The 452,369-nt window shown below is 64.6% G+C and carries 420 protein-coding genes, 2 tRNA genes, 2 other RNA genes, 6 pseudogenes and 1 riboswitch (2 of these 431 running past the window's edge); of the genes and pseudogenes, 236 read left to right on the forward strand and 194 right to left on the reverse strand.

Features of this window, described 5'->3' with window-relative positions:
• From ACYCVF_RS00830 to ACYCVF_RS00915, 18 genes are all read left to right on the forward strand, one after another.
• Nucleotides 1-231: the 3' portion of a hypothetical protein gene (locus ACYCVF_RS00830; RefSeq protein ID WP_459596630.1), read on the forward strand. Its footprint begins 468 nt before the window's first position; only the last 231 of its 699 coding nucleotides appear in the window; its start codon lies off the left edge, out of view; the stop codon is at nt 229-231.
• A gap of 6 nt (nt 232-237) precedes the next feature.
• Nucleotides 238-1,548, forward strand: a complete 1,311-nt coding sequence (locus ACYCVF_RS00835; protein ID WP_459596631.1) for a MotB family protein — start codon at nt 238-240, stop codon at nt 1,546-1,548.
• The gene (locus ACYCVF_RS00840; RefSeq protein ID WP_459596632.1) at nt 1,545-2,723 is read left to right on the forward strand and encodes a chemotaxis protein; all 1,179 of its coding nucleotides are present in this window, start codon (nt 1,545-1,547) and stop codon (nt 2,721-2,723) included. The genes ACYCVF_RS00835 and ACYCVF_RS00840 overlap by 4 nt, the downstream gene beginning before the upstream one ends.
• Nucleotides 2,720-4,069 carry a flagellar hook-length control protein FliK gene (gene fliK, locus ACYCVF_RS00845; protein ID WP_459596633.1) on the forward strand — a complete coding sequence of 450 codons (1,350 nt, stop codon included), beginning with the start codon at nt 2,720-2,722 and terminating at the stop codon, nt 4,067-4,069. Before ACYCVF_RS00840 ends, fliK begins: the two co-directional genes overlap by 4 nt.
• Nucleotides 4,020-4,601, forward strand: a complete 582-nt coding sequence (locus tag ACYCVF_RS00850; protein WP_459596634.1) for a transglycosylase SLT domain-containing protein — start codon at nt 4,020-4,022, stop codon at nt 4,599-4,601. The genes fliK and ACYCVF_RS00850 overlap by 50 nt, the downstream gene beginning before the upstream one ends.
• 119 nt (nt 4,602-4,720) lie before the next feature.
• Nucleotides 4,721-5,953 (forward strand): flagellar hook protein FlgE, encoded by a 1,233-nt coding sequence (locus ACYCVF_RS00855; RefSeq protein ID WP_459596635.1) that lies wholly within the window; start codon nt 4,721-4,723, stop codon nt 5,951-5,953.
• A 34-nt stretch (nt 5,954-5,987) separates the two neighbouring features.
• Nucleotides 5,988-7,463: a flagellar hook-associated protein FlgK gene (flgK, locus tag ACYCVF_RS00860; RefSeq protein WP_459596636.1), complete on the forward strand. Its 1,476-nt coding sequence runs from the start codon at nt 5,988-5,990 to the stop codon at nt 7,461-7,463.
• A 3-nt stretch (nt 7,464-7,466) separates the two neighbouring features.
• Nucleotides 7,467-8,513 carry a flagellar hook-associated family protein gene (locus tag ACYCVF_RS00865; protein ID WP_459596637.1) on the forward strand — a complete coding sequence of 349 codons (1,047 nt, stop codon included), beginning with the start codon at nt 7,467-7,469 and terminating at the stop codon, nt 8,511-8,513.
• A gap of 55 nt (nt 8,514-8,568) precedes the next feature.
• Nucleotides 8,569-8,913, forward strand: a complete 345-nt coding sequence (gene flaF, locus ACYCVF_RS00870) for a flagellar biosynthesis regulator FlaF (protein ID WP_459596638.1) — start codon at nt 8,569-8,571, stop codon at nt 8,911-8,913.
• Nucleotides 8,913-9,323 (forward strand): flagellar biosynthesis repressor FlbT, encoded by a 411-nt coding sequence (gene flbT, locus ACYCVF_RS00875; protein WP_459596639.1) that lies wholly within the window; start codon nt 8,913-8,915, stop codon nt 9,321-9,323. The genes flaF and flbT overlap by 1 nt, the downstream gene beginning before the upstream one ends.
• Nucleotides 9,324-9,338: 15 nt before the next feature.
• A complete protein-coding gene (gene flgD / locus ACYCVF_RS00880) occupies nt 9,339-9,761 on the forward strand; it encodes a flagellar hook assembly protein FlgD (protein ID WP_459596640.1) in 423 nt (140 codons plus the stop codon).
• On the forward strand, nt 9,758-10,024 hold the full coding sequence (gene fliQ / locus ACYCVF_RS00885; protein ID WP_061020746.1) for a flagellar biosynthesis protein FliQ: 267 nt from the start codon (nt 9,758-9,760) through the stop codon (nt 10,022-10,024). The genes flgD and fliQ overlap by 4 nt, the downstream gene beginning before the upstream one ends.
• Before the next feature lie 72 nt (nt 10,025-10,096).
• A complete protein-coding gene (gene flhA, locus ACYCVF_RS00890) occupies nt 10,097-12,178 on the forward strand; it encodes a flagellar biosynthesis protein FlhA (RefSeq protein WP_459596641.1) in 2,082 nt (693 codons plus the stop codon).
• Nucleotides 12,175-12,927 carry a flagellar biosynthesis protein FliR gene (gene fliR / locus ACYCVF_RS00895; RefSeq protein ID WP_459596642.1) on the forward strand — a complete coding sequence of 251 codons (753 nt, stop codon included), beginning with the start codon at nt 12,175-12,177 and terminating at the stop codon, nt 12,925-12,927. The genes flhA and fliR overlap by 4 nt, the downstream gene beginning before the upstream one ends.
• A gap of 7 nt (nt 12,928-12,934) precedes the next feature.
• Nucleotides 12,935-13,354: a hypothetical protein gene (locus tag ACYCVF_RS00900; RefSeq protein WP_459596643.1), complete on the forward strand. Its 420-nt coding sequence runs from the start codon at nt 12,935-12,937 to the stop codon at nt 13,352-13,354.
• Nucleotides 13,351-13,839, forward strand: a complete 489-nt coding sequence (locus ACYCVF_RS00905) for a rod-binding protein (RefSeq protein WP_459596644.1) — start codon at nt 13,351-13,353, stop codon at nt 13,837-13,839. The genes ACYCVF_RS00900 and ACYCVF_RS00905 overlap by 4 nt, the downstream gene beginning before the upstream one ends.
• Before the next feature lie 29 nt (nt 13,840-13,868).
• A complete protein-coding gene (locus tag ACYCVF_RS00910; RefSeq protein ID WP_459596645.1) occupies nt 13,869-14,381 on the forward strand; it encodes a flagellar biosynthesis protein FlgN in 513 nt (170 codons plus the stop codon).
• Nucleotides 14,378-14,836 carry a hypothetical protein gene (locus tag ACYCVF_RS00915; RefSeq protein WP_459596646.1) on the forward strand — a complete coding sequence of 153 codons (459 nt, stop codon included), beginning with the start codon at nt 14,378-14,380 and terminating at the stop codon, nt 14,834-14,836. Before ACYCVF_RS00910 ends, ACYCVF_RS00915 begins: the two co-directional genes overlap by 4 nt.
• Before the next feature lie 176 nt (nt 14,837-15,012).
• Here the strand turns inward: ACYCVF_RS00915 and ACYCVF_RS00920 are convergent, their stop codons facing one another.
• Nucleotides 15,013-15,783: a response regulator transcription factor gene (locus ACYCVF_RS00920; protein ID WP_459596647.1), complete on the reverse strand. Its 771-nt coding sequence runs from the start codon at nt 15,781-15,783 to the stop codon at nt 15,013-15,015.
• 815 nt (nt 15,784-16,598) lie between these two features.
• Between ACYCVF_RS00920 and ACYCVF_RS00925 the strand changes: the two genes are divergently transcribed.
• Nucleotides 16,599-17,546, forward strand: coding sequence for a hypothetical protein (locus tag ACYCVF_RS00925; RefSeq protein WP_459596648.1), 948 nt, complete (start codon nt 16,599-16,601; stop codon nt 17,544-17,546).
• A gap of 12 nt (nt 17,547-17,558) precedes the next feature.
• Here the strand turns inward: ACYCVF_RS00925 and ACYCVF_RS00930 are convergent, their stop codons facing one another.
• Nucleotides 17,559-18,137, reverse strand: a complete 579-nt coding sequence (locus ACYCVF_RS00930) for a MarR family winged helix-turn-helix transcriptional regulator (protein ID WP_459596649.1) — start codon at nt 18,135-18,137, stop codon at nt 17,559-17,561.
• A gap of 709 nt (nt 18,138-18,846) precedes the next feature.
• On the opposite strand from ACYCVF_RS00930, the gene ACYCVF_RS00935 reads away from it, so the two are divergent.
• Nucleotides 18,847-19,734, forward strand: coding sequence for a dienelactone hydrolase family protein (locus ACYCVF_RS00935; RefSeq protein WP_459596650.1), 888 nt, complete (start codon nt 18,847-18,849; stop codon nt 19,732-19,734).
• Between the two features lie 57 nt (nt 19,735-19,791).
• Here the strand turns inward: ACYCVF_RS00935 and ACYCVF_RS00940 are convergent, their stop codons facing one another.
• Together ACYCVF_RS00940 and ACYCVF_RS00945 are read right to left on the reverse strand one after the other, a co-directional pair.
• Nucleotides 19,792-21,060, reverse strand: coding sequence for a serine hydrolase domain-containing protein (locus ACYCVF_RS00940; protein WP_459606493.1), 1,269 nt, complete (start codon nt 21,058-21,060; stop codon nt 19,792-19,794).
• A gap of 122 nt (nt 21,061-21,182) precedes the next feature.
• A complete protein-coding gene (locus ACYCVF_RS00945; RefSeq protein ID WP_459606492.1) occupies nt 21,183-22,031 on the reverse strand; it encodes an SDR family oxidoreductase in 849 nt (282 codons plus the stop codon).
• 169 nt (nt 22,032-22,200) lie between these two features.
• On the opposite strand from ACYCVF_RS00945, the gene ACYCVF_RS00950 reads away from it, so the two are divergent.
• Nucleotides 22,201-22,956 (forward strand): HAD family hydrolase, encoded by a 756-nt coding sequence (locus ACYCVF_RS00950; protein WP_459597937.1) that lies wholly within the window; start codon nt 22,201-22,203, stop codon nt 22,954-22,956.
• Nucleotides 22,957-22,980: 24 nt separating this feature from the next.
• On the opposite strand, the gene ACYCVF_RS00955 is transcribed toward ACYCVF_RS00950, so the two are convergent.
• Nucleotides 22,981-23,388 (reverse strand): nuclear transport factor 2 family protein, encoded by a 408-nt coding sequence (locus tag ACYCVF_RS00955; RefSeq protein ID WP_459597939.1) that lies wholly within the window; start codon nt 23,386-23,388, stop codon nt 22,981-22,983.
• A 137-nt stretch (nt 23,389-23,525) separates the two neighbouring features.
• Nucleotides 23,526-24,212 (reverse strand): annotated as a pseudogene (locus tag ACYCVF_RS00960) (aspartate/glutamate racemase family protein).
• A 215-nt stretch (nt 24,213-24,427) separates the two neighbouring features.
• On the opposite strand from ACYCVF_RS00960, the gene ACYCVF_RS00965 reads away from it, so the two are divergent.
• From ACYCVF_RS00965 to ACYCVF_RS00985, 5 genes are all read left to right on the forward strand, one after another.
• Entirely contained in the window at nt 24,428-25,174 is a 747-nt protein-coding gene (locus ACYCVF_RS00965) for a metallophosphoesterase family protein (RefSeq protein WP_459596653.1), read from the forward strand.
• A gap of 257 nt (nt 25,175-25,431) precedes the next feature.
• Nucleotides 25,432-27,093: a thiamine pyrophosphate-binding protein gene (locus ACYCVF_RS00970; protein ID WP_459596654.1), complete on the forward strand. Its 1,662-nt coding sequence runs from the start codon at nt 25,432-25,434 to the stop codon at nt 27,091-27,093.
• Nucleotides 27,094-27,096: 3 nt separating this feature from the next.
• Complete coding sequence (locus ACYCVF_RS00975) at nt 27,097-28,362, forward strand: NAD(P)/FAD-dependent oxidoreductase (protein ID WP_459596655.1); 1,266 nt, start codon at nt 27,097-27,099, stop codon at nt 28,360-28,362.
• Nucleotides 28,363-28,372: 10 nt separating this feature from the next.
• Nucleotides 28,373-29,116 (forward strand): aspartate/glutamate racemase family protein, encoded by a 744-nt coding sequence (locus tag ACYCVF_RS00980; protein WP_459596656.1) that lies wholly within the window; start codon nt 28,373-28,375, stop codon nt 29,114-29,116.
• 39 nt (nt 29,117-29,155) lie between these two features.
• Nucleotides 29,156-29,935 carry an SDR family NAD(P)-dependent oxidoreductase gene (locus ACYCVF_RS00985; protein WP_459596657.1) on the forward strand — a complete coding sequence of 260 codons (780 nt, stop codon included), beginning with the start codon at nt 29,156-29,158 and terminating at the stop codon, nt 29,933-29,935.
• Nucleotides 29,936-30,089: 154 nt separating this feature from the next.
• Here ACYCVF_RS00985 and ACYCVF_RS00990 read toward each other — a convergent pair whose 3' ends face one another.
• From ACYCVF_RS00990 to ACYCVF_RS01000, 3 genes are read right to left on the reverse strand one after another with little or no spacing between them, the layout of a single operon-like run.
• The gene (locus ACYCVF_RS00990) at nt 30,090-30,884 is read right to left on the reverse strand and encodes an IclR family transcriptional regulator (RefSeq protein WP_459596658.1); all 795 of its coding nucleotides are present in this window, start codon (nt 30,882-30,884) and stop codon (nt 30,090-30,092) included.
• A 17-nt stretch (nt 30,885-30,901) separates the two neighbouring features.
• A complete protein-coding gene (locus tag ACYCVF_RS00995; protein ID WP_459596659.1) occupies nt 30,902-32,635 on the reverse strand; it encodes an FAD-dependent oxidoreductase in 1,734 nt (577 codons plus the stop codon).
• A gap of 8 nt (nt 32,636-32,643) precedes the next feature.
• The gene (locus ACYCVF_RS01000) at nt 32,644-33,843 is read right to left on the reverse strand and encodes an ABC transporter substrate-binding protein (protein WP_459596660.1); all 1,200 of its coding nucleotides are present in this window, start codon (nt 33,841-33,843) and stop codon (nt 32,644-32,646) included.
• Between the two features lie 458 nt (nt 33,844-34,301).
• Here ACYCVF_RS01000 and ACYCVF_RS01005 point away from each other — a divergent pair, with 458 nt between their 5' ends.
• The 4 genes from ACYCVF_RS01005 to ACYCVF_RS01020 all read left to right on the forward strand — a co-directional run bounded on the left by ACYCVF_RS01005 (nt 34,302) and on the right by ACYCVF_RS01020 (nt 37,024).
• Complete coding sequence (locus tag ACYCVF_RS01005) at nt 34,302-34,763, forward strand: Hsp20 family protein (protein ID WP_459596661.1); 462 nt, start codon at nt 34,302-34,304, stop codon at nt 34,761-34,763.
• A 75-nt stretch (nt 34,764-34,838) separates the two neighbouring features.
• Entirely contained in the window at nt 34,839-35,330 is a 492-nt protein-coding gene (locus ACYCVF_RS01010) for an Hsp20/alpha crystallin family protein (RefSeq protein WP_459596662.1), read from the forward strand.
• An 86-nt stretch (nt 35,331-35,416) separates the two neighbouring features.
• Complete coding sequence (locus ACYCVF_RS01015; protein WP_459596663.1) at nt 35,417-35,752, forward strand: hypothetical protein; 336 nt, start codon at nt 35,417-35,419, stop codon at nt 35,750-35,752.
• 165 nt (nt 35,753-35,917) lie between these two features.
• On the forward strand, nt 35,918-37,024 hold the full coding sequence (locus tag ACYCVF_RS01020) for a trypsin-like peptidase domain-containing protein (protein WP_459596664.1): 1,107 nt from the start codon (nt 35,918-35,920) through the stop codon (nt 37,022-37,024).
• Between the two features lie 58 nt (nt 37,025-37,082).
• Here the strand turns inward: ACYCVF_RS01020 and ACYCVF_RS01025 are convergent, their stop codons facing one another.
• Together ACYCVF_RS01025 and ACYCVF_RS01030 are read right to left on the reverse strand one after the other, a co-directional pair.
• A complete protein-coding gene (locus ACYCVF_RS01025) occupies nt 37,083-37,259 on the reverse strand; it encodes a hypothetical protein (RefSeq protein WP_459596665.1) in 177 nt (58 codons plus the stop codon).
• On the reverse strand, nt 37,256-37,477 hold the full coding sequence (locus ACYCVF_RS01030; protein ID WP_459596666.1) for a hypothetical protein: 222 nt from the start codon (nt 37,475-37,477) through the stop codon (nt 37,256-37,258). The genes ACYCVF_RS01025 and ACYCVF_RS01030 overlap by 4 nt, the downstream gene beginning before the upstream one ends.
• Nucleotides 37,478-37,838: 361 nt before the next feature.
• Here ACYCVF_RS01030 and ACYCVF_RS01035 point away from each other — a divergent pair, with 361 nt between their 5' ends.
• Entirely contained in the window at nt 37,839-38,219 is a 381-nt protein-coding gene (locus ACYCVF_RS01035; RefSeq protein WP_459596667.1) for a hypothetical protein, read from the forward strand.
• A gap of 65 nt (nt 38,220-38,284) precedes the next feature.
• Here ACYCVF_RS01035 and ACYCVF_RS01040 read toward each other — a convergent pair whose 3' ends face one another.
• Both ACYCVF_RS01040 and ACYCVF_RS01045 read right to left on the reverse strand, forming a co-directional pair.
• Nucleotides 38,285-39,136: an HpcH/HpaI aldolase/citrate lyase family protein gene (locus tag ACYCVF_RS01040; protein WP_459596668.1), complete on the reverse strand. Its 852-nt coding sequence runs from the start codon at nt 39,134-39,136 to the stop codon at nt 38,285-38,287.
• Nucleotides 39,136-39,639 (reverse strand): MaoC family dehydratase, encoded by a 504-nt coding sequence (locus tag ACYCVF_RS01045; RefSeq protein WP_459597941.1) that lies wholly within the window; start codon nt 39,637-39,639, stop codon nt 39,136-39,138. Before ACYCVF_RS01045 ends, ACYCVF_RS01040 begins: the two co-directional genes overlap by 1 nt.
• 181 nt (nt 39,640-39,820) lie before the next feature.
• Between ACYCVF_RS01045 and ACYCVF_RS01050 the strand changes: the two genes are divergently transcribed.
• Nucleotides 39,821-40,987, forward strand: coding sequence for an acyl-CoA dehydrogenase family protein (locus ACYCVF_RS01050; RefSeq protein ID WP_459596669.1), 1,167 nt, complete (start codon nt 39,821-39,823; stop codon nt 40,985-40,987).
• Between the two features lie 32 nt (nt 40,988-41,019).
• On the opposite strand, the gene ACYCVF_RS01055 is transcribed toward ACYCVF_RS01050, so the two are convergent.
• The 8 genes and pseudogenes from ACYCVF_RS01055 to ACYCVF_RS01090 form a co-directional block, all read right to left on the reverse strand.
• Nucleotides 41,020-42,594 (reverse strand): AMP-binding protein, encoded by a 1,575-nt coding sequence (locus tag ACYCVF_RS01055; protein WP_459596670.1) that lies wholly within the window; start codon nt 42,592-42,594, stop codon nt 41,020-41,022.
• A 33-nt stretch (nt 42,595-42,627) separates the two neighbouring features.
• Entirely contained in the window at nt 42,628-43,263 is a 636-nt protein-coding gene (gene upp, locus ACYCVF_RS01060; protein ID WP_459596671.1) for a uracil phosphoribosyltransferase, read from the reverse strand.
• Complete coding sequence (locus ACYCVF_RS01065) at nt 43,260-43,682, reverse strand: hypothetical protein (RefSeq protein WP_459596672.1); 423 nt, start codon at nt 43,680-43,682, stop codon at nt 43,260-43,262. Before ACYCVF_RS01065 ends, upp begins: the two co-directional genes overlap by 4 nt.
• 119 nt (nt 43,683-43,801) lie before the next feature.
• Nucleotides 43,802-43,990: a hypothetical protein gene (locus ACYCVF_RS01070; protein WP_459596673.1), complete on the reverse strand. Its 189-nt coding sequence runs from the start codon at nt 43,988-43,990 to the stop codon at nt 43,802-43,804.
• 216 nt (nt 43,991-44,206) lie between these two features.
• A pseudogene (dapA, locus tag ACYCVF_RS01075) lies at nt 44,207-45,124 on the reverse strand (4-hydroxy-tetrahydrodipicolinate synthase).
• A gap of 23 nt (nt 45,125-45,147) precedes the next feature.
• Nucleotides 45,148-45,402: a hypothetical protein gene (locus ACYCVF_RS01080; RefSeq protein ID WP_459596675.1), complete on the reverse strand. Its 255-nt coding sequence runs from the start codon at nt 45,400-45,402 to the stop codon at nt 45,148-45,150.
• Nucleotides 45,403-45,542: 140 nt separating this feature from the next.
• A complete protein-coding gene (locus ACYCVF_RS01085) occupies nt 45,543-45,821 on the reverse strand; it encodes a hypothetical protein (RefSeq protein ID WP_459596676.1) in 279 nt (92 codons plus the stop codon).
• 22 nt (nt 45,822-45,843) lie between these two features.
• On the reverse strand, nt 45,844-46,311 hold the full coding sequence (locus tag ACYCVF_RS01090; RefSeq protein ID WP_459596677.1) for a hypothetical protein: 468 nt from the start codon (nt 46,309-46,311) through the stop codon (nt 45,844-45,846).
• Nucleotides 46,312-46,800: 489 nt separating this feature from the next.
• Here ACYCVF_RS01090 and ACYCVF_RS01095 point away from each other — a divergent pair, with 489 nt between their 5' ends.
• The 6 genes from ACYCVF_RS01095 (at nt 46,801) to ACYCVF_RS01120 (ending at nt 55,019) form a co-directional block, all read left to right on the forward strand.
• Nucleotides 46,801-46,890 (forward strand): K(+)-transporting ATPase subunit F, encoded by a 90-nt coding sequence (locus ACYCVF_RS01095; protein ID WP_049814895.1) that lies wholly within the window; start codon nt 46,801-46,803, stop codon nt 46,888-46,890.
• 113 nt (nt 46,891-47,003) lie between these two features.
• The gene (gene kdpA / locus ACYCVF_RS01100; protein WP_459596678.1) at nt 47,004-48,707 is read left to right on the forward strand and encodes a potassium-transporting ATPase subunit KdpA; all 1,704 of its coding nucleotides are present in this window, start codon (nt 47,004-47,006) and stop codon (nt 48,705-48,707) included.
• 24 nt (nt 48,708-48,731) lie between these two features.
• On the forward strand, nt 48,732-50,849 hold the full coding sequence (gene kdpB / locus ACYCVF_RS01105) for a potassium-transporting ATPase subunit KdpB (protein WP_459596679.1): 2,118 nt from the start codon (nt 48,732-48,734) through the stop codon (nt 50,847-50,849).
• A 114-nt stretch (nt 50,850-50,963) separates the two neighbouring features.
• Nucleotides 50,964-51,569, forward strand: coding sequence for a K(+)-transporting ATPase subunit C (locus tag ACYCVF_RS01110; RefSeq protein WP_459596680.1), 606 nt, complete (start codon nt 50,964-50,966; stop codon nt 51,567-51,569).
• Between the two features lie 40 nt (nt 51,570-51,609).
• Nucleotides 51,610-54,333 (forward strand): DUF4118 domain-containing protein, encoded by a 2,724-nt coding sequence (locus tag ACYCVF_RS01115; protein ID WP_459596681.1) that lies wholly within the window; start codon nt 51,610-51,612, stop codon nt 54,331-54,333.
• Nucleotides 54,330-55,019, forward strand: coding sequence for a response regulator transcription factor (locus tag ACYCVF_RS01120; RefSeq protein ID WP_459596682.1), 690 nt, complete (start codon nt 54,330-54,332; stop codon nt 55,017-55,019). The genes ACYCVF_RS01115 and ACYCVF_RS01120 overlap by 4 nt, the downstream gene beginning before the upstream one ends.
• Before the next feature lie 127 nt (nt 55,020-55,146).
• Here the strand turns inward: ACYCVF_RS01120 and ku are convergent, their stop codons facing one another.
• Nucleotides 55,147-56,031 (reverse strand): non-homologous end joining protein Ku, encoded by an 885-nt coding sequence (gene ku, locus ACYCVF_RS01125; RefSeq protein ID WP_459596683.1) that lies wholly within the window; start codon nt 56,029-56,031, stop codon nt 55,147-55,149.
• Between the two features lie 116 nt (nt 56,032-56,147).
• On the opposite strand from ku, the gene ligD reads away from it, so the two are divergent.
• Nucleotides 56,148-58,823, forward strand: coding sequence for a DNA ligase D (gene ligD / locus ACYCVF_RS01130; protein ID WP_459596684.1), 2,676 nt, complete (start codon nt 56,148-56,150; stop codon nt 58,821-58,823).
• A 111-nt stretch (nt 58,824-58,934) separates the two neighbouring features.
• Here ligD and ACYCVF_RS01135 read toward each other — a convergent pair whose 3' ends face one another.
• A complete protein-coding gene (locus ACYCVF_RS01135; RefSeq protein ID WP_008560028.1) occupies nt 58,935-59,099 on the reverse strand; it encodes a DUF3309 family protein in 165 nt (54 codons plus the stop codon).
• Between the two features lie 176 nt (nt 59,100-59,275).
• Here ACYCVF_RS01135 and ACYCVF_RS01140 point away from each other — a divergent pair, with 176 nt between their 5' ends.
• Nucleotides 59,276-59,593, forward strand: a complete 318-nt coding sequence (locus ACYCVF_RS01140) for a polyhydroxyalkanoic acid system family protein (RefSeq protein ID WP_459596686.1) — start codon at nt 59,276-59,278, stop codon at nt 59,591-59,593.
• Between the two features lie 2 nt (nt 59,594-59,595).
• Here the strand turns inward: ACYCVF_RS01140 and treY are convergent, their stop codons facing one another.
• From treY to ACYCVF_RS01170, 6 genes are read right to left on the reverse strand one after another with little or no spacing between them, the layout of a single operon-like run.
• A complete protein-coding gene (treY, locus tag ACYCVF_RS01145) occupies nt 59,596-62,382 on the reverse strand; it encodes a malto-oligosyltrehalose synthase (protein WP_459596687.1) in 2,787 nt (928 codons plus the stop codon).
• Between the two features lies 1 nt (nt 62,383).
• On the reverse strand, nt 62,384-64,132 hold the full coding sequence (gene treZ / locus ACYCVF_RS01150) for a malto-oligosyltrehalose trehalohydrolase (RefSeq protein WP_459596688.1): 1,749 nt from the start codon (nt 64,130-64,132) through the stop codon (nt 62,384-62,386).
• Complete coding sequence (gene glgX / locus ACYCVF_RS01155) at nt 64,129-66,207, reverse strand: glycogen debranching protein GlgX (protein WP_459596689.1); 2,079 nt, start codon at nt 66,205-66,207, stop codon at nt 64,129-64,131. The genes treZ and glgX overlap by 4 nt, the downstream gene beginning before the upstream one ends.
• A gap of 3 nt (nt 66,208-66,210) precedes the next feature.
• Nucleotides 66,211-68,349 (reverse strand): 1,4-alpha-glucan branching protein GlgB, encoded by a 2,139-nt coding sequence (glgB, locus tag ACYCVF_RS01160; RefSeq protein WP_459596690.1) that lies wholly within the window; start codon nt 68,347-68,349, stop codon nt 66,211-66,213.
• A complete protein-coding gene (gene treS / locus ACYCVF_RS01165; RefSeq protein WP_459596691.1) occupies nt 68,342-71,635 on the reverse strand; it encodes a maltose alpha-D-glucosyltransferase in 3,294 nt (1,097 codons plus the stop codon). The genes glgB and treS overlap by 8 nt, the downstream gene beginning before the upstream one ends.
• A 10-nt stretch (nt 71,636-71,645) precedes the next feature.
• Nucleotides 71,646-73,592, reverse strand: coding sequence for a maltotransferase domain-containing protein (locus tag ACYCVF_RS01170; protein ID WP_459596692.1), 1,947 nt, complete (start codon nt 73,590-73,592; stop codon nt 71,646-71,648).
• Between the two features lie 205 nt (nt 73,593-73,797).
• On the opposite strand from ACYCVF_RS01170, the gene malQ reads away from it, so the two are divergent.
• Together malQ and ACYCVF_RS01180 are read left to right on the forward strand one after the other, a co-directional pair.
• Nucleotides 73,798-75,759 (forward strand): 4-alpha-glucanotransferase, encoded by a 1,962-nt coding sequence (malQ, locus tag ACYCVF_RS01175; RefSeq protein ID WP_459596693.1) that lies wholly within the window; start codon nt 73,798-73,800, stop codon nt 75,757-75,759.
• A 30-nt stretch (nt 75,760-75,789) separates the two neighbouring features.
• Entirely contained in the window at nt 75,790-77,589 is a 1,800-nt protein-coding gene (locus ACYCVF_RS01180; RefSeq protein WP_459596694.1) for a glycoside hydrolase family 15 protein, read from the forward strand.
• 74 nt (nt 77,590-77,663) lie between these two features.
• Here the strand turns inward: ACYCVF_RS01180 and ACYCVF_RS01185 are convergent, their stop codons facing one another.
• From ACYCVF_RS01185 to ACYCVF_RS01210, 6 genes are all read right to left on the reverse strand, one after another.
• Nucleotides 77,664-78,476: an HAD family hydrolase gene (locus ACYCVF_RS01185; protein WP_459596695.1), complete on the reverse strand. Its 813-nt coding sequence runs from the start codon at nt 78,474-78,476 to the stop codon at nt 77,664-77,666.
• A gap of 119 nt (nt 78,477-78,595) precedes the next feature.
• The gene (locus ACYCVF_RS01190) at nt 78,596-79,126 is read right to left on the reverse strand and encodes a gluconokinase (RefSeq protein ID WP_459596696.1); all 531 of its coding nucleotides are present in this window, start codon (nt 79,124-79,126) and stop codon (nt 78,596-78,598) included.
• Nucleotides 79,113-79,862 carry a 6-phosphogluconolactonase gene (gene pgl, locus ACYCVF_RS01195; protein WP_459596698.1) on the reverse strand — a complete coding sequence of 250 codons (750 nt, stop codon included), beginning with the start codon at nt 79,860-79,862 and terminating at the stop codon, nt 79,113-79,115. The genes ACYCVF_RS01190 and pgl overlap by 14 nt, the downstream gene beginning before the upstream one ends.
• Nucleotides 79,862-81,373, reverse strand: coding sequence for a glucose-6-phosphate dehydrogenase (gene zwf, locus ACYCVF_RS01200; protein ID WP_459596700.1), 1,512 nt, complete (start codon nt 81,371-81,373; stop codon nt 79,862-79,864). The genes pgl and zwf overlap by 1 nt, the downstream gene beginning before the upstream one ends.
• Nucleotides 81,374-81,401: 28 nt before the next feature.
• Complete coding sequence (gnd, locus tag ACYCVF_RS01205; RefSeq protein WP_459596702.1) at nt 81,402-82,400, reverse strand: phosphogluconate dehydrogenase (NAD(+)-dependent, decarboxylating); 999 nt, start codon at nt 82,398-82,400, stop codon at nt 81,402-81,404.
• Between the two features lie 11 nt (nt 82,401-82,411).
• The gene (locus ACYCVF_RS01210) at nt 82,412-85,261 is read right to left on the reverse strand and encodes a bifunctional transaldolase/phosoglucose isomerase (protein ID WP_459596703.1); all 2,850 of its coding nucleotides are present in this window, start codon (nt 85,259-85,261) and stop codon (nt 82,412-82,414) included.
• Between the two features lie 324 nt (nt 85,262-85,585).
• Between ACYCVF_RS01210 and ACYCVF_RS01215 the strand changes: the two genes are divergently transcribed.
• The 4 genes from ACYCVF_RS01215 (at nt 85,586) to ACYCVF_RS01230 (ending at nt 91,293) form a co-directional block, all read left to right on the forward strand.
• Nucleotides 85,586-86,209: an STM3941 family protein gene (locus tag ACYCVF_RS01215; RefSeq protein ID WP_459596705.1), complete on the forward strand. Its 624-nt coding sequence runs from the start codon at nt 85,586-85,588 to the stop codon at nt 86,207-86,209.
• A gap of 297 nt (nt 86,210-86,506) precedes the next feature.
• Nucleotides 86,507-88,450, forward strand: a complete 1,944-nt coding sequence (locus tag ACYCVF_RS01220) for a PrkA family serine protein kinase (RefSeq protein ID WP_459596707.1) — start codon at nt 86,507-86,509, stop codon at nt 88,448-88,450.
• Between the two features lie 30 nt (nt 88,451-88,480).
• Complete coding sequence (locus ACYCVF_RS01225; RefSeq protein ID WP_459597943.1) at nt 88,481-89,758, forward strand: YeaH/YhbH family protein; 1,278 nt, start codon at nt 88,481-88,483, stop codon at nt 89,756-89,758.
• On the forward strand, nt 89,755-91,293 hold the full coding sequence (locus tag ACYCVF_RS01230; RefSeq protein WP_459596709.1) for a SpoVR family protein: 1,539 nt from the start codon (nt 89,755-89,757) through the stop codon (nt 91,291-91,293). The genes ACYCVF_RS01225 and ACYCVF_RS01230 overlap by 4 nt, the downstream gene beginning before the upstream one ends.
• A gap of 216 nt (nt 91,294-91,509) precedes the next feature.
• On the opposite strand, the gene ACYCVF_RS01235 is transcribed toward ACYCVF_RS01230, so the two are convergent.
• The 6 genes from ACYCVF_RS01235 to ACYCVF_RS01260 form a co-directional block, all read right to left on the reverse strand.
• The gene (locus ACYCVF_RS01235) at nt 91,510-91,950 is read right to left on the reverse strand and encodes a DUF1801 domain-containing protein (RefSeq protein ID WP_459597945.1); all 441 of its coding nucleotides are present in this window, start codon (nt 91,948-91,950) and stop codon (nt 91,510-91,512) included.
• A 13-nt stretch (nt 91,951-91,963) separates the two neighbouring features.
• A complete protein-coding gene (locus tag ACYCVF_RS01240; RefSeq protein WP_061020337.1) occupies nt 91,964-92,167 on the reverse strand; it encodes a hypothetical protein in 204 nt (67 codons plus the stop codon).
• A gap of 43 nt (nt 92,168-92,210) precedes the next feature.
• Entirely contained in the window at nt 92,211-92,639 is a 429-nt protein-coding gene (locus ACYCVF_RS01245) for an SRPBCC family protein (RefSeq protein ID WP_459596711.1), read from the reverse strand.
• On the reverse strand, nt 92,636-92,959 hold the full coding sequence (locus ACYCVF_RS01250) for an ArsR/SmtB family transcription factor (RefSeq protein WP_027572702.1): 324 nt from the start codon (nt 92,957-92,959) through the stop codon (nt 92,636-92,638). The genes ACYCVF_RS01245 and ACYCVF_RS01250 overlap by 4 nt, the downstream gene beginning before the upstream one ends.
• 218 nt (nt 92,960-93,177) lie before the next feature.
• A complete protein-coding gene (locus ACYCVF_RS01255; protein ID WP_459596714.1) occupies nt 93,178-93,627 on the reverse strand; it encodes a DsrE family protein in 450 nt (149 codons plus the stop codon).
• A 39-nt stretch (nt 93,628-93,666) separates the two neighbouring features.
• The gene (locus ACYCVF_RS01260) at nt 93,667-94,287 is read right to left on the reverse strand and encodes a hypothetical protein (RefSeq protein WP_459596716.1); all 621 of its coding nucleotides are present in this window, start codon (nt 94,285-94,287) and stop codon (nt 93,667-93,669) included.
• A gap of 326 nt (nt 94,288-94,613) precedes the next feature.
• Between ACYCVF_RS01260 and ACYCVF_RS01265 the strand changes: the two genes are divergently transcribed.
• Nucleotides 94,614-96,143 carry an SUMF1/EgtB/PvdO family nonheme iron enzyme gene (locus ACYCVF_RS01265; protein WP_459596718.1) on the forward strand — a complete coding sequence of 510 codons (1,530 nt, stop codon included), beginning with the start codon at nt 94,614-94,616 and terminating at the stop codon, nt 96,141-96,143.
• Nucleotides 96,144-96,244: 101 nt separating this feature from the next.
• Entirely contained in the window at nt 96,245-96,694 is a 450-nt protein-coding gene (locus tag ACYCVF_RS01270) for a DUF4399 domain-containing protein (protein ID WP_459596720.1), read from the forward strand.
• Here ACYCVF_RS01270 and ACYCVF_RS01275 read toward each other — a convergent pair whose 3' ends face one another.
• The 10 genes from ACYCVF_RS01275 to pqqA form a co-directional block, all read right to left on the reverse strand.
• Entirely contained in the window at nt 96,695-97,750 is a 1,056-nt protein-coding gene (locus ACYCVF_RS01275) for a 2-oxoacid:ferredoxin oxidoreductase subunit beta (protein WP_459596722.1), read from the reverse strand.
• A 130-nt stretch (nt 97,751-97,880) separates the two neighbouring features.
• Nucleotides 97,881-99,728, reverse strand: coding sequence for a 2-oxoacid:acceptor oxidoreductase subunit alpha (locus tag ACYCVF_RS01280; protein ID WP_459596724.1), 1,848 nt, complete (start codon nt 99,726-99,728; stop codon nt 97,881-97,883).
• Nucleotides 99,698-101,497 carry an FAD-dependent oxidoreductase gene (locus tag ACYCVF_RS01285; protein WP_459596726.1) on the reverse strand — a complete coding sequence of 600 codons (1,800 nt, stop codon included), beginning with the start codon at nt 101,495-101,497 and terminating at the stop codon, nt 99,698-99,700. Before ACYCVF_RS01285 ends, ACYCVF_RS01280 begins: the two co-directional genes overlap by 31 nt.
• Before the next feature lie 239 nt (nt 101,498-101,736).
• Nucleotides 101,737-102,414 (reverse strand): hypothetical protein, encoded by a 678-nt coding sequence (locus tag ACYCVF_RS01290; protein WP_459596728.1) that lies wholly within the window; start codon nt 102,412-102,414, stop codon nt 101,737-101,739.
• Between the two features lie 144 nt (nt 102,415-102,558).
• Nucleotides 102,559-103,545, reverse strand: coding sequence for a prolyl aminopeptidase (gene pip, locus ACYCVF_RS01295; RefSeq protein WP_459596730.1), 987 nt, complete (start codon nt 103,543-103,545; stop codon nt 102,559-102,561).
• A complete protein-coding gene (gene pqqE, locus ACYCVF_RS01300; RefSeq protein WP_459596732.1) occupies nt 103,535-104,716 on the reverse strand; it encodes a pyrroloquinoline quinone biosynthesis protein PqqE in 1,182 nt (393 codons plus the stop codon). Before pqqE ends, pip begins: the two co-directional genes overlap by 11 nt.
• On the reverse strand, nt 104,713-105,024 hold the full coding sequence (gene pqqD, locus ACYCVF_RS01305; RefSeq protein WP_459596734.1) for a pyrroloquinoline quinone biosynthesis peptide chaperone PqqD: 312 nt from the start codon (nt 105,022-105,024) through the stop codon (nt 104,713-104,715). The genes pqqE and pqqD overlap by 4 nt, the downstream gene beginning before the upstream one ends.
• Nucleotides 105,025-105,036: 12 nt before the next feature.
• Nucleotides 105,037-105,828 (reverse strand): pyrroloquinoline-quinone synthase PqqC, encoded by a 792-nt coding sequence (pqqC, locus tag ACYCVF_RS01310; RefSeq protein ID WP_459596736.1) that lies wholly within the window; start codon nt 105,826-105,828, stop codon nt 105,037-105,039.
• Nucleotides 105,825-106,754, reverse strand: a complete 930-nt coding sequence (pqqB, locus tag ACYCVF_RS01315) for a pyrroloquinoline quinone biosynthesis protein PqqB (RefSeq protein WP_459596738.1) — start codon at nt 106,752-106,754, stop codon at nt 105,825-105,827. The genes pqqC and pqqB overlap by 4 nt, the downstream gene beginning before the upstream one ends.
• 129 nt (nt 106,755-106,883) lie before the next feature.
• Nucleotides 106,884-106,964 carry a pyrroloquinoline quinone precursor peptide PqqA gene (gene pqqA / locus ACYCVF_RS01320; protein ID WP_007595659.1) on the reverse strand — a complete coding sequence of 27 codons (81 nt, stop codon included), beginning with the start codon at nt 106,962-106,964 and terminating at the stop codon, nt 106,884-106,886.
• Between the two features lie 254 nt (nt 106,965-107,218).
• Between pqqA and ACYCVF_RS01325 the strand changes: the two genes are divergently transcribed.
• The 5 genes from ACYCVF_RS01325 (at nt 107,219) to tarD (ending at nt 111,077) form a co-directional block, all read left to right on the forward strand.
• Complete coding sequence (locus tag ACYCVF_RS01325) at nt 107,219-107,476, forward strand: DUF6894 family protein (protein WP_124162551.1); 258 nt, start codon at nt 107,219-107,221, stop codon at nt 107,474-107,476.
• A gap of 138 nt (nt 107,477-107,614) precedes the next feature.
• Nucleotides 107,615-109,015 (forward strand): amidase family protein, encoded by a 1,401-nt coding sequence (locus ACYCVF_RS01330; protein WP_459596740.1) that lies wholly within the window; start codon nt 107,615-107,617, stop codon nt 109,013-109,015.
• 2 nt (nt 109,016-109,017) lie between these two features.
• A complete protein-coding gene (locus ACYCVF_RS01335; protein WP_459596742.1) occupies nt 109,018-109,494 on the forward strand; it encodes a glutathione peroxidase in 477 nt (158 codons plus the stop codon).
• Between the two features lie 11 nt (nt 109,495-109,505).
• Nucleotides 109,506-109,748 carry a DUF3297 family protein gene (locus ACYCVF_RS01340; protein WP_459596744.1) on the forward strand — a complete coding sequence of 81 codons (243 nt, stop codon included), beginning with the start codon at nt 109,506-109,508 and terminating at the stop codon, nt 109,746-109,748.
• Between the two features lie 159 nt (nt 109,749-109,907).
• Nucleotides 109,908-111,077 (forward strand): D(-)-tartrate dehydratase, encoded by a 1,170-nt coding sequence (tarD, locus tag ACYCVF_RS01345; protein ID WP_459596746.1) that lies wholly within the window; start codon nt 109,908-109,910, stop codon nt 111,075-111,077.
• A 128-nt stretch (nt 111,078-111,205) separates the two neighbouring features.
• On the opposite strand, the gene ACYCVF_RS01350 is transcribed toward tarD, so the two are convergent.
• From ACYCVF_RS01350 to ACYCVF_RS01360, 3 genes are all read right to left on the reverse strand, one after another.
• Nucleotides 111,206-111,493 (reverse strand): GIY-YIG nuclease family protein, encoded by a 288-nt coding sequence (locus ACYCVF_RS01350; RefSeq protein ID WP_459596748.1) that lies wholly within the window; start codon nt 111,491-111,493, stop codon nt 111,206-111,208.
• Between the two features lie 179 nt (nt 111,494-111,672).
• Nucleotides 111,673-113,025: a malonyl-CoA decarboxylase gene (locus tag ACYCVF_RS01355; protein WP_459596750.1), complete on the reverse strand. Its 1,353-nt coding sequence runs from the start codon at nt 113,023-113,025 to the stop codon at nt 111,673-111,675.
• A 299-nt stretch (nt 113,026-113,324) separates the two neighbouring features.
• Nucleotides 113,325-114,125 carry an AraC family transcriptional regulator gene (locus ACYCVF_RS01360; RefSeq protein ID WP_459596752.1) on the reverse strand — a complete coding sequence of 267 codons (801 nt, stop codon included), beginning with the start codon at nt 114,123-114,125 and terminating at the stop codon, nt 113,325-113,327.
• 59 nt (nt 114,126-114,184) lie between these two features.
• On the opposite strand from ACYCVF_RS01360, the gene ACYCVF_RS01365 reads away from it, so the two are divergent.
• Both ACYCVF_RS01365 and ACYCVF_RS01370 read left to right on the forward strand, forming a co-directional pair.
• Entirely contained in the window at nt 114,185-115,357 is a 1,173-nt protein-coding gene (locus ACYCVF_RS01365; RefSeq protein WP_459596754.1) for an MFS transporter, read from the forward strand.
• 308 nt (nt 115,358-115,665) lie between these two features.
• The gene (locus tag ACYCVF_RS01370) at nt 115,666-117,933 is read left to right on the forward strand and encodes a cation:proton antiporter domain-containing protein (protein WP_459596756.1); all 2,268 of its coding nucleotides are present in this window, start codon (nt 115,666-115,668) and stop codon (nt 117,931-117,933) included.
• Nucleotides 117,934-118,067: 134 nt separating this feature from the next.
• On the opposite strand, the gene ACYCVF_RS01375 is transcribed toward ACYCVF_RS01370, so the two are convergent.
• The 3 genes from ACYCVF_RS01375 to ACYCVF_RS01385 form a co-directional block, all read right to left on the reverse strand.
• Complete coding sequence (locus tag ACYCVF_RS01375; RefSeq protein WP_459596758.1) at nt 118,068-121,226, reverse strand: efflux RND transporter permease subunit; 3,159 nt, start codon at nt 121,224-121,226, stop codon at nt 118,068-118,070.
• A 13-nt stretch (nt 121,227-121,239) separates the two neighbouring features.
• Nucleotides 121,240-122,481 (reverse strand): efflux RND transporter periplasmic adaptor subunit, encoded by a 1,242-nt coding sequence (locus ACYCVF_RS01380; protein WP_459606491.1) that lies wholly within the window; start codon nt 122,479-122,481, stop codon nt 121,240-121,242.
• A gap of 79 nt (nt 122,482-122,560) precedes the next feature.
• Nucleotides 122,561-122,710 carry a hypothetical protein gene (locus ACYCVF_RS01385; RefSeq protein WP_459596762.1) on the reverse strand — a complete coding sequence of 50 codons (150 nt, stop codon included), beginning with the start codon at nt 122,708-122,710 and terminating at the stop codon, nt 122,561-122,563.
• A 60-nt stretch (nt 122,711-122,770) separates the two neighbouring features.
• Between ACYCVF_RS01385 and ACYCVF_RS01390 the strand changes: the two genes are divergently transcribed.
• Entirely contained in the window at nt 122,771-123,505 is a 735-nt protein-coding gene (locus ACYCVF_RS01390) for a transporter substrate-binding domain-containing protein (RefSeq protein WP_459596764.1), read from the forward strand.
• Between the two features lie 28 nt (nt 123,506-123,533).
• On the opposite strand, the gene ACYCVF_RS01395 is transcribed toward ACYCVF_RS01390, so the two are convergent.
• The 5 genes from ACYCVF_RS01395 to ACYCVF_RS01415 all read right to left on the reverse strand — a co-directional run bounded on the left by ACYCVF_RS01395 (nt 123,534) and on the right by ACYCVF_RS01415 (nt 127,816).
• On the reverse strand, nt 123,534-123,935 hold the full coding sequence (locus tag ACYCVF_RS01395) for a hypothetical protein (protein WP_459606490.1): 402 nt from the start codon (nt 123,933-123,935) through the stop codon (nt 123,534-123,536).
• A gap of 6 nt (nt 123,936-123,941) precedes the next feature.
• Complete coding sequence (locus tag ACYCVF_RS01400) at nt 123,942-124,529, reverse strand: NAD-dependent epimerase/dehydratase family protein (RefSeq protein ID WP_459606489.1); 588 nt, start codon at nt 124,527-124,529, stop codon at nt 123,942-123,944.
• Between the two features lie 66 nt (nt 124,530-124,595).
• Nucleotides 124,596-125,666, reverse strand: coding sequence for a hypothetical protein (locus ACYCVF_RS01405; RefSeq protein WP_459596768.1), 1,071 nt, complete (start codon nt 125,664-125,666; stop codon nt 124,596-124,598).
• 99 nt (nt 125,667-125,765) lie between these two features.
• Nucleotides 125,766-127,259 carry a flavin-containing monooxygenase gene (locus ACYCVF_RS01410; protein ID WP_459596770.1) on the reverse strand — a complete coding sequence of 498 codons (1,494 nt, stop codon included), beginning with the start codon at nt 127,257-127,259 and terminating at the stop codon, nt 125,766-125,768.
• A 107-nt stretch (nt 127,260-127,366) separates the two neighbouring features.
• Nucleotides 127,367-127,816 carry a cupin domain-containing protein gene (locus ACYCVF_RS01415; protein ID WP_061027189.1) on the reverse strand — a complete coding sequence of 150 codons (450 nt, stop codon included), beginning with the start codon at nt 127,814-127,816 and terminating at the stop codon, nt 127,367-127,369.
• Nucleotides 127,817-128,003: 187 nt separating this feature from the next.
• On the opposite strand from ACYCVF_RS01415, the gene ACYCVF_RS01420 reads away from it, so the two are divergent.
• Entirely contained in the window at nt 128,004-129,029 is a 1,026-nt protein-coding gene (locus tag ACYCVF_RS01420) for an AraC family transcriptional regulator (RefSeq protein WP_459596772.1), read from the forward strand.
• 38 nt (nt 129,030-129,067) lie between these two features.
• Here the strand turns inward: ACYCVF_RS01420 and ACYCVF_RS01425 are convergent, their stop codons facing one another.
• The gene (locus ACYCVF_RS01425; RefSeq protein ID WP_459596773.1) at nt 129,068-130,291 is read right to left on the reverse strand and encodes a polyhydroxyalkanoate depolymerase; all 1,224 of its coding nucleotides are present in this window, start codon (nt 130,289-130,291) and stop codon (nt 129,068-129,070) included.
• Nucleotides 130,292-130,446: 155 nt separating this feature from the next.
• Between ACYCVF_RS01425 and ACYCVF_RS01430 the strand changes: the two genes are divergently transcribed.
• Nucleotides 130,447-131,103, forward strand: coding sequence for a glutathione S-transferase family protein (locus tag ACYCVF_RS01430; protein WP_459597947.1), 657 nt, complete (start codon nt 130,447-130,449; stop codon nt 131,101-131,103).
• Nucleotides 131,104-131,383: 280 nt separating this feature from the next.
• Here the strand turns inward: ACYCVF_RS01430 and ACYCVF_RS01435 are convergent, their stop codons facing one another.
• On the reverse strand, nt 131,384-131,608 hold the full coding sequence (locus ACYCVF_RS01435) for a hypothetical protein (protein WP_459596774.1): 225 nt from the start codon (nt 131,606-131,608) through the stop codon (nt 131,384-131,386).
• Between the two features lie 185 nt (nt 131,609-131,793).
• On the opposite strand from ACYCVF_RS01435, the gene ACYCVF_RS01440 reads away from it, so the two are divergent.
• On the forward strand, nt 131,794-132,150 hold the full coding sequence (locus ACYCVF_RS01440) for a hypothetical protein (protein ID WP_459596775.1): 357 nt from the start codon (nt 131,794-131,796) through the stop codon (nt 132,148-132,150).
• A 9-nt stretch (nt 132,151-132,159) separates the two neighbouring features.
• Here the strand turns inward: ACYCVF_RS01440 and ACYCVF_RS01445 are convergent, their stop codons facing one another.
• A complete protein-coding gene (locus ACYCVF_RS01445) occupies nt 132,160-133,263 on the reverse strand; it encodes a mandelate racemase/muconate lactonizing enzyme family protein (RefSeq protein ID WP_459596776.1) in 1,104 nt (367 codons plus the stop codon).
• A 172-nt stretch (nt 133,264-133,435) separates the two neighbouring features.
• Here ACYCVF_RS01445 and ACYCVF_RS01450 point away from each other — a divergent pair, with 172 nt between their 5' ends.
• The 6 genes from ACYCVF_RS01450 (at nt 133,436) to ACYCVF_RS01475 (ending at nt 138,714) form a co-directional block, all read left to right on the forward strand.
• Nucleotides 133,436-134,284 carry a GyrI-like domain-containing protein gene (locus ACYCVF_RS01450; protein ID WP_459596777.1) on the forward strand — a complete coding sequence of 283 codons (849 nt, stop codon included), beginning with the start codon at nt 133,436-133,438 and terminating at the stop codon, nt 134,282-134,284.
• A gap of 198 nt (nt 134,285-134,482) precedes the next feature.
• Nucleotides 134,483-135,409: an SMP-30/gluconolactonase/LRE family protein gene (locus tag ACYCVF_RS01455; protein WP_459606499.1), complete on the forward strand. Its 927-nt coding sequence runs from the start codon at nt 134,483-134,485 to the stop codon at nt 135,407-135,409.
• A 117-nt stretch (nt 135,410-135,526) separates the two neighbouring features.
• Nucleotides 135,527-136,120, forward strand: a complete 594-nt coding sequence (locus ACYCVF_RS01460; protein ID WP_459596778.1) for a GNAT family N-acetyltransferase — start codon at nt 135,527-135,529, stop codon at nt 136,118-136,120.
• A gap of 227 nt (nt 136,121-136,347) precedes the next feature.
• Nucleotides 136,348-137,994 (forward strand): GMC family oxidoreductase, encoded by a 1,647-nt coding sequence (locus tag ACYCVF_RS01465; RefSeq protein ID WP_459596779.1) that lies wholly within the window; start codon nt 136,348-136,350, stop codon nt 137,992-137,994.
• Nucleotides 137,995-138,173: 179 nt separating this feature from the next.
• Nucleotides 138,174-138,434, forward strand: coding sequence for a BrnT family toxin (locus tag ACYCVF_RS01470; protein ID WP_459596780.1), 261 nt, complete (start codon nt 138,174-138,176; stop codon nt 138,432-138,434).
• The gene (locus ACYCVF_RS01475) at nt 138,421-138,714 is read left to right on the forward strand and encodes a BrnA antitoxin family protein (protein ID WP_459596781.1); all 294 of its coding nucleotides are present in this window, start codon (nt 138,421-138,423) and stop codon (nt 138,712-138,714) included. Before ACYCVF_RS01470 ends, ACYCVF_RS01475 begins: the two co-directional genes overlap by 14 nt.
• 1,011 nt (nt 138,715-139,725) lie before the next feature.
• Here ACYCVF_RS01475 and ACYCVF_RS01480 read toward each other — a convergent pair.
• On the reverse strand, nt 139,726-140,568 hold the full coding sequence (locus ACYCVF_RS01480; protein WP_018641030.1) for an AAA family ATPase: 843 nt from the start codon (nt 140,566-140,568) through the stop codon (nt 139,726-139,728).
• A gap of 106 nt (nt 140,569-140,674) precedes the next feature.
• Nucleotides 140,675-140,920 carry a GlsB/YeaQ/YmgE family stress response membrane protein gene (locus ACYCVF_RS01485; RefSeq protein WP_370134447.1) on the reverse strand — a complete coding sequence of 82 codons (246 nt, stop codon included), beginning with the start codon at nt 140,918-140,920 and terminating at the stop codon, nt 140,675-140,677.
• A gap of 153 nt (nt 140,921-141,073) precedes the next feature.
• Between ACYCVF_RS01485 and ACYCVF_RS01490 the strand changes: the two genes are divergently transcribed.
• The 3 genes from ACYCVF_RS01490 to sseA all read left to right on the forward strand — a co-directional run bounded on the left by ACYCVF_RS01490 (nt 141,074) and on the right by sseA (nt 143,868).
• Nucleotides 141,074-142,249, forward strand: coding sequence for a vWA domain-containing protein (locus ACYCVF_RS01490; RefSeq protein ID WP_459596782.1), 1,176 nt, complete (start codon nt 141,074-141,076; stop codon nt 142,247-142,249).
• A 225-nt stretch (nt 142,250-142,474) separates the two neighbouring features.
• Nucleotides 142,475-142,888 carry a rhodanese-like domain-containing protein gene (locus ACYCVF_RS01495; RefSeq protein WP_459596783.1) on the forward strand — a complete coding sequence of 138 codons (414 nt, stop codon included), beginning with the start codon at nt 142,475-142,477 and terminating at the stop codon, nt 142,886-142,888.
• Between the two features lie 128 nt (nt 142,889-143,016).
• Nucleotides 143,017-143,868: a 3-mercaptopyruvate sulfurtransferase gene (gene sseA, locus ACYCVF_RS01500; protein ID WP_459596784.1), complete on the forward strand. Its 852-nt coding sequence runs from the start codon at nt 143,017-143,019 to the stop codon at nt 143,866-143,868.
• A 64-nt stretch (nt 143,869-143,932) separates the two neighbouring features.
• Here sseA and ACYCVF_RS01505 read toward each other — a convergent pair whose 3' ends face one another.
• Complete coding sequence (locus ACYCVF_RS01505) at nt 143,933-144,721, reverse strand: hypothetical protein (protein ID WP_459596785.1); 789 nt, start codon at nt 144,719-144,721, stop codon at nt 143,933-143,935.
• Nucleotides 144,722-145,089: 368 nt separating this feature from the next.
• Here ACYCVF_RS01505 and ACYCVF_RS01510 point away from each other — a divergent pair, with 368 nt between their 5' ends.
• Complete coding sequence (locus tag ACYCVF_RS01510; RefSeq protein WP_459596786.1) at nt 145,090-146,286, forward strand: L,D-transpeptidase; 1,197 nt, start codon at nt 145,090-145,092, stop codon at nt 146,284-146,286.
• A gap of 57 nt (nt 146,287-146,343) precedes the next feature.
• Here the strand turns inward: ACYCVF_RS01510 and ACYCVF_RS01515 are convergent, their stop codons facing one another.
• Together ACYCVF_RS01515 and ACYCVF_RS01520 are read right to left on the reverse strand one after the other, a co-directional pair.
• On the reverse strand, nt 146,344-147,306 hold the full coding sequence (locus tag ACYCVF_RS01515; protein ID WP_459596787.1) for a D-2-hydroxyacid dehydrogenase family protein: 963 nt from the start codon (nt 147,304-147,306) through the stop codon (nt 146,344-146,346).
• A gap of 132 nt (nt 147,307-147,438) precedes the next feature.
• Nucleotides 147,439-147,654, reverse strand: coding sequence for a hypothetical protein (locus ACYCVF_RS01520; protein WP_459596788.1), 216 nt, complete (start codon nt 147,652-147,654; stop codon nt 147,439-147,441).
• A gap of 232 nt (nt 147,655-147,886) precedes the next feature.
• Here ACYCVF_RS01520 and ettA point away from each other — a divergent pair, with 232 nt between their 5' ends.
• Together ettA and ACYCVF_RS01530 are read left to right on the forward strand one after the other, a co-directional pair.
• Nucleotides 147,887-149,536, forward strand: coding sequence for an energy-dependent translational throttle protein EttA (gene ettA, locus ACYCVF_RS01525; protein ID WP_459596789.1), 1,650 nt, complete (start codon nt 147,887-147,889; stop codon nt 149,534-149,536).
• Between the two features lie 7 nt (nt 149,537-149,543).
• Nucleotides 149,544-150,770 carry a lytic murein transglycosylase gene (locus ACYCVF_RS01530; RefSeq protein ID WP_459596790.1) on the forward strand — a complete coding sequence of 409 codons (1,227 nt, stop codon included), beginning with the start codon at nt 149,544-149,546 and terminating at the stop codon, nt 150,768-150,770.
• A gap of 80 nt (nt 150,771-150,850) precedes the next feature.
• Here the strand turns inward: ACYCVF_RS01530 and ACYCVF_RS01535 are convergent, their stop codons facing one another.
• Nucleotides 150,851-151,135 (reverse strand): hypothetical protein, encoded by a 285-nt coding sequence (locus ACYCVF_RS01535; RefSeq protein WP_459596791.1) that lies wholly within the window; start codon nt 151,133-151,135, stop codon nt 150,851-150,853.
• A gap of 213 nt (nt 151,136-151,348) precedes the next feature.
• Nucleotides 151,349-151,678 carry a hypothetical protein gene (locus ACYCVF_RS01540; protein ID WP_459597951.1) on the reverse strand — a complete coding sequence of 110 codons (330 nt, stop codon included), beginning with the start codon at nt 151,676-151,678 and terminating at the stop codon, nt 151,349-151,351.
• 621 nt (nt 151,679-152,299) lie between these two features.
• Between ACYCVF_RS01540 and ACYCVF_RS01545 the strand changes: the two genes are divergently transcribed.
• The gene (locus ACYCVF_RS01545; RefSeq protein ID WP_459596792.1) at nt 152,300-152,572 is read left to right on the forward strand and encodes a (2Fe-2S)-binding protein; all 273 of its coding nucleotides are present in this window, start codon (nt 152,300-152,302) and stop codon (nt 152,570-152,572) included.
• Nucleotides 152,573-152,702: 130 nt separating this feature from the next.
• The gene (gene bfr, locus ACYCVF_RS01550) at nt 152,703-153,191 is read left to right on the forward strand and encodes a bacterioferritin (RefSeq protein ID WP_061027217.1); all 489 of its coding nucleotides are present in this window, start codon (nt 152,703-152,705) and stop codon (nt 153,189-153,191) included.
• A 127-nt stretch (nt 153,192-153,318) separates the two neighbouring features.
• On the opposite strand, the gene ACYCVF_RS01555 is transcribed toward bfr, so the two are convergent.
• Nucleotides 153,319-153,921: an MSMEG_1061 family FMN-dependent PPOX-type flavoprotein gene (locus ACYCVF_RS01555; RefSeq protein ID WP_061027218.1), complete on the reverse strand. Its 603-nt coding sequence runs from the start codon at nt 153,919-153,921 to the stop codon at nt 153,319-153,321.
• Between the two features lie 71 nt (nt 153,922-153,992).
• Nucleotides 153,993-154,337, reverse strand: a complete 345-nt coding sequence (locus ACYCVF_RS01560) for a hypothetical protein (protein WP_459596794.1) — start codon at nt 154,335-154,337, stop codon at nt 153,993-153,995.
• Between the two features lie 221 nt (nt 154,338-154,558).
• Between ACYCVF_RS01560 and ACYCVF_RS01565 the strand changes: the two genes are divergently transcribed.
• Entirely contained in the window at nt 154,559-154,825 is a 267-nt protein-coding gene (locus tag ACYCVF_RS01565) for a DUF2277 domain-containing protein (RefSeq protein ID WP_459596795.1), read from the forward strand.
• Nucleotides 154,826-154,924: 99 nt separating this feature from the next.
• Nucleotides 154,925-155,146, forward strand: a complete 222-nt coding sequence (locus ACYCVF_RS01570) for a hypothetical protein (RefSeq protein WP_459596796.1) — start codon at nt 154,925-154,927, stop codon at nt 155,144-155,146.
• Between the two features lie 91 nt (nt 155,147-155,237).
• On the opposite strand, the gene ACYCVF_RS01575 is transcribed toward ACYCVF_RS01570, so the two are convergent.
• The 3 genes from ACYCVF_RS01575 to ACYCVF_RS01585 form a co-directional block, all read right to left on the reverse strand.
• Entirely contained in the window at nt 155,238-155,750 is a 513-nt protein-coding gene (locus ACYCVF_RS01575; RefSeq protein ID WP_459596797.1) for a collagen-like protein, read from the reverse strand.
• A gap of 194 nt (nt 155,751-155,944) precedes the next feature.
• A complete protein-coding gene (locus ACYCVF_RS01580) occupies nt 155,945-156,193 on the reverse strand; it encodes a helix-turn-helix domain-containing protein (RefSeq protein WP_459596798.1) in 249 nt (82 codons plus the stop codon).
• A 341-nt stretch (nt 156,194-156,534) separates the two neighbouring features.
• The gene (locus ACYCVF_RS01585; protein WP_459596799.1) at nt 156,535-157,302 is read right to left on the reverse strand and encodes an SDR family NAD(P)-dependent oxidoreductase; all 768 of its coding nucleotides are present in this window, start codon (nt 157,300-157,302) and stop codon (nt 156,535-156,537) included.
• A gap of 111 nt (nt 157,303-157,413) precedes the next feature.
• On the opposite strand from ACYCVF_RS01585, the gene ACYCVF_RS01590 reads away from it, so the two are divergent.
• Nucleotides 157,414-157,899 (forward strand): J domain-containing protein, encoded by a 486-nt coding sequence (locus tag ACYCVF_RS01590; RefSeq protein ID WP_459596800.1) that lies wholly within the window; start codon nt 157,414-157,416, stop codon nt 157,897-157,899.
• 89 nt (nt 157,900-157,988) lie between these two features.
• On the opposite strand, the gene ACYCVF_RS01595 is transcribed toward ACYCVF_RS01590, so the two are convergent.
• The 3 genes from ACYCVF_RS01595 to ACYCVF_RS01605 all read right to left on the reverse strand — a co-directional run bounded on the left by ACYCVF_RS01595 (nt 157,989) and on the right by ACYCVF_RS01605 (nt 159,270).
• A complete protein-coding gene (locus ACYCVF_RS01595) occupies nt 157,989-158,240 on the reverse strand; it encodes a hypothetical protein (protein ID WP_459596801.1) in 252 nt (83 codons plus the stop codon).
• Between the two features lie 238 nt (nt 158,241-158,478).
• Complete coding sequence (locus ACYCVF_RS01600; protein ID WP_459596802.1) at nt 158,479-158,739, reverse strand: hypothetical protein; 261 nt, start codon at nt 158,737-158,739, stop codon at nt 158,479-158,481.
• Between the two features lie 147 nt (nt 158,740-158,886).
• Nucleotides 158,887-159,270 carry a RidA family protein gene (locus ACYCVF_RS01605; RefSeq protein ID WP_459596803.1) on the reverse strand — a complete coding sequence of 128 codons (384 nt, stop codon included), beginning with the start codon at nt 159,268-159,270 and terminating at the stop codon, nt 158,887-158,889.
• Between the two features lie 474 nt (nt 159,271-159,744).
• Here ACYCVF_RS01605 and ACYCVF_RS01610 point away from each other — a divergent pair, with 474 nt between their 5' ends.
• The gene (locus ACYCVF_RS01610) at nt 159,745-160,179 is read left to right on the forward strand and encodes a hypothetical protein (protein ID WP_459596804.1); all 435 of its coding nucleotides are present in this window, start codon (nt 159,745-159,747) and stop codon (nt 160,177-160,179) included.
• 109 nt (nt 160,180-160,288) lie between these two features.
• Here ACYCVF_RS01610 and ACYCVF_RS01615 read toward each other — a convergent pair whose 3' ends face one another.
• From ACYCVF_RS01615 to ACYCVF_RS01635, 5 genes are all read right to left on the reverse strand, one after another.
• On the reverse strand, nt 160,289-160,981 hold the full coding sequence (locus ACYCVF_RS01615; RefSeq protein WP_459596805.1) for a glutathione S-transferase family protein: 693 nt from the start codon (nt 160,979-160,981) through the stop codon (nt 160,289-160,291).
• Nucleotides 160,982-161,116: 135 nt separating this feature from the next.
• Nucleotides 161,117-161,764: a glutathione S-transferase family protein gene (locus ACYCVF_RS01620; RefSeq protein ID WP_459596806.1), complete on the reverse strand. Its 648-nt coding sequence runs from the start codon at nt 161,762-161,764 to the stop codon at nt 161,117-161,119.
• A gap of 193 nt (nt 161,765-161,957) precedes the next feature.
• Nucleotides 161,958-162,500, reverse strand: a complete 543-nt coding sequence (locus ACYCVF_RS01625; RefSeq protein ID WP_459596807.1) for a mismatch-specific DNA-glycosylase — start codon at nt 162,498-162,500, stop codon at nt 161,958-161,960.
• Nucleotides 162,497-162,652, reverse strand: coding sequence for a hypothetical protein (locus ACYCVF_RS01630; RefSeq protein ID WP_459596808.1), 156 nt, complete (start codon nt 162,650-162,652; stop codon nt 162,497-162,499). Before ACYCVF_RS01630 ends, ACYCVF_RS01625 begins: the two co-directional genes overlap by 4 nt.
• The gene (locus ACYCVF_RS01635; protein ID WP_459596809.1) at nt 162,649-162,930 is read right to left on the reverse strand and encodes a hypothetical protein; all 282 of its coding nucleotides are present in this window, start codon (nt 162,928-162,930) and stop codon (nt 162,649-162,651) included. The genes ACYCVF_RS01630 and ACYCVF_RS01635 overlap by 4 nt, the downstream gene beginning before the upstream one ends.
• 188 nt (nt 162,931-163,118) lie before the next feature.
• Between ACYCVF_RS01635 and ACYCVF_RS01640 the strand changes: the two genes are divergently transcribed.
• Together ACYCVF_RS01640 and ACYCVF_RS01645 are read left to right on the forward strand one after the other, a co-directional pair.
• Nucleotides 163,119-163,697 carry a hypothetical protein gene (locus ACYCVF_RS01640; RefSeq protein ID WP_459596810.1) on the forward strand — a complete coding sequence of 193 codons (579 nt, stop codon included), beginning with the start codon at nt 163,119-163,121 and terminating at the stop codon, nt 163,695-163,697.
• 21 nt (nt 163,698-163,718) lie between these two features.
• Nucleotides 163,719-164,528: a hypothetical protein gene (locus ACYCVF_RS01645; protein ID WP_459596811.1), complete on the forward strand. Its 810-nt coding sequence runs from the start codon at nt 163,719-163,721 to the stop codon at nt 164,526-164,528.
• 126 nt (nt 164,529-164,654) lie between these two features.
• On the opposite strand, the gene thiC is transcribed toward ACYCVF_RS01645, so the two are convergent.
• The 6 genes from thiC to ACYCVF_RS01675 all read right to left on the reverse strand — a co-directional run bounded on the left by thiC (nt 164,655) and on the right by ACYCVF_RS01675 (nt 170,500).
• The gene (gene thiC / locus ACYCVF_RS01650) at nt 164,655-166,553 is read right to left on the reverse strand and encodes a phosphomethylpyrimidine synthase ThiC (protein WP_459596812.1); all 1,899 of its coding nucleotides are present in this window, start codon (nt 166,551-166,553) and stop codon (nt 164,655-164,657) included.
• Nucleotides 166,554-166,949: 396 nt separating this feature from the next.
• Nucleotides 166,950-167,558: a thiamine phosphate synthase gene (locus ACYCVF_RS01655; protein ID WP_459596813.1), complete on the reverse strand. Its 609-nt coding sequence runs from the start codon at nt 167,556-167,558 to the stop codon at nt 166,950-166,952.
• Entirely contained in the window at nt 167,545-168,327 is a 783-nt protein-coding gene (locus tag ACYCVF_RS01660) for a thiazole synthase (protein WP_459596814.1), read from the reverse strand. Before ACYCVF_RS01660 ends, ACYCVF_RS01655 begins: the two co-directional genes overlap by 14 nt.
• Before the next feature lie 147 nt (nt 168,328-168,474).
• On the reverse strand, nt 168,475-168,672 hold the full coding sequence (gene thiS, locus ACYCVF_RS01665) for a sulfur carrier protein ThiS (protein ID WP_459596815.1): 198 nt from the start codon (nt 168,670-168,672) through the stop codon (nt 168,475-168,477).
• A complete protein-coding gene (locus ACYCVF_RS01670) occupies nt 168,663-169,688 on the reverse strand; it encodes an FAD-dependent oxidoreductase (RefSeq protein WP_459596816.1) in 1,026 nt (341 codons plus the stop codon). The genes thiS and ACYCVF_RS01670 overlap by 10 nt, the downstream gene beginning before the upstream one ends.
• Nucleotides 169,676-169,817, reverse strand: a riboswitch (TPP riboswitch). Its footprint overlaps the gene before it by 13 nt.
• A 134-nt stretch (nt 169,818-169,951) precedes the next feature.
• The gene (locus ACYCVF_RS01675) at nt 169,952-170,500 is read right to left on the reverse strand and encodes a transglycosylase SLT domain-containing protein (RefSeq protein ID WP_459596817.1); all 549 of its coding nucleotides are present in this window, start codon (nt 170,498-170,500) and stop codon (nt 169,952-169,954) included.
• A 229-nt stretch (nt 170,501-170,729) separates the two neighbouring features.
• Between ACYCVF_RS01675 and ACYCVF_RS01680 the strand changes: the two genes are divergently transcribed.
• Nucleotides 170,730-170,945: a hypothetical protein gene (locus ACYCVF_RS01680; protein ID WP_459596818.1), complete on the forward strand. Its 216-nt coding sequence runs from the start codon at nt 170,730-170,732 to the stop codon at nt 170,943-170,945.
• Between the two features lie 63 nt (nt 170,946-171,008).
• On the opposite strand, the gene ACYCVF_RS01685 is transcribed toward ACYCVF_RS01680, so the two are convergent.
• Both ACYCVF_RS01685 and ACYCVF_RS01690 read right to left on the reverse strand, forming a co-directional pair.
• A complete protein-coding gene (locus tag ACYCVF_RS01685) occupies nt 171,009-172,337 on the reverse strand; it encodes an ATP-binding protein (RefSeq protein WP_459596819.1) in 1,329 nt (442 codons plus the stop codon).
• 13 nt (nt 172,338-172,350) lie between these two features.
• Complete coding sequence (locus ACYCVF_RS01690; protein WP_459596820.1) at nt 172,351-173,106, reverse strand: response regulator; 756 nt, start codon at nt 173,104-173,106, stop codon at nt 172,351-172,353.
• 180 nt (nt 173,107-173,286) lie between these two features.
• Here ACYCVF_RS01690 and ACYCVF_RS01695 point away from each other — a divergent pair, with 180 nt between their 5' ends.
• A complete protein-coding gene (locus ACYCVF_RS01695; RefSeq protein ID WP_459596821.1) occupies nt 173,287-173,859 on the forward strand; it encodes a hypothetical protein in 573 nt (190 codons plus the stop codon).
• 227 nt (nt 173,860-174,086) lie between these two features.
• Nucleotides 174,087-174,617, forward strand: coding sequence for a PRC-barrel domain-containing protein (locus ACYCVF_RS01700; RefSeq protein ID WP_459596822.1), 531 nt, complete (start codon nt 174,087-174,089; stop codon nt 174,615-174,617).
• An 84-nt stretch (nt 174,618-174,701) separates the two neighbouring features.
• On the opposite strand, the gene ACYCVF_RS01705 is transcribed toward ACYCVF_RS01700, so the two are convergent.
• The 3 genes from ACYCVF_RS01705 to ACYCVF_RS01715 form a co-directional block, all read right to left on the reverse strand.
• Nucleotides 174,702-176,270: a DUF4403 family protein gene (locus tag ACYCVF_RS01705; protein ID WP_459596823.1), complete on the reverse strand. Its 1,569-nt coding sequence runs from the start codon at nt 176,268-176,270 to the stop codon at nt 174,702-174,704.
• A 140-nt stretch (nt 176,271-176,410) separates the two neighbouring features.
• The gene (locus tag ACYCVF_RS01710) at nt 176,411-177,049 is read right to left on the reverse strand and encodes a Vgb family protein (RefSeq protein ID WP_459596824.1); all 639 of its coding nucleotides are present in this window, start codon (nt 177,047-177,049) and stop codon (nt 176,411-176,413) included.
• 29 nt (nt 177,050-177,078) lie between these two features.
• Entirely contained in the window at nt 177,079-178,299 is a 1,221-nt protein-coding gene (locus tag ACYCVF_RS01715) for a helix-turn-helix domain-containing protein (protein ID WP_459596825.1), read from the reverse strand.
• A gap of 148 nt (nt 178,300-178,447) precedes the next feature.
• Between ACYCVF_RS01715 and ACYCVF_RS01720 the strand changes: the two genes are divergently transcribed.
• A complete protein-coding gene (locus ACYCVF_RS01720) occupies nt 178,448-179,242 on the forward strand; it encodes a DUF899 domain-containing protein (protein WP_459596826.1) in 795 nt (264 codons plus the stop codon).
• A complete protein-coding gene (locus tag ACYCVF_RS01725; RefSeq protein WP_459596827.1) occupies nt 179,239-179,511 on the forward strand; it encodes a hypothetical protein in 273 nt (90 codons plus the stop codon). The genes ACYCVF_RS01720 and ACYCVF_RS01725 overlap by 4 nt, the downstream gene beginning before the upstream one ends.
• 304 nt (nt 179,512-179,815) lie before the next feature.
• Here ACYCVF_RS01725 and ACYCVF_RS01730 read toward each other — a convergent pair.
• From ACYCVF_RS01730 to ACYCVF_RS01740, 3 genes and pseudogenes are all read right to left on the reverse strand, one after another.
• Nucleotides 179,816-179,986: pseudogene (locus ACYCVF_RS01730) on the reverse strand (GIY-YIG nuclease family protein); the annotation flags it as partial.
• Between the two features lie 208 nt (nt 179,987-180,194).
• The gene (locus ACYCVF_RS01735; protein WP_459596828.1) at nt 180,195-180,611 is read right to left on the reverse strand and encodes a c-type cytochrome; all 417 of its coding nucleotides are present in this window, start codon (nt 180,609-180,611) and stop codon (nt 180,195-180,197) included.
• 112 nt (nt 180,612-180,723) lie between these two features.
• The gene (locus tag ACYCVF_RS01740; RefSeq protein ID WP_459596829.1) at nt 180,724-181,440 is read right to left on the reverse strand and encodes a L,D-transpeptidase; all 717 of its coding nucleotides are present in this window, start codon (nt 181,438-181,440) and stop codon (nt 180,724-180,726) included.
• 273 nt (nt 181,441-181,713) lie between these two features.
• Here ACYCVF_RS01740 and ACYCVF_RS01745 point away from each other — a divergent pair, with 273 nt between their 5' ends.
• From ACYCVF_RS01745 to ACYCVF_RS01755, 3 genes are all read left to right on the forward strand, one after another.
• The gene (locus ACYCVF_RS01745) at nt 181,714-182,766 is read left to right on the forward strand and encodes a glycosyltransferase family 4 protein (protein ID WP_459596830.1); all 1,053 of its coding nucleotides are present in this window, start codon (nt 181,714-181,716) and stop codon (nt 182,764-182,766) included.
• 33 nt (nt 182,767-182,799) lie between these two features.
• Nucleotides 182,800-183,489, forward strand: coding sequence for a class I SAM-dependent methyltransferase (locus tag ACYCVF_RS01750; protein ID WP_459596831.1), 690 nt, complete (start codon nt 182,800-182,802; stop codon nt 183,487-183,489).
• Between the two features lie 134 nt (nt 183,490-183,623).
• On the forward strand, nt 183,624-184,283 hold the full coding sequence (locus ACYCVF_RS01755) for a hypothetical protein (RefSeq protein WP_459596832.1): 660 nt from the start codon (nt 183,624-183,626) through the stop codon (nt 184,281-184,283).
• A gap of 383 nt (nt 184,284-184,666) precedes the next feature.
• Here ACYCVF_RS01755 and ACYCVF_RS01760 read toward each other — a convergent pair whose 3' ends face one another.
• Nucleotides 184,667-186,331 carry an aminotransferase class III-fold pyridoxal phosphate-dependent enzyme gene (locus ACYCVF_RS01760; protein ID WP_459596833.1) on the reverse strand — a complete coding sequence of 555 codons (1,665 nt, stop codon included), beginning with the start codon at nt 186,329-186,331 and terminating at the stop codon, nt 184,667-184,669.
• A gap of 35 nt (nt 186,332-186,366) precedes the next feature.
• Between ACYCVF_RS01760 and asd the strand changes: the two genes are divergently transcribed.
• Nucleotides 186,367-187,230, forward strand: a complete 864-nt coding sequence (gene asd / locus ACYCVF_RS01765) for an archaetidylserine decarboxylase (protein WP_459596834.1) — start codon at nt 186,367-186,369, stop codon at nt 187,228-187,230.
• Nucleotides 187,231-187,294: 64 nt separating this feature from the next.
• The gene (locus tag ACYCVF_RS01770) at nt 187,295-187,855 is read left to right on the forward strand and encodes an NUDIX hydrolase (protein ID WP_459596835.1); all 561 of its coding nucleotides are present in this window, start codon (nt 187,295-187,297) and stop codon (nt 187,853-187,855) included.
• An 85-nt stretch (nt 187,856-187,940) separates the two neighbouring features.
• Here the strand turns inward: ACYCVF_RS01770 and ACYCVF_RS01775 are convergent, their stop codons facing one another.
• From ACYCVF_RS01775 to ACYCVF_RS01785, 3 genes are all read right to left on the reverse strand, one after another.
• Nucleotides 187,941-189,302 carry a FecR family protein gene (locus ACYCVF_RS01775; protein WP_459597953.1) on the reverse strand — a complete coding sequence of 454 codons (1,362 nt, stop codon included), beginning with the start codon at nt 189,300-189,302 and terminating at the stop codon, nt 187,941-187,943.
• 229 nt (nt 189,303-189,531) lie between these two features.
• On the reverse strand, nt 189,532-190,305 hold the full coding sequence (locus ACYCVF_RS01780) for a DUF2147 domain-containing protein (protein WP_459596836.1): 774 nt from the start codon (nt 190,303-190,305) through the stop codon (nt 189,532-189,534).
• 301 nt (nt 190,306-190,606) lie between these two features.
• Entirely contained in the window at nt 190,607-190,729 is a 123-nt protein-coding gene (locus tag ACYCVF_RS01785) for a hypothetical protein (protein WP_459596837.1), read from the reverse strand.
• 149 nt (nt 190,730-190,878) lie between these two features.
• Between ACYCVF_RS01785 and ACYCVF_RS01790 the strand changes: the two genes are divergently transcribed.
• From ACYCVF_RS01790 to ACYCVF_RS01815, 6 genes are all read left to right on the forward strand, one after another.
• On the forward strand, nt 190,879-192,093 hold the full coding sequence (locus tag ACYCVF_RS01790; protein WP_459596838.1) for an extensin-like domain-containing protein: 1,215 nt from the start codon (nt 190,879-190,881) through the stop codon (nt 192,091-192,093).
• Nucleotides 192,094-192,337: 244 nt separating this feature from the next.
• A complete protein-coding gene (locus ACYCVF_RS01795) occupies nt 192,338-193,636 on the forward strand; it encodes a M20 family metallopeptidase (RefSeq protein ID WP_459596839.1) in 1,299 nt (432 codons plus the stop codon).
• Nucleotides 193,633-194,472, forward strand: coding sequence for an ABC transporter permease (locus tag ACYCVF_RS01800; RefSeq protein ID WP_459596840.1), 840 nt, complete (start codon nt 193,633-193,635; stop codon nt 194,470-194,472). Before ACYCVF_RS01795 ends, ACYCVF_RS01800 begins: the two co-directional genes overlap by 4 nt.
• 22 nt (nt 194,473-194,494) lie before the next feature.
• On the forward strand, nt 194,495-195,505 hold the full coding sequence (locus tag ACYCVF_RS01805; RefSeq protein WP_459596841.1) for a taurine ABC transporter substrate-binding protein: 1,011 nt from the start codon (nt 194,495-194,497) through the stop codon (nt 195,503-195,505).
• A 60-nt stretch (nt 195,506-195,565) separates the two neighbouring features.
• Nucleotides 195,566-196,921, forward strand: coding sequence for an amidase family protein (locus tag ACYCVF_RS01810; protein ID WP_459596842.1), 1,356 nt, complete (start codon nt 195,566-195,568; stop codon nt 196,919-196,921).
• A gap of 72 nt (nt 196,922-196,993) precedes the next feature.
• Entirely contained in the window at nt 196,994-197,737 is a 744-nt protein-coding gene (locus tag ACYCVF_RS01815; RefSeq protein WP_459596843.1) for a Crp/Fnr family transcriptional regulator, read from the forward strand.
• Here the strand turns inward: ACYCVF_RS01815 and ACYCVF_RS01820 are convergent, their stop codons facing one another.
• Nucleotides 197,738-198,079 carry a DUF6665 family protein gene (locus ACYCVF_RS01820; protein WP_459596844.1) on the reverse strand — a complete coding sequence of 114 codons (342 nt, stop codon included), beginning with the start codon at nt 198,077-198,079 and terminating at the stop codon, nt 197,738-197,740.
• A 45-nt stretch (nt 198,080-198,124) separates the two neighbouring features.
• The gene (locus ACYCVF_RS01825; protein ID WP_459596845.1) at nt 198,125-198,760 is read right to left on the reverse strand and encodes a TetR/AcrR family transcriptional regulator; all 636 of its coding nucleotides are present in this window, start codon (nt 198,758-198,760) and stop codon (nt 198,125-198,127) included.
• 194 nt (nt 198,761-198,954) lie between these two features.
• On the opposite strand from ACYCVF_RS01825, the gene ACYCVF_RS01830 reads away from it, so the two are divergent.
• The 3 genes from ACYCVF_RS01830 (at nt 198,955) to ACYCVF_RS01840 (ending at nt 204,296) form a co-directional block, all read left to right on the forward strand.
• Nucleotides 198,955-200,289: an HlyD family secretion protein gene (locus tag ACYCVF_RS01830; RefSeq protein ID WP_459596846.1), complete on the forward strand. Its 1,335-nt coding sequence runs from the start codon at nt 198,955-198,957 to the stop codon at nt 200,287-200,289.
• A gap of 191 nt (nt 200,290-200,480) precedes the next feature.
• Nucleotides 200,481-202,067: a DHA2 family efflux MFS transporter permease subunit gene (locus ACYCVF_RS01835; protein ID WP_459596847.1), complete on the forward strand. Its 1,587-nt coding sequence runs from the start codon at nt 200,481-200,483 to the stop codon at nt 202,065-202,067.
• Between the two features lie 432 nt (nt 202,068-202,499).
• Nucleotides 202,500-204,296 (forward strand): ABC transporter ATP-binding protein, encoded by a 1,797-nt coding sequence (locus ACYCVF_RS01840; protein WP_459596848.1) that lies wholly within the window; start codon nt 202,500-202,502, stop codon nt 204,294-204,296.
• 112 nt (nt 204,297-204,408) lie between these two features.
• Here the strand turns inward: ACYCVF_RS01840 and ACYCVF_RS01845 are convergent, their stop codons facing one another.
• Entirely contained in the window at nt 204,409-205,152 is a 744-nt protein-coding gene (locus ACYCVF_RS01845; protein WP_459596849.1) for a sulfite exporter TauE/SafE family protein, read from the reverse strand.
• 226 nt (nt 205,153-205,378) lie between these two features.
• Here ACYCVF_RS01845 and ACYCVF_RS01850 point away from each other — a divergent pair, with 226 nt between their 5' ends.
• On the forward strand, nt 205,379-205,642 hold the full coding sequence (locus ACYCVF_RS01850) for a hypothetical protein (RefSeq protein ID WP_459596850.1): 264 nt from the start codon (nt 205,379-205,381) through the stop codon (nt 205,640-205,642).
• Nucleotide 205,643: 1 nt separating this feature from the next.
• Here the strand turns inward: ACYCVF_RS01850 and ACYCVF_RS01855 are convergent, their stop codons facing one another.
• Nucleotides 205,644-207,014: an aminotransferase-like domain-containing protein gene (locus ACYCVF_RS01855; RefSeq protein WP_459596851.1), complete on the reverse strand. Its 1,371-nt coding sequence runs from the start codon at nt 207,012-207,014 to the stop codon at nt 205,644-205,646.
• Nucleotides 207,015-207,092: 78 nt separating this feature from the next.
• Here ACYCVF_RS01855 and ACYCVF_RS01860 point away from each other — a divergent pair, with 78 nt between their 5' ends.
• The gene (locus ACYCVF_RS01860) at nt 207,093-207,521 is read left to right on the forward strand and encodes a DUF983 domain-containing protein (protein WP_459596852.1); all 429 of its coding nucleotides are present in this window, start codon (nt 207,093-207,095) and stop codon (nt 207,519-207,521) included.
• Between the two features lie 66 nt (nt 207,522-207,587).
• Entirely contained in the window at nt 207,588-208,301 is a 714-nt protein-coding gene (locus ACYCVF_RS01865; protein WP_459596853.1) for an alpha/beta fold hydrolase, read from the forward strand.
• A 245-nt stretch (nt 208,302-208,546) separates the two neighbouring features.
• Here the strand turns inward: ACYCVF_RS01865 and rnpB are convergent.
• Nucleotides 208,547-209,022: RNase P RNA component class A (gene rnpB, locus ACYCVF_RS01870), an RNA gene on the reverse strand.
• 151 nt (nt 209,023-209,173) lie between these two features.
• Here rnpB and ACYCVF_RS01875 point away from each other — a divergent pair.
• Entirely contained in the window at nt 209,174-209,527 is a 354-nt protein-coding gene (locus ACYCVF_RS01875) for a YciI family protein (protein ID WP_459596854.1), read from the forward strand.
• A 126-nt stretch (nt 209,528-209,653) separates the two neighbouring features.
• Complete coding sequence (locus ACYCVF_RS01880) at nt 209,654-210,886, forward strand: RNA polymerase sigma factor (protein ID WP_459596855.1); 1,233 nt, start codon at nt 209,654-209,656, stop codon at nt 210,884-210,886.
• 147 nt (nt 210,887-211,033) lie between these two features.
• Here ACYCVF_RS01880 and ACYCVF_RS01885 read toward each other — a convergent pair whose 3' ends face one another.
• On the reverse strand, nt 211,034-211,897 hold the full coding sequence (locus ACYCVF_RS01885) for an N-acetylmuramoyl-L-alanine amidase (RefSeq protein ID WP_459596856.1): 864 nt from the start codon (nt 211,895-211,897) through the stop codon (nt 211,034-211,036).
• 441 nt (nt 211,898-212,338) lie between these two features.
• Between ACYCVF_RS01885 and rsmH the strand changes: the two genes are divergently transcribed.
• From rsmH to ligA, 21 genes are all read left to right on the forward strand, one after another.
• On the forward strand, nt 212,339-213,328 hold the full coding sequence (rsmH, locus tag ACYCVF_RS01890) for a 16S rRNA (cytosine(1402)-N(4))-methyltransferase RsmH (RefSeq protein WP_459596857.1): 990 nt from the start codon (nt 212,339-212,341) through the stop codon (nt 213,326-213,328).
• A gap of 2 nt (nt 213,329-213,330) precedes the next feature.
• Entirely contained in the window at nt 213,331-213,723 is a 393-nt protein-coding gene (gene ftsL / locus ACYCVF_RS01895; RefSeq protein ID WP_459596858.1) for a cell division protein FtsL, read from the forward strand.
• On the forward strand, nt 213,720-215,462 hold the full coding sequence (locus ACYCVF_RS01900) for a peptidoglycan D,D-transpeptidase FtsI family protein (RefSeq protein WP_459596859.1): 1,743 nt from the start codon (nt 213,720-213,722) through the stop codon (nt 215,460-215,462). Before ftsL ends, ACYCVF_RS01900 begins: the two co-directional genes overlap by 4 nt.
• A gap of 77 nt (nt 215,463-215,539) precedes the next feature.
• Entirely contained in the window at nt 215,540-216,997 is a 1,458-nt protein-coding gene (locus ACYCVF_RS01905) for a UDP-N-acetylmuramoyl-L-alanyl-D-glutamate--2,6-diaminopimelate ligase (protein WP_459596860.1), read from the forward strand.
• Complete coding sequence (locus ACYCVF_RS01910) at nt 216,994-218,376, forward strand: UDP-N-acetylmuramoyl-tripeptide--D-alanyl-D-alanine ligase (RefSeq protein WP_459596861.1); 1,383 nt, start codon at nt 216,994-216,996, stop codon at nt 218,374-218,376. Before ACYCVF_RS01905 ends, ACYCVF_RS01910 begins: the two co-directional genes overlap by 4 nt.
• 180 nt (nt 218,377-218,556) lie before the next feature.
• On the forward strand, nt 218,557-219,660 hold the full coding sequence (gene mraY, locus ACYCVF_RS01915; RefSeq protein WP_131869726.1) for a phospho-N-acetylmuramoyl-pentapeptide-transferase: 1,104 nt from the start codon (nt 218,557-218,559) through the stop codon (nt 219,658-219,660).
• Nucleotides 219,661-219,772: 112 nt separating this feature from the next.
• A complete protein-coding gene (gene murD / locus ACYCVF_RS01920; RefSeq protein ID WP_459596862.1) occupies nt 219,773-221,173 on the forward strand; it encodes a UDP-N-acetylmuramoyl-L-alanine--D-glutamate ligase in 1,401 nt (466 codons plus the stop codon).
• A 2-nt stretch (nt 221,174-221,175) separates the two neighbouring features.
• Nucleotides 221,176-221,580 (forward strand): hypothetical protein, encoded by a 405-nt coding sequence (locus tag ACYCVF_RS01925; RefSeq protein WP_459596863.1) that lies wholly within the window; start codon nt 221,176-221,178, stop codon nt 221,578-221,580.
• Nucleotides 221,581-221,786: 206 nt separating this feature from the next.
• Nucleotides 221,787-222,938, forward strand: coding sequence for a putative lipid II flippase FtsW (ftsW, locus tag ACYCVF_RS01930; RefSeq protein WP_459596864.1), 1,152 nt, complete (start codon nt 221,787-221,789; stop codon nt 222,936-222,938).
• A 111-nt stretch (nt 222,939-223,049) separates the two neighbouring features.
• A complete protein-coding gene (gene murG / locus ACYCVF_RS01935; protein WP_459596865.1) occupies nt 223,050-224,150 on the forward strand; it encodes an undecaprenyldiphospho-muramoylpentapeptide beta-N-acetylglucosaminyltransferase in 1,101 nt (366 codons plus the stop codon).
• A gap of 89 nt (nt 224,151-224,239) precedes the next feature.
• Complete coding sequence (locus tag ACYCVF_RS01940) at nt 224,240-225,070, forward strand: class I SAM-dependent methyltransferase (protein WP_459596866.1); 831 nt, start codon at nt 224,240-224,242, stop codon at nt 225,068-225,070.
• A 217-nt stretch (nt 225,071-225,287) separates the two neighbouring features.
• Nucleotides 225,288-226,691, forward strand: a complete 1,404-nt coding sequence (gene murC, locus ACYCVF_RS01945; protein ID WP_459596867.1) for a UDP-N-acetylmuramate--L-alanine ligase — start codon at nt 225,288-225,290, stop codon at nt 226,689-226,691.
• Nucleotides 226,692-226,875: 184 nt separating this feature from the next.
• Complete coding sequence (gene murB, locus ACYCVF_RS01950) at nt 226,876-227,796, forward strand: UDP-N-acetylmuramate dehydrogenase (protein ID WP_459596868.1); 921 nt, start codon at nt 226,876-226,878, stop codon at nt 227,794-227,796.
• Between the two features lie 100 nt (nt 227,797-227,896).
• Complete coding sequence (locus ACYCVF_RS01955) at nt 227,897-228,883, forward strand: D-alanine--D-alanine ligase family protein (RefSeq protein ID WP_459596869.1); 987 nt, start codon at nt 227,897-227,899, stop codon at nt 228,881-228,883.
• Between the two features lie 350 nt (nt 228,884-229,233).
• Nucleotides 229,234-230,271, forward strand: coding sequence for a cell division protein FtsQ/DivIB (locus tag ACYCVF_RS01960; protein ID WP_459596870.1), 1,038 nt, complete (start codon nt 229,234-229,236; stop codon nt 230,269-230,271).
• Nucleotides 230,268-231,590 carry a cell division protein FtsA gene (gene ftsA / locus ACYCVF_RS01965; protein WP_459596871.1) on the forward strand — a complete coding sequence of 441 codons (1,323 nt, stop codon included), beginning with the start codon at nt 230,268-230,270 and terminating at the stop codon, nt 231,588-231,590. The genes ACYCVF_RS01960 and ftsA overlap by 4 nt, the downstream gene beginning before the upstream one ends.
• A 90-nt stretch (nt 231,591-231,680) precedes the next feature.
• Entirely contained in the window at nt 231,681-233,474 is a 1,794-nt protein-coding gene (gene ftsZ / locus ACYCVF_RS01970) for a cell division protein FtsZ (protein ID WP_459596872.1), read from the forward strand.
• 363 nt (nt 233,475-233,837) lie between these two features.
• A complete protein-coding gene (gene lpxC, locus ACYCVF_RS01975) occupies nt 233,838-234,800 on the forward strand; it encodes a UDP-3-O-acyl-N-acetylglucosamine deacetylase (RefSeq protein WP_459606488.1) in 963 nt (320 codons plus the stop codon).
• Nucleotides 234,801-235,045: 245 nt separating this feature from the next.
• Nucleotides 235,046-235,936, forward strand: a complete 891-nt coding sequence (locus tag ACYCVF_RS01980; protein WP_459596874.1) for an outer membrane protein assembly factor BamD — start codon at nt 235,046-235,048, stop codon at nt 235,934-235,936.
• A gap of 13 nt (nt 235,937-235,949) precedes the next feature.
• A complete protein-coding gene (gene recN, locus ACYCVF_RS01985) occupies nt 235,950-237,638 on the forward strand; it encodes a DNA repair protein RecN (protein ID WP_459596875.1) in 1,689 nt (562 codons plus the stop codon).
• 110 nt (nt 237,639-237,748) lie between these two features.
• Complete coding sequence (ligA, locus tag ACYCVF_RS01990) at nt 237,749-239,902, forward strand: NAD-dependent DNA ligase LigA (protein WP_459597955.1); 2,154 nt, start codon at nt 237,749-237,751, stop codon at nt 239,900-239,902.
• Between the two features lie 59 nt (nt 239,903-239,961).
• On the opposite strand, the gene ACYCVF_RS01995 is transcribed toward ligA, so the two are convergent.
• Together ACYCVF_RS01995 and ACYCVF_RS02000 are read right to left on the reverse strand one after the other, a co-directional pair.
• Complete coding sequence (locus ACYCVF_RS01995) at nt 239,962-241,236, reverse strand: multidrug effflux MFS transporter (RefSeq protein WP_459596876.1); 1,275 nt, start codon at nt 241,234-241,236, stop codon at nt 239,962-239,964.
• 193 nt (nt 241,237-241,429) lie between these two features.
• Nucleotides 241,430-243,259, reverse strand: a complete 1,830-nt coding sequence (locus ACYCVF_RS02000) for an aminopeptidase P family protein (protein WP_459596877.1) — start codon at nt 243,257-243,259, stop codon at nt 241,430-241,432.
• Nucleotides 243,260-243,446: 187 nt separating this feature from the next.
• Between ACYCVF_RS02000 and ACYCVF_RS02005 the strand changes: the two genes are divergently transcribed.
• Nucleotides 243,447-243,626, forward strand: a complete 180-nt coding sequence (locus ACYCVF_RS02005; protein ID WP_459596878.1) for a hypothetical protein — start codon at nt 243,447-243,449, stop codon at nt 243,624-243,626.
• 134 nt (nt 243,627-243,760) lie between these two features.
• Here ACYCVF_RS02005 and ACYCVF_RS02010 read toward each other — a convergent pair whose 3' ends face one another.
• Entirely contained in the window at nt 243,761-244,648 is an 888-nt protein-coding gene (locus ACYCVF_RS02010) for a 50S ribosomal protein L11 methyltransferase (protein ID WP_459596879.1), read from the reverse strand.
• Nucleotides 244,649-244,810: 162 nt separating this feature from the next.
• Between ACYCVF_RS02010 and ACYCVF_RS02015 the strand changes: the two genes are divergently transcribed.
• Nucleotides 244,811-244,966: a Flp family type IVb pilin gene (locus tag ACYCVF_RS02015; protein ID WP_156456629.1), complete on the forward strand. Its 156-nt coding sequence runs from the start codon at nt 244,811-244,813 to the stop codon at nt 244,964-244,966.
• A 261-nt stretch (nt 244,967-245,227) separates the two neighbouring features.
• Here ACYCVF_RS02015 and ACYCVF_RS02020 read toward each other — a convergent pair whose 3' ends face one another.
• Nucleotides 245,228-246,838, reverse strand: a complete 1,611-nt coding sequence (locus ACYCVF_RS02020) for a phytoene desaturase family protein (RefSeq protein WP_459596880.1) — start codon at nt 246,836-246,838, stop codon at nt 245,228-245,230.
• Nucleotides 246,839-247,044: 206 nt separating this feature from the next.
• Between ACYCVF_RS02020 and ACYCVF_RS02025 the strand changes: the two genes are divergently transcribed.
• Nucleotides 247,045-249,321, forward strand: coding sequence for a fused MFS/spermidine synthase (locus ACYCVF_RS02025; RefSeq protein WP_459597958.1), 2,277 nt, complete (start codon nt 247,045-247,047; stop codon nt 249,319-249,321).
• A gap of 20 nt (nt 249,322-249,341) precedes the next feature.
• On the opposite strand, the gene ACYCVF_RS02030 is transcribed toward ACYCVF_RS02025, so the two are convergent.
• Nucleotides 249,342-250,337: a glycerophosphodiester phosphodiesterase gene (locus ACYCVF_RS02030; protein WP_459596881.1), complete on the reverse strand. Its 996-nt coding sequence runs from the start codon at nt 250,335-250,337 to the stop codon at nt 249,342-249,344.
• A 38-nt stretch (nt 250,338-250,375) separates the two neighbouring features.
• On the reverse strand, nt 250,376-251,161 hold the full coding sequence (locus ACYCVF_RS02035; RefSeq protein WP_459596882.1) for a L,D-transpeptidase: 786 nt from the start codon (nt 251,159-251,161) through the stop codon (nt 250,376-250,378).
• A 324-nt stretch (nt 251,162-251,485) separates the two neighbouring features.
• Here ACYCVF_RS02035 and ACYCVF_RS02040 point away from each other — a divergent pair, with 324 nt between their 5' ends.
• Entirely contained in the window at nt 251,486-251,812 is a 327-nt protein-coding gene (locus tag ACYCVF_RS02040; protein WP_459596883.1) for a hypothetical protein, read from the forward strand.
• 43 nt (nt 251,813-251,855) lie between these two features.
• On the opposite strand, the gene ACYCVF_RS02045 is transcribed toward ACYCVF_RS02040, so the two are convergent.
• Entirely contained in the window at nt 251,856-252,617 is a 762-nt protein-coding gene (locus tag ACYCVF_RS02045; protein ID WP_459596884.1) for an ABC transporter permease, read from the reverse strand.
• On the reverse strand, nt 252,614-253,537 hold the full coding sequence (locus tag ACYCVF_RS02050) for an ABC transporter ATP-binding protein (protein ID WP_459596885.1): 924 nt from the start codon (nt 253,535-253,537) through the stop codon (nt 252,614-252,616). The genes ACYCVF_RS02045 and ACYCVF_RS02050 overlap by 4 nt, the downstream gene beginning before the upstream one ends.
• 289 nt (nt 253,538-253,826) lie before the next feature.
• On the opposite strand from ACYCVF_RS02050, the gene ACYCVF_RS02055 reads away from it, so the two are divergent.
• The 3 genes from ACYCVF_RS02055 to ACYCVF_RS02065 all read left to right on the forward strand — a co-directional run bounded on the left by ACYCVF_RS02055 (nt 253,827) and on the right by ACYCVF_RS02065 (nt 256,588).
• Nucleotides 253,827-254,546 carry a hypothetical protein gene (locus ACYCVF_RS02055; RefSeq protein WP_459596886.1) on the forward strand — a complete coding sequence of 240 codons (720 nt, stop codon included), beginning with the start codon at nt 253,827-253,829 and terminating at the stop codon, nt 254,544-254,546.
• A 101-nt stretch (nt 254,547-254,647) separates the two neighbouring features.
• Nucleotides 254,648-255,589, forward strand: a complete 942-nt coding sequence (locus tag ACYCVF_RS02060) for a LysM peptidoglycan-binding domain-containing protein (protein ID WP_459596887.1) — start codon at nt 254,648-254,650, stop codon at nt 255,587-255,589.
• 174 nt (nt 255,590-255,763) lie between these two features.
• Nucleotides 255,764-256,588: an aspartate dehydrogenase gene (locus tag ACYCVF_RS02065; protein ID WP_459596888.1), complete on the forward strand. Its 825-nt coding sequence runs from the start codon at nt 255,764-255,766 to the stop codon at nt 256,586-256,588.
• 3 nt (nt 256,589-256,591) lie between these two features.
• On the opposite strand, the gene ACYCVF_RS02070 is transcribed toward ACYCVF_RS02065, so the two are convergent.
• The 9 genes from ACYCVF_RS02070 to ACYCVF_RS02110 form a co-directional block, all read right to left on the reverse strand.
• Nucleotides 256,592-257,896 carry a PQQ-dependent sugar dehydrogenase gene (locus ACYCVF_RS02070; RefSeq protein ID WP_459596889.1) on the reverse strand — a complete coding sequence of 435 codons (1,305 nt, stop codon included), beginning with the start codon at nt 257,894-257,896 and terminating at the stop codon, nt 256,592-256,594.
• A gap of 142 nt (nt 257,897-258,038) precedes the next feature.
• Nucleotides 258,039-258,248, reverse strand: coding sequence for a hypothetical protein (locus tag ACYCVF_RS02075; protein ID WP_459596890.1), 210 nt, complete (start codon nt 258,246-258,248; stop codon nt 258,039-258,041).
• Nucleotides 258,249-258,413: 165 nt separating this feature from the next.
• Nucleotides 258,414-259,040: a methyltransferase family protein gene (locus tag ACYCVF_RS02080; protein WP_459596891.1), complete on the reverse strand. Its 627-nt coding sequence runs from the start codon at nt 259,038-259,040 to the stop codon at nt 258,414-258,416.
• Nucleotides 259,041-259,066: 26 nt separating this feature from the next.
• Nucleotides 259,067-260,098 carry an NAD-dependent epimerase/dehydratase family protein gene (locus ACYCVF_RS02085; protein WP_459596892.1) on the reverse strand — a complete coding sequence of 344 codons (1,032 nt, stop codon included), beginning with the start codon at nt 260,096-260,098 and terminating at the stop codon, nt 259,067-259,069.
• A gap of 28 nt (nt 260,099-260,126) precedes the next feature.
• A complete protein-coding gene (locus ACYCVF_RS02090) occupies nt 260,127-260,777 on the reverse strand; it encodes an Mpo1 family 2-hydroxy fatty acid dioxygenase (protein ID WP_459596893.1) in 651 nt (216 codons plus the stop codon).
• A gap of 36 nt (nt 260,778-260,813) precedes the next feature.
• Complete coding sequence (locus tag ACYCVF_RS02095) at nt 260,814-261,482, reverse strand: OmpA family protein (protein ID WP_459596894.1); 669 nt, start codon at nt 261,480-261,482, stop codon at nt 260,814-260,816.
• Nucleotides 261,482-261,898, reverse strand: coding sequence for a hypothetical protein (locus ACYCVF_RS02100; RefSeq protein ID WP_459596895.1), 417 nt, complete (start codon nt 261,896-261,898; stop codon nt 261,482-261,484). The genes ACYCVF_RS02095 and ACYCVF_RS02100 overlap by 1 nt, the downstream gene beginning before the upstream one ends.
• A gap of 88 nt (nt 261,899-261,986) precedes the next feature.
• Nucleotides 261,987-262,274, reverse strand: coding sequence for a type II toxin-antitoxin system HicB family antitoxin (locus ACYCVF_RS02105; protein ID WP_459596896.1), 288 nt, complete (start codon nt 262,272-262,274; stop codon nt 261,987-261,989).
• An 8-nt stretch (nt 262,275-262,282) separates the two neighbouring features.
• Nucleotides 262,283-264,865 carry an ATP-dependent helicase gene (locus ACYCVF_RS02110; protein ID WP_459606487.1) on the reverse strand — a complete coding sequence of 861 codons (2,583 nt, stop codon included), beginning with the start codon at nt 264,863-264,865 and terminating at the stop codon, nt 262,283-262,285.
• 234 nt (nt 264,866-265,099) lie between these two features.
• On the opposite strand from ACYCVF_RS02110, the gene ACYCVF_RS02115 reads away from it, so the two are divergent.
• Complete coding sequence (locus ACYCVF_RS02115; protein WP_008556598.1) at nt 265,100-265,273, forward strand: DUF1328 domain-containing protein; 174 nt, start codon at nt 265,100-265,102, stop codon at nt 265,271-265,273.
• Nucleotides 265,274-265,466: 193 nt separating this feature from the next.
• Here the strand turns inward: ACYCVF_RS02115 and ACYCVF_RS02120 are convergent, their stop codons facing one another.
• Nucleotides 265,467-265,973 carry a thioesterase family protein gene (locus tag ACYCVF_RS02120; protein WP_459596898.1) on the reverse strand — a complete coding sequence of 169 codons (507 nt, stop codon included), beginning with the start codon at nt 265,971-265,973 and terminating at the stop codon, nt 265,467-265,469.
• Between the two features lie 83 nt (nt 265,974-266,056).
• On the opposite strand from ACYCVF_RS02120, the gene ACYCVF_RS02125 reads away from it, so the two are divergent.
• Nucleotides 266,057-267,481 (forward strand): FAD-binding oxidoreductase, encoded by a 1,425-nt coding sequence (locus ACYCVF_RS02125; protein WP_459596899.1) that lies wholly within the window; start codon nt 266,057-266,059, stop codon nt 267,479-267,481.
• 255 nt (nt 267,482-267,736) lie between these two features.
• On the opposite strand, the gene ACYCVF_RS02130 is transcribed toward ACYCVF_RS02125, so the two are convergent.
• Both ACYCVF_RS02130 and ACYCVF_RS02135 read right to left on the reverse strand, forming a co-directional pair.
• Nucleotides 267,737-269,218: a caspase family protein gene (locus ACYCVF_RS02130; protein ID WP_459596900.1), complete on the reverse strand. Its 1,482-nt coding sequence runs from the start codon at nt 269,216-269,218 to the stop codon at nt 267,737-267,739.
• 199 nt (nt 269,219-269,417) lie between these two features.
• Nucleotides 269,418-270,584, reverse strand: coding sequence for an ABC transporter substrate-binding protein (locus ACYCVF_RS02135; RefSeq protein WP_459596901.1), 1,167 nt, complete (start codon nt 270,582-270,584; stop codon nt 269,418-269,420).
• 328 nt (nt 270,585-270,912) lie between these two features.
• Here ACYCVF_RS02135 and ACYCVF_RS02140 point away from each other — a divergent pair, with 328 nt between their 5' ends.
• From ACYCVF_RS02140 to ACYCVF_RS02155, 4 genes are all read left to right on the forward strand, one after another.
• Nucleotides 270,913-273,306 (forward strand): bifunctional diguanylate cyclase/phosphodiesterase, encoded by a 2,394-nt coding sequence (locus ACYCVF_RS02140; protein WP_459596902.1) that lies wholly within the window; start codon nt 270,913-270,915, stop codon nt 273,304-273,306.
• 89 nt (nt 273,307-273,395) lie between these two features.
• Nucleotides 273,396-274,694 carry an MFS transporter gene (locus tag ACYCVF_RS02145; RefSeq protein ID WP_459596903.1) on the forward strand — a complete coding sequence of 433 codons (1,299 nt, stop codon included), beginning with the start codon at nt 273,396-273,398 and terminating at the stop codon, nt 274,692-274,694.
• Between the two features lie 152 nt (nt 274,695-274,846).
• A complete protein-coding gene (locus tag ACYCVF_RS02150; protein ID WP_459596904.1) occupies nt 274,847-277,432 on the forward strand; it encodes an EAL domain-containing protein in 2,586 nt (861 codons plus the stop codon).
• 183 nt (nt 277,433-277,615) lie between these two features.
• A complete protein-coding gene (locus ACYCVF_RS02155; RefSeq protein ID WP_459606486.1) occupies nt 277,616-278,767 on the forward strand; it encodes an MFS transporter in 1,152 nt (383 codons plus the stop codon).
• An 11-nt stretch (nt 278,768-278,778) separates the two neighbouring features.
• Here the strand turns inward: ACYCVF_RS02155 and ACYCVF_RS02160 are convergent, their stop codons facing one another.
• Nucleotides 278,779-279,390 carry a TetR/AcrR family transcriptional regulator gene (locus ACYCVF_RS02160; protein WP_459596906.1) on the reverse strand — a complete coding sequence of 204 codons (612 nt, stop codon included), beginning with the start codon at nt 279,388-279,390 and terminating at the stop codon, nt 278,779-278,781.
• Nucleotides 279,391-279,520: 130 nt separating this feature from the next.
• Here ACYCVF_RS02160 and ACYCVF_RS02165 point away from each other — a divergent pair, with 130 nt between their 5' ends.
• The 4 genes from ACYCVF_RS02165 to ACYCVF_RS02180 all read left to right on the forward strand — a co-directional run bounded on the left by ACYCVF_RS02165 (nt 279,521) and on the right by ACYCVF_RS02180 (nt 286,113).
• Nucleotides 279,521-280,753, forward strand: a complete 1,233-nt coding sequence (locus tag ACYCVF_RS02165; RefSeq protein WP_459596907.1) for a cytochrome P450 — start codon at nt 279,521-279,523, stop codon at nt 280,751-280,753.
• Between the two features lie 132 nt (nt 280,754-280,885).
• A complete protein-coding gene (locus ACYCVF_RS02170; protein WP_459596908.1) occupies nt 280,886-284,497 on the forward strand; it encodes an AsmA family protein in 3,612 nt (1,203 codons plus the stop codon).
• Nucleotides 284,498-284,744: 247 nt separating this feature from the next.
• Entirely contained in the window at nt 284,745-285,863 is a 1,119-nt protein-coding gene (locus tag ACYCVF_RS02175) for a DUF2336 domain-containing protein (RefSeq protein WP_459596909.1), read from the forward strand.
• Between the two features lie 19 nt (nt 285,864-285,882).
• Nucleotides 285,883-286,113, forward strand: a complete 231-nt coding sequence (locus tag ACYCVF_RS02180) for a hypothetical protein (RefSeq protein WP_459596910.1) — start codon at nt 285,883-285,885, stop codon at nt 286,111-286,113.
• 31 nt (nt 286,114-286,144) lie between these two features.
• Here ACYCVF_RS02180 and ACYCVF_RS02185 read toward each other — a convergent pair whose 3' ends face one another.
• The 3 genes from ACYCVF_RS02185 to ACYCVF_RS02195 form a co-directional block, all read right to left on the reverse strand.
• Entirely contained in the window at nt 286,145-287,863 is a 1,719-nt protein-coding gene (locus ACYCVF_RS02185) for an ATP-binding protein (protein WP_459596911.1), read from the reverse strand.
• Entirely contained in the window at nt 287,863-289,374 is a 1,512-nt protein-coding gene (locus ACYCVF_RS02190) for an ATPase domain-containing protein (protein WP_459606485.1), read from the reverse strand. Before ACYCVF_RS02190 ends, ACYCVF_RS02185 begins: the two co-directional genes overlap by 1 nt.
• Nucleotides 289,375-289,531: 157 nt before the next feature.
• Entirely contained in the window at nt 289,532-290,029 is a 498-nt protein-coding gene (locus tag ACYCVF_RS02195) for a GNAT family N-acetyltransferase (protein ID WP_459596912.1), read from the reverse strand.
• A gap of 864 nt (nt 290,030-290,893) precedes the next feature.
• Here ACYCVF_RS02195 and ACYCVF_RS02200 point away from each other — a divergent pair.
• Nucleotides 290,894-291,652, forward strand: a complete 759-nt coding sequence (locus tag ACYCVF_RS02200) for an outer membrane protein (protein ID WP_459596914.1) — start codon at nt 290,894-290,896, stop codon at nt 291,650-291,652.
• A gap of 95 nt (nt 291,653-291,747) precedes the next feature.
• Here the strand turns inward: ACYCVF_RS02200 and ACYCVF_RS02205 are convergent, their stop codons facing one another.
• Nucleotides 291,748-292,431, reverse strand: coding sequence for a helix-turn-helix domain-containing protein (locus ACYCVF_RS02205; RefSeq protein ID WP_459596915.1), 684 nt, complete (start codon nt 292,429-292,431; stop codon nt 291,748-291,750).
• A gap of 554 nt (nt 292,432-292,985) precedes the next feature.
• On the opposite strand from ACYCVF_RS02205, the gene ACYCVF_RS02210 reads away from it, so the two are divergent.
• Nucleotides 292,986-293,312: a hypothetical protein gene (locus tag ACYCVF_RS02210; protein WP_459596916.1), complete on the forward strand. Its 327-nt coding sequence runs from the start codon at nt 292,986-292,988 to the stop codon at nt 293,310-293,312.
• 476 nt (nt 293,313-293,788) lie between these two features.
• Here ACYCVF_RS02210 and ACYCVF_RS02215 read toward each other — a convergent pair whose 3' ends face one another.
• The 3 genes from ACYCVF_RS02215 to ACYCVF_RS02225 form a co-directional block, all read right to left on the reverse strand.
• Nucleotides 293,789-294,229 (reverse strand): hypothetical protein, encoded by a 441-nt coding sequence (locus tag ACYCVF_RS02215; RefSeq protein ID WP_459612924.1) that lies wholly within the window; start codon nt 294,227-294,229, stop codon nt 293,789-293,791.
• A 208-nt stretch (nt 294,230-294,437) separates the two neighbouring features.
• Nucleotides 294,438-294,698 carry a hypothetical protein gene (locus ACYCVF_RS02220; RefSeq protein ID WP_459596918.1) on the reverse strand — a complete coding sequence of 87 codons (261 nt, stop codon included), beginning with the start codon at nt 294,696-294,698 and terminating at the stop codon, nt 294,438-294,440.
• A 147-nt stretch (nt 294,699-294,845) separates the two neighbouring features.
• Nucleotides 294,846-295,175 (reverse strand): hypothetical protein, encoded by a 330-nt coding sequence (locus ACYCVF_RS02225; RefSeq protein WP_459596919.1) that lies wholly within the window; start codon nt 295,173-295,175, stop codon nt 294,846-294,848.
• Nucleotides 295,176-295,442: 267 nt separating this feature from the next.
• Here ACYCVF_RS02225 and ACYCVF_RS02230 point away from each other — a divergent pair, with 267 nt between their 5' ends.
• Nucleotides 295,443-295,730 carry a DUF3551 domain-containing protein gene (locus tag ACYCVF_RS02230; protein WP_459596920.1) on the forward strand — a complete coding sequence of 96 codons (288 nt, stop codon included), beginning with the start codon at nt 295,443-295,445 and terminating at the stop codon, nt 295,728-295,730.
• A gap of 182 nt (nt 295,731-295,912) precedes the next feature.
• Here ACYCVF_RS02230 and feoB read toward each other — a convergent pair whose 3' ends face one another.
• The 7 genes from feoB to ssrA all read right to left on the reverse strand — a co-directional run bounded on the left by feoB (nt 295,913) and on the right by ssrA (nt 301,429).
• Nucleotides 295,913-297,784, reverse strand: a complete 1,872-nt coding sequence (gene feoB / locus ACYCVF_RS02235; RefSeq protein ID WP_459596921.1) for a ferrous iron transporter B — start codon at nt 297,782-297,784, stop codon at nt 295,913-295,915.
• A 24-nt stretch (nt 297,785-297,808) separates the two neighbouring features.
• Nucleotides 297,809-298,084, reverse strand: coding sequence for a FeoA family protein (locus tag ACYCVF_RS02240; RefSeq protein WP_459596922.1), 276 nt, complete (start codon nt 298,082-298,084; stop codon nt 297,809-297,811).
• A 118-nt stretch (nt 298,085-298,202) separates the two neighbouring features.
• On the reverse strand, nt 298,203-298,451 hold the full coding sequence (locus ACYCVF_RS02245; protein ID WP_459596923.1) for a ribbon-helix-helix domain-containing protein: 249 nt from the start codon (nt 298,449-298,451) through the stop codon (nt 298,203-298,205).
• Entirely contained in the window at nt 298,448-298,636 is a 189-nt protein-coding gene (locus ACYCVF_RS02250) for a DUF4169 family protein (protein ID WP_459596924.1), read from the reverse strand. Before ACYCVF_RS02250 ends, ACYCVF_RS02245 begins: the two co-directional genes overlap by 4 nt.
• 275 nt (nt 298,637-298,911) lie before the next feature.
• Nucleotides 298,912-300,339 carry a class II fumarate hydratase gene (fumC, locus tag ACYCVF_RS02255; protein ID WP_459596925.1) on the reverse strand — a complete coding sequence of 476 codons (1,428 nt, stop codon included), beginning with the start codon at nt 300,337-300,339 and terminating at the stop codon, nt 298,912-298,914.
• 89 nt (nt 300,340-300,428) lie between these two features.
• Nucleotides 300,429-300,947 carry an SspB family protein gene (locus tag ACYCVF_RS02260; protein ID WP_459596926.1) on the reverse strand — a complete coding sequence of 173 codons (519 nt, stop codon included), beginning with the start codon at nt 300,945-300,947 and terminating at the stop codon, nt 300,429-300,431.
• A 115-nt stretch (nt 300,948-301,062) separates the two neighbouring features.
• Nucleotides 301,063-301,429, reverse strand: a transfer-messenger RNA (tmRNA) gene (gene ssrA / locus ACYCVF_RS02265).
• Between the two features lie 84 nt (nt 301,430-301,513).
• Between ssrA and ACYCVF_RS02270 the strand changes: the two genes are divergently transcribed.
• From ACYCVF_RS02270 to ACYCVF_RS02325, 12 genes are all read left to right on the forward strand, one after another.
• On the forward strand, nt 301,514-302,110 hold the full coding sequence (locus ACYCVF_RS02270) for a chromate transporter (RefSeq protein ID WP_459596927.1): 597 nt from the start codon (nt 301,514-301,516) through the stop codon (nt 302,108-302,110).
• Nucleotides 302,107-302,637 (forward strand): chromate transporter, encoded by a 531-nt coding sequence (locus tag ACYCVF_RS02275; RefSeq protein WP_061027487.1) that lies wholly within the window; start codon nt 302,107-302,109, stop codon nt 302,635-302,637. Before ACYCVF_RS02270 ends, ACYCVF_RS02275 begins: the two co-directional genes overlap by 4 nt.
• A gap of 95 nt (nt 302,638-302,732) precedes the next feature.
• Nucleotides 302,733-303,494: a tripartite tricarboxylate transporter TctB family protein gene (locus ACYCVF_RS02280; protein WP_459596928.1), complete on the forward strand. Its 762-nt coding sequence runs from the start codon at nt 302,733-302,735 to the stop codon at nt 303,492-303,494.
• 7 nt (nt 303,495-303,501) lie between these two features.
• Nucleotides 303,502-305,016 carry a tripartite tricarboxylate transporter permease gene (locus tag ACYCVF_RS02285; RefSeq protein ID WP_459596929.1) on the forward strand — a complete coding sequence of 505 codons (1,515 nt, stop codon included), beginning with the start codon at nt 303,502-303,504 and terminating at the stop codon, nt 305,014-305,016.
• 132 nt (nt 305,017-305,148) lie between these two features.
• Entirely contained in the window at nt 305,149-306,129 is a 981-nt protein-coding gene (locus ACYCVF_RS02290) for a tripartite tricarboxylate transporter substrate binding protein BugD (RefSeq protein WP_459596930.1), read from the forward strand.
• 190 nt (nt 306,130-306,319) lie between these two features.
• Nucleotides 306,320-307,114: a thymidylate synthase gene (locus tag ACYCVF_RS02295; RefSeq protein WP_459596931.1), complete on the forward strand. Its 795-nt coding sequence runs from the start codon at nt 306,320-306,322 to the stop codon at nt 307,112-307,114.
• Nucleotides 307,115-307,119: 5 nt separating this feature from the next.
• Nucleotides 307,120-307,605 carry an N-acetyltransferase family protein gene (locus ACYCVF_RS02300; protein ID WP_459596932.1) on the forward strand — a complete coding sequence of 162 codons (486 nt, stop codon included), beginning with the start codon at nt 307,120-307,122 and terminating at the stop codon, nt 307,603-307,605.
• A complete protein-coding gene (locus ACYCVF_RS02305) occupies nt 307,605-308,114 on the forward strand; it encodes a dihydrofolate reductase (RefSeq protein ID WP_459596933.1) in 510 nt (169 codons plus the stop codon). Before ACYCVF_RS02300 ends, ACYCVF_RS02305 begins: the two co-directional genes overlap by 1 nt.
• A 152-nt stretch (nt 308,115-308,266) precedes the next feature.
• Nucleotides 308,267-309,406 carry an FtsH protease activity modulator HflK gene (gene hflK, locus ACYCVF_RS02310; protein ID WP_459596934.1) on the forward strand — a complete coding sequence of 380 codons (1,140 nt, stop codon included), beginning with the start codon at nt 308,267-308,269 and terminating at the stop codon, nt 309,404-309,406.
• Nucleotides 309,403-310,299, forward strand: a complete 897-nt coding sequence (gene hflC / locus ACYCVF_RS02315; protein ID WP_459596935.1) for a protease modulator HflC — start codon at nt 309,403-309,405, stop codon at nt 310,297-310,299. The genes hflK and hflC overlap by 4 nt, the downstream gene beginning before the upstream one ends.
• Before the next feature lie 71 nt (nt 310,300-310,370).
• On the forward strand, nt 310,371-310,577 hold the full coding sequence (locus ACYCVF_RS02320; RefSeq protein ID WP_061027496.1) for a DUF2065 domain-containing protein: 207 nt from the start codon (nt 310,371-310,373) through the stop codon (nt 310,575-310,577).
• A gap of 142 nt (nt 310,578-310,719) precedes the next feature.
• On the forward strand, nt 310,720-312,237 hold the full coding sequence (locus tag ACYCVF_RS02325; protein ID WP_459596936.1) for a Do family serine endopeptidase: 1,518 nt from the start codon (nt 310,720-310,722) through the stop codon (nt 312,235-312,237).
• A gap of 115 nt (nt 312,238-312,352) precedes the next feature.
• Here the strand turns inward: ACYCVF_RS02325 and serB are convergent, their stop codons facing one another.
• Complete coding sequence (gene serB, locus ACYCVF_RS02330) at nt 312,353-313,258, reverse strand: phosphoserine phosphatase SerB (RefSeq protein ID WP_459596937.1); 906 nt, start codon at nt 313,256-313,258, stop codon at nt 312,353-312,355.
• A gap of 11 nt (nt 313,259-313,269) precedes the next feature.
• On the opposite strand from serB, the gene miaA reads away from it, so the two are divergent.
• The 9 genes from miaA (at nt 313,270) to ACYCVF_RS02375 (ending at nt 322,668) form a co-directional block, all read left to right on the forward strand.
• A complete protein-coding gene (gene miaA / locus ACYCVF_RS02335) occupies nt 313,270-314,211 on the forward strand; it encodes a tRNA (adenosine(37)-N6)-dimethylallyltransferase MiaA (protein WP_459596938.1) in 942 nt (313 codons plus the stop codon).
• Nucleotides 314,212-314,540: 329 nt separating this feature from the next.
• Nucleotides 314,541-316,316: an acetolactate synthase 3 large subunit gene (locus ACYCVF_RS02340; protein ID WP_459596939.1), complete on the forward strand. Its 1,776-nt coding sequence runs from the start codon at nt 314,541-314,543 to the stop codon at nt 316,314-316,316.
• A 4-nt stretch (nt 316,317-316,320) separates the two neighbouring features.
• Nucleotides 316,321-317,292 carry a threonine dehydratase gene (locus ACYCVF_RS02345; protein ID WP_459596940.1) on the forward strand — a complete coding sequence of 324 codons (972 nt, stop codon included), beginning with the start codon at nt 316,321-316,323 and terminating at the stop codon, nt 317,290-317,292.
• Between the two features lie 23 nt (nt 317,293-317,315).
• A complete protein-coding gene (gene ilvN, locus ACYCVF_RS02350; RefSeq protein ID WP_061027501.1) occupies nt 317,316-317,858 on the forward strand; it encodes an acetolactate synthase small subunit in 543 nt (180 codons plus the stop codon).
• 3 nt (nt 317,859-317,861) lie between these two features.
• A complete protein-coding gene (locus tag ACYCVF_RS02355; RefSeq protein WP_459596941.1) occupies nt 317,862-318,557 on the forward strand; it encodes a class I SAM-dependent methyltransferase in 696 nt (231 codons plus the stop codon).
• A 47-nt stretch (nt 318,558-318,604) separates the two neighbouring features.
• On the forward strand, nt 318,605-319,495 hold the full coding sequence (locus tag ACYCVF_RS02360; protein ID WP_459596942.1) for an EamA family transporter: 891 nt from the start codon (nt 318,605-318,607) through the stop codon (nt 319,493-319,495).
• Nucleotides 319,496-319,502: 7 nt separating this feature from the next.
• Nucleotides 319,503-320,105: a LysE family translocator gene (locus ACYCVF_RS02365; RefSeq protein WP_459596943.1), complete on the forward strand. Its 603-nt coding sequence runs from the start codon at nt 319,503-319,505 to the stop codon at nt 320,103-320,105.
• Between the two features lie 132 nt (nt 320,106-320,237).
• Nucleotides 320,238-321,257 (forward strand): ketol-acid reductoisomerase, encoded by a 1,020-nt coding sequence (gene ilvC / locus ACYCVF_RS02370; RefSeq protein WP_459596944.1) that lies wholly within the window; start codon nt 320,238-320,240, stop codon nt 321,255-321,257.
• Between the two features lie 565 nt (nt 321,258-321,822).
• Nucleotides 321,823-322,668, forward strand: coding sequence for an SDR family oxidoreductase (locus ACYCVF_RS02375; protein WP_459596945.1), 846 nt, complete (start codon nt 321,823-321,825; stop codon nt 322,666-322,668).
• A gap of 13 nt (nt 322,669-322,681) precedes the next feature.
• Here ACYCVF_RS02375 and ACYCVF_RS02380 read toward each other — a convergent pair whose 3' ends face one another.
• Entirely contained in the window at nt 322,682-323,302 is a 621-nt protein-coding gene (locus tag ACYCVF_RS02380) for a hypothetical protein (RefSeq protein WP_459596946.1), read from the reverse strand.
• Nucleotides 323,303-323,408: 106 nt separating this feature from the next.
• Here ACYCVF_RS02380 and ACYCVF_RS02385 point away from each other — a divergent pair, with 106 nt between their 5' ends.
• On the forward strand, nt 323,409-324,062 hold the full coding sequence (locus ACYCVF_RS02385; protein ID WP_459596947.1) for a TetR/AcrR family transcriptional regulator: 654 nt from the start codon (nt 323,409-323,411) through the stop codon (nt 324,060-324,062).
• 209 nt (nt 324,063-324,271) lie between these two features.
• Nucleotides 324,272-325,984, forward strand: a complete 1,713-nt coding sequence (locus tag ACYCVF_RS02390; RefSeq protein ID WP_459596948.1) for a sulfatase-like hydrolase/transferase — start codon at nt 324,272-324,274, stop codon at nt 325,982-325,984.
• Nucleotides 325,985-326,040: 56 nt separating this feature from the next.
• Here ACYCVF_RS02390 and ACYCVF_RS02395 read toward each other — a convergent pair whose 3' ends face one another.
• Both ACYCVF_RS02395 and ACYCVF_RS02400 read right to left on the reverse strand, forming a co-directional pair.
• Nucleotides 326,041-327,600: a glycine betaine ABC transporter substrate-binding protein gene (locus tag ACYCVF_RS02395; RefSeq protein ID WP_459596949.1), complete on the reverse strand. Its 1,560-nt coding sequence runs from the start codon at nt 327,598-327,600 to the stop codon at nt 326,041-326,043.
• The gene (locus ACYCVF_RS02400) at nt 327,597-328,379 is read right to left on the reverse strand and encodes an ATP-binding cassette domain-containing protein (protein WP_459596950.1); all 783 of its coding nucleotides are present in this window, start codon (nt 328,377-328,379) and stop codon (nt 327,597-327,599) included. The genes ACYCVF_RS02395 and ACYCVF_RS02400 overlap by 4 nt, the downstream gene beginning before the upstream one ends.
• Before the next feature lie 134 nt (nt 328,380-328,513).
• Between ACYCVF_RS02400 and ACYCVF_RS02405 the strand changes: the two genes are divergently transcribed.
• The 6 genes from ACYCVF_RS02405 to ACYCVF_RS02430 all read left to right on the forward strand — a co-directional run bounded on the left by ACYCVF_RS02405 (nt 328,514) and on the right by ACYCVF_RS02430 (nt 333,572).
• Nucleotides 328,514-329,332 carry an ABC transporter ATP-binding protein gene (locus tag ACYCVF_RS02405; RefSeq protein WP_459596951.1) on the forward strand — a complete coding sequence of 273 codons (819 nt, stop codon included), beginning with the start codon at nt 328,514-328,516 and terminating at the stop codon, nt 329,330-329,332.
• Complete coding sequence (locus ACYCVF_RS02410) at nt 329,332-330,120, forward strand: ABC transporter permease (protein WP_459596952.1); 789 nt, start codon at nt 329,332-329,334, stop codon at nt 330,118-330,120. Before ACYCVF_RS02405 ends, ACYCVF_RS02410 begins: the two co-directional genes overlap by 1 nt.
• Before the next feature lie 107 nt (nt 330,121-330,227).
• Nucleotides 330,228-330,764: a DUF305 domain-containing protein gene (locus tag ACYCVF_RS02415; protein WP_459596953.1), complete on the forward strand. Its 537-nt coding sequence runs from the start codon at nt 330,228-330,230 to the stop codon at nt 330,762-330,764.
• A gap of 9 nt (nt 330,765-330,773) precedes the next feature.
• Nucleotides 330,774-332,243: a YncE family protein gene (locus ACYCVF_RS02420; RefSeq protein WP_459596954.1), complete on the forward strand. Its 1,470-nt coding sequence runs from the start codon at nt 330,774-330,776 to the stop codon at nt 332,241-332,243.
• Nucleotides 332,244-332,283: 40 nt separating this feature from the next.
• Complete coding sequence (locus ACYCVF_RS02425) at nt 332,284-332,802, forward strand: sigma-70 family RNA polymerase sigma factor (RefSeq protein WP_459596955.1); 519 nt, start codon at nt 332,284-332,286, stop codon at nt 332,800-332,802.
• The gene (locus ACYCVF_RS02430) at nt 332,799-333,572 is read left to right on the forward strand and encodes an anti-sigma factor family protein (protein ID WP_459606484.1); all 774 of its coding nucleotides are present in this window, start codon (nt 332,799-332,801) and stop codon (nt 333,570-333,572) included. The genes ACYCVF_RS02425 and ACYCVF_RS02430 overlap by 4 nt, the downstream gene beginning before the upstream one ends.
• Before the next feature lie 79 nt (nt 333,573-333,651).
• On the opposite strand, the gene ACYCVF_RS02435 is transcribed toward ACYCVF_RS02430, so the two are convergent.
• The gene (locus ACYCVF_RS02435; RefSeq protein ID WP_459596957.1) at nt 333,652-333,780 is read right to left on the reverse strand and encodes a hypothetical protein; all 129 of its coding nucleotides are present in this window, start codon (nt 333,778-333,780) and stop codon (nt 333,652-333,654) included.
• Nucleotides 333,781-333,827: 47 nt separating this feature from the next.
• Between ACYCVF_RS02435 and ACYCVF_RS02440 the strand changes: the two genes are divergently transcribed.
• The 8 genes from ACYCVF_RS02440 to ACYCVF_RS02475 all read left to right on the forward strand — a co-directional run bounded on the left by ACYCVF_RS02440 (nt 333,828) and on the right by ACYCVF_RS02475 (nt 341,276).
• Nucleotides 333,828-334,853 carry an ABC transporter substrate-binding protein gene (locus ACYCVF_RS02440; protein WP_459596958.1) on the forward strand — a complete coding sequence of 342 codons (1,026 nt, stop codon included), beginning with the start codon at nt 333,828-333,830 and terminating at the stop codon, nt 334,851-334,853.
• A gap of 30 nt (nt 334,854-334,883) precedes the next feature.
• Nucleotides 334,884-335,588, forward strand: coding sequence for an NUDIX hydrolase (locus tag ACYCVF_RS02445; protein WP_459606483.1), 705 nt, complete (start codon nt 334,884-334,886; stop codon nt 335,586-335,588).
• Between the two features lie 94 nt (nt 335,589-335,682).
• On the forward strand, nt 335,683-336,993 hold the full coding sequence (locus tag ACYCVF_RS02450; protein ID WP_459596960.1) for an ABC transporter substrate-binding protein: 1,311 nt from the start codon (nt 335,683-335,685) through the stop codon (nt 336,991-336,993).
• A gap of 15 nt (nt 336,994-337,008) precedes the next feature.
• Nucleotides 337,009-337,776, forward strand: coding sequence for an ABC transporter ATP-binding protein (locus tag ACYCVF_RS02455; RefSeq protein WP_459596961.1), 768 nt, complete (start codon nt 337,009-337,011; stop codon nt 337,774-337,776).
• A 3-nt stretch (nt 337,777-337,779) separates the two neighbouring features.
• Entirely contained in the window at nt 337,780-338,484 is a 705-nt protein-coding gene (locus ACYCVF_RS02460; protein WP_459596962.1) for an ABC transporter ATP-binding protein, read from the forward strand.
• Between the two features lie 5 nt (nt 338,485-338,489).
• Nucleotides 338,490-339,371: a branched-chain amino acid ABC transporter permease gene (locus ACYCVF_RS02465; RefSeq protein ID WP_459596963.1), complete on the forward strand. Its 882-nt coding sequence runs from the start codon at nt 338,490-338,492 to the stop codon at nt 339,369-339,371.
• Nucleotides 339,368-340,387, forward strand: coding sequence for a branched-chain amino acid ABC transporter permease (locus ACYCVF_RS02470; protein ID WP_459596964.1), 1,020 nt, complete (start codon nt 339,368-339,370; stop codon nt 340,385-340,387). Before ACYCVF_RS02465 ends, ACYCVF_RS02470 begins: the two co-directional genes overlap by 4 nt.
• The gene (locus ACYCVF_RS02475; protein ID WP_459596965.1) at nt 340,347-341,276 is read left to right on the forward strand and encodes a polyphosphate kinase 2 family protein; all 930 of its coding nucleotides are present in this window, start codon (nt 340,347-340,349) and stop codon (nt 341,274-341,276) included. Before ACYCVF_RS02470 ends, ACYCVF_RS02475 begins: the two co-directional genes overlap by 41 nt.
• Before the next feature lie 288 nt (nt 341,277-341,564).
• Here ACYCVF_RS02475 and ACYCVF_RS02480 read toward each other — a convergent pair whose 3' ends face one another.
• On the reverse strand, nt 341,565-342,455 hold the full coding sequence (locus ACYCVF_RS02480) for an MBL fold metallo-hydrolase (RefSeq protein ID WP_459596966.1): 891 nt from the start codon (nt 342,453-342,455) through the stop codon (nt 341,565-341,567).
• Between the two features lie 716 nt (nt 342,456-343,171).
• Between ACYCVF_RS02480 and ACYCVF_RS02485 the strand changes: the two genes are divergently transcribed.
• The 4 genes from ACYCVF_RS02485 (at nt 343,172) to ACYCVF_RS02500 (ending at nt 348,493) form a co-directional block, all read left to right on the forward strand.
• Entirely contained in the window at nt 343,172-345,511 is a 2,340-nt protein-coding gene (locus ACYCVF_RS02485; protein WP_459596967.1) for a mechanosensitive ion channel domain-containing protein, read from the forward strand.
• 308 nt (nt 345,512-345,819) lie between these two features.
• Nucleotides 345,820-347,472: an NAD-dependent malic enzyme gene (locus tag ACYCVF_RS02490; RefSeq protein ID WP_459596968.1), complete on the forward strand. Its 1,653-nt coding sequence runs from the start codon at nt 345,820-345,822 to the stop codon at nt 347,470-347,472.
• 233 nt (nt 347,473-347,705) lie between these two features.
• The gene (locus ACYCVF_RS02495) at nt 347,706-348,224 is read left to right on the forward strand and encodes a septal ring lytic transglycosylase RlpA family protein (protein WP_459596969.1); all 519 of its coding nucleotides are present in this window, start codon (nt 347,706-347,708) and stop codon (nt 348,222-348,224) included.
• Between the two features lie 101 nt (nt 348,225-348,325).
• The gene (locus ACYCVF_RS02500) at nt 348,326-348,493 is read left to right on the forward strand and encodes a hypothetical protein (RefSeq protein WP_459596970.1); all 168 of its coding nucleotides are present in this window, start codon (nt 348,326-348,328) and stop codon (nt 348,491-348,493) included.
• Nucleotides 348,494-348,510: 17 nt separating this feature from the next.
• Here the strand turns inward: ACYCVF_RS02500 and ACYCVF_RS02505 are convergent, their stop codons facing one another.
• The 3 genes from ACYCVF_RS02505 to ACYCVF_RS02515 all read right to left on the reverse strand — a co-directional run bounded on the left by ACYCVF_RS02505 (nt 348,511) and on the right by ACYCVF_RS02515 (nt 351,993).
• Nucleotides 348,511-348,816, reverse strand: a complete 306-nt coding sequence (locus tag ACYCVF_RS02505; protein ID WP_459596971.1) for a hypothetical protein — start codon at nt 348,814-348,816, stop codon at nt 348,511-348,513.
• Between the two features lie 84 nt (nt 348,817-348,900).
• Nucleotides 348,901-349,173 (reverse strand): hypothetical protein, encoded by a 273-nt coding sequence (locus ACYCVF_RS02510; protein ID WP_459597960.1) that lies wholly within the window; start codon nt 349,171-349,173, stop codon nt 348,901-348,903.
• A gap of 132 nt (nt 349,174-349,305) precedes the next feature.
• Nucleotides 349,306-351,993, reverse strand: coding sequence for a flavin-containing monooxygenase (locus tag ACYCVF_RS02515; protein WP_459596972.1), 2,688 nt, complete (start codon nt 351,991-351,993; stop codon nt 349,306-349,308).
• A gap of 263 nt (nt 351,994-352,256) precedes the next feature.
• Between ACYCVF_RS02515 and ACYCVF_RS02520 the strand changes: the two genes are divergently transcribed.
• A complete protein-coding gene (locus ACYCVF_RS02520) occupies nt 352,257-352,433 on the forward strand; it encodes a hypothetical protein (RefSeq protein WP_459596973.1) in 177 nt (58 codons plus the stop codon).
• Nucleotides 352,434-352,508: 75 nt separating this feature from the next.
• Nucleotides 352,509-353,978 (forward strand): carboxylesterase/lipase family protein, encoded by a 1,470-nt coding sequence (locus ACYCVF_RS02525; RefSeq protein WP_459596974.1) that lies wholly within the window; start codon nt 352,509-352,511, stop codon nt 353,976-353,978.
• Between the two features lie 8 nt (nt 353,979-353,986).
• Here ACYCVF_RS02525 and ACYCVF_RS02530 read toward each other — a convergent pair whose 3' ends face one another.
• Nucleotides 353,987-354,166 (reverse strand): hypothetical protein, encoded by a 180-nt coding sequence (locus ACYCVF_RS02530; RefSeq protein WP_459596975.1) that lies wholly within the window; start codon nt 354,164-354,166, stop codon nt 353,987-353,989.
• A gap of 154 nt (nt 354,167-354,320) precedes the next feature.
• On the opposite strand from ACYCVF_RS02530, the gene ACYCVF_RS02535 reads away from it, so the two are divergent.
• A complete protein-coding gene (locus ACYCVF_RS02535; RefSeq protein WP_459596976.1) occupies nt 354,321-355,115 on the forward strand; it encodes a DODA-type extradiol aromatic ring-opening family dioxygenase in 795 nt (264 codons plus the stop codon).
• A gap of 46 nt (nt 355,116-355,161) precedes the next feature.
• Here the strand turns inward: ACYCVF_RS02535 and ACYCVF_RS02540 are convergent, their stop codons facing one another.
• The 3 genes from ACYCVF_RS02540 to glgC are packed head-to-tail and all read right to left on the reverse strand — an operon-like array spanning nt 355,162 to nt 358,167.
• Nucleotides 355,162-355,422, reverse strand: a complete 261-nt coding sequence (locus ACYCVF_RS02540; protein WP_157331162.1) for a SemiSWEET transporter — start codon at nt 355,420-355,422, stop codon at nt 355,162-355,164.
• 31 nt (nt 355,423-355,453) lie between these two features.
• Nucleotides 355,454-356,908, reverse strand: a complete 1,455-nt coding sequence (glgA, locus tag ACYCVF_RS02545) for a glycogen synthase GlgA (RefSeq protein WP_459596977.1) — start codon at nt 356,906-356,908, stop codon at nt 355,454-355,456.
• A complete protein-coding gene (gene glgC / locus ACYCVF_RS02550; RefSeq protein ID WP_459596978.1) occupies nt 356,905-358,167 on the reverse strand; it encodes a glucose-1-phosphate adenylyltransferase in 1,263 nt (420 codons plus the stop codon). The genes glgA and glgC overlap by 4 nt, the downstream gene beginning before the upstream one ends.
• 330 nt (nt 358,168-358,497) lie before the next feature.
• Here glgC and ACYCVF_RS02555 point away from each other — a divergent pair, with 330 nt between their 5' ends.
• From ACYCVF_RS02555 to ACYCVF_RS02565, 3 genes and pseudogenes are all read left to right on the forward strand, one after another.
• Nucleotides 358,498-358,935, forward strand: a complete 438-nt coding sequence (locus tag ACYCVF_RS02555) for a hypothetical protein (protein WP_459596979.1) — start codon at nt 358,498-358,500, stop codon at nt 358,933-358,935.
• Between the two features lie 280 nt (nt 358,936-359,215).
• A pseudogene (locus tag ACYCVF_RS02560) lies at nt 359,216-359,426 on the forward strand (RlpA-like double-psi beta-barrel domain-containing protein); the annotation flags it as partial.
• 46 nt (nt 359,427-359,472) lie between these two features.
• Nucleotides 359,473-360,642, forward strand: a complete 1,170-nt coding sequence (locus ACYCVF_RS02565) for a Gfo/Idh/MocA family protein (RefSeq protein WP_459596980.1) — start codon at nt 359,473-359,475, stop codon at nt 360,640-360,642.
• A 74-nt stretch (nt 360,643-360,716) separates the two neighbouring features.
• Here the strand turns inward: ACYCVF_RS02565 and ACYCVF_RS02570 are convergent, their stop codons facing one another.
• The 5 genes from ACYCVF_RS02570 to ACYCVF_RS02590 all read right to left on the reverse strand — a co-directional run bounded on the left by ACYCVF_RS02570 (nt 360,717) and on the right by ACYCVF_RS02590 (nt 368,545).
• Nucleotides 360,717-362,027 carry an ABC transporter substrate-binding protein gene (locus ACYCVF_RS02570; protein WP_459596981.1) on the reverse strand — a complete coding sequence of 437 codons (1,311 nt, stop codon included), beginning with the start codon at nt 362,025-362,027 and terminating at the stop codon, nt 360,717-360,719.
• Between the two features lie 174 nt (nt 362,028-362,201).
• Entirely contained in the window at nt 362,202-364,712 is a 2,511-nt protein-coding gene (uvrA, locus tag ACYCVF_RS02575; protein WP_459596982.1) for an excinuclease ABC subunit UvrA, read from the reverse strand.
• A gap of 200 nt (nt 364,713-364,912) precedes the next feature.
• Entirely contained in the window at nt 364,913-366,013 is a 1,101-nt protein-coding gene (locus ACYCVF_RS02580) for an NAD(P)/FAD-dependent oxidoreductase (RefSeq protein ID WP_459596983.1), read from the reverse strand.
• 42 nt (nt 366,014-366,055) lie between these two features.
• A complete protein-coding gene (locus ACYCVF_RS02585) occupies nt 366,056-367,177 on the reverse strand; it encodes a D-alanine--D-alanine ligase family protein (protein ID WP_459596984.1) in 1,122 nt (373 codons plus the stop codon).
• A 129-nt stretch (nt 367,178-367,306) separates the two neighbouring features.
• Nucleotides 367,307-368,545 (reverse strand): SMP-30/gluconolactonase/LRE family protein, encoded by a 1,239-nt coding sequence (locus tag ACYCVF_RS02590; protein WP_459596985.1) that lies wholly within the window; start codon nt 368,543-368,545, stop codon nt 367,307-367,309.
• Nucleotides 368,546-368,725: 180 nt separating this feature from the next.
• On the opposite strand from ACYCVF_RS02590, the gene ACYCVF_RS02595 reads away from it, so the two are divergent.
• The 5 genes from ACYCVF_RS02595 to ACYCVF_RS02615 all read left to right on the forward strand — a co-directional run bounded on the left by ACYCVF_RS02595 (nt 368,726) and on the right by ACYCVF_RS02615 (nt 373,278).
• A complete protein-coding gene (locus ACYCVF_RS02595) occupies nt 368,726-368,995 on the forward strand; it encodes a hypothetical protein (RefSeq protein ID WP_459597962.1) in 270 nt (89 codons plus the stop codon).
• Nucleotides 368,996-369,397: 402 nt separating this feature from the next.
• Nucleotides 369,398-370,960, forward strand: a complete 1,563-nt coding sequence (locus tag ACYCVF_RS02600; protein WP_459596986.1) for a 2-isopropylmalate synthase — start codon at nt 369,398-369,400, stop codon at nt 370,958-370,960.
• Nucleotides 370,961-371,234: 274 nt separating this feature from the next.
• The gene (locus ACYCVF_RS02605) at nt 371,235-372,239 is read left to right on the forward strand and encodes a TRAP transporter substrate-binding protein (protein ID WP_459596987.1); all 1,005 of its coding nucleotides are present in this window, start codon (nt 371,235-371,237) and stop codon (nt 372,237-372,239) included.
• A 194-nt stretch (nt 372,240-372,433) separates the two neighbouring features.
• Nucleotides 372,434-373,036, forward strand: a complete 603-nt coding sequence (locus ACYCVF_RS02610) for a Spy/CpxP family protein refolding chaperone (RefSeq protein ID WP_459596988.1) — start codon at nt 372,434-372,436, stop codon at nt 373,034-373,036.
• A gap of 166 nt (nt 373,037-373,202) precedes the next feature.
• Nucleotides 373,203-373,278, forward strand: a tRNA-Lys gene (locus tag ACYCVF_RS02615).
• A 156-nt stretch (nt 373,279-373,434) separates the two neighbouring features.
• On the opposite strand, the gene ACYCVF_RS02620 is transcribed toward ACYCVF_RS02615, so the two are convergent.
• The 8 genes from ACYCVF_RS02620 to ACYCVF_RS02655 all read right to left on the reverse strand — a co-directional run bounded on the left by ACYCVF_RS02620 (nt 373,435) and on the right by ACYCVF_RS02655 (nt 382,376).
• Nucleotides 373,435-373,581, reverse strand: coding sequence for a hypothetical protein (locus ACYCVF_RS02620; RefSeq protein ID WP_459606482.1), 147 nt, complete (start codon nt 373,579-373,581; stop codon nt 373,435-373,437).
• Nucleotides 373,582-374,122: 541 nt separating this feature from the next.
• Nucleotides 374,123-375,160, reverse strand: a complete 1,038-nt coding sequence (locus ACYCVF_RS02625) for an ABC transporter ATP-binding protein (protein ID WP_459596989.1) — start codon at nt 375,158-375,160, stop codon at nt 374,123-374,125.
• Entirely contained in the window at nt 375,157-376,152 is a 996-nt protein-coding gene (locus ACYCVF_RS02630) for an ABC transporter ATP-binding protein (RefSeq protein ID WP_459597964.1), read from the reverse strand. Before ACYCVF_RS02630 ends, ACYCVF_RS02625 begins: the two co-directional genes overlap by 4 nt.
• Nucleotides 376,153-376,167: 15 nt before the next feature.
• Nucleotides 376,168-377,070: an ABC transporter permease gene (locus ACYCVF_RS02635; RefSeq protein ID WP_459596990.1), complete on the reverse strand. Its 903-nt coding sequence runs from the start codon at nt 377,068-377,070 to the stop codon at nt 376,168-376,170.
• Complete coding sequence (locus tag ACYCVF_RS02640) at nt 377,067-378,047, reverse strand: ABC transporter permease (RefSeq protein WP_459596991.1); 981 nt, start codon at nt 378,045-378,047, stop codon at nt 377,067-377,069. Before ACYCVF_RS02640 ends, ACYCVF_RS02635 begins: the two co-directional genes overlap by 4 nt.
• A 33-nt stretch (nt 378,048-378,080) precedes the next feature.
• A complete protein-coding gene (locus ACYCVF_RS02645) occupies nt 378,081-379,619 on the reverse strand; it encodes an ABC transporter substrate-binding protein (protein ID WP_459596992.1) in 1,539 nt (512 codons plus the stop codon).
• 100 nt (nt 379,620-379,719) lie between these two features.
• On the reverse strand, nt 379,720-380,781 hold the full coding sequence (locus tag ACYCVF_RS02650; RefSeq protein WP_459596993.1) for a CobW family GTP-binding protein: 1,062 nt from the start codon (nt 380,779-380,781) through the stop codon (nt 379,720-379,722).
• On the reverse strand, nt 380,733-382,376 hold the full coding sequence (locus ACYCVF_RS02655) for an amidohydrolase (RefSeq protein ID WP_459596994.1): 1,644 nt from the start codon (nt 382,374-382,376) through the stop codon (nt 380,733-380,735). The genes ACYCVF_RS02650 and ACYCVF_RS02655 overlap by 49 nt, the downstream gene beginning before the upstream one ends.
• A 187-nt stretch (nt 382,377-382,563) precedes the next feature.
• On the opposite strand from ACYCVF_RS02655, the gene pdxR reads away from it, so the two are divergent.
• A complete protein-coding gene (pdxR, locus tag ACYCVF_RS02660; protein WP_459596995.1) occupies nt 382,564-384,108 on the forward strand; it encodes a MocR-like pyridoxine biosynthesis transcription factor PdxR in 1,545 nt (514 codons plus the stop codon).
• 9 nt (nt 384,109-384,117) lie between these two features.
• On the opposite strand, the gene ACYCVF_RS02665 is transcribed toward pdxR, so the two are convergent.
• Nucleotides 384,118-384,936: a sulfite exporter TauE/SafE family protein gene (locus ACYCVF_RS02665; protein ID WP_459596996.1), complete on the reverse strand. Its 819-nt coding sequence runs from the start codon at nt 384,934-384,936 to the stop codon at nt 384,118-384,120.
• Nucleotides 384,937-385,113: 177 nt separating this feature from the next.
• Between ACYCVF_RS02665 and ACYCVF_RS02670 the strand changes: the two genes are divergently transcribed.
• The 3 genes from ACYCVF_RS02670 (at nt 385,114) to ACYCVF_RS02680 (ending at nt 387,096) form a co-directional block, all read left to right on the forward strand.
• On the forward strand, nt 385,114-385,518 hold the full coding sequence (locus tag ACYCVF_RS02670) for a nuclear transport factor 2 family protein (protein ID WP_291617883.1): 405 nt from the start codon (nt 385,114-385,116) through the stop codon (nt 385,516-385,518).
• Entirely contained in the window at nt 385,515-386,906 is a 1,392-nt protein-coding gene (locus tag ACYCVF_RS02675) for an NAD(P)/FAD-dependent oxidoreductase (protein ID WP_459596997.1), read from the forward strand. The genes ACYCVF_RS02670 and ACYCVF_RS02675 overlap by 4 nt, the downstream gene beginning before the upstream one ends.
• A gap of 84 nt (nt 386,907-386,990) precedes the next feature.
• A tRNA-Ser gene (locus ACYCVF_RS02680) sits at nt 386,991-387,096 on the forward strand.
• Nucleotides 387,097-387,770: 674 nt separating this feature from the next.
• Here ACYCVF_RS02680 and ACYCVF_RS02685 read toward each other — a convergent pair.
• From ACYCVF_RS02685 to ACYCVF_RS02710, 6 genes and pseudogenes are all read right to left on the reverse strand, one after another.
• Nucleotides 387,771-388,970, reverse strand: coding sequence for a L,D-transpeptidase family protein (locus ACYCVF_RS02685; RefSeq protein ID WP_459596998.1), 1,200 nt, complete (start codon nt 388,968-388,970; stop codon nt 387,771-387,773).
• A gap of 40 nt (nt 388,971-389,010) precedes the next feature.
• Entirely contained in the window at nt 389,011-389,688 is a 678-nt protein-coding gene (locus ACYCVF_RS02690) for a nitroreductase (protein WP_459596999.1), read from the reverse strand.
• Between the two features lie 95 nt (nt 389,689-389,783).
• Complete coding sequence (locus ACYCVF_RS02695; RefSeq protein ID WP_459597000.1) at nt 389,784-390,923, reverse strand: Gfo/Idh/MocA family protein; 1,140 nt, start codon at nt 390,921-390,923, stop codon at nt 389,784-389,786.
• The gene (locus ACYCVF_RS02700; protein WP_459597001.1) at nt 390,920-391,993 is read right to left on the reverse strand and encodes a sugar phosphate isomerase/epimerase family protein; all 1,074 of its coding nucleotides are present in this window, start codon (nt 391,991-391,993) and stop codon (nt 390,920-390,922) included. The genes ACYCVF_RS02695 and ACYCVF_RS02700 overlap by 4 nt, the downstream gene beginning before the upstream one ends.
• A gap of 87 nt (nt 391,994-392,080) precedes the next feature.
• Nucleotides 392,081-392,405, reverse strand: a pseudogene (locus ACYCVF_RS02705) (aldehyde dehydrogenase family protein); the annotation flags it as partial.
• Between the two features lie 337 nt (nt 392,406-392,742).
• Nucleotides 392,743-394,134 (reverse strand): aminotransferase-like domain-containing protein, encoded by a 1,392-nt coding sequence (locus ACYCVF_RS02710; protein WP_459597002.1) that lies wholly within the window; start codon nt 394,132-394,134, stop codon nt 392,743-392,745.
• Between the two features lie 278 nt (nt 394,135-394,412).
• On the opposite strand from ACYCVF_RS02710, the gene ACYCVF_RS02715 reads away from it, so the two are divergent.
• The 4 genes from ACYCVF_RS02715 to ACYCVF_RS02730 all read left to right on the forward strand — a co-directional run bounded on the left by ACYCVF_RS02715 (nt 394,413) and on the right by ACYCVF_RS02730 (nt 399,145).
• The gene (locus ACYCVF_RS02715; protein ID WP_459597003.1) at nt 394,413-395,726 is read left to right on the forward strand and encodes a hydroxymethylglutaryl-CoA reductase, degradative; all 1,314 of its coding nucleotides are present in this window, start codon (nt 394,413-394,415) and stop codon (nt 395,724-395,726) included.
• Between the two features lie 137 nt (nt 395,727-395,863).
• Nucleotides 395,864-397,096, forward strand: a complete 1,233-nt coding sequence (locus tag ACYCVF_RS02720; protein WP_459597004.1) for a CaiB/BaiF CoA transferase family protein — start codon at nt 395,864-395,866, stop codon at nt 397,094-397,096.
• A complete protein-coding gene (locus ACYCVF_RS02725) occupies nt 397,096-397,854 on the forward strand; it encodes an enoyl-CoA hydratase/isomerase family protein (protein ID WP_459597005.1) in 759 nt (252 codons plus the stop codon). The genes ACYCVF_RS02720 and ACYCVF_RS02725 overlap by 1 nt, the downstream gene beginning before the upstream one ends.
• A gap of 58 nt (nt 397,855-397,912) precedes the next feature.
• Nucleotides 397,913-399,145: an ABC transporter substrate-binding protein gene (locus tag ACYCVF_RS02730; RefSeq protein WP_459597006.1), complete on the forward strand. Its 1,233-nt coding sequence runs from the start codon at nt 397,913-397,915 to the stop codon at nt 399,143-399,145.
• A gap of 221 nt (nt 399,146-399,366) precedes the next feature.
• Here ACYCVF_RS02730 and ACYCVF_RS02735 read toward each other — a convergent pair whose 3' ends face one another.
• Nucleotides 399,367-400,104 carry an AraC family transcriptional regulator gene (locus tag ACYCVF_RS02735; protein WP_459597007.1) on the reverse strand — a complete coding sequence of 246 codons (738 nt, stop codon included), beginning with the start codon at nt 400,102-400,104 and terminating at the stop codon, nt 399,367-399,369.
• Between the two features lie 323 nt (nt 400,105-400,427).
• Here ACYCVF_RS02735 and ACYCVF_RS02740 point away from each other — a divergent pair, with 323 nt between their 5' ends.
• The 6 genes from ACYCVF_RS02740 (at nt 400,428) to ACYCVF_RS02765 (ending at nt 407,539) form a co-directional block, all read left to right on the forward strand.
• Nucleotides 400,428-402,005 (forward strand): ABC transporter substrate-binding protein, encoded by a 1,578-nt coding sequence (locus ACYCVF_RS02740; protein WP_459597008.1) that lies wholly within the window; start codon nt 400,428-400,430, stop codon nt 402,003-402,005.
• A complete protein-coding gene (locus ACYCVF_RS02745) occupies nt 402,002-403,003 on the forward strand; it encodes an ABC transporter permease (RefSeq protein ID WP_459597009.1) in 1,002 nt (333 codons plus the stop codon). Before ACYCVF_RS02740 ends, ACYCVF_RS02745 begins: the two co-directional genes overlap by 4 nt.
• The gene (locus ACYCVF_RS02750) at nt 403,003-403,836 is read left to right on the forward strand and encodes an ABC transporter permease (RefSeq protein ID WP_459597010.1); all 834 of its coding nucleotides are present in this window, start codon (nt 403,003-403,005) and stop codon (nt 403,834-403,836) included. The genes ACYCVF_RS02745 and ACYCVF_RS02750 overlap by 1 nt, the downstream gene beginning before the upstream one ends.
• A complete protein-coding gene (locus ACYCVF_RS02755; RefSeq protein ID WP_459606480.1) occupies nt 403,833-405,521 on the forward strand; it encodes a dipeptide ABC transporter ATP-binding protein in 1,689 nt (562 codons plus the stop codon). The genes ACYCVF_RS02750 and ACYCVF_RS02755 overlap by 4 nt, the downstream gene beginning before the upstream one ends.
• Nucleotides 405,518-406,813 (forward strand): ArgE/DapE family deacylase, encoded by a 1,296-nt coding sequence (locus ACYCVF_RS02760; RefSeq protein ID WP_459597012.1) that lies wholly within the window; start codon nt 405,518-405,520, stop codon nt 406,811-406,813. Before ACYCVF_RS02755 ends, ACYCVF_RS02760 begins: the two co-directional genes overlap by 4 nt.
• 90 nt (nt 406,814-406,903) lie before the next feature.
• Complete coding sequence (locus ACYCVF_RS02765) at nt 406,904-407,539, forward strand: pyridoxamine 5'-phosphate oxidase family protein (RefSeq protein ID WP_459597013.1); 636 nt, start codon at nt 406,904-406,906, stop codon at nt 407,537-407,539.
• Nucleotides 407,540-407,606: 67 nt separating this feature from the next.
• Here the strand turns inward: ACYCVF_RS02765 and ACYCVF_RS02770 are convergent, their stop codons facing one another.
• From ACYCVF_RS02770 to ACYCVF_RS02785, 4 genes are all read right to left on the reverse strand, one after another.
• The gene (locus tag ACYCVF_RS02770) at nt 407,607-408,422 is read right to left on the reverse strand and encodes an IclR family transcriptional regulator (protein ID WP_459597014.1); all 816 of its coding nucleotides are present in this window, start codon (nt 408,420-408,422) and stop codon (nt 407,607-407,609) included.
• A 114-nt stretch (nt 408,423-408,536) separates the two neighbouring features.
• Nucleotides 408,537-409,631 carry an extracellular solute-binding protein gene (locus ACYCVF_RS02775; RefSeq protein WP_459597015.1) on the reverse strand — a complete coding sequence of 365 codons (1,095 nt, stop codon included), beginning with the start codon at nt 409,629-409,631 and terminating at the stop codon, nt 408,537-408,539.
• 31 nt (nt 409,632-409,662) lie between these two features.
• On the reverse strand, nt 409,663-411,453 hold the full coding sequence (locus ACYCVF_RS02780; RefSeq protein WP_459597016.1) for an ABC transporter permease subunit: 1,791 nt from the start codon (nt 411,451-411,453) through the stop codon (nt 409,663-409,665).
• Entirely contained in the window at nt 411,450-412,604 is a 1,155-nt protein-coding gene (locus ACYCVF_RS02785) for an ABC transporter ATP-binding protein (protein ID WP_459597017.1), read from the reverse strand. The genes ACYCVF_RS02780 and ACYCVF_RS02785 overlap by 4 nt, the downstream gene beginning before the upstream one ends.
• Nucleotides 412,605-412,847: 243 nt before the next feature.
• On the opposite strand from ACYCVF_RS02785, the gene ACYCVF_RS02790 reads away from it, so the two are divergent.
• From ACYCVF_RS02790 to ACYCVF_RS02825, 8 genes are all read left to right on the forward strand, one after another.
• Complete coding sequence (locus ACYCVF_RS02790; protein ID WP_459597966.1) at nt 412,848-413,657, forward strand: CoA transferase subunit A; 810 nt, start codon at nt 412,848-412,850, stop codon at nt 413,655-413,657.
• Nucleotides 413,657-414,415, forward strand: a complete 759-nt coding sequence (locus tag ACYCVF_RS02795) for a CoA-transferase (RefSeq protein ID WP_459597018.1) — start codon at nt 413,657-413,659, stop codon at nt 414,413-414,415. The genes ACYCVF_RS02790 and ACYCVF_RS02795 overlap by 1 nt, the downstream gene beginning before the upstream one ends.
• Nucleotides 414,412-416,724 carry a molybdopterin-dependent oxidoreductase gene (locus ACYCVF_RS02800; protein WP_459597019.1) on the forward strand — a complete coding sequence of 771 codons (2,313 nt, stop codon included), beginning with the start codon at nt 414,412-414,414 and terminating at the stop codon, nt 416,722-416,724. The genes ACYCVF_RS02795 and ACYCVF_RS02800 overlap by 4 nt, the downstream gene beginning before the upstream one ends.
• 14 nt (nt 416,725-416,738) lie before the next feature.
• On the forward strand, nt 416,739-417,308 hold the full coding sequence (locus tag ACYCVF_RS02805) for a peroxidase-related enzyme (protein ID WP_459597020.1): 570 nt from the start codon (nt 416,739-416,741) through the stop codon (nt 417,306-417,308).
• Between the two features lie 125 nt (nt 417,309-417,433).
• Nucleotides 417,434-418,093 (forward strand): hypothetical protein, encoded by a 660-nt coding sequence (locus ACYCVF_RS02810; RefSeq protein ID WP_459597021.1) that lies wholly within the window; start codon nt 417,434-417,436, stop codon nt 418,091-418,093.
• A 20-nt stretch (nt 418,094-418,113) separates the two neighbouring features.
• Entirely contained in the window at nt 418,114-418,806 is a 693-nt protein-coding gene (locus ACYCVF_RS02815) for an L-fuculose-phosphate aldolase (RefSeq protein WP_459597968.1), read from the forward strand.
• Nucleotides 418,807-418,837: 31 nt separating this feature from the next.
• The gene (locus ACYCVF_RS02820; RefSeq protein ID WP_459597022.1) at nt 418,838-419,800 is read left to right on the forward strand and encodes a carbohydrate kinase family protein; all 963 of its coding nucleotides are present in this window, start codon (nt 418,838-418,840) and stop codon (nt 419,798-419,800) included.
• Between the two features lie 52 nt (nt 419,801-419,852).
• Nucleotides 419,853-420,599: an SDR family NAD(P)-dependent oxidoreductase gene (locus ACYCVF_RS02825; protein WP_459597023.1), complete on the forward strand. Its 747-nt coding sequence runs from the start codon at nt 419,853-419,855 to the stop codon at nt 420,597-420,599.
• Between the two features lie 285 nt (nt 420,600-420,884).
• Here ACYCVF_RS02825 and ACYCVF_RS02830 read toward each other — a convergent pair whose 3' ends face one another.
• From ACYCVF_RS02830 to ACYCVF_RS02845, 4 genes and pseudogenes are all read right to left on the reverse strand, one after another.
• Nucleotides 420,885-421,682, reverse strand: a complete 798-nt coding sequence (locus ACYCVF_RS02830) for an IclR family transcriptional regulator domain-containing protein (protein WP_459597024.1) — start codon at nt 421,680-421,682, stop codon at nt 420,885-420,887.
• Between the two features lie 65 nt (nt 421,683-421,747).
• Nucleotides 421,748-422,122: an oxidoreductase C-terminal domain-containing protein gene (locus ACYCVF_RS02835; RefSeq protein ID WP_459597970.1), complete on the reverse strand. Its 375-nt coding sequence runs from the start codon at nt 422,120-422,122 to the stop codon at nt 421,748-421,750.
• Between the two features lie 21 nt (nt 422,123-422,143).
• A pseudogene (locus ACYCVF_RS02840) lies at nt 422,144-422,976 on the reverse strand (NAD(P)/FAD-dependent oxidoreductase); the annotation flags it as partial.
• Between the two features lie 5 nt (nt 422,977-422,981).
• The gene (locus ACYCVF_RS02845; protein ID WP_459597025.1) at nt 422,982-423,305 is read right to left on the reverse strand and encodes a 2Fe-2S iron-sulfur cluster-binding protein; all 324 of its coding nucleotides are present in this window, start codon (nt 423,303-423,305) and stop codon (nt 422,982-422,984) included.
• A gap of 214 nt (nt 423,306-423,519) precedes the next feature.
• On the opposite strand from ACYCVF_RS02845, the gene ACYCVF_RS02850 reads away from it, so the two are divergent.
• From ACYCVF_RS02850 to ACYCVF_RS02885, 8 genes are all read left to right on the forward strand, one after another.
• Entirely contained in the window at nt 423,520-425,214 is a 1,695-nt protein-coding gene (locus tag ACYCVF_RS02850) for an amidohydrolase (protein WP_459597026.1), read from the forward strand.
• A gap of 40 nt (nt 425,215-425,254) precedes the next feature.
• On the forward strand, nt 425,255-426,616 hold the full coding sequence (locus ACYCVF_RS02855) for an aromatic ring-hydroxylating dioxygenase subunit alpha (protein WP_459597027.1): 1,362 nt from the start codon (nt 425,255-425,257) through the stop codon (nt 426,614-426,616).
• A gap of 36 nt (nt 426,617-426,652) precedes the next feature.
• Nucleotides 426,653-428,089, forward strand: coding sequence for a glutamine synthetase family protein (locus ACYCVF_RS02860; RefSeq protein WP_459597028.1), 1,437 nt, complete (start codon nt 426,653-426,655; stop codon nt 428,087-428,089).
• 92 nt (nt 428,090-428,181) lie between these two features.
• Nucleotides 428,182-429,309: an ABC transporter substrate-binding protein gene (locus tag ACYCVF_RS02865; protein ID WP_459597029.1), complete on the forward strand. Its 1,128-nt coding sequence runs from the start codon at nt 428,182-428,184 to the stop codon at nt 429,307-429,309.
• Between the two features lie 125 nt (nt 429,310-429,434).
• The gene (locus tag ACYCVF_RS02870) at nt 429,435-430,301 is read left to right on the forward strand and encodes a branched-chain amino acid ABC transporter permease (RefSeq protein WP_459597030.1); all 867 of its coding nucleotides are present in this window, start codon (nt 429,435-429,437) and stop codon (nt 430,299-430,301) included.
• A 7-nt stretch (nt 430,302-430,308) separates the two neighbouring features.
• Nucleotides 430,309-431,301: a branched-chain amino acid ABC transporter permease gene (locus tag ACYCVF_RS02875; RefSeq protein WP_459597972.1), complete on the forward strand. Its 993-nt coding sequence runs from the start codon at nt 430,309-430,311 to the stop codon at nt 431,299-431,301.
• Complete coding sequence (locus tag ACYCVF_RS02880) at nt 431,298-432,062, forward strand: ABC transporter ATP-binding protein (RefSeq protein ID WP_459597031.1); 765 nt, start codon at nt 431,298-431,300, stop codon at nt 432,060-432,062. The genes ACYCVF_RS02875 and ACYCVF_RS02880 overlap by 4 nt, the downstream gene beginning before the upstream one ends.
• Entirely contained in the window at nt 432,043-432,756 is a 714-nt protein-coding gene (locus ACYCVF_RS02885) for an ABC transporter ATP-binding protein (RefSeq protein WP_459597032.1), read from the forward strand. The genes ACYCVF_RS02880 and ACYCVF_RS02885 overlap by 20 nt, the downstream gene beginning before the upstream one ends.
• Before the next feature lie 117 nt (nt 432,757-432,873).
• Here ACYCVF_RS02885 and ACYCVF_RS02890 read toward each other — a convergent pair whose 3' ends face one another.
• From ACYCVF_RS02890 to ACYCVF_RS02915, 6 genes are read right to left on the reverse strand one after another with little or no spacing between them, the layout of a single operon-like run.
• Entirely contained in the window at nt 432,874-434,178 is a 1,305-nt protein-coding gene (locus ACYCVF_RS02890) for an LLM class flavin-dependent oxidoreductase (protein WP_459597033.1), read from the reverse strand.
• A 4-nt stretch (nt 434,179-434,182) separates the two neighbouring features.
• Nucleotides 434,183-434,941, reverse strand: coding sequence for an ABC transporter permease (locus ACYCVF_RS02895; protein ID WP_459597034.1), 759 nt, complete (start codon nt 434,939-434,941; stop codon nt 434,183-434,185).
• The gene (locus tag ACYCVF_RS02900; protein ID WP_459597035.1) at nt 434,938-435,753 is read right to left on the reverse strand and encodes an ABC transporter permease; all 816 of its coding nucleotides are present in this window, start codon (nt 435,751-435,753) and stop codon (nt 434,938-434,940) included. The genes ACYCVF_RS02895 and ACYCVF_RS02900 overlap by 4 nt, the downstream gene beginning before the upstream one ends.
• Entirely contained in the window at nt 435,750-436,766 is a 1,017-nt protein-coding gene (locus tag ACYCVF_RS02905; RefSeq protein ID WP_459597036.1) for an ABC transporter substrate-binding protein, read from the reverse strand. Before ACYCVF_RS02905 ends, ACYCVF_RS02900 begins: the two co-directional genes overlap by 4 nt.
• 23 nt (nt 436,767-436,789) lie before the next feature.
• Nucleotides 436,790-437,581, reverse strand: a complete 792-nt coding sequence (locus ACYCVF_RS02910; protein WP_459597037.1) for a class II aldolase/adducin family protein — start codon at nt 437,579-437,581, stop codon at nt 436,790-436,792.
• Nucleotides 437,578-438,441 carry an ABC transporter ATP-binding protein gene (locus ACYCVF_RS02915; RefSeq protein ID WP_459597038.1) on the reverse strand — a complete coding sequence of 288 codons (864 nt, stop codon included), beginning with the start codon at nt 438,439-438,441 and terminating at the stop codon, nt 437,578-437,580. The genes ACYCVF_RS02910 and ACYCVF_RS02915 overlap by 4 nt, the downstream gene beginning before the upstream one ends.
• Nucleotides 438,442-438,743: 302 nt before the next feature.
• Between ACYCVF_RS02915 and ACYCVF_RS02920 the strand changes: the two genes are divergently transcribed.
• From ACYCVF_RS02920 to ACYCVF_RS02940, 5 genes are all read left to right on the forward strand, one after another.
• Nucleotides 438,744-439,382 carry a GntR family transcriptional regulator gene (locus tag ACYCVF_RS02920; protein ID WP_459597039.1) on the forward strand — a complete coding sequence of 213 codons (639 nt, stop codon included), beginning with the start codon at nt 438,744-438,746 and terminating at the stop codon, nt 439,380-439,382.
• 68 nt (nt 439,383-439,450) lie between these two features.
• On the forward strand, nt 439,451-440,230 hold the full coding sequence (locus ACYCVF_RS02925) for an SDR family oxidoreductase (RefSeq protein WP_459597040.1): 780 nt from the start codon (nt 439,451-439,453) through the stop codon (nt 440,228-440,230).
• A gap of 7 nt (nt 440,231-440,237) precedes the next feature.
• Nucleotides 440,238-441,383 carry a pyridoxal phosphate-dependent aminotransferase gene (locus tag ACYCVF_RS02930; RefSeq protein WP_459597041.1) on the forward strand — a complete coding sequence of 382 codons (1,146 nt, stop codon included), beginning with the start codon at nt 440,238-440,240 and terminating at the stop codon, nt 441,381-441,383.
• Between the two features lie 11 nt (nt 441,384-441,394).
• Entirely contained in the window at nt 441,395-442,276 is an 882-nt protein-coding gene (locus ACYCVF_RS02935; RefSeq protein WP_459597042.1) for an alpha/beta fold hydrolase, read from the forward strand.
• A 7-nt stretch (nt 442,277-442,283) separates the two neighbouring features.
• On the forward strand, nt 442,284-443,588 hold the full coding sequence (locus ACYCVF_RS02940; RefSeq protein WP_459597043.1) for a Zn-dependent hydrolase: 1,305 nt from the start codon (nt 442,284-442,286) through the stop codon (nt 443,586-443,588).
• Here ACYCVF_RS02940 and ACYCVF_RS02945 read toward each other — a convergent pair.
• Both ACYCVF_RS02945 and ACYCVF_RS02950 read right to left on the reverse strand, forming a co-directional pair.
• A complete protein-coding gene (locus ACYCVF_RS02945; protein ID WP_459597044.1) occupies nt 443,550-444,968 on the reverse strand; it encodes a cytosine permease in 1,419 nt (472 codons plus the stop codon). The two genes, ACYCVF_RS02940 and ACYCVF_RS02945, sit on opposite strands and share 39 nt — an antisense overlap.
• Nucleotides 444,969-445,224: 256 nt before the next feature.
• On the reverse strand, nt 445,225-445,719 hold the full coding sequence (locus ACYCVF_RS02950) for a MarR family winged helix-turn-helix transcriptional regulator (protein WP_459597045.1): 495 nt from the start codon (nt 445,717-445,719) through the stop codon (nt 445,225-445,227).
• A 158-nt stretch (nt 445,720-445,877) separates the two neighbouring features.
• Here ACYCVF_RS02950 and ACYCVF_RS02955 point away from each other — a divergent pair, with 158 nt between their 5' ends.
• From ACYCVF_RS02955 to ACYCVF_RS02975, 5 genes are all read left to right on the forward strand, one after another.
• Nucleotides 445,878-447,155 (forward strand): amidohydrolase/deacetylase family metallohydrolase, encoded by a 1,278-nt coding sequence (locus ACYCVF_RS02955; RefSeq protein WP_459597046.1) that lies wholly within the window; start codon nt 445,878-445,880, stop codon nt 447,153-447,155.
• Between the two features lie 9 nt (nt 447,156-447,164).
• Nucleotides 447,165-449,558 carry a xanthine dehydrogenase family protein molybdopterin-binding subunit gene (locus tag ACYCVF_RS02960; protein ID WP_459597047.1) on the forward strand — a complete coding sequence of 798 codons (2,394 nt, stop codon included), beginning with the start codon at nt 447,165-447,167 and terminating at the stop codon, nt 449,556-449,558.
• Entirely contained in the window at nt 449,555-450,391 is an 837-nt protein-coding gene (locus ACYCVF_RS02965; RefSeq protein ID WP_459597048.1) for an FAD binding domain-containing protein, read from the forward strand. Before ACYCVF_RS02960 ends, ACYCVF_RS02965 begins: the two co-directional genes overlap by 4 nt.
• On the forward strand, nt 450,388-451,575 hold the full coding sequence (locus ACYCVF_RS02970) for a xanthine dehydrogenase family Fe-S subunit (RefSeq protein WP_459597049.1): 1,188 nt from the start codon (nt 450,388-450,390) through the stop codon (nt 451,573-451,575). The genes ACYCVF_RS02965 and ACYCVF_RS02970 overlap by 4 nt, the downstream gene beginning before the upstream one ends.
• A 75-nt stretch (nt 451,576-451,650) precedes the next feature.
• Nucleotides 451,651-452,369, forward strand: the 5' portion of a protein-coding gene (locus tag ACYCVF_RS02975) for an ABC transporter substrate-binding protein (protein WP_459597050.1). Its footprint extends 436 nt past the window's final position; only the first 719 of its 1,155 coding nucleotides appear in the window; it begins with the start codon at nt 451,651-451,653; the stop codon falls past the right edge of the window.

A 452,369-nucleotide genomic window follows, 5' to 3' on the forward strand; every position in this document is an offset into this window, starting at 1 on the left:
CTGGTCGAGCAGATTGCGGCGCTGACCGGCAGTTCGTCGGTTCCGGCCTTCAAGGTCACCGGCCCGAGCGAGCTGCTCGACCTCGTGAAGACGCAGCTCGAGGCTTCAAGGCGAACGGGCATCACGTACGAGGCGGCCGACACCTTCGAGGTCCGCGTCCTGGCCGACCAGACCGTGATCGAGACCCAGATCGCCGCCTGGAGCGAACGCCTCAGGGAAGCGCGCCGGTAGTCCGCCATGGAAGAGGTCAAGCATGAGATCGTGATCGTCCGTCGGCGCAGCGCGTTCGCCGAGGAGGCGCATCACGGCGGCGTCTGGAAGATCGCGTACGCGGACTTCATGACCGCGATGATGGCGTTCTTCCTGGTCATGTGGCTGCTCAACGCGCTCAACCAGGACCAGAAGCAGGTGGTCGCGAGCTACTTCAACCCGATCAAGCTCGCGGAGAACGCGCCTGCCCCGAAAGGCCTCAAGGATCTCTCCAAGAAGGAGCCGTCGTCGCTCGAAGGCCAGGATGGCAAGCGTCAGCCGGCAGGGCCGAACGAGGAACGTCGCGGTGACTCTCCGACGGCCGAGAAACCGGCCTCCTACGAGGAGAAGGTCCTGTTCCGCGATCCCTATGCGACGCTCGCCGAGATCGCGAACAGCGCGAACCAGTCCTCTGGCCAGCGGCGTGTGGGCGCGCTGACCTCCGCCGAAGAGGAGGGCCTGAAGGGTGGCGATGCCTACCGCGATCCCTTCGATCCCGGCTATTGGAGGTTGGCGCCGCAGACGTCCAAGGACGCGGATCGCTTCATCGAGAGCGAGCCAAAGCCGAATGCCTCCGCGCGCGATGCGTCGGGCGCCGCTCAGAGTGAGCCGCAGGCGCGTCGTGCCAAGGTGGACGAGGCCGGCGGAAGCGTGGCGCCGAACGCAGATAGCTCGTCCGCAAGCCTGTCGCCCCTGCTGCCGCCGGGTCCCGCACCGACGCAATCCTCACGCGAGGGCAACGCCCAGGCTGGCGCGCAAGCCAACGCCGCCCCGCAGGCGCGTCCCAACGACACGGCGAAGGAGCCTGAACCGCGCGATGCGGCGCAAGCGCAGCAACCGACATTGAAGCAGCTTCAGTCCGCGATCGCGGACGCGCTGTCGGACATCAAGGCGGGCGCGGGGCCGGTGGCCGAGGTGCGTCAGGTCGAGGAGGGACTCCTGGTTAGCCTGACCGACGATGCGAGCTTCGGCATGTTCGCGGTCGGCTCGGCCGAGCCGCGGCCCGAGCTGATCCGCGTGATAGACAAGATCGGGCCGCTGCTGACCAAGCGCCAGGGCGTGATCATCGTGCGCGGCCATACCGACAATCGGCCGTATCGTTCGGAAACCTACGACAACTGGCGGCTGTCGACTGCTCGTGCCCAGATGGCCTATTACATGCTGGTTCGCTCCGGCGTCGATGCCCGGCGGATCGAGCATGTCGAGGGTTACGCCGACCGGCGACCGAAGCTTCCGAACGATCCGGCGGCCGCGCAGAACCGCCGGATCGAGATACTGATCCGGGAGAAGCGCTCTTGATCAGTCTGCTGCGCCGCGCCGCCTTGCTGCTGCTGCCGTTCACGGCGGCGAATGCGCTTGCTCAGCCTGCGCCTCTGCCCGGCGAACCCTATGAGCTCGTCCGCGCGTTACAGGCGGTGCAGGACGGCATCGCCAACGGCGACACCGCTGCGCACAGCAGCCACATCGCTATGATCCGGCAGATCGGCGAGAAATTCCTCGCGGCCGATCCTGCAGCGTGGAGCAATCCGCAAAACGGCCAGGCCGTGGTCATCTACCTGCTCAGCGGTGGCGCGCCGCAAACCGTCCGCAAGCTGCCGCGGGACAAGATGAACATCGACGAGCGGCTGTTCAATGGCGCGCTCGCCTATGTCGAGGGACGGCAGGACGAAGCGCGGGAGCTGCTCAAGGACGTCAAGCCGCGGACGCTTTCCTCGGGCCTGGGCGGGCAGGTCGCGCTGGTCCAGGGCGCGTTGTTCGCGCGCGCCGAGGCATCGCTCGCGATCGAGCGTCTGGACGATGCACGCCTGCTGTTGCCCGGCACGCTCGTCGAGGAGGCGGCGCTGCGGCGCGAGATCCTGCTGGTCGGGCAGGCGGAGGATTTCGAAAAATTCGAGTTCCTTACACTGGCCTATATCCGCCATTACCGCAACTCGATCTATGCCGGCGATTTCTGGCAGCGCTTCTCCACGGGGCTGACGCAATCGAGTCTGGCGCTGGACGAGCGTCGCTTTGCGCGGGTCGCAGCCCTGCTGGAGCAGATCGATCGCGCGAGCCGCCTCAAGCTGTATCTCGTGATCGCGCGGGCCGCGATGGTGCGCGGACGGCTGGCCGTGACCCGGCTCGCCGGCGAGCGGGCTCTGACGCTCAGCGCCGACGCCTCGGCTGATCGCGAGCGGGCCCATTTCTTCCGCGGCGCCGCGCGGGCGCTCACCGACGAATATGACGGCGGTCTCGCCGAGCTGAAGGGCCTCGACCGGTCGAAGCTGCCGGAGCGCGACGTCCCCCTTCTGAATGCCACGGTGCAGCTCGCGCTGGACGTCCGCAAGCCCTTCGCAGGCGGGTCTGCCGCCGCAGTCGACAACCCTCCGGCAACGCCGGCGCGACTCGATCTGGCGTCATCGACTGTGACGCTTGCCCGCGCGCAGAAGCAACTCGGCGAACTCGAACTCCTTACCAAGGACCGCCGTCGATGACCAAGCTCAACGGAACCTCCGGACAACCCTTCTCGGATCTCGCCGAGAGCCTCAACATGCGTGGGACGTCGCGTTCGGCAAAGAACGCCGGGACCAAATCGCAGCCAAATTCGTCGTTCAACGATCTGCTTCGCACCGTCTCGAACCTCGCGAAGCGGGCCCTGAGCGATGATGGCAGCGATGCGACGGCGAAGACCGGAGCGTTGCGCACGCATCTGGCCGGCCCGATCGAGAAGGACAAGAAGGACGCGACGGTGCGCGACCGCATCGCGGCGACCGCGCATCCAAAGTCCACAGAGGAGTCTTCCGACACCAGGACCGATTGGTCGTCGGAGAATCAGCGTCCGATCGATCATGCGGCCGGGACTGAGGTCCAAGGCCAATCCGGCATCACCCTGGTAGCCGGGCAGGAGATCGCCTGTGCGCCTGCGGTGAAGCCGCAGATGCAATTGCAGTCCGTCGACAAGGAACCGCCCGCGCGCGACGAGCGGCTCTTCACGACGAAGCGCGAGGCGCCGGCCATGGGAGCGGCGAAGGCGGCGACGGTCGATGCCGCCTCATCCAGCGTCGCCCCGGCTCCCGCGCGCTCGCAGGCTGCGGCTTCGCACGGGCTGGATGCGGTGCAGCCGGCGCCGACGCAAGGCAGGGAGTCTTCGAACGCAATGCCGGCGTCAGCTGGCTTCGAGGCGGTCACGGCGAATGTCGAGCGCGCTGCCAAGTCGTCGGCACGCCCCGCGCTGCCCGAGACGACCAAGGTCACCGTGGTCCAGCAGGAGACGCACCTGCCTCCGGCGCAGTTCGGCCCACCGCAACAGGTCGCCAATGCAGTCGTCGCAGAGCTGAAGGAGTCCTCGGCACCGGCAGCATCCGCGGCGTCCGATCTCGCGGCGTCCCAGACCAAGGCGCCGGATCAGCCTCTCAGGATCCTGACCGTCAATCTCGAGCCACCCGCGCTCGGCAACGTCACCGTACGTCTTCGTCTCGTCGGCACCGAAGTGTCCGTGCAGCTTGCAGCCGAACGCAAGGACACGAGCCAACTGCTCGATCAGCAGCGCGACCATATCCGCGATCTCATGCAGTCGGCGGGCTATGTCGCCGACGTCGCGCCGGTCCAGCATGGCTCGCTGGACGGATTCCAGAGCGGATCCGGCCAATCGCAGCCACAGCTTTCCGGCCAACAACAGTCGTCGCCGCAGTCGCAAGGCACGTCCGGCGGTGCGGGCACGTCCTCGGGGCAGTCCGACGGCGGCGCGAAGCAGGGCCGCCAGGAACGCCAGTTCAACCAGGAGACGCGTCATGACCAGGACGTGGGGCCGCATCATCGCCGCGGCCCTGTTTATCTCTAATGCGAGCGCCGCCCAGGCGGCCGCCGAAGCTGCGCGGCCCTGCGAGCGGGAGATGGCGCGCGCCGCCCAGCAGCACGGGATCCCGCTCGGCATTCTCTATGCGGTCGGCCTCACCGAGACCGGACGTCGCGGCGCACTCCATCCCTACGCGCTCGGTGCGGATGGGCAGACCGTGTTCGCCAAGGACATGAACGAAGCAATCGCAAACTTCGAGGCGATGCGCAGCAAAGGCATCAAGCTGATCGATCTCGGCTGCATGCAGATCAATCACTACTATCACGGCGAGAAGTTCGCCTCGGTACGTGCGATGTTCGATCCCGCCAGGAACGTCGACTACGCAGCGCGCTTCCTGAAGGAGCTCAAGCAGCGGGAAGGCAGCTGGACCATGGCAGTCGCGCGCTACAATGCCGGTCCCAACAACCAGCCGGCGCAGAAGCGCTACGTCTGTCACATCGTCGCTCATCTCGTCTCGAGCGGCTTCGGCGCGTGGACCGACAAGGCGCGATCCTTCTGTCAACCCAGAACAACCTGAAGCGGCGAACCGAAGCGACAGCCGACGGACCACGACAAGTTGTGCATCGCTTCCAATCATCAGCCCCGCGCAAGCAAGACCCCCCATTGTAGCTGCAACCTACCAAAGGAGCCCAATTCATGAGCCTGTATGGTGTTATGCGCACCGGCGTTTCCGGTATGTCTGCGCAGTCCAACAAGCTGTCGACGGTCTCGGACAACATCGCCAACGTCAACACGACCGGCTACAAGCGGGCTTCCACGGAGTTCTCCTCGCTGATCCTGAAGAGCGGCTCCGGCAACTACGATTCCGGCGCGGTCGAGACGACTGTCCGTTACGCCATCAGCGACGCCGGACATACGCAGTTCACCACGTCGAGCACGGACCTCTCCGTTCAGGGCAACGGATTCTTCGTGGTTTCGAACGCTGCCAACACACAGCAGTATCTGACGCGCGCGGGTTCGTTCGTGCCCGACAGCCAGGGCAATCTGGTCAACGCCGCCGGTTACTACCTCCTCGGTCAGCCCGGCCTCGTGACCAACTTCTCGCAGAACAGCCTGGCGGGCATGCAGATCGTCAACATCGCCCAGGTCTCGCAGGTGCCTGTGCCGTCGACGGCGGGGACGCTCACGACCGGCAATCTGGATCCGAATGCGGCTGTCATTGCCGGTCCGCCCGGTCCAGGCGCGTATTCATCGAAAAGCTCGATCGTGGCCTACAACAACATCGGCCAGGCCGTTACGCTCGATGTCTACATGTCTCACACCGCGACGGCGGCCGGCTTGGACACTTGGCAGGTTCAACTCTATGACTCGGCGACGGGTACGTCGCTTGCACCCGCCACCACCTTCACCTTCGACACCACGGCGGCCGGTAAGGGCGCGCTGGATGCGGCGAGCCCGACGGGCCTGACCGTCAACGTCCCCGGTGGTGCGGCGTTGACGTTGGACCTGTCGAACCTGACGCAGGCCGGCACCGACTTCAGCTTCAAGGCGACCGTCAATGGCAGCACGCCGTCGGCCATCGAAAAGGTCGACGTCGACGATGCGGGCCACGTGACGGCGATTCTCAAGAACGGGCAGCAACTGACGCTCTACACGATCATGCTCGCCGACGTCGCGAGCCCCGACAATCTGACGCCCGAGCCGGGCAACGTCTATTCCACCAACCTGAATTCCGGCAACGCGCAGGCCGGAAATGCCGGCACCGGCGGGCTCGGCACGATCCAGTCCGGCGCCCTGGAAGCCTCCAACGTAGACCTCGCGGACGAACTCACCGGGATGATCGAAGCGCAGCGCGGCTTCACGGCGAACTCGAAATCGTTCCAGACCGGCGCGGACCTGCTGGACGTCGTCGTCAACCTGAAGCGCTGAATTCTCCAGCGCTCGTTTCGGTCAAGAGCACGCCATGTCGCTTACCGCCGCTCTCAACTCGGCCCGTTCCTCGCTCTCGGCGGCGAGCGTCCAGTCGTCGGTCATCTCGCGCAACATCGCCGGCGCGAGCGCCGACGGCTACTCGCGCAAGCTGGCCGTGCTGGACAATCTGCCCGGCGCCGGCGTCTATGTCGCGGCAATCCAGCGCGCCGCCAGCTCGGGCCTCTACGACAACGTCCTGATCGCCACCTCGTCGTCGGCCAAGCAGAGTGCGATCTACGACGGTCTCCAGAAGATCGCGGCATCGACCGTGGACGATCCGGAGCTCGACCAGTCGCCGACGGCGCAGCTGAATGCGCTGAAGCAGGCGCTGCAGAAGTATGCCAACGCTCCGGACAACACCACGCTGGCACAGGCGGCGGTCGCGTCCGCCAAGGACATGGCGACCGCGCTCAACCAGGCGACGAAGACCGTGCAGTCGGTCCGTGAGGGCGCGGATGCCGACATGAAGACGTCGGTTCAGAACATCAACCAGTTGCTCTCCCAATTCGAGACCGTGAACACCGCGATCGTGAAGGGCACGATCTCCGGCGACGACATCACCGATTACCTCGACCAGCGCGACAACATCGTCTCGCAGCTGTCGCAGGAGGTCGGCGTCACGATGTCGATCCGTCCCAACGGCGACGCGGCGCTCTACGCCGACAGCGGCGTCGTGCTCTTCGACAAGACGGCGCGGACGGTGAGCTTCGCGCCGACGAACGTCTACACCGCCGGCACTACGGGCAATGCCGTCTACATCGACGGCGTCCCCGTGACAGGAGCCAATTCGGTGATGCCGCTGAAGTCGGGCAAGCTCGCGGGCCTCGCTCAGCTGCGCGACCAGGACACCGTCACCTATCAGAGCCAGCTCGACGAAATCGCGCGCGGCCTGATCAACACTTTCAGGGAAATTGATCAGACCGCCGCCGCACTGCCCGACGTCCCCGGGCTGTTCACCTATCCCGGGGCGCCGGCCATGCCCGCGAGCGCCACCGTCTCGGTGGGCCTCGCCGGCACGATCTCGGTTGCCGCATCGGTCGATCCGGCACAGGGCGGAAATCCGAACCTGCTGCGCGACGGCGCGATCAGCGGCAACCCCGCCTACCAATACAACACCGCCGGCAACGGCGGCTACTCAACCCGGCTGCAGCAGCTCATCGACGGCATGGATGCGTCGCAGCCGTTCGATCCAGCAACGCAAGGCAAGCCGACCGGCAATTTGATCGACTTCGCGTCGTCGTCGACGAGCTGGATCGAGAACCAGCGCAAGACCGCCAACGACAACTCCGAGTACCAGAACACGCTGCTCGACCGCAGCATCACGGCGTTGTCGAACGTCAATGGCGTCAACATGGACGACGAGATGGCGTTGATGCTCCAGGTCGAGCGCACCTATTCGGCGTCGTCAAAGATCATCTCGACCGTCGATGAAATGCTGCAGAGCCTGCTGGCTGCCGTGGGGAATTAAGTCATGATGAGCGCAAATTACGTTTCCACCCTGATGTTGTCCTCGTCATTGCGATACTCGATCACGAGCAACCAGGCGGCGCTGAGCAAGGCTTCGACGGAGGCGACCACCGGCCGATTCTACGACGTTGGCCTCGAGCTTGGTGCCACGACGGGAAGCGACCTCACGCTGCGGGCTGACTTCAGCTTCGCCGATCAGCTCGTCGATACAAACGGGCTCGTCGCGGGACGCCTTGACGTGACGCAGAACCGGATCACCCAGCTCAGCAAGACCGCAACGGACTTCCTCAAGGACCTGATCGCGGCCCGCAGTACCGACGGCGGCGGGCGGGTCATTCTACCGCCTGCGGCCGCCAATCTCCAGGATCTGATCGGCGCCTTGAACGTCTCCTATAACGGCTCGTATCTGTTCTCGGGCATCAACACTCAGAACACGCCCATCACCGCCTACGCCGCCGGCTCGGCCAGCAAGAACCAGGTCGATGCGGATTTCCTCGCGACCTTCGGCTTCTCGCAATCCTCGCCAAATGTGAGCACCATCACCCCGGCCCAGATGCAGACCTTCCTCGACACCACGTTCGATGCGGAGTTTGCGAACCCGGCCTGGAATGCCAACTGGTCATCGGCCACCGACCAGGCCATGCAAAGCCGCATCTCCACGACCGAGATCGCCGATACGTCCGTCAGCGCCAACGAGGCCGGCTTCCGCAAGCTCGCCGAGGCCTACACCATGATGGCCGATCTCGGGAATGTGAGCCTGAGCCAGGAGACGTTCCAGGTCGTCGTGGACAAGGCGATCGGCCTCGTCGGCAACGCCATCAACGACCTCGCGGCTCTCGGCGGCACCGTCGGCACGGTCCAGCAGCGGATCACCACCGCAACCGCCAAGCTCAAGACGCAGCAGGACATCCTGAACAACCAGATCGTGGGTATGGAGAAGGTGGACCCGACCGAAGCCTCGGTCCGGGTCAACACTCTGCAGACCCAGATCCAGACGGCGCTTGCGCTCACCTCGCAGCTCCAGAAGATCAGCCTCATCAACTATCTCTGAGGCGGGGCGCGTAATCTTTGTCTAGTTGTTCGTTCTCCTGCGACGAGTGGTCCTGATGACGTTTGAAGCCTATGAAGCGGTCGTTGACGAAAGCGGCTATGAGGCGCGAAGCCGCGAGCGGCAGGCGCTCAGCCTCGGCATCGACCGGCTCGAGCAGATCCAGAAGGGGCGTTTCAGCCTCGAGGACCTGGTCGAGAGCCTGCTCTATGTGCGGCGGCTGTGGACGATCTTCATCGAGGATCTCGCGCACCCGGAAAACGGGCTGCCGGACAAGCTGCGCGCCGACATCATCTCGATCGGCCTGTGGGTCGTCAAGGAAGCCGACCGTCTCCGCGAGCAGAAGTCGAATGACGTGGTGCAACTCATCGAAATCAATCGCCTGATCAGAGACGCGCTCTAATGAAGATCTCCTTGCGGGCGGGCGAACGGATCTACATCAACGGGGCAGTGCTTCGTGTGGACCGCAAGGTGTCCGTCGAGCTCGTCAACGACGTGATGTTTCTGCTCGAAGGACAGGTCATGCAGGCTTCCGACGCCACCACGGCGCTGCGGCAGCTCTACTTCATCGTCCAGCTCATGCTGATGAACCCGACCGATGTCCGCGATGCCGCGGCGCTCTACGCGCAGCACCACGCGGCCCTGTGCGCTGTCTGCGAGAACCGCGAGATGCTGGATGGACTTGGCGCCGTCAATGAGCTGGTCGGGGCGACCCGATACTTCGAGGCGCTCAAGCGGATTCGGGCCCTGTTTCCGGTGGAGCAGACCATCCTGGCAGGCGCCGCCACCGTGTCCCCATTCGAGGCTGCCTGACAGCGGAGAGGCTAGATGAACGTCACCAGTGCGACCGACACGACCGGAAATGCGTCCAGTTCGAACAGCTCCAGCTCGACGACGTCGAGCGGCAGCGTGGATTACAACACGTTTCTTCAACTCCTCATCGCCGAGATGAAGAACCAGGATCCGACCAATCCGATGGATACCTCGGAATATATGAGCCAATTCGCCCAGCTCTCGACGGTGGAGCAGGCGATGCAGACGAATTCGAAGCTGGACGCACTGCTGTCTTCGCAGTCCTTGTCGCAGGCCAACGGGCTGATCGGGAAGACGGTCAGCTTTACCGACTCGACCGGCGCGAGTTTCAGCGGCAAGGTCGTCTCGGTCTCCATCAACAGCGACGGCTCCATCGCGACGCTTCAGGACGGCACGAAGGTCGCGGTCGGGCCGGGGCTCACGATCAGCCAGTCATGAACGAGCGGGATGCCCTCGATATCGTCCAGGCCGCGATCTGGACCATCATCGTCGCCTCCGGACCCGCGGTCGGTGCCGCGATGCTGGTCGGCACCGTCATTGCGCTGATCCAGGCCCTGACCCAGATCCAGGAGGTGACGCTGACCTTCGTTCCGAAGATCATCGTCATTCTCGTCGTCGTTGCCGTCTCGGGCTCCTTCATCGGAGCGCATCTCTCGACGTTCACCGAGATGGTCTACTCGCATATCGAGCGTGGCTTCTGATCCAGCGGGGACCACCACCCTCGCGTAAGCTTTGCGCGGCAGATTACGGGCGGACCCCTCTGCCGGTGACCCATGGCCGATACGTTAGCTGCTAGCCTGCCCAATCAGCGCCGCCTCGGGGCGGATGCCTTCTTCGCCGGCGGCATCGTGGCCATGCTCACGATCCTGTTCCTGCCGATTCCTCCGATCCTGATCGATCTCGGCCTCGCGTTCTCGATCGCATTGTCGGCGCTGATCCTGATGGTCGCGCTATGGATTCAGCGGCCGCTCGACTTCTCGGCCTTCCCGACCGTGTTGCTGATCGCAACGATCCTGCGCCTGGCATTGAACATCGCGACGACTCGCCTGATCCTGTCGCGGGGCGGCGAGGGCGAACAGGCGGCGGGCCACGTCGTTGCCGGCTTCTCGAAGTTCGTCATGGGCGGCGACTTCGTCATCGGTCTGATCATCTTCGCGATCCTGGTCACGGTGAACTTCGTCGTGATCACCAAGGGTGCGACCCGTATCGCCGAGGTCGGTGCCCGCTTCACTTTGGATGCCATTCCCGGCAAGCAGATGGCGATCGACGCGGACTTGTCCGCAGGCCTGATCGACGACAAGGAAGCCCAGCGCCGGCGGCGCGAGCTCGAAGAGGAGAGCGCGTTCTTCGGCGCCATGGACGGCGCCTCGAAATTCGTCCGCGGCGACGCCATTGCCGGCCTCATCATTACCGCGATCAACATCTTCGGCGGCATCGTCATCGGCGTCACCCATCACGGACTGACTCTCTCCCGAGCCGCCGACGTCTACACCAAGCTTTCCGTCGGTGATGGTCTGGTGTCGCAGATGCCGGCGCTGATCGTGTCGCTGTCGGCGGGCCTCTTGGTCTCCAAGGGCGGCACGCGGGGCTCGGCCGAGCAGGCGGTGCTGCGGCAGCTCGGCGGCTATCCGCGCGCGGTGTCGGCTGCCGCGCTGATGATGTTCGTGCTTGCCCTGATGCCGGGGCTGCCCATGGCGCCGTTCGTGCTTCTTGGCGGTGCCATGGCTTTCGTCGGCTATTCGCTGCCGAGGCGGGAAGCCGCGCGGAGACAGAAGGAGGATGACCGCAAGGCCGACGAGCGCGCCCAGGCTGAGGCCAAGGAATCCGTGAAGGAGCAGCTCAAGACGGCCGAGATCGAGCTGGCCCTCGGCGGCCATCTTTCGGTCCATCTCCTGGGCTCGCGCACCGAGCTTGCCCACCGCGTGGCCAAGATCCGCAAGAAGTTCGCCAAGCAGTACGGCTTCGTCATTCCCGAGATCAAGCTCACCGACAATCTGTCGATCGATCCCAAGAGCTACCAGATCCGGATCCACGACACGCGCGTTGCCCATGGCGAGCTCAGGCTGGGCGAGGTGCTGGTGCTGGTCGACAAGGACGGCAAGCCCGACGTGCCGGGCGACGAGGTGATCGAGCCAGCCTTCGGCATGAAGGCGCTGTGGGTGACGGAAGCCTTCACCGATGAAGTCAAGCGGCAGGGCTGCAAGCCGGTCGACAATCTGTCGGTGCTGCTCACCCATTTGAGCGAAGTGATCAGGGCGAACCTCGCCCAGCTGCTGTCCTACAAGGACATGCGCGGGCTGCTCGACCGGCTCGATCCCGAATACAAGCGCCTGATCGAGGATCTTTGCCCCTCGCAGATCTCCTATTCGAGCCTGCTGGCAATCCTGAAGATCCTGCTGGCGGAGCGCGTATCGATTCGCAACCTCCATCTGATCCTGGAGGCGATCGCCGAGATCGCGCCCCATGTGCGGCGCTCCGAGCAGGTCGCAGAGCACGTGCGGACGCGGCTTGCGCAGCAGATCTGCGGCGACCTCTCCGACAATGGCGTGCTCAACGTGGTCCGTCTCGGCAACCGCTGGGACCTCGCCTTTCACCAGAGCCTGAAGCGCGATGCAAAGGGCGACGTCGTCGAGTTCGACGCCGATCCGCGCCTGATCGAGCAGTTCGCGACCGAAGCCAGCGCCGCGATCCGCAAGTTCACCGAGAACGGCACCAGCTTGGTGCTGGCGGTGACCCCCGAAGCCCGTCCCTATGTCCGGATGATCCTCGAGCGGGTGTTCCCGACCTTGCCGATCCTGTCGCATGTCGAAGTCGCGCGCAGCGCCGAGATCAGGGCGCTCGGAGCCATATCGTGATCAGCAGCCTTGCCGACAGCGTTCTGGTGACGTTCATCGTGTTCTGCCGGATCGGCGCCTGCCTGATGCTGGTGCCCGGCTATTCCAGCGTCAATGTTCCGCCCCAGGTGCGCCTGTTCGTCGCGCTGGTTACGACCTTTGCGCTGACGCCGATCCTGATCGCCGTTCTGAAACCGCTCACGGACAATGCGGCGCCGCTGACATTGGCGCTCCTGATCTGCTCCGAGCTCGTGATCGGCAGCGTCATCGGACTCGGCGGACGCGTGTTCTTCCTCGCGCTGCAGACCATGGCGACCATGATGGCGAGCGCGATCGGGCTGAGCAACATCCCGGGCACCCCGGTCGGCGACACCGATCCGGCGCCGGCCCTGGTGCCGTTGATCATGGCGGCCGTCACCACGCTGTTCTTCACGACCGACCAGCACTGGCAGGTGCTGCGCGGGCTGATGAACTCCTACGACGTCTGGCATCCCGGTAACCGGCTAGGTGGCAGCATGACGCTCGATCTGCTCGTGGGCCGCCTGTCGGAAGCGTTCGTGCTGACGCTGCGGATCACGAGCCCCTTCATCGTTTATTCGGTGATCGTGAACCTGGCGGTCGGCCTGATCAACAAGCTGACGCCGGCAATCCCGGTCTACTTCATCTCCGTGCCCTTCGTGCTGTTCGGCGGGTTCCTGCTGCTCTATCTCACCAGCGACGAGCTCTTGACGCAATTCATGCTCGGCCTCTCATCGTGGCTGGCGGAGTGACCGGGAGATGACGTCGCGCGCGGACAAGCTCGGCCGGATCGTTTCGCTCGTGAAACTCCAGCTTCGGCTGTCCGAATGGCAGCTCGCGCAATTGCGGCAGCAGGAGCGCAGCCTGCAGGACGAGCAGGAATGGCTGGTCGGGGCCCTGAACGACGGCAGGCCGCCGGCGGGATCCTCCAGCGAATCGATCGCGCGGCGCTTGAACAGGACGAGCGTCGGCGCACGTGCGGTGCAGGCGCAGGCCGCACAGCAGCTCGACCAGGTTCGGGCGGAAAGCCGCCGCGTGAAGCAGCTCGAGGAGGTCGCGAAGGCGGCGCTCGCCGACAAGCTCCGTGATGCGGAGAAGCGCTCGCTCGAAGAGATGACGGGAATAAGCTCCGTCGTGCGCGCGTGGATGCCGCGGCCAGCCAAGGGGAACAAGACATGATCGTGACAGCAACCCCCGACCTCGTTCTCGATGTCCTCGAAGCCGCCGATCCCGCGACGCAGCGCGCGGCCACCGCGAAGCTCGACGCCTTGAAATCCTCCGATGCCGACTTCGCCGCCACGATGAACGCAGAGATCGGCAAGGCCGCGGCAGCCGTTGCCGACCAATCCGCGGCGAAGGCATCGGAAGCGCAGTCGGGTGCAGTGAACGGTCCGCCGGTGCAGGTGATCAAGGCGCCGGCATCCGGCGAAGTCTACCGGAAGTTCGAAGCCTTCATCCTCCAGACCTTCGTCGAGACGATGTTGCCGAAGGAGTCGGAGGAGGTCTTTGGCAACGGCACTGCCGGCGGTGTCTGGAAGTCGATGCTTGCAGAACAGCTTGGCAGCCAGCTGGCAAAGGGCACGGGCATCGGCATCGCCAAGCAGCTCGCCGCCGCACATCCTGGCGGACCGGACGCTGCGGGGAAGACCGGATCAGATTCGTGAACGGGTGAAAATTGAGGGGTGAATTTCCTATGCAGCTAGAAGAAAGCGCCGCGGCCGTTGCGCTGGACCAGGCGGTCGCGGAGACCGAGGTGATGACGACGGAAACGGCAGCAAGCGATGTGTTGCTGCCCGTCCTGCTGCCGTTCGCGGGTGGCGAAGCGATGGTCGATGCCGCGGATGCGGTGAGATCGGACGAGGTGCGCGGCCTGCTGGCCGCAATCCGCCGGCTCGCCGGTATCGTCGAGGAGGAGACAGTCGCACTCACGACTGGTCAGAAGATCGATTTCGACGACTTCAGCGCGCGGAAGAGCCGGAGCATGCTCGAATTCGTCCGCCTGATGCGGGCCCGAATGCACCTCGGCGGCGAAGTCGAGATCACGGAGGAGATTCAGCGGCTGCGTGAGAAGCTGGAGCGCAATCGCTCGATTCTCGAAATGCACTACGATGCGGTGCGGGAGGTCGCGAGCATCATCGTCAAGGCGGTCAGGGAAGCCGAGTCGGACGGCACCTATACCGGCCGCGCAGCGCAGGACGGAAAATGATCAGACTGTTGCTGGCCGGGCTCTGGGTATGCATCCTTACCGCGGGCACGAGCTATGCCGTCGCCTATTGGAAGGAGAACGGCAGCCTGCTGCCGGCGAAGGACGAATATCTCGACGGGCTGCAGTATCAGAAGACGCGGGCACTGAGCGTTCCCATGGTCGAGAACGGCAGCGTGCAGGGCTACATCGTCGCGCGCTTCGTCTACACGGTGGAGGGACGGACCCTGCACCAACTCGGCGTTCCGCCGGAGCCGTTCGTCGTCGACGAGGCCTTTCGCCGGATCTATGCCGACGAGCGTCTCGACTTCAGGAAGCTCGCCCGTTACGACCTCTCCATCCTGACGACGGCCATCAAGCAGCGCGTCAACGAGCGGATGCAGGCTGAAATCGTCCATGACGTTCTGGTCGAGGACTTCAACTACGTGTCCAGGGAAGAATTCCAGCAGAAGCCTTAGCTCAGGCTGTTGGGGCAGAGTTTCGGGGAGCCCAAAAGGGCACCTGAAGCCCGCACCCCGACGGTTGTGTCGCGAGCGCAAAGTCTTGTCCTGCCGTCTCTGTCGCTGAAAGTGCAACGGCCTCCGCGAAGCGCTCGCAGAGGCCGCCGGCAGCTTCGTCGCAGCTTCCTGCAGTGTCAGTTTCCGGCCGGATATGCCGCCGCGGCAGCATGCGCTCTGTTCAGGAGGATGCCGACCTCGTCGAGCTCCTGCACCGGCTCGTCAAGGACCTCGCCAGCGGGGATGTTGAGGCGGTATCCGACGTAACGCCGGGCCACGATCGCGTCGAAGCCGAGGCGGTCGCGGAGCTTCTTGCGCAGCTTGCTGACGTGGCTCTCGATCACGCTCTCGTCGAATGTGGACTCGAAGATGCCGTAGATCGCGTTGAAGATCTGCGTCTTGGTGATCCACTTGCCGTGGTTGGCAACCATATATTCGAGAATGCGCAGTTCGCGGCGGGGCAGGGTGAGGGCGTGGCCCGCGATCTCGGGGTCACGGCCGTTGAAGAAGACCTGGATCCTGCTCTCGCAGGGCCTCGGCAGCTCGCCCACCCGGCGGCGCGCGATCGCGGCCGTTCGGGCGAGGATCTCGCGCAGGTGTATCGGGACGTGCACGACGTCATCGACGCCCGATTCGAACAGCTCCAGCGTGTTCTTGAGCATCTTCTGGCCGCTCATGGCGATGATGGGAGCCGAGGAACGCTTGCGCATCGCTCGCGGCAGGCTTCCGCGGGCATCGCAATCCCCGAGGAGAAAGGCATCCACCGCCGCGAGATCCGATTCACTCGCAGATCGCAGCCAGTCCCAGAATTCCCCGGAGGAGAACCCGATGGACGACACGCCTTCGCGAACGAGCCCTCCAACGTAGCTGTTCGCGACGCTCTCGCGATCATCAACGATAATATACATCAGTCTTTCGCCCCTGTTTCGCACTTGTTGCGGCCGGTTGGTTGTTGTGATGCTCCGGCTCGGCAACGATGCTGTTTGACGACATTCCTTCCCGCGAACCGTTGTTATGGTGTCGATGTTCACGGGCAGCCCTACGCATTCAGTGCCTGCGTTCGCAGGCCTGCTACTTCGACTCGATACTGAACGCTTACGAGGTGAGGCTCGGCGGGGGTCCTACGGACCACCGCGCGGAGCGGATTGAGAAACGACCTAGAACAGTTGCGCCAAGTTGCTCATCGCGTCCTAACACCGCTGGACTGTGTCGATCTCCTCGCCAACTCGCGAGAATCACTTGAGTAGGACCGTAACAATTGCCGATTTCCGATCAAGCGTGCGTAGTAAAGCGATTGCTACGCGTGCTTGATGCTGTTGATTCGTTTCGGGTTGTTTCTTGGTGTGTTCAATCGCATCAGTTGATTTGTATGTTTAACTACTTTGCACCGTGGCGGGTCTAAGGTTCCGCATCCCCGCGGAATTACAGCCATTTTGAGTTCGCTGCGGGTCGTGCAGGTTGCGGGGTTTTCAACCCCGGATTGAGACCCGCGCCCGTCTTTCCACATGCGTCAATTCGACTCACGCGTGGCGAGAGGACTCAAGCTTGGCAAAATCTCGGCGAGTGTGTGTCTTTCGAGTCGCACTATCGCCATGTGCATGACGCGATGGCTCACGCGATGTCGCATCGCGCGAGATGAACGGCTTTCGTTGCGTACGTTTCAGGCAAGCTTCGGCAACTAACGTCGCCGTTCGACAGATCGAATTGAACGGAGCATTTTCACATGTTGTCCGATGGACAAGTTCGTCCAAGCGCGACCGCGGATGCTTCCGCGGCGGCGAAGCCAGCTTCGGAGACGCGCGAACCAAATAATGCGACGGGAGCGAGCAAGCCTGCTGCGAGCGCGAAGCGTGCATCGGCCGCGGCGAGCGACGAAGCCCTCGCGAAAGAGGCGCTCGAGGGGCTGAAGCGCATTCGGGCCAAAGCGCGCCTCGACAAGATGGCGATCCCGAAACCTCCGCCGGCCGTGATCAAGCCCGCCGTGATCGTGGCGAAGCCGCCGCCCCCCCGTCCGACATGGGTCGCGCCGCTCGCAACCCTGGCCGCCGCTGCCATGCTGGTGGTCTGCGCCTGCACCGGCGTGATCGCCTATCTCACCACGCAGCCCGCTCAGAACAACGCTGTGGCCAATGCCGAAATCAGGAACCTGCGAGAGACCGTCGCGCAACTGCGCAAGCAGGTGTCGGGTGTGTCGGAAAATCTCGACGGGTTGCGCACGGCCGTCGATCAATCGAGCAAGGTGACGAATGATCGCTTCGGCAGGTTTGCCGAGAACCTGGATCGGATCGAGCGGGTGAGCTCGTCCTCGACCGCCAAGCTCGACAAGCTCGCTCAGGTGCAGGCCCAGGTCCAGGCGCCGGCAATGGTGCAATCGCAGCCGGCGTCACAGCAAGGGCCGATGATGGCCTCTGTTGCAGCGCCCGAATTCACGGGCTCGGTGCCTGCGCCCGAGCGTATGTCGGCGCCGCGCAAGACCATCAAGGGCTGGTCGGTGCGACAAGCCTATGAAGGGATTGCGATCCTACAAGGCCCGAACGGCGTCGTCGAGGCCGTGCTGGGGCAACAGGTGCCGGGCCTTGGCCGCATCGAAGAGATCAGGAATGAGAACGGGCGCCTGGTGGTAGAAGCCAGCGGCGGCGTCATCTATTCGTCACGCAACGCAACGCCTTGATCGTGCCGCCTTCTATTGACGGTGATGCTCGAAGCTGGTGCATAGCAGATCGACCTCCGCCTCCGCGATCGCTGCACGAAACAGGCGGCAGCTGAACTCGACGGTCGTTTTGCCGTCCGTGGTGGTGCGATCTTCCCGCAGGAAGATGCATCGCTTGCAAACGTCGGTGTGGTGCCGCTGCTCGGCGGCATCCGACTGATCCAGCACGTGCCGGAAGGTGTCGCGGAAACGGATCTTGACCTCGTCGTCGAGGACGGCAATCGCCTCGACGAGGACGTTGACGGGGTCGCGCACCAGGAACTTCTTGCCCTGCTGCGTGACGCTCAACATCACCGAGCGCTTGTCCGTGGCTGAGCGCTTTCGTTCCAGGTAACCGAGCCGCTCGAGCTCGCCGATGATGAACGAGGCGGTGCCGCGCGTGGTGCCGACGTAGCTCGCCAGCGCCGACGGTGTTCGGGAAAACCGGTTGGCCCGGGAGAGGAAGCGCAGCGCCATCCATTCGCGGTCGCGCAAGCCATGCTTGGTGCCTTCGAACCACAGAATGCGCGCGGCCTGCTCCAACAGTTCAATCGATTCGCGAGCCAAATTCATTTCAGTTCCAGATCGGATCAACGTTTAGTCAATTGAGCCTTGGGCAGCGCAATCTGAGTCGACGAGAGTGAAGCCCGCGGGCGCTCCGTCGTCCGTTATGGAGCGGCTGATCGCGCGTGGGGGGAAGCAGCCTGCCCGTTTCCGGAGAAGGAACTTTCCGGCCGTGGAACTAGGGCGTCACAAAGAAAGTTCGAGTAAATCGCGACGCCCGGATACTGCGAAAATTTCAATCAAATGACGGCGGCCGCAGGCCAATTGGCGAGGATGTGCGATGTGCGAGCAACATCATGTGTCATTGTCGCCACTGCAACTGCCATTTGTTGCGCCTGGGCGCTCCGAGTGCGCCGACAGGAGCATTCGCTACAACGGCTGGCGGCTTGGCCGGCCGGGAGAGAACCGTTTTCTTCGGTTAATGGATGTTGCGCTGCAATGCAGGTAGACCGTTAAATCCTGCACACACGATATCGGGAATGCCGGACGGCCATCGGAGCGCAGCTCCGTTCAACGTCACCATGCCGCATTGGCAGCTGCGATCGCCGGCATCCTCGCATTCGGCGACTTCACTGAGTGTAGCAGCGGCTTGCGTGATCGCGGGCCAGACGGCCTGGCGCGAAGTGAGCGTGCTCGCAGGCTGGTGACTTGCGTTTGGCCGGCAACTATTGGCGAATGCGCCGCTCCGGGGGAGCAATGAGCAGGAAGGGATAGACCGATGAGCTTCGAAACCTCCATGACATCAGACGTCGTCGGGCTGCCCAAGAGTGCCCCGGTGTCGCGCCGCGGATTCATGAGTGCCACCGCGGCCGTGGCAGCAGGCTATACGCTTGCGGCGGGTCCGGTCCGCGCCGAGGCGATTACGACCGACACCAGCGGCCTCCAGGCCGGCGATGCCAGGATCAAGGTCGGTTCCGAGGAGATGCCCGCCTATTTCGCCCGGCCGGCAGGCAACCCCAAGGCGCCGGTGATCATCGTGGCGATGGAGATTTTCGGCCTGCACGAATACATCAAGGACGTGACTCGGCGCCTCGCCAAGCTCGGCGCGTTCGCGGTCGCACCCGACTATTACTTCCGCAAGGGCACCGATCTGACCAAAGTCGCGGACATCAAGGACCTGCTGCCGATCGTCAATGCGAAGCCGGATGCCGAGCTGTTGTCCGATCTCGACGCGACGGCGGCATGGGCGGGATCGCAAGGCGGCGACACCACGAGGCTCGGCATCATCGGCTTCTGCCGGGGCGGCCGCACGGTCTGGGAATATGCCGCCCACAGCGGCACGCTCAAGGCGGGCGTGGCCTTCTATGGCACGTTGGTCGATCCTGCCAATCCGTTGTGGCCGAAGAGCCCGATGCAGCTTGCACCCGAGATGAAGGCGCCGGTGCTCGGTCTCTATGGCGGCGCCGATACCGGCATTCCCGTCGCCCAGGTCGAACAGATGAAGGCGGCGCTCGAGCAGAGCAAGAAGCCAGCCGACTTCAAGATCTACCCCGAAGCGCCGCACGGCTTCCATGCCGACTATCGCGGCAGCTATCGCAAGGAGGCCGCGGAAGATGCCTGGAAGCAGGCGCAGGCCTGGTTCAAGAAATACGGGGTCTTGAGCTGATGCATGGTTTCGAAGGGCGGCTCGGTCGGCCGCCCTTTTGATGTGGACGCAGCGATCTCACTTCACCATCGCACCGTAGACGATGTCCTGGACCTGCTCGCGGTAATATTTCCTGAGCTCTCCCGGAGCCGCCGTCCCCACCACAACTACGAGACGCTCCTTGGGATCGCAGAAGAACTGTGTTCCGTAGGCACCATTCCAGGTGAACTCGCCGGGATTACCGGGGACTGACGACAAGCCTTCGCTGGTCCGGACCGCCACCGAAAGGCCGAAGCCGAATCCGCCGCGATGCGGCTCGACATTGGCCACCTTGTTCTTGATCTCGGGGCCGAGGTGATTGGCCGTCATGTGGTGCACGGTCTTCGGACCGAGGATGCGCTGGCCGTCCAGCTCGCCTCCGTTGAGCAGCATCTGTCCGAAGCGGATGTAGTCGCCGACCGTCGCGAACGAGCAGGCGCCGCCACAATCGAACCTGGTCGGGGTGTCCAGGAGCTTGATGGCCTGCGGCTTGCCGGTCAGCGGATCGTTCGCGAACGGGCGGGCGAGGCGAGGGCGCTGCGCGTCGGTCGGGTGGAAGGTCGCGTCCTTCATGCCGAGCGGCTGCCAGACATTGGCAGCGAGATAGTCGCCGAGCTTCTGCTCGCTCACCTTCTCGACGACTGCGCCGAGCACGTCGATCGAAAAACCATACTCGAACTCGGTCGAGGGCTGATGCGCCAATGGCAATTTGGTGATGCGGTCGATGAAGGCCTGGGTGTCGCCTTCAATCGCCGGTGCAATGCCATCGGGATATTGTCGCGCGACCGGGCTCGATGAGTCCGGCCGGCCGCCATACATCAATCCCGACGTATGCCGGTACAGATCGTGGATGAAGATCGGCGAAGCCTGCGGCTCGAGCTTGAGCGAACCGTCAGCCTGGGGCACGCCGACCTTCATGTCGGCGAAGCCGGGGTAATAGTTTGACAGCTTGGCCTGGAGTGGCAACCGACCCTGCTCCATCAGCGTCAGGCCGGCCACCGCGGCCATCGGCTTGGTCATCGAGGCCAGCGCGAAGATCGCATCGACCGGCATCGGGGTGCCCTTGGCCGGATCGAGCTGGCCATAGGCCTTGTAGTGCACGAGCCTGCCGTCACGTGCGATGGCGACGACTGCGCCGGGCACGCGCTTGGCGGCAATCTCTCGCGCGAAGAAGTCGTCGAGACGGGTGAGACCCTGCTTGGAGAAGCCGACATCGTCAGGGTTGGCTTCGGGCAGCGGTGCGGCGCGCGCTGTACCGAGCGTGATGACGGCAGCCGCCGCCGCGATCATGGCGATCGTCTTGTTCATTGCATCCTCCCGAGATGCGAGCTCGTTGTGCGGTGGCTCGCGCGATGCCTAGATCACGACCGCACTGGAGCGAAGTCAAGCGCGCGGAGGGAATGTCTGGGAGGCGTCGACATGCCGGAACCCTATCGGCCTTCGCCCGCGCGCCACAGCGCGTCGAGGCCGTGCCGGTAGCTGGGGTAGGCCAGCGAAACGCCGAGCTCGCGCTTCACCTTGGCGTTGGAGATTCGGGCGCTGCTGGCATAGAAGCTGCGGGCCATCGCCGACATCTCGGCGGTGGCGAACGCCTCCTCGGGCGGCGGCGCCACGCCCATCAGCTTCGCCGCATAGGCGATCACGTCCTGCGGCGGCGCGGGTTCGTCGTCGCAGACGTTCCACGTGCCGCCGTGCGGGCAATGAAGCGCGGCCATGATCGCACTTGCGATGTCGTCGACGTGGATGCGGTTGAAGACCTGCCCCGGCTTGACGATGCGCCGGGCGCTTCCCGCGCGCAGCGTCGCCAGCGCGTTGCGGCCAGGCCCGTAGATGCCGGCAAGCCGCAGGATCGCGGCATCGCCGTGCGTCACGTCGGTCCAGGCCTGCTCCGCAGCAACTCGCATGCGCGTTCGCTCGAGCGTCGCTTGCGGCGGCGTGCTCTCGTCGACCCATCCGCCGGCGTGGTCGCCATAGACGCCAATGGTGGAGAGATAGACGACCTTGCGCCGGCCGTTCGCCAGCCCGTCGCCGAACGCCGCGAGCGCGGGATCCCCGGCGTTGCCGGGCGGGATCGAGACCAGCAGCACATCGGCATCGCGAACCTGTTGGGCCGTCTCGTGCGACGGACGGCCGCCGGAGAACGGATGCACCTCGAGGCCGGAGAGACCGTTCCGCTGCGCGGGGTCGCGCACAGTGCCGGCGACATGCGAGAAGCTCTCGCCATGCCTACGGACGAAGTGCCGGGCACTGTAGCCGAGGCCAAGGATGAAGAGCCGCATGCGTCTCCTGTGCAGGTCGGAGTTCCCGTTCGCGCCGCCGTGCGCCTCTCGCTCATAAGAGATTTTTGGGTCCGGCAAAAGATATTGCGATTTGTCTCGCCTGCCACTGCGGGCAATGCTCGCACGGAACAGGTAGCTCAGGGAGGATTCGTTGGCGATGGAGTCGATCATGCAGGCGGAAGCGCCCGCGGCGGCGCGATGCGATGCCAACGAGCTGATCCGGCGCGCGGCGGCGCTGATCTTCGACGTCGACGGCACCCTGGCGGAGACCGAGGAACTGCACCGCCAGGCCTTCAACCTTGCCTTCGCCCGCCGAGGTCTCGACTGGCATTGGGACCGCACCGTCTACAAGCAGCTGTTGCGAGTGACGGGCGGCAAGGAGCGCATGCGCGCCTACCACGCAAGGCTGGGGATGGCTCCACCATTCTCGGACTTGGACATTGCAGAACTCCACCGCATCAAGACCACGCATTATGCCGAACTGGTCGAGACCGGCTGCTGCCCCTTGCGGCCGGGCGTGACGGATCTGCTCACTGCGGCCCGGGCGCGCGGCCAGCGGCTGGCAATTGCGACCACCACCTCGCACGGCAATATCGATGCGCTGCTCTCGCAGGCGCTGGGCGAGCGCTGGGCCGGGGATTTCGACGCGATCGTCGCCGGCGATGACGTGCGGCACAAGAAGCCTGCGCCGGACGTCTATCTCGAGATCCTGGCGCGGCTGAAGCTGCGCGCGTCGGACTGCGTCGCGATTGAGGATTCCGCCAACGGCCTGGTTGCGGCCTCGCGCGCCGGCATCCCCGTTCTGATCACGCGCAGCATGTTCTTTGGAGACGATGACTTCACCGAGGCGCTCGTCGTGCTGGACGATCTGTCGGAACTCGGGGCCGCCAAACAAAAAACTGAAAAACAACCCCATGCACAGTAGATCACGCTCGCGTGATCGCTACGTTCAGTGGACGCGGTGACTCGCTCTATCGTCCTCAACCTGTTCGACAATTTGCGCGATCGGGCTGGACTGATGGTGCACCAGGCGCCAGTCGTCGCCGACGCGGCGAAAATGGTTCGCGGCGGCCAAAGCGGTGCCGTCGACGATCTCGATGCAGAGCACGCGCGCGCTGTCGCCGTCGACGATTACCTGCGGCTCGGCGCAGACGATCTGCGGCCGCTCCGGGTTTTGCAGGATGTCGCGCCAGCTTCCTATCACGGTGGCGCGCCCGATGATGGCTGGCCAGCCGGGATGAATGCAGGAAATGGCGTCGTCATCCGCCCACATCCGCTCCATGCCGGCAAAGTCGCCCGCTGAGAACGCGGCGTAAAAGGCCGCGTTGGCGGCGATGACTTTGATGTCATTTCCCATCGCTCTCGGGTGACGCAAGGACAGGCAAAAATCAAGCGCGACTTCCGTCGATTTTGGCCGCAGTGCAGCATTCAAATTCGCGCCCGCTCTGTCGGCTATCCCGCGAGGTCCGGCAGGAGGCAGGTGGGGAAGACAAATCATCCGATCGCAAAGTCGGCTGCCGTCTCGGCGTGAATGGCCGTCGTGTCGAACGTCTCGACCGAGGTGTCGTCCTGGCCGACCAGCATCGTGATCTCGGTGCAGCCGAGGATCATGCACTCGGCGCCGCGCGCGACGAGCGCTGCCATCACCTCCTGGTAGCGACGGCGCGAGGGAGCGGCGACGTTCCCGGGCACAGCTCGTCGTAGATGATGCGATTCACGTCGGCACGCTCGTCGGCCGGAGGGATCAGGACGTCGAGATCACGGGCGCGCAACCGGTCGATGTAGAAATCCTGCTCCATCGTGAACTTGGTGCCGAGCAGCCCGACCCGCCGGTATCCCCTGGCCCGAATCCGCTGCGACGTCGCGTCGCCGATGTCGATGAACGGAACGGTCACGCTGGCCGTGATCTCGGGCGCCAATTTGTGCATCGTGTTCGTGCAGAGCACGATGGCACGCGCCCCCGCTTTCGAGCCGCCGTGCGACTTCCGCCAGGCTGGTCGCCGCCTCCTGCCAGCGGCCGGCGTACTGCATCTGTTTGATCTCCTCGAAATCGTAGGAATACATCAAGAGCGGTGCCGAATGCAGCTTGCCCATGCGGTGGCGGACCCGCTCGTTGATCAGCTTGTAATAGAGCGCGGTGCTCTCCCAGCTCATGCCCCCGATCAGGCCGATGGTTTGCATGCAAGTGCTCCAGCAGTAATTCAATCGGATCGTAGACGAAGACGCCGAAGCCCGGTAGCCGTCCCTTGATTGCGGCGCCTTCGTTGTGTCATTGTTCCCCCGCGCCGATTTGATCCTCAGCTTGCGGGCGCTTCTACAAATGCAGCTAAAGAGAACCCAGCCCTGCATCGTCCCGCATTGCGTGAATCGTCGGCTATCTCGACTGGAAGGGCCAGATGAAGTTTGCTGCGATCGCGGATGTGCACGGGAATCGTCCGGCGCTGGATGCAGTCCTTGCGGACATTGCCGCGCTCGGTATCGACGACGTCGTGAATCTCGGAGACCACGTCAGCGGACCGCTCGAGGCGGCAAGAACTGCAGACCTGCTCATCGAGCGGGGCTTTCCCTCGGTGCGGGGCGATCAGGACCGAATCCTCCTGGAGCTCCGGCAGGCGGGCACTTCGGCGCGCAGTGATTTCCAGCAACTTGCGCGCAAGCATTTCGACTGGCTGGCAAGCATGCCACCCACGCTGATGTACAGAGACCGGGTATTCCTGTGCCATGCGTCACCCAGGAACGATGCCGCCTTCTGGCTCGATCATATAGCCGGTGACGGCGGCGTGCGCGCCAGTCCGATCGAGGCGATCGAGTCCGAAGCCGAGGGGATCGCTGCCCAAATCATCCTGTGCGGGCACACTCATATTCCGAGGGTCGTTCGTCTGAGGGATGGACGGCTGGTCGTAAATCCCGGCAGCGTCGGGCTGCCTGGTTACGACGGAAAGTTGCCTGTGCCCTACGTGGTTGAGGTCGGCACGCCCCACGCGTGCTACGCCATATTGGAGCATGCCGGAGGAGGCTGGTCCGCGACGATCCGCTATGTGCCCTACGATAGCGCGGCCATGGCCGCGCTGGCGCGCAGCAAGGGCATGCTCACCTGGGCGAGCGCGATTGCAACCGGTTGGGTTCGGCCGGAGCGCCATTAGGCCGGCACTGGTCAGAACCGCATCCCCTGGTTCGCGCTGACGCCACGGAGCTCCAAGCCCTCCGGTATCTGTTCGCGAGTCTGTTCAAGCGGCCGCGGCAGGGGCGGTCGTGCAAACGGCAAGGACCGGCATGCCGCCTGCGCAGGCTGCGAAAAGCCTTTCGATCTTGCGCGTGCTGTCGGCCTGTCCTACGCCACGTCCGAACGAAATTCTTGCGAGGCGGTGAGGGGCATCGCCAAAGCCTTGAGGGAGCCGACATGACCATTCGCAACACCCGCACCGGGGGCCAGATCCTGATCGATCAGCTCGTCGCCCAAGGCGTCGAGCGCGTCACCTGCGTGCCGGGCGAGAGCTATCTGGCGGCGCTCGATGCGCTGCATGACAGCCCGATCGACGTCGTGATCTGTCGCGCCGAAGGTGGCGCGGCGATGATGGCGGAGGCCTATGGCAAGCTCACGGGGCGGCCTGGTGTCTGCTTCGTCACCCGCGGCCCCGGCGCGACCAATGCCAGCCACGGCGTCCATATCGCGATGCAGGATTCGACGCCGATGATCCTGTTCGTCGGCCAGGTCGACACCGGCATGCGCGAGCGCGAGGCCTTCCAGGAGCTCGACTACAAGGCGGTGTTCGGCTCCATGGCGAAATGGGCCGTCGAGATCGACCGCCCCGACCGCATTCCGGAGCTGGTCGCGCGCGCCTTCCGCGTCGCCATGCAGGGCCGCCCGGGCCCGGTGGTGATCGCGCTCCCGGAGAACATGCTGACCGAGACCGCCGCCGTTGCCGATGCCATGCGCATCGAGCCCGCCGTGAGCTGGCCGGCGCCTGCCGATATCGAACGCGTCGGTGCGATGCTTGCGAGCGCCAAGGCGCCGCTCGTCATTCTCGGCGGTTCGCGCTGGACGGATGAGGCGACCAAGAGCATTGCGCGCTTTGCCGAGCGGTTCGACCTGCCGGTCGCGACCTCGTTCCGCAGGGCGGCATTGATCGATGCCGACCATTCGCACTATGCCGGCGATCTCGGCATCGGGCCGAGCCCGGGCCTGAAGGCGCGCATCGAGGGCGCCGATGTCATTCTGCTCATCGGCGGCCGCATGTCGGAGATGCCGTCTTCGTCCTATACGCTATTCGACATTCCGACCCCGCAGCAAAAGCTGATCCATGTGCATCCGGGCTCGGAAGAGCTCGGCCGCGTCTATCAGCCGGCGCTTGCGATCCAGGCGACGCCCGCCGCCTTCGCCGCCGCCGTCGAGAAGCTGAAGCCCGCCGGCGCGGTGGCCTGGAAGGGCGAGGCCGCCAAGGCACATGCTGATTATCTCGCCTGGACCGAGAAGGCGCGCGAGCTGCCGGGCTCGTTCCAGTACGGCCAGGTGATGACCTGGCTGCGCGACCGCCTACCGAAGGACGCTATCGTCTGCAACGGAGCCGGCAACTATGCCGGCTGGATTCATCGCCATCACCGTTACCACAGCTTTGCGGCCCAGCTCGCGCCGACTTCGGGCTCGATGGGCTATGGCGTGCCGGCGGGCGTGCTCGCCAAACGGCAATATCCGGATCGCCTCGTCGTCGCCTTCGCCGGCGACGGCTGCTTCCTGATGAACGGCCAGGAATTCGCGACCGCCGTGCAGTATGACGCGCCGCTGATCGTCATCATCATCGACAATTCGCAATACGGCACCATCCGCATGCACCAGGAGCGCGACTATCCCAGCCGTGTCGTCGGCACCCAGCTCAAGAATCCGGACTTCGCGATGTACGCGAAAGCGTTCGGTGGTCATGGTGAGCGCGTCGAGCGCACCGAAGAGTTCGCGCCGGCGTTCGAGCGCGCGCTGGCCTCGGGCAAGCCGGCGATCCTCCACTGCATCATCGATCCGCGCGCGATCTCGGTCGGCAAGGACTTCGTCCCTGCGGTGAAGGCCTAGGCAATGGCGGCCAGCCGCCACGTCGCCATCATCGGGGCCGGCGCAGTCGGTGTGATCAGCGCCATCGAGGCGCTGCGCGAGGGACATCGCGTGACGCTGATCGACCCGGGCGAACCCGGCGGCGAACAGGCAGCGAGCTACGGCAATGCCGGCTGGCTGTCGTCGCATTCGGTGATCCCGCCGGCCGAGCCGGGCATCTGGAAGAAGGTGCCGGGATATCTCTTGGACCCGCTCGGTCCGCTCGCGATCCGCTGGTCTTATCTGCCGAAGGCGTTGCCCTGGCTGATCAAGTATCTGCTCGCGGGCTGGACCGCGGCGCGCGTCGAGACGACGGCATTTGCGCTGCGCGATCTGCTCAAGGACGCACCGCTTCTGCACAAGAAGCTCGCCGAAGAGGCCGGCGTGCCCGAAGTGATCGAGCGCAACGGCGTGATGCATGTCTTCACCTCGCGCGGCAATTTCGACAATGACCTCGGCTGGCGCCTGCGCAGGAAGGTCGGCGTCGAATGGCTGGAGCTCAACGCCGATGAGATGCGCCAGCGCGAGCCCGATCTGCATTCGCGCTACACATTCGGCGTGGTGGTGGAGGAGGCCGGCCGCTGCCGCGATCCCGGCGCCTATGTCGCAGCGCTCGCCAATCACGCGCTCGCCAGCGGTGCCAGGCACGTGCGAGCGAAGGCGACGGGGCTCAAGCTCTCCGGCGACAAGCTCGTCGCCGTCCTCACCGAGACCGGCGAGATCGCCTGCGATGCCGCGGTGGTCGCCGCCGGCGCGAGGTCGAAGCAGCTCAGCGCGTCGGTCGGCGATCCCCTGCCGCTCGAGACCGAGCGCGGCTATCACGTCGTGATCGAGAACCCGGAGTCCGGCCCGCGCAGCTCGATGATGGCATCCGACGCCAAGATGGTGGTAAACTGGACCGACAAGGGTCTGCGCGCCGCCGGCACGGTAGAGATCGCCGGCTTGGAGGCCGCGCCGAACTGGAAGCGCGCGGAGATCCTGCGCAACCACCTCCTCAGCATGTTCCCGAAGCTGCCGAAGGACATTCCGGCCTCCCGCGTCAAGACCTGGTTTGGCCATCGTCCGAGCATGCCGGACGGACGCCCCTGCATCGGCTACGCGCGCGCCTCGCGCGACATCGTCTATGCCTTCGGCCACGGTCATGTCGGCCTGGTCGGATCGGCCCGCACCGGCCGTCTCGTCGCCCAGCTCCTGAGCGGCAGGCAGCCTGAGATTCCGCTCAGCCCCTTCGCGCCCGATCGCTTCCTGTGAGATCTGCACCATGACCGCTTCAGCGAATCCGTCCTCCCGCATCGCTCGTGGCGGCAAGGCCATCTACGGCGCACCGCTGGGCATCCTGATGCTCGAGGCGCGCTTCCCCCGCATTCCCGGCGACATGGGCAACGGCACCACCTGGCCGTTCCCCGTGCTCTATCGCGTGGTGAGTGGGGCTTCGCCGGAAAAGGTGGTGCTGAAAGGCGCGGCCGGCCTGCTGCCCGACTTCATCGATGCAGCCAAGGATCTGGTGCGGCTAGGCGCCGAAGCCATCACCACCAATTGCGGCTTCCTCTCGCTGTTCCAGAAAGAGATCGCGGCGGCCGTCGGCGTTCCCGTTGCGACCTCGTCGCTGATGCAGGTGCCCTGGGTGCAGGCGACCTTGCCGCCGGGCAAGCGCGTCGGCCTCGTCACAGTGTCGGGCTCGACCTTGACGCCGGCCCATCTCGAAGGCGCCGGCGTGCCGCTTGATACGCCGCTGGTCGGCACCGAGAACGGCAAGGAGTTTTTCCGCGTCCTGATCAAGGCCGAGAAGGACGACATGGACGTTGCGCAAGCCGAACGCGACGTGGTCGAGGCCGGCAAGGCGCTGGTCGCTGGACATCCCGATGTCGGCGCCATCGTGCTCGAATGCACCAACATGCCGCCTTATGCCGCAGCGCTTCAGGCCGAAGTCGGGCTGCCGGTCTACGACATCTATTCCATGATCACCTGGTTTCACGCCGGACTGCGCCCGCGCGTCTTTGCGTGAACGCGGCCCTGAGATCGTCACTAGTCCTGGAGCGAAACCATGAAATTATCCGGCAAGGTCGCAGCCATCACCGGTGCGGCGCGCGGCATCGGCAAGGCTTGCGCGAAGAGATTCCTGGATGACGGCGTCAAGGTCGTCATCTCCGATGTCGATGCAGACGGCCTGGCGGCGACCGCCGCCGAGCTCGGCCGTCCCGATGCCTTGCGGGCCGTCGTCGGCAATGTCGCCAGGCGCACTGACGTGGATCAGCTCGTCGCGACCGCCGTGAAGGAATTCGGCCGGCTCGACATCATGGTCAACAACGCCGGCGTCGCCCGCAACCAGGACATCCTCGATATCACCGAGCAGGATTTCGACGAGATCATCGGCATCAACCTGAAGGGCGCGTTCTTCGGCGTGCAGGCGGCGGCAAGGCAGATGATCGCGCAAGGCGGCGGCGGGGTCATCATCAACATGTCCTCGGTGAATGCGCTGCTGGCGATCCCGTCACTTGCGACCTACGCCATTTCCAAGGGCGGCATGAAGCAACTCACCTCGGTCGCGGCGGTGGCGCTCGCTCCCCACAACATCCGTGTCGTCGCGGTCGGGCCCGGCACCATCCTGACCGACATGGTGGCCTCATCCATCTACACCTCGGAGGATGCCCGCAAGACCGTGATGTCACGTACGCCCGCCGGCCGCGGCGGCGAGCCGAGCGAGGTGGCGTCCGTCGTGGCGTTCCTTGCCAGTGACGATGCGTCCTACATCACCGGGCAGACGATCTATCCCGATGGCGGCCGGCTGATCCTGAATTACACGGTGCCTGTGAAGGAGAAGTAGAAGCGTCAAGTCGCCCCACACTCGCTGTAATCGCCCGCGAAGGCGGGCGATCCAGTATGCCGTGACAGCAATGATGGAGCCGATGAGCCGCGGCGTACTGGATTCCCCGCTTTCGCGGGGCATGACAGTCGTTGTGAGGCGAGTAGTCTCCCCCTCACTCCGCCGCGACCGTCATCCCATGGCCGAGCCGCTTCGAAATGCCGGCTGCGCAATCCCTCAAGGCATGTGCGATCGGGCTGTCCCAGCGCGCGTCGAACGTGCCTTCCGGGCCCATCGCGGTAATGACCAGCGCGACGTGACCGGAATGGTCGAACACCGGCGCCGAGAATGCGTTGACGCCGGGCAGGGGATCCCCGAGCGCGCGGGCAAGGCCATGCTTGCGGACTTCGGCGAGCATCTCGGCGACCCTCGCGCCTTTCACCGCGCGCTTCGGATTGTAGCCGACGCCGTGACGATCGAGCCCGCTTTCGAGCGCGGCAGTGATCGTCTTCTCCGGAAGGAACGCCGCAAAGGCGCGGCCCGTCGCGGTCTCCAGCAGCGCCATCACCGAACCGGCCCGCATCACGATATGCACCGGCTGGGCCGGCTCTTCGAGTTGCACCACGGTTGGACCGGATGTGCCCCAGACGGCGAGCGAGACTGCATGTCCGATCTGGTTCGCGAGCGCCGCGATCCTGGGACGCGCGATGCGCACCCCTGAGAGACGGCGCAGGCTGATCAGGCCGAGCTCCAGCGCCAGCGCGCCGATCTCGTAGCGGCCGGTGGTCTCGTCCTGCTCGATCAGGCCGATGCGGGAGAAGCTGGCGAGATAGGGATGCGCCTTGGCGGGCGTCATGCCGGCTTCGCGCGCGAGGTCGCGCAGCATCATCGGCTCGCCGCTCCTTGCGAGCGCGCGAAGCAATTCGCCGCCGACCTCGATCGACTGGATGCCGCGGCTTTCCCTCTTCATGCGCCTCCTGGCGTGGCTTACGCCGCGTTGCGCTTGGCGGCGTTGTCGGCAAGATGCCGGCCGGCAATGTAGCCGAAGGTCAGCGCCGGCCCAAGCGTGATGCCGGCGCCGGGATAATTGCCGCCCATGATGCTCGCCATGTCGTTGCCGGCGGCATAAAGGCCGGGAATCACGCGGCCTTCGGCGTCGAGCGCGCGGGCGTTCTCGTCGGTGACGATACCGGCATAGGTGCCGAGATCGCCGATCACCATCTTGATGGCGTAGAACGGGCCGTTCTCGAGCGGCGCGACGCAAGGGTTCGGGCCGTGCAGTGCGTCGCCCTGGTAGCGGTTATAGGCCTTCGAGCCCTTGCCGAAGGCGGTATCGTATCCCAGCGGTGCGGTCGCATTGAACTGCATGACCGTCTCGGTGAACGCCTTGGAATCGATCCCGGCCTTCGCCGCCAGCGCTTCCAGCGTGTCGCCGCGCATGAGATAGCCGGTATTCAGGTGATGGCCCAGCGGCATTGGGAAGGGCGGCACGCAACCCAGCCCGTACTTCCGAAGCGTCTTGTGATCGCAAACAAGGAAGGCCGCGATCTCCTCACCGGGCCTGGCAGCCTTGATCATGGCCTGGACGAAGTCGTGATAGGAGTTGCCTTCATTGGCAAAACGCTTGCCGTCGCGCATCACCGCAATCACGCCGGGTTTGGCGCGGTCGATGAAATGCGGCATGACGCCCTTCGAGCCGTCCTTGCGCGTGGTCAGCGACACCGGCACCCAGGCTGCCGCATTCGGCAGGCGGTCCTCGACATGCCCGCCGGCGGCTTCCGCCAGACGTAGTCCATCCCCGGTGTTGCCGGTCGGCCCCGGCGAATAATGCTCGTTGCCGGTTGGTGCATGCGGAAACATCTTCTTGCGCCGTGCCACATCATGCGGAAAACCGCCGCAGGCGAGCACGACGCCTTGACGCGCACGCACGCGCACGTCGCGGCCCTCGCGCGAGACGATCGCGCCCGTGACGGTGCCATTCTCGACCGTCAGCTCGCGTACCGGCGAGGACAGCCACATCGGAATCTTCAGATCGAGCGCGGATTTTACGAGACGCCCCGCCAGCGCATTGCCGTTCGTGAGCGTCATGCCGCGGCCATAGCGCAGCACGTCCATCAGATGCCGCGACAGGCGCTTGGCGACGTAGGCCGCGGAGGTCAGCGACTTCGTCACCCGCATGAAATGGATGATCTCCTTGCCGCTTCCCAGCATCATGCCGAACACGGTCAGCTCGGGCAGCGGCATGCCCAGCGTCTTGATGAGGTCGCCGAGCTCGCGGCCGTCGAACGGACGCGTCACCATGGAGCGTCCGCCCTGGGCGCCGCCGGGCGCTTCGGCGTGATAGTCCGGAAACACCAGCGGCATGTCGAAGCGCAGCGCGGTTTCAGTGGTGAAGAAATCGACCGCCTCGGGACCGGCGCTCAGGAAGGCATCGACGCGCGCCGCGTCGTAATTGTTGCCGGCCTCGTGGCGCAAGTATGTGCGGGCCTGTTCCGGCGTCTCCTCGATGCCGTAGGCTTTCGCCAGCGACGTCCCGGGAATCCAGAGCCAGCCGCCGGAGCGCGCGGTGGTGCCGCCGAAGCGCGGCTCCTTCTCGACGATCAGCACGTCGAGGCCGCGATGGCGCGCGGTGATCGCGGCCGACATGCCGGAGCAACCCGATCCGGCCACGAGCACGTCGCAGTCGTAAGTCTCAATGGCGCTATGCTCGGTGCCGGTCATGTCTCACCTCATTTCTTCAGGAGCGGACATTTGGATTCGGAGACCGGGCGAAAGGCGTCCTCGCCCTTCACGGTCTTGACGATGTCCAGATAATCCCACGGCTCCTTCGACTGCTCGGGCTTTTTCACCTTGGCAAGATACATGTCGCGGATGACGCGGCCGTCCTCGCGCAGCTTGCCGCCGTGGACGAAGATATCCTCGATCGGCAGTTCGCGCATCTTGGCCATCACCTTGGCGGAATCGTCGGTGCCGGCGGCCTTGATGGCCTTCAGATAATGCAGAACCGAGCCGTAGACCCCGGTCTGGATCATGGTCGGCATCACCTTGGTGCGCTCGTAGAACTTCTTCGACCAAGCGCGGGTGGCCTCGTCCATGGCCCAGTACGAGGCCGTCGTCATGTAGGTGCCCTGCGCAGACTTCAGGCCGATCGCGTGCACGTCGGTGTCGAACATCAGGAGGCCGACCAGCTTCTGGCCGCCCTGGACCAGGCCGAATTCGCCGGACTGCTTGATGGCGTTGTCGGTATCCTGGCCGGCATTGGCGAAGGCGACCACGTCGGATTTCGAGCTCTGCGCCTGGAGCGCGAAGGAGGAGAAGTCGGCGGTGTTGGTCGGATGCTTCACGCCGCCGAGCACCTTGCCGCCCATCTCGTTGATGAAGCGCGTGGCGTCCTTCTCGAGCTGCTGGCCGAAGGCGTAGTCGGCGGTGATGAAGTACCAGGACTTGCCGCCCTCCTTGATGACGGCGGAGGCCGTCACCTTCGAGAGCGCATAGGTGTCGTAGGTGAAATGCACCGTGTTCGGGCTGCACAGCTCGTCCGTCAGCGAACTCGCACCGGGACCGGACAGCAGAGCGATCTTGTTGCGCTCGCGCACCATGTTGTGCACGGCGATCGCGATGCCTGAATTGGGGATGTCGACGACGGCGTCGACCTTGCCGTTGTCGAACCAACCGCGCACGATCTGCACGCCGACGTCGGTCTTCATCTGATGGTCGGCGCTGATGATCTCGATGGGCTTGCCGAGCACGGTCGGCCCGAACTCCTCCACCGCCATCTTGGCCGCTTCGACCGAGCCCGGCCCGCTGTTGTCGCGGCCCCAGCTCGACAGGTCCGTCAGCACGCCGATCCGCACCGCGTCGTCGGAGATCTGCGCAGAAGCAGCTGAAGTCATGGCCGCGAGCATGGCGGAGGCCAAAAACCCTCTCATCGTCGTTCCCTCTCTTATTGCCGCTTGGTGCGGCGAGTTGCGGTAAATTAGATAATGGCGAATAAGTTTGTCAATGGCGAACCAGTACATCCGACTGGTTCCGTTGCCATGGAGCGGCGGCTGCTTCGGCCTCATTGGGAGCGACGCAAAGGCTCCTCGCGATGACGGTGATGGCAGTCGTGCGCAAATCTCGCGCCGTATCGCGCGAGAGCCAGCGCGTTTGCAGGTTGCTTCCAATGTCCGACGCCTCGCCGGCCGCCGGGGCAGGGCCTCGAAATTTTTCAGGCGAGCCTCTTGAAACCGATTTCCGGATTTCTAAGTCGTTTTTCGCCGCGAGAGCGGTGTGCCGGATGCCAGAATCGGGTCCGGCGCGGGCGCCGGGCTGGTCTGTTCGGACCTGTCTGAATCTCCCGCCTTGCGCTCCTTCGTATCCATCTTGCTCTTTGGAGGACTTGGTTATGAGGACCAGTTTCGACTTCGCGCCCCTGTGGCGCTCCACCATCGGCTTCGATCATCTGGCCGACCTCGTCGACAGCACGTTGCGCCAGGCGACCGAGGACAACTATCCCCCCTACAACATCGAGCGTTCCGGCGAAGACCACTACCGGATCAGCCTTGCGGTGGCGGGCTTCGGCCTCAACGACGTCACGGTGACGGCCGAACAGAACGCCCTGACCATCGAAGGCCGGAAGCCCGAGACCGCCGCGCGCGAATACCTTTACCAGGGCATCGCCGCGCGTCCGTTCCGGCGCGTGTTCAACCTCGCCGACTACGTGCAGGTGAAACAGGCCTCGTTCCAGGACGGGCTCCTGATCATCGATCTCGTCCGCGAGGTTCCGGAAGCGATGAAGCCGCGCCGGATTCCGATCGCGGGCGGCTCACCTGCAGCATCGCAGATCGAGCAGAAGAAGGCTGCCTAAGCGCTCGATCGATTGAGTGGCGGAACGCGGCGCGCCATGCGCGTCCGCGCTCCCCGATGCATGGAGGAGAGAACCATGGGCTTTCGTGATCTCATTCCCTGGTCGAGAAACCAGGAGCTTGCGCCGGCGCGCGACAATTTCGATCCGTTCCTGACGCTTCACCGCGAGATGAACCGTCTGTTCGACGACGTCTTCCGCGGCTTCGGCGGGTCAAGCCTGTCGCCGTTGATGGAGGGCCGTTTCGGCTGGCCGAAGGTCGAGCTCAGCGAAACCGACGAGACGCTGACCGTCTCGGCCGAGCTTCCCGGCCTGACTGAAAAGGACGTCCAGGTCGAGATCGCCAATGGCGTGCTGACCGTCCGCGGCGAGAAGAAGTCGGAGCGCAACGGCGAAGGCAGGTACTTCACCGAGCGCTACTACGGCGCTTTCGAGCGGCAAATCCCGCTGGACGGCGTCGAGGAAGACAAGGCCGAGGCGTCGTTCAAGAACGGCGTCCTGACCGTGTCGCTGCCGAAGTCGGAGAAGGCGCGCGAAGGCGTCAAGCGCATCGCGATCAGTGCGCACTAGTGTCCAAGGGGACGGCGGCGATTGGCGCCGCCGTCTCATCGTCAACAAGCCCGTCCCCCGGAAAGGAGCATGAGGGAGACACACCAATGACCAACGTGAATCTCGATCCCGGCGGTCTCAATCCGCTGTTCCACCCTGCGGCCCACTACGACTCGCCTGCCGACGTTCTGAATGCGCAGGAGCTTTCTTCGCCGGAGAAGCGCATCATCCTGTCGTCCTGGGCATCCGACATGTACGCGGTCGAATCCTGTCCCGCCTTGCGCGAGATTCCCGGCATGAGCCACACGGTCCGGCTCGCCGACATTCTGGCCGCCTTGCGCAAGCTCGACGGCGACAATGACAACGACGACCCGCCGCGGGGCGGCGGCGTGCCGATGCGGCTGCGGCGGCCATGGGCCGCCGCAGAGAGGCGGGCCGCGTGATGTTCACGCCCACCGTTCTCGGGCTCGTGCTGCTCGGCCAATCCGCTGCCGCCTGGGCGGTTCCGTTTCTGGCCCTGCAGGGCTGGATCGTCGCCTCACGCGACGAAGGCTGACGCCACGAAGGTCCCGAACATCCCCACAAACACAAAGCGGCAGGTGACGATGATGAATGCTGTGCGTCTGCTCTCGCTGGCCTTGCTGGTGCTGACGCTCACGGCGTCGCAGCCTGCCGCCGGCCAGATTCCGGATCTGAAGACGGGCGGGTCGGTGCCCACCCTGGCGCCGCTCGTGCGTCAGGTCACGCCCGCCGTGGTCAACATTTCCGTGCACGGCCGCGTGCGCGAGGACAATCCGCTCTATCGCGATCCGCTCTTCCGCGAATTCTTCGACGTTCCCAGGCAGATCGAGAAGGAGGTCAATGCGACCGGCTCCGGCGTCATCGTCGACGCCCAGCGCGGGCTTGTGCTGACCAACAATCACGTGGTCGAAGGCACCTCCGCCGTTCAGATCACGACCAAGGACGGCCGGCAGTTCTCCGCCAAGGTCATCGGCCGAGATCCTCCGACGGATCTCGCGGTGCTCCAGATCCAGAACCCGGCCGGGCTGAAGGCGCTTTCCTTCGGCGACAGCGACGGGCTCGAGGTCGGCGATTTCGTGCTTGCGATCGGCAACCCGTTCGGCCTTGGCCAGACGGTGACGTCCGGGCTCGTCAGTGCGCTGGGCCGGACCGGTCTCGGCAAGCAGGGATATGAAGACTTCATCCAGACCGATGCGGCGATCAATCCCGGCAATTCGGGCGGGGCACTGGTCAGCCTGCGCGGCGAACTCGTCGGCATCAACTCTGCAATCATCTCACCTGCGGGCGGCAATGTCGGCATCGGCTTTGCCATCCCGGTCAACATGGCGCGCAAGGTGATGGAGCAGATCGTCGCGAGGGGCCGCGTCGAGCGCGGCCGCATCGGCATTTCGCTGAAGGACCTGCATCCGTCGATCAACAAGGGACTGAATCAAGGTGCCGTCATCGCGGAGATCGCTGCGGATTCGCCCGCGGAGAAGGCGGGCTTGCGTAAGGGCGATATCGTGACCGGAGCCGACGACCGTCCGATACGCACCGCGGCTCAGCTCCGCAACACGATCGGCCTTGCCCGCGTCGGCGAGGATGTGAAGCTCACCCTGCTGCGCAACGGCGCGCCACTCATCGCGACCGTGAGGGTGGCGCCGGCGATCGAATCGAGCAGTGCGCTCGGTGGCTCCAATCGCCTCGTTCGCTGAACCGAATACAGGGCCAGTCCGCGGAAGGGCGGTTCGGCCCTCCCGATGATCTCCGAACTCAGGCCGCGCGGTGGTCCAGTCCGCCTTGCAGGTCCCGGATCAGCCGCCGTTCGCGTTCGATGCGTTGGCGATAGAGCTCGCGCTCATGCTCGGTCTTCGCGCTTGCAAGAAGCAGCTCGTAATGGCCGATGACCTTCTCGCTGCCTCGAATGAGCAGCTCTCGCTGACTGTTCATTGCGCCATCCCCGCCGCGTCGGCCGGTGCTCTGGAGGCGCAGGAAGCGACCGGGAAGGTCACTGCGGTCAGGCCATCGAGCGCCGATTGCTCTTCCGCGAGGCGTCTCTCGATGAAATGACGCTCAAGCTGCGACAGCCTCGTCTCGAGCAGACGCCGGTAGCGGTGGATGTTGTTGCGGTGGGCACGAATGCGGGCCAGATTCTCATCGAGCATCATCGTCTCTCCAGACGGTCGCGTTAGATCCTTTGATTGCTGAGAGGGTGAGAAGTCTTTCTCGGCGAGAAAAATATGCAACGGAGGATCGCTGTCAAGATGCGTGGAGCCGGTCCCGCTGTCGTCCTTGCGATCTCCGGAACGGCATGGCGACGAAGAACCGCAACGGCTTCGACCACGCCGCGGTACTCGGCCCGATCCACGCGGCCAGGCGGCCGCCTGCGCTCGGCACGTCCGGCGCTGATCGTCTGGCCTGACGCGGGGTTGCCGAGTTCCATTTGGCCATTGCCTCTTGTTGGCCGGCAAGCGAACCTCGTGCGGCCATATTTCGGCACGAGTGATTTCCCGAGAGGGAGGCGCTCCGATGACCAAAGCTCTGATCACCGCTGTTGCAATGCTGGCGTGCGTGCCGGCGAGCGCGATCGCGCAGGAGCGCGCGGGCGATGCAGCGCTGGGTGCTCTATCCGGTGCCGTCGTGCTGGGCCCGGTCGGAGCCGTCGCCGGAGCTCTGGTCGGCTACACGGCCGGACCTTCCATCGCCCGATCCTGGGGCCTGAGAGGTTCGCGGCCGGCAACATACCGGCAGCCGCCTCGCCGCGCGGCCACGGCCCGCGTCCCACCGCGCACGCGCGAGGCGATGGCTGCCAACGGCCAGATGCGAGCTGCCGGCAATCCGCCGCCGGTTCAGGCCGCGCCTGCCATGCCGGCGCAACCTTCGGCACCGCCCGTTCAGGGGTTCGACTAACGCCGAAACTTCAGGTCGAAGCCTTCGGACGCAGACGATCGAGCTGATGCGGCTCGCGCCATGGTCTAGGGGTGGCCCAGGATCTTCTTCGCGGCGCGAAGATGCGGCTTGTCGATCATCTGGCCGTCGAGGCGCAGCGTGCCGGAATCGGGATTGCTCGCGAACGCCGCGATCACCTTCTCCGCCCATTTGCGCTCGGCGTCGGTCGGCTCGAACGCCGCGTTGACGACGTCGACGTGCTTGGGATGGATCAGCGCCTTTGCGGAGAAGCCATCGCGCCGTGCCGCGCGCGTCTCGGCTTCGAGGCCCGCGAGATTATCGATGTCGGTGTAGACCGTGTCGATCGGCGCGACCTCGGCCGCCGCCGCGGCCATCAGGCAGAGATCGCGCGCCAGCCGATAGGGGCTGTGAAACACGCCGCCGCTCGCTTTCTCGGTCGCGCCGAGCGAGGCGGAGAGATCCTCCGCGCCCCACATCAGGCCGGCAAGGCGAGGGGAGCAGCCCTTGTAGCTGCCGAGCCCGAAGATCGAGCCGGCGGTCTCCGTCGCGACGCAGACGATACGAGTCGCGCCGATCGCGATGCCGGCCGCTGCTTCCAAGGCCTCGAGCCAGGTCGCGACCCGCCGCACGTCGTCGCCGCCCTGCGATTTCGGCAGCACGATCCCGTCGGGCCTGCCCGGCATCACCGCGGCGAGATCGGCCAGCGTCATGCCGGTGTCGAGCGCGTTGACCCGGACATAGAGCTGATGTGGCTTGCTGCGTCCTTTCAGCATCGCAAGCGTCAGTCCGCGCGCCTCCGCCTTCTTCTCGGTGACGACGGAGTCCTCGAGATCGATGATCAGCGCGTCGGCCTTGCCTTCGCTCGCCTTCTCGAATTTGCGCGGGGAATCGCCCGGCACGAACAGCATCGAGCGCATCAGACCGGCCTCTTGTGCATCATCGCCATGCGGCGGCATTTGCCGACGATCTCGTCGTTCTGGTTCAAGGCATGGTGTTCGAACTCGACGATGCCCGCCTTGGGTCGCGATTTGGATTCACGCACCGAGAGCACCTTTGTCGTGGCCCGCAACGTGTCGCCATGGAAGACCGGCTTTGGAAACGTCACGTCGGTCATGCCGAGATTGGCAACTGTCGTCCCCATGGTCGTATCATAGACCGTCATGCCGATCATGATGCCCAGGGTATAAAGGCTGTTGAAAGTGCGCTGGCCGAACTCGGTCTTCTCGGCGAAATGCGCGTCGATGTGCAGCGGCTGCGGATTGAGCGTCAGCAGGCTGAACATGGTGTTGTCCATTTCCGTGACGGTCCGGGACAGCGGATGCCTGAATTCCTGGCCCACGGAAAAGTCTTCGAAGTAAAGTCCGGCCATCGCGGTTTCCTCCCTGCGAAATAACGGCGCGCTCGCACCGTCGCGCCGCATGACGCCATGCATGGTAGACACACTTGATCGACAAATTCACGTATCTGTACCCGGTTTTTCAAGTTAAAGAACGCGAGCGAGGGAACGTCCGGGCGCAGCAATCGGCCACGGCCTTGGAGTGGGAAACGCGAAGAGCAGGGAGATGGCGTGAATCGCTGCTCCCGACAAGGAGACCAGGAACATGGATTTCGCGCTCACGGATCAGCAGGAAGCCATTCGCGACGCCATCGCGAAGATCTGCGAGGGGTTTCCCGACGCCTACTGGCTGAAGAAGGATCACGACGGCGGCTTCCCGCACGACTTCCACAAGGCGCTGGCGGACGCCGGCTGGCTCGGTATCTGCGTCCCGGAAGAATATGGCGGCTCCGGGCTCGGCATCACCGAAGCCGCGGTCATGATGCGCACCATCGCGGAGTCGGGTGCCGGCATGTCCGGCGCCTCCGCGGTGCACATCAACGTGTTCGGCCTCAATCCGGTCGTCGTGTTCGGCACCGAGGAGCAGCGCAAGCGCATGCTGCCGCCGATGGTCGAGGGCCGTGAGAAGGCGTGCTTCGCCGTCACCGAGCCGAACACCGGCCTCAACACCACGCAGCTCAAGACCCGTGCGGTCGCCAAGAACGACCGTTACATCGTCAACGGCCAGAAGGTGTGGATCTCGACGGCGCAGGTCGCGCACAAGATCCTGCTGCTGGCGCGCACCACGCCGCTGGAAGAGGTGCGCTCGCCCACCCACGGCCTCAGCCTGTTCTATACCGATTTCGATCGTAACAGGATCAAGGTCCACGAGATCGAGAAGATGGGTCGCAAGATCGTCGATTCCAACGAGCTGTTCTTCGAGGATTTCGAGATCCCGATGGAGGACCGTATCGGCGCAGAGGGCAAGGGCTTCGAGTACATCCTCGAAGGCATGAACCCCGAGCGCATCCTGATTGCCGCGGAGGCGGTCGGCCTCGGCAAGCTGGCGCTGTCGCGCGCCACCGAATACGCCAAGTCCCGCGTCGTGTTCAATCGCCCGATCGGCAAGAACCAGGGCATTCAGCATCCGCTCGCAGTGAACTGGGTGGAGCTCGAGGCTGCCTGGCTGATGGTGATGTCGGCAGCCTGGCAGTACGACAAGGGCATGCCGTGCGGCGCCGCGGCCAATGCCGCGAAATATCTCGCGGGCGAAGCAGGCTTCTCGGCCTGCGAGCAGGCGGTGATGACCCATGGCGGCTTCGGCTATGCCAAGGAATTCCACGTCGAGCGCTACTTGCGCGAAGTGCTGATCCCGCGCATCGCGCCGGTCAGCCCGCAACTCGCGCTCAGCTTCATCGCGGAAAAGGTGCTGGGGCTCGCGAAGTCCTACTGAGCGCCTCGTCGGGGGCGAGCCAAGAAGGCGGCTTATTCGGCGGCGATCCGCTCCATCGCCATGGCGCGAAGCCTGCCGCGCTGGATCTTGACGCCGTTGGCGCTGTCGGCGACGGGGAAGGCGTCCACCACATAGATCCGCGCCGGCACCTTGTAGCCGGCGAGCCGCTCGCGCAGATGCGCCGTGAGCGCTTCCTGCTGCGGCGGTGCCCCTGCCGGGATCACGAAGGCGACGCAGCGCGCCTGGCCCTTCAGATCGACAGCAACCACCTGGGCGTCGGCCACGCCGGTGCAGGATTTGAGCTCGTCCTCGATCTCGCCCGGCCCGACCAGAAAGCCGCCGAGCCGCATCGCGTCGCCGGCGCGCGTCTCGTAGACGAAGGAGCCGTCGCCGCGCAGACGGCCGATGTCGCCGGTGCGGAAGAACCCGTCGGCGGTGATCGCTTCGCGCGTCGCCTCGGGATTGTTGAAGTAGCCGAGGAAGCGTGACGGTGCGCTGATCTCGATCTCCCCGGAGACGCCCTGGGCCGCAATCTCACCCGTCTCGATGTCGCGGACGCGGATTTTCGCATTTGGCGACATTGGCCATCCGCCGCCCTCGATGCGTTCGGCGAAGGCGTCACCGGCGCGGGCGATCGAGAACAGCGCCTGCACCTCGCTCGAGCCGTAGAGGCCGAACAACGGCATGCCGCGCGTCTCGGCCTCCGCTGCAAGCTCGAGCCAGCCGGGCTGAAACGCGGCGAAGCCGCAGACTTCGAGATGTGAAAATGGGCGCGGCGCATCGGTGAGGGCGAGAATGCGCCGGAACATCTCGTCCGAGCCGAAGGAGTGCGTGATCCTGCGCTCGCCAAAGATCTTCAGGGCCGGCGCGGCTTCGAAGGCGTCGAGTACATGGATGGTGGCGCCGGCTGCGATGAAACCGAGCAGGCTCGTCATGCCGAAGGTGCCGCAGAACGGCAGCATGGCCAGCAGCGAATGACGCTGGTGATCGAGACGGAGCGCGCGGGCGACGGAGGCGGCGTGCGTCGCCAGCGTCCGCTGTGAATGTGCGACGAGTTTCGGCCCCTTGGTCGTGCCTGACGTCGTGTAGAGCAGCACTGGCAGATCGACGTCGCCTTGAGCAGGCGGAGCCGGCGGATAGGGCTTGTCGAAGGCATCAAACCGCATGCAGGGCCAGTGTGCCGGCATCGCGCCCGCGCCGACCACGGCGAGCTTCTGCAGCGCGGGCACCTCGGCCTTGGCGATATCGGCGAGGATGGCGGCAAAGTCGATCGAGCGGAATGCGGCCTCGACCACCATCAGCCTGGCACCGGACACCCGAAGCAGGTGCGCGACTTCCGCGCTGCGGTAGCGCGTATTGACGGCGGCGACGACCGCGCCGAGTCGTGAGGCGGCGAACAGCAGCGCCAGCCATTCGACCCGGTTGACCAGCCAGACCGCGACGACGTCGCCCCTGCCGATGTCTTGGGCCGCAAGCCAGGCGGCGGTCTGCTCGACCTTGGTTGAGAATTCCGCACGAGAGACGGGTGTGCCGTCGAATACAAACGCAGGATCGGCGGCGGTCTCGATCCGGATCAGCGATTGCAGCGAAAAATCGTTGGTGCTCATGGCAATCGGAGTAACCCGATCGCGCCGAGCTGTCTACTTGGTGCCGAACATCCGGTCGCCGGCATCGCCCAGGCCCGGCACGATGTAGCCGTGGTCGTTGAGCCGCTCGTCGATCGCCGCGGTCCAGATCGGGACGTCGGGATGTTCGCTCTCGAACTGGGCGATGCCCTCGGGCGCGGCCAGAAGGCAGACGAAACGGATGTCGCGCGCACCGCGCGCCTTGAGCAGGGACGCGCCGGCGCAGGCCGAGTTGCCGGTCGCCAGCATCGGGTCCATCAGGATCACGGTGCGGTCGGACAGGTCCTGCGGCGCCTTGAAGTAATATTCCACGGCCTGCAACGTCTCCGGGTCGCGGTAGAGCCCGATATGGGCGATGCGGGCCGAGGGCATCAAGGCGAGCATGCCGTCGAGGAAGCCGACGCCGGCGCGCAGGATCGGCGCCAGCGTCAGCTTCTTGCCGGCGATCTTGGGCGCCCGCATCGGCGCGATCGGCGTCTCGATCTCGACCAGCTCCAGCGGCAGGTCGCGCGTCACCTCGTAGCAGAGCAGCATCCCGATCTCGTTCAGGATCTCGCGAAAGCTCTTGGTCGAGCGGTCCTTCTCCCGCATCAGGGAGAGCTTGTGCTGGACCAGGGGGTGGGTGACGACGTTGACGTTGCCAGTGCTCATGAAACCGCTCTACACGGTTCCACGAAATTGTGCCAGATCGGCCGAGTCTTTTCCGTGGGAGACGCAGCCTGACGGGGCATCGCGATCGCGCTGCGGGCGCGGTTGCTCGCCTCGTAGGCAGCCATGGTCAGCTCGCGGTCGATCGCCATACGCATGGCGTCCATTGCCGGCTGGCGAAGGCGCCTCTTCGCGGTCGCATGCGACGGCTTGTGGCTGGCGAGTGAGCCAGCGATGGTCTCCTCGAGCGTGGTGTCGACCATCTCCGGCGCGACCTGCGATCGAGAAAACGCCTCCTCCGGCTCGTACATCTCGCCCAGCGTGATCACGAGCGGCAGGATGCCGCCCCAGACCAGGCTCAGCGTCATCGTCAGAATGGTCACGGTGACGGCCTGCTCCAGAGCTCCCCTGAAGGGCTGCATGCTAGCTGTCCGAGGTCGGGTTCGCGGTTGCGCGCATGCCGAGCAGCAACGCGCCCATCAATGCGACCAGCACGACGATTTTCAGCTCGATCATGTCTTGACCTCGTCTGCCGCGCCGGTCAGGCGGGGAGATGCCAGACATGGATTGCGATTCTCAACGCGATCAGCGCGGTGAGCACGCTGCCCATCGAGAGCAGGCCGAGCGCCTGGAGCGCGATACGTTCGAGCTGCGCCTTGCGCACTTCCGAGATGCGGGCCGTGCGTTCGGTCCCGAAGGGCCGGTCAAAACCATCTGTCAGGATCGACATCGTGGAAGTCCTTGTCCTTGCGCAGCGAGACGGCCGCTCCAATCTGCCGCCTATGATGTCCATCGTTGCGTAGGATTGCGAGATGAGCGCCGGCGCATCCGCATAGGAATGTCATAGAGATGCCGATCCTCGCGTCGGCAGCCCTCCGAAGAGATCAGGTTTCCGCTTCGGTCGCGCGGCCTGAGACGGCGCGGGATTCCGGACGGACTCGATGCGTCAAGCGCCGACCCCGTCGATCAATTCTTCGTCGGCGATCGCAGCGAATGCGCGCACCACACCTCTTTGCGCGACTGCGTCCAGCGGCACGATCGGAAGCCTGGTCGCGGCGGACATCAGGCCAAGAAGGTTGAGACCGTATTTGAGCGCGGCCGGACTTTCCCTGGACAGGCAGGCGATGAGCGGGATCAGGCGCCTGTGCAGATAGCGGGCGGATTGCAGCCGGCCCTACCTGAGATGCGAGAAGATCGTGCGACAGAGATCCGGCGCGATGTTGGCGACTTCCGAGATCGCGCCGTCGCCGCCGTCCGCGATGACGCCGAATGCGGTGGTGTCGTCGCCGGAAAGGAAGCGAAAATTTGCCGGCAAGTTGCGGGACAGTCGCATCGGACGGGCGATGTCACCGCTCCCATCGCGCAGGCCGACGAACTGGCGGGACTCGACCAGACGCAGAAGCGTTTCGTCGGCGAGCGGGCGCAGCGTACGGAAGGGATTGTCGTGCAGGATCACGGGCAGTCCGATCGCACCGGCGATGGTGCGGAAATGCGCGAGGATGCCCGCCTGCATCGGCTTGTTGTAGGCGGGCACGACTGACATGACGGCATCGGCGCCGGCCGCTTCCGCGCGCCGCGCAAGCGCGATGGCGTGGCTGGTTGCATTGGATACTGCGCCTGCGATGACCCGCACGCGGCCGCAGGCGACGTCGACCGCGGTGCGGATGACGAGCTCCTGCTCGGCCGGCGAGAGCGTCGGCGCCTCCCCGGCCGTCTCGCAGATGACGATGGCCGGCACGCCGGCCGCGACCTGTCGTTCGCACAATGCGGCGAACGCCTTGAGATCGATCGCATCTGCCGTGTCGAACGGGGTCGGCAGGTCCGGAATGAATCCGGTGAACCAGGCGGCGGGAGGGATGAGCATGGTTTTCGCCCGTTGGCGCCGGCTCAGGCGGCGCGCTGCGCGACGGTGGTATTGGGCTTCTTGCCCATGTCGAGCTCGATCTCGCGCGGCAGCTCGACGATGGTTTCCGGATGCTGTCCGTTCTCGAACAGCGCATATTTGATCGCCTGGGCGCGGCTGACGAACAGGCCGCCATAGAGGCCGCTCTGCTCCTGAGCGACCCATTGTCCCCGGCGGTTGCGGCCGATGAAGACGATGGTCGAAGGCGAGCTGCACGAGGGAGGTTCGACGAGTTTCACGGGGTTTGATCCTTCTGAACGACGCCGGCCTGGGACACATGTCCTCGCCGGCGTGCTCAATATCCTCAGTCGCGAATATGACTTCGAGGATGGGTGCACAGCGATCTCATAGGAAGATCATAAAGCCCGCAATGTGCCGTTCAGGCCGGATCAATGACGACGTGGACCAGCGCGAACAGCGCGCCGAACGCGACAGCCTCGTCCCAATGATTGAGCGCAGCTCCGAACAGCGGCTCCCGCCTGACGAGGCTGGCGAGCGCGCACAGGACGATCGACATCCAGAGCAGGACGGCGAAGCTCCGGCCGAAGCCGACGCTGCCGAATGCGGCAAAGCCTGTGAGCAGCGCGAGCCGGACGGCGAAACGCGCGATCACGCGCGACGGGCTCAGCATGCGCGGCAGGTCCGGAGCTTGCGGCATGGCGCCGATCCGTCGGGCGTGTCTAGCCGAAATTGTCGCAGACGACCGGTTCGTAGAGCGGATCCGGCACGGGACGAACGGAAGGAACGCTCGGCCGCGATACATCCGCCGCCAGCGTCCGGACGTCGTGGAACGCCGACAGCAGGGCGAGCGCGAGGTCGGGATGACGCGCCTCGACCGCGGCGTCCAGCCAGTCCGGCAGCTCTCGCTCGCGCGAGAGCGCGCAATGCCACTCGCCTTCGTCATAGGCGATGCGGCGGACCTGCCACATCGGCAGCTCCAGCTCCATCAGCACCAGCGCCGCGTCGGCCCATGCCTCGGCGTCGATCAGGCGCGCAAGGCGTGCGGTGCGGTCGTTCTGTCCGAGCGAGGGGATGCGCCGGCAGGTCTTTTCGACGATCTCGATCATCAACGGTCGCGTCATCGCCTGCGCATTGCGCAAGCGGTCGCCGAGCGATGGCGGATCGTAGCGTCGGAGAGCAGCGGTCATGTCAGGCCTCCTGGAGTTGGCGTCGGTCAGTCGGCCGGCCTCTCCAAGATGGCTGGAACGGCATTTGAAAACGAGATGACGAGGGGGCGCGAGATATAGGGATTTCATAAAGGGGGGCGGTGCGGCCAATCTCGCTCGCGGTCCCTCGCGAAGGCCGGGACGACGGCCTCGATCGGCTCGCGTTTGGCCGCGCGGGGGGCGGGGCCTTTATGAGATTCCTATAACTTTGCCATAGCCCTCATCTCGAAAACCTATGTCCCGAGTGGCACTTCGGTGCAGTGAAAGCTCCGGGCAGGCGCCGCGGGACATGCGCTGTGTCTAATCCACCGCAAGCTGCCTGCCGGAAGCAGAGACATGGTTGCGTCAGACACAGAGCGCAACGAGGAGCATTTCCATGATGGACATTCTCATGCTGGCACTGGGGTTCGGCTTCTTCGCGCTCGCGATCGGTTACACCTACGTTTGCGAACGGCTGTGAGGGAGCGGGCCATGATCTTCGATTATGCACTCGCCGGCGCCGTCTCGTTCGGCCTCCTGCTCTATCTCACCTACGCACTGCTGCGGCCCGAGCGGTTCTGACGCCATGCTGCTGCTCGCCGAACTGCTGCTGGCCGAAGTCGCGCTCGTCGCGGGCTTGCTTGCACTGCTCCTGCCGCTCTTGCGCCGGCCCCAAAGCCTGAAGGGTTAATGCCATGACTGTGATCGGTTGGCTCCAGATCATTCTCTATTGTGCGATCATCGTCGCGCTGACGAAGCCGCTCGGCTGGTACATGACGCGCGTGTTCAACGGCGAACCGACCGTCCTGTCACCCGTCCTGCGTCCGATCGAAGCCGGAATCTACTGGATCTCCGGCGTGGACGAGAGACGCGAGCAGCACTGGTTGACCTATACGGTCGCCATGCTGCTGTTCCATGTCGGCGGCTTCCTCATCATCTACGGCGTGATGCGGCTCCAGGCCGTGCTGCCGTTCAATCCGGCCGGACAGGGCGCGGTTGCCGAAGATCTCTCCTTCAACACTGCGGTCTCCTTCATCACCAACACCAACTGGCAGAACTACGGTGGCGAGAGCACGCTGTCCTATCTGACCCAGATGGTCGGCCTCACGCACCAGAATTTCCTGTCCGCGGCGACCGGTATCGTGCTCGCGGTCGCGTTGATCCGCGGCTTTGCCCGCGCATCTGTGCGCACGGTCGGCAATTTCTGGGTCGATGTGACCCGCTGCACGCTCTACGTCCTGCTGCCGATCTGCATCGTCTACACGCTGTTCCTGGTCTGGCAGGGCATGCCGCAGACGCTCGGGGCCTATGTCGAGGCGACCACGCTCGAGGGCGCCAGGCAGACCATCGCGGTCGGCCCGGTCGCCTCGCAGGTCGCGATCAAGATGCTCGGCACCAATGGCGGCGGCTTCTTCAACGCCAATGCGTCGCACCCCTTCGAGAACCCGACCGCGTTGTCGAACTTCGTGCAGATGCTGTCGATCTTCGTGCTCGGCGCCGCGCTCACCAATGTGTTCGGACGCATGGTCGGCAACCAGCGCCAGGGCTGGGCGATCCTCGCCGTGATGGGCCTGCTGTTCGTTGCCGGTGTCGGCGTCTGCTATTGGGCGGAGGCCAACGGCACCTCGACCATGCATGCGCTGGGCCTGACCGGCGGCAACATGGAAGGCAAAGAGGTCCGCTTCGGCATCGTCGCGTCCTCGCTGTTCGCCGTGATCACGACGGCCGCCTCCTGCGGTGCCGTCAACGCCATGCACGACAGCTTCACCGCGCTCGGCGGCATGATCCCGCTGATCAACATGCAGCTCGGTGAGATCATCGTCGGCGGCGTCGGCGCCGGCATGTACGGCATGCTGCTGTTCGTCGTCCTCGCGATCTTCGTCGCGGGCCTGATGGTCGGCCGCACGCCGGAATATGTCGGCAAGAAGATCGAGGCGCGCGAGGTCAAGATGGCGATGCTCGCCATTCTCGTCCTGCCGCTGATGATTCTCGGCTGGACCGCCGTCGGCGTGGTCTATCCGGCGGCGGTCGCCTCCATGGCGAATGCCGGACCGCACGGCTTCACCGAAGTGCTGTACGCCTTCACCTCGGGGACGGCCAACAACGGCTCGGCCTTCGCGGGCCTCACCGGCAACACCTTCTTCTACAATCTCACGCTCGCCAGTGCGATGTTCGTCGGCCGCTTCTTCATGATCGTACCGGCGATGGCGATCGCGGGATCGCTCGCGGCCAAGAAATCGATCCCGCCGTCGATGGGCACGTTCCCGACTACGGGAGGTCTGTTCGTCGGCCTCGTCGTCGGCGTCATCCTGATCATGGGCGGCCTGACCTTCTTCCCAGCGCTCGCGCTCGGCCCGATCGTCGAGCATCTGGCGATGAACGCCGGCAACCTGTTCTGATCCAGCTTTTTCGGAGTGACCTCCATGGAATCTGTCCATAAACCCAACAAGCGCATGCCGGTCTCGGCGATGCTGGATCCCAAGATCGTGATGCCGGCGGTCGGCGCGGCCTTCGCCAAGCTCGACCCGCGCGCCATGATCAAGAACCCGGTCATGTTCGTGGTCGAGATCGTCGCCGCGCTCACCACGGTGATCTTCCTGCGCGATCTCCTGACCGGCGGGGAAAATCTCGGCTTCACCTTCCAGATCATCCTCTGGCTTTGGTTCACCGTGCTGTTCGCCAACCTTGCTGAGGCAGTGGCCGAAGGCCGCGGCAAGGCGCAGGCCGAGACGCTGCGCAAGACCCGCACTGAGAGCCAGGCCAAGCTGCTGAGCGGAGCAGGCCGCGACTACAAGCTCGTGCCCGGCACGAGCCTGAAGGTCGGCGATCTCGTGCTGGTCGAGGCGGGCGACACGATCCCCTCGGACGGTGAAGTGATCGAGGGCGTCGCCTCCGTCAACGAGGCCGCCATCACCGGTGAATCGGCGCCCGTGATCCGCGAGTCCGGCGGCGACCGTTCGGCGGTGACCGGCGGCACGCAAGTGCTGTCGGACTGGATCCGCGTCCGCATCACCGCAGCCCAGGGCTCGACCTTCATCGACCGCATGATCAAGCTGGTCGAGGGTGCCGAGCGGCAGAAGACACCGAACGAGATCGCGCTCAACATCCTTCTTGCCGGCCTCACCATCATCTTCGTGTTCGCCACCGTGACGATCCCAAGCTACGCGGCCTATGCCGGCGGCTCGATCTCGGTGATCGTGCTCGTTGCGCTATTCGTGACGCTGATCCCCACCACCATCGGCGCGCTGCTGTCGGCGATCGGCATCGCCGGCATGGATCGCCTGGTCCGCTTCAACGTGCTGGCAATGTCCGGCCGGGCGGTCGAAGCCGCCGGCGACGTCGACACGTTGCTGCTCGACAAGACCGGGACCATCACGCTCGGCAATCGGCAGGCGACGGCGTTCCGTCCCCTCCGCGGCGTCAGCGAGCAGGAGCTTGCGGACGCGGCCCAGCTCGCGTCGCTCGCGGACGAGACGCCGGAGGGCCGCTCGATCGTCGTTCTGGCCAAGGAGAAGTACGGCATCCGCGGCCGCGACATGGCCGAACTCGGGGCGACCTTCATCCCTTTCACGGCACAGACCCGCATGAGCGGCGTCGATGCCGGCGGCTCGTCCGTGCGCAAGGGCGCGGTCGACGCCATGCTCAACTATGTCAGCGGCGGCGCGCCGCAGGCCGTTGCCTCCGGCAACACCGCCCGTGCCATCCAGCCCGCGACGCTCTCGGACACCGGCCGCGAGCTTCAGACGATCGCCGACGAGATTTCGAAGTCGGGCGGCACGCCGCTGGCTGTCGCCAAGGATGGCAAGCTGCTGGGCGTCGTCCAGCTCAAGGACATCGTCAAGGGCGGCATCCGCGAGCGCTTCGCAGAGCTGCGCCGCATGGGCATCCGCACCATCATGATCACCGGCGACAATCCGATGACGGCGGCCGCGATCGCGGCCGAGGCCGGCGTCGATGACTTCCTGGCGCAGGCCACCCCCGAGGACAAGCTCAAGCTGATCCGCGACGAGCAGGCCAAGGGCAAGCTGGTCGCCATGTGCGGCGACGGCACCAACGACGCGCCGGCGCTCGCCCAGGCCGACGTCGGTGTCGCCATGAACACCGGCACCCAGGCGGCCCGCGAGGCCGGCAACATGGTCGACCTCGACTCCAACCCGACCAAGCTGATCGAGGTGGTCGAGATCGGCAAGCAGCTCTTGATGACGCGCGGCGCGCTGACGACGTTCTCGATCGCGAACGACGTCGCCAAGTATTTTGCGATCATTCCGGCGATGTTCCTGGCGTTCTACCCCCAGCTCAACGTGCTCAACGTCATGAACCTGTCGAGCCCGCAGAGCGCCATCCTGTCGGCGATCATCTTCAACGCATTGATCATCGTCGCGTTGATCCCGTTGGCGCTGAAGGGGGTGGCCTATCGCGCGGTCGGTGCCGGTGCGCTGCTTCGGCGTAACCTGCTGATCTATGGCCTGGGCGGCATCGTCATTCCCTTCATCGGCATCAAGGCGATCGACCTCCTGGTGACCGCCTTGCACCTGGCATAACCCCCGTCATTGCGAGGAGCGAAGCGACGAAGCAATCCAGGCGGTCTCCGCGGATGCATTTCTGGATTGCTTCGCTTCGCTTCGCTCGCAATGACGCAAAAATCGGAGAAACACATGCTCAGAGAAATCCGCCCCGCGATCGTCCTGTTGCTGGCGCTCACCGCCATCACCGGTCTTGCCTATCCGCTCGCGATGACCGCCATTGCCGGCACGCTGTTTCCCGTGCAGGCGCAGGGCAGCCTCATCGAAAAGGACGGCAAGGTGATCGGCTCCGCCCTGATCGGGCAGGAGTTCAAGGACGACAAATACTTCCACGGCCGTCCGTCGGCGACGCTTGCGCCGGACCCGAATGATTCGACCAAGACGGTGTCGGCCCCCTACAACGCCGCCAATTCGGGCGGCTCCAACCTCGGCCCGACCAGCAAGGCGCTGGCCGACCGGTTGAAGGAGGATGTGGACAAGCTGAAGGCCGAGAATCCGAACGCGGCCGTGCCGGTCGACCTGGCGACGACCTCGGCCAGCGGCCTCGACCCGAACATTTCGCCGGAAGCGGCGCAATTCCAGGTACCCCGCGTGGCGAAGGCGCGGAAACTGCCTGAGGATCAGGTCAAGCAGCTCGTGACCGCCAGCACCGAAGGCCGTCTGCTCGGCCTGCTCGGCGAACCCAGGGTTAACGTTCTGGCGCTGAATCTCGCGCTCGATCGCATGGCCGCGAAGTAGCAGTCTAGGCTCGCGGCGCCCACGTGATTATATTGGCAAGATGGTCCGAGAGCGCCGCGATCCCGAACAACGTCCCTCTCCCGAGGCGCTGCTGGAAGCTGCGCGGCGGGAGGAAGGTGCGACCGGCAAGCTGAAGATTTTCGTCGGCGCCGCTCCCGGCGTCGGCAAGACCTATGAGATGCTGCAAAGCGCCCATGCCAAGCGCAAGGCCGGCATCGACGTCGTGGTCGGGTTCGTCGAAACCCATGGCCGCGCCGAGACCGAGGCCCTGGTCCGCGGTCTCGAAGTGGTTCCCCGCAAGAGGCTGGACTACCGCGGCCAGATTGTCGAGGAGATGGATCTCGATGCGGTGATCGCGCGCCGGCCGCAGATTGCTCTGGTCGACGAACTCGCCCACACCAATGCGCCGCTTTGCCGCCATCCCAAGCGCTATCTCGACGTCGAGGAGCTGCTCTCCCAAGGCATCGACGTCTACACCGCCGTCAACATCCAGCATATCGAGAGCCTGAACGACGTCGTCGCGCAGATCACCCATGTCAGGGTGCGCGAGACCGTGCCGGATTCGGTGTTCGACCGCGCCGACGCCATCGAGCTGATCGACCTCACCCCCGACGATCTGATCCAGCGGCTGAAGGAGGGCAAGGTCTATGTGCCCAAGCAGGCCGAGCGGGCCTTGGAGCACTATTTCTCGCCGGGCAATCTGACCGCGCTGCGCGAGCTCGCGCTGCGGCGGACGGCCGAACGGGTCGACGAGCAGCTCCTCACCCACATGCAGGCGAATGCGATTCCTGGGCCCTGGGCCGCGGGTGAGCGCATCCTCGTCTGCGTCAGCGAGGATCCGCGCGCGGCCGGCCTCGTGCGTTACACCAAGCGCCTGGCCGACCGGCTGCATGCGCCGTTCACCGCGATCTCGATCGAGACGCGGCGATCCCTGCAACTGTCCGACGAGGAGCGCGACCGGCTGGCTGACACGCTGCGGCTTGCGGAGTCGCTCGGCGGCGAGGCGCTGACCATCCCCGCCGTCGGCCGCCGGATTGCCGAGGACGTCGTCAATTTCGCGCAAGGCAACAACGTCACCCAGATCGTGATCGGCAAGTCGACGCGCTCGCGCTGGTTCGAGATGACGCGCGGCTCGGTCGTGCATGACCTGGTGCGTCGCGCCGGCAACATCAGCGTTCACGTCATCCCCGGCGATGAACTGTCCGCAGAAGCGGCGCCCAAGACGGTGGTGCAGACTGCTGCGCGATCCGAGCCGTTCGATCCACGGCCCTATCTCAAGGCGCTTGGCATCGTGCTGATCGGCCTCGGCGCCGCGCAGCTGATCCAGCCCCGTTTCGGCATCGAGAACGTCGACCTCGTGCTGCTGACGGCGGTGGTTGTGGTTGCCGTGCGCTATGGCCTTTGGCCATCGCTGCTGGCGACCGTCGCCGCCTCGCTGTCCTACAATTTCTTCTTTCTGCCGCCGATCTACACCTTCACGATCACCGATCCGACCAACGTCGCCGCTTTCGTGCTGTTCATGGTGGTGGCGATGATCGTCTCCAATGTCGCGGCGCGCGTTCGCATCCAGGCCGACACCGCGATCGGCCGGATCAGGATGACCGAGCAGCTCCATGCCTTCAGCCGCAAGCTCGCCGGCACCGCCACGCTCGACGACGTGCTGTGGGCGACCGCCTACCAGATCGCATTGATGCTGAAGGTGCGCGTGGTGCTGCTGCTGCCGGACGAGGGCCTGCTCACGGTCAAATCCGGCTATCCGCCCGAGGACGAGCTCGACCAGGCCGATCTTGCCGCCGCCAATTGGGCCTGGAGCAACGATCGCCCCGCCGGTCGGGGCTCGGACACGCTGCCGGGTGCCAAGCGGCTGTTCCTGCCGATGCGAACCGGGCGCGGCCCGATCGGCGTCATCGGCATCGACAACGACCGCACCGGCCCGCTGCTGACGCCGGACCAGCGCCGGCTGCTCGACGCCCTGGTCGACCAGGGCGCGCTCGCGATCGAGCGCGTGCTGCTGGTCGAGGACATGGACCGCGTCAAGCGCACCGTCGAATCCGAGCGGCTGCGCTCGGCGCTGTTGACCTCGATCTCGCATGACCTGAAGACGCCGCTCGCCTCTGTGTTGGGCGCGGCCTCCACCATGCGCGATCTTGCCGGCGCCCTCTCCGATACCGAGAAGCGCGACCTGCTCGCCACCGTGATCGACGAATCCGAGCGGCTCAACCGCTTCATTGCCAATCTGCTTGACATGACCAAGCTCGAATCCGGCGCCATCGTGCCGAATACGGCGCTTCACGATCTCGGCGAGATCGTGGGCAGCGCGTTGCGGCGCGCCAGCCAGATCCTCAACCGACACAAGGTCGAGCTGGTGCTGGCCGCCGATCTGCCGATGCTCCAGCTCGATGCCGTGCTGTTCGAGCAGGTGCTGTTCAATCTGCTCGACAATGCCGCCAAGTATTCGCCACCCGAGACCACGATATCGATCCGCGGCCGGCGCGAGAGCGGTCATGTCGTGCTCGAGATCGCCGACGAGGGGGCCGGCATTCCGCCCGACGAGCTCGAGAGCGTGTTCGACAAGTTCTATCGCGTGCAGAAAGGCGATCACGTCCGCCCCGGCACCGGGCTCGGCCTCGCCATCTCTCGCGGCTTCGTCGAGGCGATGCGCGGCACGATCTCCGCTGCCAATCGCCACGAACGGAGCGGCGCGGTCATCACCATCCGTCTGCCCGTTCCGGCAGAGAGCCACGCATTGGATACCGCCGCATGAGCGCTGCTCCGATCAAGGTCCTGGTCATCGACGACGAGCCGCCGATCCGCAAATTGCTGAGGATGGGGTTGACGACGCAAGGTTACGAGATCCTGGAGGCTTCGAACGGCAAGACTGCGCTGGAGAAGCTCGAGGAGGGACCGGCCCTGATCATCCTCGATCTCGGCCTGCCCGATGTTCAGGGGCATGAGCTGCTCCGCACCATCCGCGCCCGCAACGAAGGCGTGCCGATCGTGGTGCTGTCGAGCCGCGGCGACGAGGCCGGCAAGGTCCAGGCGCTCGATCTCGGTGCCGACGACTATCTGACCAAGCCGTTCGGAATGGAAGAGCTCCTGGCGCGCCTGCGCGCCGCACTGCGTCACCAGCTCCAGGTCAAGGGCGAACGTCCCGTGTTTCGCATCGGCGATCTCTCTGTCGATCTCGTCCGCCGCATCGTCAAGGTCGGCGATCGTGACGTGAGGCTCTCGCCGAAGGAATATGACCTGTTGCGCGTGCTGGTGCAGCATGCCGGCAAGGTGCTAACCCACCGCTTCCTGCTTCGGGAGCTCTGGGACGAGTTGACCGACGCGCAGTACTTGCGCGTCTATGTCCGCCAGCTCCGCCAGAAGATCGAAGCAGATCCGGAACGGCCGCAATATGTATTGACGGAGACAGGGATCGGGTACCGCCTGAAGGCAGGGGATTGATTCTCGTCGATCCGTAGGATGGGTAGAGCGAAGCGAAACCCATCGTGCCTCTGCGACTGCCGATGCGAGATGGGTTTCGCTTCGCTCTACCCATCCTACGACAACTGCCTCGCAATGGCAGCATAAATCAGCCAGCCTTCCTCTGCCTCGCCGTCGACCGGTGCGTCTTCTTCGCGGCGCGCTGCCGCCCCGTCGCGCGTCGCGGATGCGACTTCGCCGCCGTCTTCTTCCCGCCGCGGCCCTTCAGGCTCTGCTTCAGCGCGTCCATCAGGCTGACGACGTTGCTCGGCCGCTCCTCGGGCTCGGGCAGCTCGATCTTCTTGCCGCTGGCCTTGCGCTTCACCAGTGCCTTCAGCGCGTCCTCGTATTCATCCTTGAATTTTCCGGGATCGAAATGCGCCGCCTTGGTCCGGAGGATGTGGCCGGCGAGCTCGACCATGTCCTTTGTGATCTTCGGGCTCTTGATCTCGTCGAAGAACTGGTCTTCGTCGCGCAGCTCGTAGGGGAAACGCAGCGTGGTGCCGAGCAGGCCCTTGCCGAGCGGTTCGATCGCCATGACGTGCTCGCGGTTGGTCAGCACGATCTTGGCGAGTGCCACGCGGTCCTGGTCCTTCATGGCATCGCGGATCACCGCGAAGGCATCGACCGCGGCCTTGCCGTCCGGCGCGATGTAATAGGGGTGATTGAGATAACGCTGGTCGATCTCCTCGCTCGGCACGAAGCTCTCGATGTCGATGGTATGGTTGCTCTCGATCTGGACCGCTTCGAGCTCCTCCGGTTCGATCTCGACATATTTGCCCTTGCGCAACTCGTAGCCGCGGCCTTTCTGGTCGCTCTCCACGATGTCGCCGGTCTCGGCATCGATCATCTGCTGCTTGAGCCTGTTCCCGGTCTCACGGTTGATCAGGTGAAATCGCGTCTTCTCGGCCGCCGTGGTCGCCGGATAGAGCACGACCGGGCAACTGACCAGCGACAGCTTCAACGTTCCCTTCCAATAGGCGCGCGGGGCCATTCCATTCTCCAGCGTTTTCAAGGCGTTTTGGAACCCCAACCGTCCCATCGGGTTTTGGTTCCGGGCGGGACTTTGGCCGTGATAGGCTTGACGCCGAAAGAGAAGCGGGACCGGTCGTGCTGCAAAAACTCTCCACTTATCGACAGAAGCGGGACTTCGAGAAGACGCCCGAGCCATCCGGCAAGACCGCAGTGGCACCATCGAAACAGCGGCGCTTCGTGGTCCAGAAGCATGATGCGACCAGGCTGCACTACGATCTCAGGCTCGAATTCGACGGCGTGTTCAAGTCCTGGGCGGTGACGAAGGGGCCCTCGCTCGATCCGCACGACAAGCGTCTGGCCGTCGAGGTGGAAGACCACCCGCTCGACTATGGCGATTTCGAAGGCACGATTCCGGAAGGGCAATATGGCGGCGGCACGGTGATGCTGTGGGACCGCGGCACTTGGGAAGCGGAAGATCCGGAAGCCGGTTTCAAGAAGGGCGACCTCAAGTTCATCCTGCATGGCGAGAAGCTGCAGGGCAGTTGGGTGCTGGTGCGCATGCGTAGCGACCGGACCGGCGGCAAGCGTACCAACTGGCTCCTGATCAAGCACCGCGACGAATATGTCCGCGAGGGCGCGGACAACGACATTCTCGAGCAGGACAGGTCCGTCGCCTCCGGCCGCGCGATGGAGCAGATCGCTGAAGGCAAGGGCCGCGCGCCAAAGCCGTTCATGCTGGCGAAGGGCGCAAAGGGCAAGGCGGATGCTGTCTGGCAGTCCAACCGTGGCGAGGAGACGAAGGGGCGCACGGTGAAGCCGGCGCCGCGGACCGCGTTGAAGGCCGGCAGGACGGCGAAGAAGACGGCCACGGTGGCAACGAACGCCAGGAAGATCTCGGAGATGCCGGACTTCGTTGCGCCGGAGCTCTGTACGCTGGTCGAGCGGCCGCCGTCCGGCGAGGGCTGGTGCCACGAGATCAAGTTCGACGGCTATCGCGTCCAGCTTCGGGTCGAGGACGGCGAGGCGACGCTCAAGACGCGCAAGGGTCTCGACTGGACCGGCAAGTTCGGCTCCATTGCCAAGGAGGCGGGCGCACTCCCTGACGTGATGATCGATGGGGAGATCGTCGCGCTCGACCATAACGGCGCGCCGAACTTCTCCTCGCTTCAGGCCGCGTTGTCCGATGGCAAGACCGACGAGCTGATCTTCTTCGCCTTCGATCTTCTGTTCGCCGAAGGCCAGGACTGCCGCCGGCTGCCGCTCGGCGAACGCAAGGCGCAGCTCAAGAAGCTGCTGGAATCGCGCAAGCGGAAATCGAGCCAGATCCGCTACGTCGAGCATTTCGAGAGCGGCGGCGATGCCGTGCTGCAATCGGCCTGCAAGCTCGAGCTCGAAGGCGTGGTGTCGAAGAAGCTGAACGCACCGTATCGCTCCGGCCGCACCGAGAGCTGGGTCAAGTCGAAATGTCGCGCGGGCCACGAGGTGGTGATCGGCGGTTACAAGACCACGAACGGCAAATTCCGCTCGCTGATGGCCGGCGTGCGGCGGGGCGATCATCTCGCCTTCGTCGGCATGGTCGGCACCGGCTTTGGCGCGGACAAAGTCAAGCGCATCATGCCGGCATTGAAGGCCATGGCGGCCAAGGAGAGCCCGTTCGGCGGCAAGAATGCGCCGAAGAAGACGCGCGAGGTGCACTGGCTGAGGCCGGAGCTGGTCGCCGAGATCGAGTTCGCCGGCTTCACCGCCGATGGCAATATCCGCCAGGCTGCGTTCAAGGGCCTGCGGCAGGACAAGCCTGCCGACGAGGTCGTAGCCGAGACACCCCACGACACCGAGCTCGCCGAGCCCTCGCAGAAGAGACGCGCCAGGCCGAAGTCCGTCAAGGGCGCGAAGGAGGCTGGCACCGCCCAGGTCATGGGGGTCGTCCTCTCGAAGCCGGACAAGGAACTCTGGCCCGATGACGGCAATGGCGAGCCCGTCACGAAATTCGACCTCGCGCGATATCTCGAAGCCGTCGGCGAATGGATGATCGTGCATCTCAAGGGAAGGCCGTGCTCGCTGATCCGCGCCCCAGATGGCATCAAGGGCGAATGCTTCTTCCAGCGCCATGCGATGCAGGGCACGTCGAACCTGCTGGAGCTCGCGCGAGTTTCCGGCGACCGCAAGCCTTATTTGCAGATCGATCGGATCGAGGGGCTCGCCGCCGTGGCGCAGATCGGCGGCGTGGAGCTGCATCCCTGGAATTGCGCGCCCTACGCATATGACACGCCGGGCCGGCTGGTGTTCGATCTCGATCCAGCGCCCGACGTGGAGTTCGCCGACGTCGTCGAAGCTGCCAAGGAGATGCGGCAGCGGCTGAGCGATATCGGCATGGACAGCTTCTGCAAGACCACGGGCGGCAAGGGGCTGCATGTGGTGGTGCCGCTGCTCCACGGTGCGCGCGACCAGGTGAGCTGGAAGGAGGCCAAAGCATTCGCGCAGGGCGTCTGTCAGTGGATGGCCGACGACGATCCCGAACGCTACCTGCTCAACATGTCGAAGAAGCTGCGCAAGGGAAAGATCTTCCTGGACTACTTGCGCAACGACCGGATGTCGACGGCGGTGGCCCCGTTGTCGCCGCGGGCGCGCACAGGGGCCACGGTCTCGATGCCGTTGACCTGGTCGCAGGTGAAGAGCGATCTCGATCCAAAGCGGTACACGCTGCGCACAGTGCCGGGCCTGCTGGCGCGATCGAAGGCGTGGGAGGAGTATGACGATGCCGCAGTATCGATCAAGGCGGCGATGAAGAAGCTGGCGGCGAAACTGAAGTAGGCGCTTTCCAGAATGTCATTCCGGGCTGCGCGAAGCGCAGACCCGGAATCCAGAGGTTGTGGTGCGACATTCCCGTTTCGCGCGTACGCGCCCTGGGGATGGCCGCCCTGACTAGATCCGTCCCATCAGCAGCAGGATCAGCAGGATGACGATGACGAGCCCGAGGCCGCCGCCGCCATAATAGCCGGTGCCGTAGAATGGCCCGCCGCCGATGCCGCTGAAGCCGCCGAGCAGGGCGATGATCAGGATGATCAGAATAATCGTGCCGATAGACATGCGAATCTCCTCAGCCCTTTGTTGAAAGGGTATTGCAACCTGTCCCGTTGTGCGAAGGCAACTTGCCGCAGGTTTGAAAGTTCCCCCTTTGAAACACGGCCGAAGGTTCAACTTGCATGGAACCTTTATGGGTTCGGCAGGCATGACTATGTGAGGTCAGTGAAAGGGGGAGGACCATGTCAGCGCCGCTTGTCGTTTCCATTCCGCATCGTCTCGGCCGCGAGGAGGCGGTGCGTCGGCTCAAGACCGGGCTTGGCCGTGCCGCGGCAAGCATTCCCGTGATGCAGGTCGAGGAAGAGATCTGGAGCGGCGACACGATGAATTTTCGTATCCGCGCGCTCGGGCAGGTCGCGAGCGGTCGGGTCGACGTCGCCGACGATCAGGTCCGCGTCGAGGTGGTGCTGCCCTGGCTGTTGCAGCGCTTTGCCGAGATGGCCCAGGCCACGATCAAGAAGCGCGGCCAATTGCTGCTGACAAAGGACGGCGGCAAGTAGCCTCAGCCGCGCACGCGCTGCCGCATCGGCTTCACCGCGTTCGCAGTCCGCGCCTCGATGACGGCTACTGGAAGATCGCGCCAGGCCTGCGCGAGCGGGACTTCGTTCCCCGCAAGGCCCGTCGCCATGTAGCCGCTGATATCGACGGTCGCATCGAAGCCTTCCGCCACGGGCCAGTCCCGGCCCCCTTGCGTGAACGGCGCGAAATGACGCCCGACCACGATGATCGCGGCCGCGCGGCCATGACGGCGCGCGAAGGCGATCACGTGATCGGCATGTGCGCCGCGCACCTCGAGCGGCTGGTAATCGCCCTGGGCGAAAACGTCGGCGAGTCCATTGCGCAGCTTGAGAAGATGTCGCGTCCAGGCCAGCTTGAGCTGGCCGTCCGGCCAGCTCTTGCTCAGGCCGCGCCAATCCGGATGCTCCAGCGAGCTCAGCGCTGCATGGCGCGCGGCAAAGTCCACCGGGCGACGGTTGTCGGGGTCGACCAGCGACAGGTCCCAGAACTCGGTGCCCTGGTAGAAGTCCGGCACGCCCGGCAGCATCGCCTTGAGTGTGAGCTGGCTAAGCGAGTTCAACGTGCCGAGCAGCGCGACGCGGCGACCCAGGGTCTGCAATGTCTCCAGGAATTCTGCGGACTGAGCCGGGTCGAGGATCTTCTCGATGAAGTCTCGTATGCCGTTCTCATAAGCTTCATGCGGATTGAGCCAGCTCGTCTCCTCCTTGCCTTCCCGCGCGGCCTTGAGTGCATAGGCCTGGATGCGTTCGACGAAAGCGGCATCGGTCGGCTCCTCGAGCGGCCAGGCCCCGAGCAGGGTTTGGTAAAGCATGTATTCGAACGTCGCGGACGGTGCGCGGAAACTGCCCCGGTGTGTGAGATGCGGCGCGTTCAACACCTTCCAGCGCGCCACCGCGCTGGTCCATTCGCCGGGAAGCTCGCTGAGCGCCGCGATCCGGGTGCGGGCATCCTCGCCGCGTTTCGTGTCGTGGGTGGCGGTCGCCGTCATGCCCTGCGGCCATTCCCTGGCGCGGGCCTGCATGGCCTGGTGGAAGGCGGCAACGGTGAGGCCGGTGCTCGCGGGATCGCCGCCGACCTCGTTCAGCGCCAGCAGCCGGTGGAATTGATAGAAGGCGGTGTCCTCAAGCGACTTCGCCATCATCGGCCCGGTGAATTGCTGCACCTTCAGCGCGAAGCGGCGCACGCGCGGGGCACTGTGCGGGGGGCGGCCGGGCTTGAGCAGGTCCATGGTGAGGGCATCGCGCAGGAAGTCGAAAATGCCTTCGTCAGCGGCAAACCACTCCCCGCGGGCGCGCTCGATGGTGTCCTCGACCAGCTTGCGGTCCGGTGCCGTCGGGCCGCTATGCGTCAGGTAGGTGCGATAGACCGGGAAATGCAGCACGTAGAGCTCGAGCGCCTGTCGCAGGCTGTCGGCTGAGAAGTCTCGCGTCGAATAATGCCCGTTAGCGATGCGCGCGAGCAGACGCGACAGCACGGTGAATTCGCTGGCGAGCAACGTCTCCAGAACCCGCCGCTTCGCGTCCTTGACGTAAGGCGCCAGCCGCGGCGGCCGGTTGCTGATCTGCCGCCAGGTCTCGTCCAGCGCTCCGAGGCCCTTGGGATCGACTAGCAGATGCGTGATGACGTTCATCCACTCGTAGCCGGTGGTGCCCTGGACGCCGGCGAAATGCGACAGGCGCTCGTGCTCGCACAGGATCTTTTCGATGACCGTATAGAACGGCTTTGTGTTACCCTGGGCGTCGCGCACCAGGCGGCGCAATCGCTGGCAATATTGTGCGGGGTCACGCAGGCCGTCGATGTGATCGAGACGGATTCCCTGCAGTTTGCCGTCGGCGATGAGTTGCTTCACCAGCCGGTGTGTGGCGGCAAATGTGCCGGGATCCTCGACGCGCAGTCCCGCGAGTCCGTTGACGTCGAAGAAGCGGCGATAGTTGATGTCGCTTGAGGCAAGCCGCCAGTGCCCGAGCTTGTAGTGCTGGCGCTCCAGCAGATGATGCAGCGTCAGCGTCTGCGCCGGGCGGTCCTTGCCGGCGCGATAGGCGGCGAGACCGCGACCGATGATGTCGGCGGCGCCTGCGATCTCCTTGAGCTCGGTCTTGAAGCCGGGAGCTTCCTTGCGGTTGGGCCGGCGCAATCCAGTGTAGCGTGCGGCGAGCGCGAGCAGACGCCTGCCGGTCTCCGTATCCGCTGCGTCCGCTTCCTTGACGATCATGCGCAGCACCTCGCCATAGCGCTCCGGCGCGATGGGCAGGCGATGCTCGAAATACCAGGCGGAAAGACTGCCCTCTTCCGGATCGTAGCGCAGCTCGATGTCGCCACCCTCTAGCGCGTCGCCATAGGACGAACCGAGAATCGGCAGCAGCACGCCGCCGCGTGCGCGGAAGGCCAGTTGATCCCAGTCGATGTCGAAGGAAGCGGCGTGCGGCGAGGCCTGGCCCCATTCCAGCACGTCGAGCCACCAGGGATTGTCGGCGAAGTGCACGCCGACGTGGTTGGGCACGAAATCGATGATGAGCCCGAGGTCGTGCCTGGTCAGCGCCTCGCTCAGCCGCGCGAAACCAGCCTCGCCGCCGAGCTCGGGATTGAACTGGCTGTGATCGACGGTGTCGTAGCCATGGGTCGAGCCCTTGCGCGCCTTCATCACCGGCGAAGCATAGAGATGCGTGATCCCAAGCGCCTTGAGGTAGGGAACGACCGCGGTAGCCTTGTCGAAGTCGAAATCCGCGGTGAGCTGGAGCCGGTAGGTTGCGAGCGGAATGGCAGGAGGCATGTCAACCTCCGAGACGCCAGACCACCGACCAGGGCGGAAGCCGCTCGCTGGCGCCGCCCCAGATCGGGGTGCCCGCGCCGAGGGTGGAGGTGTTCTCGTGATCCGACAGATTGGCGACAAGGCGCAACGTCGTGCCGTCGCCCATCCGCCAATGCGCGGTGAGCAGGCCGTTGTCCGCCGCCTCGGCGTCGCCGAAGCTTGCACCCTTGAGCCTGGGCATGATTTCCTTGCGGCGGAGCGCGAGCAGGTCTTTCACCAGCGCAAGCCGCGCGTCCTGTCGCGGTGTGCGGCCGGTCCAGTCGAGCACGGCCGATTGCAACGTTGCCGGATCGAGCGGATCGGGCACCTCGTCGCCGTATTTTTCGTAAGCCCAGGCGTACTCCTGCTTGCGACCCGTGCGCACGGCCTCGGCGAGTCCACCGTGGAAATCGCAGAAGAACGGGAAGGGGACTGTCGAGCCCCATTCCTCGCCCTGAAACAGCATCGGCACCATCGGAGCGAGCAGGGTCACCGCCAGCGCGGCCTCGATCTGTTCTGGCAATGCCAGGCTTTCCAGCCGCTCGCCAAGCGGACGGTTGCCGATCTGGTCGTGGTTCTGCAGGAAATTGACGAAGGTTGCCGGCGGCAGCTCACCGCTCGGCTCGCCCCGCGGCCTCTTGCCCCAGAACTCCGAGATTTCGCCCTGATAGACGAAGCCGGAGGCGAGCGCGCGCGCGAGGTCCATGCGCGGCGTCTGGTAGTCGGCGTAGTAGCCGGCGAGCTCGCCGGTCAGCATCACATGCCAGACGTGATGATAATCGTCGTTCCACTGTCCGCGATATTTGCCGTTCGGCGGCTCCTGCGCGGCGTCGAGCAGGCTGGCGCGATTGTCGCCGTTCTCCAGCACGAGGTGGATGTGGCGTCCCGTGGCCTTGGCGAGCTCGCCGGCGGCAACGCTCAGGTCCTGCAGCATCGATTGCTCGCCGGGGATCGCCATGATGTGGTTGGCGGCATCCAGCCTGAGGCCGTCGAAGCGATAGTCGCCGAGCCAGGACAGCGCATTCTCGACGGCAAAGGCTCGCGCCTGCGGCACGCGATAGTCGATCGCACTGCCCCAGGGCGTGTGCGCGTCGGTGAAGAAGGTCGGCGCATAGCGGCCGAGGTAATTCCCTTCGGGCCCGAAATGATTATAGACGACATCGAGGAACACCATCAGCCCGCGCAGATGCGCCTCGTCGATCAGCGTCTTCAGGTCTTCGGGACGACCATAGGCGCTGTCGGGCGCGTACCACAGCACGCCGTCATAGCCCCAGCCGCGGCGCCCGGCGAAATCGGCAAGCGGCATCAATTCCAGCGCGGTGATGCCGGTTGCCGCGAGATGATCGAGCTTGTCGATCATGGCGCGGTAGGTGCCCTCCGGCGTGAAGGTGCCGACATGAGTCTCGATCAGCACCGTCTCTTCCCAGGGACGGCCGCGCCATTCGCGCGCGCGCCATACGAAGGCGTCGTGATCGATCACCTCGCTCGGGCCGAACACATCCTCGGGCTGGAAGGCTGAAGCAGGATCCGGCACGTCGATCTCGTCGTCGATCCTGAACTTGTAGGGGCTGCCGGCGGTGAGGCCGGCGATGTCGGCGACGTACCAGCCATCCTGCCGGCGCTGCATCGCGTGCCTGCGATCGAGCAGGAGGTCGACACGGCGCGCGGCCGGCGCCCATAGGCGGAACGACACGCCGTCCTTCGTCGGTCTCGCCCCGAAGGACGGTCTCATAGAGTCCCCGCGAATGCGAGCACGGAGCGCGGCGACGCCTTGCTGTCGCTCCCGGGCAGGAAGTCGATCGTATTCAGCTTGGCATCGGTCGTGTTCAGGATCTGCTGCCAGCTCTTGTATTCGGTCATTTGGGGCAATTTGAATGCGATCTCTTCGGGAGCGGCGTTCAGTACGATAAAGATCGCAGCCCCACCCGGTTCCATCGGCCCCATCACATAGGAAAGGAACCGCCCTTCCGGAAATTTCCAGTCGCTTTCCGTCATCTCGTGGCCGGCAGGGGTCAGCCACAGCGCTCCGTACGAGACGCCGTCCTTGGGACGGCCATCGAGCCAGCGATGGCTGCGCAACTGCGAGAACCGGCGGCGGATGTCGGCGAGATGGGCGACGAAATCGACCATGTCGTCGCCCTCCTTGCCGAGATTGTCCCAGCCGACCCAACCGACCTCGTTGTCCTGGCAATAGGCGTTGTTGTTACCGGATTGAGAATTTCCGACCTCGTCGCCGGCGAGGATCAGCGGAACGCCCTGCGCCAGCATCAGACAGGCCAGCACGTTCTTGCGCAGTTGCCGGCGCAGGCTGATGATCTGGGGGTCGTCGGTCGGACCCTCGACGCCGCAATTGTTGCTGTGGTTGTCGTTGGACCCGTCGCGATTGTCCTCGCCATTGGCCTCGTTGTGCTTCTCGTTGTAGCTGAAGAGGTCGGCGAGCGTGAAGCCGTCGTGCACGGTGATGTGGTTGATGCTGGCGCGCGGGCGCCGTCCGTCATGGTTGAACAGGTCGGATGAGGCTGTCATGCGGCTGGAGATGTCGCCGATGAGGCTGCCTTCGCCACTCCAGTAGCGGCGCATGGCGCTGCGATAACGGTCGTTCCATTCCGACCATTGCGAAGGGAAGGCGCCGACCTGGTAGCCGCCGAGGCCGAGGTCCCAGGGCTCGGCGACGAGCTTGACGGTCGCCAGCACCGGATCCTGCCGCACCGCGGTCAGGAACGAGCTGCCGCGATCAAAGCCGTTCGGTCCGCGTGCCAGCGTGGTGGCGAGGTCGAAGCGGAAGCCGTCGACATGGCAGACCTCGACCCAGTAGCGAAGTGAATCCATCACCATCTGGAGGACGCGCGGATGGGTCAGGTTCACCGACGAGCCGCAGCCGGTGAAGTCGTCGTAATAGCGCGGGTTCTCGCGGTTCAGCCAGTAATAGGAGGCGTTGTCGATGCCGCGATAGCACAGCGTCGGCCCGAGATGATTGCCTTCGGCCGTGTGGTTGTAGACGACGTCGAGCATCACCTCGATGCCGGCGTCGTGCAGCCGCGCCACCGTGGTACGGAAGGAATCGAGCGCATTGTCCTGCGCGTAGCGCGACTCGGGCGCGAAGAAGGACAGCGTGTTGTAGCCCCAGTAGTTGGCGAGCTTCTTTTCCACGAGGATGCGGTCGTCGACGAAGCTGTGGACCGGGAGAAGCTCGATGGTGGTGACGCCGAGCCGCTTCAGGTGCTCGATCATCGCCGGCGAGGACAGGCCGCCATAGGTGCCGCGCAAATTCGGTGGCACGTCGTCGCGCTTCTGGGTCAGGCCCTTGACGTGGGCCTCGTAGATGATGGTGTCTTCCCAGGGGATGTTGGGACGGATCTCACGGCGTCCCCAATTGAAGGTCTCGTCGACCACGACCGCCTTCGGCATGCCGCGCGCATTGTCGCGCCGGTCGAAGGACAGGTCCTCGCGTGGGCTTCCGGTGCGGTAAGCGAAATGCGCATCGCTCCAGACCAGCCGCCCGGCAAGGCGCTTGGCATAGGGATCGAGCAGCAGCTTGTTGGCGTTGAAGCGGTGGCCGTGCTCGGGCTCGTAGGGTCCGTGCACGCGATAGCCGTAGAGTTGGCCGGGCGAGACGTCGTTGAGATAACCGTGCCAGACGTCCTCGGTCCTGTCGGGCAATTCGATCCGTTCGAGCTCGCGGCGGCCTTGGGCGTCGAACAGGCAGAGCTCGACCTTCTGTGCATTGGCGGAGAACAGCGCGAAATTGGTGCCGCGTCCGTCCCAGCTTGCGCCGAGCCGCGCGGGCGATCCAGCAGTCAGGCGCATCGATCAGCTTTCCGGAACGAGGAAGATCGCAGCGAGCGGCGGGATGGTGAGACGGAGCTCGCCACCCTCGGCATGAACTTCGCCGACATTCCCGACATTGCTGCCGCCGTAGTGGGCGGAGTCCGAATTGAGCACTTCCTTCCATTTGCCGCCGAAGGGCACGCGAACGCGATAGTTCTGGTAGACGTTCGGCGAGAAGTTGGCGATCACCATGCACCGCGCATGCTCGTCGAAGCCCTTGCGCAGCCAGGCGAACACGTTGCGGTTGGCATCGTCCGTGATCAGCCATTCGAAGCCGGCCTGGTCGCAATCCATCTGGTGCAGCGCCGGCACGGCGCGATACAGCCGGTTGAGGTCGCGGATCAGCGCCTGGATGCCGGAATGGTACTTGTATTCGAGCAGGTGCCAGTCGAGCGACTGGTCGTGATTCCATTCCCGGCTCTGCGCGATCTCCGCGCCCATGAACAGCAGCTTCTTGCCGGGATGGCCGAACATGAAGCTGTAATAGGCGCGCAGATTGGCGAAGCGCTGCCACTCGTCGCCGGGCATCCGGCCGAGGATGGAGCGCTTGCCGTGCACGACCTCGTCATGCGACAGCGGCAGGATGAAGTTCTCCGAGAACGCATAGTGCAGGCCGAACAGGATCTCGCCGTGGTGGTGCTTGCGGTAGATCGGGTCCTTGCTGATGTAGCTCAGCGTGTCGTGCATCCAGCCCATGTTCCACTTGTAGCCGAAGCCGAGCCCGCCGAACTCGACGGGACGCGAGACCTGCGGCCAGGCTGTGGACTCTTCGGCGGCAGTGGTGGCCTGCGGGAAGCGGGCAAACAGTTCGGTGTTGAAGCGGCGCAGGAAGTTGATCGCCTCGATATTCTCCCGCCCGCCATACTGGTTGGGGACCCAGGCGCCGGGCGGCCGGCTGTAGTCGAGATAGAGCATGGATGCGACCGCATCGACTCGCAGGCCGTCGATCGCGTAGCGCTCCAGCCAGAACAGCGCATTCGACACCAGGAAGTTCGTTACTTCCGTGCGGCCGTAATTGTAGATCAGCGTGCCCCAGTCGAGGTGCCGACCCTGGAGCGGGTTGGCGTGCTCGTAGAGCGCGGTGCCATCGAAACTGCCGAGACCATGCGGATCATCAGGGAAATGGCCGGGCACCCAGTCGAGCAGCACGCCGATGCCCTCGCGGTGGCAGGCATCGATCAGTGTCGCGAAGTCATCGGGTGTGCCGAAGCGGCTGGTCGGCGCATAGAGGCCGGTCGGCTGATAGCCCCACGAGCCGTCGAAGGGATGTTCGCTCACGGGAAGGAATTCGAGATGGGTGAAGCCCATGTCGCGTGCGTAGGCCGGCAGCTGCTCGGCCAGCTCCCGATAGGTCAGCCATTCATTGCCGTTCTTGCGCCGCCACGAGCCGAGATGGACCTCGTAGATCGACATCGGCGCCGACAGGGCATTGATGCCGTCGGGCGCGGGTCGCGGCCGCGGCAGATGTGCTTCGTCGAACACGATGGACGCCGTCTTCGGCCGCACTTCGCTCGCAAATGCCATCGGATCCGATTTCAGCGGAAGCAGATGGCCGTGCGGGCCGATGATTTCGAACTTGTAGTGATCGCCGGTCTTCGCATGCGGGATGAACAACTCCCAATAGCCGCTGCCGCGCACCCGCATCGGGTGGCGCCGCCCGTCCCATAAATTGAAGTCGCCGACCACGGATACGCGCCGCGCATTCGGCGCCAGCACGACGAAGCCGATGCCGTCCACGCCCTCGAGCCGCATCGGATGCGCGCCGAGCTTGTCGTAGAGGCGCTGATGGGAACCTTCGCCGAGGAGGTAGAGATCAAAATCGGTCAGGATCGGCGGAAACCGGTAGGCATCCTCGAACTCGACGACCTCGTTGCCGAACTTTGCACGGAGCTGGTAGTGCTTCGATCCATTGGGCAGGGGTCCGATGAACAGGCCCGCGTCGTGGACGCGGTCGAGCGGTGCGACCTCGCCGTGCTCGCCGATCGCCTCGACATTGGTGGCTTCGGGCAGGAACGCGCGTACCACGCTTCTACCATTCTCGGGATGCAGCCCGAGATAGTGGAAGGGATCGGAGTGGCGGCCCTCGATGATCGCGTAGGCTTCGGCAGGCAGTTTAGGCATGGGCTTCGCTCTCGGCACTTGACAGAATGCGAAGCAGTCCGGTCAGCGGCGCATGCAGCCCCTCAGGCCGGTGGGACAGCTCGTACTCTACTTCGTTGAATGCGTGATCAAGCAGGAAGAACGTCAACAGGCCTTCCGCGGATCGCGGATCTTCCGGCCACAGCCGCCGATCGGTCATGGTTTCGTGATAGGCGGACAAGAAGGTCGCGGTGGCGTGCTCGCGCCATTGGTCGAGCGCCGCCGCGAGCCGGCCCTGCTCGTCGGAGGCGCCCGTAAGCGCGCGATTGAGAGCCGTGTTGATCGAAACGTCAATCGAGTGGATCAGGCCCGCGACGTCGCGCGCGGCCGGCGCCTTGCGCCGCTTGTCGACCAAGGGCACACGTGGATCGCCGTCGAAGTCGATGATGAAAATATCGTCCTTCACGATCAGAGTTTGCCCCAGGCGGAAGTCGCCATGATGACGGATGTTCAACCCGCCGATCCCGGAAGGCAATAGCGCATTCAGGCGGTCGGACAGGCTCGCGCGGGCCTCCGCGAGCTGATCGATCAGCGGCCGGTTGGCCTCCCTCAGGCCGTCGCGGCTGTCGGCCAGCCGGTCGAAAATCCGTTCGGCGCGTGCTTTGAGTTCGGATACCAGGCGCTTGATGTATGCGGAGCCGATCGGCTCCGGAGCGAGATCGCCCGTCTTTGCCGCGGCGAGAGCGACATGCAGCTCGCCGAGCCGCCGGCCGATCTGCGCGACGAAGTGCAGGTAAGGCGCCTGCCCCTGGGTCTCGCGGAGCTTCTCGCCCGCCGGCAGCACGCGCTGTTCGTCGATATAGCGATCGAGATAGCCCGTGGTCACGGTCCAGCCGTCGCCCTGGTTCTCGACATAGGCATGCAGCACGCCGAGGGCGCTGTGCTGGTTACCTTCGACCAGCTCGACGCTGCCGAGCAACGCCGGCGTATTGGCGAAGCGGGCGACCTCCGTGAGATAGTGGCCGATCTCGATCTCGGGGCTGATGCCGCTTTCGAGCCGGCGATAGATCTTGGCGACGTACTGGTTGTCGACGAGCGCGGTGCTGTTCGACTGCTCGATCGCGCGGATGCGTTCGGGCTCCTTGATGGTGTAGTCGGCGAAGCGGCTGGTGGGCCTGAACTCCAGCCGCAGATTGTTCTCTTCCACCACTAGATTCTGCGACAGATTGCGCAGGAACAGGCCGATGAAGATCTGGTCGGTCGCGACGTCGAGCAGCGTGCCTTCGCGCGCGCCCTGGCGCACCGCGGCGAGCGCCCTGGGGTTGAAACGCTCGCGGTCGAAGCGCATCCACTCGATCTGTAGCGGCAGCACGTAGCGTGTAGCCGTGTCTCCTTGCCCGGTCTCGAAGAACGCGATCCACGGCCTGTTGTCGCCGATGTCGCAGAACGGCACCGCCGAGGTCAGCGCAGTCTTGATGTGCTTGGGATTGTGCTCGGGATACCATCGCGTCCGTGACAGGAATCCCGGAAGCACGTCGCGCTCGAACACGCCGCGCTCGCGGGCGAGCGACACCCAGTTCGAATTCACCGGAACCACCAGGGTCTCGAACTCCGGCACCGCGCGCGGCGTCACCGGCTCGGACTTGTCGCGCTCCAGCAGCTGGAACCAGTAGAAGCCGTAGGGCCCCAGCGTGATCATGTAGGGCAGTTCGCCGATCGCAGGAAAGCGGGTGCGGCCGAGCATCTCCTGCGGGATGCGGTCCTTCCACGGCGACAGGTCGAGCTCGGTCGCCTGCGCGGCGCGCGACAGATTGGCGACGCACAGGATCACCTCGTCGCGATACTGCCGGACATAGGCGAGCACGGCGCGGTTGGCCGGGCGGATGAAAGTCATGGTGCCGCGGCCGAAGGCCAGCGTCGACTTGCGCACGGAGATCAGCCGTTTGGTGGCGCTGAGCAGCGAGGAAAGGCTGCGCGACTGCGCCTCCACGTTCACGGATTCATAGCCGTAGACCGGGTCCATGATCAGCGGCGCGTAGAGGCGGGCCGGGTCGCAGCGGGAGAAGCCGCCATTGCGGTCCGGGCTCCACTGCATCGGCGTGCGCACGCCGTTGCGGTCGCCGAGATAGATGTTGTCGCCCATCCCGATCTCGTCGCCGTAATAGATGATCGGCGTGCCCGGGAACGACAGCAGCAGCGAATTCATCAGCTCGATCTTGCGGCGGTCATTGTCCATCAGCGGCGCAAGCCGCCGGCGGATGCCGACATTGATGCGCGCGCGCGGATCGTTCGCGTAGGTGGTCCAGAGATAGTCGCGTTCGACGTCGGTGACCATCTCCAGCGTCAGTTCGTCATGGTTGCGCAGGAACAGCGCCCATTGGCAGCTCGCGGGAATGTCCGGCGTCTGGCGCAGGATGTCGGTGATCGGGAAGCGGTCCTCCTGCGCGATCGCCATGTAGATGCGCGGCATCAGCGGGAAGTGGTAGGCCATGTGGCATTCGTCGCCATGGCCGAAATATTCCTGCACGTCCTCCGGCCATTGATTGGCCTCGGCCAGCAGCAGCTTGCCCTTGGAGTAGGCGTCGAGCTCCTGGCGCAGCCGCTTGATGACCGCATGCGTCTCTGGAAGGTTCTCGTTCGAGGTGCCCTCGCGCTCGCAGAGATAGGGAATGGCATCGAGGCGGAAGCCGTCGACGCCGGCGTCCAACCAGCGCTTCATCACCTGGATGATGGCGCTCACCACGCGCGGGTTGTCGAAGTTGAGATCCGGCTGGTGCGAGAAGAAGCGGTGCCAGTAGAAGGCGCCGGCCTCGGGATCCCAGGTCCAGTTGGACTTCTCCGTGTCGGTGAAGATGATGCGCGTGCCCTGGTACTTCTGGTCGGTGTCGCTCCAGACATACCAGTTGCGGGCGCTGGAGCCCGCATGGCTGCGGCGCGCGCGCTTGAACCAATTGTGCTGGTCCGAGGTGTGGTTGACCACGAGCTCGGTGATGACGCGCAGGCCGCGCTTCTGCGCTTCCTGGATGAAGCGCTTGAAATCCTTCATCGTCCCGAAATCGGGATTGACCGAGCCGTAGTCGGCGATGTCGTAGCCGTCGTCGCGACCAGGCGAGGGGTAGAACGGCAGCAGCCACAGCGCGGTGACGCCGAGCTCCTGGAGGTAGGGCAGCTTCTCGGTCAGTCCCGCGAAGTCGCCGATGCCGTCATTGTTGCTGTCGGCGAAGGCCTTGACGTGGAGCTGGTAGATGATGGCGTCCTTGTACCAGAGCTCATCCACGACCTCGGCAGCCTCAACCTTCTTGGTGTCGACGGAAGACAGAACATTCATGGCGTGATCCTTACGCCAGGCAGCGGAACAGGAGCGCGGGATCGCGGTCGGGATCGATACGCAACCTGATCCCGCCCCATTCGATGCGGGACCGTTCGCCGGTGAGGAGGTTTTCGAGTGTCGTCACATGGTGGCGCTGTCCATGGGTGTCAATGGTGACGTCGCCGAGAGGCAGCCAGAACTCGCGTACCTGGCGCGACAGCGCGATCACGGCGATGACGGTGTTGGCAGGCTCGGCTGCCTCCTTGACGAAGGCGATCGTCTCGCCGTCCTCGACGCCGAGGAAGCGCAGATTGACGGTCTGCTGGAGCGCCGCATTTTCGTTGCGGATGCGATTGAGCGCGGTGATGTAGGACTTGATGTTGCCGGGCTTGTCCCAGTCGCGCTGCTTGATCCGGTACTTCTCGGAGTCGAGATATTCTTCGCGGCCGGGGACCGCCTCGTGCTCCAGGAGCTCGAAGCCGCTGTAGATGCCGTAATTGCCCGAGAGCGTCGCCGCCAGCGCGAAGCGCGACTTGAATGCCCAGGCTTCGCCGCTCTGGAGGTGATAGGGCAACAGGTCGGGCGTGTTGACGAACATGTGCGGACGGTAGAAATCGCGTTCGGGACTGCGCGTCAGCTCGCCGAGATATTGCTCCAGCTCCCATCGCGAGGTGCGCCAGGGGAAATAGGTGAAGGACTGCGCAAAGCCGAGCTTGGCGAGGCCCTTCATCAGCTTCGGCCGGGCAAAGGTCTTGGAGAACAGGATCACCTCGGGATGGCGGCGGCGGATGTCGCGGATCAGCCACTCCCAGAACGGAAGCGGCGCGGTGTCGTGATTGTCGATGGCAAAGATGGTCACGCCATGGTCGATCCAGAACAGCATGGCGTCGCGAAAGGCGTTCCACAGGCCGGCGCGATCCACCGAGGCGAAGTCGGGGGTGACGATGTCGGAATAGGGACCGTCCGCCGTCCGCACCGAGCGGTCCGGTCGCCATTTGAACCATTCCGGATGCTGGGTCAGCCAGGGGTGGTCCGGCGAGCACTGCACGGCGAAGTCGAGCGCGAGCTCGAGACCATATTCGAGGCAGGTTGCAACCAGCGCGCGGAAATCCTCGATCGTGCCGAGCTCGGGATGAAGCGCATCGTGGCGGCCCTCCGCCGAGCCGATCGCATAGGGCGAGCCGGGCTCGCCCTCATTTGCCACCGGTGCATTGTTGCGGCCCTTGCGGCGGGTATGGCCGATCGGGTGGATTGGGGTGAAGTAGAGCACGTCGAAGCCCATGGCGGCGATGTCGGGCACGCGGGCGATGCAGTCGCGCAGCGTCCCGTGCCGTCCCGCCAATGCGCTCTGGCTTCGCGGCATCATCTGATACCAGGCGCCGAAGCACGCCTTGTCGCGGTCGACCGTCAGCGGGAATAGCTGCGAGCGCGTCAGGTCGGGCCGGGACTGGCTCTCGGCCATGGCTTCGCAGAGCTCGGTTGCGAGCAGCGAATTGACGTCGCCGTTCCTGAGATAGTCTTCGCACTGCCTGATGATGACCATGGCTGCGTCCTGCCGCTCGCTATGCGCCTTGGTCAAGAGGCCGGCGCCCTCGATCGCGTCGAGGCTGACATCGGCTCCGTTGCGTTGCTTGCGTGCCACCGCGTGAGACCAGGTGGCGAACTCGTCGGTCCAGGCTTCGATCGCGTAGACATATTGGCCTGGCTCAACGGGTGTGAAGGTGCCGGACCAGCGGTCATTGCCATGATGGATCATCGGCTCGCTCCGCCATTCCCGGTCCTGCTCGCGGCGCCAGATCAGCGCAGCGGAGATCACGGCGTCGCCGTCGCGATAGATGTCGGCCCAGACCTCGACCGGCTGGCCCGCAATCCGCTTCACGGCAAAACGGCCGCCATCGATCAAGGGATAGACGTCCTCGATCAGGAAAGCGCTGCCGGCTGCGGCACTTTCGACAGTTTGAATTGTCTTGTTCACGGTGATGCCATTGACAAGAAAGCAGGGGCCCGTTTCCCTTGTCGGGAACCTACGCTTGATACCTATATAAAAAGCCGCTTGTGTGTCATTAGTTCCCCCTGGGAACGGCAGGCAAGGCTTGTGAGTTGGGCCAGACTAACGTCTTCCGCGACCTCGTTAAAATCGATGCCCCCGTTGAAAGGGTGGCCTGCAAGCTGCGTGCCGAATGGATCTTTTAGCTCAAGCCCGGATCAAGGGCGTTCAGTCCGAATTCATCGATGCCCTCGGAAAGCTCCGGGTCACCGATCCCGTGGCCCTCAAATCGATTCTCGATGCCCTGCCGGAGAAGCGGGTCTACCGCTTCGTGAGCGGGCCGGTCGTGGTGCGTGCGCTGGGACATCCGCGCACGGAATTGGCGGCGACCGGTGCGCCGCCGCTGCAATGGAAGATCCTCGGCAACGGCAATGTGATCGCCCAAGGCGAGACGCGCGAGCCTGTCATCGCCTGGCCCGCCGGCCTGCCGCTCGGATATCACCGCTTGACGTTGACCGATGCCGAAGGCGTGATGGAAGAGGTGCCGATGATCGTGGCGCCCGAACGCGCCTTTGGCGGCGATTTCGACCGCGGCTGGCTGCTCGCCGTCCAGCTCTACAGCGTCCGTTCGGACCGCAATTGGGGCATCGGCGACTTCACCGACCTCGCGGGTCTGGTCAGGCTTGCCAAGCAGCTCGGAGCTGACGGCGTCGGGCTCAATCCACTGCATGTTCTGTTTGACGACCGCCCGGCCGATTGCAGCCCCTATTCGCCGAACAGCCGGCTCTTCCTCAACCCGCTCTATATCGACGTCGAGGCGATTCCGGAATTCTCGGCAGCCCTCGTGCCCGACGCGGCTGCGACCGCCGCCCGTCTGCGCGAAGGCGATCGGGTCCCCTATGCCGACATGGCGGCATTGAAATGGCGCGGCCTTCGCGCCGCCTATGACAGCTTCGTGACGAGCGCGAGCGAGGCGCGCCGCAAGGAGTTTGACGCCTTCCGCGCCGCCCGCGCGCCGCTGTTGTCCCGCTTTGCCTGCTTCGAGGTGCTGCGCCATCGCTTCACCGCACCCTGGTGGGAATGGCCGTCGAAATGGCAGCAGCCGGATGAGGCGAAATGCGCCGAGCTGCGCACTGGCCCGGACAAGCGCGAGATCGAATTCGTCGAGTTCGTGCAATGGACGGCCGATAGTCAGCTGCACGCCGCCAAGGAGCTCGCCAGCCGGCTTGGCATGCGGGTCGGACTTTATCTCGATGTTGCCGTCGGCGTGCAGTCCAACGGCTTCGATGCCTGGAACGAGCAGATGGCGATTTCCCGCCATCTCGCCGTCGGCGCGCCGCCCGACGTGCTCAACACCGTGGGCCAGGACTGGGGGCTAGCGGGTTTCAATGCTGGTGGGCTCGAAGCGCAGTCCTTCGTGCCGTTCGCGGACATGCTCGCGGCCTCGATGCGCCATGCCGGCGCCATCAGGCTCGATCACGTGCTCGGGCTGAAGCGGCTTTATCTGGTGCCGCGCGGCTTCAAGCCCGACAACGGCGCCTATGTCCAGATGCCGTTCGAGGCGCTGCTGGCGGCGGTGGCGCGCGAGAGCGCGGCCCATAAATGCATCGTGATCGGCGAGGACCTCGGTACCGTGCCTGAAGGTTTCCGCGAGACGATGCAGGATTTCGGCATCTGGTCCTACCTCGTGATGATGTTCGAGCGTGACGATGCCGGTCATTTCCGTAATGTCGACCACTACCGGCCCAACGCGCTGGTCACGCTGAACACGCATGATCTGTCGACCTATGCCGGCTGGCGCTCCTTCAGCGACCTCAAGATGAAGCGCTCGCTCGGGCTCGATCCCGGCGAGAACGACCAGGCGCGCTGGGACGCGCTCGGCAGGCTCGACGAGATCCTGCGCCAGAACGGCATCAGGGCAAACGACCTCTATTCGGTGCTCGCCTTCCTGTCGCGCACGCCGTCGCGGCTGCTCGCGGTGTCTATGGAAGATCTGCTGGGCGTGATCGACCAACCCAACATTCCCGGCACGATCGACGAGCACCCGAACTGGCGCCAACGCCTTCCTGTCGCGCTCGACAAGATCGCGTCCAAGGTCGATCTTGCGGCTTTGAAGGCCGCGACGCGGGAACGTTCATTGCCCGGCGGGAATTGAAGGGCCGGGGACTTCGAGGCTCGCACGACATTGTCTCAGAGGATCGAGGACTACGCGCTGATCGGCGATTGCGAGACCGCGGCGCTGGTCGGGCGCAACGGCTCGATCGACTGGCTGTGCTGGCCTGCTTTCGATTCCGATGCCTGCTTTGCCGCCATCCTCGGCACGCACAAGAACGGCCGCTGGCTGATTGCGCCGAGCGAGGCTGCGACCCGCATCTCGCGGCGCTATCTCGGCAACACCCTCATCCTCGAAACACGGTTCGAGACGAAGAACGGCACCGTCGCGCTGATCGACTTCATGCCGCCGCGCGGCAAGGCGTCCGACATCGTGCGGCTGGTCCGCGGCGTCAGCGGCACCGTGAAGATGCGGATGGAGCTCGTCATTCGCTTCGGCTTCGGCGCCGACATTCCCTGGGTGCGGCGGATGGATCATGCGCTGCTGGCAATCTGCGGCCAAGATATGACGGTGCTGCGAACACCCGTCCAGACCCGCGGCGAGGATCTGACGACGATTGCCGAATTCGAGGTCGGGGCGGACGAGACCGTGCCATTCGTGCTGACCTACGGCCCCTCGCATCTCGAGCCGCCCGCGCCGATCGATCCGGAGGTCGCTCTCCGGGAGACCGAGATATTCTGGCAGGACTGGTGCGGCCGCTGCACCCGCGACGGCGACTATCAAGATCTCGTCTTGCGCTCGCTGATCACGTTGAAGGCGCTGACCTTCGCCCCGACCGGCGGCATCGTTGCGGCACCGACCACCTCACTGCCGGAAAAGCTCGGGGGCAGCAGGAACTGGGACTACCGCTTCTGCTGGTTGCGCGACGCCACCTTCACGTTTCTGGCGCTGATGAACTCGGGCTACACCGAGGAAGCCTCGGCCTGGCACAATTGGCTGCTGCGCGCAGCCGCCGGTTCGCCGGCGAACATGCAGATCATGTACGGCATCTGGGGACAGCGGCGGCTGCTCGAATGGGAGGCGGGCTGGCTCGGCGGCTACGAGGGCGCCCAGCCCGTGCGCGTCGGCAACGCTGCTCACGCGCAGCTCCAGCTCGACGTCTACGGCGAATTGATCGACGCCTTCCACCAGTCGCGCATGGCCAAGCTCGAGCTCGACGAGCAGACCTGGGCGCTGGAATGCGCCGTGCTCAACCATCTGGCCGAGGTCTGGGACCGGCCCGATCACGGCATCTGGGAGCGACGCGGACAGCCGAAGCACTATGTCTTCTCCAAGGTGATGGCCTGGGTCGCCTTCGACCGCGGCATCAAGAGCGCCGAGACCTTCGGTTTCAAGGCGCCGCTCCTGCACTGGCGCACCTTGCGCGATGCCATTCATCACGACGTCTGCAGCAGGGGCTTCGACGCTGAGGAAGACGCCTTCGTCGAATCCTACGGCTCGAAGCTGCTCGATGCCAGCGTCCTGCTGCTGCCGGCCGTCGGCTTCCTGCCGGCATCGGATCCGCGCATCCGCGGCACCATCGCTGCGGTCGAGAAATGCCTCATGCGCGACGGCTTCGTGCTGCGGCACGATCCGCGCGAGCTGCCACCGGACCAGCCGCCGCTCGAAGGCGCGTTCCTGGCCTGCAGCCTGTGGCTCGCCGATGCCCATGTGCTGTCGGGCGATCTCGACAAGGCGCAACGCCTGTTCGATCGCGTCGTGAGCATTGCCAACGACGTCGGACTGCTGGCGGAGGAATACGATTCCGTGGCGCGGCGCCAGACCGGAAATTTTCCGCAGGCGCTGACCCACATCGCGCTGATCAACACGGCGCACAATCTTTCGGCCGCCAGGCAGGGCAGCGAGAAGCCGGCGGTGCAACGGTCGAAGTAGATCGCCGCGGCAGGTTTGCGGCAGAGGGAGCGCACCTCCGTCGCTGCAGCGATCAAGCCTCAATTGATCGCGATCTAGCCAATCCCATTCCGCTTCAAGATCATCTCCATCGCTTGCGCAAAACCATCCTGCTCGTTGGTCGCGGTGACGTGGGTCGCCTGGTCCTTGACGTTGGCGGCGGCGTTGCCCATGGCGATCGAGAGACCGCTGACGCGGAACATCGCGAGGTCGTTCTGCATGTCGCCGATCGTGGCGACCGCGTCGGTCGCGATGCCGAGGCGCTTTGCCATGGCCTCGACGAAGGTGCCCTTGTCGAAGCCGGGCGGGGTGATGTCGAGATAATAGGTCTGCGAGCGCACCGCGTTGGCTTCGCGGCCGAGCGCCTCCTGCATCGCTTTCTCGCAAGCGGCGAGCCCGGCGGCATCGGCACTGGCGCCGACGATCTTGCAGGCGCTCGAAAGGTAGGGTGAGAAATCGGACACGATGGTGGGGTCGGCGCGGATCGTGTGCTGCTCGTGGGCGACGTAGCTGCCGCTGGGATTGTCGATCAGCCATTTGTCGGTGGTGAACAGCCAGACGTCGGCGCCGAACTCGCGGAGAATCTGCAAGGACCGCTCGGCCGCGCTCGCGGGAATCAGGTGCTGCTCGACCGGTCTCATCTCGGGATCGATGATCGAGGACCCGTTGAACGGGCCGACCGGCAACCACAACGCCAGCGGCTCGATCAGGAAGCGCATGCCGATCGCGGGGCGGCTGGAAGTGATGGTGAAGCCGATGCCGGCCCGGTGCAGCCGCTGCACCGCGCTCCTCGCGCGCTCGGTCAGCGTCTTGTCCTTGGTCAGCAGCGTGCCGTCGACATCGGACACCACGAGTGAGATTTGCGTCATGGCAGGACCTGAACTTTCCCAGAGTACGATCCGGGAAAGCTTGAAGCGCTTCCCGAAAAGACCATGCTAAGACAAGAGAGCTAAAGCGCGATGACGGTTCATCCAAATTTCATCGCGCTTTAGCGTTTCGCGCCGCCCAGTTTCAGTTGCCGTACCACGCCGTCGACGATCGCTTCGACGGATTCGTCGATCGAGACGGTGACGACGTGCTTGCTCGCCTCGGGCGGCTCCAGCGTGTTGAATTGGCTCGCCAGCAGCTCGGGCGGCATGAAGTGCCCCTTGCGATGGGCCAGCCGTTCGGCGATCAGCTCCTTCGTGCCCTTCAGGAAGACGAAGCGGACGTCGTCGCGCCCGCGCAGCAGCACGTCGCGATAGGCGTGCTTTAGCGCCGAGCAGGCGATGATGACGTGCTCGCCGCGTCCGCACACGAGCGCGATCTCGTCGGCGATCGCATTGAGCCAGGGCCAGCGGTCCTCATCGGTGAGCGGATGGCCGGCTCGCATCTTCTCGACGTTGCTGGCGGGATGAAAGCTGTCGCCGTCCTCGAAGCGCCAGCCGAGCCGCTCGCCGAGCGCCTTCGCAACAGTGCTCTTGCCCGAACCCGACACGCCCATCACGATCAATGCACAAGGTGCCTCAGCGCGGCCCACGAATTTCCTCCGGAAGCGCGGCTTGGTCGACCAGCCAGACGGTCTCGCCATTCGAGCGCGCGCGCAAGGCCGGCAGGTTCTCGCCATTGAGAAGGCGCGTCAAGATCGACCGCTTGTCGTGTCCGGCAATCTCGAACAACATCTCGCGGCAGGAGGCCAGAATGGGCAGGGTGAGCGAGACCCGCGGCACGAACGGCGAGACATTGGCTTTGGCGACGCCGACGACCCAGCGTCGGGTCTCCTCGATCTCGGGATAACCGGGAAATAGCGAGGCGGTGTGGCCGTCCGGCCCCGCGCCCATCAGGACGAGATCGAACAGCGGCCGCCCCGGATCGAGCCGGTCTGCGCCATAGAAGGCCTGCAGCTCGCGTGCATAGGCCTCAGCGCCGGCATCGGGATTCGCGGCCGTGGTCGGAATCGGATGGATATGGCCGGCGGGTGCGTTGCGGTCGAGGAACACCGCGCGCGCGAGCGCCATGTTGTTGAGGGGATCGCTTTCGGGCACGAAGCGCTCGTCGCCGATGAACCAGTGCACGCGCTCCCACGGGATCCTGCCGCGCCAGGCTTCGCTTCCGAGCAACTGATAGAGCTTCTTCGGGCTGGAGCCGCCGGTGAGGCAGATCGCGATGCGCCCGGAGTTGGCGGCGATCCGCGCCATCACCCGTTCGGCCGCCGCTTGCGCCAGAGCTTCGGCGTCGGCCGCGACGATCAGCTTCGGCTGGTCCGCCGCGGCCATCACGAGTACTTCCGCCAGCTTCGCCCGTCGCGCCGGAGCAGCTCGTCGGCGCAGGCGGGACCATCGCTGCCGGCCTCATAGGTTTCGATGCCGTTCGTGCCCGCGCTTGTCCAGGCGTCCAGGAACGGCTGCACGGCGTGCCATCCGGCCTCGATGCCGTCGGCGCGCTGGAACAGGATGTTGTCGCCGATCATGCAGTCGTAGATCAGCGTCTCGTAGCCGGTCGAGGGATCGACGCGGAAATAGTCGCCGTATCGGAACTTCATCTCGACGCCGTCGATGGTGATGCTCGGCCCCGGAATCTTGGCGTTGAACTGCAGCTCGATGGTCTCGGTCGGCGCGATGCCGATGGTCAGGAAGTTCTGCGACAGGCGGTCGATGTCGGTGCCTGAAAACATCGACAGCGGCGCCTGTTTGAACTTGATCGCGACTTCAGTCCGCTTGTGGCCGAGTGCCTTGCCGGTGCGCAGGTAAAAGGGCACGCCGGCCCAGCGCCAATTGTCGATCATCAGCTTCAGCGCGACGAAAGTTTCGGTGGTGCTGCCGGGCTTGACGTCCTCGGTCTTGCGATAGTCCGGGATGTCGTCGTCGCCGATGCGCCCCGCCAGATATTGCGCGCGCACCGAATTCCTGAGCGCCTCTTCGCGGCTCGGCTGCTGGATCGAGGTGAGCACGTCGGCCTTCTCGGAGCGCACCGAATGCGCGTCGAACCGTGCCGGCGGCTCCATCGCCACCAGCGACATCAGCTGGAACAGGTGGTTCGGCACCATGTCGCGCAGCGCGCCGGTGGCATCATAGAAGCCGCCGCGATGCCCGACGCCGAGCTTCTCCTCCACGGTGATCTGGATGTGGTCGATGTGGTTGCGATTCCAGATCGGCTCGAACATGCCGTTGGCGAAGCGCAGCACCAGGATGTTCTGCACCGTCTCCTTGCCGAGATAGTGATCGATCCGGTAGATCTGGTGCTCCTCCATGATCTTCAACAGCTCGGCGTTGAGCGCGCGGGCCGAGGCGAGATCGGTGCCGAACGGCTTCTCGATCACCAGCCGCCGCCAGGCGCCATTCTCCTTCATCATGCCGGTGCGGCCGAGCTCGCGCGCCGTCGGCGCGAATGCGGCGGGCGGCGTCGCGAGGTAGAACAGGCGATTGCCGCCGGTGCCTTGCGCGCACTCCAGCGAATCCAGATGCTCGCGCAGGCGGTCGAACGAGGGCGGATCCTTTGCGTCGGCCTCGACGAAGGTCACGCATTCCAACAGCTTCCTGGCGATGTCGTCGTCCACGGGCCGAGTCGCGAACTGGCGCAGGCCCTTCATCAGGCTGTCGCGCAGCTCGTCGTCCGATTGGCCCCTGCGCGCTACGCCGACCACACAGAACTTTTCCGGTAACAGATGCTCGGCGGCGAGATTGTAGAGCGATGGCATCACCAGCCGATGGGTTAGGTCGCCGGTCACGCCAAAGATGACGAAGGCGCAATTTTCCGGCTTGCGCTTTGGCTGCGGGTCTTTTGTCACGAACGGTCGGCCCTCGCTTGGTTGACGCTTACTTGGGCTTCGCCGCGCTCGGCTGCTTCGGTTCCTTGTGGCCGCCGAACCCTGCACGCATCGCGGAGAGAATTTTTTCGGCGAAGGTGTGTTCCTTGCGGGAACGGAAGCGTGCGTAGAGCGCCGCGGTCAAGACTTCGGCCGGCACAGCCTCGTCGATCGCAGCATTCACGGTCCAGCGACCTTCGCCGGAATCTTCGACGAAGCCTGAATATTCCGACAGCTGCGGGCTGTCGGCGAGTGCGGTCGAGGTGAGGTCGAGCAGCCAGGACGGAATCACGCTGCCGCGGCGCCACACTTCGGCGATGTCGGCGAGATCGAAATCGTAGCGGTGATCCGCCGGCAAGGCCTCGATGTTGGCGTTCCTGAGAATGTCGAAACCTTCGGCATAGGCCTGCATCAGGCCATATTCGATGCCGTTGTGGATCATCTTGACGAAGTGACCGGCGCCGACGGGGCCGGCATGGATATAGCCCTGCTCGACACGGGGATCGCGGCCCTCGCGTCCCTCCGTGCGCGGAATGTCGCCGGCGCCGGGCGCGAGCGCGGCGAAGATCGGATCGAGCCGGTCGACCACCTGCTTCTCGCCGCCGATCATCATGCAATAGCCGCGCTCGAGCCCCCATACGCCGCCGGAAGTGCCGACATCGACATAGTGGATGCCGCGCTCCTTCAGCGCCTTGCCGCGCCGGACGTCGTCCTGCCAGAACGTGTTGCCGCCGTCGATGATGACGTCGCCCGCCTGCATCACGCCGGCGATCGTCTCGATCGTGGTCTCGGTGATGCGCCCTGCAGGCAGCATCACCCAGGCCGTGCGTGGCCGCTCGAGTTTCGAGACGAACTCTTCGAGCGTCGCCGAGCCGACGGCGCCGTCGGCGGCGAGGCCTGCGACGGCCTTGGCGTCCTTGTCGTAGACCACGGTCGAGTGGCCGTGGCGCATCAGACGGCGAACGATGTTGCCGCCCATCCGGCCGAGGCCGATCATGCCGAGTTGCATGTGCATTTCCCTTAGTTCAGAGCGTCATTGAGCGCCGCGTTGAGCGCCGCGAGACCCTTCTTGAGCCCGCCCTTCAGGTGAACGCGAAGCGCGCGCCGGCCGCGTTCGGTGAGCACGTCGAAATCGCCGCGCGCCTGCGCCGCCTTGATGATTCCGAAGCTGGCCTTCTGGCCCGGCACCGGAAGGTCCTGCGCATCATCGGCCGTGATCTGGAGAAACACGCCGCTGTCGGGGCCGCCCTTGTAGGCCTGGCCTGTGGAGTGGAGGAAGCGCGGTCCGAACTCGGCACAGGTCGCGACGTGGCGCTTCTCGCGTACCTCCAGCCGCATCGTCTGGAGCGCGTCGATGGTCGCCTTGTCGCGCGCGATGTAGCCGAGCAGGGCGACATAGTCGCCGTCGCCCGAGCGCGACAGATGCGCCTTCAGCCATGAGGTGAGGTCGCCATTGGCGCCGGCGGCGCGGAGCGCCTCCGCATTGGACCCGTCGGTGTAGAGATCGGCCTCTTTGGTGCTGACGACGGGTTGCTCTTCCGGCAGCGCACCGGTCCTCTCGAAGGCGGCGGTGAGCTCGCGCGTCTTGACCTTGGCCGCCTCCACGTCCGGCTGGTCGAACGGATTGATGCCGAGGATCGAGCCGGCAACCGCCGTCGCCATCTCGAATCGGAAGAACTCCTGGCCGAGATGCTCGATCGACTTCATGACGATGCGCACGACGGGATGACCGGCCGCCTCGATCGCCGCGAGCTTCGAATCATGGGCGGCGTCCGCCTCGCCTTCGACACGGATGTCGATGAAGAACCGGTCGTTGCCATAGACCGAGGGATCGCCCAGCGGCTCGCCCTCGATCGGGATCAGGCCCTTGCCCTCCTTGCCGGTCGATTCCGCGATCAGCTGCTCGGCCCAGGCGCCGAAATCGGCGATCTTCTTCGACGCCAGGATCGTCACCTTGTCGCGGCCCTCGAGGCCGGCGAGGCCCATGGCGAGGCCGAGCTGCACGCCCGGGTTCTCCGAGGGCGGCACGTCCGGCCCGCAGGAGCGGGCCATCGCCAGCGCATGCTTGATGAAGGTCTTGACGTCGATGCCCGCGGTCGCCGCCGGCACCAGGCCGAAGGGCGAGAGCACCGAATAGCGACCGCCGATCGAGGGCTCGCCGTGGAAGATGCGGGCATAGTTCAGCTTCTTCGCCGCCTTCTCCAGCGACGAGCCGGGATCGGTGACCGCGATGAAGCGATGGCCGGTCCTCACCTTCGTGCCGACCGCCTTGGCAACCCGCTCGTGGAAATAATCCTTCATGGCGTTCGGCTCGGTGGTGCCGCCGGACTTGCTGGAGACGATGAATACGGTGTTGGCGATGTCGATCTTGGCCTCCATCGCCCGCACCTGCGCCGGATCGGTGGAATCCAGCACATGCAGTTTCGGGAAGCCGGGCTTCTTGCCAAAGGTCTCGGCCAGCACTTCGGGGCCGAGGCTCGATCCGCCCATGCCGAGCACGACGGCATCCGAGAATTTCTGGCCTTTCACCCGGCCCGCATAGTCTTCGTAGTTGGCAACGTCCGCCTTGGCCGCGCTGTCGAGCCAGCCCAGCCATTTATCCTCGTCCGCACCGGTCCAGACCGACTTGTCGCGTTGCCACAGCCTGCGGATTCTGGCGGACGCCCGCCATTCCTCGGTGCTCTCAGCCACGGCCTTGCCCAGCCCGTCGCCGAGCGAGAGAAGCTGGCGATCCAGTGCGGGCCCGAGCACGACCGCGCGCTTGTGGGCGACGGCGCCGTAGAGCTTGTCGGCGGCATCCGCAAACAGCTTGACGCCATCCTTGACCAGCTCCTCGGCGATCGCATCGAGCGAGATGCCGGAGCGCTCCAGCTCCTCCAGCACGCGCCGGGCGTCATCGACATTCTCTTCCAGGCTGTCGCGCGGCTTGCCGTGATCGCGGAACGCATCCAGCGTCGCCGGCGGTACCGTGTTGATCGTGTCGGGGCCGATCAACTCTTCGACGTAAAGGACGTCGCTATAGTCCTTGTTCTTGGTGCCGGTGGAGGCCCATAGCATGCGCTGCGGCCTGGCGCCCCTGGCGGCGAGCTTCTCCCAGCGGGGCCCCGAGAACAGGCGCTTGTAGTCCTGGTAAGCGAGCTTGGCGTTGGCGATCGCGACCTTGCCCTTGAGCGCGGCGAGCCGTTCCTTCTCGGAGGGATCGTTGGCGCGCGCGATCTTCTCGTCGAGATGCTTGTCCACGACCGAGTCGATGCGGCTGACGAAGAAGCTCGCCACGCTCGCGACATGCGAGGGGTCGCCGCCGCCGGCGACGTATTTTTCGAGGCCGGCAATGTAGGCTTCGGCCACGTCGAGGTAGACCGCCTTGGAGAACAGCAGCGTGATGTTGATGCTGATGCCGTCGCCGATCAGCGTCTCGATTGCCGGCAGGCCTTCCGGCGTCGCGGGCACTTTCACCATCAGGTTCTTGCGACCAACGTCCTTCCAGAGCCGCCGCGCCTCGGCGACGGTGCCGGCGGTGTCCATCGCCAGATAGGGCGAGACTTCCAGGCTGACATAGCCGTCGCCGCCCTTGAGACGGTCATAGACCGGCCGCAGCACATCGGCCGCGTTCTGGATGTCCTCGACTGCCACGGCCTCGAACAGGTCGGCCACGGTCCGATCGCCGCGCTTCAGCGCCTTGCCGATCGGCGCGTCATACTCGTCCGAGCTGCCGATCGCCTTCTCGAAGATCGACGGATTGGAGGTGACGCCCTTGACGCCGTCGGTTTCGATCAGTCGCTTCAGGTCGCCCTTGGCGATGAAGCCGCGGGCCAGGAAGTCGAGCCAGACGGCTTGGCCGTGCTGTTCCAGTTCTTTGACGGGATTCATGATGCTTATTTATCTCCAAGCCTGCGGGCGAGGGGTTTCCGCGCCGGTCCTGACGCGCTATCCTCTAGCTTACATGCCCCCGGGAGGGAACCAATCAAGGGGATGGGAGTCATACCCTCCAGTGTAACTCCGTCGCGATCATGGCGATCCGGGCGGTTGTAGCTGTGTTGCGTAAAGTCGTTGGCCGGAAGACGCGGTCAAAGTTTCTTTGCGTAACGTCAGCCGCTTCGCCTCGTCAGCCAGCGGCTGCCTGGAGTGCCAACGTGGATCTGGATCCACGTTGCATCGAGGCTCGGCCGCGAATGGCCATGCTTGGGGAAGAGCATGCAGGCCCATAAGGAAGGTTTGGCGCTCGCCGACAGCCAGAACCCGGCTGCATCGACGGTCAGCATCGACGCGTCGTGCGATCTCGAAATCAATCGATGCGTGACGCAATTGCGGCTGCTGGTCGCGGCGGGCTTTGCCATGACCCTGCTCAGTGCAAGCCTTGCCTTCGATTGGTGGGACGGCTTCGGCGACTATGGCACGACACTCGGCTATGCCGGCGTCGTGGTATTCGGCCTGGTGACCGGCTGGCTGATCTGGATGCTTCCGGCCGAGCGAGGAGCGGTGGTGGTCGTCACTGCCTACGGCATCCGCGATCTCCGCATCGGCAACGAATTTCTGCCGTGGGAGTCGATTGCGGAGATTTCGTCTGAAGACCACCGCGGCCAGAAGACGATCGTGCTGACGCCGACGCCGGCATTGCGGCGCCAGCTGTGCGCCATCCCCACTTTGGCCCGTTGTGCGCAGGATGGTCGTATCTTCATCCGCGCGGAGGGCCTGGCGACAGATTTCGACACGCTGCTGCGCGCTTGCCGCGACTGCCACGCCGCCAGCACCCCGCGCGCCGCATTGCAGCAGGAAGATGAACGCGGCCCCCAAGGCTTCGCCGTACAAGTGTCATAAGATCGCCGCTCCCGGATCGCTATGCTGCATCGCCGGGCGGGCACACCCCCGGGAACGCCCGGATGTTGCGACCAAGTGACATTTTCTGGAAATGAGCGAATATAGACAGAGATTCGCACAAATTACAGGCATGTGCCTGTTCGTAACTCACGGAGTGCCTACGTTGTGCGTTGCGTCGTGTCGGCACCCGGGTGTCCAATGATCGTCATGTGCTCACGCTGATTCGAAACGGCCTGAGGAACGGTCCGGTAACTGCTTTCGTTTCAGCTTGTAGCGGAACTCACGCGGAGAGGGATCATGTACAACGATTCTCTATTCAACGCTTTCGCTCGGTCGTTCGAGGCGAGAAGCCAGCACGACATGTCGATGGCGGAATATCTGGAATCGTGTCGAAGCGATCCCATGAAATACGCCAACGCGGCCGAACGACTGCTAGCGGCGATCGGTGAGCCTCAGACGATCGATACGGCCAAGGACCCACGCCTTGGCCGTATTTTTTTGAACCGCACGATCCGTACCTACCCGGCCTTCGCCGGCTTCTACGGCATGGAAGAAACCATCGAGCGCATCGTCGGTTTCTTCCGACACGCCGCGCAAGGCCTGGAGGAGCGCAAGCAGATCCTCTATCTGCTCGGCCCGGTCGGCGGCGGCAAATCCTCTCTCGCCGAGCGGCTGAAGTCGCTGATGGAAGTACACCCCATCTACGTGCTGAAAGCCGGCGATGAACTCTCGCCCGTGTTCGAAAGCCCGCTCAGCCTGTTCGATCCAGATCAGCTCGGGCCGATGCTGGAAGAGAAATACGGCATTCCGCGCCGTCGTCTCACCGGCCTGATGAGCCCGTGGTGCTACAAGCGGCTGGAAGCCTTCGGCGGCGACATTTCCCAGTTCAGAGTCGCAAAGATCCAGCCGTCGCGGCTGCGCCAGATCGCGATCGCCAAGACCGAGCCGGGCGACGAGAACAACCAGGACATCTCCTCGCTGGTCGGCAAGGTCGACATCCGCAAGCTCGAGACCTATGCCCAGAACGATCCGGACGCCTACAGCTATTCCGGCGGACTCAACCGCGCCAATCAGGGCGTGCTCGAGTTCGTCGAGATGTTCAAGGCACCGATCAAGATGTTGCATCCGCTGCTGACGGCGACGCAGGAAGGCAACTACATCGGCACCGAGAACATCGGCGCGATTCCTTTCACCGGCGTCATCCTCGCGCACTCCAACGAAGCGGAATGGGCGAGCTTCAAGGCCAACAAGAACAACGAGGCCTTCATCGACCGCATCTGCGTCATCAAGGTGCCGTACTGCCTGCGCGTTACCGAAGAGCAGAAGATCTACGAGAAGCTGATCCAGGGCTCCGAGCTCGCGGCTGCGCCCTGCGCACCCTCGACCCTGGAGACGCTGGCGCGGTTCTCGGTGATGTCGCGGCTGCGCAAGCATGAAAACTCCACGATCTACGCCAAGATGCGGGTCTATGACGGTGAAAGCCTGAAGGAATCCGATCCGAAGGCGCGCAGCGTCCAGGAATATCGCGATTTCGCCGGCGTCGATGAGGGCATGGACGGCGTCTCCACCCGCTTCGCCTTCAAGATCCTGGCCGCGACCTTCAACCACGATCCGCAGGAGGTCGCCGCCGACGCCGTGCATCTGATGTACGCTCTCGAGCAGTCCATCAAGCGCGAGCAGCTGCCCGAGGAGGTCGAGAAGCGCTATCTCGAATTCATCAAGGCGGATCTGGCACCGCGTTACGCCGAGTTCATCGGCAACGAGATCCAGAAGGCCTATCTGGAATCCTATTCGGATTACGGCCAGAACCTGTTCGATCGCTACGTCGACTACGCCGACGCCTGGATCGAGGACCAGGACTTCAAGGATCCCGACACCGGCCAGCTGCTCGATCGCGAGCTTTTGAACCAGGAACTGACGAAAATCGAGAAACCGGCGGGTATCGCCAACCCCAAGGACTTCCGTAACGAGGTCGTCAAATTCTCGTTACGCTCGCGGGCCCAGAACGGCGGCAAGAATCCGGCCTGGACCTCCTACGAGAAGATTCGCGATGTGATCGAAAAGCGGATATTCTCTCAGGTCGAGGACCTGCTTCCGGTCATCTCCTTCGGGTCGAAGAAGGACGGCGAGACGGAAAAGAAGCACGGCGAGTTCGTCGCACGCATGGTGGAGCGCGGCTACACCGAGCGTCAGGTTCGCCGGCTCGTCGAGTGGTACATGCGCGTGAAGCAGGCCGGTTGAGGTGCATGGGAGGCGAATGGAAAAGTGCCCATCCACATCATTGACAGGCGCCTGAATCCAGGCGGCAAGAGTCTTGAGAACCGCCAGCGGTTCTTGCGTCGGGCCAAGTCCCTGGTGCAGGGCGCCGTCAAGAAGACCTCGCAGGAACGCGACATCAAGGATGTCCTGGAGGGTGGTGAGGTCACGATCCCCCTCGACGGCATGCACGAGCCGCGCTTCCGCCGTGAAGGCGGAACGCGGGACATGGTGCTGCCCGGCAACAAGAAGTTCGTCGAAGGCGATTATCTCCAACGCTCCGGCCAGGGTAGTGCCAAGGATTCCGGCCCCGGCGAAGGCGACAGCGAAGACGCCTTCCGCTTCGTGCTCAGCCGCGACGAGTTCGTCGATCTCTTCCTCGACGACCTCGAGCTTCCGGATCTCGCCAAGCGCAAGATCGCGCAGACCGAGAGCGAGGGCATCCAGCGCGCCGGCTACACCATGTCCGGCTCGCCGGCCAACATCTCGGTGAGCCGGACGGTGAAGCTCGCGCTTGCGCGCCGCATCGCGCTCAAGCGTCCCCGCAAGGACGAGATCGAGGAACTGGAAGCCGCGATCGCCGCATGCACGGACGAGGACGAACGCACGGAGCTGCTCGCTCGGCTCGAAACGCTGAAGGCGAAGTCCAGGCGCATCCCCTTCATCGATCCGCTCGACATCCGCTACCGGCGCTTCGAAACGGTGCCGAAGCCCGTCGCGCAGGCCGTAATGTTCTGCCTGATGGACGTCTCCGGCTCGATGTCCGAGCACATGAAGGACCTGGCAAAGCGCTTCTACATGCTGCTCTACGTGTTCCTGAAGCGGCGCTACAAGCATGTCGAGATCGTCTTCATCCGCCACACCGACCGCGCCGAGGAGGTGGACGAGCAGACCTTCTTCTACGGTCCGGCCTCGGGCGGCACGCTGGTCTCCAGCGCGCTCCAGGCGATGCACGAGATCGTGCGCGAGCGCTTCAGCCCGTCGGACTGGAACATCTACGCCGCGCAAGCCTCCGACGGCGACAATTCCTATTCCGACGGCGAGCTCACCGGCATGCTGCTGACCGACAAGATCCTGCCGGTCTGCCAGTTCTTTGCCTATCTCGAGGTCGGCGAATCAGGCGGCAGCGCCTTCGATCTCTCCGACTCCTCGCTCTGGACCCTCTATGAGCGCCTGCGCAACAGCGGCGCACCGCTCTCGATGCGCAAGGTCTCCGAACGCAGCGAGATTTTTCCGGTGTTCCATGATCTGTTCCAGCGCCGCGACACTGCCCAGGAGAAAGCCGCTCCATGACGGAACGATTGTTCGAAGGCGCGGATTGGGATTTCCACACCTTGCAGCGCATCACCGATGCCTGCGAGGCGGTGGCGCTGAAGGATCTCGGGCTCGATGTCTATCCGAACCAGATCGAGGTCATCACCGCCGAGCAGATGCTGGATGCCTACTCCTCCGTCGGCATGCCGCTGTTCTACAAGCACTGGTCCTTTGGCAAGCAGTTCGCGTACCATGAAGCGTCCTACCGCAAGGGGCTGATGGGCCTCGCCTATGAGATCGTGATCAACTCCTCGCCCTGCATCTCCTACCTGATGGAGGAGAACACGGCGACGATGCAGACGCTGGTGATCGCGCATGCTGCCTTCGGCCACAACCATTTCTTCAAGAACAATTATCTGTTCAAGCAGTGGACCGATGCCGACGGCATTCTGGACTATCTGGATTTCGCCAAGAACTACGTCATGCAATGTGAGGACCGCTATGGCCGCATCGAGGTCGAGCGCACGCTCGATGCCGCGCATGCGCTGATGTCGCACGGCATCGATCGCTATCCCGGCAAGAAAAAACTCGATCTGCGCGAGGAGGAGAAGCGGGCAGGGCGTCGCCGTCAGCACGAGGAGGAAGTCTTCAACGACCTCTGGCGCACCGTGCCCAAGGGCGCCTCGAAGACCCGGTCCGCGATCTCGCTCGAACGGCGCCGCAAGCTGCTCGGCCTGCCGCAGGAAAACCTGCTCTACTTCCTGGAGAAGAGCGCGCCGCGGCTGGCGCCCTGGCAACGCGAGTTGCTGCGCATCGTCCGCCACATCGCGCAATATTTCTATCCCCAGAGCCAGACCAAGGTGATGAACGAGGGGACGGCGACCTACGTCCACTATCGCATCATGACGCAGCTGCACCAACAGGGCCGCATCAGCGACGGCAACTTCCTCGAATTCCTGGGATCGCACACCAACGTCGTGTTCCAGCCCGAATTCGACGATCCGCGCTTCTCCGGCTTCAATCCCTATGCGCTCGGCTTCGCGATGATGCAGGACATCGAACGCATCGTCACCAGCCCGGAAGACGAGGACCGCGAATGGTTTCCCGACATCGCCGGCAAGAACGATGTCATGGGCGTGCTGCGCGACGTGTGGGCTAATTACCGCGACGAGAGCTTCATCGCCCAGTTCCTGAGCCCGAAGCTGATGCGGCAACTCCGCATGTTCCACCTGCACGACGATCCCGAGGAGCGTGCCGGCATCCGGGTCGATGCCATCCACGACGAGCGCGGCTTCCGCCGCGTGCGGCGCGAATTGGCCCGGCAACACGACGTCGGCTATATCGACGCCAATATCGAGGTGGTCGATGTCGATCTCTCCGGCGACCGCCGGCTGATCCTGCATCACCACGTCATCAAGGGCGCGCAGCTCAACGAGACCGACGCCAAGCGGGTGCTCCAGCATCTCGCCGATCTCTGGACCTACGACGTCGCGCTGATCGAGGTCGATGCCAACGACAAGGTCCTGCGCGAATACGTCGTGAGCCCGCGTCCGATCCCCGCCGCGGTGGCCTGAAGGCTGGCGACCGGGCGGAGCGAAGGGCGAGATGCGCGTCGATGTGCCCTCGCCCCTTGTGGGAGAGGGCAGCGCCGCCGGCAGACGCAAGCTCATCGGGGTGAGGGGGCTCTCTCCGCGCTTTCGCGTGTCGAGAGAGACCCCTCATCCGGCGCTTCGCGCCACCTTCTCCGACAAGGGGAGAAGGAAGGCGTTCGTGGCCGCACAACGACACTCTTAGGCCGGTCGCTTCTTCGCAGGCTTCGCCTTGCTCGCATTCAATTCCACCGCCGCCCGGATCAGCGCCTTCAACGCCTTCTCGTTGATGGTCTCGCCTTCGCGAATATCGATCGCGCGGCGCAAATTGCCGTCGAGGCTGGCGTTGAAAAGGCCCGCCGGGTCCTCCAGCGTCGCGCCCTTGGCAAAGGTCAGCTTCACCACGGCCTTGTAAGTCTCGCCGGTGCAGATGATGCCGTCGTGCTCCCAGACGGGAACGCCGCGCCATTTCCACTCTTCGACGACATCAGGGTCGGCTTCCCTGATCAGGCGGCGGATCCGTCTCAACATCTCGCCGCGCCAGTCGCCGAGCTCCTTGATCCGGCCGTCGATCATCCTGGAAGGCGAAGCCGCATTCGCGTCCTTCGCGCCAGTCTTCTTCGCCGTTGCCATCTTCTTCATCATCGCGCCTCGTTCACGCGGTGCCGCGGCGGACATAGGGCAGCGCGAACAGATAAAGCCCGGTCGCGAGCAGCGGAATCAGCGGCACGAGCGCCAGGAAGCCGATCCACACGGCCTGCACCTGCATGATCATCGCCACGATGTTGGCAATGACCGCGAGTGTGAAGGCCATCGACAGCCAGCGATGAATCTGCCGAATCCACATCTGCGTGCTCATTGGGTCCTCCCTTTGAAATCGATTGGAAGTGGCGCCGGCTGTGCTAGCCCGCCCGCGCCAGCACGTCGTCCAGCCTGGCGAGAAACTGCTTCCAGCCGGCATGGGCTCCGCCAAAAGCCTGCTTCTGCGTCGGGCGGAAGCCCGCCTGCTCGACTCGCAGATGCGTGCCGGTGCTCGTCGGCGTCAGCGTGAAGGTCACGACGCTTTTCAGGTCGAACGCCGCGTCCTCATGCGAGAAATTCCAGGTATAGGCGAGGCTCTTCTGCGGCTCGATGGTGAGCACCTCGCAGTCCAGCACGCCGCCCCATTCGCCGTGCAGGTTGAAGCGATGACCGACCACAGGCTTGAAGTCGTTCTTCATCAGCCATTCCTCGATCAGATGCGGCTGCGTCAGCGCGCGCCAGATCCGCTCAGCCGGAAAGGCAAATTCGCGCTCGATGACGACGGAGCGCGTCTCTGCAGGTTCGTTCATTGGTCCATCCTCTTCAGGAGATCGTCGAGCGCGTCGAGCCGCTTCTGCCAGAATCCGGCCATCTGGCCGGTCCAGTCGATCAGCGGATTGAGCGCGCCTGGCCGCGCGCTGTAGTGGGTCTGGCGTCCTTCGTGGCGGTCGCGCACCAGCCCGGCCTGCTTCAAGGCGCCCAGATGTTTCGAGACCGCCGGCTGGGACACGCCGGATCGCGCCGTGAGCGCCCCCACGGTCTGCTCCCCTTCGCGGCACAGCCGCTCGAAGATCGCCCGCCGGGTTGGATCGGCGAGTGTCCTGAACAAGAGATCATGAGCGGCGGACATGCGAATCCATAACCAGAAAGTTATGGATATACTCATAACTATGGAGTTATGGATAAGTCAAGCGGCATTGGGGGATATGGCCTCGGTCGTGCACATTCCTCCGCTGTCATTGCGAACGCAGCGAGAGCAATCCAGAATCTTTCCGCCGAGGGACTTTGGATTGTCTCGCCGCAACGGCTCCCCGCACAGACGGAAAACGTCGCGGCAGCTCGCGCAGCCTAAGGGCGCAGATACAGATATCCCTGCGACTGCAGCTCGGCGAGGCGGACCACGCCGCCATTCTCCGCGTTGACGAAGCCCGGCAGCAACTCCTTCAGCGTCACGTTCTGCGCCTTCATCGTGTTGCCGCAGGCTGCGAGCTTGATACCGTCCTTGGAGAAGTCACCGACGCGCCTGCTGACATCAGGATTGGCCTGTGCCGCGTGAAACGCCTTCAGCGCCGGCCCGTGGATCACCAGCGCGATCGTCACATTCTCGGGCCCGCCGACGCCGTCGATGTGATTCTGAATGTTGCCGAGCACGAAGCTGACCTTCTCCGCATCGCTGAGATGATAGACGACCTTCAGCTTGTTGCCCGCGCCCGCGTCCGCGGCAGCTTTTGCGCTGGAAGCGCCAAGCAGCGCGCCCAGGGCCGAAACGGCGCTCCACATCATGTTCCGGCGGTTCATGGCGATCTCCTTCGAGTGGGCCCGAGCTCGCCGAAGATATCACTTGTGACGCAGTGCGGCGAGTTCCTTGCGGTCGGTCACCAGCGAGGCGCATTCGCCATTGTCGGCGCGATCGAGGCGGAAGATCTTGTCGTCGGCGCCGGCCACGAGCGAATGCTCGGCGTCGTCATCCGGCTTGTTGTTCTGCCAGACCCGCACCCGTTCGAGCCGCACGATCGCCGACCTGTCGTCCTTGGACAGCGCAACGCCGATGCCGCCGCCTTCGCAGTCGACGCCGCAGCCGAGACGCACTTCGCTGCCGCTCTTCGTGAATACGACGTGGTTGCACGAGCCGCTGGAGTCGAAATCGCCGCTGCGGTGACGGTACCTGAAGCCGAGCCGGAAGGAGTTGTGGAGCTGCTTGTCCTCCTCGTCGAATTCCGCGGAGATCAGCAACTTCATCGCAGCAACCTTCTGCTTGGGATGCCGCGCCAGATGGTCCGCATCGTAGCGGCGGATGAAGCAGGCGTAGGCCTTGTTGCCGGGCGTACCCGCATACACGCGTGCGTTGAAGGTCTCGGATTCGGCCTTGCTTGCCTCGCGAACGTCGTCGCCGTCCTCGGCTCGGCCGGCGCCGGTCAGCGCAGCCAGAATGAGGGCAGCAAAGATGCAGAGCTTCATGATGGCCTCGAGCGCGTGACGAGTCTTGCCGCAGCAGGACAGAGCTGCTGTCTGTTAGACGCAAGCGAGGTGCACCGCGTTCAACCCTTGCAAGTCGCTCGTGCGACCATCGCGATGCGGACTTTGGGCCAGTGGCTTTTGGGCGGAGCCTTAGTCACAGATGGGATCAAGAAGGTTCAAGCGGCGGGGCGCCTCGATCCTTTGGAACCCGTTACAGGGAATTGCTGCGACATTGTCTCGGTTCGTCAATGTGGTAGCCTTCACAGACAGCCGCCTTTGGCGGTCGTAAGCTGGGGCTGACTTGTCAGTATGTGGAGTCCCCCGCAATGGGCGAAATTCGCAACTTCAAATCCGGCAATCAGGATGGGGCGTCTCCACACGACCCCATGCCTCGTCGTCTCGCTGCGATCATCGTCGGTGACATCGCTTCGTACAGCCGCATCATGCAGGCCGATGAGGAGGGGACGCATGTCCGCGTCAAGCGGATCGAACGCGATCTCATCAATCCCAGCATCGCCGAGCACCATGGTACTCTGGTGAAGACGACGGGCGATGGCTTCATCGCCATTTTCGATAGCCCTGTCGAGGCGGTTCGATGCAGCATCGTCATCCAGCAGAACCTCATCGGTCGCAACGCCTCGCTACCGAAGCATTCGCGGCTCGAGTACCGGATTGGCGTCAATCTCGGCGACGTGATCGTGGAGCCGGACGACGTCTACGGCGACGGCGTCAACATCGCCAGCCGCATCGAAGGCATTGCCGAACCCGGTCAGGTCTATATCTCGGGCGCGATCTACGAGCAGATCAAGCACAAGGTGGTGTGCGGCTATGAGTCGCTCGGCGACCGCAAGGTCAAGAACATCACAGACCCGGTGCGCGTGTATCGCGTGCTGCCGGATGCAGATGCGGTCGGGGGAACGCGCGGCCGGCGCGAGAATGTCCTGATCTTTCTCCTGGCCTTCACGGTCATGATGATGGCCGCAGGCGTACTTTGGTATCTGCTGGCGCAGCCAGGCAGGATGGGCGAGCAGGCTGCTGCGCCAATTGCCTCTCCGGCCGCGTCACCGATTCCGCAGCCGTTGCCGAGCGAGGCGGCGACGCAGACGCCGCAACCATCGCCATCCTTGGCTTCGTCGGCTTCGTCGCCTTCGCCGCCGGCACCCAGCCCATCGGCGACGCCGCTTCGCGAACCCGAGATGATCGTCATTCGCGGCGGCAGTTTCGCGATGGGAAGCAATGATGACCCGACCGAGCGTCCCGTCCACCAGGTCACGATCAAGCCGTTCTCGATTGGAAAATATCCGGTGACGGTGCGGGAGTGGAACGAATGCGCGGCTGCGAACGCCTGTGGTTTCACCGCAACCGGCAAGGACGATGCGCCGGTCAGCAATGTGAGCTGGACCGACGCGAAGCAATATGCCGCTTTTCTGTCGCAGGCGACGAAAAAGCCCTACCGGCTTCCGAGCGAGGCCGAATGGGAATACGCAGCCCGCGGCGGGACGCAAACCAAGTATTGGTGGGGCGACAAGCTCCAGCCGGGCATGGCCGGATGCAAGGATTGCGGCGACCTCGCCGCCGAGCAGCCGGCGAAGGTCGGCAGTTTCAAGCCCAATCCATTCGGCCTCCATGACATGGGTGGCGGCATCGACCAGTGGGTCGAGGACTGCTGGCATAAGAACTATCAGGGTGCGCCGGTCGACGGTTCGGCATGGACCAGCGGCGACTGCTCATCGCACGTCCTGCGGTCGGGCTCCTGGAAGAACGATTCGAGATACGTGCGGCCGTCCAACCGCGATGGCTACGACACCAATGTCCGTTACCCCACGCATGGATTCCGTATCGCGCTCAGTCCCTGAGCAAGATCCGGAAAAGTGTGCGGCGGCTTTCCGAAAAGATCACGCTCAAAGAATAATGATTCATCCTGATCGCATCGCGCTTTAGAGCTGGAGTAGGTTTGATGAAGATCATTGGCTGCGCCGCGCTGGCGGTGGCGCTCGCATTGCCGCCAGGCGCCGCTTACTCTCAGGGCAAGACCGCTCCCAAGGACGCGAAACTCTATTTCATCACGCCGCAGGATGGACAGAAGATCCGTACTGGATTCTGGGTCCGGTTCGGTCTGCGCAACATGGGCGTGACGCATGCTGGCGATGACTACCAGAACGCGGGCCACCATCATTTGCTGGTCAACGTCAACGATCCCATCGATGCCAAGGAGCCGATCCCGCAGGACAAGTCGCACCTGCATTTCGGAGCAGGGCAAACCGAAACGTTTCTCGAGCTTCCGCCCGGCACGCACACGCTGCAGTTGGTGCTGGGCGATGCGAAACACTATCCGTTCGATCCGCCCGTCGTGTCCGAGAAGATCACCGTGAGAGTCAGGCAGCCCGTTTCGGTGCGGCGCCGATGATCACCGCAGGCTGGCGTTGAACTTGTCCAGCACCACCGAGCCCGGGCACAGCGAGTCCGCCTCCAGGCTGTTGAGCGGCGTCTCGACCGTGTTGAGATGCTCGTGCATGTCTTCCGCATCGGGGTCGACATAGAGCAGGCCGGTGACGATCTGGCCCTTGGCGGCGTGCTTCTGCAGGAAGGTCATCGCGCCCAGACGGTCATGCGGGTCGTAGTCGGCGTCGATCTTGCGCAGTGCGATCCTGCTGCCGTCGTGCTGCTCGACCACCTGCACCGTGCCGGGCGCATAGTCCACCGCGATCGGGTCGCGGCCGACCAGCACGTCCAGCCGGTTCACCGCGTCATTGTGCTCGCGGACATAATCGAAGCTCTTGGTCGAGCCGGCGTGATTGTTGAAGGCAATGCAGGGGCTGATGACGTCGATGAAGGAGGCGCCCTTGTGACGGATCGCGGCCGCGATCAGCGGCACCAGCTGGGTCTTGTCGCCGGAGAACGAGCGCGCGACGAAGGTGGCACCGAGCTGCAGCGCCATCGCGACGAGGTCGATGGCGTTGTCGGTGTTGGTCACGCCCTTCTTGCTCTTCGAGCCGCGGTCGGCGGTCGCCGAGAACTGGCCCTTGGTCAGGCCGTAGACGCCGTTGTTCTCGACGATATAGGTCATGTTGACGCCGCGCCGGATCGAATGCGCGAACTGGCCGAAGCCGATCGAGGCGGAATCGCCGTCGCCGGACACGCCGAGATAGATCAGGTCGCGGTTGGCGAGGTTGGCGCCGGTCAGCACGCTGGGCATGCGGCCGTGCACGGAGTTGAAGCCGTGCGAATTGCCGAGGAAATAGTCCGGCGTCTTCGACGAGCAGCCGATGCCGGAGATCTTCGCCACCCGATGCGGCTCGATCGAGAGCTCGTAGCAGGCCTCGATGATCGAAGCCGTGATCGAATCGTGGCCGCAGCCGGCGCACAGCGTCGAGATCTTGCCCTCGTAGTCGCGGTGCGTGTAGCCGAGCTCGTTCTTCTTGAGGCCCGGATGATGGAATTTCGGTTTTGCAATGTAGGTCATGCGAGCACCTGCGATGCCAAGCCCGTCATGGCCGGGCTTGACCCGGCCATCCACGTCTTGGTGGCGGAGAAGAAAGGCGTGGATGCCCGCGACGAGCGCGGGCATGACGTTGGAGAGAGTGGCGCGCAAATCATGACATGGCCTTGCGGAGCGGGGTCACCTTGAGGTGATCCTGGTGATCGCCAATGGCTTTTGCGATGAAGCGGGCGGTGATCGGCGTGCCGTCGTAATGCACGATCGGCACCAGCCGGACTGGATCGATGCCGTTCTCGTTGACGATGAGCTGGCGAAGCTGGCTGTCGCGATTCTGCTCGACCACGTAGACGAAATCGTGCTCGGCGAGGAAGCTTGCCACGCTCGAATGGAAGGGGAAGGCGCGGATGCGCAGGCGATCGAGTTGATGACCGCGCGCCTCGAGCAATCCGATCGCCTCGTCCATTGCCGGCGAAGTCGAGCCGAAATAGATCACGCCATATTTGGTCGGCCGTTCCGCGTTGGCCTGCAGCGGCCGCGGCACCAGGTCCTGCGCGGTCTCGAACTTGCGCACCAGGCGCTGCATGTTGTCGGCATAGACCGAACCTTCCTCGGAATAGCGCGCATAGCGATCGCGCGAGGTGCCGCGGGTGAAGTACGAGCCCTTGGTCGGATGCGTGCCGGGATAGGTGCGGTAGGGAATGCCGTCGCCGTCGACGTCGAGATAGCGGCCGAAGTCGCGGCCCTCGTCCAGCATCTCTGCGGTCATGATCTTGCCGCGGTCATACTGCTTGGCGTCGTCCCATTTCAGCGGACGGCAAAGCCGGTGGTTCATGCCGATGTCGAGGTCGAGCATCAGGAAGATCGTGGTCTGAAGCCGTTCGGCGAGGTCGAACGCCGCAGCCGCGAACTCGAATGCCTCGGCGGGATCCTCCGGGAATAGCAGCACATGCTTGGTGTCGCCATGCGAGGCATAGGCGCAGGCGATGATGTCGCATTGCTGGGTGCGGGTCGGCATGCCCGTGGAGGGGCCGGCGCGCTGGATGTTCATGATCACGGCCGGGATCTCGGCGAAATAGGAGAGGCCGATGAATTCCGTCATCAGCGAGATGCCGGGGCCGGAGGTGGCGGTGAAGGCGCGGGCGCCGTTCCAGGATGCGCCGATGACGATGCCGATCGAGGCCAGCTCGTCCTCGCCTTGCACGATGGCGTATTTCGCCTTGCCCGTTTCAGGATCGTGCCGGAACTTCTTGCAGTGGGCGGTGAAGGCCTCCGCCACCGACGAGGACGGTGTGATCGGGTACCAGGCGCACACGGTGGCGCCGCCATAGACGGCGCCGAGCGCGGCCGCGCTGTTGCCCTCGATAAAGATGCGATCGCCGACCTTGTCGGACTTCTTCACCCGCAGCCCGATCGGGCATTTCAGGTTCTGCAGCGCCCAGTCGCGGCCGAGATGCAGCGCGTGGACGTTGGAGGAGAGCAGCTTCTCCTTGCCCTTGTATTGCTCGCCGATCAGCTGCTCGATCAGCCTCGGATCCATGTCGAGCAGCGCGCTGAGTGCGCCGAGATAGATGATGTTCTTGAACAGCTGGCGCTGGCGCGGATCGGTGTAGGTCGAATTGGTGATGGCGGTGAGCGGCACGCCGATCACGGTGATGTCGTCGCGGAATTTGGTCGACGGCATCGGCTTGGTGGAATCGTAGAACAGATAGCCGCCGGGCTCGATGCCGGCGACGTCCTTGTCCCAGGTCTGCGGGTTCATCGCCACCATCATGTCGACGCCGCCGCGGGCACCGAGATGGCCGGCTTCCGTCACGCGCACCTCGTACCAGGTTGGCAGGCCCTGGATGTTGGAGGGGAAGATGTTGCGCGGGGACACCGGAACGCCATGGCGCAGGATCGCGCGGGCGAACATCTCATTGGCGCTGGCCGAGCCCGAGCCGTTGACGTTGGCGAAGCGGACGACGAAGTCGTTTACGCTGCTGATCGGCTTTTTGTCGGACATGTGGAACCTGCGTGGGTCATCTCGATGAAATATTTCTGCATGTCCCAGGCGCCGGTGGGACAGCGCTCGGCGCACAGCCCGCAATGCAGGCAGACGTCCTCGTCCTTGACCATCACGCGCCCGGTCTTGAGATCGGAGGAGACGTAGAGGTCCTGGTCGGCATGCAGCGAGGGCGCCTTCAGGCGCTGGCGCAGATCGCTTTCCTCGCCATTGCCCGTGAAGGTGATGCAATCCATCGGGCAGATGTCGACGCAGGCATCGCACTCGATGCAGAGCGAGGTCGAGAACACGGTCTGCACGTCGCAGTTCAGGCAGCGATGCGCCTCGCCGAGCGCGAGCTTGACGTCGTAGCCGAGCTCGACCTCGGTGCGGATGTCCTTCAGCGCGACGACCTTGTCGCGATGCGGCACCTTGTAGCGCTTGTCGACCGAGATGTCGTTGTCATAGCTCCACTCGTGGATGCCCATCTTCTGCGAGGAGATTTGCACCTCCGGCAGTGGACGCTCGCTGATATCCTCACCCGACAGCATCTTGTGGATCGACAGCGCGGCATCGTGGCCGTGCGCGACCGCCCAGATGATGTTCTTCGGGCCGAACGCGGCATCGCCGCCGAAGAACACTCTTGGATTGGTCGAGACGAAGGTGTTCGGATCGACCTTGGGCATGTGCCATTTGTCGAACTCGATGCCGCAATCCTGCTCGATCCAGGGAAAGGCGTTTTCCTGGCCGACCGCGACCAGTACGTCGTCGCATGCGACGGTCTGGTCCGGCTCGCCTGATGGAACGAGGTTGCGGCGGCCCTTGGCGTCGTACTCGGCCTTCACCTTCTGGAAGGTGATGCCGGTGAGCTTGCCGTTGTCATGGATGAAGGCTGTGGGGACCAGGAAGTTGAGGATCGGGATGTCCTCGTGGATCGCGTCCTCCTTTTCCCAGGGCGAGGCCTTCATCTCCTCGAAGCCGGAGCGCACGACCACCTTGACGTCTTCGCCGCCGAGCCGTCGCGCGGTGCGGCAGCAATCCATCGCGGTGTTGCCGCCGCCGAGCACGATCACGCGCTTGCCGATCTTGTCGGTGTGGCCGAACGAGACCGAAGCCAGCCATTCGATGCCGATATGGATGTGGGCCGCTGCTTCCTTGCGGCCGGGAATGTCGAGCTCGCGGCCGCGGGGCGCGCCGGAGCCGACGAAGACCGCGTCATATTTCTCGGCGAGGAGCGCCTTCATGCTGTCGATGCGGTGGCCGCCCTTGAAGTCGACGCCGAGACCCAGGATGTAGCCGGTCTCCTCGTCGATCACCGAATTGGGCAGGCGGAATTTCGGGATCTGCGTGCGCATCATGCCGCCCGCTTCCGGATCGGCATCGAACACTGTGCAGTAATAGCCGAGCGGCGCCAGATCGCGCGCCACCGTCAGCGAAGCGGGACCGCCGCCGACCAGCGCAACACGCTTGCCGTTCTTGGCCGCTGGGCGCGGCAGGCGCTGCCTGATGTCGTCCTTGAAGTCCGCGGCGACGCGCTTGAGGCGGCAGATCGCGACGGGGGTTTCCTCGACGCGTCCGCGCCGGCACGCCGGCTCGCATGGACGATCGCAGGTGCGTCCCAGGATTCCGGGAAACACGTTCGATTTCCAGTTGATCATGTAGGCGTCGCTGTAGCGGCCTTGTGCGATCAGTCGGATATATTCGGGAACCGGGGTGTGCGCAGGACAGGCCCATTGGCAATCGACCACTTTGTGAAAGTAGTCGGGGGCCGCGATATCGGTCGGTTTCATTCCTACCCTGTCCGCGCAGGCTCAAAGACCCCCGCGGCCTTTTTGTTGAACGTGGCGGACGCTTAACGCGTCTCGATCTGGTTTCTGAATGACGTCATTGGGTTAGCTTATTAGAACCGTTCCGAAGTACAACGGCAAATTTGCGCGCTTCCCCTCTTTCATGGGAGCTACGCGTGCACGGCATTAACGCCGCGCGGGCAGATGCGGCGGTGCAGCATGTTGCGGTGCGCATGAGCGCGTCAGCCGCGCGTGATGTCGCTCTTCGCAAGGTCCCACATCAGGCTGTAGGTGCCGACGGATATAGGCGGCGGCAGCGGCGCCGCCGCGGGGCCGGTGAAACGCTCGGCGATCACCGCGGAGACCGCGCCGACATGCGTGCCGTCGATCAGCACGAACCAGTCGCGCGCGCCTTCGTTGCCCGTTGCCGGAATTCCCGCCGTTGCGCCCGATAATTCCGGCTCGCTCTCCAGGAGGTGCATCGAGATGATGCCGTCGCGCGTTTCGGGCACCAGCTTGTCTTGCAGTGCATCACGCCAGGAGGCCGCATTGTCGGGGGTCGGCCGCAGCCGCACCAGACCGAGCGCAGCGCCACGGCCGGTGCCGTTGCTGACGGTGATCCGCGCAACGACGCGGAGCATGTCCTTGAAGCGCGCCATGCTTTGCCGCGACCAGTCGGTCGGGCTTGCGAGCCGCGCCCGATAGGCAGGGCTGTCGAGCACGTCGAGTGTTGCAGTCGAGTACAGCGAGAGATATTTGGGATTGGCGGCATGCGCGACATAGCGCCGCGCTTCGAGGAATCCATCGATCGCGACGCGCTCTTCCAGATGCTCGCGGTCGTACCAGCGGTTGAAATCGGCCTCGTCGGCCGCGTCGATGTTCATCGACGTCAGCAGCATGCCTTTCCCGGCGAGCGGCATTTTTTGTTGTCCTTCCACACTATCCCCTCATGGTGAGGAGCCACGAAGTGGCGTCTCGAACCATGAAGGCCCCGCTGATGCGTCTCGGCCTTTCATCCTTCGAGACGCGCTCTTCGAGCGCTCCTCAGGATGAGGAGATGAAGTTCATCGCCCGATCTTCGATGCGAGGTCCGCAATCGACTTCATGACCGCGTCCCTCACGCCGGCATCATAGAGCGAATGACCCGCGCCTTCCACGATGCGAAGCTCGGAACCGGGCCATGCTTTCGTGAGGGCCTGCGATGTCTCTGGCGGGCACAACAAGTCGTAGCGGCCCTGCACGATGATGCCGGGAATGCCGGCGAGCTTTCCGGCGTTTTGCAACAGCTGGTTCTCGGTCATGAAGGAGTTGTTGACGAAATAATGCGCCTCCATGAACGGTGTCGCCGGCAGCGTGCGCCAGACGTTCAACGAGGCCAGGTCCAGCCGCGTCCTGGCCGGCTTGTGCTCGGACAAAGCGCGCTCGGTGTCGTGCCAGGCCCGCGCTGCGGAGCCGTGCACGGTCGGATCGGCGTCGAGGATACGGCGCCAATAGGCGTCCACCGGCCGGCCCCGCTCTTCCGCCGGCAGCACGCTCAGAAAATCCTCGTACAGCGCGGGATAGAATTGCGACAGGCGCGCGGTGAACGCCGTCTCGACCTCGGCCCGGGTGCCCAGGAACGTGGCGCGCAGCGCGATGCCGGAGACACGCTCCGGATACGCCTCGGCATAAGCCAGCGCCAGCGTCGCGCCCCAGGAGCCGCCGACCACCATCCAGCGTTCGAAGCCGAACTTCTCGCGGATCTTCTCCATGTCCGCGACGAGATGGGCCGTGGTGTTGTGCTCGCGCGATCCCTTGGGACGGCTACGGCCGCAGCCGCGCTGGTCGAACAATACGGCGCAGAAGCGATCGGGGTCGAACAGCCGGCGATGGTCGGGCTGGCAGCCGCTGCCGGGGCCGCCATGCAGATAGACCGCAGGGATTCCATCGGCGCGGCCGACGCTCTCGACATGGAGCTCATGGCCGTCGCCGACATCGAGCATGTCGGAGGTCAGCGGCGCAAAGGGATCGGCACGTCCAACGGAAGCGGCCGCGTCGGCGTCAGGTCCCATTCTCGGATTCCAGAGTGCCGCCGGCGAAGTTACGATAGAGGAAGCGGCTGGTCTCGCCCTCCGCCTCGCGCTCGGCCTGCTTGAAGATGGTCTCGTGCAGCGGCGACAGCGCGCAGGCCGGATCGGTGTTGGCGGCATCGCCCGTCAGCGCGAAGGCCTGGCAGCGGCAGCCGCCGAAATCGATCTCGCGGAATTCGCAGGACTTGCACGGCTCCTTCATCCAGCCGGTGCCGCGATAGCGGTTGAAGGCCTCGGAGTTCTGCCAGATCCAGGCGATCGAATGATTGGAGCGCACCGATTCGAAGTCGAGCCCGGTGATGCTCTCGGCGGCGTGGCAGGGCAGCACCTTGCCGGCGGGCGAGATGTTGAAGAACTGCCGGCCCCACCCGCCCATGCATTTCTTCGGCCGCAGCGCGTAATAATCCGGCACGACGTAGTCGATCGTCAGCCGGCCCTTCAGCCGCTCGCGCGCCTCCTCCACGATGCGGGTGCACTCGTCGAGCTGCGCCACGGTCGGCATCAAGGCGGCGCGGTTCTTCAAGGCCCAGCCGTAATATTGCACATTGGCGACCTCGAGCCGGTCGGCGTCGAGGTCGAGCGACATCTGGATGATGTCGGGGAGCTGGTGCAGGTTCTGCCGGTGCATCACCGCGTTCACGGTGAGGGGCAGATCGAGCTCGCGCGTCCACTTCGCCACTTCGAGCTTCTTGTGGTGGCCGCCCTTGTAGCCGGCGACGCGATCGGCGAGGCCTTCCTCGATGCCCTGGAACGAGATCTGCACATGGCAGAGCCCGGCATCCGCGAGATCGCTGAGCTTCTCGCGCGTCAACAGCACCGCCGAGGTGATCAGGTTGGTGTAGAGGCCGGCGTCGCTGGCATGCTTGACCAGCTCGACCAGGTCCTTGCGCGCGGTCGGCTCGCCGCCGGAGAAATGCACCTGGAGCACGCCGATCTCGGCGAGCTCGCTCAGCACCTTCTTCCATTCCTCGGTGGTCAGCTCCTTGGCCGAGCGGTCGAGCTCGACCGGGTTGGAGCAATAGGGGCATTGCAGTGGGCAGCGATGGGTGATCTCGAGCAGCACCGCGAGCGGGATGCCGAAAGTTTCCGCCGCCGAACGTTGCCTCTCGAGCACCGCGAGGCTGTCGCTGGGTGGGATGGTCACGTCGCTCATGACGTCTTCTCCCTGATCTCGGTGAGGAAGCCCTTGTCGGCGAGGTCCTGCAGCATGACGATGACGTCGGCGAGGATCGCCTCGCGCGGCGCGGCGTATTTGGCGGCAAGCCGATCGGCGACGTCGCCGACATTGCGCTCACCATTGCAGAGCTGCAAGACCTCGACCGCGATCTCGTCCGGCGCCAGCACCCGTTCCGGCGCGAGGATCACCCAGACTTGCCGCGTCTCGTCGTATTTCAGCTTGGCGTGCCGCGGCAGCACGGGGCGGCTCGCCTCGCTGACGCTGATGTTCCGCGGCCCGGCCATTGCGCTTGTCCCTCAGCTCGCCTTCTTGGTTTCCTGGGGCACGAACGCGCCCGGCGGAATGTGGCCCTCGACATAGGCGTGCTGGAGCGCATCGAGCTGCACCCACAGCACGTTGGTCTTGAAGATCAGTGCGTTGCACACCTGGGCGCGTTGCTCCGGCGTCGTGGCGTGCGTCTTGACATAGTCGAGCGCGAAATTGGCGTCACGCGGCGCCTGCGTCAGACGGCGCTTGAAATAGCTCATGATGTCGGGATTGACGAAATCGTAATGCTCCAGCATGCCGGCGATGCGTTCTTCATGCAGGTTCGGCGCGAACAGCTCGGTGAGCGAGGAGGCGATCGCCTCCAGCGGGCTCTTCTCGCGGCAGTAATGGACATAGGCTTCCACCGCGAAGCGTGTCGCCGGCAAAATCCCTTCCGTCGATTCCACGTAAGCCGTATCGAGCCCGAGGCCTTCGGTCAGCTTGAGCCAGCGCTCGATGCCGCCTTCGCTGCCGATATCGCCGTCATGGTCCTCGATGCGGTGGCGCCATTCCAGGCGGGTGGCGCGGTCGCGAAAGCGCGAGATCACCACCGCGTCCTTGATCGGGATGGTGCTCTGGTAATAGTAGCGGTTGAGCGCCCAGGCCTGCACCTGGCCCTTGTTGAGCTTGCCGCCATGTAGCAGCTTATGGAACGGATGCAGGCTGTGATAGCGCGTCGCGCCGATATGGCGCAGCGTCGCCTCCAGCTCCTCCGCCGAGTTGAGCCTGATGTCCTTGCCGATCGAGAGCGCGGTCATTCCAGTCAGTGATGCGGCGTTCACAGCACGATCTCCGTTCCGTCAGCGGGTATCTGCCAGCCCGCCCGCTCAGCGGCTTTGCGCTCGGGCGAGCCGGGCAGCAGCGCCGGATTCGAGTTATTGATATGCAGAAACAGCTTCCTGTCGATATTGAGGTCGGCCAGCCGCGCGATGGCGCCGTCGTCGCCGGACATCGCGATATGGCCCATGCTCTTGCCGGTCTTGTGGCCGAGTCCGGCCCTGATCATCTCGTCGTCACGCCAGACCGTGCCGTCGAAGAACACCAGCGCGGCGCCGTCGATCTCGGCCTTGAGAGCGTCGGTGACCTCGGCGCAGGCGGCGATGAAGTAGAAGAACTTGCCCGTGGCCTTGTCGGTGATCTTCAGGCCCAACGTATCGCCATCGCCGCTCTCGCCGCCCGGATGCGTCTTGCCTTCGAGATACCAGGCCGATTTGCCCGGCACGGCGAAGGGCAGCACCTCCAGGCCGGAGCGCGCACCATCCGGCAGGCGGGGCTCGAACGGCTCGCCGAGAGCGATCGGCTGGCGCCGCACGTTCTTCTCGTTCAACACGTTGAAGATGCTGTTGGTGCCAAGGATCGCCAGCACTTTCTCGTGCGCATACACCGTGAAGGGCGAGCCCTCGCGCATCGACAGCAGGCCCGCCACCGCATCGACTTCGCTGTTGGTCAAGATCACGCCCGCAACCGGCGTGTGACGCAGCGCGCCCGCCTTGGGGTGCAGCTGCGGCGTGGCGTTCAATTGCTGGCGAAGGTCGGGTGAGGCGTTGATCAGAAACCAGTGCTCGCCGTCGCCGCTGAAGGCGACCGAGGCTTGGGTCCGTTGAAGCTCGTGGCCGCCGCTGCGGGCCGCTCGGCAACCCTCGCAACCGCAATTCCATTGCGGAACTCCGCCGCCGGCCCCGGCGCCCAGGACGACGACGCGAAGCATGATCCGTCTCCTGGAGGGTACGCTGCGAGGTGGACCTCAGGTCGACACGGCTGCCGACAAAGATTTTGTCTTCCGGAAACGAAGCGTGACCGAAAGATCCACCTGCGCTGAATGCAGATCGCCCGCCGCTTACTTGCGGGTGGCGCTCACATACATGTTGATTTCCATGCCGCAGGGCACTTCGACGATCTTCGGGGCTTTCCAGGCCATTTGGCTCTCCATTTTTCACGAAATCGGACGTGTCCGCCCGTGGTTAAAGTAATGCGGGCGCAAAAGTTCGCCAGTGAAATTTTCCCGAGAACGGCTATGTTGCACCGCGAAAATGACGTTTTGAGGTTTGAACGTCATATCTGGCGGGCTGCCTTGCGCAGGGCGCATTCGGTCGCGAACCCTGTCCTGATAAAGCAGTTGTGAGTGCAGTGCAGCTTTCAATCGGGTCCAGGCGACCCAAACTGGAACTCGTGATGCCCAGATACTTCTTCAACACCCGCATCGGTGATGAGTTGATCGTTGATCCCGACGGCGAGGATCTGCGCAATCCCGATCGCGCATGGGAGGTCGCCCGCCAGATGATACTGGAGGTGGTGAAGTCCGAGGGCGCACAGCCGGCGCTGCTCGAGGCGGTCATCGAGGTGACCGACGATGATGGGGAGATCGTGCTGGAGTTTCCCTTCACCGAGGCGCTCCTGGACATGCCGGATCAGTCCGCGACAAGGCATTAGTCGCGCGTCAGCCATGGCTGAGGCGGCGGTGTCCACCTCTCTTCGCCGGGGAGAGGTGAGCGACCTCCTCACCCGCGAAATCCGCATGGCTTTGCCGCGTTCCCGGCGCTAAAAGACGCCGGTCATACGGAGCAAGCCATGCAAGATCTCTGGCGCCTGTCGGCTGCCGACCTCGCCACCCTCGTCAAATCCAAAAAGGTGTCCGCCAGGGAGGCTGCCAAGGCCGGCCTCGCCCGCCTGGATGCCGTCAATCCCCAACTCAACGCGGTCATCGACCACCGGCCGGACGATGTGCTCAAGCAGGCCGACGCCGTCGATGCCGCCATCGCGCGGGGCGAGGACCCCGGCGTGCTCGCCGGCGTGCCCGTGACCATCAAGGCCAACGTCGACCAGGAAGGCTTTGCCACCACCAATGGCCTGAAGCTCCAGCGCGACGTGATCGCGCGCGAGGACAATCCCGTCGTCGCCAATTTCCGCAAAGCCGGGGCCGTTCTGCTGGGGCGCACCAATTGCCCGGCTTTCTCTTACCGCTGGTTCACCACCAATCTCATTCATGGCGACACCAAGAACCCCCGCGACGCCTCGCTGACGCCGGGCGGCTCCTCTGGCGGCGCCGGCTCGGCGGTCGCGGCCGGCATCGGCCACATCGCTCATGGTACCGATATCGCCGGCTCGATCCGCTATCCCGCCTATGCCTGCGGCGTCCACGGCCTGCGCCCGACGCTCGGCCGCATCCCCGCCTTCAATCCGGCGCTGCCGGAGCGCCCGATCGGGCCGCAGATCATGGCGGTGTCGGGACCCCTGGCGCGCACCGTCAACGACATCAGGATTTCGCTCGAGGCGATGTCGGCCCGCGACATCCGCGATCCCTGGTTCGTGCCGGTGCCGCTGCAAGGCCCAGCGCGGCCGAAGCGCGCCGCGCTGTGCCTCAATCCGGGCGGCCTTGCCACCACGCCGGAGGTGAAGGCGGCGGTGAGCGATGCCGGCAAGCGGCTGGAGCGCGCGGGCTGGACCGTCGACATCATCGACGATACGCCGCCGATGCGCGAAGCGGTCGAGTGGCAGATCAAGCTTTGGCTCGGCGATGGTTATGAAGCGCAGCTCGAGATGGCCGAGCGCGAGGGCGATCCCGGCGCGCTGGCCTGCCTGCGCGGCAACCGCGCCAGGGTCACGCCGATGGACCAGGCGAATTATGCGAAGGCGCTGACCCGAAGAGCGGCGCTGACCCGCGAATGGATGTTGTTCTTCGAAAAGTATGCGGTGCTGCTGACGCCGGTCTCCGGCGAGTTGCCGTTCCCGGACCATCTCGATCGCAAGGACGACGAATCCTTCAAGCGCGTCTGGGAAGCGCAGCTGCCGCAGATCGCCATTCCCTTCATGGGCTTGCCGGGCCTCGTGGTCTCCACCGGCCTCGTCGGCAAGGCGCCGGTCGGCGTGCATATCGTCTCCGGCCGCTACCGCGAAGACCTTTGCCTGCTGGCGGGCGAAGCGATCGAGGCCGGTGGCGTGCCGCCGTCGCCGATCGACCCCGTGGGCTAGCGATGACGGCCATCTACGACTTCAAGGCCAACTCGCTTGCCGGCGAGGAGGTCGCCCTGCGCCGTTTCGAGGGGCAGGTGCTCTTGATCGTCAACACCGCGAGCAAATGCGGCTTCACGCCGCAATATCGCGGCCTCGAGGATCTCTACCGCGATCTCTCGCCGCGCGGCTTCTCGGTGCTCGGCTTTCCCTGCAACCAGTTTGGCGCGCAGGAGCCGGGGCAGGCGAGCGAGATCCAGGAGTTCTGCTCGACCCATTACGACGTCACCTTTCCCCTGTTCGCGAAGATCGACGTCAACGGGCCGAAGGCGCATCCGTTGTATGAGTACCTGAAACGCCAGCAATCCGGCCTTCTCGGTGCCGCCATCAAATGGAATTTCACCAAATTCCTGGTGGACCGTGCCGGCAACGTGGTTGCGCGCTACGCGCCGACCGCGCGTCCCGAAGGATTGCGGCAGCAAATCGAAACACTGTTGTGAGCGAGACAATCATGAGCGACGAATTTCCCGACCGTCTGTCGGTCGATCCGAACAGCCCCTATTACAACGCGGACATCCTGGCGCGGGACGTCGGCATCCGCTTCAAGGGCATCGAGAAGACCAATGTCGAGGAATACTGCATCAGCGAAGGCTGGGTTCGCGTCGCCGCGGGCAACGCCAAGGACCGCCACGGCAACCCGTTGACCATCAAGGTGCACGGGCCCGTGGAGCCGTATTTCAGGGACAGGAAGTAAGCGCGACTCGCTCCTCGTCGCTGCGACGGGCGCACTCTCGCCCCTCGTCATTGCGAGGAGCACTTGCGACGAAGCAATCCAGGCTGTCTCCGCGGATGCATTCCTGGATTGCTTCGCTTCGCTCGCAATGACGAACATAACAACCCAGAGACCAACCCCATGTCCGTCCGCATCGTCGACGTCCGCGAGATCACCAAGCCGATCTCGTCCCCGATCCGCAATGCCTATATCGACTTCACCAGGATGACGACGAGCCTGGTTGCCGTCGTCACCGACGTCGTGCGTGACGGCAAGCGCGTCGTCGGCTACGGGTTCAACTCCAACGGACGCTACGGGCAGGGCGGCCTGATCCGCGAACGCTTCGCCCCGCGTATCCTGGAAGCCGATCAGAAGTCGCTGCTCAATGCGAGCGGCGACAACCTCGACCCCGACAAGGTCTGGGCCGCGATGATGACCAACGAGAAGCCGGGCGGCCACGGCGAACGCTCGGTCGCGGTCGGCACCATCGACATGGCGGTGTGGGACGCGGTGGCGAAGATTGCGGGAAAGCCGTTGTTTCGCCTGCTCGCCGAACGTCACGGCGTGACCGCCAATCCACGTGTGTTCGTCTATGCCGCCGGTGGCTATTACTATCCCGGCAAGGATCTCTCGATGTTGCGCGGCGAGATGCGCGGCTATCTCGACCGCGGCTACAACGTCGTCAAGATGAAGATCGGCGGCGCGCCCATCGAGGAAGATCGCACCCGCATCGAGGCGGTGCTGAAGGAGATCGGCAACGACGCGCAACTCGCCGTCGACGCCAACGGCCGCTTCGATCTGGAGACCGGCATCGCCTACACCAAGATGCTGCGCGATTATCCGCTGTTCTGGTACGAGGAGGCCGGCGATCCCCTCGACTATGCGCTGCAGGCCGCGCTCGCCGAGTTCTATCCGGGTCCGATGGCGACAGGCGAGAACCTGTTCAGCCACCAGGATGCCCGCAATTTGATCCGCTACGGCGGCATGCGCCCCGACCGCGACTGGCTGCAATTCGACTGCGCGTTGTCCTACGGCCTGTGCGAATACCAGCGCACGCTTGAGGTCTTGAAGACCCACGGCTGGTCCCCCAGCCGCTGCATCCCGCATGGCGGCCACCAGATGTCGCTCAACATCGCTGCCGGCCTCGGTCTCGGCGGCAACGAAAGCTATCCCGACCTGTTCCAGCCCTATGGCGGCTTCCCGGACGGCGTCAGCGTCGAGAATGGTCACATCACCATGCCGGAACTGTCAGGCATAGGCTTCGAAGGCAAGTCCGATCTCTACAAGGAAATGAAGGCGCTGGCGGAGTAGCCCGGCTGTAGCAACGAACTCCGTCATTGCGAGCGCAGCGAAGCAATCCAGACTACCTCCGCGGAGAGACTTTGGATTGCTTCGCTGCGCTCGCAATGACGGAGGGCTGTCGGCCAGCCGGCTCGAAGTCAGATCAGCGTCTCGTACAGATCCTTCCAGTCCGGATTCATGCGCTCGATCAATGCGATCTTCTTTGCCCGGCTTCCGGCCTTGATCTGCTTCTCGCGCGCAATTGCGTCAGTCATGGTCCCGTGAAGTTCGTACCAGACGAGGAGCTTGCAGCCGTACTTCGACGAAGATCCCGACACAAGGCCTTCGCGATGCTCGAATGCCCGACGTGGTGGATTCGAGGTAACGCCCGTGTAGATCGTTCCGTTGCGGCGATTGGCGAACATGTAGACGCAGGGTTGCTTCATAGGCGCACTCGCTAGCGAGAGCCCTCATGATAGTACAACCGAGAGATGATTTCGAGGTCTTCGCCGCGCCGTCATTGCGAGGAGCACTTGCGACGAAGCAATCCAGGCTGCCTCTGCGGAACGACACCTGGATTGCTTCGCTGCGCTCGCAATGACGAATGCGGTGCGAGCCGTGCCCTCTACGACAGCCTCATATCCAGCAACCTTCGCCCTTCGCCCTTCAGCAGCTTCTTCACCGCGCTCGAGGCAACCACCTCCCCGTCATTGGCGTAGGCCTCGTGGTTCTTCTCGATGTCGTCGAGGCGATAGAGGTAGTTGACCATCACGCCGGCCGACTCGCGCATGCCTTTCGGCGAGAGGTCGCCTAGCCAGTTGATGCGCTCGAGCCTTGCGCCGTTGCCGAGATGGAAGCGGGCGACGGAGTCGATCAGCCGGCCCTTCGACGTGCGCGCCTTGAGGAAATAGTGCGCCGCGAGCGGCTCCAGCACGCCGCGGAGCAGCGCCGCCGTTTCGGGGCTCTCGAACCATTTGGGATCGTCGAGACGCTTCAGCACCTCGCGGTCCTCGTCCGACAGCGGCAGGTCCTTGTCCTGCTTCACCCATGCCATGAAGCCGGGCACCGGGGACAGAGTGACGAAGGTATCGAGCTTCGGCAGTTCGCGGCGCAGCTCTTCCACCACCTGCTTGATCAGGAAGCTGCCGAACGAGATGCCCCCCAGGCCGCGCTGGGTGTTGGAGATCGAATAGAACACGGCGGTTCGCGCGCGCTCGATCGGCAGATGCTGGCGGTCGACCGCGAGCAAGGGTGCAATCGCGCCGGGGATGGTCTCGGTCAGCGCCACCTCGACGAAGATCAGGGGCTCGTCGACCATTGCGGGATGGAAGAATGCGTAGCAGCGGCGGTCGACGGGATCGATGCGGCGGCGCAAATCGTCCCAGTCGGAGATCTCGTGCACGGCCTCGTAACGGATGATCTTTTCGAGGATGTTGGCCGGGGTCGACCAGTCGATCCTGCGCAGCACGAGAAACCCCCTGTTGAACCACGAAGAGAGAAGATGCGAGACGTCGCGATCGAGCGCGGCAAGATCGGTGTGCCCGTTCATCATGCCGAGTAGGTCGGCGCGCATGTTGACGAGATCGCCGGTGCCGCCCGGTGCGCGGTTGAGGCGGCGGATCAACTCCTGCCGTCGCGGCTCGGAGGCGAAGTGCAGCGAGCTCGCGTCCTCGTCGCTGGGCTCGGCGCGCCATTGCTCGATCGCCTGCGCCAGGCGCTCCCGATCGGGGCCGAAGTCGCGCACCAGTCCCTCGAAGAAGGCGCGGCGTCCTGCCGCGTCCAGCTCCCGGTAGATGTCGAGCACCTCGCGCGCGATTGCGGTGCCGGAGGCTTCGCCCCGGCCCGACAGAAGCGCATCGCAGAGTTCGAGTAGTCCATCGGCATCGCGTCTGGCATCGGCGGAGTCGCCGCGGCGAAGCAGCGTGCGGCCGCGCTCGGAGATGGTGGCGAGCAGGTCGGAGAAGAAGGCGTTGGCCATCTGGGCTTTCGTGTCAGGTTTGTGCGATGCGGAAGCTTACACAAGATTTAGGCGTAAGCCGATCACAATCAAGCGGTGGAATCCGGCAACTTTAGTCGGGCCGTGCGTTTGGAGAATGCTGCCATGCCGGGCAGGTGGCATTTGGAGAACGAGACGGCCACCTCACCCGCTGTCATTGCGAGCGCAGCGAAGCAATCCAGCGTCGCCCGCCGAGACAGTCTGGATTGCTTCGTCGCAAGGGCTCCTCGCAATGACGCCGGGGCGAGTTGCGCAAGACGCTCGCAAAGACGACGTCTGGCCTAACCCTTCCCCGCAAATTCCGTCGGCGTGCGGCCCGTCACCTGCCGGAACGCGGCCGAGAACGCCGGCACGCTGGCATAACCAAGCTGTGTCGCGAGCTGCTTCACCGATACGCTGGCATCCGTCGATATCCGCTGGATCGCGGCTGCGATCCGCGCGCGCTGGCACCAGCTCTTGAAGCTCAGCTGCGTCTCGCTCGAGAACAGCCGCGACAGCGTGCGCGCCGAGGTTCCGACCTCGCGCGCCAGCGTGTCGATGTCATGCAGGCCGGTGGGATCGTCGAGCACGATCAACGCGGCGCGGCGGCAGCGCGGCTCGCGCGGCAGCGGCACGAAGGTCGCGGAATCCTCGGCCTGGTGCAATTCCAGCATCACCAGGCGCACCAGCAGCTCGGTGCGCTCCTCGGTATTGCGCGCGTCGAACAGCGCGAGGATCGCCTGATTGAGCAATGGCGACACCCGCACCACGAACTCCCTGGCCAGTCCCTCATAGCGCTGCTGGCGCTTGAGCCAGGGCAGGTCGAAATACAGCGTCCGCATCTCGATGTCGGCGAGCAGGTCGATGGCATGCTCGAGCCCGGCCGGGACCCAGACCGCGCGGTCCGGCGGCACCAGCCAGCGCCCCTCGGGGGTCGTGACCTGCATCGTGCCCTTGGCGGCATAGATCAGCTGTGCCTCGCGGTGCAGGTGCGGCTCGATCCGCATGCCCCTGGGATAATCGCGGGCGACCAGGTGCACGCCCGCGGGCGAGCGGTGATTGCTCCGGACTTCCCGCAGGATTGGCGTTTCGACGACAGTCATTGGCAGCATCCCGTCATGGGCACGACATATAACTCATTTCGGAGCAGGAGAGGATTCGCATGAACAGCCCAAGCCGGGTGATCGGTTTCGTCAACGCAGGCCATTTCATCGACCATTATGCGATGCTGATCTTCGCCGCCGCCGTGATCATCATGGGCCCGGCGCTCGGCATGGCCTATTCGGAACTTTTGCCTTACGCAACGCCGGGCTTCGTCGCCTTTGGCGCGGGCTCGCTGCTCACCGGCTGGCTCGGGGACCGCTGGAGCCGTCGCCACATGATGCTGATCTTCTTCATCGGCCTCGGCGCCTCCATGATCGCGGTCGGCCTGGTGCAGACTCCTGCGCAGCTCGGCGCCGCACTGCTCGCGATCGGCATTTTCGCCTCGATCTACCATCCCGTCGGCACCGCGATGATCGTGTCCTATGCCGACCGGCTCGGCCGCGAGATGGGCATCAACGGCGTCTGGGGCAATCTCGGCGTGGCCTCGTCGGCCCTGGTCACCGGCGTGATCGGCCAATATTTCGGCTGGCGCTTTGCCTTCATCGTCCCCGGCGTCGTCACGATCCTGATCGGCATCGCATTTGCGTTGATGGTCGTGCACGAGGACCGCAAGGGCTCGAAGCAGGCGGCGGCCCAGGCGCGCGTCGCCAAGCAGGACATGTGGCGCGTGATCCTGGCGCTATTGATCGTGGTGATCGCGATCTCCACGACCTTCAACGCCGTCACCGTCGCGCTGCCGAAGCTGTTCGCCGAGCGGCTCGCCGATCTGACCAGCAGCCCGGCGCTGCTAGGCGTCATCGCCGCCTGCGTCTACGTGTTCGGCGCGATGACCCAGTACACGATCGGCCGCTTGCTCGATCGCTATTCGCTGAAGACGGTGGCGCTGCCGCTGTCCTTCATGCTGGCGCCGTTCCTGTATCTGGCCGCGAGCCTGAACAATCTGCCCCTGATCCTGGTGTCGATCGGCATCGTCATGGGCGCGTTCGGGCAGGTCACGGTCAACGATGCCATGGTCGGTAAGTACACCACCGAGGAGTGGCGCTCCCGCGCCTATGCCGTGCGCTATTTCGTCGGCTTCACCGCGGCCGGCGCGTCCGTCGGCCTGGTCGCCTGGCTCTACGAGCAGGGCGGCTTCGTCACCATGCTGCACGCCTTCGCCGGCCTCTGCCTGCTCGCGATCGCCGCCGCGATCATCCTGCCCCGGGAGATCCGGACGCCGCAGGCGGTGTGAGGAAGTGGGGCGGGCAGCTCTCGCCTCAATGACGGAGGACGGGGCGGCGGCCGGGGTATCTCGTCCCACGCCTGCCCATGATGCCATTCTGCCAGTGTTTTGCCCGACGAAGCAAGTAGATTCGGCAACACCGAATTTTCTCAAGCTTTTTCAACGCCATCTCTACTGTGCATGGGGTTGTTCTCGCATTTTTCGTTTTTGACCCTCGACCACCACAAGAAGCAGGAACCCGCCACGCCTCCCATGGGTTCTATTCTCTGCGGCCCCGGCAAGCTCGCCGGGGCAGATGAAGGGGGAAGAACACCTGCATGCCGTGGCGCCTGCTCCGACCGGTCGGCCTCGTCCTCGCGGCGCTTGTCCTCACCACCATTGCGGCCGGTGCCGAAGCGGGCAAATCGTCCGGCCCGTCCGAGTTCCTGCTGGTCGCGCAGATCGTCGTGCTGATCGCGGTCGGCCGCGGCCTCGGCGAGATCATGATGCGCATTGGCCAGCCCTCGGTGATCGGCGAGCTGCTCGCCGGCATCATCCTGGGGCCGTCGCTGTTCGGGTGGATCTGGCCGGAGGCGCAGCACGCGATCTTCCCGAAGACGCCTGAGCAGAAGGCGATGATCGACGGCATTGCCCAGTTCGGCATCTTGCTGCTGCTCTTGCTGACCGGCATGGAAACCGACCTCAAGCTGGTTCGGAAGGTCGGCAAGGCCGCGATCGCGATTTCGATCGCAGGCATCGTCGTGCCCTTCGCCTGCGGCTTCGCGCTCGGCGAGTTCCTCCCCGATGAGCTGCTGCCCAATCCCCAGGCGCGTCTCGTCGCCTCGCTGTTCATGGGCACGGCTCTGTCGATCTCGTCGGTGAAGATCGTCGCGGTGGTCGTGCGTGAGATGAACTTCATGCGCCGCAATGTCGGGCAGATCATCGTCGCGACCGCCGTCATCGACGACACCATCGGCTGGATCATCATCGCCGTCATCTTCAGCCTGGCCTCGCAGGGCACGTTGGATATCGCCTCGGTGGCGAAGGCCGTGCTGGGGACGCTCGCCTTCCTTGCCGTCAGCTTCACCATCGGTCGCCGCCTGGTGTTCCAGCTGATCCGCTGGGCCAACGACAACCTCGTCAGCGCGGCGGCCGTCATCACGGTGATCCTGCTGTTGATGAGCGTCATGGCGATGATCACGCATCTGATCGGCGTCCATACCGTGCTCGGGGCCTTCGTCGCCGGCATCCTGGTCGGCGAGTCCCCGATCCTGACGCGACAGATCGACGAGCGCCTGCGCGGGCTGATCTCGAGCTTCTTCATGCCGGTTTTCTTCGGCCTCGCCGGGCTCAGCGCCGATCTCTCGGTGCTGCGCGATCCCAACCTCCTGATGCTCACCGGCCTCCTGGTCGTCATCGCCAGCGTCGGCAAGTTCGGCGGGGCGTTTATCGGCGGCACCGCCGGCGGCTTGAGTTACCGGGAGTCGCTGGCGCTCGCCAGCGGCATGAACGCACGCGGCTCAACCGAGGTGATCATCGCCACCATCGGCCTCTCCATCGGCGTGCTCAGCCAGAACCTCTTCACGATGATCGTGACCATGGCGATCGTAACCACGATGGCGATGCCGCCGATGCTGCGCGCCGCGCTGGCCAGGCTGCCGATGAGCGAGGAGGAGAGGGAGCGGCTGGAGCGCGAGGAATTCGAGAAGCGCGGCTTCGTCGCCAATCTCGAACGTCCCTTGCTCGCGGTGGACGAAAGCGTCAACGCCGCCTTCGCGGCCCACATCGCGGGCCTGATCGCCGGTATGCGCGGCCTGCCGACCACCGTGCTGCATATCGGCCGGCGCGCCAAGGAGCAGGAAAAGAGCCGCAACGAAGAGGCGAGCCACGAAGCGGTGGTGAAGAAGGCCGCCGGGACGGTACCCGTCAAGGGCGATGGAGGCGCCGGCGACGTCGATGTCGTCACGCGTGCAAGGCAGGCGGAGCTCGGCGAGACCATCGCCGACGAAGCGCGCAAGGGCTTTGATCTCCTGGTGGTCGGCATCGACAAGGTCGTGGCGACCAAGGACCGTTTCGATCGGAGGATCGACGACATCGCCGCGGCATTCGAAGGACCGCTCGCGATCGTCGCGGCCAAGGGCAAGCACCTGAAGCAGCCGATGCCGGACACGCTCAACATCCTCGTTCCCGTTTCCGGCAGCGGCGTCTCCAAACGCGGGGCCGAGGTGGCGGTGGCGCTGGCGCAGGCCGGATCGGGCTCGCTCCGGGTGATCTATGTGGCGACGACGCGCGACAGGGGCGCGCAGCGTGGGGTCTCCCGCGGATTGAGCCAGGAGACGGGCATCCTCAAGGACACCAGCGATCTCGCCGCCCGCTACGACGTCGACATCACCACCACGCTGCGGGTGAACCGCGCGCCCGAGGCGGCGATCCTCCGCGAGATCGACACCACCGATGTCGACCTCGTCGTCATGGGCGTCGACCGCATTCAGGCCGATCATCTCTCCTTCGGCGGCGTCGCGGATGCCGTGCTCAGGCAGTCGAAAGTATCGGTGCTCCTGGTGTCGAGCGGCGAGGCGCGGCAGGCGCCGGCGGAGAAGGCTTGAAAGCTGCGTGTATCCGCGCGGGGACGGTGCGCGCCCTTCCCCGCTTGCTTGCGGGAGAGGGCGCGGGAGGGCTTTTCGCACGCGGGAGAGGTTGCACCATGTCCGCGGCTCCCCTGATCCCATCAAAAGCGGATTCAGGACTTCAGCTCCGCCACGGGCTGCGCCTTCGGCGCCTTCTTCGACGCGCGCCAGTTCTCGAAGCGCTGCACCACCACGAAGAAGGCCGGCACGAACAGCACCGCGAGGCAGGTCGAGGCCAGCATCCCCGAGAACACGGTGATGCCGATCGACTTGCGCGCGCTGGCGCCGGCGCCGGTGGCGAGCACCAGCGGCACCACGCCGAGGATGAAGGCGAAGGAGGTCATCAGGATCGGACGGAAGCGGGCGCGCGCCGCTTCGATGGCGGACTCCAGGATCGGCTTGCCATCGCGGCCGTGCAGCTCGAGCCCCACCTCGACGATCAGGATGGCGTTCTTCGCCGACAGCGCGATCAGGAGGATCAGGCCGATCTGGCAATAGAGGTTGTTGTCGATCTTGAGGGCGCTGAGGATCAGCATCGGCCCGAGCAGCGACAGCGGCACGGCAAGGATCACCGAGATCGGCGCGTACCAGCTCTCGTACTGGCCGGCGAGCACGAGATAGACCAGCAGCATGGCGAGGCCGAAGACCCAATAGATCTGGTTCGAGACCGCCTTCTCCTGGTACGACATCGCGGTCCATTCATAGCCGGTGCCCGGCGGCAGCGTCTTGTCCGCGATCTCCTCCATCAGCTTCAGTGATTGGCCGGACGAATAGCCTTGCGCCGGCAGGCCGATGACGGTCGAGGACGGATAGAGATTGTAGAGGCTGATCAGCGACGGACCGGTGGCCGGCGTGATCTTGGCGACGGTGCCGATCGGAATCATGTCGCCGTTCGAGTTGCGCACCATCATGTTGGCGATGTCGCGCTCGGTGACGCGGAAGGCCGGATCGGCCTGCGTGTAGACCTGGAACACGCGCCCGAACTTGTTGAACTGGTTGACGTAGGACGAACCGAGATAGGTCGACAGGGCCGCGAACACCTGGTCTGTCGTGACGTGCAGGGTCTGGGTTTTGATGCGGTCGATCTCGACGTTGAACTGTGGCACCGACGAGCGGAACGAGGACTGCACGCGCTGCAGCGCGCTCTGGCTCTGGCCGTTGCTGACCATCGCACTGGTGATCGCCTGCAGCTTGGCGAAGTCGCTGTTGCCGTCGCGCAGCTCGACCTGCATCGAGAAGCCGGCAGCATTGCCGATGCCCTGGATCGGCGGCGGGGGCAGCACGATCGTGCGCGCCTCCATGATGGTCGCGAGCTTGTCGTTCAGCCCGTAGACCAGCGAGCGCAAATCCTCGCCCGGCCCTTTGCGGGCATCCCAGTCCTTCAGGATGATGTAGGCGACGCCGGCATTGGCAAGGCTCGCGCTGTTGTCGAGCGCGGAGATGCCGGCGATGGTGATGACCTGCTGGACGCCCGGGGTGTCCTTGATGATCTCGCTCGCCTTGTCGAGCACGGCCTGCGTCCGCTCCAGCGCGGCGCCGTCGGGCAGCTGCACGGCGGCGATCAGATAGCCCTGGTCCTCGATCGGCAGGAATCCCGTCGGCACCCGCGACAGGCCGTAGCCGCTGGCTCCGATGATCAGCAGCGCGACCGCGACGGAGATGGTGGCGTGCTTCACGAGGAAGGTGATCAGCCGCGTGTAGGCGCGCTCGACCCGGTTATAGACCGCGTTGAAGCCGCGATAGAAGAAATTGCGCTGTTCCGGCGGTACCGACGGCCGCAGCCAGAGGGCGCATTGCGTCGGCTTCAAGGTCGCCGCGTTGATGGCGGAGAGGAGTGCGGTTGCGGCGATCACCAGCGCGAATTGCGAATAGATGCGTCCCGTCAGCCCCGCGAGGAACGAGGCCGGCAGGAACACCGAGATTAGCACCAGGGTGATGCCGACGATCGGTGCGAACAGCTGGTCCATCGCCTTGATCGCGGCGTCGTGGCCGTTCATGCCCTGCTCGATGTTGTGGGCGGCACCCTCGACCACGACGATGGCGTCGTCGACCACGATGCCGATCGCGAGCACGATCGCGAACAGCGTCGACATGTTGATGGTGAAGCCGAGCGCCGCCATCGCGGCGAACGCGCCGATGATGGTGACCGGCACAGTCGTCGCCGGAACCAGCATCGCGCGCCAGTCCTGCAGGAATACCAGGATCACGACCAGCACGAGCAGGCCGGCCTCGATCAAAGTCATGTAGACCTCGTGCACCGAGGCCTCCACGAACTTGGTGGTGTCGAACGGCGTGTCGTACTTGATGCCTTCAGGGAAGCGCTTGGCGAGCTCGGCCATCTTCCTCTCGACGGCCTGCTCGACCTGGAGCGCGTTGGCGCCGGGCGACTGGAATACGCCGATGCCGACCGCCGGCTGCTTGTTGAGCGAGAAGATCTGGCTGTAGGTCTGCGCGCCGAGCTCGACCCAGCCGACGTCGCGCACCCGCGTGACGTCGCCGCTGGTGCCAGTCTTGACGATGATGTTCTCGAACTGGCTGGCGTCGTCGAGTCGTCCGTTGACGTTGAGCGTGTACTGGAACGCCTGTCCGGGCGGCGTCGGCGGCGCGCCGACCTGGCCGGCTGCGACCTGCTGGCTCTGTTGCTGGATCGCCTGGATCACGTCCTGCGGCACGAGGCCACGGACCTGCAGCTTGTTGGGGTCGAGCCAGACCCGCATCGAATACTGGCCGGCGCCGAACACGGTGACGTTGCCGACGCCGGGCAGGCGCGAGAGCTCGTCGCGAATGTTGATGGTGGCGTAGTTGCTCAGGTAGAGGCTGTCGTACTTGGAGTCCGGCGAGGTCAGGGTCACGAACAGGAGGATCGAGGTCGACCGCTTCTGCACGGTGACGCCCTGGTTCTGCACGGCCTGGGGCAGTTGCGACAGCGCGCTGGAGACGCGGTTCTGCACCAGCACCTGCGCGAAGTTGAGGTCGGTGCCGATCTTGAAGGTCACGGTCAGCGTGTAGGTGCCGTCCGAGCCGCTGTAGGACTGCATGTAGAGCATGTCCTCGACGCCGTTGACCTGCTGCTCGATCGGCAGCGCCACGGTGTCGATCACGGTCTTGGCGCTGGCGCCGGGATAGCGCGTGGTGACCTGCACGGTTGGCGGCACCACGTCGGGATATTGCGCGATCGCGAGGTTGAACAGCGCGACGCCGCCGATCAGGATCATCAGAAGCGCGATGACGTTCGAGAGGACCGGCCGCTCGATGAAGAATTTCGAGATCATGGCTGGCAGCCCCTCACTTGGCCGAGGCCTGAGACTGGTCGATCTTCGTCATCTGCGGGTCGATCTTCTGGCCCGGGATCACCCGCAGCAGTCCCGCGGTCACCACGCGATCCTCCGGCTTCAATCCGCTTTCGATCACGCGCAGGCCGTTGTCGGTCGGGCCGATCTGCACCTTGCGCTGCTCGACGACGTTGTCGCTGTTGACCACCAGCAGGTAGCGGCCGCCCTGGTCGCTGCCGAGCGCAGTGTCGGGAACGAGGAGGGAATCCTTCTCCTGGCTGAAGGGGACGCGGACGCGGACGAAATAACCGGGCAGCAGCACCCGCTTGTCGTTGGCAATGAGCCCGCGCACGGCCAGCGTGCCGGTGGATTGATTGATCGTTGGCGCGACGTAGTCGAGATGTCCCTGATGCGGGTAGCCGGTCTCGGTCTGAAGCCCGATCTCGATCGGGAATTGCTTGAGGTCGGCCGGCGTCAGCCCCCGGCGAGCCGCCTCGGCGCGGATGCGCAGCACGTCCTGCTCGTTGACCGTGAAGTTCACATAGATCGGGTCCATCGCGACGATGGTGGCGAGCTGGGTCGGCGAGGAGACGCCGACGAGCTCGCCGATCGAGACCATGTGCGCGCTGACGACGCCGTCGAACGGCGCCGTCACCTTGGTGTAGCCGTAGTTCACCTCGGCGAGTTTCGTATTGGCCTGGGCCTGCTGCAGATTGGCCTGGGCGTTGTCGCGGTTGGATGTCGAGGTGTCGAGCGTGGCCTGCGAGACGGCCTGGCGCTGTACCAGCTCCGCCTGCCGCTTGTAGTCGGCTTCCGCCTGGCGGAGCGAAGCCTGCGCGCCGGCCTCGGCCGCCTGCGCCTGCTCGAGCTTGAGCTTGTAGGTCTCCGGCTCGATCGTGAACAGCTGGGTGCCTTGCTTGACGAAGGTACCGTCCTGGTAGTCGATCGATTGCAGAAAGCCCTGCACGCGCGCGACGAGATCGACGCTCTTGATCGGCGCCGTGTTGCCGGTGGCCTCGATGTAGCGCGTCACCGCACGTTGCACCGGCGTCGCGACGTCCACCTTCGGCGGCGGCGGCGCCACGAAGGTGTTCTTGTCCTCGCAACCGGCGAGGACGATCACGGCGCTTGCCGTTGCCAAGGACCGTGCCAAGGACCGTGCCAAGGACCGTGCCAAGGACCGTGGCAAGGCTCGCCCGGCATATCTCCACACTCCGATGCATCGTGCTGGAAATGTGGGATTCGCGCGCGTCATTCGGTTGCCCCCGTTGCGGTCTGTCGGTGCGGCAGGCTAGCAACAAAAGTCCGGCCGTGGAACACCATAGCCATGGCAGTCACAGGTCTTGCAGTGCAAGGAGCGGTGTGCCCTTTGACAGATTTGCCATGACGAGCCGCTTTTCACAGCGCGCACGATCGTCCAGAATTGTGTCAAAGGCCGCGACGGTCGGGAAGCGGTCCGTAGAAGAAAAGGTGAGGTAAGCCATGACATGCCCATGTCTCCCGGATCGGCCCTTGTGGGCCTCGTTCTCGCAGCGGAAATTGGCATGCCTGCACTAGCCGACGGCCTGAAGGAGGAGATCGCGCCGACCGGCAAGCTGCGCGTCGCGATCGCGATCAGTCCGGCGGGCGGCGCATTCTGGTCGAACCGGACCGAGGCCGGCTATGCCGGCGTCCCCGTCGACCTCGGCAAGGAGATGGCCGCCCAGCTCGGCGTGCCCGTCGAATACGTCGCGCACCAGAATTCCGGACAGATCACCGACGCGGCCGGGACGGGGACATGGGACGTCACCTGGCTGCCTAAGGACCCCGAGCGCGAGACCAAAATGTTGTTCGGTCCGATCTACGAGGTCGCCGATGCCACCTACATCGTCAGGCCGGGATCGACCATCACCAATTTCGCCGCCCTCGACCAGGCGGGCGTCAAGGTCGCGGCGGTCAACGCCACGACCACCATGCGCGGCGCGATCGCGCATCTGAAGCAAGCCAAGGTCACGGACTATCAGACCTATGACGAGATCTTTGACCTCCTTGAGCGCGGCGAGATCGACGCCTTCGCGCTGTCACGCGACCAGCTCAACAAGATGGCGCGGAAGATTCCCGGCACAAGGGTGATGGACGAGACGTTCAAGAAGACGGTGACTGCCGTCGCCGTCCCGCTCGGTCACGGCCAGGCGCTGGCGTTCGTCACCACATTCATGAACGAGGCCACGACGAACGGCACGCTGCGCAAGGCCTACGATGGCAACGGTCTGAAGGACACGCCGATCCGCACGGAGTAGTCCGTCGGCCGTCTTGCGTGCGTTTGGGCTAGGTCCCGGCCGCAGCCGGTCCTTCCGCATGCCAGGCCGCAAGCACCTCCCGCTCTTCGTCGGTGGTGAGGCCGACGACCGGGCCATTGTGGGCGTTGAGCCAATGAAGCGTGTCGAGAGCGGTGACCGCGACCGGTCGCGAGGTCAAGCCGGCGGCGCAGGCCGGTGAGGTGTCGCGGGTCAGGAAGCCGGCGAAGTCGGGCAGGGGAAGCCACATCGGCAAAGACCGCGGACCCGCCCAGCGCCGCACGTCGTGCGCTTCGAGGAAGGCGCGATCGACCCAGGTGAAGGTGCATGATGCGTTCAGCGCGGATGCGCACTCGGCCAGGAATTCGCCGCGTGTGCGAATTGGCCCGATCCCATCATAGGTTCCGGTGAGGCGAATCTCTGCCGCATGCACGATCCACTACGCGAGATCACGCACGTCGATGAATTGGACGGCATCCTCCGGCGATCCCGGAGCCAACACCTCGCCGCCGCGCGCAAGCCGCGTCGGCCAATAGGCGAAGCGTCCTGTCGGGTCTTCCGGTCCGGCGATGAGGCCGGCGCGGCAGATGAAGGCGTCGTCGCCGACAGCCTGCTCGCAAGCGACCTTGGCGGCACCGTAGATGGCATCGGTACTGTGCTCGACCTCCGTGGCAACAGGCTCGCGCAGCGGCGCGGTGTCCGCGCGTTGCCCCGGGATACGGTTGTCCGCATACACGCTGATCGTCGAAACAAAGATCCAATGCACGCCCGGCCGCTTCAGCGCTGTGACGGCGCGGCGAACCTGGCCGGGATGACGCGAGACGTCGACGATTGTGTCGAACGACTCGCCCGCGAGCGGTTCGAGGCCGCCGGCGATGTCGCGGTCGATCCGCACGAAGCGCGCGCCCGCGGCAATCGGCCCCGCAAGGCCGCGGGCAGCGCAGGTCACGTCATGCCCCCTGGCGCAAGCATGGTTTGCAATCGCGCGTCCGAGAAACTGGCTGCCGCCGAGAATGAGAACGCGCATGAAACGGTCCGTGTCGCCGATGAGATCGCGATACTACAACGTCCGGTAGCGGCTGCAACCGATCCATCAGCGTTGCCTGATCTCCGCATGTTTCGCCATCGCGCGCTCGAACTTCCTTTTGAACAGCCACATGGCAGCGAGGATCTCGCGGTAGCTCGCCGAGGTGCGTGCCCGGTCGGCCTGGCCGAAGGCAAAGATGCTGTTGTTGCGCAGGTGTTTCATGATCGTGGGGCTGGACACCCTGTGGTTCAGGAGATCGCCCGATTTGAGCGCGGACCTGGTCGGGGTGGGAACGATCTGGATCAGCTCGAACAGCTTCATCTGGTCGATTGGATCGGGCAGCGTCTTCGCGATTCCAGGGATCTCACGGAACAGATCTGCGTGCGCGTTCATCAGCCCGTTGCGCACGTTGGTCCAGTGGTTGAAGCGGTGGTCGGTGCCGCGGGCCCGTGCCTCTTCCTTGTCGTCGCGCGCGCTCAGCGCCGGATCGATCGCGGCGATGTCTCCCTTTATCTTCTCCCATTTCCTCTGGCCGTTGCGGTCTTCGGAGGGGCCGGTCTGGAAGCTGCCCATATAGGTGTTCGAGCGCGCATTGCGGACGTTCTGCTTGCCGTTGGTTTCCGCAAAGAACAGCCCGAGGCTGATGCGGCCGGCAGTCTCGGCATGTTCAGGCGCAAGCCCCTTGGCGCGCGCGATTGCAACGGCGAGATCGACGACGTCCTTGAAGGGCGTCGGCGAGTTCTGCGCACTGGCAGGCGGTGCCTCCATGATGTCGAACAGCTTCCCATATTCGTCGACGAGCGGCTCGATGTCGGCATCGAAGTAGGCGGGAGGAATCTCGAACTTGTTGGGCCGGCCGATCCGCGACGGCATGGCGTCGGTGAGATCCTTGTAGGTGCTGATGACGGCGACGCGCGCGAGATAGAGCGCCTGTCCGGGCAGGTTCGGCAGCGGCTGCTTCGCCTCGATCTGGCGCCGCCGCTCGGCGAGGATCGATTTGAAGTCGGCGAGCGCGCGGTCATAGGCGGCGAGCGTCTCCGATTGCCTGGCCGTGAGCGCGCCCTGTCCCATCGCGGGTGCCGCGAGAAGCAGGGCAAGCCCAGCGATGATCGCGGCGGCGTGACGTCTTGACTGCATCGCGGGCTCCCGGGCCGGCCGATTCGACAACCGGAATCGTAGGCAATAAGGCCCGGCCTGGCGAGCCGCGAGTTCGGGGCGCTGGGCAGCGCGCCAGTCTCACGCCGTTGCCCGGTACTCCGGCGCGGAAGCCAGGAACTTTGCATAATCGTCCGCATCCGGAGGCTGGAAGCGGCCCGCGGGCCCGCCGCGCTTCTGGTTCTTCGCGCCGATGTCGGCCATCAGCTCGTCGAAATGGCGGTAGTGATAAGGCGCGACGCACAGCCCGCCATAGACGCCCGCAGCCGGCCGTTCGACGCGCTTGAAGTGCAGCATCATCTCGATGTTGTCGCGCATCGCTTGCGCCGTGGGCTGGTTGGCGAGCTGGCCGTCGGCATAGCGCACCAGCCAATTGGCGGCGAGATCGGCGCAGAGCACGGTGCAGAACGACGAGTTGAAGCCGACGAAGCCGAGCTCGGGCAGGTCGGGGTTGGCGATCAGGCGATAGAGCCGGTACTGCCCGTCGGCATCGACCAGCTTCTGCCGATACGCTTCGGGGAGGAAGGGCACGCCGAGCTTGTAGCCGATCGCGAGCAGGGCGACGTCGGCACCGACGCGCTCGCCGCCGCTCATCACGATGCTGTCGCCTTCGTAATGGTCGAACGTGCCGAACACCGCCTTGATGCGGCCGTCGGCGACCATCGGATAGAAGCCCGGCGTTGCAATCGGAACCGAGCAGTTGACGCCATCCTCGATCCGCTCCTTTGGCACCATCTTGCATTGCTTGAGCTTGAGCTGCGCCTTCAACAGGCTCTCCAGCCCGCGCCAGTTCGCCCAGACCAGCGGCGCGGCGAGGCGGTGTGCGAGCCGTGCCGTCGAGCCGATGCCCCAGCCTGGAAACATCTCCTCCTGCGCGCGGATGTAGAGGATGCGCTTGAAGTTCACGAGCCCGCCGATGAAATAGGGAATGCGCCAGACCGGCTCGCGCATCACGATCGTCACCTCGCGCGCGCCCGATTTCACCGCGTTCACGGCGATATCCGTCGCCGACTTCGAGCCGCCGAGCACGACGACGCGGCGTCCTTTTGCCAGAGCGGCATCATTGTATCTCGATGAATGCAGGATCTGGCCGCCCTGTGCGAGAAAGCCGTCCTCGCCGGGGCAATGCAGCTCGCGCGGCTCGTTGAACTGGCCGGTGCAGATCGCGACGAAGTCGAAATCCTCGCTCGTGTCCGTGCCGTCCTTGTCCTTCAGGGTGAGCGTCCATCCCGGCTTGCCGTCGGCGCGGCGCGCCATGTCCGCGACCTCCGTGTTCAGCCGCAGCATGCGCTCGAGGCCAAAGCTCTTGGCGTAGTCGGCGAGATAGGCATGGACCTGCGGCCCGGTCGGCCATTCCGGATAGGCGTCCGGCATCGCGCGATCGGTGTAGCGGTAGAGCTCCTTCGGGCTCTGCGTCTGCACGTCAGGATAGGAGCGCGCCGGCTCCCAGACGCCGCCGAGATCGGCGCTGCGCTCGACGATGGTGACGCGGTGGCCGCGGGTGGAGAAGGCCTTTGCGGCCGCAAGGCCGGAGACGCCGGCGCCGATCACGCAGACATGCTTGGGGCTGACCATGGAATTGCTCGCAATCAATGTGTTTCGCGCGCAAGCGGCCACGTTCGGCCGCAAGGCGCGGCCGGCCGAGCTGCAAGCAGATGGAAAAGGACGAGAAGGCGGATCGCCTAGTCGTTGGCCTCGGGCGGCAGGAAGTCGACCTCGTGCAGCGCCGAGATGCGCACGACCTCGGCAGGGTCGGTCAGATTGTGGAGCTGTTCGAACAGCGCCTCCAGCTTCTGCATCGGTGAGACCCAGAACAGCGCGCGGCAAGGCTTGTCGGATTTGTTGAAATAGCCGTGCGGAATCCCGCGCGGCATGCGCACGAGGTCGCCGGCATGGGCCTTGACCCATTGGCCGTCGAGCTTGAGGTCGAGCGTGCCCTCCTGCACCAGGATGAATTCGTCCTGGGTCGGATGGATGTGCACCGGCACGAACTGGCCGGGATCGCTGTTGGTCTCGAACGCGAAGGTGGAGTCCGTGACCGCCTTGGGGAAATAGACCTGGCCCAGGATGTTCCAGCTCTTGCCGCCATAGCCTGTGCCGTTCGCAGTAATGCCCTTTTCGAGTGCAGTCATGCTCGCCTCCTGATGGATTCCGGCGGGACGAAGCATCGGCCAGCCAAGGGTCGCCTGTCTATCCGCTAAACGAATCCCGACACGGCTGTTGCCATGCAACATGACGATTAGTCGGACGCAGCCCTTTTCGCCCGGCGGGAACTATTATAGGCTTAAAGTAATTCCCGGGCGCGAAGCATGGTCGTCGATGTCCGCAGCCGAGCTGGAAATGAGCGCAAGAGCCTCTGCAGCCGAACGGCTCGCGGACTTCGCCCGCGTCACCACGGATGACGTCGATGAAGCGGCCGAGCAGATCGGCCGCATCTTCTGCCCGCACGATCTCAAGCCGGCGCAGGCGCGGGCGGCCGGCTTCTCCGCCCGGCACAATTGCGCGGCGTTCGAGGGCTTTTCGATCAACTACGTCGCCTATGGCGGATCGGTCAGTATCGATCCCGGCTGCCTCGATCGCTTTTTCCTGGTGCAGGTCCCGCTCACGGGCAGCGCCCGTATCCGCGCCGGCATCAGCGAGCTCGATGCTGCGCCGGATCGCACGGCATCGCTGCTGTCGCCGACGCTTCCGACCCGGATGATGTGGGCTGACTGCGCGCAGGCGATCCTGCTGCTCGATCGCCGCATGGTCGAGCAGCGCGCCGCGGCGCTGTCGGGCAGGGCGGCGGGCACCGTCGAGTTCGATCCGGCGATCGATCTGGATGCGCCGTGCGGGCGGGCCTTGCAGGCCAGCCTTGCCGAGCTGATGCGGCTTGCCGAGCGTCTCGGGCCGTCCGGCAGGCTGTCACCGGTCGCGGCGGCCGATTGGCGCGAGACCTTGCTCGATCGCCTCCTCAATGGCCAGCGGCATGGCCTGTCGGATGCGATCCGGACGTTCTCAGGCAGCGCCGAGCGCCTGCCGCGCGCGCTCCGCACCGCGCGCAACCATCTGGCGGACAATGCGGGCGAGCCGCTCGACCTTGCGCAGCTCGCCCGCGCATCCGGCATCGGCATCCGCGCGCTCCAGCTCGGCTTCCGCCGTCACTTCGGCGTCTCGATCTCGCAGATGCTGCTCGACATGCGCCTTGCTGGCCTGCACGCGCGCCTCGCGCAGGCGGCGCCCGATGTCTCCGTCACCGAGATCGCTTTCGATCTCGGCTTCACCCATCTCGGCCGCATGGCCGGCGCCTATCGCGACAAATTCGGCGAGACGCCATCGGCAACGCTGCGGCGAAGAATGAGCTGAATTGTCGAAGGACTGACCTTGCTATTGCGCGAATCCGCTCACGAATTGACGTGGACGAAATCGCGCAGCAGCGGATAGATCTCGTTGTTCCAGCGCTTGCCCGAGAACACGCCGTAATGGCCGACGCCGGCCTGCATGTGGTGGACGCGGCGATAGGCGCGCACGCCCGTGCAGAGGTCTTGAGCGGCGAGGGTCTGGCCGATCGAGCAGATGTCGTCCTTCTCGCCCTCGACCGTCATGAGCCCCATGCGGCTGACGGCCTTGGTGTTCACCGGGCGGCCGCGATGCATCAGTCTGCCCTGCGGCAGGAGGTGCTCCTGGAACACGTCGCGCACGGTCTCGATGTAGAATTCCGCGGGAAGATCCATCACCGCGAAATATTCGTCGTAGAACGTCTTGATCGTCGCGGCCTTCTCCTTCTCGCCCTTGGCGATGTGGTTCGCGAGGTCCATGTGCTGCTTGATGTGGCGTTCGAGGTTCATCGAGACGAAGGCGGTGAGCTGCACGAACCCGGGATAGACTTTGCGCAAGGCGCCGCGGCACTGCACCGGCACGTAGTTGATCAGGTTCTGCTCGAACCATTCGATTGGCTTGCTCTTGGCGAATTCGTTGACCCTGGTCGGCTGGATCCGCGTGTCGATCGGGCCGGCCATCAGCGTCAGCGTCGCCGGGCGCGAGGGATGGTTGTCCTCGCACATGATCGCGGCGGCCGCGAGCGCCGAGACGGACGGCTGGCAGATCGCCACCATGTGCGGGCGCGGACCCAGTTGTCCGAGGAAGTCGATCAGGTGCTCGGTGTAGTCGTCGAGCCCGAAGCGGCCCTCGCTGCGCGGAATGTCACGTGGATTGTGCCAGTCGGTGATGTAGACGTCGTGGTCCTGGAGCAGCGTCTTCACGGTGCCGCGCAGGAGCGTGGCGAAATGGCCGGACATCGGTGCCACCAGCAGCATGCGCGGCTGCTCGCCGACGCCCTCTTTCTTGAAGTGCAGCAACGAGCCGAACGGCGTCGCGTAGGCGACCTCCTCGGTGACGGCGATTTCGCGGTTGCCCACCATGACGCTGTCGATGCCGTAGGCAGGTCGGGCGTAGGTGAGGGTGGAGCGCGAGATCAGCTCCAGCGCGGCCGACAGCCGGCCGACGACCTGATCCGACATGCCCTGAGGCACCAGATTGAGGAATTTGAGCGCGGACGAAGCCCCCGCGCGCCATGGCGCCGTCAGGTCCATGTGGTTTTGAAAGGCCTGATAAAACATCGACATCATGCTGAAACGCCCATCCCGTCCCGTGTTGCTATGCAATAAGGACGCCAGACGGCGATCGGCCGGTCGCAAAATTGGCACGTCGCTTGCTGCTCAAACCGATGGAAGCACAGGCCGCGGGCACGTCCGGGCTGATGTCGGGACCAGGGAAGGGCCATATGGCGAAGGCGACACTGACCATCAGCAGCAAGAACTACTCGTCCTGGTCGCTGCGTGGCTGGCTGCTGACGAAATTCTCCGGGCTCGATTTCGAGGAGATCGTGACCGCGCCGGACGATCCGTCCGCGCGCGCCGAAATCCTCTTGCTGTCGTCGTCGATCCTGGTGCCGTGCCTGCGGCACGAGGGCGCTGTGGTCTGGGACACGCTGGCGATCGGCGAATATCTCAACGAGGTGATGCCGAACGCCGGCCTGTTGCCGGCCGACCGCGTCCAGCGCGCACATTGCCGCTCGATCTCAGGCGAAATCCATTCGGGCTTCACCACGCTGCGCGCCTCGCTGCCGGTCAACCTGAAGGGACACTTTCCCGGCTTCAAGATCTGGTCGCGAGCGCAGGCCGACATCGACCGCGTCTGGTCCATCTGGCAGGACTGCCTGGAGAAATCGGGCGGCCCCTTCCTGTTCGGCGCGCAGCGCACCATGGCGGATGCGATGTACGCTCCGGTGGTGACGCGGTTCGTGACCTACGACGTCAAGCTCGCAGCGCCGCTGAAGGCCTATGCCGACACCGTCATGGCCATGCCCGAGATGCAGGAATGGATCGCGGCGGCGAAGGAGGAGCCGGCCGAGATCGAGGAACTCGAGGTCGAATATTAGGCAGGTGCAGCGCTCCCCTGCCTGTTTCGAGGGCGGGGGTCCTCCCGCGGCGGCCTCACGACTAGGCCTTTGCCACCATTAACCTTTGGGCGCCGGAAACAGGTCGGGTTGTCGGGCGCGCCGCGCAGATATTGTACGCACTCGCAGAGACGCTCCGACATCTAGCCGTGAACAGGTGCGTACGCGGCCTTTCGGCTGATTCGGACGTGATTCGTTCGGGCCGCGTTCCGAAGGTTAAAGCGGGGCGCGGCCCCGTCGCATTTTGAGACAGAGACGGCCTTCAGGCGGCCCCGCGCTGCTTCATGCGCGGCAGGCGCCAGCCGATGACGGTTGCTTCGACCGCAATGCCGGCCTCGTGGTTCTGCCAACGTCCCTCGACATAGCGGCAGGCGAACGGCAGCTGATACGTTCCGCTGTGGTCCTCGCATAGCACTTCGAGTGGCAGGCCCGGCGGTGGTTCTCCGGCGCCGTCGAATTCCGCCAAACGTCTATCGCGCGTTGCCATTCCAAAAATCTCCCCTAAACAAAGCCGCGGAAAGAACGCCCACTTCTCACCGCGTGCCGATCATCGTTCCCCGTCCAAGGGAACAGGCGCAAGCTCAACGCGAGAATGCGGTACGAGTGTGGTAGCCTTCCGCAACGGCGTGCAAACAGCGCACATTGCCGTGATCGATTGGACGAGGAACCTGCATGCTGCTTCGAAACGCCGGCATTTGTTTCGCGATGTTGCTGCTCGCAGCGCTGGCGCCTCTGGCGGTGCACGCGCAGGACGTGCCCGGCATCGAGATCTGCACCGTCGAGAAGACCATGGAGCGGCGCACCAGCTGTCTCCAGAGCAATGTCGATTTCCTGCAGAAGACGATCGCCAAGCTCGCCCTCGATCATCAGCAGAAGCTGGATGCCGCCAATCGCCAGATCGACGCGTTGAAGACGAGCCTCGCCGGCTTGCAGAAGACGCTTGGCGACCTCCAGGCCGCACAGGCCAGGACCGCCGAGGATCTGAAGAAGAAGCAGGACGCGCCGTCGGCGAAGGACGCCGCGAAATAAGCGCGCCGATCACGCGACGCGATAGCGCTCCATCACGCCGCGATCGGGCTCATAACCGAGCCCGGGGCCTGAGGGCAGCGCGACATGGCCGGTGGCATCGACATCGGCGCGGCCGCCCCAGAGGCAGGCCTCGCGCTTCAGGTAGAATATTTCGACCAGCCCGTCCTCGCGCGTCGCGAGCAGGTGCAGCGTCGCCAGCAGGCCAGGGCCGAAATAAGGAGAGTGCGGCACGATCTTGATGCCGTGCCGATCCGCCAGCGCCGCGACCTTCAGGAACTCCGTGATGCCGCCGACCTTGATGACCGAGGGCTGGGCGTGGCTGACGGCGCCCGCATCCATCATCTGGCGGAATTGATATTCCGTGCAGGCATTCTCGCCGGCGGCAATGCCGAGCCCGCCCTTGCTGCGGACATCGGCAAGCGCGGCCAAGTCTTCCGGCGGCCAGACCGGCTCCTCCAGGAACAGCGGCTGCGCGTCCCGGCATGTCTTCGCGAAGGCGATCGCCTGCTCGCCGGTCAGGGGACAGTTCATGTCGACCATCAGCGGAATGGCCGGCCCGATCGCCTCGCGCGCGGCGAATACCGCCGGCGCCGTGGTCTCGTGCAGCTTGATCGCGCCATAGCCGAGCGCGAGCGCCTTCCTGCATTCCTCGGCGATGTTGCCGGGCGAGCCGATCCGCAGGAGGCTCGCGTAGGCCGGAATGGCCGTGCGCCTGGTCTCGCCGAGCAAGCGATGCAGCGGCACGCCTTCCACCTTCGCAGCCAGGTCCCACAATGCGATGTCGAGACCGGAGATCGCGAACATGGTGATGCCGTAGCGGCCGAACAGATGCAGATTGCGCTGGATCTGCTCCATGGCCCCAGGGATGCCGGCTGCATCGGGCACCTTCAGCCCGCGGGCCTGAGGTGCGATCATCTCCTCGACGGCGGTCCGTGTGGTGCGCGGGCAGACATAGGCGAAGGCATCGCCCCAGCCGGTCAGCCCGGAATCGGTCGTGACCTCGACCAGCACCATGTCGAGCGCGGAGATCGCCGAAGCGCCCTGCCGAAAGCTGGCGACGCCGGCGTCATAGGGAATGCGGATATGGTGCGCCCGCACATCGGTGATTTCCATGACGCGGTTCCTCTTTCTCGTGAGCGGTTTCACCGAGTGTAGCCATGAACAGCCGGGCGTTGCCAGTGGCCTTTGCCGGGCTATCCTCGTGCGAAGGACAGCAATGCCGATCAAGCGGAGCGGCAGAGACCGGCGCATCATCGCCGCGCTTCGAACGAGAGCCTGAACCGCCGTGAACCCAGCCCAGCGCGCGCTCTGGTACATCGAGAGCCATCTGGCCGAGCCGATGACGCTCGACGAGATCGCGGCAATTTCCGGCGTGTCGCGGTTCCACATCGTGCGCGCGTTTGCCGCAGCCACCGGTCTTCCCGTGATGCGTTACGCGCGTGCGCGGCGGCTGACGGAGGCGGCGCGCAACCTGGCGAAGGGCGCACCCGACATCCTGTCCCTGGCGCTGGAGGCCGACTACGGCTCGCACGAAGCCTTCACCCGCGCGTTCCGCGACCAGTTCGGCACCACGCCCGAAGCGGTGCGGGCGGCAACGTGCGTAAACCATCTTAAGCTTCAGGAGCCGATCCTCATGGACTCCACCATGCTCGACCATCTTGCCCCGCCGCGTTTCGAAATGGCAAAGGCCTTCCTCGTCGCCGGTCGCGGCGAGCGCATCTCCTGCGACAACGGCGCCATGATCCCCGGTCTTTGGCAACGCTTCCATCATGAGACCGCCGACATTCCCGCACGCGTCGGCCAAGGAAAAGATCAAGTCGCTTACGGCGTCTGCTGCAACGGCGATGACGCAGGTAATTTCGACTACATTGCGGGCGTCGAAGTCACCGATTTCTCCGACCTGCCGCGTCGGTTCAGCCGCGTCCGCATTCCCGAGCAGCGCTACGCGGTGTTCACACATGCCGGGCACGTCGCCTCGATCAGGCGCACCGTCAACACGATCTGGAATCAGTGGTTGCCGGCCTCCGGTCTCAAAGCCGCGGACGCACCGAACTTCGAACGCTACGGCGAGACGTTCGACCCAGCAACCGGCAATGGCGGCTTCGAGATCTGTCTGCCGGTGCGGGAATCCTGAAGCATCATGCTCGAACGATGACGCAAGGCGCGATGACCCACATCGCGCTTTGCAGCGCAACGCTGGCATACCGTCCCGCTTGCTTGGCAAGGCTTGGCGACTTTGTCATAACCGCAGGCAAATCTTGCCTGCGGGGCCCGTGCCGGACATCCCGTGCAAGTCATAACAAGCAGCCGGGAGGGTCCCATGTCCGATACCATGTCCAACATCCGCGTTCTCGCCACCGACCTCGAATTTCCCGAAGGGCCGGTCGTGATGCCGGATGGTTCGGTGGTCCTGGTCGAGATCCGGGGCCAGCGTCTGACCCGCGTCTACCCGGACGGCCGCAAGGAGATTGTCGCGAAGATTCCGGGCGGCCCGAACGGCGCCGCGCTCGGTCCCGACGGCAAGATGTACATCTGCAACAATGGCGGCTTCTCCTGGATCCCGACCCGCAACATGATCATGCCGGGCCCGCAGCCCGACGATTATCAGGGCGGCTCGATCCAGCGCGTCGATCTGCAATCCGGCAAGGTCGAAACCGTCGTGAGCAAATGCGGCGCGCACGACCTGCGAGGGCCGAACGACCTCGTCTTCGACAGGCACGGCGGCCTCTGGTTCTCCGATCTCGGCAAGCGCCGCGCGCGCGAGATGGACGTCGGCGGCATGTATTACCTCAAGCCCGGCATGAGCGAGATCGTGGAGGTCGTGCACGGCATCCTGCCGGCCAACGGCATCGGGCTGTCGCCGGACGAGAACACCGTCTACATCGCGGAGACGCCGACGGGCCGGCTCTGGGCCTATGAGCTCTCCGCGCCGGGCACGCTCAAGCCGCGCGACGTGATCTACCGCGGCGAGCGGGGAAAGCCGATCTGCGGCCTCGGCGGCTACCAGATGTTCGACTCGCTCGCGGTGGAGGGAGGCGGCAATGTCTGCGTCGCCACCCTCGTCTCCGGCTGCATCTCGGTGATCGCGCCCGACGGGACCCTGGTCGAGCAGGTCCCGACCGGCGACCGCGTCACCACCAACATCGCCTTCGGCGGCCCCGAGCTGAAGACCGCCTACATCACCCTGTCCGGCAAGGGCGAGCTGGTCGCCATGGACTGGCCGCGCGGCGGTTTGCCGCTCAATTTCCTAAACAAATAAACGGTGCTAGTTACCGTCATTGCGAGCGAAGCGAAGCAATCCAGGAATGCGTCCGCGGTGGCAGTCTGGATTGCTTCGTCGCTTCGCTCCTCGCAATGACAACGGAGAGTATCTCAAATGCCCTGGCCCGATCCCGTCACCCTGCGCGGACAGCACGCCCGTCTCGAGCCGCTGTCGCATGATCACCGCGACGGTCTGGTCGAGGCCGTCAAGGACGGCGAGCTGTCGAAGCTCTGGTACACTGCGATCCCGCTGCCGGAGAACATGGGCAAGGAGATCGACCGCCGCCTCGGCCTGCAGGCCGCGGGCTCGATGCTGCCGTTCACGGTGTTCGACGCCGGCGGCAGGATCGTCGGCATGACCACCTACATGAACATCGATGCCGCCAACCGCCGCGTCGAGATCGGCTCGACCTGGTACGCAAAGAGTGCGCAGCGCGGAGCGCTCAACACGCAGTGCAAGCTCCTTCTGCTGCGGCACGCCTTCGAAACCCTGAACTGCATCGCGGTCGAGTTCCGGACGCATTTCTTCAATCACCAGAGCCGCCGCGCCATCGAGCGCCTGGGTGCCAAGCAGGACGGCATTCTGCGCAGCCATCAGATCGCGCCCAACGGCACGCTGCGCGACACCGTGGTTTACAGCATCACTGCGGCCGAATGGCCGACGGTGCGGACGCATCTCGAGTTTCAACTCGACGACAAGACGCGCTGAGGAAGCATGATACTGAGTGCGGTCTATCCGCGATCGAACTGCGCTCCCTCTCCCGCTTGCGGGGGAGGGTTGGGGAGGGGGTGTTTCCGCAGCGGGACTTCCCATGTGGAGAGAGCCCCCACCCGGCGCTTCGCGCCGACCTCCCGCGCAGGCGGGAGAGGTGGAGGGAGTTCGTGGCCGGCACCCGTTCAACCAGTACAAACTTCGTTCTAAGGACGCAGGGTACCATGGACAGATTCGATTATGTCATCGTCGGCGCGGGCTCCGCCGGTTGCGTGCTCGCCAGCCGGCTGAGCGAAGACCCCGACACCAGCGTCTGCGTGCTGGAGGCAGGCCCGTCCGACTGGCATCCCTACATCCATCTGCCGGCGGGCTTCATCAAGACCTTCCACATGAAGAGCATCAACTGGGCCTACCAGCAGGAGCCGGGGCCCTGGACCGGCGGGCGCAGCATCTACGCGCCGCGCGGCAAGACGCTGGGCGGCTCGTCCTCGATCAACGGCCACATCTACAACCGCGGCCAGCGCATGGATTTCGACACCTGGGCGCAGATGGGCAATCGCGGCTGGGGCTATGCCGACGTGCTGCCGTACTTCCGGCGGCTGGAGAAGCGCGTCGGGGAGGGCGAGGACACCTATCGTGGCCGCGAGGGCGGCCTCACGGTCACCACCATGGACTGGCGCGATCCGCTCTGCGAAGCCTTCATGGAAGGTGCGGTCTCGCTCGGCATTCCCCGCAATCCCGACTACAACGGCAAGACCCAGGAAGGTGTCTCCTACTGCCAGCGCACCATCAACAACGGCCTGCGCGTCTCCGCCTCGACCGCGTTCCTCAAGCCCGCGATGAAGCGGCCGAACGTGCATGTGCACACCCATGCGCACGCGACCGAGATCATCTTCGAGGGCAAGCGCGCCGTCGGTGTGCGCTACATGAAGGGCGGCCGCGGCGGCCATCCTGTCGAGGTGCGTGCCAACAAGGAGGTGATCCTGTCCGGCGGCACCTATAATTCGCCGCAGCTGTTGCAGCTCTCCGGCGTCGGCTCGCCCGATCTGTTGCAGCAACACGGCATTGCCATCCGTCATGCCCTCCCGGTCGGCGAAGGCCTGCAGGACCATTACGCCCCGCGCACGGTGGCGCGCGTCAAGGACATCAAGACCATCAACGAGCTCCGCCGCGGCCTCTCGCTCTGGATCGAGGCGCTGAAATGGGCGACAGCGCGGCGCGGCCTGCTCTCGCTGTCGCCGACCATGGTCTACTGCTTCTGGCATTCCGGAGAGAGCGCCGAGAGCTCCGATCTCCAGCTCACCTTCACGCCGGCGAGCTACAAGGAGGGCGTGCAGGGCCAGCTCGAGGACGAGCCCGGCATGACGGTCGCCTCCTGGCAGCAGCGCCCCGAGAGCCGCGGCTACGTCCGCATCCGCTCGAACGATCCGTTTGCGCCGCCGATCATCCAGACCAACTATCTCGACGCCGAGCTGGACCGCCGCGTCGTCGTCGGCGGCATGAAGCTCGCGCGGCGCTTGCTGAAGTCCGCGCCGCTGGCGCCCTACTACGCCTACGAGGACTTCCCCGGCCCCAACGTCAACACCGACGACGAATTCCTGCACGCCGCCACCGAGCGCGGTACCACCACCTTCCACCCCGGCTGCACCTGCCGCATGGGTCCGGCGGACAGCACGTGGGCGGTGGTCGACGACCAGCTCCGCGTCCACGGCCTTGAAGGCCTCCGCGTCATCGACGCCTCCGTGATGCCTCGCATGATCTCGGCGAACCTCAATGCCTCCACCATGATGATCGCGGATCGTGCCTCGGACCTGATCCGCGGCAAGCAGCCGATGGAAGCCGCGCGCGTGCCGGATGCGGCGGTGGCGTGAGCTGCTTAGGGCGGGTTATAGCGAGCGGCCACGCAAGCGCGGCGGTTCGCGTAATCCGCTGCTGCTACGATGCGTAGATGAAAGGGGCGGGCTACGCCAAGCGCATCGAGCGGGCCGGCGCTACAATTTGTAGCTACAAAATATTGACCTTTTGTCAGCTTGTAGCTAGATTATCGTAGATGAAGATCGTCTGGGACGAACCGAAGCGGCTCGCCAATCTCGACAAGCACGGGCTGGATTTCGCCGATCTCGATGAGACATTCTTCGACAACGCGCTCGTCGTTCCCTCGCTCAACAAGAGCAAACGCTGGGTCGCGATCGGTGTGAGCGTCCATGGCGTCATTGTTGTCGTTTTCGCGCGGTTGGGACGCGAGGGCATCAGCGTCATCAGCATGCGACTGGCAAGCCGTGGCGAAAGGAAACTCTATGCCGAACGTTAAGAAGAAATCAGGCTATACCAAAAAGGACATGCGCGCGGTGAGCGATAGCCCGCAGCTGACAAGGGCGGATTTCGCCAAGGCGCGGCCGTTCTCTGAAGTCTTTCCTGATCTCGGCGCATCCATCCGGAAAGGGCGCGGTCCGAACAAGGCGCCGACGAAGAAGCTCGTCTCGTTGCGCCTGAGCCCGGAGGTTGTCGAGCATTTCAAGTCGACTGGGCCGGGCTGGCAATCGCGGATCGATGAGACCTTGCGCAAGGCGGTCAAGCGCAAGGCCTCGTGACGGCCAATATCGGCAAGGCGGATCCGTCTGGGGCTCGAGGCGCCGAACGACCGCTCGTTCGTGTCCCGTCGGGCAAAACACCCGGGCACTCCGTCAACCCCTCTCCGCCAAAATATTCCACTTTACCGAAATTCGGAATTGCGGCATACGTCGAAACATCCCGGCCCCACGAAGAGGGGCGGTTCGCGAGTCGTTCGAAACGCGGGCCGGGTTGCGGTGGACGCGGCAGCGTCGGCACGAGAGGTCAAGGGCAGGGCGGATTGCTCTCCGTGAGCCCAAGGCTTCGTGTAGACGGACGGCGCTGTCAGGTTCGTCTCGCCAGCAAGTTTCCGGCTCCGTCGACGAGGCTGGAAAAACTGCGGCGAGCAAGCGGGCCGTGCGTACGGCAAAACCGTGTGGTCCTGGCCGTCGTTGCTACGGTCAAGCCTTGGCGGATGCGGCATTTGCGTCAACCGGCGCGGTGCCGGCGATTTTCGCCGGGGCGAGGGAGGCCAGAAGGAATTCGGCTCCCGGGAGAGTACGGCATAAGCCGTCCGACCATCGCGCAGGGAAGGCCGTGTGTTGGGCTTCACCTGTATGCCGCTGTGCAGTTCTTCTGCGTGTGCTTTCGCACAGCGGACCGTGGGTGCCAGCCGGCACCCGGCCTTCCCTGCACCCTCTGATCGAAGAGGGAGCGAGACTGAAGCAAAGCTCGGGCGAAACACGCTGCGAGGCTGCGAAGGCGTGTCTGCGATTCAAAATGCGAATTGGAAGAGCGAGGCTGCTGGCTCATACTCGGTCATTGCGAGCGCAGCGAAGCAATCCAGAGCCTTTCCGCGGAGGGGTTCTGGATTGCTTCGTCGCTATGCTCGTCGCAATGACGAGATCGGGGAGACTGCTTGCGTCACACTCGATATCGTAGGGTGGGCAAAGCGAAGCGTGCCCACCATCTCGCGTGTCGTTAGCGAATGGTGGGCACGGCGCCTTTGCCCACCCTGCGGCACATTGCAGCGCGTCCGGGACACGAGAAGCCTACACTTCCCGTCGGCTCAGAAACGCCAGCCGCTCGAACAGATGCACGTCCTGCTCGTTCTTGAGCAGTGCGCCGTGCAGCGGCGGGATCAGCTTGCGCGGGTCGCGTTCGCGCAGTTGCTCGACGCTCATGTCTTCGTTGAGCAGCAGCTTGAGCCAGTCGAGCAGCTCCGACGTCGACGGCTTCTTCTTCAGGCCGGGCACCTCGCGCACCTCGAAGAAGATGCGCAACGCTTCCTCGACGAGGCGCTTCTTGATGCCGGGGAAGTGGACGTCGACGATGCGGCCCATCGTGTCGGCGTCGGGGAACTTGATGTAGTGGAAGAAGCAGCGGCGCAGGAACGCGTCCGGCAGCTCCTTCTCGTTGTTGGAGGTGATCATCATGATCGGGCGCTGCTTGGCCTTGATCGTCTCGCCGGTCTCGTAGACATGGAATTCCATGCGGTCGAGCTCGAGCAGCAGGTCGTTGGGGAATTCGATGTCGGCCTTGTCGATCTCGTCGATCAGCAGCACCGGGCGCTGCTCGGCCGTGAAGGCCTCCCACAGCTTGCCGCGCTTGATGTAGTTCTTGATGTCGGACACGCGGGCATCGCCGAGCTGGCTGTCGCGCAGGCGCGACACCGCGTCGTATTCGTAGAGGCCCTGCTGCGCCTTGGTAGTGGATTTGATGTGCCAGGTGAGCAACGGCGCGTTCAGCGCCTTCGCCACTTCCTCCGCCAGCACCGTCTTGCCGGTGCCGGGCTCGCCCTTCACCAGGAGCGGGCGTTCGAGCACGATCGAGGCATTGACGGCGACCTTGAGATCGTCGGTCGCAACATAGTCCTTGGTGCCGGTAAATTTCATTGCGCGTCCTTGTTGGTCGTCGTGGTGAGGCAATGCCAATTTCGTTGCCTCGGTCACGACAAGCGAACGGCCGCGCATGGCGGCCGTTCCTGGTTCGGTCAGGCTTTCAGACCCGTTTTATCAGCGAAAGGATGACCAGCACAATCACCGCGCCGATCGTGGCGTCCACGATGGCGCCGACCGTGCCGGTGGCGAGCTGGATGTGCAGCTGGGGCAGCACCCAGCTCGCAACCAGTGCGCCGATGATGCCGACGACGATGTTGCCGACCAGCCCAAATCCCGCCCCGTGGACAATCTTGCCCGCGAGCCAGCCTGCGATCGCGCCGATGATGAGCGCTGCGAGAATTCCCATTCAAACGTCCCCAAAACAACCCCGTGAGGCGGACAATTCTAGAGCAAAAAGGCGTCGGGTCCACCCGCGCTCGCGATTTCGCTGCACCTCTCCCCGGCGGGGCGAGGTGGAGCGCCCCTTGACGTTCGCCACCCGACGGGCAATCTGTCACCCATGTTCCTGCAATTCTTCACCTCTCTGCGCGACGCGCAGGTCCCCGTGACGCTGCGCGAATACCTCACGCTGATGGAGGCGCTCGACGCCGACCTTGCGGACTACACCGTCGAGAACTTCTATTATTTGTCCCGCGCCTCGCTGGTGAAGGACGAGCGCAATCTCGACAAGTTCGACCGCGTCTTCGGCACGGTGTTCAAGGGGCTGGAAAACCTCCTCGACGCCATGGAGAAGGCGGAGATCCCCGAGGAGTGGCTGAAGAAGCTCGCCGAGAAATACCTGACGGAAGAAGAGAAGAAGCAGATCGAGGCCATGGGCTGGGACAAGCTCATGGAGACCTTGAAGAAGCGCCTCGAGGAGCAGAAGGGGCGGCACCAGGGCGGCTCGAAGTGGATCGGCACCGCAGGCACCTCACCGTTCGGTGCGCATGGCTACAATCCCGAAGGCGTGCGCATCGGCCAGGAGAAGAACCGCAACAACCGCGCCGTGAAGGTGTGGGACAAGCGCGAATTTCGGGATCTCGACGGCAATGTCGAGCTCGGCATCCGCAACATCAAGGTGGCGTTGCGCCGCCTACGCAAATTCGCGCGCACCGGCGCGCCGGACGAGCTCGATCTCGACACCACGATCCGCGAGACCGCCAATCACGGCTATCTCGACGTGCACATGCGCCCCGAGCGGCGCAACGCGGTGAAGCTGCTGGTGTTCTTCGACATCGGCGGCTCCATGGACGCGCATATCGAGCAGGTCGAGGAGCTGTTCTCGGCGGCGAAGAGCGAGTTCAAGCACATGGAGTATTTCTACTTCCACAACTGCCTCTATGAAGGCGTCTGGAAGCAGAACAAGCGCCGCTTCACCGACCGCACGCCGACCTGGGACGTGCTGCACAAATACCCGCACGACTACAAAATCGTGTTCGTCGGCGACGCCTCGATGAGCCCTTACGAGATCATGGTGCCCGGCGGCTCGGTCGAGCACGTCAACGAGGAGCCGGGCTCGGTCTGGCTCGATCGCATCATCCGCACCTATCCGCACGCGGTGTGGCTGAACCCGGTGCAGCAGAAGCACTGGGATTATTCGGAATCGACCACCATCATCCGCCGCATCTTCGCGGGCCGCATGTACCCGATCACCATCGAGGGGCTCGAAGGTGCGATGAAGGAATTGACGCACTAGCTTATGACCAGCCCGGTGCGATCGGCAACGGAAGTGCGCTCCCTCTCCCGCTTGCGGGGGAGGGTTGGGGAGGGGGTATCGCCGCGGGCGGCGCTCCCGAAGAGGAGAGAGCCCCCACCCGCGTCGCTTCGCGCCGCGACCTCCCCCGCAAGCGGGAGAGGCTAGACCGAGTATGCGGCGAGTAAGTGCCGTACCAACAGCCACGAAATAACGAGGGAGAACCATATGCCCCAGACCATCACCCGCGGCATCAAGGCACTGATCGACGAGGCCAATGCCGAGATCGAGACGCTCACCGCCAAGGACGCCATCGAGATCTCCAAGAACGGCGATGTCGTCATCGTCGATATCCGCGACCCCCGCGAGATCGAGCGCGAGGGCCGCATCCCCGGCGCTTTCGCCTGCACCCGGGGCATGCTCGAATTCTGGATCGATCCGCAGAGCCCGTACGCCAAGCCGATCTTCCAGGAGGACAAGAAGTTCGTCTTCCACTGCGCCGGCGGCCTGCGTTCCGCGCTCGCGGCCAAGACCGCGCAGGACATGGGCCTGAAACCCGTCGCCCACATCGCAGGCGGCTACGCTGCCTGGCGCGATGCCGGCGGGCCGACGGAGGCTTGGGAGCCGAAGAAGAAGGGCTAACTCTCTCCCTACGTCATTCCGGGGCACGCGAAGCGTGAACCCGGAATCCATCCATCCACCGACCCCGCGGCCCGATGGATTCCGGGCTCGTCCTCCGGGCGCCCCGGAATGACCGCAAGGAAACACCGATGACCACCGATCCCCTCGTCTCCACCGAATGGCTCGCCGCTCACATGGACGACGCCAACGTCAAGATCCTCGATGCCAGCTTCAAGCTGCCGGGCGTCCTGCCGTTGCCGAAGGACGACTATCTCGCCGCGCATCTGCCGGGCGCGGTATTCTTCGACGTCGATGCCGTGTCCGATCATTCCAATCCGCTGCCCCACATGTTTCCGAGCGCCGAGCAGTTCGGCCGCGACGTCGGCAATCTCGGCATCTCCAATGCCGACACCGTCGTTCTCTACGATGCCGGCGGCTGGGTCGCCGCGCCCCGCGCGTGGTGGATGTTCCTGTCCTACGGCCACGGCAATGTGCGCATCCTCAATGGCGGCCTGAAGAAGTGGCGCGCCGAGGGGCGTCCCGTCGAGAGCGGTGAGGCGAAGCCGAAGCCTGCAACCTTCGAGGCGAGCTACGATCCAAAGCGTGTGCGCAGCATGCAGCAGCTGATCGCCAACGTCGAAAGCCGCGCAGAGCAGGTGATCGACGCGCGGGCCGCCGAGCGTTTCGAGGGCCGCGCGCCGGAGCCGCGTCCGGGCATCCGCTCCGGACACATCCCCGGCGCCCGCAACCTGCCCTACAATCTGCTGTTCGATACCGCGACGGGCGAGATGAAGCCGCTGGACGACCTGCGCGCCGCCTTCACCGGCGCCGGCGTCAAGCTCGATGCACCGATCGTGACGAGCTGCGGCTCGGGCGTATCGGCCGGCGTGCTGACGCTCGCGCTCTATCGCCTGGGGATCACCGACACCGCGCTCTATGATGGCTCGTGGTCGGAATGGGGCCAGGCCGGCGGCCCGCCGATTGCGACCGGGTCGGCGTAGGCTCGGCGCCACGGCGAAAGTTTGCTCCCTCGCCCCGCAAGCTGGGAGAGGCGAAGAAGGAGCATCACCGCGTGCGCGCGGTCGTCGTCGTCGCGAAAGCCGGCTGCGGCTGTCCAAACGGATCAAGCGGCTGCTGCAACTGCTGAGGCGGCGGACGTCGCACCACGCGCTGCCGCTTCTTCACCTTCGCCTTGCGCTTCGTCGCCTTGCTGTCGGATACGCTGCTGTCCGCCTTGTTGCTCTCGGCCTTGGCCTTCTCGGGCGTGTCCTTCACGGCCGTGGTCGCAGGCTCGTTCAGCGCGGCTACCTTCGCGGAGCGGACATCGACTGGCGAGGATGCCTGGGCGGTACCGGGCTCAACCGTCGCCGGCTCGCTGGCGGCAGGCTGGGCCTCGGGGATCGAGGCCGTGGTGTCGGCGGGGGTGAGCGTGTCGGCGGCGGTGAGCGTGTCGCTGGACGCTGGCACTTCGGCTTCCGCCGTCGTCTCGGCCTTGGCTGGCTCGGCGGCCGGAGGCGCGGCTTCAGCGACCTCAGGCTGAGCGTCAGCCTCGCTCGTCGGCGCGGCAACCTGTTCGGGCTCGCTCACAGGCAGTCCGATGGTCGGCACCTGGTCGCGCAGCGATGGTGCGGGATCGGGGGCGATCTCCGGCTCCGCCCGTAACACCGCGAGCACCGGCTGAGCGGGCTCGGGGCTCTGCGCAAACACCTGCTCCGGCGGGCCGTTCCGCCAGGTGGGGTTGCTGACATACTGCTGATGGGTCGCCCGCAGCAGCGCGGCGGCCCCTAGTCCGAACACCAGGATGGAGGTTGACAGCAGGATCGCGGCAAACAGGAAGCGAAAGCCGGGAAGCATCGAGCGATTGCGAATTTCCGCCCCGGCGGCGAGGTGGCCAGGGCCAAAGGAGCCATCTGAACGCGGTGACGGTACTGATTGCCGCGTTCGCCACGCGGGGATCGGAGCTCGAAAAGGTGGCGAATCAGGCTGATTCGACCATATCGCAACGCTTCCGCATCGTTCCGTTAAAATCGCGGCCGAACGCCGCGGCAATCAAAGCCACGATGCGATTTCAATCCCGTGATGCAACGGGGCAACGGTCGTCATTCGGATCACAAATCGGCAAATCCGGCGCAAATGGCCTGATATGTCTTGAATGTGCCGCTATCTTCCGTCATCTGGCCGTTAACGGTCCGATCGGGCTTCGGGACTATACAAGAGCGATGATGATCAAACATTTTCTGACGATATGCGCTGCCGCAACGGTCGCTGCGGCGGGAACCTCGCTCGCTCAGGCTCAGAGCTATCCGGTCCAGCAGGCACCGGGCTATGGCGCCCCGGCCGAATACCGGCCGGGCGATCGCACGCCGAATTTCGACGCGCTGGATGAAGACGACGAGGCGATGCCGCAGATGTCGCTGCCGTCGCCCGGTTCGGCCGACGATCCGCGCTACGGTTACGGCCGACCGGCCGGCCCCCCTCCGGTCTATTCGGCTGCCCCGCCGCAGGGCCCCGTGATGTCGCCCGATGATCCGCGCTACGGCCGTCCGGCTGGCGCCCCGGTGTATTCGGCGGCGCCGCCCCAGGGGCCCGTGATGTCGCCCGACGATCCCCGTTACGGCCGGCCCGCCGGTCCGCCACCGGTGATCTATGCCAATCGTCCGGGACAGGGCCAGGCACCGGCCAATGACGGCCTGCGTCCGCCGGAGGCGGTCGGTGGTCCCGCCGCGACCGGGACGGTCCAGGCCGCGCAGCCCCCCGTCGGCGCCGATGGCCGGCCGATGACACTGGCTGCGCTACCGCCCGAGGAGCAGCCCGATGCTGCGCCGGTGCAGCTGCCGCCGAACCTGCGCCGCCAGGAGGTCGCGTTCCAGACCAAGGAGCCGGCTGGCACGCTCGTGGTCGATACGTCCAACACTTACCTCTATTACGTGCTCGGCAACGGCCGTGCGATCCGCTACGGCGTCCGCGTCGGCCGCGACGGTTTTACCTGGACCGGCGTGCAGAAGATCACCCGCAAGGCCGAGTGGCCGGATTGGCATCCGCCGACCGAGATGATCGAGCGCCAGCCTTATCTGCCGCGCTTCATGGCTGGCGGCCCCGGCAATCCGCTCGGTGCCCGTGCGATGTATCTCGGCTCGACCGTCTACCGCATCCACGGCACCAACCAGCCCTCGACCATCGGCAAGTTCGTGTCTTCCGGCTGTATCGGCATGCTCAACGAGGACGTCTCCGACCTGTTCGATCGCGTCAAGGTCGGCACCCGCGTGGTGGTGCTGCCGGGCGGTCCCCCGCCGGGAACGGCGACCGCCTCCGCTGCGCCGACGACGGGAGCTGCCTCCGTCGCGGCTCAGGCCGGTCCGGTCCCCGGCACCCAGCCGACGGTCGTGCCGCCGCTGCCCGCTCCGGTCACCGTGCGCTGAACGCTTCGGCCATACCAGATTGCAGAAAGGGCGTGCCGTTGGCACGCCCTTCTCATTTCAGGCCAGTCTGCGCGGCAGCTCGCCGCCCCTGGTGAAGGCGTCGATCGCCTCGACCATCTGGCCGTAATGGATGCGCAGGCCGTCGCTGGTGGCGTAGCCGAGATGCGGCGTCAGCACGAGGTTGTCGAGCTTGCGGAAGGGGTGATCCACCGGCAGCGGCTCGACCGAGAACACGTCTAGCCCGGCGCCCGCGATCCTGCGCTGCTGCAACGCCTCGAGCAGCGCCTGCTCGTCGACGATCGGCCCGCGCGCGGTGTTGACGAGAAAGGCCGTCGGCTTCATCCGCGCGAGATCGGCAGCTCCAACCAGCCCGCGCGAACGCTCGCTCAGCACCACATGGATGGTGACGATGTCGGACCTGGCGAACAGCTCCTCCTTGCTGGCGTAGCCGACGCCGGCTTGCCTGCACTTCTCCGGGGTGAGATTGGGACTCCAGGCGATCACGTTCATACCGAACGCTTTCGCGATCCCGGCCATCTTGCTGCCGAGCTTGCCGAGCCCGACGATGCCAAGCGTCAAGCCCTCGATCTCGACGCCGGCAAAGCTCTGCCAGGGCTCGCCGGCATGCATGCGCGCATTCTCGCGGCCGATGCCGCGGGTCAGTTCCAGGATCAGGCCCATGGTGAGCGGCGCCGTCGGGTCGCGCGAATATTGCGTGCCCCCGATCGCGATGCGGCGCGCTTTCGCGGCCTCCATGTCGATCGAAGCGTTGCGCATGCCTGACGTCAGCAGCAGCTTCAGCTTCGGCAGCTTGTCGAACAGGCTCTCGGGGAACGCCGTGCGTTCGCGCATCGCACAGACGATCTCGAAATCGGCCAGCGCACTTTCCGCGGCCTGTTCCGAGGCGAACGGATGGCTGAACACGGTGACGTCGATCCGATCCGACAGTATCGTCCAGTCGGCTACGTCGAGGGCGAGGTTGAAATAGTCGTCGAGAATTGCACAGCGCAGCCGGCTCATCAGTGTCCCATCCATGCGAGGGGTGACGGCGCGAGGCGAGGGCGCCATCGTTCAGAACCAGACCATGGTTGCGCGCAATCAGACCCATGCGCAAGCTGCTCGCGTCTTCAAAAATCCGACAGGTCGGAGGGGTCAGATATCCCTGGGCTTCAGGCGGAACGGCGCATCCACGCCGTGCTTGGCGCGCCAGGCGGGACCGGGGCCACGCATGTAGTGCAGCTCGGGCCGGTACGGGTTGAACGCAGTGGCGAAGAAGCGCTTCCAGAAACCCTTGATCTCCGAGGCGAACCCGGAGATGTGGCCGGCTTCTGCCGGAACAGGAAGAGTGTTGGTCTCGATCAGAGCCATGATGCGGCCTCGCTGTGCTCGCCGTTCGTTCTGAGCGGGCGGCGCTGTTTCCGCGCGAAACCGAGCTTTCGGCCTGATTTATTAAAAGATGGTTTCAATTGTCCGGATTGCGCCGGATGGTGTCCGTCCGTATTCATCCGTGGTGAACGGATGGAAAACGTTGCCCTTTTGGGGCGGGATCGTTACATCGGCGGCAAGCAAATTTCCTCAAATCGAAGGTTTCACGGGACCGATGGCGCGCCAGTTCATCTATTTCATGCAGGGCCTGACCAAGAGCTACCCGACCCGGAAGGTGCTCGATAACATCCATCTGAGCTTCTACCCGGATGCCAAGATCGGCGTGCTCGGCGTCAACGGCTCGGGCAAGTCGACGCTGCTCAAGATCATGGCGGGCCTCGACAAGGAGTACAACGGCGAGGCCTGGGTCGCCCAGGGCGCCCGCGTCGGCTATCTCGAACAGGAGCCGCAGCTCGATCCCAAGCTCTCGGTCCGCGAGAACGTCATGCTGGGCGTCGCCAAGCAGAAGGCCATCCTCGATCGCTACAATGAGCTGGCGATGAACTATTCCGAGGAGACCGCCGACGAGATGACCAAGCTGCAGGACGAGATCGAGGCTCAGGGCCTCTGGGATCTCGACAGCAAGGTCGACCAGGCCATGGACGCGCTGCGCTGCCCGCCCGACGATGCCGACGTGGCGAAACTCTCCGGCGGTGAGCGTCGCCGCGTCGCGCTGTGCAAGCTGCTGCTCGACCAGCCCGAACTGCTGCTGCTCGACGAGCCCACCAACCATCTCGATGCCGAGTCGGTGTCGTGGCTCGAAGGCCACTTACGCAACTATCCCGGCGCGATCCTGATCGTCACCCACGACCGTTACTTCCTCGACAACGTCACGGGCTGGATTCTCGAGCTCGATCGCGGCCGCGGCATCCCCTACGAGGGCAACTACTCGTCCTGGCTGGTGCAGAAGCAGAAGCGTCTGGAGCAGGAGGGACGCGAGGACGCAGCGCACCAGAAGACGCTCGCCCGCGAGCAGGAATGGGTCGCATCGTCGCCGAAGGCACGCCAGGCCAAGTCGAAGGCGCGCTACCAGCGCTACGAGGATCTGCTCAAGCAGGCGAGCGAGAAGCAGACCCAGACTGCGCAGATCATCATTCCCGTCGCCGAGCGGCTCGGTGCCAACGTCGTTGACTTCGAGGGTCTCAGCAAAGGCTTTGGCGACCGCCTCCTGATCGACGATCTCACCTTCAAGCTGCCGCCCGGCGGCATTGTCGGCGTGATCGGCCCGAACGGCGCCGGCAAGACCACGCTGTTCAAGATGATCACCAAGCAGGAGACGCCGGACAAGGGCACCATCACGGTCGGCGAGACCGTGCATCTCGGCTATGTCGACCAGTCGCGCGATGCGCTCGATGGCAACAAGAACGTGTGGGAGGAGATATCCGGCGGCAACGAGCTGATTCTGCTCGGCAAGAAGGAGGTCAATTCGCGCGGCTATTGCTCCGCCTTCAACTTCAAGGGGGCTGACCAGCAGAAGAAGGTCGGCGCGCTCTCGGGCGGTGAACGCAACCGCGTGCATCTCGCCAAGATGCTGAAGTCCGGCGCCAACGTGCTGCTGCTCGACGAACCGACCAACGACCTCGACGTCGACACGCTGCGCGCGCTCGAAGAGGCGCTTGAGGACTTTGCCGGCTGCGCCGTCATCATCAGCCACGATCGCTGGTTCCTCGACCGCATCGCGACCCACATCCTGGCCTTCGAAGGCGACAGCCACGTCGAGTGGTTCGAGGGCAACTTCCAGGATTACGAGAAAGACAAGATGCGCCGGCTCGGACAGGACAGCATCATTCCGCATCGCGTGAAGTACAAGAAGCTGACGCGGTGACGGCGGCATGATGCGGCGGGCGCTCATCGCTGCGGTGATCGTGGTCACCTGCGGCTGGTCGTCCGCCCGCGCAGCAGACGCGGCGTTCACGCAGTTCGTCGCCTCGCTCTGGCCGGAAGCGCAGGCCGCAGGCGTCTCGCGTGCGACGTTCGAGCAACAGACGCGCGGGCTCGAGCCCGATTACAAGCTGCCTGATCTGATCCTGCCGGGCCGACCTGCGACCGGCGCGCCGTCGCAGGCCGAGTTCGTGCAGGTGCCGGCCGATTACGTCAGGGAAGCCTCGATCGCGCGGCTTGCGGGCGAGGGGCAGCGGTTGCTGCAGAAATATCGGCCGGTGCTGACCGAGATCGAGAAGAAGTCCGGTGTGCCCGCCACCGTGATGCTGGCAATCTGGGGGCGCGAGACCGATTACGGCCGCTACGCGCTGCCCTACGATCTCCTGCGCGTGCTGGCGACGCAGGCCTATGTCGGCCGCCGCAAGGATCAGTACCGCAACGAGTTCATCCTCTCGCTCAAGATCCTTGGCGAGGGCGTGGTGACGCGCAAGGACATGCGCTCGTCCTGGGCCGGCGCCACTGGGCTGACGCAGTTCCTGCCGTCGGAATATTACAAGCATGGCGTCGATTTCGACGACGATGGCCGCATCGACATCTGGCACTCGGTGCCGGATGCACTGGCCTCGGCCGCGCAGCAGCTCGTCAACAAGGGTTGGCAAAGCGGCTTGCGCTGGGCCTACGAGGTGCGGGCACCGGCGAAGGTCGATTGCACCGCCGGCGTGCCTGAGGTGACGAAGCCGATCGGCCAATGGTTGCGCGAAGGATTCGTGCCGGTGCGCGGTCAAAAGCTCAGTGCCGCCGAGCAGGCGGAGCCGGCCTCGCTGCTTCAGCCCGAAGGCATCTACGGCCCGTCCTTCCTGACCACCAAGAACTACTTCGTCATCAAGGAGTACAATTTCTCCGACCTCTACGTGCTGTTCGTCGGCCATCTCAGCGACCGTATGACCAGCCCGCTGCCATTCGCAACGCCGTGGTCGGCTTCGAAGCAACTGCGCACGAAAGACGTCGAGACGATGCAGCGCGAGCTGACGCGCGTCGGGCTCTACAAGGACAAGATCGACGGCAAGGCCGGCATGCAGACGCGCGCCGCACTCGGCGCCTATCAGAAGTCGGCAGGCCTCAAGGTCGATTGCTGGCCGAGCGAAGAGGTGCTGCGCTCGATCCAGGCGGGGCGATAGCGCGGGACCAAAAGAAAAAGCCCGGCCGATGGTCTCGGCCGGGCTTCGATCGCGGCGCTTGTGAGCGCGGTGCGATCAGATCAGTAGCAGACGCGAACCGGGCGAACGACCCAGCCATAGCCGTCCCAATAACGCTGGCGCTGCCAGTAGCAGGGTGGGGGCGGTGGGCCGGGCTCGGCCACGTAAACCGGACCACCATAGGCCGGACGGCTCGACGCGATGGCGCCGCCGACGATCGCGCCGCCGATCAGGCCGGCCGCGATGCCCGCGCCGATGCCGTCATGCGCCTTCGCGGACGGAGTCGCGGTCACCAGCGAAGCGGCGACCGTCGCGACCGTGAGGGCAGCAACTAAAGTCTTCTTCATGCTCTTGGCTCTCCTGGGAGATGGACTTCCCTTGTAAGGGATGGCCCGGGTTTCAAAGGTTCACGCACACTCTGATGGAATTTGGCCTTGCGGTTAGGAAGCGCGCAAATGGTCAATCCACGGTAAACGCACACGGAGCTGTGACGAGAAAAAGCGGTCTTTTTCGGGCTCCGAGATGAACGGCGCGTCCGTAGCGAACCGGATAAGGGCGCCTCAGCCACAAACTCTGACGCGGCGGATGCGCCAGGCATAGCCGTCCCAGAAGCGCTGCTTCTGCCAGACGCAGCCGCCGCCGTAATAGCCGTCGGCGACGTAGCCCGGACCCGGCGCATAGTAGCGGGGCGGGTAATAGCCCGGCTGGTAATAGCCATAGCCGGGCCCTGGTCCGTAATAATACGGAGAGGCCAGCGCGCCGCCGACGATGGCGCCGCCAATGATCCCGGCTGCGACGCCGGCAGCGACACCGCGCTGCGCCTGGGCCGGCGTTCCGGCCGTCAGGGCCAGGGTGAGGATGGCAGTAACTGCCAGGAGCGACTTCTTCATTGGCTTGACCTTCACACGATCACCCGGGGAACGCTTCACGCGGGAACTCTTTGAGGGCAGAGTTCCATACTTCGCTTGAATGATCAATGAACGGCGCCCTTGCCAGGCACGACCAATTGGCTCGCACCACAGTTCCACCGGGGAGACGATGATGGGCAACGGGATGGTCAGTGCAGTGATTGCTGCCGCGATCGTTCTCGCGATCGGCTACGGCTTGATCACGCATCTCCAGAACCGCGGGCGGCGGTCCCGCGCGGCGGCCCGCAGCGACGGAGGGAGTAGTGGTGGCCTCGATGGCTATGCTGCACCAGACACTGGCTTCTCACTGGGAAGCTGGTTTTCGAGCCACAGTTCGGGGAACTCGATTGGTGGCGGCAGCTGTTCCAGCAGCGACAGCGGCAGCAGCGGCGGGGATTGCGGAGGGGGCGGCGACGGTGGTGGTGGCGGCGGCGACTAGACCCGCACCGCATTCTTGACCCCGCTCAACGCCCCCGTTCTAGAGCTGTTCTAGGCTGTTTCCAGGCCAGTTTGGAATAGCTTCAAATACCGCTTTTTCCTTTTGCATCCGGCCGGCCGCTTAAATATCGATGATGGCGCATCACCGAAGGGCCTGCCGCTTCCATGATCGTCTGTTCCTGTAACGTGCTGAGCGATGAAGACATCCGCGCCGCCCTTGCGGAGGCCGACGACGCAGTGCGACATGCCAAGCAGGTCTATGGATGCCTCGGCTGTAGCGCCGAATGCGGCCGTTGTGCGCGAACCATCAAGACCATCATCGATGAAGCACTCGGCCCGTGCGCCCAGTCCTGCTGTGCCGGCTGTCCGCACGGCAACACTGTGGCCGCCAATGACGAGACGGCCGAACCCGCCCAGTTCGCCCTCGCAGCCTGCTGAAGTCACCCCGATCGGTCGAGCTTTTCCCCGGCTGCGCCCCGGTGACAGGTTGCCCTTCTCCGCAAAGTCATTTAGAAGCATTCTAAATTCGGTTTAGGGCCGATTTGGATTGCAAGAGCTGGAGTGAACCATGCAGGGCGACGCAAAAGTCATCGAGTATCTCAACAAGGCGCTGCGTCACGAACTGACTGCGATCAACCAGTACTGGCTGCACTACCGTTTCCTCGACAATTGGGGCTTGCTGGACATGGCAAAGGTCTGGCGCAAGGAGTCCATCGAGGAGATGGAGCACGCCGACAAGCTCACCGAGCGCATCCTGTTCTTCGACGGGTTCCCGAACATGCAGGTGCTGGATCCCCTGCGCATCGGCCAGAACGTCAAGGAGATCATCGAGTGCGATCTCGCCGCGGAGATGAGCGCGCGGGCGCTGTACCAGGAAGCGGCGACCTACTGCCACGGCGTCAAGGACTACGTCACGCGCGACCTGTTCGAGAAGCTGATGAGCGACGAAGAGCACCACATCGACTTCCTTGAAACCCAGCTCGACCTGATCGGCCGCATCGGGCTCGAACTCTACACCCAGAAGCACGTCGGCGGGCTCGAGGGCGAGGGACACTAAGGCTCCGCTCTCTCCATTCGTCAGGTCGGGTTTGACCCGGCCATCCACATAGTGCCGCACGACGAATGTGTGGATGCCCGGGTCAGGCCCGGGCATGACGGTCTGCTCGAACAGCAAAAGCGGCCCGCTACAATTGCGTCTTGTAGAGTTCTTCCACGATCTCCTGACTCTGCGGCTCGCCCAAGCCCGTCTGGTCGTGGATGACCTCGGTGATGCTCGGCATGACCGAGCGCTGCACTTTCTCGGGCGACCAGAGCTTCGAGCGCATCAACGCCTTGCCGCAGTGGAAATAGACTTCGCTGACCGCGACGTTCAGCACAGCGCGCGGCGGCTTGCCGAACTCCACCATCGCGGCGAGCAGATCCGGATCGGCCGACAGCGTGCCGCGTCCGCCGACGCGCAGCGTCTCGTCGATCCCCGGCACGAAGAACAGGAGATGCACGAAGCCGGAGCCTTCGACCACGTTCCGAAAACTGTCGATCCGGTTGTTGCCGGAGCGGTCGGGCATCAGCAACTGGTTGGGACCGGCGACGCGGACGAAGCCGATGCCGCCGCCGCGCGGAGAGGCATCGACGCTGCCGTCCGCGCCCGACGTCGCGAGCACGCAGAACGGCGACATCTCGATGAACTTCTTCGCATGCGCATCGATCGCGGGCCGCGCTTTCGCGATCACGCGCGGGGTCGGCTTGGCATAAATGGCGGCGAGGTCTTCGGCGCGAAGGTCGGTCAACGGCGTGACTCCATATCAGCCTGGCTTCAAGTTATCCGACCAGGCGCCTTCAGCCAACGAAATCCATCACGCTAGACCGCATCAGCGGGGACGAAGCAACTGATGATGATGGCGCCGCGGTGGTGGACGTACCACACCACGGCCTGGCCGACGGGATTGCCGCGATCGCGGATGATGGCGCGCGCGGGCACCTCGAACCATTGTCCCTCGATCGGCACCCAATAGGCGCCGCCGCGCACGTCGTATTCGGTGCGATGGCCGTCCGAGATGTCGCAGCAGGGCACGCCGTTCGGCGCGATCACGCTTTTGAACCAGGCGCGAATGTCGGGCGGGACGTGATCATATTGCCCGTTGTCGATCGCGAACGCGGCGCTCGTTAGCGCAGCCAGCCAGACGCACAGTGCGAGCGTGCGCATGCGATCCTCCTCGCGTCGATTCGTATCGTTGGTGCGATTAAGCCCGAGCTGTCAGGTCATTGCATGCTCAAATAATATGCGGTGATGATGCGCCGCACCGACCGTCATGCAGCTCGCGATCGGGGACCGCGTTTTGCCCCGGAACTTAACAGGAGGGCAGGGAGGGATGTAGGATTTCGCCGCTGCCGACCGTCCTTGGGGGACATATCCGGAGAGGGTGCATGTGTCGCAACATCAAGACGCTGTTCAACTTCGATCCGCCGGCAACGGAGGACGAGATCCATGCCAGTGCGCTTCAGTTCGTGCGCAAGTTGTCCGGCTTCAACAAGCCGTCGCAGGCCAATGAAGAGGCGTTCGAGCGTGCGGTGGCCGAAGTCTCGGACGCCGCGCGCAGACTCCTGACCTCGCTGCACACCCACGCCCCGGCGCGTGACCGCGAGGTCGAGGCGGAAAAGGCGAAGGAACGCTCGCGGTTGCGGTTCGGTTAGTCCTTTCCCGCGCCTCCGTTGCGTGATCTCGCTCACGGAAGTGGGTCTCGTCCTGCCTAATGATGTTCGTCGGGTTTTTCGACTGCCCGGAGCACGAACATGAGTCGCCCCCTTCTTCCTCTGAAAGCAGGTGCCGTCACCTTCACGGTGCTGTGGACCGCCTGGATGATGTGGTGGAGCGGGTCTTACAGCAGCGCCCACCTCGTCGTCCTGACGCTGCTCGGCACGTTGGTCGGCTACCTCTGGTATCGTGCGATGCGCTGGCAGTTCGAGCGCATGGGCATGCTGCCGCGCAAGGATGACTCCTCGCGGGCGCCTTGATCCGAAACCTGCAGGTCGCGAGTGCATCTCTCAGTGAGATCGCGCAGTGCAACATTGCAGAGTCCGAAGGCATGGACCTTCGGGCGCGCCACTAACTCTTGTCGTGTTTCTTCCTCTTTTTCTTCTTCTTGTGATCGTCGCTGTCGTCGTCCTCGTCATCGGCGATCGACGCGTCCGGCTCCTGCACTGCGGCCGCCAGTGCCTCGCGCTCGGCGGCCTCGCGTTCGCGCTGGCGGCGGCGTTCGTCCCAGGCGTCGAACAGCTGCTCGAGCCACGGCAACACCTGCTCGATCGATGGCAGTTGACCGGCCGGCCCCGGCTCGCCGCGAGGGCCTTGCGGCCCTGCCGGCCCCTGCGGTCCGACGGGTCCCTGCGCACCGGCGGGTCCACGCGGACCGATCTCGCCCTGCTTGCCCTGCGCACCGGGTTTGCCCGGCGGTCCCGCCTTTCCGGCTGGCCCCGGCTTGCCCTGCGGCCCCGGCTTGCCGCGCGCACCGTCGGCACCGCGCCGGCCCGGATGACCCTGCGGCCCCGGCCGTCCCGGTTGACCCTGCGGCCCGCGCGGGCCTTGAGGTCCCCGCCGTCGTCCCTGATCGTCTGCCACGCCACTGCTCCCTTCACCCGAAGCAAGCTACTTAGCGGCGTTTGACGACAGCAGCAATTCCGTCCCGCGCATCGCGCCGAGCGTGATCAACATCAATCGGCACGGCGAGCGGCCGTGTCATCGATCACGCACGGCACGTCCCTTGCGAGGACGAGCGATGGGCGCGGCGTGGAGAGTCTTTCTAGTGTCGCGCGCTAGTCCTGATAGGCGGGCACGTCGATGCCGGAGGCGGCATAGAGTTTGATCTTGTTGCGCAGCGTGCGCACCGACAGGCCGAGCACGCGCGCGGCCCGCGTGCGGTTGCCGTCGCAACGCGCAAGCGTCTGGAGCACGAGCTCGCGCTCGACCTCGTCGACGGTCGCACCGATCAGCATCGGAACGATCTGGTTGGGGGCAAGGAATTGTGCGCCCGGTAGGGACGCAGCGACGTGAACAGTGGTCATCAATACACTCCCCGATCAACGCCCGCCTTCCATCGCTGGAAGCGGATCGAGAACAAACGACCCCCAAGCCGTAGATCTACGGTGGTCCGGTTTGGTTAACCAAAGGTTAACCGCCGACGATCGCACCAATTGACCTCAGGAATGCCGCGAAGCCGCCGCGATTGGCGCGGGATGCAGAGCAATGCGGACCTATCTCGTCCCGCAGACGCTGTCATGCCCCGCGCAAGGCGGGGCATCCACGCCGCCGCGGCCTCTCGATTCAATCGCTGCCGTCTCGGAGTACTGGATCGTCCGCCTTCGCGGACGATGACACCGCGTGAATGGCGAGACTACCGCGCCCCTCACACCGTCCGATAGCCGCCGTCCACCATCACGATCGTGCCCGTGACATAGGCCGACATGTCGGAGGCCAGGAAGATCGCGGGTCCCACGATGTCCTCGGGCTTGCCGGTGCGCGCCAGCGGCGTGTGGTCGAGGAAGGCCTGCACCAGCGCGGGATTGGTCGCGCGCACGTTGGCGTTGATGTTGGTCTCGATGAAGCCGGGGCCGATCGCGTTGACGCGCACGCCTTCCTTGCCGAGCTCGGCCGCGAGCGCCTTGGTGAAGCCGAGCACGCCGTGCTTCGACGTCGTGTAGGCCGCCGAACTCGGCGTGCGCAGATGCACGAAGGACTGGATCGAGCCGATGTTGACGATGCGGCCCTTGCTCGCGCGCAAGGGGGCGAGGAATGCCTGCGTCATGTTGAAGACGCCGTTGAGGTTGAGCGAGATGATGTCGTTCCAGTCCTTCGCCACCGTCTCGGTCTCGGCGGTGAAGGCGTTGCGGCGGGTGATGCCGGCATTGTTGACGAGGATCGAGACCTGCCCGACCTTGGCCTCGACCTGCGCGGCCAGCGCAAAGCAGTCCTCGCGGCGGGTCACGTCGAGCGCGAAGCTCTCGGCCTTGCCGCCGGCCTTGCGGATCTCCTGGGCGGCCTCCGCGACGGCGTCGGCATTGACGTCGAGCAGCACGACCTGCGCGCCTTCCCGCGCGTAGCCGGCGGCGATCGCCCGGCCGATGCCGGAGCCGGCACCCGTGACGACGGCGATCTGGTTTGCGAGCAGTGCCATGGCAGTTTCCTCCCGGTTTCTTTTCGAAGTTTCACGAAAAGCTAACTCGAAATTAAGGGGTCGGAAACGGCGGCCTTGGCATACTGATCCCGATTGCTAAACGTTGCGCGCATGATGGAACGGCTTGAATCCTGGAAACTGGCGCTCGAGCGCCTGCGGTCGGCGCAGTCGGCTGATTGGGCCGAGGCGGGCCGCCTGGTGGCCGAGATCGCGCGGATCAGCAGCGACGTCACGCTGCGCCAGGCGGCGGAGCAGGCGCTTCCGGTGCTGCGCCAGGCCTCGGACAATGACGATCACGGCGTCACGCTGGCGGCGCAGCGCCGTATCGGTGTGGTCCTCGATGTCGTCCACGATCTGACCGCGCCGCGCTTCGGCCGCCGCAATGCCCTGCCGAAGAAGCTGTCGCGCGAGGATCGCGCCCGCAAGGTGCTCGGCCTGCCTCTCGCCGTGCAGCTCACCTGCGAGGACATCAACCAGGCCTATCGCCGCGCCGCCAAGGGCATGCATCCCGACCATGGCGGCAGCGCGCAGGCCTTCATCGACCTCGCCGCCGCGCGCGACGTCCTCATTCACCCCGGCGCCTACAAGGACGCGTGAGCGCGCGTCGGCCCTCGTTCACTCGCGCAAAAAAAACCGGGCAGGGACGCTTGCGTCCTTGCCCGGTACTTCGTCCGCCGATCGAATTGTTACCAGGTGCAGCTGCCGCCCTTGAGCGCGGCGTCCTTGAGCGCGAGGGCGTCGATGAAGGTCGGCACGCTCGCGCTGGCGCGATGGTAGCCGGCCGGCCACGGCGTGGTCGGGATGCTCTCGTCCCAGATCTGGCAGAAGCCGCTGTCCTGCCAGCGGATCAGGTGATAGCTGGCTTCGGCAGGGCTCGCGGCGGCGAATGCAGTGACGGCAAGGCCGGCGGCAGCGCACAGCACGGAAAGACGACGCATGATCAGCTCCTCGAAATGAATGATGTGATGCGCCTCCCGACAATGAGGGGAGGGCTGGCGCGGGACGCGTTCGCATGCGCCCCGGACAAGATGTGAGTAGCTGCTTGCGCTGGTCAGGTTCAAACGGCGCGCGCCGGACATGCGCGGTTTTCGGCCGGAGATTGAACGGTCCTGCGAGAACGGAAAGGGCGGACCGCTCGCGCGACCCGCCCTCCAAACGCGATCTGCCGTGTCCGGCTCAGAGCGTGCAGCGGCGCTCCGAGCGCAGCTTGATCTGGAGGTCCGACGCCTGCTGGAAGTTCGGGAATGGCTTGCTGACGACCTTGTAGGTCGACACCCCGAACTGGAACGGCTTGTACTGCAGGTCCTCGTTCCAGACCTGGCAGATGCCGGTGTTGTCCCAGCGGATCACGTAATAGCCGGGCTTTGCGGACGCGGGCACGGCGAACAGGGAGCTGGCGATGCCGGCGGCAGCACAGAGGGCGAGAACGCGACGCATGAAGTATCTCCTTGGGGTGAAGTGGGATGCGAAAGTTCGTGCGGTAAAAGCAGGTGCTTTGCAAGCCGGGGAGCCGACGTTCACGGACATGTCAGTCGCGGCCGCGCATTTGGTTCGGCCGCGTGCCCGACAAGTCACACGCGCGGCTCACCTCGCCAGCGACGCCACCGCTTCGATCTCGATCAGCATCTCCGGCCTGGGCAGCGCCTGCACCACGCAGGTGGTGCGCGCGGGGTAGGGCGGCGGGCCGAAGGCGCCGGCATAGAGCGCGTTCATGGCGGCCACATCGCCGGCGCGGGTCAGCAGCACGTTGACCTTGACGAGGTCGCGGAACGTGGCACCGGCCTCGTCGAGCACGCGCTTGATGTTGACGACGACGTTGGCGAACTGCGCCTCGAAGCCGTCGGGCAGTGCGCCTGATGCATCGAAGCCGGGAATGCCGGAGATGAACAGGAGGTCGCCGACGCGCGTCGCAAAGGACAGCGGCGGCGCCTTGACGTGCGGCGGGGGCGCGAAATGCTGGATCGGCATGGGATCACCTCGGAAGCGGTCGCTGATGCGAGAGCGTAGCGGCAGGCGAGGGACGCTCAAAACAAAAAATGCGAAAACAACCCCATGCACAGTAGCCATGAAGCGGAAATCATTGGTCTTTTCAAAAATTCGGGAAGAACGAAGCAATCGCTTGCTTCGTCGGGCAAAACAGGGGCATGATGGCATGATGGCCACGGTTAGTGCGCAGTGCTTCGCCTCTCGCCACGCGTAGCCCGAACGTTGTGAGAGGACGGTCCATCTACCCCGTCATTGCGAGGAGCTCTTGCGACGAAGCAATCCGGGCCGGCTCCGCGGAGAGATTCTGGATTGCTTCGCTGCGCTCGCAATGACGCGGAATGAGGGCTTTCCGAGTGCACAGCCGCACCCCATCATGTTGCCGCCTCGATCGATCGGGTAAATTCGCGCCGTCTGATTCGCGAATCCTGCCTTGAAAAATAGCCCCCGGAGACACCCATGAAGCTCGCAACCACCTTTCGCGCCGCGCTCGTCGCCATCGCCGCCTTTGCCGGCCTCTCGACCGCGGCGCGGGCCGACAGCGGCTTCGTGACGCTGACGATCTACAAGGCCGGCTGGATCATCGGCGGTTCCGGCGGCTCGGGCGTCCTCAACTTCCGCGGCCGCACCTACGGGCTTTCCACCGGCGGCCTCGACTACGGCCTCGTGTTCGGCGGTTCGAAAACCGTGCTGCGCGGCCGCGTCTCCAACATCAACCGTCCCTCGGACGTCGCCGGAGTCTATGGCGCCGCCGGTGCCGGCATTGCCGTCGGATCCGGCGCCCGCGCCATCGTGCTGACCAACCAGAAGGGCGCCGTGCTGGAGCTGTCGGGCACGCAGGTCGGCCTGATGGCGAATGCGGATCTCAGCGGGCTTGCGATCACGATGCGGTAGGGCGCGGCGCCGTAGGGTGGGTTAGCCGAAGGCGTAACCCACCTCTTTGGTTTCCGCAGTAGCAGAAGTGGTGGGTTACGCTGCGCTAACCCACCCTACGAAGTACGGACTACGCGCTCACCGCCGCATGAATCCGCTGACAATGCGCGACGAGATTGTCGTGCGCATCGACGAAGCCCTTCAGCGGCGTCGGGATCGGAAAATAGTGGATGTTGGCGACGAAGCCGTAGATGCCGGCATCGATGCTGGTCGGCGCCGCGCCGTGGACGAAGCCCGCGGCCGGCACGATCTCCGCCAGCACCTGCAGATCGGCAAGCCCCCGCGCATAGGCCTGCTCGGGCGTGTAGCGGCCGATGCCCTGGTGGTGATAGCGCTGCGCGTTGTACGCCTTCGCCTTCTCGAAGCCTTCCGCGTTGATCTGCGGATGCTGCGCGATGAAGCCGTCGCGGAACGCGGGATAGAAGCACTCGTCCTTCCAGCGCGAATACGACATCACCCAGTAGAGATCGTCCAGCATGCGCGTGACGAAATGGTTGGTGCGGCGCTGGTCTGGTGACAAGCCGGCATCGATCGTGAGGCGGTATTTCGCGATCGCATACGCGATGATCGTCTCGCTGTCGCCGATGGTCTCGCCGTCGTCGACGATGTAGGGCAGCTGGCCGCGCGGCGCGGCGGAGGCATCGAAGATGTGCTCGTGCACGAACGGCACGCCCGCGAGCTTCAGGAAGGCATAGACCTTGAGGCCATAGCCGTTGTTGTCGGCGACGCCGAACAGATCCGGGTAGGAGTAGAGGGTCAGCATCGGCGGGCTCCTCCGTGTGGTAGAGCCTAGCATGCAGGTGTGCCGAGATGGGCGCAATGGCCGCCCGCAGCTCGCATGAGCGGAAGCGACATGCGGGTGCCTGCCGGCCCCGGATATCGCTTTCGCTCATCCGGGCTACGAACGCGACGCGGCGTTGAACACCGCCAGTTGCGCATCGAACGCGCGCCTGAACGCCGGCCGCGCCTCGCCGCGGGCGACATAGGCGGCGATATTGGGATACTCGTCCAGCAGGCGAGACCCGCTCAACCGGCGCAACACGTTCACCATTATGAGATCGCCGGCGCTGAAGTCGCCGTCGAGCCAGTCGGCCTCGCCGAGACGGCGCGACAATTCGCCGAGCCTGACGCGGACGCGTCGCTCCAGCAGGGGTAGCCGCGCCGCGTGCCAGCTCTCGTCACGTTCTACCAGAATCGCCATGTCGAGTTCGACGATCGGCGGCTCCAGCGTGCTCAGCGCCGCGAACATCCAGGCGATCGCGCGGCTCCTCGCATTCGGCTCGATCGGCAGCAGCCCGGCATGGCGCTCGGCGATGTGGAGCACGATCGCGCCGGATTCGAACAGCGCGAGATCGCCGTCCTCATAGGTCGGGATCTGCCCGAACGGTTGCAGCGCACGATGCGCCGGTTGTTTCATCGCCTCGAACGACACGAGGCGAACGTCGTAAGGCCGGCCCACTTCTTCCAGCGCCCAGCGAACGCGCATGTCGCGCGCCTGCCCGCGGCCGCGATCGGGCGAGTTTTCGAAGGCGGTGATGGTGGGCATCGGACGCTCCTGGGCAATCACGCCATGTGTTCACAGGACGATCGGCCAGGGGAGAATCCGACAAGCTGTCTCGCTTTTCGGACGCGTGACGAAGCCAGACCCTCATGGTGAGGAGGCGCGTAGCGCCGTCTCGAACCATGCAGGCCCCACCTCGTTCGCGGCCATCCTTCGAGACGCCTGCTGCGCAGGCTCCTCAGGATGAGGTCCGTGGGGGAGGCACGTCCAGTGCCGCAATCCACGCCGCCAGCTCCCGCCACGGCTCCAGCGTCCAGTGCCCGGACGCCGCGCCTGAGGGCGAGGGCAGCACGAATATCTCGGGCCAGCTTGCATCGCGCGCCTGCCGCCCCAGCGCAATCGCAGCCGACGGCCTGCCGTAAAACAAGCTCGCCGCCCTCTTGCTCGTGAACGCAATCGTGCGCGGCCGGTACTTTTCCATCTTCGCCCTGAACCCCGCCACGTCGATCGTCTCAGCCGCGATCTGGTGATCCATCCCGGTGCCCGTCTTGCAGAGATCGGTGAAGCCGATCCCGAGCGCGATCAGCGCTGCGAATTCGCTCGGCTGATAGCGCCGCGGCGTGATCCCGGCCTCATGGATCGCGCGCCAGAAACGGTTGCCGGGATGGGCGTAGTAGTGCCCAAGCTCGGCCGAGCGCGTCGAGGCGGCGGTGCCGACGAAGACGAGGCGGAGGTTGGGACGGAGCTGGTCGGGGAGGCGGTGAGGTGGCACGTCAGTCATTCGCAGCCGTAGCCCGCATGAGCGGAGCGATATGCGGGACGAGAACGACCCCGGATGTCGCTGCGCTCATCCGGGCTACGCTGCCTGAATTGATCGAGAAACAGGCGCAATCGCTCGACGTCCTCGACGGCGTCGGGCGAGAGCAGGATCATCCGATCCTGCGCGCCGCCGGCCGTGGCAACTCCTTCGCCGAATCCCAGCTCGCGACCCAGTTCTTCACCTCGTTGAGCGGCACGGCGGCTCGGCTTTTTCTGAAATCATCCAGCCGTCGGCGATCCTCGGCTATGTCGGGGCCGGCGATATCGACCACGGAATCGAGCAGCGCCACGGCTTCCGCGAGCACGGCCGCGACATCCTGCCCGCGCTCGTCGGCCGTCTCGCGCAAACGCGCGTCGGTATCGATATCCAGCGTGCGGCGAATGATGTTCATCCAAGCAGGATAGGGGTGGAGGGGGAGTTTGTCGAGGTAGCCAAATTGAAGAGCCGATCCCGATTTAGATTGCACGAACGGATACTGAATTCATCTCGAGCGGTCTCCTCACAATCTTCGGTCGAAAGTCGCGTGGCGCGGTGATATTGCGGGTGCTAGTTTAAGAGGGGTTTGGGAGCAGAAATATCATGACGCAAAGTCAAGGCCCTGTGAATAACGAGTTCGATGCTGCAAAGATTATCGCAGAAACTTTAGCTGGCTTGGACCGGCCACAACAGGAAAGAGCGTTGCGATTTGCTAGCGAAGCTCTCGGGTTAAAGATGCCGGACACTTCAACCGCGCGACAAGCTGAACACCTGCCTTCAGTCGAGACCGTTCGCGAGCCAACAAGAGCGCTAGACATAAAACAGTTTACAGATTCAAAAGCGCCGCAAAGCGATCAGCAATTTGCTGCTGTGGTTGCATACTATTATCTGTTTGAAGCGCCGGCTCACACTCGTCGCGAGACCATCAATGCCGAGTTCTTAGGTGAGGCAGCGCGGCTTGCGACTCGAAAACGCCCGAGCCGATATGCGCTCAACAACGCAAAGAGGGCAGGCTACCTAGATTCGGCTGGGCACGGCGAGTTTCGATTGAACACTGTGGGCGAAAACTTAGTGGCAATCACACTTCCTGGAAAGGCAGTCGCGACAGGTCAAAAAGCTAGTCGTCAGAGGAGGCGGCCAGCCGCCCGTAAGGCATCATCTAGGAAAAAGGGCAGGGCGTAGTCCGCGTCGGGAGTATTTTAGATGACCGCCGCCCTAGATGCGATCGATGCCGCTCTCCAAGAAGTTACGACAGCGCGAATCCTCGTAGCCAAGATCCGGTCAAAGCAAGTCCGCGGAGCAGACCAACTCGCGGGCTTAAAGTCGCTTGCTTATGCATGGTTTAATGCGCATCGGAAATCGCTGGAGAACCGTCCTGACATTGACGTCAGTGCGATCAACGACGCATTTCAAACCATTCTGAATTCCGCGGACAGGAGCGCCGCCAGAACCACCTATCTTGGAGCTCTCACGCGAGCGAAAATTGCGCTGATCGCGGCGCGAACCGGACTCTTGCGGCACGGGACGATGACCACTCCCCTGCATTCCGACGATGTTCCGCCGGATTTCTCACCGTTGGCTGGCAGCCCGCAGATGGAGACCATCCTAACTAACCGGTGGTCAGAATGCTGCAAGTGTGTGTCAGCTCAGGCCCATCTTGCGGCGATAGTCATGATGGGAGGACTACTTGAGGCTCTTTTTGTCGCTCGCGCGAACAAGATGACCGACAAGTCGAGCCTGATCAAAGCAAAGGCAGCCCCGATCGATAAGAAATCGGGTAAGACTGCGGACTATCGAGAATGGATGCTCGATTCCTACATTCGCGTCGGGCACGAGCTGGGCTGGATCACCGAGTCTGCTAAGCAAGTGGCGGATGTTTTGAAGGAGTTTCGCAACTACGTTCATCCAGCGAAGGAGCTTCGACACGGAGTGTCCCTCGCACACAATGATTCTGCCATGTTCTGGAACGTTACTAAAGCGCTCGTGAGGCAGTTGCTGATTAGCGCGGTCTGAAACCCGGCCAGTGATAGCTTTCATTTGGAGCTAAAAGCACTGCGCTTATGAGGAGTGTCATTCTGTGCTAGGCCGGCGAGTAATCGCCGGCCTGTTGAGATCGATCGTGCGTGAAGTCGACCGTCCTCACAACACCCGATTGCTCTCCTTCACCTTCTCCGCATCCAGATACAAGCTCTCGCCCATCTCCTTGAACTTCGCGCTCATCCTGGCCATGCCGTCCTCGGCCGTGCCGCTCATCGACATCCCCACCGAGTTCGGGTCATTCAGCGTCGCCGCATAATCCCGCACGTCTTGCGTGATCTTCATCGAGCAGAACTTCGGGCCGCACATTGAGCAGAAATGGGCGACCTTGTGGGCTTCCTTCGGCAGGGTCTCGTCGTGGAAGTTCTTGGCGGTCTCGGGGTCGAGGCCGAGGTTGAACTGGTCGGTCCAGCGGAAGTCGAAACGGGCGCGGGAGAGGGCGTCGTCGCGCAGTTGGGCGGCCGGGTGGCCCTTGGCGAGGTCGCTCGCGTGGGCGGCGATCTTGTAGGTGATGACGCCGGTCTTGACGTCGTTGCGATCGGGCAGGCCGAGATGCTCCTTCGGCGTGACGTAGCAGAGCATGGCGCAGCCGAACCAGCCGATCATGGCCGCACCGATGCCTGAGGTGATGTGGTCGTAGCCCGGCGCGATGTCGGTGGTCAGCGGCCCAAGCGTATAGAACGGCGCCTCGCCGCACTCCTTGAGCTGCTTGTCCATGTTGATCTTGATCTTGTGCATCGGCACATGGCCGGGGCCTTCGATCATAACCTGGCAGCCCTTGTCCCACGCGATTTTTGTCAGTTCGCCGAGGGTTTCGAGTTCGGCAAACTGCGCGCGATCGTTCGCGTCGGCGATGGAGCCAGGACGCAATCCATCCCCCAGGGAGAAGGAGACGTCGTATTTGCGCATCAAGTCGCAAATTTCGTCAAAGTGGGTGTACAGAAAACTCTCCTTGTGATGCGCCAGGCACCACTTCGCCATAATCGAGCCGCCGCGCGACACGATGCCGGTGACGCGGCTGGCGGTGAGGTGGATGTATTGCAGGCGCACGCCGGCGTGGATGGTGAAATAGTCGACGCCCTGCTCGCACTGCTCGATCAGGGTGTCCTTGTAGAGCTCCCAGGTCAGCTGCACGGGATCTCCGTTGCACTTCTCCAGCGCCTGGTAGATCGGAACGGTGCCGATCGGCACCGGCGCGTTGCGCAAAATCCATTCGCGGGTGGTGTGGATGTTGCGGCCCGTGGAGAGGTCCATCACGGTGTCGGCGCCCCAGCGGATCGCCCACACCATCTTCTCGACCTCTTCCTCCACCGACGAGGTCACCGCCGAGTTGCCGATATTGGCGTTGATCTTGGTCAGGAAGTTGCGGCCGATGATCATCGGCTCGAGCTCGGAATGGTTGATATTGCAGGGGATGATGGCGCGGCCGCGCGCGATCTCGTCGCGCACGAACTCCGGGGTGATGAAGGCGGGGACGGAGGCGCCGAAGCTCTCGCCGTCGGCAAGCGCAGCTTCAGCGCGTTCGAGCTGCTGCTTGCGGCCGAGGTTCTCGCGCGCGGCGACGTAGATCATCTCCTTGGTGATGATGCCGGCGCGGGCGAATTCGAGCTGGGTGATCTTGTGGCCGTCGAGGCCGCGCAGCGGCTTGTGATAGGCCGAGAAGGCGCGCGCGGCCTTGTCGGTGGAGACGCTGCCATTGTCCTCCGGCTTGATCTGCCGGCCCTCATATTCCTCGACGCCGCCGCGCTCCAGCACCCATTGCTTGCGGTTGCGGGGCAGGCCGGCGTTGACGTCAATGGTGACGGAGGGATCGGTGTAGGGGCCGGAGGTGTCGTAGACCGGAAGGTTCGGCTCGCCCGCGCCTTCGGAGAGGATGATCTCGCGCAAGGGCACGCGCAAATCGGGCGCGGCGTCGGGCGTCGCAAAGATCTTTCGCGAGGAGGGAAGGGGACCGGTGGTGACGGCGGGAACGGTCTTCTCAGGATTGGAGCGGATGTTCATTGAGGATCCTCCGGTTTTAATTGGCGTCGTTCCGGACGGACCGCATTGCGGTCCGATCCGGAACCTCGAGGTTGTTGAGCGAGATTCCGGGTTCACGCTTCGCGTGCCCCGGAATGACGCCGGTTGGAAGGCTCGCTGTCATCCCCGCCACCGGGGCTCGCCTTCGGCGAGCCCGATGACAGGCTCCGGCGGGGATCCAGTACGCCGCGGCGGTGCGGCTGGAGCCGAGAAGCCGCGGAGTACTGGATCGCCCGGTCAAGCCGGGCGATGACAGAGGAATGTATTGCCTTGTCATTGCGAGCCCTTGCGACGAAGCAATCCAGACTGACCTTGCGGAGAGACTCTGGATTGCTTCGCTACGCTCGCAATGACGAGTGGAGAGAGCGCGGGCCTGCATCACGCAGCCTCTTTGGACAGGCCGAGCCATTGCTGCACGCGGGCATCGGGGTCGGGGTTCTGCGTGACGTCGGACACGACGGCGATCGAATCCGCGCCGGCGGCAAAGATCTCTGCGGCGTGCTCGAACTTGATGCCGCCGATGGCGACCAGCGGGATGTTGCCGATGCGCTTCTTCCATTCCGTGATTTTGGGAATGCCCTGCGGCTCGAAGCGCATCGATTTGAGCGTGGTGAAGAAGATCGGGCCGAGCGCCACGTAATCCGGCTTCGCTGCGAGCGCGGTGGCAAGCTCGTCGTCATCGTGCGTGGAGATGCCGAGCTTGAGGCCGGCCTCGCGGATCGCCCCAAGATCGGCGTCGGCAAGATCCTCCTGGCCGAGATGCAGGTATTCTGCGCCGGCGACGACCGCCGCGCGCCAATAGTCGTTCACCACCAGCCTGGCCTGCGTTCCCTTGGTGATCGCCAGCGCGTCGCTGACGATCTGCAGGGCCTGCGAGTCGTCGAGCTCCTTGGCGCGCAATTGAATGGTGCTGACGCCGAGTTTCGTCAGGCGCTCGACCCACGCCAGGCTGTCGACGACGGGATAGAATCGATCAGGATACGGCATGCCAGAACGGGGTCCCAACGACAGGGGTTGAAGGAGAGGCGAAGTCGCGGGCGTTCATCAGCCCGGCCTCATAGGCGGTGCGGCCGGCTTCGATGCCGAGGCGGAAGGCGTTGGCCATGGCGACGGGATCGGCGGCCTTGGCGATCGCGGTGTTGAGCAGCACGGCGTCATAGCCGAGCTCCAGCGCGTGGGCGGCGTGCGAAGGCGCGCCCAGGCCGGCGTCGACAACCAGCGTGACGTCGGGCAGCCGGTCGCGCAGCAGCTTCAGCGCATCGCGGTTGGTGATGCCTTTCGCGCTGCCGATCGGCGCGGCCCACGGCATCACCACCTTGCAGCCGGCATCGACCAGGCGATTGGCAACCGAGAGGTCCTCGGTGCAATAGGGGAACACCTCGAAGCCGTCCTTGATCAGGATGCCGGCGGCTTCGACCAGGCCAACGACATCGGGCTGCAGCGTGTCGTTGTCGGCGATGACCTCCAGCTTGATCCAGCTGGTGCCGAACAATTCGCGGGCGAGCTTTGCGGTGGTCACGGCCTCGCGCACGGTGCGGCAGCCGGCGGTGTTCGGCAGCACGGTGACGTCGAGCTCGCGGATCAGCTTCCAGAACGCGTCGCCGGTCTTGCCGCCGGCGGATTCGCGCCGCAGCGACACCGTGACGATGCTGGCGCCGGAGCTACGGATCGCATCCTGCATGATCGCGGGCGAGGGATAGAGCGCGCTGCCGATCAAGAGGCGCGAGGCGAAGGTCTTGCCGTAGAAGGTCACCATGTGGAATTCCCCGTCATTCCGGACGGGCCGCGGAACGCGGACCGATCCGGAATCTCGAAGTTGTGGCGCGAGATTCCGGGTTCACGCTTCGCGTGCCCCGGAATGACGGGCCAATGCAGCCGTCATTGCGAAAAGAGGGCGCCATCCTCACCCTCCCTGCCGCGGCGTGATGATCTCGATCTCGTCGCCGGCCTTCAGCGGCGTCTCGGCCCAGCGGCTCTTCGGCACGACGTCGTAGTTTAGCGCGATGGCGAAATGGGTGCCTTCGTAATCGAGCTCGCTGAGCAGCGCGTCGACGCTGGCGGAATTCACCTCGCGCTGCTCACCGTTGACGATCACCCGCATTGCATCACCTCGTTGTCGATCTGGCCGCGCTCGACATAGGCCAGCGTCAGCTCGGCGAGAACGGGCGCGATCAGGAAGCCGTGGCGGTAGAGTCCGTTGACGCTGATCTTGCCGCCACGGATGCCGATGCGCGGCAGATTGTCGGGATAGGCGGGACGCAGGCCCGAGCCGAACTCGACGATGCGGGCCTCGCCGAAAGCCGGATGCACGGTGTAGGCCGCGCCGAGCAGCTCCAGCGCCGAGCGCACGCTGACGCCGTTGTCCTCGGCCTCGATCGAGGTCGCGCCCAGCATGAACAGGCCGGCTTCGCGCGGGATGACATAGAGCGGCCAACGCGGATGGATCAGCCGCACGGGGCGCGACAATTGCACCTCGTTGGTCTCGATCAGGATCATCTCGCCCTTGACGCCGCGCAAGCTGGGCTGCTCGTCGCGCGCGCTGATGCCGCGGCAATCGATCACGATGCCTTCAGGATTCAGGTTTGCGAGATCCTTGGCCGATACGTCGCTTTCGAACTTGATGGTGCCGCCGGCGGCGCGGATGCGCTCGTGCAGCTTCGGCAGCACGCGGCGCGGCTCGACATGGCCCTCGGCCGGGAAGAACAGGGCGTCGCGGAAGCGGCCCTCCAGCGAGGGCTCCAGCGCGGCAAGGCCCGTGGCATCGAGCCGCTGGTGGCCCCCGGTCATGCGCGCAAAGCGCTCGAAATCGTTGCGCTCGCGCGGATGGGCGACGACGAGCGAGCCGTTGAACGGCGTGTCGGGCAATTCGCGCCGCCAGATGTCCAGCGAGCGCAGCCCCAGGCGGCTGATGACGGGTTCGGCGACCTCCGCCTCGCAATAGGGCGCGAGCATGCCGCCGGCCCAGTGGCTGGTGGCGTCCGTCATCGCCTCGTCACCGCGCTCGTGCAAGGTCACGGCATGCCCGGCCTGCGCGAACAGCAGCGCCTGCCAGGCGCCTGCGATGCCTGCGCCGATGATGGATACCGGTGAATCCGGCCGCTTGGTCGTCTGCAACATCCCTGTCCCTTCGCCGGCATGACCCGGATCAGGTTCAAAGGGTCACCGCGGTCCTGGCAAGCCGGTATGAATGGCATTGCCCATTTAGCGGTATCTCAGCTCCTCCTCGGAGCACCCCTCGGAACGGCTCTAATGTATGCCAGTGACGGGCGGTGTCAACGCGTTAGCCACAGAGCAGTCATTCCGGGGCGGTCCGCAGGACCGAGCCCGGAATCTCGAGATTCTCGGGTGCGATGCTTCGCATCGCCCCGGAATGACGGTGGTTAGTGCGGAACCTGCGCCCGCGCATTGCGGACGCGCTGGGCGAGCTTGCGGTGCGGCGCGGTTCCGAACATCGTCTGCGGATTGCCGTTCGGCTCCAGCCACATCTCGCCCATATTACTCTGACCCACATTGGCGACCTGCACGGCCTCCTGCCGCTGGCGCTTTGCAACGTAGTAATAGCCGCCCGCGAAATAACGCACGGCTCGGGCATGATCACCGTTGGCGGCGCGATAGGCGCCGGCGAGATATTTGACCGCATAGGTGAGGTTGGTGTTGGGATCGCGCAGGCCGGCGGCGTCGCCGGTGTAGCCGACCCCGCGGGCGGTCGCGAGCTTGATCTGCATCAGCCCGATGGTGCCGCCGCGGCCGACGAGGTGCGGCTGGTAACGGCTCTCGCGCATGATGACGCGATGCACCAGCGCCTCCGGCACGCCATTGGCGCGGGCATGGGTCGCGACCATTTCGGCGTATTCGGCCTCGCCCGCGAATGCGGCCTGCGGCAACGTCAATCCAGCCGCGAGCAGCGCGGCAATGCGTAAAATTTTCATCAGCTAACCCCGACTTGCCTGCCCGGCTGCTGTTAGGCATCCCGAACGCGGCGATGATGTGACCAAACGCCGCCGTTAACGTTTTCGCGGTGCCGTGCCGCCGTTACGACCCAAAGCTGGCGCAATTGGGCTGCCGGTGCGGACGAGCCCCGCTCGCGACAGCACGCCTGTCTATTCGCGCCGGCTCGCGAAAGCGAGTATGCAAGCGCTGCAAATCGGGAGAGGTGCCATGACAAAAGCCAGCCTGGTCACTGCACACACCGGTGACATTCCAAGGCATAACCCTTGCGCCCAGTGCGGCACGCCGATCGCGCAGCCCGACTGGATCGAGCCGGGCGAGGGGCGCGTCTCGTACCTCTGGACCTGCCGCGCCTGCAATTATCGCTTCGAGGCGGTGGCGATCCTCCCGCATGAGGCCATCGAGCACCCGCCGCTGGCGGCGTGAGGCGTTGTCTTAAGAGGGCATGATCTTTTCGGAAAGCCGCTGCACACTTTTCCGGATCATGCCCTACGCCGCCAGCCGCGGCGCCTGCCACAACGGCAGTTGCATCCGCACGATCAGCCCGTGCGGCTTGCGGTCGTGCAACGACAGCTCACCGCCATGGGCGAGCGCGATCGCGCGCGCGATCGACAGGCCGAGCCCGAAGCCGGTGGATTCGTCCATGGTGCGCGCGTCGTCGCCGCGCACGAACGGCTCCAGCATCTCCTGCTTGCGGGCATCCGAAATGCCGGGGCCGTCGTCCTCGACGTCGATGACGAACGCGGTGTCCGAGACGTCGAGGCGGATCGTCACCTCGGCGCCGAAGCGCACCGCGTTCTCGACGAGGTTGGTGACGCCGCGGTGCAGATCGTCGGGCCGCGCGGCGGCGGTCGCTGACGCCGGCCCCTGGTAATGCACGACATGGCCCATGTCGCCGAACTGATCGGCGACGAGCTGGAGCGTGCTGGCGACGTCCACCAGCGTCACCGCCTCGACCTTGCGGTCGTCGCGCAAGAGCGACAGCACCGATTCCAGCATCGAGCGCATCTGGTCGAGATCGATCAGCATGCGCTTGCGGTTGCCCTCGTCCTCGATGAACTCGGCACGCAGGCGCAGCCGCGTGATCGGCGTGCGCAGATCGTGGCTGATCGCGGCCAGCATCCGGGTGCGATCCGACATCAGCCGCGCGATCCGCTCGTGCATGCGGTTGAGCGCGCGCGCGACCGAGCGGATCTCCTCCGGGCCGCGCTCGGGCAGCGGCTCGGACGCGCCGTCGACACTGAAATTCTCGGCCGCCCTGGCGAAGGACGACAGCGGCGCGGCGAGCGCGTAGGCGGCCCACAGGCCAAGCGTGGTGACGCAGATCAGCACGAACAGCAGCGTGATCATCCATGGCCCGCCCCAGAACGGCGGTGGATGCGGCGACTGTTCGATCCGGCCGGCGATCATGGTGCCGTCGGGCAGCCCGATCGCGACCCGATGCACACCGTCCTGCGAGGCGAGCGCGCGCACCTCGTACTGCTGGCCGAGATGCCGGCGCACGTTGCGCACGTGCTGCTCCTCGCCGTGGGCGAGGAGGGCGGCGGCTTCCGGCGCGAGGACTTCGATCCCGGCGTTCGGAAATGCGCGCGCGATGTCGGCGAGGATGCGGGGCCGCTCGCCTGCATCGGCGGCGCCGAGCAGCAGGGCTGCGTCGGCGAGCTGATGTGCGCTGTCGGGCGGCCGATCGCCGCGGTCGGGCCGGCCGAACAGGAAAGTGACGGTGAGGATCAGATGCAGCGCGAGGATCGACGCCACCACGAGCGCCGCGATCTGCCCGCCGATGCTGTTGAAATGGAAGAAGCGGAACGGCGTCATGACGGCCGGTCCCTCAGCTGCTCAGGGGCGCCGCGACCGCTTCGTTGCTGGCAACTTCGGTTCTCGGCGTGAACAGATAGCCGCCGGAGCGCACCGTCTTGATGAGGGTGGGATCGGCCGGATTGGGCTCGATCTTGCGGCGGATACGGCTGACCAGCACGTCGATGGAGCGCTCGAACGAGCCGGTGTTGCGGCCTTGCGTGAGGTCGAGCAGGCTGTCGCGCGACAGCACGCGACCGGGCCGTTCGCAGAACGTGCGCAAGAGATCGAACTCGGCGCTGGTCACCGCGACGCGCGCGCCTTCGGGATTGCGCAACTCGCGCAGGCGCAGATCGATGCGCCAGCCTTCGAAGGCGAGCGCGGAGGCGCCCTCGATCGAGCTCGCTGCCCGCGCGGCAGCCTGGCGGCGCAGCACCGCGTTGATGCGCGCGAGCAACTCGCGCGGGTTGAACGGCTTGGGCAGATAGTCGTCCGCGCCCATTTCCAGGCCGACGATGCGATCGACGTCCTCGCCGCGCGCGGTCAGCATGATGATCGGCGTCTGCGATTCCGCGCGCACCTTGCGGCACAGGCTGAGGCCGTCCTCGCCGGGCAGCATCACGTCGAGAATGATGAGGTCGACGCGGTGATCGGTCATCGCGCGGGACATCTCGCGGCCGTCGCTCACGGCGGTGACGTTGCAGGCGTTGTTGCGCAGGTACTTCGCAATCAACGTCCGGGTCTCGCGGTCGTCCTCGACGACCAGGATGTTGGGACTGGGAATGGCCATGCGCTTTGTTTGTCCAAGATTCGGGCCAAATGGCGGAGATTTTTGTTTCGGATTGTTTCCACATGGCTGCACGCAACAGACGGCAATCGACGGGCCGTGGAGCGGCAAGGTCTCGTTAAGGCGGTTAACCATACCGTGGCGTGGTCCGCGACGAAACCCCGCAACGACCACGGAGCCATCATGACCTCGATCTCGGCGGCCTCCGCCGGCAGCTACCAGTCGCCGCTCCAGCGGCTCCAGCAGGAATTGCAATCGCAAGTCTCCGCCGGCACGATCTCGTCGTCGGACGAGACCGCACTCTCGACGGCGCTGACCGATATCGACACCGCGCTCCAGCAGAGCCGCGGGGGCGACCGGTCGGGCGGCACGCGTCCCTCCAAGGAGGACATGCAGTCGAAGATCGACGATCTCATCTCGAACGAAGTGTCGAACGGGACGCTGACCTCCGACCAGGCCGAGGAACTGAAAAGCGTGTTTCAGTCCGCCTTCGCGAGCGGGCCCGGCGGCGCGGGCGGACCCGGTGGAGCGGGCGGCCCGCCGCCCGGTCCGCCGCCGGACGACAACTCGTCGGATTCGTCGTCGACGACGGACTCGACCAGCAGCACGTCGACCGACGCGACGACCGCGGAGATCCTCCAGCAATTCCTTCAGGCGCTGCAGCAGTCGCAATCGTCGGCATCGTCCTACGGTGCCAATGGCAGTTCCTCCGGCAATTCGAACTTCTCCGCACTTCTGATCGACTACGAGAGCTGACCTGAGCGACGCCAGGTCGGCGCGGTCCTCGCCGCGGTCGTGCTTCACCCAGGGCGCATGATCGTCGGCGAGGAACCGTGCATCGCGAAAGGTTCCTGAGTGACGCAGGAACAATCCGCTCGATTCCATCGGTTCGCGCATTGCGCGACGAAATTGCGGCCCGCACGGAACCGCGCGTGGTCAGCGCTGTTTTCTCCGCACGAGTTTCTTTTGAAGGAGAGGACAACATGATGAAGTCGATCATCGCCGGCCTGGCCGGCACAGCCCTGCTTGCGACCGCTGCGTTTGCGCAATCGCCGACCACCACCACCGACAAGGCGCCGACCGCGGCCACCGCCACGACGACGTCCACGACCGCATCCGGCCAGTGGCGTACCTCGAAGATGGACGGCCTGAAGGTCTACAACGAGGCCAATGAGAACATCGGCACGATCAATGACCTGTTGATGGACAAGAGCGGCGCCATCAAGATCGCGGTGATCGGCGTCGGCGGCTTCCTCGGCATGGGCGAGCATCTGGTCGCCGTGCCCTATGAGAAGCTGAAGTTCGTCAACGAGGCCGTCGCCTACACCGGCACCGGCACGAACCCGGGCGCCAAGCCCGCCGCGACCACTACCACGGGCGCTGCGACCGGCACCGACAACAAGCCCGCTGCGACCACGGCGTCGTCGACGTCGAAATGGTATCCGGACCATGCCGTGTTCAATGCGAGCAAGGACGAGCTGAAGAACATGCCCGAGTTCAAGTACGCGGAGTAACGCGGCTCGCGTAACCGCTAAGCGAAGCGCGCCCGGTTTCCCCGGGCGCGCTGTCGTGTCTTCGTCGCCCGCCGTTGTGGTACGCTACATCCCGGACAGCTTCGTCACGAACACGTTCAGCGAGCCGCCGGCTTCCGCGACCACGCGCAGCGTCTTGGAATCGAAGGCGATGTCGGCGAGGGTCAGGCTGTCGATCCTGGCCTCGACCCTGAGGCCGTCCTCGCTCTTCTGGTAGTCGGCGATTGCGGCCGCGATCTTCTCGCGGGCGTTCGCCGCGATCGGCTTCAGATCGATCGTTGCCTTCTGCAACAGCGCCTGCTGCATCTGCGGCACCGCCGCGCGCGCGGCGGCGCCCAGGAGGCCGAAGGCTGCCTCGGATTCCACGGCGAGCTCGATGTCGGCGAGCCGCAGCGTCTGCCGCGCCTGGTCGAGCACCGGCCGGCCCCAGATGTGCACCGTCGCCTCGGCGCCGAGGCCGAACCAGCTCTTCTTCTCCTTGGCGCGCACCAGAAGCGAGATCAGCAGCCGGTCACCCGACGGGATCACGTTGGCGCTCCTGACGGTGACGTCGACCGGACCGGAGCCGTCCTCGGGGTAGGTGCGCCCGACCATCTGCGCAGCGATCAGCTTGTTGATCTCGGTGAAGGGCACGTCGATCGGCACGCCGATGTTCACGCCGGTGCCGGTCGGCGGCACGATCGAGATCTTGTCGGGAAAGGGACAGTCCGGCTTGGTCGAAGTCGAGGTCACGCGTGTCTCGGCTTCGAGGCCGAGCAGCAACGTCACGGCCTGCGCATCGATGCGCGGCTGTGCTGCGATCGCACGGACCGGCTTCATCTCGAGCCAAAGCGGCGGCAGCGCGGCCGAGGAGCCGGTGCCTTGCAGGGGAATCGAGCGGCATGCCTTGGCCCATTGCACCCTGGCATTGTCCCGCAGCGAAGGATCGTTGCGGATGCGTTCGGAGACCGCGTTGATCTGCTCGCCGACGGTCTTGTCGATCAGCGGCTTCACTTGCGCCGGCACGTTGACCTTGGCGCCGGCGACGTTGAGGTTGGTGTCGCCCAGATTGACCTGGGCGCCCAGATTGGGCTCCAGATGCCAGGCGGCCGCGAGCTTCGGGCGCGAGGTGACGACCACGTTGCCCTTGATCTCGGCGCTGGCGTTCAGGTTCTTGATGTTGACCGCTCCGATCCGTTTTGCCGCATCGCCCCCGAGCACGCCGCCGAGCGCGTCGCCAAGCGCGCCTGTGGCTTTCGACGACAGCGAGCCCGTCACGTTCAGCCTGCCGCTGAGCGGCGTCGAGATCGTCAGCACGTCCTTATCGCCGCTAGCTGCCATCGGCCCACGCACGGCGGTCCAGCCGATGTCGGCGTTCTCCAGGATCTGCGAGATCGGGTTGTCGGCCTTCCCTGCGAAATTACGCGGTGCGGCCCTCTCGGCCTGCTCGCGGATTGCCGACAGCGCGATCGCGACCGGCGCGACCACGATGGAGCTCTTCGACGCCGGCGGCAGCGGCGGCAGTTGCGCGACCGGCGGGGCCGAATTCGGCGCGTGTGGCGACAGGAGGTCCATCGCTTTCAGGCTGATGAAGAACGACGCCGCGAGCACTGCGATCCCGACCAGAACCGTCTTCAGATTCAACGTAAGTCGCATCAATCCCCCAAGCCGCCCCGGCGGTGGTTTTACAGGGCGAGCGAGAAGGGCGCTAGAGCGCACCCGTGGGGTGGAATTGGGGCGAACAGGTTAACGGCTGCGAACGCGGCGTTACCCAGCGTTCAAAGCATCGCGACGGACTAGGCGCGCCGAGGACGGCGGACCGCTCTCACATTGCCGCGAGTGCCGCCGCCGCAGAAGAAGCGGTCGCCGCCGTCGGATTCCAGCCCCGACACCACCGTCCCGGCGGGCAGGTCGAGCTGCTCCAGCACCTTGCCTGTATCAGGGTCGATCCGCCGCAAATCGCTCTCTTCGTTCTCCCAGGTGCCATGCCAGAGCTCGCCGTCGACCCAGGTCACGCCGGTCACGAAGCGCTTGCTCTCGATGGTGCGGAGAACCTTTCCCGTTTCGGGATCGACCTGATGGATCTTGCGCTCGCGATATTGTCCGACCCAGAGCGAGCCCTCGGCCCAGGCAAGGCCGGAATCGCCGCCGCCGCCGGGCGCCGGAATGGTGCTGAGCACCTTGCCCGAGGCGGCGTCAATTTTCTGGATGCGATCCTCCGCGATCTGGAACAGGTGCCGGCCGTCGAACGCCGTTCCCGCATGCGCGGCCACGTCGATGGAGCGCGCGATCCCGCCGCTGGCCGGATCGACGGCGTTCAACTTGTCGCCGGATGCGAACCAGACGTGCCTGCCGTCATAGGTGACGCCATGCACGGCCTCGATGCCGGCGAAAGGTCCATACTCCCTGATGATCTCGGCGGCTGAACGCTTCATGTGCTCGATCCCTGTGATGTGACCTCACCTTACGTCTTCGGGAGAGGCGGGGGGAGTAACAAGCCTGTCGGGAAACCCGGAACGGGCGGGGTCATCCAGCGCCGCGCCCGGCCGTGTCCGAACGACTGCACCTTGTTCGATCGCGCCAGCTCTTCGAGCGCGCGCTGCACGGTGCGCGGACTCGTCCCCAGTGCCAGCGCCAGCGCCGAGCTCGACCACGGCTCACCGTCCGAGAGAAGGGCGAGGACGGTGGCGTGCTTTTCCTCGATGGGCCGCGCCAGCACCACGACCTCTCGCGCCTTGCGCGGCACCAGTGCAAAACCCTGCTTCGTCGCGCTGACATCCGCCAGAGGCTTCAGCTTGGCGCGCAGCCGCCCGATCTCGACCCGCAGCCGTGCGCGATGCGACTCATCGACGTGCCTGGCGTGAAACGCGGCGGCCATCAGCGCCTCTCGGGACACATCAGCGGGCCACGCCTGTGCCAGGGGACGCGCGAGCGCGAACAGCACCGGCCGCGTTCCGAGCGATACGACCACGCCTCCCTTGCGGACGGTGTGATGAAACGCGTCGACGACGAGCGCCTTGGACGCCGCCAGTGCTTCGACCTGTCCGAGCAACAGCGGATGCTCCTTGCCGCGCGCGATCAGGCGCGCTGCCGGGGTGTCGAGCACGAGGTTGGCGCTTTCGACCTCCGCCGCCAGCGCAGGAATGCCGGCGAGGCGCGCTGCTCGTGCGGCCCGGTCGAGGGCTGCGCGCGCGTGCTTCGCTTTCAGCCGCCTGATGGCGATGCCGGCGCCCACGAGCTCGCGGACGGCTTGCGACGCCGGCGGGAGCGGGGAGGTGACGACCTCGGCCAGCGTCCGCTCGGCTTCGTCGAGACGTCCGAGGAGGAGAAGACGGCGCGCCTCGATATGACCTGCATGGGCGGCATTGGTGAGATCGCCGTGCTTTTCGAGCGTCGCGCGTGCCGCCGTGAGCGCCTTCGCCGGCCAGTTCAAATCGCGCGAGACGAGCGCGATCTCGGCCTCGGCCACCACGCATCTTGCGCGCGCGACCGCTTCCCGCGGTCCGAAGCCACGTATGGCGTTGCGCAGCAGAGTCTTCGCTTTCGCGAGATCGCCGAGCTGCGCCATCGCGATGCCGCGTAGCGCCAGCGACGGCGCATCGTTGCGCAGCGCGACGCGGTTCAAGGCGCCGAGCGGATCGCCGGCTTCGAGCGCGCGCGCCGCGGCGGTGATCAGCGACTCCATTCAATTCCCGCCACACTTGTTACTCCCGCCGCGCAACCGTCCGGTGCGAGAACTCGTTCTACCGCCGACGATGTGCGGCGGGCGAGTGGTTCCGCGTCCGGCATAACGCGACGCGGAATGTTCGCCCAGGCGAGAAATTCGGAGAGCCATGATGACACTAGCCCAGAACGGACGGAACGATGGACAGCCCGCCATGCAGACACCGCCGGTGGTGTCGCCGCAGGATTGGGAGGCGGCCCGCCTGCAATTGCTCGTGAAGGAAAAAGCCCATACCCGTGCCCGCGACGCCCTGGCCGCCGAGCGGCGGCGCATGCCGTGGATGGCGGTGGACGAAACCTATGCGTTCGAGGGGCCCGGCGGCAAGCTCAGCCTGCTCGACCTGTTCCAGGGCCGGCGGCAGTTGATCGTGTACCGTGCCTTCTTCGAGCCCGGCGTGTTCGGCTGGCCCGATCATGCCTGCCGCGGCTGCTCCATGGTGGCCGACCAGGTCGCCCACGTCTCGCACCTCAATGCGCGCGACACCACGCTGGTCTTCGCCTCGCGCGCGCCGCAGGCCGACATCATCAGGCTGAAGCAGCGGATGGGCTGGACCATGCCGTGGGTCACCATCACCGACAGCTTCGATGCCGATTTCGGCGTCGGCGAATGGCATGGGACGAACGTGTTCTACCGCGAGGGCAACCGCGTCTTTCGCACCTATTTCGTCAAGAGCCGCGGCGACGAGCAGATGGGCGGCACCTGGAACTATCTCGACATCACGCCGCTCGGCCGGCAGGAGGTGTGGGAGGACTCGCCGAAGGGCTATCCGCAGACGCCAACCTACAAATGGTGGAACTGGCACGACAGCTACACCGAAGGCGCCGCGCCCGACAAGAAGTGGGTCGAGATCTCGGACGCCGGCGAGAAGGCGTTTCGCGAGGAGGCCGCCGGAGAGAGGAAGTGACCGCACCGGACAGCGCGGCCGCCGGCGGCAGCCACGACGGCGCGGTGGCCGCGCGTGCCCTCGCGAGGTGGCTGGGACTGGCGGCCACGCCGACCTTCGCGATCATGGCCGTGCTGACGGCCGTGATCGATGGCGGTTCGGTGGCCATGCTCTGCGCCGCCGGGCACGGCTCGTCGCTCGGCGGGATGGTGCCGATGTATCTGCTGATGAGCGCGTTTCATTCGGCGGCGTGGCTGAGGCTGATCGCGGAGCGGCGCGGCGGACGATAAGCACCGTATGGTGCCCGCCTCGTCCTGCGAGACGACCGCTTCGCGGTCTCCTCAGGACGAGGCTCAACAGGCATTTCGCGAACTGCGGCAGGTATTGCGAAGCTGAATCGTAGCCACAGAGCCACGAGCCGCACACTCCGCCCTCATCCTGAGGAGCCCGCCCTGGGCGGGCGTCTCGAAGGATGATGTGATCCTCGCTTTGCCAGCTCATGCAGCTCGGCAAAATCGCCACGCATGAAAGCTCCTTCTTCGCGCGGCTCCACTTCTTGAGCTTGCGCTCGCATTCGATTGCATCGGTGATGCGGTCGAACCATTGCGAGAATATCAACGTCACGGGGCGACGCGACTTGGTGTAACCCTCGAACGTGCCAGCGTTGTGTTGCGCGACTCTGATCTCGAGCTCGGTGCGGGTCGTGCCGATGTAGTAGCTGCCGTCCGCGCATTGGAGAATGTAGAGGTACGCGCCGTCTGCCATCGTGAACGCCTCGTCCCTCGAGACGCGCGCAAGGGCGCGCTCCTCAGGATGAGGCTAACTGGCAGCCCGGACCTAGCGCAAGCACCACGGATAAATTGCGACCGTGCACACCGCTCCTCATCCTGAGGGCCCCGCCGCAGGCGGGCGTCTCGAAGGATGCGCCACAATCGCCGACGCCAAACTAGGGCGGTTCGGCATCACCGGAGCTTCACTGCGGCGCCGCCTTCAGATAAGCAACGATCTTGGCCGCTTCTTCGGCCGAGACGCCTCCATAAGGCTGCATCTTGTGGCCCGACACGACCTCGTCAGGCTTGACCATGAAGCGAGTGAGCTTGTCCTGATCCCAGACGAAGCCGGCTTCCTTCATCGACGACGAGTAGTTGTAGTTCGGCAGCGAGCCGGCCTTGCGTCCGACGATCTTGTTGAGATTCGGACCGAGACGATTGTCGCCCTCTTTCATGGAGTGACAGGTGCGGCAGGAATTGTTGAAGGCCTGATGAGCAGCTTCGTCGCTCGCCGGCTGTTGCTCGAGCGCGGAGGGTGCGGACAAGAGCAGCGCCAGCGCTCCGGCGCCGATGATCGTGCGCAGGCGCGAACTTGCCGGGAATTGCAGGCATGGTTGCATCTGCGCCCTCCATCGTGGATCGCACCGCAGCAGCGCGCGTCGGCACGTGGAGGACAAACAGATACGGCCCCGGCGGGTTCCGGGGCCGTTCGCGTCACAATGTCCTGTCGCTTTACCGCGTCGCAGCGCGGAGATCGGCCCTGCGCTCGGTCATCGGCAGCACGATCACCTTGGTGCCGACGTTGACGCGGGAATAGAGGTCGGTGACGTCCTCGTTGGTCAGGCGGATGCAGCCGGAGGAGACGCGCTTGCCGATGGTGTCAGGCGCGTTGGTGCCGTGGATGCGGTAGATGGTGCCGCCGAGATACATGGCGCGTGCCCCCAGCGGATTGCCGGGGCCGCCGGCCATGTGACGCGGCAGATAGGGCTGGCGAGCAATCATCTCCGGCGGCGGGGTCCAGGCCGGCCACTCGGCCTTGCGGCTGACCGACTGGATGCCGGACCAGGTGAAGCCTTCGCGGCCGACGCCAATGCCGTAGCGCAGCGCCTGTCCGTTGCCGAGCACATAATAGAGATAGGTGTTGGGCGTATCGATGATAATGGTGCCCGGCGCTTCGCGCGTCGCGTATGAAACGGTCTGGCGGCGGAAGCGGGCCGGCAGCTCGACCGCATCCTGGTCCTCGGACGGGGCGGCTTGATAGGGCGTCGTCTGGTAGGGCTGATAGGGCTCGAACGGCTGCGGCGCGGCCGTCGGCGGCAGCGGCTGGAAGAACGGAAAGATCTGCACCGGCGCGGCGTTGGCGGCACCTGCGAGCGCGATTGCCGAAATCGTCACTGCACCGAACGCCACGGCGCGCGAATAGGCCTTGAAGGTATCCAGATTGAACATTGATCGCCCCTGTTTGCTCGGTGTCGTTGACCGCCGCGGCACCGTTTCGGTGCTCCGTTGCTTGAAGTCCTAACGGCCAAACGTTTCGGGACATTTGCGCGGAAAACCGAAAACGGTTTCATGGCGGCAAGGATTGTTTCATGACAGTTTCGTGGCCGCGCGGGCCCGTTCGCGAACAAAACAGCCCGCCGACACTTCTGTGACGTCACACGCCTGAAATATCCTTCGTTGATGGTCGATGCCTGAGAATCATCAAACTCTCGGGATTTTCCGATGCGGGTATTAATCGCGACTGACGCCTGGCATCCGCAGGTCAACGGCGTGGTGCGGACGCTGACCTCGCTGGCGAAAGCGGCCAAGGCCCTCGACGTCGAGATCGACTTCCTCACCCCCGACGGCTTTCCGTCCTGGCCGCTGCCGACCTATCCGGGCCTGCGCATCGCGCTGCCGAGCGCGAAGGAGATCGCGCGGCGGATCGAGAGGGCGGCGCCGGAGGCGCTGCACATCGCGACCGAGGGGCCGATCGGCTGGGCCGCGCGGGCCTATTGCCGCCGCAACCGGCTCGCCTTCACCACCTCCTACACGACGCGCTTTCCGGAATATGTCTCGGTGCGGACCGGTATCCCCGCGAGCGTCGGCTATGCCGTGCTGCGCCACTTCCACGACGCCGCCGCGATGACCATGGTGGCGACGCCGTCGCTGCGGCAGGAGTTGTCGGAGCGCGGCTTCAAGCGGCTCGGCTTCTGGACACGCGGCGTCGACACCGAACTGTTCCATCCCGATTCTCCGGCCGCGCTCGATCTGCCGCGGCCGATCTTCATGACCATGGGCCGCGTTGCCGTGGAGAAGAATCTCGAAGCCTTCCTCTCGCTCGACCTGCCCGGCACCAAGGTCGTCGTCGGCGACGGCCCGCAGAAGGCGGCGCTCGAGAAGAAATATCCCGACGCGGTCTTCCTCGGCGAGAAGAAGGGCGCGGATCTGACCGCGCATCTGGCTGCTGCCGACGTCTTCGTGTTTCCGAGCCTGACCGACACCTTTGGCGTGGTGCAGCTCGAGGCGCTCGCCTGCGGCACGCCCGTTGCGGCGTTTCCGGTGACGGGTCCGAAGGACGTCATTGCCGATCATCCGATCGGCGCGATTGACCACGATTTGCGCACCGCGTGCCTGCGTGCGCTCGCCATGTCGCGCGAGACCTGCCGCCATTTCGCGCTGGAGCGCTCCTGGGAGAACAGCGCGCGCCAGTTCGTCGGCAATCTCACCTCACTTCAGCCCAGCCGCATCCTTCGCGCCTCGCCTCGCATGGCGCGGCGGCCGGTGCGCAGCTGATCGTCAATTCGAACCACAGCGAGAACCTCATCGATGTCTAAGATCATGAACCTTGACGGCACCCAGCAGCTAGACCTCACCCGCGGCACGGTCGAGCAGGCCTATGACCGCTGGGCGCCGGTCTATGACCTCGTGTTCGGCGGCGTGTTCGCCAAGGGCCGGCAGGCTGCGATCGCGGCCACCAACAAGATCGGCGGCCGTGTGCTCGAGGTCGGTGTCGGCACCGGGATCTCGCTGCCGCTCTATGCGCCGAACCTCCGCATCTTCGGCACCGACATCTCGGAAGCGATGCTCGACAAGGCGCGCCGCCGGGTCAAGGAGCAGAAGCTGAAGAATGTCGAGGGGCTGGCGGTGATGGACGCCGAGAAGCTCGAATTTCCCGACAATTCCTTCGATGTCGTGATGGCGCAATATGTCGTCACCGCCGTGCCGAACCCGGAGACGGCGCTCGACGAATTCGCCCGCGTGCTGCGGCCGGGCGGCGAGCTGATCATCCTCACCCGCGTCAGCGCCGACACCGGCATGCGCCGCTTCATCGAGCAGAAGCTTCAGCCGGTGGTGCGCCCGCTCGGCTTCCGCACCGCCGAGTTCGCCTGGTCGCGCTATGCGAAGTGGCTCGCCGGTGCACGCGGCATCGAGCTCGCCGAGCGCCGCTTGATCCCGCCGCTCGGTCACTTCTCGCTGGTGCGCTTCCGCAAGGTCGACGTCGCCAAGGCCGCATGAGGACAGCGGTTTGAGCTTACGCGTTCGCTTGCGTCATCGCGCCGCTGCGCATCGTCACATGACAAAACGATGATGTCACACGGCCTACATCGAATCCCTGTAATCCCGCACCTGAAAGCATTTTGGGGGAGAGCATGATCAAGAATTATCTCGAGCAGCTGCGGATCCAGCGCTGGGACGACCATCGCTACTATCACCACAGCCGCATCAATCAGAGCCTGCACTTCGTCAGCGCGCTGAGCTTCCTCTTTGCCTATGTCTGGCTGTTCATCGACCCTGTGGTCTCCGCGCTGGTCGGCTGGCTGGTCTCGATGACCACGCGCCAGGCCGGCCACTTCTTCTTCGAGCCGCACGATTACGATCACATCAACCATGCGACGCACGAGTACAAGGAAGAGATCAAGGTCGGCTACAACCTGCAGCGCAAGGTGGTGCTGATGGCGATCTGGGCGGCTTCACCGCTGGTGCTGTTCCTCGACCCGACGCTGTTCGGCCTGTTCACGCCCTGGGCGAGCGCGACCGACTTCATGCGGCAGGTCGCCAAGATCTGGCTCGTGGTCGGCGGCGGTGGACTTCTGTTCCGCACCGTGCACCTGTTCTTCATCCGCGACGTCGAGACCGGCCTCGTCTGGATGACCAAGATCCTGACCGATCCCTTCCACGACCTGATGCTCTATCGCAAGGCTCCGCTCGCGCTGATGCGCGGCGAGCTGATGGACCCCGGCCTGCACCTCAACCCCGAGCACACGCTGGGCCTGATCGGCGAACCCACGCTCGAGGAGCAGCACGCCTGAGCGCGCCGCTCGCACGACACACGCCGATGTCTGATGGTTACGTCATGCCCGGGCTTGTCCCGGGCATCCACGTTCTTTGTGCTGCGTGGAAAGGCGTGGATGGCCGGGACAAGCCCGGCCATGACGCTGTGGAGACAGTCGGTACCCATAGCCACATCTCATATGCGATAGTCCTGCGCTTGCGGGGGAGGGCTGGGGTGTCTCCGCGTCGGGGTTGTCGGGGATTACTGAGGATGTTCCCGGGTGGCGAGAACCCTCACCCGCCGCGCTCTGCGAGCGCCATAGCCGAGGCTTCGCCTCGGCGTTCGCTCAGGACGGCCGCCAAAGGCGGCCTATGCTCCCCCGCAAGCGGGAGAGGCGGAGCACGCGTGCGCAGTGTGGCCTCAGCGCCCGAAGCGCTTGGCCAGCAGCTCTTTCAGGATCTGCCGCTTGATGTTCTTGTTGGTGAGCACGCCGTCGTGCCACCAGAAGCCGTCGGCCTTCATCTTCCCGGCAGCGCGGACGAAGCGTTCGGCGACCTCGGTGAAGTCGGCGTCGGTGTAGTTGAGGCTGAAGATCAGCCGCCCGGTGCCGACCCAGCTCAATGCAAGTCCCTCGGCACGCAGGTAATATTGCAGCATCCAGTTGTAGCGGGACGGCGTGGTGTATTTCACCGTCCAGATCGAGGAGAAGTTGGCAAACCGCACGGGCAGTTCGGCATCGCTCATCATCCGGTTGAGCTTTTCGACCCGGCCGTTCCAGGTCTCCTCGAGGCCGTCATAGACCGCACGAAAGTTCGGGCTGGCGAGGCGGCTCAGGAACTCGTCCATCGCCGTCATGACGTAGGGGTGCGAGTTGAAGGTACCGCGGGCGAAGCAGATGTCGGCGGGCCGATCGTCGCGGAAGCGGCGCATCAATTCGCGTCTGCCGCAGACCACGCCGACCGGCAGTCCGCCGGCGAGGCTCTTGCCGTAGGTCACCATGTCGGCGCGCACGCCGAAATATTCCTGGGCACCGCCGGCGGCGAGGCGGAAGCCGACGAACACCTCGTCGAAGATCAGCACGATGCCGCGCTCGGTGCAGACTTCGCGGAGCTTCTTCAGCCACTCCGTGTAAGCGGCCCGATCGAAACTGCCGCCGCGGGAGGAATCGACCAGCGAGGAATCGCCGGGGGCATTGGCGTTCGGATGCAGGCCCTGGAGCGGATTGACCAGCACGCAGGCGATGTCGCGGCGCGTACGCAGCACGTGCAGCGTCTTCTCCGACATCTCGGCAAGGGTGTAGGTCTCGTGCGCGGGAATGGGATTGCCGACGCCGGGCTGCACGTCGCCCCACCAGCCGTGATAGGCGCCGGCGAAGCGGACGAGATGGCTGCGCCTGGTGTGATAGCGCGCCAGCCGCACCGCCTGCATCACGGCCTCGGTGCCGGACATATGGAAAGAGACCTCGTCGAGGCCCGAGATCCGGCACAGCCGCGCAACGTTGTCGAGGATGACGGGGTGGTAGGGGCCGAGCACGGGACCCAGCGCATGCGCACGCTTCTCGGCGCCCTCGATGCACTCCTTGTAGAAGTCGTTGCCGAAGATGTTGACGCCGTAGGACCCGGTGAGATCGTAGAAGGTGTTGCCGTCGACGTCCGTGACGGTGACGCCGCGCGAGGACTCCATGAAGGTCGAGGTGCCCAGGTGCTCGCGGACGAGACGCGAGAACTGGAACGGCACGCGGTAGCTCTCGGTGAAGTTCAGGTCGGAGATCTTTTCCGCCGCCTCCTTCGTCATGGCGCGACCCTTCGGGTAGCGCTCGGCGTAGAGGCGAGCGAGGCGGAAGAAGCCGTCCTTGCGTTGCGCGGCGACGTTCGCCGGCGCGCCGTCGCAGGAGAAGTAGTCGTCTTCGCCGAACTCGTAGAACGGCAGCAGCCGCGCCACGCGGCGCGACATCTTGGAATGCCCGGCGAGCGACCGGTGCTTGGCCCGGGAGAGTTCGATGCGCGCCTTCAGCTTCGGGAAGGCGGCGGCAGCGGAGGCTGCGGCGGCCACGGACAATGAGAGAATCGGGAGTGTCGTTTCCATGACAACAAGCGCTAACCCTGCGAGCTGACAGATTCATGACAGTCAAAGCCCTCATTGCCTCTTTCACCCAGCAGGAAGACCTCAACTTCCTGTTGACCAACCGCATCCCCCGCGCGGCCCTGACCCGCTTCATGGGCTGGTTCTCCAAGGTCGAGAATCCGCTCATCCGCAACTTCTCGATCGCGTTGTGGAAGCTGTTCTCGGACCTCGATCTGTCGGAGGCGCGCAAGACCCACTTCAAGAGTCTGCACGACTGTTTCACCCGGGAGCTCAAGCCGGGCTTGCGTCCCTTTGATCCCGACCCCTCCATCGTCGCAAGCCCGTCCGACGGCATCGTCGGAGCCCACGGCAAGATCGCCGACACCGAGCTGTTCCAGGTCAAGGGCGCGCCCTATTCGCTGCTCGACCTGCTCGGCGATTCCGCGCTGGTCGATCAGCACCGCAACGGCTCCTTCGTCACGCTGCGGCTGACCTCGAGCATGTACCATCGCTTCCACGCGCCCTATGATGCGCACATCGAACGGGTCACGCTGATCCATGGCGACGTCTGGAACGTCAACCCGATCGCGCTTAAGCGCGTCGAGCGTCTGTTCTGCAAGAACGAGCGCGCGGTGATCCGCACGCACCTGTCGACCGGCGAAGCGGTGACACTTGTGCCCGTTGCGGCGATCCTGGTCGCGAGCATCCGCCTTCACTTCCTCGACATGGTGCTGAACGCGCAGACGAAGGGGGCGGTCAATTTCCCTTGCGACGTCACGGTGGCCAAGGGCGAGGAGCTCGGCTGGTTCGAGCACGGCTCCACCATCATCATCCTCGCGCCCGGCGATTTCAACTTCTGCGACGGTATCGCCGAAGGCACGCGCATTCGCGCAGGCCAGGCGCTGCTCGGAAGAAAATAGCCTTCAATCCGCCGTCGGCGCTGGCTATATCCTCTATCGGGGACGACGATATTGGATGTGAGCGATGGCGCGGGCGCCGGTCATGGCGGCGGGTGGTATTGTGCTGCGGCGCGGCTCTGCGCCGCTGATCGCGGTCGTGCGCCAGCGCAAGCGCAACGAATGGGTTTTGCCCAAGGGCAAGCTCGATGACGGCGAGACGCCGAAGGAAGCGGCGCATCGCGAGGTGCTGGAGGAGACCGGCCACGCGGTTGTCGTGCACGAATTCCTGGGCACGCTCGTCTATCAGTTCGGGCCGCGTGCCAAGGTCGTGCATTTCTGGCGGATGGAGGCTCACGGCGAGCCGGTCCGCAAACTGATGAACGACATCAAGGCGGTCGACTGGCTGACGCTGGACGATGCGATCGGGCGCCTCTCGCGCGAATATGAGCGCGCGTTCCTCACGCAGGTTGGTCCCATCGCGCTCGCGGCGACAGGGCTGGCGCCCGCGCCTGAGCCGGCGCCGCTTCGCGCCGACGATATCGACGCGGCCTCGCAGACTTTGGCGCCGGCTGAAGCCGCCTCGGTCGACGAGCTGAGACAGGGCTTGCTGCATAAGGTGAGGGCTTGGCTGCGCGGCGCGGCGTGAGCGCGTCTCGAACTACGCAGATCGACGTTGGCCTCGCCCTTCGAGGCGCTTGCTCAACAAGCTCCTCCGGCGAAGGGCGGGGCCGTCACCGCCGCTCTCTCTCCGTCGGAGCGGGCAGCGGTCTGCGCGGCGCCGCGGGACGCTGTGCGGCGGGAAAGCGCCGCTGGAAGCCGCCGGGGCGCTGCATGCCCGGCACGTGAGCCGCGGGCGTCTGGCCCGGCTGCATGCCGGTGCGCGGCAGTTGCGGCTGCAGGCCAGGCTGTTGCGGATGAGTTGCGCCTGGTTGGGTGCTCTCTCCGCCGCGTGGCGCGCCTGCTGGGCGACGTGCGCCTTGCTGCTGTTGCCCTCTCGGCTGCTGAGCCTGACCGGCGCGCTGGCCGCCGGGCTGCACCGCGCCGCCTTGGCCCTGCCGCTGCGGCGGCCGCGCGCCTTGCCGGTTTGGCGTACCCGGCTGCTGCTGCCCCGGACGCATGTTCCGACCGGGCTGGCCGTTCGGTCGCTGTTGTCCCGGCGGCGTATTCGGCCGCAATTGCTGCTGCTGCGGCTGGACCGGCCGCGGAATGCGGCTGAGCGCGCCCGGATTGGCGCGGCGGAAGTCGCGCTGCTCGGTGACGATCTGCCGGCCCGCGGTCTGCGCCAGATGGACCTGGCCGACGAAGCCGCGGTCGCGCGCGATCTGCTGCGGCGGAATGACGATCGGTACTGCCGCAAAGCGCATGACGCCGGCGCCGCCCGCACCCGGCCGGATCGCAAAGCCGCTGGATGCCTGCGTCAGCGCGCCGAGCCGCGCGCCGCTGGTGCGGTCGTCGACATCGATATGGCCGACCCGGCCGTCGGCGTCGGGATAGAGCTTGATGTTGACGTTGCTGGCCCTGCTCGCCGCCGCGCCTTCCGGCACCTCGACGACGCCGGTGGTGCCGCGGATGCCGAGCGTCGCGGTCGGCGTCGTGATCTTCATGTCGCCGGTCTTCGCCACCGCTGCCGCCACGAAGGCAACCGTGCCCTTGCCGACGTCGAAGATCGCTGCGTTCTGCCCGCCGCCGTCCTCGTAGACGTAGCTGTCGATCGTGATCCTGGCGCTGGCCGAGAGATTGAACGTGGTGGCGTCGTTGAAGGTGATGCCGAGCGAGGAGTTCGACGAGGTCTGTACCACGTCGTTGAGATAGATGTCGTCGCGCACGCGCAGCGGATACGAGTTCTTGTCGCGGATCACGGTCGCAATTCCCGTCACCGTCGCGACGTTGCCGATCGGCTCGACCACGGCGGGCTGTGCCTCTGCAGACGGCATCGGTGAGGCCGATGGCGTCGGGGAGGGGGTGGGTATCGGCTGTGCCTGCGGCTGCGCCTGGGCGAGTTCGATGACCTCGGATGCACAAGCCATGCTGCTGCCTGCCAGCGGCAAGGCCAGCAGGGCGAGCGCGAACGCGAAGCGGCGCCAAGCCACCAATGAAGTCACGAGGAGGTCCCGATGAAGAACGCGAGGCGAGAGCTGAGGATTTCAGCCGGGCGCAGCTGAATGGCGCATGAACATGCGTCCGGGCGGAAGATGCGAACGTTCGGACGCCGCGCTGTGCTGGGTGGATGGGACTGGGGGATCTCAATAACGTCGTGCCCGGGACGAGCCCCGGGCATGGCGAACATTTGTGCATGCTCCGCGATGTGACGCGCGAGGCGCGTCAGCTCACGCGCTTCCAGGTCTGGCCGCCGCAGAACATGCCGCCGAAGGCGCAACCCTGCACGCGCATTGCGTTCGGTCCCTTCATCGCGATGGTCGAGTCGTACTTGCGCCCGGAATCGGGATCGTGGATGCGCCCGCTCCACTTCGAGCCGTCGGGCTTCATGTTGATCAGGATGCGCGCGTTGGTCTTCTCGGCGTAACCGCACAGATTGGCGCCGCACTGTTCGACGCGGACATTGCCCTTGTTGCCTTCGGTCGCCCACAGGCCGATCGGCGAGTTCGGCACCGCCACGGGCGCGGCGGCAACCGGAGCCGGGGCTGGCGCGGGAGCAGCGGCGGGAGCGGGCGAGGCAACCGGAGCAGGCGCAGCAACGGGCGCAGGCTGGGTGTTGTCGACGCCGACGGATGGAGCGGTGGCGACAGTCGCGGCCGGGGCGGCGGGAGCGGCTGCCTGGACCGGCGCCTGTGGCACGGCCTGCTGCGGCACCGGAGCCGGCGCGGGCTGCGCCGTCGTGGGCGCGGGAGCCGGCGTGGTGTCGGCGTCGTCCTCCTTGGAGCCGCCAAGGCCCTTGAGGTTGATGTCGTTCAGCTTGATCGGCTTGTCCGACAGGCCCGGCGCGACGATGGTCACGCAATTGAGCGAGGCGCAGTTGCGCGGTGTCTCGATGCGGATGCGCTGGCCTTCGATCTGGAACGAGATCGAATTGCCGGCATGCGCGACAGCGGTCGACGCGAGGAAGAGCGCAGTGGCGACGATGGAGAGCTTGCTCATGACAACCTCCGAATTGCGTGGTCCTGATATGGACTGATCGCTGGTGGATGAAGCGTGGCTCGACCCTACGCCAGGGTGCTCAGGCGTTCCGTGATGGGCGTCACAACGAAAGCGCTGGTTTGGGTGAGGCAGCGCACATTCAGCCGTGGTTGCTCTGCGTCTGGTCGACATGGGCTCACTGGCGTGAGGGAGCTGTCTCCACGAGCGCAACCGCGCGAGGGCAGCCTCCCTCAGCCGTCGCGTTTCACGGGCCACGTCTCCTGCAATGGGAGACGGCAGAACAGCTTGCGTTGATGAGCCGCTAGATCATGCCGAGCACGATGGCGCCGACGAAGGCCATGGCGAGGTAGGCGGTGATAACGCTCAGTTTGCCGGCGAACGTCATGAAGTCGCTCCCGCTGGTCGCGCGCTTTGCCGCAACCATTATGGTTAACAGAGAGTCTCCTCGCGGAAAAGTCAGTCTTGCTGCCGCTCATCGCTGGCCGACCGCCAGCGAGCGCGGCCGCCATGGTTAAGGAAGGCTGAAATCGACACGTTGAAGAGTCTTTAAGTAAATTCACCGAACGTGCGTGCATGACGCGCGGAGTTCGTTTGTATCTAGTCGGCTCCATCGTCCTTGTTTCGCTCGCGGGTTGCGGTCGCGGCTTCTTTCAGGCCGAACGTGAGCCGTGGCGGGCCGAGGCGGAAGCCGCATGCCTGAAATCGGGCGCGGTGAAAGAGGGTCCGGACCTCGTCCGGATCGACCCGATTTCGGGCCCTGGCCAGTGCGGGGCCGAATTTCCGCTCAAGGTCGCTGCCATCGGCGAGGCCTCCAGCACCTATGGCTTTGCGGACGAGCAACTGCGGCCGCCCGGTAGCATCGGAAACCAGCCGCGTTGGCCGGTGACGCAGCCGCGGTCGAATTATCCGCAGAGCCAGAATTATCCGGCATCGTCCTATCCGTCGCGGTCGAACTACCCTGAGAGCGCGGTGCGCCAACCGTCGGGCTATGGCGCCTCTACTGGACCGATGCCGCTGAATGCACCTGGTGTGGCGCCGCAGGAAGACGAGATCGATCTTCCGCCCGAGGGCACCGATGCCGCGGGTGCCTCGCGCTACATGAATGCGCCGAGCTATCCGGCGCGGCCGGCCGGTCCCGCCCCTTACTCGCAGGCGCCCTCGCAGCAACCGCTGCCGCGCCTTGGTCCGGGGCAAGGCAATTCGGTCACCGCCGTCGGTCCCGTCGCCATCAAGCCGACCGCGACGCTGGCTTGTCCCATCGTCTCCGAGCTCGACCGCTGGCTCGCGGATACCGTGCAGCCTTCGGCCATGCGCTGGTTCGGCGTCCGCGTCGCCGAGATCAAGCAGATCTCCGCCTATTCCTGCCGCGGCATGAACGGCAATTCGCGCGCGCACATCTCCGAGCACGCCTTCGGCAATGCGCTCGACATCTCCGCCTTCGTGCTCGCCGACGGGCGACGCGTCACCGTGAAGGACGGTTGGCGCGGAGTGCCGGAAGAGCAGGGATTCCTGCGCGACGTGCAGGCGGGCGCCTGCGCGCATTTCACCACGGTTCTCGCGCCGGGGTCCAACGTCTTCCACTACGACCATATCCACGTCGATCTGATGCGCCGAGCCAGTCGTCGCCTGATCTGCCAGCCGGCCGCGGTCTCCGGCGACGAGATCGCCGCGCGTGCACAATCGCGCAGACCCTATGCCAACGCGCGCGATCCCTCCGTCACCGGTTCGCTGGGTACGCGGAAGAGCATGACGCACAAGCGCGAAGAGGACGAGTACATCGACGAATAGGCGCGTGCGCCGGATCAGGAGGGGCCGTCCGCCCGCTGCGGCTGGTCTGTTCAGACAGCGCTGTGTCTTTGGCAAAGCGCAGCTGACGCGCAAAAATTTGCGCGGTTGCGGTTTCCATCCAAGCCATTGAATGACAATCGCTATCCGCGCCCGGAAGGGCTTCCCCGACGGTTGGCACAGTCGCTGCAATGAAGGTCCTGCAACGAAGCGGCGCGGCCGGCGCCGTGAGCCAGCGGAACCCACCATGCAGATGCCTGTCACCCCGCCTCACTCCGATCTTGAGCAGCGCGTGCTGTCGCGCATCACGGAGGAACGCTGGCTCGACCTTGCATCGGAACTGATCCGCACCGGTCAGCCGCGTTCCGGCAATCCACTCGATCCCGACCTGCCGCCCGCCGAGGAGGAGGCAATCTCGATGCTGGTCGCGGGCAAGCTCGAAGCCCTCGGCATGGAGGTCACCAAGCACAGTGCGCAGCCGCACCGGCCCAACGTGCTCGGCGTGCTGAAAGGGCGGGAGGGCGCGCCGTCGCTGATCATCAACGATCATCTCGACACCTATCCGGTGGTCGAACCCGAGAAATGGCACATGACGGATTTCGATCCGTTCAAGGCGACGCGCCATGGCGATCTGCTCTACGCGCGCGGGACCTCCGACACGCGAGGCAATCTCGCCGCATCGCTGCTCGCGGTTCAGGCCCTCATCGAAGAGGGCGTGACATTCGATGGCACCTTGATGTGCTGCTACACCGTCGACGAGGAGCGCAACGGCACCGAAGGCTCGATCTACATGCTCAACAAAGTCGGCCTCACGGCCGACTACGAGATCACGGCCGAGCCGACCGCCTGGGGTGACGTCAGTAAAGACTGGGGCATGAACCTCTCGGTGGCCAATTCCGGTCACTGCCTGGTCGAGGTCACGGTCGAGGGCATCAAGTCGCATATCTGGCGCCCCGACATCAGCGTCAACGCCATCATGGAAGCGGGCAAGCTGCTGCCGAAGCTGAAGGAGCTGGCGTTCACGCACGTGCCGAGCCAGTTCATGGGACACACGCCGCCCTGCTGCTCGGTGGTGCGTATCCGCGGCGGCCTGCCAGGCGAGATGCAGTTCTCGCCCGATGCCTGCACGATCACGCTCGCGGTGGTCGGCATCGTGCCCGGCATGACGCTCGCCAGCGTGATCTCCGACATCGAGCGGCTCGGGCAGGAGACATTCGCGGGCGTCAATGACGTCAAGGTCGGGGTGCGCCAGGTACCCGGCTCGCTGTTCGTCAACGCGACCGAACCGGTGCCGGTCGAGGAAGAGCCTTGCCGCTCCTTGCGCGCAGTCTATCGGCGACTGATGGGACGCGAGCCCGGCGTCAATCGCAAGAATGCCTTCAACGACACCATCCGCTTCCGCGAAGCCGGCATCAACGCAGTGACCTTCGGTCCAGGCGAGGACGGCTGGGCCGTCGACAACGAAAACATCTCGATCACCAAATCTGTGATGGCGACGCGGATCTATGCGCTGACCATCATGCAGATCCTGGGAGTGCGCGCATGAGCGTCGAGGCAGGTCCCATGGCCATTCCGATTTCGGCCGATCGCACGCGGCGTGGCAGTATGCCGCTGCCAACTGTCTCGCGATCGTTGCTGCTCTCGACGCTCACCGTCGCCATGCTACTGGTCGCCTGGGCCATCGTCACGGAGATGGGCTGGGCCAACGAACTGTTTCTGCCGAAGCCGCAGGCGGTGTGGGCCGCATTCGTCAAGACCATGACGAAGGGTTATCAGGGCGCCACCCTGCTCCAGCATCTCGGCGCCAGCCTCTACCGCATCCTTGTGGCCTTCGCGTTGGCTTGCCTCGTCGGCATTCCGCTCGGCGTTTTCATGGGCGTATCCAGGAATGCACGTGCGTTGCTCAATCCGCTGATCGAGTTTTATCGCCCGTTGCCGCCACTCGGGCTCTACACGCTCCTCGTGATGTGGCTCGGCATCGGCGAGAGCTCCAAGCTGTCGCTGCTGTTCCTTGCGGGGTTGCCGGGCATCGTGATCTCGACGATCCAGGCCGTCACCAGCGTCGATCCCGTCTATGTGCGTGCCGCGCAATCCCTCGGCGCAGCGCGGCGCCACCTGCTCCTTCACGTCTATCTGCCCGCAGCGGGACCACTGATCCTCGCGGGCATGCGTATCTCGCTCGGCTTCACCTACACCGTCCTCGTCGCCGCCGAGATCGTCGCGGCCTCGGCCGGCCTCGGCTGGATGATCTGGGATGCCGCAAAATTCCTGCTGTCCGACGTGGTGATCATGGGCCTGATCGTGCTTGGCCTCACCGGCGTCGTGCTCGACCTGACGATGCGCGGAATCGCCAAATTGCTGATGCCGTGGGCCCGAACCTGATCCTGATCGAGGAGAGATCGATATGATGAAGAGACTGATTGCGACTCTTGTTGTTTCCACGTTGGCGCTCACGGCCACCACGCGCGCCGAGGACAAGCCAGCCAAGGTGACCGTCGGCTATCTGAACTTGGTGAACGCGCAGCTCGTCACCAAGCATCTTGGCCTGCTCGCCAAGGAGATGCCGGGTATCGACATCAAGTACGTCAAGGTCGGGGGCGGCGGCGACATGCTGCGCGCGATCGCCGGCAACGACGTCGATTTCGGCGGCCTCGGCAATCCCCCGACGGCGATCGGTGCGACCCGGGCGCTGCCGATCAAGGGTATACTGGTGATCAATCTGCTCGACTATGTCGAGTCGATGGTGGTTCGCAGCGACAAGAACATCACCTCGCTCAAGGACCTCAAGGGCAAGACGGTTGCCGCGCCGTTCGGATCGACGACACATTATCTGCTGTTGCAGGCGTTGAAGAACGAGGGTGTCGATCCCGCCTCGATGAAGATCATCGATCTCGCGCCGTCGGACATCGCGGCCGCCTGGCTTCGCGGGGACATCGACGCTGCATGGTTCTGGGAGCCGAATCTGGACAAGGCCGTGAAGAACGGCGGCAAGATCCTCATCACCTCAGGCGAAATGACCAAGCGCGGCTATCCGACCTGGGACATCGGCGTTGTCATGAATGCGTTCGCGGAGAAGTATCCGTCCTATGTCGAGAAGTTCATCAAGGCCGAATGCGAGGGCATCGACTTCTGGCTGAAGAACCCGGAGAAGACGGCCGAGATCATTGCAGAGGAGCTGTCGCTGCCGCTACCCGACGCGACGCGGATGATGAAGGGCACCGGCATGGTTCCTTGCAACCAGCAGCTCACCGAGGAGTATCTCGGCACAACCGCGAAGAAGGGCAAGTTTGTCGACACGCTGATTTCAACCGCCGACTTTCTGGTGAAGCAGGAGCGCCTGCCGAAGCTGTTGCCGCGTGCCGACTTCGAAGCCTTCATCCAGCCGGCCTATCTCGAGAAGGTGGTCGGCCGCTGAGGCACTTGCCGGCGGGCTCGTCCCGCCGGCACCTCCGATTCACATCAGCACGTGACCGATATGGATATCTCGCCTCGCCATCTCCGCGCCGCCTATCGCAACGGTGCGCTCAAGCCGTCAGACGTTGCCGCGCACGTGCTGTCGCGCCTGACGGATGCCGACCAGAGCGGCGTCTGGATATCGACGGCGGAGCCCGAGAACGTCATGGCTGCAGCGCGCGCGCTCGATGCGCGCATCGGTGAGATCGACGGCCTGCCGCTCTACGGGCTCGTCTTTTCGGTCAAGGACTGCATCGATGTCGCGGGCGAGCAAACCACGTCGGCCTGCCCGGAATTTGCCTATGTCGCGAAGGATACGAGCCCGGTGGTGGCTGACGCCATTGCGGCCGGCGCGATCTATGTTGGCAAGACCAACATGGATCAGTTCGCGACCGGCCTCGTCGGCGTCCGTTCGCCTTATGGCGTCGCACGCAATCCGCACAATCCGGACTACATTCCCGGCGGCTCCAGTTCGGGCGCGGCAGTGTCGGTGGCAACCGGCACGTCGTCCTTCGCGTTCGGCACCGACACCGGCGGATCGGGCAGGGTGCCTGCGTCCTATTGCGGCGTCGCCGGCTTCAAGCCGGCGCCGGGTGCCTTCAGCCAGCGCGGTATGGTCTATGCGTGCCGGAGCTTCGACACCATTTCGATCTACACGCGCGATCCCAGTGACGGCTACGACGTCTATCGCGTGCTGGCGCGGCGCGATCCCGCGGACTGCTTCTCACCGGTGGATTTCGCCGGCTGGACAGAGCAGGCGTCCCCCGTACGGCCGCTGAAGATCGCAACGCCACGCGTCGACCAGCTCGAGTTCTTCGGCAACCCGGAGACGGAGAGGCTGTTCGCAGATGCGCTGCACAGGCTGCGACAACTCGATCTGCCGATCGCGCCGGTCGATTTCGCGCCGTTCACCTCGATCAACGATCTGATGTTCTTCGGTCCGTTCCTCGCCGAGCGCGATGTTTCGGTCGGTGCATTCCTCGACGCCCATCCCGATGCAGGCGTCAAGATCGTGCGCGATCTCGTCCTCGGCAGCCGGAAGTTCTCCGCCGCCGATGCCTACCGCGCACTCTATGAGGTCAAGGACGTCCAGTGCATGCTTCGCGATTTCTGGGACGCGCACGATGCCCTGGTCGTGCCGACCGTCGGCACCATCCTCAGCATTGATGATGTGGCGCGCGATCCGCTGACGGCCAATTTCAACAACGGCTACTACACCAACTACGCCAATCCGCTCGGGCTTGCCGCGATCGCAGTCCCGAATGCAATGACCCGGGCCGGTGTGCCGTATGGCGTCACGTTCCTGGCGCCGGCCGGTCGAGAGCGCCTGCTCGCCGACCTCGCCTGTGCGTTCACGGCTGCGGCGGCCATGCCTTGAGCAGTCGCGCCGCGTTGCATTCCGACCGGAGACCTCCTAGCCTTCGAGCCGTCACTTCGAGGGAGACGGATCGTGGGGCGCGGTCATGCGCATGAGGTCGGCGATCCAGGTGAGCCGTGCGCGGAGGTGCAAAGGTCCGGGACCGGACGTTACGTGCTGAAGGCGTTGGACAAGCCCGATCTGGACCTGGTGATGCGGACCGGCAGGTTGGCCACCTACCAGAACCGCGAATACCTGCTGCGGGAGGGCGAGCCCGCCAACGGCATCCACGTCATTCTGAGCGGGATCGTCGAAAGCACCCATGCCGGCACGCAAGGGCGCGAGTTGATGCTGGCGACCTGGGAGGCCGGTGACTTCGTCGGCGCCCCCTACATTCTCGGCGATCACCGGCATAGCTGGTCGGCGCGCGCGCTCGGCCGGGTCGAGGCGCTGCATCTCGATCAGGATGCGATCCGCCGGCTGATCGCGCAGTCGCCCTCGTTCGCAGTCGCGCTGATCGAGTGTCTCGGTTTCAAGGGCGAGACCTATTCGATGCTGGCGCAGACGCTGGCAGGGCAGAAGGCCGCGGAACGGCTGGTGCTGCTGCTGGTGAAACTATGCGAGAACGCGGCGCAGGACGAGAACGGCCCCATCTCGCTCGGACGCATCACGCAGGCCAATCTCGCGCGCATGATCGGCGCGACGCGCCAGTCGATCAGCCTGATCCTCAACCGTCTCCAGGACGAGGGCATCATCTCGACCGGTGCGACCAAGATGGTCGTCAATGATCTCGCCGCGCTGAGGAAGCAGGTGAGCGACGAGCGCGCGCCGCCGTAGTCATGACGAGTCTCGCTTCGACGGCGCTGGAGGCAGTCCCATGCACCGCTGCACCTCGCCTGGGACGTTGTAGGTCCGCATGATATGGCGGCTGTCGCGCAGGCCCGAGGCCTCGCGCTGGACCACGAACATCCAGAGCGCATGGCCGGCTTCCATCACCAGCTTGCGCCTCGCCGGCTGCATTGAGGTCGGCACCCCAGTGGCTGCATGGGCAGCGTCGAACTCACGCAAACGCGCCAGCGCCTGCTCGAGTGCGCGGCCCATTCGTCCAAGCGCCGAGGCCTGTTCCTGGACGATCTCGTAGTGGAGGATGTCGACCGGCGGACGAAGATCACGAGACATGGTCTCGATATATAATGCCGCGCGCCCCGTGTGCGCAACGCGCTGCTACTTCGCCTTATATGCCGCCAGGAACATTCGTGTTGCGCTGTCGATCACCTCGGTCATGCGCTGTTCCGAAGGTGCGGGCGCGGCCTGCAAGACGAAGGGCAGGAAGAGCGAGGCTTTGCACAGTTCCATGAACTGCGAGGCGGCAAGATCGCAGTCGTCGATCTCGAGATCGCCGGAGGCGACATGGGCTTTGAGATAGTCGGAGAGGCGGTTGATGGTCTTGTCCAGCACGCGCGCATAATAGCGGCGGCCGACATCGGGCATGCGCTCGGCGATCGCCATCACGGTGCGGATCGCCGATCCGCCGCCGGGGCGGCACAGCAGATGGATGTAGGCCCGGCCGAACTCCCTCAGCGTGGTCTCGGCATCCCGCGCAGGATCGAAATTGAACACGACCTGGCCGTGCTGGAGCGCCTCCTGTTCGAGGATGGCTTCGAACAGCGCGAACTTGTCGGCGAAGTAGACGTAGAGCGTGCCCTTGGAGACCTGCGCGGCGCGGGCGATCTCGCCCATGCTGGCGCCATCGAAACCCAGATCCATGAACACCTTGCGGGCACCCTCCAAGATCTGGCGGCGCTTGGAGCTGTCCTCCTCTTGGACGATGTGCAGATGTTCGCCGGCAGCTACAACCATTGGTTTAGGGTCTCGAAAGGTTTTATGATTGGATGAGGACCGTGAAACCCGAATAAAGAATTCGCGGCAGTACAGTCCTCTTGGGCACATTTGTTTATATTGACCGAACGGTTCGGTCAATGATATTTGGAATGAGCGAGAGGAAGCCGGCTGCGCAGCGGTCGTCCTTGGTCGCGATTTTGGGGAGGCCTTTCATGGCCATATCGAGAGACCAGACGGCTCGCGTCCTCCGCCAGGAAGCGGTTGAGGACCAGGCGGGCGGTGATGCGGCGTCCGAGACAGCCGCACCCGTTGCCGAGCAGTTGCGCGCTCATGTGGCCGAGGAAACGAAGCGTTCGACACCCGCGGCGCCGGAGAAGCCGGTGACCGACAAGCCGGCCGCACCCGCGCCAGACTCGCCCGCCGACGGTGCGCCCAAGTCCGGTAAGTCCGGTGCGTCCAAGTCCGGCAAGCGCAAATTCGTCCTGATGGGCCTGGGTCTGGTGCTGGCGCTCGCGGCCGCGAGCTACGCCGGCTACTACACGCTGGTCGGCCGCTTCTATATTTCCACCGACGACGCCTATGTCCGCGCCAACAATACCATGCTCGGCGCGCGCGTTGCCGGCCACATCGCTTCGATCCTCGTCGGCGACAACACGCCGGTGCGTGCCGGCGACATCGTCTTCCGCATCGACGACGGCGACTACAGGATCGCCGTCGAAGCCGCCGCGAGCAAGATCGCGACCCAGCAGGCCACGATCGATCGCATCGGCCGCCAGGTCGCCGCGCTCGACAGCCAGGTCGCGCAGGCCAAGGCGCAACTCGTTTCCGCCGAAGCAGGCCTCAAGCGCGCCGACCTCGATTATGAGCGCCAGCAGGCGCTGAGCAGCAAGGGCTTTGCCTCGCGCGCCACCTTCGAGAGCTCGGAAGCCGGACGCGATCAGGGCGCCGCCGCGGTCAAGGCCGCGCAGGCCGCCTACAACGTTGCCCTCAGCAATGTCGATGTTGCCAAGGCGCAGCAGTCCGAGGCCCAGGCGCAGCTCGCCGAGCTCAAGACCGCGCTCGCCAGGGCCGAGCGCGACCTGGCCTTCACCGCGGTGCGCGCCCCCGTCAACGGCACGTTCTCCAATCGTCTGGTCAACACCGGCGATTTCGTCGCGGTCGGCCAGCGTCTCGGCAACATCGTGCCGCTGGACGACGTCTATATCGACGCGAACTTCAAGGAGACCCAGCTCAAGCGGATTCGCCCCGGCCAGCCGGTGACGATCAAGGTCGATGCCTACGGCATGCGCAAGTTCTCCGGCGTCGTCGACAGCATCGCGGCCGGCGCCGGCTCGGTGTTCACACTACTGCCGCCGGACAACGCCACCGGCAATTTCACCAAGATCGTGCAGCGCGTGCCGGTCCGCATCCGTGTGCCGAAATCGGTGGCGAAGCAGAACCTGCTCCGCGCCGGCATGTCGGTCTACGCCACCGTCGACACCAACAAGGGTGCTGCCGACGCCGACAGCGAAGTCGATCTCGACGATCCCGCGGTCCATCCGCAGTAGGATGCGGTGATATGAGTTGCGCTGTAGCCGCAAATGCAGGTGCGCTCTCTCTCCCGCGTGCGGGAGAGGGTGCTTCCGCAATGGGGCAATCGCCTGGAGGAGAAAGCCCTCACCCGCGCCTTCGGCGCGACCTCTCCCGCAAGCGTGAGAGGTGTACCCAACTCGCAGCTTGCTTCAGCCCGAGCTGACATATGGCCGACGCCACCACCGCTTCACCGGCCATGGCTGCCGATCCCGCTTCGGAGCGCATCGCGCCGAAGCGGCTGTTCGCGTTCATCATCATGGTGTTCGGGATGTTCATGTCGATCCTGGACATCCAGATCGTCTCGGCGTCCCTCAGCGAGATCCAGGCCGGCCTGTCGGCGAGTTCCAGCGAAGTCTCCTGGGTCCAGACCGCCTATCTGATCGCCGAAGTCATCGCGATCCCGCTGTCGGGTTTCCTGTCGCGCGCCTTCGGCACGCGGATGCTGTTCGCGATCTCGGCGGCGGGATTCACGGCCGCGAGCCTGCTCTGCGGCTTTGCCAGCACGATCGAGGAGATGGTGCTCTGGCGCGCGCTGCAGGGCTTTCTCGGCGCCGGCATGATCCCGACGGTGTTCGCCTCGGCCTATACCGTATTCCCCCGCTCCAAATTCCACATCGTCGGTCCTATCATCGGGCTAGTCGCGACGCTGGCGCCGACCATCGGGCCGACGGTCGGAGGCTACATCACCGACGCAATGTCGTGGCACTGGCTGTTCTTCATCAACGTCGTGCCGGGCATCGGCATCACGCTCGGCGTGCTGGCGCTGGTCGATTTCGATGAGCCGCATCTCGAGCTGCTGGACCGCTTCGACTGGTGGGGCCTGATCTTCATGGCCAGCTTTCTCGGCACGCTGGAATACGTGCTGGAGGAGGGCCCGCAATACGAGTGGATGCAGGACACGTCGGTCGCGATCTGCGCCTGGATCTGCGGGATCTCGGCGATCGCCTTCTTCTGGCGAGTCTTCACCGCGGCCGAGCCGATCGTCAATTTGCGCACTTTCTCCGACCGCAACTTCGCCGTCGGGTGCACGCTGCAATTCTGCATCGGCATCGGCCTCTACGGCCTGACCTACGTCTATCCGCGCTATCTCGCCGAAGTGCGCGGCTACAGCGCGTTGATGATCGGGGAGACCATGTTCGTCTCCGGCATCACCATGTTCCTGGTCGCGCCGCTGGTCGGGCGGCTCATGGCGAAGGTCGACATGCGCTACATGATCGCGTTCGGGCTGATCGTTTTCGCGCTCGGCTCCTACCAGATGACCTGGATCACGCGCGACTACGATTTCTACGAGCTGCTGGTGCCGCAGATCCTGCGCGGCGTCGGCATGATGTTCGCGATGGTCCCGACCAACAACATCGCGCTCGGCACGCTGGCGCCGGAACTGGTCAAGAACGCCTCGGGCCTGTTCAACCTGATGCGCAATCTCGGCGGTGCGGTCGGACTCGCCGTGATCAATACGGTGCTGAACAATCGCACGGATCTTCACATCGCGCGCCTCCAGGAGCGGGTGACCTGGGGCAACGCGACCGCGACCGAAACCCTGAGCATGTTCATGCAGAAGTTTCAGGGCCTCGGCGATGCCACGCTGATGGCGATGAAGCAGCTTTCACAGCTGGTGCACCGCCAGGCCGTGGTGATGAGCTTCGGCGATGCCTTCTTCGTCCTGGCGCTGTTCTATCTCGGCCTCAGTCTCCTGGTCGCGCTGCTGAAAAAGCCGCCTTCGCCGTTCGGTGCTGGCGGTGACGCACATTAACGCGGCACGCTCGGCGTCGTCGCCGCAAGGACTGGATGCCCCCGGCCGCGTCAGGCATGACGGCCCGAAGCGGGTCGAACCAATTTGCAACACTCGTTCGTGATCTCGCGCGCGCCCCGTTGCAGATCGCAAAAGACACATCTATAAGACGCACCTCATTCAATCGAACCGGGGAGAGATTTGCATGATTTCGTCGCATTCGCAGATCGTACGCCCGCGCTCGATGATGATTTCGATGATCGCCTGGCTCGGTATGTACGCGGCCTGTTAGAGGCCTCTTCCGCCAGCTTCGATTGGGCCAAGGTTTCGACCCGGCGTCCCGATCGCTCCACCTCCCAAGTCAAAGTCAGTTTTGAGTGACGCCGTTCCGGCCTTCGTGGCCGGCCTGCGTCCATCGATGGAGCCGGCCCGCGCGTGCGGCCGGATGATGCCATGACCGCTCTGTCCAAGAAACCCGCTGCCATTCGCGTCGTGCTGCCCTTCGTATTCCGGCACTGGCTGAAGCAGCCCGGGCGCGGCCTCGTCGTGGCCGGCGGCCTGCTGGGTGCGACCATCGCCGACCTGTTCATGCCGGTGTTTTCGGGCCACCTGGTCGATGCGCTGACGCGCGGCCCGACCGACCCAGATGCGCGTCATGCGGCGCTGGTGGCGTTCGGCGCCATCGTGGCGCTGGGCGCGGCCTCGATGGTGCTGCGGCTCGTCGGCCTTCAGGCGATCGTGCCGTTCACGCTGAAGATCATGTCCGATGTCGCGCAGGACGCGTTCACGCGCGTGCAGCGCTTCTCCACCGATTGGCACGCGAACTCCTTTGCAGGCTCCACGGTGCGAAAGATCACGCGCGGCATGTGGGCGCTCGACCTGCTCAACGACACCATCCTGATGGCTCTGGCGCCGTCGCTGCTGGTGCTGGTCGGCTCGATGATCCTGATCGGCGCGCACTGGACCTCGCTCGGCCTGGTGATCGCGATCGGGGCGATCTTCTACGTCGCGATCACGGTGGTGTTCTCGACGCGCTACATCGCGCCGGCGGCGCGCGTCTCCAATGCCTGGGACACCAAGGTGGGAGGCACGCTGGCGGACGCGCTGACCTGCAACGCCGTGGTGAAGTCGTTCGGTGCGGAGGCGCGCGAGGACACGCGGCTCGCCCGTGTCATCAACCGCTGGCGCGTGCGCGTGCGTCGGACCTGGTATCGTTACAATTACACGACCATGTCGCAACTCGCCCTGCTGCTGTGTCTGCGCGCCTCCGTGATCGGCGGAGCGGTGCTGCTGTGGATGTCAGGTCACGCCTCGCCCGGCGATGTCACCTACGTGCTGACGAGCTACTATGTCATCCACGCCTATCTGCGCGACGTCGGCATGCACATCAACAACCTCCAGCGCTCGGTCAACGACATGGACGAGCTGGTGGCGATTCATGACGAGCCGATCGGCATCGCCGACGCGCCTGACGCGCGGCCGATCATGATCGAGGGCGGCGAGATCGTGTTCGACGACGTCACGTTCCAGTATGGCGGCCACCGCGCGCCGCTGTACGACGGCTTGTCTGTCAAGATCCGCGCCGGCGAACGGGTCGGCCTGGTCGGCCGCTCCGGCTCCGGCAAGACCACCTTCGTCAAGCTGGTGCAGCGGCTCTACGACGTCACCGGCGGCCGCGTGCTGATCGACGGGCAGGACATCGCGCACGCCACGCAGCAATCGCTGCGCAGCCAGATCGCGATCGTGCAGCAGGAGCCGATCCTGTTTCACCGCTCGCTCGCCGAGAACATCGCCTATGGCCGGCCCGGCGCCAGCCTGGAGGCGATAGAGCAGGCGGCGCGGCTTGCGAACGCGCACGACTTCATCCTGCGCCTGCCCAAGGGCTACGGTACGTTGGTCGGCGAACGCGGCGTGAAACTGTCGGGCGGCGAGCGGCAGCGCGTGGCGCTGGCGCGTGCCTTCCTGGCTGATGCGCCGGTGCTGATCCTGGACGAGGCGACCTCGAGTCTCGATTCGGAATCGGAGGCGCTGATCCAGGAGGCGATGGAGCGGCTGATGAAGGGCCGCACCTCGATCGTGATCGCGCACCGCCTGTCGACGGTGAGAAGCCTCGATCGCATCCTGGTGTTCGACCGCGGCGAGATCGTCGAGCAGGGCACGCATGCCGTGCTCGCAGGCAAGCAAGATGGCGTCTATCGCGGCCTGTTCGAGCGCCAGGTGGTGGAACTCGGACAGATCGCGGCGGAGTGAGGCGCCGGCAGCGGGGCTGCCGGCTGCCCTAAGCTTGTAGCCGTTTCGTCGCGAATTCGGGGGGCGGCCGGCATTGAAGCGCGATGACGGTTCATCCCAATTTCATCGCGCTTCAATGCGTGCCGACACTATTCCAGACGAGGCCGAGGCCCGACAGGAACAACAGGCCGAGCACGACATCGCCGAAATGCTTGTCGCTCAGTGCGCGATAGACCCGGGCGCCGGCCCATGCGCCGATCAGCGTGCCCGGAAACGCGACCAGTGCGAGCCAGACCACCTTGAAGGCGACGAGGCCGGATGCGGTCTGCAACGCCAGCGCAGTCGCGAGCACCGTGAAATTGAACAGCTGGAAGATGCCGCGACGCTCGTGCTTGTTCCAGCCGCGGATGTTGGCCCACAGGATCGGCAGCGGCCCCGACAGTCCGGCGAGGCCGCCCAGAATGCCGCCGGCAAAGCCGATCGCACCGTCGGCGATCCTGCCGCCGAACTTGATCGCGAGCGGCTTCTTGTTCAGATACAGCGCGCTCGAAAAGATCAGGAGCAGCACACCGACGCTCAGCTTGAACACTTTTGGATCGGCCGAGGCGACCAACATGGTTCCCAGCGGCACGCCGATCAGTCCACCGATCAGGAACGGCCAAACCAGCGAGAGATCGAAGCTCTTCCACATCGAGGGCAGCGTCGAGGTCTGTGCGATCACCGAACAGATCAGCACCAGGGGCACCGCGAGCGAGGGCGGCAGAACGTAGAGCCAGATGCCGAGCGCCATCAACGCCGTGCCGAACCCGGCCAGCCCCGAGACGAAGCCGCCGGCCAGCGCTCCGAACAGCAGCAGGACGTAGGTAAGCGTGTCCAACGGATCATCCTCGTCGCAAGGGACGATCCCGAATTGTTGATCGCCATCGCCCGCATAGAATGCCTGCTGCCGTGCAGGTCAATCCATGCTGCACGCAGGCGTGATCTGCGGTGTCGGGCTTTTGCGGAAGACATGCCCAGATGATGGCCGTACTTCAATCCTGGGGCTGCCGGCGCGATCGCCCGCTTGGAATCGTCAGTCCTGAACGCGACGATGGAGAATGACCATGACCCGCGCCGAAATTGCCGCTGCAGCCGCGCTGTTGGCGGTGGCGTTGACGCCGACAATGGCCCAGGCTCAGTTTTCCGAGCCCGCCGCCTATCAGGCCGCTCATCCCGACCGCGACGTTCTGAATGGCGGGCAGCTCACGCCTGCGGCGCGCGCGGCTCTCGGTCGGCAGGGAACGCCGGGCGATGCGTATGCAGCGCAGGCCTATCCGTCACCTGTGACGCCGGCCCCGCGCTCCGGCCATCGCCGTCACCGTCGATGATCTAGACGATCTGCCTGGTGTCGGCAGACCTCTGCAGCGCGCCGATCAGGATGCGCAATGCTTCCGTCAATTCCGATCTGTTCCGCGCCGCCCCCAGCGAGACACGTGCCGCGTGCGGCGGTGTCCCGTCGACCGTGAAGGCGTCGCCGCCGACGACCGCCAGTCCATTCCGCAGGAGATGTGCCGCGACATCGGGCCTGCCCTCAGGCAGCCGCAGCCACAGATGATGGGCGGCGGGCCCGGCCAGGAACTGAAAGCCCTTCAGCGTGCGTCGCGCGAGCTGCTGGCGGCCGACTGCCTCGTTGCGGATGGCGGCGATGATGCGATCGGCAATTCCGCTTTCGATCCAATGCGTCACCAGCGCGACCATCAATGGCGCCGGCATCTGCACGGTCGCCTGCAAGTACGTGCGCATGTCCCGCTGCGCGCCGCTGTCGGGTGTCACCAGGTAGGCGACCCGCAACGCCGGCGCGATGCATTTTGACAGTGTGGTGGCGAGATAAGTCCGCTCCGGAATGAGGCCCGCGATCGGCGATGCCGAGCGGTCGAGCGGGCCGTAGGCATCGTCCTCGATCAAGATCGTGTCGGCATCTCGAATGGTCTTTGCGATGGCGCCGCGCCGCTCGGCGGAAAGCGTTGCGGTGGTTGGATTGTGCAGGGTCGGAATGAGATAGACGGCCTTTGGCCGGTGCACGCGGCACGCCTTTGCCAGAGCATCTGGAAGGATGCCGCCGTCGTCCATGGCGACGCCGACGAGCTTGACGCCGAGCCGTGCGGCGGCGGCCTTGATGCCGGGGAAGGTGAGTGCTTCCGTCAGCACGATGTCGCCGGGCCGCGCAAGGTGGGCGAGCAGGTTGAAGAGGATGGTCTGAGCGCCGGGGAAGATCACCAGCTTGTCGGCCTGCACATGCGGAACGCGTGCGCGCATCCAGCGCGCGGCGATCTCGCGCTCATGCATGCTGCCGCCGGGCGGCTGATAGTTGAGATACGCCGTCAGGCCTGATTGCGCGCGGATGGCTTCCAGCCCGGCGATGATGCGCTCGTCGAGCTGCGCCTCCAGCGGATGCGGCGGCACGTTCATCGAGAGATCGATCGCGACGGGATGCGGCAGGTCGACCGCGCGGCGCGCGCTGGTCTCCGACACGAACGAGCCCTGTCCGACCCGGGCTTCCATGATGCCGCGTCGCCGCGCCTCGGTATAGGCGCGCGTCACCGTGGTGAGGTCGATGCCAAGTGATTTTGCGAGCGCGCGCTGCGTCGGCAGTTGCTGGCCGCGCACGAGCCGGCCGGCGGCAATGTCGGCCTCCATCGCATCGACGATGCGCTGGTAGCGCGGGCCGCTCAGCTCCGAGATTGTAGGGGTCCAATCCATGCAATTTAGCCCCATATCCTTTGAATGTATGGATGCAAGATATTATTGTATGGATCGTTGAAAAGGAAGAGGTGGGTTATGGCGACGGTCTCTCTGGCAAAGGCGATGTGGCGCGGTTTCAGCGGCAAATGTCCGAATTGCGGGGAAGGGCACATGTTCGGCCGCTTCCTCAAAGTGGCGGACACCTGCGACCATTGCGGCGAGGAGCTGTTCCATCAGCGCGCGGACGACTTTCCCGCCTATCTCGTGATGGTCGTGGTCGGCCATCTCGTGGTCCCCGCGATCCTCGCCGTCGAGACCGCCTATGCGCCGCCGGAGTGGTTGCAACTCGCGGTGTGGCTGCCGGTGACGTTGTTCGCCTCGCTCGCATTGCTGCAACCGACCAAGGGCGCCATCGTCGGCCTGCAATGGCAGCTCGGCATGCACGGTTTCGAGGCGAGCAAGCTGCGGCGCGAGGCCGGTGAGCTTGCACCGGTGCTGGTGAAGGCTGATACGCGCGCGGCCTGAGCGGCGTTTACATCGCGCGCCCGGCCGCTACACTCCATCGCACCAACAAGAACGATGGAAACGCCGATGGCCGCACGCGCGAAGACCTTCCTGCTTTGTCATGGCGCCTGGTCCGGCGGATGGGCCTGGAAGAAGATGCATCCGCTGATGGCGCAGGCCGGCCACCGCCTGATGGCGCCCACCTATACCGGGCTCGGCGAGCGCGCGCATCTCGCAAGCCTTGTGATCGATCTGGAAACGCACATCCAGGACATCCTCAACGTCATCGCCTTCGAGGATCTCAGCGACATCGTGCTGCTCGGCCACAGCTATGGCGGCATGGTCGCGACCGGCGTCGCCGACCGCGCGCGCGAACGCGTGACGCAACTGATCTATCTCGACGCCTTCGTGCCGCGCGATGGCCAATCGCTATTCGATCTCAACGAGGGTGGCCGCGAGCCGATGCGCAAGGCGGCCGCTGCCGGCGACGGCTATCGCATCCCGCCGAATCCGCCGCCGCCGGACACGTCCCAAGCCGATCTCGACTGGCTCAATGCACGCCGCGTCCCAATGCCGATCAAGTGCTTCGAGACCAAGCTGAGGCTCGAACACGGCGAGCCGGCGATGCCGCGCAGCTACATCTATTGCACGCGCATTCCGCCGGGCGATGTGTTCGGGCAGTTTGCGCGGCGCACGAAGAACGAGGACGGCTGGCGCTATGTCGAGCTCGATGCGAGCCATGCGCCGAATGTCACCGCGCCGGAGGCGCTGATAGGCGTGTTGGAGAAGATCGTGGCGTAACTCTCACCGTCATTCCGGGGCGTGCGCAGCACGAACCCGGAATCCATTCCTCCACGTTCCCTGCGGCTCGATGGATTCCGGGTTCTCGCTTCGCGAGCCCCGGAATGACACTGGTGAATAGCTGCGCGATCGGCCCAAAATGGTGAGGGGTCCGATGCGTTGGCACCGAACCCCTCGTCGCTTCCTGAGCAAGCCGCGTTCTCTTGACGCGAACCGGAAACCCACTTCGCTCGAAAACGCTTTAGAGTATCAGCCGGCCTGTAAGCCGGGTTCTGTAGGGCACCGTCCGCTTGCGCGAACGATACGTGACGGCCATTCCTCTGGGACTGTGTTTGCACACGGCCTCGAGCAACCTACCCGGACGGCGGGCCTGACATCGCCCCGCGGCGTTATCGCTTTCGCGAACGGCCCGCTATGCCGCCCCTATTCGGTTTTGCTCCCGGTGGGGTTTGCCATGCCGGCTCCGTTGCCGGAACCGCGGTGCGCTCTTACCGCACCTTTTCACCCTTACCCGTCTATGCAGCTTGCGCTGCTACGACGTGACAAGCCTGGGCTTGCCTCGCCGAAGCCCAAAGGGCGAAGGCGGGCGGTTCGTTCTCTGTGGCACTTTCCCTGGGGTCACCCCCGCCGGACGTTATCCGGCACCGCATGTCAAGGGAGCCCGGACTTTCCTCCCCGGCGGCCTTTCGGCCCTTGCCGGAGCGGCCGTCCGGCCGACTGACGGCCTACGCATGGGGCATTTGTGACGGTTTCGTCAAGCCGATATCGCGACGCACGCTTCGCCCGCGAATAATTTATCCTGAGGATGTCGTTTGGTGTGCGCCCCGTTCGACTGGATGTCGGCAATACGGCCGAGCAACAGGAGTGAAGCAATGCAATATCTGCTGATGATCTATCAGAACGAGGTCGAGTACGCGAAGAACGACGCGGCGACGAGCCAGAAGATGCTGGCCGAATACCAGGCCTTCACGCAATCCATCATCCAGAGCGGCAACTTCAAGGCCGGCGACCGCCTGCAGCCGACCACGACCGCGACGACCGTGCGCGTGCGCGAGGGCAAGACGCTGACGACCGATGGCCCGTTCGCGGAAACGCGCGAACAGCTCGGCGGCTACTATCTCATCGAAGCAAAGGATCTGAATGCGGCCATCGAGATCGCGGCCCGGATTCCCAGCGCACGCATCGGCTCGATCGAGGTGCGGCCGATCTGGGTGTATGAGAAGTGAGGAGTCTTGTGCTCGTCATGCCGGGCTCGCGAAGCGAGAACGCGGAATCTCGCTCCACAAGTTCGGTTACGGGTTCGCGACTGCGTCGCGCCCCGGAATGACGGTGAACTCGACTGATCGCGTGACATGACCCGCAGCGAGATCGACAAAATCTTCCGCGACGAGGCGGGGCGGGCGCTGGCTACGCTGATCCGTCTCGTCGGTGATTTCGATCTCGCCGAGGATGCGCTCCAGGATGCTTTTGCCGTCGCGCTGGAGCGCTGGGCCGCGGATGAGGTCCCAGAGAATCCGCGCGCCTGGCTGGTCAATGTCGCCAAGCACAAGGCGATCGACCGGATTCGCCGCCAGGCCGTCTTCCGCGGCAAGCAGCAGGCGCTGGTGCATGAGCTCGAGCTGAACGCGCAAGCCGTCGACGAGCCGTCGGCAACGCTCGACGACGACATGCTGCGGCTGATCTTCACCTGTTGCCATCCCGCGTTCGCGCCCGAGGTCCAGGTCGCGCTGACGCTCCGCACCGTCTGCGGGCTCTCGACCGCGCAGGTCGCGCGCGCGTTTCTCGTGGGCGAGGAGGCAATGGCACAGCGGCTCGTCCGCGCCAAGCAGAAGATCAGGCTCGCGGGCATCCCCTATGAGGTCCCCGAGCGCGACGCGCTGGCGCCGCGGCTCGATGGCGTGCTCGCCGTGATCTATCTCGTCTTCACTGAAGGCTATGTTGCGACCGAGGGCGCAGACCTGATGCGGCCGGATCTTGCGGCCGAGGCCATTCGGCTCGGTCGCCTGCTCGATCGCCTGATGCCCGATCGCGCCGGCATCAAGGGCCTGCTGGCCCTCATGCTGCTGCACGACGCCCGCCGCCCCGGGCGCGAGACCCCGGACGGCGACATCGTGCTGCTCGAAGAGCAGGACCGCTCCCTGTGGGACCGCGCGCAGATCGATGAGGGCCTGCGTCTGGTCGACGACGCGCTGCACGTGCCCGCCCGGCCGCAACCCTATGCAGTGCAGGCCGCGATCGCCGCATTGCATGCGCGCGCTCCCAGCTTCGAGGAGACCGACTGGCCGCAGATCGCCGGGCTCTACGAGGTGCTGCTGCGCATCAACCCGTCGCCGGTGATCGAACTGAACCACGCTGCGGCGGTGTCTATGGTCGACGGGCCGGCCCGTGCGCTCGATCTCGTCGATGCGATCACCGCGCGCGGCGGGCTTCGCGGCTATGAGCTGTTGCCGGCAGTGCGCGCGGATTTGTTGCGGAGGCTCGGCAGGACGGAGGAGGCGCGCGATGCCTATCGTGCGGCGACGGAGGCGACGCAGCTCGAGCCGTTGCGCAGGCTCTATGCGCGAAGGATGAGGGAGATGGAGTAATGCTCTCGTGCCCCGGACGCAGCGCCTCTATGGCGGTGCGCTGCAGAGCCGGGTCCCGTCTCGTCGCAACGGGCTGCATCGCCGATTGGTTCCCGGCTCGCGCTTCGCGCATCCGGGACACGAGCGTGAACTGCGTGGACTACGCCGTCACTTCGACGCCAGCGTCGTCCCTTCCGCCGGCAGGCTCGCCAGCAGCGCCTGCAATGTCGACAGCGTCGAATGGTCCGCGACGCCGTCGAGCCGCGCCGGGCGGAAATGGCGCTGGAAGGCGGTGACGACTTCCATCGTCGCGGCGTCGTATTTGCCGGTCAGCGGCACGCCGTAGCCGTACCTTGCGAGCGCCTGCTGCATGCTCAGCACGGAGTCGCTGATTGTGCCGAGCATCAGAGTCTCGCCGTGCACGATCGGGGCGGGCGTGACCCAGTGGCCGACGCCGGAATTGGCCAGCGAATGCCACGGAAACTTCTCACCGGGATCCTTCTTGCGCGCGGGCGCGACGTCGGAATGGCCGAGCACCCGGTGGGCCGGCACCTTGCGGCGGAGCATGATGCCGCGGCACAGCGCGATCACGGCCGCGATCTGGCGCAGCGGGAATTCCGGATAGCCCCAATCATGGCCGCGATTGATGATCTCAATGCCGATCGAGCAGGAGTTGATGTCGTCCTCTCCGGCCCAGGAGGAGACGCCCGCGTGCCAGGCGCGCTTGGCCTCGGGCACGCATTGCACGATACGGCCGTCCTCCAGCACGACATAATGCGCCGACACTTCGGTGCCGGCCGTGCACAGCCGTGCCAGCGCGCCTTCGACGTCGGGCATGCCGGTGTAGTGCAGCACGATCATGTCCGGCTGCCGTCCCTTGTTGCGCTCGCCGTGATTGGGCGAGGGGATGATGTCCGAGACGATCGAGGAATCGGGCTCGAACGTCCGCAGGCTCGCCACGGACTTGGGAACCGGGATAACACGTTGACGCTTCGAGTCGGATCCAGACGGTGTGGACGAACCGGAGGGCATGAGCAGCTCAAACGAATGGAGAGTAGGGCAAGCCCTTCTCTTTACTATTCCTTTACCGTCCACCGTGCGCAATCGCGCGGCGCGGTTAACGGATGCATTTCGGCGATGTGTGTGGATGAGGCATCACCCCACTCGTCACCTTTACGACTTGTATCGAGTCGAGCAACGCTTTCTTAACGCTAAGGGCCGTTACTGAGGGATGAAGAGCCGACCCGCGTCCGGAGGCGGCCAAAGCGTATTTTGGCTCGAAATCCCATGGCTGCCCGACAAATTCCACTGGGAACACTGGGCTTGTGGCCCGGGACGAATGGGCTCGGTAACCATGATGGACGAGGGCTTTGTCGTGGAACCGCCGCGACGCGGAATGATTCGAGGCGCTATGGGCTCGTTCGACCCCGATCTCGCTTGGATGTCGGGCTGGTCGGTCGGCAGGCGTCGCGCATGAACTCGGTTCCGCACATCCCCGTTCTCGGCCGGGAGGCCATCGCGCATCTCGCCCCGCGCGAAGGCGGCGTCTATGTCGACGCCACTTTTGGTGCCGGCGGCTATAGCCGCGCGATCCTGGAGGTGCCGGGAACCCAACTCATCGCCATCGACCGCGACCGCACCGCGATTGCCGGCGGCGCCGAACTGGTCGAACGCTCCGAGGGCCGGCTCACGCTGGTCGAGGACCGCTTCTCCAACCTCGCCGAGGTCTGCGCGGCGCAAGTCATCGACGCCGTCGACGGCGTCGTGATGGATGTCGGCGTGTCCTCGATGCAGCTCGATCAGGCCGGCCGTGGTTTCTCCTTCCGTCTCGACGGTCCGCTCGACATGCGAATGGGGCAGGCGGGCCCGACCGCGGCCGACGTGGTCGCGCGTGCGTCGGAAGGCGATCTCGCCGACATCATCTATCTGTTCGGCGAGGAGCGACATTCGCGACGCATCGCCCGCGCCATCGTCGCGGACCGCAAGGATACGCCGTTCACGACCACGCGCTCGCTCGCCGATCTCGTCGGCAGGGTCGTGCGCTCGAAACCCGGCGACATTCACCCGGCGACGCGGACGTTCCAGGCGCTGCGCATCTTCGTCAACGAGGAGCTCGACGAGCTCCAGGCCGCACTCGCGGCGGCCGAGCGCGTGCTCAAGCCCGGCGGCCGCCTCGTCGTCGTCTCGTTCCATTCGCTGGAAGACCGTATCGTCAAGACTTTTCTCGCCGAGCGCGCCAGGACCAGCGGCGGCTCGCGGCACCTGCCGGAAACGGCGCACGCCGCTCCGAGCTTTCAGCTTCTGACGCGGCGGCCGGTGGTCGCCGGCGAGGAAGAGGTCGCCAACAATCCGCGCGCGCGATCCGCAAAGCTGCGCGCTGCCGAGCGCACCGCTGCGCCGGTGCATCAAGGCGACGCGCCGGCGTCCTGGCCGAAGCTCTCCGACGTGATGAGGGGTGGCTAGGCATGCGTTTCATCCATCTCCTCGTCATCGGTGCGCTCATCTTCGCGGCGGCCCATGTCTACCGGATCAAGATGGACTCCACCGCGCGCACCGAGAAGGTGCTGCGGCTGCGTGCGGAGATCCGCGAGCAGCGCGACGCGATCGCCTCGCTACGGGCCGAATGGGCCAAGCTCGATGCGCCCTTGCGTCTGCAAGGACTGTCCGACCGGCATCTGTCGTTGAAGCCGGTCAACGGAACGCAATATGACTCGCTGAAGAATCTGCCGGAGCGTCCGCCGCGGATGTTCAGGCCGGGCGAGCCCGATCCCATCGGCGCAATGCTCAACGCCATCGAAGCCGCGAGCGATCCCGATACCGTAACGGGCTCCGTGCCTCAGCCCGAGGACAAGCAATGAGCACTGCGACTCCGGCCAAACCAACGGAACCATGGCGGCAGCGGTTGATCCGCAGCCTGCTCTACGGGCGCAACGTCGATCGCGCCGCGAAGGCGCGCGCGCGCGTTGGCCTTGCGATGCTCGCCTTCGGAGCGGTCTACGCCCTGATCGGCGGCCGACTCGTGATGTTCGCGATCGGCGCCGATGCCCACAGTGCGCGGCGGGCGGCCTCGCAGGAGGTGGTGGCGACCGCACGGCCCGACATCGTCGACCGCAACGGCGCGATCCTTGCGACCGACGTCAAGGCGGCGAGCCTGTTCAGCGAGCCGCGCCGCATCATCGACAAGGACGAGGCGATCGAGCTCCTGACCGCGACCATTCCCGACCTCGACGAGGCCGAGGTGCGCGAGCGGCTGAAGTCACGCAAGGGCTTCGCCTGGCTCAAGCGCGAGGTCACGCCGGCGCAGCAGCAGGCCATCCACAAGCTCGGCCTTCCCGGCATCGGCTTCCTGCGCGAGAACAAGCGCGTCTATCCGACCGGCAACGAGGTCGCCCACATCATCGGTCTCGTCAACATCGACAACCAGGGCATCGCCGGACTGGAGAAGTGGCTAGACAACCAGGGGCTCGCCGATCTCCACCGCGCCGGCTTTGCAACCGATCGTTTGCAGAAACCGATCGAGCTCTCGATCGATCTTCGCGTCGAGCACGCGCTGCGCGACGAGCTCTTGAAGGCCAAGGACAAGTTCCACGCCAAGGCCGCTTCCGGCATCGTTTCCAACGTCAAGACGGGCGAGATCGTGGCGATGGTCTCGCTGCCGGATTTCGATCCGAACAATCCGAAGGAAGCGCACGATCCCGATCGCATCAACCGCCTGACCACCGGCGTCTACGAGATGGGTTCGACCTTCAAGGCGTTCACGCTGGCGATGGCGCTCGATTCCGGCAAGATCAACCTGAACTCGTCGTGGGATGCGCGCGGAAACCTGCACTACGGCAAGTTCACCATCCATGACAGCCATCCGCTCGGGCGCTTCATCAACACCAAGGAAGTGTTCACCTACTCGTCCAACATCGGCGCGGCGCGCATCGCGCTCAGCCAGGGCGTCGAGGGGCACAAGGCGTTCCTTGCCAAGATGGGCCAGTTGACGCGGCTGCGCACCGAATTGCCGGAGAGCGCGGCGCCGTTGCTACCTCGCCGCTGGGGAGAGCTGAACACGGTGACCATCGCGTTCGGCCAGGGCATGTCGGTGGCGCCGCTCCAGGCAGTGATGGGCATCAACGCGCTGGTGAACGGCGGCTATCTGATTCCGCCGACATTCATGAAGCGCAGCGAATCCGACGCCATGGCGATGGCCAAGCGCGTCATCAAGCCGGAGACCAGCGACAAGATGCGGTTCCTGATGCGGCTCAATGCCGAAATCGGGACCGCCAAGACCGCGGACGTCAAGGGCTACTACGTCGGCGGCAAGACCGGCACGTCCGAAAAGGTCGTCAACGGCCGTTACGCCAAGAAGCGCGTGCTCAACTCGTTCACGGCCATCATGCCCTGCGACGATCCGAAATATCAGATCCTGATCATGCTGGACGAGCCTCAGGCGATCCCTGAAACCAAGGGCTTCATCACCTCCGGCTGGAACGCGGTGCCGACCGGCGGCAAGGTGATCGAGCGGATCGCGCCGCTCCTTGGCGTCGAGCCGCGGTTCGACCTGCCGCCGTCCGAGCGCCTTATTCTTGCAGCATCCAGGACAACCCAGTAATCAACCGGGTAGGCCGTCGCCGGTGCTGAGTCGGGATTTTCCTGGGATTCGGCTTTCGGCATGTCGACTGGAAGACCATGAAGCTGCGTGACCTCCTGGGCAACGATGCCGCGATCGAACCCGCTGCCGCGGCGCTCGACGTGAGCGGCATCGCGCTCGACAGCCGCGCGGTCAAGCCGGGCGACCTGTTCTTCGCAATCGCGGGCAGCAAGACCGATGGTGCGCGCTTCATCGACGCGGCGATTGCGGCTGGCGCAGTCGCCGTGGTCGGCGACCACGCGCCGGCTGCCTGCAAGGTGCCGTTCATCGCCGTTGCCAATCCGCGCCGCGTGCTTGCTCTCGCCGCCGCAAAAGTCTTTCCCGCGCAGCCCGCCACGATCGCCGCCGTGACCGGAACCAGCGGCAAGACCTCGGTTGCCGCCTTCACTCGTCAGATCTGGGAGCGGCTGGGGCATGCCTCCGCCAGCATCGGCACCATCGGTCTGGTCTCGCCCAAGCGCACCGTCTACGGTTCGCTGACGACGCCCGATCCGATCGCGCTGCACCGGCAGATCGACGAGATCGCGCGCGAGGGCGTCACGCATCTCGCCTTCGAGGCCTCGTCGCACGGGCTCGACCAGTATCGCCTCGACGGCGTGCGCGTCTCCGCGGGCGGCTTCACCAATCTCTCGCGCGACCACATGGATTACCATCCGACCGTTGCGCATTATCTCGCGGCGAAGCTCCGCCTGCTCCGCGAGCTGGTTCCGCCGGGTGGCGCCGCAGCGATCTCGGCCGATCATGATTGCTCGACCGAGGTGATCGAGGCGGCAAAGTCGCGCGGCCTGCGCGTCATGGCGTTGGGTCGCAGCGGCGATGGAGCAGGCGAGGGCATCCGCCTCACGGAAGCCGCCGTCGACGGTTTCTCGCAAAAGCTCACGCTCGAACATCGCGGCAGGCGCTTCGCCGTCCGGCTGCCGCTGGTCGGCGAATTCCAGATCGAGAACGCGCTGGTGTCGGCCGGCCTTGCCATCGGCACCGGCAGCGATGCGGCAGATGTGTTCGCAACTCTCGAACATCTCGAAGGCGCCAAGGGCCGGCTCGAGCGTGTCGGCGAGCGCAACGGCGCGCCGATCTTCGTCGACTATGCGCACAAGCCCGATGCGCTCGCGAAGGCGCTCCAGGCGCTGAGGCCCTATGCGAAGCGCAGGCTGGTCGTCGTGTTCGGCGCCGGCGGCGACCGCGATGCCGGCAAGCGTCCGATCATGGGCGAGATCGCGGCCGAGAATGCCGACGACATCATCGTCACCGACGACAATCCGCGCAGCGAGAAGCCGGATGCCATCCGCGCCGCGATCCTCACCACCGCAAAGGGCGCCCGCGAAATCGGCGACCGCGCCGCCGCGATCCGCGCTGCGATCGAGGACTTGCAGGAGGGGGACGCGCTGCTCATCGCCGGCAAGGGCCATGAAACCGGCCAGATCGTCGGCAGCGAGGTACTGCCCTTCAGTGATCACGAGGCGGTTGCCGCCGCACTAGCGTCGAGGGTTGCATGAGCGCGCCAATATGGACGGTTGCCGAGGTCGCGCGTGCGCTTGGTGTTGCTGGATCATTCCCGGACACGCCAATCGACTTCGTCACCCAGGACAGCCGCCTGGTGAAGCCGGGCAGCCTGTTCGTTGCGCTGAGCGGCACGCCGAGCGGCGGCTTCGTCTCGGCCTTCGCCAGTGCGCGGGACGGCTGGGAGTTCGCGGATAAGGCGGAAGCCTCCGGCGCGGTCGCGATGATCGTGCCGCACGAGATCGCCGGCATCCGCATTCCGCAGATCGTCGTGAAGGACACGCTGATCGACGGCCTCTGGGGCCTCGCACGCGCCGCCCGCGCCCGCTTCAACGGACCGGTGATCGGGCTCACCGGCAGCGCGGGCAAGACCAGCACGAAGGAATTTCTCGCCGCCTATCCGAACGCCTATGCAAGCCCGTCGAGCTTCAACAATTTCTGGGGCGTGCCGCTGACGCTGTGCAATGCCAAGCGAGATGCGAGCCTCTGGGTCGTCGAGATGGGCATGAACCAGCAAGGCGAGATCGCGCGGCTCAGCGAGCTGACCCGGCCGACGGTCGCCCTCGTCGTCAACGTCCAGCCGGTGCATCTGGAAAAGCTCGGCTCGCTCGAAGCCATCCGGCGCGAGAAAGTGTCGATCGCGCTCGGTCTGCCCGAGGACGGCGTGCTGGTGCTTCCCTCCGGGATCAAGGCGCCCGAGTGGAGGGGCAAGGTCGTGCGCTTCGGGGGCGAGCATGCCGAGGTGCACGAGGTCGCGCACGCGCCCCACGGCGAGAGCTGGCAGGTCGTGGCTGCGATCGGGAAGAAGGAGATCGCCTTCAGCCTCACCCCTGGCGCACCGCACCGGGTGCACAACGCGCTGGCCGCGCTGGCCGCCATCCATGCTGCGCATCTCGACGTCGCGACGCTGGCGATCAAGCTCGACCGCGTCGGCATCATGACCGGCCGCGGCGTCGAGCAGGCGGTCGGCGGTGTCACCGTGATCGACGACAGCTTCAACGGCAATCCGGCCAGCGTCGCGGCTGCGCTGCAGAGCCTGCAGGCGCGCCACGTGAGCGACGGCCGCCGCATCGCGGTTCTCGGCGACATGCTCGAGCTGGGCGAGGACGCACCGAACTATCATACCGGCCTTGCCAAATATCTCGAAGGCATCGACGGCGTCTACTGCGTCGGTCCTCTGATGCGTCACCTCTATGACGTGCTGCCATCAGGCAAGGGCCTCGGCTGGCACGATGATCCCACCACGTTGGAGCCGAGCGAGGTTGCGGGCCTGCTGAAGGCAGGGGATGTCGTGGTTGTCAAGGGCAGCAAAAAGATGTTCTGGGTCAACAAGTTTGTGCCGGGGCTGGTGGCCGCCTTGCAGGCGAAGGCGTAAACTGCTTGGAAGGCGCTGTTCCCGAATCCCACCCTTTGTGGCGCGAAGCCGTCCGTTTTCCCAGAGGTCGCGCGACCCATGACGAAAACCAGCGAATGCCCGTGAGGCACGTTGAGGCCAAGATAAAGGCCAGGAACAAGGCCAAGGCTGCGTGTGCAAAGGCGCCATAGGACCGTCTGAATGTTTTACTGGTTGATCGAGCTTTCCAACACATTTCCGGGCTTCGGTGCCGTTCGCACCTTCTTCAACGTCTTCCGCTACATCACCTTCCGCACCGGCGGCGCAGTCGTGACCGGCGCGCTGTTCGTGTTCCTGTTCGGGCCCTGGATCATCGACCATCTGCGCATCCGTCAGGGTAAGGGACAGCCGATCCGCTTGGACGGTCCGCAATCGCATCTCGCCAAGAAGGGCACGCCCACCATGGGCGGGCTGATGATCCTGTCCGGCCTCACCGTCGGCACGGTGCTGTGGGCCAATCCGCTCAACCCCTATGTCTGGATCGTGCTGGCGGTGACGCTCGGCTTCGGCTTCGTCGGTTTCTATGACGATTACCTCAAGGTGACCAAGCAGACCACGACCGGGTTCGGCAGCAAGCTTCGCCTGCTGATCGAGGCGGTCATCGCGCTGGTCGCCTGCTACGCGCTGGTGCGGCTGAACCGCGATCCCGCCTCGACCGCGCTGACGATCCCATTCCTCAAGGACACCGTGCTGCATTTCGGCTGGTTCTTCGTCATCTTCGGCGCCTTCGTCATCGTCGGCTCCGGCAACGCGGTGAATCTCACCGACGGCCTCGACGGCCTCGCCATCGTGCCTGTGATGATCGCGACCGCGAGCTTTGCGATGATCGCCTATCTCGCCGGCAACGCGGTGTTCGCCGAGTATCTCCAGATCAAATATGTCGCGGGCACAGGCGAACTGGCCGTGCTCTGCGGCGCGCTGCTGGGGGCCGGCCTCGGCTTCCTCTGGTTCAACGCGCCGCCGGCTTCGATCTTCATGGGTGACACCGGCTCGCTCGCGCTCGGCGGCATGCTCGGTGCGATCGCGGTCGCGGTGAAGCACGAGATCGTGCTGGCCGTGATCGGCGGCCTGTTCGTGCTGGAGGCGGTCTCCGTCATCGTGCAGGTGGTGTCGTTCAAGCTCACGGGCAAGCGCATCTTCCGGATGGCGCCGATCCATCATCATTTCGAGCAGCTCGGCTGGACCGAGCCGCAGATCGTGATCCGCTTCTGGATCATCTCGGTGATGCTGGCGCTCGCCGGTCTGTCGACGCTGAAGCTGCGGTGATTGCGGTGATGGCTCAGGATCGTCATTCCGGACGACGCGAAGCGGCGATCCGGAATATCGAGATTCCGGGTTCGACGCTGACGCGTCGCCCCGGAATGACAGAGGTGTGGTCATGATCCCCGTCACGTCTTTTGCCGGCAAGACGGTCGCTGTGTTCGGCCTCGGCGGCTCGGGGCTCGCGTCCTGCCTCGCGCTGAAGGCTGGCGGCGCCGAAGTGATCGCCGCCGACGACAATGCCGAGAACGTCGCCAAGGCCGTGCAGGCCGGTTTCATCAGCGCGGATCTGCGCAACGTTTCCTGGGCGAATTTCGCCGCGCTCGTGCTCGCGCCGGGCGTGCCGCTCACTCATCCCGTGCCGCACTGGAGCGTGCTGAAGGCGCGCGAGGCCGGTGTCGAGGTGATCGGCGACATCGAGCTGTTCTGCCGCGAGCGGCGGCGGCATGCGCCGGACGCACCGTTCGTCGCCATCACCGGCACCAACGGCAAGTCGACCACGACGGCACTGATCGCGCATCTGACCAAGGTCGCCGGCTACGACACCCAGATGGGCGGCAATATCGGCACCGCGATCCTGTCGCTGGAGCCGCCGCGCATGGGCCGCGTCCACGTCATCGAGATGTCGTCCTACCAGATCGACCTCACGCCTTCGCTCGACCCTTCCGTCGGCATCCTGCTCAATGTCAGCGAGGACCATATCGACCGTCATGGTACGATCGAGCACTACGCCGCGGTGAAGGAGCGCCTCGTCGCCGGCGTGCAGGCGGGCGGCACATCGATCGTCGGTGTTGACGACGGCTATTGCCGCGATGTCGCCGACAGGCTCGACCGCGCCGGCAAGAACGTCGTGCGCATCTCTGTCAAGAATCCGCTCGCCTCCGGCATTTATTTCGAGCATGGCAATATCGTGAGCGCCTCGGGCGGCGCCCGTAGCGAGATCGCCGCGCTCGGCGGCATCGGCTCGCTGCGGGGCCTGCACAACGCCCAGAACGCGGCTTGCGCCGCCGCTGCCGCGCTCGCGATGGGCATCGGCCAGGACGTGCTGCAGAATGGCCTGCGCAGCTTTCCCGGCCTTGCGCACCGCATGGAGCAGGTCGGCCGCTGCGGCAATGTCCTGTTCGTCAACGACTCCAAGGGCACCAATGCGGACGCCACCGCCCACGCGCTGTCGTCCTTTTCGGATATCTTCTGGATCGCCGGCGGCAAGCCCAAGGCGGGGGGCATCACCGGCCTGACCGGCTACTTCCCGCGCATCCGCAAGGCCTATCTGATCGGCGAGGCCGCGCAGGAGTTTTCGGGCACGTTGGGCACGCAGGTTGCGCACGAGATCAGCCAGACGCTCGATGTCGCGGTCGAGCACGCCGCGCGCGATGCGGAGGCCTCGGGTCTCACTGATGCCGTCGTGCTGCTGTCCCCCGCCTGTGCCTCCTTCGACCAGTACCGCAACTTCGAGATCCGTGGCACCAGGTTCCGCGAGCTGGTGCAGGCGCTGCCGGGTGTGAAGCCGGTGGTGTGAGGATGTCGCGGCGACGCTGGATCGGGCTGATCGCCGCCGGGCTAGCTGTTCCGGTCGCTGCGGGTTTCGTCTTCGTTGTTGTCGTCGACAATCTCATGAGTGCCTTCGGTGCGTGCGGCGTCGTTCGCCAGCGCGCATTCGCCTCGCCTAGCGGCAGAAAGCTGGTTGTCGTGGTCTGGAAATCATGCGGTGCGACGGTGCCCGACAGCACGCAAGCCAGCATCATCGCGCGCGGCCGGACGTTCTCGCCCGAGAACACGCCGATCTTTCTCAGCGTGCGCGGGCACCTTGATGTTGTCGTCGCGTGGAGCAGTGAGCGCGCGGTGAGGATCGGGTTCATTCCCGGTCCAGACCAGGTCTACAAGCGCGATCAGCGCGCAGGAGATGTCGCAATCAACTACGAATAGGGCTCTCGTGTCCTGGACGCGGGGCGGCACGAAGTGACGCTCGGCAGAGCCGGGGTCCAGAAAGCCGCTGGGCTCCGGTTCAGCAGCGCACCACGCCGCGCTGCGTCCGGGGCACGGAACTCTCCACAACTTCATCCATTCCCTTAACCCCCCGGTAACCAACCTCGGCGACCAATGGACCGACCTCCGTCCGAAAGCGGCCGCCCATGCTCTCCCGTGAAGAACGCACCCCCTTTTCCGAGTGGTGGTGGACCGTCGACAAGCCGCTGATGGGCGCCATCCTGGCCTTGATGCTGACTGGCGTGATCCTGTCGCTGGCGGCGAGCCCACCGGTTGCAACCCGTATCGGCCTTGATTCCTTTCATTTCTTCAGCCGCCACGTGCTGTTCCTGGTGCCATCCTGCATCGTGCTGCTCGGGGTCTCGTTCCTGTCGCCGCGCGCGATCCGCCGCTCCGCCCTGATCATCTTCGCGGTGAGCATCATCCTGATCGTGCTCACGCTCGCCATCGGCCCGGAGGTGAAGGGCTCGCGGCGCTGGATCACGCTGCTCGGCGTCAACATCCAGGCCTCCGAGATCGCAAAACCGTCGTTCGTCGTGATCGCGGCATGGCTGTTCGCGGAATCGACGAGGCGACCGGAGATGCCGGCGACGTCGATCGCAGTGGTGCTGCTGTTGATGCTGGTGGCGCTGCTGGTGATGGAACCCGACTTCGGCCAGACCATGCTGGTCCTGATGGTGTGGGGCTCGCTCTTCTTCATCGCAGGCATGCGCATGATTTGGGTGCTGGGTCTCGCAGGTCTCGGCGCCGCCGGCCTGTTCAGCGCCTATCTGTTCGTCCCGCACGTCGCCGGCCGCATCAGGCGCTTCATGAATCCGGCCTCGGGCGACACCTTCCAGGTCGATACCGCCATGGAGGCCTTCTACAATGGCGGTTGGTTCGGGCTCGGACCGGGCGAGGGCATCGCCAAGCGTAGCCTCCCGGACAGCCATACCGACTTCGTGTTCGCGGTTGCGGCCGAGGAGTTCGGCATCATCCTGTGCCTTGCGATGCTGGCGCTGTTCGCCTTCGTCGTCATCCGCACGTTGTCGCGCGCCTATGCCAATGAGGACATGTTCTCGCGCTTCGCGGCCTCCGGACTTGCGATCCTGTTCGGCGTGCAGGCGGCGATCAACATGTCGGTCAACCTCCAGCTCATTCCCGCCAAGGGCATGACGCTACCCTTCATCTCCTATGGCGGCTCCTCCATCGTCTCGCTGGCCTATGGTGTCGGCATGATGCTGGCGCTGACGCGGCTGCGCCCGCGCACCGAAGTAGAAGCGAGCGGCCACGCCGAGGCGATGCGCAGCTACGCGTAGGTCTTCGTCATTGCGAGCGCAGCGAAGCAATCCAGAATCCCTCCGCGGGCACAGTCTGGATTGCTTCGCTGCGCTCGCAATGACGGGGCAGACACTGTAAAACTCGCCGCCATGGACACGTCCCCCTTGATTCTTCTCGCCGCGGGCGGCACCGGCGGCCATCTGTTTCCGGCCGAGGCGCTCGGCGTCGAGCTGATCCGGCGCGGCTTTCGCGTCCGCCTCGTCACCGACGAGCGCGCGCTGCGCTACAGCGGGCTGTTCAGCAAGGACATGATCGACGTCGTGGCAAGCGAGACCGCGCGCGGCCGCAATCCGCTCCAGCTCGCCTATGCCGGCCTGACGCTCGCGGCGGGCACGCTCTCCGCTTATCGTCTGATCAGGCGGTTGAAGCCCGTCGCCGTCGTCGGCTTCGGCGGCTATCCGACGCTGCCGCCGCTGGTCGCGGCGAAATTCGCCGGCGTGCCGAGCATCATCCACGACGCCAACGCCGTGCTCGGCCGCGCCAACCGGTTCCTGTCGAGCCGCGTCCGCGCCATCGCGACGTCCTTGCCCGGCGTGCTCGATCGCGATCCGGCGCTGGCGGCCAAGACCACGACCGTCGGCACGCCGATGCGGCCGGCGGTCCTCGCCGCCGCTGCGGTGAAATATAGTCCCCCCGAGGTGAACGGTCCGCTGCGCCTTCTCGTCGTGGGCGGCAGCCAGGGCGCACGCATCATGGCCGATATCGTGCCGGGCGCCATCGAGCGGCTCGAGCCTGCGTTATGGAGCCGCCTCGTCCTCACGCAGCAGGTGCGCGAAGAGGACATGAGCCGCGTGCGCGCGGTCTACGACAAGCTCAAGATCAAGGTGGAGCTCGCGCCGTTCTTCACGGATTTGCCGGCGCGGCTCGCCTCCAACCATCTGGTGGTGTCGCGCTCCGGCGCGGGCACCGTCGCCGAGCTCGCGGCGATCGGCCGGCCCTCCATCCTGGTGCCGCTGCCCGGTTCGATCGACCAGGACCAGTTCGCCAATGCCGGCGTGCTGGTCAAGGTCGACGGCGCGATCCGCATCCCGCAGACCGAGTTCACCTCCGACCGTCTCGCCGCTGAAATCTCCGCCTTCGCGGCCGAGCCCGCGCGCCTCACTCGGATGGCCGAGGCCGCACGCGGCGCCGGCCGGCTCGACGCGGCCGAAAGGCTCGCGGACCTCGTGGTGAAGACCGCCGGAATTTAGCGTCCGCGCCGTTCAAGCTTGCACATGGGTCGCTCGGCACGATGTCGCACGCGCGGCGCGTTCAAGCGCAATTGGCGGAGGATTTGTTGGTGGCGGGCCTGCTGATTCACTCCCTCGCGGAGTTCTCCGATCTGGTCCTCGAGGCACTCAGGCTCGCCGATGCGCGCGAGATCGTCGAGATCGGCTCGGAATATGGCGGCATGTCGCCTTTCCTTGCCGAGCATTGTCGTGGGCGCGCCGGACACCTCACCGCCATAGATCCCGCGCCGAAGCACGAATTCACGGCGTGGCTGAAGCTCAACCCGGACGTTCGCCATCTCGCAAAAACGAGCCTGGAGGCGTTCGCCGATGTTGCGGAGGCCGACGCCTGGGTCGTCGATGGCGATCACAATTGGTACACGGTCTACAACGAGCTCGGCCACATCGATGCGATCAGCCGCCGCGCCGGCAAGCCGCTTCTGGTCTTTGTGCACGACATCGGCTGGCCGTGTGGTCGGCGCGATTTCTACTATGCGCCCGAGCGAATTCCACCCGAGTATCGCCATGCCTACAGCTTTGACGCCGGTGCGGTTCCGGGTCAGGCAGCCCTCGTCGAGGGGCGTGGCTTCCGCGGCATGGGCCAGTTTGCGTTTGCCGAGGTCTCCGGCGGCGCACGCAATGGCGTGATGACGGCGGTCGACGACTTTCTGGCCGACGCGCTCAGGGGCGGCCGCGAACTCGGCTTCGCCGAGATCCCGGCCGTATTCGGGCTCGGCGTGATCTTCGATCTGGACGCGCCCTGGAGCGCGCCGCTCGCCGATCTCCTGTTGCCCTATCATCAGAACAAGCTCATTGGCGCGCTCGAGGCCAATCGCCTGCGCAACTATCTTCGCGTGCTCGATCTCCACGATGAGGCGGCCGCGCGAACCGGCTCCGTCTGACGTCAGTGGCGACATGGTCCCCGTGATCTGAACGCGGGCCTCGCGGTCAGCGAAACGGGCCAAAATGGGGCATTCAACCGGAAATTACCTCGTTTGGAGGCCGTGCCGGGCTTGTCCCGATCGGTCCGGTCTTGCATGAAGTGGAGGAGATTCGCCGGTTGCCGGCCACGACAGGCGGAATGCCGCGGCCGCAGCCGGAATAGACAGAGATATAGCCATGAGATTGCCGCGCGAGATCGGACCCATCCACTTCGTCGGGATCGGCGGGATCGGCATGAGCGGCATCGCCGAGGTGCTGGTCAATCTCGGCTATGCCGTGCAGGGTTCGGATGCCTCCGACAATTACAACCTCGACCGTCTGCGCAAGAAGGGCGCGAAGGTTTCGGTCGGCCACAAGGCCGAGAATGTCGACGGTGCCGAGGTCGTGGTCGTGTCCTCCGCGATCAAGCGCGACAATCCGGAATTGATGGCGGCGCGCGAGAGGCGCATTCCCGTGGTGCGCCGCGCCGAGATGCTGGCCGAGCTGATGCGGCTGAAGAGCTGCGTTGCCATTGCCGGTACCCACGGCAAGACCACGACGACCACGATGGTCGCAACGCTGCTCGATGCCGGCGGGCTCGATCCCACCGTGATCAATGGCGGCATCATCAATGCCTACGGCTCCAATGCGCGGCTAGGGGCCGGCGACTGGATGGTGGTGGAGGCCGATGAGAGCGACGGCACCTTCCTGAAGCTGCCGACGGATGTCGCGATCGTCACCAATGTCGATCCCGAGCATCTCGATCACTTCAAGACATTCGAGGCGGTGCAGGACGCTTTCCGCCATTTCGTCGAAAACCTGCCGTTCTACGGCTTTGCCGTGATGTGCATCGATCATCCCGTGGTGCAGAGCCTCGTCGGGAAGATCGAGGACCGCCGCATCATCACCTACGGCGAGAATCCGCAGGCCGATGCGCGCCTGGTCGATCTTACCGCGGGCGGCGGCGGCTCGAAGTTCAAGGTCGTGATCCGCGACCGCAAGACTGCCGCCCTGCACGAGATCGCGGACCTCGCGCTGCCAATGCCGGGCCGGCACAACGCCTCGAATGCGACGGCGGCGATTGCGGTCGCTCACGCACTCGGTGTGTCCGACGACAAGATCCGCAGTGCCATCGCAGGCTTCGGTGGCGTCAAGCGCCGCTTCACCAAGACCGGCGAATGGAATGGCGTCGCCGTCATCGACGATTACGGCCATCACCCCGTGGAGATCGCGGCGGTGCTGAAAGCCGCGCGCGATTCCTACACCGGCAAGGTGATCGCCGTGGTGCAGCCGCACCGCTACACCCGCCTGCAGTCGCTGTTCGAGGAATTCTGCACCTGCTTCAACGACGCCGATGCGGTGATCGTCGCCGATGTCTATGCCGCAGGCGAGACGCCGATCGAGGGCATCGATCGCGATCATTTCGTGGAAGGCTTGCGCGCGCACGGTCACCGCGAGGTGATTCCGCTGCCGAACGCCGGCGAACTCGCAAAGATCGTCCAGGGCATCGCCAAAAGCGGCGATCTCGTCGTGTGTCTCGGCGCCGGCAACATCACGCAATGGGCGTATGCCTTGCCGGGCGAATTGAAGGCGTTGGGGTGATCATGCTGAGGGACTTGCGGGCAGTCGCACGGCAAGCTGCGCTCCCTCCCCCCTTGTGGGGGAGGGCGGGGGAGAGGGGTAGCCACAAACTCCGACCTCGCTTGGGGCTACCCCCCTCCCTGACGCTCCTCCACAAGGGAGGAGGGAACGGTCAAAGCGTGCTCTCCTCACCTGGGATTGCGGCATGAGCTTCCCCGACATCACGCCGGCGCTCAAGGCCGCGATGCCCGAGCTTCGGGGTCGGTTGCTCGCCAACCAGTCGCTGGCCGAACTTACCTGGTTTCGTGTCGGCGGTCCGGCGCAGGTGCTGTTCACGCCCGCGGACGAGGACGATCTCGCCTATTTCCTCGCGCATCTCGCCAGCGACATTCCGGTCTACGTCGTCGGCGTCGGCTCCAACCTGATCGTGCGCGATGGCGGCATTGACGGCGTCGTGATCCGCCTTGCGCCGCGCGCCTTCGGCGAGGCCAGCGCGAGCGGCGATGTCGTCACCGCCGGCGCGGCAGCGCTCGACAAGCGCGTTGCGGAGGTTGCGGCAAGCGCCAATATCGGCGGGCTCGAATTCTACTTCGGCATTCCCGGCACGATCGGCGGCGCGCTGCGCATGAATGCGGGCGCCAATGGCGGTGAGACCAAGGACGTGCTGCTCGAGGCGAGGGGTGTGGGGCGCGACGGCACGAAGCATGTCTTCTCCAACGCCGAGATGAAGTTCGTCTACCGCAACAGCGGCGTCGATCCCTCCATCATCTTCACCTCCGCGCGCTTTCGCGGCGAGATTAGGGATGCGGAGGCAATCCGCGCGCGCATGGCGGAGGTGCAGACCCATCGCGAGACTGCGCAGCCGATCCGGGAAAAGACCGGCGGCTCGACCTTCAAGAATCCCCCCGGCCATTCCGCCTGGAAGCTGATCGACGCGGCCGGGTGCCGCGGTCTGCGCGTCGGCGGTGCACAGGTCTCGGAGATGCACTGTAATTTCCTGATCAATACGGGCGATGCCACCGCGCGCGATATCGAGATGCTTGGCGAGACCGTGCGCGAGCGGGTCAAGGCAAACTCCGGAATCGAGCTACACTGGGAAATCAAGCGGATCGGGGTGTCCGCATAGTTGTCGTTCCGGAGCGGTGCGAAGCACCGAACCCGGAACCTCGAGATTCCGGGTTCGCGCTTTGCGCGCCCCGGAATGACAAAAGAAGCAGAGGCAGCGAATGCGCATCACCATCCTGTTCGGCGGCTCGAACAGAGAACGTCTTGTTTCGGTCGCCTCGGCCCAGGCCCTGCATCAGGCATTGCCCGAGGCCGATCTGTGGTGGTGGGACGTCGAGGACAAGGTGCATGTCGTGCAGTCGAGGCAGCTGCTCGAACATGTCCGGCCATTCGAGGACGAGTTCAAGCCGGGCACATCGGGCATTCCGCTGGAGCGGGCGCTCGACCAGGCCAAGGCGGAAGGGCGCGTGCTGGTGCTCGGCCTGCATGGCGGACGGGCCGAGAACGGCGAATTGCAGGTGATGTGCGAGGCGCGTGGCGTGCCCTTCACCGGCTCCGGCTCGGCTTCCTCGCATCTCGCCTTCGACAAGCTCGCTGCCAAGAGGTTCGCCGCGCTGGGCGGCGTGACGCCGCCCGCCAACGTTGCGCTCGATGACATCGACGAGGCCTTCGCCGAGTACGGAAAGCTGATCGCAAAGCCGGCCCGGGACGGCTCGAGCTATGGCCTGATCTTCGTGAACGCCAAGCAGGACCTCGTCGCGGTCCGCAATGCCGCAAAACACGAGGACTACGTCATCGAGCCCTACATCGCCGGCGTCGAGGCGACCTGCGGCGTGCTGGAGCGCACTGATGGCTCGATCATGTCGCTGCCGCCGATCGAGATCATTCCGGGCGAGGGCAATTTCGACTACGCCGCGAAATATCTCTTGAAGTCGACCCAGGAGATCTGCCCGGGCCGTTTCGCACCCGAAATCACCGCCGCGCTCAAGGAGCAGGCGATGCTGGCGCACCGCGCAATGTCCTGCACCGGCTATTCCCGGTCGGACTTCATCGTTTCGCCCAAGGGCCTTGTCTATCTCGAGACCAACACGCTCCCCGGGCTGACCAAGTCCTCGCTCTACCCCAAGGCGCTGAAAGCCGAAGGCATCGCGTTTGTCGACTTCCTGCGCGGCCTGGTCGAGCTCGCCGGGCAGCGCGTGCGGAAATAGTCGGGACTGGTTAACGGCCGGATGGTCGAAATCGCCCGGTTTGGCGGCCAAAGCCGGTAAAATGCCGGACATCGCGGCACAAATGCCGGAAATCGCGGGGCAAAAAGCATCTCGCGTTAACGAATTTTACCTTTTGTTTACCAGGAAGGCCGAAGGTTAACGCTGGCGGCGCATATGGCGCTTTGGCTGCCGGCGCGTGAGCTGTCGCGGGTGATGTCACCTCCAGCGAACGCTTTGAAGGGGAGAGGTTTTCTTCTGCTGAAGACCAGCACCCGGCCCGGCACGTCCGAGACGTCATGTTCGCCAGGATCCGCGCGATGTCGCGGGCAAACTGTTGACGAGCTCGTGCAATGGATGGAGCAGGAAGCCTCACCCGATCGCTTTTGAGATCGCTGAGGCCCCAAGCTGACCTGAAGGCGGCCGCGATCGGAGCGGCCGTGCTTCTGCGCGAGTGGGTGCAGGACAAGAGAGCAGCGCGCGCCGCCGCCAAAGACGAAATCAAGATCAAGTCGAAGTCCAAGTCCCGGGCCAAGGCCGTGGTTGAGCGCGAGCCGCCGCCGCGCGTGGTTGCCCTGGTCGAGCGCTATCTGCCGCACCGGGTCGGACTCAGCATGACCGTGCTGCTGCTGATCGGGAGCTGCGGCTTCGGCATCGTCAAGGGCGGCCATCTCCAGGACTTCATCACCGCGGTCAGCGACGCCCGCAACGCGCTGGCCAATTCCGCCGGCTTCCGCATCACCTCGGTCGTGATCAACGGCCGCAAGCAGCTCACCCAGGACGAGATCCTCGCGATCGGCGGCGTCAGCGGCCGCTCCTCGCTGCTGTTCCTCGATGCCGACGCGGTGCGCGACAAGCTCAAGGCCAATCCCTGGATCGCGGATGCGACCGTGCTGAAGCTCTATCCGGGCCAGCTCATGATCGAGCTCACCGAGCGCAAGGCATTCGCGCTGTGGCAGGAGGCCGGCCGGCTCTCCGTCATCGCCGATGACGGCGCCGTGCTCGAACCCTATGTCTCGCGCCGCTTCCTGTCGCTGCCGCTCGTGGTCGGCAAGGGCGCCGACACGCAAGCCCGCGATTTCCTGGCACTGCTGGCGCGCTATCCGCAGGTCAATTCGGTAACGAAGGCCGCGATCTTCGTCGGCGAGCGGCGCTGGAACCTGAGGCTGAAGGACGGTCTCGACATCCGTCTGCCCGAGCAGGACGTCGGCAACGCGCTTGCGATGCTGTCGAAGCTCGAGAAGGAGGACAGGCTGTTCTCCCGCGATATCGTCGCCGTCGACATGCGCCTGCCAGATCGGCTGGTGGTGCAGCTGTCCGAGGACGCCGCCAAGGCGCGCGAGGAGCTGTTCAAGGACAAGAAGAAAAAGAAGGCCGGGGATTCTGCATGACCGGTCTCGATCGCACCCAGACCCCGAAGACGCGTCCGATGCCGCATAAGCGCGGCGGTCTCGTCGCCTGCCTCGACATCGGCACCAGCAAGATCGCCTGCATGATCGCGCGGCTGAAGCCATCGCCGCCGAGCGAGGCGCTGCGCGGCCGCACCCATGCGGTGGAGCTGATCGGTTACAGCCAGATCCAGGCGCGCGGCATGAAGGCCGGCGCGGTGATCGATCTCGGCGAATGCGAGCAGGCCGTGCGCCAGGCCGTCGGGCTTGCCGAAAAGATGGCCAAGGTGCGGGTCGAGTCAGTGCTGCTGTCCGTTTCCGGCGGCCGGCTCTCCGGCCAGCTGGTCGAAGCCGCCGCCGACATCCGTGGTGGCGCCGTGACGCAGGCCGATGTCAGCCGCGTCACCTCCACCGGCATGCGCCACGCCACCGGCGAAGGCCGCACCGTGCTGCACGCGTTGCCGGTCGGCTACACGCTCGACGGCGTCAAGGGCATCCGCGACCCCCGCGGCATGGTCGCCCACCAGTTCGGCATCGACATGAACGTCGTCACCTGCGACGCCACCGTGGCGCGGAACCTGATGCTGGCGGTGGAGCGCTGCCACATCAATGTCGAAGCCATGGCGGCCAGCCCCTATGTCGCAGGTCTGTCGGTGCTGACCGACGACGAGGCCGATCTCGGCGCCGCCGTCGTCGAGATGGGTGCGGGCACCACGACGATCGCCGTTTATTCAGGCGGCCGGTTCGTGCATGCCGCCGGGTTTGCGGTCGGCGGGCAACACATCACGATGGATCTTGCGCGCGGACTCTCGGCGACCATTGCCGATGCCGAGCGAATCAAGACGTTATACGGCACCGTCATCACCGGCGGATCGGACTCGCGTGAGCTGATGTCTGTGCCGACAGCCGGTGACGAGCAGGATCTGCCGCAGATCGTCTCCCGCGCCACCATCGCCAACATCGTCAAGCACCGTGCCGAGGAAGTCTTCGAAATGGTTCGGGACAAGCTGAAGGATTCGCCCTTCGCCGCAGAGCCCAACGGCCGCGTCGTGCTCTCGGGCGGCGCCTCGCAGCTGACCGGCCTCGTCGAGCTCGGCACCCAGATTCTCGGCCGGCCCGTGCGGGTCGGACGTCCGCTCGGCTTCGGCCGGCTGCCCAACGAGGCGAAGAACGCCGCGTTCGCGGTGCCGGCCGGACTTCTCGTCTACCCGCAATATGTTCACCTCGAACATGTCGAACCGCGGCATACGCGGCAGCAGGTCAGGACAGGGACCGGCGGATATTTCGGAAAGGTCGGACGATGGCTACGCGAGGGCTTCTGATGACTGCTTTCCGCAAATGTCGATTTTCACCAACACCCGCGGCCGCCGGCCGGGGCGAACCCACGCGCGCGTGATCGAGAGGCAGCACCCATGACCATCAGCATCAATGTTCCTGATATTCACGAACTGAAGCCCCGGATCACCGTGTTCGGCGTCGGCGGCGCCGGCGGCAACGCCGTCAACAACATGATCACGGCGGGCCTCCAGGGCGTCGATTTCGTGGTCGCCAACACCGACGCGCAGGCGCTGACGATGTCGAAGGCGCAGCGCATCGTGCAGATGGGCACGGCGGTCACGCAGGGCCTCGGCGCCGGCTCGCAGCCGAACGTCGGCGCGGCGGCGGCGGAAGAGGTGATCGACGAGCTGCGCGACCATCTCTCGGGCGCGAACATGGTGTTCGTCACCGCAGGCATGGGCGGCGGCACCGGCACCGGTGCAGCTCCCGTCATCGCCAAGACCGCGCGCGACATGGGCATCCTTACCGTCGGCGTCGTGACCAAGCCGTTTCACTTCGAGGGCGGTCGCCGGATGCGCACCGCGGAAGCCGGCATCAACGAGCTTCACAAGGTCGTCGATACGCTCCTGATCATCCCGAACCAGAACCTGTTCCGGGTCGCCAACGAGAAGACCACCTTCGCCGACGCCTTCGCGATGGCCGACCAGGTGCTCTATTCGGGCGTCGCCTGCATCACCGACCTGATGGTCAAGGAAGGCCTGATCAATCTCGACTTCGCCGACGTCCGCGCCGTCATGCGCGAGATGGGCAAGGCGATGATGGGCACCGGCGAAGCCTCCGGCGACAAGCGCGCGCTCACCGCCGCCGAAGCCGCGATCGCCAACCCCCTGATCGACGACAGCTCGATGAAGGGCGCCAAGGGCCTCCTCATCTCCATCACCGGCGGCAAGGACCTCACGCTGTTCGAGGTCGACGAGGCCGCGACCCGCATCCGCGAGGAGGTCGATCAGGACGCCAACATCATCGTCGGCGCGACCTTCGACGAAGCGCTCGACGGCCTGATCCGCGTCTCGGTCGTTGCCACCGGCATCGAGCAGGCCGCGATCGCGCGCAACAGCCAGGCGACCTCCGCTCCCGTCGCGAACCCGGCCCCGCAGGCGCAGCAGGCTGCCGCGCCCGCCGTCGCTGCCGAGAGCCGTCTTGCCGACCTGACCGCCCGGCTCCGTGCTGACAACCAGCGCCTGGCCGAGCGCGCCCAGAAGCTTGAAGGGCAGACCCCGGCTGGCGCGGCGGCTCCGGCTGCCCCCGCGCCCCGTCCGAACGTGGAGCGCGCGGCGCTCGCCGCCATCGCTGCCGCCGTCTCGGACGTCCCGCAGGCGCCCGCGCCGATGCAGACCTATGGCGACGTCACCGTGCGACCGATCGCGCAGAAACCGACCCTGTTCCCGGAACCTGACATGACCCCGGTTGCGATGCAGGAGCCGATGACGCCCGAAAACTTCATTCCGCCGCAGGCCGAACGCCCGCCGGTGCGTGCGCCGCGGATGCCGCGCATTGAGGAACTGCCGATGCCGGCCCAGGCCGAGATTCGTCAGGCGCGCGGCGAGGTTGAAGAAGAAACCCCGCAGAAGACCCGCCTGTCGCTGCTTCAGCGCCTGGCCAATGTCGGCCTCGGCCGCCGCGACGAGGAAAGCGAGCCGCCGGTGGCGGCCCGCAGCGCCGGTCCCGCGATGCCGCCGCTCCCTGAGCGCCGGCCGCAGAAGACCGTGGCCCAGCAGATCGCATCCAGCGAGCCGATATCCGAATATGCCCGCCGTCCCGCGCCGCAGGGTCTCGACATGCACGGCCGCCCGGCGCCTGTTGCGCCGGCGCCACAGGGCGATGATCATCTTGATATCCCAGCTTTCCTGCGGCGGCAGGCGACCTGAGATTTGTTACAATAAGGCAGACGAAAAAAGGTCCCGACAGCAAGCCTGCCGGGACCTTTCCTTTTGTCCCGTGCATCACCGGATTGCGCAGCCAAACAACTGATTTTAAACCATTAATTACGCATTCAGTGGTTCAGTAAGATTGCCGCTAGCGGCCCCAGACGTCGGCGTAATTTGGTTAAGCCTTGGCGCGAATACGGCAGGTTTGGGGTAACAATCGGTAAAAAAGCGTGAGTTGGCGCTGTTTGAGGCAGTGACTATGGTTTGCCGTGACTTGGGGATACGGAGATTCGCAACCGCCGGCACTGCCCGGCCAAGTGGGTCTCGTATAAGTCGCAGTCGGTCGTAGTGGGGCGGATTCTGATGAAGTTTAGCCGGCAAACAACGCTTCGTGCGCAAGCCTCTGTGGCAGGCGTGGGCGTTCATTCCGGACTTCCCGTTACTCTCACGATTGGGCCTGCGCCTGTCGATGCGGGCTTTGTTTTTGTCCGGACCGGACTCGAGGGAAGTGACCGCGAAGTCCAGGCGACCGCCGAGCAGGTGATCGCGACCGACTTCGCCACCGTCCTGGGCGACCGCGATGGTCCGTTGGTGTCCACCGCCGAGCACGTTCTTGCTGCACTGCGGGGCATGGGCGTCGACAATGCCACCATCGAGATCGACGGTCCCGAAGTACCGATCATGGACGGCAGCGCCGCGCCCTTCATTGCGGCGATCGACCAGGCCGGCATCGTCACCCAGCCGGCCCAGCGCCGCTACATTCAGGTTTTGAAGCCGATCTCAGTCAAGATCGGCGACTCCTTCGGCGAGATCAGGCCCCACACCGGCGGGTTCCGCGTCGAAGTCGAGATCGACTTCACCAATCCCGTCATCGGCCAGCAGAGCTACGCCTTCGATCTCAGCCCTGAAGGCTTCCGCCGCGAAGTCGGCCGGGCCCGGACTTTCGGTCTGATGTGCGACGTCGCGCGGCTCTGGAGCGCGGGCTATGCCCTGGGTGCCTCCTTCGACAACACCGTCGTGTTCGACGACGAGCGGCTGCTCAATACCGAGGGCCTGCGTTACGCCGATGAATGCGCCCGCCACAAGGTGCTGGATGTGATCGGCGACCTGTCGCTGGCCGGCCTGCCGCTGCTTGGCGCCTACCGCTCCGTGCGTGGCGGCCACAAGCTCAACCACGCTGTGCTGACCGCGCTGCTCGCCGACCGTACCGCCTGGCGGATCGTCGAGGGCGAGGCTGCCCGCCGCACCACGCGTCCCGTGGGCGAAGTCGGTCGCGGCATCGTCGGTGGCCGGATCGCTGCGGCGTTCGGACCGGATGTGTCCTGAAAGATCTGTCGTCTAGGCATTGGGTTGACGATTCCCCCGCGGGAAACTCCTGGTAACCATGATCGCCAGGATTGCGGCGCGTTCGCCTTAATCCCGGCGAAATGCCTCCCTATCCGGTTGGTTAACGATCGTTTTTCGGATACATCGGCGTGGTCGCATGGCAGGCACCACGGTTACATTTCGCGCCCATGACGGGGTTCGTGGGCTGGCGGACACCGCATCACAGGGCGTCAGGGCTTAAACTCATGTCGGCACAGCGTATGACGCGCGGATATTTCTCGGTCTCGTCGCGAGTCCGTGGGCTGCTTCACGCCGTCACCTTCGTCATGCTCGCGTTGCCGCTCGCCGGTTGCGGGACGGGCGCGCTCTGGGACAAGTTCACTGCCAAGGACGACACCTTCGCCGAGGAGCCTGCCGACAAGATCTACAATGAGGGCCTGTACCTCATGAACGAGAAGAAGGACATGAAGGCGGCGAACAAGAAGTTCGAAGAAGTCGACCGCCAGCATCCTTATTCCGAGTGGGCCCGCAAGTCGCTGCTGATGTCGGCCTATGCGTCCTATCAGGGCGGCGACTATGACGGCTGCATCGGTGCGGCCACCCGCTACGTCACGCTGCATCCCGGCAGCCCGGACGCGGCCTATGCGCAATATCTGATCGCCGCCTCGCATTACGACCAGATCCCGGATATCAGCCGCGACCAGACCCGGACCGAGAAGGCGATCGCCGCGCTGGAAGAGGTGGTGCGCAAATATCCGAACTCGGAATACGCGACCTCCGCCAAGGCCAAGATCGAGGGCGCGCGCGACCAGCTTGCCGGCAAGGAAATGAACGTCGGCCGCTACTACGCCCAGAAGCGCGACTACACGGCGGCGATCAACCGCTACAAGACTGTCGTCACGCAGTACCAAACCACGCGCCACGTCGAGGAGGCGCTGTTCCGGCTCACCGAGGCCTATATGGCGATCGGCATTGTCGGCGAGGCGCAGACCGCGGCGGCCGTGCTCGGGCACAATTTTCCTGACAGCCGCTGGTACAAGGACGCCTATAATCTTGTAAAATCCGGCGGTCTCGAACCGAGCGAGAATCAGGGGTCCTGGATCAGCCGGACCTTCAAGAAGATGGGTCTCGGCTAGGAAATTTGGTTCCATGCTGGCGCGTCTGTCGATCCGTGACATCGTCCTGATCGAACGGCTCGATATCGAATTCGCGTCCGGCCTCGCGGTTTTGACCGGCGAGACCGGTGCGGGCAAATCCATCCTGCTCGATGCCTTTGCGCTGGCGCTCGGCGGCCGGGGCGATGCCGGCCTCGTGCGTCACGGCGCGGAGCAGGGGCAGGTCACGGCCGTGTTCGATGTCCCGAAGAATCACCCTGCGACGAAGATCCTGGCCGAGAACGGTCTGGACGACACGAGTGTTGAAGAATCTTGCGAGATGATTCTTCGCCGCGTGCAGCTCGCTGACGGCCGCACCCGCGCCTTCATCAACGACCAATCGATCAGCGTGCAGACGCTGAAGGCGGTCGGCGCAGCCCTGGTCGAGATCCACGGTCAGCACGACGAGCGCGCGCTCGTCGACGCCGCCACCCACCGCCGCCTGCTCGACGCCTTCGCCGGCCTCGAAAAGGACGTCGCGGCGGTCGAGGCGCTCTGGGACGCCCGCCGCAATGCCACCACCGCGCTGGAGGAGCATCGCGCCGCCATGGAGCGCGCCGCGCGCGAGGCTGATTACCTTCGCCACGCCTCCGACGAGCTGAAGCAGCTCGCGCCCAAGGATGGCGAGGAGACTGCGCTGGCCTCGCGCCGCACCACCATGATGCAGGGCGAGAAGATCGCCTCCGACCTTCGCGAGGCGCAGGAGGCGGTCGGCGGCAATCATTCGCCGGTCGCCGCGCTGGCGGCGGCGGTGCGCCGGCTGGAGCGCCGCGGCGTCAACTCGCCGGCGCTGGTCGAGCCTGCGGTGAGGGCGATCGACGCCGCCATCAATGCGCTGGAGGAAGCCGACCAGCATCTCCAGGCGGCGCTGGCCGCGACCGATTTCGATCCCGCCGAGCTCGAGCGTATCGAGGAACGGCTATTCGCACTTCGCGCCGCCTCGCGTAAATATTCGACGCCGGTCGACGGGCTCGCCGCGCTGGCCGCCAAATATGCCGCCGACGTCGTGCTGATCGATGCCGGCGCCTCGCGGCTCAAGAAGCTGGAGCAGGCCGCAATCGAGGCCGATAGCCGCTATGCCGCCGCCGCCAAGAAGCTGTCGCTGGCGCGGCAGAAATCGGCCGAGAAGCTCAACAAGGCCGTCAACGCCGAGCTCGCGCCGCTCAAGCTCGAACGCGCGAAATTCATGACCCAGGTCGAGACCGACGAGGCCGCACCGGGCCCGCAAGGCTTCGACCGCGTCGAATTCTGGGTCCAGACCAACCCTGGCACCAAGCCCGGTCCGCTGATGAAGGTCGCCTCCGGCGGCGAGCTGTCCCGCTTCCTCCTCGCGCTCAAGGTCGTGCTGTCCGACCGCGGCTCGGCGCCGACGCTCGTGTTCGACGAGATCGACACTGGCGTCGGCGGTGCGGTCGCGGACGCCATCGGCGGGCGGCTGGCGCGGCTTGCCGGCAAGGTCCAGGTCATGGCCGTGACCCACGCCCCCCAGGTCGCCGCCCGCGCCGACCAGCACCTCCTGATCTCCAAGGACGCCCTCGACAAGGGCAAGCGCGTCGCCACCCGCGTCAATGCGCTCGCCGCCGACCACCGCCGCGAGGAGATCGCGCGCATGCTCGCCGGCGCCGAAATCACGGCGGAGGCGAGGGCGGCAGCGGAACGGCTGCTGAAGGCGGCGACGGCTTAAGTTATACACCGTCATTCCGGCACGATGCGAAGCATCGAACCTGGAATCTCGAGATTCGGATCTGGTCCTTTCGGACCATCCCGGAACGACGCGCTAGAACCTTTAGTATGATGGCCAGAGCAGCAAAATCCAAAGCAACACCGCTTCGCGACGTCGCCGATCTCACCAAGGCGCAGGCCAAGGTCGAGCACATGCGGCTCGCGCTCGAGATCGAGGCGCACAACGAGCGCTACTATCAGGAGGACGCGCCCACCGTCACCGACGCCGAATATGACGCGCTACGCCAGCGCTTCAACGCGATCGAGAAGCGCTTTCCGGAGTTCGTCAGCGCGGACTCGCCGTCGCAGAAGGTCGGCGCCGCACCGTCGGGCCGCTTCAAGAAGGTGCAGCATTCCGTTCCGATGCTGTCGCTCGACAACGCCTTTGCGGAAGAGGACGTGCGCGACTTCGTCGGCCGCATCGTGCGATTCCTGAAACTCGACGACGACAAGGTCGATTTCTCCGCCGAGCCGAAGATCGACGGCCTCTCGATGTCGCTGCGCTACGAGGGCGGCGAGCTCGTCACCGCCGCGACGCGCGGGGACGGCGCGGTCGGCGAAGACGTCACCGCCAACATCCGCACTCTCGAAGACGTGCCGCAGAAGCTGAAGGGCCGCAACGTCCCCGACGTCTGCGAGGTGCGCGGCGAGGTCTACATGACCAAGAAGGCCTTCCTCGCGCTGAACGAACGGCAGAAGGCGGAAGACGGCACCATTTTCGCCAATCCGCGCAATTCGGCCGCGGGCTCGCTCCGGCAGAAGGACCCGACCATCACCGCCTCGCGCCCGCTCGGCTTCTTCGCCTACGCCTGGGGCGAGATGAGTGCGATGCCGGAAGACACGCAGAGCGGCATGATCTCCTGGTTCGAACGCTGCGGCTTCAAGACCAATCCACTGACGAAGCTCTGTCACTCCGTCGAGGAGCTGCTCGCCTTTCATCACGCGATCGAGGAGCAGCGCGCACGGCTCGACTACGACATCGACGGCGTCGTCTACAAGGTCGACCGCATCGACTGGCAGGAGCGGCTCGGCTTCGTCTCGCGCACGCCGCGCTGGGGCATCGCGCACAAATTCCCGGCCGAGCGCGCCATGACGGTGCTGCGCGACATCGAGATCCAGGTCGGTCGTACCGGCTCGTTCACGCCGGTCGGCAAGCTCGAACCGGTCGGCGTCGGCGGCGTCATCGTGCAGAACGTCACGCTGCACAACGAGGACTACATCAGGGGCATCGGCAACAAGGGCGAGGTGCTGCGCGAGGGCCGCGACATCAGGATCGGCGACACCGTCGTGATCCAGCGCGCCGGCGACGTCATCCCGCAAGTGGTCGACGTCGTCCTCGACAAGCGGCCGAAGACCGCCAGGGAATTCCACTTCCCGAAGAAGTGCCCGTGCCCGCTCCACACCGACGTCGTGCGCGAAGAGACGGCGGCGGGCGAGGAGGGCTCGCGCGCCCGCTGCACCGGCGAGTTCGCCTGCCCCTATCAGAAGATCGAGCATCTCAAGCTGTTCGTGTCGCGGCGTGCCTTCGACATCGACGGTCTCGGCGAGAAGCAGCTTCAGTATTTCTTCGATGAGGGGTGGGTGAAGGAGCCCGCCGATATCTTCACGCTGGAGAAGCGCAACTCCAGGCTCAAGCTCGAAGAGATCGAGGGTTACGGCACGACTTCGGTCCGCAATCTGTTCGGCGCCATCGAGAGCCGGCGCAGAATCGCGCTGGAACGTTTCATTTATGCGCTCGGCATGCGCCATGTCGGCGAGACCACGGCGCTGGCCCTGGCACGCGGCTACGGCTCGTGGGACGCCTTCCACGACGCCTGCCTCAAGGTCGCCAACGGCGATGAGGAGGCGATCGCGGACATGGACGCGCTCGACCAGATCGGCGACACCGTGATCAAGAGCATCGCCGACTATTTCGGCGAGAGCCACAACCGCGGCATCGTCGAGCGGCTGACCAAGGAGGTCGAGATCGTCGACGCCGAGAAGCCGAAGAGCAATTCGGCCGTTGCGGGCAAGACCGTGGTGTTCACGGGCTCGCTGGAGAAGATGACGCGGGATGAAGCCAAGGCCACGGCGGAGCGTCTGGGGGCAAAGGTGTCGGGCTCGGTGTCGAAGAAGACCGATCTCGTCGTCGCCGGCCCCGGCGCGGGCTCGAAACTCGCGGAAGCCAACAAGCACGGCGTCACGGTGCTGACCGAGGACGAGTGGCTGAAGCTGATCGGGGAGTGAGGAACGGCTCTTCCCTTCTCCCACAAGGGAGAAGGAAGAAGGCGTCACCGGGAAGTCCCCTACATCATCCCCGTCTCTTCCTCCTCCGCCTTCTCGATCAGTGTCTCGCTCACCACCACCTCGCGCCGAGGGACGACGAAGATCATCATGCAGGCGCAGAGCAGCGAGATCGCAAGGACCGCGGAGGTGAGCGGTAGCGTGGTCGAGGAGTGGCCGCCGAGATAGGCGCCGAATTGCGACATCAACGCGCCGATGCCCTGCTGGAGGAAGCCCATCGCGCCCGAGGCGGTGCCGGCTGCCTCCGGGCGAATGCTGATGGCGCCGGCTGCAGAGTTCGCCATCACGAAGGCATTGCCGGCCATCACGATCATCTGCGTGCCGAACAGCCAGGCGGACGCCTCGTTCCATCCGATCAAGCTCCATAGCAGGTTCAACAGGCTGCCGCAGAGCTGGAGGGCGAGCCCGAGCCAGATCAGCTTCTCCAGCGAGTGCCGCGGCGCAAAGCGCACGCAGAGCAGATTGCCGACGAGATAGGCAAAGCCGGTGGTCGCGAACCATGCCCCGTATTCGGCACTGGTCCGCCCCATCTGCGTCACCACGATGTAGGGACCGCCGCCAGCGAAAGTGAAGATGATCTGCGAGGCCAGCACCTGGCACATGACGTAGCCGACGAAGGCGCGGTTGCGGATCAGCATGCCGACGTCGCCGCGGAAGCCGCTGCCCGCAGCGCGGCTGCGGCGCGTCTCGGGCAGCGCCACCGCGATACCCACGGCGACGACGATCGCGGCGATGGTGATGGCGTAGAAGATCGCGCGCCAGCCGAACGCGGTCTCGATCAGGCCGCCGGTGAGCGGCGACACCATCTGCCCGATCATCAGTGCGGCGATGACGAGGCTGATCATCGAGGCGACGCGATCGCGCTCGTAGATGTCGCGGATGATGGCGCGGCTGACCACCATGCCGGCGGCGCCGCCCAGCGCCTGGAAGAAGCGCGCGGCGATCAGTTGCGGCAGGTTCTGCGCGAAGATGCAGGCGATGCTGGCCGCGACCATCAGCGCCAATCCTCCGAGCAGCACCGGACGCCGTCCGAACCGGTCCGACAGCGGTCCCATGATCAGCTGCGACAGCGCGATGCCGACCATGTAGAGCGAGACAGTCATCTGGGCGATCGAGATGTCGCTGCCGAAATCCGTCGCCAGCACCGGCAGCGCCGGAACCAGCATGTAGAGCGAGATCGGCGCGATCCCGGTCATGACGACCAGCAGCAGCAACACGACTCGCGATGTCGCGATGCCGGTGGCCGCTCCCGGCGGCTTGCTGATCATGCCGTGCATGCGTGTCCGTCTCTCGAATTCGAATCGACTGTAGCGCGCCCGCGCAAGACGGATATCGGCGTTTCGGAATGCGGCTATTCGGATTCCGGGACGGTGTGGTTCTGGCGTGATTGGGCGCGCTGCTGGCCCACAAAGTGGTGCCATTGAGAGTTGCGCACATCGCGTAGGGCCATGCGCGCCAGGGACACCGAACCTATACCTTCAGCTCCGCCGTCGCCTGATCGAGCCAGCTCTTCGTCGCCTCGTCCAGCGCCGGCCGCACCTCGGCCCGGACGCGTGCGTGGTAGGCGTTGAGCCAGTCGAGCTCGTCGCGGCTCAGCATCGCGACATCGATCAGCCGGCGGTCGATCGGCGCCAAGGTCAGCGTATCGAACGCGTTCATCGGCTTCTCGGCGCCCTCGATCTCGGTGGCGACGACCAGCTCGAGATTCTCGATTCTGATGCCGAAACCGTCGGTCTTGTAGTAGCCGGGCTCGTTGGAGAGGATCATGCCGCGCTTCAACGGCGTGGTGCCGAGCTTCGAGATCCGCGCCGGCCCTTCGTGGACCGAGAGATAGCTGCCGACGCCGTGGCCGGTGCCGTGTTCGAAATCGAGGCCGGCGGCCCAGAGATATTGCCGCGCCAGCGTGTCGAGCTGCGCGCCCGTGGTGCCGTCCGGAAAGACGGCACGCGCGATCGCGATATGGCCGCGCAGCACGCGGGTGAAGCGGTCGCGCATCTCGTCCGTGGGCTCGCCCACCGCCATGGTGCGCGTGACGTCGGTGGTGCCGTCTTCATATTGCGCGCCGGAATCGATCAGCAGGAGATCGCCGGGCGCGATCCGACGGTTGCTCTTGCGGGTGACGCGGTAGTGCACGATGGCGCCGTTCGGGCCGGTGCCGGAGATGGTCGGGAACGACACGTCCTTGAGTGCGCCGGTGTCGCGGCGGAAGGTCTCCAGCGCCTCGACCGCGTCGATCTCGGTGAGCTTGCCGCTTGGCGCCTCGCGATCGATCCACGCGAGAAACCGCGCCAGCGCCACGGCGTCGCGCACATGGGCCGTCTTGGTGCCCTTGATCTCGGTTGCGTTCTTGACTGCCTTGAGCAGCGCAACCGGATCGCTGCCGCGCACCGGCTTGCCGCCGGCGGCCGCGATCAGCCGGCTGAGCGCGTCGGCCGCGGTGGCGTTGTCGAGCGCGATCGCCGCGCCGCTTTTGGCGAGCGCCATCAGAGTGGGCGCCATCGCATCGGGCTCGCGTACGTCGGTGGACTGTTCGAGATGATCGCGCGTGAGATTGGAGAGCTTGCGGTGGTCGATGAAGATGGTCGGCCGTCCCTCCTTCGGCACCAGCGCGTAGGACAGCGGCAGCGGCGTGTGCGCGACGTCGGCGCCCCGGATGTTGAAGGTCCAGGCCACGGCATGGCTGTCCGACACGACCAGCGCATCGACGCCGAGCTTGACGATCTCGCCTTTGATTTGCGTCAGCTTGTCGGCTTCCGTGACGCCGGCATGCTCGAGGCCATGCACGGCGACGGGGGCGAGCGGCGGCTGCGGCCGGTCCTGCCAGATCGCGTCGACCGGATTGCCGTCGACGGCGACCAGCTCGGCGCCGGCCTTGGTGCAGGCTGCGGACAGGCGCTCGGCTGCCGAAAAAGTGTGCAGCCAGGGATCAAATCCAAGGCGGTCACCGGCTTTCAGGTGCGCCGCCACCCAGCTCTCCGGCGGCGGATCGATGAGCGATTCCACGGCCCAGGCCTTGGCGTCGACCTGCTTTGCAGCCTGAAGCGTGTAGCGGCCGTCGACGAAAATGGCAGCCTCCTGGGGCAGCACCACCGCCAATCCGGCCGATCCGGTGAAGCCGGTCAGCCAGGCGAGCCGCTCTTCCGACGGCGGCACATACTCGTTCTGCTGCTGATCGGCGCGTGGAATCACGAAGCCGGTCAACTTGCGGCGGGCGAGTTCTTCACGGAGCGCAGCGAGGCGTGCTGTCAACGCGACGCCGGCCTCGGGCTCCTCGAATGTCTGGAAATGCGCTTCGAACATGGTGGATCACTTTAGGATCATGGGGACCAGTCCGCAATCTCGACGCATTTGCGTCGCATCTGGCATGGACTGTGCTTGAAATAGTTCCATTCGAATTGAGTGGAGTAAAGGATGCGGCCGTTGCGCTTCGTCCGGATAACAGGGAAATTCGAGCAAGTGGTTCATCTCAACGGCGAGGGGACACACGATGCCAGCGTTCACGTTTGAGAAGATTTCGCCGCCGGTGCATCGTGCCCCGACTGCGGCGGCACCGAAGAAGCCGCGCGGCCTCATCAGCCAAATGATCGATCGTTTCGCCGAGCGCCGCGCGAGGCGCACCCTGCAGGGCAAGCGCGCGATGCGCCGCGACGAGAAGCCGGCCGAGTAGCCTCAAGCAGTTGCGGCGTCTTCACCTCGCCCCGCTTGCAGGGAGATGTCGGAGTGCATCGAAGATGCAACCTGGGTGAGGGCGACTCTCCGTGAGTCCTGCTCCCACCGCCGTCGCGGATGCGTCTCGACAGTTCACCCGACCTTCCGCAGCAACAAACTGCTCCACTCCTCGATCCGCAGATGTCGCAGCGGCACCAGCCCGCGTGCGCGGTAGGCGGCGATCACGGCCGGGGCCTGGGGCGTCAGCAGGCCGGAGAGGATGACGTAGGCCCGAGGAGCCAGATGCCGCGCCATCGGGCTCGCCAATTGCCGCAAGGGATTGGCAAGGATGTTCGCGAGCACCAAGTCGAACGGACCGGCGCGCGCAAAATCCGGCGCGGCAAAACCGGTCGCGCGGATCACCCGCACATGGTTGCCGACTTCGTTCAGCGCGGCGTTCTCGGCCGCCACCCGCACCGAGGGTGGATCGATGTCCGAGGCGAGCACCGCGCGGTGCAGCCCCTTTGCCGCGGCGATGGCCAGCACGCCCGTCCCGGTGCCGAGATCGAGCACGTGCCTCGGCCGGGAACTCTTCAGGACATGGTCAAGCAGCAGTAAACAGCCACGCGTCGTGCCGTGGTGGCCGGTGCCGAAGGCGAGCGCTGCCTCGATCTCGATGGCGAGCTTGTTGGGCGCCACACGGTCACGGTCGTGACTGCCGTGCACGACGAAGCGCCCGGCCGGGACCGGAACGAGATCCTCCAGGCTGGCCTTGACCCAGTCCCTGGCCTCGACGGTGTCGAAGGCGAGGCTCGTAGAGATTTCATTTCCTGCTGAAATTGCAATGAGTTCGCGCAGCCATGCCTGATCCGGCGCTGCGGCGAAATGGAGCGTGACGTCCCATTGTCCGTCCGGCCGTTCGAAGGCGGCGACCGCGGCATCGCCGTCGAAAAACACCTCGGTGAGCACGTCAACGACGCGTCTGGCATCGGCCTCGCTGCCGATCGAGAAGCTGGCGCGATGGGTGGGAGAAGGCTGCATTCAGGGTTCCGTTGAGTTTAATTTTTGGAACTTTTGGTGGCGATTTCCGCACAAGTTGCGGTTCCCGGGTTAACGCGCCTGCAGCGAGTCTCCCTTACACTTTTGAGTGTTGAGGAAATCCAGCACACCCTGGAATTGAAACGGAGGCGGGTCTTGAAAAGCATGATTCAGAAGTTCTGGTCGGATGAGTCCGGTGCAACGGCGATCGAGTACGGTCTGATTGCCGCGGGTATCGCGCTGGCGATCATCACCGTGGTGAATAGCCTGGGCACCACCATGAACGAGAAGTTCACTTCGATTAGCACCTCCTTGAAGTAATTTCCGCCTGCATTTCCCAGCGGGGTTATTTTTCTTCAGAGGCTGCTCCTGATCACCGCCCGCCAGGGATTGCCCTGGCGGGCGAGGTCGTTCTGGGCTGGCCTTCCACAGGATCTCCGCTCGGCTTCCCGCTGCTGCCCACAACCTTATCCCGCCACCTATCCCCAGCTTTTCCAGCGCATGTACACCGCTTGGCCGGCGCCAGCCGCGACGGGGCTTCCACCACGTGTGCACAGCTCTACCCACAGCCCTTCCACAGACCTATCCACGGCTTCTGAACAGCGACCGGTGATCCCGCAGGATCGCCTCCGCCGCGTTGTGGCCGGGAGCGCCGGTGACGCCGCCGCCGGGATGGGCGCCAGAGCCGCAATGGTAGAGGCCCTTTAACGGCCCGCGGTAATCGGCATGGCCCAGCATCGGCCGCGCCGAGAACAGCTGGTTGAGCGTCAGCGCGCCGTGGAAGATGTCTCCGCCGAGCAGGCCGAATTGCCGTTCGAGATCGAGCGGCGAGAGGACCTGGCGGCCGAGCACGCTTGCCGCAAAGCCCGGCGCGTAGTTATCCACCGTCGCGATCATGAGATCTGCGACCTCTTCGCGATGGTCGTCCCAGGATTTCCCGTCCGGCAGTTCGGGCGCGACATGCTGGCAGAACAGGCTCGCGACATGCTTGCCTTCGGGGGCCAGCGTGTCGTCGAGGGTCGAGGGGATCAGCATCTCGACGACGGGCGAACGGCTCCAGCCCTGGCCCCGTGCATCCAGCCAGGCGCGGTCCATGTAGTCGAGGCTCGGCGCCAGGATGATGCCGGAGCTGAGATGATCGCCCTCGCCCGGCAGCGCCGTGAACGAGGGCAGGCGGTCCAGCGCCACATTCATGCGGAAGGTGCCGGAGCCGTTCTTCCAGTTCCGGATGCGGGCGAGGAAGTCCGCAGGGATCGCGTCGGCCGCGATCAGGTGGGTGTAGAGCAGCTTTGGATTGACATTGGCCGCGACATATCTAGCGCGGATGGCCGAGCCGTTCTCCAGCACGACTCCGACGGCGCGGTCGCGCTCGACGATGATCTCACGGACGCCGGCATCCGTTTCGATGACAACGCCGCGGTCGCGCGCCGCGCGCGCCATCGCCTGCGTGATCGCACCCATGCCGCCGATGGCATGGCCCCAGACACCCTTCTTGCCGTTCACCTCGCCGAAGGCGTGATGCAGCATCACATAGGCCGAGCCGGCGGCGTAGGGGCTGGCATAGTTGCCGACGATGGCGTCGAAGCCGAACAGCGCCTTGACCAGATCGTGCTCGAAACGCTCGTCCAGCATTTCGCCGGCCGAACGGGTGAAGAGATCGAGCAGGCTGCGGCTCTGTTCCAACGTGAGGCCGCGTAGGATGTTGGCGCTCTGGAGCGCGTTCACGGCTTCGCGGATCGCGTTCGTGCCAAATCCGTCGAGCAGGTTCGGTGGCGCGCGCAGCACGAACTTCCTGAGCACGTCGGCAATGTCTTCCAACTCGCGCGCGAAGCCGTCGAGCGCCTCCGCATCATGCTCGCTGAGCTGCGCGACCGACGCTTTCGTCCGCCCCTCTCCGGTGAGGAGATGGCTGCCGTCGGGCGCGGGCAGAAAATTCTGCGCGCGCCGCTCGACGACGCGCAGGCCCTGCGCGGCGAGATCGAGGTCGCGGATCACCTGCGGATTGAGCAGGCTCACGGTGTAGGCTGCGACCGAATTGCGGAATCCGGGATGAAACTCCTCCGTGACGGCGGCGCCGCCGATCACCTTGCGCCGCTCGACCACGCGCACCCGCAGGCCTGCCATCGCGAGATAGGCCGCGCAGGTGAGGCCGTTGTGGCCAGCGCCGATGATGATGACGTCGGTTTCGCTCATGACTTCCTTGGTGTCGTTCCGGGGCGATGCGCAGCATCGAAACCGGAATCTCGAGGTTCCGGGTTCGCCTCTTCGAGGCGCCCCGGAATGACATCTCTATATCAAGCAATTCCCGCTGCAACATCACGCGCCCCTTTATTGCCCGATCAGGCGCCTTGTGCTCCATTGCGCGCGTCCGGCCCCGCCGGAGTTTTGCCGGAGCATTCATGGATTCGATCGTGCAACCCGCCGCCACGCAGCAGTCGTCGTCGCGCAACCGGCTGCTGCTGACGGTCTACACCGCCGCGATCTTCGTCAGCGCGCTGCTGCTGTTCTCGGTGCAGCCGCTCTTCACGAAGATGGTGTTGCCGCGGCTCGGCGGCTCGCCGGCGGTGTGGTCGGTGGCCATGGTGTTCTTCCAGTCGCTGCTGCTCGCGGGCTACGCCTATGCGCATCTGTTGATGCAGGTGAGGAGCCGCACCGTTCCGGTGGCGGTGCATCTGGTGCTGCTGATCGCCGCCTTCGCCACGCTGCCGCTCGGGATCGCCGCCGCCTATGGCGAGCCGCCCGCTTCGGGCTATGCGTTCTGGCTGCTCGGCCTGTTCGCGGTCTCCATCGGGCTGCCGTTCTTCGCGCTCGCCGCCAACAATCCGCTGCTGCAGGCCTGGTTCGTCCGCACCGGCCATCCAGCCGCCCACGATCCGTATTTCCTCTATGCCTCCTCCAACATCGGCAGCTTCCTCGCGCTGCTGTCCTATCCGTTCCTGCTCGAGCCGATGTTCACGCTGCACATGCAGAACCGGTTCTGGACGGCAGGCTATGGCCTCTTGATCCTTCTCATAGGCGCCTGCGGGGTGCTGCTGTTGCGTTCGCCGAAGTTGGCGGTCGTGGACGCGCGAACCGAGGAAGTGAACGCGCCGGCGCCGGGGCTCATGACTTGGCTGCGCTGGATCTTCCTCGCCGCGGTGCCCTCGGGCCTGCTCATCGCCGTCACCGCGCACATCTCGACCGATGTCGCGGCGGCGCCGCTGCTGTGGGTGCTTCCGCTGTCGCTGTACCTGCTCACCTGGGTCGTCGTGTTTCAGTCGCGGCCGCTGCTGCCGCACAAATGGATGCTGATGCTCCAGCCGGTCGCGATCGCGGGCGTCGTCGTGCTGCTGGCGTTCGGCGGTGAGCAGAACCTGCTGCTCACGCTCGGCGGGCATCAATTGTGTTTCTTCGTCATCGCCATGGCCTGCCACGGCGAATTGGCGCGGACGCGGCCGGCGGCCAAATATCTCACCGGGTTCTATGTCGCGCTGTCATTCGGCGGCATGGTCGGCGGCCTGTTCGCAGGGCTGGTTGCGCCCTTCACCTTCACCTGGATCGCCGAATATCCGATCCTGATCGCGCTCGCCGCGCTGTGCCGTCCGTCCGCGAACGAGCGTCTGGCGGGCGTCGTCAAATGGTACTGGTTGGCGCTCGCCGCGCTTGCGGTGGCGCTCGTCGCGCCGTCGTATGCCACGGGCGACCTCTCGACCTGGTTCGAGGATCACCGCGTCTGGGTCGCCGGCACCGTCGGCGTGCTCGCCGCGCTGCTCGCGCTGATCCTCAATGCCGGCCGCTGGAAGATCTTTGCCACCGTCGCGCTTGCCCTGGCTTTGATCCGTGTTTATCCGGCAGACGAGGGGCGCGTCACGACGGTGCGCAGCTTCTTCGGCGTTCACAAGATCGTTGTGACGCCGGGCGGCTATTTCCATGTTCTGATGCACGGCACCACAATTCATGGCGCCGAGCGCTTCCGCAACGATGACGGCACGCCGGTCAGTGGACGGCCCGAGCCGATCACCTACTATCACAAGGACGGCGGCATCGGTCAGGCCATCAGCGCGATCCGCGAGCGCAAGGGAGCGCCGCTGAGGGTCGCCGCGATCGGGGTCGGATCCGGCACGCTCGCCTGCGCCGCCGAGCCGGGCGAAAGCTGGACCTTCTTCGAGATCGACCAGTCCATGGTCGACGCGGCGCGCGACCCCAGGAATTTCCGCTACATCTCGAGCTGCATGCCGGAGATGAAGCCCGTCATCGGCGATGCGCGCCTCACCTTCGCGAAGGAGCCCGATGGCGCCTATGATCTCGTCATCGTCGATGCCTATTCGTCCGATGCGATCCCGATCCATCTCGCGACCGAAGAGGCGATGAAGATCTACAAGGACAAGCTCGCGCCGCACGGCGCTGTCGTGATGCACGTCTCCAACCGGCACCTCGATCTCGAGACCGTCGTCGTCGGCATCGCGGATGCCAACGATCTCAAGAGCTGGGTCTTCAACGAGGATTCCGGGCGCGATTCTGACTACATCTTCTCGACCGCCGTCGTCATCTCCGCGCGCGAGGAGGCCGACGTCGGCAGGCTCGCGTCAACCAAGCAATGGGAGCAGACCGAAGCCGACGACAGGGTGCGGGTCTGGACCGACGACTATTCGAACATCCTGGGCGCGCTGTATCGGCGGTTCCGGGACGGGGAATAGGGCTGTCGCAAGGGAGGAATCTATGGCGCCACCGGCGTCCCTGCCGGCAGCGCGATCCCCTTCTCGCCGGCGATCTGCCGCAGCAGGTCTGGCCTGTCCGAGATGATCCCATCGACGCCGAGCTCGATCATGCGCGCCATGTCCTCGGGCCTGTTGACCGTCCACACCACGACGCGCAATCCAAGTCCATGGGCCTCCGAGACGAGCGCCGCGGTCACGTCGCCGAAATGAGGCGACCAGATCGCGCCGCCCGCAGCCTTGATCGTCCGTGGCAGCGAGCCGCCGTGATCGGCCGGGCTGAAACCCGCCGTCCAGTTCGTCGCCGTGTCGCGTGCCACCGTCTGGCTCGAGCCGCGCTGGAGCGTCAGGTACATGGTCGGGATGTTCGGCGCCTGTCGCTGGACGAGATGCAGGGTCCGCCAGTCGAACGACTGGACCATGACGCGGTCGGAGAATCCCTCGGTTTCGATCAGGCCGAGCAGTTTCGCGACGAAGGCCTGCGGATCAAGCGTTTCATCCGGATGGTTCGGGTTGATCTTCGTCTCGATGTTGAGGCGGACGTGCGTGTTGCCGGACTTGCGCACCAGCGCGAGCAGCTCGCGCAAGGTGGGAATGCGTGTCCCCGGCACGGCCCGCTGGTCGGGGAATTGTTTCGCGTAGGCACTGTCCGGCCGGATCTGGCCGACGTCATAGGTCCTGACCTCGTCGAGCCGCAGTTTCACGAAAGGCGTGCCGGGCGGCGTGATGTAGGCGCCATCGGGGCCGCGGGCGAGATCGGGATTGAGCCCGCGCTCATGCGAGATGACGATTTCACCGTCGGCGGTGACCCCGACGTCGAGCTCCAGCGTGTCCACGCCCATCGACAGCGCATTGGCGAAGGCGGGCAGGGTGTTTTCCGGCAACAGCGCCCGCCCGCCGCGATGCGCCTCGAGATCGAAGGCCAAATCCGATCCCATGGCCCGTCCCGCCATCAGAACGCAGAGCACAATCAGAATGGTCGTGGCACGTGGATTCATGGTGCCTCGGCCGGCGAGGGCGGTTGAGGGGGGCCGCGTCAGTTCTGATAGTAATAGCCGCGCGGCTGATAATACTGCCGGGGCTGCGGCTGATAGGAGTAGCCCTGCTGGCCGTAGCCCTGGTCGTAATAGGACCGCGGCTGCTGCTGCTGATAGACCTGCGCGTCATAGAGCGGGCGGGTGGCCGAGCGCGGCGCCGGATAGCGCGCGCCGGTGTCGCTGCCGTCGGCCGGATAGATGTAATTGTCGTCCTGCGGCATGTAGCGGCGGGCAGGCTGCGCCGGCGGCGCCAGGTTCACGGGATCGCCAGCGGCGCTGTACTGTTCTTCAGCCGGCTGCGGAGCGCGGGCCACCGCATTGGCGTTGCGGCCGCGCGGATTGCGCGCCAGCGCAACCTGCGCCGAGCCCGTCAGCGTCACCGTGGTGTTGAGCACGCCCTGCTGCTGCACCAGCGCATAGAGCGTCGAGGCATTCTGGCGCGACAGCCGCACGCAGCCATGGGAGGCGGGCGAGCCGAGCCGGCCGACCGAATCCGTGCCATGGATGGCGTGCCCGACCTTGGTGAAGAAGATCGCGTGCGGCATCGGCGCGTCGTCGAATTCCTTGGAGTAATGATCCTCTTCCATGCGGAAGGCGCGGAAGGCGCCGTTCGGCGTCTCGCGCGAGGGGACGCCGGTCGACACTGGCCATCGATAGCGCGCGGCGCCGTCGACGGCGACGGTCATCTGCTGATTGTCCTTGTCGACGGTGATCTCGACCTTGGCCTGCGCGGCGCCCGCGCTCAACAGCAGCAATGAGGTGAAAGCAACGAAAAACGAACGCATCTGGAAACGCATTGAATCTTGGCCTCCGGCCTGTTCACGCTAGGCGCCGCGGCTCTCCGTCCCCGGCGTGCACTCTGCCTGCAATCCGGCTTTCGTTCCAGCGAGCTGCAAGCCCATCGTTAACGCGATGCCGGGCGTAAGCAAGGCCGCTCTGTGCCGCGATATGCGCGGCAGCGCTGACATTTTCGCGAGCGGAGGCGCGTTCACAACACCGACAATTCGTCACAAAGGCGCAACCATTCCGCCGCTCCTGGCGTTGATCATGGCTACCCTCGACAGGCGGCGACCGCCGTCATTCACCCTCATAGCTTTCTGGGACCGAAGATGAACAAAGCCCGCGTCGCCGCCGCGCCATTGCCGGCCGGCTTGCCCGTCCGACTGCTGTTCGCAGCCGCTGCCTTCCTGCTCCCGCTGGTGTTGCTGCCGCAAGCCGGCCACGCCCAGGGCATCGTGCGCGGCGCCCAGGAAGGCTCCTACGAGGGCAACCGGATCGCAGGTCCGGTCGGCGGCGCAGTTGGCGGGGTCGTCGGCGCCGGTGTCGGCGGCGCCGTTGGGGCCGTCGAAGGCGCGCTCGGCATTCCCCACCGTCACTACCGTCATCGCTGCCGCGGATACTATGACCGCCATCACCGCTTTCACTGCTACAGGTGATCCCTGGTCATTCCGGAAGGCCGCGCGTGCCCCGGAATGACGATCAGTTCTTCAGCCGATATCCCGTCCGGAAAATCCACCAGATCACGATGAGGCAGATCACCAGGAACGCCAGCGTCATCCCGACGCTGACGGCCATGCTGACGTCCGCAATCTCGTAGAAGCTCCAGCGGAAGCCGGAGATCAAGTAGACGACCGGGTTGAGCAGCGCCACCGTTCGCCAGGCGGGCGGCAGCATGTCGATCGAATAGAAGCTGCCGCCGAGGAAGGTGAGCGGCGTCACCACCAGCATGGGGATCATCTGCAGCTTCTCGAAGCCGTCGGCCCAGATGCCGATGATGAAGCCGAACAGGCTGAACGTCACCGCTGTCAGCACCAGGAAGGCCAGCATCCAGACCGGATGCTGGATGTGCAATGGAACGAAGAGCCCAGCCGTTGCCAGGATGATGAGGCCCAGAATGATCGACTTGGTCGCGGCGGCTCCGACATAGCCGAGCACGATCTCGAAATAGGAAATCGGCGCCGACAGGATCTCGTAGATCGTGCCGGTGAATTTCGGGAAGTAGATGCCGAAGGAGGCGTTGGCGATGCTCTGCGTCAGCACCGAGAGCATGATCAGGCCCGGCACGATGAAGGTGCCGTAGCTGACGCCCTCGACCTGGCTGATACGCGAGCCGATCGCGGCGCCGAACACCACGAAATAGAGCGACGTCGAGACCACGGGCGAGACGATGCTTTGCAGCAGCGTGCGCCAGGTGCGTGCCATTTCGAACAGATAGATGGCGCGGATGGCGCGGTGATTCATGACGTCCTCACGAGATCGACGAAGATGTCCTCGAGCGACGACTGCGTCGTGTCGAGATCGTTGAAACGGATGCCCGCGGCGCGGAGGTCGCCGAGCAGGCTTGTGATGCCGGTGCGCTCGCCCTGGGTGTCGTAATCGTAGACCAGCGTCGCGCCGCCGTCGCAGAGCTCGAGCTCGTAGTGGCGCAGACTCTCCGGCAGCGAGGCGATCTTGCCCTGCAGATGCAGCGTCAGGCGCTTCTTGCCGAGCTTCTGCATCAAGGTCGTCTTGTCCTCGACCAGCACGATCTCGCCCTTGTTGATGACGCCGATGCGGTCGGCCATCTCCTCGGCTTCCTCGATGTAGTGCGTGGTGAGGATGATGGTGACGCCGGACTGCTGAAGGCCGCGCACGACCTCCCACATTCCCTTGCGCAGCTCGACGTCGACGCCCGCGGTCGGCTCGTCCAGGAACAGGATCTGCGGTTCGTGCGACAGCGCTTTGGCGATCATCACGCGGCGCTTCATGCCGCCGGAGAGGGTGATGATCTTGCTATCCTTCTTGTCCCACAGCGAGAGGTCCTTCAGCACCTTCTCGATATGTGCGGGATTCTTCGGCTTGCCGAACAGCCCGCGTGAGAAGCTCACGGTCGCCCACACGCTCTCGAATGCATCTGTGTGCAACTCCTGCGGCACGAGGCCGATCAGCGAGCGCGCCTTGCGGTAGGAAGTCTGAATGTCCTCGCCGCCTACGAGAACGCGACCCTCGCTCGGGTTGGCGATGCCGCAGACGATCGAGATCAGCGTGGTCTTGCCGGCACCGTTCGGGCCGAGCAGCGCGAATATTTCGCCGCGCCTGATGTCGAGATTGACGTTCTTGAGCGCCTTGAAGCCGGACCCATAGGTCTTCGACAGATTGGCGACGGAGATGATGGAGGACATGATGGCCGCAAGGCTGAGGGGACGAACTGGGGAAGGGATGGGCGGACCCATCCTGGGAGGGCAGGTCGGCGGAGCCCTGAAATAGGAACGCTGTTCTCGGCCCGCAATTCCCCGGAGGAAAATGGTCTCAAAACAGGCGCTTCGGTGGCTTGTTTCGGGCAAGTGTTGCGCGATGGTCACGGCCCGCTGCTAAGATTGTCGCTCACGCGGCTCTTTGTTGCGTCTGCGAGCAGGGCGTGGCTACGATTCCGGCCAATCGCGAAGCGTATCGTCCCCAGGGAAAAAATCGATGAGACCGAACGGCCGTCACATCGCTGGCGCCAGCCAGTTGTCCGTCCTCCGCGCGTGGGCGGTGGGCCTGCTCCTGCTGTCAGCTGTTGCCATCAGCCCGACCACCGCCAAGGCTGCTCCGAGCCAAGCCGCGGCGGCGACCACGCATGTCTACCTGCTCCGCGGCGTGCTCAACATCTTCTCGCTCGGGCTCGACACGATCGGCGCCCGGCTCCAGGCGCAGGGCATTCCGGTGACCGTTTCCAACTTCGTCTCATGGTCCTCGCTCGCCGATGAAGCCGCCGCCGCCTACAGGGCAGGCCGGCTCAAGACCATTGTCCTGGTCGGCCATTCCTCCGGCGCGACCGCGCTGCCGGACATGATTGCCAAGCTCAATCAGCTCGGCGTGCCCGTGAAGCTCGCGATCGGTCTCGATTCCGTGTTCAAGACAAAGCTCTCGACCGGCGCGGAGCGTTACATCAACATCTATATCGGCGATGGTCCCGGCGAGCCGGTGCGGGCCGCAGCGGGTTTTCGCGGCAAGCTCGACAATGTCGACGTGCGCGGCACCGGCGTCGGCCACGTCTCCATCGACAAGAACGAGGCGATCCAGCGCCGTGTGATTGCGGAGATCGATGCTGCGATCAAGCGCTCGCGCGCACCGGCAGCGCCGGTCGCCGAACCCGGCACGCCGCGACAGGCACGCTCGGCAGCGGCGAGCGCTCCGGCACGGAATTAAGTCAAATCGGCAGCGTTTCGGCGCCGCAAAATCCGCCAAATCCACGGTCATGAAGTACCGCAGGGGAGGCGACCGCCTCCGGTGGTGGGACTACTGGATTGATGCTTGATCCAAGGCGAATTGTCGTGCTGGCAGCGATTGCGCTGCTCGCCTTCGGCACCGGCACGGCCGCTGCCACACCAGCCAAGTCCAAGACCACCGCGGCCGCCCCCGCCGCGGCGCCGCCGCCTCCGCCGTTCGAGCCATTGCCGCCGCCAAAAATCTACCTTTTCCGCGGCGCCATGGGTCCGATCTTCTCGACCGGCATGGATCGGCTCGAAGAGAAGCTAACCAACGCTGGCTTCTCGGCCAACGTCTACGAATTCACCATCTGCCGGTGGATCGGCGATCGCGCCATCGCCAGCTACAAGGAGAAGGCTGCGCCCATCGTGCTGATCGGCCATTCCATGGGCGGCCTGTGCTCGATCGTCATCTCCGAGATGGCGGCCAAGGAGAACATCCCGGTCAGCCTCGTCATCGCCATCGATCCCGCGCATGCGACCGGCGACGTGCCGCTCAATGTCGAGCGGTTCATCAACATCTTCCTGTCCGACAGCGTGCTCGGCGGCGGCGACGTCGTCGCCGTGCCCGGCTATCGCGGGCATTATGCGAGCTACGATCTCAAGGAAAACGCGCGCGTCAGCCACATCAACATCGAGAAGTCGGACGACATCCACCGCCAGATCGTCGAGATGATCACGCAGCTGCCGCGCATACCGCCGCAGACGCAGGCCGACGCCGTGCCGCTGCGCTATCTCGTGCCTGCGGATACGCTGGTCGAATTGTGGGACTCCGGCGTGCGGGTCCCGGTGCGCCGCGGCGACACCATGGAGAGCATCGCCGCAGCCAACCGCGTGCCGCTGTGGACGCTGGCGCAGAGCAACTCGCTGCCCGAGAACGCGCAGCTCACGCCGGGCCAGACCGTCATCGTCCCGCGCCACCTGACGCCGCCCGAGCCTGCGGCGGCGATGGCAACGCCGCCGGCCCCGACGGGGCGGCGGTAGGGGCACGGCACCTCTGCCCGCGTGCGGGAAAGGTCGAATCTGCACAGCAAATTTCGAGGGGCAGCCTCCGCAAGCCCACGCCGGGCGCGCCGACGCGCAAGGCGAACCAGTTCGCGCTGGCTTATCCGGAAAATGATACGCTATGACGTCAGTCGAACCGGAAGGCAGGGTGCGATGACTGAGCGGAAAGCTTCGAACGAGTTGCGGGTGGCCATTGCGGGGCTGGGCTCCATCGGCACCAAGATCGCGATTGCGCTCGACCAGGGCATCGAGGGCCTGTCGCTGTCCGCCGTCGCGGTGCGGGATTCCGCAAAGCATCAGGCCTTCCTCGACGGCCTGCGCCGTACACCACAAATCCTGCCAGTCGACCAGCTCGGCGATGCCGCCGACATCGTGGTCGAATGCGCTCCGAGCAGCCAGTTGAGGGCAATCGTCGAGCCCGCAGTGAAGCGCGGCAAGGCCGCGGTCGTCGTCAGCGTCGGCGGACTGCTCGACAATTTCGATCTCGTCGATCTCGCACGTGTCAATGGAGGCCGCATCCTCGTGCCAACCGGCGCGCTGATCGGGCTCGATGCCGTCAACGCCGCCGCGATCGGCACCATCCATTCGGTCAAGATGGTGACGCGCAAGCCGATCGACGGGCTGAAGGGCGCGCCGTTCATCGTCGAGAACAAGATCGACATCGACAATCTGCGCGCGCCGCTCAAATTGTTCGAGGGTAGCGCGCGCGAAGCGGCGAAGGGCTTTCCGGCGAACGTCAACGTCGCCGTTGCACTCTCGCTTGCCGGAATCGGCCCCGATCGCACTCAGATCCAGGTTTGGGCCGATCCGACCGTAACGCGCAATGTTCACCGCATCGAGGTCGAGGCGGATTCGGCGCGGTTCTCGATGGGAATCGAGAATATCCCGTCCGAGAATCCCAAGACCGGAATCATCACGGCGCTGTCCATGATCGCGCTGCTGCGCAAGCAGCGCGCCACGTTGTGTGTGGGGACGTGATCCTTACGCGCCCGTGACGCGCCAGATCACGTTGCCGACGTCGTCGGCCATCAGCAGCGACGTCTTGTCGGGACCGATCACCACGCCGACCGGACGTCCGTAGGATTCCTTTTCGTCCGGGGACAGGAAGCCCGACAGGATGTCGCGACCGGGGCCGGACGGCTTGCCGTTCTCGAATGGGATGAAGACCAGCTTGTAGCCGGAGAGCGTGCTGCGATTCCACGAGCCGTGCTGGCCGATCACCATGCCGTCGGGGAAACCCGGTAGCGTGCCCGCCGGCATCCAGCACAGGCCGAGCGAGGCCGTGTGGCCGCCGAGCGCGTAGTCCGGCTGAAGCGCCTTGGCGACCATCGCCGGATCCTGCGGCACGCGGTCGTCCACCGTCTTGCCCCAGTAGCAATAGGGCCAGCCGTAGAAGCCGCCGTCGCGCACCGAGGTCAGATAGTCAGGCGGCGTCTCGTCGCCGAGCCCGTCGCGCTCGTTGACTACGGTCCAGAGCACGTTCGTGTTCGGCTCCCACGCCAATCCAACCGGATTGCGCAGCCCCGCGCCGAAAACCCGATGCGTGCCGGCGACGAGGTCGAGCTCGTAGACCGCGGCGCGGCCTTCCTCGACCTCCATGCCCATCTCGGCGATGTTGCTGAGTGAGCCGACGCCGGCATAGAGCTTCCTGCCGTCGGGGCTCGCGAGCAGGCTGCGCGTCCAGTGCCCGCCCGGCTTGAACGTGGTGAGCCGCTTGCCCGGGGCGGCGATGCGGTCGGCATTGGCGACGTAAGGAAAGGCCATCACCCCATCGGTGTTGCCGACATAGAAGGTGTCGCCGACCAGCGCCATGCCGAAGGGCTGGCTGAGGTTCTCCATGAAGGCGCCGCGATATTCAGCGACGCCGTCGCCGTCCTTGTCGCGCAGGAGCGTGATGCGGTTGGCGGAAACGCCGAGCGCAGCGGCACGCCGCATCGTCGCCTGCATCGCATAGTGGAACACGGTGCGCGGGGGACCCGCAATCTGCGTCGCTTCCGCGATCAGCACGTCGCCGTTGGGCAGCACCTCGATCCATCGCGGATGGTCGAGGCCGGTCGCGAACGCATTGACCTTGAGCCCGGGCGCGACCGTCGGCTTCTGGCCCTCGCGCCAGCCGCGGGCGGTCGGCATCTTCAGGGTGGGGATCGCGCCTTGCGGCTTGGCTTCGGGAATGGCCGGCTTCTCTCCCCAGGCCGGCGTGGGCTCGGTGCCTGACATCCGCCGCCATTGCAGCGCGATGCCGCCGAGGAACGCGACGAACTGCGCGAAGATGCTGGAAAACGTCATAAGAAGCCCCTGTTTGCGCGCGCATCCAACTGGCTGGCGGGGCAGACGTCAACCTGTGTGGCGCGCCGCCGGGGCTTATTCCCGGGGAATGGCAGCTGATCGAATTTGCATGGGGCGAACGCTTGCGCGCCCGGCCTGGAGATCAGCGGCCGATCTGCCGCTCCAGCCGCCGTGCCGCGCGAAAATCCTCCAGGTGGTGGATGTTCGGCGCCAGCGCGGCCTCCCGGGACAGGAGATGATAGACCCGCGCCACCGTGCGCTGCTTCTGCTTGCTCCGGCCACGCGGCAATGCCCGCGCCTTTCGGAGGGCAGCAATCGCGTGCGCGCGAAAATAATCGTAGGCGTCCGACATGGCTCGATGCTCTGCGGCTGGTGCAGGTGTCGAGGGGGTAACGGACGAGCGTGGGGCCGGTTCCTTGGCGCAGATTTCGTAGCCCGGATGAACGAAGCGACATCCGGGGCGACTGATCCCGCATGTCGCTTTGCTCATGCGGCTACAGGTCTCGCGCTCGACAGCTTACCGCGGCGACAGGAACGGAATGATCATCGGCACGCGGCGGCAATAGGCGCCGTAGGCATCCTCGCCGAGTTCCTTTGACAAGAATACTTCTTCCATTCGGCCCTTCTGCCACATGCCGAGCGAGATCAGGATCGCGCCGAGGATCGCGGTGACCGTGCCGACCGCGATGCCGGTGGCGAGCATGCCGGCGATCAGGCCGGTGTAGATCGGATGGCGCACGATGCCGTAAGGGCCGGTGTCGATGACGCGGTGGTCTTCCTTCTGGGTAATGGTGTTGGACCAGAATTTTCCGAGATGCAGCCGGCCCCACCAGGTGAAGGAGATTCCCGCGAGCACGATCAGGGCCGTGATGTAGACAGCCAGGTTGCTGAACACCCAGAGCGGCTTCTCGTTCAGCACTTCCGCGGTCCACGGCGTGAACAGGATGCCGCCGACCAGGATCGGAATGCGATAGCGCCCCGACTCCAGCGTCATCACCTGCTTTTGGGTGCGCCCTTGCCAGAACGAGGCGCCGACCCAGCTGGCGAGCCAGGCGAGCCAGATCAGGGCGAGCAGTTGCGTCGGCCAGGTCGTGGTCCAGCCACCCCAGGCGACAGAGAGAAGCTTGCTGAAATCAAAGGACATGAAGGTTCTTTGCGTTGGGCGGCGGCTCAGCTCGCGCGCGAGGAGAGCGCGTGATGCTTGATGGCGCCAGAGGCCTGCTGACCGTTGCGGGCGAGCAGATGGGTGACGGTTTCGCGCAAGACCGGCTCGATCGGACGGGGCGAATAGCCGAGCTCGGTGCACGCCTTGCCGATCGAGAGGTCGCTCGCGGCGAGCGCGATGCGCACGCCTTCGGCGGTGCCGTTGGGCGGCCGGCGGGTGACGTGATCGGCGATGTATTCGAGCATGATGGCGGAGAGCTCGGCGATCTTGCCGGGCACGACGACCGGAAACTGCCGGCGGCCGCTCATTGCCGACATCATGCGCAGGATGTTGCCGAGCGGCAGGCAATCGCCGCCGAGAATGTAGCGCTGGCCGAGGCGGCCGCGCTCCATGGTCAGCAAGAGGCCCATCGCGACGTCGCGGACGTCGACAAGGTTCACCAGGAAATTGAGATGCGGCTGTACCTTCTTCTGGAGGAAGTACCAGAGCATCGCGGTCGGTGGCGTCAGATTGTTGTCGGCCGCTCCGATCGGCATGGTCGGTGTGCCGATCACGAGGGGGAACCCTGCGGCGGCCGCCTTCGTGGCATGATGTTCGGCGAGCGACTTCGACCGCGTATAGGCGCCGGGCATCGCGTCGACGGGCTGCAGCGCCTCTTCGGCGGGAACACCGTTGAGCTCCGTATACGGGAACAGGATCGACTCGGTCGAGCAGTGCAGGAAGCGCGAGACGCCGCGCTTCATGGCGGCCGCGAGCACGATCTCGGTGCCGCGGCAATTGACGTCGTGAAAGTCCTGCTTGTTGGCGACCCACATGCCGGGTAGCCCGGCAAGGTGATAGACTTGGTCGACACCGGCCATCGCAGCATCGACCGCGGCGCAGTCCAGCACCGAGCCCTGGACGTGCTCAACCTCCGCGTTCGTCCCGGCCGGCGCACGGACATCGAGAATACGGACCCGCTGCCCACGGGCGCGGAGCGCATCTACGAGGTGATGTCCGATGAAGCCACTGCCACCGGTAACCAGGACGAGAGCCATGCAGAAGGTTGCTGTTTCGCTTTTGGAGTTATTGGGTCGACAGGGAATTGGCCGGAAGAGGCGCCAGAATCGCGGCAAGGTCGCGACGGAAGCCCAATGCAATGAATAATTTTGCCATCACGAACATCGGCCCAAGCAAAAGATGCGAGGGAAACGTGAACAACGAGGCTTCGCGGCCCTCAAAAACCTTGTGGCCGATGGTCTGCGCGGCGAAGCCGAGCGCCACCAGCGTGGCGAAAATCGCCCACATCGTCGCGGTGCTGACTTGCGCCGCAATGGTCGTGGCAACCGAAAACAGCACGATGGAGACGGCCAGAATGCCGAGCCCGAGCGCCACGTCGAGCAGCAGCCAATAAATCAATACCGGCAAGGCCAGGATCACCGCCAGGCTGACGTTGAAACCGAACAGCGGAAGCTTCACCAGCGTCAGCGGCAGCACGGCGCCGGTGAACAGCAGGAGGATGCCGACCACATGCATCGCCGTGTTCCGGGGATCGCGATGGTACTCGACATAAACGGCAAGTTGGCGCTGAAAAAAGCCACCCATTTCGGTCTCATGCAGCAGGGGCGGGAAGGGCGAACAGAGCCTATAGCACTGGGCCGGACGGTGCACAAACCGGTGCTTGCGTCGCGCAAGACCGTGTTTGCGCGCCTGGAACAGGCTGCAAAACGCCTGCACTTCAAGGGGTTCCGTCAGTCGCGGAGTAGCTTTCGCTCAGCGTTTCTTGGCCGGTTTTTTCGCCGCAGGCGCAGGTGCTGCAGCCGGACGCGGCGCCTCCTCCGGCAGCTTGGCATAGGTCAGGATCTGCAACTGGCCGTTGACGGCAGAGGTCGGCTTGGCCCGGTCGAGAAATTGCTCCTCGCCGAGGCCGATCGGATGCAGCCGCTTGGTCGAGATCTTGAACGTGTTCACCAGCACGTCGCGGATCGCATCGGCCCGCCGCTGGCTCAGGATCGCATTGGCCTCACGCGTCTTCGAATTGGATTCGACGTGACCGACGATCAGGAAAGTGTAGGGCAGCAGCGAGGAATGAACCAGCGCATCCGCGATCCGGCCGACGGTCTGGTAGGAGGCCGGCTGGATGATCGGCGTGTCGGCGTCGAACTGGATCTGCGCGTTGAAGGCCGGCAGCTTGGCGAGCTCAGGCGCGATCAGCGGCCGGTTCACCGGTCCCGGATCGTTCTTGATCCTGGTCTTGGCGCGCTCCATCACCTGCTGTTTCAGCGCGGGCAGATCGACCTCGGCGGCTTCTTCGAAATGGTTCAGCCTGCCGATGATGTCGTCGCGGGTCGGCGCTGCCGTCTGCGCGCCGGCGGCGCCCGCACGAAGAGCGAGCCCCAGCGCAACGATCGTTCCGGCAATGAAGAGCCTGCGCGCGCGCATCAGCGATACCCCGCGTCGTCAACGGCCTTCAGGCAGTTGTTGCTGATGCCCTTGGGCGTCGAGACCAGGCAGGGGACCGACTTGCTGGTCTCCTTGGTCGAGCCACCGCAGACCTTGACGATCTCGCGCTGGCAGGCGTTCGCCACCGTGACGCGCGCGGCGACGCGCTTCTGGATGGCGTCGAACACGCCGAAATACTCGCTCGCGCATTGCGGGGACAGCACGTCGCGGTTGCGCGACAGGCACTCCTTCAGCCGGTTCGAATCCGGATTGACGCCGCGGCAATTGGCAACGATTTCCGCGCCGCAGCTCGCTGCCAGCTTTCCGATCGAATCGCCAAAGCTCACGGTTTGCGCCGCCGCAAGCGACGGCATCCCCAATGCAAGCACGATCAGTGTGACGGAGCCCCGAACCATGGCTTTATCTGATACGGGGAAGTTCACGATGGTCAAGGCCTGTTCGGACCAGAACTGTCGGGAGTCCGGCGAGTGCGGCGAACAATCCTCACCCCGCGGCGTCGAGGGGCGGCCATTCGATCAGGGCGACCGCGTGTTTCCTGAGGTCGTTGGCCACATCAGGATCCGCCTTGAGCTCGTCCAGGGTTCGCGGCGGCGGGAGCTGCCGGCCCTCCGCGATCAGCTCCTGCGCATAGAACGCGAGAGCCTCGGGCGCATTCTCCAGGGCCTCCTCGACGTCGTCGCCGCCGGAAATGCAGCCGGGCAGATCGGGAAACCACAGGCTGATTGCTTCGTCCGGGCCGAGGTCTTCGATGATGGCGATGTACTGTGCCACGACGGGCCTCAGGCCCGCTGCACGAAACTGTCCACGACCTTCTTCTCGCCGGCCTTGTCGAAGGCGATGGTGAGCTTGTTGCCGTCGATCCTGGTGACGCGGCCGTAGCCGAACTTTTGGTGGAAGACGCGGTCGGACAGCGAGAATTCCGAGGTCGTGCCGGTCGATTTGGCGACCAACTCGCCCTCGATCGTCAGAGGGCCGCGGCGGCGCGAGGAGAAGCTGCCGAAATCGGGGCCTGAGGAGGCGGACGAGAACGACGAGGCTTGTTCCTCGAAGCCGCCGCTACCGCCAGCATTGCGGCCACCGCCGCGATTGCGATTGGCCTGGGCGCGCTGCCAGCCTGGCGTCGAATAGGTCGAGCCGAACGCCTCCATGTCGTCGAAGCGCGAGGCGCCGTAGCCGCCGGTGCCGCCCCAGGCCGAGCCGCCCTTGGATTCCGTGATCTCGACATTGGCCGCAGGCAATTCGTCGAGGAAGCGCGACGGGATCGTGGTCGACCAGGTGCCATGGATCCGCCGATTGGTCGCGAAATAGATCTTTGCGCGCCGCCTCGCGCGCGTGAGGCCGACATGGCCGAGCCGGCGCTCCTCCTCGAGGCCAGCGCGGCCCTGTTCGTCGAGCGTGCGCTGGCTCGGGAACAGGCCTTCCTCCCAACCCGGCAGGAACACGTTGTCGAATTCGAGGCCCTTGGCCGAGTGCAGCGTCATCAGCGACACCGCGTCCTCCTCGGCACCGCCCTCGCGGTCCATCACGAGAGAGATGTGCTCAAGGAACCCTTGCAGGTTCTCGAACTCCTCCATCGAGCGCACCAGCTCCTTCAGGTTCTCCAGCCGGCCCGCGGCATCCGCCGAACGGTCCTTCTGCCACATCTCGGTGTAGCCGCTCTCGTCGAGGACGATCTGGGCGAGGTCCGTGTGCGCGGTGACCTCGCGCTGGGCGCGCCAGCGGTCGAACTGGGCGACGAGGTCGCGCAAAGACCCACGCGCCTTCGGCTTCAGCTCGGCGGTCTCGACCACGGCGCGCGCCGATTCGAACAGGGGAATGCGGCGCTTGCGGGCATGGTCGTGCAGCATCTGCACGGTGGCGTCGCCGAGGCCGCGCTTGGGCGTGTTGACGATGCGCTCGAAGGCGAGATCGTCGGCTGGCGAGTTGATGACGCGCAAATAGGCCAGAGCGTCACGGATCTCGGCGCGCTCGTAGAAGCGCGGGCCGCCGATGACGCGATAGGGCAGGCCGAGCGTGACGAAACGATCTTCGAATTCGCGCATCTGGTAGGAGGCGCGCACCAGGATCGCGATCTCGTTGAGCTTCTCGCCCTGGCGCTGCAGCTGTTCGATCTCCTCGCCGATGCCGCGCGCTTCCTCTTCCGAATCCCAGGAGCCGGTCACCGTGACCTTCTCGCCGTCCTGGTCCTCGGTGCGCAGCGTCTTGCCGAGCCGGCCTTCATTGTGCGCGATCAAATGCGAGGCGGCTGCGAGGATGTGGCCGGTCGAGCGGTAGTTGCGCTCGAGGCGAATGACCTTGGCGCCGGGGAAATCGTGGTCGAAGCGGAGGATGTTGTCGACCTCGGCGCCGCGCCAGCCGTAGATCGACTGGTCGTCGTCACCGACGCAGCAGATGTTCTTGGTAGGAGCTGCAGGAGCCACAGTCATTCCGGGATGCGCCGAAGGCGCAGACCCGGAATCCAGAGCTGAGGCCTCATCTCGGGATTCCGGGTTCGGCTCTTCGAGCCGCCCCGGAATGACAGTGGAGGCGGCAGGCTTCGAAGGCGCCTGCGACAACAGCCGCAGCCACAGATACTGTGCGACGTTAGTGTCCTGGTACTCGTCCACCAGGATGTATTTGAAGCGCTGCTGGTACTGCCGCAGGATATCCGGGTGCTCGCGGAAGATCCGGATGTTCTCGAGCAAGAGATCGCCGAAATCGGCGGCGTTCAGGATCTTCAGCCGCTCCTGGTAGCTCGCATAGAGCTTGCCGCCCTTGCCGTTGGCGAACACCGCGGCCTCGCCCGAGGGCACCTGAGACGGCATCAGGCCGCGGTTCTTCCAGCCGTCGATCAGGCCGGCCAGCATGCGGGCCGGCCAGCGCTTGTCGTCGATGTTCTCGGCTTGCAGGAGCTGCTTCAAGAGCCGCACCTGATCGTCGACGTCGAGCACGGTGAAGTTCGATTTGAGCTGCGCCAGCTCGGCATGGAAGCGCAGGATGCGGCCGCCGATGGAGTGGAAGGTGCCGAGCCACGGCATGCCTTCCACGGCATGGCCGAGCATCTGGCCGAGCCGGTGCTTCATCTCGCGCGCGGCCTTGTTGGTGAAGGTCACCGACAGGATCTCGGCGGGACGGGCGCGGCCCTGGCTCAGGATATGGGCGATGCGCGTGGTCAGCACGCGCGTCTTGCCGGTGCCGGCGCCGGCCAGCACGAGAACCGGGCCGTCCAGCGTCTCCACGGCCTCCCGCTGCTCCGGATTGAGCCCCGAGAGGTATTTCGGGCCCACCGAGGCCCGCGCACGCGCAGCGATGCCGCCGGCTGCGGGCTGGTGGTCGGGGACAGTCTGGGACGTGATCTTGCTCGGCTCGGTCATGCGAATCATGGGCCCGACGATGGCACCGCGGGGCGACGGAAGGGAGCCTTCTAACAGGGATTGGTCCTATATGGGGCGCCGAGACAGGGTTTTCCACGTGCGCGGCAGGCCGAATTGTTCCGGCGAAAGCTGCGAATTTCGCGCCTGGGTGGGTCGGAACAATCGTTCCCGCCTCGAGATTGTCTGGGCAGGTGGCGCGGCTGGCCGCGCCGGACGCAAACACATCAAGACGAGGGTTTGAGCATGCTTGGCTGGGTTGTGACGTTTCTGGTTATTGCACTGATCGCCGGCATCCTGGGTTTTGGCGGCATCGCCGGCGCTTCGATCGAGATCGCCAAGATCATCTTCTTCATCGCGGTCGTCCTGTTCCTGGTCTCGGCCGTGGTCGGTCTGGCGCGCGGCCGCAACAGGATATAGCGCTATCCCCGCGGTGCATCCTTCGAGACGCCCGCCTTCGGCGGGCCCTCAGGATGAGGGCAGTGTGTGCGGCAGCAGTCTCGAAGAGCGCAAATGCTGCTTAGCCTCATCCTGAGGAGACCGCGAAGCGGTCGTCTCGAAGGACGAGGCGCGCGCTCAGGCCGCGGCTACAACGCTGCGGCAGCGCTTGAAACTACCGCTTCGAGGGCATCGCCACGTTTCGGCCGATGCCCTCGGGTCGCGGCACGGCGCTATGGGCCTTCGTCACCGCAGCGATGCGCTCGCGGATATCGGCCGGAAAGGGCGCAACGCGCCGCGCTGTCATGTCCATGTGCAGCGACATGTTCTCGGACGTTGCCGACAGCCAGCCTTCGCTTGCGTGCCTCATCTCCTCGAACGTGTGCAGCCGCTTGTCGTCGGCCTCGAGCAGCCAAACGAAAATCTGCACGGGATCGCCGAGGTGGATTTCGCGCAGGTACCGCACATGGCATTCGGCGGTGAAGGTCGAGCCGCCGCGCTCCTTCATGTAGGTCGGTCCGATCCCGAGCTCGAGCCACATCTGGTCGATCGCCCGGTCGAACATCACGTTGTAATAGGCCATGTTGAGATGGCCATTGTAGTCGATCCATTGCGGCTCGATCTGCATGATCGAGGCACGGAACGGCTCGGCTTTGGGTGCTGAGGCGGCGGTCTGCGGCATGTTTCCTTCCAGCTATGCGTCCGGTCGCTTGACTTGACCGGTTTTATGTCCTTTGCCACGGTTCTTCTTTCGGGAGGAATTCCGTGGGTACGACCATCACCAATAATCCGCCGCGGCCGGCGCCGAAAGCCCTCGCGAGCGCGCTGGAGCAGCTTGCCGCGCGCTTCGGCAACCGCCTCATCACCTCGCAGGCCGTACGCGAGCAGCACGGCCATACCACCACATGGATCCCCAACCAGCCGCCGGACGGCGTGGTGATGGCGCAGGAGACTGCCGACATCCAGGACGTGGTGCGGATCTGCGCCAAGAACCGCGTGCCGGTCATTGCCTTCGGCACCGGCACCTCGCTCGAGGGCCAGGTCAACGCGCCCGCGGGCGGTATCTCGATCGACCTGCGCGACATGAACAAGGTGCTGGCGGTACACGCCGAGGATCTTGACTGCGTGATCCAGCCCGGCGTGACCCGCAAGGCGCTGAACGAGCATCTGCGCGACCAGGGCCTGTTCTTCCCGATCGACCCCGGCGCGGACGCCTCGCTCGGCGGCATGGCCTCGACTCGCGCCTCCGGCACCAATGCGGTGCGCTACGGCACCATGCGCGACAGCGTGCTGGCGCTGAAAGTCGTGCGCGGTGACGGCGAGATCATCACGACAGGCACGCGTGCGAAGAAGTCGTCGGCCGGCTACGACCTCACGCATCTGTTCGTCGGCGCCGAGGGCACGCTCGGCATCATCTCGGAATTGACCATTCGCCTGCGCGGCATTCCCGAGACGATCGCGGCGGGCGCGGTGTCGTTCGAGACCGTGCACGGCGCCTGCCAGGCCGTGATCCTGGCGATCCAGACCGGTATTCCCGTCGCGCGCATCGAGCTGCTCAATGCCGCGCAGGTGAAGGCCTGCAACGCCTATTCGAAGTTGACTCTGCCGGAGACGCCGCTGCTCCTGATGGAATTCCACGGCAGCGAGATCGAGGTCGCCGAGCAGTCGAAGTCATTCGGCGAGATCGCAAAGGATTGCGGCGGCGGCGACTTCTCCTGGACCACAAAGCCTGAAGACCGCACCAAGCTCTGGCAGGCGCGGCACGACGCCTATTGGTCGGTGAAGGCGCTGCGTCCCGGCGACAGCATCGGCGTGGTCGCGACCGACGTCTGCGTGCCGATCTCGCGGCTTGCCGATTGCGTCAGCGAGACCGAGGACGATCTCAAACGCCTCAACCTGCTGTCGCCGATCGTCGGCCATGTCGGCGACGGCAATTTTCACTGCTCGCTGGTGTGCGACACCAACGATCCGGCCGAGATGGCCCGCGGCGAGGAGTTCATGCATCGCCTGGTCGAGCGCGCGCAGGCGATGGACGGCACCTGCACCGGCGAGCACGGCATCGGCCAGGGCAAGCAGAAATATCTCAAGGCGGAGCTCGGCGCCGAGGCGCTTGATGCGATGCGGGCGCTGAAGAAGGCGCTCGATCCGCTCAACATCTTCAATCCGGGCAAGATCGTGCCGGAAGCATAGCGCACAGCGCCAGCCGCCCGGGTCGCCATGGAAATCGCGATGAAGATGTCCGAAGATCCGATGCGCGACGACGCCGTGCGCCGCATGGTCGATCTCTGCATGAAGGCCGACGCTCTCAGGACGGCATAGCTCCTGTTCCGCTCGATCCAGGCAGGCTGGACGCCGGAAGCCGTTCAGCGCGATTGTCCGGCGCTGTCGCAATAGATGCGGCCCGCGCGATGGGCGCGGGCCGGTGCGAGTTCATGCCGGATCGGCTCAATACCTGCGGTAGTCGCCGCGTGCAGGGCCGCCATAGCCACCGCCGTAGCCGCCGCGGCCCATGCCGATTCCGATCCCGATGCCGACACCCACGGCTGCGGGCGGGGGCGGCGGCGGGGCACGCTCGTAGACGACCACTTCGTCGGGCGGGGCCGGCCGACGCGGCTTCGGCGGCGTCTCGACCACCTTGCGCTTCGGCGGGGTCTCGTCGACGCGCTTCTTGATGGTGGGCGGAACGCTCGGATTGACGGGCGTCGCCGGCGACGGCGTCGAGCACGGGCAGGTCGGAGCCATCGCGACGGCGACCGGAGCAGGCGCCGCAGCGGCGGCAACGGGCGTGCCATAGTTGCGGTTCTGGACGCGGAGCAGCAGCCTGCGCGCGGTGGCAGCCAAATCGCTGTTGTCCCAGTTCGCCAGATAAGCCTCGAACGAGGCACGGGTGTTGATCGCGGTCGCGCGCTCCCAGGCCAGCATCTGCCGCCGCCGCTCGAGCACGGTGCGCAGGCGCGGCGTGCGGGCGTCCTGTGCGTAGAGCTCGATATAGGCCTGATAGGCGGGCACAGTGTCCTCGGTGATCACGAGTTCATAGGCGAGCATGGCCGGCTTGCCCTGCAATTCCTTGCGCCAGTCCTCGAGGCTGCGCGTGGCACTCGCAAGCGCCATCGAATCTGCGCCTGGAAGGGCAGACGTCTGGACGCTGCTCTCGCCGAAGAACCTGAAGTCCGTGGTCAGCGAGGAGCTTTCCCAGGGGATCTGCCGTCCGTCCGTCGATTGAGCCACGGCGACACGGATGCGCTTGAACACCTCCTCGATCGGCAGATTGGGCTGCTTGGCGATGGTCAGCGCGGCCGCGGTGTAGGGGCTATCGAGGCCGTTGCCATCCTCGGCCTCGGCGCCGGGCGAGGTCGAATAGGAGATGAAGGAGCCGGGCGCGCCGGCCTTGGTGTCGACGATCGCAAGTCCGTGGCCGGCGCCCCTGAGCGCGGGGAACGGATTGTTGCGGCATGCGTCGAGCATGAAGATGCGCGCCCGTGTCGGCAGCGCGCCGAGGGTGTTGAGCAGGTCGTTCAGCCGTACGCCCTGGAGCGGAATGTCGGCCTCGCGCTTCGGATCGAGATCGACCGGCACCAGATAGTTCTCGCCGTCGATCTGAAGGCCGTGGCCGGCATAGAACACCAGTGCGACGGTGTCGGCGCCGCTGGCACCGACCTTGCCCGCGAAGTCCGAGATCGCCGCGCGCATCTCGTTCTGCGCCAGGTTGGCGGCCGTGGTGACGGTGAAGCCGGCACTGCCGAGCAGCTCAGTCATTCCTTTGGCATCGTTGGCGGCGTTGGGGAGTTCCGGCACCGTGCGATAGGCGGATTGGCCGATCACGAGCGCGAGCCGGGCTTCGGCGGCGGCATCGGTCGGCGTCATCAGCTGCGTGAGTGCAAGAAAACCGGACGCAAGAAGCAAATTGGAAAAGGCTGGACGGCGCATGGTATCACCTCCATCGGCAATGCGCGCGATGATGCCACCTTTTCTACGCCTGCGCCATGAGGGCGTCTGTGCCCTGGATCACGCAGGTCCGTGGCAAAATGGGAAAGATGGCGGTGCGGCAGGTGGAGGCGATCGTCAAAAGCGAGCTCCTCAGGGCGCCGTCAATGCCGAGCGCCAGACGTGACGGCCCTGAAAGGTCCTAGAGGCGGTCCACCGCCTTGAACGTCCCGTCCTTCTGGATCACCGTCAAGAACACCTTCGGCGGCGTGTCGATCATGCGCGTGCCGATGGTGAAGGTGCTGCCGCTGATGTCGAAACGGCCGATATCGTTGATCGCGCGCAGCAGGCTCGCGCGCGTCGGATTCGACCCAGCCGCTTCCAGCGCGGCAGCCGCGAGGCGGCCGGCGAGATAGCCTTCGAGCGACACGAAATCCGGCGTCAGCGTCGGATCGAACGCCTTCTGCGCCGCCTGGTAATCGGCGACGAGCTTGAGCGAGCGGTCCCAGGGAAACGGCACGACCTGTGAGACGATGACGCCTTCTCCCTCGGGGCCGAGTTCGGCGGCGAGCGCATTGGCGCCGACGAAGGAGATGTTGACGAAGGTCGGATAGAAGCCGCTGCGATGGGCGAGCTTGATGAACTCCGCGCAAGGACCATAGGTCCCGACCATGACGATGGCCTCTGGGGCGGCACGCTTGATCATGCGCCAGGCCTGGCCGACCGCGCGGGTGTTGCGCTCGAAGGTGCCCTCGGCGGCGAGTTCGAGGCCCCGCCTGGCGAGCGCGCGCTTCACGCCGGTCAGACCGTCGCGGCCGAAGGAATCGTCCTGATAGAAGATGCCGATGCGGGTGAACCTGCGATCCTCCGTGAGATGCTTGATCCAGGCTTCCGCCTCCGCGCCGTAGCTCGCGCGGATGTTGACGACGTTCGGAAGTTCGAGGTCGCGCAAGAACTCGGCGCCGGTGAACGGACCGATGAAGGGCACGTTCCTGGTGCTGGTGATCGGAATGGTCGCCATCGCGGTCGGCGTGCCGACCGCGCCGATCAGCGCGAACACCTTGTCGTCCTCGATCAGGCGCAGCGTCTGCGCCACGGAACGATCGGGATCGTAGCCGTCGTCGCGACTGATGAGCTGGAGCTTGCGGCCGTTGACGCCGCCCTTGGCGTTGACCTCCATGAACGCGGCGACGATGCCTTGCCGCATCCGTACTCCGAGCGCGGAGGAGGGGCCCTCCAGCGCGGCGGCCTGTCCGAACAGGACGGCATCCTTGCTGACGCCGGCCTCGTCGCCTCTGGACGCGAGCGCGGTCGCGGCCAGGAGCATGCTGGCTAGGATGGCGGATCTCGCTGATCGAAATCGATACATCGGGAAGTCTTGCCGGATGATTGGAGGAAACCTGGCGCAAAATATCCTCGCGAGCCTGAACAGCTCGCTAAACGGCACGGCATCGGTGATCCGTAGTACTCCGGGCAAAACCGGCAGATTGTTTCCACTACGCGAGGTCATGCGCGCACTTCATTAACTAGTTTCCGCGCTGCGGAACGATCGGGTTTCGAAATTGTGCAGTTCTTAACCGCGGCCTTGTTCCGATAGCGGCGCCGGCACCTCAACCAGAGGTTCGGTTTGTCGCGGACAGGGGGACGGCGGCTTCAAGATGGGCGGTCGGGATCACAACGATCAGGATCGAAGGCGTATGACTGGATGGTGGCGTGCCGCGCCGCTGCTCGGGCTCTATCGCCCTGCGCTCGTCGCCGTCGGCGTCGGACTTCTGTTCTCGATCGTGGGCGCCGCCGCCGTGGCGCGATGGGAAAATCGCGTCAACAGGATCGAGTTCGGGAACGCGGCCGAGACCCAGGCGATCGTCATGCAGAACGGCATGAACGAGTACATCTCGAGGCTTCTCGCACTGCGCACGCTGTTCGAATCGACCAACGATGAAGTCACCCGCAGCGAATTCGAGACCTTCAGCGCCCGCCTGTTCGAGCGCCACCCCGGCATGCTGCGTGTTGCCTGGTTGCCGCGCGTCGGCCGCAAGGAGCGCGCAGAATACGAGGTCGCCGCGATCAGGGACGGTGTATCCGGCTATCGGATCAAGTCGCTGCAGGGGGAGAAGTTCGGCACCGCGCCGCAGGGTGACGAATATTTTCCGGTGTTCTACTCGACCCAGCCGAAGACCTCTTCGGTCTATGGCATGGACTACGCGACCGTTCCGGAGCGCCGGGCAATGCTGGAGCGGGCGCGTGACAACGATCGCGTCGCGGCCATTCGCACGCGCCTCTTCGAGCCGAAGCAGGGGGGCGGCCTCGTGCCCGACGTCCTCGTCGCCATTCCCGTCTACGCCAAGGGCACGTCACGCGAGGAGATCGCGGACCGGCGCCGCAATCTCGCAGGCTTCGTCGTCGGCATCTTCGACCTGCCGCTGCTGATCCAGTCCATTCGCGTGACCACCGGAGCAAGCCCCGCGGTCAGCATGAACGTCTACCCGCCCCTCACGGCACAGATCGCCAACCTTGAGGAAACGCTGCCGGATTACGCGTCGGCCGCCACCGCGCCGCGCTCGATGGGGGACATCGCGCGGTCCATGCACTGGTCGGGCAGTCTCAGGATCGGCGATACCGACTGGCAGGTGCGGGCGGTTCCGACCGCCGGCGGTCCGCTGGCGACGACTTACGATCGTGCGGGCGCGGTGCTGATCGTCGGCATGCTGCTGACGCTGTCGCTGTCGACCTATCTGATGCTCGCAAGTCGCAATTCGCGGCGGCTGTCGCAGGCGAACCGGCGGGTGCTCGAGCTCGCCCAAACCGACATCCTCACCGGGCTGCCGAACCGCGCCTTCTTCCTCGCCCGGCTCGACGAGCTGAACGGGCGGCGCGAGGGCGACGGTCCGGCCTTCTCGATCCTGATGCTCGACCTCGACCGTTTCAAGAACGTCAACGACTCGCTCGGCCACGGTGCCGGCGATGCGCTGCTGCGCCAGGTGGCGCAGCGGCTGAAGTCGGCCATGCGCGCCGGCGACGTGCTGGCGCGGCTCGGCGGCGACGAGTTCGCCATCATACAGAAAGCTTGCGAGGATCAGCATGCTCGTGCGACCGAGCTCGCCGCGCGGATCGCCAAGCTCGTGGCCGAGCCGTTCCTGCTGCCCGGACACCGCGTCGAGATCGGCACCAGCATCGGCATCGCGATCGCGCCGGATCACGGCAGCGACCAGGAGCAGCTGCTGAAGAAGGCGGATCTCGCGCTCTATCGTTCGAAATCGGCGGGCCGCAATTGCTTCACCATCTATGACGAGGCGATGTCGGCCGAGCTGGAGGCCCGCAACACGCTGGAGGGCGATCTGCGCGACGCCATCGCGCTGTGCCAGCTGGAAGTGCATTACCAGCCGTTCGTCGACGCCCTCAGCGGCGAACGACGCGGCTTCGAGGCGCTGGTGCGCTGGCGACACCCGACGCGCGGACTGATCCCGCCGGACCAATTCATCCCGCTTGCGGAGGAGACCGGGCTGATCGTGCCGCTCGGCGAGTTCGTGCTGCGGCGCGCCTGCGCGGACGCCGCCCTCTGGCCATTCGATCTCATGGTCGCCGTCAATTTGTCGCCGATCCAGTTCAAGGAAGCCGAGCTGTTCGAAATGATCAGCGCGGCGCTTGCCGATTCCGGCCTGCCGCCGCAGCGGCTGGAGATCGAGATCACGGAATCCGTGCTGCTCGAGCGCGGCGTCGAGAACCACGCCTTCATGGAGCGGCTGAAGGGCATCGGCATCGAGCTTGCGCTCGACGATTTCGGCACCGGCTATTCCTCGCTGAGCTACCTGACCGCGTTCCCGTTCGACAAGATCAAGATCGACAAGTCGTTCATCCGCAACCTCACGCAGCAGCCGCGCAGCTCCGCGATCATCTCCTCCATCGTGACGCTGGCGCGCGGACTGGACATGTCGGTCACCGCCGAAGGCGTCGAGACCCGCGAGGAGTTCGAGCGGCTGAAGGCGCTCGGCGTCAATTTTGCGCAAGGCTATCTGTTCGGCCGCCCGCATCCGATCGATCGGATCCTGTTCGACGCGCCCGCCAAACCGTCACGGCGCGACGCCGCCTGAGCGCGCCGAACGGTCATGCGCGAAAAGCGCTTGACCCGGGCGGTCCCGGATGGTCCGAAGGGATCGTCCAGGGATGAAAACACACGAATATGCGGCTTCCGTTTTTCTACGGCTGGGTCGTGGTCGCCGTGACCTTCGTCACGATGGCGATCGGCGTCAACGCGCGCACCGCCTTTTCATTGTTCTTTCCGCCCATCATCTCCGAGTTCGGCTGGGAACGCGGTGTCACTGCGGGCGCCTTCTCCTTCGGCTTCGTGGTGTCGGGCGTGATGAGTCCGCTCATCGGGCGTCTGATGGATCGCGCAGGTCCGCGTGCCGTGATGGAGCTCGGTGTCGTGCTGATGGGAGGCGGGCTGCTGCTGGCACCGCTGACCAGCGCGCCCTGGCATCTCTACGTCACCATCGGTGTCATGGTCGGCGCCGGCTCGGTCTGTCTCGGCTATTCCGGCCAGTCGTTGTTCCTGCCGAACTGGTTCATCCGCAAACGCGGCTTTGCCATCGGCATCGCTTTCGCCGGCGTCGGCATCGGTTCGGTGACGCTGCTGCCATGGGTGCAGCACATGATCGAAGAGACCGGCTGGCGCACCGCCTGCACCGCGATGGGCGTGCTGGTCCTGATCGTGCTGGCGCCGATCAATCTGTTGCTGCGCAAGCGTCCCGAGGACATCGGCCTTCAGCCGGACGGCGACGCGACGCCGGCGCCCGGCGCCGCAAAGCCAGTCTCGAACATCGTCGATCCTGTCTGGGCGGGCACCGAATGGACGCTGAAACGTGCCGTCACGACCGCGCGCTTCTGGTGGGTCGCGCTCGGCTATTTCTGCGGCCTCTACATCTGGTACGCGGTGCAGGTGCACCAGACCAAATTCCTGCTCGACATCGGCTTCAGCCCGAGCGTTGCGGTGTGGGCCCTCGGCATCGTCAGCCTGCTCGGCATCCCCGGCCAGATCGTGCTCGGCCACGTCTCCGACCGCATCGGCCGGGAGTGGGTGTGGGCGATCAGCTGCGCAGGTTTTGTCGTCTGCTTCGCGGCGCTGATGGCCCTGAAGTTCCATCCGTCATCATGGCTGGTCTATCTCATGGTGTTCACGCAAGGCGCGCTCGGCTACGGCCTCACCTCGATCATGGGCGCGGTGGTGTTCGAGATCTTCCAGGGCAGGCACCAGGGCAGCATCTTCGGCACGATCATGCTGGCTGCGCTGGCGGGCGGCGCGGCCGGACCATGGGTGACCGGCTTGCTCTATGATCGCGCCGGCGACTACACGCTGGCTTTCGCCATTGCGATGGTCGTGAGCGGATTGTCGGCGCTCTCGATCTGGCAGGCCGCGCCGCGCAAGGTGCGCGCCGTGGCCGGCCGCCTGCACAAGCTCCAGGAGCCAGCCCGGGATTGATTCCGGACGCATCGGATTGCCTGCGCCGCTTTCGTCGATCGTTAAGCATGTCGCGTCCTGCCGCGAGGTCGGCCGGTTGAAAAAACGTCTTGGACACCATCGGAGCGCTAGCCTCGCCCATTGCCGCTTCTTCCCGCTGCCCTGGTCCAACGATGTCTGCCTCCGATTGTCCTGTGACGGAAACCCCGAACGTCCTGTTGGCTGCGCTGGAGCGCGCCGAAGATGCCGTCGTCATCGTCGACGGCGCGCGTCGCATCACGCATTTCAACGCGGCCGCCGAGCGGCTCTGGAAGCTAGCGCGCGCCGAGGTGCTCGGCCGCGATGCCGAAATTCTTGCTCTCAAATGCCTGCACGCCGATCCGATCGCGGAGTTCCGCGACGAGATCAGCCTGACGCGGCGCGACGGCAGCCGGATCCGGGCGGCAATCTCGGTGTCCTCCCTCGACGGCGGCGCCGCGATCCATCATGTCGTGTTCGCGCGCGACGTTACCGCCGAAGCTGAACGTCGCGCGCGCATCGCGCTGCTCGACGCCGTCTCGGACCAGACCAACCGCGCGGTCCTCATCACCGATCCGTCGTTGAACATTCGTTACACGAACGCGGCGTTCACCGCCCTGTTCGGCTATGGTGCGGCGGAGGCGGAGGGGCGCTTGGTGACCGACCTGCTGGCCGGGCGTCATACCAGCCGGAGCTTGCTGACGACGATCGGCAGGCGGCTCATCAAGGGTGGTCCGGGTGGCGAGGCCGAGGTCCTCGTCTACACCAGGGAGGGCGAGGAGATCTGGGTCTCCGCAAGGGTCGACGCGTTTCGCGATCGCAAGGGCCGGGTCAAGCACCTCTTCGCGCTGCTCGAGGATATCACCGAGACCAAGCAGCTGCGCTCGCTTCAGCAACTCATCATGAGCGCGCTCGCTGACGAGGTGCCGATCGGGGAGATTGCCGACCGGCTGTGCCGCCGCGTCGAGGAGATCGCGCCGGACGTCGTCTGTTCGCTGCTTCACGTCGATGCCGCCGGCCTGATCCACCCCCTCGGTGGTCCCAGCCTGCCCGAGAACTATTCCCGCGCGCTGGACGGCATCGCGATCGGCCCCAATGTCGGCTCCTGCGGCACCGCTGCCTTCTACGGCACGCCGGTTCTGGCGACCGATCTCGACACCGATCCGCGCTGGCAGCCTTACAAGGCCATGCCGCTTGCGATCGGCTTGCGCGCCTGCTGGTCGACGCCGGTGAAGGCCAAGGACGGCCGCGTCATCGCGACCTTCGCCTTCTACTACCGGGAACCCCGCGCGCCGAGCAATTGGCATCGTCGCATCGTCGAGGCCTGCGTCAATCTCGGAGCCTTCGCGATTGAGCGCAAGGAGGCGCGCGCCGAGATCGCGCGGCTCGCCTATCACGACATCCTCACGGGCCTGCCGAACCGCGCCCAGCTCCGCCACCTGATCACCACGGCGATCGACGCCTGTTCGACCGGCAGCCATGTCGCGTTGGCCTTCCTCGATGTCGATCATTTCAAGGACGTCAACGACACGCTCGGTCACGCCGCCGGTGACGAGCTCCTGGTCCAGCTTGCGCAGCGCCTGCGCGAGCATATCGGCCCAGGGGACATGCTGGGCCGGCTCGGCGGCGACGAGTTCGTCATCCTGCTGCCGCAACGCAACGCCGAGAGCGCCGGGCGCGTCGCGGCCGATATCGCCGAAGCGCTGGCGCGGCCGTTGCGGCTCGGATCGAAGCTGATGCCGATGTCGGCCAGCATCGGCATCAGCCTCTATCCCGATCACGCCACCGACATCGACACATTGATGCAGCAGGCGGACGCCGCCATGTACATGGCCAAGCAGGCTGGTCGCTCGACCCATCGCATCTTCAGTGCCGAGATGAACGTGCTCGCCGAGCAGCGTTTGGCGCTGATCGCGGCGCTGCGCCGCGCGATCGCGGAGGGCGCACTGAGCCTCAGCTACCAGCCGCAGATCCGCAGCTGCGACGGCGCGATCCACGGCGTCGAAGCGCTGGCGCGCTGGCGCGATGCCGTGCTCGGTGACGTCTCGCCGGCAAAGTTCATCCCGCTCGCCGAGGAATGCGGCCTCATCGAGCAGATCGGCCTGTGGTCCGTGCGCGAGGCCTGCCGGCAGATTGCGAGTTGGCGCCGTGCCGGGCTCGACATTCCCTGCGTCTCGGTGAACCTGTCGCCGACCAATTTCCGCAACGTCACGCTTGCCGCGCGGCTCAAGGCCATCCTGGCCGAATACGATCTGCCGCCGGACGCTCTGATGCTCGAGATCACCGAAGGCGCGTTCATGCAGGACGGCGCCGCAGCGCTGGAGACGATGAACGCGATCCGCGAGCTCGGCGTCGGCCTTGCAGTGGACGACTTCGGCACCGGCTATTCCAGCCTCAGCCGGCTTGCGCATCTGCCGATCCGAGAATTGAAGATCGACCGCAGCTTCATGCGCGACATCGAGAAAGACGCAGGCGCGCTCGCGATCGCCACCGCCGTGGTCCGCGTCGGCCAGGGCCTCGGCATGACCGTGGTCGCCGAGGGCGTCGAGACCGAAGGCCAGCGCAGGACGATGGCCGAGCTCGGCTGCGACATCGTCCAGGGTTTCCTCTACGCACCCGCGCTGCCCCCGGTCGCCTTCGAGCGCTGGCTGATCGAGCACTGCGCCGAGCAGGCGAGGACCATGCTGGGCCGGCTCGACGTCGCCCCGGCGTCGAGCGGCGCGGTGAAGCGGTCGGCTTAGGCGAGTCCCCGCATTCGGGGCGGCATACGCAATTATCAGGGCCGTCTCAGGCACAAATCAAGCTTTTCTCCAAGCTTTCTGCCGCGCGCGCGTCATAATGGCGCGCAAACGGACCTATCGAGGCAGAAAGCTCGTCAGATGCTGCAATATCGCGCCTGGTACACGACGGGATCAGCGGCCCTCATGCTCGCACTGATCATGGGTACCCTGGTCAACGGTCTCACGGCGTTCTTTGTCGCGATGGAAGCCGCTGAGGGTTGGGGCCGCTCTGAGATAGCCGCGATCAACAGCTTCGGACTTCTCGGCATAGCGGCCGGAAGCGTGATCATGGGATTCGTCTCCGATCGCCTCGGCATCAGGCCGATATGTCTGATCGCAGTCGCCGTCATGGGCGCCTGTCTGCTCTTGACGGCCTATGCGCACGCGCCGTGGCAGCTTTATGTGATCTTCTTTCTTGCCGGTGCGCTCAGTGGAGGCGCGCTCTTCGCCCCGATCTTTGCGACTGTTGGAAATTGGTTCCCGACCTCGGCCGGCCTCGCGATCGGAGTCGCCGCCGCAGGGCAAGCCGTTGGCCAGGGCGCCGTGCCCTTCCTCTCGGCCTATCTCATCGAGCGCTTTGGCTGGCGCGGTGCGATGATCGTCTTGGGAGCGGCCATTCTCGTGACGCTCCTGCCGTTGGCCGCGTTCATGCGCGATGCGCCCGCGGCGGCGTCCAGTGGCGGGGCGGCGCAGATTCCTCCGATCCGAGCGAGCGTCGTCGTTCCCATCCTCAGTGTCGCGGTCTTTTTCTGCTGTGCCTGCATGGCGGTCCCCCTCATGCATTTGATGCCGCTGATTCAGGGCCTTTGCATTCCCGCCACCGATGCCGGCGGCGTCATGCTCGCCATGCTGCTTGCCGCAATTGTCGGCCGGATCGCGTACGGCAAGCTGTGCGACATGATCGGGCCGCTTTCATCGTGGGCGGTGGCGTCGGCACTCCAGACCGCCGGCGTCCTGGCATTCACGCAATTCGAATCGTTGCGCGGGTTCCTGATCTTCTCCATCGTGTACGGGTTCGCTTACGCCGGGGTCATGACGAGCGTGCTGGTGTCTGCACGGGCTCTGACGCCGCCGGCGCGCCGCGGAGCCATGATGGGGATCATTCTCGCGTTTGCCTGGATCGGCCACGCATTCGGCGGATATCAGGGCGCTGCGACATTTGATCTGACGGGCAGCTATACGACGGCCTTCGCCATTGGCTCTGTGGCCGGCGTTCTGAACCTGGCTCTTGTGATGACGTTAATGCTGCTTTCGCGACGCCGCAGCCTGCCGGCTGCCGCGGGGGCGCTGGCCTGAACCTTCAGGCTTCACTCCGCCGCCAAACCCGTCCTGCGCCTGAGATCCGTGATCGCGCGCAGGAAACTGTCGGCCGGCGTCGTCTCCGGATCGATCAGCCGGTGCAGGCGAAAGCCATCTTCCAGCGCGAGCACGATGGAGGCAATCCATGGCGGGTTCAGATTGTCGTTGCGCCCGTTGCTCTTCAATGTCGCCTCAACGATATCGGCGACCAGCTTGCGCCGCGCACGCAGGCGCTTGGCAAGCTCCGGGCGGCGCTTCTCGGCGCGTGCGACGAACAGGATCATCTCCATGTGGAGGAGGGGCGAGCGGCCGAGCGGATCCTGCCGGCTGCGATCCATCGTCTTCAGCGCCGCGATGAAATCGTCGAGATTGTCGTGCTGCGCGAGGATGTCCATGTTGCGCCGGATCGACTGCTCGACATGGTCCTCGAGCATGGCGATGATCAATTCGTCCTTGCTCTTGAAGTTGGAATAGAACGCGCCGCGGCTGAAGCCGGCGGCGGCTGCGATTGCTTCGATGCTGGCGCCGCCGATGCCGTCTTGTTCGAACACGCGCGCGGCCGCCTCGAACAGTCTGTCGCGCGTGTCGTCCCTGGTCGGTCTCGTTCTCACCCTTGACATCGGTACAGGCTAGGGCAGACTGCAATTCGATACAACAATGTATCGAGCTTGATAATACAGGGATGGTTACGTCGCGCATGAGGGGCTGCCCGGCGTATTCGATTCATGCGGCAACGGATCCGAGGTCACCATGAACGAACACGTGCAAGGCGCCGGCGGCGGACCGCTGTTCAACCCCCTCTCGCCGGACTTCATCCGCGATCCCTATCCGTATTACGACCGGCTGCGCGCGCGCGATCCGATCCACGTGACGCCGTTCGGCCAGTTCGTCACGAGCCGCCATGCCGAAGTCAGCCTCGTGCTGCGTGACAAGCGCTTCGGCAAGGATTTCGTCGATCGCACCACCCGCCGCTACGGACCCGACATCATGAAGGAGCCGGTGTTCCGCAGCATGAGCCACTGGATGCTGCAAGCCGATCCGCCGGACCATACCCGTCTGCGCGGGCTCGTGGTGAAAGCCTTCACCGCCCGCCGGGTCGAGGACATGCGGCCGCGCATCCAGGAGATCGTCGAAAAGACCATCGATGCGGTGATCGACCGCGGCCACATGGATCTGATCGAGGATTTCGCCTTCCGTTTGCCGGTCACGATCATCTGCGACATGCTCGGCATTCCCGAAGAGCACCGTGAGACCTTCTACAAGAGCTCGCGCGACGGCGGACGGCTGCTTGACCCGGTGCCGTTGTCTGCGGAGGAGATCAAGCAAGGCAACGCCGGCAACCTGATGGCGCAGATGTATTTCCAGCAGCTGTTCGAGCTGCGCCGTCGCAACCCCGGCGACGACCTCATCACCCAGCTGGTGCAAGCCGAGGAGGACGGCAACAAGCTCACCAACGAGGAACTGACCGCCAACATCATTCTCTTGTTCGGCGCGGGCCACGAGACCACCGTCAACCTGATCGGCAACGGCCTCCTGGCGCTACACCGCAATCCAGACCAGCTTGCGCTGCTCAAGGCGAGGCCGGAGTTGATGGTCAATGCGATCGAGGAATTCCTGCGCTACGATTCCTCGGTGCAGATGACCGGACGCGTCGCGCTGGAGGATATCGACGATCTTGGCGGCGTGAAGATTCCCAAGGGAGAGACCGTGCTGTGCCTGCTCGGCTCGGCCAACCGCGATCCCGCGGTCTACCCGGACAGGCCCGACCGGCTGGACGTCACCCGCCAGAACGTCAAGCCGCTGTCCTTCGGCGGCGGCATCCATTTCTGCCTCGGGGCCCAGCTGGCGCGCATAGAGGCCGAGATCGCCATCGCCACGCTGCTGCGGCGGCTGCCGGACTTGCGCATCGACGACGTCGATAACCCGGAATGGCGGCCGACCTTCGTGCTGCGCGGGCTGAAGCGGCTGCCGGCGAGCTGGTGAGGAGCGCCAGCGTTAACCTCCGCGCGCAACAGTCGCTGTGACTTCGCCACACTTCCCTCTATATAAGGGGCTGTTCCGGCGCGCCTGAGGCCCTCAGGTTCGGCCCGGGCCGGTTTGGCCGAGGGGAGACCCGTGCAGACGACACTGCTCGGATTGGCGATTGCCTTCATCATTGCGCTGCTGGCCGCGCTGATCGGGCCTTACTACATCGACTGGAACCAGTTCAGGCCCCAGTTCGAGGCGGAGGCAGGCAAGATCATCGGCGTGCCGGTCCGGGTGGCGGGCGAGCTCGACGCGCGCCTGTTGCCGGCGCCGACGCTGCGGCTGCGCGGCGTCACCTTCGGCGGCAACAACGATCTCGGCCGGCTGCGTGCCGACAAGCTCGACGTCGAGTTCAGCCTGGGCTCGCTGATGCGCGGCGAATGGCGCGCCACCGAGCTTTCGGTCGGCGGCATGGCGGTCGATCTCGGCTTGGATGCGCGCGGGCGGGTCGATCTGCCGTCCACCGCGAGCGGCGCCTTCAACCTGGCCTCCCTCGCCATCGAGCGGCTGAACCTCACCGGCCGCATCGCCTTGCACGATGCCGCCAGCCGCTCGACGCTCGAATTGAACGACATCGCCTTCTCCGGCGACGTGCGCTCGCTGGCAGGCTCCGTGCGGGGCGACGGCAGTTTCACCGCCGCCGGGGTGCGCTACCCGTTCCGCGTCTCATCCGGCCCGAGCGCCGACGGCAGTGCCACCCGTCTCCACCTCAACATCGATCCCGGCGAGCGCGCCATCCTCGCCGACCTCGAAGGCGTGCTCGCCTTCGACAACCGGCAGCCGAAATTCGACGGCGCGCTCACTCTGGCTGTGCCCACGAAGAAGCCGGGGGAGGCGGGGCCGACGCCCTGGAAGCTCGCGACCAGGCTGAAGGCCGATCCGGCCGGCGCGAAATTCGAGCAGATCGACGCTAGCTTCGGCACGGAGGACTCCGCGCTGAAGCTCGGCGGCGTCGGCGATCTCAGGTTCGGCGCCTCGCCGCTGCTGCGCGCGGTGCTGTCGGCGCGGCAGGTCGATGCCGACAAGCTGACCGCCAGGGACGATGCCGATCCGCAGCGTGTCCTGCCGGCGCTGCGGGCGGGCCTCGCGGCGATCCCGCAGACGCCAATCCCGGCGCAGATCGAATTCAACGCCGACCAGATCATGCTCAGCGGCCGCCCGCTCCAGAACATCGCGGCCGAGCTTCAGACCGACGGCAGGTCCTGGACCTTCCAGCGCCTCGAATTGCGCGCGCCCGGCACGACGCAGCTCTCGCTCAACGGCGCGACACCCGGCGCCGACAGCTTCAGCGGCCGCCTGCGCGTCGAATCGTCCGATCCGGACACGCTGGTGGCCTGGCTTCAGGGCCGCAGCGAGGTCAACCGGCGCAGCACGCGGCCGCTGCGCCTCGCCGGCGAGGTCACGATTGCCGCCAATCATCTCGCCATCGACAGGCTGAAGGCCGACATCGAAGGCGGCTCGGTCGAGGGCCGCGTCGCCTTCGTGCAGACCGGCGCGAGCAAGGGCTCGCGGATCGACGCCGAGCTGAAGGCCGACCGGCTCGATCTCGATGCCGCCGCCGCCTTCGTGCGCGCGCTCGCGGGACCGCAAGGCGAGTGGCCGGAAGAGGCCAAGCTCTCGCTCGATATCGGCCGCGCGATCTCCGCCGGCCAGGAGCTGCGGCCGTTCGCAGCCAGGCTCGCGTACAGCCCCGCATCCCTGTCGCTGGAGCAGTTGCGCTTCGGCCAGGCGAGCGGCGTGACCACGGAGGCGAGCGGCAGCTTCGACCGCGCCAGGGCCACGGGCAAGCTCGCGCTGAAATCCTCGGCCAATTCGCTGCGCGAGCTCACCGCGCTGATCGAGCCGTTTGCGCCCGCGGTGCGTGCGCGCTTCGATGCTCTCCCGTCGTTGCCAGGCGCAACCCGCCTCAAGCTCGATCTCAGCCTCGAGAGGAACGCCGAGCATGCCGATCGCAGCAACGCCCGAATCGTGCTCGATCTCGACGCACCGCAGCTCAAGGCCACCGCGACGCTGGCGGCGCAGACGCCGGCGGCGGCGATTGGCAGCATCGATCTCGAGCGCCTGCGCAACAGCGACTTCACGCTGGACTCGAGAGTCTCGGCGCCGCAGGCCGGCGCGCTGCTCGCGCTGCTGGGGCTCGATCGCATGGTGGCCGCAGGCGAGGGCGCTTCGCAGCTCGAAGGCCGCTTGAGCGGCGCCTGGCGCCGTCCAGTGCAATTGAACGCAAAGCTCAGCGGCGGCGGACTCGATGCGGATGCGCAAGGCAGCGTCGAATTGTCGGAGCCGAAGGCGAGCGTGAACCTGCGCGTGCGCAATGCCAATCTGGCGCCGCTGCTCGGAACCGGCCCTGTCGACAAATCGGCGCAGAATGTCAGCCTGTCGTCCCGCCTCACGCTCTCGGGCAATCGCGTGACGTTCGACGATCTCGATGGCAGCGCAGCGGGCTCGCATCTGCGCGGGCGTGTTTCGGTGACGCTCGATCAGGAGAAGAACGTCGAGGGCGAGGTCGGTCTCGACTCGCTCGATCTTGCGCCGGCGCTCGCCATTGCCATCGGCGCGGCCGGACGCGAGTCCGGCGAGCCGTTCAGTCCGGGACTCGTCAGTGGCTGGCGCGGCCGCATCGCCTTCCAGGCGTTGCGCGGGACGCTGCCCGGCGGCATCGAGCTACGCCCCTTCGGCGGTACGGTCCGCAGCGACGGCCAGTCGCTCGCGCTCGATGCGCTCAAGGGCGGCCTCGGCGGCGGCGAGATGTCCGCGAGCCTCGACGCGCGCAATGGCGCGAATGGTCTTGCGCTGAACGCGCGCATCGAGCTCGGCAATGTCGATGCGGCGGCGCTGCGCTACCGCGATCTCGCGCTGCCCAAGGGACGCGCCTCGTTGCAGATGGCGCTGAGCAGCCAAGGCCGCAGCGCCGCGGCCCTGATGGGTGCGCTCGCCGGCAGCGGCACGGTGACGCTCGAGTCCGCGGAGATCGCCGGCCTCAATCCGCGCGCCTTCGAGATCGCCATCCGCGCCAGCGACGGTGGCCAGGTCAGCGACGATAGCCGGCTGCGGCAGCTCGTCGAGCCCGCGCTGTCGGCGGGTTCCATCGCGGTGCCCTCGGCGCAGATCCCGTTCACGATCCGCGACGGCCGCCTGCGTGTCGGGGCGACGCCGCTCGAGGCCAGGAACGCCCGCGCCATCGTCTCCGGCGGCTACGACATTCCCGCCGACCAGGCCGACATCCGCGCCAGCCTGACGCCGATCATGACCGGCCTCTCCGGCGCCCCGCCGGAGATCCAACTGTTCGCGGCAGGCCCCCCCGACAGGCTGAGCCGCACCGTCGATCTCACGCCGCTGTCGTCATGGCTTGCCGTGCGCACGATCGACCGCGAGACGCGGCGGCTCGACGCCATCGAGCGCGGCGAGCCGCCGCCGGCCACCGCCGCGCTGCCGACGCTGGTGTCGCCGGATCCCGCGCCCGAGCAGGCACCGGCCAATGTGCCGCTGCCCGGCCAGGATCCGCGCCGCGCGCCGGCAAAGCCCAGGGTCGCGCCGACACCGAAGGCCCCGCAGGCCGCTCCCGCCGCGCCCAGCCCGCCGCTCGCAAGCCAGCACGCCGCACCGCTGCCGCCGCCGATCGAGGTGAAGCCTGCCCCGGGCCCTGCGCCCGCCAAGCCCAGGCCGAAGCCGCCACTGGTGCTGACGCCTCAGAATCCGTGAGGCCCAGTTGGCTTGGAGACATCAGGCCGCGGGCTCTTGATAACCTCTCCCGCGAGCGCGAGCGGGAGCGCACCGTCTTCCTTCCGCGCCGGTGAACGCATTTCCTCGCATTTGAACGAATTTTCGTCGGCAAAACTGATTTGCCGATTTTACTGAATTCTCGCGTTTCATCTCTAGCGTCGCTTCTCGAGGAATGCGGTGTCCCGCCACAAGCGGCGGGACGACACCAAGAACTGGGGTGATCGAGATGGACGGGGCGAAATCGCTGCTACAGGATCTGGACGACGCGATCGCGCGCGGCACCGACGAAAGCCGGGCGAAGGCGTTGTGGCACGCCACCGACATCCTGATGACCGGCCGCTACAGCGACGACGAGATCTCCACGTTCGGCGAGGTCATCGGCCGGCTCGCCGAGGAGATCGAGGTCGCCGCGCGGGCGCAGCTCGCGGAGCTGATGTCGGCATGCGATCACGCGCCGCTCAACGTCATCGAAAAGCTCGCATTCGACGATGAGATCGACGTCGCAGGTCCCGTGCTGCGCGACTCCAATCGTCTCGATGAGAAGATGCTGGTCGCGAGCGCCCTGACCAAGAGCCAGTCGCATCTGCTCGCGATCGCGCAGCGCAAGTCGATCGCCGAAGCCGTGACCGACGTGCTGGTCGAGCGCGGCAACCAGGAGGTCGTGACGTCGGTTGCGAAGAACGAGGGCGCGCGCTTCTCCGGATCGGGCCTGTTGCACATGGTGCGCCGCGCCGAGGGCGATTCGATTCTCGCCGAGCAGCTCGGCCTGCGCAAGGACGTGCCGCGCCACGTCTTCCAGCAGCTCATTTCGAAGGCCTCGGAAGACGTGCGCCGCCGCCTCGAGAGCGAGCGGCCCGAGATGGTGGCGCAGATCCAGAGCTCGGTGACCGACGTCACCGGCGATCTCCAGTCCAAGTTCGGACCGTCCTCGCGCAGCTATTTCGTCGCCAAGCGCGTGGTCACGACGCAGTACCGGCAGGGCAACCTCAATCAGGATTCCATCTCGAACTATGCGCGCCAGCACCGATTCGACGAGGTGCAGATCGGCCTGTCGCTGCTCTCGTCATTGCCTGTCGACGTGATCGAGCGCGCGCTGATGGACCGCAATCGCGAGATGATCCTGGTCTTGTGCAAGGCGCTCGACTTCTCCTGGGACACGACGATGTCGCTCCTGTTCCTCGGCGCCAAGGATCATCTGATCACGGCGCGCGACCTCAAGGACAACGAGCGCGAGTTCGGCCGGCTCAAGATCGAGACCTCGCGCAGCATTTTGAAGTTCTACCAGTCGCGCAAGAACAGCGCGGGTGCCGATGCGGGCCGTCAGCCCGAGCTTCAATTTCACTGAGGACAGGGGAGTGTCTGCAATGTTGCCTCAATTCGGCACCGCGGTTCGCAAGAACATCAACAAGGCCGCCGATATCGCCGGTGCGCCGGACAAGGCCTCGGTCGACGCCGCCTGGCTCGTGCTGGAGGCCGCCAACGATCTCGGCGACCACGCCGCGATCGAAGCCTGCCGCCGGGTCATCGACGCCGAGCTGAACGGCACGGTGGCGGGCAATGCGGACGTGGATCTCGTGCTGGGATATTTCAGGTAGGCGTGAAACGCCGGCTGAACGCAACGAACCCTCACGAGTTCAGCAGAGAACCGGAGCGTTTGGATTCCGTATCGAGTCGAAGGGTCGACTTCGCGGCATTCAGCGCCGCGGCCAGGTCGTCGATGTGATACGGCTTGGCCAAGATCTGGATACCCGCCGCTTCGGCTTCGTGGATCGCGGCCTCGGCGTATCCGCTTGTCAGCAGGACCGGTATGTCGCTGCGCCGCCTGCTGATTTCCCGCGCGAGTTCCACGCCATTCATGCCGCCCGGCATCATGATGTCCGAGAACACGACATCGACGGAGCGGCCGTCGGCCAGGGCGCCGAGAGCCGCTGCGGCGCTGGCGGCCCGTGTGACTTCGTAGCCGAGCTGACCGAGCATCTCGCCAACCAGTGCGGCCACCTCGTCGTCGTCTTCGACCAGAAGGATCTGGCCCTGGCCGTTCTTCTTCGGTCGCACCGTCCTGTTGAAATCGACCAGGTGTCGTTGCTTGGACGCGAGATTCAGCGATCGAGGCAGGTAAAGCTCGATGCTGGTACCCTGACCGACTTGCGATTTGACGCGGACCGTCCCGCGGGACTGGGTCGCAAACCCGTGGACCTGCGCGAGCCCCAGTCCGGACCCCTTGCCGACGTCCTTGGTGGTGAAGAACGGCTCGAAGACCCGCAACAGGATTTCCGGAGGCATGCCGACGCCGGTATCGATGACGGACAGCCGTACATAGTCGCCGGTGATCTCCCGGTCATTGAGATCGGGCAGGTTCTCGCCGCGAACGAGGATGGTGCCGCCGTTCGGCATCGCATCCCGGGCATTGACGGCCAGATTGAGAATGACCAGCTCGAGCTCTCCGGGGTCTACCTCCACCGGCCAAAGAGCATCCGGGAAATCGAATTCGACGTGGACGTCGCCGCGCAGGCTTCGGTCGAGCAGCTCGCGCATGCCGCCAATCTGCATGGCGACATCGACGGGCTCAGGGCGCAGCGTCTGCCGGCGTGAGAATGCCAAGAGCTGCTTGGTCAGGCCGGCGCCGCGTTGCGCGGCCTGGATCATCCCGTCCATCAGGCGCCGGCGGCGGTTTGGATCCGTCTGGCGGTCGAGCATGTCGAGGCCGCCGGAGATCACCATCAGCAGGTTGTTGAAGTCGTGCGCCACGCCGCCTGTGAGCTGGCCGATGGCCTCGATCTTCTGCGCCTGCCGAAGCGTCTCCTCGACGCGGGCGCGCTCATTCATTTCGAGACGCAGTTGCTCGTTGGCTTCCTTCAGCTCGCGTGTTCGCTCCACCACCAGCTTCTCGAGCTCCTGCGCAGTCTGCTCGCGCGCCGCAAGCAGCGCCCGGATTTCATACTGCCGCCGCCGCGCCCGCATCGCCGATTGGATTGCGCTGGTCAGCGTGATCGGCTGGACCGGCCGCTCGAGCAGCGAAACGTTGCGAAGCAGGGCCACGGTGTTGCGGCGCCAGGCGACGACCGAGGGCTGCTCCCGATGGCTGGTGAGAACGACGAAGGGAAGGTCGGACCATGGCGGCTGGCTCGCGATCCATTCAGCGAGCGGCGCCGTGTCTTTCCCGAACAGTCCTTCCTCGGCGAGGAAGACCGCGCCCACGCCCGCACTCATCTCGCTGACGAGTTCGGGCAGACTTCGGCAGGTGACCGCCTCCAGGCTCGCACCGCGGAAAAGCTCGGCCGACGCCGGTCCGTCGCGGCCGATCGGAGCGAAAATGAGGACGCGGTGATCGCAGTCGGCGCTCATCAGGCCGGTCCTTCCGGGATGTCCGTGCCGGTATAACGCGGATTGCCCGAAAAGATGCCCATGAAGTCGGTGAGGGGCGGGCCGAGCTTGACGCCGGTGCTGCCGAGCCGGAACTCGCGGATGGTGTGCTCGTGGTTGCCGCTGCGTTTCTTGACGACGGACAAGGCGCGCCGCACCGATCCGCCGGACTCGAAATAGCGCAGCATCAGCACTGCGTCGCTCAAATAGCTGATGTCGAGCGGCGTATCCATCGGACCGACCAGCCCATGCTGGGCGAGGATCAGGATGGTGAGCACGCCCTGCTGCGCCAGGTAGGTCAGCAGCTCGTGCATCTGCAGGATGAGAAACCGCTCGTCGGGCATCGCATTCAGGTAACCGTTCAGGCTGTCGATGACGACCACGCGGGCGTTGTCGTTTTCAACGCTCCGGCGCAGGATCGCCGCGAATTCGCCGGGCGACAGCTCGGCCGGATCGATCTGTTGAAACCGGATGAGTCCGGACTCGACGTGCTTTTCCAGAGGCAGGCCGAGCGTCCGAGCGCGAGCTTCCACAGTGCCGCGGCCTTCGTCGAATGCAAAGAATGCGGCGTGATCGCCACGTTCCGCGGCCGCTATCGCATAGGTGAGCGCGAGGGAGGATTTTCCCACGCCGGCGGCGCCGATGAACAGGGCGTTGGTGCCGCGCTCGAGCCCGCCTCCGAGCAGTTGGTCCAGCTCGGCATTGCCGCTGGCCGTGAATTCGCCGGGAAAGGATTTGTGATGTTCGGCGGCCACGAGGCGCGGGAAGATCCGCAGGCCCCCCTTTGCAATCGTAAAGTCGTGGTAGCCGCCGCGGAACCGGATGCCGCGCATCTTGATCACGCGGATCCGCCGCCGCTCCGCCCCGTAGTCGATCGCGATCTGTTCGAGCATGACGACGCCATGCGCGATCGAATGCAGTTGCAGATCGTCCTGGGAGGACGAGAGATCGTCGAGGAGCACGACCGTGCAATTGCGGTTGGTGAAGAAGTGCTTCAAGGCCAGCACCTGCCGTCTGTAGCGAAGCGAGTTCTGGGCAAGCAGACGAAGCTCGGAGAGGCTGTCGAGCACAACGCGCGTGGGGTTGATCCGTTCGACTTCCTTGAAGATCAGACCGGTCGTTTCGCTCAATTCCATTTCGGCGGGATGGAAGACCGTGAGCTCCCGCTCCGGATCGAGCGTGGTCTCGGGTGGAACCAGCTCGAAGATGTCGATGCCGTCCAGCGACCAGCCGTGCCGCTGCGCGACGACGGTCAGCTCCCGCTTGGTTTCAGACAGCGAAACGTAGAGCACGCGTTCGCCATCGCGCACGCCCCGGAGAAGGAATTGCAGCGCGATTGTCGTCTTGCCGGTGCCCGGCCGCCCCTCATACAGATACATCCGGTTGGGGTCGAAGCCGCCGCCCAGGATGTCGTCGAGACCCTCGCTGCCGGTGGAAACGCGTGCCAAATCGGAGGGGCTGCGGTCTGGAGCGCCCGCGGACGTACCGGTCATTGAAATCCCTTACGCTTCTTCGCTCCGGGAGGGCTGGTGTCCAAGCCTCCCGCAGGCCGGCGGCCCGGGGAAGGAACTCATGGGCCGGCATCGAGTTCCCGCCAAAGAAGGTCGAATGGGCCGACAGGTGGGGGCGCTCGTGCGGTCCGGGCGTGCCTCACCGTCTGATGCGATAGATCACGACGTCTTCGCCGTGACGGGTCGTGCTCCGCTCGAGCCGATAGTACAACTTCTCCAGCACGCGGCGCGATGCGCCATTGCCGATGTAGACGATGCCGACCAGGGATGGCAGCGCGAGCCGTGACAGCCCGATGTCCGTCAGCGCACTGGCGATCTCGCTCGCAAGTCCCTGGGCCCAGAATTCGCGCTTGAACGCGTAGGCAATCTCGATCTCGTCGACCTCGTTCACGATGATGTGCCGGATGCCCGCCCGTCCCGCGAATGCTCCGTCTTTCGTTCGGAGCGTCCAGAGTCCGAAGCCGTGCTGATCCCAATGCGCCATGTTGGTTGCCAGATAGGTCTTGGTGACCTCGGGCGCCCGCACCCCGCCGAGATAGCGGGAGACCTCCTCATCGAGATGCAGCGCAACGAGGTCGGCGAGGTCACCCTCGTTCAGTCTCGCCGCGGCAAGTCGATCGGTACTGAAGTGATCCATGGTAGCAGATGAGGGCTGTGTGGTTGGTTGTGATCCCAAGCGTGACGCTGTCATCGAATGCCGGTCCTTCGCAACGGGTCAGCCGGCGCGCAGCCGCTGAAACGAATGCCGCCGAGATAACGGAATACTTTCGCATTGAGATGCAGCGCAACGAGGTCGGCGAGGTGGTGCTCGTTCGGCTCTTCGGCGGCTGAAACGATCCGTGGAACAGTCGCCGCTTCGAAGCCGTTCGTAATCTTGGTGTGGTTGCTATCGACGGTTCCATCTGTCCCTGTTCTGACTGGAGGTCAACCAATGCTCCGTCCCAACTGCGGGTATTCTGTTTTGATTGCTCTCAGGATATAGTCGGCCAAGCAGCTTGATTTGAATCAAGCACGCCGATCACAGCCGCACCACAACGCCATAGTAAAGGCTGGTGCCATCTTGGTGTGCGCAATGATCTCGACCTGGTACGTCACCTTTGAAGTTCGAAAACGGGGCCTGCTCTTGAGAGAGCGGAGCCCGCGGGAGACGAAGACGTTTGCGACAGAGGCCGAGGCCAAGCTGTTTGCACGCGCAAAGCTCGATGATGGCCTCGCTGTCTTCGCTGGCACGATCAATCCTCACCTTCCCCGGCGACTCATTCCTGCGCCCTGCATCGCCGCTTGGCTTGCCGAGGAACAGGACGACGCCGCAGCGCCTCGAACATCGGATGCCGACTAAGCACGATACCGTGCATAGCGATCGCCCTTGAGTGTTGCCATTTTGGTACGGGCCTAACGTCCGCTCCCACCTAAACTTCTGGATGTTCGCAGCACTTGTGCACGCCAGCCTGCATAGGGGCTCGGTTCAACGGAAGAATGTTCGAGCAAAGGGGATGAGACGATGAAGAGATTTTCAATAGCGGCGATCGGCTTCGCGGCGCTGAGCATGACGGCTCCGGCCATGGCGGCCGACATGGCCGTCAAGGCAATGCCGCCGCCGGTGCCGGTGGCGGCGGTCTACAACTGGAGCGGCTTCTACATTGGCGCCAACGGAGGCTGGGGGCAGAGCCATGGCTGCGTGGATTTCGTAACGCCGGCGGGGACAGTCGCAGGTGGTTGCGCCGATCGCTCCGGAGGCCTCGTGGGCGGACAGATCGGGTATCGCTGGCAAACCAATCAGTTTGTGCTCGGCCTGGAAGCGCAGGGCGATTGGGCCGAACTCAAGAACACGCGCGTCAGCCTGATCGATCCATTGATCTCGACCACAGGCAAGATCGACGGCATCGGGCTGTTCACGGCCCAACTCGGTTGGGCTTGGAACGCCTCACTGTTCTACGTGAAGGGCGGCGCCGCCGTGACGCGCAATCGCTTCGATGTATTCAACAACGTCACCGGGGTCGGCCTGGCGTCGGCAGGCCACACGCGTTGGGGCGGTACTCTGGGTGTCGGCTGGGAGTACAGCTTCACGCCGAACTGGTCGTTCGGCATCGAGTATGACCATCTCTGGATGGGTAGTGACAATTTCGGCTACGCAGGCGTGGTCACGCCCGGAGGGTTCACCCTCACCGGCAGCGGGGTCAGCCAGGATGTGGACCTGGTCACGCTTCGGTTGAACTACCGCTTCGGCGGATACGGGGCGCCGGTCGCGGCTCGTTATTGACCTTAAGTCTTCCCGATGAACTCAGGCCCCGGCATCGACCGGGGCCTTTTTCACGGCCGCCGAACAAGCGCGAGGGATGTCGGGCGCATTCAACGTCAATTCTGCTGGTCGAGGTCGGCGAGTTGCCTTCTATCCATAATGACGACGTGACGCTGGTTGTTGTCGATGAAGCGAAGGATGCCGAGCTCGCGCAAATACGACAGCGACCGCGAGATGGTCTCGAGCGTCAGGCCGAGATAATCCGCGATGTCGCGGCGGGTCATCGGTAGCGCGAGAACACCTGCCGCGGTGAGCCGCCTGTCCATTTCGATCAGGAAGGCGGCAACCCGTTCCATCGACGTCTTGCGTCCGAGCAGAAGCATGTGGTCTTCCGCATGCTGGAGGTTCGTCGTAGTCATGCAGAGCAGATTCTTGGCCAAGGCGCCGTCATTCTTCGCAAGGGCTTCGAGGCTTTCGCGCCTGATCAATCTTGCAGCGGTGTCAACCACCGCTTCCGTCGTGAAGCGGTGAACGCCCCCGTTCTCCAGTCCGAAGATGTCGCCGGGAACATGAAAGGCGCCGATCAGTCGGCGCCCGTCGGGCAACAGCTTGTAGCTCCGAACCGTGCCTGACATGACCCGGTAAACATATTGGGCGGGCTCATTCTCACCGTAGATCTCGCGGCCTCGTCTATAAGTGAATTCACTAAGGCCGATCGACGGGTTCGATTCAGCGGTCATTCCGAGCTCGCTGAGAGAATGCGGGCGGGGGAGGGATGCCGAGGCCGAGTGTATGAGCATTGGAGCAACTCCTCATCCGGTCGCGATCGAGTTGTCGGCGCAATGCCTTGCGGAGAAGATCAGGCCAGGCTGTTTCACTTCCGTCGGCATCGAGCGTATTCGAACCCGTGGCCATCGTCCTGAGGTTCATTGTCTCAACGGACAGGAAATGCAGGGGGCGATCCTTTTGGATTGCAGCACCTTAGGGCGCCAGCCAAGGCGCGCCAGCGGATAGTGATCGCGCCCGCATGAAGACGAGCGGGCCGGTTGCCCGGAGGGGCCAAGGCGAACAAGACTAGAATCAACAAGGCCGTCAGAAGCAATCGTGAGGTCCATCCAGGCGCACCAACTCCAGAGGCGGGAAGCGTCGTTCCGGGGTCACGACCGGGATTGATCCAGATTGAATCAACCAATCGATCCAGCTCAGCATCGCTGACGCATCGCAACGCTATCTGGATCGGAATGGCGAAGATCAACGAGGAGATAGGCGGCTTAGGCTTGATCTAGCGCAACATGTGGGCGCGTGGGCTTTCCATGTTCCGTATGCTGGATCTCACCAGCGTATGGAGGCGAATATGGATGCAAAACGGATTACGTTGGCGGCTGCGGCGTTCGCGTGTGCAGCCTCGATGTCATTGAGCTGGTCCGAGCAAGGCAAGCTGTCGCTTTCGGTCAACAGCGCCGAGGCACGCGACCGGATCTATGTCGGGCCGCTCTACCGCGGTGGTTACATCGCCGACCAGACAGGGCTGCCCTGGTACGCGGTGCGGGCCTATTATGCGGGAGGCCCTTGGACCTATGGCTACAGCGGCTGGTCCGATTACGCCGCGCGTAACGGTATCGGTTGTACTCCGGGCACGCTCGTCAAGGGCGGCGATGGCATCATGTATGTTTGCCAATAGGGAAGCGAGACTGGAGGCGGCCGTGCGCCGCCTCCCTTGATCTGCTGCGTTTCCCGCCGTCCTGCGGGCTCGGGCTTTCGTGCAGAACGGCAAAGCACGCGTGAGGCAGGCTTTGCCGACAGACGATCGATCTTTCAACCTGGGAGGATGCACAATGATGAGGTGGTTCGCTGTTTTGACTTTCGCTCTGTTGGTCGGAACTTCGGCACAAGGCATGACGCCGGCGCCGCTGGTTCAGACCGACAGCATGATCATCCCGGTCGCTGCTGCATGCGGACCGGGAAGAACACGGATCAACGGCGTATGCGTCGCAAGGACCACGGTCCGCCAGACGCGTCGGGCCGTGCGTCGCTGCGTCCGCTGGCAGGCAGGCGTCTGCGCCTCGTACCAATAGATGCCACGCGAAACGGCGTCCGGATGATCGGCCGGACGCCGGCAACGCCGAACGTGATCGATTTCAGCGAGCGCCCTTGCGATCACCAGTACCGATAGCCAGGCCACCCGAACTGTGGTTGCCGGGCCGCCAGAATCATCCGCGGTGCTCCATGCCGTTTCGACCGCGTCGCGACGTGTTGCGTCATTCGCTGCCGCTTGCGCTCGACGGCTTCGCGCGGCGGCGAATCCGAGCGTGCCATCGCAAGTGCGTTGGCAAGCGCTGGTGTCTCTGCCCGAATGACCGGTGCTGTTGCAGGGACGAGGGAGGCAGGCTCGGCGATCGAAGGCGCAGATGCGATCGCCACGATCGCCGGCATGGTCGTGTCGAGGACCACGCGCTCAGGCCATTTTCGATCCGAGTGAATTCGTATGGCCGGCTGGTCCACTGCCGTCTTCTCGGTGACGTCCGCTTTGGGCAGACAGAAGTCCGCAACGAAGAGAAGCGCGAGCAACGCTGCACCGACTTTCCAGAAATACGCCAACAGTGGCATGGCGCTCGCTCCGTGCCCCTCCCCACATTCGTCTATGCCATTGCGCCGCTTTGCCGATGGTGATGCCGGCGCGGCCGGGTCACGTCATGCCGGAAGCTGTGTGCAGCTCAATCCTGCAGCGCGGCTTCCGAGCAAGACACAACGCGACAATCACGGGCCTCGGAGTGTCGCCGGAACTCGTGACCCGCAAGTTGAACCTTCAGCGCCTCGCGCCAACGCGATTGACGCCGCCATTTGCATTGCCGCCGGCATTGTGACGAACCGCAGCACGGGCGACGGGCCTGGGCCTCAGCACGACGCCGGCCCGCGCAACGCAACCGGCGGGATAGGCTACGTACTGGCAATACACTGCGGCGGCCGGTGCCGGATTGACCGTGACGCCTGCAATTCCCAGGAGGGCGCTGGCAGCCATTCCCGAAAGCGTCATGGACTTGATCGAAAAGCGCCTTCTCGGATTCATGATGATCCTCCTCTTTTCTTTGCGTTTGCGCAATGAATGTGGCGAGAGCCGCCTCATCGGCGTTGATGTAGATCAACGTTACGAAGAACCCCTTGCGACTCCGGGCCGTGGCGGTGGGATGAGCTCACGATCCGGTGCGGCTTGCCGTCAGTCACACCCGGTCATGCGCGCCACCGCCTTCATGTACTTGAAATGAAGCAAGCCGCCGCTTCCCTCCGAAGGCGCGTTGCGGGCGGTGATGCGATCCGAGCGCAAACACGTTTCAAGATCGAACTTGATATGTGAGCACCACCCCATGACATTCCTCTCGGCGTCTTCCGCGGAGAGACCAAATCCCACGAAGGTCTGAACATGACCGGCCTCGCCGTCCGCGGTCGATACAAGGGTGATCTCCGAAATGTAGTAGGACGAGCATTGGACGATCTGGGACTCGGCCCGTGCTCCAAGGATCATCCCGAGGGCGAGAATGGTCGTCATGAGTGCGGCTCGTTTCATCTTCCCCTCCACATGGCGAAGCCGGCGCGACGATTGATCTGATCACGACAACTCGTTTGGCCGCCCGACCGAACGAGCCAGCTCACGTCGCCGGCCGTTCCGAAGCTTGAGATAGATCAAGCCCTACGTGACGGCGGCGCACAGGCTCGGGTCGGCAGGGTGGATGAAAGCGATGACCGGTCTTGCGTTCCGGCAAGGCAAACGGTCATTGGGTCTTACGCATAGCAATAGACCAATCAGGAGATGAGGATGACCCGCCTGCTTCTCGCAATCGTATCGGTTAGCTCAATCCTCGCGGCGATGGTCTCGATCTCGCTCGCGGCCGAACGTCAGTATCGCCATGGCGAGGTCGCCCCGGGCGTTCCTGATAGCTACTGCTTGCAGGGGCGGATTTGGGGATACCCCGGCAATTGCCAATTCGCGACCTACGCGCAGTGCATGGCAACTGCCTCAGGTACCAACGCCTATTGCGGCGTCAATCCGATGTACGCCTTCGCGCATCAGCGTGACCGCCGGGGACAATGGCATCCGCGCTAGGGCGTCTATCCGGACACCGGCAGTTCTTCGACGATGACATTGTGCCAGTGTTTTGCCCGACGGTGCAACTGGCGCGCAGCCCGTAGCTTGGGTGACTCTCGCACACGCGCAAGCCATTGATTTCACAACCCCCGTCTACTGTGCATGGGGTTGTTTTGACGCTTTCAGTTTTCGAAAGGGCTTTATCCCGCCCCCAGCGCCACCGCGGCGTTGTAAGTGACAAGGCTCGCGGCATAGGCCAGCACCAGCATGTAGCTGAAGGTCACGGCCATCCAGGTCCAGCTGCCGGTCTCGCGCCGGATCACGGCGAGCGTCGAGGCGCATTGCGGGGCGAAGATGTACCAGGCCAGCAGCGACAGCGCCGTCGCCAGCGACCATTTCGTCGCCAGAACATGGCCGATCTGCTCGGCGGCCTCCTTGCCGCCTTCGATCGCATAGACGGTGCCGAGGGCTGCGACCGCGACCTCGCGTGCCGCCATGCCCGGGATCAGGGCCACCGCGATCTGCCAGTTGAAGCCGACCGGCTCCAGCAGGGGAGCGAGCGCCTTGCCGATGATCGCGGCGAGGCTGAAGTCGATGGCGGGTTCGGTCGCGCCCGCGGGCGGCTGCGGGAACGAGGCCAGGAACCAGATCAGCACCATCATCGAGAAGATCGTGGTGCCGGCGCGCTGCAGGAACATCTTGGCACGGGTGTAGATGCCGATCGCGATCGATTTCAGCCGCGGCATCTTGTAGTCCGGCAGCTCCAGCATGAACGGCGCCGGCGCAAAGTCGCGCAGCATGAAGAATTTGATCAGGAACGAAACCAGCAGCGCACTGATGATGCCGGTCGCATAGAGGCCGAACATCACGAGGCCCTGGAGGTTGATGAAGCCCCAGACGTCCCTGGCCGGAATGAAGGCGGAGATGATCAGCGTGTAGACCGGAATGCGCGCCGAGCAGGTCATCAGCGGCGCGATCAGGATCGTGGTCAGCCGGTCGCGCTTGTTGTCGATGACGCGCGTCGCCATGATGCCGGGAATGGCGCAGGCGAAGCTCGACAGCAGCGGAATGAAGGCGCGGCCGTGCAGCCCTGCGCCGCCCATGATGCGGTCCATCAGGAACGCGGCGCGCGCCATGTAGCCGAAATCTTCCAGCAGCAGGATGAACAGGAAGATGATGATGATCTGCGGCAGGAACACGATCACGCTGCCGACGCCCGAGATCACGCCGTTCTGGAGGAAGCTCTGGAGCAGGCCGCCGGGCAGGGTGTCGTGGACGAGCTCGCCGAGCGCATCGAAGCCGGAATTGAGCAGGTCCATCAGCGGCTGCGCCCAGGCGAACACCGCCTGGAACATCACGAACAGGATCAGCGCGAGCACGATCAGTCCGCCGACGGGATGCAGCACCACGGCGTCGATCCGCGCGGTCCAGGTGTCGGGCCTGGCAGGCAGGCTGACGCAGTCGGCGATGATACGGTCGGCCTCGCGCTGGGTCGCGCGCAGTTCGGCGACACCGAGCGCGCGCCAGTTGTTTTCCCCAGGTTCGGCATCGAGCCTGGCCGAGATATCGTCGGTCAGCGCCAACAGATCGGCCGTGCCGCCCTTGCGCACCGCGATCGAGGTGACCACGGGCACTCCGAGTTCCTTGGCGAGCCGCTCGACGTCGACGGTGATACCGCGACGGCTCGCGATGTCGAACATGTTGAGCACGAGGATCATCGGCCGTCCCGTGCGCTTGAGCTCGAGCAGCAGGCGGATGGTCAGGCGCAGATTGGTCGAGTCCGCCACGCACAGCACGAGATCGGGCACGGTCTCGCCAGTGGCCTTGCCGAGCACGAAGTCGCGGGTGATCTCCTCGTCCGGGCTGCGGCCGCGCAGCGAATAAGTGCCGGGCAGGTCGACCAGCGAGACCTGGCGTCCCAAGGGCGTGACGAAGAAGCCCTCCTTGCGTTCCACGGTGACGCCGGGATAGTTCGCGACCTTCTGCCGGCTGCCGGTCAGGGCATTGAACAGCGAGGTCTTGCCGCTGTTGGGCGTGCCCACCAGGGCCAGATGCAGCAGGGGTAATTCCATGGGGTGCAGGCGTCCGGTCGCTGTCTAAGCGACGATGATGGCCATGGCTTCGCGACGACGGACCGCGATGGTGATGCTGTCGACCCGCACGGCGATGGGGTCGCGTCCGACCAGCCCCTCATGCAGGACCTCGACCCGGGCCCCCTCGACGAAGCCGAGCTCGATCAGCCGGCTCTCAAGCTCGACGTCCGAGAGCGCCGAGCCCGCCTCCTTGGCGGAAAGGTGCTGGATGACGCCGGTGTAGCCGCGCTGGGCCAGACCCAGCGGCATGTGCGAACGCGTGTCAGGGGTGTCGGTCATGCCCTGTATTTTCAACGCAGGGCATCGAGGTCAAGCGCGCGTGCCCGCCGAAGCTGCACCTTAGAGTGATTTTAAAGTGCAAAGGCTGGGGCGCGCGGGAAGGCGCCCCAGGCGGTTACTAGGCAGGGACTTTTTCCGGCTGGGTGGCCATGGCGCGGCTCTTGAAATAGTCCAGAACGAACAGGCGGATCGCCGACGACAAATTGCCCTGCTGGCGGTTGTTGTCGATCTCGCCGACCAACTCGGACAGCGTCATGTTGCGCAGGCCCGAGATCTCCTTCATGCCGTTCCAGAACGCCTCTTCCAGGCTGACGCTGGTCTTGTGGCCGGCAACGACGATCGACCGCTTCACCACCGGCGATTTCATGGCTGCTCCTCGCGATCGATCCGGTGCTGGTCCAGATGCTCCCTGGCCTGGTCCCCCCGCTTCTCCTCCACCGACCGTTCCGCCTTGGTGCGACCGAACTTCGCCCGGTTGGCGTCCGCTTGCTTCGCCGAGGCTTCCCGCTCGGCGCGCTTCCTGAAGCGATTCAGGTTGATGACGTTCCCCATGCGGTGTCTCCATCATCGGATCCTCGTCAGGCAGAATGAAACATTCAGAAACAGGGTGCCGCGTTGCGCCCTACAAGACTTGATTGTCATTCGCTCGTCCTCGTCAATCGGCCCCTCGGGCCATCAAACGATGATTTCGCCCGTCGAGGGCAGAGGGGTTGCGTAACACGCCGCCCCGCCGCAACATTGACGGTAATCAAATCCCGACCCCAAAACCGCATATTTCTGAGTGCCGAGGGTCCGTATCATTACGGATGATCATCGGATTTCGGAATCTAGCCCGGGCTGGTCATCTTTTCGGGGCGGACCAGGCGGTCGAACTCCTCGGCCGAGACGAAGCCGAGCCGCAGTGCCTCCTCCTTCAGCGTGGTGCCGTTGGCATGGGCCGTCTTGGCGACTTTGGCCGCGTTGTCATAGCCGATCTTCGGGGCGAGCGCCGTGACCAGCATCAGCGAGCGCTGCATCAACTCGCTGATGCGCTTTTCGTCGGCGCGGATGCCGCTGACGCAATGTTCGGTGAAGGAGCGTGCGGCATCCGCTAGCAGGCGGATCGAGTGCAGCATGTTGTAGGCGAGCACGGGCTTGTAGACGTTGAGCTCGAAATGGCCCTGGCTGCCGGCGACGGTGATCGCGGTGTGATTGCCGAACACCTGGCAGCACACCATGGTCATTGCCTCGCATTGGGTCGGATTGACCTTGCCGGGCATGATCGAGGAACCCGGCTCGTTCTCCGGCAAGATCAATTCGCCGAGGCCCGAACGCGGGCCGGAGCCGAGCAGGCGGATGTCGTTGGCGATCTTGAACAGGCCCGTCGCCACCGAATTGATGGCGCCGTGCGCCAGCACATAGGCATCGTTCGAGGCCAGCGCCTCGAATTTGTTGGCGGCGCTCGTGAAGGGGAGCTTCGTGATCCCGGCGACGTGCTTTGCGAACAGTTTTGCAAAGCGCGGCTTCGAGTTGAGGCCGGTGCCGACGGCGGTGCCGCCCTGCGCCAGTGGATAAAGATCCTTCACCGCGACCTTGAGCCGGGCAATGCCGCTTTCGACCTGCGCGGCGTAGCCCGAAAATTCCTGTCCGAGCGTCAGGGGCGTCGCATCCTGGGTGTGGGTGCGGCCGATCTTGACGATCTTTGCGAACTCCTTCTCCTTCTTGCGCAGCGCGCGGAGCAATTCGCCGAGGGCAGGGACGAGATCGGCGTTGATGCGGCTTGCGGCCGCGATGTGCATCGCCGTGGGAAATGAGTCGTTCGACGACTGGCTCATGTTGACATGGTCGTTGGGATGCACCGGCTTCTTGGCGCCGAGCTCGCCGCCGAGCAGCTCATTGGCGCGGTTGGCGATCACCTCGTTGAGGTTCATGTTGGTCTGCGTGCCGGAGCCGGTCTGCCAAACCACCAGTGGAAAATGATCGTCAAGCCTGCCTTCGATCACCTCGCGCGCAGCGCGGATGATGGCGTTCGCGCGGCGCTGGTCGAGCAGGCCGAGCTCGCGGTTGGACTGCGCGGCGGCGAGCTTGACGATGCCGAGCGCGTGCACGAGCGAGATCGGCATGCGATCGGTGCCGATGCGGAAATTCTGGCGCGAGCGTTCGGTCTGCGCGCCCCAATAGCGGTCGGCAGGGACGTCGATGGGACCGAAGCTGTCGGTCTCGATGCGGGTCGCGGAGCGTGAAGCGCGGGTCGTCTTGGCCATGAGCACATCCATTCTGCCGCGCGAAACGCCGCACGGCCCTTTCATGTGCTCCTCTATATAGGCAGTTTGGCTGTGTGCGACGGGCTCGAGCCCAACCTAGATCATTTCTTACGGAAACGATCGAGCCGCACGACTTCGGCGCCACCCTGGCTCGGCGGTGTCGGCTCGTCGCCGGCTTCCTCCTTCTCGGTCGCAGGTGCCGGGACCGATACGGCCGATGGCGCGGGCGCTGCCGGCAAAGTCTCGGGCGCGACCTCGGCGACGTCGGAGGTGTCGAACTGGAGGCCGAATTTCACGGACGGATCGAGGAAGCTCTTGATGGCGCTGAACGGCACCACCAGCCGCTCCGGGATGCCGCCAAAGGACAGGCCGACCTCGAAACGGTCTTCGAGCACGGTCAGATCCCAGAACTGGTGCTGGAGGATGATCGTCATCTCTTCCGGATATTGCGCGAGCAGCCGCGGCGACAGCTTCACGCCCTCGGCCTTCGACACGAAGGTGATGAAGAAATGGTGCTCGCCCGGCAGTCCATGGGACGCGGCATCGGTCAGCACCTTGCGCAGCACGCCGCGCAATGCGTCGCGGGCCAGCACATCGTATCGGATATGATCGGTCGCCATGGTGGTCCTGTTGCATCCCCGAAGCCAGACCGGCCAGTCCGACTCGCCAAGCCGCAATAGTACCGCGCCTGACCGGCCAGCAGGAGTCCCCGTCGGGGAAGAAATCAAAAAGTAAAGTGGAGGCTTCTGTTGCCAGGTGCCTCCGAACCCCGCCTAACGGAGCTTAACCCGTTAGGACTTTAGAGTGGTCTTTCAAACTGCGTTACGCAGCCTGAGCAACCGGAGCAAAGTTGTCGTTGGCAACTATTGCAGTAGCCCGATAACGGCGGAACAATACCGGGAAAAAGTACGCCCTTTACGCCCTCGTCGATCCTATTTCGCCCCCGCCAAAGCCCGCTTCTGGGCTGGCCCGATAGCGGGCTTTGGTGGAGGCGCCGGGTACCGCCCCCGGGTCCGAATGGTTTATTGCGACGACCGTTTATTTCCATAGCCGGCGAACCGGCAGTCCCAATATAGGGTGCAAAGCTTTCGAAAAACAGAGGTTTCGAGCGGATTGGCTGCGGTTCCCTTGGGATAGGTTCCGGACCGTCTTGGCCGCCGCCGGAGCCCCGTTCTAAGCTGCTGACATGTCCACGGATTCAGCACCGGCCGGCCAGACGCCGGATCTCGCCTCCGCACCGCCAGGCCTCGTCGCGTTGTTTCTGGCCTTCGCCAGGATGTCGCTGGCCGGTTTCGGCGGGGTCTTGGTGTTTGCCCGCCGGGCGATCGTCGAGCAGCACCGCTGGATGACTCCGGACGAGTTCAACGAGACCTTTGCGCTCTGCCATTTCCTGCCCGGGCCCAACATCGTCAATCTGTCGATGGTGTTCGGATCGCGGCTGCGCGGCATCGCCGGCGGCGTTGCCGCCTTCACCGGGCTGCTGCTGCCGCCGACGCTGATCATGACGGCGCTGGCAATCGCCTACGCTCGCTTTGGCGATCTGGACGTTCTGCGCCGAATCCTTGCCGGCATCTCCTGCGCGGCGGTCGGCCTCTTGATCGCGGTGGTGTTCCGCATGATGACGCCGCTGCTCAAGCGGACGGATCCCCTTGCGGTGATCCTGATGCTTGGCGTGTTCCTCGCCATCGGCGTGCTGCGCCTGCCGCTCCAGGCGGTGCTGCTGGTCGCGATCCCCATCAGCGTGGGCGTCACTTATTTCCTGCGGCGGAAAGTAGCAGCATGACCAGCCACAGCCCGATCTGGTCGCTGATCTCCACCTTCGGTCTGATGTCGCTATTCGCCGTCGGCGGGGCTGCGGCAGCGGTGCCCGAGATGCATCGCATCGCGGTCGAGGTGAATCACTGGATGACCGACAAGCAGTTCGCCGACGCCTATGCGATCGCGCAGCTCTCGCCAGGTCCGAACGTGCTTATCGTGACGTTGATCGGCTATGCCGTGGCCGGCATCCCCGGCGCGCTGGCGGCGACCTTGGCGATGTGCCTGCCGACGGCGTTGCTTGCCTATTATGTCAGCCGGCTTCTGAACCGGCCCAGCCAATCGCGCTGGCCTGGCCTGATCCAGGCTGCACTGGTTCCGCTCTCGATCGGCTTGATGGCGGCGAGTGCTCTGATCCTGGCCCAGTCGACCGATCGGACAATTGCTGCACTGCTTCTGACCGCAATGGTTGCGGTGATTGCCTCGGTCTCGCGCATCAATCCTCTTTGGCTCCTGCTCGCCGGGGGCGTGTTGGGTTTTGCTGGCATTGTGTAATGAAAATCGCTAGGCAGTGATCGGGGCGGGGGATCCAGTTCCAGCGGATTTAGAACAACAGTGCTCGTGACTTACGGGTCGCGGAGGAGACATGCATGGCCGACACGATGGGCCACTCAGCGACAGCCACCCGAAACACCAAGGTGGCTCTCGGTTTTTGTCTGCTGGCGATTGCGCCGCAGATTTTTGAACTGGTCTGGTCGATCGGAACGCTCTTTGGCTGGGGCACCGGCCGGGGCCCGGCGACGGTCGTGACCAGCCACGCGACGGCGCTGCTCGCCGGCGCGCCCAGTGCCATATTCGGATCGTTCGGCGGCGGCGCCAAGAAGATGTCGTCCGAGGTGCTGCTGGCGCTGATCTATTCCTATCCGCTGTTCGCGGTGGCGATCCTCACGCTGTTCATGACGATCCGCTCGGCGCAAGACTATGTCGGCGGCGTCGTCCTGATGGCCGTTGCTTTGTTCGCGCTGTGGGCATCGAGTGATTTGCAGGGCATGCGCGGCTTCTCCTTTGGCGCGGGGACCGCGCCGCGTATGTTCGGCGGGCTGCTGGTCGCCCTGTGTGCCGGCATCGCCTTGACCGGTCTTCTGACCGATGGGCCTGCGATGGCCCATTACTCCTGGCGCGGACCGCTGTTCGTGGTGGCTGCGATCCTTTTCTTTGCGCTGGCGATCCGGCCCCTCGGCGTCGTGGTCACGGCCTTCACGAGCTTCATGATCGCGGCGACTGGCTCACACGAGACGCGGTGGCTGGAAGCGGTGATCGTCGGCGCCTGCCTGACGCTCGGCTGCGCCATCCTGTTCCCCTTTGTGCTCGGGTTGCCGATGCCGATGTACCCGCGTTTTCTGATCCAGTGAGGGCGTGATGGATATTTTTGCCAACCTCGCTCACGGCTTCGCCGTCGCCTTCTCTCCGATCAACCTCCTGATGTGCCTGATCGGCGCCCTCGTCGGCACGCTGGTCGGCGTGCTCCCGGGCATCGGCACCATTGCAACCGTCGCGATGCTGCTGCCGATCACCTTCGGACTGCCGCCGGTCGGCGCGCTGATCATGCTCGCGGGCATCTATTACGGCGCGCAATATGGAGGCTCGACCACGTCGATCCTGGTCAATATTCCAGGTGAGGCGACATCGGTGGTCACCGCCATCGACGGCCACCAGATGGCCAAGCAAGGCCGCGCCGGTCCGGCGCTGGCGATCGCGGCGATCGGCTCGTTCTTCGCCGGCTGCGTCGCGACCGTGCTCATCGCCGTGCTTGGCGCGCCACTGACCAAGCTCGCGCTGGCGTTCGGTCCGGCCGAATATTTCGCGCTGATGGTGCTCGGCCTGATCTTCGCGGTGGTGCTGGCCAAGGGTTCAGTGCTGAAGGCGATCGCGATGATCGTGTTCGGCCTGCTGCTGTCGATGGTCGGGTCCGACATCGAGACCGGCGCCTCGCGCATGGCTTTCAACATTCCGGAGCTCGCCGACGGCCTCGGCTTTGCGACGGTGGCAATGGGCGTGTTCGGCTTCGCCGAGATCATCCGCAACCTGGACCATGGCGCGGGGATGAACCGCGACCTCGTGCAGCAGAAGATCACCGGTCTGATGCCGACCAGACAGGATCTGCGCGACGCGACGCCGCCGATCCTGCGCGGCACCGTGCTCGGCTCGATCCTCGGCATTCTGCCCGGCGGCGGCGCGGTGATCGCTTCCTTCGCGGCCTATACGCTCGAGAAGAAGCTCGCCAAGGACCCGTCGCGGTTCGGCCGCGGCGCGATCGAGGGCGTGGCGGGGCCGGAGAGCGCCAACAACGCTGCGGCGCAGACCTCGTTCATCCCGCTGCTCACCCTCGGCATCCCGCCGAACGCGGTGATGGCGCTGATGGTGGGCGCGATGACCATTCACGGCATCGTACCGGGCCCGCAGGTGATGCAGAAGCAGCCGGACCTCGTCTGGGGCATGATTGCCTCGATGTGGATCGGCAATCTGATGCTGATCATTATCAACCTGCCGCTGGTCGGAATTTGGGTGCGTCTCTTGCGCGTGCCGTACCGGCTGATGTTCCCCTCGATCGTGATCTTCTGCGCGATCGGCATCTACTCGGTGAACAACGCACCGACCGACGTCATCCTGGCCGGTGTCTTCGGTCTCGTCGGCTACTGGCTGATCAAGCACGATTTCGAGCCGGCCCCGTTGCTGCTCGGCATGGTGCTGGGACCGCTGATGGAAGAGAACCTGCGCCGCGCACTGCTGATCTCGCGCGGCGACTGGAGCGTGTTCCTGACGCGTCCGCTGTCGGCGGTGCTGCTGGCGATTGCGGCAAGCCTCCTTGTCCTTACGGTGCTACCGGCGTTGCGTGCCAAGCGCGACGAGGTGTTCACCGAGTCCGAGAATTGAGGTCGCGCCCTGTGTCGCGCCACGCCTGCGTCGGCGCGCCGCATTCGGAAGTCGAATCGACTTGCGTGAAGGCTTCGTGAAATGAAAATGTCGGCCTTTGGGCCGGCAGTTAGTTTGTCCAAGGGGATCCACATGACCTTTCTTCGCACGCTCACGGGCGCATGTGCCGCAGCGCTCGCTTCGCTTGGTACCTTCATCGCGCCGGCCGAGGCGCAGACGTACCCGACACGCAGCATCACCATGATCGTGCCGTTCGCGGCCGGCGGGCCGACTGACGTGATCTCGCGCATCGTCACCGGGCATATGGCGCAGACGATGGGACAAAGCATCATCATCGAGAACGTCGTCGGTGCCGGCGGCACCACCGCGACCACGCGCGCTGCGCGCGCGGCCAACGACGGCTACACACTGATCACCGGCCACATGGGCACCCATGCGGCATCGGTGCCACTCTATCCGAAGCTCGCCTATCATCCCGAGAAGGATTTCGAGCCGATCGCGCTGCTGGCGGGCACGCCGATCCTGATCCTGGCGCGCAAGGACTTTCCGCCGAAGGACCTCAAGGAGTTCGTCGCCTATGTGAAGGCGAACGCCGAGAAGGTGAACGCCGCGCATGCCGGCGTCGGCTCGGTCTCGCACGTCTCATGTGAGCTTCTTCACTCCATCCTGGACATCAAGCCGGTCGGCGTGCCCTTCAACGGCACGGGACCTGCGATGAATGCGCTGGTGGGGGGGCAGGTCGATTACATGTGCGACCAGATCGTCAACGCTGTGCCGCAGATCAACGCCGGCACCATCAAGGCTTATGCGATCGCAACGCCGGAGCGTAATCCATCGCTGCCGAACGTGCCGACGACGACGGAAGCGGGCTTGCCGAAGTTCCAGGCCCAGGCCTGGAATGCGATATTCGCACCCAAGGGAACCTCGCCCGCGATCGTGGCGAGCTTGAACGCGGCGGTCATCAAGGCGCTCGACGACGAGACCGTGCGCAAGCGTCTGCTCGACCTCGGCAGCGTCATCCCGGGCCCCGCCCAACGGACGCCGGAATCGCTGGCCGCCCTCGTCAAGAGCGAGATCGCGAAGTGGACCCCGGTGCTCAAGCCGGCAACTTAGGCAATGCCATTAACCCGATAGGCAGAAGGGCGGGACGTCAGTTCCGCCCTTGTCGTTTGTGCCGGGAACACTCATTTTTTTTCGGGTATAATCAGTCGGAGCAGCGAATCGCCGCTGTCGCAGCGCGGGGGTGGCCGCTAAGTTCGCTGCCTCCCCCCACAGGCCGCCGTCTTCCCAGGGTTTTTGGCATATGCACCAGTATCAGGACCTGCTCGAGCGGATTCTCTCAGACGGCGCCGAGAAGACCGATCGGACCGGTACCGGCACGCTTTCGGTGTTCGGCCATCAGATGCGCTTCAATCTGTCGGCCGGCTTCCCGATGCTGACCACCAAGCGGCTGCCGCTGAAGGCGATCGTCCACGAGCTGCTCTGGTTCCTGAAGGGCGACACCAACATCAAATATCTGCGCGACAACGGCGTCACCATCTGGGACGAGTGGGCCGATGCCAATGGCGATCTCGGCCCGGTCTATGGCCATCAATGGCGCTCCTGGCCCGCCCCGGACGGCCGCAGCATCGACCAGATCGCCAACGTCGTCGACATGATCAAGCGCAATCCGGACTCGCGTCGCCTGATCGTGTCGGCCTGGAACCCGGCCGAGGTCGACAAGATGGCGCTGCCCCCGTGCCATTGCCTGTTCCAGTTCTATGTCGCAGGCGGCAAGTTGTCTTGCCAGCTCTATCAGCGCTCCGCCGACGTCTTCCTCGGCGTCCCCTTCAACATCGCCTCCTATGCGCTGCTCACCATGATGGTGGCTCAGGTTACCGGGCTGAGGCCCGGCGACTTCGTGCATTCGTTCGGGGACACCCATCTGTATTCCAACCATCTGGAGCAGGCGAAGCTCCAGCTCACCCGCGCGCCGCGTCCGCTGCCGGCGATGCGGATCAATCCTGACGTGAAGGACATCTTCTCCTTCCGCTTCGAGGATTTCGAGCTCGTCGGCTACGATCCGCATCCACATATCAAGGCGGAAGTCGCGGTCTAGTGCAGATGTCGTTAGCCATCCGTCGTGCGCAGGCTGGAGAAGCCGGGCTCGTTCTTTCCTTCATCCGTGAGCTTGCCGAATACGAAAAGCTGTCGCACGAGGTGGAGGCGACCGAAGCTGACATCGCCGACGCGCTGTTCGGCGAAAGACCGCAACTCTATTGCGCCATTGCCGAGTGGAACGGTGAGCCGGTCGGCTTCGCGGTGTGGTTTGCGAATTTTTCCACTTTCAGCGGTCGCCACGGCATCTATCTCGAAGATCTCTATGTGCGGCCGTCGCATCGGGGCAGGGGCCTCGGCAAGGCGCTGCTGGTCTATCTCGCCAGGGAATGCGTCGAGAACGGCTGGTCGCGCCTGCAATGGGCGGTGCTCGACTGGAACGCGCCGTCGATCGCGTTCTACAAATCGCTCGGTGCGGTCATGATGGACGACTGGACATTGTGCCGCGTCACCGGACCTGCGCTGACGCGGCTCGCCGGGAGCGCGCCCTGATGGAGATCGTCTTCGTCGTCGCCATCGCGGAGAACGGCGTCATCGGCGCCGGCAACGCCATTCCGTGGCGATTGAAATCCGACATGGCCCGCTTCAAGGCGCTCACGATCGGCAAGCCGGTGATCATGGGCCGCAAGACCTTCGAATCCCTGCGCCGGCCGTTGCCGGGCCGCACCAACATCGTGATCACGCGCGATGCGGCTTATCGTGCCGCAGGCGCCGTCGTCACGACATCGGCTGCGGACGCCGAGGCGGTCGCGCTTGGCGATGCCCTGCGGCGTTCGGTCACTGAGATCGCGGTGATCGGCGGCTCCGAGATCTACCGGCAGTGGCTCGATCGCGCCGATCGCCTCGAAATCACCGAAGTGCATGCGCGGCCCGAGGGCGACACGCATTTCGACGTCGACAAGGCGGGGTGGGAGGAGACGAGGCGCATCCGTCATCCAGCCGGACCCGACGACAGCGCCGACTTCTCCTATGTGACATATCGTCGGCGGGCGGGCCATTAACCGCATTCGTCAATGTTTACATTGACTTTTTCGTCCCCGAGCATAGCTCGGAGGACGGCGCGGGTTGCGTTGTAAGGGACCTGCCTGTCCCCTATAAAGCCGGACCGGACAAAGGGGCGGGGGCAATTCCACCCTGCCGAGGAGAGCATCGAATGCCGTGGAAGAATCAGGGCGGTGGCCCATGGGGCTCGGGTCCAAAGGGACCATGGGGCTCAGGCCCGCAACCGGTCGGGCCGAGGCCGCCGGATCTGGAAGACCTTCTGCGCCGCGGCCAGGACCGCCTCCAGCAGATCATGCCGGGCGGCTATTTCTCGGGCATCGGCATCACGCTGATCATCCTGCTGATCGCCGCATTCTGGCTGCTGTCGGGCTTCTTCCGCGTGCAGTCCGAAGAGCTCGGTGTCGTGTTGCGCTTCGGCAAGCATGTCCGCACCGTGCAGCCGGGCCTGAACTATCATCTGCCTTATCCGATCGAGACCGTGCTGCTGCCCAAGGCGCTGCGCGTCAACACCATCTCCATCGGCATGACGCTGATCGAAGATCCGGCGCGGCGCGGCCGCTCCGTTCGTGACGTGCCGGAAGAGAGTCTGATGCTGACCGGCGACGAGAACATCGTCGACGTCGACTTCACCGTGCTCTGGCGCATCAAGCCGGACGGCGTCGGCGACTTCCTCTTCAACATCCAGAACCCCGAAGGCACCGTGAAGGCGGTCGCCGAGAGCGCGATGCGCGATGTGATCGGCCGCTCGCAGATCCAGCCGATCCTGACCGGCGCGCGGAACGTCACCGAGCAGAACGTGCACGAACTGATCCAGAAGACTCTCGACAGCTACGGCGCGGGTATCCAGATCAGCCAAGTGCAGATGCAGAAGGTGGATCCGCCGGCGCAGGTGATCGATGCTTTCCGCGACGTCCAGGCGGCGCGCGCCAATCTCGAGCAGCTGCAGAACGAAGCGCAGACTTATGCCAACCAGGTCGTGCCGCAGGCGCGCGGCCGTGCCGCGCAGATCCTGCAGGCTGCCGAAGGCTACAAGGAGCAGGCGGTCGCCGAGGCCAAGGGCCAGAGCTCGCGCTTCCTCAAGGTTTACGAGGAATACAAGAAGGCGCCCGACGTGACGCGTGAACGGATCTATCTGGAGACCATGGAGCGCGTGCTCGGTGGCGCGGACAAGCTCATTTTTGACGGCGGCGGCGCCTCGGGCCAAGGCATTGTGCCCTATCTGCCCCTCGGCGAATTGACGACCAAGCGGCCGCCTACCACCGGTTCGCAGTCGAGCGGAGGCAGCCGATGAGGTCTCCGGTCACAGGTATCGTCACCCTGCTCGGGCTCCTGCTCGTCGTGATCGTCGGCTACATGTCGCTGTTCACGGTGCAGCAGACCGAGCAGACCATCGTGCTCCAGTTCGGTCGGCCCGTCGATGTCGTCACCGCGCCCGGCCTGCATTTCAAGGCGCCGTGGAATTCGGTAATCAACATCGACAAACGAATCCTCGACCTGGAGAACCCGTCGCAGGAAGCGATCGCGTCCGACCAGAAGCGGCTCGTGGTCGACGCCTTCGCGCGCTACCGCATCAAGGATGCGTTGCGCTTCTATCAGAGCATCGGCTCGATCCAGGCTGCCAACGTCCAGCTCACCACGCTCTTGAACGCGGCGCTGCGCCGCGTGCTCGGCGAGGTCACCTTCATCAACGTGGTGCGCGACGATCGCGAGAAGCTGATGTTGCGCATCCGCGACCAGCTCGACCGCGAGGCCGACGGTTACGGCATCGAGGTCGTCGACGTCCGAATCCGCCGCGCCGACCTGCCGGAGCAGAACAGCCAGGCGGTCTACCAGCGCATGAAGACCGAGCGTGAGCGTGAGGCCGCCGAGTTCCGCGCTCAAGGCGGCCAGAAGGCCCAGGAGATCCGCTCCAAGGCCGACCGCGAGGCCACCGTGATCGAGGCAGAAGCGAGGTCGCAGGCCGAGCAAACGCGCGGTATTGGCGACGCCGAACGCAACCGCCTGTTCGCCGAGGCTTACGGCAAGGACGCCGACTTCTTCGCCTTCTACCGGTCGATGACGGCTTATGAGAACGGGTTGCGTTCGAACGACACGCGCTTCCTGCTGCGGCCGGACTCGGATTTCTTCCGGTACTTCAGTAACCCGTCCGGCAAGATGGCAACCGAGACGCCGGCAAAGCCGTAAGCTAGACAAGGGCGGCCGATCTGGCCGCCCTTTGTCCAGACAAAAACAGCACAACGGGAGGTTCCATTCCGATGAGGTCCATTGCGTTCGCCGACTTCCTCATCGGCCTAGGCATCCTGTTCGTGCTTGAAGGCTTGATGTTTGCGGCCAGTCCCAACTGGATGCGCAAAGCCATGAAGAGCGCCATCGCTACACCGGACAACATTCTCCGGGCGGTCGGGATCGGCTCGGCCGTGGCCGGCCTGGTGCTGATCTGGGTTATACGGCGCCCCATTTAGGCATCAGGCCAACGCCAAAGTGAAGGCACCGGACCGGTTTTCGCCGTATTATCGGGGTCTTGAGGCCCGTTAAGCTCCGCGCTTGCGCCGTGCCCCCGTTCGAGCGCAGTCTGGCGCCGAATCCCTCTGTCTGGAGATCACAATGACCGCTGCCACCACTGCCCCGTCCCGTTCGCGCCGTAGCGTGCGACTTGGTGTGCGAATTGGGCTGGCTGCGCTCGCCGTCGGTGCTTTCAGTGCGTTCGGCACGCCGGCCCAAGCGCGCGGGCCGGATGGCATCGCCGATGTCGCCGAGAAGGTGATCGACGCGGTCGTCAACATCTCGACCTCGCAGACCGTCGAAGCCAAGGGCGGCGGCGGCAACACGATGCCGCAACTGCCGCCCGGCTCGCCGTTCGAGGAGTTCTTCGACGACTTCTTCAAGAACCGCCGCGGTCCCGGTGGCGGCAGCAAGGGTGGCGAAAACAATCAGCCGCGCAAGACCAACTCGCTCGGCTCCGGCTTTATCATCGACACGGCGGGCGTCGTCGTCACCAACAACCATGTCATCGCGGACGCCGACGAGATCCACGTCATCCTCAACGACGGCACCAAGATCAAGGCCGAGCTGGTCGGCGTCGACAAGAAGACCGATCTCGCCGTGCTGAAGTTCAAGCCGACGAAGCCGCTGGTCGCGGTGAAGTTCGGCGACTCCGACAAGCTGCGCCTCGGCGACTGGGTGGTCGCGATCGGTAACCCCTTCAGCCTGGGAGGCACGGTGACCGCCGGCATCGTTTCGGCCAAAAACCGCGACATCTCCTCGGGGCCTTACGACAGCTACATCCAGACCGACGCCTCCATCAATCGCGGCAACTCCGGAGGTCCGCTGTTCAACCTCGACGGCGACGTCATCGGCGTCAACACGCTGATCATCTCTCCCTCCGGCGGCTCCATCGGCATCGGCTTCGCCGTGCCGTCGAAGACCGTGGTGGGCGTCGTCGATCAGCTCCGCCAGTTCGGCGAGCTGCGCCGCGGCTGGCTTGGCGTGCGCATCCAGAGCGTCACCGACGAGATCGCCGAGAGTCTCAACATCAAGCCTGCGCGCGGTGCGCTGGTCGCCGGCGTCGACGACAAGGGCCCGGCCAAGCCCGCCGGCATCGAGCCCGGCGACGTCGTCGTCAAGTTCGACGGCAAGGACGTCAAGGATCCGAAGGATCTGTCGCGCGTCGTCGCCGACACGGCGGTCGGCAAGGAGGTCGACGTCATCGTCATTCGCAAGGGCCAGGAGCAGACCAAGAAGGTCACGCTGGGACGCCTCCAGGATCCCGACAAGGTGCAGGCCGCGGTGAAGACGGACGAGCCCGCGCCCGAGAAGCCCGTGACGCAGAAGGCGCTGGGCCTCGATCTCGCAACACTGAGCAAGGACCTGCGCACCCGCTACAAGATCAAGGAGAGCGTCAAGGGCGTGGTCGTCACCAATGTCGACGCCAACTCGGACGCCGCCGAGAAGCGCCTGTCCGCCGGCGACGTCATCGTCGAGGTCGCGCAGGAGGCCGTCTCCAGCGGCGCCGACATCCAGAAGCGGGTCGATCAGCTGAAGAAGGACGGCAAGAAATCGGTGCTGCTGCTGGTCTCGAATGGCGAGGGCGAGCTGCGCTTCGTGGCGCTCAGCGTGCAGTAACTGACGCATCGCCCACACTCACGGTCATTCCGGGGTGGTGCGCGAGCACCAGACCCGGAATCTCGAGATTCCGGGTTCGATGCTTCGCATCGCTCCGGAAGACGGAGAGAAGGATCTACCCCTCCACGAACTCGTCGCGCCGATACCCCTGCGCATAGAGCAGGGCGGTGAGATCGCCATGATCGATCCGCGCGGCCGCCGCCGCGGCCACCGCGGGCTTGGCGTGATACGCCACCCCCAGCCCTGCCGCCTGGATCATCGCGAGATCATTGGCGCCGTCCCCGACCACGACCGAGTCGATGTCGTCGAGATCGAACGATTCCATCAGGTCCACCAGCGTCGCGAGCTTCGCTGCGCGGCCGAGGATCGGCTCCTTCACCTCGCCGGTGAACTTGCCGTCGCGCACGACGAGCTCGTTGGCGCGGTTCTCCTGGAAGCCGATCTTGGCGGCGACCGCGGTCGTGAACAGCGTGAAACCGCCGGAGACGAGGCAGGTATAGGCACCGTTGGCGCGCATGGTCGCGACCAGTTCGCGGCCGCCCGGCGTCAGCGTGATACGCTTGTCCAGCACCTCGTCGACGGCGCTGGCGGGCAGGTCCTTGAGAAGCGCGACGCGCTCGCGCAGCGCCGGCTCGAACTCGATCTCGCCGCGCATCGCGCGTTCGGTGATAGCGGCGACATGCGCCTTCACTCCGACGAAATCGGCGAGCTCGTCGATGCATTCCTGGCCGATCATGGTGGAATCCATGTCGGCGAGAAAAAGCTTCTTGCGCCGGACGCCGGCTGGCTGCACGACGATGTCGATGGGCAGGTCGCCGCGGAGCTCGCGGAGCCGCTGCTCGATGGCGTGGCGGTCGCCTTCGAGGTTACTGTCGGCGCCGAACGGAATGTCGACCGCAACCCCGTCGAACAACCAGTGCGCGGGAGCTGCCTGTGGCAGCACGGCGCGGGCGCCATCGACGATGGTCGAGTCGAGCGCGGGATTATCGGGGTTGCAGATCAGCGTGGCGACGAGGGACATTTGAGGTTTTCGTGAGCGAGGGGCATTCAGGCAAGGCCGTGCTTATCGCAGGCCCGACCGCCAGCGGCAAGTCGGCGCTGGCGCTCGAGCTGGCGCTCGCCACCGACGGTGTCGTCATCAATGCCGATTCCATGCAGGTCTACCGCGACCTCCGCATCATCACGGCGCGACCGACGGCGGCGGATGAGGCGCTCGTGCCGCATCGTCTCTATGGTCATGTCGATGCCGCCGTGAATTTCTCGGCTGGCGCCTGGGTCAGCGACGCGGCGAAGGCGCTCGATGAAGCGAGGGCTCGAGGCCGTCTGGCGATCTTCATCGGCGGCACCGGGCTCTATTTCAAGGCGCTGACCGCAGGTCTCTCCGTGGTGCCGCCGGTCCCCGCCGAGGTGCGCGACGATGTGCGCGCGCGGCTGGACCGAAATGGCGTCGAGGCGCTGCATGCGGAACTCGCGCGCCGCGATCCGCGCGCAGCCGAGCGATTGAACCTGCGCGACCGCACGCGCATTGCGCGCGCGCTCGAGGTGATCGAGGCAACCGGTCGTTCGCTGCTCGACTGGCACGGGGAGGGCCAACCGCCCTTGCTGCCCAAGGACAGTTTTCGCGCGGTGTTTCTCGCGCCTGAGCGGGACGAACTTTATGCCCGCATCGATGCCCGCTTCGACGCCATGTTGGGAGCCGGTGCATTGAAGGAAGTCGAGCGGCTCGCCGCCAGGCAGCTCGATCCGCTGCTGCCGTCGATGAAGGCCCATGGCGTGCCGGCTCTGATCCGGCATCTGCACGGCGAGCTCAGCCTGGAGGAGGCTGCCGGCATTGGGCGCGCTGACACCCGCCACTACGCCAAGCGGCAATTCACCTGGTTCCGGCACCAATTGCCGGCGTTCGAATGGGTGAAGCCGGAGGCGGCGAGGGGATGGCTCGCTGCCATTGTGAAAGCGGTCCGAGATCCCGGCTAACGCGTTTTTCCGGCCGGGTTCCCGAATTTACCGCTCGCCGAACTCCGGGAACGCCGCTACACTGCCAAAATCGCGACGGAACGGCCACATTGCCTTGACATCCCGGCTTTGACCGCTATGTTTCGCGCAACCTTTGGGAAGTTGAGCGCCAGCCATGCGTAACATTATTACCAAACTCCTTATCGCCGTCGTACCCAGGCACACCGCCGGGGGTGGCTAGCTGCCATCCACAAGACAGGCGGTGTGCATGGGCCCTCTTCGGGGCCTTTTTTTATTCCCGAACCCGACACGAACGAAGCCGCTGACAACAGCGCATCCGGAGCAAGCCAATGAGCGACAAGAGCCACGATCCGAACCAGATGACCGGCGCCGCGATGATCGTCCGCGCGCTCATCGACCACGGCGTGACCGACATTTTCGGCTATCCCGGCGGCGCGGTGCTTCCGATCTATGACGAGATCTTTCAGCAGAGCGAGGTGCAGCACATCCTGGTCCGTCACGAGCAGGGCGCCGGCCATGCCGCCGAGGGCTATGCGCGCTCGACCGGCAAGCCGGGCGTTGCGCTGGTGACCTCCGGCCCCGGCGCCACCAACATGGTGACCCCGCTCACCGACGCGCTGATGGATTCGATCCCGCTGGTCTGCATCTCCGGCCAGGTGCCGACGCATCTGATCGGCAACGACGCGTTCCAGGAATGCGACACCGTCGGTATCACGCGCCCCTGCACCAAGCACAATTGGCTGGTGCGCGACGTCAACGATCTCGCGAAAGTGCTGCACGAAGCGTTCTATGTTGCGACCACGGGCCGTCCGGGTCCGGTGCTGGTCGACGTTCCCAAGGACGTGCAGTTCGCCACCGGCACCTATCATCCGCCGCGCAAGTCCGACGTGCACCGCTCCTACGCGCCGCGCGTGAAGGGGGATGCGACGCAGATCCGCAAGGCTGTCTCGCTGCTCGCGAATGCCAAGCGCCCCGTGATCTACAGCGGCGGCGGCGTGATCAATTCTGGGCCCGAGGCGACCAGGCTCCTGCGCGAACTGGTCGATGTCACCGGCTTTCCGATCACCTCCACGCTGATGGGTTTGGGAGCCTATCCGGCGTCGGGCAAGAACTGGCTCGGCATGCTCGGCATGCACGGCACCTACGAGGCCAACATGACCATGCATGATTGCGACGTCATGCTGTGCGTCGGCGCGCGCTTCGACGACCGCATCACCGGTCGCGTCGATGCGTTCTCCCCTGGCTCGAAGAAGATCCACATCGACATCGATCCGTCCTCGATCAACAAGAACATCCGCGTCGACGTGCCGATCATCGGGGATTGCGGCAACATCCTCGGCGACATCCTCCAGGTGTTCAGGGCGGAGGCGAAGAAGCCGGACATCAAGTCATGGTGGCAGCAGATCTCGCAGTGGCGCGCCCGCAACTCGCTCTATTACAGGAAGAGCAACGACGTCATCCTGCCGCAGCACGCGATCCAGAGCCTGTTCGAGGCGACGCGCGGCAAGGACACCTACATCACGACCGAGGTCGGCCAGCACCAGATGTGGGCGGCGCAGTTCTACGGCTTCGAGGAGCCGCATCGCTGGATGACGTCGGGCGGTCTCGGCACCATGGGCTATGGGCTGCCGGCGGCCGTCGGTGTGCAGGTTGCCCATCCTGACAGCCTCGTCATCGACATCGCGGGCGATGCCTCGGTGCAGATGACCATCCAGGAGATGTCGACGGCCGTGCAGTACGAGCTGCCGATCAAGATCTTCATCCTGAACAACCAGTACATGGGCATGGTGCGGCAGTGGCAGCAGCTGCTGCACGGCAACCGTCTGTCGCATTCCTACTCGGAGGCGCTGCCGGATTTCGTCAAGCTCGCGGAAGCCTATGGCGCCGTCGGCCTCCAGGTGCACAAGCCGGCCGATCTCGATGGCGCCATCAAGGAAATGATCTCGGTCAAGCGCCCGGTGCTGTTCGACTGCCGAGTCGCCGCGCTGGAGAACTGCTTCCCGATGATTCCCTCCGGCAAGGCGCACAACGAGATGCTGTTGCCCGAGCAGGCCAACGACGAGGCCACGGCCAAGGCGTTCGCCGGCGGCAAGGCGCTGGTGTGAGCCCATGTTCGACCTGAACGAGCTCGAGCGCGCATGTGCGATCGTCCGACAGGCAGTGCCGGCAACGCCGGCGCATGCCTGGCCGCTGCTCGCTGAACGCCTCGGCACGCAAGTTCTGGTCAAGCACGAGAACCATACCCCGATCGGCGCCTTCAAGGTGCGCGGCGGCCTCGTCTATCTCGACCGGCTCAAGCGCGAGCGGCCGAACACGCCCGGCATCATCTCGGCGACGCGCGGCAATCACGGCCAGAGCCTGGCCTTTGCCGCCGCTCGTCACGGCATCCCTGCCCTGATCTACGTGCCGCGGGGCAATTCGGTCGAGAAGAACCGCGCCATGAAGGCGTTTGGTGCCGAACTGGTCGAGCATGGCGAGGACTTTCAGGCGGCCGCCGAAGAGGCCCAGCGGCGCGCCCAGTTTGCCGGCCTGCATATGGTGCCGTCGTTTCATCCGGATCTCGTGCTCGGCGTCGCGACCTATTCGCTCGAGTTGTTCAGGTCCGCGCCTGACCTCGACATCCTCTACGTGCCGATTGGGCAGGGCTCCGGAATCTCCGGCTGTATCATGGCGCGCGACCTGCTGGGCCTGAAGACCGAGATCGTCGGCGTGCAATCGACCGAGGCGCCGTCCTACGCGCTGTCGTTTGCGGCCGGAAAGGTCGTGACGACCGAAACCAGCGATACGCTCGCCGACGGCATGGCGACGCGCATTCCAGACCCGGATGCGCTCGCGCTGATCCGCAGGGGCGCCTCGCGCATCGTGCAGGTCACCGACGACGAAGTCGCTGCAGCGATCCGCGCCTATTGGACCGATACCCATAATCTCGCCGAAGGCGCCGGTGCCGCCGCGCTCGCTGCGGCACTTCAGGAAAAGACGAGACTGTCGGGCAAGCGCGTCGGTCTCGTGCTGTCCGGCGGCAACATCGATTTCGATCTGTTCCGCCGTTGGGTCGGGACGGACGCGCCAGCGATGGCGTGATTGAGAGTCAAGAGGGGACGACAATGAACCAGCCCGCATCCGCCTATTTCATCGAGGATCGCCACGAGCCCAACGAGACGCACACGCTCTCGGTGCTCGTGCAGAACGAGCCCGGCGTGCTCGCGCGCGTCATCGGCCTGTTCTCGGGCCGCGGCTACAACATCGAGAGCCTCACGGTCTCGGAGACCGAGGCCCAGAAGCACCTGTCGCGCATCACCATCGTCACCACGGGCACGCCGATGGTGATCGAGCAGATCAAGCACCAGCTCGACCGCATGATCCCAGTCTACCGCGTCGTCGACATGACCCAGACCAAGCGCTCGATCGAGCGCGAACTCGCCATGGTGAAGGTGCGCGGGCAGGGCGAGCACCGGGTCGAGGCGCTCAGGCTCGCGGACGCGTTCCGCGCCCGCGTGATCGATGCCACCACCGAGAGCTTTGTGTTCGAGATCACAGGCAATACGGACAAGATCAACCAATATATCGACCTGATGCGTCCACTCGGCCTCGTCGAGGTGTCGCGCACGGGCGTTGCCGCGATCGGTCGCGGGCCCGAAGGGATGTGAACCATGCTGGCGCGCGACTGGTACTATAACGAGCGGAACCGGATGGGGATCGAGCCCGCAGTGGCCTCGATCTACGATAGCCACGACGATGCCGATCTGCGGGCGCGTGCCGCGCTGAAAATGCTCGGCGTCCAGCGCGGCTGGCGCATCGCCGATATCGGCTGCGGCAACGGCGTGCTGGCCACCGAAGCTGCCCTCATGGGCGCCGAAGTCGACGCCATCGACATTTCGCCGGCGATGCTGGCGCTCGCCGAGATCTATGCGCGTGACCGCAAGGCGCCGGTCCGCACCCAATCGGCCGGCCTGCTGAGCTTCTCCTACCGACCGGAGTCCTACGACCTGATCGTCAGCGAGTTCACGCTGCATCATCTGCCGGACTTCTGGAAGGCCGTTGCGATGTCGCGGATCTATCGCGCGCTGAAGCCGGGCGCGAGCTTCTACCTGCGCGACATCGTCTACGTCTCGATGCCGGACGCGATCGAGCGCGACGTCGAGCAATGGGCCGACTTCCAGATCAAGAACCACGACTTTTCGCGCGAAGGCGTCGTGACGCACATGCGCGACGAATATTCCACCTTCGGCTGGGTGATGGAGCGGATGTTGACCGACGTCGGCTTCACGCTGGTCTCGGCCGACTACCACGCCCCCATGCACGGCACATATCTGCTGCGGAAACCGAGAGCCGGCGAGCAAGGCTAGACAAGAAACAACAGGGCTGCACGAACAGTGCAGAACCGGGAATAACGATGAAGCCGGCCGACATTCTCATCGCCTTCACGGTGGCGGTCATCTGGGGACTTGCCTTCGTGGCGAGCCGGATTGCGCTCGACGAGCTGTCGCCGGAATTGATGACCTCGCTGCGCTTCATCATTGCCGCGGTCCCGTGCCTGTTCATCCGAAAGCCGAAGATCGCCTGGTCGCTCCTGATTGCAATCAGCTTCACGCTGTTCCTCGGCCAGTTCCTGAGCCAGGCCTATGGCATCGCCCAGGGCGTTCCGGTGGGCTTGGCCTCGGTCGTGGTGCAGAGCCAGGCGCTGTTCACCATCGGCTTTGCCGCCATCGCTTTCGGTGAGCGGCCGACGGCGGTGCAGACGCTCGGCATCCTCATCGCGGCAGCCGGCCTTTTGATGATCTGCGGCACCGTCGGCTACGATTTCAGCGTCGCGGCCTTCGCGGTGCTGATGATCTCGCCGCTCAGCTTCGCCGTCGGAAATCTCCTGTTGCGTGGCGCCCGCGGCGTGCCGATGTTCGACCTGTTTGCCTGGCTGTGTCTCGCCTCGGCCGTGCCGATGTTCGTGCTGGCGCTGATCGCCAACGGACCGGCGCCGACCTGGACGTCGCTGACGCAGATATCGCCGACGTCGGCTCTCTGCATGCTGATGCTCGGCGGCATCTCCACCAGCATCGCCTATTGGCTGTGGGGCCGCCTGCTGCGCGACTATCCCGCCGCGCAAGTGGTGCCGTTCGCGCTGCTCGTGCCGTTCGTCGGCTCGGCTGCCTCCAGCATCGCGTTCGGCGAGCGGTTCGGACCACTGCGCCTCGCCGGCATGCTGACCGTGATCGGCGGCATCGCCGTGATGGTGCTGGCGAAGCGTCCCAAGGCCTTGCCTGACGAGCCGCTGCCGGGGACCGCGTGAGGCGAGCATGTCGCAATCGCTGCTCTATGCCTTCGTCATCTTCGCTCTCGTGATGTTCTTCACGCCGGGGCCGAACAACATCATGCTGCTGTCGTCAGGGCTGACCTACGGCTTCCGCCGCACCATTCCCCATATCGCCGGTATCACCATCGGCTTCGCCTTCATGGTCGCGGCCGTCGGCCTCGGGCTCGGCACCGTGTTCCTGACCTATCCCATCCTCCAGACCATCCTGAAATATGCCGGCGCCGCCTACCTGATTTACCTGGCCGCCGTAATTGCCTGGTCCGGTCCGGCTAAGCCGGGCGAGGAGAAGGCCCGGGGCCCGATGACCTTCTGGGGCGCCGCCATGTTTCAATGGGTCAATGCCAAGGGCTGGGTGATCGTGATCGGCACCATCACGGCCTACGCCGCGATCGCCCAATTCCCGCTCAACATCGCCATCCAGACCGTGATCAGCCTCATCGTCGGCACGGTCTCGACCGTGGTCTGGGCTCTGTTCGGCACTGCACTGCGGCCGGTCCTGAGCTCCGGGCGGCTGGTGCGCGCCTTCAACATCCTGATGGCGATCCTGCTGCTGCTCTCCCTCTACCCCGTTTTCATGGATGCATGATGTCGCGGATTTCCATGCAGAAACGGGTTTCCCTCAGGGCTGAAAATGCTCTAGACAGCCCCCGAAATCCGCAAATTTCACCCTTCGGACATTGACCATCGGCCGATTTCGGCCCTGAACGAGGAAACGACCATGCGTGTTTATTACGATCGCGACGCCGACCTGAACCTGATCAAGGGCAAGAAGGTCGTCATCGTCGGCTATGGCAGCCAGGGCCACGCCCATGCGCTGAACCTGAAGGATTCCGGCGTCAAGGAAGTCGCCATTGCGCTGCGCAAGGGTTCGGCCTCGGCCAAGAAGGCGGAAGCCGCCGGTTTCAAGGTGATGGAAGTCGCCGAAGCCGCTAAATGGGCCGACCTTGTCATGATGCTGACCCCGGACGAGCTTCAGGGCGACATCTACCGCGAGCACCTGCACGACAACATGAAGAAGGGCGCCGCCCTGGTGTTCGCGCACGGCCTCAACGTCCACTTCAACCTGCTCGACCCGCGCGCCGATCTCGACGTGCTGATGATCGCGCCGAAGGGGCCCGGCCACACCGTGCGCTCGGAGTATCAGCGCGGCGGCGGCGTGCCCTGCCTGATCGCGATCGCCAAAGACGTTTCGGGCAACGCCCATGACCTCGGCCTGTCCTACGCTTCCGCCATCGGCGGCGGCCGCGCCGGCATCATCGAGACCACCTTCAAGGAAGAGTGCGAGACCGACCTGTTCGGCGAGCAGGTCGTGCTCTGCGGCGGACTGGTCGAACTGATCAAGGGTGGCTACGAGACCCTGGTCGAAGCCGGCTACGCGCCGGAGATGGCCTATTTCGAGTGCCTGCACGAAGTGAAGCTGATCGTCGACCTGATCTATGAAGGCGGCATCGCCAACATGAACTACTCGATCTCCAACACAGCCGAATATGGCGAGTACGTCACCGGTCCGCGCATCATCACCGAGGAGACCAAGAAGGAAATGCGCAAGGTTCTGGCCGACATCCAGGGCGGCAAGTTCGCCCGCGACTGGATGCTGGAGAACAAGGTCAATCAGACCTCGTTCAAGGCGACCCGCGCCAAGCTCGCCGCGCACCCGATCGAGGAAGTCGGCGCCAAGCTGCGCGACATGATGCCCTGGATCAAGAAGGGCGCGCTGGTCGACAAGACCAAGAACTGAGCTGTCGCGCCCCGGACGCAGCGCAGCACCTCAGTGTTGCGCTGCTGATCCGGGGGGCATGCGGCTGTTCTCTGCGCTTCGCTGCACATGTCCGGAATGCGAGAGCGCCAAGCTTCGTTCGCCACACCAAATCTTAAATCTTCGCCACTAGATTCGAGCGAGATCGCAAGCAGCGGTCTCGCTCTTTTCATCACGCGCGGAAGCATTGCTGCTTCATCCACATTCTTCGCGCGTTGACGTGTATTCTGAGCACGAAGAACTGACGCTTAAACCACATTCTTGATCGCGCTCCGCTTCTGGCGATTTGCCTGCGAGCTTCCGAACACCAAAACCTCAGCGTCTTCAGCGGCCGGGAGTCGGCTCTTCATCTGTACTCTCATCGTCAGATCGAGCCCTCCGCACGACGTTCACGTCTCGCCGAATCCCAAGAACCGACATCAGCTACGCCTTCTTGCTTCTTGCCGCCCGCGCCAGTTTCATCGTCCTTGCGCGGCCGGACAACCGTGGTCCATTGCGCTGGCGCGGCCTTCTCCGGCATGATTATGGAGCTTGAGGGGAGGGGACCATGCGATCAGTCGTCGTGACGGGGGCATCCACCGGCATCGGCTGGGCCATTGCGAAACTTCTGATCGGACGCGGCTATCGCGTGTTCGGAAGTGTCCGCAAGCAGGTTGACGCCGATCGCCTCAGGGATGAGCTCGGCGCCGGCTTTGCGCCGCTGCTGTTCGATGTCACCGACGAGGCCGCTGTCCTCGCGGCCTCGCGAACTGTCCGCGAGGCGCTGGGCGGCGAGACGCTGGCCGGTCTCGTCAACAATGCCGGCATCGCCGTCGCGGGTCCCGTCCTCGAATTGTCGGCCGACGATTTCCGGCGCCAGATGGACGTCAACGTCATCGGCCCGGTCATCGCGACCCAGGCGTTCGGGCCGCTGCTCGGCGCAGATCCGTCGCTGAAGGGATCGAAGGGGCGGATCGTGATGATCAGCTCGGTGGCGGGCAAGAACGGCAATCCGCTGTTGGCGCCTTACAGCACCTCCAAGCACGCCATCGAGGGCCTGTCGGAGAGCCTGCGCCGCGAACTGATGCTGTTCGGGATCGACGTCGTCATCGTCGCCCCCGGCGCGGTCAAGACGCCGATCTGGAGCAAGGCCGAACAGGTCGATCTCTCCGTCTACAAGAACTCGCCCTACCTGCCGGCGCTCAACAAGGTGATGGCCGTCATGATGGAGCTCGGCGCGAAAGGCCTGCCGGCCGAGCGCATCGCCGAAATCGTGTTCGACGCGCTGACCGCGGCAAGCCCCAAGGTGCGCTACCAGATCACGCCGGACCCGATGCGCCACCTGATCGCGGCCATGCTGCCGAAGCGGACGCTCGACCGCATCATCGCCAAGCGGCTCGGTTTGCGGGAGTAGTGACGCCGGAGTCTCAGCCCGCCGCCGCGGCTCGTCCGCTCGGGTGGCGGGCCATCGCGATCATGCGCAGCGTCAACACGATCAGGAGCGGAAGGAGGAACGCGGCATAGAGCGGCATCGTCGGGACGCGCTTGCCGAAAGATACCATGAATTGGAACCAGAGATAATAGCTGCCCACAAGGTGCAGCGCGCGCCAGGCGCGCGGGCCGATCAGCGCGGCGGTGCGGTCCAACGAAGTCGCACTCATGGCAATGATGAACGCGTAGCCGAAGCCGCCGAAAACGTAGGAGACGGCTGAGGTGGCATCCGCGAAGCCCGCCGGATCCATCTTGGCGAAGAGGGCGATTGCCACCGCGTGGATGCCATGGGAAGCCGCAAAGCTCAAACCGAGATAGCGGCGGTTGCGGCGCTGCCATCGCGTCCAGCCGTTGGGCCAGAGCCGTGCAAGCGCGGTTGCGCTGAAGGCAAGGCAGAACAACAGGAGCGAGCTTCTCGCCGTAAAGCGGATCACCGTGCGGACGCCCTCGATCTCGAACTGCCGCATCGAGGCGATCCATAGGCTCAGCGCGAGCAGGCTCAAGGAGAGGGCGGTCAGCAGCCGCCAGCCCTCCAACCAGCTTCGACGTCGTAACATCGGCGATCTCCCTCGTATGTAATCATTGATTACATTTTGGGTTGGCGCAGCCGTCAACGGTGTAATCGGTGATTACATTCACGTTCCGGTGATGCTACAAGGCGCCATGTCCGCCCGCCAGACGTCCAAGCCGCGCACCCACAGCCGACCACCCCAAGCCAGGCCCTATCATCACGGCGACCTCCGCCGCGTGCTGGTCGATGCTGCGCTGCAGCTGGCAGCCGAAGGTGCGGAGGTCTCGGTCCGTGAGGCCGCGCGCCGCGCCGCGGTGTCGCCGGGTGCACCTTTCCGGCACTTTCCCAATCGCAATGCCTTGATGGCGGCAGTGGCTGAGGAGGCGCAGCGCCGCTTCCGCGCCGAGATCGAGGCGGCGCTGGATAAGGCTCGCGTCGCCGACCCGCTCGCCCGCTTCCGCGCCTTCGGCCTCGCTTACTTGCGCTGGGCGATGCACAATCCAGCCCATTTCGAGATCATCTCCACCGGCCGCTACTTCGCCCATGACGGTTCGACCGCGCTGACCCGCGACAATGCCGAGCTGATCGCGCTGTCGGCGCAGATGCTGGCTGATGCGGCGGAGCAGGGCCTGTTGCGGTCGGTGGACCTCAAGCGTATCCAGATCGCCGGCCGCGCCCTGGTCTACGGTCTCGCCCGGATGAATCTCGACGGCCATTTTCCGCGCTGGGGCGTGGGGGAGGGCGAGATCGAGCAGATGGCGGAAGGGGTGCTCGACCTGTTCATTGCAGGAATCGCCAAGCCCTGACGCGGTGAGCGCTCCGCCTGCGCCGTGCGACGCTTCGTCTCCCGCTAACATTAAGCGAAGGTCGGGTCGCACCTTGCGTTGCCTGTCCTTGACCGTTCCGTTACAGTTTTATGACACGGTGCAGACTTCCGGCTGCGCCGGACGCCGCTGGCCTTTTTCGAGGCAGACGGAAGGCATCACCGCGCCGGACCAGAAGTTGCGTGTCGTCGATGGCGTCCGCGCCCAATCCAGGTCCCTCTGCCACGACCGCCGTGCTGGCGAGCGTCGCCGCGTTCGGCATCTGGCGGCTGCTCGCGGTTGCGACGCCGCATATGGCAGCGCTCGGGCTGATGTACGAGACCGAGACCGATTTCGGCTCGCGGCTCTCTTTCGCTCTGGCCTGGGGCCTCCTCAATTTCTTCTGGATCACGCTGCTGCGACGGCCGGCACTCTCCGGCGCGCTGTCGCTGACCATGGTCGTCGTGCTGGTGTTGCTGTCGCGGCTCAAGCACGACGTCGTGCAGATGACGGTCAACTTCATCGACCTGATGATGATCGACCGCGACACCGTCGCCTTCCTGTTCACGATCTTCCCGAATTTGCGCTGGTCGGTGATCCTGGCCGGCCTCGTCACCCTACCGCTGATGTATGCGCTGTGGTTGCTCGACCCGTTCCGCATCCGCCGCCTGCCGGCGCTCGCCTGCAAGCTCGCCTGCCTTGCCGCGCTGGTCGGCTATTCGCTCTACCACCCGGACGAGGCCTGGCGCGGCTATTACGACGACGGCTATCTCTCGAAGTTCTTCCGCTCCGGCGTCAGTTCGGTTTCCGACTTCGTGCAATACGGCTTGATGGAATCGGCCCCCTCGACCGATGAGCGGCTCAACATGCCGCTAGTCGATGCCTGCCACCCCGCCGGCCGCCGACCGAACATCATCATGATCCATGATGAATCGAGCTTCGACATCCGCGCCGCGCAGGGCGTCAAGGTGCCGCCGCGCTATGGCGATCACTTCAAGTCCTGGGACGGCAAGCAGCGCACATTCCTGGCCGAGAGCAATGGCGGACCGAGCTGGTTCACCGAATACAACGTGCTCGCCGGCCTCTCCTCCCGCTCGTTCGGCCGCTTCGCCTATTTCGTAACGCGCATCGCCTCGAGCCGCGTCGAGCGTGGTCTGCCGCTGGCGTTGCGCCGCTGCGGCTACGACACCATGTCGCTCTATCCCGCCCATGGCGGCTTCATGGCCGCGCGCAGCTTCCAGACGACGACCGGCATTGATCGCTTCCTCGATTCGAAGGATCTCGGCGCCAAGGACGTCGAGCCCGACAGCTTTTTTTACGACAAGGCGCTCCAGCTGATCGGGCAGCAGCCGCCGAACAAGCCGCTATTCACCTTCGTCTATCTTGGCGCTAACCATTTCCCTTGGGAGACGCGTTTCCGTCCCGACCTGCTGCCGAACTGGCGCGCGCCGGGCAACCTGCCGTCCGTCGACGAATATCTGCGCCGGCAGGCGATGAGCGCCGAGCAGTACAAGGCTTTCGTCGCCGGGCTGAAGAAGCATTTTCCCGGCGAGCCTTTCCTGATCGTGCGCTACGGCGATCATCAGCCGGAGTTCGCGCCTGCTATCCTCGAGCCCGGGCTCGACGAGGGCGCTCTCGGCAAGAAGCTCGACGCTTACGATCCGCGCCTCTACGCGACCTACTATGCGATCGACGCCCTCAATTTCGAGCCGGTGAAGAGCGCGGCCGTGATGGACACGATCGACGGCCCCTATCTGCCGCTGGTGATCCAGGAAGCCGCGGGCATTCCGCTCGACCCCTCCTTCGCCGAGCAAAAGGAGATCATGCTCCGCTGCAAGGGCATCTTCTACGGCTGCAAGGACGGCGCCGAGGCGCGGCGGCTGAACCGGTTGTTGATCGACGCGGGGATGATCAGGGGGCTGTAGTGGGTCTTCAATGCCACCTGCCTTCGTCCGGACGACACCGGAAGAACGGTCGGTTCTTACTGCTTGCTCACCTTCTCCCACAGCCACTTCGCCACAGCATCCGGTGACGAGTTCGCATCGTTGCCGCCGGCGCGTAGATTTGCCTCGCGCATCGTGGCAATGTCGATCTTGCCGAGCAGCGGCTTGAGCGCGGCCCGCAATTGCTCGTCACCGGCGCGTTTCGGTGCGAGCAGCAGGATCGCATCGTAAGGCGGGATCGCCTGCCTGGGATCGTCGAGCGCTTTGAGATCGTATTTCGCGATCAGGCCGTCGCTGGTGTAGCCGGCGATGACGTCGATCTCGCCGCTCGCGACGGCCGCATACATGAAGTCCGGCTGCATCTGGCGCTGCGCGCGGAACGAAAGGCCATAGGCCTTCTGCAGCGCGGCCCATTCCGGCCGGGAGAAAAACTCGTAATCGCCGGCAATCGACAGGGACGATGCGCGTGCGGCGAGATCGGCGATGGTTCGGATACCGAGCGCTTCGGCGCGCTTCCGCGGCATCACGAGCGCATAGGCATTCTCGAACCCGAGCTCGCCGAACAGGGTGATATTCTCCTTCGCGAGCGCCGACTTCAGCTCCGCGAGCAGCTCGGCGCGCGGCTTGATGTCGGTGCGATGCAGCTGGTTGGCCCAGAGCGTGCCGGAATAATCAATGCAGAGATCGATGTCGCCGGCCTTCAGCGCCTCGAAGATTACGCTGGAGCCGAGGCCCGAGCGCGCCGTGGCCGGAAGGCCGGCGGCCTCGAGGCGGTCCCTCAGCAGCGCCGACAGCACGTATTGCTCGGCGAACGTCTTGGCTCCGACGACGTAGCTCTGCGACGGGCGCCCCATGGTCGGCACCAGCGTCGCGAGAACGAGGGCCGCGATCCCGAGGCACCCCAGCGCTGCGCGCACGCGGTCGCGATGACGCAGGCCGCTCTCGATCAGGCCAAGCAACTGATCCACAGCGAGCGCGAGCAGGGCCGAGGCAAGGCAGCCGAACAGCACGAACACCCAGTTCTGGGTCTGGAGCCCGGCAAAGATGTAGTTGCCGAGGCTGGTCTGCCCGATCGGCGTCGATAGCGTGGCGGTGCCGATCACCCATACGGCGGCGGTACGGATGCCCGCCATCATCACCGGCAGCGCCAGCGGCAGCTCGATCATGACCAGCGACTGCCGCGCAGTCATGCCGACGCCCTTGGCGGCTTCGATCAGGGCGGGATCGATGCCGTTGAGCCCGGTGATGCCGTTGCGCAGCACCGGCAGCATCGAATAGAGCGCCAGCGCCAGCATTGCCGGCAGAAAACCGAATGCGGAGAAGGAAACGCCGAGCCAGGCCAGCGTGACGGAAGCAGCGAGCAACAGCAGCGGATAGAACAGCGCGAGCAGCGCCAGCCCGGGCACGGTCTGCACGATGCTGGCGAACGCCAGCAGCATGCCGCGCGGCGCCGGGCGATTGCGCGTGAGGATGGCCAGCGGCAGGCTCACGGCGAGGCCGAGCGCGAGCGCGGCGAGACTCACCCGAACATGGTTGCCGAGATAGTCGGGCAGATGCGCCAGCGCCTCGCCCCAGCGTGGGTCGGCGAGCAGGCTCATGCCGCACCGCTCTGCGGCAACAGCGCGTTCAGCCGCTCGGCCTGGCGCCGCGGCGTGCGCAGCAGCTCCAGCACGTAGGCGTCGCCGCTCTGGGCGAGCTCATTGGGCGTGCCCTGCGCGAGCAGCCGTCCGCTGCGCATCACTGCGATGCGGTCGGCGAGCAAGATAGCCTCCGTCATGTCATGGGTGATCATCACGCTGGTCAGGCCGAGCTTGCGATGCAGCGAACGATAGTCGTCGCCGAGCGCATCGCGGGTGAGGGGATCGAGCGCGCCGAACGGCTCGTCCATCAGCACGATGCGAGGCCTTGCCGCAAGCGCCCGCGCTACGCCGACGCGCTGGCGCTGGCCGCCGGAGAGCGCTTCCGGCAGCCGGTCGCGATGCGCAGCACGGTCGAGCTGCACCAGCTCGAGCAGTTCGTCGACACGCGCCGCGATATCCGCCGCCGACACACCCAGCAGCTTCGGTGTGATCCCGATATTGTCGGCGACGCTCAAATGCGGGAACAGCCCGCCGCTCTGGAAGACGTAGCCGATCCGCCGCCGCAGCGCGACCGGATCGACATTTCTCACGTCCTCGCCCTCGACGGTGATGGTGCCGCCGTCGGCTTCGATCAGCCGGTTGGCGAGCCGCAGCAGCGTCGTCTTGCCCGAGCCCGAGCCGCCGACGATGGCCACAAACTCGCCCTCGGCGATGTCGAGCGATACATCGTCCAGAGCCTTGAGGGAGCCGAAGCTCTTGGTGGCATGTGCATAGCCAATCATGGGACTGGACGGCATCAGACGCGGCTCGGCTCGGTTGCCTCTGAGGGGTGGGCGGGGGGTGACGGGCCCCATGCGTAGCACGCTTGGCGCCTTGATTGAACTTGGTCGCGCGAGCGGCTAAGGCATCGGCCTGAATTCGGAGGAAGCATATGTCGACGCCCACGGCAGTGGCGCTGGAAGATGCCAAGGTCGCGTTCCGCCTCGGGGACGGCCGGGTCTATACGGCAGTGGAGAAGGCCCATCTCACGGTCGCCGAAGGCGAGTTCGTCGCCATCGTCGGCCCGACCGGCTGCGGGAAATCGACGCTGCTCAATATCGCCGCCGGTCTGCTGAAGCCCGCCGCCGGCAGCGTCAAGATTTTCGACCGGCCGCTGACGGGGCTGAACCAGGATGCCGGCTACCTGTTCCAGGCCGACGCGCTGTTCCCGTGGAAGACCGCCCTCGACAACGTCGCGATCGGACTCGAGATCAAGGGCACGCCGCGCGCAGAGGCGCTGGCGCGGGCGCAGAAATGGCTCACCTCCGTCGGCCTCGGTGCCTTCGCGAACCGCTATCCGCACATGCTCTCGGGCGGCCAGCGCAAGCGCGTGGCGCTGGCGCAGGTGCTGATCCGCGATCCCAGGATCCTGCTGATGGATGAGCCGTTCGGGCCGCTCGATGCGCAGACGCGCCAGGTCATGGGCAACCTCCTGCTCGACCTCTGGAACGCCGACCGCAAGGCCGTGCTGTTCGTGACCCACGATCTCGAGGAGGCGATCGCGCTCGCCGACCGCGTCGTGATCATGTCGGCGGGACCGTCCTCGCGCATCATCGGCGATTGGCGCGTGAGCCTGCCGCGCCCACGCGACATCTTCGAGGTGCGGCTCGACAAGGAGTTCCACTCATTGCATCGCGAGATCTGGAGCGTGCTCAAGGACGAGGTGATGAAGGGTTACGCGCAGTCCACCCAGGCTGAGGAGGCGGTCTGATGTCGCGCCCGACGCTGCTTGCGCTTCAAATCCTGGTCGCGGTCGTCTGCATTGTGCTGTGGCAAGTGCTGTCGACCGTCCCGGTGTTCGGCAAGATCCTGCTGCCGCCGTTCTTCTTCTCCAATCCGTTCGACGTGTTCAGCCAGATCGTGAAATGGTTCTCGTCCGGCGTGATCTGGAAGCATCTCGGCATCACGTTGACGGAATCGATCCTCGCTTTCGTGATCGGATCGGTCGGCGGCGTGCTGGTCGGCTTCTGGTTCGCGCGCCAGCCGCTGGTGGCTGCGGTGTTCGACCCCTACGTGAAGATGGTCAACGCGCTGCCGCGCGTCGTGCTGGCGCCCATCTTCGCGCTGTGGCTCGGGCTCGGCATCTGGTCCAAGGTCGCGCTCGGCGTCACCTTGGTGTTCTTCATCGTCTTCTTCAACGTCTATCAGGGCGTCAAAGAGGTCAGCCGCACCGTACTCGACAATGGCCGCATGCTCGGCATGAGCGAGCGGCAGTTGATGCAGCACGTCTATTGGCCGTCGGCGCTGTCGTGGATGTTCTCCTCGCTGCACACCTCTGTGGGTTTCGCTGTGGTCGGCGCGGTCGTCGGCGAATATCTGGGATCGGCGGCAGGGCTCGGCTATCTCATTCAGCAGGCCGAGGGCATCTTCGACGTTGCCGGTGTGTTCGCCGGCATGTTCGTGCTGTCGGCCTTCGTCATCCTGATCGACTTCGGGGTGACGCTGGTGGAGCGTAGGCTCTTGGTTTGGCGACCGACGGCCTCGGACGGGCGCGGCTAGGTTGGGATACCTCGTCTGCCTGCTGACATTTATGTGATTGGCCGGCCGGAATAGAACGCGCCCCCACGCGTCATACCCCCATGCAACCACCTGCATGGGAGTTCAGGATGCCCCGATCACAGTTTCGCCGCGTCGTTGCGGCGCTCGCAGGCAGATGCCGATGGTCAAGGCCCGGCCTCGGCTTGGCGCTCGTCGGCGCGCGCATTCTGATCGCATTCGCCCTCCCTCCACTCGTTTTCGCGCATGAGGCCCATACGGTCGCTCCGCCGGCTGCGCTGACCGCGGAGGAGCGTGCCTTCCTGGAAGAAAACGAAGCCGCAATGACCAGGATGATGAATGACATGGCGGTCAAGCCGACCGGCGACATCGATCGCGACTTCGTCGCGATGATGAAGCCGCATCATCAGGGCGCGATCGACATGGCGATTATCGAATTGCGTTACGGCAAGAACGAGCAGCTCCGGCGCATTGCCCAGGAAATCATCGTCGACCAGATGCAGGAGATCGCGGCTATGAAGCTCGCCATCGGCGAGGCGGCGACAGACACGACGCCCGCGCCCACTCAGCCGTCATCTGTTCCCATCGCAACCGTCCATCATCATCCGGACATGCAGATGGATGTGTCCAATGGACTGAAGAAGTAGGAGCCGCAGATGACGACCTCGCGAAGCAGAATGATGAAGAGCATTTTCCTGGCGGCTACCATGCTTGCCACCGGCTCGGTCGCATGGTCAGGGCAGGCGCCGGGCGCGCTGTCCGCCCCCGATATTCCGATCAGCCATCACGACCGCGTTTATGCGGCGGAGCAGTTCTCGAATACGGTTTCGGTCACTGATCCGGTCGACAACAAGCTGCTTGGCGTGATCCGGCTGGGTGATCCGCAGCCCGGCAATTTCAGCCCGCTGTACAGAGGGCAGGTTCTCGTGCATGGCATGGGCTTCTCGCCCGATCACAGGACGCTCGCCGTGGTGTCGATCGGCTCCAATTCGGTGAGCTTCATCGACACCGCGACGAACGCGGTCAAGCACGTGACCTATATCGGGCGGTCGCCGCACGAGGCGTTCTTTACGCCGGACGGCAAGGAGGTCTGGGTCACCGTTCGCGGCGAAAACTACATCTCCGTGATCGATGCGAAGAGCTTTGAGGAGAAGACCCGCATCACGACCCCCAACGGGCCCGGCATGCAGATATTCTCACCCGACGGCAAGTACGGCTATATCTGCTCGTCCTTCAATCCCGAGACGGATGTCGTCGAGGTCGCCGAGCACAAGATCATCGCCAAGGTGAAGCAGGAGAGCCCGTTCTGCCCGAACATCGCGGCGACGCCGGATGGTAGCCAGGTCTGGTTCACGCTGAAGGACGTCGGCCGGACCCAGGTGTTCAACGCCAAGCCGCCGTTCAACCCGATCAAGACGATCGACACCGGTCCGATTACAAATCATGTCAACTTCGCGCACACCGCAAAGGGGACCTTCGCTTACGTCACGATCGGTGGCCTGAACGAGGTGAAGGTGTTCCGCACCGACGATTTCTCGCAGGTTGCGACGATCCCGGTCGGTAACCTGCCGCACGGCGTCTGGCCATCCGGCGACGGCACGCGTGTCTATGTCGGGTTGGAGAATGCCGACGCGCTCGCCGCGATCGATACCGCGACCAATAGTGTGGTGGCAAACGTTCCGATCGGCCAGGCGCCACAGGCGATCGCTTATGTTCCAGGTGCAGCGCCCAACCCGGATGACCGCCAGAACTTGCAGGCACTTGGCGTTGCCGGTCAGGTCGCTCATCTGTCGCTCGCATCCAGGGATGGATCGAAGGATCGCAAGGCGCCGACCAGTGTCTCGCTGTTCGATCAGGGCCTGATTCAGATCTTGCAGGCTTCGGTGACGGGACTCCAACCCAAGCAGAAATATGTGTTGGCGTTTTCTGAACGCAGCGATGGAGGCGGTCCGTTGCAGCCGCTGGCCGCGTTCATGACCAATCCGGCCGGATCCGCCATCGTCAACGCAACAGGTCCGATCCGGCAAATCGTCGATCGGTCGGCCGTGGCCGGAAAGCGATACCTGGTAATCGCCTCCGCAGACGCCGACGGGCCCGGCGAGGCGGTCCAGATCGAGACGCAATGACGCGCCGTCGGACGTCAGCGAAGCGTGAGCGGAGCGCTTCATGAAGGACATGCTGGTTCAAGTCGAGCCGCTGATCCCCGCGCTTCGCCGCTACGCTCGCGCGCTCATGCGCGATCGCGCCGCGGCTGACGATCTGGTTCAGGATTGCCTGGAGCGTGCCGTCAACCGCTGGCATCAGCGGCGTGACGGCAGCGTGCGCGCCTGGCTGTTCACCATCCTCCACAATCTGGCGGTCACGCAGTTCCGCCAGGCAACAGCGCGGGGTAGGCATATGCCGATCGACGACGCAGGCGAGCGTGAGCTTGTCAGTGCTGCCGCGCAGGAGCACAGGCTGGTCTATCAGGATGTCCTGAACAAGCTTGCGCGACTGCCGGACGAGCAACGAGCCGTGTTGTTGCTGGTCGCGGTCGAGGATCTCTCCTACGCGGACGCCGCGGAAGCGCTGAATATCCCGGTCGGAACCGTGATGTCGCGCCTGTCGCGCGCGCGGGAAAGGCTGCAGCAGGAGATGGATGGCGTTGCACCAGGAAACGTCGTGGCATTGCGGAGCGTGAAATGAACCAGCGGCCGGTCACGGAAGATGATCTCCACGCCTATGTGGACCACGCGCTTGCGCCAGGGCGTCGTGCAGAGGTCGCATCCTATCTGGACGCGCATCCGGACGCCGCCGGGCGTGTCGCGGCCTTCGCCGCCCAGCGCGAGCAGTTGCGCAGCGCGCTGGCGTCAATCGCCGATGAACCGTTGCCGGCCGAACTGAACCTGTCGCACATCATCGACAACCGGAGGCGGCGTCCTCTGCGGACGTGGGCGACCGTCGCTGCGATGTTGCTTCTCGGCAGCGGTGGTCTCGGCGGGTGGACCATGCGCGGCGTATTGCAGGATGGCTCGAATGGATTGTCCGCATTGGCGCAGGAGGCAGCCTATACCTATGGCGTTTACGCACCGGATCGCGTGCGGCCGGTCGAGATACGCGCGTCCGATAGCGTCGAGCTCACGCAATGGGTCTCCAACCGACTGAAACAGCCGATCAAGGTGCCGGATCTCTCTGTGTCCGGTTATCGGTTGATGGGAGGACGCCTCGTTGCCACCTCCCACGGTCCGGCTGCGATGTTCATGTATGACGACGATCGCGGCGACCGCCTCGTCGTGCTGACGCGGCCGATGAGGAGCCGTCATCAGGATACGCCGATGATGCCGCAATCGGCCGGCGACGTCGCAGGCTTTGCCTGGGCAGATGGTGGCCTGGGTTATACGCTCGTCGGCCAGCTTCCCACAGACACCCTCAAGCCGATCGCGAACGAGATCCGGAAGCAGGCGCGCCCGATCTAGTGACTAGCGGCGAAGTTCACGAACGGGCCCGCGCATTGGCGCGAGCCCGAACAGTCGAACCGCGCCGTGATTGAGGGGCTCAATCCAGCAGCTTGGTGTCGTCGGGCGCCTGCGGCGGGGTCTTGATCGCGATCGCCTTGACCTGGCCGCTGATCGGTTTGGTTGCGCCGAAAGGCCGATGGCCGGCCCACTTCGGCGCGCTTCTCAAGCCAGTCCCGCTGCTCTATGGTGCCGCCGGCCGAACGGAGGAAACCAATGAAGAACACGATTGCCAGGCTCGCCGGCGCGCTGCTCGCGCTGACGCTCACCACCTCGCTTGCCGCCGCGCAAAGCAAGGTGACCATCGCGGTCGGCGGCGGCTCTTGCCTATGCTACCTGCCCACGGTGCTGGCCAAGCAGCTCGGTGAATACGAGAAGGCTGGCCTCGACGTCGAGCTCGTGGACCTCAAGGGCGGTTCGGACGCGCTGAAAGCCGTGCTCGGCGGCAGCGCCGACGTGGTCTCCGGCTATTTCGACCATTGCGTCAATCTCGCGGCCAAGAAGCAGGAGCTCCAGGCCTTCGTGGTCTATGACCGTTACCCCGGTCTCGTGCTGGTGGTCGCACCCTCGCGCACCAGCGACATCAAATCGGTCAAGGACCTCGCCGGCAAGAAGGTCGGCGTCAGCGCGCCCGGCTCTTCCACCGACTTCTTCCTCAAATACATGCTCAAGAAGAACGGGCTCGACCCCGCCGGCACCGCCGTGATCGGGGTCGGCCTCGGCGCCACTGCGGTCGCCGCCATGCAGCAGGGCCAGATCGACGCGGCCGTGATGCTTGATCCTTCGGTGACGGTGCTTCAGGGCAGCCACAAGGATCTTCGCATCCTCTCGGACACCCGCACCCAGAAGGACACGCTCGAGACGTTCGGAGGCGAATATCCGGGCGGCGCGCTGTACTCGACTGCGGCCTGGATCAACGGCCATGAGAAGGAGACGCAGGCGCTCACCAATGCGATCCTCGCGACGCTGGCCTGGATCCACTCGCACTCGCCCGAGGAGATCATGGCGAAGATGCCGGAGCAGGTGGTCGGCAAGAACAAGGATCTCTATCTCGCCGCGCTGAAGAACACGATCCCGATGTTCTCGGAAACCGGCAAGATGGATCCGAAGGGCGCGGATGCCGTGCTCGCCGTGTTCAGCGTCGGTTCGCCCGAGGTCGCGAGCGCCAAGATCGACGTCAGCAAGACCTTCACCAACAAATTCGTCGATCAGGCCAAGAAGACGACGGGGAATGCAAAATAGCCTGACGCGAAGGCGCAGCGGTCGGGCAGCATGACGCCACCGGTCATTCATCGCGTCAGGACGCTTGATCTTGCGGTGCGGCCGGTCGTGTGGCCGTTCGCCGGGGAACGCCGCGCCGAGATCGCGGCGCATTTCGCCGCCAAGCAGCGCGAGCGGCCGAAGATCTGGAATGGCCGCATCCTGCTCGGGCGCGACCCCCTATTCGCGGGCGGCCATCTCGCCGCGACGTACTTCGAAACCGATTTCGCAAGCTTCCTCGCTTGGCGCGACTGGGGCTTTCCCGATACGGCCGTGTTCAACGGCTTCGGCATGGGCGCGCTGCGGGCCTCCGACGGCGCCTTCGTGATGGGCGAGATGGCGCCGCACACCGCCAACGCCGGCCGCATCTATTTCCCGTCGGGTACGCCCGACCTCGACGACGTCAGGGATGGCTTCCTCGACATTCCCGGCAGCGTCGTCCGCGAGATCGCGGAGGAAACCGGACTGACCGCCGACGACTACGCTGCGGAGGCGGACTGGCACTGCGTCGTCTCCGGCCGCGCGATTGCGATGATCCAGGTCCTCAACCTGGACATGCCGGGCGACGAGGCCCGGGCCCGGATCGAAGCCAATCTCGCGCGCGAGGCCGAGCCTGAATTGTCGGCCATCCATCTCGTGCGCGACATGGGTGATCTCAGGCCGTCCATGCCGCGATTTGTCACGGCATTCGTCGAGCGCCAGTTCGCCTCGCGCTGATGCGCGAGGCTTGACATCGCCGCGCTCAACCCATGTGATGGGCAAAAAGCAAAAGCAACGAGAATGCGATGCACAATCGTCCAGGGAGGTTTTGATGCGCCTGCGCATGGCTGCCCGTTTGGTACGTGGGCTGTTGGTCGCGATGTCAGCGACGGGCTTGGCGGTGTCCGCCGAGGCCCAGGAGAAGAAGCTCAAGATCGGTGTCATCTACGATCTGACCGGCCCGCTCGCCGGCGGCGGCTCGGAGCTGCAATATACCGGCGCAAGAATCATGCTGGATCAGTACAGCACGAAGGATGTCGAGGGCTACAAGATCGAGGCGATCTATGCCGATGCTCAGAGCAAGCCGGACGTCGCCATCAATGAAGCGATCCGTTTGATCGAGCAGGAAAAGGTCGACATGCTGCTCGGCTTCTTTTCCTCGGCGCAGTGCGTGCCGGTGGCCGCGCGCGTCGAGCAGCTGAAGAAGTTCATGTGGATCACGACCTGCATTTCCTCCGCAGTGCTGGAGAACAAGAACTACAAATACGTGTTTCGTCCGCAGGCCTCCGGCGATCAGTTCGGTATGATGACGATGGACTTCATCGCGCAGAACACGAAGGAAAAGTTGGGCAAGGATCCGAAGGATCTGCGGGTCGCCATCATCCATGAGGACGGCGCCTATGGCGTCGACGTTGCCAAAGGCAATGAAGCCGGCGCCAAGAAGGCCGGTTTCAACATCGTGCTCAGGGAAGGCTATTCGGCCACGGCCCCGGATCTGTCTGCGCTGGTCATCAAGCTGAAGCGGGCCAAGCCGGATGTGATCTTCCACACCGGCTACAATCCCGACATTACCCTGCTGCTCCGGCAAGCCCGCGAACAAGGGCTGAAGTTCGGTGCACTGGTGGGACATGGCGCCGGCTACGGAGTCTATGAGAAGCTGAAGGAAGGCCTGGGAGCCGATGTAAACTACTTCTTCAACACCGATCCGATCTCGATCTGGCTCGCCAACCAGAAGAGCATGGATCCGAAGCTGCCGCCGATCATCAAGACGGTTGGCGAGGAGTTCGACAAGCGCAAGCCGGGCGTCGCCATCCGTTCGGCTCATGTTGGCATGGCTGCGTCCAACACCTACCTGTTCCTGAACGATGTGCTGCCGCGAGCGATCAAGAAATATGGCGGCATAGATCCCGACTCCCTGCGCAAGGCAGCACTCGACACCGACATACCCGAAGGCGGCACCATGCTCGGCTTCGGCGTCAAATTCCACGCCGAGGGCTCGCCAATGGCCGGCCAGAACGAGCGCTCGTTCCCCGTCGTAATCCAGTACGTCGACGACAAGTCCTACGTGGTGTGGCCCAAGAGTCAGGCGCAGCGCGAGGCCGTGCTGCCGCTGCCGAAAGGCACCACCTACAGCAACCAGTAGCGGCGGGGTGTTGCGGTGTTGGAAGTCAACGGGCTGGTGAAGCGGTTTGGCGGCTTCACCGCCGTGAACAACGTGTCGTTCAGGGTCGACCAGGGCGAGATCCTCGGCCTGATCGGCCCCAACGGTTCGGGCAAGAGCACGATCTTCAACATGCTCTCCGGGACGCTGGCGCCGACATCAGGTTCGATCCTGTTTGGCGGCCACGAGATCGCGGGCCTTTCGCCGCACCGGATCATCAATCGCGGCATCGGCCGCACCTTCCAGATTCCGCGTCCCTTCCGCCGCCTGACCATCTTCGAGAACGTCGCGCTCGCCGGCTTCTACGGCCAGGGCCGCCACAGCCGCGCCAGGGCGGAGGAGGCGGCCGAGCGCGCGCTGGCGATGGTCGGCCTGCCCACCGATCGCCATGCCAGCGTCGATGGACTGGGAGCTGCGGGGCTGAAGAAGCTCGAGCTCGCGAAGGCGCTCGCCACCGCGCCGAAGCTGCTGCTCGCCGACGAGAGCCTCGGCGGCCTCGACGAGGCCGAGATGGATCAGGCGGCCGACATGCTGCGCAACATCCGCGACGAGCTCGGCATCACCATCATCTGGGTCGAGCACATCATGGGCGTGCTGATGCGGGTCGTCGATCGCGTCATGGTGCTCGATCACGGCGAGAAGATCTCGGAAGGCCTGCCGAGCGCGGTCGCCGGCGACCCGCGCGTGATCGAGGTCTATCTCGGCACCGATGCCGAGACCACGCAGGCTGCGGCCGCCGAAGCGCGCCGCCGCGCGGGAGGGTAGCCGATGCTGGAGCTTCGCGGCGTCAATGCCGGCTACGGCACCTTCCAGGCCCTGTTCGATGTCGACCTCGACGTCAGGGCTGGCGAAGCCGTCGGTGTCATCGGTCCCAACGGCGCCGGCAAGACGACGCTGATGCGCGTGATCTCGGGCCTGATCAGGCCCTCGCGCGGCTCGATCAGAATGGAAGGCGTCGACCTCGTGGCGACGCCCTCGCACAAGATCGTCAGCCTCGGCATCGCGCATGTGCCGGAGAACCGCCGGCTGTTTCCGCAGCTCACGGTCGACGACAATCTCAAGATGGGCGCCTTCATGAAGGAGGCGCGCGGGCACTATGCCGAGCGGCTCGACGTCGTATTCGAGCTGTTTCCGCGCCTGAAGGAACGTCGCCACCAGATGGCCGGCACCATGTCCGGCGGCGAGCAGCAGATGTGCGCGATCGGCCGCGCGATGATGTCCAACCCGAAGCTGCTGCTGCTCGACGAGCCCTCGGCGGGTCTTGCGCCGGTCGTGGTGCAGCAGGTGTTCGAGCTGGTGAAACGGATCCGCGCCAGCGGGCTGACCGTGCTGATCGTCGAGCAGAACGTGCAGCAGGTTCTGAAAGTGGTCGATCGCGCCTATCTGATCGAGGCAGGCACGATACGCGCGTCCGGCACCTCGGCCGAGATGCTGGCGAGCGACACGGTCAAGGAAGCGTATCTCGGGGTGTGAAGGGCATGCAGGCGTTCCTGGACGTTTTCGACATCTACCTGCTGGAGGCCGTGATCAACGGCATCCTGCTCGGCGGCGTTCTGGCGCTGCTCGCGCTCGGTCTCAACCTGATCTTCGGCGTCATCGATGTGACCTGGATCTGCTATGCCGAGCTCGTGATGATCGGCATGTACGGCATGTACTTCATGGTGCAATATTACGGCGTCAGCTATTTCGTCGCCGCGCCGCTCACCATCCTGCTGGTCGCGGCTCTCGGCGCGGCGCTGCACTACCTCGTGATTGCGCCGCTGCTCACGGCGCCGCCGATCAACCAGCTGCTCGCGACCGGCGGCGTGCTGTTCGTGCTCCAGAGCTTTGCCACGGTCGCGTTCGGCATCGACTTCCGCAATCTCGGCATCCGCCTGCCGGTGCTCGCCTTCGGCGACATGAACTTCAGCTACGCACGGCTTCTGTCTTTCGCCGCGGCGCTGGTCGGCATGGTCGCCGTCTATCTGTTCATGACGCGCACCTTCACCGGCACCGCGATCCGCGCCATCTCGCAGGACCGGCAGATCATGGCGCTGATGGGCGTCGATACCAGGCGGATCTACCTCATCACCTCGGCGCTCGGCGGCGCGCTGGCCGGGCTTGCGGCCTGCCTCCTGGTGCTGCAATACGACGTGCATCCCTTCGTCGGCCTCTCCTTCGGGCCGATCACCTTCCTGATCTGCGTGCTCGGGGGCCTCGGCAATTTCATCGGCGGCTTCATTGCCGCCTTCGTGTTCGCGGAGATCATCTCGCTCGGCGGCCTGTTCTCCGATCTCGAATGGGGCTATGTGCTCGCCTTCGCCTTCTTCATCGTCATGATGTTCATCCGGCCCGCGGGCCTGCTTGCGAGGCGCAGATGATGGGGCAGGGGCGGCTTGCAGCCTGGGGAATAGGCCTGGCGGCGCTGATCGCGCTGCCCTTCGTCTATCGCGATCCCTATCATCTGCACATTCTGGTGCTGATCCTGATCTGGTCGTTCGCCTACACCTCTTGGTCGATGATGGGGCGGTTCGGCCTGGTCTCGCTGGGGCACGGCGGCTTCATGGGCATCGGCGCCTACGTCACTGCGCTGCTCTGGAATCATCTCGGCCTGTCGCCCTGGATCGGCATTCCGATCAGCATGGCTGCGGCGGGAGCGCTGGCGCTGATCGTCGGCTATCCCTGCTTCCGCTTCCGCATCACCGGCCACTATTTCGTGCTGGTGACGCTGGCGCTCTCCGGAATCGTGCTCCAGGTCATCACGGCGACGCGAGACTATACCGGCGGCTCGCTCGGCTACACGCCGAACCGTGCATCAGGCAACAAGCTGCTGGCGCTGCAGTTCGACGACAAGATCACCTGGTACCTGATCGCGCTCGCAGTCTGGCTTTTCGGCATTGTGGTCTGGCACTGGGTCGATCGCAGCATGGCCCGCTATGCACTGGAGGCGATCTCGGAGGACGAGGACGCCGCGGCCGCGGCCGGCGTCGACGTCACTGCGGAGAAGTTGAAGATCACGCTGCTCAGCGCGGTGATGACGGCGCTCGCCGGCGCGATCTACTGCCAGTACCAGATGTTCATCACGCCGGACACCGTCAGCGGCATCGCCGTGTCGCTCCAGATGGTGTTTGCCGCCATCGTCGGCGGGTTGTTCGTCTCGCTCGGCCCGACCGTCGGCGCCATCATCACCATCATGCTGGCCGAAACGCTGCGCATCGGCTTCGGCACCAAGGCGGTCGGCTGGGACAACCTCGTCTACGGCGTGCTGCTCGTGCTCTTCATCATATTCCTTCCCAAGGGTATCCTTGGTAGCTTGCTCGACCGATTGAAGCCGCAACGCAAGGTGCCCCGCGCTCATGAGCAAGATGCCGTCCAAATCGCTCGCCCAGGAACTTGACCGCTACATCACGCCATTCCGCCATGATGGTTCGGGCAAGTTTCACCTCAAGGACCACAAGACCGACGAGAGAGGTGATCTCGACAAGGAGAGGGCGCAGGCGATTCTCGAGGACAACAAGAAGCGGCTCATCGGGTTTCAGGAGAGGCTCTACGCCCAGGACCGCTGGTCGCTGCTGATTGTGTTCCAGGCCATGGACGCCGGCGGCAAGGACAGTGCGATCAAGGCGATCTTCGAGGGCATCAATCCGCAAGGTTGCGAGGTCCACGCCTTCAAGGCGCCGAGCAGCAAGGAACTCGACCATGATTTCCTCTGGCGCCACGCCGTGGCGCTGCCCGAGCGCGGCCATATCGGCATCTTCAACCGCTCCCACTACGAGGAATGCCTGGTGACGCGCGTGCACCCGGAGATCCTCGCCAAGGAGAAGCTGCCGCCAAAGCTCGTGACCAAGAACATCTGGAAGGAGCGGTTCGAGGACATCTCCGCCTTCGAGCGCTATCTCTCCCGCAACGGCACCGTGGTGCTGAAATTCTTCCTCAACGTCTCCAGCGAGGAGCAGCGCAGGCGCTTCCTCGACCGGTTGGAGGATCCGGCCAAGCAGTGGAAATTCTCCATGGGCGACATCGAGGAGCGTGCGCTGTGGCCGCGCTACCAGGCGGTCTACCAGGACATCGTCCGTCATACTGCGACGCCTCATGCGCCGTGGTACGTCGTGCCCGCCGACCACAAATGGTTCGCCCGCGTCGTGATCGGCTCGGTGATCAACGCGACGCTCGAAAAGCTCGACCTGCGCTTCCCCCGCGCCGACAAGGCATCGCTGCAAGAGTTCGAGCAGGTGCGCCAGGCGCTGGAGAAGGAGGAAAAAGGGGGCAGGAAGCGAGCCGGGTGAAGCGAGAGGCGGCCGGGCGCGGACATGCGGCAACGAAAAGCTCGAAAACAACCCCATGCACAGTAGCCCGCGCCAGCGGAATCAATTGCTTGGCGGGGGACTCGGTGCTTTGCGGATTTAGCGAAGCCGTTGACGCGTCGGGCAAAACAGGAGCAGGATGGCATCATCGCCACGCCGGGCAGATAGGCGAGGCGAGGCAACCATTGTTTACCGCGAAGGGACGGCGGGCGCGGCGCACTGGCGCCATTGCCCACCCCGAAGCCTTACCAAGGTTCGCTCTCGGCCCTCTCAATATCCGCGAGCCCACCAGTAGCAGAAGCGCTCGACATTGGCGGGAAGCCCGGTCTCGTAGTTCGCCCACTTCTCGTATTTCGGCAGCTTCACCTCCTTCATCGCGTTGTCGAAGCATTTGCCGGCGTCCGCCGCCTTCTTCACCTCGGCCGAGAGGTCCTCCATGTAGGCGATGTGATCCTCGATGTCCTTCTTGGTGCCGAAGCGACCGCCGGCATAGGGATGGCCGGGGATCATCCGCTCCCAGTCGAGCGACGCCAGCTTCTTCAGCGAGGCGATATACTCCAGCGGCGAGGCGTTATCGGGGATGTTGCGGAACTGGACCTGCTCGATCGGGGCGAAGTCGACGACGAAGACGAGCTTCTCCTTCGGCAGCCGCATCACCAGCGAATTGTCGGAATGATTGCGGCCGACATAGTTCAGCTCCAGCGTGGTACCGCCCAGCGAGATGCTCTTCTTGTCGTCCACCACCTGATCCGGCATCACGACGTCCGCGAGCAGCGACTTCTGCTTCTTCAATTCGAGCAGGCGCTCCTTGGTCCTGCGGTGCGCGATGAAAGTCGCGCCGAGATCCTTGAAGGGCTGGCCGCCGGCGATGTGATCGTAGTGATGGTGACTGTAGATGACGTATTTGATCGGCTTGTCGGTGACCGCCCGGATCGCGTCGATATAGGGTTTGGCGGGACGCAAATAGGAGATCGGATCGGTCGCAATCACGCCTTGCGGCGTCACCACGAACATCGCCTGATGGCCGCCATAGCGGAAAATGTAGACGTTGTCGGTGCCGTCGACCTTCCTGGTCGAAGTCTGCGGCGGGCTTTGTGCGGCTGCGCATCCCAGCGAGGCGATGAACGCTACCAGCGCGGTGAGGCAAATCGATATCTTCATGTCTGGCTTTCTGGAAATGACGGATGGCGGGAGAAGCTTCCTCGCAATCACAAACGCTGCCGGGAAGGTTTTATTCCGCTGCATCGAGCGCAGGCCAGGCCAACCTAGCCGTGTGCCACAGCGACCCAGGGAACTCGCGGCCAATTGTGATCCTTCGCGTCTTTGATCCCGCTTGACAGTTTTATGTCCGAGGAGGACCATACCGCTGGTCGCAAACAAGCGACGCGTAACGTCCACCTCATGAGCAAGGGGAGGTCTATGACTCCACCTCCGCAGATCCAGCCGCGTTAATTGCGATGGAGCTCGTTCGGACTATCGCATAGCGGCAGAAACCGCGAACGGCACGCCGGGACAAGGTTTAGAGGGCTGCATCAGTGAGGCAAAGCCCCTACCTTCCCGGCGCTGTATTTTGCGTCAGCTTTACCTTTGATCGTGTCGGATGGCCGTGTCGAGGCTGCCGCAACGGGCATCTTTGACCTCCCCTTTCCTCTTCGCCGTCGTTCCGCAATGGCCAGAAAGGTCCTTGGCGCATCACAGCGCATGGCCGAGGCCGCGGCTCTCCATCCTGCACTGCGGCAAATGCCAAGAGAATGTCGCCTCGAAGGCCAACTTCCGACACAGGGCCGGGGCGAATAGCTGCATCCGACATGACGCATGTGCTTCGGCGGTGATGGTCCCACCGCCCCCGGGGCTTTTGGTTTTTTCAGGGAATCCGCGTGTCGCATAAGCTTGTCCCGGCGCTCCTCGCCGCTCTCTTCCTCGCGATCTCGTCTCTCTCCGGCGCCAGCGCCCAGACGCCTGCGCCGGCGGCAAATCATGGTGCCGCACTGTCCCCCGAGGAGGCCACGCGCGCACTGGAGACGCTCCAGGACGAGAAGAAGCGTGCGCAGATGATCGACACGCTGCGCGCGATCGCGAATGCGTCCGGTCAGCAGCAGGCAGGGTCGCCGGCGTCCGAGCCAAAATCCCCGATCCCGCTGGCGGCCGACGGCCTCGGTGCGCAGCTCCTGCTCACGGTGTCGGAGGAAATCGGCGAGATCTCGGGCGAGATCGCCGGCATGGCGCGGACACTCACGCACTTCCCGGCGTTCTATTACTGGATCGTGCGGACCGCGAACGATCCCGCAGCCTACAACCTCCTGATCGAGATCGCCTGGAAGATGGCGCTGGTGCTCGGCTGCGCCCTTGCGGCCGAGTGGGTGATCTTCCGCCTGATCCGCCGTCCGGTCGCGTTCCTGGAACGACGCGTGCCGCAAACCGCGCATGTGTCGGAACAGGTGCTACCCATCGCCGACCCGCCGTCATCTGTGGCCGATGTGACTCCCGCACCCGAGATGAACAAGCGCCGTCATAGCCTTGCGCGCGTCTGGCAGGTCATGCTTCGGCTGCCCTTCGTGCTGGGGCGCCTCATGCTCGAATTGCTGCCGGTGGTCGTCTTCGTGGGCGTCGCCACGGCGCTGCTCGGGACGGAAATCGGCGAGCCCACGACCGTCCGCCTCGTGATCCTCGCAGTCGTCAACGCCTATGCGTTCTCGCGCGGGCTCATCTGCATGGTCCGAGGGCTGGCGGGGCCGTTCGGCCTGTTTCCGGTTCGGGCCGAGACCGCAGCCTATATCGAGATCTGGGCACGCCGCATCGTCGGCGTCGGCGTCTCCGGCATCGCCTTTGCCAACGTTGCGCTGCTGCTCGGCCTGCACCGCGCCGGCTATGCCGCGCTGCTCCGCATGGTGATGCTGGTCGTGCACCTCTTCATCGTCGTCATCATCCTGCAATGCCGCCGTCCGGTCGCCGAGGCCATTCGTGCGCCGGCGGAACGGCAGGGGATCGCGGCTCGTCTACGCAACCGCATCGCCATGGGCTGGCACTATCCTGCCATCGCGCTCGATCTCGCGCTGTGGGCAGTTTGGGCGCTCAACATCCGCAACGGCTATTCGCTGCTGCTGCAATATTTCGTCGGCACGGCCGTGGTGGCGCTGGTCACGCGTGTCGCCATCATGCTGACGCTGAGCCTGATCGACCGCGGCTTCCGCATCAGCCCGGAGATCCTCCAGCGCTTTCCCGGTCTCGAGATCCGGGCCAACCGCTATCTGCCGCTGTTGCGCAGGATCGTATCCGGCGTGATCGCCTTCATCGGCTTCGTCGCCGTGCTCGAAGTCTGGGGCGTGGACGCGATCGTCTGGTTCTATGGCGGCCAGATCGGCAGCCGGCTGATCTCGGCCCTGGTGACGATCGGCCTCGCCGTGTTCATCGCAGCCGCGATCTGGGAAGCCAGCAACGCGCTGATGGATCGTCAGATCAATACGCTGTCGCGGGATGGCCACTATGCCCGCGCCGCGCGCTTGCGCACCTTCCAGCCGATGCTGCGCACGGCGCTGCTCTGCCTGATCGCCACGGTGGTCGGCCTCACGGCGCTGAGCGAGATCGGCGTCAATGTCGCCCCGCTGCTCGCGGGCGCCGGCATCGTCGGCATTGCCATCGGCTTCGGTTCGCAGAAGCTGGTGCAGGATCTCATCACGGGTCTGTTCCTGCTGCTGGAGAACACGGTCCAGGTCGGCGACAATGTCAGCGTGTCCGGGCTTTCAGGCGTGGTGGAGAACGTCTCGATCCGCACCATCCGCCTGCGCGCCGGCGACGGCGCCGTGCACATCGTGCCTTTCAGTGCGGTCACGACCATCACCAATGCCAGCCGCGGCGCAGGCAATGCTTCCGTCAGCGTCAACGTCGCCTACAAGGAGGACACCGACCGCGCCGGCCAGATCCTCAAGGACATCGTCGACGAGATGCGCCGCGAACCCGAATTCCGCGCGTTGATCCGCGGAGACCTCGAACTCTGGGGCATCGACAAGGTCGACGGTGCGATGGTGTCGATCGTCGGCCAGATCCGCTGCACCGAGGCAGGCCGCTGGCCGGTTCAGCGCGAATTCAACCGCCGCATGAAGCTGCGCTTCCAGCAGAATGGGATCCAGGTCGCATCCGCGACGCAGACGATCTTGATGCAAATCGCGCCGCCGGCCGAAAGCGCCGCCAATCTGACGCCGCGGCGGGCGGCGGGATAGGCTCCACAATCTTCCCGCTTGCCTCGATCAAGGCGTTCGTGGTGTCGTCGCCGACAAGACGCGGTCTGCGACCGACGGGCTGATTGTCGACGAATCGGGTCTGTCCAGACTCTGCATCTCCTGCCGGCACGGCATCTGGGCACCGCAATAGCGCCGTTAACCTTCTCGCGCGTTACTGTCAGGCATTCGCGACAGTCTCGCTGCGGTGCAAGATTAAAATCGAGGCCTGAGTCTCTCCGTCCTTGATCTGGATGAAGCGCTGGCCGACAATGTCCTCGGTTCAATGAGAAGCTCCTTGGGGGAAATACGTGAATAGACCTGCGCGGGTCGTTGCCCAACCGACATCATCCAATCCACCCCAAGGCATGACGCTGTTGCGCGATCCCTTGCTCAACAAGGGCACCGCCTTCACGGAGTCAGAGCGCGAGACGCTCGGCCTGCGCGGCCTCTTGCCACCCTGCGTGCTGACGATGGAGACGCAGGCCCAGCGCGTGCTCACAAATCTGCGCACGCTGCCGACAGATCTGGAGAAGTACGTCGCCCTGAATGCGCTGCATGACCGCAACGAGGCGCTGTTCTTCCGCGTCGTCGTCGACAATATCGACGAGATCCAGCCGATCATCTACACGCCGACGGTGGGGCTCGCCTGCCAGAAGTTTGGCCTGATCTTCCAGCGGCCTCGCGGCATGTTCATCTCCTCGCGCGATCGCGGCCAGATCGCCGAGATCCTGAAGAACTGGCCTTATCCGGCCAAGCTGATCGTCGTCACCGACGGCGAGCGCATCCTCGGCCTCGGCGATCTCGGCGCCAATGGCATGGGCATTCCGGTCGGAAAACTCTCGCTCTATTCCGCGTGTGCCGGCGTGCATCCCGAACTCTGCCTGCCGATCGTGCTCGACGTCGGTACCAACAACGAAGAGCTCCTGAACGATCCCTATTATCTCGGCCTGCGCGAGCGGCGGCTGACGGGCGAGGCCTATGACAGCCTGGTCGACGAGTTCATGCAGGCTGCGCGAAAGACCTTTCCGGGCGTGCTGATCCAGTTCGAGGATTTCGCCAACCATTCCGCGTTCAAGCTGCTGCACAAATACCGGGACGAGGCCTGCGTCTTCAACGACGACATCCAGGGCACCGCGGCGGTGGCGCTTGCCGGCCTGTTCTCAGGCTTGCGCATCTCCGGCGGCAAGCTCAGGGACCAGCGCATCCTGTTCCTCGGTGCGGGCGAGGCGGCGACCGGCATCGCCGATCTCGTGGTCTCCGCCATGATGGCCGAGGGTGCCACCGAGGCCGAGGCGCTCCGCCGCAATTGGCTGGTGGATTCCCGTGGTCTCGTCGTCAGCGGTCGCGAGGGCCTCTCCGGTCACAAGCTTCGCTATGCCCACACCGACCAGGCGCCGATCGCCGACTACCTCACCGCGATCAAGACGCTGAAGCCGACGGCGATCATCGGCGTTGCCGCGGTTGGCGGCGCCTTCACGCCCGACGTGCTCCGGACGATGGCCGAGCTCAACGAACGGCCGATCGTGTTCGCACTCTCCAATCCGACCTCGAAGGCCGAGTGTTCAGCGGAGGATGCCTATCGCTACACCGAGGGCCGCGCGCTGTTCGCCTGTGGCAGCCCCTATGATCCGGTGAAGCTCAACGACCGCACCTTCGTGCCGCGCCAGGGCAACAACTCCTACATCTTCCCCGGCGTCGGCCTCGGCGTCATCGCCAGCCGCTCGCGCCTCGTCACCGACGAGATGTTCATGGCGGCGGCCCATACGCTGGCGGATTGCGTCGGCAAGGAGGACCTCGCGCAAGGCAGTCTCTATCCGGCATTGCCGCGCATCCGCGAGGTCTCGGTTCGCATCGCAGCTGCCGTGGCCGATGTCGCCTTCCAGCGCGGGCTCGCCGATGGACCGGCGCCCAACGACGTCAAGGGTCTCGTCCAGTCGCAGATGTACGAGCCGAAATACTGAACAGGAAGCGCACTCGCGCGAACGTCAATCGCCAGGCGCTCTCCAGAAATTGGCGCAGCGCCTGAAAATTCCGCAACGACCAAGAGCGCAGAGGCTGTCCCGATTCTGGACGAGTCACTGTTGTGAAATCGTCACAGCTGGCGCGAAACCGCCGCGGCCTCCGGGCTGCTTTCGTTACGACAAGGTTCTGCCCTCATTGCCCACCGAAATCCAGCCGTTCGGAGGGGCGTACCATGTCTTGCATTGCACGTGCCGAAACTGGCCGGATTTCCTTCGCAACCTCGTGCCGTCTGCTGACCGCCATCGCCGGCGTCTCCCTGCTCGCGGCCTGTGCGCAATCGCCGGTCGCTCGCCAGAAGGCCGATCTCGCGACGACCGGCCGGCAGGCCAAGGTGGAGCGTCCGCACAGGGTGGCGGCGCTGCATCCGCGGCCGATCAGCCGGGCGCGCGTTCCAGGCCGTGATGCGAAGCAAACACCGTCGCACGGCGTCGCCAGCTTCTATTCGGACACGGAGACCGCGAGCGGCGAGAAGTTCGACAAGAACGAATTGACCGCAGCGCATCCGACCCTGCCATTCGGCACGAAGCTGCGCGTCACGGACACTTCCTCCGGCCGCTTCGTCACCGTCAGGGTCAACGATCGCGGACCTTATGTGCGCGGACGCGTGGTGGACATTACCCCTTCCGCAGCCGAGGCGCTCGGCATGGTCGACAAGGGAATCACCAATGTCCGTCTGGAGGTCGTGCAATAATAGGGGCGTCTGTCGACACCAACACCGCGCGCTTAACCGGCTGTTAGCCGCTTCCCGATCATCATTCGTGTTCACCATCGCGGATTTCGGGGAGGCGGCGCTTGAACACGATCCAGTATCTCGAAGATCAGGCCGCGCGCGCCGAACGGCTCGCCAAGCGGATCACGGATACGCTGACGATCGAAAAGCTCCTGACCTTCGCGGGCGAACGCCGCCGCGAGATCGAGGTCATCGCGGGCAAGCACCGCAGTCCGAAGACCATGCTGTAGGCGCACCGCGCCACCGCTCAGGAATGGCTCTCGACGAAGTCGCTGAGATAGTCGGGCAGCATCACGCCATCGATGTCGCATCGCGCCCTGATTTCGCCAGCGACATCGGTCGAAATGTCCTTCATCCAATGCTCGAGCGTGTTGAATGAAATCACCCTGACGGGATCGTGGAAGCAGCCGGCAACGAGCTCGCCAATCGTGGCTTCGAGGTCGTTTCGCTCAATTCGGATTTCGGTCGTCCGGTCGAGGCGATCGATGACCACGAATATGGTTTGGTCTGCTCCGTAGGGCACGACGGGAGATGGTACGCCAGCTTCAAGCATCCTAAGGCACTCGCGACTTGGCTTCCGGCCCCCGTTAACGAGAAAAGCCGGACCAAGGTTCCTGCGCGTGCTTGTGGAGCGTCGTCAGAGAAATTCTCTCAAGCGTGAGAGCTCGATCACATGCTCGGGCGAGAGGATGTCTGTGACCAGCGGTGGTTGAGCCGTCGTCCGAATCTCGTAGAGGTGCCGGGTTGCGGCCGGCTTCGCCATGAATGCGGAGATGCAATCGTCGAGCGTGCCCTCAAGGATCTGGTAGGGCTCCCGGTCCGGCTGACGCTGGTTCGCCAGCGAGGGCCATTTATGTAGCACCGCAAGCGCGCCGAAATCGACCTTTGAATCTCCGCCCACGTCCCCGATCACCTCGCCTCACGCACGAAAGAACCCCAGCACGCAAACCTGCGCGCCGGGGTCTAAACCTGTCGCGGCATCTCAATGCCACCGAAGCGTAACGCGGCGGCCGGGAAAAGGTTCCCGCCCGCCTTGCTCCCATCAGCTTGCGGCAGCTGCGATGCTGTGCCTTGGGCCGGCATCGACCTGACGGCTCTCGCCATCGCGGCTGACCTCCGGCGGCAGCCCAGCAAAGCGCCGCAAGGCCCGGGCCATCTGCTCCCGGCCAGGCGCACCGGTGATCACCACGTCCACCATGGCGAAGGATGAGTGGAAATGGCCGCGCGCCTTGAGTTGCTCGACCGCGACACCGGAAGCAGCCATTGCCTCGGCGTAGGCGACCCCCTCGTCGCGCAGGGGGTCGAACTCGCAGGTGACGACGAAGGCCGGCGGCAGGCCGGCGACCTTGCCGCGCAGCGGAGAGACGCGCGGATCGGTGCGGTCGGCCGGCGAGCAGTAGAGGTCCCAGAACCAGTACATCAGCGAGCGCGTCAGGAAATAGCCGGTCGCATTGTCGTTGTAGGAGGGACGATCGAAGCTACAGTCGGTGACCGGGCACACCAGCAACTGGCCGGCGATCTCCGGCCCGCCACGATCGCGCGCGAGCTGGCAGGTGACGGCGGCGATGTTGCCGCCGGCGCTCCAGCCGGCGACCAGCACCGGCCCAGGTCTGCCGCCGAGCTCGGCGGCGTGCTCGGCGATCCAGCGGGTCGCCGCATAGCCGTCTTCCGCCGCGGTGGGGAAGCGATGCTCCGGCGCGTGGCGGTAGCCGACGCTGACGAAGATCATTCCGGTTCGCCGCACCATGTCGCGGCAGAACGGCTCGTCCGACTGCTCGTCGCCGAGGACCCAGCCGCCGCCGTGGAAATAGACCACGAGCGGATGCGGCCCCGAGCTTGCGGGCTTGTAGACACGGTAGGCCAGCGAGCCATCGGCCACGGGCAGGGTGCCGTCGACGATGTCGCCGATTGGCCGCCCTGCAGGCCGGCCCTTGTTGAATTCGTCGACGAAAGCGCGCGCCCCGATCGCGCCCATCGACTCGATCGGCGGCAGGTTCAGCGACGCGAGCAGGTTCATGACCAGCCGCACGTCGGGCTGCAGGCGCACCACCTCGCCATCATTGCATTGCGCGGCGACGCCGGGGCCGGTGAGCCTGAAACCCAGCATACCGTGACTGACCACCTCGTCGCAGATGCTGCGATAGGGGCCGACGCCGCCGGTATAGGGCATCACCCCCTGCACCTTGCCGGGCACGTTGGCGCCCGTGTACCAGGTGTTGGCGAGCCGGTGCAGCGTCAGCATCGAACAATCGGCCATGTGCCGGCCCCAGCCGGCCTGCGCCGTCTCGGTCGGCTCGATCGTGGTGAAGCCGGCCTCGCGCAATGCGACGAGGCGATCGACCACCCAGTCGACATGCTGCTCGATCGACACCGCCATGTTCGACAGCACCGACGGACTGCCGGGACCGGTGATCATGAAGAAGTTGGGGAAGCCGGCGACCGTGAGGCCGAGATAGGTCTGCGGCCCCTGCGCCCAGACGTCGGTGAGCGACTTGCCGCCGCGCCCGGTGATCGGATGCACGGCGCGGATCGCGCCGGTCATCGCATCGAAGCCGGTCGCGAACACGATGACGTCGAGATCGACGCCGCGCCTGGCCGTCGTGATGCCGCCTGCGGTGATCGCCTTGATCGGCTCCTGGCGCAGATTGATCAGCGTGACGTTCGGCCGGTTGTAGGTGGCGTAGTAGTTGGTGTCGAGGCAGGGACGCTTTGCGCCGAAGGGATGATCGTCCGGTATGAGCGCCGCGGCCGTCTCGGGGTCCTTGACGGCGGCGCGGATCTTCTCGCGGATCAGCTCCTGAACGATCTTGTTGCCGTCGACATCGACGGCCTGGTCCGCCCAGAGCTGCGTGAGGATATAGACGAGGTCGCCCTTGCCCCAAGCATCCTCGAAGCGGGCACGGCGCTCGGCATCGCTGAGCTGCCAGCTCACGGCCGTCTGCTGCGGATACGGCACGCCCGCCATCGACTGGCGCGCCTGCTCGCGATAGGCCGCGCGGTTGCTTTGCAGCAGGCTCATGCGGTCTGATGGCGCCGGGCCGTTATGCGCGGGCAGCGCGAAGTTCGGCGTGCGCTGGAACACGGTCAGATGCGCGGCCTGCTCGGCGATCACAGGGATCGACTGGATCGCCGACGAGCCCGTGCCGATCACGGCCACACGTTTTCCGGCGAGATCGACGCCGTCATGCGGCCAGCGGCCGGTGAAATAGACCTCGCCCTTGAAGTCCTTGACGCCGTCGATCTCCGGCGGTTTCGGGGCGGAGAGGCAGCCGGTGGCCATGATGTAATGGCGGCAGGAGACCGGCGCGCCATTGTCGGTGGTGATGAGCCAGCGCTCGGATGTCTCGTCCCATCGGGCTTCAATCACCTTGGTCCTGAAGCGAATGTCGCGCCTGAGATCGTAGCGATCGGCGACGAAGCCGAGATAGCGCAGGATCTCGGGCTGCGTGGCGTATTTCTCCGACCAGGTCCAGGCCGCCTCGAGTTCCGGATCGAAGGTGTAGCTGTAGTCGATGGTCTGGATGTCGCAGCGCGCGCCGGGATAGCGGTTCCAGTACCAGGTGCCGCCGACATCGCCGGCCTCCTCGAGGCCGACTGCCGAGAAGCCGGCCTTGCGAAGACGATGAAGGAGATAGAGGCCGGCAAATCCGGCGCCGACTACGGCGACGTCGACTTGCTGAGCGGTTCCGCGCTCGCCGGGGGCACGTGTGGCAACCATTGCGTCAGACATGGCATTCCTCCCGTATGTTTTGTTTTGTCGTCAGGCTATCGCCTCAGGCTCAGCTTGTCATTACAGCCAGTGCAATCCTCGGTAGTTTTTCGCAGCGGCATCGTTGCCGCGTGAATGTGGTGGGCACTACACGCCCCGCGATGCACAATGGCCGTGATAGCCCGGGGTAATCAGACCGCATCCTTGCGTGTATGCTTGCGCTTACAAGTCACGCGTACCGGCCGGGCGTCATGACAGAGTTGAGTGAGCGAACCAGAGCGAACATGGACGTCGTCCTCGAGGAGACGTGCCGGCAATTGCCGCATGGCGGCGATCACGACAGCCGCAGGTTCATCGCCGAGCGCCTGATCGAGGCAGCGCAGTCCGGCCACTCCACGCTCGGCGAGCTCGGTATCGTCGCGCGTCGCGCGCTGTCGGAGTTGAGGGCCAAAGGCGGCTAGGCGCGGGCGCGAGGCTTGCGTCGCCGACGGCCCTGGACATAACCTGCCCGGGATCCTTCATCGAGATGTTCGAAGATGCGGTCTCTGCTTGCACTTGTTGCGGCTTGCGCGGTCCTGTGTTGTGCACGATCGGGCATGGCTCAGCCGGTTGGACAGTTTCCATTCGCGTTGACGCGTGAAGGCCAAATGCTCGGCGCGGTGGAAGGCGAGGTGGCGTCCTTCAAGGGGCTGGCCTACGCGGCGCCGCCGGTCAGCGTGCTGCGCTGGCGCCAGCCACAGCCGACGACCGAGAGTTCGGACATGCGCACCGCCTATGACCACGGCGCGCCGTGCCTTCAGCCGGCGATGCCGGCCGCGAGCGAGGATTGCCTCACGTTGAACGTGTTCCGTCCTTTCGGGGTCGATGGCCCATTGCCGGTGATGGTCTTCATCCATGGCGGCGCCTTCGTCTCGGGCACCGCGAACGATCCGCTGTTCGATGGCGCGAAGCTGGCGCAGGCGGGCGTGATCGTGGTCACCGTGAATTATCGGCTCGGCGCGCTCGGCTGGCTCACGCATCCCGCGCTGTCGGACGACGGCTCCGGCAATTTCGGCCTGATGGACCAGATCGCCGCGCTGCAATGGGTCCACGACAACATCGCGGCCTTCGGCGGCGATCCGAGCAACGTCACTTTATTCGGCAGCGATGCAGGCGCGACAGCGATCGCGCTCCTGATGCTGTCTGCGCAATCGCGCGATCTCTTCCAGAAGGCCATTCTGCAATCGGTGCCCGGCCGCGTGCGCCTGCGTTCGGCGCAAGAGGCTGAGGCCATCGGCCGGCAGTTCGTGGCCGCGCTGGGGCCGGAGACGGATTTGCGCGCAGCCGAGCCGCGGCGCCTTCTGGCCGCCGAAAAGCATCTGCTCGAGAAATCACGGCGTAGCTTCGCGCCGGTGATGGATGGACGTCTGGCGACCGAGGACATTGCACCAGGCTTTGCGGCCGGACGTCAAAGCCGCATTCCGCTGATCATAGGCTCGAACGACGACGAGACGTGGGTGGAGAATGAGCCCGATATCAAGGAAGAGCTCGTGCGGTCCGGCACTGCTGGCGACGAACTTCGCGAGCTTTATCCCGATCTCGCCGGACCCTCGGATATCGCGGCTAGGTTCTACACCGACAAGGTCTTTTCGGAGCCGGTGCGACTGCTGGCCCGCCTGCACGCGGCAAGCGGCGCGCCGACCTTTCGTTACCGCTTCGCCTATGTGCCGGAGGCAAGGCGCGCGAATCCGGAAGGCGGCCACGGACGGGAGCTGCAATTCATCTTCGGCACGGAAGGTGTACCCGGCGCAGGCATCCTGTCGCGCCGTGATCGCGCGGTCGCGAGCCGCATGCGCACCTACTGGATCAACTTCGCGCGGAGCGGCGACCCCAACGGATCCGACCTGCCACGCTGGGACGCGGCTAAAGGCGATCGCCTGCTGCTGATCGCGAACGATCGCATCGCGAGCGGAGACGATCCCATCGCGGAGCGTCTCGACCGGCTCGCCCGTGAGGGCAGGAAATGAGTTGGATTTTAAGCCGCGAGTTCGACGCGAGGCGCGGGGCTCAGCCGGTCTTCCTCCAGATAGTCGATCGTGCCGTCCTTCTCGACGGCATAGAACTGCTTGCCTTCCCTGGACCTGAAGGCAGCGCGGACGACACCGCGGCGGCCCTTGTCACTGTTGACGACGTCCCCCAGCGCAAACTTCCTCATCTCACGTCTCACTTGTCTTCAGGCCGACCCCTTCGGCCACACCGGGATTCTGGGCGGCAAATCGTTAACGGCTTGCTAACCATGCGGCATTGCCTATGCTCACCGCGCAATGAGCAGACAGCTCGCGCGCGCCTGTTGTCAACGAGACGAGCCCATGACGCGATTTCCGACCCTCTTTCTGTCGCATGGCGGCGGCCCCTGGCCGTTCATGGAGGACAGGCGGGTGCAATATGCGAAGACCGCAGAGGCGTTCGCCGGGCTGCCGCAGCTGCTCCCCGCGAGACCGAAGGCGGTGCTCGTCATCACTGGGCATTGGGAGGCGGATGCCTTCACGGTGTCCACCTCGCCGCATCCGCCGATGGTCTACGACTATTACGGTTTCCCCGAGCATACCTATCACCTCAAATATCCGGCGCCGGGCAGGCCGGAGCTCGCCGCGCAGGTGAAGGCACTGCTCATGCGTGCCGGTCTCGATTGCCGGGAGGACGCCAACCAGGGCTTTGATCACGGCACCTTCGTGCCGCTCGGCTTGATGTATCCGAACGCCGACATGCCGATCGTGCTGCTGTCGCTGAAATCGAGCTATGAGGCGGCCGAGCACGTCAAGGTGGGACAGGCGATCGCATCGCTGCGCGATGAAGGCATTCTGATCGTCGGCAGCGGGCTCACCTATCACAACATGCGGGGCTTCAACCGGCCGGAGTCCAAGCCGGTCTCCTACGACTTCGAGGCCTACCTGAACGAGGCGATCAGCAATCCCGATGCGGCGCGTCGCAATGCGATGCTGGTCGATTGGGAGACCGCGCCGAGTGCGCGCCTGGCGCATCCGCGCGAGGACCATCTGCTGCCGTTGATGGTCGCGGCCGGTGCTGCCGGCAACGATGTCGGACGCCGCGTCTTCGTCGACGAGGTCGCGAACGTGGCGATGGCGTCGTATGTGTTTGGGTAACTGATCTTCCCCGTCGTGCCGCACGCGGGGAGAGGCGAAGAAGGCCTCATCCGTATTTCAGTTTCATGAACAGGATGCCGCCGGCGAGCACCATGGTCACGGCGTTGGCGGCGACGAGCGGAGCGTCGCCGGAGAGCAGGCCGTAGACGAGCCAGAGCGCCAGGCCCAGTACCATGACCAGGAACATGCCGAGCGAGATGTCGCGCGCCGAGCGGGTCTTCCAGACCTTGATGAACTGCGGCGCGTAGGCAACGGTGGTGCAGGTGGCGGCGGCAAAGCCGAGCAGCTTGATCGCGAAGGGGTCCATGCCCGGCTCTATAGCATGGATTCGGCCCTGCTCACGCCCGGGACGTGATGAGGCCGCGGTAGAGCGCGGCATAGTCGCCGGCGCGGTTGCGCCAGGAGACATCCGTCGCAAGGCCGCTTCGTTGCAGCCTGCGCCAGGTCAGCTTGTCGTGGAAGGCGATGTTGGCCTTGCGCAACGTGCCGGCGAGAGCCTCTGCCGTCACGGGACCGAACTTGAATCCCGTGGCATCATGGCCGGATGTGTCGGCTTCCCCGATGTCGACGATGGTGTCTTCGAGGCCGCCGACGCGGGAGACGATCGGCACGGCGCCGTAGCGCAATGCGCAGAGCTGGGTCAGGCCGCACGGCTCGAACCGTGATGGAACGATGAGGGCGTCCGAGCCGGCCTGGATCAGATGCGCCAGGATCTCGTCATAGCCGATCACGACGCCGATCCGGCCGGGATTGGCGCGGGCCGCGGCCTGGTAGCGATCCTGCAGATCGCGGTCGCCGCTGCCGAGCAATGCGAGCTGCATGCCTTCGCGCAAGATGGTCGGGATGGCCTCGAGCAGGAGATCGAGCCCCTTCTGCCATGACAGCCGGCTGATGACGCCGAGCAATGGTGCTTCGTCGGAGGAGTCGAGGCTGAATTGCTGCTGCAGCACCGCCTTGTTCGCGGCACGGAACGTCAGGTCGTCCGCGCCGAAGCGGTAGGCGATGTGCGGATCGGTTTGCGGATTCCACACGGAGATGTCGATGCCGTTGAGGATGCCGCTGAGCACGCTCGCGCGTGCGCGCAGCAAGCCGCCGAAGCCCATGCCGCCTTCATCGCTCTGGATTTCCTTCGCGTAGGTCGGGGATACAGTTGTGATGCGATCGGCGAATTGCAGGCCGGCCTTCAAAAAGCTGATGCCGCCGAAATATTCGAGCTCGTTGACGTTGAGGCAGCGCCAGGGCAGGCCGATCGCCCCGATCAGCTCAGGAGCGAACTTGCCCTGGTAGGCCATGTTGTGAATGGTCATCACGGTGCCAGGCCGTGGACGATTGTCGTAGTGCAGATAGGCCGGTGCAAGGCCGGCCTGCCAGTCATGGGCGTGCACGATATCGGGCACGAAGGCGGGGACGAGGCCGTGGCCGATATCGGCGGCCACGCGCGCCAGCGCAGCAAAGCGCACGCCGTTGTCCGGCCAATCGACGCCCTCGCTGGTGACATAAGGGTTGCCCGGCCGCGCATAGAGATGCGGCACGTCGAGCACGAAGAGATCGAGCCCATTGTGCGAGCCCGCCAGCAGCCGTCCTGGGCCGCCGAAATAATCCGGCCAGCGCCGGATCTCCTCCGCGACTGACATCAGCCGCATCACGTCGGGATAGCCTGGCATCAAGGTTCGCATCTCGACGCCATGCGCTTTCAGCGCGAGCGGCAGCGCGCCCGCGACATCCGCGAGGCCGCCGGTCTTGACGATGGGATAGACTTCGGAGGCGACCGCGAGGACGCGAACAGGCGTCATGTATTGAGCCTGTCGATCATCGGCTGGGTGATCAGCGAGATGCCCTGCTCGGTGGTGCGGAAGCGCTTTGCGTCGACTTCCGGATCCTCGCCGACGACCAGCCCTTCCGGGATCTCGACGCCGCGGTCGATCACGACGTTCTTCAGGCGGGCGCCGCGGCCGACATTGACGTAAGGCATGATCACGGCGTTCTCGACATTGGCATAGGAGTTGATGCGCACGCCGGTGAACAGCAGCGAACGGCGCAGCGAGGCGCCGGAGATGATGCAGCCGCCGGAGACCAGAGAGCTCACCGCCTGGCCGCGCCGGCTCTCCTCGTCATGGACGAATTTCGCCGGCGGCGTGATCTCGGCATAAGACCAGATCGGCCAGGCGCGGTCGAACAGGTCGAGCTCCGGCACCACGTCGGTGAGGTCGACATTGGCGGCCCAATAGGCATCGACCGTGCCGACGTCGCGCCAATAGGCGCGGGGATCGCTGCCCGAACGGACGCAGGACGTCGAGTACTGGTGCGCAATCGCGCGGCCGTTCTTGACGATGTAGGGAATGATGTCCTTGCCGAAATCGTGATTCGAGTTCGGGTCCTCGGCGTCGCGCTTGAGCTGGTCGAACAGGAACTTGGCGTCGAACACGTAGATGCCCATGCTGGCGAGCGAGACGTCCGGCTTGCCCGGCATCGGCGGCGGATCCTTCGGCTTCTCCAGAAACTCCTGAATCCAGCCGTTCTCGTCTATGTGCATGATGCCGAAGCCGGAAGATTCCGTCCGCGGCATTTCGAGGCACCCGACGGTGACGTCGGCACCGCTCTCGACGTGCTGGCGCAGCATCACCTCGTAGTCCATTTTATAGATGTGATCGCCGGCCAGCACCACGATGAAGCGGCAGGCGTGGGATTCGATGATGTCGATGTTCTGGTACACCGCGTCCGCCGTGCCGACATACCACATGGTCTCGGAGACGCGCTGGCTGGCAGGCAGGATATCGAAACTCTCGTTGCGTTCGGGGCGGAAGAAGTTCCAGCCCATCTGGAGATGGCGGATCAGGCTGTGCGCCTTGTACTGGGTCGCGACCGCGATGCGGCGGATGCCTGAGTTCACGGCATTCGACAGCGCGAAATCGATGATGCGGGACTTGCCGCCGAAATAGACCGCCGGCTTGGCGCGCCGGTCGGTCAGTTCCAGGAGCCGGCTGCCGCGTCCTCCGGCCAGAACGAACGCCAGCGCCTGACGGGCAAGCGGCTCGGGTCTCGCGGCACTCATGTCATCCTCCCACAACTCTGGCGCTCGCGAGAAGCCTCCCGGCCGCGCACATTGGAACCGATACTAATGGCACGAATAGTAAATCGGGAAGGTGGTTGTTGGTTGCGATGCACGGACGCTTAATGCTCGCCGGGCGATCGAGCCTCAAGCACCGTCGTGCCGGTGTCACACTCGGCGAGATCGTTGATCCTCGCCGGGTACCGGTTGGTCAGAAGGGAGGCAGACGTCTTGTGCGGTGCACGCAAATTCCAGGCTTTGACTTGGCGCAAGGATGCCCGATCATGACGCTGCGATCCTTTTCCTAGCGAAGGTTACAGAGGGAGTAAGACGATGAGGATCTGGAAGACGGCAATTGCCTGTTCGTTGGCGGGCCTGGTCGTGGCGGGCCAAATCGGGCAGGCCACGGCGGGCCCGATGCCGACCAATGTCGCAACCATGAAGGCTGCGGTCGGCGATGACGTCACTCAGGTGCATTGGCGCGGTGGCGGCTGGGGATTTGCCCTTGGTGGTCTCGCCGCCGGCGCGATCATCGGCGGCGCCATCGCCGGTGGCGCGCCTTACGGCTATGGCTATGGCTATGGCCGGCCGTATTACGGCGGCTATGGATATCCGGGCTACGGCTACGGCTATGCCCCGGCGTATTACGGCTATGGCTACGGGCCGGGCTATGCCTATCCGCGATATTATCGACCCTATCGTCCGTATTACGGCTATGGCTACCATCGGCCGTACCGTGTTTATCACCGTCACTATTACCGTAGATGGTGAACACCGCGCGGCTAGAACGAGAGCCACACGATCAAGCTCTTGCATACTAGATGCATGAGCACGATTGCGGCGAGATGCAATGGGCCGGGCTTGAAGCGAAGCCCGCGCATGTAGGCGCTTCTCGTCGCGCCCGGTCGGACCTTGCGCTGGTCAACGCGGCGAGTTTCGTTCTGCGAGGGTAGATTCCGAACCATCATTGGTCGATTTGACCGAGGTCGGTTCGGCAGACGCAGAGCGTCGATGCGTGCAGCTGGCGCTTCGCAAGCAGAAACAATGTGTGGAGGCCGGCAGAGGCGACGAGTTGACCTGCGCCCATCGCACGCGCCCGTTCGGCCGCGTGCTCAAGGTGTCCCATAGCGGACGCATGATCCAATCCCGCGTCAACGAACGTGGTCCACTCATCCGCGGGCGGGTCGTCGATCTCTCGGTGCCGGGCGCCCGCGCGCTCGGCATTGATGAGCGCGGGTGTGGTGCGGGTCTCGGTGGAATAGGCGCCTCCGAGCGCGCTATAGTGCCGCTCCAAAGCAAGGGGGCGCTATGGCAAGGATCAGGGTGGGGCTCGTCGGCTGCGGCTTCGTGTCGGAGCTGCACATGTATGCGTTCCGGCGCGTTTATGGCGTGGACGTCGAGGTCGCGGCGGTTGCGGCGCGTGGCGACCATGTCGTTGCATTCGCTGATCGGCACAACATCCCGCGCGTCTATCGCAGCTTCGCCGAACTGATCGCGGACGTCGATCTCGACGTCATCGACATCTGCACGCCGCCCAATCTTCATGCCGAAATGATCGTCGCCAGCATGCAGGCCGGCAAGCATGTGATCTGCGAAAAGCCGTTCGCGGGCTATTTCGGCCGCGTGGGGGACCAGCAGCCCATCGGCAAGCACGTGCCCAAGGCGCTGATGTATCAACGCGTGCTGGAGGAGATGGACGCCACGCGCACCGCGATCGAGCGGACCGGCAAGCTCTTCATGTATGCCGAGGACTGGATCTACGCGCCCGCGGTGACCAAGACCGCCGAGATCCTGAGAGCGACCAAGGACAAGATCCTGTTCATAAAGGGCGAGGAAAGCCATTCCGGTTCGCACGCGGCACACGCCGCGCAATGGGCGATGACCGGCGGCGGCTCGCTGATCCGCATGGGCTGCCATCCGCTCTCGGCCGTGCTCTATCTCAAGCAGGTCGAGGCCAGGGCGCGCGGCGAGACCATCCGCGTCGCGAGCGTCACTTGCGATGTCGGCAACGTCACGGCCGGGCTGAAGCCGGAAGAGCGTATCTACATCAAGGCCAATCCCGTCGATGTCGAGGACTGGGGCACGCTCACGGCGACCTTCTCCGACGGCACCAAGGCCACCGTGTTCTCCGGCGACATGATCATGGGCGGCGTGCGCAATCTGATCGAGACCTATACGAGTGGCGGCTCGCTGTTCGCCAACATCACCCCGAACACGCATCTGATGAGCTACCAGACCAGCGAGGAAAAGCTCGCGGGCGTCTACATCACCGAAAAGGTCGACCGCAAGACCGGCTGGCAATATGTCTGCCTCGAAGAGGAATGGACGCGCGGCTACCTGCAGGAGATCCAGGACTTCATGGAATGCGTCGCGACCGGGCGGCAGCCGCTGTCGGACCTCGCGCTGGCCTATGAGACGATCAAGGTGAACTACGCGGGGTATTGGGCGGCGGAGGAGGGACGGCGCGTGGTGCTGTAGAATATCACCATGCGCACGCTGCGAACACTTCTCCCCTTGTGGGAGCAGGTGGCACCGTCGACGCGACCTGCGCCTCACGTCCCGTAGGTCGAGCCCTTCGGCAGTGGGAACACTGGATCCTGCGTCCTGATATTCGTCGGCCAGACGACCGAGATATGCTCGCCCGCGTTCTGCATCACGACCGGGCTCGAGCGCTCGTTCTGGCCGGACAGCGGCGTGCCCGGCGGGAAGAATTTGACGCCATAGCCCTGGATGGTGCCACCTGCGGGAATGTCGACATCGAGCGCCGCTTTGCGAATGGCCTCGGGCTCGAAGCTGCCGTACTTCTCCTTGGCCACCGGCAGCACGTTGTTGAGCAGCACCCAGGTCTGGTTGAAGCCCATCGAGCAATGCGGCGGCACGTCGGTGGCGCCGGTCTTGGCCTGGTAGCGCGAGACCATGGTCTTGATCAGGTCGCCCATCCCGGGCGCCAGTTTCGAGGGATCGAGCAGCTGTGCCGGCACCGGGTCGATGTTGCAGAAATTGTCGATGTCGGCGCCGAAGGTCGCGCGCAGCTTGTCGAGCTGGCTGTAGCCGGCGCCGGCCCCGAACAGCATCTTGAAGCGCAGGCCGCTCTCGCGCGCCTGGCGCAGGAACAGGGTGATGTCGGGATTGTAGCCGGCATGCGAGATCACGTCGGCCTTGGCGCGCTTGATCTTCGTGACCAGCACCGACAGGTCGGGCGCCGATGCCGAATAGCCCTCGCGCAGCACCACCGGGATGCCGGCCTGCTTGGCATAGGCTTCGTCCGCCGTGGCGACGCCGACGCCATAGGGCCCATCCTCGTGGATCAACGCGACCTTGACCTCCTTCGGGTCCATGCCGAGCTTGGCTTTCGCATGCTCGTTGATGAAGCTTGCAAAGGCCTGCCCGTATTGATCCGAATGGATCTGCGCGCGAAACACGTATTGCAGGTTCTTGTCCTTGAACACGGCGGTCGAGACCGCGGTCGTGATCCAGAGAATCTTCTTTTGCTGCTCGACCTTGGCCGCGAGCGGCACCGCGTGCGAGCTCGCATAGACGCCGTTGAGGATGTCGATCTTCTCCTGGCTGATCAGACGTTCCGCCTCGTTGATCGCGACGTCGGGCTTGCTCTGGGAATCGGCGGCGACTGGAGCAACCTTGTATTTGCCGCCGATACCGCCTTTCTCGTTGACGAGATCAATCGCGATCTGCGCGCCGATCGAGGAGGCGACCGAGCCGCCGGCGGCGAAGGGGCCGGTGAGGTCGTAGATCAGGCCGATGCGCAGATTCTCGGCTTGCGCCTGGGCCCGTGTCCAATCGAGGCTGAGTGCGGCGGCGGCAGCCGCCGAGCTCTTCAGCAGCTGCCTGCGTGAAGTCGGCATCCTATCCTCCCTCAAAACCGTCGTATGATCTTGTTTTTGCGAAGTATGGGGAGCGGGACGGCGGAAAGTCAACATCGCGAAAGTCGCGAGGCGGCGTCTCGGCATAGAACGCAATTGCGAGATAGACGGTAGCAGGACGCAACGATCATCCTGCCGGTGAGGGGACCGCGTGCCTCACTGCGCCAGGCGGCTGGCGAGATAGCACGCGGTCTTCCCGCCGGTTCTGGCAACCTGATCCGGGGTTCCGGCTGCGACGATGCGGCCACCCTCGTCGCCGGCGCCAGGGCCGAGATCGATGATCCAGTCGCTGTGGGAGACGACGTCCATATCGTGCTCGACCACGATCACGCTATTGCCGGCGTCAACGATCCGATCGAGCTGGGCGATCAACCGCTCGACATCCCGTGGATGCAGCCCGGTCGTCGGTTCGTCTAGGACATAGAGCGTGTGGCCCCGCTGCGGCCGCATGAGCTCAGTCGCCAGCTTGATGCGCTGGGCTTCGCCGCCGGACAATTCGGTCGCGGATTGGCCGAGCCGGATATAGCCCAGGCCGACCTCGCGGACGACCGACAGTGACCGGTTGAGCGCGGTATCTTCGCGGAAGAAGTCGAAGGCATCGTCGACGCGCATCGCCAGCACGTCCGCGATCGATTTGCCGCGAATTTTCACTTCGAGCGTCTTGTCGTTGTAACGCGCACCCTTGCAAACCGGGCAGGGCGCATAGACGCTGGGCAGGAACAGCAGCTCGACGCAGACGAAGCCTTCGCCCTCGCAGGTCGCACAACGGCCTTTCGCGACGTTGAACGAGAAGCGTCCGGCGTCGTAGCGGCGGGACTTCGCCTGCGGGGTCGCGGCGAACAGCTTCCGCACATGGTCGAACAGGCCGGTATAGGTTGCAAGATTGGACCGCGGCGTGCGGCCGATCGGCTTCTGATCCACCACGACGAGACGATCGACGAGGTCAAGGCCGGCCGCGATCTTGCCCCCCAATGTCTCGACGGCGGGAGCCAGGCTGTCGTCGTCGGAATCGGCGGCAAGCGTGTGGCCGAGATGCCCGGCGACGGCGTCGACGAGGAATTGGCTGATCAGACTCGATTTGCCGGAGCCCGACACGCCGGTCACGCTGGCGAGGACGCCCAGCGGAATATCGACGTCGAGACCACGCAGGTTATTGCGAGTCACACCTTTGACCTTGAGATTCCCCGTCGGCAAGCGACGGACGGTCGGCAGCGGCCGTCGCGGATGAGCGAGATAGGTGGCGGTCCGCGATTCCGAGACTTGACCAAGCCCTGCCGGCGGCCCGCTATAGAGGATGCGTCCGCCGTTCTCGCCGGCTTCGGGCCCGACGTCCACCAGCCAGTCGGCGTGCCTGATCACCTCGATCTCGTGCTCGACCACGAAGATCGAATTGCCCGCGTGCTTCAACCGATCGAGCGCCCGCAGCAGCGCCTCGGTATCGGCGGGATGCAGGCCCGCTGACGGCTCGTCGAGCACGTAGACGACGCCGAACAGGTTCGAGCGGACCTGCGTCGCAAGACGCAGTCGTTGCAGCTCGCCCGGCGACAGCGTCGGCGTGCTGCGCTCGCAGGCGAGGTAGCCGAGGCCAAGGTCGAGCAGCACGGCGAGCCGGGCCGACAGATCCTCGCAGATTCGCCTGGCGACGACGGCCTTTTCCGACCTGTCGGCCGAGCTCTTGGCGAATGGCTTGACCAGCTCGTGCAGCTCCTTCAACGGCAGATGCGAGATCTCCGCGATGTTGAGGCCGGCGAACTTGATCTTGAGCGCTTCGGGCTTCAGGCGCGAACCATGGCAGGTCGGACAATCCCGCGTGATCATGAACTGCGCGACGCGGCGCTTCATCATCGCGCTTTCGGACTTGGCGTAGGTCTGCATCACGTAGCGCCTTGCGCCGGTGAACGTGCCCTGGTAGCTCGGCTCCTCCTTGCGGCGCAGGGCGCGCCGGACCTCGGCAGCATCGTAGCCGGCGTAGACGGGAACGGTCGGCTGCTCCTCTGTGAACAGGATCCAGTCACGGTCCTTCTTGGGCAGCTCGCGCCAGGGCTTGTCGACGTCGTAGCCGAGTGTCGTCAGGATGTCGCGGAGGTTCTGTCCCTGCCAGGCACTCGGCCAGGCCGCGACCGCGCGCTCGCGGATCGACTTGGTATCATCAGGCACCATGGATTTTTCGGTGACGTCGAGCATCCTGCCGATACCGTGACAGGTCGGGCACGCTCCCTCCGGCGTGTTAGGAGAGAACGCCTCCGCATAGAGCATCGGCTGTCCCCGCGGATAGTCGCCGGCGCGGGAATAGAGCATCCTGAGCAGGTTCGAGATGGTGGTCACGCTCCCGACGGAGGACCTCGTCGTCGGCGCGCCGCGCTGCTGCTGGAGCGCGACGGCGGGCGGCAGGCCTTCGATGTCGTCGACTTCGGGGATTTGCATCTGGTGGAACAGACGCCGCGCGTAGGGCGACACCGATTCCAGATAACGCCGCTGCGCCTCGGCGTAGATCGTGCCGAACGCGAGCGAGGATTTGCCCGAGCCGGACACGCCGGTGAACACGACCAGCGCGTTGCGTGGAATGCGAACGTCGACGTTCCTGAGGTTGTGCTCGCGCGCGCCGCGAACCCGGACGAAGCCGTCGTCCTGCATCAGGCTGTCAAATTGCTTGGGTCGATCGTCCATACGGCTCCTCCAGCCTCCCGTGGGAGGTAACGGCAGGATCGCAGGATGGGTCCCAAGATGCCAGCAGGCCCGGTGCGTTTCGCACAACGCCACGGCCGGCCGCTGTTACGCGACGGGCCTCGCCAATGCAGCTGGCCGTTCGCGCCAGTAGGACTGGATCTGGTCGATCGTGCCGTCGTGATCGGTCTACCGCCGTTCGGTCAGCGCGCTTGCAGCAGTGACGGATCGAGCGGAGGGAGCCGGGCGGGGTCGAACGCGGAGAGGTCGATCTTTGCAGCACCATAGGCCATCAGTTGTGCCAGCGCCTCGCCGGTCGCGGGAGCGTTGAGGATGCCCCAGACATTGTGTCCGGTTGCAACGTAGAGACCCTCGCTTTGCGGCACCTTGCCGATCAGCGGCAGGCCGTCCTGCGTCACCGGGCGGAAGCAGGCTTGGCGCACAATGATCTTCGCAGGGTCGAACAGCGGTGAGAGCCGCTCGCTCATCGCCTGCAGCCGCGCAATCGCGTCCTGGTCGGGCGTCACGGAAGCGGGATCGAGCGGCAGCGGCGCGATGTCGGAGAGCGCTGTGATGTGCGTGCTGCCGTCGGCCCGCGGAAAAACCTCGATCGATACGGTGCTGCCGTCGGCCTCATACTCCAGGAACAGCGCATCGGCCGGCACATCCGTGCCGGTATCGTACACGATGCTCGGGCCGCGCTGGCCGTAGACCGCGGGCAGGCTCATCCATTGTGCGGCGAGCAACGACCATGGTTCCATGGCGATGACGACGGCGTCGGCTTCGATGACGTCGCCCTCGATCTCGATACCTCTCGCACGCGCGCCATTCGCGTCGCGCACGATGCCGGTGACGCGGCCGGCACGAAGCTCGGTGCCTTGCGCGAGCGCCGCCTTCATCACCGTCGTCGTGAACTTGCGGGGATGAACGATCGCCGTCGTCTCTGCCGTGCCGATGCGTTGCGTGATAGCGACGCCATCGTTGAGCCAGCCGAGTGCGGATGGTGTGGTCCGGCGCGGATCGCCATCGGCGGCCACGAAACCGCTATGGGCTGTCATTGGGCGATAGCCCCAATCGCCCGCGATCTCTTCCGGGAGTTGCGCATGCAGCGCAAAGCTGCGCCGTGCCAGCGCATCGAGCGACGTGCCGGCGCACCAGTCGCGTGCCAGGAAGCCGCCGGCCTTGCCAGATGCGGCGATTGCCACCTCGGCCCGCTCGACCACGATGACGTCGATGCCGTGGCGGCGAAGAAAATACGCGGTGCATGCCCCGATCACGCCGCCGCCGCAGATCACAACGCGCATGGCTTGTTTCCCGCTTCCGCGGCCAACCGTTGGTGAGACAACCTAGGTCGCGTAGCCGCGTTCCAGGGAGTGGCGCTGTTGGTGCCGTTCCAGCGCCAGATGGACAAGGCGCGTCAGCAACTCGCCATAGGGCACGCCCGAGGCTTCCATCATCTTCGGATACATGCTGATCGACGTGAAGCCGGGCAGGGTGTTGATTTCGTTGAAGCAGAACGCGCCGGTTTGCCGGTCGAGGAAGAAATCGACGCGCGCAAGGTCGCTGCATTCGAGGGCTGCGAAGACCTGCACCGCGAGCGAGCGCACGCGCTCCATCTGTTCGGCATCGAGCCTGGCCGGAAGATCAACCCGTGCGCCGTCTGGATCGAGATATTTTGCCTCGTACGAATAGAACTCGTGATGCGCGTTGGGGTTCAGCTCGCTGGCGACGCTCGCGAAGAGGGGCTCGCCCTCAAGCACCGCGACCTCGATTTCGCGTGCGTCGATGCCCTGTTCGACCAGCACCTTGAGATCATAACGAAACGCATCGTCGAGTGCCGCACCGAGGGCATCCCACGTCTTGACCTTGTGGATGCCGACACTGGAGCCCATGTTGCATGGCTTGACGAAGACCGGGGGGCTCAGTCCCTCGATCGCCTTCGCCAGAGATGACGTGCGATCCCTGGCGAATGCCTTCCGGGTGAGCACGCGATAGGGCGCGACCGGAACGCCGGCGAATTCAGCCAGGCGCTTGGCGACGTCCTTGTCCATGCTGACGGCCGAGGCGAGAACGCCCGACCCGACATAGGCGACGTCGGCCAGTTCCAGCAGGCCCTGCACCGTGCCGTCCTCGCAAAGCGGTCCGTGGATGACCGGGAAGACGACGTCGATCTCCAGCGGGCCGGCCGTCCCTGCGATGATCGGTATGAGAGCGCCGCGTCCGTCAGGTCCTCTGGCGAGCCGCATCTCGGGCGCGCCGGGCAGGATCGGCAAGGCCGCCGCTTGCGCCTGATCTATCGTGCCAAGATCGTTCCATTGCCACCGTCCCGACTTGTCGATGGAGACCGGGATCACCTCGAAGCGCGAACGGTCGAGATGCCTGAGCACGGAGGCGGCCGATTTCAGCGAGACCTCATGCTCACCGGACCTGCCACCATAGAGAACAACGACGCGAATTTTGGTTGCCATGGCTCAACTATCACGCGCTCTGGGCGGAAGTCACCTCTGTTGCCAAATCTCCCCCGGCGACAAGACCCTCAAGACATCACGGCGCCGGCGAGGAACGCCGGCGCCGTGTCGCAATTCGCGCTTGCCCCGTCAGCCCGGTCCTGCGCCCTGTGTCGCCGTGTACACGGCATAGAGCGACTGGCTCGCGGCCATGAACAGGCGGTTGCGCTTGGGGCCGCCGAAGCAGACGTTGCCGCAGACTTCCGGCAGGCGGATGCGGCCGAGCAACTTGCCCTCGGGCGACCACACGGTCACGCCGCTGTAGCCGACGGCGCGCCCGGCATTGCTGGAGGCCCAGAGATTGCCGTTGACGTCGCAGCGCAGGCCATCCGGTCCGCACTTCACGCCGTCGATCACGCAATCGCTGAACTTCTTGAGGTTGGAGAGCTTGTTGTCGCTGCCGACGTCGAACACGAAGATCTCACCCTTGCCGCCGGGACCGGTGTCGCCCGGTCCCTTGCCGGTCGAAGCGATGTAGAGCTTCTTGTAGTCCGGCGAGAAGCACAGCCCGTTCGGGTCGGGCACCTGATCCTCCGTGACGACGAGATCGACGCGGCCCGAGGGATCGATGCGATAGCAATTGGTCGGCAACTCGCGCCTGCCCGGCACGAAGCCGGCCGGCTGGCCGATCCGCGGATTGAGCTTGCCGCCCGCATTGCTCGGGCCGCCCGCGACATCGGGCTCGCCCTCATAGAGCTGGCCGCCATAGGGCGGATCGGTGAACCAGTAGCTGCCGTCGGGATGCGCGGCGATGTCGTTCGGCGAGTTCAGCCGCTTGCCCTGGTAGGAGTCCGCGAGCACGGTCGCGGTGCCGTCATGTTCGTAGCGCGTCACCCGCCGGGTCAGGTGTTCGCAGGAGAGCTGGCGGCCCTGGAAGTCGAACGAGTTGCCGTTGGAATTGTTGGACGGCGAACGGAACACGCTGACGCGGCCGTCATCCTCGGTCCAGCGCATCTGTCGGTTGTTGGGAATGTCGCTCCAGAGCAGATAGCGGCCCTGCGCACTCCACGCCGGGCCTTCCGCCCACAGCAGGCCGGTGTAAAGGCGCTTGATCGCAGTGTTGGGCTGCGCGAGGTCGTTGAAGGACGGATCGACCGCGATGATGTCGGGATCCCAGAAATAAGTCGTCGGCGCGCCGTGGGGGCCGAAATCGCGCGGCGGGGTAGTGATGGTGGTCGGCGGTGCAGCTGGTCCGGTCTGCGCCAGCGCGTGACCGGCACCGGCCATTGTGGCGGCGGCGCCGAGCGCAAGTCCTCGTACAAGTGTTCGTCGTGAAAGCGCAGCATCATGGTCACGCTGCGCTTCGTCACGAGCTTCCTGGCGTGTCATCGCGTCCTCCCGATCAAGTTCGCTGACCGGTTGATCCGGTCGAGCCGGAGCGGAGGTTAATGCGGTCCGCTGCCGGTTGCGAGGGGTGGAATCGAAACCGTTGCGCGATGACGGGTCGCAATTTCGTCACCTTCGAATGCGTTTGGAGTGTGGGCGCTGACGGGGATAAATCCGGAGCTCATTGTGCAAATCGTCGTCCTGGTCATCCTGCTCGCGATCGCTTTTGCGGCCGGCTATTACACACGCGACCACGTCTCCCGCAAAAGACGGGCGGAGGCGCGTCGCTGGCGCGAATACGCCGAGCCGGATTGGCTGCAGGCGAACGCGCCGGCCAACACCAACGACATGGCGAAGGCCGGCGCCGCCGCGCCCGTGGCAACCGGCGAACTCGGCCAGATGCTGAACCGCTGGGAGAGTAGGGCCCGCACCCGCCGCACCGGCACGGGCTAGCCGGCCGTCCTGCACTGTGTGGGCCTTACTAGGTCACCCATGCTGACCATCTTTTGGCGTTGCAGTTTCGCCCGTTTTTCGTCTAGAAACGGGCCGTGCTGAGCCTTCCGGCAACGAACCGTCAATGGTTTTGGCCGAGGATTTGTGGCTCAAAAGGGTCTGGCAATGCTGATTCGCGGCCAAATCGAAGGGATTTCGGGGGAGGTGGCTCTGGCCGCCGCCACGATCCCGGCCGCGTTGCTGCCCACCCTCCTTATTGGCGGCCTCCTTCTTACTTGCCCCTGAGGGCCGGCTGGGCGCCATGCGCCTGGGCGCTCAGGGGTTGGTCGAGATCACCGGACACCTCAAGCGCCAAGGACAAATCGGTCCGAACAGCGCAAACGCTCAAAAGGAAATTTCGTAATGGCCCCCGTGAACAAGTCCGACAAGGACCGCGTCATCATTTTCGACACCACGCTGCGCGACGGCGAGCAGTGCCCCGGCGCGACCATGACCTTCGAGGAGAAGCTCGAGGTTGCCGAGCTGCTGGATGATATGGGCGTCGACGTCATCGAGGCCGGTTTCCCGATCACCTCCGAGGGCGACTTCCAGGCGGTCAGCGAGATCGCCCGCCGCTCCAAGAACGCGGTCATCGCCGGCCTGTCGCGCGCCCATCCCGCCGACATCGACCGCTGCGCCGAAGCCGTGAAGTTCGCCAAGCGCGGCCGCGTTCACACCGTGATCGCGACCTCGCCGCTGCATATGCGGGTGAAGCTGAACAAGACGCCGGATCAGGTGATCGAGACCTCGGTCGCGATGGTCGCGCGCGCCCGCAACCAGATCGACGACGTCGAATGGTCGGCGGAAGACGGCACCCGCAGCGAGATGGACTTCCTGTGCCGCATCGTCGAGGCGGTGATCAAGGCCGGCGCGACCACGGTGAACATCCCCGACACCGTCGGCTATACAGTGCCGGAGGAATACACCCACTTCATGAAGACGCTGATCGAGCGCGTGCCGAACTCGGACAAGGCCGTGTTCTCCGTGCACTGCCACAACGACCTCGGCATGGCGGTGGCGAACTCGCTGGCCGGCATCGTCGGCGGCGCGCGTCAGGTCGAGTGCACCATCAACGGCATCGGCGAGCGTGCCGGCAACGCGGCGCTCGAAGAGATCGTGATGGCGATCAACGTGCGCAACGATAAATTCCCGTACTGGAACAAGATCGACACCACGCAGCTCACCCGCGCCTCGAAGGTGGTGTCCGCGGCGACCTCGTTCCCGGTGCAGTACAACAAGGCGATCGTCGGCCGCAACGCCTTCGCCCATGAGAGCGGCATCCACCAGGACGGCGTGCTGAAGGACGCCTCCACCTACGAGATCATGCGGCCGGAGATGGTCGGCCTGAAGCAGTCCTCGCTGGTGCTCGGCAAGCATTCCGGCCGCCACGCCTTCGTGCACAAGCTGGAGGAGATGGGCTACAAGCTCGGGCCGAACCAGCTGGAAGATGCGTTCACGCGGATGAAGGCGCTCGCCGACCGCAAGAAGGACATCTACGACGAGGACATCGAGGCGCTGGTCGACGAGAAGATGGCGGCCTCGCACGACCGCATCAAGCTGACCTCGCTGACCGTGATCGCCGGCACTCATGGTCCGCAGCGCGCGACCATGAAGCTCGACGTCGACGGCCAGATCAAGATCGAGGAGGCTGAGGGTAACGGTCCGGTCGATGCCGTGTTCAACTGCATCAAGCGCCTCGTTCCGCACGAGGCCAAGCTCGAGCTCTACCAGGTCCACGCCGTCACCGAGGGCACCGACGCGCAGGCGGAAGTGTCTGTGCGGCTCGCCCAGGACGGCCGTTCGATGACCGCGCGCGCGGCGGACCCGGACACGCTGGTGGCCTCGGCCAAGGCCTATCTCGGCGCGCTCAACAAGATCGTCATGAAGCGCCAGCGCGACACGGTGACGACTGCCGCGGCGAGCTGACGAAGCTTGTCTTCGCCTCTCCCGCTTGCGGAGAGGCCGACATGCCAAGCGTAGCGGGTGAGGGTCTTTCTGCAGGGGGCTGTCCCGATGAGGAAGCACCCGCTCCCCGACCCTCCCCCGCAAGCGGGGAGAGGGGGGCGCGCTGACATTCATCATGAATAGCAGCCCTGCTAACGGCCAATAGCAGCCCGGGCCCCTGGCCTGTATTGATACTGTCGGCATGAGGATAGGCCGCTCGGCAAGCCGGGTGGCCCAATAAACACAGGGAGAGATTATGCGCACCTTCGCGATCGCCGCGTCCATGGCGGTACTGGCACTTGGCCTGACCGGGCCGGCTCTGGCTCAATCGCCAATCATCATCAAGTTCAGCCACGTCGTCGCCACCGACACGCCGAAGGGCAAGGGGGCGGAGAAGTTCAAGGAGCTCGCCGAGAAGTACACCGGCGGCAAGGTCAAGGTCGAAGTCTATCCGAACTCGACGCTCTACAAGGACAAGGAAGAGCTCGAGGCGCTCCAGCTCGGCAGCGTCCAGATGCTGGCGCCGTCCAACTCGAAATTCGGCCCCCTCGGCATCCGCGAGTTCGAGGTGTTCGATCTGCCCTACATCCTTCCCGACCTGAAGACGCTGCGGAAGGTGACGGAAGGCCCGCTCGGCACGAAGCTGCTCAAGCTGCTCGATGCCAAAGGCATCACCGGCCTTGCCTATTGGGACAACGGCTTCAAGCAGATGAGCGCCAACAAGAAGCTGATCACGCCCGCCGATTATCAGGGCGTGAAATTCCGCATCCAGTCGTCGCGCGTGATCCAGGCCCAGTTCAAGGCGCTCGGCTCGCTGCCGCAGGTGATGGCGTTCTCGGAAGTCTACCAGGCACTCCAGACCGGCGTGGTCGACGGCCAGGAGAACACCTGGTCGAACATCTATACCCAGAAGATGCACGAGGTTCAGAAGTACATCACCGAGACAAATCACGGCTACATCGGCTACGTCGTGATCGTGAACAAGAAGTTCTGGGACGATCTGCCGGCCGACATCCGCGACCAGCTTTCCAAGGCGATGAAAGAGGCGACCGCCTTCAGCAACACGCAGTCGCAGAAGGAGAACGACGACTCTCTCGCCGAGATCAAGAAGAGCGGCAAGAGCGAGATCATCAAGCTCACGCCGGAGCAGGACGAGGCGATGCGAAAGGCGATGGAGCCGGTCTACAAGGATGCAGCAAGCCGCATCGGCCAGCCGCTGATCGACGAGTTCCTGAAGGAAGCCAAGAGCACGACGAACTGATCCAGGCGGTCGATGAACGAAGGCTTCCGTGCTGTCGGCACGGAAGCCTTTTTGTTGCGAATGATTTCCGCTTGCGGCTGGAGGTAAAATCGGCCGTTACATCTTCGTAACAACGCGCTCCATGTCCAACTTGTAAGTTGCGCGTCAGCGGTGGCGCGCTCATCCTTCGGGACATCCTGCCGGAGGAGGTTCCTATGAGGAAGTTCACCATCGCCGCCATCGCCGTGCTCAGCATCGCCGGCTCGGGCGCGGTCTATGCCCAATATCATCGCCCGTGGATGGAGCACGCCCGCCACATGCGCATGAACCCCGAGGACCGCGCCGCCTTCGTCGACGCGCGGATCGCCGCCGTCCATGCCGGGCTGAAGCTCAACGCCGATCAGGAGAAGCTGTGGCCGCCGGTCGAGACCGCAGTGCGGGAATTCGCCAAGCTGCGCATCGATCGCGCCAATGCGCGGATGAATGCCGGCCCGGGCGATGCCGACAAGCCCGAGGATCCGATTGCCCGACTGCGCCAGCGCGCCGAGGACATGGGCGCCAGCTCCGCCGCCCTGAAGAAGATCGCCGATGCCGCCGATCCGCTCTACAAGACGCTGGACGAGGGCCAGAAACGGCGCCTCGCCGTGCTGACCCGCCACCGCGGCCCGTTCGGCGGCGGCGCAGACGGCCCGCGGTACCGCCACCACTTCATGGAACGCGGCATGGACCGCATGATGGAACGCGGCATGGACCACTTCCACCATGACCGTTTCGACCGTGACGGCGGCGAGGGCCGGGACCGCGAAGGCCGGCTCTGAGCGGGCCGGCCCCCGAGCCGTCAACCTTGGCGAAGCCGCTGGAATCCAGCGGCTTTTCGCCTGTCCGGACTTTTGGACGAAGCCTTGGAAAACTTCGGCCCGATCGCTTGCCATCCCCGGATCGCTTTGCTAAACGACCGGCCTCGCAAGGCATTCACCGCCTTTCGGGCGCATAGCTCAGTTGGTAGAGCAGCTGACTCTTAATCAGCGGGTCCCAGGTTCGAGCCCTGGTGCGCCCACCACCCTAAGGTATTGGCCCGCAAGGGCTTTTTTAAATTCCGAGGCAGAACAGACCGAGGCTCGTGCGACGCTTTTAATGGTCGCACGCCGTGCGACGAGCCGGATAGTTGGGACTGAAGCCCATCAACCACCGTAGCACGAGGCCCACGGGTCTGCGTTCAGCTCTTCATGCCTTCCTTCCGCACCTGCAATTCAAGCCTCTCGATACCGGAATCGGCGCGAGCCGCGTTGCGGGCGCGGTAGTGCTTCACGATGGTCTGCGCGCTTCGATATGAATGCCCAGTGATGTCGCAGATCGTCAGCAAGCCTCGCTACTCTCGGTTTATTAAGCGAAAGACTTGGCGAAGCAAAATGAACAGATAAAGCTACAGGCGAGAAGCAGTCCTCACCCCGCGTAGGGAATTTGGCTTCTTTGGAGTACGAACAGGATGCCCCGGCGCTTAACACGTCGGACATTTGTCCGCCCCCTTCGGGGATTCAAGATAGATGCGTAACTGATGCGGCGAGCCAACCCTCGCATCAGGAGGACGCAGATTCCACTGATCGGTCAGCGGACTCGAACATGCAACCAAGCCAACCTTCAATCCATCCGGCCGTTGGCCCGAAGTAGGGCGCCTCCAAATCGCTTCACGGGATCGCTGGTCTGAGACCATCGAGGTTTGATAGACTTCCTTCGGAAAAATGACATCGCAATTTCAATCGTATGGGGTGTTCGCTGTTTTGTTCTGGATGGCGCGCCTAACTGTCATCATTCAGAACGAGACCACGAACGATCGCTGAATTTTTCGATGACGGATTTCGGCGCGCAGCGGACATCCACGATGAAAGCTCGCGAGACGTGCTCGTTCAAAAGTTCGGTGCCTCGATCTCACCGGTGCGGTAGCACGCCGCAAAATGATCGGGACCCGCAATTTCAAGGAGCGGCATTTCATCCCGGCATTTTTCGATCGCGAACGGGCAACGCTGGGCAAAACGACACCCTGGCGGTGGATCGACCGGGCTGGGCGGGTCGCCGTTGACGAGATAGCGTTGTTTGAGCCGGTCGCGCAGCGAACCGGGCGGCGCCGCCGCCGCGATCAGTGACCAGCTATAGGGGTGGCGCGGCGCCGAGAATAACACCGGAGCCGGCGCCTGCTCGACGATCTTGCCGAGATACATCACCGCGATGTCGTCGCAGAAGTGCTGGATGACGCCAAGATCGTGCGAGATGAAGATGTAAGTGAGGCCGCGTTCGCGCTGTAGCTTCTTCAGCAGGTTCAGGATCTGTGCCTGGATCGCGACGTCGAGCGCCGAGACGGCTTCGTCGCAGACGATCAAATCGGGCTCAGGCGCCATTGCACGTGCGATGCACAGGCGCTGGCGCTGACCGCCTGAGAACTGATGCGGGAACAGGTCGATAGCCTGCGGCGGCAGTCCGACTTCTTCGAGCAATTGCCGCACGCGGGCTTCGCGCTCCTTCGGGGAGCCGATGTTCAGGAGATCGAGAGGTTCGCGGATCAGCTCGCCGGCACGGCGGCGCGGGTCCAGTGCCGAGAACGGATCCTGGAACACAATCTGGAATTTGCTGCGCGCCAGCCGCAGCCGCTCTCCACGGAAATCGGCGATATTCTCACCGTCGAATACGATCTGGCCGGATGTCGCCGGGATCAGGCGCATCACCGCTTGCGCGGTGGTGGATTTGCCGGAGCCGCTCTCGCCGACGATGCCGAACGTCGTTCCGCGGCGGACACGAAAGCTCACCCCATCGACCGCATGAACTTTGGAAGGCGGGCCGAGTATGCCGCGACGCCCGGCCGGGAAATGCACGACGAGATCGTTGACATCGAGCAGCACGTCGGTCCGATCCTCTGCGGGGCGTGTAAATTCGGGAAGGCCGCCGCTCATGGTGCGATCTCCCGATGGCGCCAGCACGAGACGGCCGCGTGGGCGTCTACCCTGTCGAGCGGCGGCTGTGGCTGCGTGCGGCAGACATCACCGGCAAAGGCGCACCGTGGCAGGAAGGCGCAGTCAGGACCGCGCGCGCCTAGCGGCGGCACCATGCCGGGAATTTCCTCGAGCTCCAGTTGCGTGTTGCGCGTGGCCGGGCCGAGCTGCAGATACGGCACGCAGGCCATCAAACCGCGCGTATAGGGATGCCGCGCATGAGAGATCACCTCATGCGATGTGCCCTTCTCGATACAGCGGCCGGCGTAGAGGACGGCCACATCGTCGGCGAGCTCTGCGACGGCGCCAAGGTCGTGGGTGATGAGCACAATGGAGGTCTCGGTTTCGTCCTGCAACTGGCTCAGCAGATCGAAGATTTGCGCCTGCACGGTGACATCGAGTGCGGTGGTCGGCTCGTCGGCGATCAGAAGCTTCGGCCGGCAGGCCAGCGCCATGGCGATCATGACGCGTTGACGCATGCCGCCGGAAAGCTGGTGCGGATAGGCATGTACGCGCTTCTCAGCCGCGGGAATCTGCACTGCCTTGAGAAAGTTGATCGCCTGCTCGGTGGCGTCGCGGCGGCCGAGCTTGCGATGCTGCCGCAGCACTTCGCCGATCTGGTCCCCCACGGTGTAGAGCGGGTTCAGCGCGGTCATCGGCTCCTGGAAGATCATCGACATCTTGTTGCCGCGCAGCCCGCGCAATTGCGCGGGCGTGGCTGCCAGCACGTCGCCGCCGTCCAGCATGATGCTACCCGACGTCACGATGAAATCCTCGGGCAGCAGGCGCATGATGGCCAGAGCGGTCATGCTCTTGCCGCAGCCGGATTCGCCGACCAGCGCCATGGTCTTGCCCTGTGCCACGTCGAACGACAGGTTCTCCAGCACGGGCACGATACCGTTGCTGCCTCTCATCGAGACGCTGAGGTTTTGCACGGATAGGACAGGTGGCAGAACAGAGGGCATGGCTCAGCCTCGCTTCCGCAGGCGCGGATTGATGGCATCGCTGATCCCGTCGCCGATCAGGCTGATGGCGAGCACCGCGACGAAGATGGCCGCGCCAGGGAAGATTACCGTCCACCAGCCATCGAGCACGTAGTTGCGGTTCTGGCCGATCATCAGGCCCCAGCTCATGGTGTTGGGGTCGCCGAGACCGAGAAAGCTCAGGCCGCCCTCGAACAGGATGGCGACGCCGATGGCCATGGTCGCCGAGACGATGATCGGAGGCAGTGCGTTGGGCAAAACGACGCGCAAGATCAGGTGGCCGTTGCCGGCGCCGGCGGCGCGCGAGGCCTTGACGAAATCGAGATTGCGCAATCGCAGGAACTCCGCGCGTGTCAGCCGTGCCGCGGTAGGCCAGCTGACGACGCCGATGGCGATGGTGACGGTGGTCAACGTCTGGCCGAACAACGTCACCAACACCATGGCGAAAAGCAGCGGCGGAAGAATCTGGAAGAACTCGGTGATCTTGACCAGCGCGGTATCGATGGCCCCGCCGAAGAATCCCGACAGAGAGCCGATAGTCACACCGATCGCGATCGTGATGATCGCAGCGACACCGCCCACGGTCAGGGTCGCGCGGCCGCCATGGATCAACCCCGCCAGAATATCACGGCCAAGATAGTCGGTGCCCAGCCAGGCATCCTCGCCGGGTGGCGTGAAGGGTGCGTCGACGAGATCGAGCGGATCGATGCCGTAGAAATGCGGGCCGAAAACGGTCGTCAGGACGAGGATCAGCAGAACCGCAGCGCCGGCCACGCCGGACGGGCTGCGGCAAAACTGGCGCAATGCCACCAGCGTCGGGGAGATCGCCGGACGTGACGGCAGTGTGGATGCATCGCGCGGGAGGGCGGGCGTGTCGATCGATGTCATCGGGCCCCTGATCGGATGCGCGGGTCGATCAGGCGGTAGACCAGATCGGTAACGATATTGGCAGCCATCACCAGCACGGCGGAGAAGAACAGAACGGCCAGCAGCGTCGGATAATCGCGGCGCAGAATGGAATCGAAGACCAGCCGGCCCATGCCGGGCCAGCTGAATACTGTCTCGACGAGTACCGCGCCGGCGAACAGATGGCCGAATTGCAGACCGGCCACGGTCACGATCGGGATCAGCGTGTTGCGCAGCGCATGTTTGCCGATGACGATGGTTTCCGGCAGGCCCTTGGCACGGGCAGTGCGGACATAGTCTGCAGTCAGCGCATCGATCATGTTGACGCGCGCCAGACGGCTGTATTGGGCGATGAAGACGAGCGCGAGGGTGGTCGATGGCAAAATGAGGTGCTGGATGATGTCCAGCACATGCGCGAAGCCGGTCTTGGGACGGACGACATCGATCATGCCCGACACCGGGAGGATCGGCCAGACCGAGCCGAACAGCAGCAGCAGCATCAATCCGGTCCAGAACACCGGGGCAGCATAGCCCGCCAGCGCAATGACCGTCACGCCCTGGCTGAACAGTCCGTTCGGCTTGCGTGCGCTGACGACGCCAAGCAGCGTGCCGATGACGACGGACATCACCAGTGCGGCGATCACCAGGTACAGCGTCGCAGGGATACGCTGCAAGATCAGGCTGACGACGGGTTCGTTGAAATAGTAGGAATAGCCGAAGTCGCCGGTGACGACTTTCGACATGTAGGTGAACAACTGCTCGAACAGGCTCTTGTCGAGGCCGTATTTGAGGCGCAGGGCAGCGATCACGTCGGCTGATGCGCCGCCCATCTCGCCGGCGATTACCATTGCGGGATCGCCTGGCGCGGCATGGATCAGGCAGAAGTTGAGAACCAGCACGGCAAACAGCAGGCCAATCGCATTGGCCAGCTGTCGCACGATGTGCAGGAGAAGGTTCATGATTGAGCTGCCCGAGGCGGAGACACGGGCCGATCAGGTCCGCGGCGGGGTTGCCCAATACAGTTCGTCAAGCGGCGACATGATGCCCCAGATCGTGGTCGGCAGTCCGCCCAGTCCCTTGGAGAAGACGTTGCGGTAGGGCGTCGAGTTGATGAAGTGGATCGGCGCATCGGAGACCACAATCTTCTGGAACTCAGAATAGAGCGCCTTGCGCTTCTCCGCGGAGGTTTCCTGCCCTGCAGCGGCCAGCAGTTCGTCGACCCTCGGATTGCTGTATTGCTGCGTGTTCGACCAGATGATGCCTTTGCGGATATTGCTGGTCAAATAGGTGCGGTCGACGCCGATCACCGGGTCGCCCCAGTTGAAAACGGTGTCCATGGTCAGGTCGAAGTCGAAGCTCGATACGCGCTGCGCCCAGGTCGGAAAGTCCGAGGCCGCGCGAACATCGAGATTGATGCCGACTTTCTTGAGCTGCGAACGCAGATATTCGGCGATATTGCGCTGTTGTTCGTCATTGCCCGGGATGTAGTCGATGGTGAGCGCCATCCGCGATCCGTCGGCCTTCTTCGGATAGCCGGCGTCGTCGAGCAGCTTCTGCGATTTGGCGAGGTCGAGCTTGTACATCTCGACGCCGGGCTCATCCAGCGGCGAGCCCGGTGCGATCGGGCTGGTCGCCGCTGCCGCCTTGCCGCCCATCAGCTTGCTGGTGATGAAGTCGCGGTTGGTGGCGAAGGCGATCGCCTGACGGACACGAACGTCGTCGAGCGGCTTCTTCTTGGTGTTGAAGGCCAGCCAATTGATCGGGCCAATGCCTGCGAAGCCCTTCTCGGTGACGAGGACATTCGGCATTTTCTCGAGGCGTTCGATATCGCGAACGGCGGTGATGAAGGGCAGGGCATTTACGTCGCCGCGCTCCAAGGAGACCAGTGCAGCATTGGCGTCGGAGATCAGCTTGACCACGATCTTGTCGAGTTTCGGCCGGCCGGGAATGAAGAACTTGTCGAATTTCTCCAGCGTGTAGAACTCACCCTGCTTGTATTCGGTCAGGCGGAAAGGTCCGGAGCCGATCGGCTTGAGATTCGCCGGATGGCTTTTCACGTCCTGGCCGTCGCCATAGATGTGCTTGGGCAGGATCGGCATCAGCGCCGGCGACATCGCCAGCAACAGGGCGGGATGCGGATGCTTGAGCTGGATCACGGCCGTATACGGATCCGGCGTGTCCACCTTGTCGACGGCGGCCAGCATCGTCTGGAACGGATGGTTCGCCTTGATGGTCATGATCGAGAAGGCGACGTCTTCCGATGTGACCGGCTTGCCGTCATGAAAGACGGCGTTCTTCACCAGTTTCAGCGTGACCGACTTGCCGTCTGCCGAAATCTCCCACGATTCCGCCAGATAGGGCTGCGGCTTCCAGTTCTCGTCATAGCGCAGCGGGCTTGCGAAAATCTGCGTGCTTGGCATCGCCGTGGCGACGCCGGATTGAACGGCGCCGTTGAAATGCCGTGGCACCTGCGAGGAGCCGATCACCACGGTGCCATCGGCTGAGGCCGGCGCCAGATGCGCGCCTGACACTGAAAGAGCGACGGCAAGTCCAAGAACCCATTTCTGAACGGGCGTCCTGAAAGACCACGTTCGCGAAGACCAAATCGGAGACATCGGCTTTGTCCTTCCTTCATTGAGTGAGATTGCGCGGCGGTTGACGTCCGCCGTTGTCGTGCGTGACGAGGATCGATGGCGCGTCGCTCCCGGATGCGATGGCGAGGTCGAGCACGGCGTCTAGGTCGGGCGTGTCCGGCAGGTCATCGGTTCCGATACCGACGAGTTGGATGCCGCCTTGTCCGGACATTCCGCCGGAATCCGCTGGTGTCAGCGACCAGTCCTGCCCGACCATTTGCAGCAGCGATGCACGTGGCTCGCCTGCCAGACGGCAGTGACCTTTGAGGCGGAGAAGCTGGGGCGGCAACTGCTGCAGCATGGTTTCGAGCTTGCGTCGATCGAAGGTGCCGCTGCGGCTGTAGGACCATCGCCGGAACTGGCGCTCGTGATCGGCGGCATCCAGAGATTCCGTTGCCCTGAAGCGGGAGATGGTTTTCTGCGCGCCGGCCGGAAGATCTGGCATCGTATGTTCGGATGTTTCGATGATACGCAGCCCGTCGCGCAATACGGCGACGGCCGTATGTGCGGCGCGGGCACCGGCGCGGTCCAGCAGATCGATCTTGTTGAGCAAGACGAGATCTGCGCGTTCGAACTGGCTCCGAACGGTATCGCCGACGCGCGGATCTGCCAGCAACGTCGCGATGCGCGTTGCGTCGGCCAGCACGACGACCGCATTGAGCCGCAGGCCCGGTTCGACAAGCGCGATCTCGGCGATGCGCCAGGGATCGCCGACGCCGCTGGCCTCGATGACGATATGGTCGAACGGAATCCTGTCGTCGAGGATCTTGCCAAGCATGTCGATGAAGCCGCTGCCGACGCTGCAGCAGACGCAGCCGTTGGTCAGGGTCATCGTGGTGCCGTCATGATGTGCGATCAGGTCGGCATCGATATTCACGGCGCCGAAATCGTTGACGAGGACCGCATAGCGCGTTCCGCCGCTGCGCAGGATATGGTTGAGGAACGTGGTCTTGCCCGCGCCGAGGAAGCCGCCAACGACGGTGACCGGGATTCCCTCGGGCGGAGTTCCTGTCATGCGTGCGGCGCCTCGCGCACGCGTCCGCCGACCACGGTGCCCCATACCGTGATGTCCTTCAGCTTTTCCGGAGCGACTTCGAATGGGTCGTCTTCCAGCACGGCAAAATCGGCATATTTGCCAGTTTCGATGCTGCCGACGAGATGGTCGAGCTTGAGCGTATAGGCCGATCCGATCGTGATGGCGGCGAGCGCCTGCTGCACGGTGATCGCTTCGGTGGCCTTTCCGAGTTCACGCCCGCCCGATGAGATACGGTTGACTGCGCACCATGCCGTAAACAGGGGATTGAGTGGCGTAATCGGGGCGTCGGTGTGAATTCCGTAGGGAATGCCAAGACGTTGCGCGGTCCCGGTCGCATCGAGCCTGTGGGCGCGTTCCGGGCCCATGGTCTGCTCGTAATGGGCATCGCCCCAATAGTACAGATGGTTGGAAAACAGATTGACGCATACGCCGAGCGCCTTCATCCGCTTGAATTGCGCCGTGTCGGCCATCTGGCAATGCTGCAGCGTATGACGATGGTCGGGGCGGGGGGCGGCGATCTGCGCGGCTTCGATGGCGTCGAGCGCCTGTTCGGTCGCCTCGTCGCCATTGGTGTGGATCTGCAGGTGGAGGCCGGCGCGGTGATACTTCTCGACCGCGACGCGCAAATCGTCCGGAGCGATGTACCACAGCCCGTTGGGCGCCCCGTTGTGATAGCCCGGCCATCGCAGCCGTGCGGTAAATCCCTGAATCGAGCCGTCCACGATGATCTTGACGATGCCGTAGTGCAGCTTGTCGTTGCCGGTCGGGCGAAGCCTGGCCATCTTGGCGATGGCTTCCTCCGGCGTGTGGGAGGCCGACGCCATAGCCGGGACCAGCCGGATCGAGAAGTCCGGCTGGCGCGCAGCGGCGCGGTACAGTTCGATCGTTTCTTCGGACAGATCGCTGTGCAGGTCGGTAACGGTCGTAACGCCCTGGTTGCAGGCGGAAGCTTGATAGCGGGCAAGGTCTGCCGCCGAGAAATCCTGCTTGAAGGGATTCGACTTCAGAACGCGAAACGTCCTGAACAATGCAGCAATGCCCTGAAGTTCGCCGGTCGGCTCGCCGTCCTGGCCCAGCGGTACGCCGGACACATTGGTGTTGCGCGAGAAGCCTGCGCGTTCGACCATCAGCGAGTTGACGTTGGTGATGTGGAAGCTGGCATGCATGACGAGGACGGGTCGGGTCGTCGAAATCTTGTCGAGGTCATGCCGGCTCAGCTTATTGCCGCCGATATGCAGCGGGTCGAAGCCCCAGGCAAACAGGGGCGTCTCTGGATCGGTCAGTTCGGCATCGGCAGCCTGAAGGCGTGCGATGACCGCATCGATTCCGTTCGCCCCAACGACGATCGCCCCGCTCGGCGCACGGCGATCGAATGCCCCCACATAGGGCATCGACCAGACGATTCCCTCCATGATGTGGCTGTGGCCCTCGACGAAGCCCGGCAGCAGCACCTTGTCCTTGAAACGGTCGTCGATCCTGCCAGCGTGGCTGCCGACTTCTTCGAGACTTCCGACAGCGACGATCCGGCCGTCGCGCACTGCAACATGCGTTGCCTCTGGCCGCGACGGGTTCATTGTCACGATCTTTCGGGCCGAAAAAACAACCGTATCCTGGCTCACTGGACCACCCTCAAGAGTCTGTCACCGAAGCGTGAGGCCTCACGCCGCGCCAGACCAGCGCCAGATCAGGAGCACGAATGGGGCCAGTGCGGCCGAAGGGGGCTGCGCTGGCGCGGCTTTTGCTTATGATTCCGGTGGATCGGGGAGGGAAAGTGGCTCCAGTCCTGTGACACGAGCGGAGCGAGACATGAGTGGTCCAGCAGAGACGGTCAAAACGACGCCTGCAGAAGGCCGGCCGGTGTGGTCGGGGATCAGCGATGCGCTGTTCTGGGGGTCGCTATTCCAGGGGTTGGACCGGCGCGGGCCATTCCTGCAACTGCAGATACGCCAACTGATCTGCACCGCCATCGAGGAAGGCCGCTTGTCGCTCGGGGTGCGCATGCCGTCGAGCCGTGAACTGGCGACCCTGCTGGAAGTGTCGCGCAATACGGTCGTCATTGCCTATGAACAGCTGGTGGACCAGAACTTCCTGGTGTCTCGCGAGCGCAGCGGTTACTTCGTGGCCGGCTTGCCGAAGCATCTTGGTGCCGGCACAGGCGTGCGGCCTGCCCCCGACAGGTCCGACGAGACCAGGTGGACCGCCCGCTATGCGGTCCGGCCGTCCAGCAATCGCAACATTGTCAAGCCTCTCAATTGGCTGGATTTTCCCTATCCGTTCATCTTCGGTCAGTTTGACCCCAGCCTGTTTCCCACCAATGACTGGCGCGAAAGCGCGCGCGCCGCGCTCAGCGTTCCCGAGATCAACAACTGGGCGCGTGACGCCATCGACGAGGACGATCCTGCGCTGATCGAGCAATTGCGTCTGCAGGTGCTGCCGCGCCGCGGTGTGCGTGCACGCCCCGACGAGATCATGATGACCATCGGCGCGCAGCACGCGCTGTATCTGATCGCCAGGCTCTTCACCAAACCGGGCACGCGCGTCGGCATGGAAAATCCAGGCTATCCCGACGCGCGCAATATCTTCGGTATGCTGACCGACAACATCGTGCCCCTCGCTGTCGACGGCGAGGGTCTGGTGCCGGGCGCGGATTTCGAAGGCTGCGATCTCGCTTATGTCACTGCCGGTCATCAATGCCCGACGACGGTGGCGATGCCGCAGCGGCGCCGTATCGAGCTGCTCCGGAAAGCGCAGGAAAGCGATATCGTGCTCATCGAAGATGATTACGAGAGCGAGTTGGTCTCCGAGGGCGATGCATTGCCGCCTTTGATGAGTCTCGATCGCAACGATCGGGTACTCTATGTTGGCAGCCTGTCCAAGGTTCTCGCGCCTGGTCTGCGGCTGGGCTACGTGGTTGCACCGGCGCCGGTGATTCGCGAACTGCGCGCGCTGCGACGACTGATGGTGCGGCATCCGCCGTTGAACAACCAGCGTGTTGCTGCTTTGTTTATCGGCCTCGGCCACTACCGCTCGCATTTGCAGCGGGTGTCGCGTGTCCTGCTGGAACGGGCGCGCGTCCTCGACCGGCTGCTGCCGGAACATTTCGTCAATTGCACTTTCGTGCGGGGTGCCGGCAGCACCAGCTATTGGGTGACCTGCCCCGAAGGCTGCGATGCGACGGCACTGGCGGAAGCCGCTCGTGCGGAAGGCGTGGTGATCGAACCGGGCGATGTGTTCTCGATGACCGGCGGCACCCACGTCGGGTGTTTTCGGCTCGGCTTCTCGTCGATCCGGACCGACCGCATCGAGCCGGGGATCGAACGCCTCGGGCGCCTGATCCTCCGTATGTCGTAAGCAACAGTATCAGATCAGTTCGCTGATCCCCCGGATTGCGCTGACGAGCGCGATCATACCGAGGCTGGTGATCGAGACGTGACGATGTATGGCATCCGTGCCTCGCCTGAAGGCCATCTCGCCAAACTGTGTACCGATCCACATCGCCGGCAGGCCGAGCAGTGACAGGCCGATGGTCCGGACCGTGATAAGGCCAACCGCAAAGGCTGCGATTGCCGCGGTTATCGACGTCATCAGGAAGAAGACCAGCAGCGAGGCGCGTGTCGTCGCGCGCGGCAGAGGGACCGACATGTAATAAGCCACGGCTGGCGGTCCGGGCATCGCGGCGAGGCCGTTGAACAGTCCAGATATGAAGCCGGTAGCCGCCGTGACGGGACGCGGTGGTATTGCCGGCAGGGCAAATCCCCTGCCGAGCGCCAGCACGGCGAGCAGCGTAATCGAGCTGATCACCAGCCGCGCCACCGCCGCCGGAATTTCACTCAGGATCAGGGTTCCCAGGGGCGATCCGATGAGCGCTCCGAGCATGAGCCAGCGCAGGGAAGGCCAGTCGCATTGCTTCGAGGCGCTGCGGAAATCCAGCAGGCTGCCCAGAAGCTGCAGACCGACCGCGATCGGTACAGCCTGTGCCGGCGACATGAACAGGCTGAGCAAAGGCACGGCCGCTAGCGAGAAGCCGAATCCGGTGAAGCCGCGCAGGATCGCCGCTGCAAAGATCGCCGTGATGGACAGCAGGACCAGGCGGGGTGTCAGCGTCGCGCCGAGATCGCCGATGGCGCTCAACAGATCATGCATGTCGTCGGGCCCGTCGCGCTGCCATGGAACGACCATGGCGGCATTTACCAGCGTAGGGAGGGGCCAGCGCAGAGCAATACTTGGGCCAGATCGTCTGGCCGGGTGGTTGGCCGAAACTGGCCCTAATCCCGCGACCCGGGCGCTGGCATGCTTGCCGCCATCGTTCGGCTACTCCTGCCGACGTCATGCGCCATAGATCAAAGAGAGTTGTCCATGTCCGATCAGCAGGCCAGGCGCCATCAGCTTCTCCTCGCGCTGTTCGAGGCATTCAATCGTCATGACTCTTCCGGGGTGATGGCTTGCATGACCGACGACGTGGTGTTCGATACCGCCGCCGGCGCGGAGATGTACGGCAATCGCATCGTCGGCACCGCCGATGTGAAGGCCGCGTTCGAGAAGGTCTGGGCCGGCATGCCCGACGTCAGCTGGACCTGCACGTCGCACAACGTGTTCGGCGATCGCGGGCTGTCGGAGTGGATCTTCCGCGGGACTGCCGCGAACGGCACGCGTATCGAGGCCGAGGGCTGCGACCTCTTCACGTTCAGCGGCGACAAGCTGTCGCGCAAGAGCGCCTTCCGTAAGGATCGTCCCGCACTTCCGGCCAAGGCGGCGTCATGACGGGCCGAAGCGTCATGCCCTTCGCTTCCTATGACCAGCACTACGATCCCCTGATCTCGCCGGGCCCTGGCACCAATCGCGACTACGCGCCGACCTATTGGGCCGCGACGGCGGGCACGCCGCCCGATGACGATGGTCCGATCTCGGGCGACATCGACGCTGACGTCGCGATCGTCGGTTCGGGCTATACGGGGCTTGCCTGTGCGGTCTTCCTGGCGCGCGAATTCGGCATCAAGGCCGTGGTGCTGGAAGCCAATCGCGTTGCGTGGGGCTGCAGCACGCGCAATGGCGGTCAGGGCCAGAACGCGTCAGGCCGGCTGTCGCGTTCGCAGTGGATCGCGCGCTGGGGCCGCGATGTGGCCCTGCGGCTGCATGCGGAAATCCAGGACGGATTCGAGACCTTCGAAGACCTGATCAAGACCGGAAATATCGATTGCGAACCGCAGCGTGGCGGCCATCTCTATCTGGCGCATCGGCAGCGCATGTTCGACGAGATCGCAGCCGAGTCGCAAGTCCAGAACGAGGTGTTCGGCTACAAGACGCGCGTGTTGTCCGCGGAGGATGTGCGCCGCGACTACGTGAATGAAGCCGAATGTGTCGGCGCGGTGCATGAACCGCTGGGCACCGGCGTCCATCCGGCCAAACTTGCTTTCGGCTATCTGCGCATGGCGCGTGAGCTCGGCGCCAAAGTGCATCCCGGCAGCCCCGTGCTGGAGATCACGACGCGCAACGGCATTCACTATCTGCACACACCCGGCGGCACCGTGCGCGCGCGCTCGGTGGGTATCGCGACCGGTGCCTACACGTCGCTCGGCTTGACCCCGCTGCTGCGCGGGCGTTGCATGCCGATCATGTCCAACTCGATCGTGACGCGACCGCTCACCGATGCGGAACTCGAGGCAACGGGCTTCCGCACCACCCAGGTGATCACCGACACACGAACCCTGCGCTATTACTACCGGCGCCTGCCCGACAATCGTATCCAGATCGGCAGCCGCAGTGCCATCACCGGTGCCGACGCCGCGGGTCCCCGCCACCTGCAATTGCTGGTCGACGGGTTGCACCGCAAGTTTCCGGCGCTGACCGGCATCGGGATCGACTATTCCTGGTGGGGCTGGGTCGATGTCAGCCATGACATGATGCCGCGCATCTTCCGTCCCGATCCCGCACGGTCGCTGTTCTACGCGCTGGGCTATGGTGGCAACGGTGTGTCCTATTCGGCGCAGGCTGGCCGTCGCATGGCCGAGATGATCGGCGGTCGCGCCTTTAAGGGACAGGATCTGCCGATCTTCACCTCGCCGCTGCCGACGCATCCCTTCACGCCGTTTCGCCGCATCGGCCAGCGTATATTATATCGCTGGTACCACGCGCGCGACGAGGCGATCTGAGTGATTCAGTGAGCTACCGAGCTTCACCACTCCCGGGGACACGACCCTTTTGGCCATTATGATCGTGCGACGAATGCCCACTTCGGTCGGATAATGCCCAGCAGTGCGACCGGTAAGTCATTGACTGTTCTCAACCCGGAGCTGACTCTTAATCAGCGGGTCCCAGGTTCGAGCCCTGGTGCGCCCACCATATAAATCAAACACTTAGCAGCAGGCGTGACACGGTGAGATGGCCTCATTTTACCGGTCATTTAACAGTTTTGTTCTCGCTTCGAGCTTCAGCACCGCAGCTTCAGCGAGCTGAATATCGCGACCCACGCAATGCGCGTCGAGAATGGAGGCACGCTGGCGCCAGCAATCGCCAGACGGACCGCTGCAGTGCCTCTTGGATCATGAAAGACAAGGCCGTTCACGCCGGTCCGCTCGCGTGCCTTTGCTGACGACGTCCGAAAGCCGTCGGACGTCCAGGGGCGGCCGAGCGTGATCGTCAGGATGAGCGGTCTCCGGCGCTCCGCGGTGTCGAGCAGGGAGCGCAAAGGGGCGCCGGCGGGCAAGCGACACGTCGACCTCCTTTCGACTGCCGGAGGCGTATCGTAGGCCGACCACGGCAACCGCAATAGGTCGCCCAGCCTCTGGTTACTCCATAACGCCAAGATCTAAGCTGCCTGGATTCAGGGGAGCCGACTGATAGGACTGCGGCGATGTCCTGCTCGGTCCAGATCTTGTCTCGGCGGTCCGCTCCGTAAAGCCGGCCACCGCGCTCACAGGGATTGCCAGCGATTATGCCGCGGTCCTTCGCGAAGGATGGGAATACGTGCCGGCACCGCCCAGGCCAATGCTCCATCGCTGAGTCGAAGCAGGTGCTCAGCACTGGCGCGATGTGGCACGGGCCGTATCGCACACAACCGGCTGGGAGAACCAGGTACCAAACCATTTGCTCGTCAACGAGCCATCATTGTCGATCCAGGGGATCGGCGGCAATTGCGGCAGGTAGGATGCATATGGCATCACTTTCGCGAGCGTCACCCTGCCCGGGAACTGTGCGAGAAAAGCCTTGTTCATTCCGCCGTCGAATCCGCTGTAGATTGGAGCAACCGGCACGTTATCTTCAAGCAATTGCGCGTACGCGCGCTTGTCGGCGCGCTGTTTTTCCAGCGCCCGCCGCGCGACTTCCGGATTGACGACAAAGGGAGGGCATTTCTCGATCGGATTGAACACGAGAGGGTGCGGCGAATTCGGGGAAGGTTGCGCATCGAACACATAGCGGCGGTTACACACATCCACCTTGGGTTCGAGCTGTGTCGTCTCGAAATGATCGTTGCCAACCTTGAGCATTTCCCAGAAGGGCAGGTTGGGGTTATTTCGATGCCGCGCCAAGTTCGCCGGTGTCAGGCGGAACGGATAGGCTTGGACCTGGAACGATGTCCGGCCGCCGCGGAATGAGTCACGCGCCAGCGAATAGATTTCGCTGATCTGTTCGTCGGTCATGGCATAGCAACCGCTCGACCAGCAGTCGCCGTGGATCATGAGGAAGCTGCCGTTTCGCTTGTTTGCCTTGTCGAAGCTATTGGGGTAGCCGAGATTGATCGAGAGATGGAAGTTGGAGTTGGGATTCATCAACTCAGGCGTGATTGCATAAAACCCTTCCGGAGCCTGTCGATCGCCCTCGTACAATTTCGGCCCGAGATCGCCCGACCACCGGCAGATCGGATAGGTCTTGAGGAATTGGAAACGGCCGGCAGTGTCCTGCTTCCAGATTTCGAGCTCTGCCTCTTCCTTGAAGAGACGCACAAGGATAGGGGAATATTTCGGCATCTTCTTCTGTTCGAGCAGCGCGAGCAACTCGGCCGGCAATTCCTGCGTCGCCTTGGCGGGTAAGGGCTTGCTGCTTTCGCCAAAGCATGTGGCAGGTGTCAAGGCAGCGGCAAAAGCCGCCGCCAGCACAAGAGCCTTACCCGTTCCGATTAAATCGGAACGCAGCTCTCGATTTTTGTTTTGACGCGTTTTCTTGACGCGAACCGGTACCCGCTTCGCTGGAAGACGCTCTAGTGCGTGTCGGACCATAGCGCGTATCACTGCTGTACCTCCAGCCCGCCGCGCGCCGCTATTTCTCAAATCCGACGAACACCGTAGCCTCCTCGACCGACTTCCGCTCCGATACCACCGCGTTCGCCGGAAAAGTCTCATCGGGCCAGCCCAGCGCGATGCTTTTCATGATGACCTGATCGTCGGCAATCCCTGCATGCTCGCGCACCACCGGGGATTGCATGATGCCCTGGCTGTTGATCACGGCGCCCAGCCCGCGAGACCAGGCGGCATTGACCAGGGCGGTGGCCACAGCGCCGCAGTCGAAAGGTGTATCGTCGCTGCCGTCGAGCACGCGATCATAGGTGATAATCACGCAGACCGGCGCGTCGAACTGGCGGAAGCCGCGCAGCACCCAGTCTTGACGCCGGTCCTTGTCGTCGCGCTCGATCCCCATCGCGGAGAATAATTGTTTGGCGACGCCGACCTGCCGGTCGCGGTGCTTGCCTGCAAAGGGCTGACCGGTGCGGAACTCGCGCGACTGCGGGATGCCCGCCACCATCCGTTCGGTGTTGCCGGCGCGGATCCGGTCCAGCGGTGCGCCTGATACGACGTAGAAATTCCAGGGCTGGGTGTTCATCGACGACGGAGCGCGCATCGCCAAACCAATGATTTCCGCAATCAGCGCTTTGGGCACCGGATCAGGTTTGTAACCGCGGATACTCCGGCGACCGAGGATGACGTCATCAAACTGCATCTGTGTGGGATCTCCCGTGATAGGTTCTGAAACAGCCTCGTGGTCCGCGATCCACTGCGATGCGCGTGGTGAGTTCTCCCGGACGACCCGTGGCCTTACACCTCGCTGAGGCTTGTCCACATGCTCTGGTTGTTACTCGAGCGGACGGCGGCAGCAATGAATTCCATTCCTTCGATTCCGTCGGCGAGCGACGGCAGGTCGGGGCAGGCGGCGTCTCCGGAGCGGACCAGTCGAGCAAACTCACTGTAAAGCGTCGCGAACGCCTCGAGATAACCTTCGGGATGCCCGCTCGGCAATCGAACCTGGACCGTAGGAGCGTCACCGGCGATGGCGCCGCCTCGCGTGAGAAGTTGCCTGGGTTTGCCAAATTCCGTGAACCACATCTGGTTTGGATTTTCCTGGCGCCATACAAGCCCCGCCTTGTCGCCATAAACGCGCAGCTGCAGACCGTTTTCGCAGCCCACGGCAACTTGGCTCGCCCACAGCATCCCGCGTGCATTGCCCTCAAAACGCAGCAGTATGTGCACGTTGTCGTCGAGTTGTCTGCCCTCCACGAAGGTCGACAGGTCCGCACTTATGGCCACCGTTCTCAGACCGGTGACAAACCGTGCAAGGTTATATGCGTGCGTACCAATATCACCGAGAGCACCGCCCAGCCCTGAACGCGCAGGATCGGTGCGCCAATCCGCCTGCTTGTTCGAAAGCGGGCGAGTTAGCCAATCTTGCGGATACTCAACTTGAACCACCCGTATCTTGCCCAAGTCACCGCGCGCCACCATGGCACGCGCTTGTCGTACCAAAGGATAACCCGTGTAATTGTGCGTCAGCAAAAACTTCGCGCCATTCTTTGGCTTGATCTTGGCCAGCGCGCGGGCGTCATCGAGCGTTGACGTCAGAGGCTTGTCGCAGATCACATGAATTCCAGCCTCAAGAAATGCCTTGGCCGACGCAAAATGCAGGTGATTTGGTGTAACGATCGAGACAGCCTGAATCCCGTCCGTACGGGCAGCCTCTTTCACCGCCATCTCGGTGAAGCTTGTATATATTCGGTCTTCGGCCAGCCCAAGGCTTCTACCGGATTCTTGAGCCAAGGCAGGATCGGAGGACAGCGCTCCCGCCACCAGCTCATAATCGTCGTCAATTCGCGATGCAATTCGGTGCACGTAGCCGATGAAGGCGCCGATGCCGCCGCCGACCATACCCAATCGGATCCGTGGCGCCTTGTCGTTTCTCATGACGTGCCCTTGTCTGCGGATAGACCAAGCATTTTCAGATTTGCTTCCCTGTCGATGCTGGAGCTTGCAAAGTCATCGAAAGCGCGCTCGGTTACCCGTATGATGTAATCGGAAATCAACCGAGCTCCTTCGCGAGCGCCATCCTCCGGATGCTTCAGTGCGCATTCCCACTCCAGCACGGCCCACCCTGCATAGTCGTAGGCCGTGAGCTTCGAAAAGATCGATCGAAAATCAACCTGACCGTCTCCAATCGATCGGAAACGGCCGGCGCGATTGACCCACGACTGAAAACCTCCATAGACGCCTTGCCGGCCGGTGGGGTTGAATTCAGCATCCTTGACATGGAACGCCTTGATGCGCTGCTGGTAGATATCGATGAAATCGAGGTATTTGAGTTGCTGCAGCACAAAATGGCTTGGGTCGTAAAGAATATTTGCGCGAACGTGGTTCTTCACTTGATCGAGGAACATTTCGAACGTCACCCCGTCATGTAGATCCTCGCCGGGATGCAATTCATAGCAAACATCGACGCCGTTGCGGTCGAACTCATCGAGAATTGGCAACCATCGGCGGCCAAGCTCCCCAAAGGCATCGTCGACCAGGCCCGGGGCACGTTGGGGCCACGGGTAGATGAAAGGCCATGCCAACGCGCCCGAGAACGTTGCGTGGGCATTCAGACCAAGATTGCTCGAAGCCCTTGCGGCCCACTTCAGTTGTTGAACGGCCCAGGCCGTCCGGGCGGAAGAATTGCCATGGACTGCCGCCGGCGCGAAACCATCAAAAGCACCGGAGTAGGCCGGATGCACAGCAATCAGTTGTCCCTGAAGGTGCGTCGACAATTCAGAAATCTGGAGTCCATGACGATCGACTGCGCCGCGCACTTCATCTGCGTATGTTTTCGACGTCGCAGCTTTTTCCAGGTCGATGAAGCTGGAAACCCAACTGGGGATCTGCACGCCCTTGTATCCAAGGGAGGCTGCCCAGCCGCATATGCCGTCCAATGTATCAAAAGGAGGAGCTTCCCCGGCGAACTGAGCCAGGAATATTGCCGGTCCCTTGATGGTGCGCACGATGAATCTCCTCTGTCCCGCTTTCGAAGCACCTGAGCCTGACAGCTCCGAGCCTCATAGCAGTCCTGCTCTTTCGCCGCGGCGTGGTCACGGTTGACGGGATCTCGCCGCACCTCTCCTCCGTCTCCATCGCGACGGCAGGCTTTTCGTCTCCATGAACTCGGCGATGCCGTACCCTTGCCCGTCTTCGTGTCCACTGCCGCTCAGCGTTGACCCCGCCGAACAGGGCGGCCGGATCCGACGTGAGGCCGCGATTGAGCGCGATCATACCAGCTTTGATGTTCGCGGCTACGCGCATGCCGCGGGCAGAGATTGTGGGCGCAGCTGCAGGCGGCGGCGAGGCCCATATTCCGTGTCGCTCGCCCCATGAGTAGCCTCGCTCGTGTTCCGAGCGCGAGATCGGGTCCACAGGACTAAGGTTTCTGGGCCGGCGGAACCGGCGACGGATCGCTCCGGCTGGCCCAGCATAACTGCCGCCTGCCCTTATCGCACTTCCTCGTTCATCCGCCGTCGCTCGAGAGCAATGCGCCGGCAATGGCATTCCGTGACTGGATGCTGGCAGAGGCCGCCGGCTATTAGGCCCTGCTGGGAAATGGCACGATGGCCCTGCCCAACGTGGCCCGTAGTTGCGGCAGGATATGGAACTGCGCGAGAGCAGCGATCGGCCAATCGGATCGGTCACGTCGCCTGCGGTAATAGCTTCCGCGCTTGCCTCCGTACGCCCATTTTTTGCCCCACACTTTTGCCCATTACAATTGGCGCAGCAGAAATTCGTAGAACTTCGGGTTGTCGGCTCGTGCGATGTTGATCCGAATGGCTCTGGCGAGTGAGCTGTTCTTGTCCAGGCAGAACAAGCTCCCGGGCGCGATGAAGATACTTTCCTTAGCTCCGTCGCGCGCAAGCTTCATGTCGTCCACGCCTTCCGGAAGCAGCAAATAGACGTAGTAGCCAGCCTTGGCACTTGAGAAGATCCGATGACCTATTCGTAACAGATCGGCCTGAACCCGGCTCGCCGCGGCTTCGGTCCGTTGCCCGAGTCTCTTCAGATGCCGGTCGTAGTGGCCCTCTACGAGCAGACGATGGAGCAGGCGTTCGACATGGCCCGAGCTATTGACGGTAGTGAGCATCTTGAGCTCGGCGAGCGTCGCGATGCGATCGCTGCGGGCTGCTATGAAGCCGGACCTAAGGCTCGCCGAGAGCGTCTTCGAGAAAGTGCCGATGGATATGACGTTGTCGAGTTGGTCGAGCGTCGCCAGCCGGTTGACCGTGCCCAGGGGGAGGTCGGCAAACGGATCGTCTTCGACGATCACGAGGTTCGATCGTGCCGCCGCATTGAGCACTGCATGTGCCACAGGCAGGGTGATCGAGCCGCCGGTCGGATTGTGGCCGATCGACTGCGTGAAGAACAGTTTCGGACGCTCCGTTTGTATCTTGGCCGTGAGGTCGTCGACATCGGGTCCCTCCGGCGTCCGGCGGACGCCGACGATCCGGACCTGCGCCAGCGTGAGTTTCGCGAACAGTGGATAATAGCCGGGCTCGTCAACCAGCACGGTATCGCCTCGTGACAGCATCGCTCGGATCACGAGATCCAGCGCATGGTTTGCGCCGAAGGTCAGCAGCAGGCCGTCGTCCCTGACCGAAACCTGCTGCGCTTGCAGGCGTGATGCGATATGCTGCCTGAGCGGGAGGAAACCGAGCGCTGATCCATAGGCGTCGGCGTCAGCCGGCAGCATCCGCCCGTTGCTGCCGAGGTAGCGCTTGATCTCGGAGTGCTCGGTCCACGATGCGGGCGGCCGCCCATCGCCGACACGGATATCGAAGTTCTGCGAGAGCTGGGCGTTCAGCAGCGACGCGATATCGACGGCTTCCGAGACGTGCTTCGGTCTGCCACCGTCGTCGCTGCGATAAGTTATGACGAAGCCTGATCCCGCTTTGGCGGCGATGAGCTGATCGAGCACCAGTCGGTCGTAAGCTTCGACGACCGTGTTCTTGGAAACCTTGAATTCCGCGGCCGCCCTTCGGATCGAGGGCAAGCGGCCGCCCTCGGGCATCGCTCCGGACAGGATCTGCGCCCGCAGCCGATCGGCCAATCCGCCCGCGAGGGTTGTTCCACGGCCCCGTTCGTGAGGCGCTCGCGCCACGCAATGTCTCCGGACGGGTACAGTGTCAGACGGTTGTTCGGAGGTGTACCCACCAGACGACAGTAATCAGATGCGGCCCGACGGTTCAATGGGGAGGTCCGGGCCGGAATGCACAGCTACGAGCCTTTGTTCCTCGCTTCGATGTAAGTCGCTCGATTCACTTTGACATCGCCTGAAGGGTACAGTTTCGGACAGTATTTTGAAATTGTCTCTTTTGACCGTAATGCGATGCTGCCTAACGTCGTGCCAACCTAGAACTCTTGTTGGGAGGCGCGGCAATGGCCGGAGGACCTGAGGCGGGCAAGCGGCCCAGGCAGATCAACTCGCGATTGGAGAACCTTCGCAATCTCTCGCCCGCGCAGCGCCTGGGGCGCGTGACCGAGGCGACGTCGCTTGATGAAGCCGAGAGCAAGGCATTTAGCGCCGGCACGCTGCCCGTCGAGCTCGCCAATGGCATGATCGAGAACGTCATCGGTACCTTCGAACTGCCTGTTGGCATTGCCACGAACTTCACAGTGAACGGTCGCGACTATCTGGTTCCGATGGCGATCGAGGAGCCATCGGTCGTCGCTGCCGCCTCCTACATGGCGCGCATCGCCCGCAAATGCGGCGGCTTCCACACCTCCAGCACCGGCCCGATCATGCGCGCACAGGTGCAGGTGCTTGGCGTGACCGATGTCCACGGCGCCCGCGCGCGAGTGCTGAAGGAGCGCTCGGGCATCATCGAGGCTGCCAACGCCAGGGACAAGGTGCTGATCTCGCTCGGCGGCGGCTGCCGCGACGTCGAGGTTCACATCTTCGAGGAGACTCCGGTTGGTCCGATGCTCGCCGTGCATCTCATCGTGGACGTTCGCGATGCGATGGGCGCCAACACGGTCAATACGATGGCGGAGACGGTCGCGCCGATCGTCGAGCGGATCACCGGCGGTACGGTGCGCCTGCGCATCCTTTCGAACTATGCGGATCTGCGCATCGCCCGCGCCATGGTATCGGTGACGCCCGATGCGCTGAACACAGATGAATACAGCGGCGAGCGCGTCGCGCGCGGCATCGTCGAGGCGTGCGCCTTCGCGATTGTCGATCCCTACCGTGCCGCGACCCACAATAAGGGCATCATGAACGGTGTCGATCCCGTCGTCGTGGCCACCGGCAACGACTGGCGTGCGATCGAGGCGGGTGCACATGTCTGGGCTTCGCGCTCCGGCCGCTATGCGTCGCTCTCCAACTGGGAGATCGATGGCAAGGGCAACCTCGTCGGCACGCTGGAAATGCCGATGGCGCTCGGGCTCGTCGGCGGCGCCACCAAGACACACCCGGCCGCGCGCGCTGCGCTGAAGATCCTGAACGTGCAGAGCGCGCAGGAACTGGCGGAGGTCACCGTCGCGGTCGGGCTCGCCCAGAACATGGGCGCGCTCCGCGCGCTTGCGACCGAGGGCATCCAGAAAGGGCACATGGCGCTGCACGCCCGGAACATCGCGATCGTCGCAGGTGCCGAGGGCGACGAAATTGAGAAGGTCGCGGCCGCGCTCGCCGCCGATCACGATGTGCGCGTCGATCGCGCCAGGCAGGTTTTGGAGAAGTTGCGTTCGTGAGGCGGCGATGCCTGCATGACATGCAGGCATTTCGTCGCCTCGACGTGTGGGCTCGGAAATGTATCTTCGCTGCTCACAGCCTCTAAGCGAAATCGCGCTCCGTGTCGGTGGCCGTTCGCGGGGGATGGGAGGATCACTTGAACAAAGAAGAAAACACGAGCGGCCTCGCCGCGCGCAACGGCCCTCTCAAGAACGTCGTGGTTCTCGACGTCACGCGCGTCGTGGCAGGCCCATTCTGCGCGATGCTGTTAGCCGACCTCGGCGCCACCGTGATCAAGGTCGAGCATCCCGGCGACCCTGATTATGCCAGGACATTCCCGCCTTTTGTCGGCGATGAGCAACTCAGCGCCTTCTTCACGCAGTTCAACCGCAACAAGCAGGGGATCACGCTCGATCTCAAGTCCGATGACGGCAAGGCGCTGTTGAAAAGGCTGGTGCGTAAAGCCGATATCCTGATCGAGAATTTCCGTCCCGGCACCATGGACAAGCTGGGCCTCGGCTACGAGGTGCTGCGCGCCGAAAACCCCAGGCTTATCTACACCGCCATCAGCGGCTTTGGTCGCACCGGTCCTAACTCGTCCAAGCCCGCTTATGACAATACCGGACAGGCGGCTGGCGGATTGTGGTCGATGAACGGCTATGCCGAGATGCCGCCGGTCCGCGTCGGCACCATCATCGGTGATCTCGCCGCTTCGCTGTATGCGGCCATCGGAACACTCGCGGCGCTCCGCGAAGCCGAGACGTCGGGTAACGGTCAGGTCGTCGACGTCTCGCAGCAGGATTCGGTCCTGACACTGACCGAGAATGCGGTGGTCCGCTATACCGCGGAGAAGGACGTGGCCTCGCCGCTCGGCAACGATCACCCGTTCGTGCGGCCCTACGGTCAGTTTCCCTGCAAGGACGGTTACGTCTTCTTCGGCGGCTACACCGACAAGTTCTGGGCGATCACCTGCACGCTGTTCGGCGAGCCCGAACGTGCAAGAGATCCGGACATCGACACGATGGAGAAGCGGTTCGACCGGATCGTCGCCGAGACCAAGGTGAAGCCGCTGCTGGAACGCTGGTTCAGCCGGTACACCAAGGCCGAGCTCGAGGAGATGGCGGGCGACAAGATCCCGCTCAGCGCGATCAAGACCATCGCCGAGGTGGTCGAAGACCCTCACATCGCCGCGCGCAACATGATCGTCAACGTTCCCGTCGCGGGGAAGCTGATCGGCATGTTCGGCCAGCCGATCAAGCTGTCGGGAGGGGAGCCGACATCTTTCGACAAGGCGCCCTTGCCCGGGGAGCATAATGCCGAGGTTCTCGGGCGCCTGGCGGATGTGACGCCTGACGAGCTGTTACGTCTCAAGGCTTCGGGAGCGATTTGATGTCTATCGATTTCACCAGAGACGGCCACGTCGCCACCGTCAGGATCAATCGGCCGGACAAGCTCAACGCGCTGACGCTCGCCATGTATGACGATCTCGGTCGCGCGTTCGTCGAGATCAAGGATGATGACGACGTGCGTGCCGTTGTGCTGACAGGCGCTGGCGACCGGGCGTTCTGCGTTGGCGCCGATCTCACGGAATCCATCCCGGCGCTCGCGTCCGATCGCTTCGACATCTCCGAGTGGGATCCGGCGCATATCAAGTTTCCCGGCTTCTTCAAGCCGGTCGTGAGCGCCATCCGCGGCATGTGCATGGGCGGAGGCTTCGAGATCATGTTGGCAACGGACATACGCATCGCAGCGCGCGGGGCGGTGTTTCAGCTGCCTGAGCCCAAGCACGGTTTCGTCCCGGCCGGCGGCACGCTGGTGCGCCTGGTCAGGCAGATCGGGTATGCGCATGCGATGGAGATCATGCTGACGGCGCAGCGGTTCTCGGCGGACGACATGCTCGCCAGGGACGTCATCAACCACGTGGTCGATGAAGACAGGGTCCAGCCGCTGGCCTACGAGCTCGCCGCAAAAATCGCCGCGCTGAGTCCCGTAGCGATCCAGACCATCAAAGAGGCGGCGTTGACGTTACAGGATCTGCCGCTGACCGAGGCATTCCGTATCGAGGCCGCGCTTGGTCAGCGCACCTTCACCAGCGAGGATGCCAAAAGAGGCCTTGCCGCGTTTGCGAGCAGGGCGGGCAACAAGTGATATCGCGGCCGTCTCACCGGCCGCGGCAACAAGAAGACTTCATCGAAAGGGGTAGGGGATGGGACAATCAAAATTCGGTCTGCATTATCTGGCGAGCGCGGCGACAAGTCTGTTCTTGTGCGCGTCTCCCGCGGTCGCACAGAGCGAGAAGATATCAGACGGCGTTGTCCGCATCGGGCTGATCGAGGACATGTCGGGTGTCTATGCCGACATTACCGGCAAGGGTGCCGTGACTGCCGCACAGATGGCGGTGGAGGAATTCGGCGGCAAGGTGCTGGGTATGCCGATCGAAATCGTATCGGCGGATCACCAGAATAAGCCCGACATTGCCGCTAATGCCGCGCGCAAATGGTTCGATACCGAGAAGGTCGATGCAATTCTCGATGTCGCATCCTCCTCGCCTGCCTTGGCTGTCCTCGAAATTGCCAAGGAAAAGAAAAAGATCGTCACACTGAGTTCACCCGGCTCGACCCGGATCACGAACGAGGTCTGCGGGCCCTATGTCGTCCACTGGGCCTACGACACCTTCGCGATTGCCAACAGCACGGGCAAGGCGCTGGTCGGGCAGGGCTTTGACAGCTGGTACTTCGTGACGGCGGACTATGCGTTCGGTCAGGGCCTGGAAAAGGACACCGGCGAGGTCGTCACGACCTTGGGCGGTAAAGTTCTGGGCAGCACGAAGCATCCGGTCGGAACGGCAGATTTCGCCTCTGTCTTGCTGACCGCACAGGGCTCCAAGGCGAAGGTCGTCGCACTCGCGAATGCAGGCGGCGATACCATCAACTCGATCAAGCAGGCTGCCGAGTTCGGTCTGACCTCTGGCGGCCAGAAGCTCGCCGCGCTGGCCGGCTTCATCAACGACGTTCACGGTCTCGGCCTGAAGGAAGCAAAGGGGCTGACGATCACCGAAGCGTCCTATTGGGACATGAACGACGATACGCGAAAGTGGTCGAAGCGCTTCTACGCCACCATGAACGCGATGCCGAATATGCTTCAGACGGGCACCTATTCATCGGTCCTGCACTATCTGAAGGCCGTCCAGGCCGCGGGCACCGATCGGACCGAGGACGTCATGCAAAAGATGCGGGAACTGCCCATTAACGACGTCTTCTATAAGAACGGCAAGATCCGCGAGGACGGCCGCATGGTCCACGATATGTATCTGTTCGAGGTCAAGAAGCCGGAAGAGTCCAAAGCGGCATGGGACTACTACAAGCTGCTCGCCACAATCCCGGCCGATCAAGCGTTCCAGCCCCTGGCTCTGTCGCGGTGCCCGCTGATCAAAAAATAGAGCTGAGGTGACTGGAGGACCGGAGCTGTCCATCCGGCCTCAGGATCGTACGGAAGCTGGATGATGGAGCGCGCGTGCCGGGCGACCAGTGCGCGCATTCCTGCGAAGAGCCGGCGGCCTGGAGCGTTTTCGAGCGAGGTGGACACCGGTTCGCGTGAAGAAAACGCGTCAGAACAAGAATCTAGAGCTTCGGTTCTGATTCAATCAGAACCGATAGTGCTCTAGCGCAACACGACTTCCTGATCGGTCCAACGGAGATAGTGCCGCGGCGCCGCGCCGAGCTCGCGCTTGAACATGGCAGCGAACGCGCTCGGGCTGTCATACCCGACGTCAAGTGCCACGCACGTCACGGGTTCGCCCGCGCCCAGGCGAGCCAGAGCTTCCAGAAGCCGTACGCGCTGGCGCCAGCCAGAGAAGCTCTGGCCCGTCTCGCGGCGAAACAGCCGCGTCAGTGTTCGCCGGCTGAGGCTACATCTGTCGGCCCAATCGTCGAGCGTGAGGTCGGAGGAGGGGTCGCCGAGCACTGCCTTGCAGATCGCCGCAAGTCGGGGATCGGGAGGCACCTCCACGTGCAGCGTCACCTCCGGCATGCGTGCGATCTCGGTAAGCAGAAGCTCGAGCAGCTTGCCGTCGCGTCCATCCTGGTCGTAGGTCTGCGGCATCCGCACCGCCTCGTCCATCAGCGCTTCAACGAGCGAGGAAGCACGAATCAGGCGGCATGTCTCCGACGTCTCTCGTCGGCGATCAGGCGTGACATAGATCGTTTGGGCCTCGACTTCACCCCAGGCCCGCGATTGATGTACGACGCCGGCCGGTATCCATAGCCCATGCCCGGGCGGGACCACGAAATGACCCCGTTCGGTCATCATGGCCGTGACGCCCGCGATCTGCAGAATGAACTGGTCACGTCGATGCGCGTGCCGCGTGCTGGTGCTCTCGTTCGGATAGGTTGCGGTCATCGCGGCGACCGGGCGCGCGACCGTCTGAAGATGTCCGGCATAGATTGCCGCTGCTGCTGGGCCCGCCTGTTTACTGCAGGTACGCAATTCGCCAGTGACATCTCGCCGCGCTACGACTTTCACGTGTCGTGAACTCTCTGATGAGGTCCTTTTCGCAAGGCTCTTATGCATCTTCCAGGCCAGATATGGCCCGGTCGCGATGATTATTGTCCTCCATCAGGTAGCGCGGGACAACGTGTTTGGCAACAATGCGCCCGCCCGCGACATTCGCTCGAACCGAATGCGAGGCTTGGCCAAGTCGATATGCGACCACGGAGAGCTCGATGAACAGACGCGAATTCACCCAGGCCATGCTGGCCGCTGGTGCCGCCCTTCCGTTCGGCATCACCCGCGCAGCCGGCCAGACCCGCGGTGGAACGCTCAACACCATCATCCAGCCCGAGCCGCCACTGCTGGTGACCGCCTTCAACCAGCAGCAGCCGACTCTGACGCTTGGCGGCAAGATCTACGAGAGCCTGCTCAAATACGGCGCCGACCTCAAGCCTATGCCAGGCATGGCGCAGTCCTGGGAGATTTCGCCTGATGGCCTGACCTATACGTTCAAGCTGTTTCCCAACATCACCTTCCATGACGGCAAGCCCATGACGTCCGAAGACGTCGTGTTCAGCTGCATGAAGGTGCTGACCGAGACCCATCCGCGCGCGCGGCAGAACTTCGCCCGCGTCGCTTCCGCCGAAGCGCCCGATCCGCTCACCGTCGTGTTCAAATTGAAGCAACCCTTCGCGCCGTTCCTCGGCTGCTTCGACTGCACGTCGGCGCCGATCGTACCCAAGCACATCTATGAAGGTACCGACTTCCGCAAGAACCCGCTGAACGACAAGGCGATCGGCACCGGTCCGTTCAAGCTGAAGGAATGGGTGCGCGGCTCACATGTCCATCTGGTGCGGCACGAGGGCTATTATCTGAAGGACCAGCCCTATCTCGACGAGATCATTTACCGCATCATTCCGGACTCGGCCTCGCGCGCTTTGGCGCTGGAGAATGGCACGGTGCAGCTCGTGCAATGGACGGACATCGAGTTCTTCGATGTGCAGCGCTTCAAGGCGCAGAAGAATCTTGAGGTCACGACCAAGGGCTATGAATATTTCGCGCCGCATCAGTGGCTCGAGATGAACAACCGCATCGCACCGATGAACGACAAGCGCTTCCGCCAGGCGGTGATGCACCTGATCGATCGCGACGCGCTCGCCAAGCGAGTCTATTTCGGCAATGCCAAGGTTGCGACAGGCCCGATCTCGTCCAAGACGAAGTTCTATGACGGCAAGGTCAAGCGGTACGAATATTCAATTGAGAAGGCCAAGGCGCTGCTCGACGAGATGGGGCTGAAGCCCGATGCCAACGGCAAGCGCGCCGAGATCAAATATGTCGTGCCGCCCTACGGTGAATCCTACCAGCGTGCCGGCGAATTCTTCCGCCAGAGCTTTGCCCGCGTCGGCATCGATCTCGTCCTTGTCGGCACGGATATGGCGGGTTGGGCCGAGAAGGTGGGCAATTGGGATTATGAGATGACCCAGAACCTGCTCTACCAGCTCGGGGATCCCGCGCTCGGTGTCTCTCGCACCTATGTGTCGTCGAATATAAAAAAGGGCATCCTGTTCTCGAATACGGAGGGTTACTCCAATCCCGAGGTGGACAAGCTGTTCGACGAAGCTGCTGTCACGCTCGACGAGGCCAAGCGCCAGGAGTTGTATTCCAAGGTGCAGCAAATCCTGGTCGAAGACGTGCCGGTCGCCTGGACGCTCGAACTCGAATACCCGATCATCTACGACAAGGCGTTCAAGAACATCGTATCGACCGGCATCGGGTCGCACGAGAGCTTCGGGGCGGTCTACAAATCGTGATCCGTCTCGGCAGCGCAGCGACGATCGGGCTGATGGCGCTGAGCCGGATCGCCCAGCTTATCGCCGTCATCCTCCTCATCGCCACCTTCAACTTTGTTCTGGTGCGGGCCGCCCCCGGCGATCCAGCCCAGGTCATGGCCGGTCAGTCGGGCGCGTCCGATCCGAAATTGCTGGAGGATCTGCGTAGGGAATACGGGCTCGACAAGCCGTACGTCGTCCAGCTCGCGAGCTATCTTGTCCGCGTGGTCACGCTTGATCTCGGTTACTCCTACCGCCAACGCCGCCCGGTGGTCGATCTCGTTCTCGAACGACTGCCGGCAACATTGCTGCTGACAGTCACCGCATTCTGTCTGGCGCTCCTGATCGGCACGACGCTCGGTGCACTGGCGGGGCTCGCGGCAGGCACAGTGCTCGACACGGTCTTCACCGTGCTGTCGCTGGTGCTCTATGCGACGCCCGTATTCTGGCTGGGGCTGATGCTGGTCCTGGTCTTCTCGGTAACGCTCGGCTGGCTGCCGCCGTTCGGTTACGAGACCATCAACGTCAAGCTCTCGCCGATCGAGCGTGCGCTCGATGTCGCCAAGCATATGATCATGCCGGTGACCTCGCTGGCGGCGATCTACCTGGCCATCTATGCCCGACTGATGCGGTCCTCGATCATCGAGGTCGCCCAGCAGGATTTCATCAAGACCGCGCGCGCCAAGGGCCTATCCGGCCCCAGCATCGTCGTCGGCCACATGCTGCGCAACGCGCTGGTGCCCGTCGTCACCGTCGCCGGCATGCAGGCCGGCGCTCTGGTCGGCGGCGCCGTTGTCATCGAGACCGTGTTCGCCTGGCCGGGGCTCGGGCGGCTCACCTTCGATGCCCTGCTGCAGCGCGATTATCCTGTGCTGCTCGGCATCTTCCTGATCCTGTCGATCGTCGTCATCGTGCTCAATCTCCTGACCGACGTGATCTACAAGCTGATCGATCCCCGCATGACCACGGGAGCGGCGTGATGGATGCGGTCCGCTCCTTCCTGCGTCATCCTTCGGGCATGGTCGGCCTCGTCGTGCTGCTCATCGTCGTGATCGTCGCGATCGTGGCGCCCGTCGTCTTTCCGGTCTCGCCCTGGGAGATGGTCAGTGCGCCCTTCACGCCGCCCGGTGAGGACGGACTTCTGCTCGGCGGCGACACGCTCGGCCGTGATGTAGCGGCCGGTGTTGCCTATGGTGCACGCGTGTCGCTCGTGATCGGCATGGCCTCGGCCATGGCCGCCATGGTGATTGGCGTCACGATCGGCGCGATCTCGGGCTATTTCGGCGGCAAGGTTGATCTCGTCCTGATGCGGATGACCGAGCTATTCCAGACCATCCCCGCCTTTGTGCTGGCCATTCTCCTGGTTGCGACCTTTACCCCGTCGCTGCTCACGATCATCCTGACCATCGGGGCGGTGAGCTGGCCGCCGCTGGCGCGCCTCACCCGCGCCGAATTCTTGCGCCTGCGCAACCGCGAATTCGTCGAGGCGGCGCTGTGCCAGGGCGAGGGCACCCTGCGCATCGTGCTCGGTCATATCCTGCCCAATGCGATCTCGCCGATCCTGGTCGTGACCTCGCTGACGGTCGCCACCGCCATTTTGTTGGAAAGCGCGCTTTCGTTCATGGGCCTTGGCGACCCCAACCTGATGTCCTGGGGGTTCATGATTGGTGCGGGGCGCACCGTCATTCGCAATGCCTGGTGGATGAGCGTGTTTCCCGGGCTTGCCATCCTCGTCACCGTCCTCGCGATCAACCTGTTCGGCGAAGGCCTCTCCGATGTCCTCAATCCCCGTGTTTCGAGGCGCCGGTCATGAGGGGCACCCTGCAAGCCATGGCCCCCGTGCTCTCGGTTGAGAATCTCTCGATCGCGCTGCCCGAAGGCGGTGATCGTCCCTTCGCAGTCGAGAATGTTTCGTTCGAGGTGAGGCCGAACGAGGTCGTCTGCCTCGTCGGCGAGTCCGGTTCGGGCAAGTCGATGATCGCGCATGCGCTGCTGTCGCTGCTGCCAAAGAGAATAGCCGTCGCCTCAGGCACGGTGACGGTCGCAGGCCAAAACCCGGTAGAGCTCGATCGGCAGGCGCTACGTCGCCTGCGCGGCGGCGACGCTGCGATGATCTTTCAAGAGCCGCTGTCCTCGCTGAATCCGCTCAAGCGCGTCGGCAAGCAGATCGAGGAGATGATCCTCACACATCAGAAGCCGCCGCCGTCAGCGAGCGACGTGTATGAGCGCGTGCAGCAGCTTCTGACGCAGGTGGGACTGCCCAATCCGAAGCTGCTCGAAAAGAGCTATCCGTTCGAGCTGTCCGGGGGCCAGCGCCAGCGGGTTATGATCGCGATGGCGATGGCCAACCGGCCGGCGCTGTTGATCGCGGACGAGCCGACCACCGCGCTCGACGTCACCACCCAGCGTCAGATCCTGGGTCTGATCGACGAGCTCAGGCGTGACCGCGGCATGGGCGTGCTCCTCATCACCCATGATTTCGGCGTCGTCGCTGACGTCGCAGATCGTGTCGTGGTGCTACGTCACGGCAAGGTGGTGGAGCAGGGGACCGTCGAGGAAGTCCTGCGCCATCCCAAGGCCGACTATACGCGCGAGCTGATCGATGCGGTGCCGAAGGCTCGCCTCGACCAAATCAGCCGGAAGGATGTTCACTCCGAGCCGCTGCTTGAGGTGATCGGTCTTCGGAAGACGTTCCGGGTCAAGCGCGGCTTCCTTCAGCCGCCGCGCGAGGTTGTCGCAGCCGACGGCATCTCGTTGACGCTCCATGAAGGCGAGACGCTCGCGGTGGTGGGGGAGTCGGGTTCCGGCAAGTCCACCCTCGGCCGCATGATCCTGCGGCTGACCGAGCCCGACGACGGAGCCATTCGCTTCAATGGTCAGGATCTGCGCCAGCTCCGTGGCGAGGCGCTCCGCCAGGCGCGCAAGCAGCTTCAGATCGTGTTCCAGGATCCCTTCGCCAGCCTCGATCCGCGCCAGAAGGTCGGCGACGCCATCGCCCGTGGCCCGATGGCCTTTGGAAGGTCGCGCGCTGAAGCCATGGAGCAGACTAAGAATCTGCTCATGCGGGTCGGCCTCGGCGCCGTTGCCGCCGATCGCTACCCCCACGAATTCTCCGGCGGCCAGCGCCAGCGCATCTGCATCGCGCGGGCGCTGGTGCTGAAGCCGCGCGTGCTGATCGCGGACGAAGCGGTGTCGGCGCTCGACGTCTCCGTGCAGGCACAGGTGCTGGCGCTACTCGCCGAGCTGCGACAAGAGATGAAGCTCGCCATGGTCTTCATCACACACGATTTGCGCATCGCCGCCGAGATCGCCGACCGCGTCATCGTGCTTCAGAGGGGCCGCATCGTCGAGGAGGGCGCCACCGCCGACGTCTTCACCGCGCCTCAAGCGGCCTATACCCGCGACCTGCTCGATGCAATTCCGGGCCGCAACTTCTTCGACCAGCCGGGTTTTGCCAACGCGACCGGCAGGATTCCGACAGCAAGGATGAGTTCATGACCGATAGCGTTTCCCTTCCAGCCGCCGCGCGCGAACGCATCGAGGCCGCCGTGGATGCCGCCTTCGACAAGCAGATCGACACCACCATCGCGTTCACCGCGATTCCGAGTACGCGCGCGGCCGAAGCCCCCTGTCAGGACATGTTCGCAAAGTTGCTGCGCGAGCGCGGCTATGAGGTCGACGATTGGGTCATCAATCAGGACGATCTCAAGACACTGCCCGGTTACGGCCCCGTCGAGACCGATTTCTCTCGCGCGCGCTCCGTCGTCGGCACTTACCGGCCGGCGAAGGAGGAGGGTCGTTCCCTGATTCTCCAGGGCCATTGCGACGTCGTGCCGGCAGGTCCTCTCGACATGTGGGAGCGGCCGCCGTTTCAGCCGGTGGTCGAGGACGGCTGGCTGTATGGCCGCGGCGCCGGCGACATGAAGTCCGGCACCATCTCGGCGCTGTACGCTCTCGACGCGATCAAGGCAGCAGGCTACAGGCCCAAGGGCCGCATCCACCTCCAGTCGGTGATCGAAGAGGAGAGCACCGGCCTCGGCGCGCTCTCGACCCTCCAGCGCGGCTACCGCGCCGATGCCTGCATCCTGCCCGAGCCGACCGACGAAAAGCTGATGCGCGCCCAGGTCGGCGTGATCTGGTTCCGGCTGAAAGTGCGCGGAATACCCGTCCATGTCGCACGCGCCGGTACCGGCTCGAATGCGATTAAGGCCGCCATCCATCTGATCCAGAAGCTCGAAGGTCTCGAGGCCGAATGGAACGAGCGCGCCAAGACGCACCCATCCTTCAAGTCGGTCGATCACCCGCTCAACTTCAATCCCGGCATCATCAAGGGCGGGGACTGGGCCTCCAGCGTTCCCGCCTGGTGCGACGTTGATTGCCGCATCGGCGTTCTGCCCGGTTGGAAGATTGCCGACGCCCAGGCCGAGATCGTGGATTTTGTCAGCAAGGCCGCGCGCTCGCATCCTTTCCTTGCCAACAACCCGCCCGAGATCGTCTGGTCCGGCTTCCTGTCGCCGGGCTATGAAGCGACGGGGATCCAGGAAAGCGAGGCCGTTCTGGCTCCGATCTACGAGCATGTGTTCGGTCGCAAGCTGACGGATTTTTCGTCCACGGCGCTGACCGACGCACGCTTCTATGGCCTCGATTTCGGCGTTCCGGCATTCTGCTTCGGTGCAAGAATGGGAGGCGCACATGGTTTCAACGAGCGCGTCGACCTCGCCTCGGTGAAGCGGGTCACCAAGGCGCTTGCGTTGTTCGTCGCGAGCTGGTGCGGAATCGAGGCGAAGTAGCTCGAGCATGATCCGGGAGGACGTGCAGCAGTCCTCCAGAAAGATCCTGCTCAACAGAACCTAGGCAAGCTCGCCAAACAGGGAGGCGCAATGGACAGCCAAGGTGCAGGCGGCAAGCCGCCGGTCAAGACCCAAGAGGATCTGCGCGCGCATTTCGGGCAGGTGAACCTGATCGCCGAGAAGAAGGTTCTCCATCATCTCGACAAGTTCTGCCGTGATTTCATCGCGCTGTCCCCCTTCCTCGTCCTCGCCACGAGCGACGGCAACGGCCACGCCGATGCGAGCCCTCGCGGCGACGCGCCGGGGTTCGTCGCCGTGCTCGACGACAAGACGCTGCTGATTCCCGACCGGCGCGGCAATAACCGCGTGGACACGTTCGGCAACGTCATTGCCTCGCCCGGGATCGGCTTGATCTTCATGGTGCCCGGAATCAACGAGACCCTGCGCGTCAACGGGCGCGCGGAGATCTCGCAGGATGCCGAGCTGTTGGCGCCGCTCACGGTGCAGGGCGTCGTCCCCACGATCGGGCTCAAAATCCATGTCGAGGAGACCTACTTCCACTGCGGCAAGGCGCTCATGCGTTCGAAGCTGTGGAGTCCGGCGGCACAGGTCGAGCGCAACAGCTTCCCGACACTCGGCCGGATCATCGCCGAGCAGACTGCCGCCATCGAGGCCGAAGTCGCCGAGAAGACGTTGGAAGAAGGGTATCGTACGAGGCTCTACTGAATGACGACCTCGGCATTGCCATACCGAGGCGTCATCGACACTGCTGCAGACAACGTGACCGGAAAAATCAAGGGGCGCGTCGCGATTGATGTGGAGGCGGAGGATCGGCTCTCACGGCGGAGTATGCCGCCAGCCTGTTGGAATAGCCGAGAGCAGCGCCGATGGTTCTGGCTGCCTCCATCACGTGGACTGAATACTCCTTGATCTGCTTGCGCTTGATGCGGCTGTCGGGGCCGGACATGCCGATCGCTCCGACGAGTTCGCCGGAACGGCCGAGGATCGCACAAGCGCAGGCCGCGATGCCCTCGCGCCACTCGCCGTGCAGCACGGAGGAGTAACCCTGCGCGCGCGCCAGCTCAATGTCCTCCCGCAGCTCCTTGATCGTCGTTCGCGTCGTTTCCGTGTAGCGCCTGAGATGCGGCCGAAATCGTTCCAGGTAGTCATCTGGCATATGTGCGAGCATCGCCTTGCCCGTCGCCATGGTGAAAGCGGGTGCGCGCATGCCCACGCTCGTATGGGCGCGAATATGGTGGGCGCTTTCGATCTTGTCGACGTAGACGACGTCGGTATCTTCAAGCACGGACAGGTGAATGGTTTCGCCGGTAATCTCGGCAAGCTTCGTCATTGCCGGTCGCGCGACGTTGATGAGATCCATCCGGTGGATGACATGGCTGCCGAGCGCCCAGATCTTGGTCGTGAGCTCGTAGGTGCTGTGCGGGGGGATCTGGCGCACATAGCCTTGAGATTGCAAAGTCATCAGCAGCCGATGCACGTTGCTCTTGGTGAGCTTCAGCTCGCTCGCGAGATCCGTGACCCCACGGGGCCGCTCGCTCAGAGCAAGTGCTTCCAGGAGACGCAGACCCTTGATAAAAGCCTTATCCATCCACCAGCCAAATTAGAATGATCTTCCACTCGATCTAGCATGGCCGCGCGATCGACAATAGCCCGCGTGTGGCATCAGCCCCGATCCTTCTCGGATCGGGGCTGATCGGCCTGCCTACTGGGCCAGCAAGGCGTTGAGCTTCTCCTGCCCGTACTCTTCGTTGGTGGACTTTCCGGCCGGCGAAGCTGCGCCCCAATAATCCGGGCTCCATTCGATCGCTTTCGAGACGTTGTCCGGGTTGTTGGCCCAGTAGCGGGCGAGCTTCTTGTCGGTCGCGGCCTCGAACACGATCGGGGAGGGAAGGGCGACCGGGAAGGTCGAGGTGAGCTGCGCCGCACGCTTGGGCTCGAGCCGCCAGGAAAGCAGCTTCATCGCGTTATCGTAGTTCGGCGCTCCCTTGGGAATGGAGAAGAAGTCGTAGTAGATGAAGCCCTGATTGAAGGTCAGCTCGATCGGGGCGCCCTCGAGGGCGAGCTTGCTCATCGAGCCGGTGTAGGCCATGCACATGTCGGCCTCGCCATCGAGCAGAAGCTGCGGCGGCTGTGCGGATGTCGTCCACCATTTGGCGATGTGTGGCTTGATCTCCTTGACCTTCTTCAGCGCCCGCTCCATGTCGATCGGGTAGAGCTTGCTCTTCTCAACGCCGTCGGCCATCAGCGCCGCTTCGAACACGAAACGCGGCCAGGCGGGCATGCAGCGCCGGCCGGGAAATTTCTTCACGTCCCAGAAGTCGGCCCAGGTGGTCGGTACGTTTTCGCCCTTGTACTTGTCCTTGTTGTAGACGAGGCCGACGCCGATCACCTGCAGTGCCACGCCCTTCTTGCGCTTCAGATTGTCCGGCATTGCCGCCAGCGTCTGTTTCGCCGCGTCGGACAGCTTGGAATAGTCGATATCGGCCAGACAGCAGTCGCCGAGCAGCTTCGTCTCCTGGTCGAAGATGAATGTCAGGTCCCATTGCGCCTTGCCGGCTTCGGCCTGAGCCTTGATGCGCGGGCCGCTACGGGCCTCCTGGACGGTGACCACCTTGATGCCGGTCTCCTTCTCGAATGGGTCGTACATGACCTTGCGCAATGCATCGCCATATCCGCCGCCCGGATCCTGCATGATCACGACGTTGCTCTGTGCTTGAGCCAAACCCGTCCCCATCGCGACGAGCAGGGCCGAGGCCAATACGGAAGCCGATAGTCGCCAGCGTTTCATTCCCAGCATTTTTCTTTCCTCCAGTTGAAATTGATCTGCGTCACGTCGCCTTCCGTGACGTGGCGAAAACGGGTCGTGCAAGGACGAGTCCTGCGACGACCAGAAGCACCTCCAGCGTCGAGACCACGGCCAGCACCGGATTGAGCCGGTAATTGACGTCGCCCCACAGCATGAGAGGGAGCGTCTTCAGCTCCGCGCTCGAGAGGAACAGCGTCAGCACCAGCTCGTCGAACGAGTGCAGGAAGGCGAAGAATGTTGCCGCAGCCAGGCCCGGCATGATTGCAGGCAGCGTCACCAGACGGAACACCGTCAGGGACGATGCGCCATGGACCGCAGCTGCCTGTTCGAGCCTGGTATCGACGCCTTGAAGAGATGCGGACAGGATCACGACGACGAGGGGAAGGCCGCCGATCGCATGTGCCGCGGCAAGGCCGAAGACGGAGCCGATCAGATCGAATCGCAGGAACAGGCTGTAGAGCGACAGGCCGAGCACGACCGGAGGGACGATGATCGGACTTACGAGAAGCAGCATGATGGCGGATTTGCCGCGAATGCTGCTCCTGACAATGCCGAGGGCGGCCGACGCGCCCAGCACGATCGCGATGGCGGCGGACATCGCAGCGACGACCAACGATGTCCAGAACGCCCGCATCCAGTTCGAATCGGAGAAGAACTGCTCATACCAGCGCAGTGAGAAGCCCGGCGGCGGGAAGGTCAGATAGCTTGCGCTGCTGAAGGAAATGATCATCACCACGACGATCGGCAGGATGAGAGTGCCAATGACCAGCCCGCCCATGATGCGAACGGTCCAGGTCCCACAACTCGCCGGCAGACGCCCGAATAGCCTCAGAAGCGGCCAACCGATCACGTCGGCAGCCGAGGCGCCGAGGCTGCGGCGGCTGACATCGGCGGCGCGGCCGTCTGTCTTCCCTGGTGCAGCCTCCGTCAGCTTCCGGCCGCCCCAAATGAACTCGAATCCCAGAAAGCGTCCGGCCACGGCGACCACCGCCAAGGTGATCGTCAGCAGCACCACGCCCAAAGCCTGCAGGAATCCCTCCGATGTGACCGAGTCTGCCTGCTGGGTGATGTGCATGGCAAACATCTGGTCGCCGGGTCCGCCGAGCAGGGTCGGCGTAATGAAGAAGCCGATCGCGGCGACGAAGACGAGCAGGAAGCCAGCGCCCATCCCGGGCAAGGTCAGCGGCAGCAACACGCGCCAGAAGGCCGCAATGGGCCCGGCGCCGCTGGCCAGCGCCGCGCGCGTCAGGCTTTGATCAAGGCGCGCCACGCTGGAATAGATCGTCAGCACCATCAAGGGCAGAAGCACCGCGGTCATGCCGAGAAGCACCGTGCCGCGATTGAACAGAAGCTGCACGGGCTCGCTCAATATGCCGATCGAAACCAGCATCTTGTTGACCGGCCCGTTGCGGCCGAGCAGGACCATCCAGGCGTAGGTCCGGATCAGGATGGCGATGAAATAGGGCAGCACGATCGCGGTCGCGATCAGGACCTGGGCAATGCCGCGACTGCGGTGAATGAGCAGAGCAGTCGGATATCCGAACAGCAGGCAGAGGCCCGCGACCGTAACCGAGATCTGCATCGTGCGGACGAGCGAATCCCAATAGAGCGGTATCGCGAATACCCTCTCGAAGTAGGACGACCATGACGGCCCGCTCAGGCTGATACGGATGAGGTCGATCAGCGGCAGGAGATAGATGAAGGCCAGGAAGGCGAGCGCAGGCACGAGCAGCAGCGCGGGATTCTTCAACCTCCTGACGAGATCGAGATCCGCAGGGCGGTCTGCGCGGACGCCGATCGATGCCGAGGTCATGCAAGCACCCAGCAGTCCGCAGCACCCCAGCTCACGTGCAAACGATCCCCGACGGTCGGCAGGGGGCGGTCGGCCATGTCGGTGCACCTGATCAGGAGCGGCTCTCCGCCCTCCATTTGGGCCTCGATCCGCAGGATCTCGCCGAGGAAGATCGCAGACGTGACGCTGACGGGTGCAGAATTCGCAGTCGGTTCGTTCGAGACGGCGATTCGTTCCGGACGCACGAGCACGGTTGCGCGCCCAACGTCGATCGTGTCCCGGCTCTCGGCGTTGAACACGTATCCTGCGCGGCTTTTCATCGTCAGCGTCGATCCGCGCTTCTGGAGAATTTCGGCCTCGACCAGATTGCTCTCGCCGACGAACGAGGCGACGAAGCGATCGCTCGGATGGCGATAGATGTCCACCGGGCGGCCGATCTGGACGATCTTGCCGGCGTTGAGCACCGCGATGCGGTCGCTCATCGTCAGGGCTTCGCCCTGGTCATGGGTGACGAACAGGATCGTGCTGCCGATGGTCCGGTGAAGGTCGCGGATCTCGATCTGGATCGACTCGCGCAACCGCCGGTCCAGCGCGCTGAGGGGTTCGTCCATCAGCACGACCTTGGGCCTCCTGACGATCGCGCGGGCGATGGCGACGCGCTGCTGCTGCCCGCCCGACATTTGCGAAGGAGACTTCGTCGCGTGCTCCGTCAACCGCATGATCTCCAGCGTTTCCGCGACGCGTCGCTCCGCAGTCGCCCGGTCGACGCCTGCCATGCGAAGTGGAAACGCGACGTTCTGGCTGACCGTCATGTTCGGAAAGAGCGCGTAGCTCTGGAACACCATGCCGAAACCACGCTTGTGCGTGGGCACGTTGTGGACAGGCTTGTCGTCGACGAGGATCTCGCCGTTGTCGAGGCTCTGGAATCCGGCCACGAGGTTGAGCAGCGTGGTCTTTCCGCTGCCGGAAGGGCCAAGAAGCGTGATGAATTCGCCCGGCTCGATGTCGATGCTGATCCGGTCGACCGCGTGAAAGCTGCCGTATCTCTTCACCGCGTCGCGGACGGCGATGCTCGATCCGATGGCGTCGCGTTCCCGGAGCCGGCCGGTCGACGGCGTCCGAACGTTCGCATCGCCGGAGCGCACTGCGCGCAGAGCCGCGGGCTCAGCCATTCTCTCCTCCCAATGGGTTCTATATTGTAGAATGCTATTCCAATTATTGTTGGCCTAGCGCGCCGTCTTGTCAAGTCGAGCGCTTGATCGCGCCGCAACGGCGGGCCGCTGCGATCGGTCGCGCAGACGAGATCCCCTGTAAACAAAGGCTTCGCCGATGAAGCCAGATTGACAGCGTCGTCGAACTTCGACTAGCATAAATCTGGAATTGCGTTCTACAATATAGAACAATACGGGAGGATGATGGTGTTGAGCGAGCCTCGCATCATGGCGAAGCACATCGAGCCGGGCATGCGCCTCGCGCTGCCGGTCGACTACGCCGGCGTCTCCATGGCGATGACGCGGCCAATCATCGAGCATGGCGCAGGCAATCTCGATCTCGTCTGCGTTCCAACCGGCGGATTGCAGGTCGACCAGCTTGTCGGCGCGGGTCTGGTCCGGACGGTGGAGACCAGCGCCGTCTCGCTGGGTGAAGCCGGTGGAGCGCCCCGGTTCAACGCGGCCGTCAAGGAAGGCGCGATTCGACTGAAGGACGCGACGTGTCCCGCCATCCATGCGGGCCTGATCGCGGCGCAGAAGGGCAGTCCCTTCATGCCGCTCCGGGGGTTGATCGGAACGGATCTGCTGCGCCATCGCGAAGATTGGCGCGTCGTCGACAATCCGCTGGCAGACGGAGGCGATCCGATCGTGCTGATTCCGGCAATCAAGCCCGACGTCACGATCTTCCACGTGCCCATGGCTGATCGTTTCGGCAATGTCTGGATTGGGCGACGACGCGAGCTTGCCGCCATGGCCTACGCTTCGCGCACCGTTCTGGTCACGGTGGAGCGGGTCGTCGAGGAAAATCTGCTCGCCGATGAGATGAGCGCCGCCGGCGTGCTGCCGGCACTCTACGTCACGGCAGTCGCGCGCGCTCCGAAGGGGGCGTGGCCCTACGGTCTGTGGGGTGAATATCCGGCCGATAACGCAGAGATCGCGCGCTATGCGAAGGCCGCGCGAACGGCCGATGGCTTCTCTGCCTATATGGCGCAGGCGCAGATGGAGCCCGCGTGATGGCCGGCGTTCTCCCTCGCGAAGTGCTGATTTGCACGATCGCGCGGCTGCTCGACGGGGTCAGGCATGTCGCAGTAGGGGCCTCCTCTCCGATTCCTGCCGCCGGCGCGATGCTGCTGCGTGCAATGAAGCAAGCGGGCGGTGCCGTCGGTCCACGCATCTCCATTCTCGGCTCCGTCGAGCATAATTTCTTCACCAACGGTTCGGCGGAGCTGTTCGATTGTGCCGGTCAGGGCCGGATCGACGCGTTCTTTCTCGGCGGGGGCCAGATCGACGGCTTCGGCAACGTGAACCTCGTCGGGACCGGTGACTATCCGCGCTCCAGCGTGCGCTGGCCCGGCTCGTTCGGGTCTGCCTATCTCTACTTTGTCGTGCCGCGGGTCATCCTCTTCCGCGAAGAGCATACGCCGCGCGTCTTCGTCGAGAAGGTTGACTTCATCAGTGCCCCGGGCGTCAGTCCTGAAGGAGTCTTCCGGAGCGGCGGCCCCGTTGCTCTCTTGACCGGCAAGAGTCTCTTTCGGTTCGACAAGACGCGGCCGGGGTTCGAGCTGGAGAGCGTTCATCCCGGGCACGATCTTGCGGAGATCAAGCAAGCGACCGGTTTTCGGTTCGTCCATGACGCCGAGCCGCGGCAGACCCCGCTGCCCGATCGATCGACGCTCGACCTGCTCCGCGGCCGTGTCTTCGACGAACTCGCCGAGACCTATCCCGAATTCGCCGCCCAGATGCGGCGCGATCTTGTCGCGGTCGACGCATGAGCAGGGTCAAGCGGGTCCCACATTGCAGCCATTGGGGTGCGTACACGATCCTCGTCGAGGACGATCGCATCGCGGGCGTCGAGCCGTTCGAGCACGATCCGGCGCCTTCCCCGATCATCCATTCCGTTGCCGAATGGGCCAACGCCGAACGGCGCGTGCTGCGACCTATGGTCCGCTCCGGCTGGCTCGACAAGCGCGAGAAGAGCGATCGCCGGGGCCGCGGCCGCGAGAAATTCGTGCCGGTGAGCTGGGACGAGGCGACGACGCTGGTCGCCGACGAAGTGCGCCGCGTGGCCGGCACGTTCGGCAACGCGTCGATCTTCGCGGGCTCTTATGGTTGGACCAACTCCGGCCGCCTGCATCATGCTTCTTCGCTTCTGAAGCGCATGCTCAATCTGGTTGGCGGCTTCACCAGGCACGTCGACACCTATTCCATCGCGGCAGGCCCGGTGATCTTGCGCCACACGCTGGGCAGCGACGACGCATGCGGCGGCCGCGCCAATACGCTCGACACGATCGCGCAGCACACCGAAACGCTGGTGGTGTTCGGCGCTCTGTCGCCGCGAACCGCGCAGAACGAGGCCGGAGGAATTGGCAGTCACCGCCTCGAGACTTACCTTGGGAAAATCGTCGAGCGCGGCGTCAACGTCGTCCATGTCTCGCCGCTGAAGGACGATATGCCCGACTGGGTCGATGCCGAATGGTGGCCGATCCGGCCGAACACGGACGCTGCCCTGATGCTCGGCCTCGCCGGCGAGATCGTGAAGGCGGGCCGACACGACACGAATTTCCTCGCGCGCTGCACCAGCGGCGCGGATCGTCTTCTTTGCTATCTCGAAGGCGGAGCGGATGGCGTGCGCAAGGACGCCGCGTGGGCCGCCGGCATCTGCGGGCTCGATGTGGGGCAAATTGCCGAGCTCGCAAGCCGCCTGGTCGACACGCGGAGCATGCTGACGGTGAGCTGGAGCCTGCAGCGCGCCCATCATGGCGAACAGCCGTTCTGGGCGGCGCTCGGACTTGCATCGATCGTTGGCCAAATCGGGTTGCCGGGCGGTGGCGTCGGTTACGGCTACGCCTCACTCGGGGGTGTGGGGGCACCGCTCAATCTGGGCCGCTCCCCTGCCATTTCGCAACTGACCAGGCCGATCGACAGCTTCATTCCGGTGGCGCGGATCAGCGACATGCTGCTCAATCCCGGCAGGCCGTTCAGCTACGAAGGTGAGATCCGCACCTATCCGGATACGAGACTGGTCTATTGGGCGGGCGGCAATCCCTACCACCATCACCAGGACCTCAATCGCCTGTCGGAAGCCTGGACGAGGCCCGAGACGATCATCGTGCAGGACCCGATGTTCACGGCGACAGCCCAGCGCGCCGATATCGTGCTGCCGGCCACCACGTCGATCGAACGCAACGATCTTGCCGGCAACAGGCGCTCCGACTTCATCCTGGCGATGAAGAAGGCCATCGAGCCGTTGGGCGAATCCCGCTCCGATTTCGAGATCTTCAACGCGATCGCAGGAAAGCTCGGGGTGGCCGATCGGTTCAACGAGGGCCGGGACGAAATGGGCTGGGTCCGGCATCTCTACGAAGCCTGTCGCAGCGACGCCTCGCAACGCTTTGGCTTCGCGATGCCGGATTTCGATGCGTTCTGGGAAGCCGGCTATGCGCGCTGCCCGGTCAAGGCAGAGCATACGTTCCTGGCCGACTTCCGCAACGAGCCGGAGGCGCATGCGCTCAGGACCGAAAGCGGAAAGATCGTGCTCGGCAGCGAGACTCTGGCCAGGCTGGACTATGCCGACTGCCGCCCGCATCCCGCGTGGATCGAACCGGCTGAATGGCTCGGCAATGCCGCCGACGCCGGCCAAATGCACCTCATCTCGCACCAGCCGGCCGGCCGTCTTCACAGTCAGCTTGAAACCGGAGCATCGAGCCGGGCCATGAAACGCAATGGCCGTGAACAGGCTCGCCTTCATCCTGGCGACGCGGCAGCTCTCGGCATCGATGACGGCCAGACGATCCGCATCTGGAATGGTCGCGGGGAGTGCCTTGCGACGGCAGAAATCACCGACAAGGTCCGTCAGGGCGTACTGGTGCTTCCGACCGGTGCCTGGTTCACGCCGACAGGCAATAGCGGCCTGGAAATCGCCGGCAATCCGAACGTGCTCACGCTCGATATCGGCACGTCACAATTCGGCCAGGGCTGCTCGGCCCATACCAGCCTCGTGCGAGTCGAGCCGTACGCCGCCGATCGGCGCGATGCGTTCGAGGCCTATCAGGAATCGCTCGTCGCGCTCGCGGCAGTCTAACAGGAGCTTGGAACATGTCTGCGCCCGCCATCAGCCGCTTTCCCGTCCCCGACATCGCAACACTCCCCGAGGATATCCGCTCGCGGATCGAGGCGGTTCAGGAGAAGTCCGGCTTCGTCCCCAACGTCTTCCTGACACTCGCGCATCGGCCTGACGAGTTCCGGGCGTTCTTCGCCTATCACGACGCTCTGATGGACAAGCCTGGGCCGATCACCAAGGCCGAACGCGAGATGATCGTCGTCGCGACCAGCAGCGCCAATCAATGTCAGTATTGCGTTGTCGCTCATGGCGCCATCCTGCGCATTCGGGCGAAGAATCCAATGATCGCGGATCAGGTCGCCGTCAACTACCGCAAGGCCGATATCACCGCACGGCAGAGGGCGATGCTCGATTTCGCAATGAAGGTCTCGGCGCGCGCCTATGAGGTGGACGATTCCGACATCGTGGATCTCAAGGGACACGGATTCACAGAGGAGGATGCCTGGGACATTGCGGCCATTGCCGCATTCTTCGGCATGTCGAACCGTCTCGCAAACGTCACAAGCATGCGTCCGAACGACGAGTTCTTCGCGATGGGACGCTGAAGGCCGCGGGCGAAACTGCAATGGTATCGTTGGTCATCGACAGACGCTTCCGGGGCCCGCCCAATTCCGGCAACGGAGGCTACGTTTGCGGATGTCTCGCAAGGCACGTCGCCGGAGACGCCGAAGTGACGTTGCGCGCCCCGCCGCCGGTGGAGCGGCCGCTCGACGTGCTGACGAGGGCCGACGGCGGGATCGAGTTGCGCGAAAACGACGTGCTGCTCGCGACGGCGCGTACAACAGGCATCAATGTGCCGGACATTCCCAGGGTGAGCTACGCGGCGGCCGAAGAGGCGGTCGGCAGAACACCCTACGACGAGCAGAGCCACAACCTTCCGGGATGCTTCGTCTGCGGCCCCGCACGTGACGATGGCGACGGTCTCCGGATCTTTGCAGGTCCGCTGCAGGCGGAGGCAGTCCCGGGCAAGCCCGTCGTGTTCGCGGCCTCCTGGGTGCCTCATGGCAGTCTGTCCGGCGAGGACGGCTATGTCGCGCCCGAATTCGTCTGGGCCGCTCTCGATTGCCCGACCGGCTATTGCAGCGTGGGGGCCCGCCACCTCGGATTGAACGGTGACGAGACGGCCCTTCTCGGACGCATGGCTGCACGGATCGATCGCCGGCCGCGTCCCGGGGATCGATGCGTGGTGGTGGCGTGGCCGACGGGGCGGGAAGGTCGCAAGCTCTTTGCCGAGAGCGCCTTGCTTGATGCGGAGCAAGAGGTGCTGGCGACCGCGCGAGCCACCTGGCTGTTGGTCGACAGGCGGGTCCAGCTCGGAGCAAGTGCATGAATACGAATTGGAAGCAGGACATGAGCGGCAGCGATACAGAGCTCGAACTTCGTCAGTCCATTATCGACGCCTGTCGCGAGATGGCGGCGCAAGGCATCAATCAGGGAACGTCCGGAAACATCAGCGTCCGAACCGACGACGGGATCCTGCTCACGCCGTCTGGTCTTCCATACGACCGCATGAAGCCCGAAGACATCGTGGCGATGAAGTGGGACGGCTCGTGGACCGCGTCGGCCGGCAATGTTCCGTCGACGGAATGGCGTTTTCACCTCGATATCCTGAGGTCGAAGCAGGAGGTTGGCGCCGTGGTTCACGCCCATCCGATCTTCTGCACGATCATCGCGATCATGAATCGCTCGATCCCCGCGATTCACTACATGATCGCCGCTGCCGGCGGAAACGACATTCCTTGCGCGCCCTACGCTCAATATGGCACGGCCGAGCTGTCGCAGGCCGCCCTCGACGCACTTCGCTATCGCCGCGCCTGCCTGCTCGCACATCACGGGCTGATCGCCATCGGTCCCAATCTGCGCAAGGCCATGTGGCTCGCGGTGGAGGTCGAAGTGCTCGCCAAGCAGTATCACGGCTGTCTCCAGCTTGGTGCTCCTCCGCTGCTGCCGGACGAGGAAATCGACAGCATTTTGAAACGATGGGGGCAGTACGGTCTGCGCGACAACGACGGCACGCCCAAGATTCCCCAGCGTTCGAGCTAGATCACGATCAAACCATTGTCTGCGAGAAACCATGGCTTACTCTCACGACGTCAGCGTCTGCGGTACTTACATTCTGGATATTCTGGGGGTCCCGGTGACCGAGATTCCACCCGGTGGCGGCCGCTTGCTGATCGAAGAAATCCGGCTTGCGGTCGCAGGCACCGCGGGCGGAACGGTCGTCCCTTGCGCGCGTCTCGGTCTGAAGGCGCTCGCGGTTGGCGCCGTCGGCTCCGACGAGAAGGCCGACTGGATGCTGAACGCGCTGGAGCGCGAAGGCATCGACATCTCTCTCATGGAGCGGATGGCCGACAGTCCGACCTCGGCCACGATCCTGCCGATCAGGCCCGACGGCTCGCGTCCGGTCATGCACGCAAGGGGCGCTTCCGCCCGCTGGCGTATCGCACCCGAAACGCAAAGCGCCGCTTGCCGGAGCAAGATTCTGCATCTCGGCGGGGTTGGCTCCTTGCTTGCGATGGATGGAGCGCCGTCCGTCGCATTGCTGCGCGAGGCGAAGGCGGCCGGTTGTACGACGACGCTCGATCTCATCCAGGCGCGCCGCGAAACGCTGGCGCTGGTCGAGCCACTGATGCCCTATGTCGACTTCTTCATGCCGAGCATCGATGAGACCAATGCGATGGTCGGAACCGACGATCCCGCCGCGTGTGCGCGGTTCTTCATCGAAAAGGGCGCCGGGGCTTGCGCGATCTCTCTCGGTGCCGACGGTTCCTTCGTGATGACGCGCGACGGACGTCAGTTCACGGTGCCGGCGTTCGAGGTCGCGGTTCGCGACACCTCGGGATGCGGCGATTCCTACACCGGCGGCTTCATCGCGGGGCTGGCTCGCGACTGGGATCTGCTCGACTGCGCCAAGCTCGCGACCGCGACCGCCGCGATCGTCGCGACGGGGCTGGGTTCGGGCGCCAATCTCGTGTCATTCGAGGAGACCGTGAAGGCCATGAACAGCTTTCCGGTCCGCAAGCCCGCCCGCGCCTGATCCGTTCACGCCGGTAAAAGACATTCATCCGAACAACAGGGGAGAACGCAACATGGCCCGACATGCGATCGTGACGGGAGCAAGCCGCGGAATTGGCCGCGCGATAGCCATTGGCCTTGCAAGCCGCGGCTACGATCTCGCTCTGACCGATATCGCTGCCCAGGAGAAGGTTCTCCTTGAGACCGTCGCCGAGGTCAGGCAGCTGGGCGGCCGCTGCATCCCGGTGCTGGGCGACGTCAGCGACATCGGCGACTGCAGGCGGGCCGTAGCCGAAGCGGTGAGTGGCCTTGGGCATGTCGACGTTCTCGTCAACAACGCAGGGATATTGAGGCTGGCGACGATCGACGAGCTGACGCCCGATACGTGGGATCAGACGTTCGCCGTCAACACGCGCGGCGTCTTCCAGATGACCCAGGCCGTGGTGGCGCACATGAAGGAACGAAAGTACGGACGGATCGTCAACATCGCTTCGCTCGCTGCCCGAACGGGCGGTCCGGGACAGTCCCACTATGCTGCATCGAAGTCGGCCGTGGTCGGCTTCACGCGCGTCTCGTCCATGGAGTTCGGAGGCTACGGCATCACCGTCAATGCCGTGTGTCCAGGCATCATCGTCACTGAGATGGGGATGAACAATCTTCGTGATCCCGAGCGCGTCGCATATTTCGAGAAGGTCACGGACCTGCACCGGCTTGGACAGCCGGAGGATGTCGTCGGTCCCGTGGCATTCTTTGCGTCGGATGATTCTGCGTTCGTGACCGGCCAGGCCCTTAACGTGGACGGAGGCATTTTCTACAGCTAGCAACCGGGTGGGTGGCGAAAGAACTCGACATTGGCGGGTCGGTTCTGCTCCGAAGCTGGAACGGCATGCAAGGGCTCAGTCCTATTGCAGGCAGTAGCCCAGCGATCGCGGTTCAATGGCTCGGGTCCGAACGCTCGTGCGGGAAGGCGTGCTGGACGAGCTCTTCGGCGGCGAAGGACCGGAATACTGGTCGTGGACCCGGCGCTTGCACACCCCTTCATCGCGGTAGAGTTGAAGAAGTAATCCAAAGCGATGTGCTTCGCAATTCCGGAAAGCCTCCGGCGCTCAGACCAAAAGGGGCTTTGCGGTCGCCGCCATCTCTTGCAGTAGCGGCAGAAAGCGATCGATCATCTCGCGGGTGGTGACCCGGTCGACATGGGCACCGATGTTGGCCGCCGCTATAATCGCCCCGTCGTACCGGTGAATTGGCACGGAGATTGACCGGAACCCGGCCTCGGCTTCCTGGTCCACCAACGAATAGCCCTTGCTTCGATCGGTGATTATAGTCGCGAGGATCAAGTCCTTGTCCAGGATTGTCGCGGAAGTCTGCTGAGTCACCGGCATGGCGCTGATCACCGCCGCCAGATTTTCGTTGGACAGGCGGCCGAGCAGGACACGTCCCACCGAAGTGCAGAATGCCGGAAGCCGATAACCAATGTCTATTCCGGAGGAGAACACCCGAGTTGGGCTGGCTCGAGCGACGAAAACGACGTCGTTGCTGTCGAGCAGGGCTAAGGAACAAACTTCCTTGGCCCTGCTCGATACATCGTCCATGAGAGGTTGCATGACCGTGCTGATCTGGTTGGAGGCCAGGTAGGCCGAAGCCAAGGTCAACACGTGAGGTGTCAGGGAGAACAGCCTCTCGTCGCCGCTTACGAACCCCGACTTCTCGAGCGTCATGAGGATCCTGCGGGCGGTGGCGCGCGGCAGGTTGGCGATTTTCGCGATATCGCTGAGGGTCATCGGCCGGCGCTCAACCCCAAAGGATTGGAGGACGCGAAGACCTCGATCGAGGCTCTCAATGAATTCGGGCCCCTCCCGTCTGGCTTCGGTTTCTTCAGCCGTCCGTTTGAGTTTTGGCATTTCGCGTGCGCCGTCCGTTTCCCGTTGTTTGCTCTGTTCGGCAGAGCAAGCTCCGAATCTCCCGACTATACACCATCGGTGGCAGCCGTTTTGAGAAGGGATTTAAGGTCGAAAGCCGGATCCCTGATTTGATCGGGCTCCGGGGATATTCCGCCGCCAATGAGCCGCCGGGCCGCCATCTGATCTCCGGCTCGGTTGATGCTGTCTACCGCGATCAGCTTGTTCTGCCTGTAACAGAAAACCGAGAATTTTCCGTCGTCGATCGAGCCCCGGATAGCCTGGTTGTCGAAATCGCGTGACAAGCCGACGATCTGCAGCTTCGCGTCGTACTGGTCGGACCAGAAACGCGGCACGCTTTCATACGGGCCCGTAGATCCGGCAATCGCCAAGCCGGCGGCTTTTGCCTGGTCCTGTGCGTTCTGCACCGACTCCAGGCGCACCCAGTCGCCCGCGAAGCTGTTGAAGTGCGTGGCGCAATCCCCCGCAGCGAATATGGTGGGATCGCTGGTACGGCCGTGGTCATCGACCGCGATGCCGTTCATGCAGTTCAGCCCGGCGCTCCTGGCGATCTGATCGTTTGGCAGGCCGCCGACGCCGACCAGAACGAGGTCTGCCTGGATCGTCTTGCCGTTCTTGCAGTTGACCGACGTGACCCGGCCGCCTTGTCCATGATCGAGGCGACAGTCTCGCCGAGCTGCACGTCCACGCCGTGTTGCAAGTGCATATCGAGCAGAAACTCGGAGATTGTCGGTGATACCGCGCGTTCCAAAAGGCGGCTTGCACTTTCCAGGACGGTGACCTTCTTGCCGAGTTGGGTCGCAGAAGCTGCTACTTCGAGACCGATGAAGCCGCCTCCGACGACAACGATTTCGGAGGCGTCCCTCAAGGAGGCCTTGAGATAGATCGCATCCTGCATCGTCCGAAGGTAGCGGACGCCCTCCAGGCCGGCTCCCGCGACAGGAAGCTTCCTGGCATGGGATCCCGTCCCGATCAGGAGCTTGTCGAATACGAGCCCGGCATGATTGTCGATCAAGATCTTGCGCGAATTCCTGTCGATGCCCGTTACGCGGGCGCCGAGCATGAGGTCGATTCCTTTGTTCGCGAAGAAAGCCCTGTCGCGAAGGACCAGACTCTCTTCCGTTGCAAGGTCCTGCAGGAAATCCTTGGACAGAGGAGGCCGCTGATAAGGCATGCGCTCTTCGTCAGCCACGATGGTGATTGGCTCGGCATATCCAGAGTCGCGTGCGGATAGTGCGCCTTGGACGCCGGCGTAGGATGCGCCGATGACAACCATGCCGGTCACGATTGCGTCTCCGGAACGTAGACAGTGAGCGTATCGGTCGAGAAGGGCGGCTTCAGCTGGCAGCTCAATCTGCTGTTCGGCTTTCTCTTTGCCGCAACGGTGCAAAGGAGTTCCTGCTCGGCGTCGCTCGGCGCCGGGATCGCGCTCAACTGAGCTTCGTCAACATAGACGTGACAGGTCGCGCAATCGAGACAACCCCCGCATTCGCCCTCGATGCCGCCTACGCCTTTGCGAACCGCAGCGAGCATGACGCTGACGCCAGATTCGATGTCGAGCACGCACTCCGTGCCACCAGGTTGAACGTACCTCACTCTCGGCATGCGTAGCTCCAATGTTCATTAATCGAACATAAATTCGCAGAGCGAACGAATCAAGCCACCTTTGTCGTCATTTGGCCGATGGGGGCGAAGCCATCGGATCGAAAAGTAGGCAGAATACGGCCAAAAAAAGGGCTTGCATCGAAACGGAAATAAAATGCATTCTAAACATGTCGAACTAATGTTCGTCTATCGAACAGATCAGCGGGGTGGGCCGATGTATGGGAAGCTGACGTTGTTGATTTTGGGGGTTGGCATTGCCGGTGCATCTCACGCGATCGCCCAGCAGGTGGAGCTGAGCCCTCCCGAGTTGGTCATGATCAACGGTAAAGTCCTGACCATGGACCCCGGGTCGTCAGTCGTCGAAGCGGTTGCCGTGCGGGACGGCAAGGTGCTGGCGAGCGGGAGCACCGCTGCGATCAAGGCGCTCGCGGGGGCGCGTACTCGGATTATCGACTTGGCGGGCAAGACCGTCGTTCCCGGGATGATCGATACTCACGCGCATTTCAAGGCAGCCGGCCTCTCGGACTATGTCGTCAACATGGGGCGGGCGAAGACCGTTGCTGAGGCGCTTGAGGCGATCAAGGCATTTGCCGCAAAGAAAAAGCCCGGCGAATGGATCGTTGGAGGCGCCTGGCACCCGCCTTCGCAGCTCGTCGAGAAGCGCTATCTCACTAAACAGGAAATCGACAGCGTTGCCGGCAGCAATCCCGTTTACCTGCGCACGGTAGGGCACTACTCGATGGCGAACAGCCTGGCGCTGCAGAAAGCCGGAGTGGACAAGGCTACGCCAAATCCGGACGGGGGATCGTTTGAACGAGATGCCTCGGGGGAGCTGACCGGTGTTCTCGTCGAGACCGCAATCGACCGTGTAGAAAAGGCCGTGCCAGCCTGGACCGAGGAAGATCAGATACGGCAGTTCAAGATCGCTCAGCGGGTCCTGAACAGCTTTGGGATTACGAGCGCTGTCGAAGGGGCGACAGACGCCCGGGACATTCGAACGCTTCAAAAGGTTGCGCTCTCCGGAGATGCCACGCTTCGCGCCGGCTTGATGTTTCGGCCAGAGCCGCCGGCAGACATGTCGACGTGGGAAGCGATCATGTCAGGCAATGGTGCTTCGTCGGGCTTCGGCGACGACTGGTTGAAGTTTGCCGGCATTAAGATCTTTTACGACGGCGGCATGACGTTGAAGACGGCCCTGATGCGCGACGTCTACCCGGATTCGCACGACGACTACCATGGCGTTACGCAGCAGACCCCCGAGCGGCTGAAGCAACTCGTCTCTATTTGCAACCGATACGACTGGCGGGTGGGCGTCCACGTCGTCGGAGACCTGGGGATCGACCAGGTGCTGGATGCGTTCGAGGCTGCGGACAAGGAAAAATCGATCCGCGATCGAAGATTCACTCTCATACACGCCAGTCTGATCAGGCCTGAGCAGATGGAGCGCGCGCGCAGACTGGGTGTCCGCGTCGATCTGCAGAACGTGTTCATGTGGGACAAAGCCGCCACCGTCGAACGCTTTCTCGGACGAGCAACTGCCGACCGCGCCGTTCCGACCAGGACGCTGATCGAGAAGATGGGCATCGAGAGCCTTGGGGCAGGAACCGACTTTCCCGTCAATCCCATGAATCCCTTCCTCAACATGTACATCATGGTGACGAGAAAGAATCCCGACGGCGTTGCTTACGGCCCCTCCGAAGCAATAAGCCGCGAGCAGGCATTGCGCCTTTATACGAGCGCCGCTGCCCGTTCCACGTTCGATGAAGGGCGGAAGGGGACGCTTGAACCCGGAAAATTGGCGGACATGGTCGTCCTCTCGGCGGACTACCTGACTGTGGCGGACGACCAGATCAAGGACATCAAGGCGGACGTCACCATCGTTGGCGGCAAAATCGTATTCCAGCGTTGAGCCGCGGCGCCCAAGAAACAGACCCAAGGAGAACCGCGCGATGATGAGCCAACAGCAGAATGATCAGATCACCCGCATCGGCCCGGCAGACCCGGCAGGTAAGTTGATGCGGATGTATTGGCAGCCGGCCGCCCTCGTCGAGGAACTGCAGGACGAGCGCCCGGTCAAGGCTGTCAGGCTGCTCGGCCAGAACTTCGTACTATTCCGTGACGAAAGCGGACGATACGGAATGATGGATCGCGACTGTCCGCACCGTGGCGCCGATTTGGCCTTCGGTCGGTTGGAAGATGGTGGTCTGCGCTGTGCCTTCCACGGCTGGCTCTTCGACGTCAATGGCCAATGCCTGGAAACACCGGCCGAGCCGCCAGGATCTTCGCTTTGCAAGAACATCAAGCAACGCGCTTATCCGGTCATGGAGAAGGGCGGAATCCTCTGGACATATCTCGCAGATGGCGAGCCGCCTGCATTTCCCGAGATTGACTGCTTCACCGCCCCGGAAGCGTACACATTTGCTTTCAAGGGATTGATGGAATGTAACTGGCTTCAGGCCCTGGAAGTGGGGATCGACCCGGCGCACGCCTCGTTCCTGCATCGCTTCTTCGAGGATGAGGACACTTCGGCTGCCTACGGCAAGCAGTTCCGCGGCGCTTCCGCCGACAGCGAAATGCCAATGACGAAGGTGCTGCGCGAGTACGATCGGCCGATCATCAACGTGGAACATACCGAATTCGGCCTGCGGCTCGTTGCGCTGCGTGCCATCGACGAGGAGCGGACGCACGTCCGCGTCACCAATCAGCTATTCCCGCATGCCTTCGTCATTCCCATGAGCACAGAGATGACGATCACGCAGTGGCACGTGCCGGTGGACGACAAGAATTGCTATTGGTACGCGATTTTCACCAGCTACACGGTCCCGATCGACAAGAAGAAAATGACGGAGCAGCGGCTGGAGCTTTACGAGCTGCCCGAATATCGCTCGCGTAAGAACAAGGCAAACGACTACGGTTTCGATCCTCACGAACAGGCGCATGAGACCTACACGGGCATGGGCGCGGATATCAACGTCCATGATCAGTGGGCCGTCGAATCGATGGGAGCTATTCAGGATCGTACCCGAGAGCATCTCGGCCAGACGGACAAGGCGATTATCCAGTACCGCCGGCTTCTGCGGCAGGAAATCGAGAAGGTCAGCCAGGGCGGAAAGCCCTTCATGTTCCTGGACCAGGCACACGCCCGAAGCATCCAAGGACCCGCGACGATGGACGGCATCGGCCCCACCAAGGGCTGGGAGACATACTGGATGGAAGTCGACGTGAAACGGAGGAGGGGCGCGCCCTGGGCTGCTCCCGTGCCTGCCGATATTGCGCAGAAAGTGCCCCATCTAATAACCGCCGCCGAGTAGTCGCCGCAGCGGCCTTCGTTTGGAAAGGAAGATACCTTGAGTTTCGTCAAGAAGCACGGGCTCTGGTCTGCTGAACAGAACGACGCTGCAGTGCGCTTGCGGCGAGTCGCCGAGGAAAACAAGCTCGATACGATCCGTCTGTCGTTTCCGGACCAGCATGGCATCCTGCGCGGAAAGACCCTGATTGCGTCACAAGCCTTGAGCTCGCTCGAAAGCGGCTGCTCGATAACCACCACGATGCTGGCAAAGGACACGTCGCATCGGACGGTATTCCCGGTTTTCACTGCCGGCGGCGGCTTCGGCATGAGCGAGATGCAGGGCGGAAGCGACGTCCTGATGATTCCGGATCCGTTGACTTTCAAGGTGCTGCCTTGGGCGCCGACGACGGGATGGCTGCTTTGCGATCTTCACTTTTCCGACGGACGGCCGGTGCCCTTCGCGACACGCGGCCTCTACAAGTCTGTCTTGGAAAAGCTGTCGCAACGTGGCTACGACTTCGTGGCGGGACTAGAGGTCGAGTTTCATATTTTCAAGGTCACTGACGCGAAAACGCAACCGGAACACGCGGGGCAGCCGGGCGAGCCTCCCGAGGTCAGTCTCCTTTCTCACGGCTACCAGTATCTGACGGAACAGCGCTACGATCAGATGGAGCCGATCCTCGAGCTCATTCGTCGTGACGTCGTTGCGCTCGGTCTACCGCTCCGCTCGATGGAAGTCGAGTATGGTCCCAGCCAGGCGGAGTTCACGTTCCAGCCGACGGTCGGTCTCGTTCCGGCCGACACGATGATCCTGTTCCGCAGTGCCGTGAAGCAAATCGCACGGCGTCACGGCTATCACGCGACTTTCATGTGCAGGCCGCGCATTCCGAACGTCGTGTCGTCCGGGTGGCATCTTCATCAGTCGATTGTCTCGCGTGATGGCGGCGAGAACGCCTTCATGTCGAAAGAGGTTGGCGAGCCGCTGACTCCGTTCGGACGGCATTATCTCGCGGGTTTGCTCGAGCATGCGCGTGCTTCGACGGTGTTCACCACTCCGACGATCAATGGGTACAAGCGGTACCGGTCCTATTCGCTGGCGCCCGACCGCGCGATTTGGGGACGGGACAACCGTGGCGTGATGCTTCGCGTTCTCGGCGGCCCGAACGACAAGGCAACGCGCCTGGAGAACCGGGTGGGGGAGCCAGCCGCAAACCCGTATCTCTATATGGCATCTCAGATTCTATCAGGGCTCGATGGTGTCGACCGTAAGCTCGAACCCGGACCGTCGGCCGATACGCCTTACGAGACGAAGGCGAGCCTGCTGCCCAAGTCCTTGCGAGAGGCGGTGTTCGCGTTGAAGGAGGATCCATTCTTCCGGAACGCGATGGGCGCTGAGTTGGTGGATTACTACGTACACATCAAGAACGCGGAAATCGACCGCTTCCAGTCGGAGGTCACCGAATGGGAGCAGCGCGAATACTTCGAAATGTTCTGACAAATCGCAAGAGCGGCCGGATTAGGTCGAGAGAGAGGATTGATATGAACCAGCCAGCTAGATTACTTCCCGTTTTCGTCGCTCTCGGTCTGATGACCACGGCGGCGTCAGCCGATGTCATCAAAGTCGGCGTGATCGGGACGATGTCCGGCCCTTACGCGCTGTTCGGTCAGAACTTCAAGATGGGCATCGACGCCTGGGTCGCACTGAACGGCAACAAGGTCGGCGAACATCAGATCGAGTTCGTTTATCGCGACGAAGAATCTCCCAATCCGGCAAAATCCAAGGCGCTGGCCCAGGAACTGCTGGTAAAGGACAAGGTTCAGTACCTCGCGGGGCTCTATTTTACGCCTAACGCGATGGCTGTCGCTCCGTTGCTGGAGGAGTCCAAGACTCCGCTCGTGGTCTTGAATGCCGCGACCTCCGCGATTGTGGAGAAAAGTCCCTACATCGTCCGCACCTCGTTCACGATGTGGCAGAACGCCGTTCCGGCAGCCCAGGTCGCAAGAAAGAACGGTTCGAAGAAGGTGGCGATCGCCGTTAGCGACTACGGACCGGGCATCGATGCCGAGAATGCCTTCAAGAAGACTTTCGAGGCCGACGGTGGCACCGTGACGGAAGCGATCCGCATGCCGTTGAATACCACCGATTTCAGTCCGATCATGCAAAGGATCAAGGACTCTGGTGCCGATACGATCTTCACGTTCCTGCCCGCCGGGCCGCCGACACTCGGCTTCGTCAAGGCCTATATCGACAACGGCCTGAAGGCTGCCGGCGTCAAGTTGATGTCGACTGGCGACGTCGTAACCGAGCCGGATCTTCCGAATATCGGTGATGGTGGCATCGGCATCCTATCCACCTACCACTACGCGGTCTCCCACGCGTCGTCGGAAAACAAGGCCTTCCTCGACCAGATAGTGAAGGGCGGCGGCAAGATCGACGAGGTGACCATGACGTCCGTTGCCGCCTACGACGGGGCTCGGTTGATCTACAAGATGATCGAGGCGACCGAGGGGCGGCGCGATCCCGCGAAAGCGATCGCCTCGGTGAAGGGGATGAAGTGGCTTAGCCCGCGGGGACCGGTCTCGATCGATCCGGACACCCGACACATCCGCCAGAACGTCTACCTTCGCGAAGTAGCGAAGCAGGACGGCAAGCTCATCAATCGGGAAATCCTCACGTTCGACGCACAACCCGATTGGGCGCTGAGCAAAAACTAACTTGTCCCAATGCCCCGCGGCATTGCAGCGGGGCCGATCTACGTGGTGGCCTGACGATGGGCGAGGCCGCCAGGAAATGCTGATCACGCGCGGCGCGGCTTCGCGCGCGCGATAGGAAAAATGCTGTGCGGACGATCTTCAGTATCGGTGTCGATGCCGTCGCATACGGCATGGTGCTATTCACGATCTCGATCGGCCTTTCCATCATGATGGGTCTGATGCGCGTGGTGAATTTGGCCCATGGTGCCTTTGCGATGACCGGCGGCTATCTCGCATCATATGCCTTGCGCGCGATGGGCACCAATTATGCCGTCGCGATCCTCGTTGCCGTGGTCGGCACAATCCTGATTTCCGCCCCGCTGGAGATCCTTCTGTACCGTCGGATCTACCGCAAGTCCAACGCGCTGACCCAGTTGCTGCTTACGATAGGAATCACGTTCTTCGTCATTGGTGTGGTGAACTTCGTCTTCGGTCCCACGCTTAAGTCGATCCCGCTGCCGGCGGCATTGAGCGGCCCGTTGGATATTGGCTTTCGTATGGTTCCGACGCACAGGATCTTCGTAATTGCCTGCGGCGGCGCCATTGCGTTGGCACTTTGGTACCTGATCGAACGGACGGAGTTTGGAGTCCGGCTGAGGGCGGCAGTGGACGACAGCGACATGGCGGAAGCGCTTGGAATCCGGACAGAGCTCATTTACTCCGCAACGTTTGCCTTGGCCGTCGGTCTCGGTGCGTTCGGCGGCGTGATCGGGGCAGAGCTTTTGCCCATCGAACCCTTCTATGCGCTCCGGTACATGGTCGTATTTCTCGTCGTCGTTTCGGTCGGCGGCGCGGGCTCCATCCTGGGAGCGCTATCCGCGTCGCTGCTGCTTGGTCTGGCCGACACGACCGGCAAATACCTGGCTCCCGAGTTCGGCGAATTTTTCTTCTATCTGGCAGTCATCCTGATCGTATTTCTGTTTCCGAACGGCCTGTTCGGGAGGGCACATTGAGATGAACATGGCATTGACCGCGTCCGATAGGATGAACGGAACGTGGCTTGCGCCCGAATTGATTGGCGTTGCGACGGTCACCGCGCTCGGCGCGACCGGTTTCTTCCTCTTTCCCGAGGATCTCGCGTTTCTGACGCGGCTAATCGGCATTGTATTCCTGGTCCTTTCGCTGGATTTGATCACCGGTTATTGCGGCGTAGCGACGCTCGGACAGGCCGCACTTTTCGGGGTCGCAGCCTATGCTGCGGGCAACGCCTGCATCGCGGGAGTAACCGAGCCAGTTTTGCTTCTCGGGGTTGGGGCAGTCGGCGGCGCGCTGACAGGTCTTCTCTCGGGCGCATTGATCACAAGATTCAGGGGATTGCCGCAGCTCGTCATTTCCATCGCCTTTGGCCAGCTTGTCACGGCGCTATCCAATAAGCTGTCTTCGATCACGGGCGGGAGCGACGGGCTGTCAGGGATCGTACCTGCGCCCGTCCTGCGAACGTTTTCCTTCGATATGTATGGGCGGACCGGCTTCGTATTTTCCGTTGTCGTGTTGGCGGTCGTCTTCGCCCTTCTGCTGCGCTTCGTGCGATCGCCATTTGGCCTGCTGTGCCGCGGCATAAAGGACGATGATCTGCGTGCGCAGATGATCGGGGCTGCGGTCTATCCGCGGCTTGTCGTGATGTACGGTGTGGCGGGAGCTGTGGCCGGCATAGGCGGCGCATTGACGGCGATCACGACCGGAGTAATCGGCCTGGACAGCGTTGGCTTCGAGCGGTCGGCGGAGGCGCTGGTCATGCTGGTTCTCGGTGGGGCCGGCAACCTGTGGGGAGCTTTGGCGGGAGCAGTGCTGTTTCAGGTCTTCGAGCACATAGTTTCGGCGACCAACCCTTTCCACTGGATGACCTTGGTCGGACTGCTCCTGATATTGATCGTGGTCTTCGCGCCGAGGGGCCTATCGTATGGAGCAGTTGCTGCCTGGTCGAAATTGTTTCCGAAGGAGCCAGTGCGATGAGCTTGCTGCTGGAAGTTCGCGCTGTTTCCAAGTCGTTCGGTGGCTTGCACGTGAACCGCGACGTGTCGTTCGGCCTTTCCAGCGGCGATCGCGTCGCGCTGATCGGTCCCAACGGGGCGGGTAAAACGACGTTGGTCAACGTGATTTCGGGCGATCTGCAGCCTACGGCCGGACAGGTCATGTTCGCCGGCGAGGACGTCACCAACCTCTCGGTCGCGCATCGTGCGCATCGCGGACTGGTACGAACGTTTCAGGTCACGAGGCTTTTCGCGACGCTGACGGCGACGGAAAACGTAGCCTTGGCGGTTATGCAGCGCAGGGGCATGACACGGCAGTTCTGGTCGGTCGCTGCGAGGTTGCCTGACGTGCGCCAGGAATGTCAGGAACTGCTGTTTACGCTTGGCATCGGTCATCTTTCGGGACTTCGTGTCTCCGAGCTTGCCTATGGCCAGCAGCGGCTGTTGGAAATGGCGATCGGCCTCGCTCTCAAGCCAAAGGTTCTTCTTCTCGACGAGCCTGCCGCCGGGGTTCCGCACGACGAAGCCCCGAAGATCCTCGAGGCGATCGAACGTCTGCCGCCCGATATCGCCGTCATGATGATAGAGCATGACATGGAACTTGTGTTCCGCTTTGCGAAGCGCGTTCTGGTGCTGGCGAATGGTAAACTGATTTTCGAGGGCACGCCTTCTGCCGTGACTGCCGATGCGGAGGTTCGCCGTGCTTATCTTGGGAGCTATGCCGATGCCCGCCGCACGGCTTGAGGTTGTCAACGTAAGCGCCGGCTACGGCGCAACACGGATCATCACGGACGTGTCGTTCGACGTTCCGGCAGGAGACCGCCTGGTGATCCTCGGCCGCAACGGGATGGGCAAGACGACCTTGCTCGCGACGCTCATGGGTCTCACGACCCGCCATGGCGGCGAGATCAAGGTCGACGGCATCGATTTGGCGGATTCTAGGACGTCGTCGCGGTCGCGTTCCGGTGTCGGCTACGTGCCGCAAACCCGCGGCATTTTCCGGTCCTTGACCGTCGAGGAGAACCTTTCGACGGGACTGAAGGATAGGTCCCGTGGCGCGATCGAGGAGGCATACGAGATTTTTCCGAGGCTGGGGGAGCGAAGGCGAAATCTTGGAATGCAGTTGTCGGGCGGCGAACAGCAGATGTTGTCCATGGCGAGGACGTTACTCGGAAAGCCTGACTTGTTGCTTCTCGACGAACCGCTGGAGGGCCTCGCTCCGGTCATTTGCGACGAACTGATGGAAATGATTTCCCGACTTGCCTCGTCCGGAGACGTGACCGTGGTGTTGGTCGAACAACAAATCGAGCGAGCTTTGGATTTCGCTGATCGGGTTCTGATCCTCGAACGCGGGCGGCAGGCCTGGTTGGGTCCGTCGAAAGAACTCAGAGCGGACAGAGCTCTCGTGGATCGTCTGCTGGGCGTAGGTATCCATTGAGCGTCGGCTAGCGGCGAATGGCTTTAGCTCGAAACGATTGCCGCGGGTCGTTCACCTCTCCCGCGAGCGGGAGTGCACCTCCGCCGTTGCATCGATCAAGCCTCATCCCATTATGCTTTAGGTCGGGAAGAACGCGTTGCTCGGTCGTGACAGGCCGAGATGATCGCGCAAGGTGACGCCGTCGTAGTCGACGCGGAAAAGGCCGCGTTCTTGGAGGATCGGAACGACCAGATCGACGAAATCCTCGAACCCTTCGTGGAAATAAGGCGGCATGACGTTGAAGCCGTCGGCGGCGTGCTCCTCGAACCAGAGCTGGAGGGTATCGGCGATGCGTTCGGCCGAGCCGCACAGCACCCAATGGCCGCGAGCCGCGGCGGTGAGATTGTAGAGATCGCGCAGCGTCATGTTCTCGCGGCGGCCCTTGGCGAGCATGACGCTGGCGAAGCTGTGATAGCTGTCCGACGGTGCGATGTCCGGGATCGGTCCGTCGAGATCGTAGGCCGACATGTCCCGGCCAAAGCGATCGGACAGGATCGCAAGCGCGTTGCTGCCGCTGACGAAGCTCTGGAGCACGTTGAGCTTCTCGAACGCCTCCTTGTCGGTGCGGCCGACCACGGGCATCACGCCCGGCAGCACGGTGACGTCCTCCGGCCTGCGGCCGAATGCCGGCAAGCGCGTCTTGAGCGAGACGTAGCCGGCCTTGGCTTCCTCGATATCCTGCACCACCGAAAACACGATATCGGCGGTGCGCGCGGCAAGTGCCTGGCCGGCCTCGGAGCCGCCGGCCTGGAGCACGACCGGGTGGCCCTGCGGGCTGCGGCCGATGTTGAGCGGTCCCTTGACCTTGAAGAATGCGCCCTCGTGGTCGATTGCGCGCAGTTTCGAGGGATCGATGTAGAGACCGCTTGTGCGGTCGGCGACGATGGCATCATCCGCCCAGCCGTCCCAGAGCCCCTTGACGACGTCGAGGAACTCGCCTGCCATCTCATAGCGCCGTGCATGGTCGGGATGGGTCGTGCCGAAATTCGCAGCCGTGGCCGGATTGGCGGTCGTCACCGCATTCCATGCCGCGCGCCCTTTGGAGATGTGGTCGAGTGAGGCAAAGACTCGCGCGACCGAGAAGGGATCGCTGTAGGTCGTGGAGACGGTGGCTCCCAGGCCGATATGGCTGGTCGAGGTCGCGAGCGCGGCGAGCATCGTCAATGGCTCGAGCCGCAGCGTGTAGGAGGGGTGTGCGGCGGCATCGGCATACAGATTGTCGCCCATGAAGATCAGGTCGAACTTGCCGCGCTCGGCGGTGCGGCCGATTTCCTGGATCGCCGCAAAGTCCTGGAAACTGTCGACTGCGCCGGGATAGCGCCAGCCTGCGACGTGGCTGCCGGTGCCCAGGATGAACAGGCCGAGATGCATCTGTCGTTTCATGGCGTCATGTCCAGAACAGGATCTTGCGTTCGAGGAAACCGATCAGGCCGAAGAAGGCGAGGCTCGCCGCGGATGCGACGAAGATCGCCGCCCAGACCTGGACGAAGTCGATCTGGAGCACGGCCTGATAGATCACCCAGCCGAGCCCGCCATGCGCGCCGAGCATTTCGGTGACGATCGCCACGATCACGCTACGCACCGTGGAGACGCGCATGCCGGCGAGCAGCAGCGGTAGGGCGGTCGGCAGGCGCAGGCGCCACAGCACGCCGAAACGGCTTGCCCCGAAGCTGCGCATGAGGTCGACGGCGCGACGATCGACACGGTCGAGCCCGGCCAGCATCGACAGCAGGATGGTGAAGCTCACCGCCATGGCCACCATGACGATCTTGGAGCTGACCCCGATGCCGAACCAGAGCAGGATCAGCGGGGAATAACCGACCACGGGCACCGAATTGATCGCGGTGGCGAGCGGCAGGATCGCGCTGCGCAATGCCGGGACCAATGCGATGGCGACGGCGAGGCCGATCCCGATCAGGCAGCCGAGCCCATAGCCGACCAGCGCTTCGAGCAGGGTGTAGCCGGCAGCGTCAACGAGCGTCGCGCGCTTGGACCAGAGGCCTGCGAGGATGTCGCTGACGGCGGGCAGGACATAGGCCGGCAGATGCAGTCCGCGCGCCGCGCCCTCCCAGCATGCGACCAGGAGGACGGCGCCCAGGATGCCGCGCTGGACGGCGAGCGACGGTGAGGCGAGCGCGCGGCTCATTGCTCGGCGCTCCAGAACACCAGCCGTCGCTCGACCGCGGCGACGACCGCGTAGAAGCCCGTGCCGAGCAGGGCTGCGGCGAGCAGGGCGCCCCAGATCGCGACGACATTCTCGGTGAACATGGCCTGCAGCAGCAGCACGCCGAGCCCGGTGGTGTCGCCGAACCATTCGCCGACGATGGCACCGACGAGGCTCAGCGATGCGGCGAGCCGCAGCGCGACGAAGATCTGCGGCAGCGCGGTCGGCAGCTGCAGGCGCAACAGCAGCTGGCGATTGGAGGCGCCGAAGCTGCGCATCAGGGCGACCTGCTTGGGATCGACGGTCTCGAGACCGAGCAGCGTGTTCACCGTCACCGGGAAGAAGGTCAGGTAGAATGCGATGATCGCCTTGGCGAGCAGCGTGTTGCCGAACCACAGCACCACCAGCGCGCCGAAGGCGATGACCGGAATGGTCTGCGACACCACGAAGATCGGAAAGATCATCTCACGCAGCGCGCGGACGCGGAAGAACAGGATGCCCATGAGCACGCCGAAGGCGCCGCCGCAAGCAAAGCCGATCAGGGTTTCCGCCAGCGTGCGCAGGAAGCCGTCGACATAGGCGCGGGGCGTCGCCGCCATCGCCATCAGGATCGTGCTGAGGCGCGGCAGGTAATAAGGACGGATGCCGAACAGCAGCACCGCACCCTCCCAGATCACCGCGGCGACGGCAAGGCCGAGCAGGAGTCGGATCGGCTTGCGCAGCGAATCCGGCATGGCCGACGACGGCGCGGCCGTGCCGGCTTTGCCATGCGATGTCGCCGCAGGCCTGCTCACGGCATCCGGTCCGCGAGCGGAATGCTCTGGATGAAGCTTGCGTCATAGGCGGCGGCGAGGTCCACCGGCTTGGAGATCACGCCGTACTTCAGGAAGAAATCGTGAGCGGTCTTGACCGCATCGGCATCGATCCAGAACGTGCCGTTCTTGGCTGCCGCCCCTGATGTCATCAGGCGCTTCACCTCGGTGAGCATGAACTCCTGCTGCGCGCGATCGAGCGTCGGGGCTGCGGCCATCACGGTGTCGACCGCGCCCTTGGGATCGGAGAACGCGTCCTTCCAGCCCTTCAAGGAGGCGCGCAGGAAGGCCTTGACCAGCTCCGGCTTCTCCTTGGCAGTGGTCTCGGCCACGATCAGCGTGTCGCGCGGGAAGGTGATGCCGTAATCCTCGGCCACGAATGTCTTCAGGTTGTCCTTCGGCATGCGCGACTGGATGGTGTAGAACTCGTTGTAATAAGTCGCGGTGACCACATCGACGCTGCCGTCGACGAAGGGCGTCACCGAAACCTGCTGCGGTTGGATCTTGAGTTCGTCCGGCTTGATGCCTTCCTTGGCCAGCATGCCGTTCAGCACATGATTGGCGCCGGTGAACCAGGTAGTGACGGTCTTGCCCTTGAAGTCCTGGAGCGTCTTCACCGGCCCGTCCTTGCGGGTGACGAAGATGAAGGGCGTGATCTGGTGCGATACGCCGATGCAGACGATCGGCAGTCCCTTGTCGCGTGCGGCGAACACGCTGTCGGTGCCTCCGGACAGGCCGAATGTGTCGGCGCCGGTCGCGACCAGGTTTTCGGTGAGCAGATTGGGCCCGCCGGGATTGATGGTGAGGTCGATGCCCTCGGCCTTGTAGTAGCCCTTGGCGGCCGCGACGTAGAAGCCGGCGAATTGCGCCTGCGGCAGCCATTTCAGGCGCAGGCTCGCCTTCTGCAATTCGGCTGCCGGCGCGTCCGTGACGAGCAAGCCGGTCGCCAGTGCGATGGCGGAGAGGACTGAGAAGGCGTGGCGTCGGCTCAACATGGTCATGCTCCAGGCGGTGAAAATCAATTGCGATAGGATGGGTCGGCGCGGTCGAGCTGGCGCATCAGTGCCGGCCATTCGCGTTCGCCGGGCACGAGGATGTCGCCTTGCAATTCCCAGAACTGGCGCGCGGCCTTCTCGCAAACCTCGTGCGGCGGCATCACCAGCTTGGCGCCGGCTGCGGCGGCGGCCTGCATCTGGAGCTGAATCCGCGCGGCCCGCTCGAAATAATAGAGCAGCATGAAGGCCTCGCCCGGCGTGCGGCCGACGGTCAGGATGCCGTGGTTGCGCATCAGCATCACCTTGTGCGGACCGAGATCGCGAACCAGGCGGACCTGCTCGTCGAGGTCGATGGCGACGCCTTCGTAGTCGTGGAAGGCCTGGCGGTCGTAGAAGCGCATCGCGAACTGGCTGAGCGGCAACAGGCCTTTCTCCTGTCCGGACACTGCGACGCTCGCGTCGGAATGGGTGTGCAGCACGCAGGCCGCATCATGATTCGACGTGTGGATCGCGGCATGGATGACGAAGGCTGCCACGTTGACGGCGTGCGGCGTGTCGTCGAGCTTGTTGCCCTCGGTGTCGATCTTGACCAGGCTCGACGCCGTGATTTCGTCGAACAGCAGGCCATACGGGTTGATGAGGAACTGGTTCTCGTGGCCGGGCACGCGCAAGGAGATGTGATTGTAGATCAGGTCGTCCATCCCGAGCTTGGAGACCATGCGATAGCAGGCGGCGAGCTTGATCCGGGCATCCCATTCCGCCGGCTCGATCTCGCGCGGCGGGGCTTGAGGCTCTCGCGCCGACATCGCGTTCACGGCGTCTTCTCCTGTGCGATGGAGGACTGGAACGACTTCATGCTTTCCTCCTCGATGGCATCGAGCAACGTGCGCTTGAGACGGATGAATTCCGGAGCGGTCACGATCTCCGGCCGACGCGGGCGGGGAAGATCGACGACCTGCTCGAGCTTTACCGAGCCTGGACGCGCCGTCATGACGAGCACGCGGTCGCCGAGGAAAATCGCCTCGTCGACGTCATGGGTGATGAAGAGGATGGTGCGCCGGTATTTCTGCCAGACGTCGAGCAGCCAGCGCTGCATCATCGCCCGCGTCAGCGCATCGAGTGCGCCGAACGGCTCGTCCAGCAGCATCAGGTCGCGTTCGAACAGGAAGGTGCGCATCAGGGCTACGCGCTGGCGCATGCCGCCCGACAATTGATTGGGATATTGCTTCTCGAAGCCGGCGAGTCCGAACTCGGGCAGCATCTTCAGCGCCTTGGCGCGCGCCTGCTCGCGCGGCATCCCCTCGACCTCGAGCGCGAGAATGGCGTTGTCCACGACGTTGCGCCAGGGAAACAGGAGGTCGCGCTGCGGCATGAAGGAGACGCGGCCGAGCAGGTCGGCGGCATGGCAGCTCTTGCCCTCGAACCGCAGGATTCCGCCGGAGTCCGGCTCCTCGAGGCCAGCGACGATGTTGAAGAGGGTGCTCTTGCCGCAGCCGCTGGGGCCGACGACGGTCACGAACTCGCCGGGGGCGACGCTCGCCTGAAGTCCCGACAACGCAGCGACTGGACCGAAGGTCTTGTCGAGCGCCCGCAACTCGAGCAGCGGCTCGGGCTTCGGCTGCGCTTGCGGGGCTTCGGTGGCCGGTCCGTGATGGGGGAGGCGGGCAGCCTGCACCGGGATGTCCTTGTATAATGGCGGCGGCCATTCGCATACGAAAGTGGGCCGCGTTGAAATCTCTTAGCAACTCGTGTGCCAGTGCGATTTCGCGGCAAATCAGGCATAAGATTTGCGAGTTGGCGGCGGGGTATCTGGGAGTTGCGCGCGTCACCGCGCGAAAATCGGCCGGTTCACTGGAAAGTTGGTGCCGTTTTGTATACGTCTATAGGTCTTGGAGAAACATAATGACGGATATTGGTGCACAGACCGGTGGCAGGCGCGCGAAAAATGGGCACGTAACCTTGGCTGCAAGTCCTGGCATGACGCTCGCAGAAAGCCTCCGGCTGAAGCTCGAAGGGGCAATCGCGGCAGGGCACCTCGAGCCGGGCAGCCGGCTCGACGAGCAGGAGATCGCCCAGCGCTTCGGCGTCTCGCGGACGCCCGTGCGGGAGGCATTCCGCCTGATGGCCGCCAACAATCTGGTCGAGCTGCGCGGGCGGCAGGGCGCGACGGTCCGCAGCATCAAGGCGCAGGCGCTGATCGAGATGTTCCAGGTCATGGCCGAGCTCGAAGGGCTCTGCGCGCGGCTCGCCGCCCGGCGCGTCTCGCAGGCCTGGGGCGTGGAAATTGGCGAGATTCACCAACGTCTTGTAGCAGTGGGCCAGACCGGGGACATCGACGTCTTCTACGACGTCAACCAGGAATTTCACGAGGCGATCTACGAGGCTTCGCGCAACGTGTTCCTGGCGGACCAGACCCGCAAGCTGCGCAATCAGGTGGCTGCCTACCGCCGCAGGGTGACGCGGATGCCGAACAGGATCGCAGATACCGTTCGCGAGCACGAGGCGATCATGCAGGCGATCCTCGCGCATGATCCGGAGCGGGCGCACAGCGCGATGCGGGACCACGTCAATTTGCTCGGCGACAACCTCCTGGACTTCCTCGCCGCCTTCGAGTGAGCGCTGCCGGGTGCTTGGTATGCAAATTGCTAGACTTTGTATATCTCGTTGCATCCTGGAGGCCCGGAGTGGACCTGAAGCTGACGAACAAGACCGCCTTGATCACCGGTGCGTCGAAAGGAATTGGACTGGCCGTGGCCGAACTTTTCGCCGCGGAGGGCTGTCACTTGCATCTCGCCGCCCGCAATGGCGAAGCCATGCTCCAGGCGAAGCGGGATCTGGAGGCGCGCTTTGGCGTGAAGATCGCCATCCATGCGCTCGATCTGTCCAGCACGGCCGCGATGGAGAAACTCGCAGCCGAAGTCGGCGACATCGACATCCTCGTCAACAATGCCGGCGACATCCCGGCCGGTTCGCTGGAAATCCTCGACGACGCGGCCTGGCGGCGCGGCTTCGATCTCAAGGTGTTCGGCTACATCACGCTGTCGCGTCTCTATTATCCGCGCATGAAGGGCAGGGACGGCGTCATCATCAACATCATCGGCAATTCCGGCGAGAACTGGGACGCGAGCTACATCGCGGGCTCGACCGGGAATGCGGCGCTGATGTCCTTCACCAAGGCGCTCGGCGGACGCAGCCTCGATCACGGCGTGCGCGTCGTCGCGGTCAATCCAGGACCGGTCGCCACCGACCGCATGCTCAAGATCATGAAGCGCAAGGCGATCGACATGCTCGGCGACGAAAGCCGCTGGCAGGAACTGTTCGACAAATATCCGGGCAAGCGCCCGGCCACCTCGGAGGAGGTTGCCGATCTCGTTGCGTTCCTGTCCTCGCCGCGGTCCGGCTACATCACCGGCACGGTGGTGACGATCGACGGCGGGATTGCCGCGCGCGGCTCGGTGATCTGAGGCGCCGATGTCTGGAGGGCAATCGGCGGCGCTGGTCCGCAACCGCTATTTCGACGAGCTCTCGGCGACGCCGGGACTCTACTGGCTCGGCCAGAACACCAACCATATCGAGAGCCATCCCGCCGTGCGCGAGGCGATGCTGCGCTCGATCGAAGCTGGCGAGTTCAATGCCTATGCCCCGCCGCTCGGCTTCGAGGCGCTGCGCGCCGCTATCGTCGCCGATCTCGGCACGCCTGGCGCAGAAGCGCTCGTGACCGAGGGCGGCGTCACCGCGCTGGCGATGATCTGCCGGGCGCGCTGCAAGCCCGGCATGACGCTGGTGACGACCGATCCGACCTGGAAATGGCCGTGCCTATTCGCGCGCCAGCAGGGCGCCGAGGTCATCGAGATTCCGATCTACGATCCCGCTTGCAACTATCGTCTGACGCCGGAGGCATTGAAGGCGAATGTCGACGAACGCACGGCGATTATCTATCTCGTCGATCCCAACAATCCGCTCGGCATTCGCTACACGCGAGAGGAGATCGAGAGCTTTGCGGCGATCGCGCGCGATTGCGGCGCGCTGCTGGTGCACGACTGCACCTATCGCGATTTTGCCGACGGGCATACGCCCGCGCTCCACGTGGCGCCGCAAGGCTCGGTCGTCTCGACCAGCTTTTCGAAATGGCTCGGTCTCGCTGGCCTGCGGATCGGTGCGCTGGTCGCCGCGCCTGAGCTGTTCGAGGAGCTGGCGCAGACCTCCACCAGCGTGCTCGGTGCGAGCGTCATCGCCCAGCGCGCGGCGCAGGCGGGCCTCTCCGTCAAGGCCGAGTGGATGAAGAAGGTTCGCAGCATCGACCGGGCCAACAAGGCGATGATCCAGGAAGCGGCTGCCGCAATCGACGGACTGGCGCTGCCGATCATGCCCTCGCACGGAAACTTCCTGGTCCTGGAGACCATCGCGGCGGGTATTCGCCCGGAGGCGCTGGTCGAATGCTTTCGCCGGCAGGACATCATGATCCGGCAGGGCACCTATCACACGCAGCGTTTCGGCGACCGCTTCGTCAAGATCAGCACCTCCGTGCCGCAAGCCTGGGTCGAGAAGCTCTGCAATCTGCTGCCGGAGATGGTGGCGCAGGCGCGCACGCTCAATGACCTGCCGCCGCAATTCTAGGGATGATGCCGATGACGATGATCACGACCAAAGACGGCGTGAAGCTCCACGTGGAGGAGGCTGGCGAGGGCACGCCGATCCTCTTCGTCCACGAGTTCGGCGGCAATCACGCCAGCTGGGAGCCGCAGCTACGCTATTTCAGCCGGCGCCACCGCTGCATCACCTACGCCGCGCGCGGCTATCCGCCGTCGGACGTGCCTGACGATATCGACTCCTATTCGCAGGCGATCGCCGCGGATGATGCGGTCGCCGTGCTCGATGCGCTCGGAATCGACAAGGCGCACATCGTCGGCCTTTCCATGGGCGGCTTCTGCACGGTGCATTTCGGCCTGCGTACACCGCAGCGCGCGCTGTCGCTCACGGTGGCCGGCGCGGGCTACGGCTGCGAGAAGGAGTTCGAGGCGTATTTTCGCGGCGTGTCGCTCGAAGTTGCCGACAATTTCGAGAAGCAGGGTGCGAAAGAGTTTTCCAAGGTCTATGCGCTCGGCGCGAGCCGGGTGCAGTTCCAGAACAAGGATCCGCGCGGCTGGCAGGAGTTCGCCGATCGCCTCGCCACCCATTCCGATCGCGGGGCCGCCAACACCATGCGCGGCGTGCAAGCGCGCCGGCCGTCCTTCTACGATCTCGAAGACGGTCTGAAGACGATGATGGTGCCGACATTGGTGGTCGTCGGCGACGAGGATGATCACTGTCTCCAGCCCGGCATCTTCCTGAAGAAGACCATTCCGGCCTGCGGCCTCTCGGTCTTCCCCAAGACCGGCCATACGCTGAATCTGGAAGAGCCGGCCGCGTTCAACGCCCTGCTCGCCGAATTCATCGCTCGGGTGGAGGCGGGACGCTGGCTGCCGCGCGATCCGCGCGCGCTGCCGGGCCAGATCATGCGCACGAAGTAGCTGATCGATGATGCACCGACCTCTGATCGACGCCGACCGGCTCTGGGCCCGCCTGATGGCGCTTGCCGAGATCGGTGCGACGCCCGCCGGCGGCGTCAACCGTCAGGCGCTCAGTGACGGCGAGATCGCCGCCTGGCGCCGCGTCATCGGCTGGGCCGGCGAGGCGGGTTTGACGCCGTCGACGGATGCCGCGGGAAACCTGTTCCTGACATTGGCCGGGCACGACCGCGCCGCGCCCGCGGTCCTGCTCGGCAGTCATCTCGACAGCCAGCCGACCGGCGGGAAGTTCGACGGAACGGTCGGCGTGATGGCCGCGCTCGAGGCGGTCGCTTCGCTGGCCGAACAAGGCGACAGGCCGGAGCGCGACGTCATCGTCGTGTCCTGGATGAACGAGGAGGGCTGCCGCTTTGCACCGGGAATGATGGGCTCGGAGGCTTTCTCCGGCGAGCGCGACATTGCGGCGATCCGTACCGCGCTGGATGCAGACGGAGTCAGCGTCGGCGAGGCGCTCGACCGCCTCCACGGGGCTTTTCCCGATCTGCCACGCTGGCCGCTTGGCGGCGCGATCGAGGCCTATCTCGAATTGCACATCGAGCAGGGGCCAGTGCTGGAGGCGGCCGCTTGCACGATCGGCGTCGTCTCCGGCATCCAGGGCAAGAAGACGTTTCAGGTGGTGATCGAGGGTGCGGAGGGACACGCGGGCACGCTCGCGCAGCAAGAGAGGCGGGACGCGTTCGCGGCGTTTGCGCGGATGGCCGCGGCGCTTCATGCCGAGATCGGCATGATCGATGCGGACATCAAGTTCACGATCGGCCGGGTTGCCGTCGTGCCGAATGCGCCGTCGGTGGTGCCTTCGCAGGTCAGCTTCAGCATCGATCTGCGCCATCCCCAGAATGCGGTCCTGGACGCGGCTGCGGCCCGGATCACGGCGCTTTGCCATGAGAACGCCGCGCCTTGCGCGGTCACGGTGAAACCGCTGGTCGATGCGCCGTCGAACGTCTTCGATCCGCACCTGCGCGCGCGCATCGCCGAGGCGTCGCGCGAGCTTGGTCATTCCGCAATGGACATCTTGTCGGCAGCCGGCCACGATGCGCGCCATCTCGCCAAGATCTGCAAGGCCGCCATGATCTTCATTCCCTGCCGCGACGGCGCGAGCCATGTCGAGCACGAATGGGCCGAGCCGGATCATGTTGCCGCCGGCGCGGCCGTGCTTGCAAAGGTGATGCGCGAGCTCGCGTTGGCAGGCACGCAGAACGTCGCTCAAGACGCTCCGCTATCTGCCGGCGCTGCTCGCGACCATCGAGGAGGATGAGGCCGCGAACTTGCTGAGCGCGAGATAGGCGAGGCCCGAAACCCCGATCCCGAACAGCCAGCTCAAATCGGCGCCGCCGAGCAGATGGATCGAGATCGGCCCCTGCAGCGCGCCGACCAAACCGTCCTCGACCAGCCACCCGGCGACCAGGCCCGCAAAGAAGGCGATCATGCCGGCCCAGTTGATGTCGCCATAGGCGCTGGTCTCCGGCGAGCGATAGAGCTCGGCGACGTCGATCTTGCCCTTGCGCTTGATGAAGAAGTCGGCGAGCACGACGCCGGCCCACGGGCTCATCCACAACAGCAGGCTGATCATCCAGTTGTCGAACGCTTTCGCAAAGGATGGGGCGAAGATGAAGTAGAGGGTGACCAGATAGCCGGCGATGCCGACGATGACGGTGAGCCAGAAGCGCGAGAGCTTCAGCCCCGCGCTCAGCGCCGCCAGCGTCGCCGAATAGACGTTGAGGATGTTGGTGGCGATCGGGCCGTGCAGCACCATCAGCAGGACCAGGATGCTGACGGGACCGCCGAATACCGCGCTCACCATCTTGGCAGGATCGGTGTCCAGCGTCGTCGAGGCGATGGTCGCGCCGAGAATGCCGAGCCAGACCGTCGGCACGAACATGCCGACATAGCTGTGCCAGAACACGGACTTCGACGGCACGGTCTTCGGCACGAAGCGCGAATAGTCGGAGGCCCAGGTGACCCAGGAAATGCCCCAGCCGACGCCGATCGCCGTCGTCAGCAGCGTCAGCATCGCAAGATGCGCGCCCGGCGGCAGCGAGGTCGTGAGGCTCCAGTTGACGACGCCCGGCCGCGTCCACGCCAGGACGCTCATCAGCACCATGATGGCGATGGTCGGCGGTACCGTGTATTTCTCGAAAGTGCGGATCGCATAGAAGCCGTAGATCCCGATCAGCACCTGCACCGCCATCACCAGCGTGATGACGACGAGCTCGATGGGCCAGGTGTCGGGCACGCCGAACTGGCCGAGGATGCCCATCGAGACCTTCACCGGGAAATAAGTATTCACGCCGATCCAGCCCAGCGTCATCAGGAACATCAGGATGCTCGGCAGATAGGCGCCGCGCACCCCGAATGCGGACCGGCTCAGAACCATCTGGTTCACGCCGGTCTTGTGCCCCATCACCGTGAAGGTCGCGAAGATCGCGCAGCCGACGATGTTGCCGAGCACGATGACGGCGATCGTCTCCATCAGGCCGAGCTTGAGGATGATGCCGAGCGCGCCGAGCGCCCAGTTGACCGGTGCGATGTTGGCGCCGGCCCAGATCCACATCTGCTGCGGCCCGGTCGAGTCCCGATCCGCGTCGGGAATTGGCTCGATGCTGTGAATATCAGCGCGAAGTTCGGAATCCGTCATGACATCCCCCAATACGAAGCACGCTTCGCATCATCGCAGCATAATTCGTGCCATTGGTTGCGCGGTGACCTGGATGGGGTTCGTTCCGATGTCGGATCGAGCCTGGCCTGCGCCGGAATGCCGTTGAGTTTCAGGTGTGGCCGACCGCTCGCGCGGATCTCCGTTTACGACACCGCTCCGCGCGAAGCTCTTGACGGGAGTGGGAGTACGTTGCCCTGCCAGACAGCGGTACGATGATAAATTGAGCAGTCGACGTCTAGTCGAGCAGGGCAGCAGAGCCGTCGCGGCTCGGATTGCCGGCCACGATTCGTTGCATCATCTCGATGAAGAGCGCCTGTTCCCGCTGGCTCAAATCGCCGAGCGTCGCACGATGCGCCCGCCGCGCCGCGCCCTCGATCTTGACCAGCAGGGCGGCACCGGCCGGCGTCAGGCGGCATGATCGCGCGCGGCGGTCGTCCTTGTCGATGGCGCGCTCGACCAGGTTTCGGGCGGCGAGCCGCTTCAAGGCGCCGGTCGTTGTGGTGCGATCGAGGGCGATATCGGCCGCCAAAGTGGTCTGATCGGCGTTTTCGCGCGCCGCCAGCGCCGAGAGCAGGCTGTATTGCAGCGGCGTGATCTCGAACGCGCCGCAGGCTTCCTGAAACAGCGCGACATGGATCTGATGCAGCCGGCGGATCAGATAGCCCGGACGTTCGGACAATGGCCAGGGCCGGTGCTTGCCCCCGCTGCGCCGTTTCTTCACTTGTCGCAATGCACGCTCTCCCGACTTGGAACTTCATCGCGCTTAGCTCGATTCGACTGCGCTCGCCACCGCCAGACCATGGCACGAAGCTTGCTTACGACAAAATACGAAGCATGCTTCGTAATTCAAGGGCGCACAGCCGCCCGCGCGAGATTGAGGAGAGCGCCATGTCCGTCACTGCCAGCTTCGACCTTCTGCTGCGAGGCGGTCGCGTGATCTGCCCGGCCTCGGGTGTGGATGGCATCAGGGACGTCGCCATTCGCAACGGCAAGATCGCGGCTGTCGCTTCCGACATCCTGCCGACCAGCGCGAAGGAGGTCGTCGACGCCAGCGGCAAGCTCGTGTTGCCGGGGCTGATCGACACCCACGCCCATGTCTATCAATATGTCTCCGGCCGCTTCGGCATGAATCCCGACATGGTCGGCGTGCAGTCGGGCGTGACCACGTTGGTCGACCAGGGCGGACCGTCCTGCATGACGCTGCCCGGCTTTCGCCATTTCATTGCGGAGCCCGCGAGCTCGCGCGTCTACGCGTTCCTGTCCGCCTATCTCGTCGGCGGGTTGGAGGGGCACTATTATCCGCAGCTCTACAGCCCCGATGGCGTCGATATCGACGCGACAGTGAAGGCGGCAACGGCCAATCTCGACATCGTGCGCGGCATCAAGGCTCACGCCGAGATCGGGGGCTTCGCGCGCTGGGGCATCCGCGTGATCGAAATGGCGGCAGAGATCGGCAAGCGCGCCGATCTGCCGGTCTATGTGCATTTCGGCCAGCTCTGGGGCCTGCCCGAGAGCGGCGCCAATGGCGAGGATGCCGACACGATCCTCACGCGCGTGATCCCGCTGCTGCGCGAAGGCGACATCCTTGCGCATCCGTTCACGCGTCATCCCGGCGGCTTCGTCAACCGCGAGGGTGAAGTGCATCCGGTGATCCAGGCGGCGCTCGACCGCGGCCTGAAAGTCGATGTCGGCCACGGCAGCCATTTCTCCTACCGGCTGGCGAAGAAGGCGATCGCAGCCGGCATCATTCCGACGACGCTAGGCGCCGACATCCACGGTTACAACACCCATGTGCCCGCGCCGGCCGGAACGCCCGACCAGCACGAGGACGATGAGAATCATCCCTTTGCCGGTCAGGCCAAGTTCAGCCTGGTCCAGGCAATGAGCTCGATGATGGCGCTCGGCCTGTCGCTGGAGCAGGTGGTGCCGATGGTCACCTCCAATCCCGCCAGGATGCTCGGCCGCAGCGACGAGATCGGGGCGCTCAAGGCCGGCATGGATGCCGATGTCTCCGTGCTCACGGAGAAGGTTGGCCGCTTCGTGCTGAGGGACAACGAGAAGAACGAGGTGATCGCCGAGCGGCTGCTTCAGCCGGTGTTCTGCCTGCGTGCCGGAACGCGCTTCGACGCGGTTGCGCCGATCCTGCCTCAGGCCGTCGCGGCATAAGGCCCCGCAGTGAAGGAGAACGCCGACGTGCGCAACGAGCGAGAGTTTCCTTCCGGCAGGTCGGGGCAGGGCGTGGGCGCACGGCTGCCGCGGAAGGAGGACGATCGCCTGATGCGCGGCCGTGGCCAGTATGTCGCCGACATCCGCCTCGCGGGCCTCCGGGACGTCGCCTTCGTGCGCAGCCCGCTGGCGCATGCGCGCATCCGCGGCATCCACGTGCCCGAACGTTATCGCGACAGCGTCTTCACGGCAGCCGACCTCGTCGGCGTCAAGCCGATCCGCGCGGTCTCGGGGCTGCCGGGCTTCAAGATCTCCGAGCAGCCGGTGCTGGCGACCGGCAAGGTGCGCCAGGTCGGCGAGCTCGTTGCGATGTGTGTTGCACCGACGCGCGCCGAAGCCGAGGACATCGCGGCTGCCGTGACGCTCGATCTCGAGGAACTGCCCGCCGTCTACGACATGCTGAAGGCGCGCGAGCCGGGCTCGGCGCTGGTGCATGAGCATTGGGGCGACAATGTCTTCCTGGAGACCAATTACGAGGTCGACATATCAGCCGCGCTCGACGCGCCGATCAAGGTGACGCGCGAGATTTCGACGGCGCGGCAATGCATGTCGCCGCTCGAAGGCCGCGGCGTGGTCGCGACCTTCGATCCGAGGCTCGATCAGCTCACGTTGCATTCCGCGGCGCAGATGCCGCATATCACGCGCAGCGGCCTCGCCGAGTGCCTCGGCATGGAGGAAGGCCAGATCCGCGTCATCTCTCCCGATGTCGGCGGCGGCTTTGGCCACAAGGGCATTCTGTTGCCGGAAGAAGTCTGCCTGTCCTGGCTGACGATGCAGCGCGGCCATCCCGTGCGCTGGATCGAGGATCGCCGCGAGCATCTCGTCGCCAGCTCCAATTGCCGCGAGCACCATTACAGGATCACGGTCTATGCCGACAGCGACGGCACGTTGCGCGGCATCGATTGCGAGGCGACGGTGGATTCGGGCGCCTACTCGTCCTATCCGTTCTCGGCCTGCCTCGAAGCGGCGCAGGTCGCGAGCATCCTGCCGGGTCCTTACAAGATGCCGGCCTATCGCTGCCGCACGTTCTCGGTCGCCACCAACAAATGCCCGATCTTGCCTTATCGCGGCGTGGCGCGCACCGGTGTCTGCTTCGCGCTGGAATTGATGCTCGATCTCGTGGCGGCGGAGGCCCGGCTCGAGCCCGGCGAGGTCCGGCTGCGCAATCTGGTGCGGCCGGAGCAGATGCCGTTCGACAACATCACCAAAAAGCATTTTGACAGCGGCGATTATCCGGAGGCGATGCGCCGCGCGCTGGCGCAGATCGATATCGATGCCATTCGTGGACGCCAGCGCAAGGGTGAAGCGGACGGCCGCCGTATCGGCGTCGGCGTCTCCGTCTATTGCGAGCAGGCCGCGCACGGCACCTCGGTCTATTCCGGCTGGGGTATTCCGATGGTGCCGGGTCATGAGCAGGCCTCGGCGCGGCTGACGCCGGACGGCGGCCTTGAGCTGCGCGTCGGCGTGCATTCGCACGGGCAGGGCATGGAGACGACGCTCGCCCAGGTCGCACATGAGATCCTCGGCTTGGACGTCGCAAAGATCCGCATCATTCTGGGCGACACCGCGATGACGCCCTATTCGACCGGCACCTGGGGCTCGCGCTCGATGGTGATGGCGGGCGGTGCGGTGGCCGCCGCCTGCCGCGAGCTCGGCGAACGCGCCCGGCGCATCGGTGCCAAACTGCTGCAGCACGATCCGGCCTCGGTGGTGCTGCAAGACGGCGAGGTGCGCGGCGTCAATGGCAGCGTCAGCCTGCAGGCGATCGCCCGCACCTGGTATCGTCGCCCGCAGGATCTGCCGGCCGATGTCGATCCCGGCGGGCTGGAGGTGACGCAGGGCTACAAGCCCGTGCGCGACAGCGGCACCTTCAGTTACGCCGCGCATGCGGCGGTGGTTGCGGTCGATCCTGATCTCGGCGAAGTCGAGATCCTCGACTATGTCATCGTCGAGGACGGCGGCGTGCTGGTCAATCCGCTCGTCGTCGACGGCCAGATCTACGGTGGCCTCGCGCAAGGTATCGGCACCGCGCTGTACGAGGAAATGCCGTTCGACGCTTCAGGCCAGCCGCTGGCGACGACGCTTGCCGACTATCTGCTGCCCGGGCCGACCGAAATTCCCGCCGCGCGCCTCGACCACATGGAGACACCATCCCCTTATACGCAGTTCGGCGTAAAGGGCATCGGCGAGGGCGGTGCGATTGCGCCGCCCGCCGCGATTGCCAATGCCGTCAACGATGCCCTGCGCCCGCTCGGCGTCGAGCTGATGCAATCGCCGATCACGCCCCACCGGATCGTCACGGCTATGCTGGCCGCGAGCGCCGCCGAAAGGAGTGCGGCATGAAGCCCGCTCCCTTCGCCTATGAACGCCCGCGCGATCTCACTGTGGCACTCTCGATGCTGGCGGCCGGCAGCGGATCGGCCAAGATCATCGCCGGCGGCCAGTCGCTCGGCCCCATGCTCAATCTGCGGCTGGTGCAGCCGGAGCTGGTCATCGATATCTCCGGCATTGCCGAGCTCAAGCGCGCCGAGATTTCCGGCGGCGAGTTGGTGCTCGGGGCCCTGGTCACGCATGCCGATATCGAGGACGGTCGCGCGGCCGACGTGACCCGCGGCGCCATGCGCGGCGTGGCGGCCAACATCGCCTATCGCGCGGTGCGCAACCGCGGCACGCTCGGTGGCTCGCTCAGCCATGCTGATCCCGCCGCGGACTGGATCTCGGCGCTTTCTGCCCTGGGCGCGCGGGTGGCGCTGCGCAGCCTTGCCGGAACGCGCGCGCTGGCCATCGAGGCGTTCGTCACAGGTGCGCTGGAATCGGCCCTCCACGCCGGCGAGATCGTCGAGGCGATCCATGTGCCGGCGCGAGCGGCGTCCGCGCATTGGGGCTATGCCAAGAGCTGTCGCAAGACCGGCGAGTTCGCCCACGCCATCGGCGCGGTGCTGATCGATCCGGCCGCCGGCTCGGGGCGCATCGTGATCGGGGCAATCGACGCGGCGCCGATCGTGATGACCGACGCGTCCGAGCTGTTCGGCGGACGGATCTCCGCGGACTACAAGCAGCGTTTCGACATCCGTCTTGCCGATGCTCTTCTCGCCAAGGCCGGCATCGACGACGCCGCGCAGCGCCACATCCATGTCACCGTGCTGAGGCGCGCCGTGCAGGAGGCCGCGGCATGACCACGATCGCGCTCAGCGTCAACAGGCGTGCGGTGGAGGTGGCGGCCGAGCCGCGTACCAGCCTCGCCGATTTCGTTCGCGACAAGCTCGACCTGACCGGCACCCATCTCGGCTGCGAGCACGGCGTCTGTGGCGCCTGCACCGTGCTGCTCGACGGTGTGCCGGCGCGCTCCTGCATCACCTATGCGGTGGCCTGCGAAGGCGCCGACGTCACCACGATCGAAGGTCTCGATGAAGACGAGGTCACCGCCGAGCTTCGGGCCGCCTTCACCCGGGAGCACGCCCTGCAGTGCGGCTATTGCACGCCGGGGATGCTGGTCTCCGCGCGCGACCTGGTTCTGCGCCTGCCCGATGCCGACGAGCGTCGGATCCGTGTCGGCCTGAGCGGCAATCTGTGCCGTTGCACCGGATATGTCGGAATCGTGCGGGCAGTGCAGTCCGTGATCCAGGCGAGGCGCGCGCGCAATATCGCGCCGCTGGCCGACGGCGGGAGGGCCATCCTTGGTCCGGCCGGCTCGGGGCGAGCTGAATCCGGCCGATACGACCCGCAGCCTGCGGGCCCGGTGCCGGCTCCGGCGTCCGAGAGCGTCGCACGCGCCACCATTCCCGATTTCACCCCGGCGACCATCCTCGACCAGCGCTTCACGCTGCCGCATGCGCCGGCAAAGGTGTTCGCGATGTTCGACGATATCACGAGCATTGCCGCCTGCCTTCCCGGCATATCGCTGACATCGCCGCCTAATCCGGAGCGCGTGCAGGGATCGATCCGCGTGAAGCTCGGGCCGATCGCCGCGACCTTCGAGGGCGCTGCGCGCGTCGAGCGCGATCCCGCGACGCTCTCCGGACGCATCGTCGGCATCGGCACCGACCGCCGCAGCCATTCGGCGACGCAAGGCGAGATACGTTATCGCCTGCTTCCGCTCGAAGGCGGTGCGGCGACCGCGGTCGAGCTGTCGATCGGCTACACGCTCACGGGAATGCTGGCTCAAATCGGCCGGCCCGGCCTGGTACGGGATATCGCCCGGCGCCTGATCGCGGAGTTCGCGGGAAACCTCGATCGCCAGATGTCCGGCGCATCATCGGGGCAGACAGCTCCGGCGGAGCTGAGCTTCTGGTCGATAGCGTCGGACGTTTTGCGCGCGCGGATCGCCCGCATCTTTGGCCGCCGGAGGGAAGCGGGGTGACGGTGTGCTCGCACACCGGAAGTGACGAAGCCTGGACAGACTAGACATCAACAGCGTGGGATTTGGAGAGACGACATGACACGAGCACTCGGACTGTTTTCGGCCGGCGCGCTTGCGGCGGCCCTGGTCAGTGGCGCAGCGCAGGCGCAGACGATCAAGATCGGCGTCAATGAACCGCTCACCGGCGCGTTCGCAGCCTCCGGCACTTATGTCGTCAACGGCGCCAAGATTGCCGCCGACGAGATCAACGCCAAGGGCGGCATCCTGGGCAAGAAGATCGAGCTCGTGATCGAGGACAACAAGAGCAACCCGACGGAAGCTGCCGCCGTCGCCGAAAAGCTCATCACCAGCGACAAGGTGCCCGTGCTGATGGGCGCCTGGGGCTCGAGCCTGACGCTCGCGGTGATGCCGAAGCTGATGGAATACGAAACCCCGATGGTGGTCGAGACCTCGTCCTCGGGCAAGATCACGACGACGGGCAATCCCTTCATCTTCCGCATCTCCCCGCCCTCGGCGATCGAGGCCGCGGCGTTCAAGGGCATCGTCGACAAGCTCGCGCTGAAGAAGGTCGATTTCCTCGTCATCAACAACGATTGGGGCCGCGGCACCGCCGAGGACTTCAGCAAGATGATGAAGGAGAAGGGGATCGCCGTCGGTCTCGTCGAAACCATGGATCAGGGCGCGCAGGACATGAGTGCGCAGCTCTCCAAGATCAAGAGCTCGGATTCCGAGACCGTCATCGTCACCACCGCCGTCGATCAGTTGACGTTGATCTTCAAGCAGGCTGCTGCGCT

Source organism: Bradyrhizobium cedriense, assembly GCF_054602315.1.

Bases quoted from the DNA above. Each gene is read 5' to 3' on its own strand.
- ACYCVF_RS01830 (WP_459596846.1), top strand. From the start codon at position 198,955: ATGGCCATATCGAGAGACCAGACGGCTCGCGTCCTCCGCCAGGAAGCG.
- ACYCVF_RS02785 (WP_459597017.1), bottom strand. From the start codon at position 412,604: ATGGCTGAGCCCGCGGCTCTGCGCGCAGTGCGCTCCGGCGATGCGAAC.
- ACYCVF_RS01770 (WP_459596835.1), top strand. From the start codon at position 187,295: ATGGCGCGGGCGCCGGTCATGGCGGCGGGTGGTATTGTGCTGCGGCGC.
- ACYCVF_RS02065 (WP_459596888.1), top strand. From the start codon at position 255,764: ATGACTGAGCGGAAAGCTTCGAACGAGTTGCGGGTGGCCATTGCGGGG.
- murD (WP_459596862.1), top strand. From the start codon at position 219,773: ATGATCCCCGTCACGTCTTTTGCCGGCAAGACGGTCGCTGTGTTCGGC.
- ACYCVF_RS01425 (WP_459596773.1), bottom strand. From the start codon at position 130,291: ATGATGTCGATGTTTTATCAGGCCTTTCAAAACCACATGGACCTGACG.
- ACYCVF_RS02585 (WP_459596984.1), bottom strand. From the start codon at position 367,177: ATGGCAACCAAAATTCGCGTCGTTGTTCTCTATGGTGGCAGGTCCGGT.
- ACYCVF_RS01380 (WP_459606491.1), bottom strand. From the start codon at position 122,481: ATGACGCGCGCGAATCCCACATTTCCAGCACGATGCATCGGAGTGTGG.
- ACYCVF_RS01565 (WP_459596795.1), top strand. From the start codon at position 154,559: ATGTGTCGCAACATCAAGACGCTGTTCAACTTCGATCCGCCGGCAACG.
- ACYCVF_RS02965 (WP_459597048.1), top strand. From the start codon at position 449,555: ATGAAGCCCGCTCCCTTCGCCTATGAACGCCCGCGCGATCTCACTGTG.
- ACYCVF_RS01795 (WP_459596839.1), top strand. From the start codon at position 192,338: ATGCAGATGCCTGTCACCCCGCCTCACTCCGATCTTGAGCAGCGCGTG.
- ACYCVF_RS00995 (WP_459596659.1), bottom strand. From the start codon at position 32,635: ATGACCGGCACCGAGCATAGCGCCATTGAGACTTACGACTGCGACGTG.
- ACYCVF_RS01515 (WP_459596787.1), bottom strand. From the start codon at position 147,306: ATGAGCCGGCTGCGCTGTGCAATTCTCGACGACTATTTCAACCTCGCC.
- ACYCVF_RS02625 (WP_459596989.1), bottom strand. From the start codon at position 375,160: ATGAGCGGCGGCCTTCCCGAATTTACACGCCCCGCAGAGGATCGGACC.
- ACYCVF_RS02445 (WP_459606483.1), top strand. From the start codon at position 334,884: ATGACGCCACCGGTCATTCATCGCGTCAGGACGCTTGATCTTGCGGTG.
- ACYCVF_RS01680 (WP_459596818.1), top strand. From the start codon at position 170,730: ATGACAAAAGCCAGCCTGGTCACTGCACACACCGGTGACATTCCAAGG.
- ACYCVF_RS02240 (WP_459596922.1), bottom strand. From the start codon at position 298,084: ATGACCGACACCCCTGACACGCGTTCGCACATGCCGCTGGGTCTGGCC.
- ACYCVF_RS02715 (WP_459597003.1), top strand. From the start codon at position 394,413: ATGGCCGGAGGACCTGAGGCGGGCAAGCGGCCCAGGCAGATCAACTCG.
- ACYCVF_RS02225 (WP_459596919.1), bottom strand. From the start codon at position 295,175: ATGACGACCATTCTCGCCCTCGGGATGATCCTTGGAGCACGGGCCGAG.
- ACYCVF_RS01185 (WP_459596695.1), bottom strand. From the start codon at position 78,476: ATGACGCAAATCTCACTCGTGGTGTCCGATGTCGACGGCACGCTGCTG.
- ACYCVF_RS02410 (WP_459596952.1), top strand. From the start codon at position 329,332: ATGTCGCGCCCGACGCTGCTTGCGCTTCAAATCCTGGTCGCGGTCGTC.
- ACYCVF_RS02375 (WP_459596945.1), top strand. From the start codon at position 321,823: ATGCGATCAGTCGTCGTGACGGGGGCATCCACCGGCATCGGCTGGGCC.
- treY (WP_459596687.1), bottom strand. From the start codon at position 62,382: ATGCCTCCTGCCATTCCGCTCGCAACCTACCGGCTCCAGCTCACCGCG.
- kdpA (WP_459596678.1), top strand. From the start codon at position 47,004: ATGACTGTGATCGGTTGGCTCCAGATCATTCTCTATTGTGCGATCATC.
- ACYCVF_RS01030 (WP_459596666.1), bottom strand. From the start codon at position 37,477: ATGATGCTCGATGAGAATCTGGCCCGCATTCGTGCCCACCGCAACAAC.
- ACYCVF_RS02475 (WP_459596965.1), top strand. From the start codon at position 340,347: ATGAGCAAGATGCCGTCCAAATCGCTCGCCCAGGAACTTGACCGCTAC.
- ACYCVF_RS01025 (WP_459596665.1), bottom strand. From the start codon at position 37,259: ATGAACAGTCAGCGAGAGCTGCTCATTCGAGGCAGCGAGAAGGTCATC.
- ACYCVF_RS01015 (WP_459596663.1), top strand. From the start codon at position 35,417: ATGACCAACGTGAATCTCGATCCCGGCGGTCTCAATCCGCTGTTCCAC.
- murG (WP_459596865.1), top strand. From the start codon at position 223,050: ATGGACACGTCCCCCTTGATTCTTCTCGCCGCGGGCGGCACCGGCGGC.
- ACYCVF_RS01625 (WP_459596807.1), bottom strand. From the start codon at position 162,500: ATGACTGACGTGCCACCTCACCGCCTCCCCGACCAGCTCCGTCCCAAC.
- ACYCVF_RS01530 (WP_459596790.1), top strand. From the start codon at position 149,544: ATGATGCGGCGGGCGCTCATCGCTGCGGTGATCGTGGTCACCTGCGGC.
- uvrA (WP_459596982.1), bottom strand. From the start codon at position 364,712: ATGGACGATCGACCCAAGCAATTTGACAGCCTGATGCAGGACGACGGC.
- ACYCVF_RS01710 (WP_459596824.1), bottom strand. From the start codon at position 177,049: ATGAAGCGTTCAGCCGCCGAGATCATCAGGGAGTATGGACCTTTCGCC.
- ACYCVF_RS02650 (WP_459596993.1), bottom strand. From the start codon at position 380,781: ATGGGGCACCGTGGTCGGCGGACGCGTGCGCGAGGCGCCGCACGCATG.
- ACYCVF_RS02580 (WP_459596983.1), bottom strand. From the start codon at position 366,013: ATGCGCGTTGTGATCTGCGGCGGCGGCGTGATCGGGGCATGCACCGCG.
- ACYCVF_RS00945 (WP_459606492.1), bottom strand. From the start codon at position 22,031: ATGCGGCTCTTCATCCTTGGCCTCGGCTACAGTGCCCGGCACTTCGTC.
- ACYCVF_RS02340 (WP_459596939.1), top strand. From the start codon at position 314,541: ATGAGCGACAAGAGCCACGATCCGAACCAGATGACCGGCGCCGCGATG.
- ACYCVF_RS01900 (WP_459596859.1), top strand. From the start codon at position 213,720: ATGAGCACTGCGACTCCGGCCAAACCAACGGAACCATGGCGGCAGCGG.
- ACYCVF_RS02175 (WP_459596909.1), top strand. From the start codon at position 284,745: ATGGACGGGGCGAAATCGCTGCTACAGGATCTGGACGACGCGATCGCG.
- pqqD (WP_459596734.1), bottom strand. From the start codon at position 105,024: ATGGCCGGGCCGCGGAACATCAGCGTCAGCGAGGCGAGCCGCCCCGTG.
- malQ (WP_459596693.1), top strand. From the start codon at position 73,798: ATGGATCTTTTAGCTCAAGCCCGGATCAAGGGCGTTCAGTCCGAATTC.
- ilvC (WP_459596944.1), top strand. From the start codon at position 320,238: ATGCGTGTTTATTACGATCGCGACGCCGACCTGAACCTGATCAAGGGC.
- ACYCVF_RS02875 (WP_459597972.1), top strand. From the start codon at position 430,309: ATGGCATTGACCGCGTCCGATAGGATGAACGGAACGTGGCTTGCGCCC.
- ACYCVF_RS01400 (WP_459606489.1), bottom strand. From the start codon at position 124,529: ATGCGCGTTCTCATTCTCGGCGGCAGCCAGTTTCTCGGACGCGCGATT.
- ACYCVF_RS02035 (WP_459596882.1), bottom strand. From the start codon at position 251,161: ATGCGTTCGTTTTTCGTTGCTTTCACCTCATTGCTGCTGTTGAGCGCG.
- ACYCVF_RS02140 (WP_459596902.1), top strand. From the start codon at position 270,913: ATGACTGGATGGTGGCGTGCCGCGCCGCTGCTCGGGCTCTATCGCCCT.
- ACYCVF_RS00975 (WP_459596655.1), top strand. From the start codon at position 27,097: ATGGCGGCCAGCCGCCACGTCGCCATCATCGGGGCCGGCGCAGTCGGT.
- ACYCVF_RS01215 (WP_459596705.1), top strand. From the start codon at position 85,586: ATGCAGGCCCATAAGGAAGGTTTGGCGCTCGCCGACAGCCAGAACCCG.
- ACYCVF_RS01050 (WP_459596669.1), top strand. From the start codon at position 39,821: ATGGATTTCGCGCTCACGGATCAGCAGGAAGCCATTCGCGACGCCATC.
- ACYCVF_RS02895 (WP_459597034.1), bottom strand. From the start codon at position 434,941: ATGAGCCGCGCGCTCGCCTCACCGTCGCTCGCCGTCCAGCGCGGCATC.
- ACYCVF_RS01005 (WP_459596661.1), top strand. From the start codon at position 34,302: ATGAGGACCAGTTTCGACTTCGCGCCCCTGTGGCGCTCCACCATCGGC.
- pqqE (WP_459596732.1), bottom strand. From the start codon at position 104,716: ATGAGCGACGTGACCATCCCACCCAGCGACAGCCTCGCGGTGCTCGAG.
- ACYCVF_RS02470 (WP_459596964.1), top strand. From the start codon at position 339,368: ATGATGGGGCAGGGGCGGCTTGCAGCCTGGGGAATAGGCCTGGCGGCG.
- ACYCVF_RS02305 (WP_459596933.1), top strand. From the start codon at position 307,605: ATGGAGATCGTCTTCGTCGTCGCCATCGCGGAGAACGGCGTCATCGGC.
- ACYCVF_RS01360 (WP_459596752.1), bottom strand. From the start codon at position 114,125: ATGACTGTCGTCGAAACGCCAATCCTGCGGGAAGTCCGGAGCAATCAC.
- ACYCVF_RS02590 (WP_459596985.1), bottom strand. From the start codon at position 368,545: ATGACACGCCAGGAAGCTCGTGACGAAGCGCAGCGTGACCATGATGCT.
- ACYCVF_RS01820 (WP_459596844.1), bottom strand. From the start codon at position 198,079: ATGTCTCGTGATCTTCGTCCGCCGGTCGACATCCTCCACTACGAGATC.
- ACYCVF_RS01670 (WP_459596816.1), bottom strand. From the start codon at position 169,688: ATGTTGCAGACGACCAAGCGGCCGGATTCACCGGTATCCATCATCGGC.
- ACYCVF_RS01270 (WP_459596720.1), top strand. From the start codon at position 96,245: ATGAAGATCATTGGCTGCGCCGCGCTGGCGGTGGCGCTCGCATTGCCG.
- ACYCVF_RS02520 (WP_459596973.1), top strand. From the start codon at position 352,257: ATGGACGTCGTCCTCGAGGAGACGTGCCGGCAATTGCCGCATGGCGGC.
- ACYCVF_RS02075 (WP_459596890.1), bottom strand. From the start codon at position 258,248: ATGTCGGACGCCTACGATTATTTTCGCGCGCACGCGATTGCTGCCCTC.
- ACYCVF_RS02830 (WP_459597024.1), bottom strand. From the start codon at position 421,682: ATGCCAAAACTCAAACGGACGGCTGAAGAAACCGAAGCCAGACGGGAG.
- ACYCVF_RS02605 (WP_459596987.1), top strand. From the start codon at position 371,235: ATGCGCACCTTCGCGATCGCCGCGTCCATGGCGGTACTGGCACTTGGC.
- ACYCVF_RS01850 (WP_459596850.1), top strand. From the start codon at position 205,379: ATGACCCGCGCCGAAATTGCCGCTGCAGCCGCGCTGTTGGCGGTGGCG.
- ilvN (WP_061027501.1), top strand. From the start codon at position 317,316: ATGAACCAGCCCGCATCCGCCTATTTCATCGAGGATCGCCACGAGCCC.
- ku (WP_459596683.1), bottom strand. From the start codon at position 56,031: ATGGCCCCGCGCGCCTATTGGAAGGGAACGTTGAAGCTGTCGCTGGTC.
- ACYCVF_RS02060 (WP_459596887.1), top strand. From the start codon at position 254,648: ATGCTTGATCCAAGGCGAATTGTCGTGCTGGCAGCGATTGCGCTGCTC.
- murC (WP_459596867.1), top strand. From the start codon at position 225,288: ATGAGATTGCCGCGCGAGATCGGACCCATCCACTTCGTCGGGATCGGC.
- ACYCVF_RS01235 (WP_459597945.1), bottom strand. From the start codon at position 91,950: ATGAAGAAGATGGCAACGGCGAAGAAGACTGGCGCGAAGGACGCGAAT.
- ACYCVF_RS01620 (WP_459596806.1), bottom strand. From the start codon at position 161,764: ATGCCCACCATCACCGCCTTCGAAAACTCGCCCGATCGCGGCCGCGGG.
- upp (WP_459596671.1), bottom strand. From the start codon at position 43,263: ATGAGCACTGGCAACGTCAACGTCGTCACCCACCCCCTGGTCCAGCAC.
- ACYCVF_RS02270 (WP_459596927.1), top strand. From the start codon at position 301,514: ATGTCCACGGATTCAGCACCGGCCGGCCAGACGCCGGATCTCGCCTCC.
- ACYCVF_RS01610 (WP_459596804.1), top strand. From the start codon at position 159,745: ATGAAGCTCGCAACCACCTTTCGCGCCGCGCTCGTCGCCATCGCCGCC.
- glgB (WP_459596690.1), bottom strand. From the start codon at position 68,349: ATGCCTAAACTGCCTGCCGAAGCCTACGCGATCATCGAGGGCCGCCAC.
- ACYCVF_RS02050 (WP_459596885.1), bottom strand. From the start codon at position 253,537: ATGTCCTCCATCATCTCCGTCGCCAATCTGTCGAAGACCTATGGGTCC.
- ACYCVF_RS01635 (WP_459596809.1), bottom strand. From the start codon at position 162,930: ATGAACATCATTCGCCGCACGCTGGATATCGATACCGACGCGCGTTTG.
- fumC (WP_459596925.1), bottom strand. From the start codon at position 300,339: ATGGATGTGCTCATGGCCAAGACGACCCGCGCTTCACGCTCCGCGACC.
- ACYCVF_RS01960 (WP_459596870.1), top strand. From the start codon at position 229,234: ATGGATGGAGCAGGAAGCCTCACCCGATCGCTTTTGAGATCGCTGAGG.
- ACYCVF_RS01265 (WP_459596718.1), top strand. From the start codon at position 94,614: ATGGGCGAAATTCGCAACTTCAAATCCGGCAATCAGGATGGGGCGTCT.
- ACYCVF_RS01875 (WP_459596854.1), top strand. From the start codon at position 209,174: ATGCAATATCTGCTGATGATCTATCAGAACGAGGTCGAGTACGCGAAG.
- ACYCVF_RS02420 (WP_459596954.1), top strand. From the start codon at position 330,774: ATGACGACCTCGCGAAGCAGAATGATGAAGAGCATTTTCCTGGCGGCT.
- murB (WP_459596868.1), top strand. From the start codon at position 226,876: ATGAGCTTCCCCGACATCACGCCGGCGCTCAAGGCCGCGATGCCCGAG.
- ACYCVF_RS02390 (WP_459596948.1), top strand. From the start codon at position 324,272: ATGGCGTCCGCGCCCAATCCAGGTCCCTCTGCCACGACCGCCGTGCTG.
- ACYCVF_RS01140 (WP_459596686.1), top strand. From the start codon at position 59,276: ATGTCAGCGCCGCTTGTCGTTTCCATTCCGCATCGTCTCGGCCGCGAG.
- ACYCVF_RS02570 (WP_459596981.1), bottom strand. From the start codon at position 362,027: ATGCCGACTTCACGCAGGCAGCTGCTGAAGAGCTCGGCGGCTGCCGCC.
- ACYCVF_RS02885 (WP_459597032.1), top strand. From the start codon at position 432,043: ATGCCCGCCGCACGGCTTGAGGTTGTCAACGTAAGCGCCGGCTACGGC.
- ACYCVF_RS01540 (WP_459597951.1), bottom strand. From the start codon at position 151,678: ATGAAGAAGTCGCTCCTGGCAGTTACTGCCATCCTCACCCTGGCCCTG.
- ACYCVF_RS02780 (WP_459597016.1), bottom strand. From the start codon at position 411,453: ATGACCTCGGCATCGATCGGCGTCCGCGCAGACCGCCCTGCGGATCTC.
- ACYCVF_RS02530 (WP_459596975.1), bottom strand. From the start codon at position 354,166: ATGAGGAAGTTTGCGCTGGGGGACGTCGTCAACAGTGACAAGGGCCGC.
- ACYCVF_RS01375 (WP_459596758.1), bottom strand. From the start codon at position 121,226: ATGATCTCGAAATTCTTCATCGAGCGGCCGGTCCTCTCGAACGTCATC.
- ACYCVF_RS01860 (WP_459596852.1), top strand. From the start codon at position 207,093: ATGGCGACGGTCTCTCTGGCAAAGGCGATGTGGCGCGGTTTCAGCGGC.
- ACYCVF_RS02380 (WP_459596946.1), bottom strand. From the start codon at position 323,302: ATGTTACGACGTCGAAGCTGGTTGGAGGGCTGGCGGCTGCTGACCGCC.
- ACYCVF_RS01230 (WP_459596709.1), top strand. From the start codon at position 89,755: ATGACGGAACGATTGTTCGAAGGCGCGGATTGGGATTTCCACACCTTG.
- ACYCVF_RS01885 (WP_459596856.1), bottom strand. From the start codon at position 211,897: ATGCCCTCCGGTTCGTCCACACCGTCTGGATCCGACTCGAAGCGTCAA.
- ACYCVF_RS01955 (WP_459596869.1), top strand. From the start codon at position 227,897: ATGCGCATCACCATCCTGTTCGGCGGCTCGAACAGAGAACGTCTTGTT.
- ACYCVF_RS02415 (WP_459596953.1), top strand. From the start codon at position 330,228: ATGCCCCGATCACAGTTTCGCCGCGTCGTTGCGGCGCTCGCAGGCAGA.
- ACYCVF_RS01370 (WP_459596756.1), top strand. From the start codon at position 115,666: ATGCCGTGGCGCCTGCTCCGACCGGTCGGCCTCGTCCTCGCGGCGCTT.
- ACYCVF_RS01700 (WP_459596822.1), top strand. From the start codon at position 174,087: ATGATGAAGTCGATCATCGCCGGCCTGGCCGGCACAGCCCTGCTTGCG.
- ACYCVF_RS02850 (WP_459597026.1), top strand. From the start codon at position 423,520: ATGTATGGGAAGCTGACGTTGTTGATTTTGGGGGTTGGCATTGCCGGT.
- ACYCVF_RS01465 (WP_459596779.1), top strand. From the start codon at position 136,348: ATGGACAGATTCGATTATGTCATCGTCGGCGCGGGCTCCGCCGGTTGC.
- ACYCVF_RS01720 (WP_459596826.1), top strand. From the start codon at position 178,448: ATGATGACACTAGCCCAGAACGGACGGAACGATGGACAGCCCGCCATG.
- ACYCVF_RS01865 (WP_459596853.1), top strand. From the start codon at position 207,588: ATGGCCGCACGCGCGAAGACCTTCCTGCTTTGTCATGGCGCCTGGTCC.
- ACYCVF_RS01385 (WP_459596762.1), bottom strand. From the start codon at position 122,710: ATGGCTTACCTCACCTTTTCTTCTACGGACCGCTTCCCGACCGTCGCG.
- ACYCVF_RS02425 (WP_459596955.1), top strand. From the start codon at position 332,284: ATGAAGGACATGCTGGTTCAAGTCGAGCCGCTGATCCCCGCGCTTCGC.
- ACYCVF_RS02080 (WP_459596891.1), bottom strand. From the start codon at position 259,040: ATGTCCTTTGATTTCAGCAAGCTTCTCTCTGTCGCCTGGGGTGGCTGG.
- ACYCVF_RS01755 (WP_459596832.1), top strand. From the start codon at position 183,624: ATGATCAAGAATTATCTCGAGCAGCTGCGGATCCAGCGCTGGGACGAC.
- ACYCVF_RS02395 (WP_459596949.1), bottom strand. From the start codon at position 327,600: ATGAGCCTGCTCGCCGACCCACGCTGGGGCGAGGCGCTGGCGCATCTG.
- thiC (WP_459596812.1), bottom strand. From the start codon at position 166,553: ATGAACATCCGCTCCAATCCTGAGAAGACCGTTCCCGCCGTCACCACC.
- ACYCVF_RS01810 (WP_459596842.1), top strand. From the start codon at position 195,566: ATGGATATCTCGCCTCGCCATCTCCGCGCCGCCTATCGCAACGGTGCG.
- ACYCVF_RS02805 (WP_459597020.1), top strand. From the start codon at position 416,739: ATGTCTGCGCCCGCCATCAGCCGCTTTCCCGTCCCCGACATCGCAACA.
- ACYCVF_RS02230 (WP_459596920.1), top strand. From the start codon at position 295,443: ATGACCCGCCTGCTTCTCGCAATCGTATCGGTTAGCTCAATCCTCGCG.
- ACYCVF_RS01435 (WP_459596774.1), bottom strand. From the start codon at position 131,608: ATGGCAACGCGCGATAGACGTTTGGCGGAATTCGACGGCGCCGGAGAA.
- ACYCVF_RS02010 (WP_459596879.1), bottom strand. From the start codon at position 244,648: ATGCAGCCTTCTCCCACCCATCGCGCCAGCTTCTCGATCGGCAGCGAG.
- ACYCVF_RS01600 (WP_459596802.1), bottom strand. From the start codon at position 158,739: ATGCGTCGCGTTCTCGCCCTCTGTGCTGCCGCCGGCATCGCCAGCTCC.
- ACYCVF_RS02920 (WP_459597039.1), top strand. From the start codon at position 438,744: ATGACGCTCGCAGAAAGCCTCCGGCTGAAGCTCGAAGGGGCAATCGCG.
- ACYCVF_RS02355 (WP_459596941.1), top strand. From the start codon at position 317,862: ATGCTGGCGCGCGACTGGTACTATAACGAGCGGAACCGGATGGGGATC.
- ACYCVF_RS00865 (WP_459596637.1), top strand. From the start codon at position 7,467: ATGATGAGCGCAAATTACGTTTCCACCCTGATGTTGTCCTCGTCATTG.
- ACYCVF_RS02890 (WP_459597033.1), bottom strand. From the start codon at position 434,178: ATGAAACGACAGATGCATCTCGGCCTGTTCATCCTGGGCACCGGCAGC.
- ACYCVF_RS01585 (WP_459596799.1), bottom strand. From the start codon at position 157,302: ATGGCACTGCTCGCAAACCAGATCGCCGTCGTCACGGGTGCCGGCTCC.
- ACYCVF_RS02855 (WP_459597027.1), top strand. From the start codon at position 425,255: ATGATGAGCCAACAGCAGAATGATCAGATCACCCGCATCGGCCCGGCA.
- ACYCVF_RS02385 (WP_459596947.1), top strand. From the start codon at position 323,409: ATGTCCGCCCGCCAGACGTCCAAGCCGCGCACCCACAGCCGACCACCC.
- mraY (WP_131869726.1), top strand. From the start codon at position 218,557: ATGTTTTACTGGTTGATCGAGCTTTCCAACACATTTCCGGGCTTCGGT.
- ACYCVF_RS01645 (WP_459596811.1), top strand. From the start codon at position 163,719: ATGACCGCCGCCCTAGATGCGATCGATGCCGCTCTCCAAGAAGTTACG.
- ACYCVF_RS00955 (WP_459597939.1), bottom strand. From the start codon at position 23,388: ATGGGAAATGACATCAAAGTCATCGCCGCCAACGCGGCCTTTTACGCC.
- ACYCVF_RS00950 (WP_459597937.1), top strand. From the start codon at position 22,201: ATGCAGGCGGAAGCGCCCGCGGCGGCGCGATGCGATGCCAACGAGCTG.
- ACYCVF_RS02535 (WP_459596976.1), top strand. From the start codon at position 354,321: ATGACGCGATTTCCGACCCTCTTTCTGTCGCATGGCGGCGGCCCCTGG.
- treZ (WP_459596688.1), bottom strand. From the start codon at position 64,132: ATGAGACCGTCCTTCGGGGCGAGACCGACGAAGGACGGCGTGTCGTTC.
- ACYCVF_RS02015 (WP_156456629.1), top strand. From the start codon at position 244,811: ATGATTCAGAAGTTCTGGTCGGATGAGTCCGGTGCAACGGCGATCGAG.
- ACYCVF_RS01800 (WP_459596840.1), top strand. From the start codon at position 193,633: ATGAGCGTCGAGGCAGGTCCCATGGCCATTCCGATTTCGGCCGATCGC.
- ACYCVF_RS02905 (WP_459597036.1), bottom strand. From the start codon at position 436,766: ATGTTGAGCCGACGCCACGCCTTCTCAGTCCTCTCCGCCATCGCACTG.
- ACYCVF_RS02735 (WP_459597007.1), bottom strand. From the start codon at position 400,104: ATGACCGCAACCTATCCGAACGAGAGCACCAGCACGCGGCACGCGCAT.
- ACYCVF_RS02815 (WP_459597968.1), top strand. From the start codon at position 418,114: ATGAGCGGCAGCGATACAGAGCTCGAACTTCGTCAGTCCATTATCGAC.
- ACYCVF_RS02555 (WP_459596979.1), top strand. From the start codon at position 358,498: ATGAGGATCTGGAAGACGGCAATTGCCTGTTCGTTGGCGGGCCTGGTC.
- ACYCVF_RS02800 (WP_459597019.1), top strand. From the start codon at position 414,412: ATGAGCAGGGTCAAGCGGGTCCCACATTGCAGCCATTGGGGTGCGTAC.
- ACYCVF_RS01330 (WP_459596740.1), top strand. From the start codon at position 107,615: ATGCAAGATCTCTGGCGCCTGTCGGCTGCCGACCTCGCCACCCTCGTC.
- ACYCVF_RS01675 (WP_459596817.1), bottom strand. From the start codon at position 170,500: ATGAAAATTTTACGCATTGCCGCGCTGCTCGCGGCTGGATTGACGTTG.
- ACYCVF_RS02360 (WP_459596942.1), top strand. From the start codon at position 318,605: ATGAAGCCGGCCGACATTCTCATCGCCTTCACGGTGGCGGTCATCTGG.
- ACYCVF_RS01805 (WP_459596841.1), top strand. From the start codon at position 194,495: ATGATGAAGAGACTGATTGCGACTCTTGTTGTTTCCACGTTGGCGCTC.
- ACYCVF_RS01070 (WP_459596673.1), bottom strand. From the start codon at position 43,990: ATGTCGATCCTGACAGATGGTTTTGACCGGCCCTTCGGGACCGAACGC.
- ACYCVF_RS02730 (WP_459597006.1), top strand. From the start codon at position 397,913: ATGGGACAATCAAAATTCGGTCTGCATTATCTGGCGAGCGCGGCGACA.
- ACYCVF_RS01840 (WP_459596848.1), top strand. From the start codon at position 202,500: ATGACCGCTCTGTCCAAGAAACCCGCTGCCATTCGCGTCGTGCTGCCC.
- ACYCVF_RS02025 (WP_459597958.1), top strand. From the start codon at position 247,045: ATGGATTCGATCGTGCAACCCGCCGCCACGCAGCAGTCGTCGTCGCGC.
- ACYCVF_RS01705 (WP_459596823.1), bottom strand. From the start codon at position 176,270: ATGCGACTTACGTTGAATCTGAAGACGGTTCTGGTCGGGATCGCAGTG.
- rsmH (WP_459596857.1), top strand. From the start codon at position 212,339: ATGAACTCGGTTCCGCACATCCCCGTTCTCGGCCGGGAGGCCATCGCG.
- ligA (WP_459597955.1), top strand. From the start codon at position 237,749: ATGGCCAGAGCAGCAAAATCCAAAGCAACACCGCTTCGCGACGTCGCC.
- ACYCVF_RS02205 (WP_459596915.1), bottom strand. From the start codon at position 292,431: ATGCTCATACACTCGGCCTCGGCATCCCTCCCCCGCCCGCATTCTCTC.
- ACYCVF_RS01925 (WP_459596863.1), top strand. From the start codon at position 221,176: ATGTCGCGGCGACGCTGGATCGGGCTGATCGCCGCCGGGCTAGCTGTT.
- ACYCVF_RS02505 (WP_459596971.1), bottom strand. From the start codon at position 348,816: ATGCTTGAAGCTGGCGTACCATCTCCCGTCGTGCCCTACGGAGCAGAC.
- ACYCVF_RS02685 (WP_459596998.1), bottom strand. From the start codon at position 388,970: ATGGTCCGACACGCACTAGAGCGTCTTCCAGCGAAGCGGGTACCGGTT.
- asd (WP_459596834.1), top strand. From the start codon at position 186,367: ATGACAGTCAAAGCCCTCATTGCCTCTTTCACCCAGCAGGAAGACCTC.
- ACYCVF_RS00925 (WP_459596648.1), top strand. From the start codon at position 16,599: ATGTTGTCCGATGGACAAGTTCGTCCAAGCGCGACCGCGGATGCTTCC.
- flaF (WP_459596638.1), top strand. From the start codon at position 8,569: ATGACGTTTGAAGCCTATGAAGCGGTCGTTGACGAAAGCGGCTATGAG.
- ACYCVF_RS02845 (WP_459597025.1), bottom strand. From the start codon at position 423,305: ATGCCGAGAGTGAGGTACGTTCAACCTGGTGGCACGGAGTGCGTGCTC.
- ACYCVF_RS02400 (WP_459596950.1), bottom strand. From the start codon at position 328,379: ATGCCGTCCAGTCCCATGATTGGCTATGCACATGCCACCAAGAGCTTC.
- ACYCVF_RS02160 (WP_459596906.1), bottom strand. From the start codon at position 279,390: ATGTCAAGGGTGAGAACGAGACCGACCAGGGACGACACGCGCGACAGA.
- ACYCVF_RS01390 (WP_459596764.1), top strand. From the start codon at position 122,771: ATGCCTGCACTAGCCGACGGCCTGAAGGAGGAGATCGCGCCGACCGGC.
- ACYCVF_RS01285 (WP_459596726.1), bottom strand. From the start codon at position 101,497: ATGAAACCGACCGATATCGCGGCCCCCGACTACTTTCACAAAGTGGTC.
- fliQ (WP_061020746.1), top strand. From the start codon at position 9,758: ATGAACGAGCGGGATGCCCTCGATATCGTCCAGGCCGCGATCTGGACC.
- ACYCVF_RS01365 (WP_459596754.1), top strand. From the start codon at position 114,185: ATGAACAGCCCAAGCCGGGTGATCGGTTTCGTCAACGCAGGCCATTTC.
- pgl (WP_459596698.1), bottom strand. From the start codon at position 79,862: ATGGCCGCGGCGGACCAGCCGAAGCTGATCGTCGCGGCCGACGCCGAA.
- ACYCVF_RS02100 (WP_459596895.1), bottom strand. From the start codon at position 261,898: ATGGTTCGGGGCTCCGTCACACTGATCGTGCTTGCATTGGGGATGCCG.
- glgA (WP_459596977.1), bottom strand. From the start codon at position 356,908: ATGACGCCTGTTCGCGTCCTCGCGGTCGCCTCCGAAGTCTATCCCATC.
- ACYCVF_RS01535 (WP_459596791.1), bottom strand. From the start codon at position 151,135: ATGAAGAAGACTTTAGTTGCTGCCCTCACGGTCGCGACGGTCGCCGCT.
- ACYCVF_RS01785 (WP_459596837.1), bottom strand. From the start codon at position 190,729: ATGGTTGCGGCAAAGCGCGCGACCAGCGGGAGCGACTTCATGACGTTC.
- ACYCVF_RS01475 (WP_459596781.1), top strand. From the start codon at position 138,421: ATGCCGAACGTTAAGAAGAAATCAGGCTATACCAAAAAGGACATGCGC.
- ACYCVF_RS02930 (WP_459597041.1), top strand. From the start codon at position 440,238: ATGTCTGGAGGGCAATCGGCGGCGCTGGTCCGCAACCGCTATTTCGAC.
- ACYCVF_RS01790 (WP_459596838.1), top strand. From the start codon at position 190,879: ATGACGCGCGGAGTTCGTTTGTATCTAGTCGGCTCCATCGTCCTTGTT.
- ACYCVF_RS02045 (WP_459596884.1), bottom strand. From the start codon at position 252,617: ATGAATCACCGCGCCATCCGCGCCATCTATCTGTTCGAAATGGCACGC.
- ACYCVF_RS02190 (WP_459606485.1), bottom strand. From the start codon at position 289,374: ATGACCGGTACGTCCGCGGGCGCTCCAGACCGCAGCCCCTCCGATTTG.
- ACYCVF_RS01355 (WP_459596750.1), bottom strand. From the start codon at position 113,025: ATGGCCAACGCCTTCTTCTCCGACCTGCTCGCCACCATCTCCGAGCGC.
- sseA (WP_459596784.1), top strand. From the start codon at position 143,017: ATGACCACCGATCCCCTCGTCTCCACCGAATGGCTCGCCGCTCACATG.
- ACYCVF_RS02300 (WP_459596932.1), top strand. From the start codon at position 307,120: ATGTCGTTAGCCATCCGTCGTGCGCAGGCTGGAGAAGCCGGGCTCGTT.
- ACYCVF_RS02970 (WP_459597049.1), top strand. From the start codon at position 450,388: ATGACCACGATCGCGCTCAGCGTCAACAGGCGTGCGGTGGAGGTGGCG.
- ACYCVF_RS02110 (WP_459606487.1), bottom strand. From the start codon at position 264,865: ATGATTCGCATGACCGAGCCGAGCAAGATCACGTCCCAGACTGTCCCC.
- ACYCVF_RS00980 (WP_459596656.1), top strand. From the start codon at position 28,373: ATGACCGCTTCAGCGAATCCGTCCTCCCGCATCGCTCGTGGCGGCAAG.
- ACYCVF_RS01115 (WP_459596681.1), top strand. From the start codon at position 51,610: ATGGTCCGAGAGCGCCGCGATCCCGAACAACGTCCCTCTCCCGAGGCG.
- ACYCVF_RS01245 (WP_459596711.1), bottom strand. From the start codon at position 92,639: ATGAACGAACCTGCAGAGACGCGCTCCGTCGTCATCGAGCGCGAATTT.
- ACYCVF_RS02565 (WP_459596980.1), top strand. From the start codon at position 359,473: ATGGCAAGGATCAGGGTGGGGCTCGTCGGCTGCGGCTTCGTGTCGGAG.
- ACYCVF_RS02825 (WP_459597023.1), top strand. From the start codon at position 419,853: ATGGCCCGACATGCGATCGTGACGGGAGCAAGCCGCGGAATTGGCCGC.
- ACYCVF_RS01780 (WP_459596836.1), bottom strand. From the start codon at position 190,305: ATGAGCAAGCTCTCCATCGTCGCCACTGCGCTCTTCCTCGCGTCGACC.
- ACYCVF_RS00970 (WP_459596654.1), top strand. From the start codon at position 25,432: ATGACCATTCGCAACACCCGCACCGGGGGCCAGATCCTGATCGATCAG.
- bfr (WP_061027217.1), top strand. From the start codon at position 152,703: ATGCAGGGCGACGCAAAAGTCATCGAGTATCTCAACAAGGCGCTGCGT.
- ACYCVF_RS01470 (WP_459596780.1), top strand. From the start codon at position 138,174: ATGAAGATCGTCTGGGACGAACCGAAGCGGCTCGCCAATCTCGACAAG.
- ACYCVF_RS02115 (WP_008556598.1), top strand. From the start codon at position 265,100: ATGCTTGGCTGGGTTGTGACGTTTCTGGTTATTGCACTGATCGCCGGC.
- ACYCVF_RS02935 (WP_459597042.1), top strand. From the start codon at position 441,395: ATGACGATGATCACGACCAAAGACGGCGTGAAGCTCCACGTGGAGGAG.
- thiS (WP_459596815.1), bottom strand. From the start codon at position 168,672: ATGCGGGTGATCGTCAACGGTGAGCAGCGCGAGGTGAATTCCGCCAGC.
- ACYCVF_RS02755 (WP_459606480.1), top strand. From the start codon at position 403,833: ATGAGGGGCACCCTGCAAGCCATGGCCCCCGTGCTCTCGGTTGAGAAT.
- ACYCVF_RS01260 (WP_459596716.1), bottom strand. From the start codon at position 94,287: ATGAAGCTCTGCATCTTTGCTGCCCTCATTCTGGCTGCGCTGACCGGC.
- ACYCVF_RS02440 (WP_459596958.1), top strand. From the start codon at position 333,828: ATGAAGAACACGATTGCCAGGCTCGCCGGCGCGCTGCTCGCGCTGACG.
- ACYCVF_RS00915 (WP_459596646.1), top strand. From the start codon at position 14,378: ATGATCAGACTGTTGCTGGCCGGGCTCTGGGTATGCATCCTTACCGCG.
- ACYCVF_RS01255 (WP_459596714.1), bottom strand. From the start codon at position 93,627: ATGAACCGCCGGAACATGATGTGGAGCGCCGTTTCGGCCCTGGGCGCG.
- ftsL (WP_459596858.1), top strand. From the start codon at position 213,331: ATGCGTTTCATCCATCTCCTCGTCATCGGTGCGCTCATCTTCGCGGCG.
- ACYCVF_RS01630 (WP_459596808.1), bottom strand. From the start codon at position 162,652: ATGATCCTGCTCTCGCCCGACGCCGTCGAGGACGTCGAGCGATTGCGC.
- ACYCVF_RS00965 (WP_459596653.1), top strand. From the start codon at position 24,428: ATGAAGTTTGCTGCGATCGCGGATGTGCACGGGAATCGTCCGGCGCTG.
- ACYCVF_RS02130 (WP_459596900.1), bottom strand. From the start codon at position 269,218: ATGCGCCGTCCAGCCTTTTCCAATTTGCTTCTTGCGTCCGGTTTTCTT.
- ACYCVF_RS02320 (WP_061027496.1), top strand. From the start codon at position 310,371: ATGAGGTCCATTGCGTTCGCCGACTTCCTCATCGGCCTAGGCATCCTG.
- ACYCVF_RS01480 (WP_018641030.1), bottom strand. From the start codon at position 140,568: ATGAAATTTACCGGCACCAAGGACTATGTTGCGACCGACGATCTCAAG.
- ACYCVF_RS01980 (WP_459596874.1), top strand. From the start codon at position 235,046: ATGTCGGCACAGCGTATGACGCGCGGATATTTCTCGGTCTCGTCGCGA.
- ACYCVF_RS02095 (WP_459596894.1), bottom strand. From the start codon at position 261,482: ATGCGCGCGCGCAGGCTCTTCATTGCCGGAACGATCGTTGCGCTGGGG.
- ACYCVF_RS01495 (WP_459596783.1), top strand. From the start codon at position 142,475: ATGCCCCAGACCATCACCCGCGGCATCAAGGCACTGATCGACGAGGCC.
- ACYCVF_RS02670 (WP_291617883.1), top strand. From the start codon at position 385,114: ATGTCCGATCAGCAGGCCAGGCGCCATCAGCTTCTCCTCGCGCTGTTC.
- ACYCVF_RS01905 (WP_459596860.1), top strand. From the start codon at position 215,540: ATGAAGCTGCGTGACCTCCTGGGCAACGATGCCGCGATCGAACCCGCT.
- ACYCVF_RS02145 (WP_459596903.1), top strand. From the start codon at position 273,396: ATGCGGCTTCCGTTTTTCTACGGCTGGGTCGTGGTCGCCGTGACCTTC.
- ACYCVF_RS01040 (WP_459596668.1), bottom strand. From the start codon at position 39,136: ATGCGCTCGATGCTGTTCGTGCCGGGCGATTCCCCGCGCAAATTCGAG.
- ACYCVF_RS02695 (WP_459597000.1), bottom strand. From the start codon at position 390,923: ATGAGAAACGACAAGGCGCCACGGATCCGATTGGGTATGGTCGGCGGC.
- ACYCVF_RS02345 (WP_459596940.1), top strand. From the start codon at position 316,321: ATGTTCGACCTGAACGAGCTCGAGCGCGCATGTGCGATCGTCCGACAG.
- ACYCVF_RS01880 (WP_459596855.1), top strand. From the start codon at position 209,654: ATGACCCGCAGCGAGATCGACAAAATCTTCCGCGACGAGGCGGGGCGG.
- ACYCVF_RS02220 (WP_459596918.1), bottom strand. From the start codon at position 294,698: ATGAATCCGAGAAGGCGCTTTTCGATCAAGTCCATGACGCTTTCGGGA.
- ACYCVF_RS02020 (WP_459596880.1), bottom strand. From the start codon at position 246,838: ATGAGCGAAACCGACGTCATCATCATCGGCGCTGGCCACAACGGCCTC.
- ACYCVF_RS01855 (WP_459596851.1), bottom strand. From the start codon at position 207,014: ATGGATTGGACCCCTACAATCTCGGAGCTGAGCGGCCCGCGCTACCAG.
- ACYCVF_RS00930 (WP_459596649.1), bottom strand. From the start codon at position 18,137: ATGAATTTGGCTCGCGAATCGATTGAACTGTTGGAGCAGGCCGCGCGC.
- ACYCVF_RS01430 (WP_459597947.1), top strand. From the start codon at position 130,447: ATGGCGAAGGCGACACTGACCATCAGCAGCAAGAACTACTCGTCCTGG.
- ACYCVF_RS01490 (WP_459596782.1), top strand. From the start codon at position 141,074: ATGTTCCTGCAATTCTTCACCTCTCTGCGCGACGCGCAGGTCCCCGTG.
- ACYCVF_RS02250 (WP_459596924.1), bottom strand. From the start codon at position 298,636: ATGGGGAACGTCATCAACCTGAATCGCTTCAGGAAGCGCGCCGAGCGG.
- ACYCVF_RS01410 (WP_459596770.1), bottom strand. From the start codon at position 127,259: ATGGTCAGCCCCAAGCATGTCTGCGTGATCGGCGCCGGCGTCTCCGGC.
- kdpB (WP_459596679.1), top strand. From the start codon at position 48,732: ATGGAATCTGTCCATAAACCCAACAAGCGCATGCCGGTCTCGGCGATG.
- ACYCVF_RS02955 (WP_459597046.1), top strand. From the start codon at position 445,878: ATGTCCGTCACTGCCAGCTTCGACCTTCTGCTGCGAGGCGGTCGCGTG.
- ACYCVF_RS02610 (WP_459596988.1), top strand. From the start codon at position 372,434: ATGAGGAAGTTCACCATCGCCGCCATCGCCGTGCTCAGCATCGCCGGC.
- ACYCVF_RS00905 (WP_459596644.1), top strand. From the start codon at position 13,351: ATGATCGTGACAGCAACCCCCGACCTCGTTCTCGATGTCCTCGAAGCC.
- ACYCVF_RS02285 (WP_459596929.1), top strand. From the start codon at position 303,502: ATGGATATTTTTGCCAACCTCGCTCACGGCTTCGCCGTCGCCTTCTCT.
- glgC (WP_459596978.1), bottom strand. From the start codon at position 358,167: ATGAGTGCCGCGAGACCCGAGCCGCTTGCCCGTCAGGCGCTGGCGTTC.
- ACYCVF_RS01420 (WP_459596772.1), top strand. From the start codon at position 128,004: ATGTCCGCAGCCGAGCTGGAAATGAGCGCAAGAGCCTCTGCAGCCGAA.
- ACYCVF_RS02725 (WP_459597005.1), top strand. From the start codon at position 397,096: ATGTCTATCGATTTCACCAGAGACGGCCACGTCGCCACCGTCAGGATC.
- ACYCVF_RS01210 (WP_459596703.1), bottom strand. From the start codon at position 85,261: ATGAATCCCGTCAAAGAACTGGAACAGCACGGCCAAGCCGTCTGGCTC.
- ACYCVF_RS01415 (WP_061027189.1), bottom strand. From the start codon at position 127,816: ATGACTGCACTCGAAAAGGGCATTACTGCGAACGGCACAGGCTATGGC.
- ACYCVF_RS01690 (WP_459596820.1), bottom strand. From the start codon at position 173,106: ATGGCCATTCCCAGTCCCAACATCCTGGTCGTCGAGGACGACCGCGAG.
- ACYCVF_RS02640 (WP_459596991.1), bottom strand. From the start codon at position 378,047: ATGAACCTTCTCCTGCACATCGTGCGACAGCTGGCCAATGCGATTGGC.
- ACYCVF_RS01335 (WP_459596742.1), top strand. From the start codon at position 109,018: ATGACGGCCATCTACGACTTCAAGGCCAACTCGCTTGCCGGCGAGGAG.
- ACYCVF_RS01745 (WP_459596830.1), top strand. From the start codon at position 181,714: ATGCGGGTATTAATCGCGACTGACGCCTGGCATCCGCAGGTCAACGGC.
- ACYCVF_RS01655 (WP_459596813.1), bottom strand. From the start codon at position 167,558: ATGCCGTATCCTGATCGATTCTATCCCGTCGTCGACAGCCTGGCGTGG.
- ACYCVF_RS02795 (WP_459597018.1), top strand. From the start codon at position 413,657: ATGGCCGGCGTTCTCCCTCGCGAAGTGCTGATTTGCACGATCGCGCGG.
- ACYCVF_RS02675 (WP_459596997.1), top strand. From the start codon at position 385,515: ATGACGGGCCGAAGCGTCATGCCCTTCGCTTCCTATGACCAGCACTAC.
- ACYCVF_RS02275 (WP_061027487.1), top strand. From the start codon at position 302,107: ATGACCAGCCACAGCCCGATCTGGTCGCTGATCTCCACCTTCGGTCTG.
- glgX (WP_459596689.1), bottom strand. From the start codon at position 66,207: ATGCGCCTGACTGCTGGATCGCCCGCGCGGCTCGGCGCAAGCTGGGAC.
- ACYCVF_RS01280 (WP_459596724.1), bottom strand. From the start codon at position 99,728: ATGTCCGACAAAAAGCCGATCAGCAGCGTAAACGACTTCGTCGTCCGC.
- ACYCVF_RS01995 (WP_459596876.1), bottom strand. From the start codon at position 241,236: ATGCACGGCATGATCAGCAAGCCGCCGGGAGCGGCCACCGGCATCGCG.
- ACYCVF_RS02295 (WP_459596931.1), top strand. From the start codon at position 306,320: ATGCACCAGTATCAGGACCTGCTCGAGCGGATTCTCTCAGACGGCGCC.
- ACYCVF_RS02150 (WP_459596904.1), top strand. From the start codon at position 274,847: ATGTCTGCCTCCGATTGTCCTGTGACGGAAACCCCGAACGTCCTGTTG.
- ACYCVF_RS01350 (WP_459596748.1), bottom strand. From the start codon at position 111,493: ATGAAGCAACCCTGCGTCTACATGTTCGCCAATCGCCGCAACGGAACG.
- ACYCVF_RS01445 (WP_459596776.1), bottom strand. From the start codon at position 133,263: ATGGAAATCACCGATGTGCGGGCGCACCATATCCGCATTCCCTATGAC.
- ACYCVF_RS01055 (WP_459596670.1), bottom strand. From the start codon at position 42,594: ATGAGCACCAACGATTTTTCGCTGCAATCGCTGATCCGGATCGAGACC.
- ACYCVF_RS01570 (WP_459596796.1), top strand. From the start codon at position 154,925: ATGAGTCGCCCCCTTCTTCCTCTGAAAGCAGGTGCCGTCACCTTCACG.
- ACYCVF_RS01590 (WP_459596800.1), top strand. From the start codon at position 157,414: ATGATGGAACGGCTTGAATCCTGGAAACTGGCGCTCGAGCGCCTGCGG.
- ACYCVF_RS02210 (WP_459596916.1), top strand. From the start codon at position 292,986: ATGGATGCAAAACGGATTACGTTGGCGGCTGCGGCGTTCGCGTGTGCA.
- pqqA (WP_007595659.1), bottom strand. From the start codon at position 106,964: ATGGCCTGGAAAGCCCCGAAGATCGTCGAAGTGCCCTGCGGCATGGAA.
- serB (WP_459596937.1), bottom strand. From the start codon at position 313,258: ATGTCCCTCGTCGCCACGCTGATCTGCAACCCCGATAATCCCGCGCTC.
- ACYCVF_RS01275 (WP_459596722.1), bottom strand. From the start codon at position 97,750: ATGACCTACATTGCAAAACCGAAATTCCATCATCCGGGCCTCAAGAAG.
- ACYCVF_RS01660 (WP_459596814.1), bottom strand. From the start codon at position 168,327: ATGGTGACCTTCTACGGCAAGACCTTCGCCTCGCGCCTCTTGATCGGC.
- ACYCVF_RS02540 (WP_157331162.1), bottom strand. From the start codon at position 355,422: ATGGACCCCTTCGCGATCAAGCTGCTCGGCTTTGCCGCCGCCACCTGC.
- pip (WP_459596730.1), bottom strand. From the start codon at position 103,545: ATGGGACCTGACGCCGACGCGGCCGCTTCCGTTGGACGTGCCGATCCC.
- ACYCVF_RS01835 (WP_459596847.1), top strand. From the start codon at position 200,481: ATGGCCGACGCCACCACCGCTTCACCGGCCATGGCTGCCGATCCCGCT.
- tarD (WP_459596746.1), top strand. From the start codon at position 109,908: ATGTCCGTCCGCATCGTCGACGTCCGCGAGATCACCAAGCCGATCTCG.
- ACYCVF_RS01545 (WP_459596792.1), top strand. From the start codon at position 152,300: ATGATCGTCTGTTCCTGTAACGTGCTGAGCGATGAAGACATCCGCGCC.
- ACYCVF_RS02775 (WP_459597015.1), bottom strand. From the start codon at position 409,631: ATGCTGGGAATGAAACGCTGGCGACTATCGGCTTCCGTATTGGCCTCG.
- ACYCVF_RS02880 (WP_459597031.1), top strand. From the start codon at position 431,298: ATGAGCTTGCTGCTGGAAGTTCGCGCTGTTTCCAAGTCGTTCGGTGGC.
- ACYCVF_RS00835 (WP_459596631.1), top strand. From the start codon at position 238: ATGGAAGAGGTCAAGCATGAGATCGTGATCGTCCGTCGGCGCAGCGCG.
- ACYCVF_RS02770 (WP_459597014.1), bottom strand. From the start codon at position 408,422: ATGGATAAGGCTTTTATCAAGGGTCTGCGTCTCCTGGAAGCACTTGCT.
- ACYCVF_RS02365 (WP_459596943.1), top strand. From the start codon at position 319,503: ATGTCGCAATCGCTGCTCTATGCCTTCGTCATCTTCGCTCTCGTGATG.
- ACYCVF_RS01640 (WP_459596810.1), top strand. From the start codon at position 163,119: ATGACGCAAAGTCAAGGCCCTGTGAATAACGAGTTCGATGCTGCAAAG.
- ACYCVF_RS01250 (WP_027572702.1), bottom strand. From the start codon at position 92,959: ATGTCCGCCGCTCATGATCTCTTGTTCAGGACACTCGCCGATCCAACC.
- ACYCVF_RS02760 (WP_459597012.1), top strand. From the start codon at position 405,518: ATGACCGATAGCGTTTCCCTTCCAGCCGCCGCGCGCGAACGCATCGAG.
- gnd (WP_459596702.1), bottom strand. From the start codon at position 82,400: ATGCAACTCGGCATGATCGGCCTCGGCCGGATGGGCGGCAACATCGTT.
- ACYCVF_RS02260 (WP_459596926.1), bottom strand. From the start codon at position 300,947: ATGGCGACCGATCATATCCGATACGATGTGCTGGCCCGCGACGCATTG.
- ACYCVF_RS02120 (WP_459596898.1), bottom strand. From the start codon at position 265,973: ATGCCGCAGACCGCCGCCTCAGCACCCAAAGCCGAGCCGTTCCGTGCC.
- ACYCVF_RS01455 (WP_459606499.1), top strand. From the start codon at position 134,483: ATGTCCAACATCCGCGTTCTCGCCACCGACCTCGAATTTCCCGAAGGG.
- flbT (WP_459596639.1), top strand. From the start codon at position 8,913: ATGAAGATCTCCTTGCGGGCGGGCGAACGGATCTACATCAACGGGGCA.
- ACYCVF_RS02005 (WP_459596878.1), top strand. From the start codon at position 243,447: ATGCCAGCGTTCACGTTTGAGAAGATTTCGCCGCCGGTGCATCGTGCC.
- ACYCVF_RS02280 (WP_459596928.1), top strand. From the start codon at position 302,733: ATGGCCGACACGATGGGCCACTCAGCGACAGCCACCCGAAACACCAAG.
- ACYCVF_RS02165 (WP_459596907.1), top strand. From the start codon at position 279,521: ATGAACGAACACGTGCAAGGCGCCGGCGGCGGACCGCTGTTCAACCCC.
- ACYCVF_RS02245 (WP_459596923.1), bottom strand. From the start codon at position 298,451: ATGAAATCGCCGGTGGTGAAGCGGTCGATCGTCGTTGCCGGCCACAAG.
- ACYCVF_RS01760 (WP_459596833.1), bottom strand. From the start codon at position 186,331: ATGGAAACGACACTCCCGATTCTCTCATTGTCCGTGGCCGCCGCAGCC.
- ACYCVF_RS01740 (WP_459596829.1), bottom strand. From the start codon at position 181,440: ATGTTCAATCTGGATACCTTCAAGGCCTATTCGCGCGCCGTGGCGTTC.
- ACYCVF_RS01750 (WP_459596831.1), top strand. From the start codon at position 182,800: ATGTCTAAGATCATGAACCTTGACGGCACCCAGCAGCTAGACCTCACC.
- ACYCVF_RS02040 (WP_459596883.1), top strand. From the start codon at position 251,486: ATGAACAAAGCCCGCGTCGCCGCCGCGCCATTGCCGGCCGGCTTGCCC.
- ACYCVF_RS01340 (WP_459596744.1), top strand. From the start codon at position 109,506: ATGAGCGACGAATTTCCCGACCGTCTGTCGGTCGATCCGAACAGCCCC.
- ftsW (WP_459596864.1), top strand. From the start codon at position 221,787: ATGCTCTCCCGTGAAGAACGCACCCCCTTTTCCGAGTGGTGGTGGACC.
- ACYCVF_RS00920 (WP_459596647.1), bottom strand. From the start codon at position 15,783: ATGTATATTATCGTTGATGATCGCGAGAGCGTCGCGAACAGCTACGTT.
- ACYCVF_RS01035 (WP_459596667.1), top strand. From the start codon at position 37,839: ATGACCAAAGCTCTGATCACCGCTGTTGCAATGCTGGCGTGCGTGCCG.
- ACYCVF_RS02740 (WP_459597008.1), top strand. From the start codon at position 400,428: ATGAACAGACGCGAATTCACCCAGGCCATGCTGGCCGCTGGTGCCGCC.
- ACYCVF_RS00940 (WP_459606493.1), bottom strand. From the start codon at position 21,060: ATGAACAAGACGATCGCCATGATCGCGGCGGCGGCTGCCGTCATCACG.
- ACYCVF_RS01020 (WP_459596664.1), top strand. From the start codon at position 35,918: ATGAATGCTGTGCGTCTGCTCTCGCTGGCCTTGCTGGTGCTGACGCTC.
- ACYCVF_RS02820 (WP_459597022.1), top strand. From the start codon at position 418,838: ATGGCTTACTCTCACGACGTCAGCGTCTGCGGTACTTACATTCTGGAT.
- ACYCVF_RS02325 (WP_459596936.1), top strand. From the start codon at position 310,720: ATGACCGCTGCCACCACTGCCCCGTCCCGTTCGCGCCGTAGCGTGCGA.
- ACYCVF_RS02790 (WP_459597966.1), top strand. From the start codon at position 412,848: ATGGTGTTGAGCGAGCCTCGCATCATGGCGAAGCACATCGAGCCGGGC.
- ACYCVF_RS02405 (WP_459596951.1), top strand. From the start codon at position 328,514: ATGTCGACGCCCACGGCAGTGGCGCTGGAAGATGCCAAGGTCGCGTTC.
- ACYCVF_RS01460 (WP_459596778.1), top strand. From the start codon at position 135,527: ATGCCCTGGCCCGATCCCGTCACCCTGCGCGGACAGCACGCCCGTCTC.
- treS (WP_459596691.1), bottom strand. From the start codon at position 71,635: ATGAATGTTCTGTCTTCCGTCGACACCAAGAAGGTTGAGGCTGCCGAG.
- ACYCVF_RS01110 (WP_459596680.1), top strand. From the start codon at position 50,964: ATGCTCAGAGAAATCCGCCCCGCGATCGTCCTGTTGCTGGCGCTCACC.
- ACYCVF_RS01695 (WP_459596821.1), top strand. From the start codon at position 173,287: ATGACCTCGATCTCGGCGGCCTCCGCCGGCAGCTACCAGTCGCCGCTC.
- ACYCVF_RS02525 (WP_459596974.1), top strand. From the start codon at position 352,509: ATGCGGTCTCTGCTTGCACTTGTTGCGGCTTGCGCGGTCCTGTGTTGT.
- ACYCVF_RS02430 (WP_459606484.1), top strand. From the start codon at position 332,799: ATGAACCAGCGGCCGGTCACGGAAGATGATCTCCACGCCTATGTGGAC.
- ACYCVF_RS01000 (WP_459596660.1), bottom strand. From the start codon at position 33,843: ATGAGAGGGTTTTTGGCCTCCGCCATGCTCGCGGCCATGACTTCAGCT.
- ACYCVF_RS01045 (WP_459597941.1), bottom strand. From the start codon at position 39,639: ATGCGGCGCGACGGTGCGAGCGCGCCGTTATTTCGCAGGGAGGAAACC.
- ACYCVF_RS01095 (WP_049814895.1), top strand. From the start codon at position 46,801: ATGATCTTCGATTATGCACTCGCCGGCGCCGTCTCGTTCGGCCTCCTG.
- ACYCVF_RS00900 (WP_459596643.1), top strand. From the start codon at position 12,935: ATGACGTCGCGCGCGGACAAGCTCGGCCGGATCGTTTCGCTCGTGAAA.
- ACYCVF_RS01580 (WP_459596798.1), bottom strand. From the start codon at position 156,193: ATGACCACTGTTCACGTCGCTGCGTCCCTACCGGGCGCACAATTCCTT.
- ACYCVF_RS02030 (WP_459596881.1), bottom strand. From the start codon at position 250,337: ATGAATCCACGTGCCACGACCATTCTGATTGTGCTCTGCGTTCTGATG.
- ACYCVF_RS02635 (WP_459596990.1), bottom strand. From the start codon at position 377,070: ATGACATCGATCGACACGCCCGCCCTCCCGCGCGATGCATCCACACTG.
- ACYCVF_RS01910 (WP_459596861.1), top strand. From the start codon at position 216,994: ATGAGCGCGCCAATATGGACGGTTGCCGAGGTCGCGCGTGCGCTTGGT.
- feoB (WP_459596921.1), bottom strand. From the start codon at position 297,784: ATGGAATTACCCCTGCTGCATCTGGCCCTGGTGGGCACGCCCAACAGC.
- pqqB (WP_459596738.1), bottom strand. From the start codon at position 106,754: ATGCTTCGCGTCGTCGTCCTGGGCGCCGGGGCCGGCGGCGGAGTTCCG.
- ACYCVF_RS02055 (WP_459596886.1), top strand. From the start codon at position 253,827: ATGAGACCGAACGGCCGTCACATCGCTGGCGCCAGCCAGTTGTCCGTC.
- ACYCVF_RS02600 (WP_459596986.1), top strand. From the start codon at position 369,398: ATGGCCCCCGTGAACAAGTCCGACAAGGACCGCGTCATCATTTTCGAC.
- flgK (WP_459596636.1), top strand. From the start codon at position 5,988: ATGTCGCTTACCGCCGCTCTCAACTCGGCCCGTTCCTCGCTCTCGGCG.
- ACYCVF_RS01325 (WP_124162551.1), top strand. From the start codon at position 107,219: ATGCCCAGATACTTCTTCAACACCCGCATCGGTGATGAGTTGATCGTT.
- ftsA (WP_459596871.1), top strand. From the start codon at position 230,268: ATGACCGGTCTCGATCGCACCCAGACCCCGAAGACGCGTCCGATGCCG.
- ACYCVF_RS01595 (WP_459596801.1), bottom strand. From the start codon at position 158,240: ATGCGTCGTCTTTCCGTGCTGTGCGCTGCCGCCGGCCTTGCCGTCACT.
- ACYCVF_RS01085 (WP_459596676.1), bottom strand. From the start codon at position 45,821: ATGCCGCAAGCTCCGGACCTGCCGCGCATGCTGAGCCCGTCGCGCGTG.
- ACYCVF_RS02135 (WP_459596901.1), bottom strand. From the start codon at position 270,584: ATGTATCGATTTCGATCAGCGAGATCCGCCATCCTAGCCAGCATGCTC.
- ACYCVF_RS00855 (WP_459596635.1), top strand. From the start codon at position 4,721: ATGAGCCTGTATGGTGTTATGCGCACCGGCGTTTCCGGTATGTCTGCG.
- ACYCVF_RS01485 (WP_370134447.1), bottom strand. From the start codon at position 140,920: ATGGGAATTCTCGCAGCGCTCATCATCGGCGCGATCGCAGGCTGGCTC.
- ACYCVF_RS01240 (WP_061020337.1), bottom strand. From the start codon at position 92,167: ATGAGCACGCAGATGTGGATTCGGCAGATTCATCGCTGGCTGTCGATG.
- ACYCVF_RS02000 (WP_459596877.1), bottom strand. From the start codon at position 243,259: ATGTTCGAAGCGCATTTCCAGACATTCGAGGAGCCCGAGGCCGGCGTC.
- ACYCVF_RS02480 (WP_459596966.1), bottom strand. From the start codon at position 342,455: ATGAAGATATCGATTTGCCTCACCGCGCTGGTAGCGTTCATCGCCTCG.
- ACYCVF_RS02940 (WP_459597043.1), top strand. From the start codon at position 442,284: ATGATGCACCGACCTCTGATCGACGCCGACCGGCTCTGGGCCCGCCTG.
- ACYCVF_RS02515 (WP_459596972.1), bottom strand. From the start codon at position 351,993: ATGTCTGACGCAATGGTTGCCACACGTGCCCCCGGCGAGCGCGGAACC.
- ACYCVF_RS02200 (WP_459596914.1), top strand. From the start codon at position 290,894: ATGAAGAGATTTTCAATAGCGGCGATCGGCTTCGCGGCGCTGAGCATG.
- hflC (WP_459596935.1), top strand. From the start codon at position 309,403: ATGAGGTCTCCGGTCACAGGTATCGTCACCCTGCTCGGGCTCCTGCTC.
- ACYCVF_RS01825 (WP_459596845.1), bottom strand. From the start codon at position 198,760: ATGGTTGTAGCTGCCGGCGAACATCTGCACATCGTCCAAGAGGAGGAC.
- ACYCVF_RS01440 (WP_459596775.1), top strand. From the start codon at position 131,794: ATGCTGCTTCGAAACGCCGGCATTTGTTTCGCGATGTTGCTGCTCGCA.
- ACYCVF_RS02185 (WP_459596911.1), bottom strand. From the start codon at position 287,863: ATGAGCGCCGACTGCGATCACCGCGTCCTCATTTTCGCTCCGATCGGC.
- ettA (WP_459596789.1), top strand. From the start codon at position 147,887: ATGGCGCGCCAGTTCATCTATTTCATGCAGGGCCTGACCAAGAGCTAC.
- ACYCVF_RS01615 (WP_459596805.1), bottom strand. From the start codon at position 160,981: ATGCTGACCCTCTACTCCTACCCGGATCTGTTCGGCGTCGCCGACAAC.
- ACYCVF_RS02085 (WP_459596892.1), bottom strand. From the start codon at position 260,098: ATGGCTCTCGTCCTGGTTACCGGTGGCAGTGGCTTCATCGGACATCAC.
- ACYCVF_RS02155 (WP_459606486.1), top strand. From the start codon at position 277,616: ATGCTCGCACTGATCATGGGTACCCTGGTCAACGGTCTCACGGCGTTC.
- recN (WP_459596875.1), top strand. From the start codon at position 235,950: ATGCTGGCGCGTCTGTCGATCCGTGACATCGTCCTGATCGAACGGCTC.
- ACYCVF_RS01505 (WP_459596785.1), bottom strand. From the start codon at position 144,721: ATGCTTCCCGGCTTTCGCTTCCTGTTTGCCGCGATCCTGCTGTCAACC.
- ACYCVF_RS01510 (WP_459596786.1), top strand. From the start codon at position 145,090: ATGATCAAACATTTTCTGACGATATGCGCTGCCGCAACGGTCGCTGCG.
- flhA (WP_459596641.1), top strand. From the start codon at position 10,097: ATGGCCGATACGTTAGCTGCTAGCCTGCCCAATCAGCGCCGCCTCGGG.
- ACYCVF_RS02460 (WP_459596962.1), top strand. From the start codon at position 337,780: ATGCTGGAGCTTCGCGGCGTCAATGCCGGCTACGGCACCTTCCAGGCC.
- ACYCVF_RS01605 (WP_459596803.1), bottom strand. From the start codon at position 159,270: ATGCCGATCCAGCATTTCGCGCCCCCGCCGCACGTCAAGGCGCCGCCG.
- ACYCVF_RS02750 (WP_459597010.1), top strand. From the start codon at position 403,003: ATGGATGCGGTCCGCTCCTTCCTGCGTCATCCTTCGGGCATGGTCGGC.
- ACYCVF_RS02180 (WP_459596910.1), top strand. From the start codon at position 285,883: ATGTTGCCTCAATTCGGCACCGCGGTTCGCAAGAACATCAACAAGGCC.
- ACYCVF_RS00935 (WP_459596650.1), top strand. From the start codon at position 18,847: ATGAGCTTCGAAACCTCCATGACATCAGACGTCGTCGGGCTGCCCAAG.
- ACYCVF_RS01715 (WP_459596825.1), bottom strand. From the start codon at position 178,299: ATGGAGTCGCTGATCACCGCCGCGGCGCGCGCGCTCGAAGCCGGCGAT.
- ACYCVF_RS01685 (WP_459596819.1), bottom strand. From the start codon at position 172,337: ATGACGCCGTTCCGCTTCTTCCATTTCAACAGCATCGGCGGGCAGATC.
- flgD (WP_459596640.1), top strand. From the start codon at position 9,339: ATGAACGTCACCAGTGCGACCGACACGACCGGAAATGCGTCCAGTTCG.
- pdxR (WP_459596995.1), top strand. From the start codon at position 382,564: ATGAGTGGTCCAGCAGAGACGGTCAAAACGACGCCTGCAGAAGGCCGG.
- ACYCVF_RS02945 (WP_459597044.1), bottom strand. From the start codon at position 444,968: ATGACGGATTCCGAACTTCGCGCTGATATTCACAGCATCGAGCCAATT.
- ACYCVF_RS01735 (WP_459596828.1), bottom strand. From the start codon at position 180,611: ATGCAACCATGCCTGCAATTCCCGGCAAGTTCGCGCCTGCGCACGATC.
- ACYCVF_RS02450 (WP_459596960.1), top strand. From the start codon at position 335,683: ATGCGCCTGCGCATGGCTGCCCGTTTGGTACGTGGGCTGTTGGTCGCG.
- ACYCVF_RS01560 (WP_459596794.1), bottom strand. From the start codon at position 154,337: ATGCGCACGCTCGCACTGTGCGTCTGGCTGGCTGCGCTAACGAGCGCC.
- lpxC (WP_459606488.1), top strand. From the start codon at position 233,838: ATGAAGTTTAGCCGGCAAACAACGCTTCGTGCGCAAGCCTCTGTGGCA.
- ACYCVF_RS02665 (WP_459596996.1), bottom strand. From the start codon at position 384,936: ATGGTCGTTCCATGGCAGCGCGACGGGCCCGACGACATGCATGATCTG.
- ACYCVF_RS01405 (WP_459596768.1), bottom strand. From the start codon at position 125,666: ATGCAGTCAAGACGTCACGCCGCCGCGATCATCGCTGGGCTTGCCCTG.
- hflK (WP_459596934.1), top strand. From the start codon at position 308,267: ATGCCGTGGAAGAATCAGGGCGGTGGCCCATGGGGCTCGGGTCCAAAG.
- ACYCVF_RS02690 (WP_459596999.1), bottom strand. From the start codon at position 389,688: ATGCAGTTTGATGACGTCATCCTCGGTCGCCGGAGTATCCGCGGTTAC.
- ACYCVF_RS02465 (WP_459596963.1), top strand. From the start codon at position 338,490: ATGCAGGCGTTCCTGGACGTTTTCGACATCTACCTGCTGGAGGCCGTG.
- ACYCVF_RS02290 (WP_459596930.1), top strand. From the start codon at position 305,149: ATGACCTTTCTTCGCACGCTCACGGGCGCATGTGCCGCAGCGCTCGCT.
- ACYCVF_RS00985 (WP_459596657.1), top strand. From the start codon at position 29,156: ATGAAATTATCCGGCAAGGTCGCAGCCATCACCGGTGCGGCGCGCGGC.
- ACYCVF_RS02195 (WP_459596912.1), bottom strand. From the start codon at position 290,029: ATGGATCACTTCAGTACCGATCGACTTGCCGCGGCGAGACTGAACGAG.
- ACYCVF_RS01010 (WP_459596662.1), top strand. From the start codon at position 34,839: ATGGGCTTTCGTGATCTCATTCCCTGGTCGAGAAACCAGGAGCTTGCG.
- ACYCVF_RS01120 (WP_459596682.1), top strand. From the start codon at position 54,330: ATGAGCGCTGCTCCGATCAAGGTCCTGGTCATCGACGACGAGCCGCCG.
- ACYCVF_RS02865 (WP_459597029.1), top strand. From the start codon at position 428,182: ATGACCACGGCGGCGTCAGCCGATGTCATCAAAGTCGGCGTGATCGGG.
- ACYCVF_RS02495 (WP_459596969.1), top strand. From the start codon at position 347,706: ATGTCTTGCATTGCACGTGCCGAAACTGGCCGGATTTCCTTCGCAACC.
- fliK (WP_459596633.1), top strand. From the start codon at position 2,720: ATGACCAAGCTCAACGGAACCTCCGGACAACCCTTCTCGGATCTCGCC.
- ACYCVF_RS02070 (WP_459596889.1), bottom strand. From the start codon at position 257,896: ATGACGTTTTCCAGCATCTTCGCGCAGTTCGTCGCGTTCCTCGGCGGC.
- ACYCVF_RS01220 (WP_459596707.1), top strand. From the start codon at position 86,507: ATGTACAACGATTCTCTATTCAACGCTTTCGCTCGGTCGTTCGAGGCG.
- ACYCVF_RS00850 (WP_459596634.1), top strand. From the start codon at position 4,020: ATGACCAGGACGTGGGGCCGCATCATCGCCGCGGCCCTGTTTATCTCT.
- ACYCVF_RS01090 (WP_459596677.1), bottom strand. From the start codon at position 46,311: ATGACCGCTGCTCTCCGACGCTACGATCCGCCATCGCTCGGCGACCGC.
- ACYCVF_RS01290 (WP_459596728.1), bottom strand. From the start codon at position 102,414: ATGCCGCTCGCCGGGAAAGGCATGCTGCTGACGTCGATGAACATCGAC.
- ACYCVF_RS00990 (WP_459596658.1), bottom strand. From the start codon at position 30,884: ATGAAGAGGGAAAGCCGCGGCATCCAGTCGATCGAGGTCGGCGGCGAA.
- ACYCVF_RS01520 (WP_459596788.1), bottom strand. From the start codon at position 147,654: ATGGCTCTGATCGAGACCAACACTCTTCCTGTTCCGGCAGAAGCCGGC.
- ftsZ (WP_459596872.1), top strand. From the start codon at position 231,681: ATGACCATCAGCATCAATGTTCCTGATATTCACGAACTGAAGCCCCGG.
- ACYCVF_RS02765 (WP_459597013.1), top strand. From the start codon at position 406,904: ATGGACAGCCAAGGTGCAGGCGGCAAGCCGCCGGTCAAGACCCAAGAG.
- ACYCVF_RS00910 (WP_459596645.1), top strand. From the start codon at position 13,869: ATGCAGCTAGAAGAAAGCGCCGCGGCCGTTGCGCTGGACCAGGCGGTC.
- ACYCVF_RS01065 (WP_459596672.1), bottom strand. From the start codon at position 43,682: ATGCAGCCCTTCAGGGGAGCTCTGGAGCAGGCCGTCACCGTGACCATT.
- ACYCVF_RS01135 (WP_008560028.1), bottom strand. From the start codon at position 59,099: ATGTCTATCGGCACGATTATTCTGATCATCCTGATCATCGCCCTGCTC.